The sequence below is a fragment of the Candidatus Njordibacter sp. Uisw_039 genome, assembly GCF_047730075.1.
Lineage (GTDB): Bacteria > Pseudomonadota > Gammaproteobacteria > Pseudomonadales > Balneatricaceae > Njordibacter.
In genome coordinates this window covers 470,001-931,373 of record NZ_CP159831.1, presented here as the reverse complement: position 1 = coordinate 931,373, position 461,373 = coordinate 470,001, and the positions used below count along the sequence as shown (strand labels likewise).

Annotated in this window: 420 protein-coding genes, 17 tRNA genes, 2 rRNA genes, 1 other RNA gene and 3 pseudogenes (1 of these 443 cut by a window edge); 133 read left to right on the top strand and 310 right to left on the bottom strand. The window is 44.8% G+C overall.

The window, feature by feature from the left end; all coding sequences use genetic code 11:
- Together ABXT70_RS04440 and ABXT70_RS04435 are read left to right on the top strand one after the other, a co-directional pair.
- Window positions 1–694, top strand: partial view of an ABC transporter permease gene (locus ABXT70_RS04440; RefSeq protein WP_443641968.1) — the 3' portion only. Its footprint begins 335 nt before the window's first position; 694 of the gene's 1,029 nt are visible here — the last part of the coding sequence; its start codon lies beyond the left edge, outside the window; its stop codon occupies window positions 692–694.
- Between the two features lie 240 nt (window positions 695–934).
- Window positions 935–1,963: a LacI family DNA-binding transcriptional regulator gene (locus ABXT70_RS04435; RefSeq protein WP_443641967.1), complete on the top strand. Its 1,029-nt coding sequence runs from the start codon at window positions 935–937 to the stop codon at window positions 1,961–1,963.
- Between the two features lie 28 nt (window positions 1,964–1,991).
- Here the strand turns inward: ABXT70_RS04435 and ABXT70_RS04430 are convergent, their stop codons facing one another.
- The 8 genes from ABXT70_RS04430 to ABXT70_RS04395 form a co-directional block, all read right to left on the bottom strand.
- Window positions 1,992–2,741: a sulfite exporter TauE/SafE family protein gene (locus ABXT70_RS04430; protein ID WP_443641965.1), complete on the bottom strand. Its 750-nt coding sequence runs from the start codon at window positions 2,739–2,741 to the stop codon at window positions 1,992–1,994.
- 129 nt (window positions 2,742–2,870) lie between these two features.
- Complete coding sequence (locus tag ABXT70_RS04425; protein ID WP_443641964.1) at window positions 2,871–3,116, bottom strand: FmdB family zinc ribbon protein; 246 nt, start codon at window positions 3,114–3,116, stop codon at window positions 2,871–2,873.
- 71 nt (window positions 3,117–3,187) lie between these two features.
- Entirely contained in the window at window positions 3,188–4,603 is a 1,416-nt protein-coding gene (lpdA, locus tag ABXT70_RS04420; protein WP_443641963.1) for a dihydrolipoyl dehydrogenase, read from the bottom strand.
- A 56-nt stretch (window positions 4,604–4,659) separates the two neighbouring features.
- On the bottom strand, window positions 4,660–5,940 hold the full coding sequence (locus ABXT70_RS04415; RefSeq protein WP_443641962.1) for a pyruvate dehydrogenase complex dihydrolipoamide acetyltransferase: 1,281 nt from the start codon (window positions 5,938–5,940) through the stop codon (window positions 4,660–4,662).
- Window positions 5,941–6,001: 61 nt separating this feature from the next.
- Window positions 6,002–6,538 carry a VOC family protein gene (locus tag ABXT70_RS04410; RefSeq protein ID WP_443641961.1) on the bottom strand — a complete coding sequence of 179 codons (537 nt, stop codon included), beginning with the start codon at window positions 6,536–6,538 and terminating at the stop codon, window positions 6,002–6,004.
- 17 nt (window positions 6,539–6,555) lie between these two features.
- Window positions 6,556–8,730, bottom strand: a complete 2,175-nt coding sequence (locus ABXT70_RS04405) for an alpha-ketoacid dehydrogenase subunit alpha/beta (RefSeq protein WP_443641960.1) — start codon at window positions 8,728–8,730, stop codon at window positions 6,556–6,558.
- A gap of 77 nt (window positions 8,731–8,807) precedes the next feature.
- Window positions 8,808–10,283 (bottom strand): NAD-dependent succinate-semialdehyde dehydrogenase, encoded by a 1,476-nt coding sequence (locus tag ABXT70_RS04400; RefSeq protein ID WP_443641959.1) that lies wholly within the window; start codon window positions 10,281–10,283, stop codon window positions 8,808–8,810.
- A gap of 40 nt (window positions 10,284–10,323) precedes the next feature.
- Entirely contained in the window at window positions 10,324–11,628 is a 1,305-nt protein-coding gene (locus tag ABXT70_RS04395) for a M24 family metallopeptidase (protein WP_443641958.1), read from the bottom strand.
- Window positions 11,629–12,059: 431 nt separating this feature from the next.
- Between ABXT70_RS04395 and ABXT70_RS04390 the strand changes: the two genes are divergently transcribed.
- Window positions 12,060–12,863, top strand: a complete 804-nt coding sequence (locus ABXT70_RS04390; protein WP_443641957.1) for an SDR family NAD(P)-dependent oxidoreductase — start codon at window positions 12,060–12,062, stop codon at window positions 12,861–12,863.
- Between the two features lie 540 nt (window positions 12,864–13,403).
- Window positions 13,404–14,690 carry an NAD(P)/FAD-dependent oxidoreductase gene (locus tag ABXT70_RS04385; RefSeq protein ID WP_443641956.1) on the top strand — a complete coding sequence of 429 codons (1,287 nt, stop codon included), beginning with the start codon at window positions 13,404–13,406 and terminating at the stop codon, window positions 14,688–14,690.
- On the opposite strand, the gene ABXT70_RS04380 is transcribed toward ABXT70_RS04385, so the two are convergent.
- From ABXT70_RS04380 to ABXT70_RS04350, 7 genes are all read right to left on the bottom strand, one after another.
- Entirely contained in the window at window positions 14,691–15,041 is a 351-nt protein-coding gene (locus ABXT70_RS04380) for a cupin domain-containing protein (RefSeq protein ID WP_443641955.1), read from the bottom strand.
- A gap of 38 nt (window positions 15,042–15,079) precedes the next feature.
- A complete protein-coding gene (locus ABXT70_RS04375; RefSeq protein WP_443641954.1) occupies window positions 15,080–17,158 on the bottom strand; it encodes an oxidoreductase in 2,079 nt (692 codons plus the stop codon).
- A gap of 34 nt (window positions 17,159–17,192) precedes the next feature.
- The gene (locus ABXT70_RS04370) at window positions 17,193–18,017 is read right to left on the bottom strand and encodes an ABC transporter permease subunit (protein WP_443641953.1); all 825 of its coding nucleotides are present in this window, start codon (window positions 18,015–18,017) and stop codon (window positions 17,193–17,195) included.
- On the bottom strand, window positions 18,014–18,973 hold the full coding sequence (locus ABXT70_RS04365) for an ABC transporter permease subunit (RefSeq protein ID WP_443641952.1): 960 nt from the start codon (window positions 18,971–18,973) through the stop codon (window positions 18,014–18,016). Before ABXT70_RS04365 ends, ABXT70_RS04370 begins: the two co-directional genes overlap by 4 nt.
- A complete protein-coding gene (locus tag ABXT70_RS04360; RefSeq protein WP_443641951.1) occupies window positions 18,970–20,112 on the bottom strand; it encodes an ABC transporter ATP-binding protein in 1,143 nt (380 codons plus the stop codon). The genes ABXT70_RS04365 and ABXT70_RS04360 overlap by 4 nt, the downstream gene beginning before the upstream one ends.
- A gap of 84 nt (window positions 20,113–20,196) precedes the next feature.
- Window positions 20,197–21,315: an extracellular solute-binding protein gene (locus tag ABXT70_RS04355; RefSeq protein ID WP_443641950.1), complete on the bottom strand. Its 1,119-nt coding sequence runs from the start codon at window positions 21,313–21,315 to the stop codon at window positions 20,197–20,199.
- A 108-nt stretch (window positions 21,316–21,423) separates the two neighbouring features.
- Window positions 21,424–22,098: a TetR family transcriptional regulator C-terminal domain-containing protein gene (locus ABXT70_RS04350; protein ID WP_443641949.1), complete on the bottom strand. Its 675-nt coding sequence runs from the start codon at window positions 22,096–22,098 to the stop codon at window positions 21,424–21,426.
- Window positions 22,099–22,237: 139 nt separating this feature from the next.
- On the opposite strand from ABXT70_RS04350, the gene ABXT70_RS04345 reads away from it, so the two are divergent.
- From ABXT70_RS04345 to ABXT70_RS04335, 3 genes are all read left to right on the top strand, one after another.
- Entirely contained in the window at window positions 22,238–23,620 is a 1,383-nt protein-coding gene (locus tag ABXT70_RS04345; protein WP_443641948.1) for an aminotransferase, read from the top strand.
- Between the two features lie 26 nt (window positions 23,621–23,646).
- The gene (locus tag ABXT70_RS04340; protein WP_443641947.1) at window positions 23,647–24,846 is read left to right on the top strand and encodes an aromatic ring-hydroxylating oxygenase subunit alpha; all 1,200 of its coding nucleotides are present in this window, start codon (window positions 23,647–23,649) and stop codon (window positions 24,844–24,846) included.
- Window positions 24,847–24,960: 114 nt separating this feature from the next.
- Complete coding sequence (locus ABXT70_RS04335) at window positions 24,961–27,015, top strand: oxidoreductase (protein ID WP_443641946.1); 2,055 nt, start codon at window positions 24,961–24,963, stop codon at window positions 27,013–27,015.
- A 474-nt stretch (window positions 27,016–27,489) separates the two neighbouring features.
- Here the strand turns inward: ABXT70_RS04335 and ABXT70_RS04330 are convergent, their stop codons facing one another.
- The 23 genes and pseudogenes from ABXT70_RS04330 to ABXT70_RS04220 form a co-directional block, all read right to left on the bottom strand.
- Window positions 27,490–28,260 carry a TauD/TfdA family dioxygenase gene (locus tag ABXT70_RS04330; protein ID WP_443641945.1) on the bottom strand — a complete coding sequence of 257 codons (771 nt, stop codon included), beginning with the start codon at window positions 28,258–28,260 and terminating at the stop codon, window positions 27,490–27,492.
- Window positions 28,261–28,285: 25 nt separating this feature from the next.
- Complete coding sequence (locus ABXT70_RS04325) at window positions 28,286–28,987, bottom strand: WbqC family protein (protein ID WP_443641944.1); 702 nt, start codon at window positions 28,985–28,987, stop codon at window positions 28,286–28,288.
- Window positions 28,984–30,090, bottom strand: coding sequence for a DegT/DnrJ/EryC1/StrS family aminotransferase (locus ABXT70_RS04320; protein ID WP_443641943.1), 1,107 nt, complete (start codon window positions 30,088–30,090; stop codon window positions 28,984–28,986). The genes ABXT70_RS04325 and ABXT70_RS04320 overlap by 4 nt, the downstream gene beginning before the upstream one ends.
- Window positions 30,087–30,965, bottom strand: a complete 879-nt coding sequence (gene rfbA / locus ABXT70_RS04315; RefSeq protein ID WP_443641942.1) for a glucose-1-phosphate thymidylyltransferase RfbA — start codon at window positions 30,963–30,965, stop codon at window positions 30,087–30,089. The genes ABXT70_RS04320 and rfbA overlap by 4 nt, the downstream gene beginning before the upstream one ends.
- A gap of 2 nt (window positions 30,966–30,967) precedes the next feature.
- On the bottom strand, window positions 30,968–32,041 hold the full coding sequence (gene rfbB / locus ABXT70_RS04310; RefSeq protein WP_443641941.1) for a dTDP-glucose 4,6-dehydratase: 1,074 nt from the start codon (window positions 32,039–32,041) through the stop codon (window positions 30,968–30,970).
- Between the two features lie 42 nt (window positions 32,042–32,083).
- Window positions 32,084–33,136, bottom strand: a complete 1,053-nt coding sequence (locus ABXT70_RS04305; RefSeq protein ID WP_443641940.1) for a sulfotransferase — start codon at window positions 33,134–33,136, stop codon at window positions 32,084–32,086.
- Between the two features lie 7 nt (window positions 33,137–33,143).
- Entirely contained in the window at window positions 33,144–34,097 is a 954-nt protein-coding gene (locus ABXT70_RS04300; RefSeq protein WP_443641939.1) for a lysylphosphatidylglycerol synthase domain-containing protein, read from the bottom strand.
- Between the two features lie 32 nt (window positions 34,098–34,129).
- Window positions 34,130–35,122, bottom strand: coding sequence for a glycosyltransferase family 2 protein (locus ABXT70_RS04295; RefSeq protein WP_443641938.1), 993 nt, complete (start codon window positions 35,120–35,122; stop codon window positions 34,130–34,132).
- Between the two features lie 375 nt (window positions 35,123–35,497).
- Window positions 35,498–36,442, bottom strand: coding sequence for an aldo/keto reductase (locus tag ABXT70_RS04290; protein ID WP_443641937.1), 945 nt, complete (start codon window positions 36,440–36,442; stop codon window positions 35,498–35,500).
- Between the two features lie 4 nt (window positions 36,443–36,446).
- Window positions 36,447–37,286, bottom strand: a complete 840-nt coding sequence (locus tag ABXT70_RS04285) for a phytanoyl-CoA dioxygenase family protein (protein ID WP_443641936.1) — start codon at window positions 37,284–37,286, stop codon at window positions 36,447–36,449.
- Between the two features lie 133 nt (window positions 37,287–37,419).
- Complete coding sequence (locus ABXT70_RS04280) at window positions 37,420–39,324, bottom strand: hypothetical protein (RefSeq protein WP_443641935.1); 1,905 nt, start codon at window positions 39,322–39,324, stop codon at window positions 37,420–37,422.
- Between the two features lie 294 nt (window positions 39,325–39,618).
- Window positions 39,619–40,437: pseudogene (locus ABXT70_RS04275) on the bottom strand (IS3 family transposase); the annotation flags it as partial.
- 40 nt (window positions 40,438–40,477) lie between these two features.
- A protein-coding gene (locus tag ABXT70_RS04270; protein WP_443640095.1) for an IS3 family transposase occupies window positions 40,478–41,562 on the bottom strand; the annotation gives its coding sequence in 2 pieces (ribosomal slippage) (window positions 40,478–41,310 and window positions 41,310–41,562; 1,086 coding nt in all).
- A 721-nt stretch (window positions 41,563–42,283) separates the two neighbouring features.
- Window positions 42,284–44,260 (bottom strand): acyltransferase family protein, encoded by a 1,977-nt coding sequence (locus tag ABXT70_RS04265; RefSeq protein WP_443641934.1) that lies wholly within the window; start codon window positions 44,258–44,260, stop codon window positions 42,284–42,286.
- Between the two features lie 74 nt (window positions 44,261–44,334).
- A tRNA-Pro gene (locus ABXT70_RS04260) sits at window positions 44,335–44,410 on the bottom strand.
- 143 nt (window positions 44,411–44,553) lie between these two features.
- A complete protein-coding gene (ihfA, locus tag ABXT70_RS04255; protein ID WP_443641933.1) occupies window positions 44,554–44,844 on the bottom strand; it encodes an integration host factor subunit alpha in 291 nt (96 codons plus the stop codon).
- An 83-nt stretch (window positions 44,845–44,927) separates the two neighbouring features.
- Window positions 44,928–47,300 carry a phenylalanine--tRNA ligase subunit beta gene (gene pheT, locus ABXT70_RS04250; protein ID WP_443641932.1) on the bottom strand — a complete coding sequence of 791 codons (2,373 nt, stop codon included), beginning with the start codon at window positions 47,298–47,300 and terminating at the stop codon, window positions 44,928–44,930.
- A gap of 20 nt (window positions 47,301–47,320) precedes the next feature.
- Window positions 47,321–48,316, bottom strand: coding sequence for a phenylalanine--tRNA ligase subunit alpha (gene pheS, locus ABXT70_RS04245; RefSeq protein ID WP_443641931.1), 996 nt, complete (start codon window positions 48,314–48,316; stop codon window positions 47,321–47,323).
- Window positions 48,317–48,439: 123 nt separating this feature from the next.
- The gene (gene rplT / locus ABXT70_RS04240; RefSeq protein WP_046482145.1) at window positions 48,440–48,796 is read right to left on the bottom strand and encodes a 50S ribosomal protein L20; all 357 of its coding nucleotides are present in this window, start codon (window positions 48,794–48,796) and stop codon (window positions 48,440–48,442) included.
- A 26-nt stretch (window positions 48,797–48,822) separates the two neighbouring features.
- A complete protein-coding gene (gene rpmI, locus ABXT70_RS04235) occupies window positions 48,823–49,017 on the bottom strand; it encodes a 50S ribosomal protein L35 (protein ID WP_443641930.1) in 195 nt (64 codons plus the stop codon).
- A 91-nt stretch (window positions 49,018–49,108) separates the two neighbouring features.
- Window positions 49,109–49,648, bottom strand: a complete 540-nt coding sequence (gene infC / locus ABXT70_RS04230) for a translation initiation factor IF-3 (protein ID WP_443642478.1) — start codon at window positions 49,646–49,648, stop codon at window positions 49,109–49,111.
- A 38-nt stretch (window positions 49,649–49,686) separates the two neighbouring features.
- Entirely contained in the window at window positions 49,687–51,606 is a 1,920-nt protein-coding gene (thrS, locus tag ABXT70_RS04225; protein ID WP_443641929.1) for a threonine--tRNA ligase, read from the bottom strand.
- A gap of 175 nt (window positions 51,607–51,781) precedes the next feature.
- A complete protein-coding gene (locus ABXT70_RS04220; RefSeq protein ID WP_443641928.1) occupies window positions 51,782–52,477 on the bottom strand; it encodes a FadR/GntR family transcriptional regulator in 696 nt (231 codons plus the stop codon).
- 211 nt (window positions 52,478–52,688) lie between these two features.
- Between ABXT70_RS04220 and ABXT70_RS04215 the strand changes: the two genes are divergently transcribed.
- The gene (locus ABXT70_RS04215; RefSeq protein ID WP_443641927.1) at window positions 52,689–53,837 is read left to right on the top strand and encodes an alpha-hydroxy acid oxidase; all 1,149 of its coding nucleotides are present in this window, start codon (window positions 52,689–52,691) and stop codon (window positions 53,835–53,837) included.
- Window positions 53,838–53,892: 55 nt separating this feature from the next.
- Here ABXT70_RS04215 and ABXT70_RS04210 read toward each other — a convergent pair whose 3' ends face one another.
- The 11 genes from ABXT70_RS04210 to grxD form a co-directional block, all read right to left on the bottom strand.
- On the bottom strand, window positions 53,893–56,268 hold the full coding sequence (locus ABXT70_RS04210; RefSeq protein WP_443641926.1) for a DNA polymerase II: 2,376 nt from the start codon (window positions 56,266–56,268) through the stop codon (window positions 53,893–53,895).
- A 463-nt stretch (window positions 56,269–56,731) separates the two neighbouring features.
- Window positions 56,732–57,874 (bottom strand): glycine cleavage T C-terminal barrel domain-containing protein, encoded by a 1,143-nt coding sequence (locus tag ABXT70_RS04205; RefSeq protein WP_443641925.1) that lies wholly within the window; start codon window positions 57,872–57,874, stop codon window positions 56,732–56,734.
- A gap of 268 nt (window positions 57,875–58,142) precedes the next feature.
- The gene (locus tag ABXT70_RS04200) at window positions 58,143–58,625 is read right to left on the bottom strand and encodes an Lrp/AsnC family transcriptional regulator (protein ID WP_443641924.1); all 483 of its coding nucleotides are present in this window, start codon (window positions 58,623–58,625) and stop codon (window positions 58,143–58,145) included.
- Between the two features lie 232 nt (window positions 58,626–58,857).
- Window positions 58,858–59,874, bottom strand: a complete 1,017-nt coding sequence (mvaD, locus tag ABXT70_RS04195; RefSeq protein WP_443641923.1) for a diphosphomevalonate decarboxylase — start codon at window positions 59,872–59,874, stop codon at window positions 58,858–58,860.
- Entirely contained in the window at window positions 59,871–60,869 is a 999-nt protein-coding gene (locus ABXT70_RS04190; protein ID WP_443641922.1) for a mevalonate kinase family protein, read from the bottom strand. The genes mvaD and ABXT70_RS04190 overlap by 4 nt, the downstream gene beginning before the upstream one ends.
- Window positions 60,862–61,911: a mevalonate kinase family protein gene (locus ABXT70_RS04185; RefSeq protein WP_443641921.1), complete on the bottom strand. Its 1,050-nt coding sequence runs from the start codon at window positions 61,909–61,911 to the stop codon at window positions 60,862–60,864. Before ABXT70_RS04185 ends, ABXT70_RS04190 begins: the two co-directional genes overlap by 8 nt.
- Window positions 61,912–61,937: 26 nt before the next feature.
- Window positions 61,938–63,119, bottom strand: coding sequence for a hydroxymethylglutaryl-CoA synthase (locus tag ABXT70_RS04180; RefSeq protein WP_443641920.1), 1,182 nt, complete (start codon window positions 63,117–63,119; stop codon window positions 61,938–61,940).
- Between the two features lie 53 nt (window positions 63,120–63,172).
- Complete coding sequence (gene fni / locus ABXT70_RS04175; protein ID WP_443641919.1) at window positions 63,173–64,201, bottom strand: type 2 isopentenyl-diphosphate Delta-isomerase; 1,029 nt, start codon at window positions 64,199–64,201, stop codon at window positions 63,173–63,175.
- The gene (locus ABXT70_RS04170; protein WP_443641918.1) at window positions 64,202–65,272 is read right to left on the bottom strand and encodes a hydroxymethylglutaryl-CoA reductase; all 1,071 of its coding nucleotides are present in this window, start codon (window positions 65,270–65,272) and stop codon (window positions 64,202–64,204) included. It abuts the gene before it with no gap.
- Between the two features lie 251 nt (window positions 65,273–65,523).
- Window positions 65,524–66,129 (bottom strand): peroxiredoxin, encoded by a 606-nt coding sequence (locus ABXT70_RS04165; protein WP_443641917.1) that lies wholly within the window; start codon window positions 66,127–66,129, stop codon window positions 65,524–65,526.
- 39 nt (window positions 66,130–66,168) lie between these two features.
- Window positions 66,169–66,525, bottom strand: coding sequence for a Grx4 family monothiol glutaredoxin (grxD, locus tag ABXT70_RS04160; RefSeq protein WP_443641916.1), 357 nt, complete (start codon window positions 66,523–66,525; stop codon window positions 66,169–66,171).
- Window positions 66,526–66,716: 191 nt separating this feature from the next.
- Here grxD and argF point away from each other — a divergent pair, with 191 nt between their 5' ends.
- Window positions 66,717–67,640: an ornithine carbamoyltransferase gene (gene argF, locus ABXT70_RS04155; protein ID WP_443641915.1), complete on the top strand. Its 924-nt coding sequence runs from the start codon at window positions 66,717–66,719 to the stop codon at window positions 67,638–67,640.
- Between the two features lie 9 nt (window positions 67,641–67,649).
- Window positions 67,650–68,606, top strand: coding sequence for a LysR family transcriptional regulator (locus ABXT70_RS04150; protein ID WP_443641914.1), 957 nt, complete (start codon window positions 67,650–67,652; stop codon window positions 68,604–68,606).
- Here ABXT70_RS04150 and ABXT70_RS04145 read toward each other — a convergent pair.
- Together ABXT70_RS04145 and ABXT70_RS04140 are read right to left on the bottom strand one after the other, a co-directional pair.
- The gene (locus ABXT70_RS04145) at window positions 68,551–69,345 is read right to left on the bottom strand and encodes a sensor histidine kinase (protein WP_443641913.1); all 795 of its coding nucleotides are present in this window, start codon (window positions 69,343–69,345) and stop codon (window positions 68,551–68,553) included. The genes ABXT70_RS04150 and ABXT70_RS04145 overlap by 56 nt on opposite strands.
- A complete protein-coding gene (locus tag ABXT70_RS04140) occupies window positions 69,346–70,074 on the bottom strand; it encodes a response regulator (protein ID WP_443641912.1) in 729 nt (242 codons plus the stop codon).
- Window positions 70,075–70,399: 325 nt separating this feature from the next.
- Here ABXT70_RS04140 and ABXT70_RS04135 point away from each other — a divergent pair, with 325 nt between their 5' ends.
- Window positions 70,400–71,755: a class II 3-deoxy-7-phosphoheptulonate synthase gene (locus ABXT70_RS04135; RefSeq protein WP_443641911.1), complete on the top strand. Its 1,356-nt coding sequence runs from the start codon at window positions 70,400–70,402 to the stop codon at window positions 71,753–71,755.
- A 15-nt stretch (window positions 71,756–71,770) separates the two neighbouring features.
- Here ABXT70_RS04135 and yfaE read toward each other — a convergent pair whose 3' ends face one another.
- From yfaE to nrdA, 3 genes are read right to left on the bottom strand one after another with little or no spacing between them, the layout of a single operon-like run.
- Window positions 71,771–72,040, bottom strand: coding sequence for a class I ribonucleotide reductase maintenance protein YfaE (gene yfaE, locus ABXT70_RS04130; protein ID WP_443641910.1), 270 nt, complete (start codon window positions 72,038–72,040; stop codon window positions 71,771–71,773).
- A gap of 17 nt (window positions 72,041–72,057) precedes the next feature.
- Window positions 72,058–73,188, bottom strand: a complete 1,131-nt coding sequence (gene nrdB / locus ABXT70_RS04125; protein ID WP_443641909.1) for a class Ia ribonucleoside-diphosphate reductase subunit beta — start codon at window positions 73,186–73,188, stop codon at window positions 72,058–72,060.
- 52 nt (window positions 73,189–73,240) lie between these two features.
- Window positions 73,241–75,499, bottom strand: a complete 2,259-nt coding sequence (gene nrdA / locus ABXT70_RS04120; RefSeq protein WP_443641908.1) for a class 1a ribonucleoside-diphosphate reductase subunit alpha — start codon at window positions 75,497–75,499, stop codon at window positions 73,241–73,243.
- A 376-nt stretch (window positions 75,500–75,875) separates the two neighbouring features.
- Between nrdA and kdsA the strand changes: the two genes are divergently transcribed.
- A complete protein-coding gene (gene kdsA / locus ABXT70_RS04115; RefSeq protein ID WP_443641907.1) occupies window positions 75,876–76,718 on the top strand; it encodes a 3-deoxy-8-phosphooctulonate synthase in 843 nt (280 codons plus the stop codon).
- Window positions 76,719–76,728: 10 nt separating this feature from the next.
- Here kdsA and ABXT70_RS04110 read toward each other — a convergent pair whose 3' ends face one another.
- Window positions 76,729–77,418, bottom strand: a complete 690-nt coding sequence (locus ABXT70_RS04110; protein WP_443641906.1) for a uridine kinase family protein — start codon at window positions 77,416–77,418, stop codon at window positions 76,729–76,731.
- Between the two features lie 109 nt (window positions 77,419–77,527).
- On the opposite strand from ABXT70_RS04110, the gene yaaA reads away from it, so the two are divergent.
- The gene (yaaA, locus tag ABXT70_RS04105) at window positions 77,528–78,301 is read left to right on the top strand and encodes a peroxide stress protein YaaA (RefSeq protein WP_443641905.1); all 774 of its coding nucleotides are present in this window, start codon (window positions 77,528–77,530) and stop codon (window positions 78,299–78,301) included.
- A 6-nt stretch (window positions 78,302–78,307) separates the two neighbouring features.
- On the opposite strand, the gene ABXT70_RS04100 is transcribed toward yaaA, so the two are convergent.
- From ABXT70_RS04100 to ABXT70_RS04085, 4 genes are all read right to left on the bottom strand, one after another.
- Window positions 78,308–78,760 carry a YqaA family protein gene (locus tag ABXT70_RS04100; protein WP_443641904.1) on the bottom strand — a complete coding sequence of 151 codons (453 nt, stop codon included), beginning with the start codon at window positions 78,758–78,760 and terminating at the stop codon, window positions 78,308–78,310.
- Window positions 78,761–78,764: 4 nt separating this feature from the next.
- Complete coding sequence (gene sbcB, locus ABXT70_RS04095) at window positions 78,765–80,219, bottom strand: exodeoxyribonuclease I (protein WP_443641903.1); 1,455 nt, start codon at window positions 80,217–80,219, stop codon at window positions 78,765–78,767.
- A 31-nt stretch (window positions 80,220–80,250) separates the two neighbouring features.
- Window positions 80,251–81,372: a glycine cleavage system aminomethyltransferase GcvT gene (gene gcvT, locus ABXT70_RS04090; RefSeq protein WP_443641902.1), complete on the bottom strand. Its 1,122-nt coding sequence runs from the start codon at window positions 81,370–81,372 to the stop codon at window positions 80,251–80,253.
- 104 nt (window positions 81,373–81,476) lie between these two features.
- Complete coding sequence (locus ABXT70_RS04085) at window positions 81,477–82,100, bottom strand: helix-turn-helix domain-containing protein (protein WP_443641901.1); 624 nt, start codon at window positions 82,098–82,100, stop codon at window positions 81,477–81,479.
- Between the two features lie 231 nt (window positions 82,101–82,331).
- Here ABXT70_RS04085 and gcvH point away from each other — a divergent pair, with 231 nt between their 5' ends.
- The 3 genes from gcvH to ABXT70_RS04070 all read left to right on the top strand — a co-directional run bounded on the left by gcvH (window position 82,332) and on the right by ABXT70_RS04070 (window position 88,145).
- Window positions 82,332–82,724, top strand: coding sequence for a glycine cleavage system protein GcvH (gcvH, locus tag ABXT70_RS04080; RefSeq protein ID WP_443641900.1), 393 nt, complete (start codon window positions 82,332–82,334; stop codon window positions 82,722–82,724).
- A gap of 76 nt (window positions 82,725–82,800) precedes the next feature.
- Entirely contained in the window at window positions 82,801–85,704 is a 2,904-nt protein-coding gene (gene gcvP, locus ABXT70_RS04075; protein WP_443641899.1) for an aminomethyl-transferring glycine dehydrogenase, read from the top strand.
- 308 nt (window positions 85,705–86,012) lie between these two features.
- Entirely contained in the window at window positions 86,013–88,145 is a 2,133-nt protein-coding gene (locus ABXT70_RS04070) for an MFS transporter (protein ID WP_443641898.1), read from the top strand.
- Here the strand turns inward: ABXT70_RS04070 and mutT are convergent.
- From mutT to rsmI, 24 genes are all read right to left on the bottom strand, one after another.
- Window positions 88,142–88,555 carry an 8-oxo-dGTP diphosphatase MutT gene (gene mutT, locus ABXT70_RS04065; protein WP_443641897.1) on the bottom strand — a complete coding sequence of 138 codons (414 nt, stop codon included), beginning with the start codon at window positions 88,553–88,555 and terminating at the stop codon, window positions 88,142–88,144. The genes ABXT70_RS04070 and mutT overlap by 4 nt on opposite strands.
- An 8-nt stretch (window positions 88,556–88,563) precedes the next feature.
- Complete coding sequence (gene argJ / locus ABXT70_RS04060; protein WP_443641896.1) at window positions 88,564–89,778, bottom strand: bifunctional glutamate N-acetyltransferase/amino-acid acetyltransferase ArgJ; 1,215 nt, start codon at window positions 89,776–89,778, stop codon at window positions 88,564–88,566.
- A 28-nt stretch (window positions 89,779–89,806) separates the two neighbouring features.
- Complete coding sequence (gene secA, locus ABXT70_RS04055) at window positions 89,807–92,521, bottom strand: preprotein translocase subunit SecA (RefSeq protein WP_443642477.1); 2,715 nt, start codon at window positions 92,519–92,521, stop codon at window positions 89,807–89,809.
- A 154-nt stretch (window positions 92,522–92,675) separates the two neighbouring features.
- Entirely contained in the window at window positions 92,676–93,590 is a 915-nt protein-coding gene (gene lpxC, locus ABXT70_RS04050) for a UDP-3-O-acyl-N-acetylglucosamine deacetylase (RefSeq protein WP_443641895.1), read from the bottom strand.
- A gap of 116 nt (window positions 93,591–93,706) precedes the next feature.
- Entirely contained in the window at window positions 93,707–94,873 is a 1,167-nt protein-coding gene (ftsZ, locus tag ABXT70_RS04045; RefSeq protein WP_443641894.1) for a cell division protein FtsZ, read from the bottom strand.
- A 93-nt stretch (window positions 94,874–94,966) separates the two neighbouring features.
- Entirely contained in the window at window positions 94,967–96,190 is a 1,224-nt protein-coding gene (gene ftsA / locus ABXT70_RS04040; protein WP_443642476.1) for a cell division protein FtsA, read from the bottom strand.
- 164 nt (window positions 96,191–96,354) lie between these two features.
- The gene (locus ABXT70_RS04035; protein WP_443641893.1) at window positions 96,355–97,083 is read right to left on the bottom strand and encodes a cell division protein FtsQ/DivIB; all 729 of its coding nucleotides are present in this window, start codon (window positions 97,081–97,083) and stop codon (window positions 96,355–96,357) included.
- Complete coding sequence (locus ABXT70_RS04030) at window positions 97,080–98,057, bottom strand: D-alanine--D-alanine ligase (RefSeq protein ID WP_443641892.1); 978 nt, start codon at window positions 98,055–98,057, stop codon at window positions 97,080–97,082. The genes ABXT70_RS04035 and ABXT70_RS04030 overlap by 4 nt, the downstream gene beginning before the upstream one ends.
- The gene (gene murC / locus ABXT70_RS04025) at window positions 98,058–99,452 is read right to left on the bottom strand and encodes a UDP-N-acetylmuramate--L-alanine ligase (protein ID WP_443642475.1); all 1,395 of its coding nucleotides are present in this window, start codon (window positions 99,450–99,452) and stop codon (window positions 98,058–98,060) included.
- A gap of 34 nt (window positions 99,453–99,486) precedes the next feature.
- Window positions 99,487–100,566: an undecaprenyldiphospho-muramoylpentapeptide beta-N-acetylglucosaminyltransferase gene (gene murG / locus ABXT70_RS04020; RefSeq protein ID WP_443641891.1), complete on the bottom strand. Its 1,080-nt coding sequence runs from the start codon at window positions 100,564–100,566 to the stop codon at window positions 99,487–99,489.
- Window positions 100,559–101,842 (bottom strand): putative lipid II flippase FtsW, encoded by a 1,284-nt coding sequence (gene ftsW / locus ABXT70_RS04015; protein ID WP_443641890.1) that lies wholly within the window; start codon window positions 101,840–101,842, stop codon window positions 100,559–100,561. Before ftsW ends, murG begins: the two co-directional genes overlap by 8 nt.
- Window positions 101,839–103,194 carry a UDP-N-acetylmuramoyl-L-alanine--D-glutamate ligase gene (gene murD / locus ABXT70_RS04010; RefSeq protein WP_443641889.1) on the bottom strand — a complete coding sequence of 452 codons (1,356 nt, stop codon included), beginning with the start codon at window positions 103,192–103,194 and terminating at the stop codon, window positions 101,839–101,841. The genes ftsW and murD overlap by 4 nt, the downstream gene beginning before the upstream one ends.
- A 30-nt stretch (window positions 103,195–103,224) precedes the next feature.
- A complete protein-coding gene (gene mraY / locus ABXT70_RS04005; protein WP_443641888.1) occupies window positions 103,225–104,307 on the bottom strand; it encodes a phospho-N-acetylmuramoyl-pentapeptide-transferase in 1,083 nt (360 codons plus the stop codon).
- 3 nt (window positions 104,308–104,310) lie between these two features.
- Window positions 104,311–105,675, bottom strand: a complete 1,365-nt coding sequence (locus tag ABXT70_RS04000) for a UDP-N-acetylmuramoyl-tripeptide--D-alanyl-D-alanine ligase (RefSeq protein ID WP_443641887.1) — start codon at window positions 105,673–105,675, stop codon at window positions 104,311–104,313.
- The gene (locus tag ABXT70_RS03995; protein WP_443641886.1) at window positions 105,675–107,180 is read right to left on the bottom strand and encodes a UDP-N-acetylmuramoyl-L-alanyl-D-glutamate--2,6-diaminopimelate ligase; all 1,506 of its coding nucleotides are present in this window, start codon (window positions 107,178–107,180) and stop codon (window positions 105,675–105,677) included. Before ABXT70_RS03995 ends, ABXT70_RS04000 begins: the two co-directional genes overlap by 1 nt.
- A gap of 14 nt (window positions 107,181–107,194) precedes the next feature.
- Window positions 107,195–108,871, bottom strand: coding sequence for a peptidoglycan D,D-transpeptidase FtsI family protein (locus tag ABXT70_RS03990; protein ID WP_443641885.1), 1,677 nt, complete (start codon window positions 108,869–108,871; stop codon window positions 107,195–107,197).
- The gene (gene ftsL / locus ABXT70_RS03985; protein WP_443641884.1) at window positions 108,868–109,197 is read right to left on the bottom strand and encodes a cell division protein FtsL; all 330 of its coding nucleotides are present in this window, start codon (window positions 109,195–109,197) and stop codon (window positions 108,868–108,870) included. The genes ABXT70_RS03990 and ftsL overlap by 4 nt, the downstream gene beginning before the upstream one ends.
- Window positions 109,194–110,132 (bottom strand): 16S rRNA (cytosine(1402)-N(4))-methyltransferase RsmH, encoded by a 939-nt coding sequence (gene rsmH / locus ABXT70_RS03980; RefSeq protein WP_443641883.1) that lies wholly within the window; start codon window positions 110,130–110,132, stop codon window positions 109,194–109,196. Before rsmH ends, ftsL begins: the two co-directional genes overlap by 4 nt.
- A 34-nt stretch (window positions 110,133–110,166) precedes the next feature.
- Entirely contained in the window at window positions 110,167–110,637 is a 471-nt protein-coding gene (mraZ, locus tag ABXT70_RS03975; protein ID WP_443641882.1) for a division/cell wall cluster transcriptional repressor MraZ, read from the bottom strand.
- 146 nt (window positions 110,638–110,783) lie between these two features.
- Entirely contained in the window at window positions 110,784–111,440 is a 657-nt protein-coding gene (csiR, locus tag ABXT70_RS03970; protein ID WP_443641881.1) for a DNA-binding transcriptional regulator CsiR, read from the bottom strand.
- A gap of 60 nt (window positions 111,441–111,500) precedes the next feature.
- A complete protein-coding gene (locus ABXT70_RS03965) occupies window positions 111,501–112,211 on the bottom strand; it encodes a M48 family metallopeptidase (RefSeq protein WP_443641880.1) in 711 nt (236 codons plus the stop codon).
- Window positions 112,212–112,217: 6 nt separating this feature from the next.
- The gene (locus ABXT70_RS03960) at window positions 112,218–112,673 is read right to left on the bottom strand and encodes an NUDIX domain-containing protein (RefSeq protein ID WP_443641879.1); all 456 of its coding nucleotides are present in this window, start codon (window positions 112,671–112,673) and stop codon (window positions 112,218–112,220) included.
- A 132-nt stretch (window positions 112,674–112,805) separates the two neighbouring features.
- An RNA gene (gene rnpB, locus ABXT70_RS03955) (RNase P RNA component class A) lies at window positions 112,806–113,171 on the bottom strand.
- A gap of 62 nt (window positions 113,172–113,233) precedes the next feature.
- Window positions 113,234–114,076: a 16S rRNA (cytidine(1402)-2'-O)-methyltransferase gene (gene rsmI / locus ABXT70_RS03950; RefSeq protein ID WP_443641878.1), complete on the bottom strand. Its 843-nt coding sequence runs from the start codon at window positions 114,074–114,076 to the stop codon at window positions 113,234–113,236.
- Window positions 114,077–114,206: 130 nt separating this feature from the next.
- Between rsmI and ABXT70_RS03945 the strand changes: the two genes are divergently transcribed.
- From ABXT70_RS03945 to ABXT70_RS03930, 4 genes are read left to right on the top strand one after another with little or no spacing between them, the layout of a single operon-like run.
- The gene (locus ABXT70_RS03945; protein ID WP_443641877.1) at window positions 114,207–116,351 is read left to right on the top strand and encodes a penicillin-binding protein activator; all 2,145 of its coding nucleotides are present in this window, start codon (window positions 114,207–114,209) and stop codon (window positions 116,349–116,351) included.
- Between the two features lie 5 nt (window positions 116,352–116,356).
- A complete protein-coding gene (locus ABXT70_RS03940; RefSeq protein WP_443641876.1) occupies window positions 116,357–116,731 on the top strand; it encodes a YraN family protein in 375 nt (124 codons plus the stop codon).
- A gap of 15 nt (window positions 116,732–116,746) precedes the next feature.
- Entirely contained in the window at window positions 116,747–117,340 is a 594-nt protein-coding gene (locus ABXT70_RS03935; protein ID WP_443641875.1) for an SIS domain-containing protein, read from the top strand.
- Window positions 117,341–117,910, top strand: coding sequence for a BON domain-containing protein (locus ABXT70_RS03930; RefSeq protein WP_443641874.1), 570 nt, complete (start codon window positions 117,341–117,343; stop codon window positions 117,908–117,910). It begins immediately after the preceding gene.
- Between the two features lie 66 nt (window positions 117,911–117,976).
- Here the strand turns inward: ABXT70_RS03930 and ABXT70_RS03925 are convergent, their stop codons facing one another.
- The 9 genes and pseudogenes from ABXT70_RS03925 to zapE form a co-directional block, all read right to left on the bottom strand.
- A complete protein-coding gene (locus tag ABXT70_RS03925; protein ID WP_443642474.1) occupies window positions 117,977–118,411 on the bottom strand; it encodes a ClpXP protease specificity-enhancing factor in 435 nt (144 codons plus the stop codon).
- Between the two features lie 17 nt (window positions 118,412–118,428).
- Window positions 118,429–119,058, bottom strand: coding sequence for a glutathione S-transferase N-terminal domain-containing protein (locus ABXT70_RS03920; protein ID WP_443641873.1), 630 nt, complete (start codon window positions 119,056–119,058; stop codon window positions 118,429–118,431).
- A gap of 136 nt (window positions 119,059–119,194) precedes the next feature.
- A complete protein-coding gene (locus ABXT70_RS03915) occupies window positions 119,195–119,980 on the bottom strand; it encodes a cytochrome c1 (RefSeq protein WP_443641872.1) in 786 nt (261 codons plus the stop codon).
- Window positions 119,981–119,982: 2 nt separating this feature from the next.
- Window positions 119,983–121,245 carry a cytochrome b gene (locus ABXT70_RS03910; protein WP_443641871.1) on the bottom strand — a complete coding sequence of 421 codons (1,263 nt, stop codon included), beginning with the start codon at window positions 121,243–121,245 and terminating at the stop codon, window positions 119,983–119,985.
- Window positions 121,245–121,430, bottom strand: coding sequence for a Rieske 2Fe-2S domain-containing protein (locus tag ABXT70_RS03905; RefSeq protein ID WP_443641870.1), 186 nt, complete (start codon window positions 121,428–121,430; stop codon window positions 121,245–121,247). The genes ABXT70_RS03910 and ABXT70_RS03905 overlap by 1 nt, the downstream gene beginning before the upstream one ends.
- A gap of 59 nt (window positions 121,431–121,489) precedes the next feature.
- Window positions 121,490–121,840: pseudogene (gene petA, locus ABXT70_RS03900) on the bottom strand (ubiquinol-cytochrome c reductase iron-sulfur subunit); the annotation flags it as partial.
- A 205-nt stretch (window positions 121,841–122,045) separates the two neighbouring features.
- A complete protein-coding gene (gene rpsI, locus ABXT70_RS03895) occupies window positions 122,046–122,438 on the bottom strand; it encodes a 30S ribosomal protein S9 (RefSeq protein ID WP_443641869.1) in 393 nt (130 codons plus the stop codon).
- A gap of 10 nt (window positions 122,439–122,448) precedes the next feature.
- Window positions 122,449–122,877 carry a 50S ribosomal protein L13 gene (rplM, locus tag ABXT70_RS03890; RefSeq protein ID WP_046486228.1) on the bottom strand — a complete coding sequence of 143 codons (429 nt, stop codon included), beginning with the start codon at window positions 122,875–122,877 and terminating at the stop codon, window positions 122,449–122,451.
- A 272-nt stretch (window positions 122,878–123,149) separates the two neighbouring features.
- Complete coding sequence (gene zapE, locus ABXT70_RS03885) at window positions 123,150–124,292, bottom strand: cell division protein ZapE (protein ID WP_443641868.1); 1,143 nt, start codon at window positions 124,290–124,292, stop codon at window positions 123,150–123,152.
- Window positions 124,293–124,415: 123 nt separating this feature from the next.
- On the opposite strand from zapE, the gene ABXT70_RS03880 reads away from it, so the two are divergent.
- On the top strand, window positions 124,416–124,943 hold the full coding sequence (locus ABXT70_RS03880; RefSeq protein WP_443641867.1) for a YhcB family protein: 528 nt from the start codon (window positions 124,416–124,418) through the stop codon (window positions 124,941–124,943).
- Here the strand turns inward: ABXT70_RS03880 and ABXT70_RS03875 are convergent.
- The gene (locus ABXT70_RS03875) at window positions 124,930–125,691 is read right to left on the bottom strand and encodes a Nif3-like dinuclear metal center hexameric protein (protein WP_443641866.1); all 762 of its coding nucleotides are present in this window, start codon (window positions 125,689–125,691) and stop codon (window positions 124,930–124,932) included. The two genes, ABXT70_RS03880 and ABXT70_RS03875, sit on opposite strands and share 14 nt — an antisense overlap.
- Window positions 125,692–125,803: 112 nt before the next feature.
- Between ABXT70_RS03875 and ABXT70_RS03870 the strand changes: the two genes are divergently transcribed.
- Genes ABXT70_RS03870 through cmoB form a run of 3 tightly spaced genes read left to right on the top strand, consistent with a single transcriptional unit; the run spans window position 125,804 to window position 128,721 of the window.
- On the top strand, window positions 125,804–126,952 hold the full coding sequence (locus ABXT70_RS03870) for a S1C family serine protease (RefSeq protein ID WP_443641865.1): 1,149 nt from the start codon (window positions 125,804–125,806) through the stop codon (window positions 126,950–126,952).
- A 10-nt stretch (window positions 126,953–126,962) separates the two neighbouring features.
- Window positions 126,963–127,706: a carboxy-S-adenosyl-L-methionine synthase CmoA gene (cmoA, locus tag ABXT70_RS03865; protein ID WP_443641864.1), complete on the top strand. Its 744-nt coding sequence runs from the start codon at window positions 126,963–126,965 to the stop codon at window positions 127,704–127,706.
- Window positions 127,707–127,749: 43 nt separating this feature from the next.
- Complete coding sequence (gene cmoB / locus ABXT70_RS03860; protein WP_443641863.1) at window positions 127,750–128,721, top strand: tRNA 5-methoxyuridine(34)/uridine 5-oxyacetic acid(34) synthase CmoB; 972 nt, start codon at window positions 127,750–127,752, stop codon at window positions 128,719–128,721.
- Between the two features lie 27 nt (window positions 128,722–128,748).
- Here the strand turns inward: cmoB and hisD are convergent, their stop codons facing one another.
- From hisD to ABXT70_RS03820, 8 genes are all read right to left on the bottom strand, one after another.
- The gene (gene hisD, locus ABXT70_RS03855) at window positions 128,749–130,056 is read right to left on the bottom strand and encodes a histidinol dehydrogenase (protein WP_443641862.1); all 1,308 of its coding nucleotides are present in this window, start codon (window positions 130,054–130,056) and stop codon (window positions 128,749–128,751) included.
- A gap of 1 nt (window position 130,057) precedes the next feature.
- Entirely contained in the window at window positions 130,058–130,702 is a 645-nt protein-coding gene (gene hisG, locus ABXT70_RS03850) for an ATP phosphoribosyltransferase (protein WP_443641861.1), read from the bottom strand.
- A 16-nt stretch (window positions 130,703–130,718) separates the two neighbouring features.
- Window positions 130,719–131,975 carry a UDP-N-acetylglucosamine 1-carboxyvinyltransferase gene (gene murA / locus ABXT70_RS03845; protein WP_443641860.1) on the bottom strand — a complete coding sequence of 419 codons (1,257 nt, stop codon included), beginning with the start codon at window positions 131,973–131,975 and terminating at the stop codon, window positions 130,719–130,721.
- A gap of 48 nt (window positions 131,976–132,023) precedes the next feature.
- Complete coding sequence (locus ABXT70_RS03840; protein WP_443641859.1) at window positions 132,024–132,266, bottom strand: BolA family protein; 243 nt, start codon at window positions 132,264–132,266, stop codon at window positions 132,024–132,026.
- A gap of 102 nt (window positions 132,267–132,368) precedes the next feature.
- Window positions 132,369–133,019, bottom strand: a complete 651-nt coding sequence (locus ABXT70_RS03835; RefSeq protein WP_443641858.1) for an MlaC/ttg2D family ABC transporter substrate-binding protein — start codon at window positions 133,017–133,019, stop codon at window positions 132,369–132,371.
- 12 nt (window positions 133,020–133,031) lie between these two features.
- On the bottom strand, window positions 133,032–133,493 hold the full coding sequence (gene mlaD, locus ABXT70_RS03830; protein WP_443641857.1) for an outer membrane lipid asymmetry maintenance protein MlaD: 462 nt from the start codon (window positions 133,491–133,493) through the stop codon (window positions 133,032–133,034).
- Window positions 133,490–134,272: a lipid asymmetry maintenance ABC transporter permease subunit MlaE gene (mlaE, locus tag ABXT70_RS03825; RefSeq protein ID WP_443641856.1), complete on the bottom strand. Its 783-nt coding sequence runs from the start codon at window positions 134,270–134,272 to the stop codon at window positions 133,490–133,492. The genes mlaD and mlaE overlap by 4 nt, the downstream gene beginning before the upstream one ends.
- Window positions 134,269–135,075, bottom strand: coding sequence for an ABC transporter ATP-binding protein (locus ABXT70_RS03820; RefSeq protein WP_443641855.1), 807 nt, complete (start codon window positions 135,073–135,075; stop codon window positions 134,269–134,271). Before ABXT70_RS03820 ends, mlaE begins: the two co-directional genes overlap by 4 nt.
- 179 nt (window positions 135,076–135,254) lie before the next feature.
- Here ABXT70_RS03820 and ABXT70_RS03815 point away from each other — a divergent pair, with 179 nt between their 5' ends.
- From ABXT70_RS03815 to yjgA, 11 genes are all read left to right on the top strand, one after another.
- The gene (locus ABXT70_RS03815) at window positions 135,255–136,199 is read left to right on the top strand and encodes a calcium/sodium antiporter (RefSeq protein ID WP_443641854.1); all 945 of its coding nucleotides are present in this window, start codon (window positions 135,255–135,257) and stop codon (window positions 136,197–136,199) included.
- A gap of 26 nt (window positions 136,200–136,225) precedes the next feature.
- Window positions 136,226–137,230: a KpsF/GutQ family sugar-phosphate isomerase gene (locus tag ABXT70_RS03810; RefSeq protein ID WP_443641853.1), complete on the top strand. Its 1,005-nt coding sequence runs from the start codon at window positions 136,226–136,228 to the stop codon at window positions 137,228–137,230.
- 1 nt (window position 137,231) lies between these two features.
- Window positions 137,232–137,798: a KdsC family phosphatase gene (locus tag ABXT70_RS03805; RefSeq protein WP_443641852.1), complete on the top strand. Its 567-nt coding sequence runs from the start codon at window positions 137,232–137,234 to the stop codon at window positions 137,796–137,798.
- Entirely contained in the window at window positions 137,798–138,373 is a 576-nt protein-coding gene (lptC, locus tag ABXT70_RS03800; RefSeq protein ID WP_443641851.1) for an LPS export ABC transporter periplasmic protein LptC, read from the top strand. The genes ABXT70_RS03805 and lptC overlap by 1 nt, the downstream gene beginning before the upstream one ends.
- A 2-nt stretch (window positions 138,374–138,375) precedes the next feature.
- Window positions 138,376–138,939 carry a lipopolysaccharide transport periplasmic protein LptA gene (gene lptA / locus ABXT70_RS03795; protein WP_443641850.1) on the top strand — a complete coding sequence of 188 codons (564 nt, stop codon included), beginning with the start codon at window positions 138,376–138,378 and terminating at the stop codon, window positions 138,937–138,939.
- 32 nt (window positions 138,940–138,971) lie between these two features.
- On the top strand, window positions 138,972–139,718 hold the full coding sequence (gene lptB, locus ABXT70_RS03790) for an LPS export ABC transporter ATP-binding protein (protein ID WP_443641849.1): 747 nt from the start codon (window positions 138,972–138,974) through the stop codon (window positions 139,716–139,718).
- A gap of 40 nt (window positions 139,719–139,758) precedes the next feature.
- The gene (locus ABXT70_RS03785) at window positions 139,759–141,246 is read left to right on the top strand and encodes an RNA polymerase factor sigma-54 (RefSeq protein ID WP_443641848.1); all 1,488 of its coding nucleotides are present in this window, start codon (window positions 139,759–139,761) and stop codon (window positions 141,244–141,246) included.
- A gap of 32 nt (window positions 141,247–141,278) precedes the next feature.
- Complete coding sequence (gene ptsN, locus ABXT70_RS03780) at window positions 141,279–141,725, top strand: PTS IIA-like nitrogen regulatory protein PtsN (RefSeq protein WP_443641847.1); 447 nt, start codon at window positions 141,279–141,281, stop codon at window positions 141,723–141,725.
- Window positions 141,726–141,831: 106 nt separating this feature from the next.
- Complete coding sequence (locus ABXT70_RS03775; RefSeq protein ID WP_443641846.1) at window positions 141,832–142,101, top strand: HPr family phosphocarrier protein; 270 nt, start codon at window positions 141,832–141,834, stop codon at window positions 142,099–142,101.
- A gap of 13 nt (window positions 142,102–142,114) precedes the next feature.
- Window positions 142,115–143,449 (top strand): magnesium transporter, encoded by a 1,335-nt coding sequence (gene mgtE, locus ABXT70_RS03770; protein ID WP_443641845.1) that lies wholly within the window; start codon window positions 142,115–142,117, stop codon window positions 143,447–143,449.
- A 10-nt stretch (window positions 143,450–143,459) separates the two neighbouring features.
- Window positions 143,460–144,005: a ribosome biogenesis factor YjgA gene (gene yjgA / locus ABXT70_RS03765; RefSeq protein ID WP_443641844.1), complete on the top strand. Its 546-nt coding sequence runs from the start codon at window positions 143,460–143,462 to the stop codon at window positions 144,003–144,005.
- Between the two features lie 5 nt (window positions 144,006–144,010).
- Here the strand turns inward: yjgA and ABXT70_RS03760 are convergent, their stop codons facing one another.
- The 4 genes from ABXT70_RS03760 to flhA are packed head-to-tail and all read right to left on the bottom strand — an operon-like array spanning window position 144,011 to window position 149,077.
- Window positions 144,011–144,709 (bottom strand): RNA polymerase sigma factor FliA, encoded by a 699-nt coding sequence (locus tag ABXT70_RS03760; protein ID WP_443641843.1) that lies wholly within the window; start codon window positions 144,707–144,709, stop codon window positions 144,011–144,013.
- Between the two features lie 26 nt (window positions 144,710–144,735).
- Window positions 144,736–145,551 carry a MinD/ParA family protein gene (locus ABXT70_RS03755; protein ID WP_443641842.1) on the bottom strand — a complete coding sequence of 272 codons (816 nt, stop codon included), beginning with the start codon at window positions 145,549–145,551 and terminating at the stop codon, window positions 144,736–144,738.
- A gap of 1 nt (window position 145,552) precedes the next feature.
- Entirely contained in the window at window positions 145,553–146,929 is a 1,377-nt protein-coding gene (gene flhF / locus ABXT70_RS03750; protein ID WP_443641841.1) for a flagellar biosynthesis protein FlhF, read from the bottom strand.
- 27 nt (window positions 146,930–146,956) lie between these two features.
- Window positions 146,957–149,077 (bottom strand): flagellar biosynthesis protein FlhA, encoded by a 2,121-nt coding sequence (gene flhA, locus ABXT70_RS03745; RefSeq protein ID WP_443641840.1) that lies wholly within the window; start codon window positions 149,075–149,077, stop codon window positions 146,957–146,959.
- A 258-nt stretch (window positions 149,078–149,335) separates the two neighbouring features.
- Here flhA and ABXT70_RS03740 point away from each other — a divergent pair, with 258 nt between their 5' ends.
- Genes ABXT70_RS03740 through ABXT70_RS03730 form a run of 3 tightly spaced genes read left to right on the top strand, consistent with a single transcriptional unit; the run spans window position 149,336 to window position 151,463 of the window.
- Window positions 149,336–149,800, top strand: coding sequence for an LPP20 family lipoprotein (locus tag ABXT70_RS03740; RefSeq protein ID WP_443641839.1), 465 nt, complete (start codon window positions 149,336–149,338; stop codon window positions 149,798–149,800).
- Window positions 149,801–149,823: 23 nt separating this feature from the next.
- Entirely contained in the window at window positions 149,824–150,987 is a 1,164-nt protein-coding gene (locus tag ABXT70_RS03735; RefSeq protein ID WP_443641838.1) for a hypothetical protein, read from the top strand.
- 35 nt (window positions 150,988–151,022) lie between these two features.
- Window positions 151,023–151,463, top strand: a complete 441-nt coding sequence (locus ABXT70_RS03730) for a type IV pilus assembly protein FimV (protein ID WP_443641837.1) — start codon at window positions 151,023–151,025, stop codon at window positions 151,461–151,463.
- 92 nt (window positions 151,464–151,555) lie between these two features.
- Here the strand turns inward: ABXT70_RS03730 and ABXT70_RS03725 are convergent, their stop codons facing one another.
- The 3 genes from ABXT70_RS03725 to ABXT70_RS03715 form a co-directional block, all read right to left on the bottom strand.
- Entirely contained in the window at window positions 151,556–152,287 is a 732-nt protein-coding gene (locus tag ABXT70_RS03725; RefSeq protein ID WP_443641836.1) for a PilZ domain-containing protein, read from the bottom strand.
- Window positions 152,288–152,381: 94 nt separating this feature from the next.
- The gene (locus ABXT70_RS03720) at window positions 152,382–153,050 is read right to left on the bottom strand and encodes a replication protein P (protein WP_443642473.1); all 669 of its coding nucleotides are present in this window, start codon (window positions 153,048–153,050) and stop codon (window positions 152,382–152,384) included.
- A gap of 55 nt (window positions 153,051–153,105) precedes the next feature.
- Entirely contained in the window at window positions 153,106–153,918 is an 813-nt protein-coding gene (locus tag ABXT70_RS03715) for a DnaT-like ssDNA-binding domain-containing protein (protein ID WP_443641835.1), read from the bottom strand.
- Between the two features lie 60 nt (window positions 153,919–153,978).
- Between ABXT70_RS03715 and nfsA the strand changes: the two genes are divergently transcribed.
- Window positions 153,979–154,719, top strand: a complete 741-nt coding sequence (gene nfsA / locus ABXT70_RS03710; protein ID WP_443641834.1) for an oxygen-insensitive NADPH nitroreductase — start codon at window positions 153,979–153,981, stop codon at window positions 154,717–154,719.
- Between the two features lie 9 nt (window positions 154,720–154,728).
- Here the strand turns inward: nfsA and ABXT70_RS03705 are convergent, their stop codons facing one another.
- The 28 genes from ABXT70_RS03705 to ABXT70_RS03570 form a co-directional block, all read right to left on the bottom strand.
- Window positions 154,729–156,240, bottom strand: a complete 1,512-nt coding sequence (locus ABXT70_RS03705) for a fumarate hydratase (protein WP_443641833.1) — start codon at window positions 156,238–156,240, stop codon at window positions 154,729–154,731.
- A 116-nt stretch (window positions 156,241–156,356) separates the two neighbouring features.
- On the bottom strand, window positions 156,357–157,598 hold the full coding sequence (locus ABXT70_RS03700) for a hypothetical protein (protein ID WP_443641832.1): 1,242 nt from the start codon (window positions 157,596–157,598) through the stop codon (window positions 156,357–156,359).
- Between the two features lie 46 nt (window positions 157,599–157,644).
- A complete protein-coding gene (locus ABXT70_RS03695) occupies window positions 157,645–158,889 on the bottom strand; it encodes a hypothetical protein (RefSeq protein WP_443641831.1) in 1,245 nt (414 codons plus the stop codon).
- Window positions 158,890–159,001: 112 nt separating this feature from the next.
- On the bottom strand, window positions 159,002–160,144 hold the full coding sequence (flhB, locus tag ABXT70_RS03690) for a flagellar biosynthesis protein FlhB (RefSeq protein WP_443641830.1): 1,143 nt from the start codon (window positions 160,142–160,144) through the stop codon (window positions 159,002–159,004).
- A gap of 2 nt (window positions 160,145–160,146) precedes the next feature.
- Window positions 160,147–160,920: a flagellar biosynthetic protein FliR gene (fliR, locus tag ABXT70_RS03685; RefSeq protein ID WP_443641829.1), complete on the bottom strand. Its 774-nt coding sequence runs from the start codon at window positions 160,918–160,920 to the stop codon at window positions 160,147–160,149.
- A gap of 2 nt (window positions 160,921–160,922) precedes the next feature.
- Window positions 160,923–161,195: a flagellar biosynthesis protein FliQ gene (gene fliQ / locus ABXT70_RS03680; RefSeq protein ID WP_443641828.1), complete on the bottom strand. Its 273-nt coding sequence runs from the start codon at window positions 161,193–161,195 to the stop codon at window positions 160,923–160,925.
- An 11-nt stretch (window positions 161,196–161,206) separates the two neighbouring features.
- A complete protein-coding gene (gene fliP / locus ABXT70_RS03675; RefSeq protein ID WP_443641827.1) occupies window positions 161,207–161,971 on the bottom strand; it encodes a flagellar type III secretion system pore protein FliP in 765 nt (254 codons plus the stop codon).
- The gene (fliO, locus tag ABXT70_RS03670) at window positions 161,968–162,354 is read right to left on the bottom strand and encodes a flagellar biosynthetic protein FliO (protein ID WP_443641826.1); all 387 of its coding nucleotides are present in this window, start codon (window positions 162,352–162,354) and stop codon (window positions 161,968–161,970) included. Before fliO ends, fliP begins: the two co-directional genes overlap by 4 nt.
- Window positions 162,355–162,363: 9 nt before the next feature.
- Window positions 162,364–162,669, bottom strand: coding sequence for a flagellar motor switch protein FliN (gene fliN / locus ABXT70_RS03665; protein WP_443641825.1), 306 nt, complete (start codon window positions 162,667–162,669; stop codon window positions 162,364–162,366).
- Between the two features lie 36 nt (window positions 162,670–162,705).
- Entirely contained in the window at window positions 162,706–163,701 is a 996-nt protein-coding gene (gene fliM / locus ABXT70_RS03660; protein ID WP_443641824.1) for a flagellar motor switch protein FliM, read from the bottom strand.
- Between the two features lie 18 nt (window positions 163,702–163,719).
- Window positions 163,720–164,328: a flagellar basal body-associated FliL family protein gene (locus ABXT70_RS03655; RefSeq protein ID WP_443641823.1), complete on the bottom strand. Its 609-nt coding sequence runs from the start codon at window positions 164,326–164,328 to the stop codon at window positions 163,720–163,722.
- A 52-nt stretch (window positions 164,329–164,380) separates the two neighbouring features.
- On the bottom strand, window positions 164,381–166,462 hold the full coding sequence (locus ABXT70_RS03650) for a flagellar hook-length control protein FliK (RefSeq protein ID WP_443641822.1): 2,082 nt from the start codon (window positions 166,460–166,462) through the stop codon (window positions 164,381–164,383).
- Window positions 166,463–166,569: 107 nt separating this feature from the next.
- Window positions 166,570–167,013, bottom strand: coding sequence for a hypothetical protein (locus ABXT70_RS03645; RefSeq protein WP_443641821.1), 444 nt, complete (start codon window positions 167,011–167,013; stop codon window positions 166,570–166,572).
- Window positions 167,014–167,057: 44 nt separating this feature from the next.
- A complete protein-coding gene (locus tag ABXT70_RS03640) occupies window positions 167,058–168,455 on the bottom strand; it encodes a FliI/YscN family ATPase (protein WP_443641820.1) in 1,398 nt (465 codons plus the stop codon).
- Window positions 168,421–169,575: a FliH/SctL family protein gene (locus tag ABXT70_RS03635; RefSeq protein WP_443641819.1), complete on the bottom strand. Its 1,155-nt coding sequence runs from the start codon at window positions 169,573–169,575 to the stop codon at window positions 168,421–168,423. The genes ABXT70_RS03640 and ABXT70_RS03635 overlap by 35 nt, the downstream gene beginning before the upstream one ends.
- On the bottom strand, window positions 169,568–170,617 hold the full coding sequence (gene fliG, locus ABXT70_RS03630) for a flagellar motor switch protein FliG (protein ID WP_443641818.1): 1,050 nt from the start codon (window positions 170,615–170,617) through the stop codon (window positions 169,568–169,570). Before fliG ends, ABXT70_RS03635 begins: the two co-directional genes overlap by 8 nt.
- Window positions 170,618–170,665: 48 nt before the next feature.
- Window positions 170,666–172,411, bottom strand: coding sequence for a flagellar basal-body MS-ring/collar protein FliF (gene fliF, locus ABXT70_RS03625; protein ID WP_443641817.1), 1,746 nt, complete (start codon window positions 172,409–172,411; stop codon window positions 170,666–170,668).
- A gap of 44 nt (window positions 172,412–172,455) precedes the next feature.
- Window positions 172,456–172,791, bottom strand: coding sequence for a flagellar hook-basal body complex protein FliE (gene fliE / locus ABXT70_RS03620; protein WP_443641816.1), 336 nt, complete (start codon window positions 172,789–172,791; stop codon window positions 172,456–172,458).
- A gap of 13 nt (window positions 172,792–172,804) precedes the next feature.
- Window positions 172,805–174,292 (bottom strand): sigma 54-interacting transcriptional regulator, encoded by a 1,488-nt coding sequence (locus tag ABXT70_RS03615; RefSeq protein WP_443641815.1) that lies wholly within the window; start codon window positions 174,290–174,292, stop codon window positions 172,805–172,807.
- A 131-nt stretch (window positions 174,293–174,423) separates the two neighbouring features.
- Window positions 174,424–175,542 (bottom strand): sigma-54 interaction domain-containing protein, encoded by a 1,119-nt coding sequence (locus tag ABXT70_RS03610; RefSeq protein WP_443641814.1) that lies wholly within the window; start codon window positions 175,540–175,542, stop codon window positions 174,424–174,426.
- Between the two features lie 97 nt (window positions 175,543–175,639).
- Window positions 175,640–176,047, bottom strand: a complete 408-nt coding sequence (fliS, locus tag ABXT70_RS03605) for a flagellar export chaperone FliS (protein WP_443641813.1) — start codon at window positions 176,045–176,047, stop codon at window positions 175,640–175,642.
- A gap of 68 nt (window positions 176,048–176,115) precedes the next feature.
- Window positions 176,116–176,538: a flagellar export chaperone FliS gene (gene fliS, locus ABXT70_RS03600; RefSeq protein ID WP_443641812.1), complete on the bottom strand. Its 423-nt coding sequence runs from the start codon at window positions 176,536–176,538 to the stop codon at window positions 176,116–176,118.
- A 77-nt stretch (window positions 176,539–176,615) separates the two neighbouring features.
- Entirely contained in the window at window positions 176,616–178,643 is a 2,028-nt protein-coding gene (fliD, locus tag ABXT70_RS03595) for a flagellar filament capping protein FliD (RefSeq protein ID WP_443641811.1), read from the bottom strand.
- A 205-nt stretch (window positions 178,644–178,848) separates the two neighbouring features.
- A complete protein-coding gene (locus ABXT70_RS03590) occupies window positions 178,849–179,238 on the bottom strand; it encodes a flagellar protein FlaG (RefSeq protein WP_443641810.1) in 390 nt (129 codons plus the stop codon).
- A gap of 76 nt (window positions 179,239–179,314) precedes the next feature.
- A complete protein-coding gene (locus ABXT70_RS03585) occupies window positions 179,315–180,463 on the bottom strand; it encodes a flagellin N-terminal helical domain-containing protein (protein WP_443641809.1) in 1,149 nt (382 codons plus the stop codon).
- A gap of 319 nt (window positions 180,464–180,782) precedes the next feature.
- Complete coding sequence (locus ABXT70_RS03580; RefSeq protein WP_443641808.1) at window positions 180,783–181,466, bottom strand: flagellar basal body L-ring protein FlgH; 684 nt, start codon at window positions 181,464–181,466, stop codon at window positions 180,783–180,785.
- Window positions 181,467–181,508: 42 nt separating this feature from the next.
- Window positions 181,509–182,294, bottom strand: a complete 786-nt coding sequence (gene flgG, locus ABXT70_RS03575) for a flagellar basal-body rod protein FlgG (RefSeq protein ID WP_443641807.1) — start codon at window positions 182,292–182,294, stop codon at window positions 181,509–181,511.
- A gap of 20 nt (window positions 182,295–182,314) precedes the next feature.
- Window positions 182,315–183,055, bottom strand: coding sequence for a flagellar basal body rod protein FlgF (locus ABXT70_RS03570; protein ID WP_443641806.1), 741 nt, complete (start codon window positions 183,053–183,055; stop codon window positions 182,315–182,317).
- A 210-nt stretch (window positions 183,056–183,265) separates the two neighbouring features.
- Here ABXT70_RS03570 and ABXT70_RS03565 point away from each other — a divergent pair, with 210 nt between their 5' ends.
- The 4 genes from ABXT70_RS03565 (at window position 183,266) to tmpB (ending at window position 187,896) form a co-directional block, all read left to right on the top strand.
- A complete protein-coding gene (locus tag ABXT70_RS03565) occupies window positions 183,266–184,690 on the top strand; it encodes a coniferyl aldehyde dehydrogenase (RefSeq protein ID WP_443641805.1) in 1,425 nt (474 codons plus the stop codon).
- Between the two features lie 30 nt (window positions 184,691–184,720).
- Window positions 184,721–185,989: an NAD(P)/FAD-dependent oxidoreductase gene (locus ABXT70_RS03560; protein WP_443641804.1), complete on the top strand. Its 1,269-nt coding sequence runs from the start codon at window positions 184,721–184,723 to the stop codon at window positions 185,987–185,989.
- A 157-nt stretch (window positions 185,990–186,146) separates the two neighbouring features.
- Window positions 186,147–187,319 carry a 2-trimethylaminoethylphosphonate dioxygenase gene (gene tmpA, locus ABXT70_RS03555; RefSeq protein ID WP_443641803.1) on the top strand — a complete coding sequence of 391 codons (1,173 nt, stop codon included), beginning with the start codon at window positions 186,147–186,149 and terminating at the stop codon, window positions 187,317–187,319.
- Window positions 187,303–187,896 (top strand): (R)-1-hydroxy-2-trimethylaminoethylphosphonate oxygenase, encoded by a 594-nt coding sequence (gene tmpB, locus ABXT70_RS03550; RefSeq protein WP_443641802.1) that lies wholly within the window; start codon window positions 187,303–187,305, stop codon window positions 187,894–187,896. The genes tmpA and tmpB overlap by 17 nt, the downstream gene beginning before the upstream one ends.
- On the opposite strand, the gene ABXT70_RS03545 is transcribed toward tmpB, so the two are convergent.
- The 4 genes from ABXT70_RS03545 to ABXT70_RS03530 all read right to left on the bottom strand — a co-directional run bounded on the left by ABXT70_RS03545 (window position 187,893) and on the right by ABXT70_RS03530 (window position 194,092).
- The gene (locus ABXT70_RS03545; protein ID WP_443641801.1) at window positions 187,893–189,770 is read right to left on the bottom strand and encodes an acetate--CoA ligase; all 1,878 of its coding nucleotides are present in this window, start codon (window positions 189,768–189,770) and stop codon (window positions 187,893–187,895) included. The genes tmpB and ABXT70_RS03545 overlap by 4 nt on opposite strands.
- Before the next feature lie 128 nt (window positions 189,771–189,898).
- Window positions 189,899–191,398: a cryptochrome/photolyase family protein gene (locus ABXT70_RS03540; RefSeq protein WP_443641800.1), complete on the bottom strand. Its 1,500-nt coding sequence runs from the start codon at window positions 191,396–191,398 to the stop codon at window positions 189,899–189,901.
- A gap of 17 nt (window positions 191,399–191,415) precedes the next feature.
- Window positions 191,416–192,429 (bottom strand): zinc-binding alcohol dehydrogenase family protein, encoded by a 1,014-nt coding sequence (locus ABXT70_RS03535; protein ID WP_443641799.1) that lies wholly within the window; start codon window positions 192,427–192,429, stop codon window positions 191,416–191,418.
- Between the two features lie 118 nt (window positions 192,430–192,547).
- Window positions 192,548–194,092, bottom strand: coding sequence for a trimethylamine methyltransferase family protein (locus ABXT70_RS03530; protein WP_443641798.1), 1,545 nt, complete (start codon window positions 194,090–194,092; stop codon window positions 192,548–192,550).
- Between the two features lie 316 nt (window positions 194,093–194,408).
- On the opposite strand from ABXT70_RS03530, the gene ABXT70_RS03525 reads away from it, so the two are divergent.
- A complete protein-coding gene (locus tag ABXT70_RS03525; protein WP_443641797.1) occupies window positions 194,409–195,302 on the top strand; it encodes a LysR substrate-binding domain-containing protein in 894 nt (297 codons plus the stop codon).
- A 15-nt stretch (window positions 195,303–195,317) separates the two neighbouring features.
- Complete coding sequence (locus tag ABXT70_RS03520; RefSeq protein ID WP_443641796.1) at window positions 195,318–196,577, top strand: M24 family metallopeptidase; 1,260 nt, start codon at window positions 195,318–195,320, stop codon at window positions 196,575–196,577.
- Window positions 196,578–196,611: 34 nt separating this feature from the next.
- Here ABXT70_RS03520 and ABXT70_RS03515 read toward each other — a convergent pair whose 3' ends face one another.
- The 10 genes from ABXT70_RS03515 to ABXT70_RS03470 all read right to left on the bottom strand — a co-directional run bounded on the left by ABXT70_RS03515 (window position 196,612) and on the right by ABXT70_RS03470 (window position 206,755).
- On the bottom strand, window positions 196,612–197,496 hold the full coding sequence (locus tag ABXT70_RS03515; RefSeq protein ID WP_443641795.1) for a VOC family protein: 885 nt from the start codon (window positions 197,494–197,496) through the stop codon (window positions 196,612–196,614).
- A gap of 29 nt (window positions 197,497–197,525) precedes the next feature.
- A complete protein-coding gene (gene epsC / locus ABXT70_RS03510; RefSeq protein WP_443641794.1) occupies window positions 197,526–198,275 on the bottom strand; it encodes a serine O-acetyltransferase EpsC in 750 nt (249 codons plus the stop codon).
- 22 nt (window positions 198,276–198,297) lie between these two features.
- On the bottom strand, window positions 198,298–199,836 hold the full coding sequence (locus ABXT70_RS03505) for an aldehyde dehydrogenase family protein (protein WP_443641793.1): 1,539 nt from the start codon (window positions 199,834–199,836) through the stop codon (window positions 198,298–198,300).
- 4 nt (window positions 199,837–199,840) lie between these two features.
- Window positions 199,841–200,725 carry an NAD(P)-dependent oxidoreductase gene (locus ABXT70_RS03500; protein ID WP_443641792.1) on the bottom strand — a complete coding sequence of 295 codons (885 nt, stop codon included), beginning with the start codon at window positions 200,723–200,725 and terminating at the stop codon, window positions 199,841–199,843.
- Between the two features lie 463 nt (window positions 200,726–201,188).
- Window positions 201,189–202,139 (bottom strand): MBL fold metallo-hydrolase, encoded by a 951-nt coding sequence (locus ABXT70_RS03495; protein WP_443641791.1) that lies wholly within the window; start codon window positions 202,137–202,139, stop codon window positions 201,189–201,191.
- A gap of 280 nt (window positions 202,140–202,419) precedes the next feature.
- Window positions 202,420–203,991, bottom strand: a complete 1,572-nt coding sequence (locus ABXT70_RS03490) for a glutamate synthase-related protein (protein WP_443641790.1) — start codon at window positions 203,989–203,991, stop codon at window positions 202,420–202,422.
- 93 nt (window positions 203,992–204,084) lie between these two features.
- A complete protein-coding gene (locus ABXT70_RS03485) occupies window positions 204,085–205,062 on the bottom strand; it encodes a glutathione S-transferase family protein (protein WP_443641789.1) in 978 nt (325 codons plus the stop codon).
- Window positions 205,063–205,071: 9 nt separating this feature from the next.
- Complete coding sequence (locus ABXT70_RS03480) at window positions 205,072–205,935, bottom strand: pirin family protein (RefSeq protein ID WP_443641788.1); 864 nt, start codon at window positions 205,933–205,935, stop codon at window positions 205,072–205,074.
- 23 nt (window positions 205,936–205,958) lie between these two features.
- A complete protein-coding gene (locus ABXT70_RS03475; protein ID WP_443641787.1) occupies window positions 205,959–206,354 on the bottom strand; it encodes a DoxX family protein in 396 nt (131 codons plus the stop codon).
- 254 nt (window positions 206,355–206,608) lie between these two features.
- Window positions 206,609–206,755, bottom strand: coding sequence for a hypothetical protein (locus ABXT70_RS03470; protein WP_443641786.1), 147 nt, complete (start codon window positions 206,753–206,755; stop codon window positions 206,609–206,611).
- A 170-nt stretch (window positions 206,756–206,925) separates the two neighbouring features.
- On the opposite strand from ABXT70_RS03470, the gene ABXT70_RS03465 reads away from it, so the two are divergent.
- Window positions 206,926–207,837, top strand: coding sequence for a LysR family transcriptional regulator (locus tag ABXT70_RS03465; protein WP_443641785.1), 912 nt, complete (start codon window positions 206,926–206,928; stop codon window positions 207,835–207,837).
- A 204-nt stretch (window positions 207,838–208,041) separates the two neighbouring features.
- Here the strand turns inward: ABXT70_RS03465 and ABXT70_RS03460 are convergent, their stop codons facing one another.
- The 4 genes from ABXT70_RS03460 to ABXT70_RS03445 all read right to left on the bottom strand — a co-directional run bounded on the left by ABXT70_RS03460 (window position 208,042) and on the right by ABXT70_RS03445 (window position 211,292).
- Window positions 208,042–209,241, bottom strand: coding sequence for a hypothetical protein (locus ABXT70_RS03460; protein ID WP_443641784.1), 1,200 nt, complete (start codon window positions 209,239–209,241; stop codon window positions 208,042–208,044).
- A 394-nt stretch (window positions 209,242–209,635) separates the two neighbouring features.
- Window positions 209,636–210,388 carry an SDR family NAD(P)-dependent oxidoreductase gene (locus ABXT70_RS03455; RefSeq protein ID WP_443641783.1) on the bottom strand — a complete coding sequence of 251 codons (753 nt, stop codon included), beginning with the start codon at window positions 210,386–210,388 and terminating at the stop codon, window positions 209,636–209,638.
- Complete coding sequence (locus tag ABXT70_RS03450) at window positions 210,385–210,783, bottom strand: thiol-disulfide oxidoreductase DCC family protein (RefSeq protein WP_443641782.1); 399 nt, start codon at window positions 210,781–210,783, stop codon at window positions 210,385–210,387. The genes ABXT70_RS03455 and ABXT70_RS03450 overlap by 4 nt, the downstream gene beginning before the upstream one ends.
- Before the next feature lie 2 nt (window positions 210,784–210,785).
- The gene (locus ABXT70_RS03445; protein WP_443641781.1) at window positions 210,786–211,292 is read right to left on the bottom strand and encodes a DUF3429 domain-containing protein; all 507 of its coding nucleotides are present in this window, start codon (window positions 211,290–211,292) and stop codon (window positions 210,786–210,788) included.
- Between the two features lie 300 nt (window positions 211,293–211,592).
- Here ABXT70_RS03445 and rapZ point away from each other — a divergent pair.
- Window positions 211,593–212,523 (top strand): annotated as a pseudogene (gene rapZ, locus ABXT70_RS03440) (RNase adapter RapZ).
- Window positions 212,524–212,746: 223 nt separating this feature from the next.
- On the opposite strand, the gene ABXT70_RS03435 reads toward rapZ, so the two are convergent.
- The 3 genes from ABXT70_RS03435 to ABXT70_RS03425 form a co-directional block, all read right to left on the bottom strand.
- Complete coding sequence (locus ABXT70_RS03435; RefSeq protein WP_443641780.1) at window positions 212,747–214,501, bottom strand: tetratricopeptide repeat protein; 1,755 nt, start codon at window positions 214,499–214,501, stop codon at window positions 212,747–212,749.
- A gap of 213 nt (window positions 214,502–214,714) precedes the next feature.
- Window positions 214,715–215,017 carry a DUF6538 domain-containing protein gene (locus tag ABXT70_RS03430; protein WP_443641779.1) on the bottom strand — a complete coding sequence of 101 codons (303 nt, stop codon included), beginning with the start codon at window positions 215,015–215,017 and terminating at the stop codon, window positions 214,715–214,717.
- A 78-nt stretch (window positions 215,018–215,095) separates the two neighbouring features.
- Window positions 215,096–215,183, bottom strand: a tRNA-Ser gene (locus ABXT70_RS03425).
- 217 nt (window positions 215,184–215,400) lie between these two features.
- On the opposite strand from ABXT70_RS03425, the gene ABXT70_RS03420 reads away from it, so the two are divergent.
- A complete protein-coding gene (locus ABXT70_RS03420; protein ID WP_443641778.1) occupies window positions 215,401–215,550 on the top strand; it encodes a hypothetical protein in 150 nt (49 codons plus the stop codon).
- A 1-nt stretch (window position 215,551) separates the two neighbouring features.
- On the opposite strand, the gene ABXT70_RS03415 is transcribed toward ABXT70_RS03420, so the two are convergent.
- The 4 genes from ABXT70_RS03415 to ABXT70_RS03400 form a co-directional block, all read right to left on the bottom strand.
- Entirely contained in the window at window positions 215,552–217,459 is a 1,908-nt protein-coding gene (locus ABXT70_RS03415; RefSeq protein ID WP_443641777.1) for an FG-GAP repeat domain-containing protein, read from the bottom strand.
- A 77-nt stretch (window positions 217,460–217,536) separates the two neighbouring features.
- The gene (locus ABXT70_RS03410) at window positions 217,537–219,402 is read right to left on the bottom strand and encodes a hypothetical protein (protein WP_443641776.1); all 1,866 of its coding nucleotides are present in this window, start codon (window positions 219,400–219,402) and stop codon (window positions 217,537–217,539) included.
- A gap of 431 nt (window positions 219,403–219,833) precedes the next feature.
- Complete coding sequence (locus ABXT70_RS03405) at window positions 219,834–220,163, bottom strand: nuclear transport factor 2 family protein (RefSeq protein WP_443641775.1); 330 nt, start codon at window positions 220,161–220,163, stop codon at window positions 219,834–219,836.
- Window positions 220,164–220,228: 65 nt separating this feature from the next.
- Window positions 220,229–220,558, bottom strand: coding sequence for a nuclear transport factor 2 family protein (locus tag ABXT70_RS03400; RefSeq protein ID WP_443641774.1), 330 nt, complete (start codon window positions 220,556–220,558; stop codon window positions 220,229–220,231).
- Between the two features lie 275 nt (window positions 220,559–220,833).
- Here ABXT70_RS03400 and ABXT70_RS03395 point away from each other — a divergent pair, with 275 nt between their 5' ends.
- Entirely contained in the window at window positions 220,834–221,583 is a 750-nt protein-coding gene (locus tag ABXT70_RS03395; protein WP_443641773.1) for a hypothetical protein, read from the top strand.
- Window positions 221,584–222,153: 570 nt separating this feature from the next.
- On the opposite strand, the gene ABXT70_RS03390 is transcribed toward ABXT70_RS03395, so the two are convergent.
- Together ABXT70_RS03390 and ABXT70_RS03385 are read right to left on the bottom strand one after the other, a co-directional pair.
- A complete protein-coding gene (locus ABXT70_RS03390; RefSeq protein ID WP_443641772.1) occupies window positions 222,154–222,483 on the bottom strand; it encodes a nuclear transport factor 2 family protein in 330 nt (109 codons plus the stop codon).
- Window positions 222,484–222,763: 280 nt separating this feature from the next.
- Window positions 222,764–223,354, bottom strand: a complete 591-nt coding sequence (locus ABXT70_RS03385; protein WP_443641771.1) for a recombinase family protein — start codon at window positions 223,352–223,354, stop codon at window positions 222,764–222,766.
- A gap of 380 nt (window positions 223,355–223,734) precedes the next feature.
- Here ABXT70_RS03385 and ABXT70_RS03380 point away from each other — a divergent pair, with 380 nt between their 5' ends.
- Entirely contained in the window at window positions 223,735–223,920 is a 186-nt protein-coding gene (locus ABXT70_RS03380; protein WP_443641770.1) for a hypothetical protein, read from the top strand.
- 317 nt (window positions 223,921–224,237) lie between these two features.
- The gene (locus ABXT70_RS03375; RefSeq protein ID WP_443641769.1) at window positions 224,238–225,533 is read left to right on the top strand and encodes a hypothetical protein; all 1,296 of its coding nucleotides are present in this window, start codon (window positions 224,238–224,240) and stop codon (window positions 225,531–225,533) included.
- 25 nt (window positions 225,534–225,558) lie between these two features.
- Here ABXT70_RS03375 and ABXT70_RS03370 read toward each other — a convergent pair whose 3' ends face one another.
- The 6 genes from ABXT70_RS03370 to ABXT70_RS03345 all read right to left on the bottom strand — a co-directional run bounded on the left by ABXT70_RS03370 (window position 225,559) and on the right by ABXT70_RS03345 (window position 230,210).
- Entirely contained in the window at window positions 225,559–226,845 is a 1,287-nt protein-coding gene (locus ABXT70_RS03370) for a DUF6538 domain-containing protein (protein ID WP_443641768.1), read from the bottom strand.
- 85 nt (window positions 226,846–226,930) lie between these two features.
- Window positions 226,931–227,018 (bottom strand) — tRNA-Ser (locus ABXT70_RS03365).
- Window positions 227,019–227,075: 57 nt separating this feature from the next.
- Window positions 227,076–227,633 carry a nitroreductase family protein gene (locus ABXT70_RS03360; protein ID WP_443641767.1) on the bottom strand — a complete coding sequence of 186 codons (558 nt, stop codon included), beginning with the start codon at window positions 227,631–227,633 and terminating at the stop codon, window positions 227,076–227,078.
- A gap of 18 nt (window positions 227,634–227,651) precedes the next feature.
- Window positions 227,652–228,476 (bottom strand): NADPH-dependent 7-cyano-7-deazaguanine reductase QueF, encoded by an 825-nt coding sequence (gene queF, locus ABXT70_RS03355; protein WP_443641766.1) that lies wholly within the window; start codon window positions 228,474–228,476, stop codon window positions 227,652–227,654.
- A 19-nt stretch (window positions 228,477–228,495) separates the two neighbouring features.
- The gene (locus ABXT70_RS03350; RefSeq protein ID WP_443641765.1) at window positions 228,496–229,269 is read right to left on the bottom strand and encodes an ABC transporter permease; all 774 of its coding nucleotides are present in this window, start codon (window positions 229,267–229,269) and stop codon (window positions 228,496–228,498) included.
- Window positions 229,269–230,210: an ABC transporter ATP-binding protein gene (locus tag ABXT70_RS03345; protein WP_443641764.1), complete on the bottom strand. Its 942-nt coding sequence runs from the start codon at window positions 230,208–230,210 to the stop codon at window positions 229,269–229,271. The genes ABXT70_RS03350 and ABXT70_RS03345 overlap by 1 nt, the downstream gene beginning before the upstream one ends.
- A 219-nt stretch (window positions 230,211–230,429) precedes the next feature.
- Here ABXT70_RS03345 and ABXT70_RS03340 point away from each other — a divergent pair, with 219 nt between their 5' ends.
- The gene (locus ABXT70_RS03340; protein ID WP_443641763.1) at window positions 230,430–232,127 is read left to right on the top strand and encodes a hypothetical protein; all 1,698 of its coding nucleotides are present in this window, start codon (window positions 230,430–230,432) and stop codon (window positions 232,125–232,127) included.
- Between the two features lie 122 nt (window positions 232,128–232,249).
- On the top strand, window positions 232,250–232,594 hold the full coding sequence (locus ABXT70_RS03335; RefSeq protein ID WP_443641762.1) for a hypothetical protein: 345 nt from the start codon (window positions 232,250–232,252) through the stop codon (window positions 232,592–232,594).
- Window position 232,595: 1 nt separating this feature from the next.
- Here the strand turns inward: ABXT70_RS03335 and ABXT70_RS03330 are convergent, their stop codons facing one another.
- The 5 genes from ABXT70_RS03330 to ABXT70_RS03310 form a co-directional block, all read right to left on the bottom strand.
- Complete coding sequence (locus ABXT70_RS03330) at window positions 232,596–234,329, bottom strand: AAA family ATPase (RefSeq protein ID WP_443641761.1); 1,734 nt, start codon at window positions 234,327–234,329, stop codon at window positions 232,596–232,598.
- Window positions 234,326–237,826, bottom strand: coding sequence for an exodeoxyribonuclease V subunit beta (gene recB / locus ABXT70_RS03325; RefSeq protein WP_443641760.1), 3,501 nt, complete (start codon window positions 237,824–237,826; stop codon window positions 234,326–234,328). The genes ABXT70_RS03330 and recB overlap by 4 nt, the downstream gene beginning before the upstream one ends.
- Window positions 237,819–241,208, bottom strand: a complete 3,390-nt coding sequence (gene recC, locus ABXT70_RS03320) for an exodeoxyribonuclease V subunit gamma (RefSeq protein ID WP_443641759.1) — start codon at window positions 241,206–241,208, stop codon at window positions 237,819–237,821. Before recC ends, recB begins: the two co-directional genes overlap by 8 nt.
- Before the next feature lie 56 nt (window positions 241,209–241,264).
- A complete protein-coding gene (locus tag ABXT70_RS03315; RefSeq protein ID WP_443641758.1) occupies window positions 241,265–241,801 on the bottom strand; it encodes a YaeQ family protein in 537 nt (178 codons plus the stop codon).
- A gap of 164 nt (window positions 241,802–241,965) precedes the next feature.
- Window positions 241,966–242,403 (bottom strand): Lrp/AsnC family transcriptional regulator, encoded by a 438-nt coding sequence (locus ABXT70_RS03310; protein WP_443641757.1) that lies wholly within the window; start codon window positions 242,401–242,403, stop codon window positions 241,966–241,968.
- A gap of 200 nt (window positions 242,404–242,603) precedes the next feature.
- Between ABXT70_RS03310 and ABXT70_RS03305 the strand changes: the two genes are divergently transcribed.
- On the top strand, window positions 242,604–242,870 hold the full coding sequence (locus ABXT70_RS03305) for a hypothetical protein (protein ID WP_443641756.1): 267 nt from the start codon (window positions 242,604–242,606) through the stop codon (window positions 242,868–242,870).
- 35 nt (window positions 242,871–242,905) lie between these two features.
- On the opposite strand, the gene ABXT70_RS03300 is transcribed toward ABXT70_RS03305, so the two are convergent.
- From ABXT70_RS03300 to ABXT70_RS03280, 5 genes are all read right to left on the bottom strand, one after another.
- Window positions 242,906–242,991 (bottom strand) — tRNA-Leu (locus ABXT70_RS03300).
- A 270-nt stretch (window positions 242,992–243,261) separates the two neighbouring features.
- A complete protein-coding gene (locus ABXT70_RS03295; protein WP_443641755.1) occupies window positions 243,262–244,830 on the bottom strand; it encodes a class I adenylate-forming enzyme family protein in 1,569 nt (522 codons plus the stop codon).
- Window positions 244,830–246,080, bottom strand: coding sequence for an acyl-CoA dehydrogenase family protein (locus ABXT70_RS03290; protein WP_443641754.1), 1,251 nt, complete (start codon window positions 246,078–246,080; stop codon window positions 244,830–244,832). Before ABXT70_RS03290 ends, ABXT70_RS03295 begins: the two co-directional genes overlap by 1 nt.
- 1 nt (window position 246,081) lies before the next feature.
- Complete coding sequence (locus ABXT70_RS03285; protein ID WP_443641753.1) at window positions 246,082–246,867, bottom strand: alpha/beta fold hydrolase; 786 nt, start codon at window positions 246,865–246,867, stop codon at window positions 246,082–246,084.
- Complete coding sequence (locus ABXT70_RS03280) at window positions 246,864–247,910, bottom strand: 2,5-dihydroxypyridine 5,6-dioxygenase (RefSeq protein ID WP_443641752.1); 1,047 nt, start codon at window positions 247,908–247,910, stop codon at window positions 246,864–246,866. The genes ABXT70_RS03285 and ABXT70_RS03280 overlap by 4 nt, the downstream gene beginning before the upstream one ends.
- Before the next feature lie 178 nt (window positions 247,911–248,088).
- Here ABXT70_RS03280 and ABXT70_RS03275 point away from each other — a divergent pair, with 178 nt between their 5' ends.
- The 3 genes from ABXT70_RS03275 to speB all read left to right on the top strand — a co-directional run bounded on the left by ABXT70_RS03275 (window position 248,089) and on the right by speB (window position 250,915).
- On the top strand, window positions 248,089–248,460 hold the full coding sequence (locus ABXT70_RS03275) for a MarR family winged helix-turn-helix transcriptional regulator (protein ID WP_443641751.1): 372 nt from the start codon (window positions 248,089–248,091) through the stop codon (window positions 248,458–248,460).
- Between the two features lie 314 nt (window positions 248,461–248,774).
- Window positions 248,775–249,821, top strand: a complete 1,047-nt coding sequence (locus tag ABXT70_RS03270) for an aldo/keto reductase (protein ID WP_443641750.1) — start codon at window positions 248,775–248,777, stop codon at window positions 249,819–249,821.
- Window positions 249,822–249,961: 140 nt separating this feature from the next.
- Entirely contained in the window at window positions 249,962–250,915 is a 954-nt protein-coding gene (gene speB, locus ABXT70_RS03265) for an agmatinase (RefSeq protein WP_443641749.1), read from the top strand.
- A gap of 73 nt (window positions 250,916–250,988) precedes the next feature.
- On the opposite strand, the gene ABXT70_RS03260 is transcribed toward speB, so the two are convergent.
- Window positions 250,989–252,137 (bottom strand): sirohydrochlorin chelatase, encoded by a 1,149-nt coding sequence (locus ABXT70_RS03260; protein ID WP_443641748.1) that lies wholly within the window; start codon window positions 252,135–252,137, stop codon window positions 250,989–250,991.
- A gap of 577 nt (window positions 252,138–252,714) precedes the next feature.
- Here ABXT70_RS03260 and ABXT70_RS03255 point away from each other — a divergent pair.
- From ABXT70_RS03255 to ABXT70_RS03240, 4 genes are read left to right on the top strand one after another with little or no spacing between them, the layout of a single operon-like run.
- Window positions 252,715–253,128: a hypothetical protein gene (locus ABXT70_RS03255; protein WP_443641747.1), complete on the top strand. Its 414-nt coding sequence runs from the start codon at window positions 252,715–252,717 to the stop codon at window positions 253,126–253,128.
- A 35-nt stretch (window positions 253,129–253,163) separates the two neighbouring features.
- Entirely contained in the window at window positions 253,164–254,153 is a 990-nt protein-coding gene (locus tag ABXT70_RS03250; RefSeq protein ID WP_443641746.1) for a tetratricopeptide repeat protein, read from the top strand.
- A 39-nt stretch (window positions 254,154–254,192) separates the two neighbouring features.
- Window positions 254,193–255,332 carry an SEL1-like repeat protein gene (locus tag ABXT70_RS03245; RefSeq protein WP_443641745.1) on the top strand — a complete coding sequence of 380 codons (1,140 nt, stop codon included), beginning with the start codon at window positions 254,193–254,195 and terminating at the stop codon, window positions 255,330–255,332.
- Window positions 255,333–255,336: 4 nt separating this feature from the next.
- Window positions 255,337–256,506, top strand: coding sequence for a hypothetical protein (locus ABXT70_RS03240; protein ID WP_443641744.1), 1,170 nt, complete (start codon window positions 255,337–255,339; stop codon window positions 256,504–256,506).
- An 18-nt stretch (window positions 256,507–256,524) separates the two neighbouring features.
- Here the strand turns inward: ABXT70_RS03240 and ABXT70_RS03235 are convergent, their stop codons facing one another.
- From ABXT70_RS03235 to ABXT70_RS03180, 12 genes are all read right to left on the bottom strand, one after another.
- Window positions 256,525–256,809 carry an HGGxSTG domain-containing protein gene (locus tag ABXT70_RS03235; RefSeq protein WP_443641743.1) on the bottom strand — a complete coding sequence of 95 codons (285 nt, stop codon included), beginning with the start codon at window positions 256,807–256,809 and terminating at the stop codon, window positions 256,525–256,527.
- Window positions 256,790–257,299, bottom strand: coding sequence for a hypothetical protein (locus ABXT70_RS03230; protein WP_443641742.1), 510 nt, complete (start codon window positions 257,297–257,299; stop codon window positions 256,790–256,792). The genes ABXT70_RS03235 and ABXT70_RS03230 overlap by 20 nt, the downstream gene beginning before the upstream one ends.
- Window positions 257,300–257,408: 109 nt before the next feature.
- The gene (locus ABXT70_RS03225; RefSeq protein WP_443641741.1) at window positions 257,409–257,987 is read right to left on the bottom strand and encodes a YagK/YfjJ domain-containing protein; all 579 of its coding nucleotides are present in this window, start codon (window positions 257,985–257,987) and stop codon (window positions 257,409–257,411) included.
- A 96-nt stretch (window positions 257,988–258,083) separates the two neighbouring features.
- Window positions 258,084–258,365 (bottom strand): hypothetical protein, encoded by a 282-nt coding sequence (locus ABXT70_RS03220; RefSeq protein ID WP_443641740.1) that lies wholly within the window; start codon window positions 258,363–258,365, stop codon window positions 258,084–258,086.
- A gap of 9 nt (window positions 258,366–258,374) precedes the next feature.
- Window positions 258,375–258,635, bottom strand: coding sequence for a helix-turn-helix transcriptional regulator (locus ABXT70_RS03215; protein ID WP_443641739.1), 261 nt, complete (start codon window positions 258,633–258,635; stop codon window positions 258,375–258,377).
- A 101-nt stretch (window positions 258,636–258,736) separates the two neighbouring features.
- Window positions 258,737–259,501, bottom strand: a complete 765-nt coding sequence (locus tag ABXT70_RS03210) for a DUF6387 family protein (protein ID WP_443641738.1) — start codon at window positions 259,499–259,501, stop codon at window positions 258,737–258,739.
- A gap of 45 nt (window positions 259,502–259,546) precedes the next feature.
- A complete protein-coding gene (locus ABXT70_RS03205; RefSeq protein ID WP_443641737.1) occupies window positions 259,547–260,755 on the bottom strand; it encodes a tyrosine-type recombinase/integrase in 1,209 nt (402 codons plus the stop codon).
- Window positions 260,756–260,918: 163 nt separating this feature from the next.
- A tRNA-Cys gene (locus tag ABXT70_RS03200) sits at window positions 260,919–260,992 on the bottom strand.
- 6 nt (window positions 260,993–260,998) lie between these two features.
- Window positions 260,999–261,074 (bottom strand) — tRNA-Gly (locus tag ABXT70_RS03195).
- 77 nt (window positions 261,075–261,151) lie between these two features.
- Window positions 261,152–261,227, bottom strand: a tRNA-Glu gene (locus ABXT70_RS03190).
- 234 nt (window positions 261,228–261,461) lie between these two features.
- Window positions 261,462–261,537: transfer RNA gene (locus ABXT70_RS03185), tRNA-Gly, on the bottom strand.
- Window positions 261,538–261,648: 111 nt separating this feature from the next.
- A tRNA-Glu gene (locus tag ABXT70_RS03180) sits at window positions 261,649–261,724 on the bottom strand.
- Window positions 261,725–261,937: 213 nt separating this feature from the next.
- Here ABXT70_RS03180 and ABXT70_RS03175 point away from each other — a divergent pair.
- Window positions 261,938–262,615: a glutathione S-transferase family protein gene (locus ABXT70_RS03175; protein WP_443641736.1), complete on the top strand. Its 678-nt coding sequence runs from the start codon at window positions 261,938–261,940 to the stop codon at window positions 262,613–262,615.
- Window positions 262,616–262,662: 47 nt separating this feature from the next.
- Window positions 262,663–263,877, top strand: coding sequence for a hypothetical protein (locus ABXT70_RS03170; RefSeq protein WP_443641735.1), 1,215 nt, complete (start codon window positions 262,663–262,665; stop codon window positions 263,875–263,877).
- 36 nt (window positions 263,878–263,913) lie between these two features.
- Here the strand turns inward: ABXT70_RS03170 and ABXT70_RS03165 are convergent, their stop codons facing one another.
- The 7 genes from ABXT70_RS03165 to ABXT70_RS03135 all read right to left on the bottom strand — a co-directional run bounded on the left by ABXT70_RS03165 (window position 263,914) and on the right by ABXT70_RS03135 (window position 272,352).
- A complete protein-coding gene (locus tag ABXT70_RS03165; protein WP_443641734.1) occupies window positions 263,914–265,146 on the bottom strand; it encodes a phenylacetate--CoA ligase family protein in 1,233 nt (410 codons plus the stop codon).
- Between the two features lie 23 nt (window positions 265,147–265,169).
- Window positions 265,170–265,985 carry an ABC transporter ATP-binding protein gene (locus ABXT70_RS03160; protein WP_443641733.1) on the bottom strand — a complete coding sequence of 272 codons (816 nt, stop codon included), beginning with the start codon at window positions 265,983–265,985 and terminating at the stop codon, window positions 265,170–265,172.
- A 105-nt stretch (window positions 265,986–266,090) separates the two neighbouring features.
- Window positions 266,091–267,374, bottom strand: coding sequence for an ABC transporter substrate-binding protein (locus ABXT70_RS03155; protein WP_443641732.1), 1,284 nt, complete (start codon window positions 267,372–267,374; stop codon window positions 266,091–266,093).
- Between the two features lie 104 nt (window positions 267,375–267,478).
- Entirely contained in the window at window positions 267,479–268,555 is a 1,077-nt protein-coding gene (locus tag ABXT70_RS03150; RefSeq protein ID WP_443641731.1) for a branched-chain amino acid ABC transporter permease, read from the bottom strand.
- A 3-nt stretch (window positions 268,556–268,558) separates the two neighbouring features.
- Window positions 268,559–269,560: a branched-chain amino acid ABC transporter permease gene (locus ABXT70_RS03145; protein ID WP_443641729.1), complete on the bottom strand. Its 1,002-nt coding sequence runs from the start codon at window positions 269,558–269,560 to the stop codon at window positions 268,559–268,561.
- Window positions 269,561–269,571: 11 nt separating this feature from the next.
- Window positions 269,572–270,369: an ABC transporter ATP-binding protein gene (locus tag ABXT70_RS03140; protein WP_443641728.1), complete on the bottom strand. Its 798-nt coding sequence runs from the start codon at window positions 270,367–270,369 to the stop codon at window positions 269,572–269,574.
- A 3-nt stretch (window positions 270,370–270,372) separates the two neighbouring features.
- Window positions 270,373–272,352 (bottom strand): AMP-binding protein, encoded by a 1,980-nt coding sequence (locus ABXT70_RS03135; protein ID WP_443641727.1) that lies wholly within the window; start codon window positions 272,350–272,352, stop codon window positions 270,373–270,375.
- A gap of 208 nt (window positions 272,353–272,560) precedes the next feature.
- Here ABXT70_RS03135 and ABXT70_RS03130 point away from each other — a divergent pair, with 208 nt between their 5' ends.
- On the top strand, window positions 272,561–276,106 hold the full coding sequence (locus ABXT70_RS03130) for a hybrid sensor histidine kinase/response regulator (protein WP_443641726.1): 3,546 nt from the start codon (window positions 272,561–272,563) through the stop codon (window positions 276,104–276,106).
- A gap of 38 nt (window positions 276,107–276,144) precedes the next feature.
- Here ABXT70_RS03130 and ABXT70_RS03125 read toward each other — a convergent pair whose 3' ends face one another.
- The 3 genes from ABXT70_RS03125 to ABXT70_RS03115 are packed head-to-tail and all read right to left on the bottom strand — an operon-like array spanning window position 276,145 to window position 277,374.
- Window positions 276,145–276,792 carry a response regulator gene (locus tag ABXT70_RS03125; RefSeq protein WP_443641725.1) on the bottom strand — a complete coding sequence of 216 codons (648 nt, stop codon included), beginning with the start codon at window positions 276,790–276,792 and terminating at the stop codon, window positions 276,145–276,147.
- A 35-nt stretch (window positions 276,793–276,827) separates the two neighbouring features.
- Window positions 276,828–277,178 (bottom strand): hypothetical protein, encoded by a 351-nt coding sequence (locus tag ABXT70_RS03120; protein ID WP_443641724.1) that lies wholly within the window; start codon window positions 277,176–277,178, stop codon window positions 276,828–276,830.
- A gap of 46 nt (window positions 277,179–277,224) precedes the next feature.
- Window positions 277,225–277,374 carry a hypothetical protein gene (locus ABXT70_RS03115; protein WP_443641723.1) on the bottom strand — a complete coding sequence of 50 codons (150 nt, stop codon included), beginning with the start codon at window positions 277,372–277,374 and terminating at the stop codon, window positions 277,225–277,227.
- Window positions 277,375–277,436: 62 nt separating this feature from the next.
- Here ABXT70_RS03115 and ABXT70_RS03110 point away from each other — a divergent pair, with 62 nt between their 5' ends.
- Window positions 277,437–278,417: a threonine ammonia-lyase gene (locus ABXT70_RS03110; protein ID WP_443641722.1), complete on the top strand. Its 981-nt coding sequence runs from the start codon at window positions 277,437–277,439 to the stop codon at window positions 278,415–278,417.
- Between the two features lie 2 nt (window positions 278,418–278,419).
- Here the strand turns inward: ABXT70_RS03110 and ABXT70_RS03105 are convergent, their stop codons facing one another.
- From ABXT70_RS03105 to soxC, 15 genes are all read right to left on the bottom strand, one after another.
- Window positions 278,420–278,986, bottom strand: coding sequence for a glycine zipper 2TM domain-containing protein (locus tag ABXT70_RS03105; RefSeq protein ID WP_443641721.1), 567 nt, complete (start codon window positions 278,984–278,986; stop codon window positions 278,420–278,422).
- Window positions 278,987–279,087: 101 nt separating this feature from the next.
- Window positions 279,088–280,311 carry a glycolate oxidase subunit GlcF gene (glcF, locus tag ABXT70_RS03100; protein ID WP_443641720.1) on the bottom strand — a complete coding sequence of 408 codons (1,224 nt, stop codon included), beginning with the start codon at window positions 280,309–280,311 and terminating at the stop codon, window positions 279,088–279,090.
- 3 nt (window positions 280,312–280,314) lie between these two features.
- A complete protein-coding gene (gene glcE / locus ABXT70_RS03095) occupies window positions 280,315–281,355 on the bottom strand; it encodes a glycolate oxidase subunit GlcE (protein WP_443641719.1) in 1,041 nt (346 codons plus the stop codon).
- On the bottom strand, window positions 281,348–282,820 hold the full coding sequence (locus tag ABXT70_RS03090) for an FAD-linked oxidase C-terminal domain-containing protein (RefSeq protein ID WP_443641718.1): 1,473 nt from the start codon (window positions 282,818–282,820) through the stop codon (window positions 281,348–281,350). Before ABXT70_RS03090 ends, glcE begins: the two co-directional genes overlap by 8 nt.
- 219 nt (window positions 282,821–283,039) lie before the next feature.
- On the bottom strand, window positions 283,040–283,750 hold the full coding sequence (locus tag ABXT70_RS03085) for a rhodanese-like domain-containing protein (RefSeq protein ID WP_443641717.1): 711 nt from the start codon (window positions 283,748–283,750) through the stop codon (window positions 283,040–283,042).
- Between the two features lie 12 nt (window positions 283,751–283,762).
- A complete protein-coding gene (locus ABXT70_RS03080; protein WP_443641716.1) occupies window positions 283,763–284,242 on the bottom strand; it encodes a hypothetical protein in 480 nt (159 codons plus the stop codon).
- On the bottom strand, window positions 284,243–285,163 hold the full coding sequence (locus tag ABXT70_RS03075; RefSeq protein ID WP_443641715.1) for an alpha/beta hydrolase: 921 nt from the start codon (window positions 285,161–285,163) through the stop codon (window positions 284,243–284,245).
- A gap of 10 nt (window positions 285,164–285,173) precedes the next feature.
- A complete protein-coding gene (gene soxB, locus ABXT70_RS03070; RefSeq protein ID WP_443641714.1) occupies window positions 285,174–286,934 on the bottom strand; it encodes a thiosulfohydrolase SoxB in 1,761 nt (586 codons plus the stop codon).
- A gap of 98 nt (window positions 286,935–287,032) precedes the next feature.
- Window positions 287,033–287,455, bottom strand: a complete 423-nt coding sequence (locus ABXT70_RS03065) for a hypothetical protein (RefSeq protein WP_443641713.1) — start codon at window positions 287,453–287,455, stop codon at window positions 287,033–287,035.
- Window positions 287,456–287,473: 18 nt separating this feature from the next.
- Window positions 287,474–288,334: a sulfur oxidation c-type cytochrome SoxA gene (gene soxA, locus ABXT70_RS03060; protein WP_443641712.1), complete on the bottom strand. Its 861-nt coding sequence runs from the start codon at window positions 288,332–288,334 to the stop codon at window positions 287,474–287,476.
- 36 nt (window positions 288,335–288,370) lie between these two features.
- A complete protein-coding gene (gene soxZ / locus ABXT70_RS03055) occupies window positions 288,371–288,685 on the bottom strand; it encodes a thiosulfate oxidation carrier complex protein SoxZ (protein WP_443641711.1) in 315 nt (104 codons plus the stop codon).
- 22 nt (window positions 288,686–288,707) lie between these two features.
- Window positions 288,708–289,163 (bottom strand): thiosulfate oxidation carrier protein SoxY, encoded by a 456-nt coding sequence (gene soxY, locus ABXT70_RS03050; protein WP_443641710.1) that lies wholly within the window; start codon window positions 289,161–289,163, stop codon window positions 288,708–288,710.
- 47 nt (window positions 289,164–289,210) lie between these two features.
- On the bottom strand, window positions 289,211–289,573 hold the full coding sequence (soxX, locus tag ABXT70_RS03045) for a sulfur oxidation c-type cytochrome SoxX (protein ID WP_443641709.1): 363 nt from the start codon (window positions 289,571–289,573) through the stop codon (window positions 289,211–289,213).
- Between the two features lie 62 nt (window positions 289,574–289,635).
- A complete protein-coding gene (locus ABXT70_RS03040; protein WP_443641708.1) occupies window positions 289,636–290,664 on the bottom strand; it encodes a c-type cytochrome in 1,029 nt (342 codons plus the stop codon).
- On the bottom strand, window positions 290,648–291,967 hold the full coding sequence (soxC, locus tag ABXT70_RS03035; RefSeq protein ID WP_443641707.1) for a sulfite dehydrogenase: 1,320 nt from the start codon (window positions 291,965–291,967) through the stop codon (window positions 290,648–290,650). Before soxC ends, ABXT70_RS03040 begins: the two co-directional genes overlap by 17 nt.
- Window positions 291,968–292,166: 199 nt before the next feature.
- Here soxC and ABXT70_RS03030 point away from each other — a divergent pair, with 199 nt between their 5' ends.
- From ABXT70_RS03030 to ABXT70_RS03015, 4 genes are all read left to right on the top strand, one after another.
- Window positions 292,167–292,601, top strand: a complete 435-nt coding sequence (locus tag ABXT70_RS03030) for a DsrE family protein (RefSeq protein ID WP_443641706.1) — start codon at window positions 292,167–292,169, stop codon at window positions 292,599–292,601.
- Between the two features lie 84 nt (window positions 292,602–292,685).
- Window positions 292,686–293,720 carry a YeeE/YedE family protein gene (locus ABXT70_RS03025; RefSeq protein ID WP_443641705.1) on the top strand — a complete coding sequence of 345 codons (1,035 nt, stop codon included), beginning with the start codon at window positions 292,686–292,688 and terminating at the stop codon, window positions 293,718–293,720.
- 37 nt (window positions 293,721–293,757) lie between these two features.
- Window positions 293,758–294,549 (top strand): ion transporter, encoded by a 792-nt coding sequence (locus ABXT70_RS03020; RefSeq protein WP_443641704.1) that lies wholly within the window; start codon window positions 293,758–293,760, stop codon window positions 294,547–294,549.
- 9 nt (window positions 294,550–294,558) lie between these two features.
- A complete protein-coding gene (locus ABXT70_RS03015; protein ID WP_443641703.1) occupies window positions 294,559–295,491 on the top strand; it encodes an HAD-IIA family hydrolase in 933 nt (310 codons plus the stop codon).
- A 10-nt stretch (window positions 295,492–295,501) separates the two neighbouring features.
- Here the strand turns inward: ABXT70_RS03015 and ABXT70_RS03010 are convergent, their stop codons facing one another.
- Complete coding sequence (locus ABXT70_RS03010; protein ID WP_443641702.1) at window positions 295,502–295,984, bottom strand: Lrp/AsnC family transcriptional regulator; 483 nt, start codon at window positions 295,982–295,984, stop codon at window positions 295,502–295,504.
- A 157-nt stretch (window positions 295,985–296,141) separates the two neighbouring features.
- Between ABXT70_RS03010 and ABXT70_RS03005 the strand changes: the two genes are divergently transcribed.
- The 7 genes from ABXT70_RS03005 (at window position 296,142) to ABXT70_RS02975 (ending at window position 309,438) form a co-directional block, all read left to right on the top strand.
- On the top strand, window positions 296,142–299,606 hold the full coding sequence (locus ABXT70_RS03005) for an indolepyruvate ferredoxin oxidoreductase family protein (RefSeq protein WP_443641701.1): 3,465 nt from the start codon (window positions 296,142–296,144) through the stop codon (window positions 299,604–299,606).
- Between the two features lie 170 nt (window positions 299,607–299,776).
- Window positions 299,777–300,895, top strand: a complete 1,119-nt coding sequence (locus tag ABXT70_RS03000; protein ID WP_443641700.1) for a dimethylsulfoniopropionate demethylase — start codon at window positions 299,777–299,779, stop codon at window positions 300,893–300,895.
- A gap of 130 nt (window positions 300,896–301,025) precedes the next feature.
- Window positions 301,026–302,153: a dimethylsulfoniopropionate demethylase gene (locus ABXT70_RS02995; protein WP_443641699.1), complete on the top strand. Its 1,128-nt coding sequence runs from the start codon at window positions 301,026–301,028 to the stop codon at window positions 302,151–302,153.
- Window positions 302,154–302,171: 18 nt separating this feature from the next.
- Window positions 302,172–303,479 (top strand): O-acetylhomoserine aminocarboxypropyltransferase/cysteine synthase family protein, encoded by a 1,308-nt coding sequence (locus tag ABXT70_RS02990; protein ID WP_443641698.1) that lies wholly within the window; start codon window positions 302,172–302,174, stop codon window positions 303,477–303,479.
- A 2-nt stretch (window positions 303,480–303,481) separates the two neighbouring features.
- Window positions 303,482–304,282 carry an alpha/beta fold hydrolase gene (locus tag ABXT70_RS02985; protein ID WP_443641697.1) on the top strand — a complete coding sequence of 267 codons (801 nt, stop codon included), beginning with the start codon at window positions 303,482–303,484 and terminating at the stop codon, window positions 304,280–304,282.
- A gap of 2 nt (window positions 304,283–304,284) precedes the next feature.
- On the top strand, window positions 304,285–306,615 hold the full coding sequence (locus tag ABXT70_RS02980; protein WP_443641696.1) for a 3-hydroxyacyl-CoA dehydrogenase NAD-binding domain-containing protein: 2,331 nt from the start codon (window positions 304,285–304,287) through the stop codon (window positions 306,613–306,615).
- 216 nt (window positions 306,616–306,831) lie between these two features.
- On the top strand, window positions 306,832–309,438 hold the full coding sequence (locus tag ABXT70_RS02975; RefSeq protein WP_443641695.1) for a methyl-accepting chemotaxis protein: 2,607 nt from the start codon (window positions 306,832–306,834) through the stop codon (window positions 309,436–309,438).
- A gap of 41 nt (window positions 309,439–309,479) precedes the next feature.
- On the opposite strand, the gene ABXT70_RS02970 is transcribed toward ABXT70_RS02975, so the two are convergent.
- From ABXT70_RS02970 to ABXT70_RS02945, 6 genes are all read right to left on the bottom strand, one after another.
- Window positions 309,480–310,358 (bottom strand): carbon-nitrogen hydrolase family protein, encoded by an 879-nt coding sequence (locus tag ABXT70_RS02970; RefSeq protein WP_443641694.1) that lies wholly within the window; start codon window positions 310,356–310,358, stop codon window positions 309,480–309,482.
- Entirely contained in the window at window positions 310,339–314,346 is a 4,008-nt protein-coding gene (locus tag ABXT70_RS02965) for a YhdP family phospholipid transporter (RefSeq protein WP_443641693.1), read from the bottom strand. The genes ABXT70_RS02970 and ABXT70_RS02965 overlap by 20 nt, the downstream gene beginning before the upstream one ends.
- Window positions 314,346–315,839, bottom strand: coding sequence for a ribonuclease G (gene rng, locus ABXT70_RS02960; protein WP_443641692.1), 1,494 nt, complete (start codon window positions 315,837–315,839; stop codon window positions 314,346–314,348). The genes ABXT70_RS02965 and rng overlap by 1 nt, the downstream gene beginning before the upstream one ends.
- 21 nt (window positions 315,840–315,860) lie before the next feature.
- Window positions 315,861–316,349, bottom strand: a complete 489-nt coding sequence (gene mreD / locus ABXT70_RS02955) for a rod shape-determining protein MreD (RefSeq protein ID WP_443641691.1) — start codon at window positions 316,347–316,349, stop codon at window positions 315,861–315,863.
- Entirely contained in the window at window positions 316,349–317,143 is a 795-nt protein-coding gene (mreC, locus tag ABXT70_RS02950; RefSeq protein ID WP_443642472.1) for a rod shape-determining protein MreC, read from the bottom strand. Before mreC ends, mreD begins: the two co-directional genes overlap by 1 nt.
- 145 nt (window positions 317,144–317,288) lie before the next feature.
- Entirely contained in the window at window positions 317,289–318,326 is a 1,038-nt protein-coding gene (locus ABXT70_RS02945) for a rod shape-determining protein (RefSeq protein WP_443641690.1), read from the bottom strand.
- 287 nt (window positions 318,327–318,613) lie between these two features.
- Between ABXT70_RS02945 and gatC the strand changes: the two genes are divergently transcribed.
- Genes gatC through gatB form a run of 3 tightly spaced genes read left to right on the top strand, consistent with a single transcriptional unit; the run spans window position 318,614 to window position 321,871 of the window.
- Window positions 318,614–318,901, top strand: a complete 288-nt coding sequence (gatC, locus tag ABXT70_RS02940) for an Asp-tRNA(Asn)/Glu-tRNA(Gln) amidotransferase subunit GatC (RefSeq protein WP_443641689.1) — start codon at window positions 318,614–318,616, stop codon at window positions 318,899–318,901.
- Between the two features lie 31 nt (window positions 318,902–318,932).
- Window positions 318,933–320,417, top strand: coding sequence for an Asp-tRNA(Asn)/Glu-tRNA(Gln) amidotransferase subunit GatA (gatA, locus tag ABXT70_RS02935; RefSeq protein WP_443641688.1), 1,485 nt, complete (start codon window positions 318,933–318,935; stop codon window positions 320,415–320,417).
- A gap of 2 nt (window positions 320,418–320,419) precedes the next feature.
- Entirely contained in the window at window positions 320,420–321,871 is a 1,452-nt protein-coding gene (gatB, locus tag ABXT70_RS02930; RefSeq protein WP_443641687.1) for an Asp-tRNA(Asn)/Glu-tRNA(Gln) amidotransferase subunit GatB, read from the top strand.
- Between the two features lie 41 nt (window positions 321,872–321,912).
- Here the strand turns inward: gatB and ABXT70_RS02925 are convergent, their stop codons facing one another.
- Window positions 321,913–322,437, bottom strand: a complete 525-nt coding sequence (locus tag ABXT70_RS02925; protein WP_443641686.1) for a glycine cleavage system protein R — start codon at window positions 322,435–322,437, stop codon at window positions 321,913–321,915.
- A gap of 20 nt (window positions 322,438–322,457) precedes the next feature.
- Entirely contained in the window at window positions 322,458–323,066 is a 609-nt protein-coding gene (gene udk / locus ABXT70_RS02920; RefSeq protein ID WP_443641685.1) for a uridine kinase, read from the bottom strand.
- A 46-nt stretch (window positions 323,067–323,112) separates the two neighbouring features.
- On the opposite strand from udk, the gene ABXT70_RS02915 reads away from it, so the two are divergent.
- Window positions 323,113–323,829: a 16S rRNA (uracil(1498)-N(3))-methyltransferase gene (locus tag ABXT70_RS02915; protein ID WP_443641684.1), complete on the top strand. Its 717-nt coding sequence runs from the start codon at window positions 323,113–323,115 to the stop codon at window positions 323,827–323,829.
- Window positions 323,826–324,356, top strand: coding sequence for a transcription elongation factor GreB (gene greB / locus ABXT70_RS02910; protein ID WP_443641683.1), 531 nt, complete (start codon window positions 323,826–323,828; stop codon window positions 324,354–324,356). The genes ABXT70_RS02915 and greB overlap by 4 nt, the downstream gene beginning before the upstream one ends.
- Here the strand turns inward: greB and ABXT70_RS02905 are convergent.
- A complete protein-coding gene (locus tag ABXT70_RS02905) occupies window positions 324,353–325,699 on the bottom strand; it encodes an MFS transporter (RefSeq protein WP_443641682.1) in 1,347 nt (448 codons plus the stop codon). The genes greB and ABXT70_RS02905 overlap by 4 nt on opposite strands.
- A 102-nt stretch (window positions 325,700–325,801) precedes the next feature.
- Here ABXT70_RS02905 and ABXT70_RS02900 point away from each other — a divergent pair, with 102 nt between their 5' ends.
- A complete protein-coding gene (locus tag ABXT70_RS02900; RefSeq protein ID WP_443641681.1) occupies window positions 325,802–326,719 on the top strand; it encodes a DUF1853 family protein in 918 nt (305 codons plus the stop codon).
- A 19-nt stretch (window positions 326,720–326,738) separates the two neighbouring features.
- Here the strand turns inward: ABXT70_RS02900 and ABXT70_RS02895 are convergent.
- The 7 genes from ABXT70_RS02895 to hemA all read right to left on the bottom strand — a co-directional run bounded on the left by ABXT70_RS02895 (window position 326,739) and on the right by hemA (window position 331,331).
- Window positions 326,739–326,814, bottom strand: a tRNA-Lys gene (locus ABXT70_RS02895).
- A 109-nt stretch (window positions 326,815–326,923) separates the two neighbouring features.
- Window positions 326,924–326,999 (bottom strand) — tRNA-Lys (locus tag ABXT70_RS02890).
- A 107-nt stretch (window positions 327,000–327,106) separates the two neighbouring features.
- Window positions 327,107–327,197, bottom strand: a tRNA-Ser gene (locus ABXT70_RS02885).
- A gap of 100 nt (window positions 327,198–327,297) precedes the next feature.
- Window positions 327,298–328,044 carry a HesA/MoeB/ThiF family protein gene (locus tag ABXT70_RS02880; RefSeq protein WP_443641680.1) on the bottom strand — a complete coding sequence of 249 codons (747 nt, stop codon included), beginning with the start codon at window positions 328,042–328,044 and terminating at the stop codon, window positions 327,298–327,300.
- Between the two features lie 14 nt (window positions 328,045–328,058).
- Window positions 328,059–328,976, bottom strand: a complete 918-nt coding sequence (gene prmC / locus ABXT70_RS02875) for a peptide chain release factor N(5)-glutamine methyltransferase (protein ID WP_443641679.1) — start codon at window positions 328,974–328,976, stop codon at window positions 328,059–328,061.
- Window positions 328,966–330,057, bottom strand: coding sequence for a peptide chain release factor 1 (gene prfA, locus ABXT70_RS02870; RefSeq protein ID WP_443641678.1), 1,092 nt, complete (start codon window positions 330,055–330,057; stop codon window positions 328,966–328,968). Before prfA ends, prmC begins: the two co-directional genes overlap by 11 nt.
- Window positions 330,054–331,331: a glutamyl-tRNA reductase gene (gene hemA / locus ABXT70_RS02865; protein WP_443641677.1), complete on the bottom strand. Its 1,278-nt coding sequence runs from the start codon at window positions 331,329–331,331 to the stop codon at window positions 330,054–330,056. The genes prfA and hemA overlap by 4 nt, the downstream gene beginning before the upstream one ends.
- 215 nt (window positions 331,332–331,546) lie before the next feature.
- On the opposite strand from hemA, the gene ABXT70_RS02860 reads away from it, so the two are divergent.
- The 12 genes from ABXT70_RS02860 to ABXT70_RS02805 all read left to right on the top strand — a co-directional run bounded on the left by ABXT70_RS02860 (window position 331,547) and on the right by ABXT70_RS02805 (window position 341,117).
- The gene (locus tag ABXT70_RS02860) at window positions 331,547–333,286 is read left to right on the top strand and encodes a hypothetical protein (protein WP_443641676.1); all 1,740 of its coding nucleotides are present in this window, start codon (window positions 331,547–331,549) and stop codon (window positions 333,284–333,286) included.
- The gene (gene lolB / locus ABXT70_RS02855; protein WP_443641675.1) at window positions 333,267–333,953 is read left to right on the top strand and encodes a lipoprotein insertase outer membrane protein LolB; all 687 of its coding nucleotides are present in this window, start codon (window positions 333,267–333,269) and stop codon (window positions 333,951–333,953) included. Before ABXT70_RS02860 ends, lolB begins: the two co-directional genes overlap by 20 nt.
- Window positions 333,954–334,012: 59 nt before the next feature.
- Window positions 334,013–334,087: transfer RNA gene (locus ABXT70_RS02850), tRNA-Gln, on the top strand.
- A gap of 63 nt (window positions 334,088–334,150) precedes the next feature.
- Window positions 334,151–335,095, top strand: a complete 945-nt coding sequence (locus tag ABXT70_RS02845) for a ribose-phosphate pyrophosphokinase (protein WP_443641674.1) — start codon at window positions 334,151–334,153, stop codon at window positions 335,093–335,095.
- Window positions 335,096–335,205: 110 nt separating this feature from the next.
- Complete coding sequence (locus ABXT70_RS02840; RefSeq protein WP_443641673.1) at window positions 335,206–335,796, top strand: 50S ribosomal protein L25/general stress protein Ctc; 591 nt, start codon at window positions 335,206–335,208, stop codon at window positions 335,794–335,796.
- A gap of 80 nt (window positions 335,797–335,876) precedes the next feature.
- Window positions 335,877–336,473, top strand: coding sequence for an aminoacyl-tRNA hydrolase (pth, locus tag ABXT70_RS02835; RefSeq protein WP_443641672.1), 597 nt, complete (start codon window positions 335,877–335,879; stop codon window positions 336,471–336,473).
- A 36-nt stretch (window positions 336,474–336,509) separates the two neighbouring features.
- Window positions 336,510–337,601, top strand: a complete 1,092-nt coding sequence (gene ychF / locus ABXT70_RS02830; RefSeq protein ID WP_443641671.1) for a redox-regulated ATPase YchF — start codon at window positions 336,510–336,512, stop codon at window positions 337,599–337,601.
- A 91-nt stretch (window positions 337,602–337,692) separates the two neighbouring features.
- Window positions 337,693–337,769: transfer RNA gene (locus ABXT70_RS02825), tRNA-Met, on the top strand.
- Between the two features lie 25 nt (window positions 337,770–337,794).
- A tRNA-Gln gene (locus ABXT70_RS02820) sits at window positions 337,795–337,869 on the top strand.
- Window positions 337,870–338,192: 323 nt separating this feature from the next.
- A complete protein-coding gene (locus tag ABXT70_RS02815) occupies window positions 338,193–339,326 on the top strand; it encodes a M14 family metallopeptidase (protein WP_443641670.1) in 1,134 nt (377 codons plus the stop codon).
- 366 nt (window positions 339,327–339,692) lie between these two features.
- Window positions 339,693–340,841: an acyl-CoA dehydrogenase family protein gene (locus ABXT70_RS02810; protein ID WP_443641669.1), complete on the top strand. Its 1,149-nt coding sequence runs from the start codon at window positions 339,693–339,695 to the stop codon at window positions 340,839–340,841.
- A gap of 84 nt (window positions 340,842–340,925) precedes the next feature.
- A complete protein-coding gene (locus ABXT70_RS02805) occupies window positions 340,926–341,117 on the top strand; it encodes a tautomerase family protein (protein ID WP_443641668.1) in 192 nt (63 codons plus the stop codon).
- 162 nt (window positions 341,118–341,279) lie between these two features.
- Here the strand turns inward: ABXT70_RS02805 and ABXT70_RS02800 are convergent, their stop codons facing one another.
- The 4 genes from ABXT70_RS02800 to ABXT70_RS02785 form a co-directional block, all read right to left on the bottom strand.
- A complete protein-coding gene (locus ABXT70_RS02800; RefSeq protein ID WP_443641667.1) occupies window positions 341,280–342,584 on the bottom strand; it encodes an MmgE/PrpD family protein in 1,305 nt (434 codons plus the stop codon).
- A 289-nt stretch (window positions 342,585–342,873) separates the two neighbouring features.
- Window positions 342,874–343,914, bottom strand: coding sequence for a GlxA family transcriptional regulator (locus tag ABXT70_RS02795; protein WP_443641666.1), 1,041 nt, complete (start codon window positions 343,912–343,914; stop codon window positions 342,874–342,876).
- 360 nt (window positions 343,915–344,274) lie between these two features.
- Complete coding sequence (locus ABXT70_RS02790; protein WP_443641665.1) at window positions 344,275–346,395, bottom strand: acetate--CoA ligase family protein; 2,121 nt, start codon at window positions 346,393–346,395, stop codon at window positions 344,275–344,277.
- A gap of 155 nt (window positions 346,396–346,550) precedes the next feature.
- Window positions 346,551–347,498: a LysR substrate-binding domain-containing protein gene (locus ABXT70_RS02785; protein WP_443641664.1), complete on the bottom strand. Its 948-nt coding sequence runs from the start codon at window positions 347,496–347,498 to the stop codon at window positions 346,551–346,553.
- 188 nt (window positions 347,499–347,686) lie between these two features.
- On the opposite strand from ABXT70_RS02785, the gene ABXT70_RS02780 reads away from it, so the two are divergent.
- From ABXT70_RS02780 to ABXT70_RS02770, 3 genes are all read left to right on the top strand, one after another.
- Window positions 347,687–348,511 (top strand): enoyl-CoA hydratase-related protein, encoded by an 825-nt coding sequence (locus ABXT70_RS02780; RefSeq protein WP_443641663.1) that lies wholly within the window; start codon window positions 347,687–347,689, stop codon window positions 348,509–348,511.
- A 96-nt stretch (window positions 348,512–348,607) separates the two neighbouring features.
- Window positions 348,608–349,576, top strand: a complete 969-nt coding sequence (locus ABXT70_RS02775; protein ID WP_443641662.1) for a 3-hydroxyacyl-CoA dehydrogenase NAD-binding domain-containing protein — start codon at window positions 348,608–348,610, stop codon at window positions 349,574–349,576.
- A 174-nt stretch (window positions 349,577–349,750) separates the two neighbouring features.
- The gene (locus ABXT70_RS02770; protein WP_443641661.1) at window positions 349,751–350,644 is read left to right on the top strand and encodes a 3-keto-5-aminohexanoate cleavage protein; all 894 of its coding nucleotides are present in this window, start codon (window positions 349,751–349,753) and stop codon (window positions 350,642–350,644) included.
- A gap of 124 nt (window positions 350,645–350,768) precedes the next feature.
- Here the strand turns inward: ABXT70_RS02770 and ABXT70_RS02765 are convergent, their stop codons facing one another.
- From ABXT70_RS02765 to ABXT70_RS02740, 6 genes are all read right to left on the bottom strand, one after another.
- Entirely contained in the window at window positions 350,769–351,140 is a 372-nt protein-coding gene (locus ABXT70_RS02765) for a carboxymuconolactone decarboxylase family protein (RefSeq protein ID WP_443641660.1), read from the bottom strand.
- A 44-nt stretch (window positions 351,141–351,184) separates the two neighbouring features.
- Entirely contained in the window at window positions 351,185–352,672 is a 1,488-nt protein-coding gene (locus tag ABXT70_RS02760) for an aldehyde dehydrogenase (RefSeq protein ID WP_443641659.1), read from the bottom strand.
- A 54-nt stretch (window positions 352,673–352,726) separates the two neighbouring features.
- Window positions 352,727–353,113: a RidA family protein gene (locus ABXT70_RS02755; RefSeq protein ID WP_443642471.1), complete on the bottom strand. Its 387-nt coding sequence runs from the start codon at window positions 353,111–353,113 to the stop codon at window positions 352,727–352,729.
- 84 nt (window positions 353,114–353,197) lie between these two features.
- Window positions 353,198–353,992, bottom strand: coding sequence for an alpha/beta fold hydrolase (locus ABXT70_RS02750; protein ID WP_443641658.1), 795 nt, complete (start codon window positions 353,990–353,992; stop codon window positions 353,198–353,200).
- A 20-nt stretch (window positions 353,993–354,012) separates the two neighbouring features.
- Window positions 354,013–355,155, bottom strand: coding sequence for an LLM class flavin-dependent oxidoreductase (locus ABXT70_RS02745; protein ID WP_443641657.1), 1,143 nt, complete (start codon window positions 355,153–355,155; stop codon window positions 354,013–354,015).
- 43 nt (window positions 355,156–355,198) lie between these two features.
- Window positions 355,199–356,296, bottom strand: a complete 1,098-nt coding sequence (locus tag ABXT70_RS02740) for an LLM class flavin-dependent oxidoreductase (protein ID WP_443641656.1) — start codon at window positions 356,294–356,296, stop codon at window positions 355,199–355,201.
- A 258-nt stretch (window positions 356,297–356,554) separates the two neighbouring features.
- On the opposite strand from ABXT70_RS02740, the gene ABXT70_RS02735 reads away from it, so the two are divergent.
- A complete protein-coding gene (locus ABXT70_RS02735) occupies window positions 356,555–356,836 on the top strand; it encodes a hypothetical protein (protein ID WP_443641655.1) in 282 nt (93 codons plus the stop codon).
- 103 nt (window positions 356,837–356,939) lie between these two features.
- Here the strand turns inward: ABXT70_RS02735 and ABXT70_RS02730 are convergent, their stop codons facing one another.
- The 5 genes from ABXT70_RS02730 to ABXT70_RS02710 form a co-directional block, all read right to left on the bottom strand.
- The gene (locus tag ABXT70_RS02730) at window positions 356,940–357,347 is read right to left on the bottom strand and encodes a PaaI family thioesterase (RefSeq protein WP_443641654.1); all 408 of its coding nucleotides are present in this window, start codon (window positions 357,345–357,347) and stop codon (window positions 356,940–356,942) included.
- A gap of 112 nt (window positions 357,348–357,459) precedes the next feature.
- Entirely contained in the window at window positions 357,460–357,621 is a 162-nt protein-coding gene (locus tag ABXT70_RS02725; protein WP_443641653.1) for a DUF2986 domain-containing protein, read from the bottom strand.
- Between the two features lie 145 nt (window positions 357,622–357,766).
- Complete coding sequence (locus ABXT70_RS02720; RefSeq protein ID WP_443641652.1) at window positions 357,767–358,138, bottom strand: sirohydrochlorin chelatase; 372 nt, start codon at window positions 358,136–358,138, stop codon at window positions 357,767–357,769.
- 37 nt (window positions 358,139–358,175) lie between these two features.
- Window positions 358,176–359,078, bottom strand: coding sequence for a TIGR01777 family oxidoreductase (locus tag ABXT70_RS02715; RefSeq protein ID WP_443641651.1), 903 nt, complete (start codon window positions 359,076–359,078; stop codon window positions 358,176–358,178).
- Between the two features lie 3 nt (window positions 359,079–359,081).
- Complete coding sequence (locus ABXT70_RS02710; protein WP_443641650.1) at window positions 359,082–359,984, bottom strand: MerR family transcriptional regulator; 903 nt, start codon at window positions 359,982–359,984, stop codon at window positions 359,082–359,084.
- A 118-nt stretch (window positions 359,985–360,102) separates the two neighbouring features.
- On the opposite strand from ABXT70_RS02710, the gene ABXT70_RS02705 reads away from it, so the two are divergent.
- The 11 genes from ABXT70_RS02705 to ABXT70_RS02655 all read left to right on the top strand — a co-directional run bounded on the left by ABXT70_RS02705 (window position 360,103) and on the right by ABXT70_RS02655 (window position 369,754).
- Complete coding sequence (locus ABXT70_RS02705; RefSeq protein WP_443641649.1) at window positions 360,103–361,110, top strand: NAD(P)/FAD-dependent oxidoreductase; 1,008 nt, start codon at window positions 360,103–360,105, stop codon at window positions 361,108–361,110.
- 71 nt (window positions 361,111–361,181) lie between these two features.
- Complete coding sequence (locus tag ABXT70_RS02700) at window positions 361,182–362,150, top strand: YbgA family protein (RefSeq protein ID WP_443641647.1); 969 nt, start codon at window positions 361,182–361,184, stop codon at window positions 362,148–362,150.
- Between the two features lie 27 nt (window positions 362,151–362,177).
- Entirely contained in the window at window positions 362,178–362,603 is a 426-nt protein-coding gene (locus ABXT70_RS02695) for a nuclear transport factor 2 family protein (RefSeq protein ID WP_443641646.1), read from the top strand.
- Window positions 362,600–363,334, top strand: coding sequence for an SDR family NAD(P)-dependent oxidoreductase (locus ABXT70_RS02690; protein WP_443641645.1), 735 nt, complete (start codon window positions 362,600–362,602; stop codon window positions 363,332–363,334). Before ABXT70_RS02695 ends, ABXT70_RS02690 begins: the two co-directional genes overlap by 4 nt.
- Window positions 363,331–364,638 (top strand): NAD(P)/FAD-dependent oxidoreductase, encoded by a 1,308-nt coding sequence (locus ABXT70_RS02685; protein ID WP_443641644.1) that lies wholly within the window; start codon window positions 363,331–363,333, stop codon window positions 364,636–364,638. Before ABXT70_RS02690 ends, ABXT70_RS02685 begins: the two co-directional genes overlap by 4 nt.
- Window positions 364,631–365,494 carry a DUF1365 domain-containing protein gene (locus ABXT70_RS02680; protein WP_443641643.1) on the top strand — a complete coding sequence of 288 codons (864 nt, stop codon included), beginning with the start codon at window positions 364,631–364,633 and terminating at the stop codon, window positions 365,492–365,494. The genes ABXT70_RS02685 and ABXT70_RS02680 overlap by 8 nt, the downstream gene beginning before the upstream one ends.
- On the top strand, window positions 365,491–366,720 hold the full coding sequence (locus tag ABXT70_RS02675) for a class I SAM-dependent methyltransferase (RefSeq protein ID WP_443641642.1): 1,230 nt from the start codon (window positions 365,491–365,493) through the stop codon (window positions 366,718–366,720). Before ABXT70_RS02680 ends, ABXT70_RS02675 begins: the two co-directional genes overlap by 4 nt.
- Before the next feature lie 9 nt (window positions 366,721–366,729).
- On the top strand, window positions 366,730–367,221 hold the full coding sequence (locus ABXT70_RS02670) for a DUF2878 domain-containing protein (protein ID WP_443641641.1): 492 nt from the start codon (window positions 366,730–366,732) through the stop codon (window positions 367,219–367,221).
- Window positions 367,214–367,780 carry a hypothetical protein gene (locus ABXT70_RS02665; protein ID WP_443641640.1) on the top strand — a complete coding sequence of 189 codons (567 nt, stop codon included), beginning with the start codon at window positions 367,214–367,216 and terminating at the stop codon, window positions 367,778–367,780. Before ABXT70_RS02670 ends, ABXT70_RS02665 begins: the two co-directional genes overlap by 8 nt.
- Window positions 367,777–368,331: a DUF3833 domain-containing protein gene (locus tag ABXT70_RS02660; protein WP_443641639.1), complete on the top strand. Its 555-nt coding sequence runs from the start codon at window positions 367,777–367,779 to the stop codon at window positions 368,329–368,331. The genes ABXT70_RS02665 and ABXT70_RS02660 overlap by 4 nt, the downstream gene beginning before the upstream one ends.
- A 7-nt stretch (window positions 368,332–368,338) precedes the next feature.
- Window positions 368,339–369,754, top strand: a complete 1,416-nt coding sequence (locus ABXT70_RS02655) for a cryptochrome/photolyase family protein (protein WP_443641638.1) — start codon at window positions 368,339–368,341, stop codon at window positions 369,752–369,754.
- A gap of 12 nt (window positions 369,755–369,766) precedes the next feature.
- Here the strand turns inward: ABXT70_RS02655 and ABXT70_RS02650 are convergent, their stop codons facing one another.
- From ABXT70_RS02650 to ABXT70_RS02640, 3 genes are read right to left on the bottom strand one after another with little or no spacing between them, the layout of a single operon-like run.
- Complete coding sequence (locus ABXT70_RS02650; protein WP_443641637.1) at window positions 369,767–370,111, bottom strand: Fis family transcriptional regulator; 345 nt, start codon at window positions 370,109–370,111, stop codon at window positions 369,767–369,769.
- Window positions 370,112–370,158: 47 nt separating this feature from the next.
- Window positions 370,159–370,374 (bottom strand): TIGR02450 family Trp-rich protein, encoded by a 216-nt coding sequence (locus ABXT70_RS02645; protein WP_443641636.1) that lies wholly within the window; start codon window positions 370,372–370,374, stop codon window positions 370,159–370,161.
- Window positions 370,375–370,399: 25 nt separating this feature from the next.
- Window positions 370,400–370,606: a hypothetical protein gene (locus ABXT70_RS02640; protein WP_443641635.1), complete on the bottom strand. Its 207-nt coding sequence runs from the start codon at window positions 370,604–370,606 to the stop codon at window positions 370,400–370,402.
- A gap of 237 nt (window positions 370,607–370,843) precedes the next feature.
- Between ABXT70_RS02640 and ABXT70_RS02635 the strand changes: the two genes are divergently transcribed.
- Window positions 370,844–371,737, top strand: a complete 894-nt coding sequence (locus ABXT70_RS02635) for a pseudouridine synthase (RefSeq protein ID WP_443641634.1) — start codon at window positions 370,844–370,846, stop codon at window positions 371,735–371,737.
- A 151-nt stretch (window positions 371,738–371,888) separates the two neighbouring features.
- Window positions 371,889–372,392 carry a M48 metallopeptidase family protein gene (locus ABXT70_RS02630; protein WP_443641633.1) on the top strand — a complete coding sequence of 168 codons (504 nt, stop codon included), beginning with the start codon at window positions 371,889–371,891 and terminating at the stop codon, window positions 372,390–372,392.
- 189 nt (window positions 372,393–372,581) lie between these two features.
- On the opposite strand, the gene ABXT70_RS02625 is transcribed toward ABXT70_RS02630, so the two are convergent.
- From ABXT70_RS02625 to ABXT70_RS02605, 5 genes are all read right to left on the bottom strand, one after another.
- On the bottom strand, window positions 372,582–372,857 hold the full coding sequence (locus tag ABXT70_RS02625; RefSeq protein WP_443641632.1) for a hypothetical protein: 276 nt from the start codon (window positions 372,855–372,857) through the stop codon (window positions 372,582–372,584).
- Window positions 372,858–373,066: 209 nt separating this feature from the next.
- Window positions 373,067–373,264: a CPXCG motif-containing cysteine-rich protein gene (locus ABXT70_RS02620; protein ID WP_443641631.1), complete on the bottom strand. Its 198-nt coding sequence runs from the start codon at window positions 373,262–373,264 to the stop codon at window positions 373,067–373,069.
- A 43-nt stretch (window positions 373,265–373,307) separates the two neighbouring features.
- Window positions 373,308–373,730: a VOC family protein gene (locus ABXT70_RS02615; RefSeq protein ID WP_443641630.1), complete on the bottom strand. Its 423-nt coding sequence runs from the start codon at window positions 373,728–373,730 to the stop codon at window positions 373,308–373,310.
- Window positions 373,731–373,807: 77 nt separating this feature from the next.
- Entirely contained in the window at window positions 373,808–374,209 is a 402-nt protein-coding gene (locus ABXT70_RS02610; protein WP_443641629.1) for a GFA family protein, read from the bottom strand.
- Window positions 374,210–374,299: 90 nt separating this feature from the next.
- Window positions 374,300–374,695 (bottom strand): cupin domain-containing protein, encoded by a 396-nt coding sequence (locus ABXT70_RS02605; RefSeq protein WP_443641628.1) that lies wholly within the window; start codon window positions 374,693–374,695, stop codon window positions 374,300–374,302.
- A 255-nt stretch (window positions 374,696–374,950) separates the two neighbouring features.
- Here ABXT70_RS02605 and pepQ point away from each other — a divergent pair, with 255 nt between their 5' ends.
- Window positions 374,951–376,270 (top strand): Xaa-Pro dipeptidase, encoded by a 1,320-nt coding sequence (pepQ, locus tag ABXT70_RS02600; protein ID WP_443641627.1) that lies wholly within the window; start codon window positions 374,951–374,953, stop codon window positions 376,268–376,270.
- Here pepQ and ABXT70_RS02595 read toward each other — a convergent pair.
- Window positions 376,267–376,734, bottom strand: a complete 468-nt coding sequence (locus tag ABXT70_RS02595) for an HIT domain-containing protein (protein ID WP_443641626.1) — start codon at window positions 376,732–376,734, stop codon at window positions 376,267–376,269. The two genes, pepQ and ABXT70_RS02595, sit on opposite strands and share 4 nt — an antisense overlap.
- A gap of 136 nt (window positions 376,735–376,870) precedes the next feature.
- Here ABXT70_RS02595 and miaB point away from each other — a divergent pair, with 136 nt between their 5' ends.
- From miaB to lnt, 5 genes are read left to right on the top strand one after another with little or no spacing between them, the layout of a single operon-like run.
- A complete protein-coding gene (miaB, locus tag ABXT70_RS02590; protein WP_443641625.1) occupies window positions 376,871–378,244 on the top strand; it encodes a tRNA (N6-isopentenyl adenosine(37)-C2)-methylthiotransferase MiaB in 1,374 nt (457 codons plus the stop codon).
- 6 nt (window positions 378,245–378,250) lie between these two features.
- Window positions 378,251–379,282, top strand: coding sequence for a PhoH family protein (locus ABXT70_RS02585; protein ID WP_443641624.1), 1,032 nt, complete (start codon window positions 378,251–378,253; stop codon window positions 379,280–379,282).
- Window positions 379,279–379,776 carry an rRNA maturation RNase YbeY gene (ybeY, locus tag ABXT70_RS02580; protein WP_443641623.1) on the top strand — a complete coding sequence of 166 codons (498 nt, stop codon included), beginning with the start codon at window positions 379,279–379,281 and terminating at the stop codon, window positions 379,774–379,776. Before ABXT70_RS02585 ends, ybeY begins: the two co-directional genes overlap by 4 nt.
- A 44-nt stretch (window positions 379,777–379,820) precedes the next feature.
- Entirely contained in the window at window positions 379,821–380,696 is an 876-nt protein-coding gene (locus tag ABXT70_RS02575; protein WP_443641622.1) for an HlyC/CorC family transporter, read from the top strand.
- Window positions 380,674–382,173: an apolipoprotein N-acyltransferase gene (gene lnt, locus ABXT70_RS02570; protein WP_443641621.1), complete on the top strand. Its 1,500-nt coding sequence runs from the start codon at window positions 380,674–380,676 to the stop codon at window positions 382,171–382,173. The genes ABXT70_RS02575 and lnt overlap by 23 nt, the downstream gene beginning before the upstream one ends.
- Here lnt and ABXT70_RS02565 read toward each other — a convergent pair.
- The 5 genes from ABXT70_RS02565 to ABXT70_RS02545 form a co-directional block, all read right to left on the bottom strand.
- Window positions 382,126–382,683, bottom strand: coding sequence for a hypothetical protein (locus ABXT70_RS02565; RefSeq protein WP_443641620.1), 558 nt, complete (start codon window positions 382,681–382,683; stop codon window positions 382,126–382,128). The two genes, lnt and ABXT70_RS02565, sit on opposite strands and share 48 nt — an antisense overlap.
- A 227-nt stretch (window positions 382,684–382,910) precedes the next feature.
- Window positions 382,911–384,470 carry an AMP-binding protein gene (locus ABXT70_RS02560; RefSeq protein WP_443641619.1) on the bottom strand — a complete coding sequence of 520 codons (1,560 nt, stop codon included), beginning with the start codon at window positions 384,468–384,470 and terminating at the stop codon, window positions 382,911–382,913.
- Complete coding sequence (gene sauS, locus ABXT70_RS02555; protein WP_443641618.1) at window positions 384,467–385,873, bottom strand: acylating sulfoacetaldehyde dehydrogenase; 1,407 nt, start codon at window positions 385,871–385,873, stop codon at window positions 384,467–384,469. Before sauS ends, ABXT70_RS02560 begins: the two co-directional genes overlap by 4 nt.
- 107 nt (window positions 385,874–385,980) lie before the next feature.
- Complete coding sequence (locus ABXT70_RS02550; RefSeq protein ID WP_443641617.1) at window positions 385,981–386,955, bottom strand: Bug family tripartite tricarboxylate transporter substrate binding protein; 975 nt, start codon at window positions 386,953–386,955, stop codon at window positions 385,981–385,983.
- Window positions 386,956–387,046: 91 nt separating this feature from the next.
- Window positions 387,047–388,993, bottom strand: a complete 1,947-nt coding sequence (locus ABXT70_RS02545; protein WP_443641616.1) for a tripartite tricarboxylate transporter permease — start codon at window positions 388,991–388,993, stop codon at window positions 387,047–387,049.
- A 225-nt stretch (window positions 388,994–389,218) separates the two neighbouring features.
- Here ABXT70_RS02545 and ABXT70_RS02540 point away from each other — a divergent pair, with 225 nt between their 5' ends.
- Complete coding sequence (locus ABXT70_RS02540; RefSeq protein ID WP_443641615.1) at window positions 389,219–389,953, top strand: GntR family transcriptional regulator; 735 nt, start codon at window positions 389,219–389,221, stop codon at window positions 389,951–389,953.
- Window positions 389,954–389,989: 36 nt separating this feature from the next.
- The gene (locus ABXT70_RS02535; RefSeq protein WP_443641614.1) at window positions 389,990–390,583 is read left to right on the top strand and encodes a dimethylsulfonioproprionate lyase family protein; all 594 of its coding nucleotides are present in this window, start codon (window positions 389,990–389,992) and stop codon (window positions 390,581–390,583) included.
- On the opposite strand, the gene ABXT70_RS02530 is transcribed toward ABXT70_RS02535, so the two are convergent.
- The 9 genes from ABXT70_RS02530 to ABXT70_RS02490 form a co-directional block, all read right to left on the bottom strand.
- Window positions 390,580–391,683 (bottom strand): ABC transporter ATP-binding protein, encoded by a 1,104-nt coding sequence (locus ABXT70_RS02530; RefSeq protein ID WP_443641613.1) that lies wholly within the window; start codon window positions 391,681–391,683, stop codon window positions 390,580–390,582. The two genes, ABXT70_RS02535 and ABXT70_RS02530, sit on opposite strands and share 4 nt — an antisense overlap.
- Before the next feature lie 33 nt (window positions 391,684–391,716).
- On the bottom strand, window positions 391,717–392,583 hold the full coding sequence (locus tag ABXT70_RS02525; protein ID WP_443641612.1) for a carbohydrate ABC transporter permease: 867 nt from the start codon (window positions 392,581–392,583) through the stop codon (window positions 391,717–391,719).
- On the bottom strand, window positions 392,580–393,452 hold the full coding sequence (locus ABXT70_RS02520; protein ID WP_443641611.1) for a carbohydrate ABC transporter permease: 873 nt from the start codon (window positions 393,450–393,452) through the stop codon (window positions 392,580–392,582). The genes ABXT70_RS02525 and ABXT70_RS02520 overlap by 4 nt, the downstream gene beginning before the upstream one ends.
- 172 nt (window positions 393,453–393,624) lie before the next feature.
- Window positions 393,625–394,872 carry an ABC transporter substrate-binding protein gene (locus ABXT70_RS02515; protein WP_443641610.1) on the bottom strand — a complete coding sequence of 416 codons (1,248 nt, stop codon included), beginning with the start codon at window positions 394,870–394,872 and terminating at the stop codon, window positions 393,625–393,627.
- Window positions 394,873–394,971: 99 nt separating this feature from the next.
- The gene (locus ABXT70_RS02510; RefSeq protein WP_443641609.1) at window positions 394,972–396,420 is read right to left on the bottom strand and encodes an ATP-binding protein; all 1,449 of its coding nucleotides are present in this window, start codon (window positions 396,418–396,420) and stop codon (window positions 394,972–394,974) included.
- The gene (locus ABXT70_RS02505; protein ID WP_443641608.1) at window positions 396,417–397,085 is read right to left on the bottom strand and encodes a response regulator transcription factor; all 669 of its coding nucleotides are present in this window, start codon (window positions 397,083–397,085) and stop codon (window positions 396,417–396,419) included. Before ABXT70_RS02505 ends, ABXT70_RS02510 begins: the two co-directional genes overlap by 4 nt.
- 182 nt (window positions 397,086–397,267) lie before the next feature.
- Window positions 397,268–398,359, bottom strand: coding sequence for a low-specificity L-threonine aldolase (gene ltaE, locus ABXT70_RS02500; RefSeq protein ID WP_443641607.1), 1,092 nt, complete (start codon window positions 398,357–398,359; stop codon window positions 397,268–397,270).
- Window positions 398,360–398,362: 3 nt separating this feature from the next.
- Window positions 398,363–399,055: a hypothetical protein gene (locus ABXT70_RS02495; protein WP_443641606.1), complete on the bottom strand. Its 693-nt coding sequence runs from the start codon at window positions 399,053–399,055 to the stop codon at window positions 398,363–398,365.
- A 33-nt stretch (window positions 399,056–399,088) separates the two neighbouring features.
- On the bottom strand, window positions 399,089–400,648 hold the full coding sequence (locus ABXT70_RS02490) for a trimethylamine methyltransferase family protein (RefSeq protein ID WP_443641605.1): 1,560 nt from the start codon (window positions 400,646–400,648) through the stop codon (window positions 399,089–399,091).
- Between the two features lie 164 nt (window positions 400,649–400,812).
- Between ABXT70_RS02490 and ABXT70_RS02485 the strand changes: the two genes are divergently transcribed.
- The 5 genes from ABXT70_RS02485 to ABXT70_RS02465 all read left to right on the top strand — a co-directional run bounded on the left by ABXT70_RS02485 (window position 400,813) and on the right by ABXT70_RS02465 (window position 408,393).
- Window positions 400,813–401,802, top strand: a complete 990-nt coding sequence (locus tag ABXT70_RS02485; RefSeq protein ID WP_443641604.1) for a GlxA family transcriptional regulator — start codon at window positions 400,813–400,815, stop codon at window positions 401,800–401,802.
- Between the two features lie 533 nt (window positions 401,803–402,335).
- Window positions 402,336–403,988, top strand: a complete 1,653-nt coding sequence (locus ABXT70_RS02480; RefSeq protein WP_443641603.1) for an ABC transporter substrate-binding protein — start codon at window positions 402,336–402,338, stop codon at window positions 403,986–403,988.
- A gap of 106 nt (window positions 403,989–404,094) precedes the next feature.
- Complete coding sequence (locus ABXT70_RS02475; RefSeq protein ID WP_443641602.1) at window positions 404,095–405,135, top strand: ABC transporter permease; 1,041 nt, start codon at window positions 404,095–404,097, stop codon at window positions 405,133–405,135.
- Window positions 405,136–405,144: 9 nt separating this feature from the next.
- Window positions 405,145–406,299: an ABC transporter permease gene (locus ABXT70_RS02470; protein ID WP_443641601.1), complete on the top strand. Its 1,155-nt coding sequence runs from the start codon at window positions 405,145–405,147 to the stop codon at window positions 406,297–406,299.
- A gap of 12 nt (window positions 406,300–406,311) precedes the next feature.
- A complete protein-coding gene (locus tag ABXT70_RS02465) occupies window positions 406,312–408,393 on the top strand; it encodes a dipeptide ABC transporter ATP-binding protein (RefSeq protein WP_443641600.1) in 2,082 nt (693 codons plus the stop codon).
- Here ABXT70_RS02465 and ABXT70_RS02460 read toward each other — a convergent pair.
- The 4 genes from ABXT70_RS02460 to ABXT70_RS02445 form a co-directional block, all read right to left on the bottom strand.
- Window positions 408,390–409,721 carry an MmgE/PrpD family protein gene (locus tag ABXT70_RS02460; protein ID WP_443641599.1) on the bottom strand — a complete coding sequence of 444 codons (1,332 nt, stop codon included), beginning with the start codon at window positions 409,719–409,721 and terminating at the stop codon, window positions 408,390–408,392. The two genes, ABXT70_RS02465 and ABXT70_RS02460, sit on opposite strands and share 4 nt — an antisense overlap.
- A 143-nt stretch (window positions 409,722–409,864) precedes the next feature.
- Window positions 409,865–411,058, bottom strand: coding sequence for an AGE family epimerase/isomerase (locus ABXT70_RS02455; protein ID WP_443641598.1), 1,194 nt, complete (start codon window positions 411,056–411,058; stop codon window positions 409,865–409,867).
- Window positions 411,055–412,689, bottom strand: coding sequence for a sulfatase-like hydrolase/transferase (locus tag ABXT70_RS02450; protein WP_443641597.1), 1,635 nt, complete (start codon window positions 412,687–412,689; stop codon window positions 411,055–411,057). Before ABXT70_RS02450 ends, ABXT70_RS02455 begins: the two co-directional genes overlap by 4 nt.
- A gap of 119 nt (window positions 412,690–412,808) precedes the next feature.
- Window positions 412,809–413,714 (bottom strand): LysR family transcriptional regulator, encoded by a 906-nt coding sequence (locus tag ABXT70_RS02445; protein WP_443641596.1) that lies wholly within the window; start codon window positions 413,712–413,714, stop codon window positions 412,809–412,811.
- A gap of 153 nt (window positions 413,715–413,867) precedes the next feature.
- Between ABXT70_RS02445 and ABXT70_RS02440 the strand changes: the two genes are divergently transcribed.
- On the top strand, window positions 413,868–414,869 hold the full coding sequence (locus tag ABXT70_RS02440; RefSeq protein ID WP_443641595.1) for an NADP-dependent oxidoreductase: 1,002 nt from the start codon (window positions 413,868–413,870) through the stop codon (window positions 414,867–414,869).
- Here the strand turns inward: ABXT70_RS02440 and ABXT70_RS02435 are convergent.
- Window positions 414,859–415,272 carry an acyl-CoA thioesterase gene (locus ABXT70_RS02435; protein WP_443641594.1) on the bottom strand — a complete coding sequence of 138 codons (414 nt, stop codon included), beginning with the start codon at window positions 415,270–415,272 and terminating at the stop codon, window positions 414,859–414,861. The genes ABXT70_RS02440 and ABXT70_RS02435 overlap by 11 nt on opposite strands.
- A gap of 255 nt (window positions 415,273–415,527) precedes the next feature.
- Between ABXT70_RS02435 and ABXT70_RS02430 the strand changes: the two genes are divergently transcribed.
- Complete coding sequence (locus ABXT70_RS02430; RefSeq protein WP_443641593.1) at window positions 415,528–416,076, top strand: glutathione peroxidase; 549 nt, start codon at window positions 415,528–415,530, stop codon at window positions 416,074–416,076.
- A 59-nt stretch (window positions 416,077–416,135) separates the two neighbouring features.
- Window positions 416,136–416,492, top strand: a complete 357-nt coding sequence (locus ABXT70_RS02425; RefSeq protein WP_443641592.1) for a YchJ family protein — start codon at window positions 416,136–416,138, stop codon at window positions 416,490–416,492.
- A 104-nt stretch (window positions 416,493–416,596) separates the two neighbouring features.
- Here the strand turns inward: ABXT70_RS02425 and ABXT70_RS02420 are convergent, their stop codons facing one another.
- The 10 genes from ABXT70_RS02420 to ABXT70_RS02375 all read right to left on the bottom strand — a co-directional run bounded on the left by ABXT70_RS02420 (window position 416,597) and on the right by ABXT70_RS02375 (window position 427,652).
- Window positions 416,597–416,926 carry a hypothetical protein gene (locus tag ABXT70_RS02420; protein ID WP_443641591.1) on the bottom strand — a complete coding sequence of 110 codons (330 nt, stop codon included), beginning with the start codon at window positions 416,924–416,926 and terminating at the stop codon, window positions 416,597–416,599.
- A gap of 952 nt (window positions 416,927–417,878) precedes the next feature.
- Window positions 417,879–418,199, bottom strand: a complete 321-nt coding sequence (locus tag ABXT70_RS02415) for a hypothetical protein (RefSeq protein WP_443641590.1) — start codon at window positions 418,197–418,199, stop codon at window positions 417,879–417,881.
- Between the two features lie 71 nt (window positions 418,200–418,270).
- A complete protein-coding gene (locus ABXT70_RS02410) occupies window positions 418,271–418,600 on the bottom strand; it encodes a nuclear transport factor 2 family protein (protein ID WP_443641589.1) in 330 nt (109 codons plus the stop codon).
- A gap of 127 nt (window positions 418,601–418,727) precedes the next feature.
- Entirely contained in the window at window positions 418,728–419,942 is a 1,215-nt protein-coding gene (locus ABXT70_RS02405; RefSeq protein ID WP_443641588.1) for a hypothetical protein, read from the bottom strand.
- A gap of 6 nt (window positions 419,943–419,948) precedes the next feature.
- On the bottom strand, window positions 419,949–420,941 hold the full coding sequence (locus tag ABXT70_RS02400) for a TauD/TfdA family dioxygenase (RefSeq protein ID WP_443641587.1): 993 nt from the start codon (window positions 420,939–420,941) through the stop codon (window positions 419,949–419,951).
- 205 nt (window positions 420,942–421,146) lie between these two features.
- Entirely contained in the window at window positions 421,147–421,872 is a 726-nt protein-coding gene (locus ABXT70_RS02395; protein ID WP_443641586.1) for an aspartate/glutamate racemase family protein, read from the bottom strand.
- A 156-nt stretch (window positions 421,873–422,028) separates the two neighbouring features.
- The gene (locus ABXT70_RS02390; protein WP_443641585.1) at window positions 422,029–423,039 is read right to left on the bottom strand and encodes a D-cysteine desulfhydrase family protein; all 1,011 of its coding nucleotides are present in this window, start codon (window positions 423,037–423,039) and stop codon (window positions 422,029–422,031) included.
- Between the two features lie 25 nt (window positions 423,040–423,064).
- Window positions 423,065–424,327, bottom strand: coding sequence for an NAD(P)/FAD-dependent oxidoreductase (locus tag ABXT70_RS02385; protein WP_443641584.1), 1,263 nt, complete (start codon window positions 424,325–424,327; stop codon window positions 423,065–423,067).
- Window positions 424,308–426,539: a TRAP transporter permease gene (locus ABXT70_RS02380; RefSeq protein ID WP_443641583.1), complete on the bottom strand. Its 2,232-nt coding sequence runs from the start codon at window positions 426,537–426,539 to the stop codon at window positions 424,308–424,310. Before ABXT70_RS02380 ends, ABXT70_RS02385 begins: the two co-directional genes overlap by 20 nt.
- Window positions 426,540–426,641: 102 nt before the next feature.
- Window positions 426,642–427,652, bottom strand: a complete 1,011-nt coding sequence (locus ABXT70_RS02375) for a TAXI family TRAP transporter solute-binding subunit (RefSeq protein WP_443641582.1) — start codon at window positions 427,650–427,652, stop codon at window positions 426,642–426,644.
- 184 nt (window positions 427,653–427,836) lie between these two features.
- Here ABXT70_RS02375 and ABXT70_RS02370 point away from each other — a divergent pair, with 184 nt between their 5' ends.
- Window positions 427,837–428,763 (top strand): LysR family transcriptional regulator, encoded by a 927-nt coding sequence (locus ABXT70_RS02370; protein ID WP_443641581.1) that lies wholly within the window; start codon window positions 427,837–427,839, stop codon window positions 428,761–428,763.
- 695 nt (window positions 428,764–429,458) lie between these two features.
- On the opposite strand, the gene ABXT70_RS02365 is transcribed toward ABXT70_RS02370, so the two are convergent.
- Window positions 429,459–430,895: a hypothetical protein gene (locus ABXT70_RS02365; protein ID WP_443641580.1), complete on the bottom strand. Its 1,437-nt coding sequence runs from the start codon at window positions 430,893–430,895 to the stop codon at window positions 429,459–429,461.
- An 806-nt stretch (window positions 430,896–431,701) separates the two neighbouring features.
- Here ABXT70_RS02365 and ABXT70_RS02360 point away from each other — a divergent pair.
- The gene (locus ABXT70_RS02360) at window positions 431,702–432,988 is read left to right on the top strand and encodes a hypothetical protein (protein WP_443641579.1); all 1,287 of its coding nucleotides are present in this window, start codon (window positions 431,702–431,704) and stop codon (window positions 432,986–432,988) included.
- 188 nt (window positions 432,989–433,176) lie between these two features.
- Here the strand turns inward: ABXT70_RS02360 and ABXT70_RS02355 are convergent, their stop codons facing one another.
- From ABXT70_RS02355 to ffh, 4 genes are all read right to left on the bottom strand, one after another.
- Window positions 433,177–434,574, bottom strand: coding sequence for a tyrosine-type recombinase/integrase (locus ABXT70_RS02355; RefSeq protein ID WP_443641578.1), 1,398 nt, complete (start codon window positions 434,572–434,574; stop codon window positions 433,177–433,179).
- A 112-nt stretch (window positions 434,575–434,686) separates the two neighbouring features.
- Window positions 434,687–434,763, bottom strand: a tRNA-Arg gene (locus tag ABXT70_RS02350).
- Between the two features lie 8 nt (window positions 434,764–434,771).
- Window positions 434,772–434,863 (bottom strand) — tRNA-Ser (locus ABXT70_RS02345).
- 83 nt (window positions 434,864–434,946) lie between these two features.
- Window positions 434,947–436,395 carry a signal recognition particle protein gene (ffh, locus tag ABXT70_RS02340; RefSeq protein ID WP_443641577.1) on the bottom strand — a complete coding sequence of 483 codons (1,449 nt, stop codon included), beginning with the start codon at window positions 436,393–436,395 and terminating at the stop codon, window positions 434,947–434,949.
- Between the two features lie 151 nt (window positions 436,396–436,546).
- On the opposite strand from ffh, the gene ABXT70_RS02335 reads away from it, so the two are divergent.
- Both ABXT70_RS02335 and ABXT70_RS02330 read left to right on the top strand, forming a co-directional pair.
- The gene (locus ABXT70_RS02335; RefSeq protein ID WP_443641576.1) at window positions 436,547–437,329 is read left to right on the top strand and encodes a cytochrome C assembly family protein; all 783 of its coding nucleotides are present in this window, start codon (window positions 436,547–436,549) and stop codon (window positions 437,327–437,329) included.
- 74 nt (window positions 437,330–437,403) lie between these two features.
- Entirely contained in the window at window positions 437,404–438,696 is a 1,293-nt protein-coding gene (locus tag ABXT70_RS02330; RefSeq protein WP_443641575.1) for an HlyC/CorC family transporter, read from the top strand.
- On the opposite strand, the gene ABXT70_RS02325 is transcribed toward ABXT70_RS02330, so the two are convergent.
- Both ABXT70_RS02325 and ABXT70_RS02320 read right to left on the bottom strand, forming a co-directional pair.
- A complete protein-coding gene (locus ABXT70_RS02325; protein ID WP_443641574.1) occupies window positions 438,693–438,890 on the bottom strand; it encodes a DUF1289 domain-containing protein in 198 nt (65 codons plus the stop codon). The genes ABXT70_RS02330 and ABXT70_RS02325 overlap by 4 nt on opposite strands.
- Before the next feature lie 2 nt (window positions 438,891–438,892).
- Complete coding sequence (locus ABXT70_RS02320) at window positions 438,893–439,486, bottom strand: NUDIX hydrolase (RefSeq protein ID WP_443641573.1); 594 nt, start codon at window positions 439,484–439,486, stop codon at window positions 438,893–438,895.
- An 87-nt stretch (window positions 439,487–439,573) separates the two neighbouring features.
- On the opposite strand from ABXT70_RS02320, the gene ABXT70_RS02315 reads away from it, so the two are divergent.
- Complete coding sequence (locus ABXT70_RS02315) at window positions 439,574–440,098, top strand: NUDIX hydrolase (protein ID WP_443641572.1); 525 nt, start codon at window positions 439,574–439,576, stop codon at window positions 440,096–440,098.
- 24 nt (window positions 440,099–440,122) lie between these two features.
- Here the strand turns inward: ABXT70_RS02315 and ABXT70_RS02310 are convergent, their stop codons facing one another.
- The 14 genes from ABXT70_RS02310 to guaB all read right to left on the bottom strand — a co-directional run bounded on the left by ABXT70_RS02310 (window position 440,123) and on the right by guaB (window position 456,289).
- Window positions 440,123–440,761, bottom strand: a complete 639-nt coding sequence (locus tag ABXT70_RS02310) for an MBL fold metallo-hydrolase (RefSeq protein ID WP_443641571.1) — start codon at window positions 440,759–440,761, stop codon at window positions 440,123–440,125.
- Between the two features lie 23 nt (window positions 440,762–440,784).
- Window positions 440,785–444,681, bottom strand: a complete 3,897-nt coding sequence (gene purL, locus ABXT70_RS02305) for a phosphoribosylformylglycinamidine synthase (protein ID WP_443641570.1) — start codon at window positions 444,679–444,681, stop codon at window positions 440,785–440,787.
- Window positions 444,682–444,690: 9 nt separating this feature from the next.
- On the bottom strand, window positions 444,691–445,239 hold the full coding sequence (gene tadA, locus ABXT70_RS02300; RefSeq protein ID WP_443641569.1) for a tRNA adenosine(34) deaminase TadA: 549 nt from the start codon (window positions 445,237–445,239) through the stop codon (window positions 444,691–444,693).
- Window positions 445,240–445,687: 448 nt separating this feature from the next.
- Window positions 445,688–446,455, bottom strand: coding sequence for a metallophosphoesterase (locus ABXT70_RS02295; protein WP_443641568.1), 768 nt, complete (start codon window positions 446,453–446,455; stop codon window positions 445,688–445,690).
- 68 nt (window positions 446,456–446,523) lie between these two features.
- Window positions 446,524–447,699 (bottom strand): sulfate adenylyltransferase, encoded by a 1,176-nt coding sequence (sat, locus tag ABXT70_RS02290; RefSeq protein WP_443641567.1) that lies wholly within the window; start codon window positions 447,697–447,699, stop codon window positions 446,524–446,526.
- 84 nt (window positions 447,700–447,783) lie between these two features.
- Complete coding sequence (locus ABXT70_RS02285; protein ID WP_443641566.1) at window positions 447,784–447,945, bottom strand: hypothetical protein; 162 nt, start codon at window positions 447,943–447,945, stop codon at window positions 447,784–447,786.
- Between the two features lie 82 nt (window positions 447,946–448,027).
- Entirely contained in the window at window positions 448,028–448,540 is a 513-nt protein-coding gene (locus tag ABXT70_RS02280; protein ID WP_443641565.1) for an FKBP-type peptidyl-prolyl cis-trans isomerase, read from the bottom strand.
- A gap of 20 nt (window positions 448,541–448,560) precedes the next feature.
- Window positions 448,561–448,938: a hypothetical protein gene (locus ABXT70_RS02275; RefSeq protein WP_443641564.1), complete on the bottom strand. Its 378-nt coding sequence runs from the start codon at window positions 448,936–448,938 to the stop codon at window positions 448,561–448,563.
- Between the two features lie 126 nt (window positions 448,939–449,064).
- Window positions 449,065–450,933, bottom strand: coding sequence for an adenylyl-sulfate reductase subunit alpha (gene aprA, locus ABXT70_RS02270; RefSeq protein ID WP_443641563.1), 1,869 nt, complete (start codon window positions 450,931–450,933; stop codon window positions 449,065–449,067).
- Window positions 450,933–451,412 carry an adenylyl-sulfate reductase subunit beta gene (gene aprB, locus ABXT70_RS02265; protein WP_443641562.1) on the bottom strand — a complete coding sequence of 160 codons (480 nt, stop codon included), beginning with the start codon at window positions 451,410–451,412 and terminating at the stop codon, window positions 450,933–450,935. Before aprB ends, aprA begins: the two co-directional genes overlap by 1 nt.
- A 62-nt stretch (window positions 451,413–451,474) precedes the next feature.
- Complete coding sequence (locus ABXT70_RS02260) at window positions 451,475–452,317, bottom strand: hypothetical protein (RefSeq protein WP_443641561.1); 843 nt, start codon at window positions 452,315–452,317, stop codon at window positions 451,475–451,477.
- Window positions 452,318–452,915: 598 nt separating this feature from the next.
- On the bottom strand, window positions 452,916–453,113 hold the full coding sequence (locus ABXT70_RS02255; RefSeq protein WP_271541783.1) for a hypothetical protein: 198 nt from the start codon (window positions 453,111–453,113) through the stop codon (window positions 452,916–452,918).
- A gap of 39 nt (window positions 453,114–453,152) precedes the next feature.
- Window positions 453,153–454,727 carry a glutamine-hydrolyzing GMP synthase gene (gene guaA / locus ABXT70_RS02250; protein ID WP_443641560.1) on the bottom strand — a complete coding sequence of 525 codons (1,575 nt, stop codon included), beginning with the start codon at window positions 454,725–454,727 and terminating at the stop codon, window positions 453,153–453,155.
- A gap of 92 nt (window positions 454,728–454,819) precedes the next feature.
- A complete protein-coding gene (gene guaB / locus ABXT70_RS02245; RefSeq protein WP_443641559.1) occupies window positions 454,820–456,289 on the bottom strand; it encodes an IMP dehydrogenase in 1,470 nt (489 codons plus the stop codon).
- Between the two features lie 152 nt (window positions 456,290–456,441).
- Here guaB and xseA point away from each other — a divergent pair, with 152 nt between their 5' ends.
- Window positions 456,442–457,776, top strand: a complete 1,335-nt coding sequence (xseA, locus tag ABXT70_RS02240; RefSeq protein ID WP_443641558.1) for an exodeoxyribonuclease VII large subunit — start codon at window positions 456,442–456,444, stop codon at window positions 457,774–457,776.
- Window positions 457,777–458,125: 349 nt separating this feature from the next.
- Here the strand turns inward: xseA and rrf are convergent.
- A 5S ribosomal RNA gene (gene rrf / locus ABXT70_RS02235) occupies window positions 458,126–458,241 on the bottom strand.
- A gap of 168 nt (window positions 458,242–458,409) precedes the next feature.
- Window positions 458,410–461,298: ribosomal RNA gene (locus ABXT70_RS02230) — 23S ribosomal RNA — on the bottom strand.
- Between the last annotated feature and the right edge of the window lie 75 nt (window positions 461,299–461,373).

The window sequence follows — 461,373 nt, the reverse complement described above, 5'->3', positions numbered from 1 at the left end:
TTTCTTTATCGCCTACCTAAAGGTGCGTGCCATCGTGTTAACTGTGGGCACACTGATGCTCCTGCGTGGTATCACTTTATTTGCGGCCGATGAAAAAACGGTGATGTTAACGGACTTCGATATTCCAGACTTCATTCAAGAGAAGATGTTCTATATTTTCTCACCTGCATCATTTTTAGTGCTTGGAATATTTGTGCTTGTGGCCTTATTCATGCGTTACACCAAATACGGCCGTGAGGTTTATGCCATAGGTGGTGCACGTAAGGAAGCTGTGGCCTCTGGAGTAAGCTTAAAGCGCCCAATGATGATTGTATTCGCCATCTCAGGCCTGTGTGCTGGTATTGGTGGTGCTATTATCGGTTTGCGCTCGGGCACAGCCCAACCTTTAGGCCTACAATACTTGCTTTTGGCAGCCACGGTAGCCGCTTTTATTGGTGGCGTGAGTGTTCTGGGTGGAAAAGGTGGCGTTGTTGGGGCTTTTGTCGGCGTTTTGACGGTGAACTTTCTCAACACGGGTTTAGTGTTCAACGTCACCCCAGCCTATATTGCACAAATGTATATGGGAGGCTTGCTGCTGGTCGTTATTCTGTTTCAGAACATGTCTAAGGTTTATGAGGACAAACAGCAACGACAACTTAAACTAGCCGATACAGATAGTTTCCGACAGCGACTTTTGAAAAGTTTCAAAGTCTAAGTAGAGCTTGTGAATAATAAGGCAATCAAAATAAATATAGGCAAAAATAACAGCCCCCAGTGATACATTTTTTAAACTGTGTGCTTTATAATTTCCCGCTATAAATATACCTCGGTTCGGTGCATAGTGTTGCCGAATTGGGGCCTGGAGGTCCTATTGTGTATGTATCACTCTCCTTTTGCTGTATCAAATGTGCAATAATTGTGCGTGGTTTATCATTTACTAATGTGGAGTTAATCATTGAGTAGTCGAGTTCGTATTAAAGATGTGGCACAGCACCTGGGAATTAGCACCTCGACTGTATCTAGAGCATTGAATCCAAAAACCAGCAACATGATCAGCAGTGACGTAGTTAACAAAGTAAAACGTGCTGCCGATAAGCTTGGTTACACCATAGATATTGCAGCAGCAAGTTTACGCAACCAGCGCACCTATACCGTTGGTGTTATTATTCCCGACATTCTTAACCCAGTATTCCCTCCCATTATTAAAGGCATACAGGAATACCTGGCTAAACATGACTTTGTAATCTTTACTTTGTTTACTAATAATGAACAAGATCAAGCCATTATTGAAATGCGAAGGCTGGTTTCTCGGCGTGTAGACGGCGTGATCATCGCCAGTGCCTTCTTGCAGGATGCTAGCGTTAACTTCTGTATTGATAACAATATCCCCTTAGTGACAGTGAACCGTTCTATTAAAGATGGTCACTTGATACATCAAGTTATGGATGATGAAAATCACGGCATCCAACTCGCAATAGGCCACTTAGTTGAACTGGGCCACACCCACATTGCTCATATTGCAGGACCACAAAACATATTGCAGGGCATTAAGCGTAAGCAAGCATTTATTCAGCATTGCCACACCCAAAATATACGGGTAGACATTATTGACGCCACCGCCTTCACTGTTGAAGCAGGCAATGGGGCAGCTAAAGATTTCTTGAATAAAAAGTGTGAGGCAACAGCCATCATCGCAGGCAATGATTTGATTGCCGTGGGTGCGATACAACACTTGTTAGCCAACAATATTAACGTACCTAAGCAAGTATCCGTTGTGGGTTACAACGGCATGCCGTTTGCCGAAATGCTTAGCCCAGCTTTAACAACAGTGACTATGCCTGCGGAGCAAATGGGCCAACAAGCCGCGCGTTTACTTCTCAATGCGATAGAAGATCCAGATGCTCCGAAACAGAAAGTGTTACTGGCCCCTAAACTTGAAGTGAGGCACAGTACTGCACCCCCCATAGAACTGGGTATAGGCTAATAGGGCATCATCTCAGCAGGCACCACGCTCACAATAAAATGAGGCCATCATAGGTCAGTTTACAGCCCGTCATAAACAAGAAAAAATTGAAAATTTGGTAGAACTTTAGGGGAGATACCCGCTTGTGTAAGTAATAACCCAAGCTCACACCAATGGGAGCTAGAGGTAACAATACCAGGGAAGTCAGTAAGTTTTCACTGTCGAGTTGCCCTAACCAGAAATAGGGGATCAGCTTTACATAGTTGGTAATGCCAAAAAATATGGTACACGTGCCCATAAACACGGTGGGGTGTAACTTTTGTGGAATCAAGTAAAAGTTTACAGGGGGTCCGCCTGAATGAATACCAAAACTAGTAAAGCCAGCAACAGTAGACCAAAAGGCACCTTTGATACGGTTGGGTTGTTGCTTGATTGACAACTCAGACTTAAGCCAAAAATTGAGCGCAAATGCCAGTGCGAGTAGACCAATAATTAAACGCACGTGAGATTCGTTTAAATAGCTAAACGTTAAACTGCCTAACAGCACTCCAACCAAGGCAGCTGGCAGCATAATCATCAAATTATATGAGTCCCACTTACCCCAGAATTTCCGTACTGCAAACACATCCATGACACACAAGATCGGCAGCAAAATTCCCGCCGCTTGCATGGGGCTCACTGCCATGGCCATTAAAGGCACGCACACCACACCAATGGCGTTGCCGAATCCGCCTTTAGCGACGCCAAAAATAAGTACCGCAGGCACAGCAAAGAAATAGAATAATGGGTCAGTAATCATTAAATAAACCGTAAGATTAAAGCCCCTTGGCATTAGGTATGGCTTTGCATTGGGCCAAGGCAGATGCCTATTTGGGGTGGGCTGTAATGATAGCACCTTGCCAAAGGCTGGTTTTAACTAACTAGTTTATTAGCGATGTGTGCACCCGGTAACACAGCCGCAGGCGGTAGCTGCTGCGCTCTTTTTATTGACCACCGTAGTCCGCTTTAAACCATTGCGCCTGACGCCAATACCACCGGTAATGACTCGTTGCACCGGCAAACCAGTATCAGGGTCGTGAGTTAAGGCTTGATCATTCATTTTTTGAAACTGTTCGAAACGCCTAGATTCACCGCTTGGTCCAGCGTCTATGGTTTGATAAATGTATGTTGGCATGAGTAACTCCCTGGTATTACTGTGAAACCCCGTTTGCGTTAAGGCGTTAATCCTGCAAGCGCATAGGGTATTTATATGTGTATGGCACGAGTGTAAGCATCCATTACAGATTCGTGCATCGCTTCTGAAATACTAGGGTGTGCAAACACGGTATCCATCAGTTCCTGTTCTGTGGTTTCCATGTTTTTAGCCACTACAAACCCTTGTATTAATTCAGTCACGTCAGCACCAATAAGATGAGCCCCCAAGAGTTCTCCTGTATCGGCATCAAATACGGTTTTAATAAAGCCTTCAGTATCTCCGCTAGCAGCCGCCATGCCACTGGCAGCCAGAGGAAAACGACCCACTTTAAGCGTGTGCCCGGCTGCCAACGCCTTATTTTCCGTTAATCCTACACTAGCCACTTGAGGGCTGCCATAGGTACAGCCCGGTATTAGGGCTTTGTTAAGGGGTCGCACGTGTTCAAGGCCATTAATTTTTTCAACACAAATCATACCTTCATGACTGGCTTTATGGGCTAAACAAGGTGCTCCTGCAACATCGCCTATGGCATACACATTGGCTTCATGGGTCGCCTGCCACTGATCTACTTTTATAAAGCTGTTATCACATTCAATGGACGTATTTTGTAAGCCTAAATGTTGCGTATTACCCACCACGCCTACAGCTGAAATTAGACATTCAACCTCAAGTTGCTGGTGCGCATCTGCTGGGTTATCCCCACCATTAAGATGCACCGTTAACCCACCTTCATGACGTTCAATTTTTAACACCTTAGTGGCAACCTTGATATCAATACCACGTTTGGTGAAGGCCTTAGCAGCATAGTTAGATATTTCTTCATCCTCTACGTGTAATACATAATTTAAGGCTTCAACAACCGTTACCTGCACCCCCAGTGAATTATAAAAACTGGCAAATTCCATACCGATGGCACCAGCGCCCATAACCAACAAAGACTTAGGCAGGTGCTTTGGGGTCATTGCATCTCGAGCACTCCAAATATACTTTCCATCTGGTTCTAAGCCGGGTATGGCCCGTGCTGTGGCACCAGTAGCAATAATGATGTGCTTTGCTTGCAGTTCACTGGAGGCTTTGCTGCTATCCGCTGTTGCAGTAATGGCAAGTTTTCCAGCCCCTAACAACTTAGCAATCCCAGAGATGACCGAAATATTGTTCTTTTTCAACAAATGACCAATGCCTTTGTTTAAATTATTAGCCACCTGACGCGAACGTTTTACCATTTTACTTAAGTCAAAACTATAATCATTGACCGTAATACCATACTTGTCAGCTTGCTTTATTTTATCGATTAGTTCGGCACTTTTAAGCAATGCCTTAGTGGGAATACAGCCCCAATTAAGGCATACACCGCCTAGATCTTCAGCCTCAACCAAGGCTACAGACATACCCAGTTGTGCAGCACGAATAGCCGCCACATAGCCGCCAGGACCTCCACCAATCACCACCAAATCAAAACTTTTCATACCCAATCCAATTGTATATTTCTGTCTAAAACACGCTAAGTTCTAAACTATGTTAGCTACAGCATTAAATGCGCAGGTGATTCAACAAAACGCTTTAGCACGCTTAGAAATTTCGCACCCACAGCACCATCTACAACCCGATGATCTGCTGATAACGTCAAGTTCATCAGTGTTGCAATTGCCAGCTCACCATTCTTAACGACCGGTTTTTGTTTACCAGCACCGACGGCCAAAATGCACGCTTGGGGGGGGTTGATGATAGCGCTAAAGTTATCGATGCCATACATGCCCAAGTTTGAAATAGTAAACCCCCCCCCTTGATATTGGTGCGCTTGTAACTGACCATTGCGTGCCGTTGCCGCAAGCTGACTAATTTCAGTGGAAATACTCGCTAAACCTTTGGTGTTGGCTTGACGAACGATCGGTGTAATCAAGCCAGCATCTGTAGACACCGCAATGGATATGTCGATGTCCTCATGGTGTAACATGGCCGTGTCGGTCCAACTGGAATTGACCTGTGGCTCTTGTTCCATCGCCTTAGCAACAGCCTTCACCAAAAAATCATTAATGGTGAGTTTGTAAGTGGCTTCTTTACTACCTGTAGTGCTGTTAAGGCTTTTAGGCGCATTAGCGTTAAGCTCTTTAAGCATGCTTTTAAGGCTATCTATTTCGCAATCTACAGAAAGGTAAAAATGAGGGATATTCTGTTTCGATGCAACCAGACGCTGAGCAATCACTTTACGTATTTGGTTGTGTTTGACTTGACTCGATTGCGACGCCGCAGGCAATGCCAATATGGCGTCAGGTCCCTTTGTGCTCAAAGCATGCTCAACGTCTGCACGTAAAATTCGACCTCGGGGTCCTCGTCCCTTGAGTGCATGTATATCGACTTGATGTTGATCTGCAATACGCCTAGCAAGGGGGCTGGCAAATAACCGTTGGGGCTGTTTGTCATCGAGTTCTTTGGCTTGTGTTATCACGGGTGCAGATGTTACAGCCGCACTAGAGGCGTTTTCTGGGTTAACGTCCAGCACTTCAGGAGTGGCTGCAGGTTGACCTGCTGCCGGCGCATTAGGCAGGTCTGCAATGGTTTCATTACCAATTAATAGGTACCCAATTAACGAATGCACGGCCACATCATCAGTGCCTGCAGGAATTACAATTTGTCCCAGTATACCTGCGCTTTCAGCTTCAACTTCAATCACGGCTTTATCAGTTTCAATGGCAACCAGTACGTCACCTTTGGCGACTTTATCACCTACAGCTTTATCCCAACTGCTAATATTACCCGCATCAAAGTCTGGGGTTATGGCAGGCATCTTAATTTCGATTGGCACTGTAAATCTCCTCAATGTACATAATTACTTGTTCCCTAAGAACAAGTATAAGCTAGTCAGCCTATTGGTCTGGGTAGGCCGGATGCCACAATTTATGGTCGTATGCTTGCTCATACAGTTTGCCCTTTGGAAAGCTTACCAATTCTAATTGCAAGCCCCATGGGGCTTTAAAATAGACCCATGTTTGGCCGCCACTAGGGCCTGCAGTGCGCACAACAGGCTCACCCATCACCTCTATGCCATTGGACATTAGATAAGCCAGAGCTTGGTCAAAGTCATCGACATAGAAGGCCAAATGATGCCCTCCTATATCGCTATTTTTAGGCACTTGGGTTTTTTGACCAGGTGAACTGTATTCAAAAAGTTCTAGATTGGTGCCATTTTTACAACGCAAGAAACGTAACTTTTTCATCACTGTATCGGGGTGTACGTCTAAGGTTTTAGCGAGCCATTCACTAGCTTCAAATGGCCCTAATTCATAAAACGGCTCACAGCCAACAATATTGACAAAAAAATCTACAGCTTGTTCTAAATTGGGTACTGTTATCCCAATATGATCGATACCTCTTAGTCCAGGCATGCCCACTGTGTTACTCATATTTAGCACCTTATATTTTAGCCCTGATCAGCGATAGCTTGTTCAAAGCCCGTAAGGATTTCTTCTGCACCAACAAACGCTGCACGTTCCAAAGGCTTAGAAACCACAGGCGATGCTTCACCGCCATGAATACGTCTTACTGGATGATCCAAGTGATCAAAGTAGCGTTTCTGCACTTCTTCAACCACCAGACCACCGTAAGAATTAGTAACACAGCCTTGCTCCAGTACGATAACGTGATTGGTTTTTTCAATACTAGCGCCAATGGTATCCCAATCAAGTCCAGCACGGTCTAACGATCGAAGGTCGATAATTTCAGCGTCTATACCATGCTCTTCACAAACGTCCATCGCCCTACCCACCATATTTAGATAGGTTAACACAGTGAATTTAGCACCTTCTCGAACCACTTTAGCGGTACCGAGAGCGATAAAATAATCATCATTATCAACTGCGGCAGGCATCACTTTGTTATAAAGTTCTACACTTTCAATCACCAAAACTGGGTCTTCACACAGCAAAGCAGAGTTCATTAAACCAACATAATCAAACGGGTTAGACGGTGCCACAATGCGCCAACCAGGCCACATAGAAAACAATCCTGCAGGATCCATAGAGTGTTGAGAGCCATATCCTGTGCCGATGGCTACCTTGGTGCGCAATACCAAAGGCATGTTAATGGTGCCCCCGAACATATGCCGCGCTTTAGCAATTTGGTTAAACAACTGATCCGCTGCGACTAAACCAAAATCAGGGTACATTAGCTCAACCACTGGACGATATTTACCAGTCACGGCAACCCCTCCAGCTAAGCCAACAAAACCATGTTCAGCTATGGGTGTCGGTACACAACGATCAGGCCAGCGCTCGGGGATGCCCTTCGTCGCTCCGTTAGTGCCACCAATCAGCTTATGCACGTCTTCCCCTAACACAAACAAACGTTCGTCCGTATCAAAGCGGCGCACCATATTTTTAGCAATCGCAGCAATGAACTTAGTGGGTGCAAGCGTGCCAGTAAAATGTTCTTGCTCTACATAGTCTAGATGCTCTAACTCTTCTAGGTTACTTCGTAGACTGTCATCACAGGTATTGGGGTCTGGCCACAATTCCTCACGGATAGTTCGGGTACCATTACTAGTGACAGTTAATCTTGCTGCAGCATTAGCAGTTAACTCAGCTGCCTCTGCGCCCATGGCATCGCAATCCTCTTGACTGAGCCAACCTAAATTGATCATTTTAGCTTCCATGAAGCGTAATGGATCACGTGCAATCCACTCCTGCTCTTCTTCTTTTTCACGATAACCAAAGGCACTACCCTTAACCCCACCACTGTGGTGATAGAAACGATACACATCGACTTCTAATACAGCAGGGCCTTGACCATTGCGTAACAGTTCGTTCACTTTTTGCATGGCCATACGCACGCTAATAGGATCCATACCATCTACTTTGAAGGAGGGAATACCAAAGCCAATACCACGGGCAGACATACGCGTTTCACGGGCTTGTTCGGCCACTGTTGTAGACACCGCATAACCGTTATTTTCGATATAAAAACATAGGGGTAAATCATAAAGAGCGGCTAGGTTAAAGGTTTCAAGCACATTACCTATGTGACACGAACCATCGCCAAAAGCCGTTAACACAACTTTACCCTTGCTATCTCGTTGTTGCGACCACGCAGCACCGGCAGCAGTAGGTACGCCGCCACCAACAATAGCATTAGTGCCAATCACGCCAGCTTCTTTCCAGCGCAGATGCATAGAACCACCACGACCACCACTATAGCCAGGCTGTAAACCCATAATTTCAGCCATAGTTCGATACACAGTGTCCTTGACGGCTGGGGAAAATTTCCCTGCCGATGACTCAACATTTTGTTCATGTACATGATTTAACGCTTTAGCGAGAAATACATGGTGGCCTCGATGGGAGCCATTCACCAAGTCATCCGTGCCAAGTTCTGACATAGCACCCACAACAGCCCCATCGTGGCCAATACTTAGATGCAAAGGACCGTGAATCAAGCCATTATTATTTAGACCTGATAAGGTTTCTTCGAAGGCACGAATAATATGCAAATGGGTGAGCATTTTTATACATTCAGGCTTACCTATTTTTTTCCAATCGGCATCCGTTGCCGTGATTTGCAGCCATTTTACATCTATGGGTATATTTGTTGCCTTGGCCACGGCCATTACTCCTATCAATTAGTGATTACACGGTTCTTGATGTGTTAAGACCCCGTTTGCGATTCAGTGGGGCTTTATTACCAATCGATTGCGATGTATTTTTTCTCAGTAAACTCATGCAAACCGTCTTGTGAACCTTCCCGACCAATACCACTTTGTTTAACCCCGCCAAAGGGTGCCGCTGGGTCAGAAATAAAGCCCCTATTCACTCCCAAAACCCCTGCTTCTAACTTTTCTGCAACCGCTAAGGCGTTGCCCACATTAGCGCCAATGACATACGCAGCTAAACCAAACACTGTGTCATTTGCAGCCTCAATAACTTCGTCTTGACTAGTAAATGTGACGATCGGGGCTACGGGACCAAATATTTCTTCGCGCAGGATATCCGCATGCTTAGGTATATCAACCAACACCGTGGGTTGATAGAAAAAACCAGGGCCTGCAATTCGTGAGCCGCCAGTTAACACTTTGGCCCCTAACTCTATGGCCTGATCCACCAGTTGCTCTACTTTATTGATCGTACTCGCATTCACTAATGGGCCAACATCTACGCCCTCTTTCATACCGTCACCCAGTACCAATGCCTTCATAGCTTGGGCAAGGCCTGATGAGAATTCTTCAGCACGACTGTGATGCACATAAAAGCGATTGGCACCAATACAAGATTCACCCGCATTACGCATCTTGGCAACCATAGCACTATCTACAGCAACCGCCATATCCGCGTCTTCTAATACGATAAATGGTGCATTACCACCCAGCTCCATTGAACAGTTAACCACCCTTTCACTGGCTTTTGCCAATAACAACCGACCCACCTCAGTCGAACCAGTAAAAGATATTTTTCTAACCCGTGAGTCACTTAAACTGACTTCAGACACCATGGAGGAGCGTTTAGATGGAATCACATTCACCACACCTGCCGGCACTCCAGCTTGCTCTAGCAGTTGAGCTAAATACAGCGCTGTTAAAGGAGTCTCTGATGCGGGCTTGAGGATAGTGGTACAACCCGCAGCAAGTGCTGGTGCTATCTTTCGAGTGCCCATGGCGGCTGGAAAATTCCATGGCGTAATCAATAAACACACCCCCACTGGTTGGTTTTTAACCAATATATTGTTTGCCCCAGACGGCGCACGCATAAACGTACCTTGATCGCGACAGGCTTCTTCGGCATACCAGCGGAAGAACTCAGCCGCATAACCCACTTCACCTAACGCTTCAGCATGGGTCTTACCCTCTTCCAAAGAAATAAGTCGAGCAATGACGTCTTTATACTCGATCATCAATTCAAAGGCTTTACGCAAAATTTCAGCCCGTGCACGAGGCGAGAAGCTAGCCCAACTATGACCTGCATCATGAGCCGCTGCAATGGCACTAAGTACATCCTGCTCACAGGCAGAAGCGACACTGGTTAAGGCTTGATTATTGGCTGGATTAATAACTGAAAAGGTGCCTCCATCTGCTGCTGGCACCCATTGACCATTAATATATAAGTCGGTGGGCACGCTAGTGGCTAGATCGACCGTGAGTCCTGCAGTAAACTGACTTGTCATGTTAGTTCCATTAGTTCAAGGAGAAGTAAAAAGTGCATGATTAATATGCATTAGCCACAAACAGTTCTTGAGCAGGGAACAAAGTAAGTATCTTACAACCATCAGCAGTGACCACAACCTCTTCCTCAATACGCGCTGCACCGCTACCATCAAGCGCTGGGCAATAGGTTTCTAAGGCAAATACCATACCTTCCTGCAGCTCAAACGGCTTATCAAACGACACTAAACGGCTAATTATTGGACGCTCATGCAATGCCATACCTAGACCGTGACCAAACTGCAAACCAAAGGCTTCCATTTCATTGGTAAAGCCAAAATCCTCTGCCTTGGGCCAAACTGCTGCAATCTTATCAGTGGTTAAGCCTGGCTTAACCAACGCAATTGCATCATCTATCCACTCACGTGCTTGCTTATAGGCATCCGATTGGCCTTGCGTCTTGAAACCTACGTTCAGAGTTCGGTAGTAACAGGTGCGGTAACCCATATACGAATGAATGATATCAAAGAAAGCCTGATCTCCTGGCCTGTACATACGGTCGGTAAAGTTATGAGGGTGCGGGCTACAACGTTCGCCAGATACGGCGTTGATCGCTTCAACATCGTCTGAGCCGTTGTCATACAAGAACTTATTAACTAATCCCACCATTTCGTTTTCACGCACACCTGGCTTTAACGCTTCAGACAGGTGATGGTAAGCACCATCAACCATTGAGGCCGCAGTGTTGAGTAATATGATTTCATCCATGCTCTTAATCATGCGAGCATCCAACATGACTTGCTGAGCATCCACTACGTTTAGGCCTTCAGCTTGCAGCGCAAACATCATGGGAGGTTCCACAATGTCGACACCAATGGGCATATCAAATACGCCTTCCTTGCGGCACAAATCAGCAATCTGTCTTGCCGCATTACGGAACAAGCCAACATCTTCTGGAACAGAGCCCCGTAGACCCAGCATGCCAGCCATAACCCGATCTTTCTCAAGCCAAGGATTGTGCAGGCGGTGGTGCGCTGCAGCCGAGCCAAAGTCCCATAAGTAAGGTTCTGAGTTGCCTGTAAATAAGGTATAACGACAAACCTTATCGCGTGACCATTCACCAATAACTGTACTGGTTAAGTAACGAATATTATTGTTATCAAAGCACAACAATGCACCTATATTAGAGTTGGCCAAGGCCTGACGTGCTCGAGCAGTTCGGTAATTGTGCAAGCGACGAAAATCAACACGCTCTTCAAAATCTACGTTCATGCGCCCAGGAGCTGGGATCATCCCCGCCCAATCCCAGTGCGGATCGATATCACCTGGCATTACAATCTTAGGGTCAGTAGATGTTAATATAGTCATAATGTTACCTTATAAATTCTAGTATTAGTGTGTTGTCACTGCAGTTTTAGAAGTGATGATCCCAGCTCTTCTTTGTTAATAATATTGGCCGATGCAGGTCACTTACATAAACCTTTAATTACTGCATGTGTATCCGGCCAAAACAAAATTAATGCAACCGATTGCATTCATATTGCACCATAATATAAAAAGTTAGTCAACCTATTTAATACCTAGTTATTTTAGAAAATATCTACTATAACCAACAATAAGAGTGAGTTGCAGATGATTGGTTAGATACAAGATAGCTAGCCATACTCTAAGTATTTTTTTTAAACTAGATCTTGACTTAATAATGCATTCATGGTGCAATCGTTTGCACATAAGCCAAATACGCTTGACGAAACTGGCTGAGCCTTAAAATATAAAACTAAACGTAAAGGAAATGACTTATGGACACTACCCGCCTACAGGGCAAGAATATAATGATTACGGGCGCAGCCCGTGGCATGGGCGCAGCAATTGCAGAGCATTACGCAGCACAAGGAGCTAAAATTTGTGTTGCAGATGTTAATCTCGAAGGGTGCAATGAGGTTGTTGCCCGCATCAATGCGAGTGGTGGGGAATCAATTGCTGCAAAAGTAGATGTCACCAAACGTGATCAAGTAAAAACCGCTGTAGAAGCCACCGCTAAGGCCTTTGGCAGCATCAACGTGATGCTAAATAATGCTGGGGTCAATAAGCCGCTAATGTTCTTAGACATTACGGAAGAAAACTGGCAACACATCATGGATATTAACGCCCTAGGCACCCTAATTGGTATGCAAGAAGCAGCCAAACAAATGATCAAGCAAGGCAAGCAAAGCGAGCCTTACAAAATCATCAACGTGGGGTCTATCCTGTCACGCCAAGCGTTTGACGACGTCGTCCCTTACGCCTGCAGTAAGCATGCTGTTTTAGCCATGATCAATGGTGGTGCCAAAGCCTTGGCAGCAGAAAATATCACTGTAAACGGCTATGGCCCAGGGGTAGTAAGAACCGAGCTATGGGAACAACTAGACAAAGATCTAGTCGCTATTGGAAAGTTTGAAAAGGAAGGCCAGTCAATGGACCAGTTGGCAGAAGACATGATCTTACTGAAGCGCTATTCTTACCCAGAAGATGTGGTAGGCACAGCAAGTTTCCTTGCGAGCGGCGAATCTGATTATATGACCGGTCAGTTGATTATGATCGATGGCGGCATGATTATGCAGTAACAACACCTACGAGACGAACCACTATCCAGTGACAGTGGTTCGTCTGCTTTACTGCACTTGCCATCTCCCAAGTCACCATCCCCCTCTGGCTGTGCCACGGCACATTAATTTTCTTCAAATAGCTCTTCATCCTCAAGCTCTTGAATAATTTGATTATGCTCCAAGTTTTCAACCATCAATGAGCCACTAGCAGTACACCTCTTCTACGAATGGATACTTCAGCCCCTTTTGGCTTGAAACAACTACCCCAAGGAGTCAACAATGACTTACCGTTATACCACCCAAGAAAATTCAATCATTTAGGCATAAAAATACAATAATACTGCGTAATAATCGTGCTTATAGTGCTTTGGAATGAGCCCCTGAAACTGACTCGCATGAGCTACGATAATTTCTTCAATCTTAACCGATTAATCAAGACGAATAAATCTTAAATTCTTAACGTTATCATTAGGTTGATAGATTTTATCCTCAAACTTTATGTAATGGACTTTTGTATTTACTAATGTTAATAATGGGGCTTACACAAAGAGACAAGTTATGTTTACACAAGATTTTAAAGAACATCCTTATTGGTGGGATCGTAGCGCGCCACCAACAGAGCAAAACATAGAACTTCCTAAAAAAGTTGATGTCCTTATCATAGGCGCAGGTTACACAGGGCTTCATGCTGCAATCCAGACTGCCAGAGGGTCAAGAAACACGTTAGTCATTGATGCCGAACATGCTGGCTGGGGCTGCAGTACAAGAAACGGTGGACAAGTCAGCACCAGCATAAAACCGAGCTTTTCTGAGCTTGAGGCAACACACGGTAAAGACATGGCTTTTGCCATTCATAGGGAAGGTGAAAAATCCTTACATTTTACTGGAGACTTCATCAGAGAAGAGTGCCTTGACTGCAGTTATGCTGAGGTGGGGCGTTTCCATGCCGCACACAACACTGCGCAATATGAAAAACTTGCGAGGGCGGTTGAAGATCAAGTTTCTGGATTTGAGGATGGCGCTTATATGGTCCCGAGATCAGAACAGCGCTCTGAATTAGGCACAGATATCTATTTTGGTGGGGCTATCTACCCTCAGCACGCCTCAGTCGATCCTGCTGCCTATCATAAAGGCTTGCTGGGTAAAGCGCATGAAGCCGGCGCGGTCATTATTTCTTACTGCGCAGCTGAGAATATCAACAGGGATAAAAATGGTTTTAGTGTAAAAACCTCAAAAGGTATTGTGCAAGCCGATAAAGTCATTATCGCTACCAACGGTTATACGGGTTCTTTAACACCAAGGTTGCAACGCCGGGTGATTCCTATTGGCAGCTATGTGGTTGCGACAGAGCCTCTTGCGAATGACCTTATGGACCAGCTAATGCCAAAAAATCGCATCGTTAGCGACACGCGTAAGGTGGTGTATTATTACCGTCCAAGCCCTGATAGAAGCCGTATTATATTTGGTGGACGCGTCTCTATTGGAGAGACTAATCCACGCCTGAGCGGCCCCAAGCTCCAGCACTCATTATCTCAAATATTCCCAGAATTAGAAAATACAAAGATCAGTCATTCCTGGATGGGCTATGTGGCATTTACCTTTGATTCACTCATGCATGTAGGAGAAGAAGATGGCCTTTACTATGCCATGGGCTACTGTGGCTCAGGAGTGGGCATGGCTGGGTATCTTGGAATGAAACTTGGGCAACAGGTGCTTGGGCTCGAAGGAGGTCAAACAATTTTTAATGAAATTAAATTTCAGACACGCCCACTATATGCAGGCAAGCCCTGGTTCCTTGCCCCGTCTCTCATGTATTACCGATTCATAGACAGCTTGAACATTTAGCTAAAAATCCGGTTCCAAGGCGTAGACCGCGATAAGACAGCCGTTTTTGGTGGTTGAATTATGGACAGTGCCGTCGCGAAGCCACACCAGATCGCCAGGGCGATATTCGACGCCGTCATGGTCTCTTAGGTCTCCTTGGATAATCAAGAATTCCTCGTCGCCTGAGTGTTTATGCGGCACAGTCACAGCTCCTGGCTCCATTTTATAAATAAAGAAACCACTGCCTAAAGGTTTGTCATCATTAAGTTGTAGAACCTCGCCGTCTGGTTTACCGTTTGACTGAATTGGAGTGAACACACTTTCAAAAATGTTCACCACGCGTCGGTCTGTATTAGGGATTGGCTTCATCATGTATTCCTCAGGTGTAATGGTAGCAAGCTTCCGTGGCTTTATGAATTGAGGCTAGGCATTTCGCGTTTGAATAGTCCTTGTTCTATGATGTCAGGGTCGGCCTCAAACTCCTGCGCTGCTTGGTGACCAGAAAATACTGCGTCGGCAATCAAACCCGGCGCCAGCGCGTCACCAATTAAGGCCACCGACATCGCCATCGAGGTGCCGTCGTCTTTTTGCCACTGCTGTAATTGCTCATACAAGGGTGAAGCCGATTCGCGCTCTGTAACTAATACCAAACTAGCGCAAGCAAGCCATTCATCTTGGCCCCCATATACACATTTCAATTCAACCCCAGCATGGCCAGACTTTTGGCTAACGCTAACAATGATTTTGTTGGTATAGATGCCTACTCCCTGAGCCACCAATCCCCGTTGAATTTGTTCTTGCTCAAGAGTAAGTTCAGTAAAGGGCGATACAATGCTGGCACTGGTGACAAAAAGAACGTCGTGGCCTAAGTCACTCAAGTGATCGGCCAACACGCCGCCCAAGTAACCTTGATCATCGTCATAGATCACTACTGGGCCTTGGCCAAGAGGAACACCACTCATAACGTCATCGGGGGTATAAACGGCAACCTGCTCTAATCCTGCTATCGGCTTACGAGAGGTACGGCCAATACCATCTTTTCTCCAGATAGCGCCAGTGGCAACAAACACCTGCTCAATACCCAACTCCAATACCTGTTGGACATCTAGAGCACTGTCGAGGTAAATATTAACATTGTCCATCTGTTGTAATTGATAGATCCGGTAATCACTTACACGGCGCCATATAGCCAAGCCCTTTAAATTAGACTCAGCTATTACACGACCCCCTAACTGTTTACTAGCTTCACTAAGAATAACTTCATGACCACGATTAGCCAGTTGTAAAGCGCATTCCAAACCGGCAGGCCCAGCACCCACGACCAACACAGACTGAGGTGTTTTAGCAGGCGCAATTTGTTCTGGATGCCAGCCACGACGCCACTCTTCTCCCATGGTGGGATTTTGTGTACAACGAATGGGCACACCTAAGTTATCGCAAGACACACACACATTGCAGCCAATACATTCTCGAATTTCTTCGATCCTTTGTTCGCGGATTTTATTGGGCAAAAAGGGGTCTGCAATGGACGGCCTTGCCGCACCGATAAAATCAAGGACACCTTGTTTAATTAACGACACCATCATGTCCGGTGAGGTCAGTCGTCCCACGCCCACCACAGGTTTATTCGTCACTTGTTTTACAAACTTCGTGTATTCAGTCTGGTAACCTGAATCTGGTTTAAAACGAGAGGTGGCTGAATCATTTGACCAACCAGACACATTCACGTCCCACAGGTCTGGTATATCGGCCAGCATTTCCACAACCGCCCGCCCTTCTTCATGCGCTTGCATACCGTCAACACCCGCCATTTGGTCCACAGCGAAACGGAATGCCACGGCACAGCTGTCACCTATGGCTTCTTGCGTGTCCTGCAGCAGTTCCCGGGTGAGTCTCAGCCGGTTTTCCAAACTGCCGCCGTATTCATCCGTTCGTTGATTATATTCAGGTAATAAAAAATGATGAGGCAAAGACATCTCGTGCCCAGCATAAACATAAACGATGTCAAAACCCGCTTGCTTAGCACGTATAGCGGCAGCTTTATGCCAACGACGAAATTCTCGAATATCGGCTTTATCCATGGCACGAGCTTGTTTTGGATAAATAATGTCTAAAGAACGGCTACTGGGTGCCAATGCTGGGGTCCGAGAATATAAGTTAGAAGTGTGGCTGCCGTTATGCACTAATTCAACAGCTGCCAAGGCGCCATGCTCATGTACACTCTGAGTCATTAATTGCAGTGCTGGGATATCACGTTCATCCCAAAGACGCTGCTCTACAGCGGGTGATAAATCAGAACTGGGATGGATTTCTGTTTCTTCAGTACTTACCACAGCCCATCCACCTTGGGCTTTCATGCCCCGCATAGCGGCGTGGGCTTGGGGGCGTAAGTGCCCCATACCACAGCAATGAGGCACTTGATAAAAGCGGTTTTTAGCCGTCACTGGGCCGATTTTAACGGATTCAAATAACACATCATAATTAGACATTTACTTTGCCCCATGGCAATTAATAATTAATGCTCTACTTTGTGTTCGCATCACGTTCTAGCAGGTGCTTCTGGCGGATCATTAACCAACATGCTAGCAATACGCCAATCGTGACCATCACAATCATAATCGTCGCCAGTGCATTAATGTCTGGACGCAAGCCTACTTTTACCCGCGAGTAAATGAGCATAGGCAGAGTATTCGACCCTGGCCCAGATACAAAACTGGCTATAATTAAGTCATCAATCGAAAGAGTAAATGCCAACAGCCAACCTGCAATCATACCGGGGGCCAATAATGGCAGAGTAATGTCAAACATCACTCTTAACGGCCGAGCACCCAGATCCTGAGCGGCATCTTCCAAATCAGTACCCATGCCAGAGAGGCGCGACTGAATAATGATCGCAACATAGGCCATCGAAAACGTTATGTGAGCAATAGTGATGGTGGTAAAACCCCGCTGTGGCCAGCCAAAAGCATGACTTAAAGCAATAAAGAGGAGTAACAATGACAAGCCGGTAATTACTTCAGGCATGACCAACGGTGCAGTGATCAAGCCTGTAAAGAGTGTACGCCCTCGAAACCGTCCAAAACGCACCAGGGCAATGCCTGCAAGCGTTCCCAGTATCATCGCAAACGTCGCATTAACCAAGGCGATGCGTAAGCTCAAACCTAACGCGGCCCACATCTCTTCACTTTCAAATAATACGGTATACCAACGCGTTGAAAAACCACCCCATACAGGCACAAGCTTAGAATAGTTAAACGAATAAATAATTAGTAAAATCATGGGTACGTAGAGAAACGCTAGGCCAAAGCACAGCATCGACAGGACGAAAGTTGATCGCCTCTGCTTCATAAATCCCCCCTTTCTCGCGCCTGAATGCGTTGATATAGCATCATCGGCAGCACCAAAACGATGAGTAACACAATGGCAACAGCAGAGGCTAAAGGCCAATCACTATTGGCGTTAAATTCATCTGACAGAATTCTACCGATCATCAACACGTTGCCACCGCCTAATAGATCAGGAATCACAAATTCACCAGTAGCTGGAATAAACACTAACAACGATCCGGCAATAATGCCGGGAGCGGTTAGCGGCAGAGTTACCGTGAGAAATGCAATGGTAGGTTTAGCACCCAAATCTGCTGCAGCCTCATCGAGGGAAGCATCAAGCTTCTCCATATTCGCATACAAAGGCAAGATCATAAATGGTAGGTAGGAATACACAATGCCAATGTAAACAGCCAGTTCTGTATAGAGCATCCGAATCGGTTCATCGATAACACCCAGCCAAATCAAGAGGCTGTTAATTGTCCCTTGATCTGCTAGCAAACCCATCCATGCATAGACTCGCAAAAGAAATGACGTCCAAAATGGTAAAATGACCAACATTAACAATATATTTTTGGTGGTTGGGTTGGAACGGGCAATGCTATAGGCCATCGGATAGCCAATAAGTAGGCAAAGCACGGTTGATACAGACGCTATTTTTACCGAATTGATATAGCTTTTGATGTAAAGATCATCTTCCCAAAGATAGCTATAGTTTTCAAAAATTACTCTAATGCTGAGCACACCGTCTTCGGCTCTTTCATACAACGGGGAGTATGGGGGGCTTGCAATCAATGACTCAGCAAGGCTGACCTTAATAACGATAATAAATGGTGCCAAAAAAAACAACAGTAGCCAGATAAAAGGTATACCAACAACAAGAACCTTCCAGTGCGACTGCAACATGTCGACCAAGCGTGATAGCATTCTGATCCCGAACTGTCCCAATGAATGATCAGTATTATTCACAACGCTCATTTCATCAGCACCACGGCGCTAGATTGGTCCCAGTTCAGATAAATTTCTTCGTCCCAGTCTATCGAGTGTCGATCACCCTTAGGTCGCTTTTGACTAGGCACGCTCACTTCAATAATTTGATCATTACTAATACGTATTCGATAGGTGGATGTTTTGCCATGGTAGCCAATATCAACAACCACTCCTTTGAGCTGGTTCGTTGTCGCATCCAAAGATGTTTTAGATAGCGTGATTTTTTCCGGGCGCACTGCCACCCAAACTTTAGTTCCCTCAATGATCGACATAGCGTGATCGGTATAAAGTTCTACTTCCAGCTCTTTACTGGCAACAACAATATGATCAGCGCCACTTTGACTAACCCGCCCCTCGAACATATTCGCAGAACCGATAAAATTGGCTACCAGTCGCGAATCAGGGTATTCATAAACTTCTGTGGGGGTACCAATTTGCTGAAACTTGCCTGCGTCCATCATCGCCATGCGGGTCGACAAGGTCATTGCCTCTTCCTGATCATGGGTGACAACAACAAAGGTTACCCCGAGTTGATCTTGAATGTTTATTAATTCGAATTGCGTCTGCTCCCTTAAGCGCTTATCCAATGCACCTAGGGGTTCATCAAGCAGAAGAACTTTAGGTTGTTTAACCAGAGCACGGGCTAGGGCGACACGCTGCCGCTGCCCACCCGATAGTTGATGGGGTTTACGCTTAATAAAGTCTGACAGTTCAACCATGCTGAGAATTTCATCAACACGCCGTTTGATTTCGTCTTTTGGGATTTTATCGCGCTTGAGCCCATAGGCGACATTCTGTTCAACCGTCATGTGCGGGAATAGCGCGTAAGATTGAAACATCATGTTGATAGGGCGAGCATATGGAGGCACTTCAGTCATATCAACACCGTCGATATAAATAGTGCCACTTGATGGGGTCTCAAATCCAGCCAGCATACGCAGTAAAGTTGTTTTCCCACAACCAGATCCGCCTAATAGGGAGAACAGTTCGCCTTTGTAAATATCGAGATCGATATTATCAACTGCAGTAAATTCACCGAATTTTTTACTAAGACTTCGAATTTTGATAAATGGCTCAGCGTCAGCATCGAGCCAGGGTCTATCAGAATAATTGGTTTGCTGTGACATCGTGAAAATCCAATGGCATAAATTAATAGGTCAAAGGCCATACAGTTACCGTTCTAAAGAACAATAACTGTATGGCCTGAGACATTATTGGCCTGATTTAAACTTTGTCCAAGCACGAGTACGTGCTTTCTGTATTTTTCTTGGAATAGCTTTATATGTGTACATTTTCGCAACCGATTCGGCAGTAGGGTATGCAGCTGGGCTACCTGTAACTGCTGGATCAATCAAGTCAAATGCACTTTTATTACCGCTGGCATACCATGTGTAATTACTATTAGCAGCGGCCACTTCAGGACGCATCATATAGTTGATGAACAGGTGTGCATTTTCAACATTCTTCGCGTCTGAGGGAATCACAAGACCATCAATCCACAACATCGCCTTACCGTTTCCTGGTGGTACGAAAAACTCAAGCTCTACGCCAGTGTTTGCTTCTTCGGCACCTGACATGGCTAATAAACCATCTGGTCCCCAGGTCACCGCAATACAAAACTCTTTCAGCGGCATTTGATTGTAGGCGTAATTATCGAAGGTTTTAACGTAAGGTCGAATGGCAGACAACATTTCTTCCGCTGCGTCATAGTCCGCCTTATTCGCTGAATAGGGATCTAGCCCCATATGTGCCAACGCCATGGGCAGGATGTCTGTGGGCGAGTCTAAAAAGGCTACTCCACACTTTCCCAGTTTTTCCATATGTACCGGATCAAAAACCATATCCATTGATCCAATGGGAGCGTCTGGGTAGGTTTCTAGCACCAATGCCTTATTGTATGTAACGCCGTGTGTGCCCCACATATAAGGAGTGAAATAATGGTTACCCGGATCAATATTTTGATCCAATTGATTTTGGAGGCTGTCCATTATATGTTTTAGATTAGGTAGTTTGGATTTATCAAGCTTCTGCAGAATATTGGCGGGAAGTAACCTTGCAACCGCACTACTTGAGTGACTCACCACGTCGTAACCAGAGCTGCCAGCGAGCAATTTTGACTGAATGGATTCTTCCGAGTCATAGTTATCATAGGTAACTTTAACGTCAAATTCTTTTTCAAAATTAGCGACGGTGTCTTCAGCAATATACTCTGCCCAGTTAGTCACATTTAACACACCTGCGGCATAGCCAGTAGATGCACCAAACGCCAGGGTAAAGGCTATTGTTCCAGTCGTTAAATGTTTAACGAACTTATTATTTTTATATTTCATGTTCTCTCCAATTTACATGTTTTATATGTCCATAATTTTGAACACTTTGTTCAGAATAATGGTCATGGTAACAAGTCTAATGATTAATTAAAACAACTTATTATTTTTTTATGTCAATAATGACCCTTTATACTCCTCTATCGTGCTTTTCTCCAACGGAAACATAAGTGCCATTAAATCAAACACTGTTTTATTAGCCTCCTTTGGGCTGAATTTACTTTCTTCAATAAGGCAACTTTGCCAAAGACCATCGAGCATCCCCTCAACGCCCATCGCAGCTACTTCGGCTGACACAGACGTTTTTACACCCGTACATAACTGGGTGCACAAACTGAGCAGTGTAGATGAAAACTCACTATCCGTTTGCCCACAAACTTCCTGATACGTCGGCCTGGATTGTGATGCACCCCAAAATGCATACCACACTCCCACATTCTTGCGATTACACACCTTCGGGCTGAACGCAGACATCACTATTGAGCACAATTGATCAATAGGGGCCTCTCCAGCCAAAGCAATCGCAGATTTCCAGTTGTCAGTGTATTCCTTGGACAAAAACCGCAAGACCTGTTCAAGTAACAGATCCTTAGTTTGGAAGTGAAATATAACCACCCCCTGCGACACGCCTGCATGCTGAGCTATTTTGGCTATGGTAGTTTGTGATAAGCCGAACTGATCAATACATAGAATGGTAGAGCCAATTAATTGTTGCTTTCGAAGTAGTGATTGAACCGCTCTACTTCGGTGTGACTGAGGGCTTTTTTGAACTTCAGCAACGTCCATTGACGCTCCTTATTGATCGGTATATAACCATCATTATTATTGACAAAAAAAGTTTTGTCCAGTATAAATTGACTGAGCACTTACTCAGTGAATTATAATAATCTGCACCAATACGAGCTAAACTGGCTTTTGGAGATCTATGAGCAACCCTACCTCCCATGTTCAAAAGCAGGACAACCGATTTATCCACCCTTGGGACAACTTCCAAAACCTGGGCAACAATCAACGTACCGTGGTTGAAAAGGGAGATGGAATTTATATTTATGATAGTCAGGGCAACCGCTTAATAGATGGCCCCTCCGGCATGTGGTGCGTCAATATTGGACATGGCCGTGAGGAAATGGCGCAGGCAATTTATGATCAGGTCATGCAGTTACCCTTCACCTCTCCATGGTCGATGACCACCAGTCCAGCCGCGCAATTTAGCGAAGCTCTTGCGGCTGAAGCACCAGGTGATCTTAACCACGTATTCCTTACCACTTGTGGATCAACAGCCGTTGATTCTGCTTTGCGCTTTGTACAGTTTTATAATAATTATCGAGGCAAACCTGAAAAGAAAAAAATCATTTCTCGATTAAAGGGCTATCACGGCAGTACTTATCTGTCTGCAAGTGTGTCAGGCAAGGAACGAGATAAAAACTATCTGGATTTTGCGACTGACCTTGTGCACCACATACCTGCACCACACCCGTTGTTTAAACCAGAGCAGATGACTGATGCAGCTTTTCTCGATCAATGTGTTGCCGACCTAGAAAATAAAATTATTGAACTGGGACAAGACAAGGTTGCGGTTTTTGTTGCTGAACCCATCCTTGCGTCTGGTGGCGTCATTGTTCCACCAAAAGGCTATCACAAGCGTTGCCTTGAAGTATGCCATCAATACGACGTGCTTTATATATCCGATGAGGTCGTCACTTCCTTTGGCAGACTTGGACATATTTTTGCCTCCGAGGCTGTGTTTGATATTGTGCCTGATATTATCACCACGGCCAAAGGTTTGACTTCAGCTTACATCCCCATGGGAGCTTTTTTGATTTCAGATAGATTACTCAATGAATTCAATAACCCAGACCTTGAAAGCGCTATATTTTCAAATGGATTTACTTATTCAGGGCATCCGGTTGCCGCTGCAGCTGGATTAAAAAACCTTGAAATAATAAAGCGTGAAAAACTTTGTGAAAATGCCCGCGAAGTAGGTACTTACTTTCAGGAAAGAATTAAATCACTTTACGATATACCCATTGTTCGAGATGTCCGTGGGCTGGGCCTAATGGCGTGTGTTGAGTGCGAACTCACTAAGGGGGCAGACGACCTAGAAATGGACTATGAAATTGGTGAGCGCATTGATCAACATTGCCAAGCCATGGGCTTAATCGTTCGACCACTCGCCAATATGTGTGTCTTATCGCCACCACTGATTATTACCAAAGCACAGGTCGATGATTTAGTTGATATTCTCTACAAAGGCGTAGAGTTAGCCATGCAGGATTGCATCGCTGACGGGACCTTTAAAAGCGTTTAAGTGTGTGTATTTTCGGAGCTGTAACAATGAATTTTATGAGTCCAGAAACTGTGTTTGCACAAGCGAAAAATAGCCGCCAAGGCTTGCCTGCATGGACATATAATAATGCTGAACTAACTGATTTAGAAATCAATAGTATTTTCTTGAAAACCTGGTTGTGGGCTGGCCATATCTCAGAGCTTGCTGAAGCTGGAGATTACCAATGTATGGAGATGGCCAATGAACGTGCGATCATTATTCGTGGCGAAGATGGTGCTATTCGCGCTTTTCACAACGTGTGTAACCATCGTGCATCAAGAGTTGTTCCCGACGATAAAGGGCATTGCAGAAATGCGTTAGTGTGCCCTTTTCATGGCTGGTCTTATCATCTTGATGGACGCTTAAAGAATATTCCTCGGGCCGAAACATTTCCTGCTATCGACAAGTCTACTTTGGGGTTGAAACCCATCGAATGCGAACTATGGCACGGTATCATCTTTATCCGATTTTTTGGCAGTGGCCCCAGTGTTGCAGAAACTTTTAAAGACGCCGAAGCAGAAATTTCACTCTACAAAATTGAAGACATGCAGCCAATTAATGAGCCTTGGACCATGGAATTTAACTGTGATTGGAAGTCGATCGTCGATATTGATAGTGAAGGGTATCATGTACCCATGGGACATAAAGATTACTACGACTTAGTGGGCAGAAGTTATTTAGATCAAGTGTTGAATGATCAAGTGAGTCGTTCATATGGTGATATTGATGCAGGCAAACATAAATCTCAACTCAATCAAGGTTATGTGAATACACTGCCCAAAGAGAGTTATCTACCCCCTTCACATCAACGGCAATGGATTTACTGGTCCACTTTCCCAGGCTTCGTTATCACGCTGTTTCCAGATCAGATTGAAATTTATCACTCTTACCCCATCAGCTTTCAAAAAAGTGCCATGGCTGGGCGCAGTTATGCGCTTGTAGATGAGCGACCCGAGATGAAAAGTGCACGTGAATACAATCGAAAGATTAACATAACTGTGGGTCAGGAAGATGTACAACTCGTAAAATGGTCCGCAGAAGGTATGCGCTCAAGTGCCTTTAATGGTGCGATAATGTCTGATTTAGAGGTGGGAACCGGCGCCTTTCACAATCAGTTACGCAGAAGCCTTCCAGTGACATCGTTAGATGTTCCGCCCTCTGCGGGCACCCTAGCACAGACCAATCAACAGATGGTGGAAGCAGATTAACCTCACCATCCAATGTTCAGCCCCTCGAACTAAAGGAACTTTGGCAAGCGCCCCTTTGTTGTGGTAACGCAACATTAGTTCACCCAGGATAGGGATACCAAAGGAAACACTGTCATGAGCCGTGACCCCAAATACGATATTCTGTTCGAGCCACTTAAAATTGGCCCAGTAACGGCGCCGAACCGATTTTACCAAGTGCCCCACTGTTGCGGCATGGGATACATGCGCCCACAGATGATGGCTTCGATGCGCGGCATCAAAGCCGAGGGTGGCTGGGGCGTGGTTTGTACCGAGTATTGTTCTATCCACCCTAGTTCCGATGATATGCCGTTCCCCCACGCCTCTATATGGGATAAAGGCGATATCAAGAATTTACGTTTGATGACAGATGCGGTCCATGCCCACGGCTCCCTAGCGGGCATAGAACTCTGGCACGGTGGGCAAAGTAGTGCTAATTTGTACACTCGTCGGCAGGCAATTTCGGCATCAAGCCGTCCCAATGACGCCCTAGTGGGGATGCCTCTGCAAACCCAAGCTATGACCAAAGACGATATTGCCGAGCTGCGAAAATGGCACAGAGCCGCTGCCCAACGAGCCATTGAAGCAGGTTTTGATATTGTTTATGTGTACACCAACCATGGTTATCTGCTCAACAATTTTTTGTCGGCCGAGTGGAATCGACGCGACGACGAATACGGCGGTAGCCCAGCGAACCGAGTACGCTTAATTAGAGAGATTATCGAAGATACCCTAGAGGTAGTGAGTGGCCGATGTGCAGTGGCAGTGCGCTATTCTATCCCAGCAGTACCCCATCAAGACCCAGATGATTTGGTGGGCATGTTCTCACAAATTGCCGAATTACCCGACCTATGGGATATCACCGTCACCGATTACGCATTGGAAATGGGCACCGCTCGATTTGTTCAAGAAGCCTCCAATCAGTTAGCTGTCGCAAAAATAAAGTCGCTCACCAGCAAGCCTGTGGTTAGTGTCGGCAGGTTCACTTCTCCAGATACCATGCTTAAGCAGATCACTAGCGGCACACAAGACTTTATTGGTGCCGCACGCCCATCCATTGCCGACCCCTTCCTGCCTAATAAGATCAAACATGGACGCCCCGACGACATTAGAGAATGTATTGGCTGCAACGTCTGTTACGCCCACGATTCCCTTAATGCGCCGATTCGTTGCACCCAAAATCCGACCATGGGCGAAGAATGGCGTCGAGGATGGCACCCTGAGCGCATTGCCAAGAAACACGCAGATGAATCGGTTCTGGTCATCGGCAGCGGCCCAGCAGGACTAGAAGCTGCCTGCGCACTTGGTCAACGCGGATACGCCGTCATCCTTGCTGAAGCCGAACGCGAGCTAGGTGGCAGGATAAACCAAGAATCGAGCTTGCCAGGCATGTCTGAGGTAGCACGAGTACGAGACTGGCGCCTTGGGCAGTTGGCAAAGATGGATAACGTGGATATATACCCGAGCAGTCTGCTTGACGCAGAGGCCATACTCGAACTAAGCCCAACGCACGTCTTCGTAGCCACGGGTGCGCATTGGCGAACTGATGGTGTGGGCCGTCATAGTGCGTCCCCATTTGACGGCTTCCAAGACCACACAGTGGTCTCAGTAGAAGACATTATGTGCGGTGAAATACCCGATGGTAGGGCCATAGTCTATGATGACGATCATTACTGCATGGGCAACTTATTGGCACTTAAATTACGCCAATGCGCCATTGCAGTGACCCTGATCACACCTGCCTCCTTAGTTGGCGGCTGGCATTCCTACACCGATGACCAACCGGCGGTCATGCGGCAACTTATCGACGCGGGTATCGACATCGTCTGTAACCGTGGCTTACTGTCTTGGCAAGATGCTACAGCGCAATTGGAATGTGTTTTCACAGGCTCAGTGAGTACCATTGAAGCCGAATACCTCGTGCCCGTAACGTCGCGCATTGCCAATGATTCACTATGGCATGCGTTACAGCCCTTCGCCGAGCGCTTCAAAACCTTGCAACGCATTGGTGACTGTGCGGCACCTGGTTTAATCGCTCATGCTGTCTACGCAGGCCACCAAGCGGCGCGCGAGCTGGGAGCAACACCCAGCCAACCCGACGATAACCGCCGTGAGCGCAAGGTAACTGAACTTAAGATCGTGACACCATAGGAAACGCCACCATACAGCCCGTTTACAAATTTAAAGAAAAGCCCCCTAAATTGGGCTTAAAAAAAATATGGTGGGCCTTAAATGCAAGGGTACATCTGTCTGTAGATGTCTGACCAAAAATGAAAAGTGCACGTGAATACAATCGAAGAATTAACAACACGGTGGGTCAGAAAGATGTACAACTCATAAAATGGTTAGCAAATGGCATACGCTAAAGACTCTTTAAAGGCACTATCATGTCTGATTTGGAGGAGGCAACAGGGGCCTTTCAAAATCAGTTACTCATAGCCATGCAAGTGACATCGTTAGATATCCCGACCTCTATTAGTGCTTCAGAAAAGACTAATAAATAGGTTGTGAAAGCAGATTAACCTAACCATCAAGTGCAATATCAACATCGATTGCTAAGCTTTTACGGTTATTAATTAACGAGCCCCCTCTAATATAAAATTATTGTTCTGATCTCAATTCAACTTATTTAAGATCGTCGTCCTTAATTTTCCACATTGATTGAAATAAAACGCGATCAAAAGGTTCATTAGCCTCAAACGCTTCTCTGCCATGGAGAACCAAAGAATCATTAAAGGCCATGCAATCACCAGTATTACAACTTACCCTGTAAACAGAGGATGTTGCTTCTTGAGCTTGCAAAAAACGGAAAAAATATTCACACATCTTAGCTACTAATAGGTCTTTTTTCTCCGTTCTATAAAACTGCCAATAACATTTAATAAGGTCTCCATCTTTGAGTATCGTTGTGAGATGCTGATATTCACCATCGCCTTTTTTTATTTTTACTGGTACTGTTAATAAATCATTCAGAAGGCTAGGTTCCAAATTAGAAAGGTCCTCAAGCAAACGAGATAAAGGGTAAATAGATTGTTCGCCACCTGAAGCAGCCTGTCGCTTCATTGCAAAAAAATTGATTTCTGCCCCATCATCAAACCATGCGTTATCACAATGCATCGGCTGACGCGTTTTACTATAAGCATAGCTGCTTGCTAATGCAGGTTGGTAAGAAATCTCCCACCAATCCGCCAAAGACAAGCTATTCTCAAAATTAAAGTGGCGCCTATCCTCACATAACCGGGGATGTGAATTCAAAAAATCATGCCAGCCAGCCAGATCTAAAATATTAAGCCCAGACCGAATCATCAATACTTCTTCACTAGATTCTAAATCAATTATTGCATCTTTTATAACCTGCTTATTACCAGCTATGTTTTCAAAATATAACTCTTTCACTTGCCCCCCTTATAAAATGTGTTACTTACGCAATATCATAATTATTAAGCATAGCTCTAACTTGCTGAGGTGAATTCATCATCAGAACATCAATAATAGACAAACCAGGTATAAATGTCCTAGTGTGTTGTGGATATTCTTGTATTTTAGGGTGAAGAAACAACAGACTTATGTTCCTCTTCAAAAACTCCTGCTTATTATACAAATGCATGCCACCCATAAGGTTGATGTAAGTACTGCAACCACTTTTTTCACACATAGATATTATTCTATTTTGACCGTTAAAAGCTATACTTCCTTGCTCACTACTATAGCTAATTTCAACATCAAAACCGCCTAAATAGTCCATAACAGCCACAATTGAAATTGCAGAAAAATCTGAAATACTTGAGCTTTTAGAATCGATTGAGTTTATTACAAGGTTCATAACTTCATTAAAATAGGGAGATTTTGAGTATGAATGACTAATTAATTTAATAATATCGCGCTTCCATTGATCCTCAAATACGACGGCAATATCGTTTATTTTTTTGTTCTGGGATGACTTCACTAAAGGTATGGTAATCAGCTTTTCTTGTCCTGAACAAATGAATCTATTTCTATTTATCCAGCCTTTCTTCATAAAATTAACGTCATCAAGAAAAACGAACTTATCAATTGAATAAAGAAGTTGGAAATATCCAATATACGGAAACCAATATGGCTGCATAACTGCCAACTTAGTCAAAGCAAACCCCTAATCATCTCAACAATCCTAGCAACATTGTTTTTTGTCAGATCAGGGTATATTGGCAAGCATAAAATTTCCTCCGCAGCTTTTTGTGCATTTACAAAATTAGGCTTGCTAACCAATACGGTTTTATAAACATCAAAATCAGATATCAGAGGATGAAAATAGCGTCTGCACATTACATTTCTCTGCTGTAAATATACGAGTAAATCTTCACAATTAAGAGGGAAATTTTCTCCAATAAGAATAGGGAAGTACGAGTAATTAAAATTTGTTCCAGATTTATATTGAATAAACTCAAGACTCTCAATAGAGGAGAGTTCTTTCATGTAAAAATCAAAAATATTTTTCCTTTTTAAAATATATTCATCTAAATATTTCAGTTGTAAAATGCCAAATGCAGCATTTACTTCACTCATTTTTCCATTCAAACCTAAAACATCAACAGTAGAGTGACTCGAAAAACCAAAGTTCTTAAATCGGTCTAACCCCTGCTTCTCTTCTAAACTTTTACAAACAACAGCACCACCTTCAATTGTACTAAACACTTTAGTAGCATGGAAGCTCAGTACTGAAGCATCACCGTATTTCAGAACACTACCAGAAAGATCCTCAACACCAAACGCATGTGCTGCATCATATATAACCTTTAGCTTATACTTTTGCGCAATATGACTTATAGCCTCTACATCACAGGGGTTGCCATAGCAGTGAACCGCGAGTATAGCTGTAGTTTTATCTGTTATTGCCTGCTCAATTTTTTCTGGGGAAATGTTTAATGTATCTTTATTTATATCAACAAACACAGGGTCTAAGTTATTCCACTTGATAGCATGACTGGTCGCCACAAAAGAAAAAGGTGTTGTGATAACTTCCCCGTCAAGGTCAAACGAATTTATGGCCGCGATAAGAGCTGTGGTTCCACTAGAAAATAAACTTATATGTTCAACACCTAAGTAACTGCATAAATCTTTTTCTAAACGATCGTTAAAAACCCCACCATTTGAAAGAATTTGACTTTCCCAAATACTTTCAAGGTAAGGAAGAAACTCTTCAAGTGGCGGCATAGCCGGCTTAGAAACATAGATATATTCTTTCATTTTAGTTTCTCACAAATAGCTAATAGATATTCTCCATATCCATTTTTCTGGTAAGTTTTAGTCGCTTTTTCTAGAGTCCTAAAATCTAACCAGCCATTGTTAAAAGCTATTTCCTCTAAGCAGGCCACTTTATAACCCTGACGATTCTGCACAGTCGCTACAAATTGAGATGCTTCCAATAAACTTTCATGAGTGCCTGTATCCAACCATGCAAACCCAAGACCAAGCAGCTCGACATGTAACCGATTATCAGCTAAATAAGCATTATTGATACACGTTATTTCAAGTTCACCACGACTTGAGGGTTTTACTTGCTTAGCTATTTCAACTACTTTATTGTCATAAAAATATATGCCTGTAACAGCAATATTCGAGGTTGGAAGCTTAGGCTTTTCTTCGATAGACAACGCCTTCATAGAACTATCAAATGTCACAATACCATAACGCTCAGGGTCCTTAACTTGATACCCAAAGACAGTCGCTCCTCCTTTGGACACCCTATTTACTGCATTCACTAGCTTCGTCGTAAAGCCATGCCCATAGTAAATATTGTCGCCTAGGATCATACAAACATCTTCGCCACCAATAAAATCTTCAGCAAGAATGAATGCCTGCGCCAAACCTTCAGGTTTAGACTGCACAGTGAAGCTAATGTCAACGCCGAATTGACTTCCATCTCCTAGGATTCGTTTAAAAGCGGATAAATCTTCAGCCGTAACGATGATGAGGATCTCTCTAATTCCTGCTAAAAATAACACTGATAAAGGGTAATAAATCATAGGTTTGTCATAGACTGGCAATAACTGTTTAGAAACGCCAAGAGTGATAGGATATAGGCGGGTGCCATTTCCACCAGCTAAAATAATACCTTTCATAACTATTTAATACCCATTTGTGATCGGGACTCTAGATCAACTTCAACTTCCCTAACCCAATCCATATTCTCTAAATACCATATAACAGTTTTTCTAATACCAGACTCAAATGACTCTTCTGCCATCCATCCTAAATTTTGAATGATTTTACTAGAATCAATTGCATAACGAATATCATGCCCAGGCCTATCTTCAACAAATGTAACAAGTGTGCTAAAACCTGAGCCACCACTAGCCAGTGAGTATGGGCCTTGTGGAAAAAGTTCCTCGAGAAGATCACAAATAGCATAGACAACTTCTATATTTTTCTTATCGTTATTACCACCTACAGCATAAGTTTCGCCTTTAACGCCGTTTACCAATACATTACAAAGAGCTTTTGCATGGTCTTCGACAAAGAGCCAATCCCTTACTTGATTTCCAGATCCGTAAACTGGCAAGAGCTTTCCTTTCAACGCGTTTAATATGGTTAATGGAATTAACTTTTCAGGGAACTGACATGGGCCATAATTATTCGAGCAGTTGGTTATCACTATAGGTAAGCCGAATGTACGAAACCAAGATCTAACCAAATGATCAGAGCTCGCTTTACTAGCAGCATAAGGTGAACTTGGAGCATACGCCGTATTCTCATTAAAAAATGAATGGCTAAATTCTAGATCACCAAAGACCTCATCAGTCGATATGTGGTGAAAACGAAAAGTATATTTTCTTTTATCATCTAGCTGCAACCAGTATTTACGAGCAGCCTCCAACAAAACATAAGTCCCAAAAATATTAGAATTAATGAATACTTCAGGACTTTCAATAGAGCGATCAACATGGCTTTCTGCAGCTAAATGCATAACCGAATCCGGCTGTTCAGTTGAGAAGATACAATTAATCTGTTCGTGATCACAAATGTCAACTCGGTAAAAACAGTACCTTGTATTTTTGTCGACTTCCTTAAGAGAGGTTAGGTTAGCCGCATAGGTCAGTTTATCAACATTAACGACAGAATGGGTGGTATTGGCGATAATGTGTCTGATAACTGCGGAGCCAATAAATCCTGCACCACCCGTGATTAATATCTTCAAATACCGCTCCTTATTTTGATCAGTTTTTCTTTAACAACCGATCTACTTAAATTTATTACGGTTCACTATTTCTGACACAGACAGTCCAAACAAATAAAATATCCAAATAATAAATGGTAGATGGTTTTTAGCTACCAATCGCCAATACCTAAAAGAACACATCCTCCTAATTTTATTACCTAAAAAAAATAACTTGCATTTTATAATATCAAAATATTCAAAGTGCTCAAAATTGACTGAATAACCCAATTCTTTTAATGTCCTACCCGCATAATATTCAAAAATAAGGCAACTATTTTTGGACATTTGACCACGCCATTTTTCTTTGTTATCTTTTAATGTCGGCCCAGCTATTTTTGCATGCATGTCACCTACCGCGAGCATTGCTTCAAAATCATTACTCTGATCTTGGCAGGCTAATTCATCTAATTCTAAAAAATTTGCAACTGACTTAAGAGTTGCATCCTCATTTACTATAAGATCTTCATATTTAATTTCAAAATAGATATGAGGATTAAGCTTACCCCAATGGCTCTTTCCTTCTACGTGATTAGACCATTGAATAGCACTTTCAACAAGACTTTCTGGACCTGTAAAAATGTTCCTCCAAGATATACTTACGTCTCTACCATCACGAATAATATGCACAACTTTCGCCATTTTAACCGAAGAAGTTATCGTGTTTAAGTCTATATGTTGATAAAAAGCACTTTTATCACCAAAAGCTATACGATTTCTCTTTTTCGCAAAAACTTTATATATTTCCTGAACCAAACTAGGGAAGTCATACGATGCATCGAGTATATTATTTGAACTACCTTCAGTTATTAGAAGACTATTTTCAAAAATTCTATGAAGGTCTCGGCCTCGCTCAGATCTTGGCGTCCATATTTTTAGAAATTCATAAACACAGTACAGCAACTGTTCACGATTCCGTCGAATTGACAGATCCCCCCATAGCGATATGTACCGACGAAATAGTGGGATAAAATGTGTCTCCACAGGTAATGCAATATTATACTTCTTGCTTAATCTAGATAAAAGTAAGTATGTGCCAGAGCGAGGAGCCCCCACAATGAAAGCTAATGGTTGCATGCTTTTATCATACCTGCCTGTTAAATATAGAGCTAGCCATTATAAGTCCTTTGCAGATTATTCCATAACCAATAGTTACACCCATAACCAAAAAATGCAAAGTGACCGCAAAAATAGATGCTTCTAATTCGTCAACACCATAAAACATAAGAACTAATACAACACTCGTCTCAAAAGGGCCGATATTAGCTGGAGTAAGATTTAACACACCAGTCAAATTTACCATTGCAACAATCAGAGTTGATGCGTAAAAAGGAACGTGAGAATACTGAGCTGTAATAAATAAATGAAAGCTACAAACGACACAAAACCATATAAATACAGTGAACATCAAAAGAGAAAGATTGAAGCGTTTGCTCTGGAGCATAGTCATAATCAATGCAATTTTTCCAAGGAAATATAGGGCCTTCTGAATAGATGTGCTTTTAACGGTAGACATTAAACCTTCTAGAGTTTGATGAGCCTGCCGGCCATATAAACTCACCGCAATATATGCTGTGATAAAAGTAAAACCAACTAAAACAGAGAAGACTAAATTAATATTAGAAACTAATACAAAACCAATAATAAGAAATATCGAAAGAATGAATGCATCTGATAACTTTTCTATCAAAATATAACTTATTGAAAGGGATGGAGTCATACCTTTATCCTTTAACCATAAGACCCTGTTAGCTTCTCCAGATCTAACAAGGCTCATCATCGATAAAATAAAAAACCACCCATGATGCAGAAATAACTCACTTTTCCTCACCATGAGAATACTATTGAAAAATAAAATCCACCTCAAACCTCTCAAAACCATAGATAAAAGAACCAAACCGACAAACCAATACCAATCTTTATACAAGGCAACATCATTCAAAGTTTTTTTTAGCACAACTAAATTTACATTATTAAAAAAAACGACAACTATATAAATAATTGTCAGCCAAGATAACACCACCAACCCTTTAAGCATTCGCTGTCTCTTTTAGCATGGGAACATATAACTTAGGCATCGCTATCCAATTTATCCAACTTATCCAACTTATCCATCTTACCCAACTCACCCATCTTATCCGCCTTAATCGAATCTACTATCACTAAGGGCCTTTTTCGCTCTTCATCTAAAATTCTCCAAAGATACTCTGCGATGATACTTAAAGAAAAAAGCGTGAGACCACCAATCCCACCAATTAAAACAGCTAGAGACGTCCAGCCTTCAACAGTGGTGCCATAAACTAGCCATTTAAAAGTCAAATAAGTAGTATAAAAAAATGACAAACCTGATAAACCAAGTCCGATAGCAGAAATAAAGCGAACGGGTAAATGAGTAAACCCTATTATTGTATCGATCGTTAATTGTATTTTTTTAGTTAAAGTCCATTGAGATTTTCCAGCTTTTCGGAGTCGGCGCTGGTAGTGAATTATAGTGTGACCATATCCCAACCAAAAAATTAAAGGGAAAATGGAAGTATTTCGTTCATTAATAGCATCTAATGACGTTTTGATTTGACGGTCTAGCAAACAGAAATCAAAACCACCAATTGGAAACCCTTCTACTGCGTATTTATTGACAAATCGCCAATACGCATTTGAAAATATTCGATGAGTAAAGCCTTCTTCACGATTATTGCGTTCGCCAATCACAAGCTTTACGCCAGATTCCCAATGTTTCAGCATATCTAAAAATAATTCTGGAGGATCCTGCAAATCAGCTGATATAACGCCTATACAATCACCATCTGCCACCCTTATCCCCGTCCTAATCGACTGACCTTGCCCAAAGTTCTTAGTTAATTTAACGAGCTTAATAATCGAAGAATTCTCAAGGTAATATTCATTTAGTAACTCATAGGATCGATCTGTAGAACCATCATCTACAAAAATCAGTTGAAGCGAATAGCCCTCAATTTTTTCCTGAAGTGCCAATAGTTCTGTAACAGTATTATGTACATTTTCTTCATTTTGAAAAACAGGAATTACAATAGAAAAAATTTTCACGCTAGCTCACTTCCTAAAAACAGGACTTTTACAGTGTAAAGGTTCATATTAAATTAGTTTACAGTAGTAAATTTTTATTTAAACCTACTTAACTATAAACTATAACTTATCCTTCATATCAAATGCTTATAGCTTTAGAGATTACTTAACAACGTAAAACTTAATGCTATGACTTCTAACTTGCCAAGTCTTCTATGCTCTTTTTTATCAGCTTTTTGCGACGGAAATTCGCTTTATCAATACACTCTTTCAGTAACTAACGAGAGTCACTGATATGCTTCTCTTGAGTATCCCACGACTCAGATATTACTCCGAACCATTTCACCTAGATCGCATTTTAAAACAATGAACCTAAATTCATATCTTTTATTTCGTTTAACAAATATCAACATCAGAACATACAAATTTTGATGCGAGACGATAAGCAACCTGAAGATCAGAAAGTTTAAAAGACAATAATTTTTCAAGTGAGCATAGATTTTCAAAATTCCTGACCCCAACTAAACTCATATGACTATATGGATTCATTATCCCATACAGAAGCGCAAATTCGCTTATGGTCAATCCAACTGATGAAGATAAGGTCTGAATTTTTAAAGCATTAATATGCACCCAAGATAACAAATTATCAGGTATCTGTGATCGCGCGTCATTAAATGTAAATTTTGGACCGAGCTTGACGAATTTTTCAGTAAGCAAGCCCCGATATAACAAGGATCTACCAATAAAAAATTGTCCTTCGTTGAGCACTTGTTTTGAGAAAAGGTCATTTACTCTTGACTCAAGCAAAGAGAAATTCCATTGAAAAACTGTCCCAAATTTCTTATCAGTCGCCAACTCTAAATCATCAAAACTCCGTGCGCTCAGACCAAACTCATTTATCAAGCTATTGTTCTTAGCTTTGATAAAAAGTTCCCTGACGTCATCCGTAATTAATCCTTGTGACGGACTATGGAACAGCAGAATATCAATCTTGTCGACACCCAGTCTCTTTAAACTTCCTGCTAGTACTTTTTCAAATGAATACCAGTCATGTCCAGTATGGCAAAGTAATTGTGTGCTACTAATCTTTGTACATACTCTTATCTTATCTCTTTTACCAGAGTTTCGAATCCCAGTACCTAAAATTTCTTCACTTACACCATCGCCGTAACCAACTGCAGTATCAAAAAATGTAAAACCTAATTCAATTTCTCGTTCAACCAACTTGATTCGATCACTTAAAGAGAGCGGCTCCCAACCATTTTTTAAGCCATTAATTTGATGGTCTCCCCCAATCTGCCAGCAACCAATACCAACTTTATTTAATAGCTCATTCATACTGCTAGGACTTTTCATAAAGCCTAAATTCGAAGGATATACGGGTAATGTCTTCACTTTTATTGACAGCTAAACCATGTATTAGATGCGAAGAAAATATGAGCACATCATCTTTGTTAAGCTCCACCCTTGATAGGGTTGCACTTCCGTCCCAATTCTTAATTGAAGCAACTGAATATGGTACTCCATTCATTGTCGATCCAGCTAAAGTTCTCTTGATTAAGTGCTCAGAAAGCAAGTGACTTTTAGGCACAATTGGTAGACTATTTAACTTGTTTACACCACTTAAAGGAATCCAAACATTTACCATTCTGGGAATGTCATTATACTTATCAAATACTTCGTAAACGTCTTTGTGAGCTGTATTATAGTCGAGACTCCCAGCACGATTTATTCGCGCTATCATCCACTGCTGTTTACCTGTAATTGGGTTCAAGAATGTAAGATTAGTACCAAAATAATTACTGAATTCTTCTAATATTTTGTGTACATCTAGATCTAAATTTTCAGGGAACAATCGCCTGGTTTTTTTTAACACCGAAGAGTGGAGCTCTTCACTTACAAATGTGTGATAATTTTCCAAGGAAAACTCACTCAAATTCAAACCTGGGTCAAGATTGTAGATAATATTCTTAATTGCTTTTTGCGTCGCAGAATATAATTTTTCTGCGTCATAAAATCTAGATGATTTGGTAATAGAAAATCCTTTATCAAACCAATATTTCGTTTCGGTTAGATCCCCAAAACGTTGTGTAAGGATTTCTTTATTACCAAATTCAAATTTTTCATCTTCATCGAGTTCAACTAATAACTTTTCGTTATCTACCTTAAAGGAATGTTTCATTGTTTCTTTCTACCTTCTGGTAATCTTAATATTACTACTATCATTACCCACATCTAATAAAATGCTGCTTTGCTATAAATCAACATAATAGTGAAATTGCGGAGGCCCAAGACACAAAAATAAAACCCAAGCTTTATTCACTATTTTGCGTCAGAAGGCAGCCTAAATCCTCAACATTCAGCTTATAAACCACTAACTCATCAAAGCTTGCTACTTCAGTTAAGTATGACAACTTAACTCCAGAAAACACTTTTTGTCGAGGATTTAATTTATCTACAACAAGATAATCAAAAGAGCTTTGGCATAGAGCACCATTTCCATTGACGTCATAGTTTTTGATCATATCACTTAAAAAATTTAAATGGTTTGAAAATCCAGTAACCGCTAGAGGATAACCAAACCGTCTCTGCCAATAATAATAGTGGTAACGTTTTTCAAAACTCTTTCCCTGCTCTTGATTAAAATAATCTTTAATTTGATCATGATCTGCTCCAAACAACCATAAAACATTAACCAGTCGTTTATCAATATCTAGGTTAGTTACTGACTGATGGAGGTGGCCTGAAAAAGTTAGATACAAATAGGAGGGGCTTTTAAAAATGATTGGAACACCTATCGATGGCAATAAGGTTGCCACATTTGAATTAGGTCGTTTTTTTAACCAATGGTGCAAAGCATCCTGACTGGCAGAAATGCCCTGATGCTTATAAGTGTTTTCCGCATAGCTTTGACTATAATTATAAGCAATAACAGCAAAATAATACGCAATAAAAGTGACTAAAACTCTATAGGCATACAAAAATAAAGGAAACGTACTATATTTTGAAAGCATATTCGATATTTTTAACGACTGGAAATATAACGTGCACCCAGCAAACAGAATTATAGAGGGCATAACAGCCCGCATAGAGATATGGCCAGGTTGAATATCGAGCCCAATCAATACTGACGAATTTTCAACAAGAAGAACCGTCAAAAGTAATGATATTGACGTAATTCTAGTTTGTTTATTTTGGCTCAAAATAACAAAAAAAACTAACAATCCATACATGAGATTATTAGCCCAAAAAACAGTATCAACAGCTTTATTTGCCCCAATACGCATTAACCAGTCTGAATTTTCAATATTAGTGGTTAAAGATATGATATGCATGAGTGATGGTAGCGCTAAAAAAAAGGCAATTAATCCTGAATAGAAAATGTACTTTACATGTTGACTAGTATTTCCAGAGTCAGTTTTATTTCTAGCTATGATAAACATCCATAACACAGCAAGAAGAAAACTTATTCCCGCTGCCATTGCATAAAACACATATGTGTAAAACTGCAATGCCAAAATGATTGCCATCGGTAACATATATTTTTTAGCTGATGCCGAGTCAATAAGACTCTTATAAAAAAAGTAAATATATCCCAGAAAAAATATATAGGAAGCACCTAGAGTATGAATTCGATAGAATGAATTCAATTCATATTCCTGACTTTCAACCCAAGGATCTATCCGTGAACTGGCAGTAAATATGTCCTCTGGGTGCAGTAAGCCGTTAGGTATAAAAAATAAATCAAAAAGAAAAAAATGGTAACCAAAGATCATAATTATTGGAAACATAAGCGCAGTTACTAAATCAGCACCAAACATTCTAATCAGATAAAAACTCGTTAAGTAAATAAGCCCAACAAAAAATGGGAGTGCATAATAAGGAGTATCCATATCGTCACTAATAGCAATTATAGGCGCGTACATAAACGCAACTATTATTTCTTGCAATACATTTGGATACAGGGATTGGCCGTATTCAATGTTGCCCAATTTTCCAGTAATACTTCCAAATCTTGATAGTTGCGCTGAAGGCAAGAGTTTCACATGATTATCAAACTGAGTGGCTTCCCCATTTACATGGCTTGGGGTATATATAATGTCCACCCCTTTTTCAATCTGCATATCAATTGTATCAATATGAGGCAGCATTATTAAATATGCTGTTAAAAAGAAACCTATTAAGCATAAAAATATAGAATATTTATTTAAAGAAAACACTTGATACCTTTTGGATTTAAAGAAAGATTTAAAAGAGATTTTTTACGATTTATTTGAAGGTAACCCTTAGCAGTTAATCCTCTATACAATAATCATAAGTGAAAGTAACGCATTAGGTATTGGCCAATTTCATCATGGATATAGCTTCCTTTTAATACACTTATTCACCCTTAAGATCTTACATTTAAGGCAATTAGTTTGCACGTTTTTTACCTTCTAAAAGGCTATCAAGAAGAAAACATTTTACCTGTTTTGGTAATTCCCCCATTAACAACCGAAGTTAAAAGTAGAGGTTTAGGCAGCTGCCAACTTCATCATTGGTGTAATGCCGTTTAACGCCATATTAGGGCGTTCGTTATTGTAGGTCCAAAGCCAATTTGTTGCATGCCTTTGAACCTCATCAATACTTTCAAACAGGTAATGGTTTAACCAATCATACCTCACAGTCCGATTGTAGCGCTCAACGTATGCATTTTGCTGAGGGTTACCTGGCTGTATAAATGCCAATTCTATGCCGTTGCTCTTGGCCCAGTCACCCAGCAGATTGCTGATGTATTCGGGTCCATTGTCACAACGAATTCGATTAGGCTTTCCACGCCATTCAATCACCTGACCTAGTGCTCTTATAACTCGGCTAGCAGGTAGTGAAAAATCCACCTCAATGGCCAACCCCTCTCTGTTGAAGTCATCGATGACATTAAATAGACGATAGCTTCTGCTGTCCGATAGTTGATCATGCATGAAATCCATCGACCAGCAATCGTTGATCGCCTCAGGAACAGACAGAGGCTCAGGCTTTTGCCTCACTAATCGCTTTTTAGGTTTTATACGTAAGTTGAGCTCAAGTTCACGGTAGATACGGTACACGCGCTTATGGTTCCATTGAAAACCCTTAACGTTACGCAAGTATAAATAACATAAACCAAAGCCCCAGTTACGCTGATTATGCGTCAGCCGAACGAGAAGGTCTGCAATCACCGCATTCTCACCGCTGAGCTTCGGCTGATATCGATAGCACGTTTCGCTTACGACAAAGATTTGGCAGGCCAAGCGTACGCTTATCGCCTTATTACTAACTGCTGCCTGAGCCATCTCTTTGCGCTGAGATGGCTTGGTAATCCCCCCATTAACAACCGAAGTTAAAAGTAGAGATTTAGGCAGCTGCCAACTTCATCATTGGTGTAATGCCGTTTAACGCCATATTAGGGCGTTCGTTATTGTAGGTCCAAAGCCAATTTGTTGCATGCCTTTGAACCTCATCAATACTTTCAAACAGGTAATGGTTTAACCAATCATACCTCACAGTCCGATTGTAGCGCTCAACGTATGCATTTTGCTGAGGGTTACCTGGCTGTATAAATGCCAGTTCTATGCCGTTGCTCTTGGCCCAGTCACCCAGCAGATTGCTGATGTATTCGGGTCCATTGTCACAACGAATTCGATTAGGCTTTCCACGCCATTCAATCACCTGATCTAGTGCTCTTATAACTCGGCTAGCAGGTAGTGAAAAATCCACCTCAATGGCCAACCCCTCTCTGTTGAAGTCATCGATGACATTAAATAGACGATAGCTTCTGCTGTCCGATAGTTGATCATGCATGAAATCCATCGACCAGCAATCGTTGATCGCCTCAGGAACAGACAGAGGCTCAGGCTTTTGCCTCACTAATCGCTTTTTAGGTTTTATACGTAAGTTGAGCTCAAGTTCACGGTAGATACGGTACACGCGCTTATGGTTCCATTGAAAACCCTTAACGTTACGCAAGTATAAATAACATAAACCAAAGCCCCAGTTACGCTGATTATGCGTCAGCCGAACGAGAAGGTCTGCAATCACCGCATTCTCACCGCTGAGCTTCGGCTGATATCGATAGCACGTTTCGCTTACGACAAAGATTTGGCAGGCCAAGCGTACGCTTATCGCCTTATTACTAACTGCTGCCTGAGCCATCTCTTTGCGCTGAGATGGCTTTACCACTTTTTTGCCATCGCCTCCTGAATAATTTCAGACTTCAAACGTTCTTCGGCATACATTTTTTTGAGGCGGCGATTTTCGTCTTCTAGTTCTTTCATTCGACCCATGAGCGATGCGTCCATGCCACCGTATTTAGCTCGCCATTTATAAAATGACGCATTGCTCATGCCATGTTCACGGCATAGCTCTGGGATAGGCACACCGCTTTCAGCTTGCTTGATGATAGCCAGTATTTGGCTGTCCGAATATCGTGATTTCTTCATGTAGATCTCCTTCGTAAAGTTTACGAGAAAATTCTACTTTTGGCCTCAGTTATTTTTCGGGGGGATTACCTTTTAACTGAATGGTTCTGCTTTAACACTCCACTCAAGCGATAAAGTATTGCGATCAATATCAGTTGATGAGTATGTGCACGTTAATCGAAGGTGAAAATATTAGCTATATTTGCGACCAACTAGGCCTTAACTTTTCTACCTTAAAAAGCCAAAATAGTCCAACACAACATTTTAAAGATAGCACCTAGCGTTAATATTTGGAAATAATTGGTTAGGACGGCAGAATTTGAATATGCAATCCACACACGAGATAGATACTTAATCAAACAAAAGTTCCGTATTTGATAGAATACCGTACTATTTTTCTACCAAAAAAGCACTATTGTAGCCCAATAGTATCAACAAGTTAGCACTAAATTTTATGACCATTAATAGACAGAAATAACTATGCTAAGATGAGATTAACCTAACTTTTATGGGTAAAAAAAGTCCATCTAGTGGGATGATCACAGTGGAAATAGTCTTAAATGACACACATCGCCTGAATTAATTCATCATCAAACATAGTGCGACCATCCGTTATAGCCATAGCAGCAAAGTTATACCTCTCCAAGGTAAACAGCAGTTTTGGAGAACTCAGTGACGAACTTAGACTCGTTCTCGTTGCCATTGACCCCAAAAATATGTAATTTGTACGAATACGTTTCAATTATTCTTTGGCTAAAAAAGAATCCAATATTGTCTTGTTTTCTTTGATCACAAACTTAGAAGAATCTAAAGTAAGGTGTCCATAATCAAACGAAGTTATTGATGCTGCTGAATCATCTATTTTAGTGAGGCACATTTCACTTTCGCAGAGGACTTCAATTAAGGATATGTATCCGACACCGAGCTCTTTTACTTTTCTTGTTAAATTAACTTCTTGGGAAAAGGTCACTTTGTCGGGAGATAATCGCTCCGATATTCCTGTGCTGCCCCTGGCAAAGAACTGCTCTTTGAGTCTATTTGGTAGAGTCTTCTCTTTATGACCCCAAAAAGGTGGAGTCCCCACCACAATAATTCTATCTTTATACTTTTTTAGGTCACTAGTGAGTCTGTCTTCCATAAAGCCAATAAGTTCGTCAGAGTTCACTGAATAACAAAGCCAGCACCCAGTAATTAAAATTAGCTTTGGGTCTTTCCGCTCGATTTCATCATATGCTTGCCGAAGCTCTAACTCACAGTACTCTCCTACATTATATTTTTTAAAGGGAAAGCATGAACTAGCAACTCTTTGAATCACAGCTCCGAGGCCGTACATATTAATCAGGCCAGGAATCAAGTTTCGCCCCGCAAAAGAGTCGCCAATAACCAGTATCGAATGAACTGAATCCTTTGCTTCGTTGGAAATGCACTCTCCAAATGGGTTGGTTTTTTCGTAGTTTTTCCAGCTTTTCCAAGTCCAGCATCCTTCATAAGTTCTAAATCTACTTATAGGGTACTTTTCTTTGTAATTTAAAAGAATATGTTTATTGAGCTTCTCTAGTCTATATTCAGCGCCATTGGTATGTATTATGTGCAGCCCAGAGGCAGTTAATAAGAAGATAGTAATGAAAAGGGTAATAAATAGATGTTTATTTTTTAAGATTTTTGGGTCTCTGGCAGGTTTCTCTATAAAGTTGTATGAGACTAAAGATAAGCAAAGCGCCAGTAAAATCAAAAAGAGGCGTCCGCTATTATCTTGAAATAAACCAGCGATGTTAGAATAAACAAAAATAGGAAAGTGCCACAAATAAAGGCTATATGAAATAAGACCTATAGGTGTAATAAACCTAGAGCTAAGTATTTGGGATATAAAGTCTTCACCATTGCAGAACCAAATTAATAACATAACACCTATAACAGGTAGTGTTGTTATGTAGGATGGGTGCTGCATTTCAATATCTAACATGAAAATGGATGTCAAAATCATGATTAGACCAATCACAGGCATGATTGTGGTTAGCTTATTATTCCTACTTCTGAGCCTGTTAAGCTCTAAGCTTGCTATTAGGCCTCCTCCTATGAATTCCCACAGACGAGAGGGAAGAAGATAAAAGGCTAAGTCTTCTAAATACTGGCTAGCATACTGTGCGAACTGAAGGGAACCTAAAAATATTAAAAATAGTGTAATTGTTATATATTTCTTTGATATCTTCCAAATACAGATCATGACGAGTGGGAACGTTATATAAAACTGCTCCTCAAGTGAAAGTGACCAAGTGTGCAACAAAGGTTGCAAAGCACTTAGTTCTGCATTGTAGCCATCTAAATTGTAGAACCAGAAATTTGAACCAAATGCCATAGACGATAGCATTGATCCCGCATATTCATTCAAGGCTTTGGGGAGCATCCCGATCCACGAAAGTGAAAGACAGAAGACCAACATGACTAGAAAAACAGGTATAATTCTTCTAATACGCCTGTAATAAAAATTAGAAAACTTAAACTTACCGGTGTTAATTTCTTTTAAAATAATCGATGTTATCAAGTACCCTGAAATAACAAGAAATACATCGACACCAATAAAACCTCCCTTGAATGGATTTATTCCAGATATCACTATTTCCGCATGATAAAAGACAACCGCGAGCACTGCGATTGCCCTCAGTCCATCGATTTCTGGTCGGTAGCTTATACTTAAATATGGGTTTGAAACATTAAGCATTAAAAAAGTTTCCCAATTGCATTTTTTACAATAACTTGGACGACTGGAAAGGTATTGATATATAGGGGAATAATTGGTCGGGACGGCAGGATTTGAACCTGCGACCCCTGCCCCCCAGGCAGGTGCGCTACCAAGCTGCGCTACGCCCCGACACGGCTCTTAATGCAGTTCGACGAGAACCTCAAGAGAGGCGGTATATTACTAGAATCGTTGCCAGTTTGGAAGCAGATTAGCCCCAAATTCAGCAACAATATAGAATTAAATCAAGTTGTTGATGCTACTAATCAATGCAATTAGTTTTCCGACTCAACACGATCTTTAAGCTTTTGGCCAGGCCTAAAAGTGACCACACGACGTGCAGAAATAGCCACTTCTTCACCTGTTTTAGGATTGCGTCCAGGTCTTGAACGTTTATCGCGTAGATCAAAGTTACCAAAACCAGATAACTTAACCTGTTCATTACTAATCAGACTGGAAGATACTTCTTCAAAAAATGCCTCTACCATGTCTTTTGCATCGCGTTTACTAAGCTTTTGTTCACTACTGAGACGTTCTGCCATATCGGCTTTGGTCAGTGATCCCATAGCTGGATCCTCGTCTGTTATTTATTATTATCTAGCTTATCAAGCTTAAACACCCCGTTAGCCATATAACTAACGGGGTATTTTTAGCCTCTTAGGCTCGCACCAGCGTGTTGAGAAAGGTGTTCTACGACCTGTTCAACCCATTGATTTACTTCATCATCGGTAAGAGTGCGCTCTGGGTGCTGCCACGTCAAGCCTAAAGCAAGACTTTTTTGTCCATTTTCAATGCCTTGGCCTTGGTAAACATCGAATAAGCGTACGTCGTTCAGCCATTCACCAGCACTGGATTCAATATAATTAGTCACCATTGCAACGCTAATTTTTTGATCCAAAACAATGGCTAAGTCACGGCGCATCTCTGGGAACTTAGACAAAGTTTCGTACGCCGGGAGTATACCCATACTGATAGACGCCAAATCTACTTCAAACATAAACACTGGGCCAAGCAGGCCTAAGTCTTTAACTAGGCCTGGGTGCATGGCACCAATATAACCTATTTTTTCGTCTGCTAAGTTAATGGCTGCACTTTGCCCTGGATGCAAAGCCACGTGCTCAGCAGCTTCAAAGTTGAAATTTTGGCCACTGATTTCTAGCAAGGATTCAAGATCACCTTTAGCATCGAAGTAATCAATTTGTTCAGTTTTACCGTGCCAACTTTCTGGGTGCCGTGAGCCATAGATTAAACCTGCAAACACATCTTGCTGCTGCAAGCCTTGATCACTAGGGATAAAACGCTGGCCTGTTTCGAACAAGCGTACACGGGATTGCTGGCGGTTTTGGTTATGCTGCAGCGCTTTTACCAAACCTGGCCATAGGCTTGTGCGCATTACAGCCATATCGGCAGAAATAGGGTTCACTAACTCCACTGGCTTATTTTGGTTATCAAACTTAGATAATAGGCCTGGTTCTACCATGCTGTAGGTAATTGCTTCTTGGTAACCACAGCTCACCATGTGACGACGCAAAACAGATAAAGGACGCTCTACTTCTAATTTAGCTGGAATTTCCATACTCGCCACAGGATGAGTACTTGGCAAGTTATTGTAACCGTATACGCGGGCCACCTCTTCCACAAGGTCAGCCTCAATAGCCATGTCGAAACGCCAGGAAGGCGACGTGAAGGTCCAGCTGTCATCGTCTGATGAAGCTAAAGTAAGGCCTAAACGTTTAAGAATATCGAGCACTTGTTGGTCGCCAATTTTATAGGCTAGCAAGGCTTCTAAACGGGCTTTACGTAACGTTACCTTAGTATGGCTTGGTAAGTGTTCTGCCGATGTTTGCTCGACAATTGGACCTGCCTCACCACCAACGATGCTTTGTAGCAGCATAGTTGCACGGTCCATAGCTTTACGTTGTAGATCATAATCTACGCCACGTTCAAAACGATGGGACGCATCTGTGTGCAAACCGTAGCTACGGGCTTTGCCGGCGATACTGATGGGGTTAAAAAAGGCTGCTTCCAAGAATACATTGCAAGTAGTCGCTCCTACTCCTGTGTCTGCACCACCCATGATACCAGCCATACCTAATACACCTTCGTTATCAGCGATAACCAGGGTTTCATTATTCAGCTCAACTTTTTGGCCATCAAGCAAGGTTAGGTTTTCACCCTGACTCGCCATACGTACGACAATAGAGCCACTAAGCTTATCTAAATCATAAGCATGCATAGGCTGGCCCATTTCTAGCAAAATGTAGTTAGTCACGTCTACCACAGGGTCGATGCTACGTAGATCACAACGGCGCAGTTTTTCTTGCAACCACAATGGAGAAGATTGAGTAATGTCGATGTTATTTAATACACGGCCCAAAAACCGTGGGCAATGCTCTGGAGCATTAACTCTGACAGGAAAAATATCTTCCACCTGAGGCGCTAATTCAGTGTACTCTGGCGTTGTAACATCTACTGAATTTAGCACACCTACTTCACGCGCAAGACCTGCAATGCTCAAGCAATCACCACGATTTGGAGTCAGGTCCACATCAATGATCTTGTCATTAAGATTAAGGTACTCACGAAGATCAGCACCTACTGGAGCATCGGCTACCAGTTCCATAATACCATCATTTTCGTCACTGATTTCTAGTTCTGCAGCTGAACACAACATACCAAAAGACTCTTGCTGACGTAGCTTAGCCTTTTTGATTTTGAAGTTACCAGGCAATATTGCACCCACAGTGGCAAACGCAACTTTAATGCCTACACGAGCATTAGGTGCACCACACACTACTTGAGTTTCTGCAACACCATCACTAACCTGACATACACGAAGTTTGTCTGCATCTGGGTGCTGCTCTGCGCTAACAATTTCGCCAACAATTACACCACTAAATTCGCCTGCGGCAGACTCTACACCATCAACTTCTAGCCCCGCTAAGGTAATCTGGGCTACCAATTCATCACTGTTAATTGCTGGGTTAACCCATTCACGCAGCCACTGTTCACTAAATTTCATGTCTATCTCTCGATCAAAGATTAACTAAATTGGGCCAAAAACCGCAGGTCGTTTTCAAAGAACATCCGCAAGTCTTTAACACCATAACGCAGCATGGCTAGGCGCTCGACACCCATACCAAAGGCAAATCCAGTGTATTTTTCAGTGTCGATGCCTGAGTGTTCGAATACCTTAGGGTGAACCATTCCACAACCTAATACTTCCAACCATTTTTGTTCGCCATCTTCACCTTGGTAGCCGATATCCACTTCAATAGAAGGTTCGGTAAAGGGGAAGTAGGAAGGGCGGAAGCGCACTTGAAGGTCTCGCTCAAAGAACACGTTAAGGAAGTTATGCAGGATGCCTTTTAGGTCTGCAAAACTTATATTGTCATCCACTAACAAACCTTCTATTTGGTGAAACATTGGGGAGTGGGTTTGGTCAGAATCACAACGGTACACACGGCCTGGGCAAATGATGCGGATAGGTGGTTGTTGCTTTTCCATAGTTCTTACTTGTACGCCTGATGTGTGGGTACGTAGTAGAGTGCCATCACCAAAATAAAAGGTATCATGCATAGCACGTGCCGGGTGATGAGCAGGAATATTGAGGGCTTCGAAGTTATGATAGTCATCTTCGATTTCTGGGCCTTGGGCTACAGAAAAGCCAATTTGAGCGAAGAAATTTTCAATGCGCTCGATGGTCATCGTTACAGGATGTAAGCCACCAATGGCTTGGCCACGACCGGCCAGTGTTACATCAATGCTTTCTACTGCAAGCTGTTTACTTAGGGCGTTAGCAGCCATCATGGTGCGTTTTACTGTGATGGCATCTTGTACTTTTTGCTTGGCCTCATTGATCTTAGCACCAGCTGCAGGGCGTTCTTCGGCCGACAACTTGCCTAGGCTTTTAAGTTGTTGTGTAAGCTCGCCTTTTTTACCTAAGTACTGAACCCGAACTTGGTCAAGGGCTACTTCGTCTGCCGCTTGAGCCACGGCGTCTAAGCCCTCGGTGACCAGTTGCTTGAGGTGTTCCATATTCTTCTCCATCTAAAACAAGACAGGGGAAGAGTTTGCACTCTTCCCCTGTTTCTAATCCTCGTGAGAGGATACGAAGGTAGTTTAATCTATGCTAACCAAGGTTAGTGTAGATCAACCAGCTTAAGCGAGTGCCGCTTTAGCCTTCTCTACGATCGCTGTGAATACCGCTTTGTCGTGAATGGCTAAGTCAGCCAATACTTTACGGTCGATCTCGATTGAAGATTTCTTCAAACCGGAAATCAAACGGCTATAAGACAACCCATTCATACGCGCACCGGCGTTGATACGAGCAATCCATAGAGCACGGAACTGGCGCTTACGTTGACGACGGTCGCGGTAGGCATATTGGCCAGCTTTGATTACGGCTTGCTTAGCAACACGGAATACTCGGCTACGTGCACCGTAATAGCCCTTAGCTAGCTTGAGGATCTTCTTATGACGACGGTGTGCTTGGACACCACGTTTTACGCGAGACATTATACTTTCTCCTTACCAGTGACTAATTAGATATACGGCAACATGCGTCTTACTAATGGCTTATCCGCAGCACAAATCTGCAGAGTGCCACGTAAATGACGCTTACGCTTAGTACTCTTTTTGGTCAAAATATGACTGGTGAAGGACTGACGGTGTTTAAAACCGTTAGCAGTTTTCTTGAATCGTTTTGCAGCACCGCTACAAGATTTCATCTTAGGCATTACATTTACTCCACGCATTCGTTGATTGTTAATGAAGACGCAATTAAGAACCTAAACTCTTAAACGGTCTCCCGATTGTAACTTTTAAGGGTTACTTTCTTTTCTTTGGTGCCAACACCATAGTCAATTGACGGCCTTCCATCTTTGGGTATTGCTCTACTCCAGCGTATTCAGCCAAATCGACTTCTACACGCTTGAGTAATTCCATACCCAATTCTTGGTGTGCCATCTCACGACCACGGTAACGCAAGGTTACTTTCGTCTTGTCACCATTCTCTAGGAAACGGATCAGGTTGCGTAGTTTTACCTGATAATCTCCTACATCAGTCCCGGGACGGAACTTGATTTCTTTCACTTGCGTCTGCTTTTGCTTCTTTTTAGCAGCTGCTTTCTGTTTTTTAACTTCAAACACTTGCTTGCCATAGTCCATAATCTTACAGACTACGGGCTCAGCGTCTGCTGCGATCTGAACTAGATCCAGCTTGGCAGCTTCTGCCATTTGCAGTGCTTCGGCTACAGAAACAATGCCGACTTGTTCGCCGTCAGCACCGATGAGGCGACATTCTGTCGCTTCAATATGTTCGTTAATTGTTGGGCGTTTTGTTTTGCCCTTAGTGTATTCCCGTTTAATTTCGGTATCTCCGTTAATTCATAATTTGAAGCGTATACTTACGCTTCAGTGCGGCCTAATTTGGCGATGTCTGCATTAAGCAAATCGGCAAATAATTGTAGGCTCATATTACCCAAATCTTCACCCGTACGAGTTCGCACTGTGACAGTTTGGGTTTCAACTTCCTTATCGCCAATAACTAGCAAATAAGGAACTTTAAGAATTGTGTGCTCGCGGATTTTAAAGCCTACCTTTTCGTTTCTCAAGTCCGCAGCGGCCCTAAAGCCCATTTTTGTCAAATTTTCTGCAACTTCTTTGCAAAAAGGCGCTTGTTTGTCCGTAATATTCAAAATCGACACTTGTTTGGGTGCTAACCAAGGTGGCATGGCACCGGCAAAGTTTTCGATCAAAATACCTAAAAAACGCTCAAATGAGCCCAAAGTTGCACGGTGTAACATCACCGGAACTTCACGATCACCTGCTTCGTTTACAAACTGCGCATCAAGGCGACCCGGCATGGAAAAGTCTACTTGAACAGTGCCACACTGCCAAACTCGGCCAAGACAATCCTTCAAGGAGAATTCAATCTTAGGACCATAAAAAGCACCTTCGCCTGGCAAAATATCAAACGGTAATTGTTTGGCATTTAGTGCCTCTTCTAAAGCTGCCTCAGCACGATCCCAAACTTCGTCAGCTCCTACGCGTTGTTCTGGACGGGTAGACAGCTTTAGGATGATATCGTCAAAGCCAAAGTCGCGATATACATCGTACAAGAAGTCAATAAAACGAGCCACTTCATCTTGCATCTGGCTTTCGGAGCAAAAAATATGGCCATCGTCTTGGGTAAACGCACGCACACGCATAATACCGTGCAAAGTGCCCGATGGTTCATTGCGATGACACGAGCCAAACTCAGCCATACGAATAGGCAATTCTTTGTAGCTCTTCAACCCTTGGTTAAAGATCTGAATGTGACATGGACAGTTCATTGGCTTAACTGCATAGTCACGATTTTCAGAAGATGTGGTAAACATCATGTCAGAAAACTTATCCCAGTGGCCAGAACGTTCCCACAGGCTTCGATCAACCACTTGTGGGGTTTTCACTTCTTGATAGCCACCTTCAATTTGACGCTCACGCATATAACGCTCTACCACTTGGTAGATAGTCCAACCATTTGGATGCCAAAACACCATACCTGGCGCTTCTTCTTGGGTATGGAACAAATCTAGTTTCTTACCTAACTTACGGTGGTCACGCTTTTCTGCCTCTTCTAAGCGGTGTAAGTAGGCTTTAAGGTCTTTTTTATCTGCCCAAGCTGTGCCGTAAACACGCGTTAACATAGCGTTGTTAGAATCGCCACGCCAATATGCACCAGCAACTTTCATCAACTTAAAAGACTTAATGTGGCCAGTAGAAGGCACATGAGGGCCCCGGCATAAATCTGTAAAGCCACCTTGACTGTAGAAAGATAGATCTTCCTCACCAGGAATACTGTCAATAATTTCTACCTTGTAGTCTTCACCAAGGTCCTTGAAAAACGCAACAGCATCACTGCGGCTCATGATACGGCGCTCAACTTGAAGGTTTTCCTTAGTTAAGGCCTTCATACGAGATTCAATTTTGATTAAATCTTCTGGGGTAAATGGACGCTCGTAGGCAAAATCGTAGAAAAAACCATCTTCAATGACAGGGCCAATGGTCACCTGTGCGCCAGGAAATTCGTCTTGTACTGCTTGCGCCATCATATGGGCACAAGAATGACGAATCACTTCAAGGCCTTCTTCATCCCTTGAAGTAACAATAGCAAGAGCTATATCATCATTGATGATATAGCTGGTATCAACTAATTCGCCAGATACCTTGCCAGCTACAGCAGCTTTAGCAAGGCCTGGGCCAATGTCAAAAGCAACATCATAGATTGATACAGGCGCATCAAAGGAGCGCTGACTACCATCAGGAAGAGTAACTACAGGCATAGAGTTTCCTTGCTCAGTGGTGGCCCCTACCAAAGGCCACTTGGGGTGAAACGCTGTTGCATTTAGCATGACAACGATAGCACAAAAAATGAGGGGCTAATTTTACCCTCATTGAGCCTGAAGAACAAGCCTTGAAGCCTTTCCTGCAATCTCGCCTTACCCAAAAAAAACCAAACTAAACTCTGCTCTCCAGTAAAGACATTGAGTAGCCAATATGCTCTTGGGCTGCGGTCTTAGCAGCATCGCCATCCCGCAACATGACGGCTTCATAAATAGCTCGATGCTGCTCGCTGATAACTATTGAAACCTCATCGGACAGGCTTAAATCGTGCCCCGCAACATTGTACAAAGAGCCGTAAATAGCGTTAAAAAACTGGGGGTAAAATAACTGGCTTAAGGACACAACAATGAGGCAGTGGCTAGACTCTGCAATAAGCATGTGAAACTTCAAGTCCGCCTTGGCTCTTTGAAGACCATTGCCACGGCGCTGCCCAATGGCCTTATACCCATGTGCTATAACCGCTAATTCATCATCTGTTGCGCGCTCACAGACATATTGCACTGCCTCCCCCTCCAACACTAACCGCATTTCCATGATGGATAGCTGCAAGGCCACGGAATCAAGTTCCACACCAGACATAGGTTCAGCAAATTGCAACTCAAATAGGTTATTCACATAACAACCCGAACCATGGCGACTAGTAATTAACCCTCTCATTTCTAAACCTGTCATAGCCTCACGTAAACAGGTACGGGACACGTCAAACCGCTCCATAAGGGCCAACTGCCCAGGTAATTTACTCCCCGGCAACCATTGGCACTGACGGATACCGTCCTCAATAGCTTTACTAATTATCTCTACTTTGTTCATATCAAATACCGACACTTTGGTCAGATCACTTTACTCCAAATAACCCCTAGCTACTAGAGCCTAGCTACCACCAAGGGCATAATGTACTGAGTCTTTTGCACCACAGCTACAGGTAACAGATTATTTGGTTTTTACAACAACACAATCCCACCCTTTAAACTCCAGTAAAGTTGAGATGACCCTTAAAATAACTCTGAGCAGATAAAATAAAATGGATGTGCGCTACCCCTCAATCGAAATGCTAGCCGAACGCGCGAAACGACGCATGCCCGGCTTTGCCTATGATTATCTTACAGGGGGATGTTTTTCTGACATTAACCTGGCTCGTAATACAAAAGAAATTCGAGATATTCAACTTCGCCCGTACTACTTACGCAAATTCAATGGCGCTTCGCAACAAACCACTTTATTTGGTAAAACCTACGATGCCCCTTTCGGTATAGCGCCTGTTGGACTTCAAGGACTCATGTGGCCTAAGTCATGCGAAATTCTGGCAGAGGCTGCCAAACAGCACAATATACCGTTTTGCCTTAGTACAGTCGGAACAGCGAGTATTGAGACCATTTCTGAAATTACTGAAGGTGATTTCTGGTTCCAGCTCTATCACCCCAAAGCGAATGAACTGCGCGATAAACTCCTCGAGCGCGCTGCCCAAGCGGGCTGTAAAACATTGGTTTTATTGGCCGACACACCGACGTTTGCTTACCGCCCTAAAGAAATTCGAAACGGTCTTTCTATCCCACCACAAATGACCTTGGCAAACCTTCTGCAAATAGCCACTCACCCGAGGTGGGCCATAGAGCAGCTTTTTGCAGGATCACCCGAATTTAAAACCATGAAGCCATACATTCCCAATGGGCTCAACATGCAACATCTCGGCCTGTTTATGAATAAGACCTTTTCTGGCCGTTTAACAGAAGACAAAATCAAAGCGGTTCGTGACCAGTGGAAAGGTAATCTGGTGATCAAAGGCATCGTCAATCCTGAAGACGCTGAGTTAGCCATTAGGTTGGGTGCGGACGGTTTAATCGTTTCAAATCATGGTGGTAGGCAGCTGGACTGTGGAGAATCTACCATCAAGCCACTCACAGAGCTGGCAAAAAAATACAGCGACAGAGTCACCTTGATGATGGACGGTGGTATTCGATCAGGTGCAGATATTGCTTCTAGCTTGGCGTCAGGTGCCAAGTTCACTTTCCTCGGCCGAGCCCCTATGTTTGGCGCGTGCGCGATGGGTGCAAAAGGCGGAAACCAGGCCCTAGAAATTCTTAAACGCCAGATTCAGCAGGTTATGGAACAGGTTGGCTGTGAAAAAATTGAGGACTTTCCCCAACATTTGATTGATCAATCAAGTAAGTAAAGATAGCAAAGGTGGGACTTTAGGAGACTAGTAACAAACCATGCCCACCGACACCCTAAAACAAACCTAACTGCCGCTCAGTAATGTTAGCAAAACTGTCATTTATGAAAGGTAAAATACCATCAACCACCGGCTCAACTTGACGGTCAATATAATGTTCATAGTCGTAGTTATTAGGGCTCATTTCCAAAGGTTCTGGCCCCGTAAGGGTGATCACGTATTCGATCCAACCACCCTTGGAATAAGCCGATGGTAATTGGTTTTGTAAGCGCCACGCTTCAGCTTTTCGTGCAGCTTGCACATGAGGTGGGACGTTCTTTTGATATTCAACTAATGGTCTGCGTAATCGCTTACGATACACTAACTTATGGTCTAACTGCCCTGCCCTTATTTGCTCCAACAAAGGCTTAATAAGGTCAACATAAGGTTGGTCATTAAACACTCGCTGGTAAAGCTCTGCTTGAAGCTCTCTTGCCAACTTAGTCCAGTCTGTCCGCACTTGCTCTAAACCTTTGAAAAGCATCTTTGTGGAGCCATCTGGGGTAACAGTTATGCCTGCATAACGTTTTTTACTGCCTGTTTCTTGCCCCCTTATAGTGGGCATGACAAAGCGGCTAAAGTAGGTTTCAAACTCAATTTCTAGATAACTTTTTAGTTCAAACTCAACTTTCAGGTGATTCGTCCACCACTCATTCAGTAACTGCGCCAAAGCGTTCCCCTTTGCTTGCACCTGATCTAAGGAGATGGTTTCATCACCTAACCACACAAACACAGAATCTGTATCACCGTAGATCACCTGCATGCCTTGTTGCTGAATAAGGTCTTTGGTTTGATTCAAGATTGCATGGCCCCGTAAAGTAATGGAACTGGCTAAACGCTGGTCATAAAAACGACAAACGCTGGAACCTAAGACGCCATAACAGGAGTTCATTACAATCTTTATGGAAGTAGATAGTGGCAAGTTATTGTTAGCCTTAGCCACATCTCTTGCTGCCCATAAGTCACCAATAATATCCGGCAAAATGCTTTGATTACGGCTAAATTGGGCCCCTTTATAACCATTTACAGCATCATCTTCCTGTAAACCTTGAATTAATCCTAAGGGATCAATTTGGAAGCTTCGAATAATACTTGGGTACAGACTTTTAAAGTCTAACACCAACACATTGCGGTAAAGCCCAGGTTTAGAATCCATCACAAATCCGCCAGGGCTATCACCTGCCTGGCCAGAGGCAAATGCTGGCGCTACATAACCTTGACGATGTAAACGCGGCAAATATAAGTGATCAAAGGCTTGGGACGAGCCGCCTATTCGATCCATTGGCAACCCTGTTAACCGAGCACGCTCGATGAGAAAAGCCATCAAGTCAGCCTTAATAAAAATGTCCCAAACCAAGCGACAATCTTCTAGATTATATTTGACTAACGAAGCCGGCTCTTCTTGATACATACGCTGAATTTCTTCGCCACGGTCTTGCGGTTTAGTAATGTTTTTGCCACGTCCCAGCATCTGTTGCGCCACATTTTCTAAAGCGAAAGATTCAAATTGCCAGGTCGCCGAGCGCATCACTTCAATACCATCCAAGGCCACACGGCCTGGCATATAAAGCCTTGCAGGACGGCTTCCCTGTCCTGCCAGCCAACGAATTTCCTCACCCCCACGACCTAACCGTAAACGTACACCTAACTCCCGCGCTCGGGCACACAGAATTTGAAAATCAAACTGAACCAACGCCCAACCGATAATCGCGTCTGGATCATAATCTTGTAGCCACTGACTAAACTGTTTCAACAGTTGCCTTTCGTTGTTACAAATGCGGGTGGATTCCGGCAAAGATTCTACAGATTCCATGGGCATATTGGTTGGCCAATGCAACCAAACCCGTTCCACTGGAGCATCATTCTCCATCCCATATACAGCAATACTGTGAATGGTTTTGCCATCCATAGTGGTTTCAATATCGAGAGATAGTGGTTTGATATTGGGGATGTATTCACAACTTTTTACGCGAGCGTCCGCTAACACACCATTAATTGGAGAAACATCAGACACCAAACTAGCACTAATAAAACGCTCCATCAAATAACGTTCTTGCGGCTGAATATCCTGTTCCATCAGGCTAATCTGCGCCTCACGTAACACACCACACGCTTGCTGAAACACCTTATGGTTAGAAATATAAAGAGCAACTGCAGATTCATGTTGGAAGGTTTTAAGGCCCAGAGATTGGAAACGCCAAATAGAACTATCCCATCCCATGGACTGCATTAATGTTTGCGCATGGTTTTGCTGAGACAAAGGTAAAAAACAAACGGACTCTTGCTGCGCTTGCTGCAGACACACTGGGCCATCGTCAGTGGCTAACCAATAGGTAAGATTGATACCTTCGTCAGTATCTTGGCTGTGGCGGGAAAGCACAAAACCTTTCATTCTTGCTCTGGCCTATTTGGTTGATTTAGCTAGTTGGATTCGGGCATCTGTACAACACTCATCTTGCAAAAAGTCGATTAAGGCATTAAGGTTTTGATGCAGGACAATACAATTCAGCATTCAACCCGCACGCTCTTTTTTAAGCAGTCCAAATGACATCAACTTAGCAACATACTCAGCCACAAAAGGTGGCCGAGTTCTTCAAAGGCATTAGTTTCTTGTATGATTTATGTACTTATATGATAACAGAAATATGTTAATCAATAGCGTGAAATACTATTGAGTTATCACGGTTTCTAACTAAAAATTGCACCTAGAGGAGTTGTTAAGCGTAAGCCAAAGAACCAGTTTGCATTGCTTTTAGCCACAATAACCAGTCGCCCATTGGAATACAGAGTCGCCATCTATTAGTAACCTTTCGTTGCCCTATTAAGTGTTGGGCCAATACAATACGCGATTATAGTTAGCTGGCTGTCAATTTCTTTTTAGCATCAAAGAAAGGTTTCCTTACAACTGTTGCAATTGTGTTGCCAGTGGGGTTTATGACTAAAAAATCTGTACCTAGTGCAGCAAACTCAGATTCAACCATGGCCAGTGCGATATTTTTCTCTAAACGGGGCGAATAAACAGCAGATGTTACTTTACCAATTTGCTGGCCATCTTTCTCTAACTCCCAAAAGCAGGTATTAGAACCGGTTATTGCAGGGCCACTTATTATTAAGCCAACATGCTTACGTGCCACACCTTCGCGGCGGATTTTTTGTAATGCAGGCTTACCGATGAATTCAATATCAGCGTCAAGATCAACCAGCCGGTCGAGTCCCAGCTCATAGGGGTTAGTTTTGATATCCATATCAGCGTGGTAGGACAACATCCCTCCTTCGATACGGCGAATGGTAGAGGTGTGACCTGGCTTAAGACCAAAAGGCTTGCCTGCTGCCATAATTGTTTCCCATAGCAGGGCACCTTTTGAAGCATCTCGTAAGTAGAGCTCATAGCCCAACTCACTTGACCAGCCTGTGCGGGAAACAATTAAAGGTATACCATCTAACTCATATTCACGCAGCCAGTAATATTTCAGATCAACAATACTTTCACCAAACAACGCTTGCATTACCTCACCAGACTTTGGGCCTTGTAACTGCAAGGGAGAAACATCAGGTTCACAAATATGCACATCCAGTCCAGAGTGCACAGCAACTCCCTGAGCCCAGAATAAAATATCACTATCTGCTAGAGATATCCAAAAGTGATTTTCAGCCAAACGAAGCAATATTGGGTCATTCAGAATGCCACCTTCTGCATTGGTAAGTAGAACATATTTACACTGGCCTACGGCACATTTTGAAAGATCGCGTGAAATGAGATACTGCACCAATTTTGCAGCATCTGGGCCAGTGATTTCTACCTGCCGCTCAACAGCAACATCACATAGGATTGCGCCGTTTACTAAGTTCCAAAAATTCTCTTCTGGGTTGCCAAAGTCGCGCGGGATATACATATGATTATAGACAGAAAAATCTTTGGCGCCCCAGCGTATTGTTGCGTCAAAGTAAGGTGATTTACGAATCTGTGTGCCAAAACCAAACTCTCTAGGTGCTGTCATGGGGAACTCCTCATATGGTCAGTTGATAGCAATTATGGATACAACCTGATGCTAAACTGTAAAACAAAACTATATCTGAACTTGGTGTTAAAAATGGTCTAAGTAATTCTTGTAACAAGCCTATTTAGTCTCATTTATAACGAGAAGAAGTATATTTGAAAATAAGTTTGAATGGCGATTACCATCCGAGATACCCTGTCCACACAATGACATTTTCTGCTAGGTAAGGTTGTCTAGGAGAGCCCTGTCTCATCCTCTTTTGTTAAAGTTACTTAGACAGAAGTGTTACTAGGTTTGGAGAGGTCTTTTTAACCTCCTTTGTAATAATATAGATAACATAGCGATCGATACCAATTTCTTCGTTGAGCAGTTGCTCAACCAAGCACTGAAAATCAGTAAGATTTCTGGAAATTATTGTCATAACATAATCAGAGCCACCACCAGTAGCAAAACATTCAACGATTTCGTCTATTTCACGTATGTAAGATTCAAACCTGTTAAAGTCAGATTTCTTATGGGTTTTTAATGCCACCGTGACAATTACCTTCGTCAAATCAATCATTCGATCAATATCGATGTCGGCTCTGTAACCCTTAATTACGCCTAACTTTTTAAGCTTATCTAATCTCACCCAACAAGGCGTTGGCGATAGATTAACCAGCTCTGCGAGTTTAATTTTACTAATTTTCCCATGGTGCTGGACCGCACACAAAATACGTATATCTATCGCATCCAAGGCCAGTTTTTTCATGTTTGCGTTCTCTTTTGTAAATACCTTAGCAATCTAATTGGACAAATGTTTTCACAGTGAATCACTACTCATTTGCTAGGCAACTCACAACCCACCATAGTGCCTAAGGATACAAGAACTTACGGGCCGTTCAAAGCATGCTCAACAATCTTTGAGATTTTGACCTGTTCATTTTAAATTTACATTTATTAATAAAAATCAGTTACTTAATAATAAATAAAAATAATTTCACCTATCCAAATGGGGTGATCACTTGAACTTCGGGGAAGGCTGCTTCTACATCTGATTGATGCTTAGCCTCAAAAAGGAGTTTAAGGTTGGGCCCAGCATCCATCGTAAGATAAAGAGGGAGCCCTTGTTCACGTAGCTGCCAAACTTTCTGCATTTGGGTTAAGGAGTCAGGCTGCCAATAGACTAGTGGGGGCCATGCGCCAGCCATGGTGGCGTGCATGCTCATGGCGTTATGTTCTGCAGTTTTAGCCATGGTTTCAAAATCACCAGCTATGATAGCGGTTTCAATGGTGGCAAGATCTGACTCGGCTTGTTGTGGCCACTGGTTGTATAGGGCGGAAGTAGTGATGGTTCGTGCCATGCCCTCTCGGGAAGAAACTGCTTTTTTTTGGCTTGAAACAGTTAATAAACCGATCCTTAATTCTGGCCATTGATGTTCCAACGGAAAAGCAACGCTGTCGCTGCCATTGGCCTGCTCTCCAGCTTGCCATTTAACAAAGCCGTGCCACAAGGAGCGACTGGCACTGCCGCTACCTAAGCGAGCTAATGCGGATAGCTGGCGCTCCGGTAGCTGCCAACCCATAAGACTATTTGTGGCTAGCGTTAAGGCTGCAAATCCACTTGCCGATGAAGCTAATCCTGCTGCCGTAGGTACGGTATTGTGAGTATCGACTCGTAATTTCAGAACGTTTGGCAACACTCGGTCTAACCACTGACTAACCTTGATTGAAAAACTCTGATTTGCGCTGACTTCTTTACCGTTGAGTATGACTTGATGCATTGGAGCATCTATCACTGAGAGGCCCGTTTTAGTGCCATGTTCGGCCAAAGAAATGGACAGAGAGCCAGTTATAGGTAAGTTAAAGCTCAACTCACGTTTGCCCCAGTATTTGCTCAAGGCAATGTTGCTGGGTGCGTAGGCACTAGCTTGGGCCGCTGGTGACTTATGTTTAGCTTCACCCAAAATTTGACTAACCCAATCATTAACAGAGATTAGGCTTACTGAGGTTTGGTTCATGATAATGTCTCATGGTGCGTTTGACTGGGTAGATCTGTTTCTTGGCGCAAGCCTTGGGGATCTATTTGTATTGACATTTGAGTGTGAGGCCAATCTAACTGCTCACTACCGATTAAGAGGACACAATCTCCTAGCCCAGAACCAGAAATTTTGGCGCCAAACAAAGCATCAGTTTTGGCCTGATTTTGACCTAACTGAATGATGGTCTCGATGGTTTCATCACTCACACCAAGGTCTCGCATTAGGTTTTGATACTGATCCATAGATTGGGCAAACGTTTGCCAGTCTTCATTGGTCAGTGTATCAACGGTTGTGTCAACACAGGCACCCATTTGCTCATAAAGTTGTTGAAAAAGTTTTGGTTCTTTAGACGCTGCTTGAGCCACGTGCTCAATGACTATTGGTGTGGGCGTTTTATAACCACAATAAACTAATCGCAAATTCGGTGCACCCTGCCATGCTTCGGCAGAAAGGTTAACCTTATGAGCACTAACCGGCTTAGCTTGAAACTTAACAATACCTCCTAATGCACTGGCAGCAACATCAGCACCAGAACCCCTACCCTGTACTTTACGGATAGACTCAATCCCTAAGCTCATTACCGCCTGAGCATCTAACTGGCCTTTGGTGAGTAATTCAATAGCCCCCAGCGCAGCCACAGTAACGGCTGCTGATGACCCTAGCCCTAGTGTGTGTTCAAAATCTGATTCAATCACTAGCTGCACACCCTCAACTAAATCGCAAAGGGCAAGTGCCTGCAATACAAAGCTAAAGGAGGAGCTTTCGCGTATCTGTCCATCCAGATCACTAAGTGAGCATTGAAACTGGCCTAATTCAGACTCAATAACTATTTGTCCATCTGAACGCTTATTCGCCCCAACGTAGATACGCTGAGTTAAAGCACAAACAAGAGCGCTATGGCCAAACAAAACTGCGTGCTCACCCATAAGCATGGTATTGGCTGGTGCAGATGCAATAACGCTTACACTAGTCAAAGTAAAACACTCCCTCTAGGTCTGGAACCATTGTTTGAACGTCATAACCGTGGCTTAAGCAGAGTTGTTCAATGTGAGTTTGTTCTATGCCTGCGGCGAAAACTAAACCTCCATGGTCACCAACCACACTGCCAGCACCACACACTTTTGCCGCCCCACCCTTAGACTCTATCTTAGCAACGAAATCTGCTACGGTATTTGGCACTACACCAATATGTTGAAGCAGCCTGTGATTAGCTGAGATGGCGTTAATCATATCTTCCTTCATGTCACCTAACATACATTGCAGTAGATTTTCTTGAATCAGCTCAAACTGATGCCATAGGGCTTGTGGCAAATTTTGTCGTTTAACAGCATCTACACACTCACCTGTAGAACTATCTGGTTGCCCCGTTGTGACCAAAAAGTACTGGCTTAGCTGTTTCAGCTCTTGACGTTCACCACAGCCCTTTTGATATTGCTGCAAACCACCCATTACACACACATAAGGGTCTAAGCCACTAGAGCGGCCATGCTGCCACTGTTCACTTTGAGTCGTTTTTGAGATAAGTTCTTTAGGAGTTAAGGGCTGACCCAAATGTTTAAAGGCCGCTGCCAACATGGCGGCAACCAAAGCCGCTGACGAGCCCATGCCACCACCAGTAGCTAGATCCATGGTGAGTTCTATAACTAGGCCCTGCTGATTTAATAATACATCAACAAGGCCGCTAGCACCTATGGCCGCTGCAAAAAACTCCACCGGGTTAGAGACCACGTTCGATAAAAGGCCTGAGGCAGTGAGGTATTGCTGATGGCGAAACTGGGTCTGCTGACCTAACTGAGAAAGTTGCAAATTACTGAATTGTTGATCAATATCAAATTCAGGGACCTTAAGGTGAACCCCCAGTAAATTGCTGTTAGTGACTTTAGCAAAGGCGTATTTTTTAATGGCACATGCTAAGGCAGGAGCGCCATAAACAACCGCATGTTCACCACTAATAATAACTTTACCTGGCACCCTTACACGAGTGCAAGCGGGCCGTGCTGGAGAGGCCGAAGACATTTGGGAGGCCATAGAGTCAGATGCGGTCATCGCACCTGATAAAGGCGTTTATGTTGGCTAATACCTGTTAAGCGGAATTTACCGTTGGTTTGATGCTCAAACTCGTGATCACCACCATCTGTAGGCACTTCAAATGCGTACATTTTCTGATAGTCGGCATAATTTAGTGGCTGTCGTGATTCAAGCATGGACTGGTGACCCTGCTGATGCAGCATGTCTTGATAATCTTCTACAAGGGTGCCCGTAAAAAATTCTCCCACGCTGCCAGAGCCATAGCTAAAGAAACCAATACGTTTACCAGCCAAATTAGCAGCGGTATTGTCTAGCAAAGAAATAAACCCAATATACATAGCAGCCGTATAGCTGTTGCCAGTGATACGATTATAAATAAGGCTAGAGGAAATTTGGTCTTCTAAAGTTTTGGTGCTGAGTTCGTGAGCATTGCCATTAGCAAGGTGATTGTGGGCTTTTTGAGCCATACGACTAAATGGTAAGTGGTAACAGAAATAATCAAAATCAGCAAATTTCAAATCACTTTGTTGCTGAAAATCTTGCCATGCAGAACGTACACAACGTAAATATACCTTGGTGGAATATTTACCATCTACTAAGGCGGTTGAGCGATAGTTAGGACGCCAAAAATCCATCACATCTTCCGTGTGAATTCCAGTCTCAGAATCAAGCACAATGAGCCTCGGGTTAGCGCTCACTATCATAGCAACAGCACCACAGCCCTGAGTCGCTTCACCAGGTGTTTGGCGCTCATAACGAGCAATATCAGAAGCGATGACCAATACTTTTTCTTTAGGCTTACGGGCAACCCATGCTGTTGCGAGTTGCAAGGCTGCAGTAGCGCTATAACAGGCTTGTTTGAGTTCAACCACGCGGCAACGTGGGCTAAACTTTAGCAGAGAGTGTAAATATACTCCAGCGGCCTTGGATTGGTCGATACCTGTTTCTGTGGCAAACAAGATAGTTTTAATAGCGTTTGAGTCTTCACCTCGTGTCTTCATACCTTCTAATAAAGGCACACAGGCATTGGCTGCCATGGTGACTACATCTTCGTCGGCGCCGGGCACACTCATACGCTCTTGGCCTATGCCAACAGTGTACTTGGCGGCATTGGAGCCATTGTTGGCCGCTAGCTCTTGCAAATCTAGGCTAAAATTAGCGGTATAAAAACTTATATCATCAATACCAACGGGCATATAACTTCTCGACCTTCCCTGCTACAAACTTAATGAAGTATAAATATCTGAGACTAACTTTCACTAAGCACTAACGAATCATTTAAGTGCAAATCATCTACATTACTTGCAGATAACAAAAACATGGCGGTGACAAACTCTTTTTTCAAGGCCTCTATAGTATCAACTACAGCAGAGGTAGATTCCATGGCCGGCGCCAAAAACGGTTTAGCGATACCACCTAAACAGCCGCCCATTATAACACTCTTTAGCAAGTCTAGCCCATTACGCAAGCCGCCACTGGCAATGAAATTTGCTTGCTGCATATATGGGCGGGCATTTTTCATAGCTAAAGGCGTAGGTATGCCCCAATCTTGCAGTGTAAACCCTAGGGTATGCGCATCTTCACGGCGCTGTTGTTCAATACGCGCCCATGAAGTGCCGCCACGTCCCGCTACGTCAAACCACTGAATACCGTGTCGTAAACCTAACTCTATATCGGCCACACTCAGGCCTGCTCCAACTTCTTTAAGTACTACTGGCACGTTAAGTTGAGTTTGTGCATGACCAATAGCTTGGGCCAAATTAGCAAAATTAGTATCACCTTCGGGTTGCACTGCTTCTTGCAACGGGTTTAGGTGCAGGAAAATAGCATCTGCAGCTAACACGTCAATGGCCTGCTGTAGCTGATCTGACGCCATGCCATTATTAAGCTGAATGGCACCCATATTAGCAAACAAGAGTGCATCTGGCGCATAACGGCGCAAATCAAAGCTGGCCTGAGCTTTAGTATCTTCTAACATCACTCGCTGTGAACCAACACCCATAGCCACACCAGTAATTTGTGCTGCCTCTGCCAAATGTTGATTAACCTTACCCACTAGGGCATCGTCACCACCAGTCATAGATGAAATCAACAAAGGGAAACTCAGCCGCTTGCCCATAATTTCTATACTTGGATCAACGTCATGCAAATTAATTTCTGGCATGGCTCGATGCTGTAGCTGTATCGCATCAAAAAAACGGCCATTGCGCTCTACGCCCTCATCACGACCGATGACTTCTATGTGTTGCCGTTTACGGCGATTGGTTTGATCGTTCATTTATCGCTCTAACTTTAAATGGGCTTGCATGAGTTCACCCGGGTTAGTTTGTGCTGCAAGTAGCGACAGCTCACCACATAAAACTGTTGCCGCACAAATTTGGGCTAAGCGTCGCGCATTGGCACCTGCTTCAACATCTTGAGCACAGCCTAGTTTAGTCAAATTTTCTGTGACAAAATCTAAACCTTTACCATTACCTACGGTACCTACAATAATGTTAGGTAAGGTACAGGAGAAGTACAAGTCGCCTTGTTTTACTTCTGCATGCACCATACCTTGTGATCCTTCGATAATATTAGCTGCATCTTGACCAGTGGCTAAATAAAAACCTAATAACATATTAGCAAAATGAGCATTAGCACTACGCAAACCACCAGCCATTAATGTGCCCAACAGGTTTTTTTTAATATTGAGATCAACCACTTTTTCTGGTGTTGTAAGCAACTTGCGCTCACACAAACCCCGTGGCACCGTTAGCTCTGCAACAACATATTTGCCTCGTCCTAAAATACCGTTTACGGCGGTGGCCTTTTTATCACTGCAATAGTTACCAGAGATCGAGCTGTAGTTAAGCTGCGGGTATTCAGCCAACACCCATTGCATGAGACTATCAGCTGCTTGGGTGACCATATTGTGACCTGATGCGTCCCCTGTCTTAAATTCTAAGCGCAAGTACAACAAATTAGCAACGATTTGCATGTTCATATCAATCAACTTAGCAAAACGGCTGGTTTGGCTAACAATGCGCTGCATTTCTTCCTGACGCATATGAATGGATTGCCATGCACTTAGGACTTGGCTTGCATCGCCAGCCTCTAGCAAGATAGAGCGCGTCATGCGCTCATCAACTAGAGTTGTTTTAATGCCATCACCACATAAAATCGACAAACGCGCACCACGACCCACTGAATGCCACAAGGGAATTTCATAGGTAGCCAGCGGCACTGAGACCTTATCTTGCCATGCAGCATCTATGCTGGCTTGAGCACTAATTTTCATAGGCCCAACAAAACGCATAGGAACTGGTGCTTGAGTCACTTTTGGGCTCGTTCTAGCAGGAGTAGGGGCCATTCAAGGTGCCTTATAGATAACAAATGCAAATGCAAATGCAATAGAAATAGGTAGGGTGTAATTTTAACTAGCCCTATAGGGTTATGCAATGACGATTTAGCAGGGTTATTAACGCCATCCTACCTGACATCTCTGTCAGCGGGGCAAAACCTGCCTCAAGGCTACTAAGAGCAGACGGAGTATGCCGTTCACTCTGTACATAAAAAAGCCCCGATAACACAAGGCTAACGGGGCTTTTTATAGGACAACACTTATAGCTTGTCTGAATTCTCAGTTAGGTAAGAGGCTACTCCAGCAGCTGAATCTTTCATGCCTGAGTCACCTTTGTTCCAACCAGCTGGGCATACTTCACCGTGCTCTTCGTGGAACTGAAGGGCATCGACTATGCGCAATAGTTCGTCCATGTTACGACCTAGTGGCAGGTCATTGATGATTTGTGAACGAACTTGGCCTTCACGATCAATAATAAACGCACCGCGGTACGCCTTGCTACCATCAGCTAATTCAACATCATAAGCGCGACAAATATTATGTGCCATGTCTGCTGCTAATGTGTACTTAACTGGGCCGATACCACCATCGTTTATAGCCGTATTACGCCATGCACTGTGGGTGTGATGAGAGTCGATTGACACTCCAATAACTTCAACGTTACGAGCTTTAAACTCATCCATACGGTGATCTAATGCAATCAGCTCAGAAGGACAAACGAAGGTAAAGTCTAAGGGGTAGAAAAAGACCAACCCGTATTTGCCTTTAATGGCTTCAGAAAGATTAAAATCATCAACAATAGTGCCATCGCCTAATACGGCTGGTACTGTAAAATCTGGCGCTTGCTTGCCTACTAATACGCTCATAGTTGTTCCTCTATAATAGTTAGTTTTTTGATTATTAAATTACTCTGTGTCTGCATCTGCTTCGGCAGGTGCAGCGGCGCTTATCATTTCAGCTAACTCACCTGATTGAGCTAAATCGGTGATGATATCGCAACCGCCAACTAATTCACCACTGATCCACAACTGCGGGAACGTTGGCCAATTGGCATACTTGGGCAATTCTGCCCGAATGTCTGGATGCTCTAGTATATTAACGAAAGCAAAACGTTCTCCACAGTTCATAAGGTTTTGCACTGTTTGTGAAGAAAATCCACACTGAGGAAATTTAGGCGTACCTTTCATGTACAGTAAAATGGCATTGCTTTCGATCTGTTCTTTAATGGTGGTTAACGTATCCATAATTATGGTCTCGCTCATTTATGGTTGCATAATTCAATTGCGCAATTATACCCATATCCGACCAATTTAGTCAGTTATTATTTGGCCAAAAAAACACCATGATCCACACTATTTACCATAATTTACAATATATATAGACCTTATAAGCTTATATATTTGCAAGCATAGGCCATTACCCCTATCATTCTTGGTTTAGGCGGCCATTTTCCATGCCCAACTCGTCACCACGTCACTTTTTAACCTTGCTCGACTTGACTCCTAACGAGCTCCATTGGGTCATTCAACGCGCCATCGAACTCAAACAAATACGCAATTCGAAGACCCTTTATGAGCCATTCCGCAATCAGGTATTGGCTATGATTTTTCAAAAGTCATCTACACGGACACGGGTGTCATTTGAAGCAGGTATGGCGCAACAAGGTGGACATGCTATATTCCTCTCTCCACGAGACACACACCTAGGCCGTGGGGAGCCTATTGCAGATAGTGCTCGGGTAATTTCCAGCATGGCCGACATTGTTATGATTCGTACTTTTGCCCACGCCCAAGTAGAAGAGTTTGCAGCTCATTCCAAAGTCCCTGTCATTAACGCTCTTACGGATGATTACCACCCCTGTCAATTGTTAGCTGATATACAAACCTTTGTTGAGCACCGAGGCAGCATCAGTGGCAAGACTGTCACCTGGATTGGTGATGGCAACAACATGTGCCATTCGTTTATTAATGCCGCCAAACAGTTTAATTTTAAACTCAACGTAGCGTGCCCAGATGGGTATTTACCAAATACACAGCTGATGGCCAACAATGCTGACCGAGTGCATCTGGTACAAGATCCTAAACAAGCTGTCATTGGCAGCCATTTGGTAGTTACCGACACTTGGGCCTCTATGGGTCAAGAAGACGAAAAGAAAGCGCGCGAAACTGCCTTTGAGGACTATCAAGTTAACCCCACACTAATGGATTTGGCAGAGCCAGAAGCCCTTTTCATGCATTGTTTACCAGCCTACCGCGGTTTAGAAGTTAGTCACGACATGCTCAGTGACCCACGCAGTGTGGTATACGACGAGGCTGAGAACCGTTTACATGCTCAAAAAGCACTGATGGAGTTTTTGTTATTACAACCACAAGTATAAGTAGGCCATATGATTGAGTTACGACACCTACGCACTCTCTCAGCCCTTAGAGAAACAGGCAGTCTGGTGGAAGCGGCAGAGAAGGTCTTTCTTACCCAGTCGGCTTTATCCCATCAAATTAAAGACCTTGAGCATAAACTTGGCTTAGACCTGTTTATGAGGAAAACCAAACCCGTGGAATTTACCACTGCGGGTCAGCGATTACTGCTTCTTGCAGATGACCTGCTGCCACAGATTCGTAATACAGAACGCGAAATCATCCGTTTAGCTGCGGGTGCTGTAGGTCGCCTTAATATCGCCATAGAGTGCCATAGTTGCTTTCAATGGTTAATGCCTAGCTTAGACCGTTACCGTGCCGATTGGCCCGAGGTGGAGCTTGATTTAGCCAGTGGCTTCAATTTTGCACCCCTACCGGCACTGCGAAGTGGTGAGCTGGACCTTGTAATCACTGCTAACCCTAAGGATTTACCAGGCATAAGCTATGTGCCATTGTTTAGCTACGAGTCCGTGCTTGCGGTTAGCAATCACCACCCGTTAGCAGAAAAAGCCTTTATAGAAGCACAAGATATCGCTGACCAAACACTCATTTGTTATCCCGTTGATCGCGATATGTTAGATGTATTTGTGCAATTCTTAGATCCCGCAGATGTAGAGCCTGCAGCCATAAGGCATGCTGAACTCACTGTAATGATGATGCAGTTAGTAGCCAGTGGCCGGGGGGTATGTGCTTTACCGAATTGGGCCTTAGACGAATACAGCAGTCGTGGTTATGTCACCGCCATACCTATGTCAGAATCTGGCATTTGGTGTACTCTTTATGCTGCCGTACGCAGTGATCAAGCCGACAGCAAATACATGATGGATTTTCTTGTCACTGCACGGGAAACGTCTGCAGCCACTTTAGTTGGTATTAAGCAAACAAACCAGAAAGGTGAGCCATTGAGGGCACCGGAAGACTGTCTGTAGGTTGGTGTACAGGTAATCGTATCATCATATTAGCACCACCTAACTTATCACTTCGACCAGCAATTGCTCGCCCACCATGCCAATAAGCAATACGCCGAACAATGGATAACCCTAAGCCAAATCCGCCAGTGCTGCGATTACGGCTTTCATCCAATCTTGTAAAGGGTGAAAATACGCGGCCATACTCGGATTCTGGAATACCTGGGCCGTCATCTTCAACCGTCAAGACACAAGAGTCAGCATCTAAGCGATACCCTAGCAGTACGGTAGATGTGGCATACTTAACCGCATTACCCAGCAAATTCTGGCAAGCTCTTCGTAACTGCACGGGTTCTACGTCAACAATTAAATCATCTAGAGACGGGTCTACCGTAATATTTAATTGAGGGTTCAAACTAGAATATTGAACACAGAGGTTAATAAGTATAGTTTTTACATCTACTTTTTGAAAAATAATCCTTGGCCCACCCTCTTCTAGGTGAATATAGGTCATTGTTTCAGCGAGCAAATCATTAATTTCTTCAAGATCTTGCGCCATGCCCTTGCACGAAGACATCATGTCTATTTGTCGCTCTCCCGCCTTATCCTCTTCTAAGGCATCTTGCAATAACTGCAGGGCAAAACTTAAGCGCGCGACTGGGGTTCTTATTTCATGGGAAATGGCGGCCATTAGCTCTTGCTGAAGCGCCATTTGTTGCTCCATGCGCCCCAAAATCATTGGGTTTGCTGGCAAGTCCACCTAATTAGCCTTCACGAATAAATAACCTCGGCTACGGACGGTTTTTATGCGCCTAGGATGATCGGGGTCATCGCCAATTTTGGGCCTAATACGGGAAACTCGCACATCTATGGATCGGTCTTGACCGTTGTAGGAAATACCTCGCAGGGCAGAGAAAATTTCTTCGCGGCTTAATACACGCCCAGCATTGCTGGCAAGCAGCCATAACAAGTCAAACTCAGCACTGGTCAATTCAATGTCATCATCGCCTAGCCATGCTTCACGCATTGCATTGTCGATAATGAGACTTCCAAAGTGATGCCGAGCACCAGCAGAGTTTTGTAGTGCAGTGATTTCCGAAGCTGCTGGGGATTTGTTGGTTCTGCGCAACATGGCACTAATTCGAGCCAGCAACAGCCTTGGGGCCACCGGTTTACAAACATAATCATCAGCACCAACTTCTAATCCTACCACCTGATCCAATTCGTCAGTACGGGCCGTTAACATTATAATTGGGCCGCTATATTCTGGCCTTACTAGCCTACAGACACCCAAGCCATCTTCGCCGGGCAACATCAAGTCTAAGATAACTAGATCAGGTTGCTCTGCCTTAATACGCCCTACGGCAACTGCACCATTGTGCTCTACACTCACGCAAAGGCCATTGTTGGTTAAGTATTCGCGAGTAAGCTCAGCCAAGCGCTCATCGTCTTCCACAATTAAAATTTGTGTACTTTTATTAAAATCCACTTGTCAGTTCCAAGTTGTGTGTTGAACAACCACATCGGTCAAATACTCGGTACGGTAATAAATACTTACACTTTAATATATTAAATTACCCTTTCGTTACATAATATAGCCCAATGTAAGTAAAAGTAAACTGTGCAATAATGCTTTAGCATTCTGGATAGCAATATTACAGAACGTGTCTAGTTTACAGCCACTATATTTAGTGCTCTCTTGGTTACAAATATCGCAGAGTCAGATTGAACCTAACTGATAGGCGTGATATAAAATGGGCACACTTCGTGCACTGCCAAGGGCATTGCTCAACCTACCTTTTTTGGCTCTCCTAATGAAACCATGGTCTCCAACCAGTTGGCGTGAATTCCCAATATTACAGCAACCTAACTATCCCAATTCCAACGCAGTAACTCGCGTTGAGCAACAACTTGCTCAGGTACCTCCCTTGGTATTTGCAGGAGAGGCTCGGGAGCTAAAAAAACAATTAGCCCAAGTCACTGATGGTGAGGCCTTTTTATTACAAGGCGGAGATTGTGCAGAAAGTTTCGCTGAATTTAGCGCATCTAACATACGTGACACTTTTAAAGTCATGTTACAAATGGCTGTGGTATTGACCTTTGCGGGCAGTTGCCCAGTAGTGAAGGTAGGTCGTATGGCTGGCCAATTCGCCAAACCTAGATCTGCTGATACTGAAACCTTTGATGGCGTAGAGTTACCCAGTTATCGGGGTGACATTATCAACAGCACAGATTTCACTTCTGCTGCTCGCGTGCCTAACCCAGAACGTTTAGTGCAAGCCTATAATCAATCGGCTGCCACCCTAAACTTACTACGGGCTTTTGCTCAAGGCGGCTTCGCAGACTTGAAAAAAGTGCACCAATGGAATCAAGACTTCGTACGAACCAGCCCTCTTGGAACTCGTTATGAAAATCTGGCAGACCAGATTGACCGCTCTTTGAGCTTTATGAATGCCTGTGGTCTTAATGCTGAAAATACCCCACAGCTTCATAAAACAAGCCTTTACACTTCTCACGAAGCCTTACTCCTTAACTATGAACAAGCGTTAACCCGTGAAGACAGCCTGACTAACGATTGGTACGATTGTTCTGCCCACATGCTCTGGATTGGTGACCGTACCCGCCAAGTAGATGGTGCACACGTAGAGTTTTTACGTGGTGTCAAAAACCCCTTAGGCTTTAAGGCAGGACCCACTATGCAAGCCGACGATATGTTGCGCTTGTTGGATGTTCTGAACCCAGACAATGAAGCAGGTCGCATTAACATTATTACCCGCATGGGTGCAGATAAGGTAGAAACCTATCTACCTGAATTAATTAGGGCTGTTGAAAAAGAAGGCCGTAAGGTACTGTGGAGCAGCGATCCCATGCATGGCAACACTATAAAAACCCATACTGGCTACAAAACTCGCCAGGTGAAGGATGTATTAAGGGAAGTGAAAAGCTTCTTTGATGTGCATGCTGCAGAAGGCACTTATGCCGGTGGTGTGCACTTTGAAATGACAGGGCAGAATGTGACTGAATGTATGGGTGGTGCTCATGACATAACTGCAGAAGGACTAGCTGATCGTTACCACACAGCGTGTGATCCAAGACTCAACGCAGACCAAGCACTCGAGTTGGCATTCTTAATTGCCGACACCCTGAAACAGGCGCGAATCAATCGATAGGGTCAGCCCGCGCTGCTAGGTGGCCAAACTAATTGAGCCATCTGGCACACAGCAACACACTAGAATCTCACCTGCTTCCAAGGTCACTAAACTGTCCTGTACCCAGTTAACCTTGCCAGAGGTTAATTTCACTTTACAGAGTCCACAATAACCACCACGACAGTTATAAGTCACGGGGATCTGGTGCTCTTCCATACTGTCCAGCAAAGAAAACTCTTCGCCATAAGAAAAACTCTGTACTTCATTAATGGTGACTGTGGAACTCATCAGTTGTGGTACCGGCATTTAAAAGATCTCAACCATCATAGGTCAAAATCATCAAAGTCTGCGTCTTCCATGTTACTGTCGATAGCACCCACAAGGTATGAACTAATTTCAGCTTCTTGAGGAGCAACCTGCACGTTATCGCTCACTAACCACGCATTCATCCACGGCAACGGATTGCTACGGATTTTAAATATTTCTTCAAACCCCAAACCACGCAAGCGAACGTTGGTTATATAATCTACATAATCACTAAGAATTTCGGCATTTAAGCCAATCATTGAACCGTCTTTAAACAAATACTTAGCCCATTCCCGTTCTTGCTCCGCTGCTTCGCGGAAGATCTCTATGACTTCGTCTTTACATGATTCAGCAATGGCCACCATTTCTGGGTCATCGTGGCCATTGGCCATTAAGTTAAGCATGTGTTGAGTGCCTGCTAAGTGCAGGGCTTCATCACGGGCAATCAGCTTAATGACCTTCGCATTACCTTCCATAATGGCCCGTTCAGCAAAGGCAAAGCTACAGGCGAAGCTTACGTAAAAACGCACAGCTTCAAGTACATTGACAGAAGCAATAGTAAGGTACAGCTGACGTTTGAGCGCGCTTAAACTAACGATGACCTCTTCACCATTAATTTGGTGGGTACCTACACCAAGCAAACTGTATTGACTACACATTTCAATGAACAAATCGTAATAACGTGTCACCGTTTCTGCACGTTTAACAATTTCGGGATTGTCAACGATATCGTCAAATACGATACTGGGATCATCCACCACATTTCGAATAATATGAGTGTAACTGCGGCTATGAACCGTTTCACTAAACGACCAAGTTTCAAGCCAGGTTTCCAACTCTGGCAAAGACACTACCGGCAAAAATGCGATATTTGGAGATCGGCCCTGAACACTGTCAAGCAACGTCTGATATTTCAAATTACTTAGAAAGATATGTCTTTCATGCTCTGCCATGGCCATAAAATCTTTACGGTCAGTGGATAAATCCACTTCTTCTGGACGCCAGAAGAAAGACAATTGTTTTTCAATCAATTTCTCAAAAATAGCGTGGCGTTGCTGATCATAGCGAGCTACATTAACATTTTGACCAAAGAACATGGGTTCTTTTAAAGGGTCGTTTTTAACCTTATTGAAGGTGGAATAAGCCATGGCTATCTCGTAGGTGTACAGTTATATCTAAAGGGGTCTTATGCACTACTGGCTATAGTTTGCAAGCACCGCTTTCACAGCCATCATCTTGATCATCATTAGCACCGTCACGAGTGTTATGGTAATACAAGGTCTTCACACCATACTTATAGGCAGTAAGTAGATCTTTTAGCAAAAGCTTCATGGGCACTTTTTCATTTTCAAAACGAGCTGGGTCGTAATTGGTATTGGCAGAAATAGACTGATCAACAAACTTCTGCATGATACCAACAAGCTGCAAATAACCTTCGTTACTCGGAATACTCCATAGTAACTCATAAGCATCACGTAAACGCTTAAATTCAGGTACCACTTGTTTCAGAATACCGTCTTTACTGGCCTTCACACTCACATAACCCCGTGGAGGTTCGATGCCATTGGTACTATTGGTGATTTGGCTAGATGTCTCGCAGGGCATCAGCGCAGTTAAGGTACTATTACGCAAACCGTGGTCTTTAATCTGCTGGCGTAAAGCGTTCCAATCTAGCAACAGTTCTTGATCGCAGAACTTATCAACATCTTTTTTGTAGCTATCAATGGGCATCACGTCCTGGGCATAAAAAGTGTCATCATAGGCGGGACAAGCTCCTTGCTCTTGCGCCAAACGGCTAGAGGCTTGTAACAGGTAGTACTGTGCTGCTTCAAACGTACGGTGAGTGAGTGCATTACCCGACCCATCAGAATACTTAGCACCATTCTTGGCAAGATAATAGGCAAAGTTTGTCACTCCTACACCCAATGTCCGGCGTTTCATACTGGCTTCATAAGCAGCTGGAACAGGGTATTCTTGGTAATCAAGTAGGCTATCTAAGGCGCGAACGATGAGGTCTGATAAGTTTTCCAATTCGTCCAAACTGTCTAAAGCACCTAAGTTAAAGGCCGATAGAGTACATAAAGCAATTTCACCACTAGCATCATCTATACTATTTAAAGGTGATGTTGGTAAAGTAATCTCTAAACACAAGTTACTCTGGCGCACAGGTGCCTTTTTAGGATCAAAGGCACTACGTGTATTACAGTGGTCCACATTTTGCAGGTAGATGCGTCCAGTCTGAGCTCGCTCTTGAGCAAACTTGCTAAACAGATCTACCGCTTTGACAGTGCGTTTACGGATGGTGTCATCTGCCTCATAGGTGGCGTAAAGTCGCTCAAACTCATCTTGATCAGCGAAGAAAGCATCGTATAGGCCTGGCACATCTGAAGGGCTGAATAAGGTGATATTGCCACCCTTAATCAAGCGCGTATACATCAACCGGTTAAATTGCACACCATAATCCATGTGACGGGCACGGTTTTCCTCTACACCACGATTATTTTTTAACACCAATAAGGACTCAACTTCTAAGTGCCAAATAGGATAAAACAAAGTGGCTGCACCACCACGAACACCACCTTGCGAACAACTCTTAACAGCAGTTTGAAAGTGCTTGATAAATGGAATCATTCCAGTGTGGAATGCTTCGCCTCCACGAATCGGGCTGCCCAATGCACGTAACCGGCCAGCATTAATACCGATACCGGCACGCTGGCTAACATACTTAATAATAGCAGACGAAGTGGCGTTGATTGAATCTAGCGAATCCCCACACTCTATAAGTACGCAGGAGCTAAACTGGCGCGTAGGTGTACGGACACCAGCCATGATCGGCGTCGGCAAAGAGAGTTTGAATAAAGACACGGCATCATAAAACCGCTGCACATAGTCTAAACGTGTAGCCTTAGGATACTTAGAGAACAAACAAGCACCCACCAGCATGTACAAAATCTGAGCGCTTTCGTGGATTTGGCCCGTGACTCGATTTTGTACCAAGTACTTGCCTTCCATTTGCTTAACCGCAGCGTAACTAAAGTTCATGTCACGAGAGTGGTCTAAATATCTGTTCAGTTGATCAAATTCAATTTCGGTATAATCTTTCAACAAATCACTGTCGTAAGTTTTGAGCGCAACCATTTTTTTCACGTGCTCGCCCAAATGTGGCGGTTCAAAACAGCCAAAGGCGCGCTTTCGTAGATGAAAGATGGCCAATCTAGCTGCCAAATATTGGTAATCTGGAGTCTCTTCAGAAATTAGGTCAGCAGCAGACTTAATGATGGTTTCATGAATATCCGCAGTAGGGATGCCATCAAAGAACTGAATATGTGCTTTCAGCTCTACTTGAGAAACCGAAACATTTTCCAAGCCTTCTGCGGCCCAGTCTATGACACGGTGAATCTTTTCTAAGTCTATTTTTTCTTGTCTTCCGTTACGCTTTGTGACCATCAAATCTTGCATTGATTTGCCTATGTTTTTTTGTTGACATGCACTCTTTTTCAGCTTTAAAGCTGGAGGTCCGTGGTATATTTAGAAGTTTAAGCATACAGTGATCAAAACACCCTCAATCACTACATATTGTGCCTCAAAACATAATACAGCACTAAATATAGACATTTGACTTGATAAAATCAAGCCTAAAAGAGTCAAAAAACTACCTAGTCGGCCTTGACAAAGTGCTAGGCCAGACAGCCCGTGCGTCTCCACTCAGGAATATATTTGTAATTTTTTTGTAAACCATAAATACACCATTGTTGAGAAAATATGGGATTGCAATAAGCCGCCTGATACAATAGAAACTTCTGAATTAACGGTAGTTAAAAGGATTTCTTAGCCTATGTCTCAAATAACCGTAGCAGTTGGCGATCTCTCAGTAAGTAACACCCTGCCATTTACCCTATTTGGTGGAATGAATGTACTTGAATCAAAGGACCTTGCTCTAGAAATTGCCGACCATTATGTAAACACTGCGCAAAAGCTCGGCATCCCCTACGTATTTAAAGCGTCCTTTGATAAGGCCAACCGTTCATCTGTTAATTCTTTTCGCGGCCCAGGCCTTGATAAAGGCTTAGAAATACTTGCGGCGGTAAAATCAACCTACAACGTTCCTATCATTACTGATGTCCATGAACCACATCAGGCTCAAGCTGCTGCGGAAGTAGCCAATGTTATTCAGCTACCTGCATTTCTGTCCCGCCAGACCGACCTAGTGGTTGCCATGGCAAAAACTCAGGCTGTTATTAACATTAAAAAGGCTCAATTTTTAACGCCTAATGAAATGGCCCATATCATTACTAAATTTAAAGAAGCTGGCAACGACAAGTTAATGTTATGCGAACGGGGCAGTAGTTTTGGCTACAATAACCTGGTGGTGGACATGCTGGGTTTTGGTATTATGAAACAGTTTGGCCACCCACTATTATTTGACGTAACCCATGCGTTGCAAATCCCTGGAGGGCAGTCACACGCAGCTGATGGTAGACGCTCTCAAGTCACCCAACTTGCACTAGCAGGCATGTCTCAAGGCATTGCCGGATTGTTTCTTGAAGCCCACCCTGACCCAACTAAAGCCAAGTGTGATGGCCCGTGTGCCCTCCCGCTGGCAAAGCTAGAGGCTTTCTTAAGCCAGGTGAAGGCTATTGATGACTTAGTAAAGTCATTACCAGCACTTAATACTTAACGTTAAGTTGCTAACCTTTAGCGCCTGACAGCACAAACTCTACTTTAGTTGACGTATGTTCGTGCTGATGGTGCCAAGATTCGGTATTCTGCCAATGACTCACCCAGTCTGTATCTAGCTGTGGCCGCGCTAGCAGCCGCTGCTTACGAATATGTGAAGGCGTTTCCACAAAAAGCGATAGGTGTACCATGCCGCGCAAAGGTGCGCTAAAAGAAAACACACCGTCAATAAGCAGTACTCCAGTAGGCAGTAACTCGACCACTTGATCACTTTCGCCATCTAGCCAATGAAACGGCTTGTATCTTGCACAAAGGCCTTTACTCAACGGCTTAAGCACCTTGTGTTTGAACTCCATCACATTAAAATACGCTTGACGAGCGGGCATATGCTGCAATTGTGTTCTTTGATTTGCACTAAGCGGATGATAAAAACTATCTAACTTGAGCACCTGAGGGTGTGCCCAAGGCTCTATTTCTGCCGCTAACGCTTGGCATAAAGTAGACTTTCCTGCACCACCACAACCGTCTATAGCGATCACTAAAAGCTGATCTTGTTGATATCGAACTTGGGCTAATTTAGCGATGCGTTGGATTTGTTCTAACCACATTCTCCCCCCATGGAAAATACCTAAGCAGGTGTCAACAGAGATAATCTGCACAGTATAATCGCGCAGATTATCATACACTCTTAACATCTTCATCTTGAACTAAACCAAACCTTGAGCAAACTTTAGTATTATCACTTGCACTAGGGGGATTTGTTACCTAGTATCGTCATTAATTGTTATTCCACTTTTGTCATGATCGCTTATGCTTCTAGTCATTTCGCCCGCCAAAACCCTAGATTTTGAAACTCTCAGCCACACACAGCTGCTTAGCCAAGGAGAGTATCTGGCCCAAGCTCAGGACTTAATTGACGTACTGGCCCCCATGGCTCCCCAAGACATTGCCCAGCTAATGAAGCTGAGTGATAAATTAGCAGCACTTAACACTGCCCGTTACGGTAGTTGGCATACACCTTTTACCATTGATAACGCAAAACAAGCCATTTTGGCTTTTAAAGGCGATGTCTATACTGGCCTTGAGGCGCAAACTTTAACTGATGCTCAGCTCCAATTTAGCCAATCTCACCTACGCATTTTATCTGGTCTATACGGCTTATTAAGGCCGCTGGATTTAATGCAGGCATACCGCTTGGAAATGGGCACCAAATTAGCCAACCCTAAAGGCAAGGACCTCTACGCATATTGGGGCAATACCCTTACGGAAGGACTCAACAAGTTGCTGATTCAAGAAACTAATCCTATATTAGTTAACCTTGCTTCCAATGAATACTTCAAAGCTGTGAACACCAAAGAGTTGGCTGGACGCATAGTCACGCCGGTATTTAAAGATCGTAAGCGCGGTAATTACAAAATCATTAGCTTCTTTGCAAAAAAAGCCCGTGGCATGATGACCCGTTATATCATCGAGAATGAACTCACAGATGTTGAAGGTATTAAAGCTTTTGATAAGTTGGGGTACTACTATAGTGAAGAACAAAGCACCGACAACCAATGGGTATTTTTACGGGAAGAAGTGTAAGCAGGTCTATGCCAACCAAAGCCAAAAAAAACCATACCGCCCTGCTTTACCTATAGCAATAAGGCTAAAACAGAGCCTCTTTCGCCAACCCAAATAACCTGCGGCCAGACAAAAACCATCACCAATGATGGGCACCCAACTCAGCAAGAGCAGCCAGGCACCGTAGTGGTGCAGTTGGTCAATGCGCTGGGCAGACAAGGTAAACATCTTTTCTAAACGGTACCTCATGCTTTTCTGAGGGATAGCTTGGTTTTGCGTGTGCCTCAGCCTAAACGCCAGTAGGCCGCCCATAAAAAAGGTTACATATGCACCTAAGCTGTTACCTGCAGTTGCAATGAGCCACAACCAAAATGCATTCTCTGGTTGCTCTACTAACATGGCAGCCAACAAAATTTCTGAACCACCGGGTAACAGTGTTGCAGCTAAAGCGCTATACCCAAATAAAGCAAACCAAGACACCCTATTAACTCATTGGGTAAATAGATTCTGCGTATGTATGCAGTTCTTCAAGAATGGCGATTTGAGCAGGGTCTTTAGTATTTTGACCCAACTCATTAAGTTCTTTAGCAAAGTGCTCATAGGTCCGAGCCCCAGAAGCGCTGGCATCAAGTAAGCGTTCACTACGAAATGCTTCCCATGCTTGCATTTCATCACCGCTTAAAAGATGTGGGTAATTACGGGCTTTTAAGCGAAATAACATGGCTTCTAAACGGCTGTCAGTAAAAGAAAATTCACCTTCGCTCCAGGTTTCTGGGTCTTGCTGATGCACTTTCTGCATCAGCTTGCGGTCATTGTCACTAAAAAAGCCACCTCCATAAAGCCCTGCATCTGGATCTACAGCAGGAAAATCAGGCCGATTAGCAAACGCTTCAACCAGCGCCTGACATAACTCCGAATCTTGCCGCAAATATTGTAAATGCGTCTGACATTGAGCTTTATCAATACTAAATTTTTGGGCTTGCTCATCGGCTAAAGTTTGTAATGGGGCCACCACAGGACATTTATTAACATGAATTTCTTTCACAGCTGGACGAATAGTGTCTGTGGAAAGTTGGTTTCTGGGGCTAAACAAGAGTTCTTGTAACCGCGCCGAACTGTAGCCTTGCCACAACCGTGGATCTTGACGTAAATCAAATACCAGCACACCATTGTTATTACTCGGGTGTTTTGAAAAAGCCCCTACTAATGACAAATAACCGTTGCCGCGTCCATACATGGAAGAAACGTGCAACACTGGCTTACGCATTTGTAAATCTAACTGCCCCCATACTTGGGCTTTATGTTTAAGCTGGAACACGTAATTATATAGGCGGGGCTGGGCTTTTTTGAGCAACCGAGCTAATTCAATAGTAGCGCGCACATCCGCTAAGGCATCATGGGCATTGGTGTGTTCTATGCCGTTAGCAGGCGCAAGCTGGTCGAGTTTAAGAACAAGTTCACCCACTTCATTGTGGGGCCAGTTAATACCCTCAGGTCGTATGGATGATGCAGTGCGCACAAGATCAATCAAATCCCAGCGGCTATTACCACCCTGCCATTCACGGGCATAGGCATCAAAGAAGTTACGATACAGGCCAAAGCGGGTGAATTCATCATCAAAGCGCAAACTGTTATAACCTAGGCTGCAGGTACCAGGCTGGCTCATTTGGTCATTAATAAGGGTCATGAATTCAACTTCTGGCATCCCTTCTTGAAGACATTTTTGTGGTGTGACGCCAGTCACCAAACAGGCACCTGCTGATGGAAGGTAGTCATCGGCAGGACGGCAATACCACATCATGGGCTCACCAATAGGATTAAAATCTAGATCAGTGCGAATGGCTGCAAATTGTGAAGGACGGTCCCAGCGGGGGTCCAAACCAAAAGTTTCGTAGTCATGCCATAGCAATGTTTGAGTTTGGTCCGGTTGATAAGCCAAGCGAGAGTTCCTTTAAGGGCTGTGCCGATGTTTACCGACGATAGGTTTGTTCTACGAATGGCATTTTACACACTCTGCAAGGCAATTGCTTGCCACGCACTAGAGCAAACACTTGAGTGCCAATGCTGCTATAGGCGTTATCAAGGTAGCCCATGGCTAGAGGAGCACCTAAGCTAGGGCCAAACCCACCAGAGGTCACCACTCCAATCACATCACCATTGGCTGTAACCAACTCAACACCCTCACGTACTGGGGCTTTACCATCTGGTAGCAAACCAACACGGCGGCGTATTGTGCCGTTAACCATTTCAGCGAGAATAACTTCTGCACCAGGAAATCCGCCTTCACGGTTTCCACCCATGCGACGACTTTTTTGAATACCCCAATTTAAGTTAGCAGAGATTGGCGTCGTTTCTTGGTTTAGATCGTGGCCATACAAACACAGGCCTGCCTCTAAACGCAGAGAATCACGGGCGCCTAAACCAATCCATTCCACCTCGTCAAAGGCCAATAAACTTGCGGCAAGAGCTTCTGCGTGATCATTTGCCACAGAAATTTCAAACCCGTCTTCACCCGTGTAACCTGCGCGGCCAATAAAACAATCGTGACCCAAAATAGAGACCGCTCTTGCATCCATAAAACGCATGTCCGCAACCTCTGGCGCAAAGCGAGCCAGCACTTCACCGGCCATCGGGCCTTGCAGGGCCAACAAAGATCGGTCATTGAGCACTTGTAGTTTAATGTCACTGCCAAAATGCGCACGCATATGAGCAATGTCTTGCTCTTTGCACCCCGCGTTGACGACAACAAAAAAATGGTCACCGGCGTTAGTCACCATCAAATCGTCCATAATGCCGCCCATAGCGTTAGTGAAAAAACCATAACGTTGGCGCCCTTCAGCTAGGGTCACATAATCGGCTGGGATTAAACTTTCTAAAGCCAGAGCCACAGCTTCCATCGACGCACCTGTAAGGCGCACTTGACCCATATGGGAAACGTCGAAAAGACCTGCTTGAGCACGACAATGTAAATGTTCTTGTTTTACACCCATGGTGTATTGCACAGGCATGTCGTAGCCAGCAAAAGGAACCATTTTGGCTCCTGCTTCAATATGCATGGCATGAAAAGGAGTAATTAACAAAGAATCAGACATTGGCTTCTCGCGGCTTTAATTGCAATTAAGGTTCTGCGGCGATTATAAGCAAGTTTCCTATAGGAAACAAATTTTCTTTATACTGTTGTCCATGTATTGAGGGATTATCGGGCAACTACCCATAATACTAGCGCATCTTTCTCGCTCAAGCTTACTAAAGCATGACCCATATTGGCGTCGTAGTACATACTATCACCAGCCACCATCGCTACGGGTTCATAGAACTCAGTATACAGAGCTAATTCGCCTTCCAAGACTAATAAAAACTCTTCGCCTTCATGGCGAACCCAATCGCCAAAGTCATCAAAACTACGTGCTCGAACACGAGTCTTAAAGGGTACCATCTTTTTCCGGGCAAGGTCTGTTGATAGCAGCTCGTGTTCGTAAGTGCTTGTTGGGTGGGGTGTGCCCTCCCCCGACTTTGTGAGCACTCTCCGCCCAGAAGCCATGGTACTGCGGGGCTTAGCGAAAAGTTGAGGGATATCAATTTGCAGTCCATTGGCGAGCTTTTGTACTGCCGTAAAGGTGGGTGAAATCTGCTCATTTTCAATTTTGGAAAGAGTTGAGCGAGCCAACCCTGTTTTTTGGCTCGCCTCTTCCAACGTTAAACTCAAGCTCTGGCGAATTTCCCGTAAGCGCTTGCCTAGCTGGAGTGGCTCTACATTAGTTTGCAGGCCAGAACCTGACTCAATCTTTAACTCTGGCATATCGGGTTGTTCTGCGGACATGGTATAGCTCGTTGGTTTAACAGGTTAAAGCCTATGCTAACACGGTGCCCGTCTGGCGTCATGCCATGAGACTAAGGACCCTACTTACAGGAAACATAACAGGGAAATATTTCCTATATGCTAATTTATTGATTGAAAGGAATCAAAATGATATGCTTACAGCCAGTTACATTGGTCTGCCAACTGCAAACCCTTGAGCACCTTAATAATTGTTATCAGGAACCAAAAATCATGAGCAATATTCCTGCTGAATTGCTTTATACCGAATCCCACGAATGGTTAGCTGACAATGGCGACGGTACCGTTACTGTTGGTATTACCCACCACGCCCAAGAATTATTGGGTGATATTGTATTTGTTGAAGCTGCCGACGTTGGCCGCAATCTTGACGCTGGCGAAGAGTATACAGTCATTGAATCTGTTAAAGCGGCCTCAGACTCATACTCTCCTATAGCTGGCGAAATTATTGCCTTTAACGAAGCCTTAGAAGATGCACCTGAAACTGTTAACGAAGACCCTTACATTGAGGGTTGGATCATGAAACTTAAATTGGCGGACGACGCTGATTTGACGGTGCTCCTTAGCGCTGAAGCCTATACCGACGTTGTTACTGGCGAAGACTAAGCCACGACTTCTATCCCACAAAGCCCGTCTTGTGCGGGCTTTGTGGGTTGTTAATTGCACCTAGTGAGGATTCCCTATGTCTGCACCTACTCTCGCCCGAACACCTATCGCACAACTTCTTCAAACCAACGCCTTTATCGACCGTCATATTGGCCCCAGTAACGCTGAAAACGAAGCCATGCTGAACCACCTCCAAGTGTCCAGCATTGATGAGCTGTTAGACCAAACAGTGCCTGACAGCATTCGTTTACACCAACCGTTAGATTTACCGACCTCTCAATCTGAAGTAGACACCCTAGCCCAACTCAAAGAGATGGCCAGCAAGAACATAGTTAATGTGTCTTGTATTGGCATGGGCTACAGCAACACGTTGGTGCCTAACGTTATTTTACGTAATGTCATGGAAAACCCAGCTTGGTATACAGCCTATACACCGTATCAGCCAGAAATCGCCCAGGGCCGCTTAGAAGCACTGCTCAACTACCAGCAGATGATCATGGATCTTACGGGCATGGAGTTGGCCAACGCCTCATTGTTAGACGAAGCTACGGCAGCAGCAGAGGCCATGGCCCTGTGTAAACGTGCCAACAAAAAGAAGAGCGTAACCTTCTTTGTAGATGACAATACCCACCCACAAAATATTTCTGTAATACGTACCCGTGCAGAATACTTTGGGTTTGAAATTGTTACGGGCAACCCTGCAACAGATTTAGCCCAACACGATGTATTTGGCGTGATGGTGCAGTACCCTGGTAGTGACGGCTCTATCTGCGACTTAAAAAGCATCATTGATGTAGCCCATGAACAAAAAGCACTCGTTGCTGTGGGCGCAGATATTATGAGCTTGGTATTACTCCAATCACCAGGCCAATTAGGTGCAGACGTGGTGTTTGGTTCTAGTCAGCGTTTTGGCGTACCTTTAGGTTTTGGTGGCCCACATGCTGCATTCTTTGCTAGCAAAGATGAATACAAACGTTCTATTCCGGGTCGTATTATTGGTGTTTCCATTGATACCAAGGGCAAGCCTGCATTGCGCATGGCTATGCAAACCCGTGAACAACATATTCGCCGTGAAAAGGCCAACTCCAACATTTGTACAGCCCAAGCATTATTAGCCAACATGTCATCTTTCTATGCTGTATACCACGGTCCAGCTGGCCTACGTACTATTGCTAGCCGCATTCAACGTTTAACGGCCATTTTAGCCGCTCAACTAGATACTTTAGGTTTCCCAGCTAATAACCAAACCTTCTTCGACACCTTAACCTTAGCCACCAATGGCCAACAGGATGCCATTTACCAGCGCGCGCTTGATGCAGGTTATAACTTACGTAAGGTCGGCACTGATTGCTTAGGCATTAGCCTTGACGAAACCACCCAAGTGATTCATATCCAAGGTTTGTTAAACATTGTCGCTGGCGCCCAAGTAGATTTTAACTTAGCCGCCACAGATAGCCTATGCAGCAGTATTAACATGGGTATGGCCGATGAATTAATGCGTAAAGACGCCATCCTTGAACACCCTGTTTTTAATAGCCACCATAGCGAAACAGACATGGTGCGCTACTTGAAGAAGTTAGAAAACAAAGACTTCTCTTTGGTTCATGGCATGATTCCATTAGGTTCTTGTACCATGAAACTTAACGCTACTGCACAAATGGCAGCAGTCACTTGGCCTGAATTTGCCAACATGCACCCATTTGCACCTACAGATCAAACCCACGGGTATATGGAACTAATTCGCTCCTTAGAGGCACAGTTGGTAGAAATTACCGGTTACGATCACGTGTCTATGCAGCCTAACTCTGGCGCCCAAGGTGAATACGCAGGCCTTGTAGCTATTCGTAAATACCAAGCCAGTATTGGTGAAGGCCATCGAAAGGTTTGTATCATCCCAAGCTCTTCACACGGCACCAACCCTGCCAGCGCTTCCATGGTGGATATGACGGTAGTTGTAGTAGGTTGCGATAACTTTGGTAACGTTGATGTTGCAGACCTTAAGGCCAAGGCAGAACAACATGCAGAGCAACTGTCTTGCTTAATGATCACCTACCCTTCAACCCACGGAGTGTATGAAGAGAGTGTGGTGGAAATTTGCCAAATTATTCATGACAACGGTGGCCAAGTATATATGGATGGCGCTAACATGAATGCTCAAGTAGGCATCAGCAAGCCTGGCTTTATTGGTTCTGACGTATCACATCTTAACTTACACAAAACCTTTGCTATTCCTCATGGCGGTGGCGGCCCTGGTATGGGCCCTATAGGTGTAAAAGCTCACCTTGCGCCTTTTTTGCCCAATCACCCGGTCGTGCCCGTGCATGGCAACAACAATGGTAATGGTGCAGTTTCTGCAGCACCTTATGGCAGTGGTTCGATTTTACCTATATCTTGGGCTTACATTAATTTGTTAGGTTCAGAGGGTTTACAACAATCCACAGCCCAAGCTATCTTGAGCGCTAATTACATGGCTTCACGATTGAGTGAGCACTTCCCAATTTTGTATCGCGGTCGTAATGACCGTGTCGCCCATGAATGTATTATTGATATTCGCCAACTTAAAGAAACCACTGGCATCAGTGAAGAAGACATCGCTAAGCGGTTAATGGACTATGGTTTCCATGCACCTACTATGTCTTTCCCAGTGGCAGGCACCTTGATGATTGAGCCTACAGAGTCTGAGCCAAAGCGTGAAATTGACCGTTTTTGTGATGCTATGGCGAGCATTCGTGAAGAGATTGCGAAAATCGAAACTGGTGAATGGAGTCCTAAGCATAACCCGCTAAAGATGGCTCCACATACCCAGTCAGATTTGGCCAGCCACGGCTGGAACCGTGGTTACTCTCGTACAGTGGCGGCTTTCCCAACTGCAGCCACCTTGGATGCTAAGTTTTGGCCTACGGTTAACCGTATAGACAACGTTTATGGCGACCGTAACCTTATTTGCTCTTGCCCACCAATGGAAGTTTACGAAAACTAGTAAGCACCACTCCACCCTGCCCCAGCAAAGTAGATATATTAACTTTATTGGGGCAAGGGTGTATGCACCTAGCCAATCCTAGTGGTTATCAAACTCTTGGCAAGTCAGTTGCCGATCCTCTTTTTTGCTGCTTTTTGGTAACCTCACAAAAGGCACACTCCGACGTTTGCTTGGCTTCAAAAAGACCGCCATTACAAGCTCCCAACCAGCGCTTTGCAAAGGCTTAATTTAGCCATTGACCCACGCCTAAATTTGCTATATTTTGCGACTAAATGACCCACTAAATATGAATTATTGATAGGCACCCTGTGAGAGCACTGAATCAACTTCTACCTTTATACTTAAGCTGTACGCTTTTGCTTATGGGCAATGGTTTGCTGTTTATTATTATCCCTATGAGCATGCGGCTAGATGGCCAAGATACGGACGCCATTGGCCTAGTTATGTCGCTTTATTTTGTAGGTATGTTATTAGGTTCTTTATACGGCAGACACCTTATAAGCCGTGTGGGTCATATTCGTATTTTTGCCGCCTGTGCTTCCGTCGCCACCATGTGTGCTTTGTTGCACAGCATTTGGTCCGTGCCTCTTGTGTGGGGTGTGTTGCGGGTATTGATTGGCTTTACTAATGCCACCTTTTTTATGACTATGGAAACATGGTTGAGCGAGAGCTCTACTAGTGAAAACCGTGCCACAGTGTTTGGAAGCTATCAGTTCGTCACCTATTTTGGATTGGCCCTAGGCCAGCTCATGCTTAATTTTGCCGAGCCACAAGACCCTATCCTCTATATCTACGTAGCCATGCTGTTTTGTTTATGCATGATTCCAGTACTCATGAGTCGGTCTGGTGGGCCACGAATAAATGAACCGGAAGCCATGCCATTAAAGATCCTTTACCGTACTTCACCCTTGGGTGTCGTAGGTATCATGATTTCTGGCATTTGTTTAGGCGCTTTGTACAATATGAGTAGTATTTACGGTGCCGATGTGGGCATGACTAAAAGTCAAATCGCTACCTTTATGAGTGCCACCATGGTTGGCGGGTTCTTATTACAGTTCCCCATAGGTAAGCTGGCCGATCTGTTTGACCGTCGTACAGTATTAGTAATGACCTTGCTAGTTGCCTGTTTGGCTGCCATGGTATTGCCGATTATGGCCGCACGGGGAGAAATGGCCATTACTATTGCTTGCGCCGTCATTCTTAGCGGTGCCTTGGCTTGCGTATACCCCATCGCCTTAGCAGACGCCTTTGACCGACTTAAACCCACAGAAATGGTAGCTGCCAGTGGCAAACTTATTTTGGCTTATGCAGCAGGTGGCGCCATAGGCCCCTATACGTCTTCGTTAGTAATGAAACAAATGGGAGCAGATGCCCTGTTTGGGTACTTGATTGTAGCTAGTTTAGTGTTAGTCGCCTTTGTCATGTACCGCATGAGTATTCGTTCAGCCGTGCCCGATGCACTGCAAGAGTCGTTCGTGGTACAAGGCATGACACCGATGGCCACCGAGCTTGACCCCCGTACAGAATATAACAGCCTCGATGAAACCAGTGTGGCTGCAGAGACGGTACTTTTATTAGCAGAAGAAAATCCAGAAGATGTGGTGGAAATTGCTGTAAGCGTAGCCCTTAACCAGCCAGAAGAAGCGGTAAACATTGCTCAGGCCACAGCCTACCATTACCCAGATGAAGCAGAAGCCTTAGCTATTGCCTTGGCCAATGAACTGCCGCACTTGAAGCTCGACATTATTACCAATGTAGCTGGCTCCGCCCCACTGTCTGGTGCAGCCTTAGCCCGCTATATGTGTGACTTAATCAAACAACAAAAGCTCAAGCCCGAGGCTAGCTTCCATGCCCTTAGCCGCCTTACTCTAAGGCTGCTAAATGAGGCACCACAGCAGGCAGCAGAAATTGCAGCCATCGTAAGCCACGAAATCGCTGATGATATGCCAGAACTAGTGGCTCGGATCGCGGTCTTAGCAGCAAAAGCTGCTCCAGATCAACGGGTAGAGGTTGCAACAGCTGTTACACAAGAGGTACCAGAGGCAAGCATAGAAGTTGCGGCAGGGGTGGCTGAAACTATAGCTGCAAGCCCAGATGAAGAATTACATACCTTCTTAGCTGCAGAAGAAGATGGCAACTATCTAGGCGAAGGTGCTGAGCTTGCTATTGCGCTAGTACAGGAAGCACCGGAACAAGCCTTTGACATCGCCACCGCGGTAGCTGGAATACTGCCAGAAGAAGCCGCTCAAGTGGCAGAGTCCATCGCTCAAACAGACCCTGAGCATGCCTCAGCTTTGGTGGGCAGTATCAGCGAAGTGGCACCGGGAATGGCCGATGACGTAATGTATGCTGTTGCTAGTTCACTGCCAGAACAGGCGGAGGAGTTACTTCAAGAGGTGTTGTTGGATGCTGAATCTAACCTTGCTTCAAACTTGGCCTAGCTAACAGGCCAAGTTTGAAGCAGCGCATCTGCAATAGCTTTATTGGCATCAGGAATAGTCATTTGCGGTAATGTCTGAGCGTCTACCCACATTACGGGTTGGCCTTCCATACCTTTGGCACTACCAGAAAAGTCTTTAACTAGATAAAAATACAAGGACACCTGTTTATCATTATAGTCGTGATGTACGGCCTTAAAAAGCTCACAAGTCTGCTGATTAATCTTTAAATCAACCTCTTCTTGGATCTCACGAGCTAAAGCTTGCATATGAGTTTCGTGAGTTTCTATTTTACCGCCAGGGAATTCCCACTTGCCACCTTGGTGTTGCCAATCAGCCCGCTGCGCCATAAGAATACGCTGTTGAGAATCAACTAAAATGGCTGCTACCACTTCCACACGTTTATTGATCACTGTTACCTTTAACTACGATAATCAGCGTTGATTTTTACGTAGTCGTAAGACAAGTCTGTGGTCCACACGGTTTCTTTGGCGTCGCCACGTTTTAAATCTACTCGAATAGTAATTTCTTCTTGATCCATGACCTTTTGGCCTGCAGCTTCTGTGTAGCTATTGGCACAGCCTCCTTGATCAACTAGTAGGCTATCACCTAAATGAATGGTGAGGGTGTTAACATCAAGATTTGGTACGCCAGAATAACCTACGGCGTTCAATATACGGCCCCAGTTTGGGTCACTAGCAAACATAGCCGTTTTAATTAATGGTGAATGAGCGATAGCGTAAGCCACTTGCAAACATTCTTCGCTATTAGCTCCACCTTCCACTTCTACACTGATGAACTTAGTGGCTCCTTCACCGTCCCGCACAATGGCGTGAGCTAGTTGCTGCATGAGTTCGGTCAAGGCCTTACTAAACTTAGCCACCAGTTCACTATCTTCATCTAAACACAACTCACTCGCGCCTGTTGCAATGAGAATGCATGAATCGTTAGTGGACATATCTCCGTCTACGGTAATACGATTGAAGCTTTGATTGACAGCTTGATTTAACAGGTCTTGAGTCAATGTGGGTGAACATTGCACATCAGTCGCAACAAACGCCAACATGGTGGCCATATTAGGCCGAATCATACCCGATCCCTTGGAGATACCAGTAAGACTAAAGGTCTGGCCAAAGTGTTCAATCTGCACGCTAGCACCTTTGGTGCGAGTATCCGTGGTTAATATGCCCCAAGCAGCGTCTTGCCAGCCGTTAACATCCAACTTGTTAATAGCATGGGGTAAACTTGTTACAATTTTTTCAATGGGGAGTTTTTCACCAATCACTCCAGTGGAAAACGGCAGTACTTGAGAGCTGTTCAAATTTAGGGCTTGAGCCAACTCGTTGCATGATGTAAGAGCGTCGGCATTACCAGCTGCGCCAGTGCCAGCGTTAGCATTGCCAGTATTGATGACTAAAGCGAGGGGGCTGTCATCTTGCAAATGGCGTCGGCACAGTTGTACTGGTGCTGCACAAAAAGCATTGGTTGTGAATACCCCAGCCATACTTGAACCAGCTTGGGCTTGCATTACCACCAGGTCTTTGCGACCTGGAATTTTAATGCTGGCATCTGTGGTACCCAATTGAAAACCTGCGATAGGATGATACTTCACTTCAGCTAACAGTCCAACTGCCATAATCTCGTCCCTAGTATATTATCTGTAACTAGCTAAGTTTGCCATGACACTGCTTGTATTTTTTCCCCGAACCACATGGACAAGGCTCATTGCGACCTACCTTGAATGAGGGTATTGCAGGATTTTTTGGGGTTGCCTCACGCTGTTGCTGCTGACCTGCGGTCTGAGCTTGTTCATGCCGGAACTGCATCGCCGCTTGAGCCTGTTCGCGTTTTTGACGTTCTTCTGCTTCAACTTCTGCTGGCGACCTAACTTGTACGTGGCTCAAGATACGAATAACGTCTTCTTTAATAGCAAAAAGCAGCTGCTGAAACAGGTCAAAGGATTCTCGTTTATATTCCTGCTTAGGGTTCTTTTGTGCATAGCCACGTAGATGAATACCCTGGCGTAACATATCCATGGTGGCTAAGTGCTCTTTCCAGCGGGAATCGATCACCTGCAGCATTACCTGCTTTTCAAAACCACGGATAGTTTCTGCTCCAACTACCTCAGTTTTGGACTGGTAACTCTCACTCAGTAGAGTTTGAATTCGTGTACGCAAACCTTCCTCTTCAAGGCGGTCATCACCATCAAGCCATTCTTGGACTGGCAAAGCCATACCAAATTGCTTTTCAAGTTCTGTTTCTAGGCCACTCACATCCCACTGTTCTGCAAGACTTTGTGGGGCGATGAAACTATCAATAGCACTATCCACTACTTCAGCACGAACATTAGTGATCACGTCTGCAATATCATCCGTAGACATTAACTCGTTGCGTTGATCATAAACCACGGTACGCTGATCGTTGGCCACGTCATCATATTCAAGCAATTGTTTACGCATGTCGAAGTTACGCCCTTCAACTTTACGTTGTGATTTTTCAATGGCGTTTGACACCATGCGGTGCTCGATAGCTTCGCCTTTTTCCATACCTAATTTTTGCATTAGGCCTTTAATACGTTCTGGCGCAAAAATACGCAGTAAGTTATCTTCTAACGATAAGAAGAAACGTGATGAACCTGGGTCACCTTGACGGCCAGCCCTACCACGCAATTGGTTATCGATACGGCGAGACTCATGCCGCTCAGTACCGATAATGTGAAGTCCGCCGGCGGCTAATACTAAATCGTGACGTATTTGCCAGTCTGCCTTAGCTGCTTGTATTTCGGCATCGGTGGCATTTTCACCTAGGGTGGCCAACTCAACTTCTAACTTACCACCCAAACCAATATCGGTACCACGGCCTGCCATGTTGGTGGCAATAGTGACAGCACCAGGGCGGCCTGCTTCTGCTATAATACTGGCTTCGCGTTCGTGTTGCTTAGCGTTGAGTACGTTGTGGGGAACATCAGCTTTGGTTAACGCTTGGGAAACCATTTCTGACATTTCAATTGACGCAGTACCCACTAATACTGGGCTCTGTTGTTTTACGCAGTGGCGAATGTCTTCAATAATAGCGTCAAACTTTTCTGCCATTGTTAGATACACAAGGTCGTTCATATCTTTACGTTTAACATCAACGTTAGTAGGGATCACTAACACATCTAAATCGTATATCTGATGTAGTTCAAATGCTTCGGTATCGGCAGTACCAGTCATACCAGCAAGCTTGTCGTACAAACGAAAGTAGTTCTGGAAAGTGGTAGAAGCCATAGTTTGGCTTTCTTTTTGAATGGTGACGCCTTCTTTAGCTTCGATGGCTTGGTGAATGCCTTCTGACCACCGGCGACCGGGCATCGTGCGGCCCGTATGTTCATCAACAATAACAATTTGGTCGTCTTGAACGATGTAATCTACATTGCGAGAGAATATAACGAGAGCTTTGAGTCCGGCATGTACGTGATGTAACAGTGTTAGATTAGTAGCTGCATAAAGACTTTCGCCGGCTGCCAGTAGCTCAGCGCCAACCAATAGCTCTTCAACAAATTGGTGACCTGCTTCTGTGAGCTCTATAGTCTTGTGGGATTCATCGTAGGTGTAATGGCCAGTGGGATCTTCATCACCTTCAACTTTTGGTTGAATTTCGAGTAGAGGCACCAAACCATTGACGGTAATGTACATTTGAGTGTTATCTTCAACGGGCCCAGAAATAATTAAGGGTGTGCGGGCTTCATCGATCAGTATAGAGTCCACTTCGTCAACAATGGCAAAGTTAAGAGGTCGTTGTACCTTATCCACAGCACTAAATGCCATGTTGTCACGTAGGTAATCAAATCCAAATTCATTATTGGTGCCGTAGGTAACATCACAGGCATAGGCAACACGTTTGACGGAACTGTCTTGGCCAGACAATATGATACCCACGGATAAGCCAAGGCCTTCATATATAGGACGCATCCACTCACCATCACGCTGGGCTAGGTAGTCATTTACTGTGACTACATGTACACCGTTAGCTGGAATAGCATTGAGGTAAACCGCCAACGTGGCCACTAAGGTTTTACCTTCACCGGTGCGCATTTCAGCCACTTTGCCTTGGTGTAAAGCCATGCCTCCAATCATTTGTACGTCAAAGTGACGTAACTCCATAAACCGGATCGAGGCCTCTCGGCAGACAGCAAATGCTTCAGGTAATAATTGATCTAAACTTTCGCCAGCCTCAAAACGCAGGTTAAATTCTACTCGTTTAGCTGCTAGATCAGCATCAGACAAAGGCTGCACAGTTTTCTCTAAGCCATTGACCTTACTTACAATTTTATTAAATCGCTTTACTTCACGATCATTTTTACTGCCAAAAAGTGATTTTAAAATCTGTACCATTATCTTGTCTTTTTATATGCGCTCATGCGCTTGTTAGGGATAAATGAGACGTTTATGATCTCTTCTATTACTATGGGGTCTTAGGCCTATTTTCAAAGGCCTAAAACGTAGAAAAGCCGGTGTTCTTTAGGAACACCAGCTTTTTCGTTGTTGTTTATTAGGCTGCGGCTGCGGCCGGGCTCATATAAGCAATAGGTGAGTCTGCCTCATCGTCGAATGTAACCACTTCCCACGCATCCTCTTGCGCCAATAACTCACGTAACAACATGTGATTTAAGCCATGACCTGACTTATGACCTTGGAACTTGCCAATGAGACTAAGGCCCAACAGGTACATATCGCCTACCGCGTCCAATACCTTGTGTTTAACAAATTCGTCTTGATAACGGAGGCCATCTTCATTAAGTACACGATAATCATCTACCGCGATGGCATTATCTAAACTACCACCTAACGCTAAATTTTTGGACCTAAGGTATTCAAAGTCTTTCATAAAGCCAAAGGTACGTGCTCGACTCACTTCTTTCACATAAGACGTACTCGAAAAGTCTAAATGGGTGGTGCAGTTTCGACTTTCAAAAAGTGGATGATCAAAGTCGATGGTAAAACCCACCTGAAAACCGTTAAACGGCTCTAATGACGCTTTTTTGTCGTCTTGAGTAACAATGATAGTCTTTTTAATACGAATGAATTTTTTTGGAGCATTCTGCTCTTCAACACCAGCAGACTGTAACAAGAAGATAAATGGTGCCGCACTGCCATCCATAATGGGCACTTCTTCGCTGCTTAGCTCTACGTATGCGTTATCTATACCAAGACCTGCAAAGGCCGATAGAAGATGTTCGACGGTGCAAACCCGTACGCCATCTTGCACTAGATTTGTAGATAGCGTGGTGTCTCCCACGTTAGCCGCCGTGGCAGCGATGGACACCACAGGATCGAGATCAGTTCGGCAAAATACGATGCCAACATTAGCCAAAGCAGGTTTCAATGTGAGGTAAACTTTTTTACCCGTATGAATACCAATGCCTGTGGCTCTAATAATATTTTTTAATGTACGCTGTTTGACCATAATGTCCTAAACCCTGCACTCGGGGATAGCCGAGTATTGTAGCACAAAAAATCTGTCTCTGGCGGTGACAAGACCCCCATTACAGGTAAAAAGCGCCAGCATCTAAGACCTAAGTCTTAATCAGCTTGACGCCGCAAAAAAGCAGGGATATCCAAATAATCAATATCGCCTTCAGAACTACTATCAGCATCCGTCGCCGAGCCACTCGTACGTGCATCACCAACTAACGCATCTTTAACAGTTGGCAATTCCATTTGATCGACCGTAGGACGTCTCATAGTATTATTGACCACAGCTTTCACCGTTGGTTCAATCTGTTGTGTATAACCGTAGCCTAGACCTGTAGCAACAACCGTTACTTTTAGCTCATCAGACAATTCAGGATCAATCACCGTACCAATAACCACGGTGGCATTGTCTGACGCGAACTCTTCTATAGTATTACCGACTTCTGAGAACTCACCCAAATTCATGTCTAGTCCGGCTGTAATATTGACCAAAATGCCTTTTGCACCTCGCAAGTCAACATCTTCTAGCAGCGGACTGCGTACCGCAGCTTCTGCAGCTTCACGGGCTCGGTCTTCACCTCGCGCCACGCCAGTGCCCATCATGGCCATGCCCATTTCGGACATTACCGTACGTACGTCAGCAAAATCTACGTTGATCATACCAGGCCGAGTAATTAGGTCGGCAATGCCTTGTACTGCACCTAAAAGCACATCGTTTGCGGTACTAAAAGCCGTCAGTAAACTACAGTTCTTACCCAACACAGGCAGCAGCTTTTCATTTGGTATAGTGATCAATGAATCTACGTGTTCCGCCAATTCTTTAAGGCCCTGCTCTGCGATAGCCATACGTTTACGTCCCTCAAATGGGAATGGCTTGGTCACAACAGCAACCGTTAAAATACCCATTTCACGAGCCACTTCAGCCACGATTGGTGCAGCTCCGGTACCCGTTCCGCCACCCATACCTGCGGTAATAAAGACCATATCAGCGCCTTGCAGAATACTTTCAATCTGCTCGCGGTCTTCGATGGCAGCTTCGCGGCCAACATTAGGATTAGCTCCAGCTCCCAAACCTTTAGTGATTTGAGCGCCTAGTTGAACCACCGATCGAGCCTCCATACCTCTAAGGGCTTGAGCGTCAGTGTTGGCACAAATAAATTCAACGCCGTCTATTTCACTAGACAACATATGACTTACAGCATTACCACCGCCACCGCCTACACCAATCACTTTAATGACTGCATTTTGCGGCACGTTATCGACTAATTCGTACATCGCCTTGCTCCTAGTCTATTTTATTGTTTTTCTAATAACGAGTCCTATCGTTTATCAGACTTCACTATCGACATCCACCTGGGTGACTTATCGTTAAAAATTTGATTTTACCCAAGTTTTAGCCTTGAGCAGCCATTGACTAGCTTCAAACCCCAAAGCCATCCTATTAGCCAACTTTACCTGGGCAGAAGGTCCTGCCTGTTGAGCATAATTTAACAACCCAACACAGGTGGAATACGTTGGATTATCCAACAATCCACTAGGCCCCTGCGCTTTATGCGGCTTGGCTAAGCGCACTGGCATATGAAAAATCTCTTCCGCCAACTCTACTGCACCTTCCATCTGCGCCGTACCACCCGTTAACACCATACCCGCTGCAATCAAATCTTCGTAACCACTGCGCCTTAATTCCGATTGAACTAGGGTGTACAGCTCTTCATAACGCGGCTCTACCACTTCAGCTAAGGCTTGGCGAGACAAGTCTCTAGCGGGACGATCACCCACACTAGGCACTTTAATACTTTCCGATAAATCGGTTAACTGTGCCAACGCACAGGCGTACCTTACTTTTACATCTTCCGCATGAACGGTTGGTGTGCGCAACGCCATGGCAATGTCGTTGGTCACTTGATCACCAGCTACTGGTATTACTGCCGTGTGGCGAATGGCGCCAGCAGTGAACACAGCAACTTCGATGGTGCCACCACCCATGTCGACTAAGCAAACACCTAATTCTTTTTCATCTTCTGTCAGTACAGCATAACTAGATGCCAAAGCGTTAAGAACAATGTTTTCCAACACCAAATCACATCGACTTACGCACTTTTCAATATTTTGCGCTACATTAAGAGCGCAAGTCACAATATGTACTTTTGCTTCCAGCCGCACACCGGCCATACCGAGAGGGTCTTGGATACCCTCCTGACCGTCAATCACATACTCTTGCGGCAAAATATGCAAAATTCTTTGATCAGTTGGGATCGCTACCGCCCTAGCCGCCTCGATCACACGTTCCAAATCAAGCTCAGATACTTCACCAGCCTGTATCGCTACTATGCCGTGAGAATTCATACTACTAATATGATTACCGCCAATACCTACGGTAACAGCGTTAATCTTACAGTCAGCCATTAATTCAGCTTCTTCGATGGCTCGCTTTACCGATAGCACGGTGAATTCAATATTAGCAACAATGCCACGCTTTAAACCCCGAGACGCTTGCGCTCCAATTCCCACAACTTGTAATTGACTATCATCACCAAGTTCCGCCACCATAGCGACCACCTTAGAAGTGCCAATATCCAACCCAACCACCATGGGTTTTATTGCTGTGTCTACCACCCAAATCTTCCCTTATTTATGTGTGTTTCAAGTGGCCAAAACAAGCCATTTAAATATTGTGTAATTATCCCACACTTTGCCCTCTAAGTGGTGGATTAATCGAGCAAATTAGCGCCAATTTAGCAGCCAAATTATCGCCTTTAACCGGCCTCTTTCCACGCCACAGATACACCATGAGGGTAACGACCATCTATACGTTTAATAGTGCTAGATTTAGCGACAAAATGACTATGATAGACCTTCATTAAACGCTGTAATCTAGGCAATACTTGGTCGCGTCCAAGTACTAAAACAATACTGTTATGCAAGCGCAATTCAACCGCTCCCCGGCGGGCCATAGTCAGTTGGTCGATAGTCAGATCATCCCGCCCGACCAACCAACTCATTTGTCGAAACAATTCGCTCATAGCCCATACACTGCCTTCAGGGCCTGCCAGCATCGGCAACTGTTCAAAGCCCACCACCTGACTAGGATTCACTAACACCAAATCACCCTCATGGTTGATGAAGCCACCACCTCGCCAGCGGGCCATGAAAATCTGCCGTGGCGCCTCAACCATCAACCTATTGGGCCAAACACGACTAACCTTGGCGCCATTAACCCAGGAGTGGCTCTCTACCTCTTGTCTAATAAGTTGTAAATCTGCTCCAAAAAAAGAATCAGACAAATGGGCATTTAGTTGAGCCTGTAATATTATTTTTTCCGAAGCCGGTATATCTGTTTGCAAAATAATTTGCTGTAATGGACGCTGCAACCAGGGCTGAATGGCTTGCCAAGTTAGCAGTCCTGCTGTCATTAGCACCAGTGCCAACAGAAACTTAGCACTCCAACTCCAATGTACTGTTTGCGCCCCGTCAGACATCGTCATCTCCCAGCCTTCGCTCGAGCCAACGCTAAATTCAAAATAACTAGGGTTAATTGCGCAAAGTTCAGCCCCGCCGCTTCCGCAGCCATAGGTACCAAACTGTGACTGGTCATACCTGGCGTGGTATTCACTTCTAACAACCAATTTCGCCCCTGCTTATCACGCATCACATCGATGCGTCCCCAATCTCGACAACCTAACACTTGAAACGCGCAGCGGCACTCGTCCTGCATACTCTGCTGCTGTGTTCGCGTCATTGGGTTGTCGAACAAATAACGTGTCTTATCGGAGTAATATTTGGCTTGTAGGTCGTAAAACGCATTATCTGTTTCTAGACGAATGGCCGGCAAAGAAAGGTCATTGAGTATAGGCACCGTGTACTCATCACCGTCGATAAATTGCTCTGCCATCACTTCACGGTCATATTCTGCTGCATCTTGATATGCCCACTCTAAGGTTGCGGCAGAATCAACGATATTAATTCCTAAGCTTGACCCTTCATGAACCGGCTTAACCACCAAAGGCAATCCAAGACGTTTGGCAACCTCTGCCCAATTGCTCGCATCATTTAGAACTTCATAGGCTGGAGTTCTCAACCCTTGCGCTAACCAAACCAATTTGGTCATGAGCTTATTCATGCCCAAACTAGAGGCTAGAACGTCACAACCTGTGTAAGGCACTGCCATAAATTCAAGTACACCTTGAAGCGTTCCATCCTCACCGCCACGGCCATGAAGGATGATAAACGCCGCATCCATACCAGCCTGCTGTAGTTGAGTCACCTGATCTTGGCCATCGGCACCTAAGTCTAGACCAAAGGCATTCACACCGGCACTTTGTAAGTGACCCAAAACTTGCTTGCCACTCATCAAAGAAATTTCGCGTTCAGCCGAAGTTCCACCATAAATAACCGCAATACGGGCCTTGGGTACCTTGAGCAAGTGCGCCCAACTCTGGGACAGATTGATATTTGTCATTTAGCTGTCTTCTTGTTGTATTTTGTCAAGCAGTGCCCGGGAAATTTGTCCAATATCACCGGCGCCTTGAGTTAATAATAGATCACCGTCGCACAAAATATTTTCTAACACAGGTGCTACAGCGGCTCCACGCTCTACGAATATTGGATCTACTTGGCCCCTTGATCGAATACTGCGGCACAAACTACGGCCATCGGCACCGTTGATCGGCTCTTCTCCTGCAGGATAAATATCCAATAAAACCAATATATCTACACGTGATAACACATCCACAAAGTCTTCATATAAATCTCGTGTTCGAGAATATCGATGGGGCTGGTACACCATCACTAACCGACGACCTGACCAACCCGCACGAATAGCATCAATGGTTGCCGACACTTCTCGGGGATGGTGCCCATAATCATCCACTAAGGTTGCAGTGCCCTGCTGTGCTGGGTAATCACCTAACACCTGGAAACGTCGACCGACACCTGAGAATTCATTTAACCCACTGACAATATGCTCGTCCCCAACTTCTAAATCTGTAGCAACTGCGATGGCTGCTAGGGCATTTTGGACATTGTGTTTACCGGGCATATTGAGGGAGATATCTAGGTCCTTATGACCTTGTCTACACACGGTAAACGAAGTAACCATGCCTTTTTGGTGAAGGTTGATGGCTTTTACATCAGCGTTTTCGTCAAAACCATAGGTCATTAAGGGCCGACTCACTTGGGGTAATATTTCCCATACCACCGGGTCATCCACACACACGATGGCAAGGCCATAAAACGGAAGGTTGTGCAAGAATTCAACAAAGGTTTTCTTTAACCGGTTAAAGTCTCCTTCATAGGTGGACATATGGTCGGCATCGATATTGGTGACAATAGAAGTTAACGGCTGTAGATGCAAAAAAGACGCATCACTTTCATCAGCTTCTGCAACTAGGTAAGAACTCGCCCCTAGTTTTGCATTCGTTCCCGAGCTTGTCAGTTTGCCACCGATAACAAAAGTGGGATCTAACCCCCCCGCCGCCAAAATTGCAGCCACCAAAGAAGTGGTGGTAGTTTTCCCATGGGTACCAGCAACGGCAATACCATGCCGGTAGCGCATCAATTCAGCCAACATTTGTGCCCTTTGCACAATAGGAATGCGATGCGCCCGCGCCGCCACTAGCTCTGGATTTTCTTCGGCCACGGCAGTAGACACGACGACTACGTGAGCACCACGAACATTAGCATCTTGGTGACCTATAAAAACCTGCGCACCTTGACTTGCCAATCGCTGTGTCACTGGGCTTACTTTTATATCAGAGCCACTTATTTCGTATCCTTGGTTAAGCAACACTTCAGCGATACCGCACATTCCAACACCACCAATACCTACAAAATGAATACGTTTGATGCGTCGCATTTCCGGAATTGTGTATTGATTTGGTGGGGTGAATTTAACCACGGGCAATCTCCATGCAATGTTGTGCTACATTGTAAGCGGCCTTTGGTGCAGCGCAGGTTAAGGCTGCAGTGGCCATATTATTTAGTTTTGATGGGCGGCTTTGTAAAACCCTAATATTTTGACTAAGGGTTGCTGGCGACAGCTGCGTTTGTGGCAATAAGATGGCTGCGCCAGCTTGCACTAACACATTAGCATTGGCCGTTTGGTGATCGTCTACAGCGGAAGGATAGGGCACCAATATAGACGCCATGCCAGCGCCAGCCAACTCGCTTACAGTTAAAGCTCCCGCGCGGCAAATGACTAAATTGGCCCATGCATAAGCCATTCCCATGTCGTCAATATAAGCATCTACTTGTGCCGCAACCTGAGCTTTATCATATCCAACTTGGGTTACCTTGTGATGTTTTGGTCCCGTTTGATGCCATATTTGTGGCCGCTCATTACTGGCCAATAATGCCATCGCTATGGGCACTACTTCATTAAGGATAAGCGCACCTAAGCTGCCGCCTACAATCAATATCCGAAGCCCATTATGGTCTGACTTATGAGCAATGATATTGGATCGTAATGGGTTACCAACTGTGATGGCCCGCCTATCAGCAAAACTGCCAGCAAACGCTTGTAAGGTTCTGCTGGCAAACGGGCGCAATAAACGGTTTGTGAGCCCGGGAATTGCATTTTGTTCATGTAAAATGAGTGGTACTCCTAATAATTTGGCAGCCAAACCCCCAGGACCAGCGACAAATCCACCCATACCCAAAACACAATGAGGTTTAAAGCCGCGGATAACCTTAATTGACTGCAACAAAGATTTGAATAAACGCCAAGGCGCCAACAACAAAGACCATTTACCTTTGCCTCGCAAACCCACCACATCAATGCAATGTAAATAAAACCCTGCGTCTGGCACCAAACGAGCTTCAATGCCTCTGCCTGTGCCCAACCATTCTACTTTCCAATTCTGTGCCTGCAAGATTTCAGCAGTAGCTAAAGCAGGATAAACATGACCGCCTGTTCCTGCTGCCATAATCAGTAAACGTTTTGAATTTGCTTGACGATTCAATTTAGTCATGACGCCAGTCCTGCTTTTTAGCTTCATCACCAAACCATTGATCAACGTCATCAAGTCCTAGAGTCGCTTCAGGGCTTGGGGTATCTAATGGTCTATAAGGAGAAGATTCGTGAAAAGCATCCTCACTAAATGAGCCAGCATAAGTGGCATTATTTTCCATCGAAATACGCAACAAAATACCCAAACTACTGGCACAAGCCAACATACTACTGCCACCGTAGCTAACAAAGGGTAGCGTTAACCCCTTGGTCGGTAATAACCCTAAGTTGACTCCTATATTAATTATAGCTTGCACGGCAATCAGCAATACTAAGCCGTAGCCTAAGTAGGCTGAAAAATAGCGCCCTAAGCGTTCGGCTTTTTGACCCACCTGCAGGCCACGCACGATTAGCACGCCATACAAAGCCACAACAATCACAGCACCAAAAGCACCCCACTCTTCAGCCAGCACAGAATATACAAAGTCCGTATGGGCTTCTGGCAAGTAAAATAACTTTTGCATACTCTGGCCCAAACCTTCACCAAACCAGCCACCCCGGCCAAATGCAATTTGCGCCTGCGTTAATTGATAACCGCTACCAAAGGGATCACTCCATGGATCTAGGTAGGTCGTTAACCGTTGTACCCGGTATTCAGCAGCTGAAATTATCACTGCACCTGCGGCGCTAGCAGCCGCAATCACTATAGAAATATGACGTTTACGCATACCTCCTAAAAAGAACATGCCTAGCACGGCACACATCATTACCACCACCGCTCCAAAGTCTGGCTCTAATAAAAACAGCACAATAAATGTGACTAACACTACTAAGGATTTTGAGAACCCCCACAAACTATTGCGAACTTCTTCCTGCTGGCGCACCAAATACCCCGCCATAAAGGCTACCACTGCTACTTTGGAAAATTCAGAAGGCTGCAAACTCAATGATCCTATAGGAATCCATCGGGTACTGCCGTTGACATTGCGGCCTAGACCGGGAATCAATACGGCAACCAATAACAGCACCGCCAATAGCAACAGATATGGGCTCTGTTTTTGCCATACGTGCACTGGCGTCATCAAGCAAACCATGAGACTACCGCCGCCCAAAAACATGAATAAAAGTTGGCGCTTACTCTGATAAAAAGGGTCGTTGAACTTAATCGCCACCACATCCATAGAAGCCGATGTAATCATAACGTAACCAATAAGCGCTAATGCCAATGCCGGCAAAAACAAAGCTAAATCCAACCTTTGACTGATCACCGTACGCCACTGCTCAGATACAGAGATCATGTTAAGGCCCATACCAATTTTGCGAAGTGATCGCCTCTTGCCTCAAAACTTGAATAGGCATCAAAGCTTGCACACGCTGGTGACAACAACACCAAATCTCCACTAACAGCCTGCTGATACGCCAGACTTACAGCTTCTTGCATATCTTTTGCATGGCTAAACGCTACCTTTTCAGCCAACGCCTGCTCAATGTGTTTAGCGTCCTCACCAATCAATAGTGTTTGTTTGCCATAACGTGATAACGGCGCAACAAGATCAGAAAAGTCTGCGCCCTTGCCTACGCCACCTGCAATAAGAATGATCTTGCCAGCTAGGCCGGGCCCTAGACCTTCTAACGCCGCTACAGTGGCACCTAAATTTGTACCTTTAGAATCATTGATGTAATCAACACCACCGATATTAGCCACTCGCTCACATCGATGTGGCAAACCTGTGAACGTTGCCAGGGTATTAACCATAGCATCCATTGGTAGACCAACCGCCTGCCCTAACGCCAATGCAGCAAGGGCGTTAGCAACGTTATGACGACCAGACATTGCCATTTTTTTTACCGCCATGAGTGGCTGTAAACCCTGTGCCAACCATTCATCAACGCCCTCTTTGCGCAAACCAAATTGGCCTACATCAGGATCGCCTAAACTAAATCGCGTTTGAGTGACAGTGTCTGGCACTAGTGGATTAGTAAGTGCATCATCAGCATTAACGACGGCCGCTTTACACGCTTGAAAAACTCGATGTTTTGCTTGATGGTATGCCATAAGATTGTCATATCGATCCATGTGGTCAGGGCTCACATTGAGCACGCAGGCCACGGTAGCACCTAAGCCAGTGGTCGATTCCAACTGGAAGCTAGACAGCTCCAAGACATATAAATCCACATCATTAGCTAACAAAGATACAGAGGGCTCCCCAAGATTACCCCCAACTGCAACGTTTAAACCTGCAGTTTTGGCCATTTGCCCCACTAAACTGGTAACCGTACTCTTAGCGTTAGAACCCGTAATCGCCACAATAGGCACACCAGCAGACCGAGCAGCCTGAGCAAATACGTCTACATCACTGCGTATAGGAACCCCTGCATTGGCCGCTGCTACTAAAGCGGGTTCTTGCATTGATACACCAGGACTTAAAATAATCTGCCTGGCACTGAGGCATAAATCATGAGCAAATTCACCCAAGTGTATAGGTGTATCTGGTTGCTCTGATGTTAGCTGATGAAGAAATGGCGGCTGCGCCCTAGAATCAGCCACCTGAAAACGTTCACCTTGAAGCGCAAAATACTGAGCACAGGCAAGCCCGGTTTTTCCCAAACCAATGATAAGGCTAAAACGATCACTAACTATCAACGACACTGGCAACTAGGCCTCTTAAAAGTTAAAAGTTTATCGTAACTTAAGGGTGGCTAAACCGATCAATACTAATACCACGGTAATTATCCAAAAGCGTACGATTATCCGTGGCTCCGGCCAGCCTTTGAGCTCGAAGTGATGATGTATTGGTGCCATACGGAAGATACGTTTACCGGTCAATTTAAACGAAGCCACCTGTAAAATAACAGACACAGTTTCCATCACAAATACGCCCCCCATAATGAATAACACTAATTCTTGTCGAACGATGACCGCCACAACACCCAAAGCAGCACCTAAGGCTAATGCGCCAACGTCACCCATAAACACTTGGGCAGGATAAGTGTTAAACCATAAAAAGCCCATTCCGGCCCCTACAATCGCGGCACAAAACACCACCAGTTCTCCCGCACCGCTAATGTAAGGAATGTTAAGGTATTCAGCAAATACCGAATGGCCCGTTAAATAAGCAAACACTGCCAAGGCCCCAGCAATCAGCACCGTAGGTAATATCGCCAGACCATCCAAACCGTCAGTGAGATTGACGGCGTTTGAAGTACCCACAATGACAAAGTAGGTGAGAGCAATATATAGCACGCCAATATTAATACCGACGGTTTTGAAAAATGGCACTATAAGCTCCAATTCCTGAGGAGTTTGAGCGCTATAGTACAAGAATAAAGCCGCCCCTAGCCCCCCAACGGATTGCCAAAAATACTTCCAGCGGGCAATAAGTCCACGGGAATTTTTTTCTACCACCTTACGGTAATCATCGACCCAGCCTACGGCACCAAACACACCAGTTACGGCGATGGTGACCCAGATATAACGATTGGTTAAGTCACCCCACAACAAGGCGCTAATGAGAATAGCCACCAATATAAGGGCGCCACCCATGGTAGGAGTGCCAGCTTTCAGCAAATGACTTTGGGGTCCGTCTTCACGGATTGATTGGCTAATTTGTTTAGCTTTTAAATGTTTGATCATATACGGACCAATAGCCATGGCAATAAACAAGGCGGTGAGCACCCCCATAATGCCTCGCATGGTGAGGTAATGAAAAACACCAAAGGCGCTGTAATACTGAGCTAAATAATCTGCTAACCATAACAACATGGGCTAGATTCCACCGTTAATTAATTTTTCTACGACCTGGTCCATTTGGCTAGATCGGGATCCTTTAACCAAACAACTCAAGCCCACTTTTGGAAGCTGTTGAAAACAGCTGGACAAATCTTCCTTGTTTACACAAACCTTGCCGAAGTTACCGCCTTTTTGCAGATAACTCTCAACAGCCGCAGCCGCTAATGGACCGAAACCATAAAATTGTTCTATACCTGCTGCCGCAACATGGGCACCAATACGTTGATGCAGCTGCAGCTCTTGCTGGCCTAATTCGCCTAAATCACCCAGCATAAAACACCGCTGTCCATGGCACTCTTGCAGCACCGCAATAGCAGCTTTTACAGATCCTGGATTGGCATTATAGGTATCGTCAATGACACAACGATTGTGGCTTAATTGGTGGCTCACAAGGCGTCCTTGGTAAGGCCTAACTTGGCCCAAACCTATGGCAATTTGATCTAGGGATAACCCCAGAGCCAATGCGGCGGCGGCGGACGCCAAGGCATTGGCAACGTTATGCTGTCCTAACAATTGCAAATCTACTTGTCGCTGCTGCTGGCCTAGATGCAGAATAAAGCGGCTGCCTTGTGGTGTACGTTGGATGCCACTGGCATACACACTAGCCTTTTCATTGGTTAGACTGAAACTCCATACACGCCTATACTTAGCAAGCGCTTGCCATTGTTGAATGTGGCGATCATCTAAATTAAGTACCACTTGACCCTGGTCAGAAAGCTCCGAAATAATTTCACCTTTGGCTTTAACCACGCCATCTAAGCTACCAAAACCAGACAAATGGGCTTCTTGGGCATTGTTCAAAATGGCTACATCTGCCATAACCAACCGGCTGGTATAGGCAATTTCTCCAATATGGTTGGCACCAAGTTCTAACACCCGATAGTCAATGTCATCTTGCATACCCCAAAGAGTCAACGGCACACCAATGTCATTATTAAAGTTGCCATGTGTCACTTCAACTTGGCCCGCTTGAAATAACACCTTTTGTAACATTTCTTTAACGGTGGTTTTGCCGCTACTGCCCGTGACTGCAACAAACTGACCATTAAGGCTCTGACGCTTAATAACAGCTAACTGCCCTAGTGCAATTCGAGTATCTGGCACCACCAACTGAGGTAAATCTGTGTCTATTTCCGTACTAACCAACGCTGCACATGCGCCTTGGCTTTGAGCTTGAGCAATAAATTCGTGTCCATCAAAATTTGGGCCCACCAAAGCTACAAATAAATCTCCAGCAGCCATACTACGTGTGTCGGTAGATAATTGACTAAAGACCGCTTCTCCAATGACATAACTGGACGGCACTTTGTGAGAAAGTTCAGCTAAGCTAAAGGAAGCCATTAATTCAACCCTCCCGCAAGAGCGACCAACACCTGTTCGTGGTCACTAAAGTGGTGTTTATGTCCCTGAACATCTTGATAGGTTTCGTGGCCTTTACCAGCAATAAGTACGATATCACCGGCTTTAGCACGCCCCATAGTTAAAGCAATGGCTAGGCTGCGATTACCTTCTATCACTACTTTGTCTCGGCGCTTAAATCCCTTACCAATGTCTGATAAGATTTTCTCACTCGGTTCTGTTCGTGGATTGTCGTCAGTAACTACCACGTGATCAGCCCATGTTTCTGCAATGCTTGCCATTTTTGGCCGTTTGCCCGCATCTCGGTCTCCACCGCACCCAAATACCACCCATAGCTGACCATGAGCCACATGCTCTTTGGCAGCCATTAACGCCTGCTCTAAGGCATCAGGGGTATGGGCGTAATCAACAATGGCCTGTGGCTTGTTTTTTGATTGCTGCTCGCTGCCTATTAGCTGCATCCTGCCACATACTGTACTGAGGTTGTTGATTGCAAAGGTCGCTGATGACAGGTCAATTTTATGCAATAAGAGCACTGCTAAGGTGGCCAATAGGTTGCTTAGATTAAAGCGGCCAATCAGTCCTACTTGCAATAGCGCTTGGCCTTTTGGTGTATGTACCATGGCTTCAATGCCATGTTCGTGCTGGGTGATGGTGGACACACCTAAGTCTACATAATCCACTTCTGAAACTTGCGCGCTGTAGGTGTAAGTTTGCACCGAGGGTGCAATTTCGTTAAGTAAGCCACGACCGAAATCATCATCAAAATTAATCACTGCGTGACGTAAACTAGGCCAGTTAAACAGTTGAGCCTTCACTTCACCATACGCTTGCATAGTGCCATGATAATCAAGGTGATCTTGAGTTAAATTAGTGAACACTGCGGTTTCAAAACGACAGCCGTTAAGACGCCCTTGATCTAAACCGTGGGAAGATACCTCTATAGCACACGTCGTTGCCCCTGCTTGCACCATGGCACCTAACTGGCCCTGCATGGTGACTTCATCTGGCGTAGTATTTGGACCCTGCTCCAATGCCTCAAGCAAACCATAACCCAAGGTGCCCATCACACCACAGGTTCGGCCAAGGTCCGAAAAGCACTGAGCGATAAACTGGCTACAGCTGGTTTTACCATTAGTACCGGTAACACCTATCAGTGACATTTGCTGGCTGGGCTCATCATTGATGCGAGCGGCAATTAGGCCCTGGATCGCCGCCAGATTGGATATACCAATAATGGGAACAGTGAGGTTAGATGAGTCCAAATGCAACATCTGTTGGGCATCAATAGCTACCGCCACAGCTCCATTTTCCTGAGCTTGCTTTATATAACTACGCTGCCACTTTGGCTCCCCTAAACAGATGATAAACAAGTCACCTTGTTTTACCTGCCGGCTATCTGATGACACCCCATGTACACAAACTTCTGCCCATTGTTGGGCTTGCCCTGGTAGGGGCATCAGTTCGTATAAACGTTTGGTATCCACATTCAACCTCACTGTTAACCTTGTAATGGCAGCAAATTATCTGGTGCCACATTTAAAAGCCGTAAGCTCTCTGCCATAATGCGAGAAAATACGGGAGCAGCAACTTCGCCACCGTAATATTGCTCACCCTTGGGATCATCAATAATTACCACACACACTAAGCGTGGCTTAGATGCTGGTGCCATGCCAGCAAAAACTGCGGCATACACATCGTCGTTATAACCGCCATCTTTAGACGGTTTATGTACTGTGCCAGTTTTACCAGCAACACGAAAAGACGGCACCCTAGCACGAGTTCCCGTACCACCTTTTTGGGTCACAGTTTCTAGCATAGCAATCACTTGTTTAGCTACATGTTCTGGCATTACTCGCTCGGCTTCTGGCACCTGCTCTTGTTTCAACATAGAAATGGGACGTTTAAGCCCATAGCTGGCGAATACCCCATAGGCCTGAGCCAATTGTAACGGTGTTACAGCAATGCCATAACCATAAGCCATGGTGGCTAAATTAATGGGGTTCCACTTAGTATAACTAGGCAGAATTCCCGTACTCTCACCCGGAAAACCAGTGGCGGTTGCCTGACCCAAGCCAAAGCTATAAAAGGTTTCTCTTACACTATTTTCTGGTAGCGATAAGGCCAATTTAGTGACCCCTACATTGCTTGATTTAGTGATAATACCGGTGATATCTAATACGCCGTAGTTGCGATGATCCCTTATAGTCTTGCGTTTAACCTTTATAAATCCCGGGTTGGTATCAACCTTACTATCCGGACCATACTGTCCGCTCATCAAGGCCGCCGCAATGGTAAGAGGCTTCATGGTTGAGCCGGGCTCTAGTACATCGGTCATAGCACGATTACGCAAACTGTCGATACTCATAACTGAACGATTATTCGGGTTGTAAGCCGGCTGATTAACCATCGCCAATATTTCACCCGTCTGTACATCCAAAACCACAGCTGAACCCGAAGATGCTTTGTGCTGCTGCACTACGGCTTTGAGTTCACGATAGGCCACATATTGCATCCTTAAATCGATGCTTAAATTTAGATCTTTTCCAGGCTGTGCGTTGGACAATAACTGTAGGTCCTTAACAGTTCGTCCAGTGCGGTCTTTTTGCACTACCTTCTTACCAGACGTCCCCTGCAACCAAGATTCATAAGCTAGCTCCATACCTTCTTGGCCTTGGTCATCAACATTGTTAAAACCTACCAAGTGAGTAGCCACTTCTGCTGCAGGATAATAACGATGGAATTCCTCAACTCCGTGCACGCCTTGCCACTTATGCTCCAGTACAGCCTCCGCATCGGCTGGATTAACATGTCGCTTAAGGTACATAAACTCCTTGTCTTTCATACGCGCTAAGCGTTTTAAAAACTCAACTTCAGATAAACCCAAGCTTTGAGCAACCTGTTTAGCATGCTCGAGATCTTCACCCAACACTTGCGGGTTGGCCCACAAACTAACCACTGGCGCACTAACTGCTAAAGGTTCTCCTCGGCGGTCTAAAATCATGCCTCTATGCGCAGGAATAAGCACTTCGCGTACCATACGGGCGTCACCTTGGCGCATTAAAAAAGAACGCTCAGTTAAATTAAGGTGCACTAAACGCCAAACCACAACCGATGCCACAACTAATAAAATTAACCATACCCAGCGCATACGCCATGGGTATTCCATGGCATTCATGGCTGCCGCACCAAAATAATTTGTTGAGCGACTGGCACTCCCATGCCTAACTGCTCAGTCACCATCGATTCTACACGGCTATGGGAAGCCCAAGCGCTTTGCTCAAGCAGCAACTGGCCCCACTCCACCTGCATGGCATTACGGTCTCTTTCTAGCTGATGCAGGTGATTGATATGCCCCCTAGCTTCAAACGAGCTGTAAACAACAAATTGAGCACTAATAACTAACAACACCAACAGCAAAAACCCAAGCAACATAGCGTAACGTTCGGCCTGTAAGCTCGCACGCTTTAACCACATATTGAGGTTTTCGCTCATGTCTTTCATTCGATTTTTTCTGCCACACGCATCACCGCACTGCGAGACCGAGGGTTAACCTCAATTTCATAGGGAGTAGGCTTACGAGCTTTGCCCAAGAGCGTTAAGCGCCGCTTTAACTGATCTTCGGTCACAGGTAAGCCGCGAGGGATGTGAGAGTCGCCTTTGGCGTGCTCACGCATAAAACGCTTAACAATACGGTCTTCCAAGGAATGAAAACTAATCACCACTAAACGGCCCCCAGGTGCCAATATTTCAAGTGCCGCTTGCAAACCCACTTCTAAATCTTTTAGTTCCTGGTTGATGTGTATACGTATACCCTGAAACGCCCGAGTTGAGGGATTTTTACCCTTTTCCCACTTAGGGTTAGCGGCGGCAATAATGCCGGCTAATTGCTTGGTGGTGGTAATAGGCTGCTGTTGACGATGCTCGACAATAGCCCGCGCCATTCTTCGAGAGAAACGCTCTTCGCCATAATGGTAAAGCACATCCGCTATTTCTTCCGCACCTGCCCGCGCCAACCACTGCGCAGCAGATTCGCCTGCGTCAGGATTCATACGCATATCTAATGGGCCATCATATTGAAAACTAAAGCCGCGGCTGGCATCGTCTATTTGTGGTGATGAAACACCCAAGTCCAACAAAATGCCATGCACATGCCCAAAACAGTGATGCTGCTGGGCAACTTGGTCCATGTTTGCAAAAGAGGTTTGAGTGATAGATAAACGCGAATCGTTGGCAATCATCACCTGCGCCTGCGTAATGGCCAAAGGGTCTTTATCAAAGGCCTGTAATCGTCCTTGAGGACTTAGGTGTTGCAGGATAAGACCGCTGTGCCCACCACGGCCAAAAGTTCCGTCCATATAAACACCATCGGTATCGTGTACCAATAACTCTACAGCTTCATCAAGTAAGACGGTTTTGTGGTTAAAGTCTTGTGTCATTTCAGTTCCATTAATAACGTCAGTCATTCACCGACTACAAGGACAACTGATGCAAGAGTTCCGGCAGCTCTTCAGTGTTGCTGTTGGCCTGCAAATAGGTTTCACGGCGCGCATTCCATAAGGACTCACTCCACAGTTCAATTTTTTTACCTTGACCTAGCAGAATGGCTTTCTTATCTAACTGAGCATATTCTCTCAGCAGCGTCGGTAGCAAAATACGCCCATTAGCATCGAGCTCAAGGTCTGTGGCATGGCCAATCAACAAACGTTGGATACGTCTAGCGGTGGGGTTGAAGCTGGGTAGTTGTTCTAATTTTTGCTGAATCAAATCCCATTCAATTAATGGATAAATCATTAAACAAAGCTCTTCGGTATCAATAGTAACCACAAGCTGGGGGTTGACGCTAGGTTCTGATTTATCAATGAATAGATCGCGAAAACGCACAGGCATAGCTATACGTCCTTTGGTATCTATATTGATTGTTGCAGCACCACGAAACATCATTTACTTCCCAAAACTTATTCAATATAGGGAAAAAATACCACTTTTCCCCACTTTTATCCACTTTATAAGTGTAGGTAGATCATAGCTATATTGCAAGTGAAAAGATAAAGTTACTTGATGCTGCTAAATTAGAAAGGTAACAGGCTTTATAATAAGCCTTGCAAGACCTGACTAGGCACAAGTATATGCTTAGAAATAAGCTTTTTTGCCGCCTCAAGATCTCTAGCCAGAACGGCAGTGACTAGCTGCTCATGCTCCATTTGATTAACGTCGAAAGCGCCGTGGCCAGCATTGTGCCGTAACCACAAGTTTCGGTAGCGCGATGCCTTTTCATAAAGGTCTAAACGCACCCTAAGCAACTCCTCAGAACCGCAACCTTTTACAATGGCATAATGAAACTGTTGATGAAGCTGTTCCCAGGCCTGTAGATCACCATCTGCCTGCAACAGACCAGCATTGGATTGAAGCCTATAAGCTGCGGCAACGATGCCTGCCTCCCAAGCTTCATCACCCCGTTCAATGGCCAACCCTACACACAAAGACTCAATATGTGCCCGAGTGTCATAAATGTCTACCAACTCTGACTGCGTCACAGGACATACCCGATAACCACGCTGGTCTTGGACTTGCACTAGTTGCATCACCACAAGCTGTGACAATGCCTCCCGCAATGGATTCACACCAACTTGATAGCGCTCTTTTAAGGCGTTCATTTTTAGCTTATGGCCGGCTGCAAAGAGCCCAGTCAAAATATCTTGCTTCAAATGGTGCAACACCTTGGCAGCTGAATTTTCTTGAGGCATGGAATTAATTTACCCATTTGAGACTAATGTCGATATTTTAATACCTAAAGGCCATGAATATCAATCTAGCCCTAAACCATGGCCTTCATCTTTTAACCATTGTTTTGCATCTTGATAATTTGGCAAAACCCGTTGCACTTGCAGCCAAAACTCTGGCCCATGATGCATGTGCAGTAAATGGCATAATTCGTGCACCACAACACTGTCAACTACCGCACTAGGCGCCATCATTAGCTTCCAATTAAATTGTATTTGGCCACGATCATTACAGCTACCCCAGCGGGCTCGATAGGTTTTAATTTCAATAGACTTAGGCCAAGCGCCTACCAACGGAGAAAAATAGCTGACTCGCTGCTCTATATGTACTTGAGCTTGCAGCTTATACCAGCGCACAAGAGCATTGCGCACCCAACCAAGCTTAGCCTCAGGGACACTAACTACTAGCTCAGATGGGCCTCTAAGCCCAGTGCTAAAAGCGCCTTGGCACACCTGTAAAACTAATTTTCGATCTAAAAAAGCTAACTGCTCACCACAAACATAATGCCGCTCAGCCTGAAACTTTGCTTGATCCTGCAGCGTGAGTTTTGCCAATATCCAAGCACTTTTAGACTCTAACAGAAGCCGAAGTTCAGCCTTAGAACTAGCTTTGGGCGCCAATACGACCACTTGCCCCGATGACAACCTAAAACCCACACTACCTTTACGTCGAGTACGCTTGATAACAGCCACAAAACCATTCATAGCTACTGTTTCTGGAGACGATGAAGTCATAGAGGCTTACGAGTAACCCAAGTGCACGATAGATAGGTCATGTCGATCTAATTTACCCCATAACATGTCTTTCAGCTGTGGTGGAAACACCTCTACGTCTGCAAGTTCCCGCTGCGTCAACCAACGTGCCTGAGAAATAGATCTTACCTCTTCATCCAGGCCTTCCAAGTTCTTTAACGAAACCTCACCTTGCCAGTGATCAACCATATAAAACTGCTCAAAATGATAAATACCCCTAGATATCTCACAAAACTCACGGACGAACAGCAACTCACCCACTGTTACAGACAAACCTGTCTCCTCCCATACTTCCCGCTTAACCGTGTTACGTGTATTCCCATCTTTATCCTCAAAACCACCACCAGGAGGTACCCAATAAGACCATTCACCGTCATTTTCATTGACCATTAAAATACGATCTTGATCAATTAAAAGACCGGCTGCTCGAATACGATGCCGCATAGATTTCCCCTTTACAGGATAAAAACTCAGGTTAGCACAGACCGGTGAATTTAGATGTTTCGGCAACTTCAACATAACTAAGCGAGGGGCAAATGCGATGCAACCAGAAAAAATAGAAGTGGGCATAAAAGGTGAGAAAGCCCGCCGCATAAGCCGGGTTCTGTCGTGGACAGTCATTCATCTAGGACCTGCGTCGCCACAGGCCTCTTGCGACCTACCCGAACCCAGTGCGGGCCGCACCTAATGGGTTCCTATTTGGTCTTGCTCCAAGTGGGGTTTACCATGCCGTAACGTGTTACCACGTACGCGGTGCGCTCTTACCGCACCCTTTCACCCTTACCGCCCGATAAATCGGGGTTGGCGGTTTACTCTCTGCTGCACTGGCCGTCGGCTCACGCCGCCCAGGTGTTACCTGGCACCTTGCCCTATGGAGCCCGGACTTTCCTCCCCTACTCAAACACTTAAATGTAGAGTAGCAGCGACTGTCTGGCGGACTTTCTCGCGGGCAGAATACCGAGTTTACATGGCGTTGGCAAGGTTAAATGTTGGCTAACAAACACTTACTTGCCTTGCAACTCTAGAGCCCGGTCATACAATGCCTTTTTCTTGTGCCCAGTAATAGCCGCCGTAACAGCCGCTGCCTTTTTAATAGGTAGCTCTGCCAGCAACAATGTCAGCATACGCTCTTCTTCTGGGCCAATATCTTGCAGTTGTTCTGGCTCTGCGCCCTCAATCAGCACCACAAACTCGCCTTTTTGCTGGTTGTGATCAGCCGCCAACCAAGCTTGTACTTCACTTGCCGGCGCACCATAAACCGTTTCAAAGGTTTTGGTGAGTTCCCGGGCCAACACCAGGTGTCTGTGAGGGCCCATTACCGAGACAATGTCATCCACCGTAGCAACGATACGATGGGGAGATTCATAGAATACTTGGGTATGAGCAACACTGTCTAATTGTTGCAGCTGCTGTTTACGGCCACTGCTTTTGGCAGGTAAAAAACCATAAAAGCTAAATCGGTCAGTGGCTAAGCCTGACACACTAAGTCCTGCGATTAATGCACAGGGGCCCACCACTGGCACGACCTGATAACCCGCATCCCGAACTGCACTTACTAAGTGATACCCTGGGTCAGAAATAAGTGGAGTTCCAGCATCTGAAATCAAGGCAATTGACTGGCCTTCTGCCAATTTTTGCACCAACATATGTGCGCGTTGGCGTTCATTATGATCATGCACAGCTAGCATAGGGGTAGAAATAGCAAAATGTTGCATTAATCGACCACTATGACGCGTGTCTTCTGCGGCAATGAGATCTACTTTCTTGAGGGTTTCTATAGCCCGGGGGCTTAGGTCTTCTAGGTTGCCGATAGGAGTCGAAACCACGTAAAGAATTGCTGTTGTCATGCCATTGAGCCTTTTAGACTTGTTTGAGCGAGCTTTTATGCTAGGCTTACTTATACTGGATCACCGCGGTGGTCTGAATTAAGTGTATTGTAACCTAAACCACCTAAGCCATAATCACTAAGAATGCTCTATGATCATAATCCGACGCCATCGTTTTCGCTTCATTAGTATTTTATGTGGGTTGGTTTTTCTCAGTGCTTGCCAACAGCAAAATATACGCCCACCAACACCAACACCAACACCAACACCACCTAAACCAACACTAACAACGCCAACGCCAACGCCAACGCCACTAGCGTCAAACAAATCAAATGAAGATGCGATTGTTATTGCATTGGATCTAACTCAGAAAAAAACACCAACATCAACACAACAAAATACCGTCACCAAAGACAACACTGATGCCAGCACAGTAGCTCGCTATAACCCCATGAGTGCAACTAAGCAGCAATCAAGCAACACACTCAGCATCCAAAATAACCAAAACTTAAAAACTTTGCTGGCAGTCACCCCTGAAAATATACCCAGTGCTCCCCAAACGCCTGTAGACCAAGCATTACCTAACCATTTAAACAAAGAGTTACAAAAAATATATAAACTGCCAAAGGCAGTTCGCCAAGGACATTTATTGGCGATGGCCAAGAACATATTAACCATGGGTTATGCTCAGTCGAGTGCCCGATTACTTAAGCAAATAGACTTACATCAATTACCAGAAAATCAACTTGGGCGTTATTTTGAAGTTAAGGCAGAGACTCAGTTAATGCTTGGAGACAGCTTTGGCGCCATTGTTTGGTTGCACCAAGCACAGGGGTTAACGCCCAGTACAGACCCTGACGCAATAGCTGAACGCTTAACCCTTAAAGCCCAGGCATACACAGCTAATGGCCTAGCTCTTGCTGCAGCTAAAGCGCTTATCGTATTAAGCCAATTACCAAACACCGTAGACTCCAGTCAATATAATGAACGAATTTGGAGCGCTCTTACTCAGATTAGCTCCAATACGCTTCGCCAAAATGTCACAACAGCTAACTCAGATACAGCCCGTGCTTGGTACAAGCTAGCGTTACTACCCCTAGCACATCACGATTTAGACCTACAGGTCACTGCCCTAAAACAGTGGCAACAACAATGGCCTACGCACCCAGCTGTTACAAAGCTGCCTGGGGCACTAGCCAGTTTAGCCGACCTTAGGTCACGCCAACCTAAACGTATCGCCTTAGCCATGCCCTTACATGGCAAGTTAGGCAAGGTAGGGCAAGCTGTGGTGGACGGCTTTATGGCCGCTCGCTTTGAGGCCCAGGAAGGCTTAGCAGTGATCCCATTTATCAAAGTATACGACACCACAGGGCTAAGTAGCCTAGATGCACTTTACCTCCAGGCTTCTGCAGATCAGATGGAAATGGTCATCGGCCCTCTCGATAAGGATAAGGTGATTAAACTTAGTCAAAAAGATGCTCTTGCGATACCCACCCTAGCCCTCAATTACATCCCCCTGGGCGCCAATAATAAAACCGCTACCAACTTAGTTCAATTTGGATTAGCTGTAGAGGATGAAGCCACCCAGCTTGCAGCACGCAGCTTAGCTGACGGCCACAAGCGTATTGTTATTTTACACCAAGACCAACCTTGGGCCACCAGAGCGGCACAATATTTTAGTTCTTCTTGGATCGAATTAGGCGGAGAAATCGCAAGCAAGGTGAGCTTTTCTGGCGTTGGTGACCATTCCAAGGCCATTACTCAGGCCTTACTCATCAACCAAAGCCATGAGCGCGCAAAGACGCTCAAACAACAGCTGGCAGGCACTGGTAACAAAGTTAAATTCGAGCCTCGGCGACGTCAGGATGTCGATGCTATTGTGCTATTTTCCTTACCCACAGATGGACGTCAAATTATTCCAACATTGGCCTTCCACTATGCTGCTGACCTTCCAGTATATGCTAGCCACCATATCTACCAAGGCCCCACCAACACGAGTCGTGACCGAGATCTAGAAAAAGTCATTTTTACAGAATTACCTTGGTTAATTGAACAGCCTAACATCCAACAAAAAATTAGTCGAAAATGGCCCGGTAGAGAAAGATACACGCGTTTATTTGCCATCGGTGTTGACGCATATCGTTTGTTCCCTCGGCTTGAACAATTGCAAGATTTTACCAACAGTCGTGTACATGGTGTGACCGGTCTTTTGCAAATGAATAGCCAAGGTCGAATTTTTACCCAGAGTTCATGGGGACGCTTTAAGGCTGGTAAAGTTGTTGTAAACCCAAGGTAATAGTTATGAATACCACTCAAGTGGGCGCTTGGGCCGAGGAGATCGCCTGGCAACACTTACATCAACAGGGTTGGCAATTAGTTGAGCGTAACTTTTTTTGTAAAGGTGGTGAACTTGACATTATTGCTCGCAAAAGCAATGTGCTTGCATTTGTAGAAGTGAAGTACCGTAAACGCCACACTATGGGCGGCGCGATCGCAAGTCTTAGCCCTGCCAAACAGCGCCACCTTATTCATAGTGCTAAGGTATTTTTACAACGCTACCCATCCTTAAGTAACCTGGACTGCCGCTTTGATCTCATCGCAATTAGTGGTTCTGATGGCCCCCATAGTCAAGTTCGGATACAATGGCTTGATAATGCATTCATCACTTCAGGCTGAGGCTAGAACTCACTAATGGAACTGCAAGAAAGGGTTATTAATCAGTTCCATGAGCATATGGGCTGCGCCGCATACAGTGCTGAACATCTACCGCAAGATATCGCTATTGCCGCTCAAATGCTGCACCAATGTTTTATTCAAGAAGGCAAAATTCTCATTTGTGGTAATGGCGCTAACGCAGCCAATGGCCACCACTTTAGCGCTGCATTACTAAGCCGCTTTAAACAAGAACGCCCAAGCCTACCGGCTTTCAATTTGGCCGCCGATAGCACAACCATGAACGCCATTATTCGCGATTCAAGTTTTCAAGATGTGTTTGCCAAACAAATCACTGCGCTGGGGCAACAAGGTGACATTGTAATTGTTATGTCGGAGCAAGGTAATTGTGGTAATTTAATTCAAGCCATACAAGCTGCCCACAATCGCGACATGCAAGTCATTTCTATTACTGGTCAAAGCGGCGGTGATATGGCCACAATACTAGATCCAGGTGATGTTGCCATTCGTATTCCTAGTGACAACAACGTCAACATATTACAACTGCAGTTGGTTACTATTCACTGCCTTTGTGATTTAATCGATTTTCAATTATTTGGGAGCAATGAATAAATGCTGAAACGTGGCATTCAACTCATCACTTTAGCCAGCTGTATCGCTTTTGTCAGCGCTTGCACACCGGTGCTTAGCAATAAACCGATCACTGATAATAAAGGCACGCGCACTTTAGGCACATTGTACAACGATCAGCTTATAGAGACCTCTACGGTAGACGCTATTTTACGCGCATCCCCTTTATTCGAAACTGCCAACCTCAGCGCTGTTAGTTTTAACGGTATTGTTTTGTTAATCGGCCAAGTTCCAAGCGAAGACACAAAGATCATTGCAGGGGCAAAAGCCCGTGGTGTAAGCAATACTCGAATGGTACACAACGAACTATTAGTTAGTGGCCCTGCGTCATATATTGTTAGAACTAATGACACACTCATCACCACCAAAGTAAAGGCACGCATGGTGGGTGAAACGGCTTTCCCTGCTGGCCGTATTAAAGTGATAACAGAGAATGGCGTAGTCTACCTCATGGGGCTTCTGACCCATGCAGAGGCTGAGTGGGCCGTGAAAGTTGCTTCTAACGCTAGCGGTATACAGCGTATCGTTAAAGTATTTGAGTACATCGACTAGCCTTAACAGGGTTTATACAAGACAATAAAAAAGGGCCAGTAGGCCCTTTTTTATTGTCTTGTATAATTACTTAACAACTTTAAGGTTAGGTCGCTTAGTGCGACTTGCGATAGATGACACAGTTGCAGGCCCTTTAGGTTTGCCGGCAACGGTTATTGGAGAGTTTAGCGGGCCATCTGGATCAGGTATGCCTGGTTCGAAACCAAAACCCATACCTTCACCACTTTCTTTGGCATAAACTGCCATCACGGCCAATATCGGCACGTAGACGTGCATAGGCACGCCGCCAAAACGAGCATTAAACTCTACCGCGTCATCACCCAAGTTTAAACCCTCAACAGCACTAGGTGAGATGTTAAGGACGATCTGACCATCGCTAATAAAGCGCTCAGGCACCATGACGTCGTTGATAGTTGCATCAACTACCATATGTGGTGTGGAATCGTTATCCAAAATCCACTCATGGAGCGCGCGCAACAAATAAGACCGACTTGGAGTCATCATCTTAGCAGCCTCGGTTAAAGCCGAATTTCATGCTCAAGCTCAGACAAGCTTTCTTGGAACCCTTCGCGAGCGAAGATACGCTCCATATATTCAAGCATGGGCGCAGCTTGTTGCTCTGGAAGGTCTATGCCCAACTGCGGTAAACGCCACAAAATAGGCGCTATACAACAATCAACTAAAGTAAACTCCTCACTCATGAAGAAATCTTTTTCGGTAAAAATAGGCGCCGTAGAGATTAAACTTTCACGTAATTCTTTTTGTGCCTCTACAATTTCTGCTTCGTCATCAGACGTCATAATTACGTCAGCAAGACGGCACCAATCACGTTCGATACGGTACATGTACAAACGGCTTTCAGCACGAGCAACAGGATATACAGGAAGCAACGGTGGATGTGGGAAACGCTCATCCAAGTACTCCATCATCACATTGGCTTCGTAAAGCACAAGGTCACGGTCTACCAAGGTCGGCAAACTGTTATAAGGGTTAAGATCTGCCAGATCTTCTGGCTTATGCTCAGCATCAACATCAATAATGTCAACGGTGACACCCTTTTCTGCTAAAACAATACGCACACGGTGGCTGTAATGGTTTGAGCCATCAGAAAAAAACGTCATGGAAGAGCGTTTGGCGACTACACCCATGGAGATATACCTCAATAATAAACGATAGCGCTAAGCGCCGGAAACGAATACGCGACCAGATGCGTTCATCATCGATGAACAACAGCGGTCGCGCTTAAATGTACTTTATTAAGGCATTATACCTCAAAGTTGAGCGTTAATGGACGTCGCGCCAGAATTCCTTCTTCAAGAAATAGAACAATACGGTCATCATTAAGCAGAACAAAATAGCCCACAAGCCAATACGCTGGCTATCACTTTTGTAAGGCTTAGACATATAGGCCATAAAGTTAGTTAAGTCGTAAATGGTGGCGTCAAACTGAGCCGGTGTCATATTGCCAGTCCCTTCTGCCACAGAGAATACTTCACAACTTTGCTCAGTTATTGGTTCACCCGTGAGGCTATCTATCACTGCCGCACCATGGTCATCAAATTTAGCAACTTCACCACAGGTTTTAGACTGCACACCTTGTAACTCTGCCAAAACGTTAGGCATACCCACAGCAGGGTAAACCACATTATTCACCCCATATGGACGACTATCATCTGCATAGAAACTACGCAAATAAGTATAAACCCAATCAGCGCCACGCAAATTAACCTCATTGGTTAGATCTGGAGGTGGGGCTCCAAACCACTGAGCAGCAAGCTTAGGGTCCATAGCACTGGTCATCTGCTCACCAATTTTTTGGTCACTAAAAATCAAATGCTCAGTCACTAATTCTTCTGGAATGTGCAAGTCTTCTGCAGCACGGATGTAGCGCTGGTACTGCGCTGTATGACAACCCAGGCAATAGTTGACGTAGGTCTGCATACCCCGCTGCAAAGACGCCTTATCAGTTACGTCCGCTTGGATAGAGTCCAACTGTATACTTGGACCACCACTAGCTTGAGCAAACACCGGCATCATCAACATTAAACTCAACAAGAATAACTTTTTCATGATCATACCACCCTTGCTGGAACAGGTTTTGTCGCTTCCATACGCGTGTAAAACGGCATGAGTATGAAGTAAAGGAAATACAAAGCGGTGCACAGTTGGGCAACTTGGGTCCGGCCTTCAGTAGTAGCCAAAGTGCCTAGGTAGCCCAAAATAATAAAGCTTACTACAAAAATAGCTAGCCAAACTCGGCTCAACCAACCCTTGTAACGCATAGATTTCACCGGACTACGATCCAACCAAGGCATCACAAACAAGATGGCAATAGCACCACCCATAGTAATCACACCTAAGAACTTAGCATCCAAACCAAATAGAGGAAAGGTAATAGCTCGCAACATAGAATAGTACGGCGTGAAGTACCATACCGGTGCAATATGTTCAGGCGTCTTCAGTGAGTTGGCCGGTTCGTAGTTAGGCTTCTCAATAAAATAACCACCTCCTTCTGGGAAGAAGAAGATCACTAGACAGAAGACAGTTAAGAACACACCTACCGCCACTAAGTCTTTAACGACATGGTAGGGCCAGAAAGCCACGCCATCAACAGGCACGCCATTCTCATCTTTGTTTTGGTCAATTTCGATACCGTCTGGGTTATTAGAACCCACGTCATGTAGCGCCAAAATGTGCAACACTACCAGCGCCATAATAACAATTGGCAAGGCAATCACGTGTAAGGAGAAGAAACGGTTTAAGGTGATGCCTGAAATTAAGTAATCACCACGGATCCACTGCACAAGGTCTTCACCTACAATTGGGATTGCACCGGCTAGAGATAAAATAACCTGGGCACCCCAATAGGACATTTGGCCCCACGGCAGAAGATAGCCAAAGAACCCTTCAGCCATTAACGCAAGGTAGATGGCCATGCCAAACAGCCAAATGAGTTCACGTGGCTTTTGGTAAGAACCGTACATCAAGCCCCTGAACATGTGTAAATAAACCACGATAAAGAAGGCCGATGCGCCAGAGGAGTGCATATAGCGAATAATCCACCCCATCTCCACATCACGCATTATATATTCTACAGAGGCAAATGCTCCTTCAGCAGTAGGCACATAAGACATGGTTAGCCAAACGCCTGTAAGTATTTGGTTAACTAAAACAAGTAAAGAAAGCACACCAAACACATACCAAAAATTAAGCTTTTTAGAGGCATAATACTTAGACATGTGGTCTTGCCACATTTGGGTAAGAGGGAAACGATCATCAATCCAACGAACAATACCACTTTCCGCCTTAGCGCGGTTAGGATTACCAACAGCCATTATGCATTTACTCCGTCTTCGCCAATAATAATAACAGTGTCACTCTCATAAAAATGTGGCGGAATTTCTAAATTTGTAGGGGCAGGCTTACCTTTGTATACTCGGCCAGATAGATCAAAGGTAGATCCATGGCAAGGGCAATAAAAACCACCTTTCCAATTGGCATCGAAATCGGTTGGAACCACTTCGGTCGGTAAGTTGGGGAGCACCCTAAATGAGTACAGAGACCAATCAACACCACTACTTCGTCACGTAAAGAGCGTGCTGCAGTGCCCGGGACATAAGCTGGCTGCTTGGAATCAGCAGAAGTAGGGTCGGCTAAGCTATCATTTAACGTTGCCAAGTTTGCCATCGCTTCTGCACTGCGGCGAACAATCCATACTGGTTTTCCGCGCCATGCAACAATCACTTGCCCACCTGGCTCTAACTTACTAATATCCGCCTTGACCGGTGCGCCTGCTGCTCGGGCTTTTGCACTTGGGTTCCAGGAGGCTACAAAAGGGACTAGCGCAGTTACAGTACCAACGGCACCCACAACTAGGGATGCGCCGACTAGTACGCGACGTCGAGGGTTATTCACGCCTTCATTACTCATTTAATTGGTCTCCAGCTAGGCTGTAAAATTACTGACCGCAATACTAAAGGAAAGGGGGTAAATAGACAAGGTTAAAAGGTGCTAAATAGGCAAGGTTAATGCCTTAAAACGACCCTACGAAAGCGCTTGCTTTAAAAGATGTCATAAAAAAACCCAGCAACATAACTGGGTTCTTTTTAGTATGCATCGAAGCGATGCATTAAGCTTAACGCTTAGAGAACTGAGGACGCTTACGCGCTTTGCGTAGACCAACCTTCTTACGTTCAACTTCACGGGCGTCACGGGTAACAAAACCAGCAGCACGCAAACTAGGACGCAAAGTTTCGTCAAAGTTCATCAATGCACGGGTAATGCCGTGGCGAATCGCACCAGCTTGACCAAATCCACCACCACCTTCTACGGTAATGTTAAGGTCAAATTTTTCAACTGTTTCTGTCAACTCTAGTGGCTGACGAACAATCATACGAGCCGTTTCACGACCAAAGTAAACATCCAACGCACGGCTGTTTACAGTGATGGCACCAGTGCCAGGAGTCATGAACACACGAGCGGTAGAGGTCTTACGACGACCAGTACCATAATATTGAGTAACTGCCATGATCGTCTCCTTACAGGGTCAATGCTTGTGGTTGTTGCGCTTGATGTGGATGCTCAGTACCGGCATACACTTTAAGCTTGGTGTACATAGCACGGCCCAAAGGACCTTTTGGCAACATACCTTTAACAGCGAATTCAACGGTGCGCTCAGGAGCGTGATCAACCATCTTTTCGAAAGACATAGAACGTAGGCCACCTGGGTAACCAGTGTGACGGTAGTACATTTTGTCTTTTGCTTTGTTGCCAGTTACACGAACTTTCTCAGCGTTAACAACGATGATGTAATCGCCAGTATCTACGTGAGGAGTGTACTCTGGCTTATGCTTGCCACGCAGGCGACGAGCAATTTCAGTTGCCATACGACCCAAAGTTTTACCTTCAGCGTCAACAACGTACCAGTCACGGGTAACGTCAGCTGGTTTAGTACTTACGGTTTTCATGTGAATAACCTATTTAATGGCCCAGTTTATTAGACCTACCTATAATTATTGAGTTATTGCGCTGCCTTGTATAGCAAAGTGCATAGAAAGAATGCATAGAAAAACACAAGTACTGCCAATAACGTGCCTAGCAGCCTATGCCCCTAACAACTTTAAATGTAAACACCTAAAGCCAACACAGAAACTGCGAGGCGGAATTATACAGGACAAATAGGCCCTTTGTTAAGCCTTAAAGCAAAAGTTTTTAAGTCTTTTTGCATCCTTACCGCCACCTAGCCAGCAACATGACCCCGAGCCAAGTATTCATGAGATTGCATTTCCTGTAATCGACTTAACGTGCGCCGAAATACAAAGTCCAACTGCCCACCAGAGTATAATTCCAACAAGGGCACTTCAGCAGAAATAATCACCTTTAGATTGGCGTCGTAACAAACATCCACTAGGTTCACAAAACGCCGAGCTTGGTCATCCATTCCCACCCTCAAACAAGGTACATTGCTAATAATTAAGCCATGAAACTCACAGGCCAACTCTAGATAATCATTCTGCGAACGAGGCTGAACGCATAACTGGTCGAAGGTGAGCCAAATAATGTCATCACTCTGCATAATATAGGTGAAGTCACGCCCATTAACATTAACAACACCGCCCTTGTTGCAACTGACTACCAGTTTTGGTTCTGCAGCCATAGGTATCAGCGCAGCAAAGCTTGAGGCCAAACTTACGTCCGCCGCTTCGTCTAGAGGCCAGTGATATAACTCAGCCTGGGACAATGTACGTAAACGATAATCGACACCGCCATCGACATTCACTATGTCAGTATGCTGCTCTAACAAAGCAATAGCGGGTAAAAAACGCTGCCTTTGTAAACCATTCTCGTACAAACCCTGGGGCTCTATATTAGAAGTAGCCACCAGCACCACTCCCAAGTCAAACAAGCTTTGTAACAACTGAGCCAAAATCATGGCATCGGCAATGTCGGTAACAAAAAATTCATCAAAACAGATAACCCTAGACTCATCTGCCAATTCCTGCGCCACCACTAATAAAGGATTCTTTACCCCTTTATGAACCGCTAAACGGCTATGAACATGGCGCATAAAACGGTGGAAGTGGGTGCGCTGCTTGCTTTCAAACGGTAGGCATTGGTAAAAAACATCCATAAGATAAGTTTTACCACGCCCCACCCCACCCCAAAAATACAAACCTTTAGCTGCCATTTCTTTTTTAGGTTTTCCACCCACCCACGCAGTTAGCCGCTGCGGCCACTGAATAGGCCGAGATTGCCCTCTCTCAGGTGTACATAGGTCCACGTAAAGTCGCTGCAAATGCTCTATAGCATTGGCTTGGGAAATGTCTGCAGAAAATCCCGATTGTTGCTGGTCGTTATGATACTGCTCTATAGGTGAAGGCATATATGAGTCAAAATAGTAGATATGGTCAATAAATGAATGAGTTGGGTAATATCTGAGATGTACTAATGAACTAATTCCATTACAATACTAGCTTCTGAGACACTTTATTGAAAGGAGCTGCTGGTGGATTTGCTCAGCAACGATTGGTTTTTTTGGTTGGTACTACTACTACTTGGTTTAGGTATGGGTTTTTTATTGGGCCGCAATAACAATAGCGACCTCAAACGACAGAACGAGCTCAGCAACCAACTACAAACTGCCCACACTGAAATGGCCGAATACAAAGAGCAGGTTAACCTGCACTTTGCTGATACTGCCGCTGCCGTTAATCAACTAACCGACAGCTACCGTAACGTGCACGAACAATTAGCAAAAGGCGCTCAGAGTTTATGTGATGACCCAGATACAGTTAGTAGCTTAGAGACAATCGCTGGTCCAGCAGAAAGCACTATAGAATACCAAACGGAGCCTGCGGCTACCATCCGCCCTCCAATGGATTACGCACCGAGCAGCGCTACCAAAGAACACGGCACCTTAGACGAGCGCTACGGCCTTAAATCTAAGCAAGAACCTCCTGCCCCGCCAGCTTACGACATTCCCGTAACGCCCACATCCGACCTAGACGACGTAATCCCCACTATGCGGGGTTAGGCACGTCTACAAACTCACAATCCAGACCTAGCTCTTGCTGTAAATGAGCAGCAAGGGCCATAGCCCCATAACGCTCCGTAGCATGATGCCCCGCAGCAAAATAATGCACACCGTTTTCACGCGCAACATGCACCGTCGCCTCTGATATTTCACCAGACACATAAGCATCTAGCCCTAAGGCTACCGCCTGCTCGATCATGCCTTGCGCACCTCCCGTGCACCAACCAATACGTTTAATAGGCTTGGATGGGATATCAATGTGCAGTGCTTCGCGCCCCAACACGCGAGAAAGGTGTCGCTGCACCTCAATGCCGGTGCAGCCTGCTGGCAGCGTAGCATATAACCCAAGCCCCGTAACGCCGCTAGACTGCATATGTGCATCTGGCACCCAACCCATCAACTTACCCAACTGGGCGTTGTTACCTAACTCAGGATGACAGTCTAGGGGCAAGTGATAAGCCATTAAGTTGATATCATGAACCATCAAGGACTTAATACGATGCTTTTTGATACCGACTAAGGGGCTACCTTCGTTGCGCCAAAAATACCCATGATGCACCAATAAAACATCTGCTCCACGTGCTATAGCTTGGTCTATCAGGGCTTGACTGGCAGTCACTCCAGTCACCACTCGTTGTATTTTTTCCACCCCTTCAACCTGCAGACCGTTAGGTGCATAGTCGTTAAATTGATCAGGTTGTAACAACCCATCCAAATAACTCATTAATTCTTGACGCTCAATAGTCATCCACATATCTCAAGTGTTTTTTTGCCTTTAACTGCACCAAAGTTTACACTATACCCAAGCAGTACAGACACATCTGCCAACCTTTTTATGCCATCAACGACTCTTTAATGACATGACCCGTTCATTTATCAAGTATTTATTGCGCTTTGCCCTTGCCGGCATAGTATTGGCGATCACGCTCATTTTTGCTGCACCACAATGGCTATCACAAAAAATAGGCATTCCTCTGTGGTCCGAGAGTGTTTCTAGCATCAAGCTTAATGCACCACAAAGCTATGCCGACCTACTTGAAGACACCATGGGTTCAGTGGTGCGTATATATAGCCAGACCTCAACACCATCCGCCAGTATCGCACTATTACAAGACCCTCACTACGCCCGTTTATTAGAAGGGCAGTTAATTGACGTCGGTGCCAATGAAATCCATCTAGGGTCTGGTGTTATTGCCAGTTCAGAAGGCCACATCCTCACCAACAATCACGTCATTGAGAACGCTGCACGGATTCAGGTAGGCTTGGCTGATGGCCGCTCTGCGCCAGCCACGCTGGTGGGCACCGACCCAGCTACCGACTTGGCCGTCATCAAAATAGAACTGGATAACTTAACCCCAGCCAAAGTCCCCACTAACCTAGACTCGAGTGTAGGCGACCTAGTCTTTGCCATTGGCAACCCCCACGGGTTAGGTCAATCGGTTTCTATGGGCATCATCAGCGGCAAAGAGCGCAATCGTTTAGGCCTAAACACCTTTGAAAGTTTCATTCAAACTGATGCCGCCATTAACGCTGGCAACTCAGGTGGAGCACTAATCAATACTCAAGGAGAGCTAGTGGGCATCAACACAGCTCACTTTTACAGCTCATCTACCAGTTCTCGAAGCCAAGGCATAGGCCTCGCTATACCTATTAATATTGCTTCTGAAGTGTTGCACAGCCTCGTATCCCAAGGCCAGGTAGTGCGGGGCTGGCTGGGCATCGATTTCAACGTCTTTAAACGCCAATACAGTCAGGATGCCTTTGCCTCAGGGCAAGATACCGGCATCATTTTATCTGGTGTTTACGCCAACAGTCCAGCCCACATTGTTGGGCTCAAGGCTGGGGATTTGATCACTCATTTTGATGGCAGGCTAATTGAAGATTGGAATGAATCGTTAAATTATGTCACCCATCTAAGCCCAGGAAGCGAGCTAAGCATCACTTATCGTCGCAGCGACAACAAACACACTGTCACAGCCACTCTTGGCACTCGCCCAACTGCTAAGTAAGCGGCTTATTATGACTGACAATACCAAACCACCAGTACACGACACAATTTTCTCTCAACCCCTTGAGGCACCAGCTCCGTTTGAATTTAACGCCCAAGTAGCTGACGTATTCGAAAATATGATTCAGCGCTCGGTACCAGGTTATAACTTTTTGCTTGATGTGGTCGGTCTGCTTGCTGCTCGGTATGGCCAGCCCCATAGCCAATGTTATGACTTGGGCTGTTCCCTTGGCACCATGACCTTGCGCTTGCGCCAAAATCTACCTGCCCACGCTCACATTATTGGCGTAGACAACTCTGCTGCCATGGTGAGCCGGTGCCAACACAACATGGCCCGCGACCACAGCCAAGCTAGTTATGAGATTCGTCAACAAAACCTGCAAGACACTGCCATAGAAAATGCATCCATGGTCATTCTCAATTTCACCCTACAATTTATTGCCGATATTGAAAGACCTAGTATTCTAAAAAATATTGCTGCTGGCATGCGCCGAGGTGGGGTACTGCTTTTGGCTGAAAAAGTGTGTTTTGACGACCCACAACAGCAAGAATTACAAGTTAATCTATACCATGACTTTAAACGCTACCAAGGTTACAGCGACCTTGAAATTGCACAAAAACGCGCAGCCTTAGAAAATGTCTTGGTGCCAAACACTCTAGAACAACATCGCCAACGTTTGCTTGATGCTGGCTTTAGTCGCGTTGAAACCTGTATGCAATGTTTTAACTTTTGCGCCTTGCTGGCATTTAAATAACTCTCGTCAGCTTATTTCACCCTATTTTAATTGCGAGACAGCCATGGGCATAAATTTAGAGGCTTTTTTTGAGCACACCAGAAACACGGATCTAGAGCAGTTTCACCCAGAGTTAAGGCAAGCTTTGCAACAGCACTATGAGCAGAAAAGTCACGGTCGTTCTGGTGAATGGGACGCTGCTCTTAATGCCATGCCGCAACTAGACAATGCCAACTATAATTTTAAAGATAACAGCATCTGTATTTCAAAACCCAATACTCTCGAGTTGAATCATTCGGCCTATACACAGCAACTCAAAGCCTTCATGCCTTGGCGCAAAGGTCCTTGGAGCTTGCTGGGTGTAGGGATAGAAACAGAGTGGCATTCAGACTGGAAGTGGCAGCGTATTGCACCCCACATTAGTTCCCTAGAAGGCAGACGGGTACTAGATATAGGCACAGGCAACGGTTACTTCTTGTACCGCATGTTAGGGGCTGGAGCTAGCCTCGCGTTAGGCATTGATCCTACACGAATTTTTCTTTACCAGTTCCACTCAGTGCAACGATTACTACCCGCCAACGGCGCCCATTTATTACCCCTGCGCAGCGAGCACTTACCTGCCTTTGGTAGTTTTGATACGGTATTTTGTTTAGGTGTTTTGTACCACCGACGCTCGCCCATCGATCACATTCAAGAACTCATGTCTTACCTGCGCCCAGGCGGCGAATTGGTATTGGAGACCTTAGTAGTGCCAGGTGACATTGACACCATATTAGTACCACCAGAACGTTATGCAAAAATGGCTAACGTTTGGTTTCTACCCAGCACAAAAGCTTTGGAGAACATGTTGCGTAAGCTGGGCTTACGGGATGTGCGCACGGTGGACATTAATCAAACCACTACAGAAGAACAGAGAGCCACAGAATGGATGACCTTTCACTCTTTAGCAGATTTTCTGGACCCCAACGACCACAACTTTTCAGCAGAAGGTCACCCTGCACCTTTGCGGGCTACCTTAGTGGCCACCAAACCCTAGAGCTTAAGTGGCGCTAAGCCAAAGGCTTTAGTCAAGGATACGGTATTCGGCAGAACGCGCGTGAGCTGTTAGGCTTTCACCTCGGGCCAACACCGATGCCACTTTACCCATTTCGCTGGCACCTTGTTGTGAAAACATAATCAAAGACGAGCGCTTTTGGAAGTCGTACACACCTAGGGGTGACGAGAAGCGCGCCGTACCAGAGGTTGGCAGTACGTGGTTTGGCCCAGCACAGTAATCGCCTAAGGCTTCTGCTGTATGACGACCCATAAAGATGGCACCAGCATGGCGTATTTTGGGTAACATGGCTTCAGGATCAGCCACAGATAGCTCTAAGTGTTCAGGGGCAATACGGTTGGCAATATCAATGGCTTCTTGCATATCTGTCACATGAATAAGGGCACCACGGTCTTCAATTGAAGCTTTGATAATACTGCTACGTTCCAGCGTAGGTAGCAGGGCTTTGAAGCTTGCCTCAACCTGATCCAAGTAATCTTTATCTGGGCACAACAAAATGGATTGGGCTTGCTCATCGTGCTCCGCTTGGGAAAACAAATCCATCGCTACCCAGTCTGGATTAGTTTGACCGTCACAAATGACTAAAATTTCTGACGGCCCAGCAATCATGTCGATACCACAAGTACCAAACACCGCACGTTTTGCCGTGGCAACATAGATATTACCCGGGCCCACTATTTTATCTACTTTTGGCACCATAGAAGTACCGTGAGCAAGGGCCGCAATAGCCTGTGCACCGCCAATGGCAAATACACGATCTACACCTGCAATAGCCGCCGCCGCCAGCACTAGGGGGTTAACCTTGCCGTTGGGTAACGGTACGGTCATGATAATTTCTTTCACCCCAGCCACCTTGGCAGGAATGGCATTCATGAGTACCGATGAGGGGTAACTCGCCTTGCCACCCGGCACATAAATACCTACACGATCCATTGCAGTGATTTGCTGGCCAAGTAAGGTGCCATCAGCTTCAACATAACTCCACGAATCTTGTTTTTGGTGCTGGTGGTAGGAGCGAATACGATCAGCAGCTGTTTGCAGGGCCTCCCGTTCCCCGTCAGTAATATCAGCCAGTGCTTGCTCAAGTTTTTGTTGAGGTATCTCAAGTTCCACCGCAGTTTTAAACGGTGTGCGATCCAGCTGGTTAGTCAGTTGTAATAAGGCCGTATCACCCTGCACTCTTACTCGTTCAATAATATCCGCAACAGTTTTCTGTACCCGCTGATCAGAAACACTTTCCCAACCAAGCAAATGGTTAAGCTTAGCCTCAAAATTAGCCTGTTGAGTATCTAGTCGATTAACTTTGAGCCACTGCATGTTAACGCCCTTGGATGGCGTTGACCGCCGCAGACAACTGTTCAATAAGCGGACCTATGCGGCCGTGCTTAAGCTTCATAGAGGCTTGACCAACCACTAACCGACTACTTATTGTTGCAATCTCTGCCAACGGTTCTAGGCCGTTGGCCCTAAGGGTATTGCCTGTATCAACAATATCCACAATTTGATCAGCCAAGCCTAGAATAGGGGCCAATTCCATAGCCCCATATAGTTTGATAATATCCACTTGCTGTCCTTGCTCAGCAAAATAGGCCTTGGTGATATTGACGAATTTAGAAGCCACTCGTAAACGTCTACCCGCTGGTGCAGCACCAACAGGGGCGCAAGTCATCAACCGACACTTAGAGATCTGTAGATCTAAAGGCTCATATAAGCCACCGCCACCATGCTCTAGCAAAACATCTTTACCCGCCACACCCATATCTGCAGCACCGTATGACACATAGGTGGGAACATCTGTCGCACGAATCACTAAAAACCTCACCCCAGGCTGGGTGGTTTCAAACACCAACTTACGACTGGTATATACATCTTCCAAAGGCTCTATGCCGGCACTTGCAAAAAGGGGCAAGGTTTCTTTTAAAATACGGCCTTTAGATAATGCGATAGTTAGGCTATTGGGCATGGTGGTATTTTCTCAGTTAAACAACGCGCTTGATGATAGCACCTAGAGCGCCCATTTTTTCTTCAATACAGTCATAGCCACGATCGATATGATAAATACGGTCAATCACCGTTTCACCATCGGCCACTAAAGCCGCAATCACTAAGCTCGCGGACGCTCTAAGGTCTGTTGCCATCACTGGTGCCGCCTTCAGCCGCTCAACACCTTGCTGGATTACGGTATTACCCTCCACTGCCACTTGAGCCCCCATACGAGCCATTTCATCAATGTGCATAAAACGGTTTTCAAAAATAGTTTCAGTAATACGGCCACTACCTAGTGCTATGGCATTCAGGGCTGAGAACTGAGCTTGCATGTCTGTAGGAAATGCCGGGTAAGGTGCAGTTTTTAAATTCACCGCTTTAGGCCGTTGTCCATGCATATCTAAACTAATCCAATCTTCACCCGTTACGATTTCTGCTCCAGCCTCTTCCAGCTTAGCAAGCACTGCTTCCATAATATCTGGGCGAGTATCTTTTACTTTAATACGACCTCCAGTAACCGCAGCTGCCACCAAATAGGTACCCGTCTCTATGCGGTCTGGCAACACATCATAGTGACAACCATGAAGCTTTTCTACGCCTTGTATGTGAATGGTTCCAGTGCCATGGCCAGTGATTTTAGCACCCATCGCGATCAAGCATTCTGCCAAATCAACCACTTCAGGCTCCCGTGCAGCGTTTTCTAGTACTGTTTCACCATCAGCCAAGGTTGCCGCCATAAGAATATTTTCGGTACCCGTTACGGTGACAGTGTCAAAAAAGATATGTGCACCTTTAAGACGATCTGCCTTGGCACGAATATAACCATCTTCCACAGTAATGGTGGCACCCATGGCTTCTAAACCGCGAATGTGTAGGTCCACAGGACGGCTACCAATGGCACAGCCACCTGGCAAAGATACTTCTGCTTCCCCAAAACGCGCGACCAAGGGGCCCAGCACAAGAATAGAGGCACGCATGGTTTTAACCAAATCATAAGGCGCAATGCAATGGTCTAAGGTCTTTGCGTCTATTTCTAAACTTAGCTTATCTCCTACCAGCAAAGACACACCCATACGACCCAATAATTCAATCATAGTGGTGACATCATGTAAGTGAGGCAAATTACGAATAGTGACAGGCTCTTGGGCTAGTAAGGTTGCCGCCAAGATAGGCAGTGCCGCATTCTTTGCACCTGCTATACGAATTTCTCCGTCTAGGCGTTTGCCACCGGTAATGCTTAATTTATCCATAATATTGTTCGCCGAATGGTTGTATGTCTTGGTTATGATTGTACTTAATTAAGTGCTTAAGCTCTGCCATTGGTCTGTCGTATAGGCTTTAATGCCTAAAGCGTGAATGGAACCGTCTGCGATTTGATCCGTCAGGCAACCATAAACCAGCTGTTGTTTTTTAACCGGAGATAAACCTGCAAACAAGTCGCCAATCACCGTGACCTGAAAGCTACAACCTTCGCCACTAGGGATCACTTGCGTGCCAACGAGTTGTTGCTCAATAATTTGTTTAACTTGTTCTGCGTCCACGATATTCTCCATGGGCTAATGAATTGAGGAGTAATAAATAGCGGCGTAATTATAGCAAAATACTCACCCTTATCGCTACCACCAACTAGTCATTCAACGGGCTCAAGACGGATCATTCCAAAATGCGATGACGTCATCCATATTGCCTTTATTTTGCGCCATGGCAGTAGAGAACTGTTGCCTAAAGGCTAAGCCTAAGTTAATGCCATTAAGGCTAACGTTAGTGACCTTCCAGCCTTGTTGCCGTTTTTTCATGGCGTAGTTGATGTCATAAGCTGCGCCGTTGGCATAGACCTTGACCCAAACTTTTTGTCGCCCAGGCTTACTGTTATTATTGGCGTTAGATTGAATTTCAAAGTTATTAATTTTCAAAGCCACCACGGCCCGCGAATATGTATTCAGCAATGAGCGCTTAAAGGCGAGACTAAAATCCTTGACTTGTTGTGCCGATGCCCGGCGATAAAATTTAGCCATAACGCCCTTGGCAAGACTGTCGAAATCTATTACAGGACCCAAAACCAGTTCCATACCTAGCAGCAATTCTGACTCACTTAAAGGCACAGTTTCACTGGCAACATCACTGTCATCAGATGCTTCTATGCCCCCCTGCTTAAGCAAGTCGATCATGGCTTGAGTACTTTGCTCAACCACCTGACTAGCCTCTTTCCATTCATCTGCTTTTACCGTCAGAGCACAGAAAAGCAGCAACGCAGTCAAAACTATTTTTTTACTGTGGGCATTAAAATTCAGCATCTTCATGGTTCCTTATTTGTTGTCACCAACGTTGAGCAAAAATTGGCTAATAAGCTCTTCTAATACCAATGCCGACTGGGTGTCTTCAATCACATCTCCAGCCACTAACACATCGTCTTCTGCTCCTACCGTAAGGCCAATATATTTTTCACCCAATAAACCAGCCGTAAGAATACTGGCGCTAGAATCGATGGATATATAATTCACTTGGCTATTAATCTTCATGTGCACTTCAGCCATTAACGTATGTGGGTCTATGCCAACGGCAACCACCTCTCCCACAGTAACCCCTGCCATGGTTACTTTAGCTTTAGGGCCAAGGCCTGCAGCGTTCTCAAACAAAGCACTAATGGCATAATGTTCGGCGTTGCGAGACATATTGCCACCACTTACCTGCAAGGCCAAAGCCACTAAAGCAGCTAATCCAGCCACCATCATTAGGCCTACACTCAGCTCCAACCATCTCTTGTTCATACTGCGCCTCCAAACATTAGCGCTGTTAAAATAAAATCAAACCCTAAAATAGCCAAGGAACTATAAACTACGGTGCGGGTTGTAGCCGCACTTATACCTTGTGACGTTGGGACACATGAATACCCCTGATACAACGCGATCCAGCTAATCAAAAAAGCGAACACCAAAGCTTTAACCATGCCATTGAGCACATCTTCATTAAAATCTACGGCCTGCTGCATGTTGCCCCAATAAGAACCACTGTAGACACCAAGCCAATCCACAGCCACTAAGTGCCCACCATATATGCCTACCAAGCTAAAGATGGCCACCAGCAGTGGTAGGGAAATCATGCCTGCCCAAAAACGGGGCGCAACAATACGGTGAAGCGGGTCTATGCCAAACATTTCTAAACTCGCCAATTGTTCTGTGGCCTTCATCAAACCAATCTCTGCAGTTAAAGCAGAACCGGCTCGGCCAGCAAACAACAAGGCAGCAACAACGGGAGAAAGCTCCCTCACTAAGGTTAGAGCTACCATCTGGCCCACCGCTTGTTCGGAGCCATAGGCGGACAATAAGGTATAGCCCTGCAAACCCAAAACCATGCCAATAAACAATGCCGACACCAGCATAATAATAAGCGACTGAACCCCCACCACAAAGAGCTGCTGCATTAGCCGAGGTAAACTGGACGCCTTAGGTTGCACAAAAATGGCCTGTAACAACATCAGTAAGGCTTGGCCTATTTGCACCAACCTAGTCAATAGACCAGCGCCTAAGTCAGCAATAAGGTTGATCATTTTGATTGGCCCCGCAGCTCTTCTTGCAAGGGCAGTGCCGGAAAATGGAATGGAATCACACCGTCTGCTTCGCCGTGGATAAATTGTTTTACTGCAGGATCGGCACTAGCCTGCAAAGCAGCAGGACTATCCTGCGCTAACACCCGGCCTTCACCTAACAAAATCACTTGGTCGGCAATGGCACAAGCTTCTGCAATGTCATGTGATACCAACACGCTAGTCAGCTGCATTTGAGAATTGAGGCCTTTGATTAACCTTTGTAGCACCGCCATAGCAATAGGATCCTGTCCTGCAAACGGCTCGTCGTAAAGAATGATTTCTGGCTCCATTGCCACCGCTCGAGCTAGGGCAACTCGTCTCGCCATACCACCAGAAAGTTGTGACGGCATTAAGTCCCTGGCACCGCGCAAACCCACTGCTTCTAGTTTTAGCAAGACCCTATTATACAATTCATCTGCCGACAAATTCATGTGCTCTCGTAACGGGAAGGCGACGTTTTCAAACACTGACAAATCCGTAAACAAGGCCCCACTTTGAAACAATACCCCCATACGCGCACGTAGATGGTTGAGCTGTTTACGATTAAGCCGAGCAATATCCTGATCAAACAGCAGCACCTGCCCCTTATGTGGTTGCAACTGGCCACCAATCAAGCGCAAGAGGGTGGTTTTACCAGTGCCGCTAGGGCCCATAATAGCAGTGATTTTTCCGGCAGCTATGGCACAGTTAAGGTTTTCGAATATCACCCTGTCACCACGATAAAAGCTAACATTGCGTATGTTAATAATGCCGTTTGTGGCCATATATGAGGTTCCGGTTAGGCGCTAAAGTTATCTAAGCCCAAGTTTAGCATTGACGCGCTTAACTGCAAAGAGACTTGCAAATTGCGTCGACTCTTGGTTTCATTGCCCCTCGCCGTTTGGCCTAGCTTTACTTAGTGCTTCCATTAACCGTTTATCACCACTCTTACTTAGACTTTTATATGATTATTGCAATTGCCGCCATTCTAGTTGGTTTAGGCTTACTTATTTGGAGTGCCGACCGTTTTATTGACGGCGCTTGTGCCACCGCAGGCCACTTGGGCATGTCGCCTATGCTTATTGGTCTTACTATAGTGGCCTTTGGCACCTCGGCCCCAGAAATGCTGGTGTCCACCATGGCTGCACTAGATCATGCACCGGGTCTAGCTATTGGCAATGCCATCGGCTCCAACATCGCCAACATCGCCTTAGTACTGGGAGCCACGGCCCTTGTGTCTCCGCTACCTATAAGAGGCAACTTGGTGCGCATTGAATTGCCAATATTAACCATCGCCACCGTTGGTGCAGGCATTATATTGCTAGATTACTACCTTGATGCAGTAGATAGTGCCTTACTATTATTTGGTTTGGTCGTGTGTTTATATTTGTTTAAACGTTATCAGCAGGAGCATCCAGAAGACCAAGTAGGACCCTTAGCCGAAATGAGCTTGAAAGCAGGTATTTTTTGGCTATTGGTAGGCTTGGCTATATTAGCATTGGGTTCAAGGATTCTAGTGGGTGGTGCCATATACATTGCCACAGCCTTAGGTGTGAGTGAGATGATCATTGGTCTCACCATCATCGCCATTGGTACAAGTCTACCAGAGCTTGCAGCCTCCATTATGAGTGCCCGCAAAGGTCAACATGGCATGGCCCTAGGTAATATTATTGGCTCAAATATCTTTAACTTGCTGGGGGTTATGGCTATTCCCGCTCTTATCAGCCCAGTGGTAATAGAAGCCGACGTTTTGTGGCGTGACTATGGATTAATGCTTTTATTAACCCTATTCATTCTTGCTCTTGGGTTTAAGGCTCGCCGTGGCGGCACCATTACCCGGCCCATGGGCAGCGTACTACTGTTGATCTATGTTATGTATATGCTTTTACTTTATACTAACGCTACATAATTCACTAACATGCCTTAGGAGATGTGTTGAGCCATAACGACACTACACGACCCAGCCAAACTCTGGCTACGCCGTTTGCTGAATCTGCGTTACGCACCATCGGCTTAGAACAAGCCGCTATTGCTGAACTCGCCACTCGCATCGATGCCGCCTTCGAGCAAGCATGCCAGCTATTAATGGATTGTTCAGCCCGTGTGGTACTGCTAGGTATGGGTAAATCGGGCCACATTGCCAACAAAATAGCTGCCACCTTAGCCAGCACTGGCACACCCGCTTTTTTTGTTCATCCAGGTGAAGCTAGCCATGGTGACATGGGCATGATCACTGCCAAAGATGTGGTAATTGCATTATCTTACTCAGGCACCACCAGCGAAATTATCACCTTATTACCCATGTTAAAACGCTTAGGTGCTCCCCTGATTGCCATGACAGGTGTGGCAAGTTCCACCATTGCCCAAGCTGCAGATGTACACCTTAATGTACAGGTTAGTACTGAAGCCTGCCCGTTAAACCTTGCACCTACATCTAGCACCACAGCCAGCTTAGTCATGGGCGATGCCCTTGCCATCGCATTACTAGAAGCAAAAGGCTTTAGTGCCCACGATTTTGCCTTTTCTCACCCAGGTGGCGCTTTAGGCCGTAAATTGCTGTTAAAAGTCAGTGATATTATGCACGCTGGCAAAGCCCTACCAATGGTCTCGCAAGACACTCGCTTTGCCGATGCATTAATGGAAATGACCCAAAAAGGTATGGGTATGACGGCAGTAGTTAACACCCAAGGCGAACTCACTGGTATTTATACAGATGGTGATTTGCGCCGCAGTTTAGACCACAGCAATGACCTACGTGAATGCCAAATTAGTGAGCTAATGACGCGCGACCCAGTGCAAGCCCAAGCCGATATGTTAGCCGCCCAAGCGTTACAACTAATGGAACAACACAAAATTAATGCGCTCATTGTGTGTGATAAAAACCACCAACCAGTGGGTGCAATTAATATGCATGATTTGTTAAATGCAGGGGTCATATAACATGCCTTCGCCACCGCTAACCGATGCTCAATTTGCCAACCACGCTCGTTCGGTGCGCCTGCTAGCTTTAGACGTGGATGGCGTCTTAAGCGATGGCCAGCTCTATTTTGGCAACCAAGGCGAAGAAATTAAGGCCTTTAATAGCCTCGATGGCCAAGGCATTAAAATGCTCCAAGCTAGCGGTGTAAAAGTAGCTATCGTCACCGGCAGGACGTCCAACATTGTGGCGCAGCGGGCACAACAACTGGGTATCGAACTGTTGTTACAAGGAAGAGAAGATAAACTTATAGCATTGCATCAACTCACCAACGATTTACAGCTAGATTGGACTGAAATGGCCTACATGGGCGACGACTTGCCAGACCTTGCAGCCATTATCAAAGTTGGCTTAGGCATTACTTTGCCTAATGCAACTAACACCATGGTGCTTCACAGTCAGTACGTTACAAAACGTTGTGGCGGCCAAGGTGCAGTGCGGGAGGTGTGTGATTTAATTATGCAGGCGCAAGGCACATGGGACACTGCGTTAGCCCCTTACCTTAATACCCAACTCGCAGTGCCCTCCTAATGGCTGCACTTTTTCGTGGTCGCTGGTTATATATTAACTTAGTTACTTTAGCTTTGGCAGCATTCCTATTTTGGTGGTGGCAACAAGAAGTGCAGCAGACCACAGAATCAGAAGCCCAGTGGATTCCTGACTATTACCTTACTCATGCAACTATTAGCCAATATGATGAACAAGGTGCGTTGTCTTCTAACATCAGTGCCAAGCGATTTACTCACATTCGAGAATTTGGTACCACAGATATGCTGCAACCCAGATTTAACATCTACTTAGCCGACACTAACGCTGCGTGGTTTGGCAAAGCAGACGAAGGCCTTATATTGGATTCTGGTGCTCAAATTAACTTAATGGGTAACGCACTGGTGACCAACGGCCCAGATGTTAACAGACCTTTTAGCCTTAACAGCCAAAGTTTAAGATTATTTCCCAAACAAAATTACGCAGAATCTGACGAGCAGGTTAACCTAGTCGCCAAGTATAGCCACTTGACGGGCACGGGAATGCAGCTCACACTCGACAACCAACGTTTACTGTTCTTGCATCAGGTCAAGGGCACCCACTCCATGCCAAGGAATTAGTTATGTTATTGCCCACCCAACACGCCCTCAACGCTTTGCGTCTTCGCCATTGGCAGGGATTTTTGATCTGCTTGTTTGCTAGCGCAGCATGGTTTGCGAGTCCATCATCGTGGGCCCTTAATAGCGACCGTCAGCAACCCTTAGAAATTGCCGCCGACAGTGCTGAGCTCAATGAGGGGGAAGGTTTTTCCATTTATTCTGGCAATGTTATTATCACCCGAGGCACCATGCAAATTGAAGCATCCAGCGTAAAAGTCACCTTCAATGACGACGGTATACAAACCATGTTAGCCACGGAAGGTCCCTATGACGGTTTAGCCTATATGCGTCAACAGTCAGAACCTACAGGAGACGGCCAAAGCGACACCATGGAAGCTTGGGGGAAGAGTATTGATTATCAAGTTAATGCCGAATACTTAACCCTGTTAGGCAACGCCAAGCTCATCCAGCGTGGCAACCGGTTTAGTGGCCATGAAATCCTTTTCGACATACCTAGAGATAACGTAAAAGCCACTGGTGCCAAAGACAAGCGAGTCAAAATGATTTTCTTACCTAAGTCTAGTTAACTCTCACCTGACACAAATTAGACACTGATCTCATGCTTAATAAGACAACCACCGTAGCAACCTTAGAAGCCAAAAACCTCGCTAAATCCTACAATAAGCGAGCCATCGTAAAAGACGTCAATATTCGCATTGAGGCCGGTCAAGTGGTTGGCCTACTGGGGCCAAATGGTGCCGGAAAAACCACTTGTTTTTATATGATTGTGGGTTTAGTGCAAGCAGACCGTGGGCAAATCTTCATCAATCAAGAAGATATTTCTCGTGAGCCTATGCATGGCAGAGCGCGTAAAGGCATTGGTTACTTACCTCAAGAAGCGTCGGTATTTCGTAAGCTTACCGTAGCGCAAAATATCTTAGCCATATTACAAACTCAAAAACAGCTCAGTAAAGGTCAGCAGCTACAAAAATTAGAAACGCTATTATTAGAGTTTAGTATAGGCCATATACGTAACAGCCTAGGCATGAGTTTATCAGGTGGCGAACGCCGCCGTGTGGAGATCGCTCGTGCTTTGGCGAGTGAACCACAGTTTATACTACTAGATGAGCCCTTTGCCGGAGTAGACCCAATTTCCGTAAAGGATATTAAACACGTGATTCAGCAATTGAGTGACAAGGGTATCGGCGTATTAATCACCGACCATAACGTACGAGAAACCCTTGATATTTGTGATTTGGCTTATATCGTTAGCGAAGGTTATATTCTAGCTCACGGTACTAGTGATGATATCTTAGCGAACCAGCAAGTAAAAGAGGTATACTTAGGCGATGATTTCACTTTATAGTCAAGTAAAAATACTCCAAAACCAATAAGTTAGCGTAATTATGAAAGCATCTTTGCAGCTCAAAATGAATCAGCAACTGGCCATGACGCCACAGTTGCAACAAGCGATTCGTTTACTGCAACTTTCAACCTTAGACCTACAGCAAGAAATCCAACAAGCATTAGATAGCAACCCCCTGCTTGAGTTAGAAGAAGAGCTTGACCTGCCTGAAGTGAGTACTGCAGAAAAAGACAACAAAGACGCCCAGCTTGACGACCAGTCCAGTGAACACCTTGCTGACGAGAATCAAGCCGACAGTGACTGGAGCGAAGAAATCCCCGTTGAGCTTGCCACTGATAGCTCTTGGGATGATGTGTACCAAAGCTCCACTACACCAGCTACTGGCCCTGGGGACGACTTTGATTTTGACGCCAACAATAGCCACGAACCTAGCTTACAAGAACACCTTGAATGGCAACTTAATGTGAGTCGCTTGAGCGACCTTGATCAGTTTATTGGTGCCAGCATTATTGATGCCGTAGACGAACGTGGCTACCTTAGTCAAACCTTGACGGAAATCACTGAAGGTATCAACGGCAATTTGGCTCAACAAGAGCAAGAAGCCATTGAGGAAGATGAAACTCAAGCCGTATTAACCTTGATTCAGCAATTTGACCCTATTGGAGTTGCCGCACAGAATTTAAGAGAGTGCCTGCTCATCCAGTTAAAATATTTACCCTCTGATACACCATGGCGCCAAGGTGCAATAACCGTTGTAGATAAACACTTAGATCTGCTTGGCAGTCACGACTACAATTCCTTAAGGCGACGCTCTGGTTACAAAGAAAATGAGCTGCTACATATTTTCGAACTTATCACTAAATTACAGCCAGAGCCTGGTGCCAGCATTGCCTCAAGCCAAGCCGAGTATGTCATTCCCGACGTTATGGTACGTAAGGTTAATAATGTGTGGCGAGTTGAATTAAATCCAGACTCGGCACCAAAAATCAGAATTAACCAACAATACGTAGACTTTGGTGGCAGTGCCAATAGCAGCGACAAGAGCTACATTAAAAGTCACTTACAAGAAGCCCGTTGGTTTCTCAAAAGTCTTGAAAGTCGGAATGAAACCTTATTAAAAGTTGCTGGGCGCATTTGTGAGATTCAGCAAGGCTTTTTGGATCATGGCGAAGAGGCCATGAAACCGCTAGTCCTTGCAGAAGTTGCTGAGCACGTAGAAATGCATGAATCCACTATCTCTCGTGTTACCACCCAAAAGTACATGCACACACCTAGGGGTATCTTTGAGCTAAAATATTTCTTTTCTAGCCATGTAGCAACCGCTAATGGGGGAGAGTGTTCTTCTACGGCCATAAGAGCACTCATTAAAAAGTTAATTGCAGCGGAATTAACTCGCAAACCCTTAAGCGACAGCAAACTTACAGACATGCTAGAGTTACAAGGTATTAAAGTAGCCCGCAGGACTATTGCTAAATATAGAGAAGGCATGAACATTCCACCCTCCAACGAACGTAAACGGCTCACTTGAGCCCACACATCCCATAGGGTTAATAACCACATATGAATATTAGTGACATCCTCACGCCAGAACGCACCTTTGCCGATCTGAAATGCGCCAGTAAAAAACGCACACTCGAGTCTATTAGCCACTGGCTTGGGGGTCAAATGACCACGTTTGATAGCAAAGAGCTATTCAGTGCATTAATTAACCGAGAAAAGTTAGGCAGCACCGGGTTTGGTGATGGTATAGCTATACCTCATTGTCGGCTAGCCAGTTGCACACAAGTCACTGGTGCTCTAGTCCGATTGGCTAACGCCGTGGATTTTGATGCCATAGATCAACAACCAGTAGATTTACTGTTTGTGCTTTTAGTGCCCTTACAAGCTACTGATGAACATCTACAAATTTTAGCTACTCTAGCGGGCAGTTTTGGCCAACCGGAGTTTCGGGCGGGCTTACGTGAGGCCACTGATGCAGGTGCTATGTACAAAATCGCTATCGCATAAATGCCCTAAAACGGGTATGCTATAAGGCTACACTTGATAAGCTTACGCCATGCTTATCATCACGTGTTTCACTATTTTATAGCGCCACGCCTGTAAGGGTTTCTGCATGATCCATCAACAAATCACTATCATCAACAAACTTGGCCTGCATGCTCGTGCTGCTGCTAAGCTTGTAGGTGTCACTGGTCGACATGGTTGCAACATCGAAATTGGTAGTGACGGTAACATGGTGGATGCAAAAAGCATTATGTCAGTGATGTTATTAGCTGCCGGTCAAGGCACTGTACTAGACCTTAAAGTTAGTGGTGATGGTGCTCAACAGGCCTTTGACGAAGTATCACAGCTGGTTGATAATTATTTTGACGAAGGCGAATAAGGCTAGTAGTCACATGAAATCCCGCCTTAAAGAACTCAACGATGCCCTCGACAGTGGTGCTTTTATTCAAGCACGCCACATGCTTAATCACACCCTAAAACCCGCTCATACGGCACACTTACTGGAATCCTCACCCCCAAGAGAGCGCGAAGTACTGTGGAATTTGGTAAATCCAGAGTTAGAAGGCGAAGTACTGCATCATTTGAGTGACGAAATTCAAGCTGAATTCGTTAATCAAATGAATACCGAGGAGCTACTACAAGCCACAGAAAACCTCGACACCGATGACTTTGCTGACATCTTGCAACAACTGCCCAAAAAGGTAATGCAAGAAGTGCTGAATAGTTTACGGCAACAAGATCGAGAGCGGCTAGAGCAAGTTTTGTCTTATCCAGAAGATACCGCTGGCGGCCTCATGAATACGGACGTTGTGAGCATCCGACCAGACCTCACCATAGACGCCGTACTACGTTATTTACGTCGCCATGACACCATGCCAGAAATGACTGATAACCTGTTTGTGGTGACACGAAAAGACCGCTACATTGGCTTATTGCCACTCACCACTCTGTTAGTCAGTGATCCCAACACTCTTATTTTAGACGTAATGGATACTGAGCGCGAAGCCATACCTGCAGATTTAGACGAAACTGATGTAGCTAACTTATTTGAACGTAACGATTGGGTTTCTGCACCTGTGGTAAACCAAGAAGGTCGTTTGGTTGGCCGTATCACTATCGATGACGTGGTAGACGTCATCAGAGAAGAAGCCGACCACTCTCTCATGCGTATGGCCGGTTTAGATGATGACGAAGACACCTTTGCCCCTGTAGTTAAAACTGCTAAACGTCGCGCAGTGTGGCTTGGAATCAATCTATTAACCGCCCTTCTTGCCTCCATGGTAATTGGCCTGTTTCAACATACCATAGAACAAGTAGTCGCCCTTGCTATCCTCATGCCTATTGTTGCAAGCATGGGTGGCATTGCTGGTAGCCAGGCATTGACCCTAGTGATCCGTGGCCAAGCTCTAGGCCACGTCGAGCGCAGTAACATTGGTTACTTACTGAACCGAGAGATTATAGTCGGCACCATCAACGGCTTGCTCTGGGCAACCGTAGTAGCCAGCATTGCTAGCTGGTGGTTCTCTGACTTAACCATTGGCTTTATCATCGCCATTGCAATGGTCATCAATTTAATTGTGGCTGCTATTTGCGGCACTTCTCTACCCGTTATCCTTAAAGCAATGAATATAGACCCTGCTTTAGCTGGAGGCGTTATTTTAACCACCATCACTGATGTGGTCGGATTTTGTGCCTTTTTAGGCCTCGCCACATTATTTTACGCGTAAGGAATTTAATATGGGCAAAGTTAAGGCCCGCAAGGCCGCAGCAGAATTAGAAGCGCTGCAACAAAATCTGCCTGCTGAAGAGGAACTTAGCCGTACCCAAATTAAGCGCGCTATGGAAGCTCTGCAAGACTTAGGTGGCAAATTAGTGGATCTAAAGCCATCCGAGTTAGCCCGCATTCCCATGAGTGACACTCTTAAAACTGCCATTGATGAATCACGCCGTATTGTCCAAAATGAGGCCAAGCGTAGGCATTTGCAGTACATTGGTAAGGTCATGCGCGATGAAGATTCAGAAGCCATTGCTAAAGCCTTGGCTGTGCACGACTCAGGCTCCGATGAACACCGTCGTGTTTTCCATCAGATAGAAACCTGGCGCGATGGCTTAATCGCCAATAATCCAAACACCATCAATGAAATCATACAGTTACATGAGAAAGCTGATCGCCAACACATCACTCACTTAGTGAAGCAGGCACAAAGCATGAATCAGGAAGCTAAAGCGAAGTCCGCGGCCAAGAAGTTATTTAAGTACTTGCGTATATTGGCAGACATTTAGCCACTCTAAATCCAGTCTACCAGCTTTTGACGTAGCTTCTTAACGGAACCACTTTGAATTTGGCTGATACGAGATTCTGACACTTCCAGTACCGCAGCAATCTCTTTTAAATTGAGTTCTTCATCATAATACAGGGCAAAGATCAGCTGTTCACGCTCCGGCAGTTCGCCAATGGCAGTTGCCAAGGCTTTCTGAAACGCCGCTTCGTCCACTTCTTTAGTAGGCATCAAACCTGACAATGGAGGCTCCACGCCCTCAGGCTGATCTTCTATCTGCACCGTTTGATAGTTATAGTTGCGGCCTTTTTGTTGCTGCAAATCTTCTAAATCCATACCCATGGCGTGCGCCAGTTCCGTATCTTTAACCGTGCGCCCCATCTCTTGCTCTAATGCAGCAGTGGCTTGGTTAATCTCACGGATACTGGTCATCACCGAACGGGGCAAGGTGCTGAAGCGGCGCACCTCATCTAACATGGCGCCACGCACTCTCAGCTTGGCAAAGGTGGTGAATTGTGCGCCCTTAGTTGCGTCGAAGTTGTTTAGGGCTTCTAGCAATCCCAACATACCCACTTGAATAAGGTCATCTATATCCACACTGGCAGGCAGACGCGCGCTCAGATGCAACGCCACTTTTTTTACCAGCGGCATGTGCAGCACCAAGGGGTCTGTTGCAGAACCGGGTGCATGGGATTGATATAGTGACATATTGTGCATCAAGGCATTATTTCCAATTAAGCTTTATGTTGCAACAGCCTTTCGACAAAAAATTCTACTTGCCCACTCAAACCAGTAGGGGGTTGCCAACGTTCTACCACAGCGGCCATGCGTGCGTATGCACGAGATGAGTTCGCCATAGGTGCTATCTCAACAACCGCTTTTTGTTGTTTATTTGCTAGCCGCAGCTGCTCATCACGTGGTGAGGTACCCAAATACAACATATGGGCGCCTAAGTAATGATCAACCACCCGTTCAATTTTAGCATATAAGGCTCGACCTTCTTTCTCGTTCTTCACCATGCTAGCTATAAAGTGGAAACGAGTCGCACCGTAGCGCTGATTCATGACTTTAATAAGCGCATAAGCATCAGTGATTGATGAGGGCTCATCACAAGCAATCACAACCACTTGATGGGCCGCGTTTAAAAAAGCCAATACGTTGTCAGAAATGCCTGCTGCTGTATCAACAATAAGGTAGTCTAATTCTCCATTGTATTCACTGAAAGCTTGAATTAGGTGTTGTAGTTGCTCATTTTGTAAACTGGCCATTTCATAAATACCCGATGCTGCGGGCACTACTTGTATGCCAAAAGGGCCATTTTGAACAATTTCACTTAAAGTTTTTTCACCGCTCATCACATGAGCCATGTTAAATGGACACTGAATGCCCAAGTTAACATCAATATTTGCCAAACCTAAATCTGCGTCCATCAACATGACCTTGCGGCCCTGTTTAGCTAAACTGGCGGCAATATTAATGGAGGTATTGGTTTTACCAACACCTCCTTTACCGCTAGTTATAGCAATGACTTGTACACTGTTTGAACTCATACTAGTGGCTCCTGTAGGACGCTAGCCCCATGGCAGCAGACGGTGTGTCTTGTATGCTGCCAAAATTCGAACTCATAGTGGATATGGTTTTTTTTGTGGCCCTGTCACCAGACCCTAAAGGTTTCCCTGGTGTAGCGTGTAACAATTTTGACAAGGCCTCAATACTACCATGTTCCTCTGCTAACTCAGCTTCTACAGCATGGGCAACCAACTGTTGTGAACTAGGATAACCCAAGTCCAGAGGAATGCGCTGACCATCAGTAATCATTGCTAACGGTTGTTTTGACTCAATGAGCGCTGCCAACAGGCCACCTAAAGGTAAACACTCGTCCAGTTTAGTTGCAACAACGCCTTTAACTTGACCCAAATAGTGCTTCATTAGATAACGCAATGAATGGGATTGGCTATTAGCCGCCAATGTAAGGTATATATTTATTTGCTGAGGCACACCCAGCAGCCCATCAACTAAGCTCTGAATATGTGGGTCAAAGGGGTTACCTCCTGAGGTATCCACCAATACGTATTCTTTATGGGCTATTTGATTTAAAGTTGTAGTTAACTCAGTAAAACCGGCCACATGATGCACGTCTATACCCAACATGGTACCGAATACTCGCAATTGATCTCGAGCTCCAATACGTTGTTGATCCATGGAAATAAGTGCTACCTTATGCTTACCGTGCTTCATGGCTAATTGTGCGCCGAGCTTGCCAATAGCAGTCGTTTTACCCACACCTGTAGGGCCTACTAGGGCATAAATGCCGGCCTCATGCACGACACCTTCAGAACTAGTCGTTAAATTATCTTGCAGCCATTGCTGTGCATGGTCCCATAACTGATCCCCATCGTCACAAGCAGGTAGTTGGGCTAACAAAGGGTCAATTAGGCGTTTTTCAAAACCCATACGTTCGAGCCTTTGAGCTACCTTAATCGCAGCAGCACTTATGAAACTCTCATTCTGGCTTAGACTCTGGCTCATTTGCTGCTCTAGCAACAAACGTAACAGGCCAAGCTCCTTTTCCATCCGCACCATATTGTCATTTACTGGTGCTTGATGGTTGGTACTGATGGCCGGTTGCAGTGGGCTCTTAAATCCACTTGATTGGCGCAACTCAGAACCAACATTACGCGCTGCAATCGGGCGCTTATGCTGGCTTCGCTGAGACTTAATTCGGTCTAAATTAGCACTAAGGCGATCTGAGAATGCGGTACTAGACTGCGCCGTTAAACGCTTTTCGTCATAGTCAATGGCCCCAACGATTTCAACTTCACCGGCAATTTTATTATTCGACAAAATAACTGCATCATCACCTAAACTATCTTTAATCATGGCGAGAGCGGTACGAGTATCTTTGGCTAAAACGCGCTTCAATTTCATCTTCAATCAACCTTAATGCTTGTGGTTTTATTCTACTGGTGCTTCCGCATCCACTAGGGGTTGTTGTTCTATAGTCGACACCACTTGAATGCCTTGTTCATCTGGTATTTCGTTGTAACCCAATATTACTAGACCTGGGATACGGTTCTTAACCATCTTCGCAAGCCAAGGGCGTATGCCAGGAGAAACTACTAACACTGGAGGAATACCCTGTTGTGCGAGTCGCTCGCTGGTACCCTGCAAATTACCTAGCAACTGTTCTGCTAGGTTAGGTTCTATGGCTAAGCCGTGTTCTTTGCTTTGCTGTAATATGTTATGCAATTGTTGTTCCAATCCTGCATCTAATGTCATAACCGATAAGTCATCCCCTACCTGAGTGAGTTGTTGCATCATCATCCGGCCTAATGCAGGGCGCACGGCGGCTGTCAATACGTCAGGATCCTGACTTCTAGGCGCTTGCTCCGCCAGTATTTCGACAATGGTACGAATATCTCTGACAGCCACACCTTCAGCCAATAGGTTTTGCAACACTTTAGCCACCACACCCACAGACAACTGGGTAGGTACCACCGCCTCAACCAACTTGGGCGCAGCTTGAGATAATTGGTCCATAAGTTGCTGAGCTTCGTCATGTCCCAACAATTCATGGGCATTTTCTTGTAATACTTTATTTAAATGGGTAGCTAATGCGGTGGCGCCGTCCACCACTGTGTAGCCCATAGACTGAGCATATTCTCTTTGCGAAGTATCAATCCACATGGCATCAAGCCCAAATGCTGGATCTTGGGTAGGAATACCCTCTAAGGTGCCATGAGTGGTACCTGGGTTAATAGCTAGGTCCCTACCCATCATCAGTTCACCCTGGCCACGGGTAACACCATTAATATTAATATGGTATTGATTAGGTGATAAATCTAGGTTGTCTCTAATGTGCACAGACTGCACCAAGAAGCCTAGTTCATGGGAAAGTTTTTTACGCACGCCTTTGATGCGCTGCATCAATGCGCCACCCTGACTCTTATCCACTAAAGGAATTAATGCATAACCAACTTCCAAGCCAATCATATCAAGCTGGGGAATATCTTCCCAAGACAGATCTTTTGATTCTTTTTCTTGCTGCTGCTGCACAGGATCTAATTCCTCAGGTATCTCTTCTTGCTTAGAACGCTTCACGGCAAGGTACGCAAGACCACCTGTAGCTGCCGCTAATAACAAAAATACAAAATGAGGCATGCCAGGTATCACACCTAACAAGAACATAATACCAGTTACCATGATGAGAGCCTGAGGGCTACCCAGCTGACCCACTACTTGGCTAGACATGTCTGTGGTAGAGGAGACGCGAGTCACGATGATAGCTGTTGCGGTGGCCAGTAATAACGAAGGAATTTGAGCCACCAAACCGTCACCGATAGTCAATAATACGTAGGTTTGTGTAGCTTGATCAAAAGTTAAACCATGGGTGCCCATACCAATAGCAAGGCCACCTATGATATTAATCAGCAGGATAAGAAAACCTGCAATCGCATCGCCTTTAACAAACTTACTGGCACCATCCATAGAACCATAAAAATCTGCCTCCGCCGTCACATCGGCGCGACGCTCACGAGCTTCATCCTGACTCAGTACACCGGCATTTAAGTCAGCATCAATAGCCATCTGCTTGCCTGGCATTGCGTCCAAGGTAAAGCGTGCGCTCACTTCTGATACACGGCCTGCACCTTTGGTTACCACAAGGAAGTTAATAATCATAAGGATGGAAAACACAATGATGCCCACCACATAGTCACCGCCAATAACAAAGTCACCAAATGACTGAATCACCTGGCCCGCAGCATCCGTACCTGTGTGGCCTTCTACCAAAACAATACGGGTAGATGCCACGTTGAGGGCTAAGCGTAACAAAGTGGCGAATAACAGCACCGTAGGAAAAGAAGAGAAATCTAACGGCCTCATGGTGTTAATGGAGATCATCACAATAATCAACGCAAGGGCAATATTAAGAGTGAAAAATATATCCAACAAGAACGCCGGTAGGGGCACCACCATCATTAATATGATCAGCAGTACTAACATGGGGATCAATAAACCCGTCAAATGTTTGACGTTGATTTGATCCTTCAAGGTTAACGCTTGTGATAAATTCATAATAACTTAGACCCTAAAGGCAAAATAACAAAACTAATAGTTTGTTTTTAATCGCTTTTTTTATTTTATTATTAACTTTTAGCAAATACTGTCGATAGTTGATTCATCGACACTTTACTCGTTAAAACATAACTCTAAGTCTTTAAAAGCAATAACAGTGCCAACATTTGCTCACCTTTAACAATTATTTTACCTTGAGGCCTAAAGTCCTCAAAGGTGAGGTCGATATTATCTATAATAACGATAGAGGATTTACCCATGAATGTTAAAACCACACGTAAACCGAGCCTTTGGATTATAGCTATTGCAGCTATTACCTTAGGCGGCTGCACCATGTCGATGACAAGCAGTCAAACCACTGAAGCTGTGGCAAATACTCCCATATACAAGAAGGAAGTGATTATTTCCACGGGATATGCCAATATCAGCGCTCAAAAGAGTAAGAATCAAGCTCAGCGCCGCTTGATGGCGATTCGTGCGTCTAAACTAGATGCCTATCGAAACCTTACAGAGCAGGTCTATGGCCAGCAGCTCAATTCATCTACCACTGTTGAAGACATGATTATTGCCAGTGACACGATGCGAGCGCATGTGGAAGGTGTTGTTTACGGGGCTAAGGTTGTCAGCATCAGCCCAATAGGCGATGATAGCTATGAAACTAAACTAGAACTAGAATTAGACACTATGCTGGAACTTAGGCGTATTTTTTTAGTCGCTAGCTAGATAACTCCTATTACGGCTATGTCATGAAACTGTCAAACCCCCTACAGCGCATAAGCAGACTTTCATGTGCTACGCTGCTAGGGCTAGTTATCGCCAGCACCAGCCTAGCTCAGGAAGATCCAGATTCTCCATTGTTAGTTTCTGGCCAAGCATTGGTGACTAACGGCGATGTTGAAACCGCTGTAATACGTGCAGTTCTTGACGCTCTCCGCACAGCAGCAACCCAACGCGAAGGTCAAGTCACTAGCCACAGCATAGTCAACGAGCAAGGCCAGCTTACAGAGAACATAAGCCTCAAAACCAACCTAAACATCCTCCGCATGGACATAGTGGAGCAAGACGCGGTGCAAGGTATCGCTACGGTAAAGCTCGCCTTAGAGTTGGATGAAAACGAAAAAGACTGCCAACCACCGCAGCTAACTCAGGTGGTGACAACAGATTTAGCCCCACCACCAGGTAATAATAACTATCACCAAATTGATATTAATCAACTACTGCTCGATACCGAAACACAGTTCTCTAACTTAGTAAAAAGTGTCAATTTTGTCACCCACCGCATTAATCCTGCACTCAATACATATCAAACGGCGTGGCTGGCCTCTGAGGCATATAATCAAGCCGACTACCACTTAGCCATAGGTGCTCAATGGCTACCAACCTCTGATAGCAAACCAAGCACTAACAGCCTAAGTAAATTGATTAGCTCATTTAGCAGCCAAACAATCCAAAGCCCTACACTAATGTTAAGCGCCACTTTTTCAAGCCCGTATTTACCTCACATCGATTTGCACCACCAACAGCAGTTCACCCTTCCAGCCAACCAGTCCATTGCCGCATCCAGCGAATCAATTCCTCAAGAGCTAAGCGAGCAGGTAGCCAAATGGGTACAAAATTCATGGAACAGTATCTACCAAACAGTGCAATGTGAAGGCAGCTATATCAAACTGAGCAAAATTATTGATCAGCCGTTATGGCGCATTAATAAAGGCCAAAAATTAGGCCTAGAACAAGGTCAACAATTATTATTGTTACCCCAGAATTACCAGAATGGGATTCTCAACCCAGATGCGGCAAGCGCACCACAGGTGTTCAAAGTGACATTACTGCAACCTCACGCTGCCTTGCTCGAGCATATCGCAGGGCCCGATAATATAACCGCCACAACAGCCCAGGTGATTGTATTTTAAACGCTTGTAAACCTATTTGCGCAAGGAATTAGAACATGAAGAATAGTCTTATATGCACCATACTCGCTGCCAGCCTCTTGGCCAGCCCTATTTATGCAAACCAACAACAAACACAAGCACACTTAAAAACTCTACTCGGTGAACTTCAGCACTTGGAGCAACAGTTAGATGCTCGCCAGCAAGTTGGGAATTCAATAACACCTGGCTCTAAGTACCGCATCAAGCCTGGTGACTCTTTAGGGGATATTGCCAAACGAGCCTACGGTGAGACCAACATAAAACTCGATTTGGTTATGAAGCTCATCGTCAGTAATAATCCCACTGCGTTCTTCCGTAATAATGCCAACTTTGTTTATGCAGATAAAGTAGTCACTATTCCAAGCGTAGACGACTTTAGAACCATGTTGTTTAACGGCGATACAGACACCTTGTTAACTAACGATGTAGACAAGAGTCAGTGGATCCGCTTTCCTTAAGCAAAACCTGAGCAAATAAAAAGGCGCTTGCTATAGATATAGGGGGCGCCTTTTTTGTCATGCTATTTGGTCGTGTTAACTGGAGTATTTGATTAAGAGCTCATAGCCTCTTTGCGAGATAGCGAAGCTGATTTTTGTTTTACCAAGTGCAATAAATCATCTTCGTCATTCCTTCCAAAGAAGATAAATCGCAGGCCAACCACTAGTTTTAAACCGTTGGCATGGGCACGCATATGGCGCACTTCGGCACTGGCTTTAGCTTGAAAACCGTCAATCTTAATTTCGATGTGCTTAATGGCCTTGCCGACTTCAACATCATATAAATTCGCCTGAGGAATCAGCACAGAAGCACCACCACCAGACACGTCTATTACATCAACGTTTTGACCACCAATGCTCATATTAATCTTTTCGTCTAGGGTAGCAGGAAGGTTTAACAGGTCGCGGTGCTGCTTTACACTCACTGTATCTGGCAACTTGGCGGAAAAACCTAAACCATATTCACAAGAATTAACGAAACCTACCTGTATATCAAAGTAGTGCACGCGACTATCATGAAAAAACTCTACCCGCAGGTCATCTTTAGTTTCAATGATCGCCGTAAAGTCAGGCTGGCTCAGAGGCTCTAGCACCAAAGTAACGTCACTATTACTAGGCCGCTTCATTTTAGCCGTTTTATAAACCACTTCCTGTAAACGATAGTCTGCAAGGGTTTGATCCGCCGCATCGCCAAAACTTATATAAAAAGAACACTTGCGCGCTTTCACTGTCATAAAAAACTGGTATAAGTCTTTGAAACCACTGATCTTAACTTCGTCGTCCAAAACAACCTCCGATAGCAGCCTGGCCCAATAAGTTAAAAGGGTAGCCAAGTATACTTGTTAATATTATCGACCAACTAATGGCAAAATGAAGTCTTTATATGAGCTGATTACGTAATTCGTCGATAGAAACTGGAATACTTAGTGCCAGATAAACAGATTTACTGCGTATATACAATTGCCGCCGCAAGGGACTGTGTTTTGGTAAGTGCAAAAAATACAAAGCGCTTTGTGCCAGTTCTGGAACCATCTCTACCTGTTTAGCCCATTGGTCGATTAAAGCAAACAAATTATCATTATTTGGTGCAGGTAAGGCAGTTGCTTGTACCTGATCTAAATTCTCACCTGCTAACACCCGTTGGCACAAGACCTTGTAATGTTGATTAAACCGCCCCTGTGTGGCCTGTCGAGGTAGGCTTTTTAGTTCGAACCACCCCGTTTCTCGCCCTGCGTGGTACACAGCCGCATGGCTCCAAGGGTGATGGCTCGGTGCCGTTGCATGGCGACAGGCTTCGGCATAAGCCTGTTCAGCCGGTGCCAAACCAAAACTTTGCTGGCACTGGTCCATCAACTGTAAAAATTCTGCAATTGAGGGCATCCAGCTATACTGACGTTTGGTTTGCTCAATAGCTAACACCAGCACATCTTCTTCGTATCCCGCCAAACTTAAGGCCCATTCGCGCTTGGCAATAATAATCTCTTTGTCGTCATCAAAAGCACTTTTAAATTTATGCCCGTAGATGGTCATAAATCGAGCAAATAGCATATTGACCAATGATTTTATTTTTTGGTCAATAGCAGCATTGGCAGCAACAGCAGTTTTACCAGTCGGTATTATTGATGTCGAGGACGTTTGCTGTAATGTTGCGTCGGCGCTGTTTAGCAGCGTATCTAGCTTCTTCATTGGACGAATTAGTCTGTTGTTGAGTTTGTCTTTGGGCACGAGCCCCCGCTGTTTGCTGCTGAACCTGTTCTTTTTTGACCCATTTTAAAAACTTTTGATCCCAGCCACCTGGCGTTTCTCGGCGACCTTTGTCCATATAATACACCACAAATTCATCTTTAATGCCAATGGCAAAGGCTTCGCTTATTTGGTGTTGTAGCAATAAAACTTTAACAATATTTGCCGAAGGCATCCATTCTAAATCCATATGGCACAAATGCTGGTATTGAGCTTCTTTAGCGGCAAATAAACGGCTTAATTCATCACCTTCACCAGCGTCACGGCGCCAGCCTCCAAAACCGCTCATGGAAGCTCTCTGGCTAGCAACTGGCTTAATGACAGACTCTGGCTCACCCTCAACGTGGTCCAAAGAAACAGATTGTTTAGGCATCAACTGCAGTTCAATACGCACCATACCCTCACCTGCGGGGGCAACTTGCAACAGCCCTATTGAGGACAACTGTGATAATAACTGGCCTTGATGTTGCCTCGTCAAACACAATGCGCGACCATACAAACGTTGTTCTTCAACCACCACTTGGCCGTTCCAAGCACCTACCAATTCTGTTACCACAGCCAGCATAAGGGCTTGTTCTAGACCATAGCGTTGCGCTAAATGAGGAGCAATTGGTAAATTTGGGGCCGATAGTGGCATAACTAGGATCAACTTTAAAGTGATACGTTTACCCATTCTACCCTAACTGGTCCTGTGCTAACATCGGCAATGTTAACCAATGACCAATAAAGCACCATGACTCAAAAAAGCCCTATAGAACAGATGATGGATCATCAATCAATCCGTAAATTCACTAACCAAACCATACCTCAAGAGGTAGTCAACACCTGCATTGCTGCGGGCCAAGCCGCTTCCAGTTCTAGTTTTGTGCAAGTAACCAGCGTAATTCAAGTCAATTCTCAAGAGGCTCGTACAGACTTAGCAAAAGCTGCTGGTGGCCAAGCTTACGTAGAAAGCGCTGCAATATTTTTAGTATTTTGTGCAGATTTACAGCGCAATCAACAAATATGTCTTCGCCAACAGCAACAGATGCCAACGGGTTTTACCGAACAAACCCTTATTGCAAGTATAGATACAGCTCTATTTGCGCAAAATGTTTTACTGGCGGCCGAAAGCCTTGGTTTAGGTGGGGTTTTTATTGGTGGCTTACGTAACCAGCCAGAAGTGGTTACAAAATTATTGAACTTACCACAACAGGTATTCCCCATATTTGGTCTATGCCTTGGCTACCCAGATCAAAACCCAGGACAAAAACCTCGCTTACCTTTGTCTATGGTGTTGCACCAAGATTATTACTCGAACGACGGCTTAGCTAATCTAGCAAGCTACGACGGCCAAATCAGTGACTACTACCAACAACGTAGCCATGGAAAACTGAAACTGACCTTTAGCCAACACATCATCAAGACAGTGGTTAAGGAGTCGCGACCCCATATGCTTCCTTACCTGCGTAGCCAGGGGTTCACCACCCGTTAATGGTCCACATTAGTTAATTTGCCGAGCTTGGATAATGTCGTACCATTGCGCTGGCCCTGTTCGGTGTACCGAGGTACCACCAGCATCAACAGCCACGGTCACTGGCATGTCTTCTACGTCAAATTCATAAATCGCTTCCATGCCTAGCTCTGCAAATGCCACAACTTCAGCGCTCTTAATGGCTTTGGACACCAAATATGCAGCACCGCCCACTGCCATTAAATAAACGGCCTTATGCTCTTTAATAGCATCAATAGCCACTTGACCCCGTTCGGCCTTGCCAATCATGCCCAACAAACCTGTTTTTTCTAGCATAGTGCTAGTGAATTTATCCATACGGGTAGCCGTGGTGGGCCCTGCCGGCCCCACAGCTTCGTCTCTAACAGGGTCTACTGGACCAACGTAATAAATAAAACGACCTTTTAGATCTACAGGTAGTGGATCTCCCTGAGCCATCATTTCGATCATTTTTTTATGAGCAGCATCACGCCCTGTGAGCATCTTGCCTGACAACAATAAAGTTTCCCCAGGCTGCCACGTTAATACGTCTGTGGGGGACACCGTATCTAAGTTAACTTTTCTCGCACCCGCGCCCACATCCCACGCAATGTCTGGGTAATCATCTAAACTCGGCGGTGTTTGTAAACTCGGACCACTGCCATCCAGTACAAAATGCGCATGACGAGTAGCTGCACAGTTAGGAATCATACACACGGGTAAAGAAGCTGCGTGGGTAGGATAATCCATTACCTTAATGTCTAGCACGGTGGTTAAGCCACCCAGGCCCTGAGCCCCAATACCTAAGCTATTCACAGCATCAAACAATTCTAGGCGTAGCTTTTCGGCCGTATTGCTGGCACCGCGAGCCTGGAGTTGATGAATATCTACTGGATCCATTAAAGACTTTTTAGCCAGTAGTGCGGCTTTTTCGGTCGTGCCTCCTATCCCTAGCCCCAGCATACCAGGAGGACACCAGCCAGCCCCCATAGTAGGTACGGTCTTTAATACCCAGTCGACAATGCTATCAGACGGATTTAGCATAACCATTTTACTTTTGTTTTCGGAACCGCCACCTTTAGCAGCTAACTGAATATCAACCCGATCACCTTTAACGATAGAGGTATGAATGACTGCAGGCGTGTTGTCTTTGGTATTGGTTCTGCTACCGGCGGGGTCGGCCAAAATAGAGGCACGCAACTTGTTATCTGGGTGTAAATAGGCACGCCTTACCCCTTCGTTAATCATGTCTTCTAAACTCAGCTCTGCGTCCCATTGCACATCCATGCCAACTTCTACAAACACCGTAACGATGCCAGTGTCCTGACATAGGGGACGTTTACCTTCTGCACACATGCGTGAATTAATTAGAATTTGTGCCATCGCATCCTTGGCCGCTTTAGATTCTTCACGCAGGTAAGCTTCATGGACAGCGTGTATAAAGTCCAATGGATGGTAATAAGAAATAAATTGTAAAGCGTCTGCGACGCTATCAATTAGATCATGTTGGCGAATAATGCTCATGGTAGGGTCCTAATTTGGCCTAAACAGATGGTTCTATTATAACCCCTTATGTCCTTGAACTCAGCTTTTAGACCACATAACCCGCCGTTGCAGCATTACTATGTGGGTTATACACACTATTCCGACTTAACACCAAAGGTGATATATGTGTCTTCAACTGGTGGTGTTTCAGCTTTTTCTTTAGCCTCAAGCTGAGCCGTCTGCAAGGCTAATTTGGCCTGCTCCAGCTCAAAATAACGCCCTTGTTCTAAGGCTATTAAAGCTTTCATTTTGCCTACTAGGTCTTGGTTTTGAATCTTTTTCATTTGCATTTGCAAACCGTCAATGCGCTTTTTCAACTGTGTTAATACGCCCTGCTGTGCTTTGGTGGTGTTTTGCAAGTCCTCGAAACTAGTGAGAATTTGTTCGTTAACGCTACCCAACATCAGCTGATTTTCTATTGACTGTTTTGACGCAGCTTGCTGCGAATCGGTGCCAACTTGCTTGAGGTAGTACATTACCTGTTCTACACTTTGGCCCAGTTGGTGGTTAACGTCTGCCACATCAATAAGCTGGGCCTCTATCAGGTTAACCCGGTCCATTTGTTTTTCAAATTGCACCAGTTTGCTGCCCATTGCGATACTTATTGCAGTGGCATCTTTTACAGCACTCTGTAGCACATAGAGCATTGCAGCGCCGCTCATTAGGCCTACAACACCTAGGGAGATTATAAAACCAAGCAGGTAGCTATTGGTTTTACGTAAATTCTTAGCCATCTTGTTAATGGTAGTTACACTACCTAACAACATGTGTATGGACTGGTTGGTAGAGTGGGCAGCTTCATTGGCTGCACCAGCGGCATCTAAAACAATTTCTGTTAGGCCTTCTATGTCTGATGCACTGGCCATTTTTTCTTTAGACACCTTGTCGCCAGCATCCATTTCATTGTCATCATTGACAATGAAACCATCATCACCTTCTAGTTCAACTTGGTTTTCTACAACACCTGGAGCATTCTCTTCTAACAAATCGTCATCGCCATCAAATAGCATAACGTCGTCATCTTCGACTACTTTTTCCGCCTTAGTCTTTAGTGTGGGTGGTTTGGCTTTTATAACTTCCGGTTCTTCTTCTACCGCCGGCTCAGGACTACTATCTTGCTCAACTTCTATCTCTTCTTCTGCCTCAAACTCAGCTTGATCTAGCACCTCAGACATTTGCTCAGCCAGCTCCTGTTCGATTTTGCCTTGTTCAGGATCAACTTGACCACGGGATTGTGCTGCTTCTTCTTCAGCTTCTTCGACGGACACCAGTTCAATATCCAAAGCCACTTCGGCTTCATTTTTTTCTTGGTTTTTGTCTGTATCTTGGTCGCTCATAAGCTTCACATCTCAGTCGATCCAAAGCCTACAGGGGAAATGCAGGCTAGGGTTTGTCGTTGCGTTCTTGTAACGCTTCGCTATCAGTAGTTATATCGGCAGATTGTGAGCGAATCTTAGACATTTTTTTAGCTAATCTGCCAGATGATGCAGATTCTTGATTTTCTTCGTCCTGCACAGCGTCTTCAACATCCTTCATAGGGGTTGATGGCTGCGGTGTTGAAAGAGCGGCTACACCCGCTAAATTCACTTGGGAAGTCGAAGTAGGATCACGACCCTCCAGATGATCTTCACTGGCCTCCTTGCTTTTCTGGTGACCCATGTTAGCTTGCGTCACTGCAGCTTGATGTTCCGTTTCTCCATATAAGCCCACAGGTGCTGCTTGCACATCGGTATGGTGGCCCATCGCGGCGTTGCCTGCACCCACTTCAGCATGGTGACCCATTACGGCGTTGCCTGCATCCACTTCTGCATGGTGACCCATTACGGCGTTGCCTGCATCCACTTCTGCATGGTGACCCATTACGGCGTTGCCTGCATCCACTTCGGCATGGTGACCCATGGCGGCGTTGCCTGCACCCATTTCAGCGCCAGTTTCACCTTCTAACGTAACAAATTCAGCGTTGACACCAGTATGATGGCCCATTGCAACATTGCCAACTTCCACTTCAGTGGGTTCGTCACCTTCTAACCTAGCAAACCCTGCGTTACCGTCGACATGATGACCCATCTTCGCGTGACCAGCAGCCAACTCACTAACATCCTCTCCAGTGAGGCTAGCAGCCCCTGCTTTAGCGTCTGCATGATGACCCATCTGTGCTTGGCCTGCCGACCCAGCGTTATATTCCTCCCCCGGTAAACTAGCAGAACCCACACCAGAAGGCCGACGCCCTTCTAACTTAGCTTGAGACGCTGCGGGGGCATTGGAAGAGGCTTCGGAGACTATAGAAGCAGACGTCGAGCTTAAGGCCTTTTTTTGCGACAGATTATAGGCTTCTATTTGAGATCTTTGGGCAGCGGTAAGCTTTCGTGTTTTAGCAGGTGTGGCAGAGTTGGCATTTGGTTGAGCAGTCTTTCGATCACCCTTGGCGTAAAAACGATCCCAATCTTTGGCTAGTTCACTTTCTTGGCCTTTGGTATTGGATATGCGCTTTTGACTGGCGACAAAGTCTGCCTCGGCTTGATATTTATTGGTACTTTCTGTAGGTTCAGAAACAGTATATTCACGCGTTTTTTTGGTGTTCAAAACCCGTTTAAATAAATCTTTATTAACCTCAATGCCTTTCTTCAACAGCAAGTACTCCAGTGTTTTACATTATGTCCCTGCAGAGCAATACTTCCTTTTGAGGATAGTATAACCTTATATAACCACATCGTCACTCTTATAGCTAAAAAGCATAACCTTATATGGCTTCACCATCTTCGTTATAACGAAAATCGGCAGGCACATCGGGGTTTGGCTGCAAAGGTCGTGGTACGCCTGGAGTCACTGAGCTGAGTTGATAAACATAGGCGAGCACTTGGGCCACAGCAACAAATAAACCTTCTTCGATCTCTTCATTAATTTCACTGGTAAAATATAGCGCCCTAGCCAACAAAGGCATACGTAATATTTGCACACTTTCTGTTTCAGCCAATTCTCGTATACGTGCAGCCATTTCGCCTTGCCCCTTAGCTAAAACAACCGGCGCACCAGAGCCTGCTTGGTCATACACCAACGCCACGGCAAAATGCTGAGGGTTAGTGATTACAACGTCAGCATTCGTCACGTCATCTAACATTCGACCCATAGCCATTTCGCGCTGCCGCTGACGCACCTGAGCCTTCACTTCGGGACGACCTTCCATCTCTTTCATTTCGTCTTTGATGTCTTGCATCGACATCTTCAGCTTTTCAGTATGGCTGTATATCTGATAAGGCACGTCAATTGCAGCGATCACCAACAACGACAAACAGATGTAGAAAAAGGCCCATACTAAAATCTTACCCCCCTCTTGGAATGCCCTACCCAAAGGCATTTGCGCCAAGGCCAAAAGATGGTCAGTTTGTGAAGCAATCACTAAATAGCCAATACCAGCCACTAAAATGAATTTAACTAAAGCCTTCGTCAGTTCCATAAGGGCTTGGGTGCCCAGCATACGCTTGAGGCCCGAAAGTGGGTTGAGCTTACTAGCCTTAAAACCAATAGCTTTGGTAGAAAATAACCAGCCTCCAATCAGAGCAGGGGTAATTAACGCCAATATTAAGGTGAGCACGAAAAAAGGCATTACCGAGAGAATGCCTTCAACTAAAGTGCCTAGAAAAACACTTGGTAAAAGGCTGGTATCCATTATCAAGGCACGATCAATGGTCAAAGCAGAGCTTAGCATTTGCGAAATATCATCAATAATGGTTCCGCCCGTCATCAGCAAAAAGGCCGAACCCAGCACCATCATAATAGCCATGGAAAGCTCTTTTGATCGCGGCACCTGCCCGTCTTCACGTGACTTTTCAAGCTTTTTAGCCGTGGGTTGTTCGGTTTTTTCCTGGGAGCTGTCTTCAGCCATGGCTAGCCCACACCCAATAACAGGCGTATCTGCTGAAACGCCTGAAACCATAAGTTTTGTACGTTACCCATAAAGCTAGGTAACAATACAATCAAAACCATAATGCCCATTAACAAAGTTAAAGGAAAGCCTACAGCAAATACATTTAAGCTGGGCGCAGCCCTAGAGATCACGCCTATGGCACTGTTAGTGAGTAATAAAACAACCATTGCTGGTAGTGCAATCATGGCCGCGCCACTAAACAACAACACAGACCACTGCAATACATCCCAAACCATTGCCATTTCTAACTGAGGTTCCCCAATAGGCCACAAGCGGAAGCTATCGAGCAATAGCTCAATAAGAATGAGATGGCCACCAATGGAGACAAACACTAAGGTTCCGAGTATCACAAAAAGTTGAGATATGACAGGAGTTTGCACACCACTGTTAGGATCCACCATCATGGCAAAACCCAAACCCATGGACAGAGCAATAAATTCGCCCGCAGCGCTTACTGCGGCGAACACAATTTGTAATATCAGCCCCATCATCACCCCAATGACCACCTGTTCCATAAGCATCACCAAGCCTGCGCCAGACAGTACATCAACGATGGGCCAATCATGTAACGGGTAAATGAGAATAGTAAGAACCAAAGCCAAGCTGATACGTATCGTGGTGTTAACGCTCATTGCCGAGAATATAGGGGTAGCAAGGAGGCACGCGCTAATCCGTGTCATGGGCCACAAGAAGGTGTAAAGCAACGCTAGTACGTCATCCCAAACGGCAAACATAGTTAACCAATAATACCTGGTATACGTTCAATTAAACGAGAAGCAAAGTCAGTCAGCACAGTGATTTGCCAAGATCCAAACAGATACAGCACTAACACCAAGGCCACTAACTTAGGAATAAAACTTAAAGTCATTTCGTTAATCGATGTCGCCGCTTGCACAATACCAATGAGCAAGCCCACCACTAGCGCTATCCCGAGCATGGGGCCTGCAATAGTTGCGGTAACTAACAAGGCCTCTCGGCCAATATCTAATACAGTACCTTGATCCATCATCAACCTCCACGTCAGGTATAAAAACTACTGGCTAAGGTACCTAATATCAAAGCCCAGCCATCTATCAGCACAAACATCATGATTTTAAACGGCAATGAAATCATCATCGGCGATAACATCATCATACCCATGGACATAAGCACACTAGCAACCACTAAATCGATCACCACAAACGGCACAAACAATAAAAACCCAATCTGGAATGCAGTTTTTAATTCGCTAGTTAAGAAGGCGGGTATCAACAATTGCATAGGCACGGTCTCTGGCCCATCAAGTTCTTGTTGGCCTGAGATTTGTGCAAACAGTTCAATGTCGGATTCACGGGTTTGTTTCAGCATAAATTCACGTAAGGGCTGCTGAGCTACTTCAAAGGCCTGCATAAAGTCAGACTGATCGTTTAGATACGGTTGAATAGCTTCATCATTTATTTGGGTAAATACAGGGGCCATAATAAACAACGTTAAAAATAGCGCTAAACCCAACAACACCTGATTAGGTGGAGTTTGGTTGGTACCTAAAGCTTGTCGCAATATCGACAAAACGATAATAATGCGGGCAAAAGAGGTCATCATCAACAACAATGCTGGCAGCATTGTAAGTAATGTCATTAACGCTAGAATTTGCAGTGTTAAACTGTACTCTTGCTGGCCATCAGCATTGGTTTCAACAACCACACCAGGTATAAAGCTATCGGCTGCGCTGACTTGAGGTGCAATAGCCATCAATAACAACATACTGATAGCTGGCAACCAGCCTATGGCGCGCCTCATGCTCATAACGTGTCCTTGTGTTTTACAGTTTGAGTGTGTCGACCCAGCAATTGAGAAAACTGCTGGGATAAACCTGAACGAGCGGGCTCTGATACAGAACCTTCTCGGGGGCCTAGTGAGGAAGGATCGCCTTCTTGAGCATCAAGCTCAGCTAATAGACGAATATTGTGTGCAGTGACTCCCAATAGAAGGGATCTGCCATCCACTTCTACAAGTAACAATTTATCGCGGTTACCTAATGCCATAGCTTCTACAAATCTAAGTCGACGCCCACCTTGAGGCCGCCGCTGCATAAACCATCGCGCAGCAAATACCATGGCCAGCAAAATGGCCAATACCAGCAACAAGCTGCCTATAGACTGCAACAACAACTGGGTATCACCTAACATAAATAGGCCTTAAATTTTGCGTATACGGTCAGCAGCATCAAGCACTTGGGTCAATCGGATACCATAACGCTCATTGACCACCACAACTTCACCTTTAGCAATAATGGTATTATTAACACATACATCAATGGACTCTCCAGCTAGGCGGTCAAATTCAACCACACTACCTTCGCTCAAGCGCAACAAATCTTTAATTTTTAGCGTTGAACGACCCACTTCCGCAGACAAAACTACGGGAATGTTTTGTAATATATCTAGGTCTAGCTCGTCCTCAAAGGTGGACAAGGCAGCCGGGGCTAATTCTTCTTCGCTCACGGGTATTTCCTCTATTTATCTACTATTAGAGACACTTTAGTCCCATAAGTCTACTTCATAATCGTCCATCTTCACTTCACCCATAATTTTCACAGCGGCATGACCATTAGAACTGCCATACACGCCACTAAACAGGGGAATACCTTCCGATGTAACAGTTACAGTTTCCGGCATTTTAATCGGAATAACATCACCTACTTTAAGCTTACGTAGCTCTAACAAGTTAATTTGAGGGTTAGCAAGATCAGACTTTATATCCAAATCAACGTCTTCAATAGCCACCTTAAGATAGTTATTCCAAATTCGCTCATCATCAATATCACTATCACCAATCACCTGGTTGCGTAACAGATCACGAATAGGCTTCATGGCTGCGTAGGGGTAAATTATTTGTATGCTGCCATTAATGTCGTGGGCCATATCAATATTGAACTTATTAATAATCACCAAATCATTTTCTTCTACAATACTAGTGAATTGCGGGTTTACTTCGGAGTTAATAAACTCAAAAGCCACCGTGTACATCGGAGCCCAAGCCGCTTTCATGTCTTGAAACACTCGTTGCAGGATCATTTGGATAATACGGTACTCTGTGGGTGTAAAATCCCTAATGCCTGATATTTCTGTATGAGAACCTGCGCCACCAAAAAAACTATCAAGTGAGTTAAAAATCAATTGTGGGTCAATAACAATTAACATGGAACCACGCAAGGGTGGGATCTTAACCACGTTTAAAGAAATGGGCGTAGTGAGGCTCGCCATGTGGGCGGAAAAACGTTCCACATCTACTGGCTGAGCTTCAATTTTCGGCTGATAGCGCAATAAACTTTTTAAGCTAATACGGAACAAACGCGCAAAACGCTCGTTGATCATATCCAATGAGCCCAAGTGAGACGTTAAAGTACTGTCTTCACTCGCAATGTCGTACTCTTCTGTTTCCGCGTCTAAGTTATAGGCTTCGCCCTCATCGCTTTCGCCCAACTTGACCAAAGCTTGAATTTCTTCTTCTGAGAGTAGTTCATTGTCACTCATACTGCCCAAACTCCTAGTTTACTGAATTACAAACTCGGTAAAGAATACTTCTTCGATGCCACCAAAGTCTTCATAGCCAATTAAAACTTGGTTCATGCGCGCTTTAATGGCGTTGGCCAGTTTTTGTTTATCGGTCACGGTGGCTAACTGATCCTTGTTGTAAGTAGACACTTCCATGATGATGGCTGAACGAACAGCCAGTTCATGTTTGTATACGTTATCTACAACACGTTGGTCATAATGGGTCATAAAGCCCATAGTAAACTGACAAAACTGCTTACTGCCCGACAGATTAACCGTAAACGAACGCTCCATCTCATTGTAGAGTTGATCGAATTTCTGACCTTCTGGCATTTCTTTAGATACCTTGTCTAAAGGTTTAGGAACGTTAGGATCAACCCCTTCAGCACCTTCAGCACCTTCAACACCTTCAGCAGTAACTTCTTGGGTAATAACATTACCATCTTCATCTACTACTATAGGCTTTGCATCAAAAGCTCCCGTTAGGAACAGGGTGCCACCAATACTCATAGCAATAAGTAAAATACCAATGATGACAAATAGCAAAACTTTAACTAAGCCACCTTTCTTCTTTTCTTCGCCTTCTACTACTTCTTCGTCTGCCATGGTTAGCCTTCCTTCTTAACTTCTAAAATGTGGGTTACTTAGTCTTTACCGACTAAGCAAAGGTATCTATATCACCATCATGGTTACTGCGATTATTTGCCGCACCCATTGGAGTTTGTTCTTCGTTGGAATTTCTTACGGTTTGACTCAATTGCCAATCAGGCTCTTCGCCACGGGCTTGTTGTTGGCCTCTATTATCGCTGCCTACAGACACACCTGACAATTGTAAGCCACTATCTTCAAGCTGCTCCTTAAGTCGGGGTAAGCTTGATTCAAGCAGTTCACGCACTCCTGCGTTAGCACTTAAAAGCTGAGTCTGTAACACGCCATCTTCCATTACCAAGTTAATACTCACTTGCCCCAAACGCGCCGGATTTAGGGATAAGTTGGCTTGCCAACGTCCTTCCTTAACCATGCGGTGCAGTTGTTGGCCCAATTGATCCTGCATTTGGCGTGCCGCCAGTTGAGCTGAGCTGTCACCTTGCATAAGGCTAGTGAAGCGTTGGCCTAGGTCCATAGTAGCTGCGTCTGAACTCAGAACGACACCCACCGCAGTGGGCACATTAGCTAATGATGATGCAGCCTTAAAGTTGGCCCCAGTGTAACTGCCTAGAGCCTGTGATTCCAGTGAATTCGTGGCGTTAGTGGCTGCTGAAGCACGCCCTGTTAACTGGTCTAACTTTTGCACCAATGATGGCGCAAGTGTAATGGCGGCGTATGTTGTGGCGGCGTTAGAGCCAGTAGCTGAAGCCGCTTTAGCTTTGGTCTGTGTTAACACTTTATTAATGGAGTTTGCTAACTGCGTTTTTTTGTCAGGCACCTGACTAACAGCACCAGTTTGGCGTTGCTGTAAAAATGATTGAGTCGCTACTTGTGGTGTTAAAGCTAGCGCTGAGGGTGTGCCTCCAGGAGACGCAGTGCTGCTAGCAGCCGCCGTATTGGCAGCCGCGGTGCTATGTTGGCTGCGCACCTTAATGACATCTGCATCATTTAGCGGTAGTGAATCTAACGATCGAGTAGCCAGTGCCTGCGCACTAGTGGCAGCCTGTGGTTGACCTTGGAGAGGGGGCTGAACTTGAACTTGAACTTGAACCTGAACCTGTGGCTGAACCTGTGGCTGAACCTGTGGCTGAACCTGTGGCTGAACCTGTGGCTGAACTTGAGCCGGAACCTGTGGCTGAACTTGAACCGGAACCTGTGGCTGAACTTGAGCCGGAACCTGTGGCAGAACTTGAGCCTGAACCTGTGGCTGAACTTGAACCGGAACCTGTGGCTGAACTTGAACCGGAACCTGTGGCTGAACTTGAGCCTGAACCTGTGGCTGAACTTGAGCCTGAACCTGTGGCTGAACTTGAGCCTGAACCTGTGGCTGAACTTGAGCCTGAACCTGTGGCTGAACTTGAGCCTGAACCTGTGGTTGAACTTGAGCCTGAACCTGTGGTTGAACTTGAACCGGAACCTGTGGTTGAACTTGAACCGGAACCTGTGGCTGAACTTGAGCCGGAACCTGTGGCTGAACTTGCACTTGCGGTTGAGCCAAAACTTTTACTGTCGTCTCTGCCGCAGCATCAAGTACGTTTGTTGTTGCAACTACTTGAGCTTGACCTGGCTTAAAGCCCATGCCTATGGCGGCACTAGTTTGAGCGTTAAGAGATCCACCGTTTGTCGCTGGCTTTACCGTGCTTTGAAGGACTAAACTCGCGATGGCAGGGTCTATACCTAACTGAGTAGCTAAGTCTTGCAATTGTTGATCAGAAAAATCTACCTTACTATCGGCAAACTGCGATACGGCCGCCGCTACTGGAGTCTGCGGCATGTCTATCACAGGTTGCAATTGAGTAATAAAGCTCAGATCATCAATTTGCGATTGTTGTTGTGGGGATAGAGTGGCTAGAAGTTGCTGCGAAGACTGCGTCTGTTGCAACATAGACATGGCATTAGTCGGCAAACTGTTGCCGGCTGGCAGGCCATTGCCACCTGGTATTGCTGGCGCAGCTCCGCCCGTCTGGCCGCTTAAAATCTGTTCAAACAAGCCTGCAGAGGTGGTAGATTTAGCTGCCAAGTTCGAGCCAGCACCAGCTGCGCTGGGGGCGCCGGTCGCTTTAAGTAAACTTAGCAAATCTATTTGAGCCATAATAATCAGCCTGCACTAGTGTCAGTTATTCGTCAGAATAGCCATAATCAGCTATTCTTCAGCATTGTCACATAATACTATGCAAGAATCGCTCCAATGCACATTAGTTAACTGCGATTATACATTTGTGTGGCAAGGGCATCCATTTGTTTTGTATCCAGGGCTTTGTTTGCCGCCAGCTGCTCTACGTGTGCCTTCTCTGTAAGCTTGTCACTCATACGAGACTTTTGTAACTTGAGCATGGTGTGGGCCTGTGCGTGCTGCAACTTCTGATCCAGATCTTGGCGTTGGCGCAATTGATCCACTTCCATTTGCATTAACTGCTGTAAAAACTTTCGCGTTCGCACCAGCTTCTCAGTGGTACTAGTGCCTTCTTGCAAGTTGATTAAGTCTTGTTGATAGTCTTGTTGGTATTGGCGTACTTGAGCTACCGAAGCGTCAATGCTTTCAATCATCTCCCTAACCTGCTGCTCGCTTTCGAGTGCTTGCTGGTATTGTTGGTACTGTATTTTACCCAAACTGGCAAATCGATCCATTTTGCTGATAGTCATAATCCTACTCCGCTTTATGCTGCCGACGCAGCATTAACGTGTCGTTAAGGCATGGCCTGCAGGGTTTCCGATTGCTGGAATTCGTGTTGTGGCGGTTGCGCAAGGATTTGTAAATGATCCAAGCTCGTTGCCATATCACACGAGTCATGCATTCCTTGTTGCAAGAATCGATCCATATCTAGCTTTTTATCTAACGCTTGGTCTAAAAGAATATTTTTTCCTGCCTGATAAGCGCCCACGGTGACTAAATCTTTATTATCAGCGTAGCTGTTTAGCCACTGGCGTAGCTGTTGGCCAGCCTGCTTTTGTCCTAGGCCCTGTAGCGCTGGAGCTAAACGGCTAATAGATTGATTAATATCTATGGCCGGGTAATGACCAACGCTGGCTAACTCACGGCTCAGCACAATATGCCCGTCTAATACAGATCGAGCTGCGTCAACTACTGGGTCTTGCTGATCATCGCCTTCTGCCAATACTGTATAAAAAGCAGTAATAGCACCCTGGCTGTCTTCGTGCCCATTGCCGGCTCGCTCCATTAAATTGGGAATTAGGGTAAACACCGAGGGCGGGTAGCCCTTAGTGGTAGGTGGCTCGCCAACAGCCAAGCCAATTTCACGTTGCGCCTGTGCCACCCGGGAAATAGAGTCCATTAATAACAAAACTGACTTGCCTTGGTCTCTAAAAAATTCTGCAATGGTGGTGGCCAGCCTTGCTGCATGCAATCGTGTGACCGGAGACGTATCACCAGGGGCCGCAACAACTACAGAGCGAGCAAGTCCTTCTTCTCCCAATGAGTCGAGTACAAATTCTTGAACTTCTCGCCCACGCTCGCCTATAAGACCAATCACAATCACTTCCGCTTGAGTAAATCGTGTCATCATGCCCATGAGGATGCTTTTACCCACACCCGAACCTGCCATCAAACCTAATCTCTGGCCACAACCTACCGTAAGAAGTGCGTTAATACTGCGCACACCTACGTCTAAAGCTTGATCAATAGGCCTGCGCTTCAGTGGGTTAATAGATTGTCCCAAAATACTGCGGTATTCTTCTGCCACAATATCTGGTCCACCATCAAGTGGCTGGCCCATACCATCTAAAACACGGCCTAGCATAGACCTGCTCATAGCAGTATTTTGTGATTGCAATTGCGGCTTCACTTTAAAACCGGCAGCAATACCCTGCACACTTCCAAAAGGCATTAGCAATAATTTGCCGTCACCAAACCCCACAACTTCCGCCATGAGTGTTGTCCCATTAGGGCCAATAATATCGCAGTAGGACCCCACGGGTGCGTTCACACCAGTGGCCTCCAAAGTTAACCCAACCACACGCGTCAACACACCTTGTGATCGTGCGTGCTGGAGTTGAACTTGCCCAAGGCTTTGAGACAACTTATCGGCTAAGCTAGTCATCTTCAGTAGGGCTCTTAAGATGTTCATCTGGCACACCAGTCAACAAGGCATCGGCCTCAAGCACTTCTTCCAAGTCATCCGTCGCAAGTTCAGTGTCTTGTTGCTCATTAAGCTCAGGCGCTTCAGCCTGTTCTTGTGCCGGCTCTGCCGAAAGGTCTTGAAGATCTTTCGGTTCCATTTCTGATTCTAATTCTATTTCTGGTTTTAACTCCGACTCCATCTCTGACTTAATCTCAGGTTCAATCTCTGACTCAACCTCTGACTTAATCTCAGGTTCAATCTCTGACTCGATCTCTGGCTCAATCTCTGGCTCAATCTCTTGTATAGGATCAACAAATTTTTTATCTACAAAACCAAATGCTTGCTGAGATATTTGGGCCAAACGATCTTCCATTAAATCTTCCACCCAACTATCTGCGTGTTCTACTTTAACGCTGCCCATAGACACGTCTTTACTTGGCTGTAATACAACCTGGTCTGGCAAGCCATTATGTTGTTGCAAGCGTTCAAATTCGAAGGGGTTCATATGTACTTGGATAGTAGACTGGGTAATTTGAAGCTGTTCCATACTCAGCATAATTAAACGCTCAATAGCTTTTGAGGATAAACTTAATTCACCACGCACTAACTGCTTGGCTAAGTGCAAGGCCAAGGTTTGCATGGGCTGAAGTAATTCATCAGATAAAGTCTCAGTCACTTGAGCTAAATGCCCTAACGCCACTTTCATGTCTTGGTTACGTTGCTCTTCTAAAGCCTGAGTTTGTTGCTGACCAGCTTCAATACCCTTAGTTTCACCTTCAGACTGACCCAAGGCAAAGCCCTTGTCATAACCGTCTTGATAACCGGCGTCATAACCTTCTGCTTGGCCGGCACTCATCATTTGTGGTGATTCACCAACACCATCTTCGACAGCAGCAGAAAAACTAGCTTCTTCATGGGGCGCATCAAACACCTGCCAATCTTCATTTTTTGCCTGAGCCTGGCTCACTACAGATACTTCAGCTGGAGAAAAATCATCTTTTTGTGGGATTTTCTCAGGCGACGTAAGAGAAAAGAAGGGAGAGAAATCGACCCCAGCTCCGGCTAGGGGCGTGTCCCACGCCTGATAATCGCCGGCAAGGCTATGTATAACTACATTATCAGACAAAATCAGCTCCACCACCTAACATCATTTCACCATCATCAGACAAACGTCTCGCTGTACGAAGGATATCCTTTTGAGCTGCTTCCACTTCACTTATACGCATGGGGCCTTTAGCCTCCATATCGTCAAGGAAGAGCTCACCAGCACGTTTAGACATGTTCTCCAAAAACTTATCTTTAACCAGATCATCAGCGCCCTTCAAGGCCACCATCAGCTGATCTGATTCGATGTTACGAATAAGTACCTGAATACTGCGAGCATCAACGCCCTCAAGGTTATCAAATACAAACATATTATCCTGAATGCGGGTGGTGAGGTCTTCATCACGATTCATGAGGTCACCCATGATTTTGGTTTCCATTTCAGACTTAGTGAAGTTCATGATCTTAGCCGCCTGCGTTACACCACCCACATTGGACGACTTTACTGCAGAGTTGCTGGTAAACTGTTTCTGCATGATGGTCTCAAGCTCTTCTAAAGCTTCTGGCTGAATGGTCTCCATCTGCGCCACTCGCATAATAATTTCTGGGCGCAACTCTTCTGGCAAATAGTGCAGCACGTCGGCAGCTAGCTCATGCTCTAAGAACGATATAATAATAGAAATTATTTGTGGGTGTTCGCCACGAATCATCTCGGCAATAGACCGGGAGTCCATCCAGTTAAGGATGTCTAACCCGCCGCTTGCCTGTGTAGGAATAATTCGATTAAGCACACTGGCTGCTTTGTCCTCACCCAAGGCTTTGGTCAGCACTCGTTGTACGTAATCGCTGGTGCCCATAGACAGGTTGGTTTGTTGTTTCATGGTCAAGACAAATTCATCCAGCACCAAATCTACCGCGCCCTGCGAAACGTTAGCCACAGACACCATAGCCGCACCTAAATGCTGCACTTCACGCGGTGGTAGATGCATGATGACGTTCGCCGCCTCTTCCTCTCCCAAAACCATCATAATAATAGCGGTCTTTTGGGTTTTGGATAAGGTTTTAAACTCCGCATCGTCCTTTAAGTCGATGGTCGGTTCTTTGTTTTCTTTTTTATCAGCCATAGTGCTTTCTCGTCTCTAAACTCGCTGTCGCCGTGGTATTGGCAAACCTTAAAGGTCTTGCTTTACCCAATTGCTCATGACACCAGCAACGCGCTTAGAATCTTCTGTAACTAACATGCGCATTAACGCTACTTTATCATCATAACTGTTGGCAGTATCTAACATATCCATGGATACAGAAGACTTCTTCGGGCGCATTCTCGCCTTCATTTCTTCTAAGGTTTCACCCTCAATCATTACTTCTTCTTCAGCTGCCTCAGCAAGAGGTTGTCCATCAGGGCCAAATTGCACACCTGCACCACTGCCCTGAACCACCACCTCAGCACTCACCAGCTTTTTAATTGCCGGCCTAAGCACCACTAGGATAAATATCAAAGCCAGCAGAGCTATCAAGACTTGGCGCACTAAATCCTGCGCCCAAGTTTGTTCCCACATAGGTGTTGGTGGAATTGCTGCTTCTATCTGAAATGCCATGCCCAACACAGTCACATTGTCACCACGCTGGTCATCAAAACCGACAGCTGTTTTAACTAGGCTTTGAAAGCGTTCAATTTGATTTTCTGTTAGCGGCTGGCGCACCTGTTCGCCTTCATCGTTAGTGATGAACGGTTCATCGATAACCACTGAGATACTTAGCCGTTGTAGCTCACCCGTAGCAAGCTTGGTATGCTGAATAGTACGGTCGATTTCATAATTACGCGTACGGTTAAGAGCTCCTGAGGAATCTCCCCCCGTCAAGCCACTTTCAGTCACAGAAGTTGTTTCAGTTTGATTTTCTTGCATAACTGGATCTAAAGGTGGCTCATTAGATAAGGCACCAGGCACACCCTGACCTGAGACACCCGATTGACTGCCTTCCCCTTTACTAAGCTGTTCACTTCGGATGGCAATAGTATTGGGATTAAAATTCTCTTGCGTCATTTCCTGCACCGTAAAGTCCATATCGGCATTTACTTCTGCACGCAACTTATTGGCACCTACCAACGGGCCTAGCAATGACTGAATACGTTGCTGGTACATTTTTTCCAGCTTATTACGATAACTTAACTGCTTATCGCTCATACCTAGGCCACTTAAGTCCTGATCATTTGCCAATAAATTACCAAATTGGTCCACTACAGAAACATTTTGAGCCTCTAAGTAGGGCACACTGGAAGCCACCATGTGCACCACGGCCTGAGCTTGGGCCTCAGACAAACGACGCCCTTGAGCCAAGGTCAAAATCACCGACGCGGTTGGTTCAACACGGTCGCGTACAAATACAGATTGTTTAGGCACTGCAAGGTGCACTCGGGCTGCTTGTACTGCTTGAATACTGCTAATTGAATGTGCCAATTCTTCTTCAATGGCTAATTGGTAACGCTTTTGTTCGATAAACTGGCTGGTACCCATAGACTGCTGTTCACGGATCATGGCAAATCCATCTGTAGACGTGGCAGGTATACCTTGGCTAGCCAACACCATTTTGGCCTGATGATAGAGATCATTAGGCACACTCACGGAGCCAGTGGCAGCATCAATTTCTACCGTCATACCAGCTTTTTGTAAGCTTTCAAAAGCGGCAGCCTGATCCACCCCGCTCATGCCTGGAAATAATGGTCGGTAACTTGCCTTATTTAACGACATGTACACCATCACCATCACCAACAAAGCAAACACAGTAACGGCTAAGGGTAAGGTACGACGTACAGCAGGTTGCGCCAAAAATTCAGCCCATATACCTTGTGGTACGGATTGCCCAGGATTAACTGCACCTGGTGGTAATGCCGCTTGATTCATTGTTGTCTCTGCCATGGGATCATCCTAAAACTTTGTCGTTATTGTTATTTATTGAGAAGTTAAACTGGCATCTTCATGATGTCTTGGTAGGCGGACAACACTTTGTTTCTCACCTGTAGAGTAGCCTGATAAGCCATAGACGATTTCTGCATACTTAACATAACGTCTGCTAAAGGGATATCTGCGCCACGGTCATATGCCTCAGCCATGCTCTTTGCCGTCATTTGAGTTTCATTTACAGATTTCAGGCTAGAAGATAATGCTTCGCCAAAGCTAGAAGCACCTTCCGCTTGGTTTACACCACCAATACCTGGTGACTGTGTCTGTGATTGGCTGGCCATGATGCGCATCTGGTTGATCATGCCCTGCATTGAGTTTGCGCTATTTACATTCATATGTTATTTCTCTTTAGCTAGGGATGGCCATACCAAGATCTTTCATCTTGGCTAGCTTATAACGTAAAGTTCGTGGGCTAACACCCAATTCAAGAGCGGCGTCTTTGCGGCTGCCATTCAGGCGATCCAAGGTATTAATAATCATCTTTTGTTCACTGTCTCGCGCCACTTCAGACAAACCACGATTTTGTAGGTCTTGCCCAACGAAGCCACCATCCGTACCAGTTGCTTGATATACTTGGTGGTTCTCTAGCTCTTCTGTTTGTTCCAAGGCTTGTGGCATCGAGCTACGGTTTTGCACGAGGCCAAGGTTTGGGATTTGCTCCATAAAGTCATCCAGCCCACCATCCACTAGCAAATGTTCCAGCCCAATAGAGCCCCCCACTGCTAGCACCAAGGCACGCTGAACCACGTTTTCTAGCTCTCGCACGTTGCCAGGCCAAGAGTAAGATTGTAAAAACTCCAATACCGCTTTATCGAACTGAGCATTAACCGCCATTGCGCCCATAGTGCCACGGTGACGTTGCAACAAGAATTGAGCAATGGGTAAAATATCTTCGGCCCGTTCTTTAAGGGGTAATAACTTAAGAGGGAATACGTTTAAACGGTAATAAAGGTCTTCTCTAAAACGCTTCTCTACGACTTCTTTTTGTAAATTGCGGTTGGTAGCGGCGATAATACGCGCGTCTAGCTTAATGACTTCTGTGCCACCCAAGCGCTTAAGTTCCTTTTCTTGCACTACTCGCAGCAACTTGGCCTGTAAAGAAAATGGCAGTTCGCCCACTTCGTCCAAAAATAAAGTGCCACCCTGCGCCTGTTCAAACAAACCTAAATAACGCTGATGAGCCCCCGTAAAGGAACCCTTCTCGTGGCCAAAAAGCATATCTTCCAGCATAGTTTCTGGAATCGATGCGCAGTTAACCGCCACAAACTCACCTTTAAATCTAGGTGATGCTTGGTGAATATGCTTAGCTAATACTTCTTTGCCCGCACCAGACTCACCGCCAATAAGAACAGTGACATCGGTTTGTGCAACCCGCTCAGACAGCGCTAACAGCTGTTGGCTACGAATGTCTCGGCAGATAAAACCATCTGGTTGGCTGGCTAAGAGCTGGCCCAAATAGCGCTTAAAGCGGCCGGGTTCAATGGGGAGAGTGAGTACGTTCTTGGCGCCTAAGGCCATCGCTTCCACGGCCGTGGCGACATCGTTAGCTTCAACCAACACCAGCACACTAGCACGGTGCAGTGAGGCAGCTAATTGTTTAAAGACGGAGGCCAAGGGTATTTGTAAGCTGGTGGCATTGATGACCAACAAATCAATCTGGCTACGGATCAACAAAACTGCCAATTCGCTTAAGTCGTGGGCTGGCAACGCTACCATGCCGGCACTACTCGCCATTTCGGCAAGCATATCTAGGCCAGTATCCTGGCTATCTAGTAATGCGACTGTTGCGTTAGTGTTGGCCATCATTGATTCCGTTTGTGGTTTGCCAAAGGGCATAAAAACTATTCACAAACTTAAATGCAATTTTGATGCCACAAACACCAACATAACTTAAAATGTTGTTTTAAAAGGTTTTTTGTTAATAAAATGAGCGCTTTTACAAGAAGATCGACGACATTACGTCAACATTAACTGGCTTCTTGTAGCTGGTACTTCTTGATTTTTTCGATCAATGTCGTACGCCTGACACTTAGCAGTTCCGAGGCCTTACTTACATTACCTAACGTTGCATCGAGCGCTTTTTGGATAAGCTGGGTTTCCACCGCAATTAACTGCTGTTTAAGGTCACACCCTTGACTAATGTCTATGCAAGACACCAATACGTCCGCTAATTCTTGAGTGTTAACAGGCTCGTCATCAACTATTAGGGGATCAAATAAGCTTGGAGGAACAGCCACCGCTGAAGCCATAGGTGTGCTTGCAGCTGCCTGGGGGTGCAAAGCTAATTCGGCCTGACCCTCCACTGCCATCATTTCTGATACCAGCATAGGAGCGCCGGGCTGGAGATTTTGCAAGGTAATTTCGCTGCCTGGGTACAAGATACTCATGCGCTCTACTAGATTGCGCAACTCACGACAATTGCCCTTCCATTGGCGCTGCATAAGCTCGTGAGCCGCTGCAACAGAAAGAGAGACAGGAGCATCACCTTCAAAACAAAGGCCTTTTGCAAAAAAATCCCACAGTAATAAGATGTCTTCGCCACGCTCGCGTAAGGGGGGCATTTGAATAGGAAAGACATTAAGCCGGTAATAGAGGTCTTCACGAAAGTCACGTGCAGCGACTTTATCAGATAAATTTTGATGCGTGGCTGCAACGATACGCACGTCAATGGCCCGTGGTTTCTCGCTGCCTACCCGGTCAATAACCTGTTCTTGTAATACCCGCAGCAGCTTAACCTGCATATTGAGGGGCATCTCACCGATTTCATCTAGCAGCAAAGTGCCCTTATCGGCTAGTTCAAAGCGCCCTTTTTTAGCGCTAGAGGCACCAGAAAACGCACCTTTTTCATGGCCAAATAATTCACTTTCAAGCAGTTCTGAAGGAATAGCGCCACAGTTAACAGGCACGTACGAGTGTTCACAGCGGCTAGATTCTTGGTGTAATGCCTTAGCGACAAGTTCCTTACCGGTGCCAGATTCACCCAGTATAAGTACAGAAGCGTTCGACTGCGCAACCTGTTGAATGAGCAGTTTAACCTGCTGCATAGGTGCTGAGTTGCCCAACAATAAAGAATCGGTAATTGACATAGATCAAGCTCTACAAACTGGAACCGTCAAAATACCGACATATTCAATTCAGTGCAAGTAAAACACTTAATTACTTTGTAACCAAGTGTATCAGTGGCTAGTTAACCTTTTGCATATAGTGCATATCCAAAGGAATTTTTTCCCAAGACTCACGAATATCTTTCAACATAGTTTGAATACCTTGAATAGTCTCAGCGTCATTTTTGAACCCAGCCCGAAACAATTCTTGCGCCATGTATTGATACAATGAATACAAGTTGTCTGCCAGCTCACTATCGGAATTCATATCCAACAAATCGCGCATGCCATTGATAATGGCGATTGAGCGCGTGTTTTGCTTACCCCGTAGTTCAATATTTTTTTGCTGAATAGCACCAATGGTCATACTCATGGCCTCAATAGCCCCATCAAATAACATCAGTACCAATTGATGCGGTGAGGCATACGTGGTTTGAGTCTCGTTCTTTATTTGTCCGTATTGGGCCAAGGCCGCGATAGCGTTCATCTTAGTGTTCCTTTGATATATAGGCTTACAATATATATATCGTCAGGAATCACATTTTCCTTAGCGCTTTAGGTATTATTTTTAAAAGATTTAACCGAACTCACTTGGTGCTTATTGGGGGGAATCTGCGCCCAGCTTTCTCTTATGGTTTTCAATAACAACCGAACATTTTCAATAGCTTCCCGATCAGAGGCCCGGTTGGCTTGAAATAGTTGGTCCACAATGTACTCGTATAGGTCTCGCAGATTATTTGGCAGCTCACCCTGTCTAAAATCTAAACAATCTTTTAGACCATTAACGACCGCTATGGCCTTACTAATCATCTTACCTTTGAGTTCATAGTCGGAGCGAACTATCGCCTGTTGGGCCACACCCATAAATTCGATTGCACCATCAAATAACATGAGCGTTTTTCCATGCACAGATGCAAACTCTGCCTGCGCATCATGCTTTGCACGGCCATACTGCTCTAGAGGTGATCGTTTAAACATTATTCATTATCATCCTTTAATAAGGAGGCCAAAACATTATTGTTTAATTTTAATACAAGGACCGTAACATTAACTAATTAATCATTATTTGAAGTAAATGGTAAATTATCCAGGGATGATTTAAGGTACTCTTGCGTCGACTTCATTTCGTCCATGATTTTACTCATGGTGCTAAATTGTTTGGTGTACCGTGTCTCGATTGAAACCATTTTTTTGTCTAAAGCTACCTGTTCAGTTAACAACGACGCAGCTTTACTGGAATAACCTTTTTCCCGTAGCTTAACAAGGCCATCAAAGGCCAGATAAGCATCGATCTGCGTGACAAGGTCACCAGCAATACCGCGGCTGGCCACACCATAGCTGGTCATGCTGTCGGTGTTGGCACTAAACATCATAGTGATATCACTATAGTAACTGGTCAGTGCCGCAGATAAGACGGTATCGTCAACTACAAAGGTGCCACTTCGATTTATTGACACGCCGATGTCCGACATACTTACCTTAGTATTACCTGGTGTCGAACTGTCTGATGTTAAAAAGCTACGCACCTTAGTTTTAAGACTGTTGATAGAGGCATCAGACTTTAAGCCCCCTTCTTCTGTCGTCGCTGAGCCACTCGCGGTCAGGCCTTTAATGACACTTTCGAAACTATTATAGGCCGTTACTAGGTCTTTAATCGCAGCCTTAGCTACACCGGTATCTCGACTCACCGACAGGACAACATCAGCACTAGTCACAGCCATTAGGTTTAGCTTAATCCCCGATACCACGCCGTCTACCTGGTTACTTGCGCTAGAAACAGACAACCCATTGACACTAACTGTGGCATTTTGCGCAGCTTGTATTTTATTACCGTCGGAACCAGCGGTCGTGTCTGCAGTTGAAATAGTAAGATCAACAGAGCCGTCAGTGGTGCCACCAATGGTGCCTTTGGTCATCTGAGTATCGCTTGCAACGTCACTGGTGATAGTGAAAGCCACGCCACTGCCAGAAACCGCAGCAACTGTGATCCCAGATGCAGCATTTACCTTTGCCGCAAGCAGAACAATTGTATTTGATGCGCTCGAAGAATAGTCCTGTGTGTAAGTAGTACCTCCGTAAGTAAACTGCGCACTTCCTCCGCTAGCGACTGCAGCACCCAGTGTATAGGTGTCCACTTCCAGCACGTTTGTGGTTTGTAAACCAAACACAGAGTCAGTAATCGTTAGCGCATTACTGCCCCCTTGTGGGCCTTCAACAATAACACGGTAAGTACCATTACTAGTCTCTACGAGGCGCGCTGACACTTCAGCAGTGAGAGCATTTATACCAGTAACTAGGTCAGTCAAAGATGTCGATCCCGCCACAAGAGTAACAGTTTCGGCCGCACCTGAACCCACCTGTATAACCACCGTTGCTGCTGATGATCCGTTCTGATCGACTGTCACAGCGCCCACACCAGCGGTCGTGTCTGCTGTTGAAATGGTAAGATCAACAGAGCCATCAGTGGTGCCACCAATGGTGCCTTTGGTCATCTGAGTATCACTTCCAGCGTCTTTAGTGATAGTGAAAATTGTACTACTAGTGGCAGCCGCAGTCACCGTTGACCCAGCTGTGCCGGCATTTATGGCTGCTACAAGCCCGCTCATTGTCGTTGCTGCGTCCGTGTCAAAGGCTTGGGTGTAAACAGTGCCTCCATAGGTAAATGATGCACTACCTCCGCTAGCGACAGCAGCACTGAGTGTATAAGTGTCTGCCTCTAGCGTCTCTGAAACACTGCCAGACTGGTACACATCATTTTGTGCCAATTGGCTCACGCTAACTTTATAGGTACCAGGCAGTGCCGCGCCAGAATCGAAGTTGGCCGATATAACGGCAGGCGCCGAATTATTTAACGATGAGAAGTTAAAATCAACTTTGTCATCCACCTTTGTGAAGGCTGTCCGCAACGTTTGTAGGGAAGATTTAAGCTCAGCCATGCCCGAAACTTGGGCATCGACATCGGCAGTCCGACGATTAATGGATGACTGCTTAGTGGCTTTATCTGCTTCAACTAGGGCAGTAACGATTTTTTTAGTATCGAAACCTGCACCTACACCCATCGCTTGTAAATAATCAGTGGCCATAATCCCTCCTCTCACTTACCCCCTCTCAACAAGGACATAAGTGGCAAGTATTTGCCGTTTTATAAAATTTTCTATTACTGCATAACTTGTAGCAAAAATTGTGCCACTTTTATTAGTTTCTCTTGATCAATAAGTTCGAAAGCAAAAAAAACAGCGCCCGATTAGGGACACTGTTTTTAATTTTCCAAACTTATCTTAGGTTTGGTTAAGTTTTTTTATTAAATATCAGTCCCATCATTTGATCGATATTTTGCATAGCTTTTAGTGCTTCTACACTAGGCATTTGCCTTATTAGTTCACCAGTATTTTTATTACTAACCCGAACTACATCCTTACCCGTTGCTGCATCCGTGCTAAATAAAACGGCTTGATTACGCGAAACCATGGCTTCGTTTAACTCTACAATTTTAGCCTCAAGTTCCGTATTTGAAATAATCGGCTCTCGATTAATAACAATTTTGGGAGTCTTTGGCACTGGGTTAGGTTGAAGCTTTTGCACAACTTCTGCCTTAGCTACTGGCTGTTTATGACCAGCGTTATTACCAACCGCTTGTGGGGGTATTTGCAAACTGGTTACAACTGCTTCAATTGCCATGATACCCTCCCGTTAACAAGTTTTATTTCTTGGCAAGTGATGGGTGAACCCACCACCTACCTATAAGGTTAACGCATTACTTAAGTAGCGACAACACACTTTGGCCAGAAGCATTAGCCTGGGCTAACATTGCTGTACCTGCTTGCTGCAAAACTTGCGCCTTAGCAAGGTTTGCAGACTCTACTGCGTAGTCAGCATCTTCAATCCGAGACTGCGCAGCGGACTGATTTTCTGAGACATTCATCAAGTTATTCACAGTATGACCCAGCGTATTAGATGCTGCACCGAGAACTGAACGGTAAGCATCTACAGTTGCAAGCGCATTATCCACACTGGTGACAGAAGCGTTTGCAAGTGCAACGGTAGTCACACGCGAGGCATCTAACTTGGTGGCAGCGTCAGTTGTTACGGTAAGAATATTCGCAGTCACAGCACCTGAAGAGGTAGAAGCACCAGTTATAGTCAAAACTGTAGCACTAGAAGTAACTGAAGCGATTTCATCATCCGCTGCTACTTTCGCCGAAAAAAGGGCCATAGTGTTAGCCGCAGTTCCTGAGAACGCTTGAGTATATTCCGTACCTCCAACTGTTAACCTAAGGGTATCACCAGCTGTCGCGGCGGCTGCCAAAGTCTGGGTTGATACCTCTGCAGTAGTATCAATGACATAAGCTGCAGTAATGGCTTTCACAGCCAAATGATCCGTCGTTGTTGCGCCACCACCAATAGCGTCAGCGGCCATATCCTGCAACACAACAGTAGATGTATCTGAGGCTCCGTCACCAATATGAAAGGTAATTGTACTAGTAGCGCCAGTTACGAGAATTGCATTAAAGTCAGTGTCTTCAGAAATACGCGTAATTTCAGTTGCAAGAGCCACAAACTCGGTATTCATTGCAGTTAAATCTGTCGCCGCATAAGTGCCGTTAGACGCCTGTACTGCCAGCTCTTTCATTCGATTAAGAATGTCACTCACTTCTTCTAGAGCGCCTTCAGCTGTTTGGACGAGCGATATACCATCGTTGGCATTTCTTACGGCTTGATTAAGGCCTGTCACTTTAGACTCCAATTTATTGGCAATTGCCAAACCAGCTGCATCGTCCATGGCTGAGTTGATGCGCTTACCAGAAGATAAACGCTCCATGGAAGTTTCCATGTCAGCGCGTGAAGATGCCAAATGACGTTGTGCTGTTAAAGATGCTACGTTTGTTCCGATTACCATGCTCATGATAAGTACTCCTAAAGTAAATAAACCGACCCTATTTCTATACGATCTCCGAGCTGGAAATCGCTCGATCAAGGCCGGGTTGGAATAGCCTTTGGATTAACTATCGGCGGACTCATGAGGAACTTTAGGGTTTTTATGAATTATTTTTGGATTACTTCACAGAGTTTACAAGGATTGGGAGGGAGGATTGCTTTACAGGTCACAATGACAAGAGTGAATCGTTCACAAGCATGGGGAGGGAGTTTCGCTTCACTCTGTGGCAAAGCCAAGAGTGAAGCGTTTACTAAGATGGAGTTACGGGCTTCTATAACCTTAGGACTTAGAAAGGCCAAATCTTATAGAACAACTTCGTGCCCCAACCCGCCTTAGTAGCGTCCACATAGTCGCCGTCGCCACTGTAGCTAATTTCTGCGTTGGCAATGCGCTTAGATAATACGGTGTTGTCTGGCTGCACATCTTCTGAACGGATCATGCCGGAAATCTGAATATATTCGTTGCCATCATTAAGGGTAATCATCTTTTCACCACGGATGATCAAGTTGCCGTTGGTGAGCGCCCGCACAACGGTGGCCGAAATATCACCACCCAGGGTATTAGATTGTGAGGTGCTGCCTTTACCGGTGTTATCGATAGTACTAGCAGCCATGGCAGTGGAAAGGGTTGCATCTCCTTTTAAGATAGTGGGTATCACATTATTGTTGGCTGTACGTGAGGTTACATTACTAGCACTTTTTTCAGACATGGTTTTTTCGCGCAGTATAATGGTAATGATGTCACCTACGCGATAGGCCTTCCGATCGCCGAATAAACCATCGTTAATACCGCCAGAGTAAACAGAGCCATCGGCTACCGTTTTTTCAATGGGCACTGGTGGTAACACCGGTGAGAAATCACTGGTTTTAATCGGCATGGGCTTACTGGCGCATGCACTGAGCAATAGACAAGTGAGGATCAATGCGCCCACTTTGGGTGTCTGTTTGTTTGTGAGCTTTAACTTAGCCATGTGTTTCACCTATATGTAATGACGCGGTTTAATTACGCGTGGTTAAAGGTTGTTGTTAATAAAGCGCAACATGCCGTCTGCCGCCGCAATGGCTTTAGAGTTCACCTCATAAGCACGCTGGGTTTCAATCATGTTCACCATAGATTCCACAACGTTAACATTTGACGCTTCCAGTGAGCCCTGAATGAGTGAGCCAGCACCTTCTAGCGAAGGAGTGAGCACTTGCGCCTCACCACTAGCAGCAGTTGCTACATAATTGTTACCGCCCATGGCCTGAAGGCCAGCTGGGTTGATGAAGTTAGCGATCTGGATATTACCCACCACCGTAGAAACATCCTGATCAAATGTTTGTACACTTACAGTGCCGTCTTTACCGATGGTGATTGAGCGAGCATTAGCAGGTATGGTGACTGCTGGCTGCAGCAGGTTGCCACTAGCGGTAACTAACTGGCCTAGATTATCCAGCTTTAAGGAACCATCTCTGGTATAGCCAATAACGCCATCCGAGCGCATTAATTGTAAAAATCCACTGCCATCAATGGCAAGATCAAGGGCATTGTCTGTCTGAATCATGTTGCCTTGACTGTGAATTTTTTCCGTCGCCACAACACGAGTACCTGTACCTAGTACTAAGCCCGTAGGCGAATTGGAATTTTGGTCAATCTGCGCGCCAGGTTGGCGTATTGTTTGATAAAGTAAATCTTCAAACACCGCACGGTCACGTTTAAAACCTGTGGTGTTTACGTTGGCCAAGTTGTTGGCAACAACAGTCATACGACGCTGTTGCGCATCTAGGCCTGTTTTAGCAACCCATAATGAGGAATCCATAGGAGTCTCCTATTTATTAATTAAGTTAAGCGCATGGTAGTAGCACTAGCGGCATCTACTTCACGGGCATTTTTGATCATATTTACAGCCATTTCATATTGGCGCGACAGGGTAATCATCCTCACCATTGAATCCACTACATTAACGTTACTACCTTCTAGCGCTTTAGCCGTGACCTTTATCTCGGCACTGACTGGCAATTCGCCTTCCGCCAATTGATACGTACCATCTTCACGAATCAACATGTCTTGGTCTGTTGTATCCACTAACTTAAGACGCCCGACCTCCACTTCTTGGGTGGCACCTGCGGGTATCATAGTAATCGTGCCATCACTGGCGATTGATATATTGGAACCTTGAGGGATAGTAATTGGGCCATCGTCTCCTAACACCAATTTCCCTGTGCCATTAACTAACGTGCCACCAGCGGAAACAGACAGATCACCGCGGCGAGTATAAAAATCCTGCCCCTCAGGCCCCTGTACAACAAGGGCGCCGTCACCTTGAATATAGATATCCAAAGGTCGGCCAGTAATCATTAAAGCACCGGGGTTCATATCTACCACGTTAGTGGCCTTGGAGATTGGCATAGCCCGGGAATTATGAACGCCAGGTATGTGCACATCCATGGATTTAGTTTGTTCGCTGTAGGACTTCTTAAAACCAGGTGTTACCACGTTAGCTATTTCGTGGGCATTGTTGGTTTGTTTAGTCTGTACGTTCTTCATGCTGTTAAGCATGGTGAATATCATCTTATCCATATTGGCCTCTTAAATTATTGCCTTATGCCAACACATAAGCACAGAGCGTGCCAAAAGTATTAATACATTGTTTTATAACTATTTTTTACATAAAAAAAGTCTACATGGCAAACCCTTGCCGCAGCTTTTTTACCAAATGATTGCATGCACAGGAGGCTTAGCCTTATCATTAATACATATTCAACCAAATCCACGCGGATCAGTTAGGCCATGGCCACTTCCAACCACCAAACCCCTATGAGCAAGCAACATTTAGACAAGGTATTAGACGCACAACGAAAGGCCTACTATAACCAAGGCATACCCAGCTTAGGGCAAAGGTTAGAAACCCTAAACAAACTCTTGGGTATCCTAAGAACTAACGAAAGCGCCATTGCCAAGGCCATTTCTAATGACTTTGGTAACCGCGCTCACCAAGAAACACGGTTAGCAGAGCTATTTTTGTGTATAGATGGCATCAAGTACACTCGTAAACGTTTAAAGAAGTGGATGCGCCCACAAAAACGTTCGGTATCCATGTGGCTTTTGGGCGCCCGCAACACAGTGGTTCCACAACCCTTAGGGGTGGTAGGTATTGTAGTGCCATGGAACTACCCGTTATTTTTATGTATCAGCCCGCTCATTGGTGCCCTTGCTGCAGGTAACCGTTGCATGATTAAAATGGCCGCTAATTCAAGCCACCTAAGCCAGTTATTGCAAGGCTTATTTGCTGAACAGTTTTCAGAAGACATGCTGACAATTGTGCCTGATGCTATAGGCTCAGAATTTTCTGCCCTAGCCTTTGACCATCTCATATTCACCGGTTCTGGAGCTAGCGGCCGCCAGGTGATGCGCGCCGCCGCAGACAACCTAACCCCAGTGACCTTAGAATTGGGTGGCAAGTCCCCTACTATTATTGCGCCCGATTACTCAATGACTAAAGCTGCAGAACGGCTACTTTTTTCAAAGTGCATAAACGCAGGCCAAACCTGTGTGGCACCGGACTACCTGTTTGTCCCAGAAGGCAAGGTAGACTTGTTTATTACTGCAGCCAAAGCCATTGTAGGTAGCCGCTACCCAGACATCGAGCACGCAGATTACACCTCCATTATCAATGACCAAGCCTACAGGCGTCTTAAAAGCACCCTTGCAGATGCGACTGATCAAGGTGCAACAGCCACTGCACTAGTGCCTAACAGTGTTGCCAATAATGTGACTCGAAAGTTCCCTCCCACCTTGTTAACAGGTGTTACGGGTGCTATGAGAGTGATGCAGGAAGAAATATTTGGCCCAATATTACCCATTATGACCTACCAACATATAGACGAAGTGTTGGACTATATTAATGGCCAAGATAGGCCACTGGCCCTGTATCTATTCAGTGATGACAAGGCCATGCAAGCAAAGGTCATTAACAAAACAAGATCTGGAGGGGTGTGTCTTAATGAGACCACACTTCATGTAGGTCAGCAGGACATGCCGTTTGGTGGCGTAGGCGAAAGTGGCATGGGGCAATACCATGGCGCAGAAGGTTTTATGGCTATGAGCAAACTTAGGCCAATTTTTAAGCAAGCTCGCTTCCCTTCTTTGTCTATGATGTATCCACCCTACGGTAAAAGGTTCGATAGCATCATAAAAATCATGCTTAGGTCCTGAGCCTTAACTGTAGGGAAATTTTGATACAAAATGCCGATAACGAACCATAACCTCTGGCGAGCCAAAGCCAACGATACCTTTGTAAGCTCACCACTCAAAGGTAATCTACACAGTGATGTTGTCATTATAGGTGGCGGCTATAGCGGCCTTTCTGCTGCACTGCACACAGCCCAGCAAGGCATGTCGGTGCATGTATTAGAGGCCTGCACCGTAGGGCATGGAGGGTCTGGTAGAAATGTAGGCTTGGTTAATGCAGGTTTATGGACACCACCTGATGAAGTAGAAACCATACTAGGGCAAGTAGCAGGAATTAAACTTAACCATGCTTTAGCTGCTGCACCAGACCTAGTGTTTTCTCTCATCCAGCAACACCAGATTGAATGCCACCCACTGCGCCATGGCACCTTACACTGTGCCACTAATAGCGCTGGGTTGCGCCAACTAAAGCAACGCCTTGCGCAACAAGTGAAACGCAATGCACCTGTGACATTATTAGGGGCTAGCAACACCGAGCAGCGCACCGGTTCAAACCAATTTTTAGGCGCCTTGTTAGATCCCAGAGCGGGCACATTGCAGCCTCTAAATTACGCCTTAGGCCTAGCCCACGCCGCCACCAATGCTGGTGCTGTTATACATACCCAGTCGCCAGCCCTTACATACCACCATAATGGCCAGCATTGGTTAGTTACCACAGCTGATGGCAGCGTTACTGCCAATAAATTGATTCACGCCACCAACGCCTATGACACACTATCAACACCCAACACAGCCTTCACCAGTGTTCATTATGCCCAATTTGCCACCCGTCCACTCACGGCTCAACAAAGAAAAATAATCTTGCCCAATGGCGAAGGGTGCTGGGATACAAATCAGGTGATGTCATCTTTTAGGGTAGATGAAAGTGGGCGTTTGATCATCGGTGGCGTAGGTTCCCTAGATGGTAAAGCCAAGCACACACACATTAATTGGGCCCATCGCCAACTCAAGGCCCTGTTCCCACATATTACTGAGTATGAGTTTGAATACATGTGGAGTGGCCGTATTGCTATGACCACAGATCATTTGCCAAAAATAACTCGGCTTGGGAACAATGGTATTCGTTTATACGGCTATAGTGGCCGCGGTATTGGCCCCGGCACAACATTCGGCAAAGCGGCAGCGACCTGGGCTATGACTGGCAATGAAGATCACCTGCCAATAGCCATTACAGAACCCAAACCAGAAAGCTACATTGGCCTAAAGACTGCCTACTTTGACATGGGGGCAACCCTTAGCCATTGGTTAGGCCGCAGGTATTAAGCGCAACTTAGGCTGTATGGCTGAATACTCAGCCACAACCGAGGGTTGAGCTAACGGAAAAGGGGTTGAAACCACACCCTAAACTCTACTTAAATAAATATACCTTATGTAAAATCTAGCATAAACTGCCTTTATTAAAATCAATAGTGGACCTTACATGAACAGTGTCACTATCGGCCCAAAGGGCCAAGTCATTAGCCTAACTATTGCCGACAACACCACTCGTTTTCATGCCATTTGGCTAAGGGATAATGCATTAGACAAAGACAGCCGCAGCACAGGTAATGGCCAGCGCCTTATTAGCCTGCGAGACATTAATGCCAGCACCCATGTAAGTCATGCTCAACTAAACCACGACTGTGTGCAAATCACCTTCATGCCAGAAAATAAAACCATACAGTACCCCTTAGACTGGCTGATGACCCATGCCTATGACAAGCCTGTTAATACGGTTAAGGGTTGGCACAAACCCACTCAAGTTTTGTGGGACAGTAGTATAATGTCCAACTTACCCCAGGCCAACTTTGATTCTATTGCGGCATCTCCCAAGGCACTGCAGGCATGGCTCAGCGATATCGCCCGTTTTGGTTTTGCCAAGCTCAACGGAGGCCCTGTGCAAGCCGGTGCGTTAACTCAAGTGGTGGACTTGTTTGGCCACCTACGGGAGACCAACTATGGGCGTATCTTTGAGGTACGGGTAGAAGAAAAACCCACCAATCTTGCCTATACCGGCTTGGCCTTGCAGGCCCACACAGACAATCCTTACCGCGACCCTGTGCCTACCATCCAAGTGCTCTACTGCCTAGAAAGTTCGGCGCCGGGTGGCGACAATGTATTGGTTGATGGATTTAAGGCCGCAACCCAACTTCAACAAGAAAGCCCGCACGGCTTTGATTTACTAAGTTGTTATTGCGCGCGTTTTGAGTATGCTGGCGAAGATGACGTTTGTTTGCAATCTAAACGCCCCATGATTGAAATCGCAGCGGACGGGCAATTACAAGGCATACGTTTTAACAACCGCTCTGCTGCGCCCTTCACCGACATTCCCTTTGAGCATATGGCAGACTATTATGCGGCCTACCGCCGCTTGGGTGAAATCATTGATGACCCAGCCTCAGAAGTAGGCTTTAGACTTAATCCTGGTGATTGTTTTGTGATCGATAATACGCGTGTATTGCACGCTCGTAAGGCATTTTCGGGTGCTGGCACACGTTGGTTGCAAGGCTGTTATGCCGATATGGACGGCTTGCTTTCTCGTTTAGCTGTGCTTAACAATACCCAAGATAATGCCTTAGCCGTTGAGGAGAAATACTATGAAGAGTCGCTTTAAGAATTTGACGTCAGATAATATTGTCGCTCACTTAAGTGACATCTTTGGACATAGAGGGGCCCAAGAATACCTGGGTGAACCTGTGACCATAGGGCAGCATATGCTGCAAGGCGCTTCCGCCGCAAACCACCAAGGACATTCAAAGGAAGTGATTGCTGCTGCCCTTTTGCACGACATTGGTCATTTCACCAGTGACTTTGGTACATTTTCGATGGCAGACACCCAAGACCGAAAACATGAGGTTTTTGGTGCCAAAGTGCTGGCTCCATTCTTCCCAGAAAAGGTCACCCAATGTGTACGTCATCACGTGTCGGCCAAACGCTACCTTTGTGCTACCCGCGAGGAGTATTTCTCACAACTTAGTGACGCCTCGGTGCACTCATTAAAACTTCAGGGTGGGCCCATGGATGCAGAAGAAGTCACAGAGTTCGAAACCAACCCCCACCTAAAAGAAATTATTCAAGTGCGTTTACTGGACGACGCTGGGAAAGTTACCGACATGCAAACCCATAACTTCGCATACTTCGAGAACATACTACAGGAGCTGGTTGATCAGCATTGCACTAGCCCAAACTAATTATTAATAACCAGCTTGCGGATTTCATCCAAACTTGCAGGATCATCGATGGTAGAGGGCACCACGTAGTCATCACCATTGGCGATGTTCCGAATAACCTTACGGAGGATTTTACCTGATCTGGTTTTTGGCAACCGTGACAGAATGTGTGCGCTTTTTAACACCGCAATAGGGCCAATGGTTTTACGCAACATTGCCGAAATGTCTTTACCCAACTGGGTTTCATTAATTTCTGCACCGGCTTTAAGCAACACCAGAGCCATGGGCAACTGGCCTTTTAGCTCATCCTGCACCCCCACCACAGCACACTCGGCCACCATGTCATGGGCACCTACCACCTCTTCCATTTCACCGGTGGATAACCTGTGGCCGGCAATATTGATAACGTCATCAGTACGTCCCATAATAAACACATAGTCATCGTCATCACGGTAACCTCCATCACCAGAACTATAATAGCCTGGAAACTCTTTTAAATAGGACTCATGAAGACGACTATCATCTCCCCAAATACCCATTAAACAGCCCGGTGGCAACGGTAGTTTAAGCACTATGTTGCCTTTTTTATTAGCACCTAAAGCCTCGCCTACATCGGATAAAATACGTAAATCGTAACCAGCAATCGCTACAGTAGATGAACCCGCTTTGGCGGGTAAGTTATCCAACCCCAACGGATTAGCACAGATAGACCAACCAGTTTCTGTTTGCCACCAATGATCAACCACTGGCCTGCCTATGGTCTCTATAGCCCAATCGTAGGTGGGTGGGTCTAACCGCTCCCCTGCCATAAATACAGTTTCTAAACTGCTAATGTCATATTTTTTCAACAGTTCGCCAGAGGGGTCTTCTTTTTTAATGGCCCGAAACGCTGTAGGTGCCGAGAAAATAGCTTTTACCTTGTACTCTTCTACCACCCGCCAGAAGGCCCCAGCATCTGGCGTCATAACCGGTTTACCTTCGTATAAAATAGTTGTGCAGCCAGCAAGGAGAGGTGCGTAAACAATATAGGAATGACCTACCACCCAACCCACATCGGACGCAGCCCAAAAGACATCACCGGCATCCATATCGTAGATGGCCTTCATACTGTAATTGAGGGCCACAGCATGGCCACCATTGTCCCGCACAATGCCTTTAGGTTTACCCGTGGTACCTGATGTGTAAAGAATATACAGGGGGTCTGTGGCTTTTACCGACACCGCCTCCACTGCTTGGGCTTGGCCCATCAACTGCAGCCAGTCATGATCACGACCAGCTTGCAATTGCGCGTGTAACTGTGGTCTCTGCAATACCACCACACTTTGTACTTGATGTTGCGCTAAGTCCAAGGCCTCGTCTAACAAAGGCTTGTAGTCAATCACTTTAGTTACTTCAATACCACAAGAAGCGCTAATAATAGCTGTAGGTTGTGCGTCATCAATACGCACCGCAAGTTCAGCCGCAGCAAAACCGCCAAATACCACAGAGTGAACTGCGCCTAGGCGGGCACAGGCTAACATGGCAATGGCTGCTTCCATCACCATAGGCATATAGATCACTACTCGATCACCTTTAGCCACACCTTGATTTCTTAGAGCACCAGCAAACAGGGCCACTTGTTGTAACAGTTGAGTATAGGTGAGGCTAGACTTGCTGCCAGTAACGGGGGAATCATAATAAATAGCCACCTGATCACCACGACCATTAGCCACATGGTGATCGAGCGCCATATAACAGGTATTCATTTCACCGTCACTAAACCAGCGCCCTGTAGGCGATTCGCTAGTATCTACCCCCTGAGTTGGCGTTTTAAACCAAGACAAGCGCTCAGCCTGCTGTTGCCAAAACAATACAGGCTGCGTGAGGGCCTGTTTATACGAAGCAGCGTAGCTCATGGACTCATACTCGATCAGTGCAAAAATTAAACGTTAATAATAACCGACTTAACGCAAGATGAAACTACGACATTGGAGTAAGGTCATCGGCAATGCCCTAGCAGGCCTGCAGAGTGCCTCACTACCAGCTAATAAGAACAGTGGGTTGCAATAAAGTCCTCCGCACAGGCAAAAATTAACACTTTACGCTCCTTATTCATATTTTCTAAGGTGCTACGCATAAAAGACAAACGCGGATTGCTTTTCAATACCCCCATATGCCGGCTAACAAACCGCCAATAGAGACCATCCACCGTGTTGCACCAATCACCTTTCTTATAATCACTCATTTTCAGAATGTAGTTAGAGCCACAAATATAAGGCTTGGTGGCAAAAATACCACCGTCTGCAAAGGTGCCCATACCAAACACATTAGGCGTCATGACCCACTCTGAAGAATCTATATACATTTCCATAAACCAACGGTAGACGTTTGCTGGATGCACTTCACACAAAGTCATTAGGTTAGAAATGACCATCAGCCGGTTAATGTGGTGGGTATAACCAAAGCGATCAGAGAAATTTATCGCATCATCCAAAGGTGGTATGCCGGTCTGACCTGAATACCAGCTGCTATTTAGCGACCCAGAAAAGTTAAAGAAGTTACTCTGGAGTTGGGTTTCACCATGATGTTGATATACTCCTCTTATAAACTCACGCCAGCCAATAATCTGTCGTAAAAACCCCTCAACAGAATTTAACGACACATGATTTTCCTCGGTATAGGCTAAAACCTTGCCAATAATGTCATTGGGTGTGATTAAACCCATATTTAAAGAAGGGCTAATGGCACTGTGAAACATGAAGGTATTATTGTGCAAAATTGCATCTTCATAGATACCAAATTGTTCAAATTTAACCTTTAAAAAGTAATCAATGTTCTCCAGCGCGTCTTGCCGAGTAAGGGGCATCCATACATCATTCATTTGGCCTGGGTGATGAGGGAACTTAACCTCTATTGTAAGTTTTAATTGTTCGATATATTTTGACTTCTGAGGCTTATATAGCTCAGGCAAAGGAAGGCCTTTAGGAATCTTCTTGCGGTTATCTTCATCAAAGGACCACTGGCCACCCAAAGGCTTTTGATCCTCATCCATCAGCACGTTTAGCTTTTTACGCACCTCTTTATAGAAGTTGCCCATGCGTAACGCCTTAAATTTCTCATTCAAGGCCACAAACTCTTCTCGCTCCAACAAAAACATGGGCGAAGGCAAAACGGTTAGCGATAGATTTTGCTCTGCAGCAAAGGTTTGCATTCTTGCTTCAAACTCTTTGTCTTCTATTTCAAAGACGGTCAGGGATGTGATTTCGAGTTCTAAAATACAGGCTGCTAGTTTTTCCTCATAGGGTTGGTCAAACTTAGGGTGGTCAATTGCAACATACTCGACAGTAAAGCCATGCGCTTGAAACTCATCTCGTTTTTCACGCATTGCAGATAAAAACATCAGTATTTTTAACTTATGATGCTTCTCATAAGTGCATAGCCCTAAATCTTCTGCCATGAAAATACAATCAGTCTCAGCGGCCTTAATGTTTTCTAGAGGAAATAGCTGATTGCCTAGCACGATCAGCAAACTGTTATTTGTCATGTGTGCAATAAGCCCTTTTAAAATCCTTCAAGCACGGTCTTGCCCCGGGATGAACCCGTTTCAATGTGGGCATGCACTGCACGCAAGGTAGCCGCGTCAATCTTACCAGCCACATTGGTGACCGTTGAACGGATTTTTCCAGCGTCAACTAAGGCAGAGATCTGGTTCAACACCTTGCCTTGTTCCGCCATGTCTGGTGTGCCGAATAGCGAACGTGTAAACATTAGCTCCCAGTGAAGTGATATGGCTTTGCGCTTAAATGGCGAAGCACTAAAATTTTCTGGATCATCTATCACACCAAATCGACCTTGCGGTGCAATCAACTCAACAATATCAGCCAAATGTGAACCAGTGTTTGTGGTCGAGAACACAAACCCTGGGGCACCAAGACCTAATTTCTCAACCTCAGAGGCTAGTGACTGGCGATGATCTATCACATAATGGGCGCCACACTTGATCACCCAATCACGAGTTTCAGGACGCGAAGCCGTTGCTATCACAGTCATGTTGGTCATTGCCCGAAGTAACTGGATGGCAATTGATCCAACACCACCCGCACCACCAATGACCAGAATAGTGTTTGCGCCTTGTGCAGTTGGGCGATTAACATCGAGTCGGTCAAATAACATTTCCCAGGCTGTAACTGCTGTGAGCGGCAGAGCAGCTGCCTCGGCATTACTTATACTAGTGGGTGCGTGACCAACGATTCGCTCATCAACTAGATGATACTCACTGTTAGTACCAGGTCGGTTAATAGCACCGGCATAAAAAACTGAATCACCAGGTTTAAAACTTTTCACTTCAGACCCAACTGCCTCAACACTGCCAACAGCATCAAACCCAAGAACCACCCATCCACCCTCTTCAGGCTCCTGGCGCTGGCGTACTTTTGTGTCCACAGGATTGACTGACACGGCATTGACCTTGACTAGCAGATCGCGGCCTTCAGCAGTGGGTTTGGGTAGCGTGATGTCCTGCAAGGCATCCTCACGGTCTATTGGACCGGTAGTTTTATAGGCAATGGCTTTCAATATTGTCTCCAGTTATGCTCAATTTTTAGCATTCAATTGTTGCTGCGAACAAACACACAGAATAGGCTATATGATAATTTAATGTAAGTGCGCAGTTTTTATTTGGGCTAACAATCGATTACACGTCAGAGTCTGGAAAGGCGGATTTTCGGCGCAGCATGTAATCTTTTAACTCATCGTCAATGGCCTCATCTAGAGGTGGTAATTCATAGTTGTTGAGCATCTGTTTGTAAATAGTGTTAGCTCGTTGTGCCGCCGTTAGGCTACCCTCTTCTTGCCATTGCTCAAATGACTCATGATTAGCTGTAGTGGAATCATAAAAAGCGGTTTTATAATTCGCCATGGTATGGGCGGTACCAAGGTGATGCTGGCCTGGCGGTACCTCATGGTAGGCGCTCAAGGCAAGACCATTGTCACTCACGTCGATACCCTTAGCCATAGTGTGTATCATGCCTAAATGGTCAGCATCTAAAATAAATTTTTCATACCCCATAGTAAGCCCCCCTTCCAGCCACCCTGCCGCCTGAAACACCACATTAATTCCCGCTAACAAGGTTGGGAATAAGGTATCAGCACTTTCTTGTGCGGCCTGTGCGTCAGGAATTTTGGATGCCGTTAAAGAACCACCACCACGTAATGGTACGCCCAAGCGTTTAGCTAACTGCCCAAAAGCAATGTACCCTAACGCAGGTTCTGGCATACCAAAGGTAGGTGCACCAGACCTTAATGACATGGAACTGGTAAAGGTTCCAAATATACCAGGTGCACCAGGGCGAATGAGTTGAATTAGGGCCAGCCCTGCCATCGCTTCAGCAAGCACCTGCGACAAAGCTGCAGCTAGCGTTACTGGGCCCATCGCTCCCATCAGAATAAAGGGCGTAACAATGACTGCTTGATTAGCCTTAGCATACGTCTTTAAGGCCCCAAGCATAGTGCCATCGTAGGTGAGTGGTGAGTTAACGTTTATTACACTAAGAATGCTGCAATTGTGCTCCATAAACTCTTTGCCAAACACAATACGCGCCATGTCGATAGAATTTTCAGCGCGTTCGGGTGCAGTTACAGACCCCATAAAGCACTTATCGCTGTATTTAATGTGGTTATAGACCATGTCGAAATGGCGTTTATTAACTGGCAAATCCATGGGCTCAACGATGGTGCCACCGGAATGGTGTAACCAGGGAGACATGTGTGACAGTTTGATAAAGTTTTTAAAATCTTCGTTCTTGGCATAGCGACGACCATTATCAAGGTCGTGAACAAAAGGCGATCCATAGGACGGGAAAAAACACATATTATCACCGCCGATCTCAATGGAACGATCAGGGTTACGTGCGTGCTGAGTGAATTGCTTAGGCGATGTGGCATTGATAATAGTGCGCAACATGCCCTTTTCAAAACGGACTCGCTCCCCTTGAACGTTGCAACCTGCTTGACGCCATATTTCTAAAACTTCTTCGTCTTCTTTAAAATCGATGCCAATTTCTTGCAAAATAATATCAGCATTGTGTTCTATTTTTTGTAATGCTTCTTCATTAAGCATTTCATAAATAGGAATCTCACGCTTTAAATAAGCTGGGGCTTGTACTGGTTCATGCCGTTGCTGCTTGCCTGCACGGCCACCCGCCCTGCGACGGTTGGTACTTCCTACTGGTGTTGCCATGCTAGCCCTCACTCAATCCGATAACCAAGCAGCCTATTATCACTGCATGATCTGCTTGCATGCTAAGGCTGGCACCCTAGGCTGTCAAACGACTAAAAGGCATGCTTAAGATAACTATAGGTTATGCTAAACTATATTCATAAGTTCTCAATAAAGCCTTAAATATGGCTCTTTAACATAACATCAATAATCGATTATATTCCTTTAAATTAGACTATTGCTCTTTATATTATACCTGTGATATTTTACTTTCATTAGCGCCGTTACCAATGCCAATTAATAGACTAATGAATAACATCTGGTTATGATATCGAGATTGAAAAAAATCCCTTCGCCCAACAGTTTGATTATGTTTGAGGCCAGTGCCCGCAACCTCAGCTTTACTCGGGCCGCCTTCGAACTCAATCTTAGCCAAGCCGCTATTAGCAAACAAATTGCTAACCTAGAGCAACGCTTAGGTTATTTGTTATTTGTACGACAACACCGATCTCTACGCCTTAGCCAAGAAGGAAGGTTGCTCTATCGAGCAGTGGCATCTGGGCTTGGGGAGATTGCCGATGTAGTAGAAGAACTTAACTCCCCGTCTGCGAGTAAATCGGTCACCGTAGCTGCTACCACAGCCTTCGCGCAGATGTGGCTATTGCCAAAATTGGGACGTTTTATGCAACAACATCCCAGCATCGACCTAAGAATCCTAACTTCACAAAATCACTTAGGTGCCGTTGATGAAGGAGCAGATATTGCTATTAAATATGGCGATAACACCTGGGGGAAAACAGAGTCTACATATTTATTGTCTGGAGAAATTTACCCTGTATGCAGCCCATCGATGGCGCAACAGCATCAACTCACAGAATTATCACAGCTTGCCCAAGTACCTCTCATCGACTTGGACGATAACCAATGGCGCTGGGTTAAGTGGCAAGACTGGCTCATAGACCAACATAGCCCGTTAAAGGGCCTCCGTACTAGTATAGAATTTAATAACATTCCAATGCTCTATAGTGCCGCCGAGGCAGGCCAAGGTATGGCTTTAGGCTGGAGTGAATTCTTGCAAGACTTACTTGCTACGAAACGTTTGGTGGCGCCTTTTCGTGAACGACTCCAAATCCCAAAACCTTGGGGCTACTACATTTTGACTGAAGCTATGGGCCATAGGTCTGAACATATCGAACAAGTTAAGCAATGGATTCTAAAAGAAGCCCAATAAGCAGGAGTTGCAACCGTGATTGATGACAAAAAACGCTACCTCAACCAAGACGCGGCTGATATTGCCCTAAAAAACCCCATCGCTGAAGCTACCGTAAGAAAAGCAAGGGAGTACAGACTGGAGCGCACTCGCCAGGTGTTGCGAGACAATGACATTGCTGCAGTACTGTTATATGACCCCTGCAACATTCGCTACGCCACAGACACCTCTAACATGCAGTTGTGGACCATGCACAATCCATCACGCTATGCGCTAATTTTTGCCGATGGCCCTGCCTTGTTATTTGACTATCATAACTGTGGCCACCTGCACGACGAAAAGCGTTTACCTAATGGCCAACTCACCGTGGATGAAATTCGCCCTGCAATTGCATGGGCTTATTTCGCTGCGGGTGAACGTGCGCCAGAACAAGCCGTGCGTTGGGGTGCAGACATCGCCTCTTTAATAAAGCAATACGGTGGGGGTAACAAACGCCTAGCAGTGGATATATGTGAACATCTAGGCATGGCCCAGCTGCATCAACACGGCATCGAAACACTCTATGGTATGAAGTACATGGAGCATGCCCGCGGCATTAAATCTGCGGAAGAATTACAGCTTATGCAATGGACCATTACCGTGTGCCAAAAAGGCATGGAGCGCATGTGGAACTATTGTGAGCCAGGCATTAGTGAAAACGAATTGTGGGCCCACCTGCACTTTGAGAATATTCGCAATGGTGGTGAATGGATCGAAACCCGTATTCTCTCTGCTGGCGAACGCACTAACCCGTGGATGCGAGAAAGCTCCGACGCTATTATTCAAAAAGGCGACATTGTTTCTTTTGACACCGATTTAATTGGCCCCTACGGCTATTGCGCCGACATTTCCCGCGCATGGATTGCTGGGCACGAAAAACCTACGGCAACCCAGCAAGGAATCTACGACATTGCTATGGAACATATTAGCTATAATATGGGCCTACTTAAGGATGGCCTGGCCTTTCGCGATTTTGTTGATCAATCTTGGAAGCTACCAGAGCGCTTCGCTCCCAATCGGTATTCGTGTTCCTTGCATGGCGTCGGCCTGGCTGATGAATATCCCTGTATTTACCATCCACAAGACTACGAGAAAGTAGGCTACGACGGCCACTTCCATGAAAACATGGTGGTGTGTGTTGAATCTTACACTGGCGGTATTGGTGAGAAGGAAGGCGTGAAGTTAGAACAGCAGGTACGCATTACCAAAACTGGCATTGAACTGCTATCAGACTTTGCTATTGGGTCATTTAACTAGCTCAACACCGTTACGTAGACAATACCAGGGCCATTCACTCAGGGTAAATTTCAATAATGGTGTTAGCGGCATACCTAGCTGGAATACGTAACCCGCCGTCTTCAGTAATCACATAGTCAACCTGAGTCTGATCAAGGTGCGCCTGCGCTTGCTCCATGGAACATGTGCTTATACGAATGGCCACGCCACTGGGCAACTGCTGTGAATTGGCAGGTACATCAACACCGTGAAAGCGGGCTTGAGCTAGCCTAGGACTTAATACTTCAAAATCACCACGATCAGTATTAACCACTAATCGCTCAGCTTCGAGTTTTACCGCAGCGGTACCATAAATACCCTCAAACCGGCTGTTAAATTCAGCTGGGTTGTCGGCCACATAAAACACACCCGTAATGCCAGTGGCGCCATTAGCATGAACCATCCAATCTGCAACCCACACTAAGTCGGGCTTATGCTGGTGACAAAAAAAGTGCGACATAGCAGGGTTTTGTGGATTAATCAGCATCACCAAAGACACCACTGCTTCCTCTTCACTACCATCAGGTCGATGGGCAATCCGTCGAAAATCAACCAACCCCTGATTCTCAATACCCCGTTGGTCAATCAGCAAATGATCAGCTCGCGCATCTTCACTGTGTAAAGCTACCATGGCGATGCCTTGTTTACGCTCAATTGAGTCACTAATAAAGCGTCCAAAGGCAAAACCCTTGTCATTAGCTAGGTCTAGCTTACTAGAGTCATAGACACTGATCACTTCAATGAAATTTTCTTGAAACATTAACAAATGGTTATCAGTACCCCACGGATGATGGTGTCGCGGGTTAATATAGAACCCTAGACGGGCGAAATCTTTGCAGGCCTTATCCATATCACGCACAGCCACAAGCGGATGGTCAATACCAAGATGGTTTTTAAGCATAGGGTTTACTCCTCAGAAAGTAATGTGGGCTAACCAAGTGGCTTGGCGGCAGGTCCAACAACAGTTGTTCCTGGAGCAACAGCTTTTACAACAACTGCACCACCTGCGATCTTAGCGTAGGCTCCAATTTCGATATTACCAAACACTTGAGCACCAGCACCAAGGAAGGCACCGCGACGCACCTTTGGATGCCGGTCACCAGAGCTTTTACCCGTCCCCCCTAGGGTGACGTTTTGAAACAACGTGACATCGTCCTCTACCACGGCAGTTTCGCCAATCACTATACCCACAGCGTGATCCATAAAAATACCTGAACCTATCTGCGCTGCCGGATGAATATCAACACCATACAAAGACACCACCCTGCTTTGTATATAATTGGCCACAGCCACCTGCTTATTCAACCAGCAGGCATGGGCTAAACGATAACACTGCAGCGCTTGGTAGCCTCCGAAATAGAGTAGCGGCGTATAGTGGTCTTTAATCGCCGCATTGTTTTGCAGCTGACAGAGTAGGTCTTTGCTAGCTGCAAGCGCTATCGACTTATGTTCGAGCATTAATCCTAAAAAATACTCACTCCACTGGCCTTTATTTTCTAGACTATCAGCCATTTTCTCCGCCAGCACATGGGCTAGAGCTGCATTGTAACTAGCATGTTGTAGAATATTTCGATCATAAAACGCCCTTAATAGTGGTGTCTCATCAACTACAGATTGAGCCTCACCAAGAATAATCTGCCATAAGTTGTCTACGTCTATCTGTCGTTGAAATTGAATCATTCTTCCTCCGCCATCAAACGTGCTATTCAATTGCGTAACCGAATTGGATAGCTGCATTCTGAGCTGTTTCGATCCACACACTCTTAATTTGAGTGTACTCCATCAAGCCTTGATAACCACTGGAACGTCCATAGCCACTTTCACCAAAACCCCCAAAGGGGGACATAACGTTAATGGCTTTGTAACTATTGACCCAAAACGTACCGGCATTAACCTTTGCAGCCATGCGATGGGCCCGACCTACATCAGCGGTCCAAACAGCTCCAGCCAACCCAAAGCGGCTATCATTGGCAGTGGCTACAGCTTCGTCTTCATCTTCAAAGGCAATCACTGACATTACTGGGCCAAAAATCTCTTCCTGCGCAACCCGCATACTATTGTGTACGTTAGCAAGTACTGTTGGCTGATAAAAAAAGCCATTTTCGCCACCAGAAATATTATCAGCCATGCCACCAGCAGCAACTACCGCACCTTGAGACACTCCATCAGCAACTAAGGCAGTTACGTGCTGAAACTGCTTAGCATTATTAATTGGCCCAACCATAGTGTCTTCATTCCAAGGCAAGCCGGGTTTGAGCTTACGCGTAGCCGAGGCAACACGTTCTACCACTTCCTCATACACTGTGCCTTGAACCAACAAGCGGGAACCCGATACACAGCTTTGTCCAGCTGCAGCAAACACCGCCGCCTGCGCACCTGCCACGGCACGGTCGAGGTTAGCATCTTCAAAAATGATATTGGCAGACTTTCCTCCAAGCTCTAGCACACAAGGAATAAGCCGTTGTGCGCAGGCTGAGGCAATAACACCACCGGTTTGGGGTGAGCCTATAAAAATCACTTTCTTAGTGGCTTTGTTGGCAATAGCTGCGGTTGCTGTAGTGTTGCCTAAACCATTGATCACATTAACAAGGCCCACTGGAATGCCAGCCTGTTCAATCAATTTAGCCAATGCCGTACTGCTTAGGGGCGTTAGTTCAGAAGGTTTCAGCAACACTGCATTACCTGCACAAATAGCTGGGGCAATCTGCCAGCCAGCGGTAAATAAAGGTGCATTCCATGGTGTTATTTGGGTGACAACGCCAAAAGGCTCGTGACGGGTGTAATTTAAGTGGCTAGTAGGCACCGGAATAACCTCTCCCGTGAGTTTGTCGCACCAGCCCGCATAATATTCAAACATCTCTGCTACCTTGGCCACTTCAACCCGGCAATCACGCAGTGGTTTACCCGCCGACAAACATTCCAGCTGCGCTAGGGATTCGGCTACATCACGAATGTGTGCTCCACACTTCCACATCAATTGGCCTCTGGCACTGGCACTCAAAGCCCACCACTGTGTTTGTGCCAGCACTGCTGTATCAGCAGCTAAAGACACCACTGCCTCTGTAGCATCACTATATTGCAAAAACCCACTGCCTGTTGCTGGGTTGACTAGGGTAATGGTATCGCCTTTACCCAGCACTAATTCCCCACCCACCCAACTGCCAAAGGAGGTATTGCCTAACAGTTTCCTAAGTAACTGTTCGACTTGTTGCTCACCATTGCCTTCAATCACAAAACTCATGTTGTTAATCTCCCAAACCACAGTTTTTAACGATGTAGTTGAAGTCATTTTCTCCAGCCAAGTTATCTGCACTAGCTGCCCATATCTGTGACACCTGTTCTGACATTGGTAGCTCTAGCCCCATGTCTGCAATCATGTTTTTCGCCAAGCCTACGTCCTTACGCATTAACTGCATAGTGAAGCCTGAATCAAAGGCCTGATTAAGAATCCAGCGCGGAAAATTAACTTCACTAATCGCACTGCGACCAGAACCCGCATTTAACCCAGCAATAAGGTCTTCAGCATTCAAACCTGCTTTGGTACCCAGAGCTACTGCTTCGGCCGTAGTCACCAAATGGGCTGCACACAAGAGGTTATTAACTAATTTTGCTGCATGGCCGTTGCCAGATGCACCCATGTACACCACTTTAGAACTGAGTATTTCTAAATAAGGCATCGCACGCTCAAGCGCATCTGTTTCTCCGCCCACTAACATCACCATGGTTCCAGCGATAGCTCCTGCAGGTCCGCCACTGACAGGGCAGTCCAGCAATTGGTGCCCTGTAGGAGCCAGCATGGCTGCCAATGACCGAGTGACCTCGGGTTCAGAAGTAGAGGTGTCAATAATTAGGCTCTGTTGTTGAGCATGTTCGATGATACCATCCTTGCCAGAGACTACCTCAGACACGTGTTTAGCCATAGGCAACGACAATAAAATGACCTTCGTTTGACTACACAGTGCGGCTATATCGGCCACCACATTAACACCCATTTCGCGCGCTACTTGCTGTTGCTTGGCTCCCACATCAGTACCCAACACCTCATAACCATGGCGCAATAACGTCTGCGCCATACCGCTGCCCATATTACCAAGACCAACGATACCTACTGTGTTTTGAGCCATGTTCACCTCTGTGTTTTTTAGGTTTTTTTGTAAGCCTATTGTGAGCGGTTTTAGTATGATTTAAAAGTGCAGGGTACAAGCTCCAGTACATGGATGCTGCAATTAAGGGCGCTTGAGTAGGCTGCCTAATGTTACTCCACCAATAATGGCGCTAGTGCACCAACAGTGACGTCTAGCTGAGGTAAAACCCAATACCATTAGGAGAAACCAACCATATAGGCGGCAGGACCAACAACACCTTTGACTTGTATGGGTTTGTGTTTGGGCAGGCTTTTGTTCCGCCAAGCTAACAGCATAAAACAGCGCCAACGCGCCAAAAGCTACTCTCAAGGCAGCAAACTCTCCCGCCCAATTAATTCATACTGCAATGCACCACGGTTAAGCAATGAGTTAACAGCGAAGGCCAGCAGAGTGAGTAATGTGAATAAAGTAAGTAGCATGATTACAATTTAACAAAAAACTGCCGCAGCTACTCCCATTCCATTTGTTCGTATACACGTAAGGCGTTACCTGGGGCGATGCCTTCGTAGTTAAGCAAGTGGCTAAAAGCCGACTGATCAACGGTGCGAATGTCGATCAAGTCACCATCATTATCTAAAAATTCACCCACACCTTGCCGCAGATGAATTAAATAATTATAGGTTTGCTCTTCGAGCTTGGTCAGGGTGCTCACTGCTCCGTGACCAGGAATCACCTGCTGTGCTGGTAACTGGGACATCTCCTCAAATACCTCAACCCAAGACAGACTGTCAGACACCTCAATCACCCCTAACATGCGATCACCATAGGCAATATCGCCAGTAAAGAGGATTTTCAAAACAGGAATATAAACCCAACTGTCACCCGGTGTGTGAGCTGCACCTTGATGAGTAATGTGTATCTCTAAGCCCCCATGATTTAAGGTATACGTTTGGTCAAAGGTCACGTCAGCAGTCATGGGCTCAAGGTTCTGCATAGGATCTTGGCCTGTTGTTGCTGTTAAGCCTTGTATTTGATCACCCGCTCGTTGATCGTGATCGGCTACAGCTGCATTGCTGGCTATAATACGGGCCCCTTGCTGAGCAAAATAGGCGTTACCTAACCAGCGATGGTCTTGACCACCGGTATTGATGACCACTGTAATGGGTAATGAGGTGGTTTGTAATATTTTGGCTTCGATGGCTTGGGCTGCTTCTGTGCCTGCGCCACTATCGATTAAAAGCACCCCTGTATTGCCAACAATAAAACCAAAATTGGCATTATTACCTAGATTCTCTGCACTGCGGTTTCCCGTCTCACCAATAATTGCATAGACAGGGCCACTGATGTGCTGAGTGGTTAAGCTAGCATTGTTGGCTAAGGCCGTTTGACTCAGGCATGCCATAGACAAGCCGACCCCTAAAAGAATGACTAGGGAACCATTACGGAGGCGGTTTTCCATGCCTAGTGACCTCAAAATAATTCGTTGATACTACCTAAATATCTCTAGATCATACACTGAAAGCAAACTGCTTGTCCTATTGCCAGCCGAAGGGAAATTACTGGTGTCGCTCACCCTCAGTTCTGTGCCAGCTTTGTGGCTACTGAGGTCTGTTGCCTGAAAAAAACTGGCACACGAATGGCACCAGCAGATAAATTAAATCAAACATCAATGGTCGGTATGTGATCGCTTATCCTAAAAGATTATTAACCCTCAAAAATGAGTTACTCAAACGCTCCAATCAAGCGTAAGACCCGGTGCTGGCAGACTCAGTAGGTGGCGGCATAATTCCTGAGTAGCTGATACCACTCAATAACGCCATATCACGGTGCCACGTTGCTAAATCCTCTTGAGTGAATTTTCTTAAAGCATCATGCCCACAGGCCCGAGCCATCACCTGCATCAAAAGGGTTGAGGATTCAAAAAAGTTTTTAAGTTGATGAGCCGATTTTTCAACATTCAACCTCTGCCGCAAATCTGCTTTTTGAGTGGCAATTCCGGCAGGACAGTTATTGGTATTACAAATTCTTGCGGCAACACAACCGATCGACTGCATTGCGCTATTAGAAATGGCAACGCCATCGGCTCCCAAAGCCATGGCTTTAACAAAATCCATGGGCACTCGCAAACCACCCGTAATGATCAATGTGACTTTACCACTTGCACCTTGCTCGTTTAAATACCTGCGAGCCCGTGCCAAGGCTGGAATCGTAGGCACACTGATATGGTCCCTAAACATTTCAGGAGCAGCTCCTGTACCACCACCACGCCCATCGAGAATAATGTAATCAGCGCTGGCATCCAAAGCAAACTGAATGTCTTTTTCAATATGGTTGGCACTAAGTTTAAAGCCAATGGGAATACCACCCGTTATTGAGCGCACTCGATCAGCAAATTTTCTGAAATCTTTAGGAGAGTGTAAATCTTTAAATGTGGGCGGTGATATAGCCGCTTCCCCAGCTTTAATACCCCGCACTTCAGCAATTTTACCAATATTTTTATTGCCAGGAAGATGCCCTCCCGTGCCTGTTTTTGCTCCTTGGCCACCTTTGAAATGAAAGGCCTGAACATTTTTTAACTTAGCTTCATCATAACCAAATTGGGCACTAGCAAGTTCATAAAAATAGCGTGAGTTAGCGCGCTGTTCTGCAGGCAACATGCCCCCTTCTCCAGAACAAATTCCAGTGCCAGCCAATTCAGCACCCATTGACAAGGATAGCTTGGCTTCTTCTGATAATGCACCAAAACTCATATCTGAGACAAATAATGGGGTCTTTAAAATAAGTGGCTTTTTGGCCCTTGGTCCAATCACTAATTCACTATTGACCACCACATCTTCAAACAAAGGTTTACGTGCCATCTGTGCTGTCATAATCTGAATATCATCCCAGTGAGGCAACGCGTGGCGGGGCACCCCCATAGATACCATGGGGCCGTGGTGGCCCATCTTAGATAAACCATCTCTCGCCAATTGATGAATAAACTCAACCGTAGGTTCTTCTTTTGTGGCACTAACAAGAGGGATTTTAGAAGCTTGAACGTCCATACCTGGGCCTTCTTTGCCTATTGCATTGTCGTCAAATTGTTTATGACTACCATCGCAAAATGGTAAATTTGAAGAATGTTTGCACTGACACAAATATGCATCACCTGCCTCCTCTGCCACTAGCTGCTGAGGTTTGAAGTCAGTGCCGACATGGGAGCCATCACAAAAGGGTTGCTGATTCGATCGGCCACAGGTACAAAAGGCGTAGGCCTCACCTTTGGCAAGGGTGACTTTAACAGGTTTATTATTAGCGACTAAAGGTTTCATCTATTATTTCTCTATCTGGTTCAGATGCATTTAAGTGCAAAAAAAAGACTGCCAAGAGCAATCTTTTAAGGGGTCATTAACACTAAGCGTCTACTAAACTGACGCTCGGTGATGTGGTTGCATAAAATCTAGCACTGGACCCGCAGGTATAATCAAGGTGGGGTTTATGGTTTCATGACTGCCATAGTAGTGGGCCTTACAGTGTTCCACATGCACCGTTTGCGCTACACCGGGCACTTGATACAAGTCCTTCAAGTAACCCCACAGGTTTGGGTAATCTACAATGCGACGCAGGTTGCATTTAAAATGCCCCACATAAACGGCATCAAAGCGCACCAAGGTGGTGAATAGACGCCAGTCTGCTTCTGTAATGGTGTCGCCCGTTAGATAGCGTTGCTTAGCTAACCTCGCTTCAAGGGTATCAAGACCATTAAAAACATCGGCTACGGCGTCGTTATAAGCTGCCTCAGTGGTGGCAAATCCCGCCCGATAAACACCGTTATTAATGTTGGGGTAGATAAAGTCATTTAGCTCATCGATTTCGGCAAGGAGTTCAGGTGGAGAGAAGTCTCTAGGGATAGCGCCCACACCATCAAAGGCCGAATTAAACATGCGGATGATTTCAGGTGACTCATTACTCACAATAGTATGCGTGTGCTTATCCCAAATCACTGGCACCGTCACACGACCCGTGTAGTCTGGCATGGCCGCCGTATAAACTTGGTGCATCCTAGTGGCTTGGTGTATAGGGTCGCCAATCACCCCATCCCCTGGTTCAAAGGTCCACCCCTCATTACCCATAAAGGCATTCACCACCGACATGGAAATTAGGTCTTCCAAGCCCTTAAGTTTGCGATAGATCATAGTGCGGTGAGCCCAAGGGCAGGCTAGCGAAACATAAAGATGGTAGCGATTGGGTTGGGCTTTAAAACCACTGATACCGGAAGGCCCTGCACTGCCATCTGCTGTAATCCAGTTACGAAAACTGGGGGCTTTGCGTTCAAAACGCCCACCCGTGGCTTTGGTGTCATACCAATCGCTATGCCACTCTCCATTAACAAGTAATCCCATTATTAACTCCTAAAACCGATTGTTTCTAAAATCATCATAAGCCTGCATTACTTCAGCTTTTGTGTTCATAACAAATGGCCCACCTCGGGCCACACTTTCGTTAATCGGGGTGGCCGCCACTAATAACACACGGGCCCCTTGGGGGGCTGCGACCATGCTGACATGGTCCCCATCTTCTAGAATGCCTAGCTGTTTAGTAGGCAAAAGACTGGCCTTACCTCCCACTAACACATGACCTTCAATCACATAGATAAAGGCCGTATCACCTGATTTAATTTGTTGATTAAACTCACTACCTGGCGCCAAAGTAATGTCCATAAAGGTGGGAGTGATGTCATGACGTTGCACTGGCCCAATACTACCCAAATCGGTAATGCCAGCCACAACCCTCACTTGGCTGCCATCTTCGCGCTTTTCGACAGTCACGTCCTGAGCTATAAATTCTTGATATTTTGGCTCACACATTTTGTCTTTGCTGGGTAAGTTCACCCACAACTGAAAGCCCGCCAGCAGGCCACTGTCCTGCTCTGGCATTTCTGAATGCACAATGCCTTTGCCTGCTGTCATCCATTGCACGCCATGGGCTTCGATCACCCCTTCATTGCCAATACTGTCTTTATGACGCATGCGCCCAGCGAGCATATAAGTGACTGTTTCAAAGCCTCGATGGGGGTGATTTGGAAATCCACCAATATAATCCAGTGGTTGATCACTACCAAAGGCATCGAGCAAGAGGAATGGATCCAGCATGCTTAACTGTGGAGTGCCAATAATACGAGTCATTTTAACCCCATCCCCATCTGAGGCTGGCATGCCTGGCATGCTAAGTTGCAGTTCTCTTAATGCTAGGTTGGTATGCTTATAAGAAGTCATAAGGGGCTCTGTCTCAAATTTATTTATGCTTGGACAGATTTTACACGATTATCTAAGGCGTAAGCACCTGGCCCATGGGCAACCAACAATAAAAAACCTCCAGCAATAGTGACGTTTTTCATAAACGAGGCCATTTCTGCTTGGTTACTAAAGTCATTATGGAATAGCACCGCCGACACCACGCAAAAGCCTGCTAAAGCAAAACTAGCGATTTTCGTTTGCCAGCCAAGGATGATAGCCAGCCCTCCTAATGCCTCTAGAACAATTACCAGAGGTAACAGAGCACCCGATACCCCCATGGCTTCCATATAGCCTTGAGTGCCCGCATAGTTACCAATTTTGCTAAGGCCAGACATGAAAAACATCATGGCGAGAAATAAGCGCCCCGTGGGGGCGACGAAAGTATATAAGGTCTTCATAGTAATGCTCCATTTATGATATATTTGTGTGGCTTATTAGGTACATTGGATGTGCCTTGCCTACCCTTTTTTCAGGGTAGGTTTTGGCTTTAATTACCCTCATAAAGGTTAATTAAATAAAGCAAATTACAAAATAATTATTAGTAAAAAGAGAACAAAACCTATGGATGAACAATAAGATATTCATATTCCCTATTTAAGTAATAATGCGTAAGGCGTGTTTCATTCTATTAGATCCCAAGCCTAACTTTCCTTTACTTTGAATTTCCAAATGTTGCTTCTTTTTCTTTGTCCGTTTTGGCTTCATATTCCACGGGCGTTAACATATGCCAACCAATACAGTCTCCAGTGGGTGATCTACCACATTGACATGTGCCATTTTCATTTCTTACATCGGTCATAATTTGTCCTTGTTCTCTCGTTAAAAAACGCTACGTTAAAGGGGGGGGGTTAGCAAGAACTACAAGGAATTAAAGTTAGTTCTTGCTTACACCAGAAATATACAGTTTGACTAAATGCGGAAAAACATAAAGAATATGAAAACATTGTTCGTCAAAAGAGAACTGTGCCTATGGGTCAGCTAGAAGATATGCATGTATTTGTCAGGATTGTTGAAGCGGGCAGTATTACGAAAGCCGCAGATCAACTTAACTTAGCAAAATCTGCCGTTAGCAAACGCCTAGGGGATTTGGAAAACAGGTTGGGTTCTAAGCTTATCAATCGAACTACTCGTACATCGAGCATTACCGAAGCTGGTAACCAGTATTACCAACGCGTAAAACTGTTGCTGGGGGAAGTAGATTCGTTGAATGGTGACATAGCGTGTAAAAACAAAGTGTTAGCAGGGTCCTTAAAGCTAGCTGTGCCATTATCGTTTGGCATTACTCACCTAACGCCCGCCATTGATCTGTTTATGCGCCAGCACCCCGAATTAAACATTGAGGTTAATTTTTCTGATCGTAAGGTCGACATCATAGAGGGCGGTTACGACCTTGCATTTCGCATTGGCTCCCTGCCAGACTCCAGCCTAAAAGCTCGCAAAATCACGCCTATTAGGCATGTCATCTGTGCCAGCCCAGATTACCTTAAACATCGAGGCATACCGGAAAATCCAGCACAGCTAAAGCATCATAAAATACTAAAGCAAACGGGCTGGCCATTGGCAGGCATGCCCTTATGGGACCTTGAGGGGCAGAAACATCTCGTTAATGGAGAGTCTAGCCTTACTGCTAACAATGGTGATGCTATGATGCAATTAGCGCTCTCTGGGCACGGCATTATTATGCTGCCGAGCTTCTTCGTTTGGGAAGCTTTGGAAAAAGGGGATCTAATACAGATACTAGAGAATTACTCGTTACCCACCATGCACGCTTATGCAATATACCCAGCCACCCGCTACCTGCCACTCAAGGTGAGAAGCTTAATAGATTTTCTCATTGAACGATTTGGTGACAACCCCTATTGGGATCAGCATACAACCTAAATAGCACTATGTACTGAGTGATAACATCAAAAAATTTTAGATAGGTGCACTTGCGTAAAATATATAATTTAGCAGTGCGTGTTTCAGGCGATGAGCTTGATAGGTTAAAAGCTATGCTTAATCATTAAAAGGAAGGGGTATTACTGAGAAGAAACTACTAGCCTGCACTTTTAAGTGCAGGCTAGTTCAGCTAGAAAGCAGACTTTAGTTAGTCTTACGTTTAAACGTCAAAACGCCCGTAGGCCGAACATTAATCGCTTCTATTGGGCCCACTTGAGCTGAAGCTGTATTTTCAACGGTACCATAGCGGTCGACTATAGATACAACAGCGCGGATATTAAGCCCTGTCAAATAGCGAGTAAGCTCCAAATATTGTGAGTTCGCCCCAGGTATGTGGTGCCATGTGTTATCAATAGAGGATTCCCAATAAATGCTATCAGAATAAACACCATCGGGGTCCGTAAGGTTAGACATACTAAGGGTTAGAGTTTCACCTTCTAGGGCTGGACCACTAACCGTTGGTGTGCCAACAACATTGTCATTAACATTCCGTACTGGCCCCACTGTATCACTAGTCACCGACTCTGGGTGGCCATATTTATCAACATAACTGACCACTGAGCGAACATAAAGCTCTACCTCTGATTGGGTAAGCACTAAGGTACTATCAGAACTACCCAGAGGAGCCCAGCTTAGGCCATCTAAAGAGCCTTCCCATGTAAATGATGTTACACCTGCCCCATCTTCATCACGAACACCAGTGACGTCTACACGCAAAACTTGGTTTTCTTCAGGCTTACCGATCAAATCTAAGCGGCCTAATGGGGGATCGTTTATATTCTTAACTGGGCTAGTTGCTGGCGACACTAACTGCTCGATCGAACCTTTACCGTCAGTGTAAGAAAGTAGAGCACGGAGACTATTGCCAACATGTTCTTGACGAGGAATGAACACTGGAGAGTTAGCACCAGAGATGGACATCCAACCTTGTCCGTCAAGCTTATCCACTTCCCACTGCAAAGTTGTCAAACCAATGCGATCTGGATCCAATAGTGCAGAAATGTCGATTAAAATAGGATCATCTTCAACAGCTTCAAAACCGTCGTTAGTATTTAAACCATCAGTTAATGCGGTGGCAGTAGCGGTAGAAGTTGACTGACTAGCGGTGCTAGAACTCGAGGATGAATCCTCAACGACAGTACTAGAACCCACAGATAAAGCCTCAACTGCGAGACCAGAACCCAAAGACAAAGCCTCAACAACAGGCGATTCAGCTATGAGTGCAGTCTCCGAGGAGTCGACAAGACTCTGCGATGAATCGTCCGAGTCCCCCCCTGCAAGTACTACACACGGAATCGCCCACATGGCAACTACTACGGGTAACAATTTTCTTTTATTATTCATTTTACTGGGCGCCCTGATTGATTGGTTACAGGAAAATTACCAATGCCCAAATTTATTGCAATTAGCGCATAAAGTCAATAGTTTCAAGCGTAAGGTGGGTAAAGAGTTAGCTGTTCAGCACTTACTCACTCGTTTTTATGTGTCTGGCCCTGCCTGTTGGGTATGACACTCAACATGGGCAAGACCAAACTACTGAATAATAAAGACTTTAAAGACATCATTAGCCAACATCAGGCCTTTAGACAACCCAGAAAGTTATGCCTTTTTGGTAGTCTGGGAAATAACTATAGGGCCTGCTTGGCAACTGCATTGCCATCTATTTTACCCGCGTGGCTTCACATGGGCTAACTTCCAGCTTGCAAACTATTGAGCAGCTAAAGCACTGATTCCTCAATTACCAACTTATTGTCTGCCCTTTCCAATCAACATATGACAGCTGACCATCTAACTCAGCATTAGCCAGTATCTCAGCCAATTGTGATGCTACGAAAGCTGGGGCAAAAAGTTTTCCACTTGGGACAGACGCTTGAAATGGTTTTGATAGCCCTGTATCTGTAGTGCCTGGATGAAAGGCGATTAATTTAACGTTTTTGGCTCGCCTAGCATATTCAATCGCCATGTTTTGCAACACCATATTTAATGCTGCCTTAGATGCACGATAGGAATGCCATCCTCCCATCCTGTTGTCACCTATACTACCCACTCTAGCGCTCATAGTGGCCACGACACATGGGGTTTTACCTTTGAGCACCTTAAACAGCAATTTTAACCAGAGTGCAGGCACCACCGTATTGCTCTGAAATATCTCATGTAAGGCTTCGGCATTAATATCTTCAAGACGCTTTTCAGGCCATATTGTCTTTGAATGTAGCAACCCATGGCAAATGCACACTCTAGCAAAGTGGCCAGCATATGGTTTGAGTTGATCAACTACGCCTGCCATCGACTGCTCATCATATTCAGTTTTAATCCAAACAAGCTTATTTCCTGGAGAGATTGGATTTGATGGTGCTGAAGGTTGCCCTTGGCTACTCACTGCAAACACACTGGTGATAGCTGAATCACTTAGAAACTTAGTGACTAATGCGGAACCTAAGCCACCGCTAGCACCCAATACTAGAGCACAGTTAGTTCCAAGTGAAGTCATTCTGAAGGGCCACTGATTTCACATCTATCACAACGAGGTTTGCCCGTGACAAGGGCAGAAATTCGGTGGCGATACCTAGCAAAAAAACGATACCCTAGCTGCGCTAGCTGTTTGAAAAGGGGCCAGCGAAGGATAGCTACCCAATGGCGTTTGCCTACCAAAGCCCAAGAATGATAGGTGACGTCTAAGCCATAGATCATGCCCCCATTATTCCACTGCCCATGTAAAATTTTATCAGCTTTGTGCTGGTCAATGTGAGGGAAGCGCTCTCTAAAAAGAGGTGCATAAATATCTTCAAAGAAAAGCTTCTTGCCACTGTCGAGACGCTCAAGATGAGCTATCTCGGCAGCGCATAGAGGGCAGCCCCCGTCATAAAATATAGTTAACTCTGACACGTTTACAACTCCATAAAAATAAGGGTGATCATTACAAGATGCAGGATGATGACGATGCCAGTCAGCGATAACCGCATTCGCCAATATGATTTTTCCAACCCACCAATTAAATGCTCCACCCATAATAGACTGATAAACCCAAACATTAAAAAGGTCACTGAGTATGCTGCCATAATCGGTGCAATATATATGAGCAGTAACGCGCACCAAGCATTAAGTGCGAATAAATTACTTATTAAAACAGCAAACTTGGCTAGATTTTTATTGTCGACCATCTGCCAGCTTGCCCACAATGTGCCAGACATAAAGCTTAAAATAACGGCACTGTAAGCAATAAATATGTAGGGAGCATAGATTCCAAATGGGACGGCACCCTGCAGCTCTAGGCCAAACCAAAGCTGATCTAACAGCAGCCAAACTGGAATCACGAATGGGATCAGTCCAGCATAACCCAAAATGCGGATCAACGTGGGTAAAGGTATTACTGAGGTGCTGTCGCTGCGTGGCATAATTAGCCCTTTGTGAGTGCTAGATTACGGTTTTAAGTGATAATTAGATTACCTACTATAATGGCCGTTCTCAAGTAGGCACTTCCATCAGGCATAGCAGTTAAATTTGAGCCAAGTCTTAGAAAATCTTGTCAATTGGAGCGAAGAATCTGATAACACGAGTAAAGTAATAGATATTATCCCTCAAGTTAGTGTAAGCAAGATGCTTAAGGGGAGCTTTTGTCATCAGTTGTGCCTACCGTTCCATTAGATTGGAGTGTATTACGGTAGATATTTCAACAACTTATCTGAACATTGCCAGTGAATATTGGCGGTGAGACAGTTGTTCATCTCCTATCATCAGAGCCAATTTACTATTGTGTCTTATACCGTGGCCAGTTTTACTTGACCACTACAGTACCACTACACATATCGGGGGCAGGAAGAGCAGAGGTAATGAAGGTTTTAGAAGATCTCGACTTTTTTTGTATCGACAATCTGCCGCTAGCTTTGTTACCGAACTTGACACAACTCACTGACATAACAACTACATCTGAACAACGTCTTGCAGTCGCCGTAGATGTGCGTGGGCGTGATTTTTTCTCAAAGTTTCTAGCCACTGTGGATGACTTACAAAATCAAGATGCTGCACATCGTATCCTATTTTTGGATTGCGTTGATGACGTCTTAGTGCGTCGGTATTCAGAAACACGCCGTCGACACCCCATCCATGAAGGTGACAGCTTATATGAATCTATAGCTGCCGAACGTGTTCTTTTGGCAGAAATTAAGGCTCGATCTACTATTGTATTAGACACTTCACTGATGAAAACCCATGAATTGCGAAACCGCATCGGGCAGATGGTTTTGCATCGAGATGTTAGCCTTTACCTTATGGTCACTGTTATGAGTTTTGGGTTTAAAAATGGTGTGCCATTGGATGCCGATTTTATGTTTGATGTGCGTTTTGGCCAACCCTTACTATGAATTAGAATTGAGGTCTCAAACAGGCTTAGATGCGTCAGTCTCCATGTATGTGCTTGAGCAACCTAAAGCCCTTGAGACGGTAGAGAGCATCTCAACTTTGATGGAGAAATAGATACCCTTATATGCTGCTGCTGGAAAAACGTTTTTGACGGTTGCAATAGGATGTTCTGGTGGTCAACACAGATCGGTTGCAATCACTCAAGCTTTAGTGGACAGCCTTAACAAACGGTTTACCTTAGTCACGGCAATGCATCGTGATTTGTAGAAAGACGAGTTCTTATAAGACGTAATAGGGTTTTTAATGACAGATCAGATCGATCTTGTAACTGGTGCCTTGGGCGAGTAGTGCCGTGAGTCCGATTCCTAATGGAAGAGCCAGAAGCCGCTAAATACAAGCATGTTTAACTATATCAGTGGCTCTCAAGCGGATCATTGTGGTTCACACTTGTGGTTTACGGTATAAGGACAGAATACCTATCAAGAAAACGTCAAAGACTATAGAAATTAACACCAACCATAACCCTATCTGTTTTCCCACCATAAACTGCAGAGTGCAACCTACTAGCGGGAATGATCGTTATCATACCTTCATCTGGGAGAATATCTTCAGAAGGTTCGTAAAGCTTTAAAATACCTGGCTCACTGCAATTTTGATCTCCTACAGCAAGATAATATACAAGAGAGTATTTTTGTTTACCTAAATTTAACCCGATATTTTTGTCTAACTTATTATTTAGATGCATATGAGGAGTCGAGCCTCCCCCAGCTCTCAAAATATTAAAGAAAGAGTCATATATATAGATGTCTGATTTCAAAGCCTCCATCATAATTTTTGTTAAATCTTCAGCTAACTTTTGTATGATAGAACGAGCATCTTTAAATAAGTTAAAGTCTGGTGAAACCATACCATTCCCATAGCGAGCATCAGTCTTCCCAGCAGCTAGCAAGCCGACTCTTTTTGTTTTATCCAGTTGAATAGAATTCATTTCATAAAGGCTGGCAACAAGCTCTGACTCTACCACTCTATTTAAAATTAGTGGACTTGAAATTAACCCTGTCAAAGCACTTTTGTTACTCGTATCGCCGATTTCGGCTTCATTTTCCTTGCGGAATTTTCTTACTTCCATAACACTCCGCATTAGTTCGTAGTCTTTTGAGTGTGTTTCAATGTCATTTGCTTTCACTATGCTTTTTAGAGCTAAATCTTCATTACCCCTAATATAAAGAACTTTACCCAAGTTGCTGTGGGCTTCGGCATAGTCTGGTTTAAAGGCTATTGCTTGCCTATAGCTTGTTTCAGCCTCATCTAATCTTCCCAGTTCTTCCAGCGTGATGCCCAAGTTACTGTGGGCATGGGCTAAGTCAGGTTCCAACGCTATCGCTTGCCTCAAGCTAGCTTCAGCCTCATCCAATCTACCCAGTTCTTTTAGTGTGGCACCCAAGTTGCTGTGGGCTTTGGCATAGTCTGGTTTAACCGCTATTGCTTGCCTATAGCTTGTTTCAGCCTCATCTAATCTTCCCAGTTCTTGCAGCGTGATGCCCAAGTTATTGTGGGCTTTGGCATAGTCAGGTTCCAACGCTATCGCTTGCCTCAAGCTAGCTTCAGCCTCATCCAATCTACCCAGTGCTTTTAGCGTGTTACCCAAGTTGTAGTGGGCATCGGCATCCTGTGGAACTAATTGGACAGATTTTTGACTGGCAACTAATGCCTCACTCACTCTACCAGTTTGTTTGAGCACAGTGCCAAGCACTTTCCATCCAAATTGATGTTTGGGAAATATTTCCGTGAGGGATTTCGCAAGATTTTCCGCGTCACTAAATCGTCCATTTTGATAGTATTCTATTAGACTGCTGAGTTGTGCCTGAGAGGGCACTTTAGTGTCAGTTCTGCCTTTTGACTGTGAAAGTAATGCTTTCAGTTTTTTAGCATTAAATCCATTCCTTTTAGCTTTTTTAATTGCTTGTTCAGCACCCTTTAACTGGTTTGCTTTAACAAGTGCATCAATATAGCTTACCCAAAACTGTTCTATCTTTGGGTTAACTCCGAGAGCAGTTTTAAATAACGGCAATGCCACATCAGCTTTGTTAAAAGATACTGCTATTACCCCTAAGTTATGATTGGCATCAGGATGTTCTGGCTGGGCTTCTAATATAGTGTGGTATAGGCGTTCAGCTTCTTGAAGGTTCCCTTCTTTGTGCGCAGCTACACCCTGCTGCAATGCTTGCTCGATAGTCAATTCCATTGAAGACTCTTAATATGCTTTTTCGTAAAAGTTGTATGCGCTTCATCTAATTTTTTATTGCATCTGATTAGATCAGCTAAATAGTGTATCGATTTAAACAGCATTTGGATAGACCGTTTTTCTATGGCTAAGACTTGTGTAACAGTAGTAAAATCTTGCGCATACAATTAATAGCAGTTCACAATATCTTTCACAAGGGTATAAGCTTGATTTTTAGGGGCAATTCGTGTTTTTTTTAACTGTTGAGCTTCCCTGCAAGTGCTCTCTGGTCAATAAGTGAGCACAAGGAGGCTCTGTGTTTCTTAACCTTAGATCATGCCAATAGTCTTCCAAACGCACAGATAACAACCTAGACGAATTCACAGCATGTCTACGACTAGTTGTGCGTAAAGATTGAATTACACGGGGTTTACTGTAGTAGTTTTTTAAGTCTGCAGGAATAGCACAAGAAAAGTAATAAACATTACCCTTCAAGTAAGTGTAAGCAGGATACTTAGGGGGGATTTGTGTCCTCATAAATGTCTACCGTTCCATAGGGCTGGAGTTAATACGGTAGATATCTCAAAGACTTATCTGGACATTGCCAGTGAATAGTGGCGGTGAGACAGGGATTCGAACCCTGGGTACCTTGCGGTACACACACTTTCCAGGCGTGCTCCTTCGACCACTCGGACACCTCACCATTTGAAGGCGAAGATTCTATGCTTTTGCTAGATAGTTCTAATATTCAATGAGTTAGCGTCTTAGCTATCTGCCAGAACATTAACATGCCCAAGTAATTCATCAGTTTCAAGTAATACACTCGAAATGAGATTGTATCACACCGATGTTACACAGTGACTAGGCTGACTAAAGACAGGGGAGCTATTGTCCATGATGACCGATTAGAAGCCCTCTCAATGGCTGTTAATTACTGGACTGAACAGATGGATACTGATGCTGAAACTATGACTGCTCAACAGAAGCTTGAGGCTTTCAATGGGGAGATTCAGAAGTTTATTGATAGTGCTACAGGTGTCTATAAAAGTGCTGGTGATAGGTGGTTTTAACTTACTCTTTTTTCCCCAACTTGAAAATCACTTCCCAATCATTATTCCATGCGCCTTCAAATTGACTATCTTTGTTTCCCTTCAAACTGACTATATTACTGCCTTCTTCACCAAACATAATATTTATATTAAGTGAACTGACAATATTACCTTTCTTATCAATTTGACCTTTAAATGAATCATAAAGGTCTATTGAACCCGTATCTAGAGAACGACCATCTTTTGCTACAGTCATTATTCCATTGTTAATTTCAATATAACCATTTCCTAGACGCTTACTTCCTTCGTCTTCATGGTGGCGGAATACAGTAAAAGAATAACGACCGTCGAATAACGGGCTGCTTATAATTTCAGTTGGGGCTGTATAATACATCGCTTCTTCTTTATTCGTCGTTAACTCGAGTACTTGTACAGTAAACCCATTTTCCCAGTTTTTCTGGACAACAAATTCTATATCTCCATCATTGTCTATATCGATTGGGCGAATACCAGCGAGGGTGTACTTTTCTCCACCAGTAAGTAAATCATTATTTAGAGGTCTAAATGAGCTGTCCTCTTGTCTAATAAACACCTTAGGCGGAGCTTGTTTAATTTGACTCCCTATTTGCTGCATGAGTGGCATGTCAATTCCATGATTAGAAGTCAATACAATATCTTTTTTATCGTCATTATTTATATCTATCAAGTTAAATGATTTGTTCCAATCTCCATAATCAAAGGCAATTTCTGGAAAATAAAAATTACTTTTATCGACGAATTTTCGATTTTTTTCCTGGATAAGAACCTGAAGTTCTATGCCAAGATGGCTCGAATGTATCAATGGATTTTTTGTTACATGAAGTATCAATATATCGTTATCACCATCATTATCAATATCTGTTACGAGGTAATTGTATCCAGCACTTTTCTTACCAAATCTTCCGGGCTGAAGTTCAAGGGCATCACTTTTTTTGAATCCTGAATTAGAACCAAAAATTATTCTGTTATTGTCAGCACCTTCAAGCTTGCCACTTAAAAGAATTAAATCAAGCTTGTCATCGTCATCAACAAACTCCAAACCTGGAGTATAGTATAAGTTTCTTCTTTTATGACCAGGACCAGGTTGGAACGATATATAAGAAAAACCTCTATCTAATAGCTGCCCATCTGGAACTTTAGTAAATCTACCTTTGCCATTATTTCTTAAGAAATAATGGGGAGCATTGGGCTGCCCGGCTTGCGTAACAAACAAATCAATATCCCCATCTGAGTCAACATCGCCACTGGTAACCCCGTGAGTAAAGTCTAGTATTTGCGGTAAGCTTGAAGTGGCATTTATAAATTTACCGTTAGGAGCACTCAAGATTAATGAGTTTTGACAGCCAGGAAATGGCTCATAATCAACTCCAGTGTCAGCAATGAAAATATCGTTGACCCCATCTCCATTAAAATCCTTAATGACCGAACTTCTAGGATTGCAAGTATAGGGAGCTATGTCCATTATTGGTTTAAACAAAGAAAAACCCTTGCCAGGAGTTGTTGTCAAAACTATTAGCTTAATATTAGAGCCTTTTTTTACATCCCAATATTGTATGCCGTACACAAGTTCAGGCAACCCATCTCCTGAAAAATCACCCCAACCCAGGGGTATAATTTGAGAACCCCCAGGTTCGACAGACTTACTGAAATCTTTGCTGAAGACCTTGAATTCATTTGTTAGTGATTTCGCATACAACCCATCAACCCACTCGATTTGTGTTTTGTCTGTACTTTCGGCAGTAGATTTAGCAGTTTCAGATAAAGATCTAATTGCTCCACCACAACTTAGCCCTCGACTGGTCAACTCGGCTTGATACTCAACATTGTCAGGAGTTGCTTTCGCAAGACGACAGATAGTCTTATCAGACCAACCTGATACATCTTGAGACAACGCGTGTGGAGCCATTAATGATGCGATTAGTACGCAGACGATACGACAATAGAAATTCATATTAGCCACTCTCCAATTTACCTTTCAACATTTGTTTGCAGATAGCCTAATATAGAATCTGTGCCACCTAAGACTGTTTGGAACAACTCCCAAGCTGGCTTGTCATTAGCATCTTTAAAATAATCATAATGACATTGTTGGTTCTTAGCATTCTCAATATCGTTGGTTTCACTAATAAAACTTAGCCAGCCCCATTCCATTAGACCCTTTCCACATTTCTTTTGAAGAGAATCACTGTGCCGTTTAAAAGGCTGCAGTGACCGAGAATCTACATTAATCACTAGCCTTTGCTCTTGGTCACCTGCCTGTTTAAATACTAAGGTACTAAAACTAATTTTTTTATTACCACCCAACCTTAGACTCCCCTGTATCTTGGATTTATGCAACTGATAGGGCTGAAGGTATTCTTCTGAACGTTCTAATACAAAGGGTCTAACTTCAATAAAATCTGCCTTATCTAACGCTAAGTTGAGTGTTTCACCCTCAATTTTAAAGATGGATAGTTGTGAAGTAGCTTCAATTTGCTTGGCTTCTTTTTTTGCTAATTCTTCAGGACTGTTATCTGCTGCTAAAGCTTTATCAGTACAATTTGGGTTAAATCCAATCGTTTCGTCTATGCCAAATTTCATACGATATTTTCTTTTTTGAAGGTATACAGCGTCGTGCTCTAGTTCTACATTAGTAACTATCTTCATCAATCGGCCTAGGGCAAATGTAAAGTTGTTTGTATGAAGTCTTGCACTATCCTTACTTGAAATCTTATTATGCTGAGTGCCACTGTACTTTCTACTTGTAAACGTATCCCAATCAGTGATTGCCAGGTTAGTTACTTTTGACGCTCTAACTAATTTTGTTTGTAGTTTTGTTGGCACTTCTGCGCCCCATAGGTCTGCAATATAGGCATAGCTAAGTGCAACATTTAAACCCATTGAGTGATACCACAGTGCCTTAGTGCCTCTAAATGAATTATTGTTGATGTAGCCATCTTCATAAAACAGCCGGTCCATTTCTTTGAATCTAAAGTTCATCTCTTTTGCTGCAAGTTTTTTATTGTTTGTCCAAGAGGCGTAAATTAATATTGATAGACCGCCATTAGCCATACCATAAAACCCTTGACCTTCTTTCTGGAATTCTTTTGGCTGTAGAAACTTTTTGTACATTTTTTTCATATACTGGTCTACCACTTTAAATTCTTGCTCATTCAGCTCATCTTTTAACCACAATGCAGTAATCATATAGTGCGCAAAAACATCACTTGCAAATGAATATTGATGAAACCAACAGGGCGAATTAGAGTCCCCGTTGGCATAACACAAAGGTTTCTTTTTTACATCATGGTAACCAATACTGTCATACAAGGTATCTGCTTTAGCCAAATCTATTAACAAGTTTTTAGCCGTTTTTATATTTGCTTGGTTGTCATTGCCAATTGCGTTTTGTGTTGCTGCCATGAAGACCTTTATTGGCTCTGAAATATTTTCAGTCTGAGGGCTAATGGAGACGCTATTTGCTTTCCAATCAGCGTGCCAATCGTAGCCAACTAGTCCTTTAACTCTAAGTAACGAGGGAGCTTCATTAAATGTTGGACTGCCTGCCATTGCCTTACACGATTTGATTTCTGTTGTATAAAATTTGCCGGGGAAGTTAATATCCTTGGCTTTAACATTCCCTGCTTTTGAGTTTGAGCTTTGTTTTTTGGCAACCCCACTTCCACAACTGATTCCTCTCTCTGTAGCTTCTTGAAGGTACTGAGGGTCGTCCTGTTGGCTAGAGGCTAGCCTGCACAAAGTCTTATCAGACCAGCCTGATAGGTCTTGAGACAAGGCATGTGTTGCCATCAATGATGCGATTAGTACGCAGACGATACGACAATAGAAATTCATGATAATTACCCCCTGTTCTATTAGACTTTACAATAGTCCTGAGTTCACAGTACCATTTTAGCCGTAGGAATATTTCTGATATTTCTTAATGCCATATAATAATTGTATGTTCAGCCCCTTTCTAGTGCAGTAAACCTAGCTATAGTTCAAGGCAAAACGTAGTCGATTGGCACTCTCACTGCCGTACATGTGTATGCCTAAGATGATGCCTCTAGAGGCTCTCCTAAGGCTATATAAGAAGACTTTAATATAGTATAATGCGAGGCATGCCCTAGGGTTAAGTCCCTCTGAGGGCCTCTTAGGAGCCTAGAAGAAGGGTAGTTATTGGACTACTTAACTCTATGACTTGTCTGAGGTTTTAGAAACTATTATTACTATGACGAGAGGTGTTGAACCATTAGCCAGCACACATTTGGTTACAGATGTTTCTATCACTTCATCGGCGTAGCACCAGTTTCAGAGCGTATAATCAGTCCATTCTCTATCATCTTAGCACCAAGCACAGACTCACGTGACCCATCTTGAAACCTCATCACCGCGTGTGTCACAAGAATATCGTCATTTTCGTAAATGCAGCGTTGCATAAGTTCTTCAAAGCTTGGGTGAGTCATCATGCCTAACAATATCACCCTTAACTCAGTCTTGTTCATCGTGGTGCCAGTTTGGTGACGAACAAACTCAAAATCTTCGTGATAGAGCGACATTAACGCCTCAATATCCTTTTCTGCTTCTGCCTTCTGAAGTGCTTTAAACATGTTCATAACGTACTCCTTTTATTAACAATAATTCTTATTAGGCAGTATACGTCTGCTGGTATTGGTATTTATCACTTCATCAGCGTAGCACCAGTTTCTTGCCTCAAAACCTGTCCATTTTCTAGCATCTTAACGCTAATCAAAGACTCCCGTGACCCATCCTGATACTTCGTCACCGAGTGTTCTACCAAGATATCGTTATTTTCATAGATGCAGCGGTGCATAACTTCTTTAAAGTTAGTCTGAGACCACATGCCTGAAATTAGAACCCTGTATTCAGACTTGTTGATGGTGGTGCCGGATTGGTGGCGAACAAATTCAAAGTCCTCATGATACAAAGGCATTAATGCTTCAATATCTTTTTCGTCATTGGCTTTCTTAATTGCTTTATGCAGTTTCATAACGTACTCCTTATGTTAACAATAATCCTTATTAGACAGTATACATCTGGTGCTGGTGGTTTAGCACAAGCCCTTAAGCATACAAGTGTGCACAGCAGATGGTTAGTGCCATAGGACACCACGGAGGGCCTGTGAGAGGCATTTAGCTTGCAACAAACCTTAAAATAGGTTTATCTTTAATTTAAATCAAAACCTAAGCTAATTGAATAATATAAATAAAAATTATGTTTAGTGCTAACTGCACCATTTTAATATTTCTGAATACAGAGGTCGTCATGAAAAAGTTTTTACCCCGTAGTCTTTTTTTAATTGTCGTTTTAATTCTAAGCCAGCAAGCAATGGCCCTCACTTTCAAAACTGGGGAGGTAATAGGTTCTGACGGCAAAGTATATGAAGGTATGTCGCCCCAAAATAAAGAAAATATGCTAGCTAATGTCAAGCCAGGGGAAATAAAATCGGGCATACATGGCAAAAGTTTTTATGTGGTTGTCAATAACATTGTAACTACAGTTCCACTGGTTGATTTGATGAAAAAAACGCCTGTAGAGCGTATGGAAATAGTTGGGAAAGCTATCACAGAAAATATCACTCTTAGCAACGCTCTGTCTTCACCAGCAGTAAACATCAGCGATTCGCCAACGTCACCTTCAATAGATGAAAATTCGTTAAATGTTAACCAATTAGCCGGCGAAGGCGCAAGCCCACTAGGTCAACTACAATCAGACGAGTTTGAAGAATCGTTTGACTCAGCCTTGGACGAGGTAGGAAAAGAAGTTGACCTTAGCGTTCTGCCTAGCATAGGAGGCGACCTTGGAAATGCATTGGGATCTGTCTTTGCTGATAGCCTTGGGGAATCGTTAGGCTCTGTACTTGCTGAAGACCTTGAGAAACATCTAAATTATAATTTAGGTGGTGGAGCCATGGGAGCAGGTGGGGCCATGGGCTCAGGTGGGGCCATGGGCTCAGGTGGGGCCATGGGCTCAGATTCAGCCATGGGCTCAGATGGAGCAGCTGCACGACCATAATTTAGGTGTGGTGGATGTACTTAAGAAAAACGTCTACTACGCTTATCTAAACTTAAGAAAACGTATACATATCAGTTACTTGAGAAAACGAATGGTGCGGACGGAGAGTCGTTCCACTCCATCACAGTTCGCTAGGCTCACTGCTATGGTCACTGAGATAACCTTCAGTAGCCGCCACTCCATTACTGAAGAGCATTAAGAAAGCTAGTGGTACTAATAGTTTGCTTATACGCATCTACATTTCCTCGCGTTAACGATAGTGCTTATTAGACAGTATACATCTGGTGCTGGTGGTTTAGCACAAGCCCTTAAGCATACAAGTGTGCACAGCAGATGGTTAGTGCCATAGGACACCTCACTGCTCACATCTAGCGTACAGACGCGTTAGGTTGATACATCATGACCATCATTGATACCTATCTATCTATGTAACGTAAAGCTATGTAAGCAGTATTGTTACCTAATATGATTACTGATAGCTTCGTTAGTGAAGTTTACCTTCGATGATGCTTGTCATAGGCTCATCTTTGACCACGAGGTTCTCCTGAGTCTCGTAGGTCAATCTTTTTATCACTTCATCGGCGTAGCACCAGTTTCAACGCGTATAATCTGTCCATTCTCTATCATCTTGACGCTAATCAAAGACTCACGTGTCCCATCCGGAAATCTCATTACTGAGTGTTCCACAAGAATATCATCATTTTCGTAAATACAGCGTTGCATACGTTCGTCAAAGCTGGGGGCTAACCAAAAGCGTGAAATCCGCTCCATGAATTCAGCCTTTGTTCCACTAGTGCCATTTTTATGGCGAATAAACTCACAGTCCTCATGGTACAAAGACAGCAACGCCTCCATATCTTGGTCTTCATGAGCTTTCTTAATTCCTTTAAATATGTTCATAACGTACTCCTTATGTTAACGATAACTCTTATTAAACAGTATACATCTGGTTCTATTGGTTTCTAGAGGTTCTCTGGGAATAATTAGGCACAAAAATCTGTGCCACTATATCTATACGCACTCAGGCCCGTTACCCCGTGTGGGGCCGTATGTGGACGGTAACAGCTTTATTGAACAGGGGGAGGGATTTGGTTCTGTAGCCTGGAAGCCACTCATATGCTTATTCACAGCCTCTACAGTAGAAGCTATTTACTATCTAATCTAGAACTCTTTTTACCATCTACTTCAGCCCTGCTGCCTTTAAAATTGAATGCACTGATGTTCGACCAATGCCCACCTGATTAATGATGTCCACCTGCTTAGCTCCAGACTTAAAGAGGTTGATGACTAGGTCCTTTAGCTCCTGCTTCAATGGAGCCTTGCCCTTGTACTTTCCAGCAGCCTTAGCCATCGCTATGCCGTCCAATTGGCGCTCTCTGCGTAGGTTAGTCTCAAACTCAGCAAAGACACCCAGCATATCTAAGAAAGCCTTACCTGCTGCTGTAGAGGTATCTATAGGCTGCTCTGTAGCTTGCAGATGGACACCTCGACCTTTGAGTTCATGGATGATGTCCTGCAGGTCTTTGAGGCTTCTAGCGAGCCTATCTATACGAGTGACTACCAAGGTATCACCAGCTCTAAGATAGCTTAGAACGCTCTCTAGCTCCGCCCTAGACACCCTGCTAGTACCCGATACTTTCTCTTCCCAGACCCGATGACACCCTGCAGCTTTCAGTGCCTCAACTTGGATGGTGGTGTGTTGGTCATGAGTACTGACTCTGGCATAACCATAGCGTTGATGTTCAGTCATTTGTTCACCTCTAATGTTCATATAGACTCTTAGAGGTTGTGATGCTACTCGCATGTTCATGGACAATCAATTCTTAATGAACATTAATCTAAACTCTCTGAACAGTTCACAAAGGGTAAACCTCAAATGAACACAAACTCCCTTAAATGCACGTGTAATAGGAATTTAGCAACAGCCTCAATATTAAAGTTGCCCCTTAGGGACCCCAGCACTTTGACACTATTGCTGAAGGTCGTAAATCCAATCAAAATATTTAAATTGCATTATTAGGATAAGCAACCTGCTCCTCAGTTTCTGAGAAACTGTCGTCCCATAGAGGTAGGACTTCCTTTCACACCGATGTCTGACCATATGTATTTTGGAAACATGACTATCAATCACTTTTACCACAGGATAAACAAATGACCAACCAACAAAAACTAACGCCACAACAACAACTAAGGAAGCCATACTGCAAGCGAGCAATGAGATTCACCAGGGAAGGCTATGAAACTCTTTTAGAAGTTAAGAGAAAGCTTGAAGCTGAACTTCACCGGCCTATATCTGAATCAGTAGCTATTAATACGATTCTTCTGGGCATTAACTAAGAGGACCACCACCTCCACAATTCATACACTGATGTTCACTAACAATAATGGTACTTACCACGGCCATAAACATCTTAAATGGGGCAACGGCGGAAGTGGTTACTTATAGAAACAATCCATGAATTATGTTGTAAGTGTTGAATCATCAATGCCGATGAATTACAGACTTACCACCCCTCCCCTTTAACATTAGCAATATACCCTTTTCTTTTAAGGGAAAGCCTCTGAAGACCCCTGAAATAAGGGGGTTGACCTAAATTTTAGCTGTTTTTAGTTTAATAAAACGGTTAATTAATATCAATATAACAGGACCAAACATGTTCAACTTCACCCATTACAACGACAGCAAACCTCTCATCAATGTGGTTGATGCGATGATGGGCCAAGGCAAATCCACTTGGCTTATAAATACCATCAATAACTGTATGTCATCAATATTTGACGACATCACACCTCCAAGAATCATCATTGTCACCCCATACTTGGAAGAGGTAAAACGATTCAAGCAAGAATGCCCTATGGCTGACTTCGTATCTCCCGTTGCTCACGGCCAATCTAAAACTGATAACCTTCATGAGCTACTCGAAGCTGGTGCTAATATAGTCACCACCCATTCACTCTGGAAAAGAGTCAACAGAACCACCTACGATTTAGTATCAAAGCATAGATACCTTTTATTCATAGATGAAGCCCTAGAGTGCGTGGAACAATGTAAAGATATTTCCAAGAGCGACTTCAAGATGTTGTATAACTACAACCTCATATCGATAGCTGATGACGGTCGCATACTTTGGAACAGCGATAACGAACCAAACTACAAGGGGAGGTTCGATAGAGAAAAGTTGTTATGTGAAAACGGCAACTTATACCGCTTCAAGGATACGTCTAACTTCTGGATATTTCCTACTGACTTCTTGGCATCATTCGATGAAGTCTGGATACTAACCTACCTTTGGACTGGAAGCGTTATGGACGCTTATACCAAGGCTGCTGGGTATAAAATTAACATCCATACACTTCATAACTTTGAGTTAGGACCACATGTAATGGTTGATGAGAGTCCTCTGCGGGCAAAGATGAAACAGCTCGTCACTATTATTGATGACCCTAAGTTAAATGCCATTGGTGACATCTCCAAAACAAGACGAAATAGCTGCCCACTCAGCGCTACGTGGTATAAAAACCAAAATGGTGATGTCCTCAAGGGCATACATAACTTGATTTACAACTACTACAAGAACCGTGTGTCCGGTCCAGCTGGTCTTTCAATGTGGACTTGTTATTCAGCCCAGAAATCAAAACTCAAGGGAGCAGGCTATTCAAAGGGATTTGTTTCTTGCAATGCTAGAGCTACCAACGAACATCGTCACAGGACCAACCTTGCTTATATGATTAACCTGTATATGGTTCCAATTGTAAAAACGTTCATTGAATCTCGAGGTGTTAAAGTCGACCAAGACCAGTTCGCATTGTCGGCGTTAGTCCAGTGGATATTCCGTAGCGCTATCAGAGATGGTCAGCCCATCACCATCTTCATCCCTAGCCAACGTATGAGAAACCTATTATTGGCTTGGTTGAACCCTACGCCTCTGCAGTTACCAGCAGCTGCTTAACCCTTTGCAGATTGTCACACCTGCATCAGTTAGGGTAAGACACTTTGTCCAGCTGCCGCTTCATGTGGCTTAAACTGAACTCTAGCGAGCCGTATGAGCGACTCACTGAAGTAGAACCAGACCAACCACCCAGATAGTCTGCAATGTCACTAGCCACTTCAGCCTCACGACACGCATCTCTAAAGCTATGCCTTAGACTGTGGAAGTGATTAGTGACTCCAAGGCTTCTGAATACAGCATTAATATGTTTGGAGTAGGTCTGTGAATAGTTCCCGTAAATACCTAACGAAGCGGTCTGAAATAGCCTCTCGCCTGCGCCAATCATTGCTACCCAATCAGCAAATCCTGAACTAACAAGGTGGTGATGCACAGGCACAACCCTGACAGAGCTTTCTGTTTTGAGGCTGTTATCATCAAACCTATCATGGAAGGAAATTACCCATGTACCACGTTCCCTATATATATCTTCGCGCCTAAGCTGGAGAATCTCATTCTGCCTAGCTCCTTGATATGCAGCTATCATGGTCACCCAGAAGTCCTCAGAGCCTTTTGTAAGGTTACTAAACAACTTACCCAAGTCTTGCTCACACATAGGCTGCCGCTTACTTTTGGCCTTCTTCACTTCCTTCATGCGCAGGTTAACGAATGGGTTCTTGGACACCTTATCTTCCTCACGGCCATAATTAAATACTGCGCTGAGCACGTCAAGCCGCTTATTTACTGTCGATATCGATGACCTCTCCATATTGAGCTTGTCAGCTATTTCAACAACCTCTTGAATAGGCCGCCCTCTTGTCTTTTTGGATAAGGTGAAGCGAACAGGGATTCTTGTTAGGAACAACATAAACTCCCTTACCATTGAGCGATTTATGGCTGATGCTTCTGTGTCCAACCCAAAGTATTGGAGAGCCACATCGATGGAAGATGAGAAGTCTTGGATTGTCTTTTTATTTCCCCCAAGGCTTAGTTTGGCCATGTAAAAAGTAGACAAGTCCGAAAGAGATATAACTTCACAGAGTTCAGTGTTTTTAGTTGAAATAAACAGTTGAGGAGCAGATTGAGAAACCTCAGCCACCGGCTTAGATTGAAAATAATTAGAGGCCAATCTAGGGGAGGAATACTTGTCAGCTCTTAGTCTTTGGAACTCATTATCATAGTGAACCAGCAGTGTGTTTCGTCGCCGCTTTGCTTCGGAAAAATCCTTAGTTTGCAGAGAGTGACGAATAGTCAGATTAGGAAACTGACTGAGTAAATCAATAGGTACACGACGGCAGAATTGATAGGTCGATTTTCGGACTTGAAGGCAGTACATAAAGCGGTAGCTCCATATGCAATGTTACACACACATGTACGCTTAAAACTGCTGAAACGCCCCTATGACGGGACATTAAGAGAAATGGCGGTGAGACAGGGATTCGAACCCTGGGTACCTTGCGGTACACACACTTTCCAGGCGTGCTCCTTCGACCACTCGGACACCTCACCATTTGAAGGCGAAGATCTTATGCTTTTGCTAGATAAAAAGCAATAAAATTCAACGCATTAATGCCAATGTTTAATAAATTCTTGACTGCTCACTATAGGTACTGGTTTAGGTGTTATTGAAGGAGTCCCCATATAAATCATAGCAATAATTTCTTCAGCCTCTTGTAGGTCAAACGCTTGCCTTATCATGGGATGACTTACCACCCAACCTGTACGCCACACCGCTCCAATATTCTGCGCATAGGCGGCAAGTAACATCGCATGCCCTGCAGCTGCAGTGGCTTGCACTTGTTCGGCTGTAGGCACTTTAGGGTGTGCTTTTGGGCTGGCTATTAATACTAGGATACTGGGCGCACGGTTAGGCATTTTTATGCACCTTTCCAATGTTTGTGAATCGCTTTCTGGATCCCGTTCTAGCTGCGCTTGTTGAAGGATTTGCCCCAGCTTTTCAAGACCTTCACCAGCGACCATAACACTGCGCCAAGGTTTAAGATTTGCATGGTCTGGTGCTCTCAGAGCTGCTTGCAGCATCACCTCTAACTGAGCTGCCGTTGGCCCTGGAGATTCCAGTCTCTGAATTGAAGCTCGATTGAGTAAACCGTGTAATAGTTCCATAAAAATTCCTATAAAGGGCTATTGGCGTTGGGTTCGGTGATTGCTAGGGGCCAAGGGTCGAGTAGAACGATAAGGGTTAATATCTAAGCCACCGCGCCTTACGTAGCGGGCATACACTGTAAGTTGACCAGGCTTACACTGCGCCTTTATATCGAGAAATATTTGTTCTACACATTGCTCATGGAAATCACCATGTTCGCGATAAGACACTATGTAGGCCAGTAGGCCCGCTCTATCAATTGTGGGCCCTTCGTATTCTACAACTAAGGTTGCCCAATCTGGTTGACCAGTGACAGGGCAATTACTTTTAAGCAAGTTACTGTGCAAAATTTCCGTACGATAGATCTTAACATCCGACAACAACAAGCTAGCGTCTGGCGTGTACGTTGTTATTTCTATATCTTGCTGGTCAATGCTTGTGCCTGGGGTAGGCAAAACCGGCATGGCCATATCACGCAGGCTATACAAAGTGACCTTAACCTCCGCCCCCGCTGCAGCAGATAGGTCTGCAGCCATGTGACGCTGCACTTGCGGTGCGTTAGCCATCTTGGTTTGATTAAAGGAATTCAAGTACAACTTAAAGGATTTGCTTTCAATTATGTTAGGGCTGTCAGCTGGGATACGAAATTCGGCCAGAGCCATTTTCGGCAATCCTTTATTATTAAGCCAGGACACCTCAAAGGCATTCCAAACATCAATACCGTAAAACGGCCGAGACAAAAATTCTGGCTGCCATGGCGTGTTGCGCGGAATAGGAAACAATAGACTGGGTGCGTACTCATTAACATAGGTGCTTTTATCTCCTAAAGGTGAGGCTTCTATAAAGTCATTTTGTTGCATCATTTTCTCCAAGGCAGGGCTATTATTTACGAATGCCCTTGCCCGTATTCAATAGGTACATGCAGTAACTAAATAAGGCAATAATAAACACACTAATAACCAATAACGCATAGCCAACTTGGATATCAGAAACCCCCAAAATACCATAACGGAAGGCATTCACCATGTATAAAATTGGGTTGAGTTGCGACATTCCAGCCCAAAAGTTGGGCAATAAATCGATAGAATAAAACACACCACCCAAGTAGGTTAAAGGGGTAAGGATAAAGGTTGGAACGATGGATATATCATCAAAACTGTTAGCAAATACTGCGTTAACAAAACCACCCAAGCTAAACAAAATGGAGGTCATTAGTACCACTAATACAATGATGCCAAAATTATAAATTTCGAGCTGGGTGAAGAATAACGATAAACTTGTGACTATAGTGCCCACAGCCAAACCGCGAGCCACACCGCCAGTGACGTAACCTGCCAATATCACCCAATTAGGCATAGGCGACACTAACATTTCGTCTAAACTGCCCTGGTATTTAGTGCTATAAAACGAAGACACTACGTTGCCATAGGAGTTGGTAATGACCGACATCATAATTAAACCTGGCACAATAAACTGCATATAATCAAAGCCACCCATTTGGCCAATACGGCTACCAATTAAATTACCAAAAATAATAAAATACAGCACCATGATAATGGAAGGTGGCAATAGGGTTTGTACCCAAATACGCATAAAACGCTGGATTTCTTTGCGCACAATGGTTGAGTAAGCTATATAGATTTCATAACTAGACATTAGGCGCTCACTCCCTTCAAATCGGTCTTATTGCTGGTAACTAGGTTCACGAATAATTCTTCTAACCGGTTGGTCTTATTACGCATGCTGGTGACTTGTATGCCTGCAGCTGACAAGGCTACAAACACACTGTTAATGTCTTGCCCTTGGTTGAGGATTACTTCAATGTATGTGTCATTGACTAGCAACAAACGATAGCCCTGCACTTGTGGAGCTTGTGCAAGAGGCTTTTGCAATTCCAGCACTATAGTTTCTGTATTGATGGTTTTTAGCAGTTCTCTCATAGGGCTGTTCTGAATAATGTCGCCCTGATCAATAATGGCAATGTTACGGCACAGGTTTTCGGCTTCTTCCAAATAATGGGTGGTGAGGATGATGGTTGTGCCTTGTTCATTGATACGCGTAAGGAACTCCCACATAGAACGACGAAGTTCGATATCTACGCCAGCAGTAGGTTCATCTAAGATAAGTAATTTAGGCCGGTGAACTAAAGCACGGGCGATCATCAAGCGACGCTTCATACCACCGGATAAATTACGGGATGCATCATCACGCTTGTCCCATAAGCTCAATTGCTTAAGCAATTGCTCAGTGCGCCGGAGGGCTTCATCGCGAGCTATACCATAGTACCCAGCCTGCTGCACCACCACGTCCTGAACTTTCTCAAACATGTTGAAGTTAAATTCTTGTGGCACCACGCCCATCAAACATTTAGCTTTGCTTACATCTATATCTAAGTCATGGCCAAAGACTTTAACCGAACCCTTGGTTTTATTAACTAAGGAACACACCACACCTAGAGTAGTGGATTTACCAGCTCCATTAGGACCAAGCAAGGCAAAAAAATCGCCCTCTTCAACTTTTAAGCTGATGCCTTTTAGAGCCTCGAAGCCATTGTCATAAATTTTGTGTAGCTGGTTAATTTCTAAGGCGTAAGTCATATTGGGTCATCAACAGCGTCTAGGAGGATATTTGCCTTCAGTTAATGGGGGCTATTTAAGGTTTTTTAAAGGGTTTAGGGTTTGGTGTGCCTCCCTTGCAAAGACAAAGATGGCAGTTTGACAGCGCAGAGGTGCAGCGACAGAGGGCAGCGTTCTCACTGACGTAGTTGGTAAAATCTGCTATAAATGTGGTTACCGATACAAGTCTAGATGCGTCAGATGCCAAAACAACAAGAATACAGCGCATGGAATCCTGGATTGAGCGCCAATTTACCGCGGCAACTACGTTCTCTAGAAACTATTTTTCAAATCCCAAACGTTTATACCAGCTACGATGAAGTGCAGGAAATCGCCAACCTAACAGGCCTTAAACCAGAACATTTGGTTGGCTTCACTTCATGGCGTTTGGTGATGCACGAGCTTATTGTGCGAGTGGGCGCCAATATCCATATCCCGGAGGCTGAGCACGAAGAAGACTTTGGCATCAATTTCCGGCGTATCACTAATGACATTTTAGATCAGCACATTGCGCCTTTATACGACTACATTGAGGCTGAGTTCCAAAGTTTATCCGTTGCGGTGAAATTAGAAGTAGATCGATTGCTAGCTGAAGAAGTAATGTTAAATCCACAACCTGCTCCAGCGATAAAAAAAGGCTTATGGCCTTGGGGGAAAAAGCCAGTTATTAAAAAACCCCTGCTCAGCGGCGAAGAAATTCAATTTAAAGCCATTAACCAACTTAAAGTCTCAGGTCTTGCCCATGCAGATCCGCTGATTAAAGCGGTCTACAAAAGCAGCTATCAAATACTTGGCTCTGTGGCCTCAACACGAGGTTTGATAGGCAATGATCGGGGCTTTATGAGCCGTATCATTTGTCGCCATGTGCTTAACAACTACGGTAGTTTTATGGTTGGAAAGTTAATCGAGCCGGCCATCGATTCGGCTGTAGCCGCCAATGGCTACCAACTATTACGACGGGTAGAAAAACCTGTGATCATCAGTCTAAAAGGTGCCTCTGCAGCAGGTAAAAGCACCTTAAGGCCTTTATTGAAACAAACTATGGGGCAACGAGGTATTGAGTCTTCCCTATACGGCATTATTAGCCCAGACATTTGGCGCCGCCAGTTATTAGACTATGAATCGCTTGGCCCCCATTATAAGTATTCAGGCCGTTTTACTAGCAACGAAGTCAACATTATTGACGGCAAGCTAGACCGCTACATTAGACGCACGGGGCAACAAAACCAAACCATTCCCAATATTTTGGTGGATCGCTTTCGCTTCGACAGCTTTTCGACAGAGCAGGTACAAAAGGTGTTACATGGCACCTATGCCAAATATGCTCATATAATGTACATGTATTTTGTTATTACACCGCCAGAGGAAACCGTAGAACGAGGGTGGATACGAGGTCAACAACGTGGCCGATACAAATCTGTGGAGGACTTTTTGGGGCACAGTGTGGAAGCTTACCAAGGCATCCCTAAACTCATATTTAAGTGGTTGGCCCATACTAGTCCACGCTACGAGTTCACTTTTTTCGACAACAGCGTACCCAAGGGTCAGTTCCCACTAACTAGTGTAACGGGCAATCAAAAAGGCATGCAGGTATTTGACCCTATGGTATTTGTTAATATTGAACGTTATCAAAAAATAAATATCCACGCGCAAAGTTTAGATCAGGTGTACCCCAGTGCAGAACGTATGTCGGTAGCTAACAATATGGCCTTCTTTAACCAATGCTTAAAGCGTTTCCCTAACGTGTCCTTTAGCCTCACACAGGGGGCCGAACCATACTTAACAGTGCGACAACAAACGTACGCAATCGCTAACCAAGAAGAGTTCAAACTGCAACTTGAAGATCCGCAGTTAAACCTACTTTTTGAGCAGATTTTAGCCACTCGAATACTTCGTTAATAACATCTGATAGTTCCTTTCAAATAATAGTTACAAAAAATATTATCTATTAACTGGTTTATAGATAAAAACAAATATATCATTTAAATGATATATTTGATTAATATGAAAGGAATGCCACCATGAACCGCTATTCAAATATTGCCTTACGCGTTTCAAATCTTATTCGCACCAGCGTACAAGAAGATGATACAGAAGGCTTAGCAGACCGGGAATTACAAATTCTAGAGCACGTCACTCGCGAATACGGCCATGGTCGACACGTATTTATGGAAGATGGCATGAGTTTAAAGCACCTAGGTTCACGATACACCCTGCGTAAATCAATCCAAGTGTTGATTGATTCAGACTACCTGAATATTGATGCCACGGCAGACTCACGGCAGCGTTCACTGGTTCCTGCACCACGGGCACTATCTTTATTCCATAGTATAGGAAAAAGTATTTCCCGAATTTTAGCGGATTAATTTAGCGACTGAGTAACGCCCGAAGTCCGGACCAACGTTGGGTCTTATTGCTCACAGCTTTGCACCACACTGACTGACTTACTTTAATGCTGCACGTCATTTTTGCACGAGTGACAGCTGTATAAAGTAGCTGGGAAGATAATAAGCGCTCGGCTTGTGGGGCCACCACAAGAGCTACATGTTGAAACTCTGAACCCTGGGTTTTGTGAATGGTCATGGCATAAACGGTTTCTAAGTCTTGCAACAAACCAACGTTCACTTTGCGCACCTCTTGTGACTGCAAAAAACAAACATTAAGCTGGCCATTTTCCGCAGCCCAAACAATACCAATATCGCCGTTAAATAAACCTAGTCCATGGTGGTTCTTAGTCACCATAACGGGTTTACCATGGTAGTTTTGTCCCAACCTTACTTGCGACGAACGTCGGCTCAACAAACGCTCAACTTGTTCATTAAGCCCCTCTACTCCCATCTCTCCTTGGCGGGTGGCTGCAAGAATTCTGAACTGGGTTAAACATATAAATGCCTCATCTAAAGTTTTGGCTTTCAACATGGGCAAAAAATATTGATCACACATTTGTTCTAGCCAGATTTGAAACTCTTCTTCTAGTATTAAACTAAGGTCCTTATTAGTTAACAACACCTGCCAACTTTTTTCTGCTTGATTATGCATCACACAATTTGCCAGCAGCCCGATACCACCCTGCCCTTCAAAGCGATGGCTTTTATGCAAATAACTGATAGCTGCAGACGGAATGTCAGCCAAAACTGATCCAGCAGCCACCGAAGGCAATTGTTCTGCATCGCCTACCAACACAAGTTTACAATGTTCTGGAAGGGCATCTAACAACCGTGCCATCATGGGCAAATCCACCATGGAGACTTCATCAACTAGCAACAGATCGATGGGCAGTGGATTACCCTTGTGGTGCTTAGCCGAGTAGCTGTTAGGACGTAATCCGAGCAAGCCGTGTAAGGTATGAGCTGTATCCGGAATACTGTCAATGAGAGCCTTGTCTATACCTTGCTTTAACAGTTGGCTCTTCGCAAAATTAATAGATTCTACCAAACGCTGCTTCGCCTTGCCCGTTGGTGCAGCCATAGCGATGGTTAACGAGGTGTCATTGACAGCCTGCAATGACACTAACAGGCGTGCCACAGTGTAGGTTTTTCCTGTTCCTGGCCCACCAGAAATAACACTGACCTGACGCACTAATGCCTCTTGGACAGCCTGAGCCTGCCAATTTATTTGGGCTTCAAGTGGCTCTTCAAACAGCTGTAATAACACATCACTTGCCTTTACTTGTTGTTGTTTTGACAACTGATGGCTTTGCATCCGCTGTAATAGGTGCTGCGCTACTTGCTGCTCGTAATGCCAATACCTTCGCAAATACAGTCGTGCGTTTTCTAACACTAACGGCGCTGCATGGCCTGCAGTAATAGGGTAGCTCTGGGCGCTATCCATCAGCACCCCAACGGCAGCAAAGGTGTAACCCGGCACAGGCGCTATACCTGTTCCTGTTTCACCAGTTGTAGACCAATATGTTTGGCCGGCAATATCGGCTAAAGGTAGGCAACTATGGCCGTTGCGCAGCGCTTTACTCAAGGCCATAATCAAGTGCTGCATCACAGCACATTGGCTACCAAGACTTTGGCACAATTGAGCAGCTAAAAACCTATCAACAGCTTCCAAACCCACGTAATCAGTATGTAGTTGAGCGTTCGATACCATCATACCGCCTCTCCTGCAAACAGGTGATCGAGGTCATTCAATTCCTTGATACTAATGGCCTTAGCATATACGCCTGAAGTCACTTTGGGCGCCATACCTCGGAGATACAAATAGTACACTCCTCCAAAATGCTCAACTGGATCATAATTGGGGACTCTTTGACCAAGGTACCGATGCAAAGCTAAGCTATAAATTAAATACTGCAGATCATAATAGTGATGTTGGTTAGCCTCTAACATGGCTTGCTGGTGATAGTCTTCAAGGTGATCGCCTAGGTGGTTGGATTTATAATCGGCCAAAAAGAAGCGGCCATCATATTCAAACACTAAATCTATAAACCCGTGCATCATGCCTTGGAGCACTGGATGGCTTGGCAATGCCGTGGGTAAACCGCCACGATGCCGGCTCAATATTTGTGCCAAGGTAGATTGCTTAGCCTGCTGTAGCGGGAAGTAAAACTCTGTTTCTCTTAAAGTTTGCTGTTGTGATAGTTGCCCCAAAGTGAACCCCGCTCGCTTATCCGATGCTACACTGCCAGTGGCATTAATAGGCGGTATAGACGCCCCTATGCATTCTTCTAACCACTGCTGCAAGCACTCCACCTTGTTAGCATCATCTTCGCCAATGCCCACCATGGTATGGTATTTTGCCAAAGGTACGTCCATAGCACTAGGCCAGCTTGGCTGCGAAAAATCCACCTGTTCAAGAATATCGTGCAGCAACAATCCACTGTTTTTACCCTTTGCTAATGTGAAGCGTAATTCGTTGGAGGTAATATTTTGGCTAGGGTCAACCAACTGGCTACTGCCATCACCACGGTCTTTAACACTCATTTGCTGTGCGTGAGAGCCATAACTAAGCTGGCGCACCAAAGCACTGTAGGATAATAGATTGTTATTGGCATCGATATGGCCGCTAAAACTTTGAGCAGCTAGGACTTCGGCTGCATCGGTTATAGTGCATTGGCTTAAGGGTGCCTGCACCGAACCTTCTTCGATGATTAGTAATTCAGAGTCTTTAGGGTTAGTTAACTTAGCCAAGGCCTCTGGCCAAGTGGCTTGCTTGGCTTGTTCGGCTTGAGCATTGTGCCAAAAAGCCACTTGCCCTAACGGAGACCGTTCACCGTTAGTGAAATCACTCGCTGGGATGTAACACCGATACTGAGCTCGGGTAACTGCAACGTATAATAGCCGCAAGGCTTCTTCTTCAGATGCCAACGTAGCCTGATCACAAACAGCAACATCCCGACCTATCATTAACGCTGGGTAGCGTTCTTGTGGGTGGTAATAGGGAAACAATTGAACATGTTTATTGCCACGCTTGAGCGGGTCCTTTGCTTGACTGGCAAAAGGGATAAATACCACTGGGTATTCCAACCCTTTAGAGCCATGTTGAGTAACAATTTGAATTAACTTGGCATCACTTTCTAAACGTAATTCGGCACTGCTGTCGGCATTGTCTTCGTTACATTGCTGTTGCAGCCATTCCACCAGTAAAAGTGCGGAACTTGCTTGATTAGATGCCTTTTGTAACAATTCTGCTAATTGCACCATGTTGGTCATATAGCGTTCTTTGTTGTGGGCAGGGGGCACGGCACATTGTTTGAGTAGGTGAATTACAAGGGCCATTACACCCTGCCTCAACCACAATTGACGCAACTGCATCATTTGACTTCTTACTTCTATTAAACAATGATCATCGTGGCTTAACTGGGCCAACAATGCGGTGCTGCCACCCCATAAATGGGTACTTGCGGCACGCACAAGTTGCCGTTGGCTTTCACAATGCAACAAACCATTCAACAAACGCACCATTTCTGTAGCCTCTGCACTGGCATACACGCTGCTTCTGTCACTAATGTATACACTGGCTAAACGGGCTTGCTTTAATGCCGTTTGCAAAGCCTGCGCTTCGCCAGCACCACGCACCAGCAAGGCAATATCGCTAGCTTTAAAATGGCCTTGCTGCAATATATTTTGTACTTCACCAACGCACCATTGGGCAATGTGTTGGTGCTTACGTTCATTGGTTAAGAGCTCCGTAGGCAACCACACATAGGTTAACGCCACACCTGAAGCTTTAGGGTTGTTGGCTACATTTGCAGTGGCAAAGTCACTGGCTTTAACAGGCGTATAATTAATGCCACTACCAAACACTTTGGGCTGGCCCGCACCTTTCTTGAACAAACGATTATAGGCTGCCACCATAGCATGACTAGAACGCCAATTAGTGTCCATGTGCCAACGATGATCTGTAGCCTGCGCTGCTGCTAAATAGGTGTGGATATCACCTCCCCTAAAACCATAAATAGCCTGTTTTGGATCACCGATCATAAACAGAGCTGTGTCATTGCTGGACTGTTCATAAAGGCGGTTCAAAATGGCATATTGATGGCCATCGGTGTCTTGAAACTCATCAACCAACGCTACGGGATAGGCCAGCCTTAAAGCGTCTACAAGGGCTGCACTTTCCAGCTCATTGACACACTCAGACAAGCGCCTCACCAGGTCATCAAATTCCATGATCTGTTGCTTTTGTTTAGCTTGTTGGTAAGCCGCCCTAACCACCTGGACTGCTTCTAAAACGAGAGGTGCTACTGCAGCTTGGTTGGCATAAACCCAATAGTTCTTGTTGAAGCTTTCGTTATTAATACGTTGGGACAAAGCCTTAATAATGGGTTTTAATTCTGGTGCCTTGCCTAATCTGCCACCATGTAGACACGCTAGGTTGTCTTTTGAGGCTGGTCCAAATTCCTTGGTACTTAACCAGTTGAGCAAATCTTGCCATTGTTCTAAGCGAGCCGCCTTTGACTTAGCATCAGCCATGGTGGCTTCGATTATTTGTGTTTCTAAATCGAGTAAGTTTTCGCGAACGTGTGCTTTATTGATGTGCCATGCCTGATGCCACGGTTCCACATTAGCAGCAAACACTGGAGTTTGGCTCAATAGTGCACCACTAAAAGCGTCCCAGAAGCCTTTTGGAGTGTGCCAACCCTGTTGTTCCAGTTGGCTGTATAACACTGGCTGATGCATTACCACCCGCAACCAGTCTTGTAAGCCTGTGTAGGCAAGGTCTCGGGTATTGGTTTCTAACACTACCTCCAATCCCGTTTGGCTAGCAAATGCATATTGTTGCAAGGCACGACCACAGAACGCATGTATGGTGAATATGGCTGCTTGATCTAAGTTGAGCAATGCTTGGTGTAACAACAGTTGCGCTTGCTGAGGTTCTACCTGTTGGTAGAGATGTTGCCAATACTCTTGCTCATTTAAACCCCAGCTTAATTGTGCTTCACGTAGCGTGTCTTCTATGCGCCCACGAAGTTCTTGCGTGGCAGCGCGGGTGTAAGTCATTAATAATATTTGTTCTACAGGTATTTTTTTCTCGATCAATAAACGCAAATAGATACGCGTTATGCTGTAGGTTTTACCCGTACCAGCACTGGCTTCGATGATGTGGCGGCCCTGTAACGGTATATTTGCTAGATCTAGGTTAGGCATGTTTCACCTCTTTAATGCAATCAACCATGGGCTGATACACTTCGGCAAACTGCTCATGCCAATCATCAAATACGGGGGTTTGTGGCCACAACCAACGTCGATATGGATCGCTTGAGAAATCAAAGCTTTGGCTATACTTATGGTGGTACCATTTTTTCTGCCACTTACCACGGCGCTTATCTATGTCTTGTGGGCCTACTTTCAGTAATTCCTGACCTAGTTCAGCATCTAACGGTAAAGCTTGGGTTAAACCCAGCTTGTAAAGCGCTATAACTTTGTGTAACTGACCTGCAGCGTCAGCCAACCCATGGAGTTCTAAATTCTTTTCTAAGTGTACCGATACACCAACAACAGGTTTTTCAAAAGCCACCTGAGCAATTAAACTTGTCAGCCAAAGGGTAAGCCTGTCTTTAGGTTTTGCCTTACTGGGCCTGCTTAGAATGGCTTTTAGAGGACTGTTTTCATCAGCAAGATCACCTGTTAAGGGTAATTGATCTTCTATGGTTATACCTGATATACACATTGAAACCCGATGCTTTTCTACCTGCTCATAAGCTAGTGTTTTCAGTTCATCCACCAGCGCCTCGGCTTGCTCTTGGCTGGCATCAATAATACTGGCTGCAAGATGACTTTCTGGTAACTGTCCATTCAATTGATATTCTTCTCTAACAGCCTTACACGCCTCTGGCTCATGGGATAATGCCGCCGCTAACATTTGTTGTCGCAGCTTATATTCAACTAATTTGGAGCTACTAAAAGGTTCGTCGTCCTCTAGCTCAAGGTCATAATCGTGTAAATATAAACCCAAAGTTTGATTAGCAAAGGTGCGGCCAGGGTTTTCTAAAAAACGCACTAAATCACTAATAGTGATTGGTTTTATATGAGGGAAAGGCTCTACCATACCGGGTTTGTCCTCAGCGCTTTGCGCTTGCAGCAAGCGTAACCAAGAAGTTTCAAAACTAGGGATAGATAGTGGTTTAAAATTATCCTCGCTAAAACTGTGCAAAGGCAATAGACGAAGCTGTGAATCTGTTTGTGTTTGGTTAAAGTTCCAACCATAACCCCTATTCAGATAGTCCATTAATTCTGACAAAACCAAACTCGGCTGGCGCGACGAGTTATTTTTGCTATCGGTGCCTTGATAGCTCAAGTATAAACAAGATCGAGCACTTATTAAGGCTTCCAAAAACAAGTAGCGGTCATCTCCACGACGGGAACGGTCACCCACCCTGCGTTCTTCTTGAGCCATCAAGTCAAAGTCTAATGGTTTAGATTGCCGCGGGTATTGCCCATCATTAAGGCCCAGCATTGCTACCACTTTAAATGGGATACTGCGCATAGGCACCATAGAACAGAAAGTGATTTTCCCAGTGATAAAGGCTTGGCTACTGCTGGCTACAGAAAGCTTTTGCGTTAGGCTATAGCGTACCACTTCCAAACTGATGGTTTGGCTATAATCCACTTGTTCAACCCACATCGCCATATTACCGATAGCCGTAGCTAAACATTCCTTGGCCTGCTCTTCATTACGTTCAGCACCATGATCATCGGCAAAAAACTCATCTATCATACCCGTAAGATAGCCTCTCCATGCTGCGCCTGTGCGAGGTGTATTGAGATTTTTTGCGTGGCTTTGTAACTGTTCAAGCACTTGCATCAAACGCCCCAAAAGCAATGCTTGGTCCCCCTCTACATCGGCCAGCAACCAGTCATCTTGATACCTAAGCGGTTGGTCGCCTTGAGCAAACCCGAGCAACAAGCGTTTAAGCCCCCAAGACCAGCTATAAGTGCTTGTTGATTCCACTTGACCCAAGGTGTTTGCTTTATGACGTTCATCCAGTCCCCAGTGTATACATGCATTAGCTAACCACACAGCAATAGTTTCAAGTTCTGCTGGATCTATACCAAACTTCCGCTGCATCGCTGGCAAGCGTAGTAAATCTAATATAGAAGATACTTGAAACCGGCTATCTGGCAATTGTAAAAGTTGTAAGTAAGCTGCCACTAGGGGCTCTGAATCTTGTGGTTTACGGTCGGCAATGGAACAAGGTAATTGTGGCGTTTCAGCTTTATTAGTGTCATGCCAAGAACCAAACTGTCGTCCATGAGTATCAAACACAGCACCCACATAGGCAGCGTAATCTTCTACCTGTGGGCACATGACTAATATGTCACTGGGTTTAAGGCTCGGGTCTTGCTGAAACTTGCTAAGTAACCAGTCATGTAAGCCTTGTAACTCTCGCAAGGCACTGGAACCACTGGTGAAAACGAGGCTTGCGTCAATCTTATGCTGCTGATTTTTACGAGCATCTTCAAGGTGCAAAATATCCTGTTGAAGCTGTTGTAGCATAGACAAATCTTCACTACTATTAGGAGGTTCTGCTTCTTCAAAAGCATCAATGTTATAGCTGTCTTGTTGCTGTAATAGCCGGAAAAATTCCTTACCTTGGCTACCCAAATTAGCCAACAACGGATTGCCTCCATCAACTAACACCTCATCGTCTTGTTGCGCTAGCCAATGCTTAAGATATGTTGCCGCGATAGCTTTTTCAGACTGAATATGGCCCCAATACTCGGCGCAGGGATTAAGGTGGAATACGTGCACCTGTGTATGCTGTGCCAAGGCCGAAAAAACTTCCAAGGTGGCAGGAGCCATGGTATTAAGGGCAAACAAACAAATTTGCTGCGGCAGCGCTTTATGTTCAGACCTAACCATTTGCGAAAGGCTCTGTATTAACTTGTGCTGAATATCTATAGGATGACGCCCGTCTTGCCGACACAAAATGGCCCACAATTTAGCTTGCCAATGTTTTGCTTGACCCTCAATTTGCCATTGATTAAGCCAATCAGGACGGTAGAGAATATACTGCTCGAATAGATCCGCTAATGCGCTCGCAAGCTGAAAGCGTTTTAGCAGGTCACCAGATGTTTGTGACGGACTTTTAGGGACTGAAAGTGCTTGTTTAGCTAAGGACTCCAGTATCACAAGGGGCTCTGACTGCCAATAACGATTAGCTTGAGAAAAGGCTGGGTTAGTTAGTATAGCCTCACTAGCCAATACATCATCAATACGCCAAACCAATGCCTCTCGTTGATAAGGTGGTTGTTGAGGGACTTGAGCATCACCCAATAGCTGCCGCGCTAATTGCCAAACAAATTTTCCAGGCAAAGGGTAGTCAATGTTCATTGCAATGCCGTTTTGTGTGGCTAACTGTGTGTTAAGCCAATGCTGCATACCTGTGTTTTCAACGATAACTTGAGCTGAACTCAGCACCCCAGAAGAACCACTGTGCTGCCCAAGCTTCAACACATGGTTCAGCAATACAGCCAAATCTTCCAGCCTATTTGCGGGGTACACCATGAGTTGTTTTGCTACGGCCATACAACTTATCCCTTGTGTTTTGCTTACTATCTTCGAATAATGTGAACCATAAGCGGTTATAAGCTTTGCGTTATTTGCACCGTCATATGGTGATCATCGTCGCTTAAGTGCATCTGTTCTTCTTCAATAATACAACCCAAGTTCATGGTTTTAACCAACAACTGCTCTAGGGAAGCGCCACCTTCCACGTTAATATTAAAAACCTTTACTTTTTTATTGGCAGACAGACTGGAGCGGTTTTTTTCCAACCAAATATCGGCTTTATTATCATGATAGGTATAAATAGACACCTGATCAGCTTTACCACTGGCCTGGCGAATACGTTTTTCATCTGGCATGCCCAGTTCAATCCAATGCACTATATTTCCAGTTAAATCCCGTTGCCACAAGTCTGGTTCTTCCGTGGAACTAATGCCTTTAGTCAGTTCAAGGTCCTCATGTGCAGCATGTAAAAAAGCTATTAAGCGGCACATTAGACGGGTTTCATTTTCAGACGGATGTTTAGCTAGTGTTAGGCTGTAATCAGCATAATGGTGACTATTAAGGTTGGACAAGTTTAAATTTGCCTTATAAATGGTCGCGCCTATGGCCATGATTTTTCTCTAAGCTGGGTTTTAACAATACGTCCGTTGGGATCACTTCTACAATATCACGAACCCTACTTGAAGTGAGCGAAAAGCATGGCATCAAAACAGATTTACGGCATCAACTGCAATGCCAAAACAACCACTTATACAGCCTAAGTCACCATACCTAATTACTTACCAATACGTGAACTGAGTAATAAGTTGGTTTCAGTGCTTTCAACGCCAGTCACTTGGCGAATTTTCGACAGCGCTGTATCAAAGCTCTCTAGGTCGGCAGCCCGAACTTCAACGGCTAAATCCCAGCGTCCGTTGGTGGTATATATCTTGCTTACTTCGGAGATAAGTTTCATCGCCCTAATGGCACCTTCTTCCCTATTAGGTACAGTAGTAATCATCACCCACCCACGAATTTTTTTATGGAAAAAATCTTCCCGCACCACCGCAGCATACCCAGTAATCACCCCACTGGCCTCTAGTTTGTCGATACGCTTAGTCACTGTGGCTCGCGTTAGCCCTAACGCCTTCGCCATACTCTGAACTGGCATACGACCATCTTTTTGCAACAGGCTCACAATTGACTGATCTTTACTGTCTATGAATTCTGACATTGTGTTACTCCCATGCTTACTAGGATTATATATAATTTTACAAAAAATATACTTTTTGTAAAAACAGCTAGTCATATCGCTATTTTTAGAATCATTTTATACATATTATATACTTACATTGTTGCAAAAAGCTCCCTACACTTAACTAAGTGGTAACAAGTATACGATTTGTATAGAATTTAAAATGCTAGGGCACATCAATGACAACACAGCAAAGTGAACCAGTAATTCTTGCTGAAACCAGCGCCAAAAGTGGTGACCCAGCAGCGATGGAATTTTTAGCACGACGTTTTTTTGAAGGCAGAGGTACAGCTCAAAGTTTCCAGAAGTCTTATTATTGGTCAACCATTGCGTTAAGCGAGGGCATAACCCATTTAACCAGTTTGAATAAGTTTGCTTTGAAAAAATTAAGTGAAGAGGAAAAAGTGTCTACAGAAGAGAAACTACAAGATTGGTTTGATAACTAGATTTTGCAACAGGGTGCACTAGATTATCCCCTAAGTGGTGCCGTGGGCGGGACTTGAACCCGCATAACCATAAGTCGACAGATTTTAAGTCTGTTGTGTATACCAATTCCACCACCACGGCATGCAGGATGAACCTCTCCGAAGAGAGGGCGTGATTATACATTAAGCTTCTAAAACTGCAACAGCATCTGGGAGGTTTTTAGGGCTTAAGTGATGTCGTCCTAAAGATACTTGCATGCTAGTGTGTTCGCTCCAGTAGCTAGTGTTTTGTAACTGATATCAGAATGTGGTGATGGGCCTACTTGAGGGCGCCAAATAATATCAATCGCAACATCACTCATACCAATTTTGAAACAAATAAAAGATTATTTTCTACATACTAAGATTTAATTTATATTGGGTTTTTGGCTTCTGTAAGGATCATTTCACGTAGCAAAAATTTTTGCACTTTACCCATCACATTTCGTGGCAATTTAGGCATAAAAATAACCGCACTGGGATGTTTAAAACGTGCCAATTGACCTATAAAGCTTTTTAATATGATGCTTTTGTCAAGCAAACTGTCAGGTGCCAGTACCACAATGGCTATTGGCGTTTCACCCCATTTGGGGTCTTTTCTACCTACTACCGCCGCTTCAAGCACACCTTCCAAACAGTTTAAGTGCACCTCCAGTTCAGCTGAGTAAATATTTTCTCCACCAGAAATAATCATATCTTTAGCGCGATCATCAACAATCAAATGCCCATCATGATCTAGGTGGCCTAAATCGCCCGTATCAAACCAACCGTTATCTAGGGCCTGCGCTGTTGCCTCTGGGTTACCCCAGTATTCAAATAAAACGTTGGGGCCCTTAATGAGAATACGCCCCACATCACCATCGATAACGGGCACACCGCCTTGCCCCACCAAGCTCATCTGGCAATGCAAGGCAGGTACACCAGTGCTGTGAAACCGGGTCTTGGCTTGTTCTGCTGTTTGATATACTGCAATAGGTGATGTTTCCGTGAGGCCATACACTTGTTGCACTGGCAAACCACGGCTGGCAACGGCCTCAATAAGGTCTATAGGCACTATAGATGACCCACTGGTGATGCTACGCAGGCTTGAAAGGTCTGTAGTGTCCCACTGAGGCAGTGCCAACAAGGCTGATAAGGTTGCAGGCACTAGAACGGTGAGACTTGGCTTGTGATGATGAATGGCGGCGAGTGTTTGCACTGGGTCAAAGCGCGCATGCAGGATAACCGTAGCGCCCACATAAAAGGCTGGCAATGTTTGTATGTTGAGCCCACCAACATGAAACATAGGCAGCACAGTAAGAATGGTGTCGCTAGTGCTCATGCCATGCATATGCTGGCTGTTAAGGGCGTTGTAAAACAGCGCTTTCTGATCTAACACTGCGCCTTTTGGGTACCCTGTGGTACCGGATGTATAAACAATCAATAGCGGGGTGTTTAAGTCTACATGTGCATTGTAGCTGCTCAAATTGCGATCATAGGATTGCTTTAAGGCACTATAGGAATGCCAGCTTTCTGTGCTGGAGGTGGGTTTATTTACCCCTGCCGATTGTGCGTCTTGGAGCACAAACCAGCAGTCTGGGTAGGCATCATTGAGGGCATCAACTTGGTGCTTAAATTTAGGTGTAACAATTAACGCTTTGGGGCTGGCATCACTTAAAATATAATCGTATTCAGGGGTTTCTAAACGCCAATTAAGGGGCACGAAAATAGCCCCTAAACGCGCACATGCAAACATCAAGCTAATGAATTCAACGCTATTTAAGCCTAAATAAGCCACCCGATCACCACGCCCAACGCGCAGAGTGTGTTTGAGCATGCAGGCGTCGATAGTTATGGCATCGGCTAAGTTTGCATAGGTGTATTGCTGTTGCTGATCAATAACAGCAAGCTTGTTTGGTGTAAAGCGCGCGTGCGCATCAATCCAATTGGATATATTGGACATTAATCGTCTGCCTCCCCACGTTCATAGAGGCAACCTTTACCGAGCATGTCGAGGCACAGTTCTGCAGTCCAAGGCAGCATCAGAGAGCCACACCGGCTATCGCGATACAAGCGCTCTAATGGCAGGGACTTTAACATGGACTGGCCACCACAAGTGCGAATAGCCAACTGGGCAATTTCATTGGCATTCTCCATGGTAGTGTACTGTGCCACCCAGGCGCGGAGTAGTTGGTCTTTGCTGGGGTTGGCGCACGCCTCACTCATGGCTTGAAACCAAAGGGTTTTTGTTTGTTCCAACATAATACGCATTTGCGCTACGGCAATTTGTTTGGTGGCAAACTGACGCCGCTTAACGGGGCCAGTACCATCGACCTCACCCCGCAGGTATTTTACGGTAAAGTCATAAGCGGCCTGGGCAATGCCCATATAGCTTGGCGTGAGTGTCATAAACATGTGCGGCCAACGTTTAGCCGCTTGAAAGTATATGCCCGATGGCATTAGGGTTGCATCTTCAGACACAAACACATCTTCAAAAATGAGCGTGCGGGATACGGTGCCACGCATACCTACTGGGTCCCATTGGCCCTCTACAGTTACACCATTGGACATGGCTGGAATAGCTAAATAGATTGTATTACGGCGGCTTAGTTCAGTGGCTTGATCACTTGTTTCTGTGCATAAAACACCATAATAATTGGCGTGACCAGCCAAAGAAGCAAAAATCTTTTTACCATTAATTCGCCAACCACCATCAACCTTATGAGCCACTGTTGCAAATGCTTTTGCCCCAGCAGCGGCCGCGCCGCCTTCTGAAAAGGGCTGGGAATAGATTGCACCTTGAGTGAGTATTCGTTGGTAATGTACCGCTCGGTTGTGTTTATGTAGTACCCGTGTTGGCTCGTCCATCTCCAAATCGTCAGTTAATAGACCACTCCAGAGGGTTGAGCACACATGCATGTTCCAGGTGAGTGCCGTGGCACCACAATAGCGCCCAATTTCAGCTGCAGTTAGTGCGTATGTTAAAAAACTAGCCCCTTCACCACCATCTTCTTTGGGGATGCAAATGCCCATTAAGTTAGCATCGAATAAGTCACTATAATTTTCTGTTGGAAACGCCGCACGAGTATCGTAATCAGCAGCTCTTCCAGCGAACTTATGTTGCCCTATGTGCCGAGCCCGAGCAGTTAGGTCTTGTTGTTGATTAGTAAGTTGCCATGCTTTGGCATCAAACATTGGTTGATCGGCTTGCATCTTAAACTCCTTGCCTATGGTCGTGTGGGGTAATGAAATCACTCACCTGTTGATTAAATAGGTTGGGCTGTTCTAGGTTTGCAAGATGACCTGCGTTAGGTAACACAGATATCTGAGCATGTTGGATTTTGCTAGCCAATCGTTCCATCATAGCTGCACTGGCAACAGTATCTTCGGCACCCGCTAGCAATAACGTGGGAATGCTCAAATGGGGTAAGTTGTGGCGGCAGTCAAATGCACTAATGCACTTAATGGCTTGTCTGTAGGTACGGCTGGGCACTTGCGCCATACAATCAATGGCGGCCTGACGCACTTTTGGGAGGCTAGGTTGTGCTAGCAAGGGGGTAATCAAGGCGGCAGCCAACTGCGGCATACTGGCGCCTTCATCCAATGGTTTTAGCCTTGATGCAATAAACTGCTGTTGAAAATCACCGTCATTTGAACCAAATGCTGCACTTGTCGAATAAAGGATTAAACTTGCCAGATAGTCAGAGTGCTGAGCAGCAAATGCTTGCGCCAGCATGCCACCAAACGAATGACCTAAAAGGTGCACTGTATGCAGGTGATGCAGGTCTAAAAATTGTTTTAAACCCAATACCAAATGATCCCAATCCATCACTGACAAGGGCACAGATTCGCCATACCCAGGCAAATCTAAGGTCCATACCTGCAACTCATGGCTCAAGCCACTAAGTTGGGGCTCAAAGGAGCTGGCATTACCGCCTAATCCATGCAAACACACCAGCACTGGGCCCACTTTACCACGACACACATAACGCCAACTCACGCAATGTCGCCTTGCAGCTGGCCCCGTTTGATGACGCAATGTTCATCTAAGTGGATGGTACAGTTACGCACTGGCAAGTCAAAGTGTCCTTCTGTATAGCGGCCAGCAAACTCGTTGGCACCAGTAGAAAATAAAAAATTTCCTGCAAAGGCACGCAGCTCCGTACCATTAGTGTCTCGCTGATCGTACATGGTGAGTGCTTCATACCTTGCTTTAGGGTTCATACCAAAGCCAACATGAGAGACAGCATAGGCGTTTTTGTCGTTCCAAGCGGCCCAATAACGCCTCATTAGCTCCGCGTCAGTACCCTGCCCATCTATTTGGGTCACAAAGTCGTTTTCTATGGTGAGGGTAACAGGCCGCTCCAAGTACCGCTTGAAGGTGAGGTTGATATCCCCCACATCCAGCACTAGAGTGCCGTTGGCAGTGCCCTGATTAGGGAAGCATACCACTACCCCTGCAGGCCAATGAGCCAAGGTGCCAGGGCGGTCGGTATAGCCCCACACCCCCGCCGTAGGTGCACCTTTGATGTCAATCGTAAGGTCCGTACCAGCCTCTGAAGTCACCAACATTTTACTGGCTTGTTTGCAGAGCTTAGTGGCAGCTTTAACCTTGGGTGTTAAAGCCGGATCAGGTGCCAAACGGGTAAGTATTTCAGGGTGTTCGTTACTCACCATGAGCACCCTCGCTCCGGCTTGTAAGATCTGCGGCAATTCCGCTGCATGCAACAACCCCTCCACGGTACAATCTAACACTAAGGTGCTGCCTGCCAGCGCACTAATGGCTGGACCAGCATGTTGTAAGGCCTTGGAGGCGCCTGTGGATCTCACAGGCACAGGCGCCTCCGATGGGGGTGTAGGTATGCGCACGTGGAATGCATAGCAGCCCATGCGCACTAGGGCAAGTTCTGCCAACTGCAGTAGTATTTCTCTAGACTGGGTCTCTGACAGTATGGCCACTGAATCACCTGCCACCAAACCACACAACCCTAAGGTTTGCTCAAAAGCTGCAAGCCAAGGCGCTTCAATGCGATCATTTAACATGTTTTACGTACCCTATTACATTATGCTTTTGCCAGCATAGCATACACATTTTTATATGAAAATGAATACAACTACTCTAATATGTAACAAAATATGAAGTTTAATTACCAATATGACAAAACCTTTCAGTTTTATAGATGACTACTTAGCCTACCTCTTAGCTCGCTCGAGCCACCTTGTGAGCGAACAATTTCATCATCAAATTCAAGCTCAAGGCTGGTCAACCAATTATTGGCGCATACTCGCAAGCTTGTCTGACGAAGACGGCCTGACCTTAACCCAACTCAACCAAAGGGTATTATTTAAACAGCCAACTTTATCTAAACTAGTGGTTAAAATGGAAAGCGAGAAGTTGTTAATACGGCAAAAAGATGATGCTGATAAGAGATCCGTTAAAATAACTATTTCACCCAAGGGGCGAACCCTGGTTGCAGATCTATTGGCGCAGGCAAAGGCCCATGAAAAAAAAGTTTTAGCTGATTATAGCGTAGAGCAACAGCAATTGTTAAAAGGCATGTTACGCCGTTTAGTGTTACATTTGCAGGACTAACACAGCACTTTCAACAGACTTGGAAATTCACACGCGAATAGCCAATAACACTGCTAGTGTATGTGGAAATAATGGACTATGCCTGTTACCAGAAGTGCCAAAAGACACCTCATTCTTTGCTCAGCAGGCAGTGGCCGAAGTTGACTGACCAAGCATTTTTATTTCTTGTTAAATTAGGCGCTTGCCAATCAGTCAATTAATTACGCGAACGTTGGTCTGTTTCATAGATTTGGAATTTAATAAATTACAAGCTGGAATTGATATGTTCAGTGCAATGATGGCGATCAAAGAGAATTAACACGGGAAGAATGAAAATGAAAATGAATCCAATGGGTCGCACTGGGGTCATGGTTTCCGAGCTATGTCTTGGTACCATGACCTTTGGTACTCAAACGTCTGAGGCCGAAGGCCACGCTCAAATGGATTGTGCACTTGGAAATGGCATAAATTTCGTCGATACGGCAGAAATGTACCCAGTCAACCCTATTGCAAAAGAAACCACCGGCAAAACAGAAGAGATACTAGGCACTTGGAATGCTAAAAATAGGTCACGTCGGGGTGACTATATTTTGGCAACTAAACATTCCGGTGAAGGCCTTAAAGACGTGCGCAATGGGACTGCGATATCCTCAAAGACCATCCCAGAGACAATCGAGGGCAATTTACGCCGGCTGCAAACCGACTATATAGATCTTTACCAGTTTCATTGGCCCAATCGTGGCTCATATATGTTTCGCAAAAACTGGAATTATAATCCCGCTTTACAGAATAAGGCCAATACACTCGCCAATATGGAAGATTGCCTGGCAGCTCTCCAAAAACAGGTCGATAAGGGCAATATAAGACATTTTGGGCTGTCTAATGAAAGCGCCTGGGGAACAGCTCAGTGGTTACGTTTGTCAGAAGATCGTGGTTTGCCTCGTGTTGCAACAATCCAAAACGAGTATTCGCTTTTGTGCCGGCTTTATGACACTGACCTTGCCGAGCTAAGTGTGAATGAAGATGTCGGATTGATCACATTTTCACCTTTGGCTACGGGGTTGTTGACCGGTAAATATCAAAATAGTGCTATTCCCGAAGGATCTCGCAAATCACTTTCACCAGATTTGGGTGGCCGCACCACAGACCGGGTTTGGCCTGCAGTTGATGCTTATATGGCAATTGCAGCCAAACATGACGTCGATATTGTACATATGTCACTTGCATGGTGCCTTACTCGACCCTTCATGTGTTCTGCGATTTTTGGGGCAACACGTCATGAACAGCTTGAGCATATTCTCAAAATGACAGATGTTGAGCTAAGCAATGAATGTCTCGATGATATTGCCAAAGCCCATAAAGCGCATCCCATGCCTTATTAGGGCGTGGCAGGGCCATATCGGAATCGATATGAAAACTTCCGTAAGTTTAAGCCAGAAAATTTGAGACTTTTGGTGTGCAACGTCATCGCAGCCTCATTGGCAATTGGCTTGATAGTAAAAACCATTAAGAAGGTGTAGTTATGAAAAAGAAACTCAATCAACCATTAGGTGGAAACGATATGCCTCGTTTTGGCGGTATTGCCACTATGATGCGATTGCCTCACGTACCTAATGCTCAGGATCTTGATGTTGCTTTTGTCGGTGTACCCTTCGATATTGGCACATCAAACCGCTCAGGAGCTAGATTTGGCCCTCGGCAAATTCGCACTGAATCCTGTTTAATTCGTCCCTACAACATGGCAACTCGCGCTGCACCGTTTGATTCTTTACAAATAGCTGATATCGGTGATGTTGCCATTAATACTTTCAATATAGAAAAATCGATGGGCATTATTGAATCAGCCTACGACGATATTCTTGCAGAGGATTGCAAACCACTCACCATGGGTGGTGATCATACAATTGCCTTACCAATTTTGCGCTCAGTGGCCAAAAAGTATGGCCCTGTTGGAATCGTTCACGTTGATGCCCATGCCGACGTCAACGACACCATGTTCGGTGAGCGTATTGCGCACGGCACTCCATTTCGCCGCGCCATTGAAGAAAATTTGGTCGATCCCAAACGTATGGTACAGATAGGTCTTCGTGCTACTGGGTATGAAGCAGATGATTTTGATTGGCCCCGGGAGCAGGGAGTGCGGGTCGTCCCAGCTGAGGACTGCTGGTATAAATCACTCAAACCCTTAATGGCGGAAGTACGCGAACAGCTGGGCAAAGGGCCGGTTTATATCACCTTTGATATTGATGGGCTTGATCCGGCTTATGCCGCTGGCACAGGCACGCCCGAAATTGGAGGCCTGTCAATCCACCAGGGGCTAGAAATTATTCGTGGTTGTCGTGGACTTGATGTCGTGGGGGGAGATTTAGTTGAGGTAGCACCAGCTTATGATACGACAGGGAATACAGCGCTGACAGCAGCTAACTTATTATTCGAGATGCTTTGTGTATTTCCAGGTGTTAAGTATCGGGCATGAGGAGACGCCTCTGGAGCTAAATAACGCTCGAGTCCAGTGAATTCGACGTTAACAGATGACGCTATCGTTTGTGCTACTTCACCTTGCACTGCGGAATTTGATCAATAACTGGCTTACCTAATGCCAACCTAAGCGCACGCTCCTCATCAACGACGGCTTGAGGGAACTGGCCCATAAAACAACAACAAACATTTTCATCAATCATGGTTCTGGGCCCATGTGGATGAGCAATGTGCCGGTAAGGAGCATGTGTATGCCCATGCCCAGAGTGGCTATGTCCAGCATCCTTTTGGTGTGAATGTTCATGAGAGTGTGCATGCGCTTCCACAGCAGATTCAACTTCTGGCTGAAACTCTGCATGATGATGATGAACTGTAACTTCACCAGCCGCTAACCTTGCTTGGAAGTTTTCCATTAAACCATTGTTAACTGCAGGTTGAGATACTGTTTCTTCAATTCTCTCGACAAAGGTATTAATCACATGGGATTGATCACGGAGGTAATCCGCGACGTGAAAACTAACGTCGGGGTGATCGGCGGCCACCTTTTCAATATAACCATGAATACGGCCAATTAATTTGCCAGAAAAAAGAAAATATGGGGCCACTACTATTTTCTTAAAGCCAAGTTTCAATGCCATTTCTAAACCCCTACCCACCGAAGGAAAAGTAACGCCAGAATACACTGTTTCACACCATCCAAAACCCATGTTTTCTGCCACAATACGAGTTAGTTTGGAAACCTCTGCATTAGCTTGTGCAACTGATGTCCCCCGACCAACCACCACTAGCATGGTGTCGTATAAAGCGCCTGGTTTTGGCATTTCAACGAGGTCAACAGCTTCCATAATGCGATGCTGAAAGGCCATAATCATTTCATCATGTAAGCCAAGCTCTTGACCATACTTAATGGTCAGAGCAGGGTTTTTCTGCATATAAGTTGTTAATACAGAGGGGATATCATTCTGCGCGTGGGTTGCTGAAAATAGCATACCAGGCACCGCATAAATATTAGTTATACCCTTACCAATCAAGCGATCTAGCGCCATGTGAATATTAGGTGAGGAATATTCCAAAAAACCATATTCAACTTCGAGCTGGGGGAACCTAGCCCGCAATCCGGCCGCCAACAGGCTGAACTCTTCTTCAGCAATTTTGGCTCGGCTACCATGGCCGCAAATAATAATTCCAGAATTTCCGGGTAGAGAATTTAATAGTGACATGAGGATCTCCTTAAGCTGCGGATTATACAGTCAGATAGACTCGGTTAAATACCCAGTACGTCAAATAATTCTCCATGTGCGCCGAGTTAGTTCATTTATTAGCTTTTGTGACCAGAAAATGTCAATGGTTAAACCCTTCAATCAACCAATACTGAGACTAAACAGATAACCGCCACCGCAGCTTAAGAGAGGTAAAGTAAGGTCGTGACTAGGATCGTCATAACCAGAGTGAAAGTGAAAGTGAAAGTGGAGGCCGAACCCCCACTCATACCAAAGCCTTAAAGCACTGATTTATATATATTTTTATTTATTTTATTTAAATTATACCCCCAAAAATACCCCCACCCAATAAAAAATATTTAAGCTATATCCATCTTTAATAAACACCCTCGCTAACATCGATTAAGCACCCTACAGCCATAGTGTAAGGCTAAATTGAGAAGTTTTCCTGTATCTATATCAATGTAATATTAGTAGTATGTTTAGTAGGTATTATAAATACGAAAAGAAACTTTCTGAACGATAAAATCGCAGTAATTTAAGTCTTGATAATGCACACTAAAAATAGGTAATTATTATGTTCCAAAAGATCTTTTTAACTAGTTTAACAATTGCAACCATTTCACTATTTTCGTTAGGAGCTAATGCAGGTGAGTCTTATAATTGTGAGCTAGACGCTAGCAAATCTAACGGCTGGGTTCCGAGTACGATTCAGATAAGCTTCAACGATGATAAAGAGCTTACAAAGCTGTATTCTGCAGATTATTCACCTTACGATATGGATTTAGCAAAAGTATTAAGGTACACAAAAGACTTTAGAGAAATAAAGTATATTGAGCAATCTAAAACCTCAACTGGAGCTAAATTGAAGACTATGCATACTATTACCATCATGCCTAAGCTTGATAATAAAATTATTTATGATATGAAGTTTTCGGCCTATAGTAATCGCTACAATGTTCGTGGGAAGTGCGAAAAAAACTTTAACTAAAGTATGAAGAAAATAATCAATATTTGGACTAATGTATGATTATAAAAAAAATAATTATTGGACTAACATTTTCTTTGTTGTTGGGTAATGGACTTGTAGTTGCTGCCAGTTTTGACAAGGGTTGGAATGCATACGAATCAGGCGACTATAAAACTGCTATAGCAGAGTGGACGCCGTTGGCTGAACAGGGGGACGTATTTTGTCAATTTGTACTAGGGACCATGTACGATAACGGTAAAGGTGTTGCAAAGAACTTTAAAAAAGCGGTTAAGTGGTACACATTAGCTGCTGAGCAGGGGGATGCGGATGCTCAATTTTATCTGGGGAATATGTACGACTTTGGTAAAGGCGTACTAGAGAATGATAAGACTGCGAGAAAGTGGAATAAATTAGCTGCTGAACAGGGGCATGGGGCAGCTCAAAACAATCTGGGGTTTTTGTACAGCCTTGGTGTAATCTTTCCAATAGACACTAAACGAGGCTATATGTGGTTCAGCTTAGCTGCTCATAATGGCTATCTTGAAGGCACTCATCATAGAGAAAAGCTTGCCAAGCAGATGACTCCAGCTGATATATCTGAAGCACAGGACATGACTAGCCGTTGCTTGGAGAGCAACTATAAGAATTGTCAGGAAGTCGTCTTATCGATAGATACACAAGTCCAACCAAATCAGATGCAGTCTAATTCAGGTGAGTCTTATAATTGTGAGCTAGACGCTAGTGCTTCTAAGGGCTGGGTTCCGAGTACGATTCAGATAAGCTTCAACGATGATAAAGAGCTTACAAAGCTGTATTCTGTAGATTATTCACCTTACGATTTGGAATTAGCAAAAGTATTAAGGTACACAAAAAACTTTAGAGAAATACAGTATATTGAGCAATCTAAAACCTCAACTGGAGCTAAATTGAAAACTATGCATACTATTACCATCATGCCTAAGCTTGATAATAAAATTATTTATGATATGAAGTTTTCGGCCTATAGTAATCGCTACAATGTTCGTGGGAAGTGCGAAAAACTGTAGCTAAAGTACGAAGAGAATAATCAGTTTCTGGTCCGGTGTATGAATATTAAAAAGATAATCAAATCGCTAATATTTACGATGCTATTGGCTAGTGGGTTGGTATTTTCTGCTGATTTTAATAAGGGTCTAAAGGCAGTTCAATCAGGTGACTATAAAACGGCTATAGCAGAGTTCACACCTTTAGCTGAGCAGGGGGATCCTGTTATTCAATACATTCTAGCCATAATGTATTTCCATGGTGAAGGTGTTCCAAAGAACGAAAATATCGCAGTGAAGTGGTTTACCAAATCTGCTGAACAGGGTTATGCTCAAGCGCAATGGAATCTGGCGTTAAGTTACTACGAAGGCAATGGTGTTCCAAAGAACGATAAGATTGCAGCTAAGTGGAATACCAAAGCTGCTAAGCAGGGACATGCTCAAGCTCAATGGAATCTGGGGACTATGTATGATAATGGCTATGGTGTTCTAGAGGACGATAAGACGGCAGTAAAGTGGTTTACTAAAGCTGCTGAGCAGGGACATGCTAAGGCTCAAAATAGTTTGGGTATTATGTACGATAATGGCACAGGTGTCCCAGAGAACGATAAGACCGCTGTGAAGTGGTATACCTTGGCTGCTGAGCAGGGAGATGCCATTGCACAATATAATCTGGCATTTATGTACGATACTGGTAAAGGTGTTCCAGAGAACGACAAGATAGCAGTAAAGTGGTACTCCAAAGCTGCTAAGCAGGGGCATGCTAAAGCTCAAGATCTTTTAGGGGGCATGTACGATACTGGTAAAGGTGTTCCAGAGAACGACAAGATAGCAGTAAAGTGGTACTCCAAAGCTGCTAAGCAGGGGCATGCTAAAGCTCAAGATCTTTTAGGGGGCATGTACGATTTTGGCGAAGGTGTCCCAGAGAACGACAAGATAGCAGTAAAGTGGTACTCCAAAGCTGCTGAACAGGGGCATGCAGTTGCTCAATATAGTATGGGAATTATGTACTTTGCAGGAACTGGCATTCTTAAGGACAATCGACGTGCGTACATGTGGTCGAGTTTAAGTGCTTATAACGATGGACCAGATCAAGCCAGTAAAAATAAAGATATTGTAGCTAAAGAAATGACCCAAGCTGACATATCTAAAGCACAGGATATGTCTAGCCGATGTTTAGAAAGCAACTATACCGATTGTTAGACTAATGAAACTAATCAACACACTACTAACCATACTCTTTATATCACTTCTGTCGTCTCCCAGTTGGAGCCAGACTATTGATGACTTAGTTGAGCGAAATGGTCTCTATTACAAGAAGTTTACTGATGTCCCCTTTACTGGAAAGGTAACTGGGAAAGAACAAGGGTCATTCAAGAGTGGTGTGAAAAATGGTGCTTGGATTGGTTACTATGAGAATGGTCAGTTAATGAACAAAGGTAACTTCATGAATGGTTACCGAGAAGGTGCTGCGATTAGTTACTATGAGAATGGTCAGTTATGGTTCAAAGGCAACCACAAGGACGGTGAGAGAGACGGCGCTTGGGTTTACTACCGTGAAGACGGAACTGTAAATAAAGAATCCACAGGAACCTACAGAGACGGTGTAAAGATTAGTGGAATTGTAGTTACTGCCGATTTTGATAAAGGTCTTAAAGCATTTCAATCAGAAGATTTCAAAACTGCACTGCTAGAATGGACTCCTTTAGCTAAAAACGGAAATGCTGATGCTCAAAATGCGTTGGGACATATGTACCGTAGTGGCCAAGGTGTTTTAAAGAACGACAACACAGCTGTAAAGTGGTGGACTGTGGCTGCTAAAAACGGAAATGCTGATGCTCAAAATGCGTTGGGATATATGTACCAATCTGGCAGGGGTGTCTCAAAGAGTTATAAGACAGCATTGAAATGGTTCACCTTATCTGCGGAGCAGGGAGATGCTGTTGCTCAACTTAGATTGGGAATTATGGCTCAAGCTGGTCATGGACGTCCAAAGAATAACAGGGAGGCATTAAGGTGGTTCACTTTGGCCGCTGAACAAGGGAATCGTACTTCTCAACATAGGTTAGGGCTAATGTATTATTATGGACACAGTGTTAAAAAAAATTATAAGACAGCTTTGAAGTGGAACACCTTAGCTGCTGAACAAATGTACGCTCAGGCTGTTACTATGATGGGAATATTTTATGTTGCTGGTCAAGGTGTTGTTGTAGACAACGAACGAGGGTATATGTGGTTCATTATTGGGCAAATGTTGGGTAACAAGTTAGCTGGTGAACATAAAAATATGTTTGCTAGCGAAATGACTCCAACTCAAAGATCTAATTCAATGGATATGGCTCTAGCCTGTATAGCGAGCGACTTGGTTGATTGTTAAATTTGCTTGTTATTTAGCCTAATGAACTAAACCTTTTAAAGATTGATTCATCTTTACTACCAGCTTGCGTATGGCGATTACTTTTTTAGCTCTAAGGCCATGAACATAGCGGTGATGGTCCTTCCCAAAGGTTTGGTTAATTGGCCCTGTAGAGTCTCCACCGTGGCGTTTGCATCGACCATTACGAACGTTGCCCTTATGCTTACATAAGCCTCCTGAGCGTGTTCTGGCCCCACAGATGGGTAAGGTATTTAGGTCAAACCGATTGGTCGCTACAAGGGCTTTATAGTCCTTTTTTAGCATTTATACCTACCCCCTCATAAACTCCAATAGCAGCTTTACCACCAGCCTCAATATTCACCTTTTCAACAATGATTTTTTGCTGGCCTTTGCCCTTCATGCGTTCAAGTGTATTGATCTGGTCTATGCCCAATCTTGATAACTTGGTGTATAGGTTACCGAGGCTGTTGATGGTTTGAACGTCTTTGTAGTTTTGGTCTAATAGTCGTGCGCTTTTGCCTAAAGTAATGTGGGTCATAGCCAATTGTGTAGCTAGCATGAGTTCGAGTTGATTTTTAGGATCAGACGCGGCGATCAGCGTTATAGCCTTATTGAATGCGCCGCCAGCATCATCACCATCTCGATTAGCAATGAGGTTAATTAAGGGGCTCATTATTGCTTTGACTACATCAGGAACAATGCCCTTGATACCTGTTTGTTCGATAAGCTTTATAAGTTGGCTGTTAGGTTTGGGGGAAACTTCTGGATTCGTTTTAACAGTTTGTGATTTCATTACTGATTAGCTCTCTTGTTTTATCTGTCACTTAATTACTATCTTTGATTCTGGTGTCTTAGCTTACCCGTTTAATTGCGATCTTTTTTAAGGTGCAAAACTACTCCTGCTAGTTGAAACTTTTTAACCTTACCCGACTGCCAGAGTAGTTATTAGCACCCACTCTGCCATAGCCCTTACCTCGCTCCTTGGCCAAGTATGAGCATCGGTAAAACGCCTCACCAAATGCTTCATCATCACCACGGTGTACCATATAAAAGCAGTTCTCTGGCACGTATGGTCTGGGATGGCCCCTAACAGACCATCGCTCCTGTAACCAACCCAGTAGTGCCGAAGGTTGCTGAATCTTGTTAGCGTCGATTATAAGCATTACATGATAATGCTGGCTCTTTGAACGCTCCTGCTCACGTACCCATAGGTAGCCAAAACGCGCGCATTTGTAGTGGCTATATAGCCGTTTTCTGACCTTACACATGAACCTAGATAGCTCAATGTTGCAAGGCGTGTATTTTTCACAATGCAAGTCGACCCGTACCACGATTATTTTATTGTGGTGACTGAGCATAGCCTGCATTTGAGCGTGCATAGTGTCCAGAATGTTTGTGAAACACGAATGTTTATTTTTGCCTGTATTGATGTCATACGAGTCTGTGTTTATCGTGTATGGGCTTTGATTTGTCATAGTCATTGGTTAGTCCTGCTATAAGATAATATGAAATACCTACCACATTACAAAATAGGTGAACCAAGCCAGCCATAGCCTAATTCGCACTATTGTTAAAAATTATTGTGGTGGGATATTTTCAGACTTCTTATACGGCCTAAATAAATACAATGGGCATGAGTGCGAAGAGCAATTACGAATTTCGTTCTTAAAACCCTCCTCTAGATGATTTGTAGTGCAACCCATGCATGATGCACACATGGCCTCAATAGCCCTCTTCCGACTCGGTGCAAGGGCAAAAAAACGCTCTACAGGGTTATGATTGCGCATTAGAGTCGCCTCTTGGATTAAGTGGTGACTGGCTAGGTGATTATGACTGATCGTTGAGATGATCTTTTTCATGTCTGCCACCTATGCTAATGCTGGACTGACAGAGCGCGAGTCTAAAATGCGCTGGTCAAGCCACGCACTAACCTCAGACTCTACCCAACCACTTGCTCTTCCATTAGGTGTGAGCTTTATAGGGGCAGGAAACTGTCCCTTGCTCACCAACTGGTGAACATGGGAGCGGCACAACCCTGTTTTCAGATTAACTTCAGGCCAGCGTATGATGCGGGCTAATACTGGTGGTAACGTATTGCTGTTTTGCTTTGAATGAATGCTACTAGCCATGTTTGTGTCTCCTTAGACAGTATTTAACATCGCTATACATTAGTTGTGGATCGTTACATTGTTTACCGAAAAAAAATAATTAAATTTTACGATATTTAGAGTTACCTGATGCGACTCTTGAGGGATCTAATAAACTTATCATCTATTTTTTGACTAAATGGCTTTATCGTGTCAGTAATGAATTTTTCATCACCATTCCTGTCAGCACGGTCCATGAAAAGCATGTCTAATATTACGCTAGCACTTATTTTATAACCTGATATTTTCTCCCATATTAATAGGTCAATATATGGCAGCATGCAGTAATCTTGTAACTTTTCAAACTCTCTTTGATTGATGTGAATCTTCTTACTTTCAATGCCCACAATAGTTCTAGCCTGCTTGAGGTAGCGATCGAAATCATTCCTAACGTCTACATCTGAACCATTAAGGTCAATGATTACAGGCACTAATGAATCCATATAAACTTCATTATCTTTGAAGTAACTGCTTACAGTAATACCCGCAGCTGATCCCAAACTTCCTGATTCGTCTAAACCATAGTGGTTTTCAATATCTGACGCTAATGCGTGGACAAGTCCACATTTTAAAGGCTGGACGTAAGCTGAATAACTTGCTGAGTCAGGCAGCAATGGTGACGAAAGAAAACTAAGTGTCTGTGTTGGATCTCTTTTAATTTCTTCAAACATATTCACAGCATCGTTGCTTATATCTAGTTTATGCCGACCAAGCATCCACTCAATGTGCCTTCTATGGCCAAGCTGTTCAGCCCAGCCCGCTGCAGTGAACGAGGTTGTACCGTTGTATTTATCTAGATTAAACCACTTAGGCATATCTGAGATATTACGAATTTTTTTATTGCTCATGCCACACCTCTTCAACATATAACTCAATGGTTCTTATTTACCACCTTAACCAACATTGATGGGGCCTATATTAGAACTAGTTTCTAGTTGCTCGATGTAATTACCCCACCAGTCCATCATGGAAGTTCGCTCTTTAAGATATTCAGCATGTTGAGTATAAGCCCCTCTCACTTGATTGCGTTCCATGTGAGATAGTTGGCGCTCTATGGCATCACGGTTAAAGCCCTCTTCATTCAGGATAGATGAAGCGCTGGTGCGGAAGCCATGGGGTGTAGCTCGGCTTTTATAGCCTAACCTATACATGGCATAAATCATGGTGTTGTTGCTGATTGGTTTTAACCTCGATCGCTCACCAGTAAACAAGTATTTATCATCGCCCGTATACTGTTTCAGATCTTCTATCACGGCAATTGCTTGGCGACATAGTGGAACTAGATGTTCAGTGCCCATCTTCATGCGTTCGGCAGGTATACGCCACATCTTATTATTTAAGTCGAACTCATCCCAAGTGGCAAAGCGTAGCTCACCAGATCGAACAAATGTAATGGTTAGCAGGGTTAAGGCTAGGCGTGTAACAGGATGCCCTTCATAGTTTTTTAATTCTTTGAGGAATGCGGGGAGTTCAGACTTTTTCAATGCTAACCGATGTTGTCGTTTGCGTGTTTCTAGAGCGCCTGCGCAGTCAGCAGTTGGATTGTTCGAGGTACGCTTAGTTTGGATAGCATAACGAAAGACCGAACTACAACGCTGCAAAATACGCCCTGCTAGATCAAAAGCTTGCCTTTTTTCAACACGCCTTACTGTGGCTAGCACCTCATCAGTGGTTATTTCAGATATTGGACGATGGCCAAGGTATGGTAGTACGTCAGATTCTAAAGACCGCCACACTTTTGTACCGTGATCTAGCGACCATCTCCCCACTTGCTTTTGCCACCATTCCTGAGCTACAGCCTCAAAGGAGTTTACTGTCTTACTTATGGTGGCTTGCTTTCGTTGCTTGCGCACTTTGGACGGGTCAACAAAGTCGCGTAGGTGTTTCTTTGCTTCTTGTCTTTCGTCACGGGCCAAGGCTAACGAAACGTCAGGATATACCCCCAAGGCTAATACTTTCTCTCTGCCGCCGTAACGGTATTTTAGCCGCCAATATTTGGAGCCATTAGAATTAATAAGTAAATAAAGGCCACCACCATCGGCGAGCTTATATGGTTTAACAGCAGGTTTAGCGTTCTTTATTTGGGGTACATTTAGTGGCATTGGGGGTATATCTCAAGGTTAAACTTCTTGATACCCCCAAGTGTACCCCCTAAACAGAGGTGACACCAGTAGACGTTAATGGTCAGTAATGACTATGCACCTATTTTTAACCCTTTAAATACAAGGGCTACAGGTCATCTTTGGTTATTACTGGTCTTGAATGTGGAGGCCGAACCCGGAATCGAACCGGGGTTAGCGGATTTGCAATCCGGTGCATAACCACTCTGCCATTCGGCCTAAATTTGGAGCGGGAAACCGGATTCGAACCGGCGACCCCGACCTTGGCAAGGTCGTGCTCTACCAACTGAGCTATTCCCGCTACATATCACTGATTTAAGGCTTGTGATGAACCTTTGCTATTATGACCCTAGACTCTAATTTTACAAAGTGTTTTGTTGGCATCCCGTAGGGGGTTCGAACCCCTGTCGCCGCCGTGAAAGGGCAGTGTCCTAGGCCACTAGACGAACGGGACGCTATAGCTCTGTAAAGAGTGGTGCGCATATTATTAATTTTGCTGGTTTATGTCAACTGAAAATTGGGATATGTAGGGTAATCTTGTGTATTTGATAATTAATGCCAAAGATCTTTTGCAGTATTAGCTATTTCAGTGGGTTTTTGGTGATGGATGTAGCAATGCCAATTGAAGCCACCCTGTTCATTGAACAATATCTTACCGGGGGGTGTTTTTTTTAATGTTTAGAAAAAATGGAGCGGGAAACCGGATTCGAACCGGCGACCCCGACCTTGGCAAGGTCGTGCTCTACCAACTGAGCTATTCCCGCTAAATATCACTTGTTGAAGGCTTGTGATTAACCTTTACCATTTTAGGTTTGTAGTTATAAGTTGGCGGTTTTATGAAAACTACTGGCCACTAACTAAAGTCCAAAAAATAGTGGTATCCCGTAGGGGGTTCGAACCCCTGTTACCGCCGTGAAAGGGCAGTGTCCTAGACCACTAGACGAACGGGACACATTCGCGGTTGATATTGCCTGCTGGCCGTACCAAACTGGAGTGCGCATATTAGTGATTGAGCAGATTTCTGTCAAGCACTAATGTGAAAATTATTGTGTTTATTTCAACCACTTAGTTATTTATTGGAACCACCCATTATATTAGTAAATTATTTGAGTTTGTGGGTCGCCTCAGCCACAATAGCAACACTTAACTTTTTGGATTCCTAACATGGCCTTTACCCTTCATGGTGCAGCGCTTTCGCCTTTTGTGCGCAAAGTCATGTATTTGTTAACGATCTCTAAAACTGAATACACTCTCAAGGTAGTGGCGCCAGGATTCATGCCAGCTGATTTCGTGAATATCAGCCCGTTGAAAAAAATTCCCGTACTACAAGAGAATGACTGGTGGCAGCCTGACTCTAGCATTATCTGTAATTACCTTATCGAATCCTTAGATCATGATGCCTTAACACAACTCATTCCAAGCACAGCCAAGTCACGGGCACAGATGCGCTGGTTAGAAAAATTTGCCGATTATGAATTGGCACCATGGCTTTCTGCGACAGTATTTCTGCAACGGGTTATAAGGCCCACGTCTGGTAAAGCACCCAATGAAGAACGTATACAAGAGGCGTTATCACAACATATTCCTCCATTATTTGACTATCTTGCTAGCCAGCTAGCTAACCAGGACTACTTTGTAGACAACTGTTTTTCTTTAGCAGATATTGCTATTACCAGTCAGATGGTTAATTTTATGCACGGCGGTGAAGACATTGATAAAAACAACTGGCCTACTCTATCTGCCTACTTTGAGCGCATGTTGGCTCAACCCACATGGCAGGCTTTAGTGCAGCGCGAACTGGTAACTCTTAATAAAATTCGTAATTCTCGAGTTACACTTTGATCCAGCAATTCCGTGGCTATAGCTTAGCAGCTGGGGCCCTCTTAAGCATGCTGACTTTGGTCTTTCCAGCACTTTATCCCATTGCTGGCATGCTGCTATGGAGCTTTGCAATTTCGTCTTTAAGACTGCTCGCCCGCCGCTCTTTGGTTCAATCGATGGTATTGATTATCGTTGGGCTAGCTGGCTTAGGCTACAGCCTTCTTGAAGGCGCCCCTGCACCGCTTTACCAGCTCATTAATAGCAATACTCAGCTGCTAGCAATGCTAGCCACAGTGAGCTTTTTAAGCCTCATTGCGACACCAGCTAATCAGAGTAAAAAGCGACTACCACCTGCAGGAAATAAAGGCCTCATTAGTACCTTAGCATCAGGGCATTTCTTTAGCGCCATTATTAACGTATCCGCCTTGTTAATTATTGCTGAAAAACTCAGTGATAGTCGTAAGATAGATACTCGCACGGCCAGCCTACTTACTATTAATTTTGCCCTATGCGCTCTTTGGTCGCCTTTTTTTGCCGCCATGGCATACACCTTAAGCCTTGTGCCAGACATGAATATGTTAGCAGTGATGAGTGTTGGTGCACCTATGGGCTTGATCAGCTTAGCCATGCTGTATTGGTTACACAAGATCCCTGAATCGACGCTTACGGGTTATCCACTCATGGGTCGCAGCCTAGTTCTTCCTGCTCTATTGGCTTTAACAGTGATTGTTGCCCACCAGCTTTGGCCCACCATTGCAATCACTCAAATCATTGCCATTACTGCATCCTTGCTAGTAATCGTGGTACTAATCTACGAAGGCCGTGCGTCCCAGCTTCGCCTCCATATTTCTAACCGTTTGGCTAACATGCACAACGAGGTTACGTTGTTTTTGGCGGCAGGCGTATTTGCTATTGGTTTAGGTGCGCTGTTTAAAATAACGCCTCCATGGCTACCTTTTGCCCATTATGGTCCACTTGAAGCGTGTTTGACCTTAGGCTGTTGTTTGGTAGCAGCTCGTTTAGGCGTGCATGTCATTATGATCATGGCGGTGATAGCGCCGTTAATACTGACGTTAGAACCTGACCCAAATTTGCTTGCCATGACCTTTCTATCGGCGTGGGGTTTAGGTAGTTCTATCAACCCAGTTTCGGGCACACTGTTGGTTATGCAAGGCAATTATCACATCAAGGGTAGCCACATTGCTCGCGCCAACACCAAACCCATCGCTGTGCTGTATGCAATAAACTGCGTTGTCTTCTTTATTTATTCGACGTTTAATTGATTTTTACGTAAAGGCCGAGAACCACAAACCAAAATGCTAATGCTCACGTTGATCGTGAATGACTATACCGTCGTTAGGCAGACTGCCAACTTCTTGCAGCACCACTCCACCTCGAAGATGCAAAACACTACGCACACTGTGAGTTATTTGGGCCGCCATCTCAGACGAAATGACCGTGGTTTCACACAATACTTGTAGGTTGTCTTGGCCATCCACCTGGGTCACCTGTAGGCGAACTTTTACCAATTGCTCATGCTTGGCAACTAAGTTTGCTACTTGCTCTGGGCGAACAAACATACCTCGTACTTTAATGGCTTGATCAGCACGCCCCATCCAACCTTTAATACGTTTATTAGTCCGTCCACAAGGGCTTTGGCCTGCCATTATGGCGGACATGTCGCCCGTAGCAAAACGGATAAGCGGGTAATGGGGGTTAAAGTTAGTCACCACCACCTCCCCTACTTCACCATCTGCCACAAGGTCTCCAGTGCCCGGGCGCACAATTTCTAAATACACCTCTTCGTCAATCACCATGCCTTCTTGAGCCGATGTTTCGTAGGCAATACTGCCTAGGTCTGCCGTTGCATAACCTTGTAATACTTGCAGACCACGGGCTTTGAAGAAGGCTTGTTGGGCTGGAAAAAACGGTTCACCACTAACCACTGCATGGGTAACGGAATTTACATCTAAGCCTAGTTCATCAGCCTTTTCTAACACAATTTTAAAAAATGATGGTGTACCCACATAAGCCTTAGGCTTAAGGGCTGCAATACTTTGAGCTTGCATCTCGCTATTACCCACGCCGGCAGCAATGACCGTGCAGCCTAAGGCCTTTGCGGCATTATCAAACATCATGCCTGCTGGCGTGAAGTGATAGGAAAAAGTATTGTGAACCAAATCGCCTTTACGCAACCCACCAGCGTAAAGCGCTCTTGCAAAGTGCCAATGGTCTGGCACGTCAAAGCCTGGTTCGTTGATAGGCCCTGGCGATGTGAATACGTAAGCTAGTGGTGCTGCTTCAGAACTCACCAAACCACCAAAGGGCATGCTGTTCTTTTGCAATTCAATGAGGCTAGATTTACGAGTAATTGGCAAGGCTGCGAAGGACTCTGCTGAGGTAATATCAGAGGCGCTGACTGCTTGCAGGATATCTGCCCACGCAGGGCATGTCGCCTGAGCATGAGCCACTTGGTTAGATAGCGCTTGGACCTGCTCAGCTTGACGCTTACTAGGGTCACGAGTTTCTAGCTTGTCATAAAAATCAGTCATGGCGTGTCCTTTATCATCGATAATTAAGCCAACCAACGCTTGCGGCGTCGATACTGCTTCACATCACGGAAACTCTTCTTTTCACCATCACTTACACCTAAGTAGAATTCTTTAACGTCTTCGTTTTCACGTAAGTCGCTGGCTTTGCCATCCATCACTACCCGGCCATTTTCCATAATATAGCCATAAGTGGCGTAACGCAGTGCCACTGCGGTGTTTTGCTCGGCCAACAAAAAGGTTACACCCTGCTCTTCGTTAAGTTTTTTAACAATTTCGAAAATCTCTTCCACCAACTGAGGCGCTAAACCCATAGATGGCTCATCCAGCAAAATCATGTGGGGATTGGCCATTAAAGCACGGCCAATGGCACACATTTGTTGCTCACCACCAGAGGTGTAACCGGCCTGACTTTTACGTCGCTCTTTTAAACGTGGAAAGTACTCATATACCAAATCTAAACTTTCTTGCACACTACGTCGACCATCGCGGCGAGTGTATGCCCCTACCAGCAAGTTTTCTTCAATGGTTAGGTGCTCAAAACAATGGCGACCTTCCATCACCTGCACTACACCCATCTCAACTAAATCAGCAGGGTTGCTCGCATTAATATCTTGGCCTTCAAATTCAATAGTGCCCTTGGTCACGACCCCGCGCTCGGAAGCCAATAAATTAGAGATCGCTTTAATGGTGGTAGATTTACCAGCGCCGTTGGCGCCAAGCAAGGCCACAATGCCTTTTTCATGCACTTCTAAAGATACGCCCTTCAAAACCAATATCACGTGGTCATAAATGACCTCGATATTGTTGATGGCCAGTATCGGTGCTTTTCCTGTGGTCATGATTTTATCCTATCACCAGCAAAACAATCTGTTTTAGTGAAAATTAAAAGTCGAGGCACCCGTTTAAAACGGGCACCTCGCTTAGTTAAGAAATTAACTTAACTCTTAACAGTCACGCGGAGTGATGTTGTTTTCTGCAGCGTAAGCTTCAGCATCCGCTTTAATTAGCGGCGCGATTAGCTCCATATCAGGCGCTTCAAAACCACTAATCATGTTCCATGACTGGGTGTTACCGTCCCACTCTTGGATTATTGCCATGCCATTACCACCATGGTTTTCACAAGTCACAGCAAACTCAGGACCAAAGCCTGTCATACCATTACGAGCATAAGCGGCGTTGTCCATGTTGAGTGAATCCAAACCATCACGCATCATGGCTGCGGTAATGTCTGCCACTCCATGGATGCTTTGGGCGTTGCGGACAGCTTCTGCTGCGACCATACCAGCATATAGACCACGGTTATAAATAACCGAACCTACATTAGCACCGGTACCTGCGGCCAAACCTTTGTCGATAACGTGCTTTTGCAAATCGTCGTAGATCGCGAAGTCACTACCAACCACACTGAAGTTCGCCGCTTTATAGCCATGGGATGCCATGCCTGGAAGAACGTCTATCTCAGTACCTGACCACCAAATGCCATAGAAGTTCTCCATTGGGAAGCGAATATTAGATGCTTCTTGCATAGCTACTTGGTTCATCACGCCCCAACCCCACATTAGTAGGAAATCTGGGCGTTCACGACGAATTTGTAACCATTGTGACTTTTGCTCTTGACCTGGGTGATCTACTGGCAATAATGTCAGCGCAAAACCATGCTTTTCAGCCAAAGCTTCCAAGGTACGAATAGGCTCTTTACCATAACCAGAGTTATGATAAAGCAAGGCAACACTCTTGCCTTTAAGGCTGCCGTCATTATTATCAAGGATATGGTTGATAATGCGACTAGCACCGGCCCAATAGTTAGTAGGGAAGTTAAATACCCATGGAAATACTGTGCCATCAGATGCAGCAGTACGGCCATAGCCAGAAGTCAAAATAGGAATGCCATCAGCTGTAGCTTTGGGGATTAACTGGTAGGTCATGCCCGTTGAAAGAGGCTGGTACAACAATGCACCATCGTTTTTAGTGGCTTCATAACATTCAACACCTTTGGGTGTAGAAAAACCAGTTTCACACTCTTCAAGGACAACTTTGGCGCCACCGATGCCTCCATCGCGTTCATTCATTAAGGTAAAGAAGTCAGCGTAACCATCAGCAAACGGCGCACCACCGGCCGCGTATGGGCCTGTACGGTAGCTTAATGAAGGGAACATTAGATCGGCTGCTACGGGCACCGATACAGCAATAGTAGCTAAGGCCACAGTAGCTAGTTTAGTAAATTTCATGTCGTCATCCTCCTAAGGTTTCGACTTATTTTTATTGTGCTCAAATGAGCATGAAGTAACACTAGGTTGGTTACATTAGGCCTAAGAGGTTTAATGTAACCAACCTAGTGTGGGAACGGCCAAAGCCGTAATTTCTCTTTTAAAACGCGAGCCATTTGTGCCAGCCCGTGAGGTTCTACAATAAGGAATAATAAGATGAGGCCACCGACAATGATGTACTCAAAATGAGCTGCCAAATCCGTAGGCCAACCCATACCACCGACCAATACATTCTTTAGTAAGACGGGCATTAGCACCATAAATGCTGCACCCACGAAACTACCAAAGATTGAACCGAGGCCACCTATGATGATCATAAACAACACAGAAAAAGACACGCTAATACCAAAGGTATCGGTCACTTCTGCTGCACCAAAATAAACAGAAAACAACAAAGCACCTGAGATGCCCACAAAGAAAGACGACACAGCAAAAGCTGAGAGCTTAGCCATCAACGGATTGACACCAATGATCTCGGCTGCAATGTCCATATCTCGAATAGCCATCCAGCTTCGCCCCAGACGTCCACGGGTGAGATTGCGTGCAACCCAAGCTACACCTACAGCAAAGATTAAACAGAACAAATAAGCCGCAACCGGAGTTGCATGGGGCCCGGTAACGATAACGCCAAACAACTCACGCTCTGGCGCGCTGATTTGACCAGACGATGAGTTGTTATAAAACCAAGGCACTTTATTCAGTAACCATACCAAGAAGAACTGTGCTGCCAGAGTGGCTACAGCAAGGTAGAAACCTTTAATTCGCAAACTAGGCAAACCAAACAAGGCCCCTACTGCTGCGGTTATTAACCCCGATAGCAGGATGACGCTAACCATGTCCATACCTGGAAATGCAGTCATCAACTTATAGGTGGCGTAAGCGCCTACGGCCATAAATCCACCAGTACCTAAGGATAACTGGCCGCAATAACCTACCAAAATATTAAGCCCTAGGGCAGCAATAGACCAGACTAAAAAAGGAATCATCACGGCATTGGCGGTATAGTCCGTAAGAAACATGGGGATGACAATGAAGGCCACCAACATCACAAAATAATAGCGCCAGCGGTCAAACTTGATAGGAAAGGTTTGGCTGTCTTTTTGGTAAGTCTTTTTAAAATCACCAGATTCGCGATAAAACATCTGTTACACCCTTTCTATAATCTTTTCGCCAAATAACCCTTGTGGTCTAAACACAAGGAACATCAGAGCCAGCACATAAGCAAACCAGTTTTCCGTGGCTCCACCAACTAATGGGCCAATGGTATACTCAAATAATTTCTCGCCTACACCAATAATCAAACCACCGATAATAGCGCCTGGGATGGAGGTAAAACCACCCAATATTAATACCGGCAAAGCTTTTAAGGCGATTAGAGAAAGTGAGAACTGCACACCAGATTTAGCACCCCACATAATACCTGCGACTAAAGCCACAAAACCCGCTATAGACCAAACAATCACCCAGATGGTGCGCAGGGAAATACCCACAGACAAGGCAGCCTGATGGTCATCTGCCACTGCTCGTAGGGCACGTCCAGTGGTGGTGTATTGGCTAAATATCGTTAATGAAACCACTAACACTATGGCTACTAAGCTGGCCACCATATCGAGTTTGTCGAGGTACATACCGTAATACTGCTCGCCTTCTGCGGCCCAACCTAAGGTGAACTCCTCTAACCAAAGCGAGCCGCCAGAGGGCAACCCCACATCCAAGGTTTTAATGTCACTGCCCCACATGATGTCGCCAAAACCTTCCATAAAGTAAGCTAACCCAATGGTGGCCATAAACAAAATAATAGGCTCTTGGTTAACTAAGTGATGCAATATGTAACGTTCTACGATAATGGCAAACACCACCATCACACCTATCGTTAAAGCAATAGCTAATACTGTAGGCACCTGCCATCCAAAGTGATGCACATTGGTGCCAAAAATGGCATTAATAAGGTGCGCAAAAGGTATTTGTCCAGTTTGAATACCCACCAATGTAAGGGCAGCAAATAACGCCATTACCCCTTGCGCATAGTTAAAAATTCCAGAGGCCTTAAAAATCAGCACAAAGCCAAGGGCCACCAAAGAATACATCACACCCGCCATTAGGCCGTTGAGTATCACTTCGATGGTATATAAAAAATCAGCACTCATACATAATCCCTTTAATGACTCACGCCAAGATAGGCATCAATTACAGTTTGATCGTTACGCACCACTTCTGGGGTGCCATCACCAATTTTTCGGCCATAATCTAACACTACTACACGGTCTGCTATGTCCATCACTACACCCATGTCATGTTCAATGAGGGCAATGGTGGTGCCAAAAGTGTCGTTGACGTCTAAGATAAAGCGGCACATGTCCTCTTTTTCCTCTACGTTCATACCCGCCATGGGTTCATCAAGTAACAGCATTTTTGGTTGTGCAGCTAAGGCACGACCCAACTCAACACGCTTTTGTAAACCGTAAGGCAAGCGCCCCACAGGGGTTTTACGAATCGCTTGAATCTCTAAAAAATCAATAATGTGCTCAACAAACTCACGGTTTTCAATTTCTTCTTGTTCTGCCGGGCCTTTCCACAGAGCTTGCCACAAAATATTTTTATGCATGTGGGTAAAGCGCCCAGTCATAATGTTGTCCAACACACTCATGCCTTTAAACAAGGCAATGTTTTGGAAGGTGCGCGCAATGCCTTGGTAAGCAATTTGATAAGGCTTCATGGAATGACGCTGCTTACCGTCAAACCAAATTTCGCCTTGTTGGGGGTGATAGAAGCCGTTGATGACATTAAGCAAGGAGCTTTTACCAGCTCCATTGGGACCAATGATGGCGCGGACTTCGCCTTCCATGACGTCAAAGCTAATATTGCTGATGGCTTTGACACCACCAAAAGACAAGTCAATATTCTTTAGCTCTAGCAGTTTTGAGGCCGCTTCCATTCGTTGTAATGGTTCAGTCATGGCTCAGCTCACTTGGGCTACTGGGTTATAAGTTTTGGCATCATGGATACTGATGTCACCGGAAATCTTACCAACGCGACCATCTTCAAAAGCCACTTCGGTTTCAATAAAACATTGAGTTTTACCTTCATACAGGGCATCAATCAGCACCTTGTAACGGTCGTTAATAAGCTTGCGCTTGACCTTTTTTGTGCGGGTTAATTCACCGTCATCAGCGTCCAGCTCTTTGTGTAAAATCAGGAAGCGGCTAATTTGTGAATGGGCCAACATTTCGTCGTCCAGCAAAGATTTATTCACCTCAGAAACGCTTTGGGCAACCATTTTGTTAACTTCAGGGTGTGCGGCTAGTTCTTGATAAGACGCATAGGCTATGTTGTTTCTTTCGGCCCAGTTACCCACCGCACTTAAATCTATATTGATGAAGACCATGCAGTCATCACGACCATCACCAAAGGTTACGGCTTCTTGAATATGAGGGAAAAATTTGAGTTTATTTTCAATGTATTTAGGTGCGAACATCTTGCCGCTATTAAAAGTTCCCACATCTTTGGCTCGATCGATAATGCGCAAGTGGCCATTTGGAGTCATAAAGCCAGCATCACCTGTGTGCACCCAACCTTCAGACGTTTTCGTGGATGCTGTAGATTCAGGGTTTTTAAAATAACTGTGAAAAGCACCCGGACTGCGATAGATTACTTCGCCATTATCAGCAATTTTCAGCTCAACACCTGGACTTGGAGTGCCCACTGTGTCTGGGAAAACCTCTCCATCCGGCTGCACTGTAATAAACACTGATGATTCAGTTTGGCCATAAAGCTGCTTAATGTTGATGCCTAAGGACCGGTAGAAATCAAAAATCTCACCACCAATGGCTTCGCCTGCGGTATAGGCTAAACGCACACGGCCCATACCCAAGGCATCTTTAAGGGGCGCATACACCAAGGCATTACCTAGGGCGTATTTAATACGATCGAGAATGCTCACTGGCTTATTTTCTAATAATTTAATACCCGTTTCCTTAGCCACTTGCATAAAATATTTGAACATTGTGCGTTTAAATGGCGCTGCATCTTCCATGCGTATCTGCACGTTAGTCAATAAGCTTTCAAACACCCTAGGTGGGGCGAAATAGTAGGTAGGGCCAATTTCGCGCATGTCTGCAGCTACAGTCTCAGAACTTTCTGCACAGTTAACACAAAAACCCAGGGCATAAGATTGGGCATAAGAGAAGATGTGGTCGCCAATCCAGGCCACGGGCAAATAGGCTAGTATTTCTTCGTTTTCAGTAAGGCCTTCAAGCAAACCGCCATAGTAGCCTGTGAGCAGGGTGTTATCGTAGGTCAACACCACGCCCTTAGGCTTGCCAGTGGTACCCGAGGTATAAAGGATAATAGATATATCCTCCCCCTTACCTTTACTAACAAGATCTTGGAATTGGTTAGGATTCTTTTTCCGAATCGCTTCACCTTGTTCTTGTATAGTAACAAAATCTTGGATTTCGACTACTTCTGGGTCATAACCCTTCATACCTCTAGGGTCATCATAAATGACCAACTCCACTGCTGGGCAACGATCTTTCACATCTAAAATTTTATCTACTTGTTCTTGGTCTTCAGCCACGATCACTCGAGCTTCAGAATGCTCAATCACAAATTGCATCTCACTTGCTACCGAATCATGGTAAGTAGGCACAGGCACAGCGCCTAGAGATTGCACAGCACACATAGTCCAATAAGTGCGCGGGCGATTGCCACTCACAATCAATACGACATCACCAGCTTTAACGCCGTTAGCTTGCAAACCAAGGGCAAACCGCTCAACTTCGTCTGCCACCTGGCTCCAAGTCCATGACTGCCAAATGCCAAATTCTTTTTCACGCATGGCGTCTTTATCAGTGAACATGCGCGCATTGTGCTGCAATAGCTTGGGGAAGGTATCTAGTCCCGGTGCCGGATAAGCCGGTTTTTGCGAGCTGGGGGTCATAATAGACTCTGCTTTAGAATATACTTGTTTTTTATAAGGTAACCTCAGACAGGCCTTGCTGCTATTAGATATATGTCGGTTCATATACTTATGTCTAAGTTGATGAATTGTAATTTGAGGTGACCAGTTGGCAGTTTTAAACCTACCAATGACCGACTACCATTGACCGTGCTACCCTAGCGAACACTTATATTTGAGCCCCCTATTTATGTTCAGCAGCAGCTCACTCTTACTTATCTCTTTGGCTTACTTTGCCCTACTGCTTGGTGTAGCAAAGCTGGGAGATAAACTTCTGTCATTTAGGGCTTATGCAAACCAACACCTTCAGGCCATTATCTACAGCCTATCCTTGGGCGTTTTTTTAACCTCTTGGACATTTTATGGTTCTGTGGGCAGAGCTTCCACGTCGGGATTGGACTACTTGGGCGCCTATATTGGTCCAATACTTTTATTCCTGCTGGGTCATCGCGTCATTTACAAAATAGTGCTTATTGCCCAGCATGAAAATATTGGTTCTATTTCTGATTTTATTTCCTCCCGTTATGGTAAAAGTAGGCGGCTCGCAGTCATTGTTACCCTCATAGCCACTTTGGGGCTACTGCCCTACATTGCCCTACAACTTAAAGCGATTGATCTAAGCTATGCGGTACTAACGGCCCAAGATGGTTTACGTGAGTCCCAGGCAGATATTTCGGTATTAATGATTGCCATTCTAATTGGTATTTTTAGTATTTTATTTGGCGCACGCCAAGTTGACACATCAGCCCATAACCCAGGAATGGTATTAGCTATTGCAGTAGAATCCCTCGTTAAGCTCATTGCTTTTGTGACCATCGGATTGTTTGCAACTTATGTCATTAACAATGGGTTTGGTGACGTTTTTAGTCAATTAGAGCAACAAAAAGACCGCAGTAGTTTGTCATCATTCAATCCATTTAGTACCAGCTTCCTTATTGAAATCTTGTTAGGTGTCATTGCTGTGATTTGTCTACCCCGTCAATTTCATATGTTGGCAGTAGAAAATACTAATGCAGAACATATCACCACTGCAAGGTGGTTATTTCCTCTTTATATGATCAGCATGTGTGTGTTTATGATTCCTATTGCTTGGGCTGGCAGTCAGGCTTTAGCTGGAACCGCCACTAATGCAGATTTGTATTCTTTGATGATGCCTATGGCTGAGGGGCAAACTGGCCTCGCTATCTTGGCATATATTGGTGGTGTTTCTGCCGCCATGGGTATGGTCGCCGTGTCTACCATAGCCATAAGCACCATGCTTACTAATGACATTATCATGCCATTTATATTACATGTACGCGCAGTTGATGTGTCACAAAACAAAAACTTGGGTCGTCTACTGCTCAATTTAAGGCGCTTGAGTATTTTTGCTGTATTACTCCTAGCCTACGGTTATTATTTACTCATCGACAGTGGCACGGCTCTGGTGTCTATTGGTTTGTCGGCATTTGTAGCCGTTGCGCAATTTGGTCCACCCTTGTTTGGTGGAATTTTCTGGCGCGGAGGTCATGTGCGTGGCGCCACTGTGGGTTTACTAGCTGGCTTTACTGCTTGGATATATTGTTTATTGTTACCCAACCTGACTGGATTGTTTCACCTCTCTGGCAACATTATCAGCCATGGCCCCTTTGGTATCGAATGGCTGAGGCCTACAGCACTGTTTGGTTTACAGCTGGACCCTATCTCCCACGCAACCATTATTAGTTTAAGCCTTAACGTGGTGTTCTATATCATCGTTTCTAAGTTTAGTACGCCTAGGCTAATTGATCGCATACAAGCCGACTTGTTCGTTGACACCTTATCTCAGTCTGCGCTTATTGAAAGTCAGCGCCATCATAGCGGCCTTTCAGTCGATGATTTGTTCACCTTGCTCGAACGCTTTTTGGGCTACCGAGCCACCATGGAATCGTTAAAACAGCTGGCTATTCGAGAACCTCACTTAGACTTACATAAAAATGCACCCATCAATGCCCAACTTATCCGCCACTTTGAACGCACTCTAAGCGGTATTATTGGTACCTCTTCTGCAAGAGCTGTGGTGGAATCTAGTCTCACCCAAAAAGATGTGCATTTAAGTGATGTGGTGTCCATCGTGGGCGAAGCGGCCAAGGCTGTAAGTTTTAACCGAGGTCTGCTGCAAGCAACTATTGATAATGTGAGCCAAGGCATCACTGTAATTGATAAAGACCTCAACCTTGTGATGTGGAATAAACGGTATTTAGAACTATTTGATTTTCCTAAAGGCACCGTCAAGGTAGGCACCCCCATTGAAGAAATTATCCACCTGAGCGCCCTACAAGGTGAATACGGTGCCATCGATCCTGCTCAAATTGTTAAACTGCGCATAGCGATGATTATGCGTGGAGAACAGCATCGTAGTATTCGTTACCGCGAAGATGGCACTGTGATCGAAGTACAGGGCCACGCTATGCCCGATGGTGGTTATGTTAATACCTATGTGGATATAAGCGAACAGCACCATGCCGAGTTAGCGCTAAGAGAAAGTGAAAAAGACCTCATTGAAGCCAACGAAAACTTAGAAAAACGAGTTAATGATCGTACTGACACGCTGTCACAGGTCAACCTTGAATTACAACAGGCTAAGGCCCAAGCCGACGCGAATCATCAAAGCAAAACCCACTTTTTAGCGGCCGCTAGCCACGACTTAATGCAACCTTTAAACGCCGCAAAACTATTTTCTACGGCACTGGCACAGCGCCAATCAGATTTACAAGAAGACCCTCAAAGCCAACAACTTTCGCAACATTTAGATGCGTCTTTGGCTAATGCTGAACAGTTAATTAGTGATTTGATTGAAATCTCTAAGCTAGATGGTGGTGGCACGGAGCCCCAGCTACAACACTTTTGCGCAGCTCAGCTACTGCAACAACTTGCCACAGAATTTACCGTAGTGTGTCAACAAAAGGATTTAGCTTTTCATTTTCAATGCAGCCAAGCAACACTTTATAGCGACCCTAAGATGTTGCGCCGTGTGTTGCAAAACTTCCTAACCAATGCCGTGCGTTACACCGAAAAAGGCAAGGTAATGCTGGGCTGTAGAAGATTAGAGCAGGGCTTAGAAATACAAGTATGGGACACTGGTTTTGGCATACCCGAAAACCGCATAGATGACATATTTATTGAGTTTAAGCGCCTAGAAACCGGCCCCCATGCCCAGCAAAAGGGTATTGGTTTAGGTTTAGCTATTGCCCAACGGACAGCAGGCGCGTTATCCCACCAGTTGCGGGTTGTTTCCAATTATGGGCGTGGCTCTATGTTCTCAATTCTGGTTCCGTGGGGCAATTCTGCACTCAAACAAATACAAGATACCCTTATCGAGTCACCAACAACCCACTATCAACTCAATGGCTTTAAAGTCTTAGTCATCGACAATGAAGTGACCATTCAGCAAGGCATGCAATCTATGTTAGGTTTATGGGGTTGTGATGTTCATTGCGTAGCAAGTGCAGAACAGGGTCTCGACTTCATTGCCACAATGCCTGCTGAAACTTGGCCACAACTAATATTGGCAGATTACCATTTAGACCAAGGCCTTTTAGGCACGGACGCCATCGCAGAAATTAGACAGGCAATGGATCAAGATACCCCTGCCATCGTGATTACTGCAGATCGTAGTAATGAGATGAAACATCTCATTAAAGAATCAGGTTTTGGTTTAGTGCAAAAACCACTCAAGCCTGCGGTATTGCGCAAGCTTATTAATCGCTTGCTTTAGCAGATGTCAGCCAAAGGCCTTAGGCAAACCGAGCTAGCTTAGATAGATTGATGGTGTGGATCTTCCACTTTTAACCGATTGAAAAATATAACCGCTTGGGTGCGATTAGTGACACCCAATTTACGGAAAATTTCAGTCACATGGGCCCTCACAGTAGCATCTGTCACCGACAATTCTGATGCAATTTGTTTGTTGTACAACCCTTCGCCAATCATTGTTAATACACGCAATTGTTGTGGCGTTAACGAAGCTATGCGTTCTGCAGTTTGCTCGTCTCCGAGCCCTACTGCAACCGCGGGCAAGTTAGCAGGAATCCAAACTTGGCCTTGCACAACAGCATCAATAGCCACTGCAATATCTTCATTTGAGGACGATTTAGGTAAGAAACCACTCGCACCTAGAGCCACAGCTTTATGTATGACACTTGAATGATCATTGCCCGACACGATCATAATGGGCACCTCTGGAAAGTGCTCGTTTACCTGCACTAACCCCGTAAACCCATGGGCCTCTGGAATATGTAAATCGAGCAAAAGAAGGTCTACTTCTATGCCTGTTTTCAACAAACTCAAGAGCTCTGGCAAGCTACCCACTTCCGAAATTTGTGCACCTGAAAAGCGTTGCCGCAACGTATGAGCCATAGCAGTACGAAATAAAGGATGGTCATCGGCAATAATAAACTGCATGGTTAGGCTTCCTTAATACAATACCGGCTAAGCTATTAAGCCCAAACCCAACGCAAGGGCTCACCAAAATCGTCGTATATCCACTTTTTGGTGGGTCGACGGTTGGTCTTGAGGGGGGCTGGTTTAGATTGACGACGCTCTTCTTTACGCTTTTCAATAGCCTCAACTTGAGAAGATAGTAACGTACGTGTTTGCGCCTGACTAGCTACAGCGGGACGTTGCTGATTAAAGCAGCCATTTACTAGCGCCGTTTCGCCTTGCTCTACTTGCTCTACACTCCCGCCACGCGCCAAAAAGTGTGCTACATCTTGGGCTAACTCTTGTTTAACCTGATGTTTATTAGGTGGTAACCTAAGTCGTGATTTTGGACGGCTGGTCAGTGTCATAAGGCGACGGCAAATAGAAACGCAATCAACTATGATAACACAGGTTTTATTTTGAGGTACGTAGCAAGGTTACGCCCGCCTGCAAAGGCAAGGTCATACCGTGACCATTATCAATCTCACACGCTACATTTATTGGCGGAGGCTTAGGCAGTTGAATATAATGGTGATTGCCAAGGGGAGGAGCTTTTGCAGTCATGGAGCATCTGAGGTGCTATTATTTGTTGTTTAAACAGTCAAAAAAAACAGGTATTCCCCTTTATGACTTCGCTTGCAATAAATTATCAAAACATTATCACTGCTAGCCAGCGTATCAAAGGCCACGCAGTGATGACGCCTTTGCTTGAATCGTCCATGCTGAATCAACAACTAGGTGGACGAGTGTTATTCAAAGCTGAAAACCTACAACGCACTGGTTCGTTCAAGTTTCGTGGCGCCTTCAACAAACTTAGTAAACTTGCCCAGACCAAGCAACTTAAGGGCGTGGTTGCTTATTCATCAGGTAACCACGCTCAGGGCGTAGCCGCGGCAGCGGCACATTTTGGTGTGCCTGCCACCATTATCATGCCTGCTGACGCACCACAGATTAAAATTGCCAATACTAAAGCTCTTGGCGGTAAGGTGGTGCTATACAATCGCAACACCGAAAACCGAGAAGCTATCGGTCAACAACTAGCACAACAGCATAATCTAACACTCATTCCACCCTATAATGATGCAGACATCATGGCTGGCCAAGGTACTCTAGGTCTAGAAGCTGCCCATCAACTAGAAGCGCTAGGTTTAGTGCCAGACCAAGCTATTAGCCCCATTGGTGGTGGTGGTTTGATTACGGGTAGCGCCACGGCACTCAAACATCACTTCCCAGATGTCACCTTTTGGGGCGCAGAACCTGAAGGCCATAACGATGCCGCACGATCTATATCTGCTGGCCAGCGCCTGGCCAACAAAAACCCACCCATTTCTATCTGTGATGCCATAGTGACGCCCATGGTGGGTGAGCTCACTTTTCCAATAATGCAGCATTATTTGGCTGGAGCTAAAGCGGTAAGTGACCAATACGTATTGGCAGCTATGGCTATTTGTATGCAGCAATTAAAGCTTGTAGTGGAACCTGGAGGATGTGTAGGCTTAGCAGCCATCTTAGATAAGAGCTTAAAGGTAAAAGGTAAAACCACATTAGTAATTTTGTCTGGTGGCAATGCAGACCCAGCCATGCTGGGTCTAGCATTAAAAAAGTAGGGTTATTCGGCAGGCGTTATATCAACATTTACGCTCAAAAACTCACCTGTAGTGTAGGGAATAGTGGTGGTCATTTGCCATACATTGCCACCAAACTCGATGTAGGTTTTGTAGCCAGTCACTTGGCTCACAGAGCGCTGCTGCATCACTACATCACATACTTCTTGTTGTTTATGACCCACGATAACTTGCTTACTTTTACCTTTTTTATTTGCCATGTCTGCACCGGCAATGGCTCCAAGCAGTGTGGCTGCATCTTTACCCTTACCGCCTCCAACTGCGTTGCCCAATAAGCCACCAAAGATAGCGCTGGCCACAACGTCGGCAGTGGAGGCTTGTTGACCACCAGCTTGAGTGCCATAAATAGGAATTTGTTCTACTCTACACGATTTAATAGGCACTTCTTTATATACCTGAGAAATAATTTCGTCGGATTCTTGTAATACTTTAACCAGCATAGTTTGGGCTTGAGCGCCGCTAGCTAACGTCAAACCAACTGCAGCTAAAGTAAGCTTTAGAGTAAGCTGTTTAGTGACCGTTTGGATGGCTTTTGGGATCATGTTTTTCATGGGATTTTCCTTAACAATAACACTACGATTCCTTTATGTAGACTAACATAATACCAATTAATTCCCCTAACGTGTGTCAAACTAGGTAAAGACTTGCTGCGCTATTGATCAACTAACAGTTCCAGCCAATGTTTTACTGGTACGTCTCCTACACCCCCTAGATGCAGCTGACAACCAATATTAGCAGTGACAATAAGCTTTGGTCTATCTAAGGTTAAGTCCTTTAGTTTTTGGCTGCGAAGTTGGTGACTCAAGTTTGGTTGTAGCAGCGAATAGGTGCCTGCTGAGCCACAGCACAAGTGGTCATTTTTGGTGGCTGCCGTGTCTACACCTAAGTCGTCTAATAATGCTTTTACCTTGTGTGGCAGTTGCATGGCATGTTGTTGGGTACATGGGCAATGCACAGCAACTTTGCCTACATCTGGTGCTTTCTTTAACATAGCCTTGATAGGTTCGAGGTTTTCTTGGCCCAAAATTTCTACGATGTCTTTGGCGGCCTTCGAAACTTGCTTGGCTTTGTCCGCATAAGCTGTGTCATCACGCAGCATGTAGCCATACTCTTGAAGGGCAGCGCCACAACCTGAGGCGGTGACCACGAGGGCTTCGGCCCCTGCCTGTAATTCTGGCCACACCAAATCAATATTATGCCTAGCTTGGTCAAGGGCTTTGTCATGGGCGTTCAAATGATGATTAACGGCACCACAACAACCACTTTTATGAAGTACTTTTAACGTAATATCGAGTTGGTCTAGCACCTGTGCCGCAGCAATATCAGTATTAGGTGCAGCGCTCGCTTGGGCACAACCGGGTAAACTCAACATGATGCGCTTATGCTTACTTATTGGGATAGTGAGCTTGGGGGATGATAGAGGGATATGCTGTTTTAGCACCTGAGGCAACACTGGCCGAAATAGTTGCCCCAGTTTAAGCATCGGACCAAATCGGGAACGATAGGGCAGCACTTGACGTAAACCCCAACGAACCAGCTGCTGACCCATCGGACGTGGCGCTTTTTGTTCTGCTACCACACGGCCCAAATCCACAAGATGGCTATATTCAACCCCAGAGGGGCACGTTGTTTCACAGCTTCTACAGGTTAGACATCGATCTAAATGATGGCGCGTTTCTTGGGTCACGGGTTCGCCCTCGAACATGGCTTTCATCATGTAAATACGCCCACGAGGGCTGTCACGTTCGTCTCCTAGTATAAGGTAGGTTGGGCAGGTGGCAGTGCAAAACCCACAGTGCACGCAGGCTTGTAAGATGCCTTTAACAGGAGAAAATTGAGGCTGATCCGCAAACTCTTTGGCAATAATTGTTTTCATGGTTTACATCCAAGAATATAGGCGACCGGCATTTAAAATCCCATGGGGGTCAAATGCATGTTTTATCCGTTCTTGCAGGGCTTGTTGGGGAGCGCTTATGGCACCATAAACCTCTGCCAATCGATCACCCCCTTGGTATTGTATTAAACCATCCGCTGGAGTACTTGAACTCGCCTTTAGTGCCCAACGCTCAGATCCCGCCCAGTTGATCAAAGAGGTATCTGGTAAGGCGTGAATAGGCGCATCACTTGACCCACTCCAGCGCCATAATATTTGGTTATGCTGCGGCTGCAATAAACGACCTTCCCTTACCGCTTGCCAAAACTCTTTTGCAACCTTTGGCACAAGCTGCTCACCGCCCAAAAACTCACTAGCCGAGGCAACGCCGCTATCTCCACCTTGCAACCGCACATAGAGCAGGCCCTGCAGGTGGCTCATGCCAGTAATGGGTAAACTAAGGTTGGCCCATCGCAACATAGTCTGTAGAGCAGCTTCTGCAGTCATTTCAAACGTTAGCGTATGGCCTGTCTTAAACTCTGGTAATACTTTTATGGAGACGTCTGTAATAAGGCCTAAACTGCCCATAGCGCCACACTGCAATCGTGTCACATCAAAACCTGCTACGTTTTTCATAACCTGGCCACCAAACTGCATAGTCTCACCGTAGCCATTTATAAGCCCTAAACCTAGCAAACTATCTTTAACACCTCCAAACCATGGCCGTGATGCACCCGTCTGATTTGCTGCCACCGTACCACCAATGGTGGCTTCACCGGCAAAGCTTGGTGGCTCAAAAGGTAATCGTTGTTGGTGCTCGCTTAATAGATCGTTGAGATGAGAAATTTTGGTGCCGGCGCGCGCTCTAATCACCAATTCCGTAGGGCTATAGCTAATTACACCACTATGATTAGCCACATCAACCACTTCTCCAGAGGAGTCTCGACCAAGGTAGGCTTTAGTGTTGCCAGCCTGTATTTTAAGGGGTGATTTAGTGGTGTATGCCTGTTGAATTTGTTGCTCCAACTGCGCAGTTAAATCATCCATGTTGCAAGCTCCGATATTCTTGGCAGTATTTGAGTGTGGGAATGCCTTTCCCAGGATTTAACAACTCTTCACTGTCAAAGGCTGCCTTCAAACGTCTAAACTGAGCCAGTTCTGCGTCGCCAAATTGGTATGGCATTTGCTGCATTTTTTCTAAACCAACACCATGTTCACCAGTAATAGTGCCACCTACATCAACACATAATGTCAGAATATCCCCACCTAATAATTCCGCTTGCTGAAGCTCACCATCAACACTGGCGTCAAATAAAATAAGTGGGTGTAAATTACCGTCTCCTGCATGGAAAACATTGGCAACTCGGAGGCCGTAACTCCGGGATAGTTCGCTTATACGAGTGAGCACATAACCCACTTGGCCGCGCGGTATAGTGCCATCCATACAATAATAATCTGGTGAGATACGTCCTACTGCAGGGAAGGCTGCTTTGCGCCCTTGCCACAGTGCTTCGGCTTCGGCTGCATCTTTAGCGATACGAATATGGTGGGCTCCGTGCTCTGTAAAACACTGACTGACCACAGCAAGCTGTTCTTCAACTTCAGCATCAGTGCCATCTAACTCACAAATAAGTAGCGCTTGGGCGTCCGTAGGGTAGCCAACTTTTACAAAATCTTCCGCAGCGCTGATAGCTAAATGATCCATCATTTCCAAACCCGCTGGTATGATGCCCTGCCCTATGAGGGCCGCCACCGCATCACCTGCTGCAGTGACGCTGTCATACGCAGCCAAAAGCACTTGCACTCTAGGGGCTCGTGGTAACAATTTAACCTTCGCTTCCACCACCACACCTAACAAACCTTCGGAACCCACAACTAAACTCAATAGATCCATGCCCGGTTCGTCTAAACCTTCGCCGCCTAAAATGATCACTTGTCCTTCTATGGTAATCATGGTTACTTGCAGTAGATTATTGACCGTGAGGCCGTACTTCAGACAATGAACACCACCAGAATTTTCTGCCACATTACCGCCTATAGTGCAGGCAATTTGTGAGGATGGGTCCGGTGCGTAGTAGAGACCAAAAGGTTGGGCTGCATCTGTTAAAGCTAAGTTACGAACACCGGGCTGGACTGTTGCGGTGGCCGTATTTTGGTTAATGTGTAAAATCTTATCGAGTTTGCTCATCACCAACAAGACCCCTTCTGCATGGGGCATTGCACCGGCACATAGACCAGTGCCTGCACCTCTTGGTACAAGGGGCACACGATGTAGATGACAGAGGCGTAGGATGGCTTGCACTTGGTCCACGGTTTCTGGGATAACCGTGACTAAAGGCAGTTGTTGGTATACAGCCAAGCCATCACATTCAAAAGGCCTCTGGCTCTCTGTTGAGATAATAATGCTTGATGCTGGCAGCAGTAGCTGTAGCGAGCTAACTAGTGCAGCCACGTCTCCACCTTCAGACCCTTGCTTAGAGTGGGTGTCAGATGTGCTTAATATGGTATCCATAAAAAAGGCCTGATACTTAACTATTAAATTGGTAATATTTTATTACCAATATCAGAAGCTAGGTTATCATACCCTTAACATGAATGGCATACTGCCTGTAATAATTCCCAAAGATGGACATAATGGGGCACTCCAGATCTGTTGCACGTGTTTTCGCCTACGCCATTTACAACGACAGATACAAGATAGTGATGACCAGTTATGACGCCTTATTCTTGACTAATTAACAGTGGTCAGGCCCAATATTTGCCAAGTTTGCATGCCACCACGAAACCACTTGATTTTATCAGCAGGATAACCGAAGCGTAACAAGCTAGCCATCGAAGCAGGTGACTGCCCACACCACATACCATTACAAAATAGTACTAGAGTTTTGGCTTGTGAGTAATTGAATACATCTGCAACAGAACCGTTAACAATGGCTTCGTCAACTTCAAACTCGTCAGCATCACCTATTAAAGTGACACCCATTTGATTAAGCATAATGTCCATTATGCCTTCAGTGGTGGCGCCTTTGGCTGGGGTTAGACTAACCCAAGAGATATTAACAGCACCAGGAATTGTGCCTTTCTCAACCCAATTTGGTGTACGTGAGTCAATCACCAAGATATCCTCACCAGATTGCATACGGACTAAGTGATCAATGACTTCCAGTTCACCTAAGGTTTCTACACCAGGCGCAAACACCATGGGCTGAATACAAAATGGGGGGCAAGGACGCGATGTCAAAGCAAAATCTTGCGTAATAGTATTAGCGTTATCTTGCACGCGCATCAATTCCACCGCAGCACCTTCATGGGCGATGGTTACAGCACTAAGGCCTTTGGTGATCGCCACAGGCTTATTCTCAGCTTGAGCAACACCGGTCACTGATAAAACTGACACCAACACAACAGTGGCTGCCATAAACTTTGGTAAAATAGTCATCATTCTCTCCAAGGGTTAAAGTTGCCCGGTTAATAGATCATAGGACTGAGCAATTTGTTGTTGTAAATAAAAACCATAAAAATCAGGTGTTACTAACCCCACTATGTCTTCACCTATGCGTTCTCCAGAACGAGGGTTAAGAAATATCAAGGTTGGCGAAAAGTCAGCAGACAAGGCCGCCGCAAGGTCTTGTTGAGATATTCTTTGTGCTGAAAAATCCGTTAGCATTTGCTGTGAATTAAGATCTATGAGCATTACTTGGAAAAGCGGCGCCCATTCTGGGTCCATCGTTAACGGCAATAAAAAGTCATCTTTTACACGTTTGCAAAAACTACAATTCTCAACTTCTGCCAACAACACCAATACCCTATCTGGCTGCAGTAAACGGCTGTCCTGTAGCATTGGAAAAGCATCCTCAGCATTAGCATGCCCGAGGGGTAACCAGAGCATCAACAACAGCCAATGTAATGGCTTTGCACGCCAACGACTGTTCATCTAACTTTGATCTGCTTCATTCAAAGTGACTATGGCGTCCACCATAGCTTCTACGATGTCATCAGCATATAAGTCGCGAAAGTAATGATCTGCACCATCCACCAAGATAAACTCTACATTTAAGAATTCAAGAAGCTCTAATTGCTGCGGCAAGTCCTTAACTACCTGATCCTCACTCCCTGCCAAAATCACAGTGTGCAGGCCACCTTCAACTAACAGGTCTGGGGTATTGAGTGTTTGCGCTGGCTGATAATAGGATAGAAAGCTGGCCGCCCTCACTTTAGGCGCTTTATTACAGTAAATAAAGTCGGTAGGCTCTGGCATCCACCCACTACTGGGTTGTTGTTTTGCCACGTCAATGAGATCGGCTAAACGCTTTTGATAACGGCTGTAATAGGCCGTTTTGACATATTCTGGGTTCCAAGTCGAGGGTGCTATTAACACTTGGCCTAGGACATTTGCATCTGCGTTTTGGCTATAGGCTGCAACCTGACCACCACCTCTTGAGTGCCCTGCAACCAGAATTTGGTCTACACCTTGGCCCTTAAGCCACTCAACCCAAGTGGCAATTTCAGCTACCGCATCTTCATGACGGTGCTCATGAGGCACGGCACAATCGTAAGCACCGTGGCGGTCATCAATGCCAAGGCTTAAATTAATAGCAAGGCTGTTTAGCGATTCATCAGCCAACAATGCCTGCAAGTTGGTAATAATCTCCATGCCATTGTGGGCAAGAGTGCCATGCACTAACAAGACCAATGGGCCTTCATTAATGGCATCCGTAGCTACATTTAAGACAGCGTTTAATCGCAACTCACCTGCTTTAATGGTGATTTCTTCTGCACTGACTGAAGCACTCATCAAGCCAAAAACCAAACTCAAAAAGGGCCCTATAATTGTAAGTTGTATGCGTTTATTCATAACTACCTCACTATGCTTTATAACCCGGATTACCAGCAACATTAACCAAAGCAGGCGTATTAAGTTTACTAATCTTAACTTCTTGTTGGTCTCGTAAATGGTGTGCCACTATATCCCAAATATCATCACCGTCAGAGCGTGAACCTACAGTAGCCCATCCTGCAACACGATAGGTTTTATTAGCTTCAATTACAGTGCCATTATCCAGACGCATTTCGTCGATGCGCGAGCCCATCGCTGCAAGTGGATCGCAACGGTAATCTAAACCCCCTAAACGCACCATGTCACCACCAGATTGTAGGTATGGCTCTGGGTTAAAGATATTATCAGCCACGTCTTCCAAAATGAGCTTGATATCTGCACCAGTCATGTCACGGGCATAGGTCTCTGGATAAGTAGTACAGGTTTGGTCTAGCACCCGTTCCATGGTAATGGTTTGGCCTTGTAATACACTGGTGCCCCAGCGGAACCCAGGAGACAACGAAATTTGCGCGTCGTAGTGACTGCGTAAAGCATCACAAATAACCTGATCAAAGGTACCATTAAAATTACCACGGCGGTACAGGGTCTCATCTGCGACGGCAAGTTCTTCGTCCATCCAACTGGCATAAGGCGCACGTTCTGCAGCAATCAGTGTTGCCATGTCTTTATTAGCTGGCAGTAGGTCTGAGAACACTGGTAATAAACGATAACGGAAGTCTTTCACCCTGCCTTTGCCAATGTCCAAGTCTAATACCCCTAGGAATTTACCATTCGAACCAACATTACACACTAGCGTAGTATGATCATTGTTTTTCACACGGGTAGGTATAGGTATACCATCGTGGGTGTGGCCTCCTAAAATGGCATCAATTCCTGTAACACGCTGGGCCATAGCAACATCTACATCCATACCGTTGTGCGACAGCACTACCACGGCATCTACACCTTGATTTTGACGTAAGTCATCCACCAATTCTTGCATCATGTCGCCGTTAATATCAAAACTCCAATCAGGCACAAATCGTGCTGGGTTGGCAATTTTTACCCGTGGAAATGCTTGCCCAATAATAGCCACTCGAGCGCCACCCATATCACGAATGCTGTAGGGCTTAAATACACGCATGGAGTCTTCGTCGTATATATAGTCATCCGCACCGTCAAATAAAGCATCTTCTGTAATTAACACATTTTGCGCTAAAAACTCACCATTAAATTGACTAATATTATGTAAAATTTCTTGTTGGTGGTATGTGAATTCCCAGTGGCCTGTCATCATGTCAACACCTAACAAGTTAGATGCCCGAACCATATCCATACCACGGGATTTGTAGTTAATGCCAGAGCCCTGCCACGAATCACCCCCATCAAGCAATAAGGTATTTTCACTGCCGTAGCTGTTGCGCAGCCGGTCAACTAAGGTTTTAAGGTGGGCAAATCCACCTACCTTGCCATACTCTTTCGCCGCTTTTTCAAAATCCAAATAGGTGAAGGCGTAGGCTTCCATAGATCCCGGGGTGATGCCAAAATTGTCAAGGAATTTGTGGCCCACCAAGTGGGGCGCCTTTCCATAAGCCGCACCAATACCTAAGTTGATGCTAGGTTCACGAAAGTAAACTGGGCTCAGCTGGCCATGACAATCAGTCATGTGCAGCAAGCGTGCATTGCCAAAATTAGGCAACTCATAGATATCCGCCGGTTGTTTTTGTGCTGCATAGCCTTGCGTCGGCAACACACCTGATACGGCGGCAATTCCCATTAAGCGAGCAAAATCGCGACGGCTAGTAGACATAGTGGATTCCTATGATGGCTTAATTGAGCTTAAAAAAATAAGCCCACCGAACTGCAATGAGAGCAGAACGTGGGCTTGGGTAGTGTTAACTATGGGTCTTACTCAGGCACAGCCATAATCCACTCAGCTTGGGATTGGTGGTACTGCGCAATACCCATGCGCGAGTGATATTGAGCTTGTGCTGAAATGTCCATAGATTTACGAAATTCACCAGCTTCAAGCGCTTTACCAGCCGACTTAAGTAACTTTTTGGTTAAAGTCCAACCAAAATCAACTGCAAGCACTTGGGTGTACTGGTCTTTAGCCGCAGCGAGCAATGCAGTCGCGTTAGCCACATTAGCTTCTACTGCAGCAGCAATCTCTTCAGGATGATCCGTAATGTAGGTTTGGCCATTCCACATAAAGCTATGACCTTTACCGTACATAGCACGTTGTTCATTAAAGGCTTCATTAAAAGGATGTGCAGCGACTACGCCGGATACCATCATCAAGGCTGCCACAAGGGAAATCGTCTTTTTCATGTTGTTCTCCTCGTCTGCTTATTTACGTGCACCAGGGCCATTAACCACTAGTCCATTCGACATATACGTTTGGAAAAATTCTAAGTTGCGGAACTTTTCACCCTGAGTTTTCTGTGGCACTCCACGCACGTTCTTCTGGCAACCGCCATAACGGCGTTGCAACGTACCTAGGTTGCCCCACTTAGAGCGAAACACTGGAAAGTGAGTCACGTGACCTAAAGTAGGCCCTGGTAAGTCGGCGCGAATTTTAATGTAGGCACCAGCTATATGGCAGTTGGCACAACTCATATTCAATTGGCCACGACGGGCGTAGAAGCTTTGCTTACCGTCTAAGTAGGCTGCTTTAGCCTTGTCATTAGGGATTTGCACATCGAATACGTTGTCCCGTGAGGTGAAGGCCATATAAGCAGATATCTGGGCAATTTTGCCTTTTTTCCAACCCAAGGCTTCTTCACCGTTAGCTTTGCGACACTGATTAATAGCCAACTCTAAGGTCACAACTTTGCCTTGAGATGCATCCCAACGGGGAAAATTTTGGCGAATGCCAATGCCGCCATTAGCGAAGCAATCAGCGTAAGATTTGCCATTAGCAAACGTTTTATTAAATAGAGCTTCACCTTCTTCAATATCAAACTCGTAAGGAGGGAACTCTTCTATGCTTTGCCACTGCTCACGCGATGGCGCATCAAGAGCATAAATGCCGTTGACGTAGTCACTTAAAGCTACTTGTGGAAAGCGCTTTTGAAAGTAACTTTGCAGGGCTAAACGATCCGCTTCTGGATCAACCGTTGCCAATGTATTACCGCTGGTTGCTGCTTGGCTGATACTGGCCACAAGCGCCAAGGATGCGCCGGCTAACAGTGATTTTATTATTTTCATATCTGATGCCTCTTGCTATAGAGTCGCCGTTACCGGCTACTTGATTTTGGCGGTTTCTGTGGCTGTAGAGCCAGTATTTTCCGTCCATGTCATTTGCAGTTCGTCACCTTTAGCACCACCAACAAAGGTGAATGCCATGTATGGGTTCTTAGAAACGGCAGGACCCATATTGGCTTCCATAACAGTTTTTCCGTTATGCGCAACGCTCAGGGTTTGAATGTATTTAGCAGGAATTTTTTTACCACTTTTATCTTTGCGGTTACCTGTTTCCATAGCATGCTTAGCCATGATTTTAACTAATGTATTGTCGCCTTTGGCTTTTGCTTTGGCGCGTAAAATACCTTTTGCCATGATAATTTCTCCTAGTTCGCCGTTAGCCGCCGCAGCCGCCGATTGTTACTTTTACTTCTTTAGAAGCACTGAATGCACCACCAGCCGTCGTGACCACTGCGGTTACATCGGAGGTTTTACCCATACGGATACGGCAAGACACATTGGCCAAGGTACCTTCAGGGATGGTGAACTGAGCAGCCAATGGTAGCGGGTTACCAGCCACAAATATGGCAATACTAGTCACACCTGACAAACTGCTTTTCACACTGATAGGCACCACTGCACCATTTTCAGCGATATCAGGCGCTTTTAATGTGACGTCAGCGCTGGCACTTGGGTTTGCTTCATATAAAGCGCCCATTGCCATGTCTTGCGTCTCAGCCTCAAATGCTGCTTTAGACCAAGCAGCCATGGCTATGCGTGGCATTAGCACACCCATACCAGCAACTAAGCCCCCAGTAAATACTGCCTTTAAAACACTTCTTCGATTCATCATTAGTTTAGTCCTTTGCCATTTTTAATTTAATGGCACTGAAATATAATTTAATACTGGTACAAGTAAGCCACAATATCATCGATTTCATCTTCAGATAAAATCCAATGGCGACCAAATGGAGGCATGATAGTCGAAGGGCTTTTTACAGTGGGATCCCAAATCTGAGCCCTAAGTACCTTTGGGTCTGGAAAGCGTGCTTTCATTGCCACTAACGGCGGGCCTTGATTTCCTGGCAGCTTAGCATCTGCATCAGGAATCATGTGACAGGCTATACAGTTACCCTTTTTCTTATTTAGATAAAGTGCTTTACCTTTGGCTATTTGATCGGCAGAGGCAGCTGCCAACGTCATTGAAGACGCTCCGACCAACACCAAACCGAGTAACGCGTGCTTTATTATACTTTTGCGCATTAGTTTTTCCTCGTTTTTGTCTTCATGAAAGCTAAACATTATTGTTGAGATTCCACCATAACTTATTGTTGAGATTCCACCATAAATAGGACCGCATTGGTCACTGCTTCATCTGATAAATCTGCCCTACCACCTTTGGCTGGCATATACCCTTTAGCACCAGCATACCCCTCTAACGCATGAATGGTAAGTATTTCTTTGCCTTGCTGAAGCCTTGTTAACCAGGCATCAGTATCTGCTAACTTAGGTGCACCCGCTAAGCCACTATCGTGGCAAACGCCACAAGCCACCTTATAGGTTGCTTCGCCAGCGATAGCTTCCGCACTCATCACAGCATTTTTCTGGGCAACTGACGAAACCAATTGTTCACCCGTAATAGCCGCCTTCCGCTCAGCTTCTTTACTGGCTTCTAGGTCGTGTTGGCCCGAGTGGCTTGACGCAGGCGCATCGGCCCCTTCAACAAAATGACCAATCGGTGTAATCCCTGATAAGGAGCTTTGAATCATTAGGCTGGCTGGATCTGCACAATCAGCCATACAACGGGGATTGCTCACGTCTGGGCGATTATCCACAAAGAAACCGTCTTGATTAGGCATTTCTATCTGGGCCAAATTATCTTGCGACAGCTCAAAGTCTTCTTCGATCAAATCGTTCAAGTAGAGCACATACGCAGTAATGTCATAAACCTGTTGATCATCTAAGCTCATCGGTGCTGTGAACGGCATAGCCCGACGAATATAGTCAAACAAGGTGCTGGCATAGGGCCAATAGCTGCCTACGGTCTTAACTGGGCGATCATCAGCCAATGTTCCTTCACCACCAGCTAAAACCGGCCAACGGCCTTCTCCCTCACCGAATACGCCATGACACGACGCACAAAATATTTCGTAACTTTCTTCACCATTGATTGCATTACCACTACCGACAGGCAGACCTTTGCCGTCTGCACGAATATCAATATCCCAGCCTGCTATTTCAGCTGCAGTTGCTGCTGTGCCAATTTGGTAGTCTTGGGAGTTAGATGCCCCCACCGCAGCACAGGCAAACAGGGCTATGGCTAGAGCAAGTGCAGATTTAGGTAATCTGAACATTTTTCACCTCGCCAGTTGGAGCTACTTGCCAGGTATGAATGGAGTTTTTGTGATAAATAGAATTTACACCGCGTTGCTCTCTTAGTTGAGCTAAGGTAGGTTGGACGTAGCCTGTATCGTCATAAGCTCGGCTTTGAATTAGCCATGGTTCTCCTTGCCACTGGGTGCTGAGACTAAACCGAGTCAGCGCTTTATCGAGCACCAAACCCTTAAGCTGCGCAGGACGCCACGAAACACCACCATCAAAGGATATATCCACACCTTTAATTGTGCCACGGCCAGTCCACGCTAAGCCTTCAACCTCTAAGAAGCCTTTGCGGACAATCGGGTTCTCTGGGCAAGGGCTAGTAATTACAGAATTACACTCTTGCACAAAGGTAAAACGGCGAGCACGGCCATCTGCCATCAGGTCAGTATATTTAGAGGTTTCTTCGCGGTGATGCCAAGGTTGGTCACCTACTTCGATACGGCGCAACCATTTAATGGAGGTGTTGCCTTCCCAACCAGGGTTTAATAGGCGCAAAGGATAGCCTTGCTCTGGCCGCAACATTTCACCATTTTGAGCATAAACAACTAAGGTATCGTCTAAAATTTTTTCCATTGGAATAGAGCGGCTCATATGAGCACCGTCTGCCCCTTCTGCTAATATCCACTTGCCTGCAGTCTGCACACCTGCAGCATCTAACAGTACCTTTAAAGGTACCCCTGTCCATTCACAACAACTCAACATGCCGTGGGTGAACTGCAACGCTTCCATTTGTGGACCACGCCATTCCATGCCTCCATTAGCTGGGCACTCAATAAATTTAATTTCCGACACTGATGGAAAACGCATCAGATCTTCCATGGTGAAAATTAATGGGTTGTCCACTAAACCATGGATCATCAAACGGTGTTCGTCTGGGTTAATGTCGGGCACACCCGCGTGGTAACGTTCAAACACCAAACCGTTAGGTGTAATAATGCCCTTAAGGTCTTGAAGTGGGCTCATGCTAATAGATGAGATGGACTCAGCCGTTAACCAAGGCACAGTACGCCGAACAACCTGTGACTCATGACGTGAGGGCAGCCCGTATGGATTTTCCACCACCCCAGTGCCTAGTTGTCGGCCCCATTGGGGCTCATTGGGTGGCAAGTTACTAGTTAAACCTGTGGCCGAGGCCAGTGTAGCGCCACCTACCGCAGCAGCTCCAGCCACATAGCTCACCCCACGGCGTAAAAAATCACGCCGGTCATTGGTGCTTAAGTGTTCACTTGCACCCTGCATAGTTTGCAGCAGTTGTTGGGTACTCGGAATGGCCATAGGTAACTTTTATCGAGCGTTTCAATCTGACTATCATACGGAATCTTGGTCAAACATTACAAGACACTAAAGTAGCATATTCCAAAATAAACTAAAAAGCATAAGTTTATATAATAAATTTATATTAAAAATCAAAAAAAAGGATGCCTGCCTTCTATGTTACCTTATGCTGTGAGTGTTAATTAAGGTGGTCATGCCAATGTGTCATTACAAAAATTTATTATGCTTAATTTTCTCCTGCCTAGTTACTATGAGTGCTTTGGCACAGGACTATGAACCTCAAAAAGTGGTCTATCATGTCAACTACGGTGAAACAAGCCGAATCAACGCTACTTTTAACAACATGACCAATCACCTTGACGCCGTAGGTGAAGACGCCATTGATTTAAAGGTTGTAGTGCACGGCCCGGCATTGGAGTATTTTATTGAGGCCAACAACGACCTCGATAAGCAAATAGCCCTAGATAGCCTGCGCTTTCAGAATGTGCAGTTTTTAATCTGTGGAAATACTTTATCAGCATACCAGCTTACACGGGCGGCACTGTATGAGGTTGCAGAAGGAGACATTGTGCAAGCGGGGCTGCCTGCCATCGTGGCCTTACAACAAAGAGGATATATTTATGTGCGACCATAGCCACCCCTTTAAAGCCTTAGTAACGTGATTTTTGCTCTAAGACGACCTATAATTCGCTAACATTATTACATGACTTAACCGCCTATGGATTACGAACAACTCATCACTGACATTGGCATCCAGCCTTTACAGTTATTCCTAGGCCTGGTGATGGGCTTAGCCTTCGGCTTGGGCGCTACTATTAGCAACTTTTGCCTGCGCAAATTGGTGCTGGATGTATCCCTGAAAAAATTCAGCAGTGCTAGCTATACTTGGCTATGTGGCTTAGGAGTTGCCATTGTGTGCACCCAGTTACTGTTGCAAGGAGACGCTGGTGATATTAGCGAAGCACAGGTTATTACTGCAGAGGCCAGCCTCAGCGGTCCCATTATTGGTGGATTGATGTTTGGCTTTGGTATGATGCTGAGCCGTGGCTGTGCCTCACGGCAAATTATACAGCTTGCCAGCGGTAACTTAAGGTCACTGCTCACTCTGGTCGCTTTCGCCCTGTCGGCACAACTCACTTATGGCGGCCAACTGGTGACATTTAGAGAGAATGTGCAGGACCTATGGCGACTAAATCAGCCAGCCAGCCAACTCCATGAATGGCTGCCTTTATCGCAATCACATTATTTGCTCATCGGTGCAATCATTGCTGCCATCTGTGCAGTTGCTCTCATTAGAAGGCGCGCTTGGGCACAATTACTGGGGGCCACCATCGTCGGCCTTGCTGTGGCACTGGGCTGGTACGCAACCAGCTTTTTTGCTTATCACAGCTTTAATGCAATGTTACCGCAAAGCATTACCTTTAGCGCACCCGCAGCACAAAGTTTAATCAGTGTTATCTCGTTAGATGCTCCATTTATACGACTCGGCACAGGCCTTCTCATAGGCTGCTTGGTCGGTGCTGTTATGGTGACCTTAGTGAGACAAGATTTTAACCTACGAAGCTTTACCCCAGAGTTCCCTATGGGGCGTTACGTATTTGCAGGAACACTCATGGGTGTAGGCTCAGTGCTTGCCAGTGGCTGTTCAATAGGAGCAGGGCTATCTGGCACCGCTGTAATGGCAACCAGTTCCGTAGTAGCGCTTACTTTCATCATACTTGGCGGCCTAATTAGCGCACGTTACAGTTCATAATACCCAACTATTTACTCTAAAAATTGAGCCTACATTCATGCTTTTATCCCGTTTACAAACTCGTTTATTCACCTTACGATCTAATAAAATATTTGAGTTGTTTGTAGTCAGCATCATCCTGCTGTCGGCACTTGTCATTGGCGCTAAAACCTATTCCATGCCCCCTGGGCTGATCAGCGTCATAGGTTTCCTAGACATCGGCATTACAGTATTTTTCTTAATTGAAATTAGTATCCGATTTACTGGCGACCCAAATAAAAGTAGGTTCTTTTTTAACGGCTGGAATCTTTTCGACACCATCATTGTTGTGGTAAGCCTAATCCCTATAGAAGATAGTGAGTTAGCTTTAGTAGGTCGACTAATACGTATTTTCCGAGTATTGCGTATGATTTCTGTCGTGCCAGAACTCCGAATATTGCTTAATTCGCTGATCAAGGCACTGCCTCAGTTGGGGTACATACTCATGCTGATGTTCATCATTTTTTATATCTACGCCGCGGTCGGTACGACTTTTTTTAGTAGCATCAATTCAGTTTTGTGGGGCGACATTTCCATCTCGATGCTGACGCTGTTTAGGGTCATGACTTTTGAAGACTGGACCGACGTTATGTACGAAGTAATGACCATATATGGCTACGCTTGGGTGTATTTCTTAAGCTTTATTTTTCTCACTACGTTTGCGTTTTTAAATATGGTTATTGGCATTGTTGTGAACGTCATGGAAAATGAGAACGCAGCAGAGCGTTTGGCAGACGGAGAACCCTCCATGTCTGACTTACGCAACGAACTGGCTGATATTAAAGCCCTTTTAAAACACCAAGGCAGTTGATTTTCTGTAATGAAAACCTATTTAGAAAAAATTGAAGTTACCTCCCAATGGGCTTTTGAGCGCTATGAGGCCATTCGACACACCCTGCCCACAGCGAATTTCCCTAAGAAGAGTATATGGGTTGACGGCTTGGCTGATTTGGCAAAAGATTTTGACGTGTTTTTACTGGATGCCTTTGGCGTGCTAAACCTTGGTCAGACAGCCATTAAGAGTGCGCCTGCAGCAGTGCATACTCTTCAATCAGCCGGTAAACGGGTGATGGTATTAACTAATGGTGCGAGCCTACCCGCCACTGAAACTCAGATAAAACTCAAACAACTGGGCTTTAAGTTTGCTTTAGAGAATATAGTCGCTAGCCGAGATGCATTGTGCCGCGGGCTTACCGAGTCTTTTCCTCGGGCACAAGACACGACTCTTTGGGGCGTCATGGCCAGGCCCGATTCACGGCTAGATACCTTACCCATAGATAGTATCGCCTTAGCGAACGATATTAAGCTATTCGATAAGGTCAGCGGGTTTATATTATTGGGCGCGTCCTGTTGGACTGAACACCAGCAATGCTTATTAATGCAGAGTCTCCTCCAAAACCCTCGTCCAGTATGGGTGGGAAATCCAGACTTGGTGGCCCCCAACGAACATCGCTTCAGTTTAGAACCTGGATATTTTGCCCACCAACTGAGCCCCATTAATGGAGTAACCTTGCATTTTTTCGGCAAGCCCTTCTCAAACATATACCAATTAGCCTGTGCGGGCCTAGAAAGCATTCCTAAGCAACGTATTTTAATGGTTGGCGATACCTTACACACAGACATTCTTGGTGGCGCTGCACATGGTGTAAAAACAGCCTTGGTGACGGACCACGGTTTGTTCGCCAAACACGATGTATCACCTTACATTACCCAGTCTGGTATTGTTCCTGACTACATTATGGCTTCACCCTAAAGGCCTACTATTAACGCTTTCCTGTGGCCACAAGTTGCCATGGCAATAAATGCTGATTTTTTAGTTCTCGCAAAGCAAAGCTAGAATTAAGCGCCGCAACACCAGGTAACTTAACTAATTTACGTTTAAGAGTTTGTTCGTACTGCTCTATAGACTGCACTACAACACGCAGTAAATAATCCACGTCACCAGACATAATGTAGCACTGCATCACTTCATCCATAGCCACTGCAGCGCTTTCAAATTGTGCCAACAGCTGATCATCATGATTATTGAGTTTCACTGTTACAAAAACCACCACTCCTAGGCCCACTTTTTTAGCATTAACCAAGGCCACGTTAGCGCTTATTACGCCACTTTCTTGCAAGCGCTTAATACGCCGCCAACAGGGTGTATGAGATAAGCCGACATGCTCAGAGATGGTATGCACGGACTGACTTGCGTCTTTTTGTAGTTGCTGTAGTATCTTGATATCAAAGGAGTCTAACTTCATATCTCACCATATTAGGACGCTCGTCCTATAATATTAATAAATACAACAATAATATTTCATATTATGACGTTTTTCTATAACAAGACGCAATATTTTTCCAGTTTAACAAAGGCATACTGTTGCGCTAACTCACTCTATTTACATGAGACAGCTTGTCATGACTAAGCCACTTGCCCACCAGCCCAAAGATTTATACGAATGTTACCGCCAACAGTCTGGCCAAGTGTATATGAGTGGTGTACAGGCCTTAGCTCGCATTCCCATGGCCCAAGTACGCCGTGACCAAGCTGCAGGCTTAAATACTGGTGGCTTTATCAGTGGTTATCGTGGCTCACCGCTGGGCTTGCTCGACAAAACCCTAGAACTTGCACAGCCATATCTAGATCAACATAACATTCGTTTTCAAGCGGGTGTCAACGAGGAGCTAGCCGCCACTATGGTGTGGGGTTCGCAACAACTTCACCTCTCTAAAGAAGCCCAATACGATGGCCTTGTGGGCATGTGGTATGGCAAAGGCCCAGGTGTAGACCGTTGTGGCGACGTGTTTAAACATGCCAATGCTGCGGGTTCTGCACCTTATGGTGGTGTACTATGCGTGGCTGGCGATGACCATGGCGCAAAATCTTCCACCGTGCCTCATCAATCGGATCACGCCTTTATGTCATCCACCATGCCAGTACTTTATCCATCCTCTATTCACGAATACATATGGATGGGTTTGGCGGGTCTGGCTATGTCACGTTACAGTGGCTGCTGGGTCGGTTTTAAGGTTATTTCTGAAACTGTAGAAACCACTGCAGCTGTAAATTTAAAAGACGAAGATGTGGAATTTGTCATCCCTGAAGATTTCGACGTGCCAGAGGGTGGTCTCAATCTGCGCTGGCCCGACGATCGCATGCTACAAGATTCTAGACTACAAAATCACAAAGCGTATGCCGCCCTTGCATTTGCCCGTGCTAACGGTTTCAACCGTGTCACCTTAGTTTCACCTAAAGCCCGTTTTGGCATTGTAGCTTCGGGCAAATCCTATGAAGAATCCCGTCAAGCCATTCACGAATTAGGCCTTACAGATGAGCAAGCAGCTAAACTGGGGGTGAGTATTTATAAAGTAGGTATGCCATGGCCTCTAGAACCCCAAGGCATTCGCGAATTCTCTCAAGGTTTAGAAGAAATTCTTGTTATTGAAGAACGCCGTGAAGTGATCGAAAACCAGATCAAACAACAATTATTTAACTGGGCCACCCATGAGCGCCCTCGTATCATTGGCAAATTTGATGAGCAGGATCAAAGCACGCTGCCGTTGGATAAAGAACTCGATGTACCCATGGTCGCCAAGGTGATAGCGCAACGCCTGCTGAAACTTGATTTAGACACAGATACCAAAATGCACCTTTCAGCACAAATAGCTCGTATCGACCAGCAACATGCCACCAGTTCTTCGATTTTGGCACCTGTTACTCGCACACCTTTTTACTGTGCAGGATGCCCCCATAACAGCTCTACCAAAGTACCCAAAGGCAGCCGCGCAGCAGCTGGCATTGGCTGCCACTTTATGGCCCAGTGGATGGACCGTAACACAGAAACCTTTAGCCAAATGGGTGGCGAGGGTGCTATGTGGGCAGGTTGTGCTCACTTTACGGCAGAAGCCCATCAATTTGTTAATCTGGGCGACGGCACCTATTTCCATTCTGGGTCTTTAGCCATTCGTCAGTCCCTTGCCGCTGGGGCTAACATCACTTACAAAATTCTCTTTAATGATGCCGTAGCAATGACTGGTGGCCAAAGTGTAGATGGCATTTTAACCATGCCTCAACTCACCCATCAGCTGTTTCATGAAGGGGTACCTGAGATTGTCGTGCTGGCAGACGACCCTAAACAAATAAAAAAGTCAGAACTAGCTAAGGGCGTGTATTTAGGCCACCGTGACGAGCTAGAAACAGTGATGGTTCGTTTACGTGAAAGACAGGGGTTGAGTGTTATCGTATTCCAACAAACCTGTGCCACAGAAAAACGCCGGTTGCGCAAACAAGGCAAGGCTGAAGCCATTAAAACCCGGGCCTGGATTCACCCGGAAATTTGTGAAGGTTGTGGTGATTGTTCTGTGCAATCTAACTGTGTGGCTATAGAACCACTAGAGACAGACCTTGGGCGCAAACGTAAAATCAACCAATCTAGTTGTAATGCAGACTTATCCTGCGTGAAGGGTTTTTGCCCATCATTTATCACTGTCGAAGGTGCCCAAGTACGCAAACCGAAGGCTCAAAAACAAGTGTTGTTAGACCTGCCAGAACCCCAACCTCAGACAAATCTAGACCAGCCCTTTAACATTGCAGTAACTGGGGTGGGCGGCACTGGCGTTCTTACTATTGGCGCATTACTAGGTATGGCGGCACACTTGGATGGTAATGCATTTATGACCTTAGATTTCTCCGGCTTGGCTCAAAAAGGTGGCGCCGTGTTAAGTCATGTACGTTTGGCTAACTCACCAGAACAGGTCACCACCCCTCGTATTGTTGAAGGCCGTGCAGATTTGCTGCTGGCAGCAGATGCGGTGGTCACCGTTGCGCCTAGCGTTCTGGGCTTGTGCAGCCAAGCCACACAAACGGTTTTGAGTAGTCATCTTATTCCTGTGTCTAATTTTGTGAAAGATGCAGGGTTTGATTTCAAGCAAGACGAGTGTCTTAATTTGATCGCCCGTCACGTACACAAAGACATACACCAATTGGATTTCCATAAATTGGCACTAGCACAAATGGGCGACACCATATTTGCCAACGTGATGCTACTCGGGTTTGCCCTACAAAAAGGCCTCGTACCAGTATCTGTCAGCGCCCTTAAACAGGCCGTTGAGCTAAACGGGGTAGCCATAGAAGCCAACCTGCAGGCATTACATTTAGGTAGACAGTTAGCCCATGTAGGGTTAGAACAACCACAGATTTTACATATACAACCAGCAGCACCCAGTTATAAAGAGCTGTTATCTGATCGCCAGCAACGCCTAGTGGCGTATCAAAACCAGGCATTAGCACAACAATACACCCAGCAGCTTAATCAGTGGCACGAAAAAATATCGGCGCTGTTACCTGCCGATCAAAGCCTGCCTTTGCTACGTTCATTGGCCATTACCTACTTTAAGTTATTGGCCGTCAAGGATGAGTATGAAGTCGCTCGTTTGTTTACTCATCCAAACTTTAAGGCAAAATTAGCCGCCGAGTTTACCGGAGATTACAGCCTTTCATTAAATCTATCACCAATAGGTTTTTCGGGTTGGAACAAACATCTTAACCAGCCAAAAAAATACCGTGTTGGTAGTTGGATGTTACGCCTCATGAAACCTCTATCTATGCTAAAAGGAATTCGTGGAACGGCATTAGACCCATACAGCTATAGCTCGGAACGCAAAGCAGAACGTGCATTTTTGAGTTACTTTGTGAACCAAGTTGATAGTTTGATCGGCTTACTTAACTCACAAAACCACATCAGCATCTTGGCTGCCATGAGCCTGTTTGAGGAGGTGCGTGGTTACGGCCATGTTCGTGCTACATCCATGGCTAAAACTAAGGACCAGATGGAGGTTTCCCTGCAAGGTCTAAGCATTGATAAACAGGTCTATGCTGCTTAGACCTTATGGGGTCAGATGCTTTACTGGGTTGGTAAAGATAAGGTATTTATGTATTTGCGCCTTTGCGAGGAACATAGCGACGTGGCAGTGTCTCCATTAACAACAAGGCTTGATGCCTAGATCAATTGCGGGCAAAATGGGGGCTCTTTTTATGCAACGGAGCCATTTGCATGCGCCCACTTTTGTCCATTTCTCGTCGTACTCGCCGTACCCCTTTTAGTAGCCGTGTAGAGGCTGCCGGTGCGAGTGGTTACACGGTTTACAACCATACGTTATTAGCCACTTCATTCCGTGGTATCGAAGTGGATTATTGGCACTTGTGTGAAAACGTACAGGTATGGGACGTCAGCTGCGAAAAACAGGTGACTCTTATGGGCCCGGGGGCTAACCAGCTGGCTCAATACATGACACCGAGGAATTTAACCCATGCCAAAGTAGGCCGCTGTTACTATCTACCTATGTGTGATGAAAACGGTAAAATGATGAACGATGCCGTGGCCATTAAGGTCAATGATCGCCATTGGCGCTTGTCTGTTGCGGACTCTGACGTATTACTTTGGGCTAAAGGTCTAGCCGTAGGGTTTGGCTTGGATGTTGAAGTAAGAGAACCAGATATTTTCCCATTAGCCGTACAAGGCCCTAAGGCTGAAGATCTTATGTGCCGTGTATTTGGCGATGAAATCAAACAGCTAGGGTTTTTTGCTATTGCGCCTTTCGTCTACCATGGTCAACGTATGAAAGTGGCTCGTTCTGGCATGAGCAAACAGACCGGTTATGAAGTGTTTGTGAATAATGCTGAAATTGGTACTCAATTGTGGGATGAGTTATTTGCTAAAGGCCAAGATCTAGACGTGCGCGCAGGCTGCCCTAACCTTATTGAACGTATCGAAAGTGGGCTACTGTCTTTTGGCAACGATATGGACCATGAAACCACACCATTTGAAATTGGTTTAGACAAATATATAGACCTAGACGCAGATGTCAAAAGCTTAAGCTTACCCGCTTTGAGGAAGCACACGCCTAGCAAAAAACTTATGGGTTTGGTACTGGAGTACCACCGCAACTTAGCTGATTTAAATGTCTTTGTGGGTGATCAAAAAATTGGCGATGTTCGTAGCCAAGCATACTCACCTAAGTATATGCGTCGTTTAGCCTTTGTAATGTGTGATTTAGCAGCCTTAAATGGTGCCACCACAGTGGAGGTTAACACAGACCAAGGTAAAGCTAGGGGTGTGCTGACTAGCCTACCTTTTGATTTTGACGAATTAGGCCTCACTGCCTGTCGTTAACACGCTTTGAAAAAACGAACCTAGCCAGTCTCAAAAGTGACTGGCTAGGTTTATCTATTTCACCATATTGAATGGCAGCGTATATTTCCCTTACTTATTTTTGGCACAATTTTCTCTTGGTTGCAACATTATGAATCCAGAACTGTCTGTCTCTCGCCGCATCCGCTCCACACCATTTACTAGTCGAGTTGAGGCTGCTGGAGTTACCGGCTACACAGTCTATAACCACACCCGATTAGCCACTAAGTTCCAAAGCATTGAGGCCGACTATTGGCATTTGTGTGAACACGTGCAAGTGTGGGATGTATCTTGTGAAAAACAAGTGGCTATTAGTGGGCCTGATGCCTACCGCTTGATTCAGCTCATGACACCCAGAGACTTATCCAAAGCCTACGTTGGTCGTTGCTTTTATGTGCCACTCTGCAACCCTCAAGGTGGTATTGTTAATGATCCGATCGCCATCAAGTTATCTGACAACAATTGGTGGCTATCCATTGCAGATACAGACGTTATGTTATGGGCTCAGGGCTTAGCCACCGGTTTTAACTTGGACGTTAGCGTCACTGAACCTGATGTTTGGCCCCTTGCCGTTCAAGGCCCAAAGGCCGAAGAACTGATGGCCAGAGTGTTTGGTGAAAGTGTGCGTGAAATTAAATTCTTCAACATTAAAGCTATGTCCTACCAAGGTGTAGACATGCAGGTGGCTCGGTCTGGCTGGAGTAAACAAGGTGGCTTTGAAATTTATGTTAACGATGCCAGCCTTGCTGGCCCATTATGGGATGAGCTTTTTGATAAGGGACAAGACCTAAGCGTAGGCCCAGGTTGCCCTAATGGGATTGAACGTGTTGAAAGTGGTTTATTGTCATTAGGTAATGACATGGATTACGACACCACTCCTTTTGAATGTGGCCTAGGCCAATACGTCGACCTAGATGCAAACATTGACAGCTTATCTCTGCCTGCTCTGCGTCAACTTGTGCCCCAGCGTCAACTAAAGGGTTTAGTCATCGACCAAGCCTGTACAATTTCTGATTCGAACGTGTACTTAGGTGACCTGTGTGTAGGTGAAATTACTAGCCAAGCTTATTCCCCAAAATATGGCGTACACTTGGCGTTTGTCTTGTGCTCTTTGTCCGCTTTAGGCACTAACCTTACGCTAGACGCTCACACCAACCTTGGTATATTACAAGGCCAGCTGACTCCCCTACCGTTTAACTTTGACGCCCTAGGCTTGATACCAAAAACACCCGCTAAATAAAAACAATAAGGCAACACTATGAGCAAATCTTCTTTTTTAGGCGCCGATACCATTGCGCTACACAGTGGCTACCAGCCCGAATCAGATCATGGTTCTAGGGCTGTGCCTATCTACCAAACCACTTCTTATGTGTTTGACAGTGTAGACGAAGCTTCTGCGCTATTTAATGTGGAGCAAGGTGGTCATATATATAGCCGCATTACCAATCCTACTGTTGCTGTATTAGAGCAACGTTTGGCGGCTTTAGAAGGTGGCGCAGGGGCTATTTGTACTGCTTCTGGGATGAGTGCTCTGTTTGTGAGTTTTTTTAGCCTTTGTTCCGCTGGTGATCATATTGTCAGTGCAGCACAAATATATGGCTCTACCGTTACACTCCTTAAACACAGCCTTAAACGGTTTAATATCGACTGCACCTTTGTTGATATTAATGATCAAACAGCTGTATCTAATGCTATACAAGACAATACTAAACTGGTGTTTTGTGAGTCTATTGGCAACCCTGGTCTTGCGGTATCTAACTTACCTGCCATTGCCAAAACTGCCCATGCTCAAGGCATACCCTTAGTTGTGGACGCCACCTTTGCAACGCCCTACCTTAACAACCCAATTGAGCACGGGGCTGATGTGGTGGTGCATTCTGTTACCAAGTGGATTGGTGGCCATGGTGCTGCTGTTGGTGGGGTGGTGATAGATGGGGGCAATTTTGATTGGCTTAAAAGTGGCCGCTTCCCAACACTAACCCAGCCATACGAACCTTTCCACGGTATGAATTTTTGGGAAGAGTTTGGCCCTGCTGCTTTAGCCATGCGTATTCGTTGCGAATCGATGCGTGACATAGGTGCAGCTATGACACCCCATAACGCATTTTTACTGTTGCAGGGTTTAGAAACCTTGAGCCTGCGCATGCAGCAGCATGTATCTAATGCTCAAGCCATGGTCACATGGCTACAACAACAAGAGGCAGTTGCTTGGGTCAACCACCCCGATATTGATGCAGACACACATACCAAAACCCTATTCCCCAAGGGCGCAGGTTCCATGCTCACCTTTGGTGTAAAAGGTGGCCGCGACGCCGGCGCTGCCTTTATCAATGCGCTACAACTGTCATCAAACTTAGCCAATGTGGGTGACTCACGCACTCTGGTGCTCCATCCAGGCAGCACCACCCATTCACGCTTGAGTGAAACAGACCTTGTAGCAGCGGGCATTAGCGCAGACCTGATCCGCGTATCCGTAGGCATAGAGACCCTTAAAGACATACAAGCTGACTTTAGTTTAGGTTTACGAGCGGCGGCTAAAATTGTTGCCAACCAGGTGGAGGCTTAACCATGTATATTCAAGTTGATAACGCCAAAACCTTTATAGCCACTGGCGGCAAACCTTTTGATGCAAGTTTACCCTCTGTGGTGTTGTTACACGGTTCTGGCACCGACCATCGTGGATGGGCATTGCAGGCACGCTGGTTTGCCTTCCATGGCTATAGTGTATTCGCCCCAGACTTTCCAGCCCATAGCTTATCAGAAGGTTCAGCCCTCACTAGCATCGAATCCATGGGCTCATGGCTAATACGGGCATTGGATGCCGCCAAGGTAACCAAGGTACATTTAGTGGGCCACTCCCAAGGTTTTCTCGTGGCCTTAGAGGCTGCCGTCTTGCTAGGTGAACGTCTTAAATCTGTCACAGCCCTTGCCACTGCAAGTGCTATACCTGTGAACCATGCATTAGTGGAAACGGCGCAAAAAAACCCTACAGCTGCTGCAGAAATGATGCTGCAGTGGGGCTTTGGTAACCAACATCAATATGGTGCTAGTGCTGTGCCTGGAATGCAACCCATTGGTATTGGCGCGCGCATTATGGCTAACAACCCTTTAGCTACGGATCTCGCCGCTTGTAATGCCTATACCAAAGGCTCAGAAAGAGCACGCCAGCTAGCCAGTATGAGCTGTCCAAGCTGCGTTATTCTCGCTGGGCAAGATCGTATGACACCCAAAAAAGAAGGTTTAAAACTGGCACAAGATTTAAACACACAAGCGCGAGTGGTTGAGGAAACGGGACATATGTTGCCGATGGAAGCTCCAAAACAAAGCCTTAGCATTATGAAAACATTTATCCAATCCGTAGAGAAATAACCATGGCCAAACTAATCAACAATTCATTATCGGCAAAAACACCCATTAAAAAGGTTGCGGTCATAGGTGCCGGTACTATGGGCGCAGGTATTGCAGGCCAAGTAGCTAATGCTGGTGTGGAAGTATGGTTATTAGATCTACCCAGTTCTGGGGACAGCGTTAACGCGTTAGCTGAACGCGGATTTAAACGCCTACAAAACGTAAATTCTCCAGGTTTAATGAGTAATGAAGCGGGCCAATTCATTCACTGTGGCAACACCGAGGACGACTTTGAGCAGTTAGCTGATTGTGATTGGATAGCAGAAGCTGTGGTTGAACGTTTGGATATTAAACAAGCCTTATACCAGCGTATTGATGCCATCACAGGCCCAGACACCATCGTCACTTCAAACACATCCACCATTCCTATCAGTCTACTCACTCAAGGAATGCCACAGGCCTTTTGTGAGCGTTTTGCCATCACCCACTTCTTTAATCCTGTGCGCTTTATGCGCTTGTTAGAACTTGTACGTGGCGAACACACGCGTGACGAGGTGATCGATACCTTAGACCAGTTTTGTGAAAGCAATCTAGGTAAAGGCGTTGTGGTGTGTGAAGACACCCCAGGTTTTTTGGGTAACCGTGTTGGCGTATTTGCAATCCAATGCGCACTACATACAGCATTTAAATTGGGTTTATCACCCACCGAAGCTGACGTCTTATTTGGCCGCCCCATGGGCATCCCTAAAACGGGCGTATTTGGTTTATACGACTTAATAGGTATCGACCTCATGGCCGACGTTGCCAAAAGTCTAGAAAGTATTTTGCCAGCAGGCGACGAGTTCCATCAATACGCACAACCAATCCCCCTGATGACCCAAATGGTTGACAATGGACAAACGGGAAATAAAGGTGGCCAAGGTTTTTACCGAGACACGGAATCTGGCAGAGAAGCATTGAACTTGATTACTGGGGTATACAAACCAACAACCCGATTACAGTTGCCGTTGGCACAAAAAGCGGAAGCCGAAGGCGTAGCCGCGTTATTAGATGACGATAGTGTTTACGGGCGCTTTGCATGGCAGGTGCTGTCTAGCACTCTAAACTACGCAGCTGCACTAATCCCAGAAATAGGCAGCAACATTTTACCCATCGACGACGCTATGAAATTAGGCTACAACTGGATTTATGGCCCGTTTGAATTATTAGACCAGATTGGTGCTCAACGCGTGGTTGAACGCATGCAACAAGAAGATCGCAAAGTAGCGCCCATATTGTTACTGGCTGCTAAGAAACAAGGGTTTTACCAAGTTATTGAGCAGCAATTATGTAGTTTAGACCAGTGCGGTGAATACGTTGCTATAGAACGACCACCAGGAATGCTGCGTTTCTCTGAATTACGTCAAACTTTAACACCTGAATACAGTAATGCTAAAGCCAGCTGGTTTGTGCACGACAACGCCGCCATTGTAGAGTTTCACTCCAAGGCCAACGCCCTAGATAAGGAATCTATGGATGTTATTCGACACGCTCTGGAACACGCCCAAAACCGCCAATTGCGTGGTGTTGTGCTACATAATGACGCCCAGCATTTCTCTTGTGGGGTTAATTTAACGGCCTTCCGTGGGTTCTTTGAAACGGAAGATTATACTGGCATGGATAATTTCCTTCATCATTTTCAACAAACCATGCACGCCATTAATAAGTGCCCATTACCCGTAATTGCTGCTCCGGCTGGCATGTCCATTGGTGGTGGCTTTGAAGTAGTGTTAGCAGCTGATCACGTTATTGGACACGCCAACTCGGTTATGGGTTTGGTAGAAGCTAGCGTTGGCGTGGTGCCAGGTGGTGGCGGTTGTAAAGAGTACCTATACCGTTGGTATGAAGTGCTTGGCGACATCAAAGCTGCCGCATGGAAAGCGTTTATGATTGTTGGTTATGGCTGGACGGCAAAATCACCTCTAGAAGCCACTGAACAGGCAATGCTTTACCCTGAAGATCAATACATGATGAATCGAGATCGTTTATTAAGCGAAGCTCTATCGCAGCTTGATAAGGTCAAAAAAGCCAAACCCCGCAAACCATTACCTATGGCTGGTGAAGAGACCTATCGTGAAATGATGGACTGGTTGTTCGAAGCTGAAGACCAAGAAAAAATTACCCAACATGACGTTGCTGTAGGCAGCGAATTAGCGCGTATTTTTACCGGCGGTAAGGTAAAGGCCAATACCATGATGAGTGAACAGGATTTGTACGATGCCGAGCGAGAGTCTTTCTTACGCTTAGCGCGATCTAGTGATACCCAAGCTCGTATTGTAAGTATGCTTGATCTAGGCAGCCCCATAAGAAACTAGGTACAAACAGCAATAAAAAATACCCCTGGGGTGACATAAACATGCCAATTTGAGGCCTTCTGTAACCCCCCTTAAAACACTTACACTGTTACAATGGGATTAAGTGTTTAAACAGACTAGCCATGTACCAAGTACAAGTGTAATCTGTTTCTAACATAATAATTACCTAGTTTTTGCAATGGTTTTTGCAAATGCTTGCACACAGAGAGTTCCCCCATGTTGAATTGGCTTGCCAACCTAAGCATTAGCAAAAAGCTTATCACTTCTTTTTTGTTAGTCGGCATCATCCCTTTCATAGCACTAGGTATTGCCACTTTAGATAGTGCAACCAAAGCTTTGGAACAACAATCATTCAATCAACTTGAAGCTGTACGTGGCATTAAGAAAACTCAAATAGAAGACTATTTTCAATCGACTAAAGATGATCTTGACGTACTCAGGGAAACCTTAGAACGAGCCCTGTTGTTAGACAATAACGCTTTCGAAGCCTTTAATCTAAACAGGGCTGGTGGAGAAAAAGACTATTACACTACCTACATTGAAACATTTGGTTATTACGACCTATTCCTAATTAACCCAGATGGCTATATTTTTTATACCGCCGCCAAACAGGCTGACTATCAAACCAACCTTATTGATGGCACTTATGCTGAATCTCACCTGGGCCGGCTGTTTCAACAAGTAATAACTACTGGCGAGTTTGGGTTTGGTGATTTTGAACCCTATGCCCCCAGTAATGGTGAACCCGCCAGTTTTATTGCCCAACCCATTAAAAGTGCTGATGGCAATATAGCAATGATTGTTGCCCTACAAATCTCTCTACAGGGTGTAAATAGAGTTATGGGTGAGCGCTCTGGCATGGGTGCAACAGGGGAATCCTATTTAGTGGGCTATGATTATTTAATGCGATCTGACTCTTTCCTTGACCCGATCAATCATACTGTTAAAGCGTCGTTTGCTGACCCTGAACTAGGGCGTGTAGAATCAGAGGCTGTTAAATCTGCATTCGCAGGAAAAACAGGGTCACAGTTTATCGTCAACCGTGCAGGGAAATCTATACTGTCCGCTTACACAACAGTTAATATTTTAGATACTGAGTGGGCTTTACTGGCCGAAACCAACAAGTCTGAAGCCTTTTCACCCGTTGAAGAGCTTAAAATTCTGATGCTAAAAGTTGGCATTATTGGCATTATCCTTATCTTAATTTTTGCCTACTTTATATCAGCATCGATAGGCCGGCCAATTCGCTCATTATCTGGCTTGTTTACAAAATTAGATGAATCTGGTGATTTCTCACTACGCAATAAGGATATCTCTTCAACCGATGAAATTGGTCAAATGGCAGGGGCAGTTAACCAGCATTTAGAATCCTTACAAAATGCTATTGGAGCTGTCAATAGAGTGGTGACAGACGTATCTAAAGGTCAGTTCGACAATCGTATTGAACTTAATTTCAAGGGCGACTTGGCCACCTTAAAAGATGGTGTGAACAACTCTGCAGACAGTGTAGAGAAAACTATGGATGCCCTTAAGCAGGTACTAAACGCGATCGCTAAGGGTAACTTTGGTTATCGTTTAGAGGGTGTGGAGGTTGAAAGTAATTTCCGCAGCACACTAATCCGCACTATGGAGACCATGGAACAGGCCATTGGTGAAATTAACCAAGTGATGAATGCGGCTGCGTTAGGTGATTTTGACTTACGAGTAAACACCCCACTTAAAGGCGATTTAGATCAGCTTAAGATGGGCGTCAATAACTCTATCAGTGCCATTGCCGAAGCTCTAAGCGAAACCACTGCGATGGCAGAAAAGATGGCCTATGGTAATTTAACTCAGCGCATCACTGGCAAGTACAAAGGCCGCTTAGACGACTTAACATCGGCTCTTAATAGTTCTGTTGAGAACATGGAAAAAACGGTGTCTGCCGTGTTACAAGCAACAGATAGTGTGGCTTCAAACGCCAACGCTATTAGTCGTGGCTCTGATGACCTTTCCCAGCGCACAAGTGAGCAAAGTGCTTCATTAGAAGAGACGTCTTCTAGCATGGAAGAAATGGCTGCCACCATTGAGCACAACACTAACCGTGCTAATGAGGCAAGTAGCTTAGTAATGGGTACACAAAAAGATTCCTCCAACGGTGTAGAAGTGGTAAACAAAGCTGTTCAAGCCATGAGTGATATCGAAGAATCTAGTAGTAAAATCGTTCCTATCATTACCTTGATTGACGGTATTGCGTTCCAAACCAACTTGCTAGCTCTTAACGCTTCTGTTGAAGCGGCCAGAGCCGGTGAACATGGTAGGGGTTTCGCAGTAGTAGCGGGGGAAGTACGAACCCTTGCCCAACGGGCAGCCGATGCCGCCAAGGACATCAAAGTACTTATTGACGACAGCTCCAACAAGGTAAAAGAGGGCCGTAGCTTAGTGAACCAGACCGGTGAATCTTTATCCTCTATTAGCGAGTCGATCACTAAAGTGAGCGATATTGTAGCCAAAATTGCCACTGCAACTAGTGAACAAACCACAGTAGTTAACCAGATCAATTCTGCTGTAGGTCAGCTAGAGAATGTTAACCAACAAAATGTTGCCTTAGTTGAAGAGTCTTCGGCTTCTAGTTATTCGTTAAGCGATCAAACTAAAGCACTTAAGAATCAAATCTCCTTCTTTAAAGTGACTACTTCTGGTATTAACACCCCTACGGCTGCGCCACTAAAATCTGCTGAAGAAGTATTTGGTAAAGAAGCTTTGGCAGAAATGACAACGCCGGCATTTACGCCTCAACCAGAACCTGCCCCAAAAAGTGATGACGATTGGGAAGAGTTTTAATAACACCGTCTGATACAAAACCGGCAAATTTGTCGGCTTTTTTATTTCAATCGTCGTTGCGATTGTAACGGAAAGGCGGCTCTTATTGACTGTAAGTGCTCGAGATTGACTCGTGCTACAGCTATGCCTGGACCTTCGTCTAGTTCCACTATAATTTCACCCCACGGATCAATAATCATAGAGTGGCCAAAGGTTTGCCGATGATCGTGCTGACCACCGTGAGATGCAGCCAGAATATAACACTGAGTCTCAATAGCTCGCGCACGCAATAACGTGTGCCAATGTGCTTGGCCTGTGGTTCTGGTAAAGGCCGAACCATTAACTATGATCTGAGCTCCTAAATCTACCAGCTTAGCGTGGATTTCTGCGAAACGTAAATCATAACAAATGGTCAATCCCACCTTACCTACAGGCGTATCAATCACCACCAGTTCATCACCAGCTTCAAAGGTATCCGATTCACGGTAACTGCCATGACTGTCGGCAATGTCCACATCAAACATATGAATTTTATCGTAGCGAGCTACTTCAGCTCCCTCGTGGTCGTAAACAAAACAAGACGAACGGACCTTGTTAAGATCTTTTATACCTTCCTGGCAAGGTATGGTACCGCCAATAAGCCATACTTTATTAGCCTTGGCTTGCTGTGATAACCACAGACGTAATCCTCGTTTTGGTATAGCAGCTTCTGCACCATAAGCCACCATTTGTGGATCACCAAACACTGCGAAACTCTCTGGCAGCATAACAAGCTGTGCGCCCTGCAAGCTAGCCCGCTGGATCAGCAATGCCGCTGCTAGTAAATTATCTTTAACACTGAGCTTGCTAACAAGCTGCACTACGGCAACGGCAGGGCCTGGTCCAGTTAAATTAATAGCTTGACTTGAAACTGGGCTAGATTCACTCAATTGAGATGACATTTTCAATGCGCTCCTGAATAGACTGTTGTTGGTAGTCTTTATCAAACATCTTCACCAATGTGATATCTGGGTTATCAAGGGAGCCCAACACACTGTAGCGGGCGCTAGTAAAGGTAGCCAGTTCATCACCAATAAGTTTATTAGCCAAGTATATGACGCCACTCAGCTGTGGTAGGCCAGCGAATAAGGCAGCTAAAGGCAGCTTATCTACCACCGGCAAGGTAACAATTAAATTATTGTCTACTTGTCGCCGATTAAAATCAATCCAACCGTCCATTGCTAACTGCAACGTCGCAGACTTCAGCGTCAAAGGTGAGACAGTTGATGCAAAGCCATTCTCAAAATGATACTGGGCAGCGATACTGTCAAAGCTAAAGCCTGGCTGAATGATGTCAGAAAAATCCAGTTGCAGACGCTGCATGAGTCGACTCATATCGAGCAGAGCTAAAACTCTTAAGCCTTTGGTCATATTTGGTGAAGAAGAGAAGCTGCCCTTCTTAAGACGCAGGCCTAAATCGCCACTGGCTTCTTTTACCGCAAATGCCAAGGGAGAGCGAGGCCAATCTAACTGCACCTCAATAGCAGACGTTTCGACAACAAACGAAGGATTATAGCCCCAGTCCACTAGCATGCTGGCAGTATCACTAGATGCAACACGGCCAGTAAACTGAGTGCGATGAGCCCCGTCGGTTTTATCCCAAATTAGATTACCTTGCAGATAGCTGTGTCGAATGTACGCATCTAAGTCATGTACATTAACTTGAGTGCCCTGACGCCGAATTTTAAACTGCCACTGACCAAAAGATTCACCATTCTTAACTATCTCATCAATCGTTACGTCGGCATCTAGCAATTTGCTAGGATCAAAATTTTCTAGTAAGTCTTCATCTTCATCCGTTTCTGTTGCTGGTTCTGGAAAGTTTACATGGACGTAGTCAACGTGGATCATTAATGGGTGCTCAACGCCAAAATAGTCTATCTTGCCAGCTAACTGTTCTGATGTAAGTCGTAAGCGCCATGGTTTAAACGTTAAAAAATCACCTGATTCAGCAAGCGGCTCTAGTGTTATTGAGGCTTGGTCGACATCTAGACCATTCCAGGTTGTTCGCTTTATTTTCACATCTATTTCGGGTAATACTACAGCTGCAGGCTCTTTGTCTGCTGTTATCCGCCACGTTTGGAAACGATTTTGATAAACGTCCAACCATGGCTCCAAATCCACAAAATCTATTTGCCCACCAAGAGTCCATTGCCCCTGCTGCGCCCAATCAACGGCACCTTGAAAAGCTACATTTGTACCTAATACATTTAAACCACTAGAGTTCTCCTCAGGGCCCAGTTTAACGGCAACCTGATGCTGATCTATACTGGCATACCAATTTTGATGATCTTGCTGCCAATGGCCTAGCAACTGTAACTGTTGTAATTGACTCAAAGGAGCTGGCAGATCTATACCCGCTTTAGTCAAATCAACCTCTGCGCTTAGCGAAGTACACAAAGCTGCTGTTTGAGCACAAGTAGACAACCTTGCAACAAAGGGTAGTGCGCCTGAGATTTCTTGTGCCCAAGGCTGGTTAACTTTTGTTGCCAAATAATGTGATGGTAATCGCCCCTCAAATTCCATCGTTAGATTATCTTGTTTTGCAGTTAAGTTAGCATTGACGTCGCGCAAAATTTTATTAGGGATTTGAGACAACCAGGGTTTTGCAAGATCAACTTTGGATAGGCGCTTAAAGGTGATCAATTGGCCGTCTATAAGGCCATTACCAGTAATAGTTCCAATACCCCCGCGGGCAGAGCTCAAGCCAACTTCAAGTTCAACATGGCGCAAATCAGCTTGCAAGGGCGCCCAATAACCATTGACGCTATCACTAGATAACTTAAGGTCATAGGTTGTTTTTGATTTATGACCAAAAGGTATCGCTAAACTACCATGTAAAGACACTTCCCCTTGGGGTTTTAGCGCGTTCAACCATGTGGGTAAGCTGAGGTTCAACGGTAACTCCTCTGCCAAAGTCATCAGCTGCGAAGCTTCACCTACTATTTGCCCTTGCACTGTTATATAACGGCGTTGTTTATCTATTGTTTGGAGCACAGGAACTTCAACTCGCCAACCTTTCACCGACTGGGTTATTTGGCTGTGCTCCACAGACCCAGTCTGAACTTCTACTAGTGCGCCTTTATGGTCTAATGTCAAATTAGCCTTTAGGCCTTGGACTTGGGGCCAATATTGGTGATAACTAAAACTTGGTGCTTCCACATGTGCCGCAATAGGCATAGACCTTGCCATAACGCCAACAGCGTTTGCAATATCGCCTGGACGGCCGTTGTAAATTAGAGCGGCTTCAGTGAGCGTCCCAATAGGTGCTGCCGTCGCCAGCCAGGCGCCCAACTTGCCGCCGAGTACAATGTCTGGCAGCATACCAGGCAGGGTGCCTAGGTCGAGATTTTGCATACCCAAAGCCAGTTGTATAAAAGGTTCTGCAGTTGAACCTTTACGAGGAAACGCAGCCGCCATTTTTAAATTAATATGCCCTTGGTCAAAGCTGGCATTCATATTGGATGAGTTAAAACGGTTAGCCAAGGCACCGTAGCGCCAATTGAACTCCCCTTGTAAGCCACTGAACTGCCATGGCAGCGAAGTAAGTTTAGTAATGCGCAACTGCAAACCATCTATGTCATCAATGACCACCTTGCCACCATAGCGGTTGAGCCAGATATGGCCATCAGCCTGATTTATTTGCGGCACCCCAGACCATGCATCGATACTCACTTGCTGCATATTACCGGTAAACAAAAATTCTAGCTGCTGCTGAAAATCTAAATGCAACTGAGCCTGGTGCACCCAGCCCTTCGGTGCTAACGACTGAATAGGTAAATTGATCTTTACTGGCAAACTTTTAATGGTGTTCAATAATTTTTGTGCATTAGCCAAATGGAGTTTAGGGCTGCCCACAACGAGCCGTTGATTTATTTTATGGGCCTGCAGTTCGCTGAAGGGCAAAGCCACATCATTAATCTGCCCACTTAACGCTTGCCCTGTAAGATTCCAATTTGCTAATTGCCAATCTAAAGTTACCTGCTCGTCTAGCAGGCTAGTTGCTCTGATGTCACCTATCAAATCTACCTGATCAGTGGGTGTAAGGAGCTGTAATTGGGCACTTTCAGTAACTAATTGAAGATGTTTATTAACCTGATAATCTAACCAATACTTGCCACCCAAGCGCAAACGCTCCAGGTGAAGAAATGATTCATCGGGTACCAACAATGACAGCCAAGGGGCTATTTCCAAACCATTAGTGTGCAAATAGATTTGCGCGCGCTGGATGGTTTCGTTGGTTTTAATATCAAGAGTTACTTGGGTTTCTAAGTCGTAATCTAGTGCTTTGGTATTAGTATCGGTATCGCCATGTAGAGATAACATAATCCGCGTTAATCCAAGGCCAGTATTTGCTGCCACATGTACCTGAGCATTCAACTTAGGTATGCTAATAGGCCGGCCTTGGTTGGGTATTAGGGTAAGGCTAATGTCATGCAATAATAATTGAGGCACTCTGGTTGCTACTGCCAGCATGAGCTGGGGAACAGTTTGAGACCCATTTTCACTGGTAGTCTGAGGGGTCCAGTTACCGTCTTCTTGCTGCCCAACATTGATGGCCAAGCCCGTAGCTTGAACATGGGATAAGCGCAACATGTCCTCTTGCAAGGACTCCCATAAATCAACGCCTAAAGCTAAACGAGCGAGGGTTAAACCTTCTACGGTTTCTATACCTGTTAGGCTTAGCCGTAAGCCTGTACCTACTAACCTCACTTGAAAAGACTCTAACTTTAGTTCTTGCCCAATGGCTCTACTAACTTCTTTTTCAACCCATTGATGGTATAGCGGATGATGATCAATACCCCAGCGTAACCAAGATAAACTCAGCGCCGACACAACTAACAATAGGCACACACCAGCCATTAACCAGTGGATGATTTTAGCTACCATTAACGCAACACCACATCGTACTGTTCGCTAACATACATGGGCTCTACCCGTAAGGAAATGGTCTTACCTATAAACTGCTCTAGCTCTGCTAAACGATGAGCTTCTTCATCTAGAAGTTGATCGATGACAGCTTGTGATGCCAGTACCAAATAAGTATTCGTGTCGTAAGCTCTATGGGCCCGCAGAATTTCTCGAAATATTTCGTAACAGATAGTTTCTGGCGTTTTATTGGTGCCCGTACCTTCACACGAAGAACAGGGCTCGCATAAAAGCTGCTCGAGGCTTTCGCGCGTGCGTTTTCGTGTCATTTGGACCAAGCCTAGTTCTGACAATGCTAACACTTTAGTTTTAACGTGATCTTTAGCTAACGCGCGGTCTAAGGTTCGAGCCACTTGGCGCTGATGTTCTAGATCTTGCATGTCAATAAAATCTAAAATAATAATGCCGCCAAGATTACGCAGTCTAAGCTGTCTACCTATAGCGGTTGCCGCCTCAAGGTTGGTCTTAAATATGGTTTCTTCTAGGTTACGATGCCCTACATAAGCCCCAGTGTTAACATCCACCGTGGTCATAGCTTCGGTTTGATCAACAATGATATAACCACCAGATTTTAACTGCACTTTGCGCCCAAGGGCTTTTTGAATCTCGTCTTCTACATTATAGAGGTCAAAAATAGGTCGCCCACCGGGGTAATGTTCTAACTTAGTGGCCATATCTGGCACCAACTGATCAATGAATTCCGTAGCTTTTTGATACGTTTCTTTTGAATCGATGCGAATTTTCTCGATCTGCGGATGGGCAATATCTCGCAAGGTTCGGAGCGCTAAGGGTAGATCTTGATAGATTATTTGAGGAGCTTTGCCAGCGGCAATTTGTTGGCTGACTTGGCGCCATAAGCGCCTTAGAAAATCAACATCCTGCTGCAGGCTTTGTTCACTAACGCCTTCAGCTACAGTGCGAACAATAACACCTTCCTTGGTGAATTCAGACTCGGTGAGTTTAGACGTATCCTGCAGCCCTGCAGGCTGAGCTAAGTAGCTCTCTATGCATTGTTTAAGGCGCTGCTTTTCGTCTTCATCTTCGATACGCTGAGATATGCCCACATGGTCACTTCCGGGCAAATACACCAAGTAGCGTGATGGAATAGAAATTTGGGTAGTAAGGCGGGCGCCTTTAGTGCTAATGGGGTCTTTTAGCACTTGCACTAGCAAGCTTTGTCCTTCTCTTACTAGTTGTGCGATTTCATCTGAATGTGGCTGGCCATTTTGTGGTTCAATATCAGCCACATGAATAAATCCTGCGCGCTCTAAGCCAATCTCTATAAACGCAGCCTGCATGCCTGGCAAAACACGAGCAACTTTACCCAGATAGATATTGCCCACAATGCCACGATGGTCATTACGCTCTAGATGAACTTCTTGTAGCATGCCATTTTCAATCACCGCCACGCGGGTTTCCATGGGGCTGAAATTAATGAGAATTTCTTCGTTCATTGTGCGGCTCTATCCTTTACCTTAAGTGACTTTAAACGCTCGGCGAATGCCACGTAACACAACAAATAACCACAACCAAAGCAAACCACTTATTGGCGCTGGCAACAAAAACCACAAACCACTGCTAGCGTTGCTGCCGATCCCTTGAAACCAATAGGTAATACATTGGTTAATGGCCACTAAAAAAAACACCACAACGGCTTGTTGCCAAGAACGGTACATGCGCAAACGACGGTACATTAGCATAGTAAAAAAAGTCACCACTACCATAGCTAGCGCATTAACCCCTAGGTGATTTCCCTGTAATAGATCAAGCAACAATCCCAATATGAACGCCCAGCCTAAGCCAAACCGATGGGGCAAGGCGATGACCCAATAAATGAAGACGACTAAAACCCATTCTGGCCAACCCCACTGCACCCACTCGGGCATAGGTAACGCGGTTAGCATAAAGGCGGCAAGCAGGGTTATAAAAGGCACCCCGCGATTATGAGCCCTTTGCATAACCATTAGTTACCGTCCTGTTGAGCTAGATTTTGCTGCTGTGGTGTTTCGATCAATAGCAGATGGCGTGAGCGATCTAGTTGAGCTGTGGGTTTAGCCCACACCTTAGCGAAGTCTTGCCCGGTAAAATGTCGCACCTCAATCACTTGCGCTACAGGATAACCCTTGGGGAAGCGTAAACCCAACCCCGAACTAACTAATATATCGCCTACTTCAATATCGGCTGTATCAGAGAGGTCTTGTAGTTCCAAATAATCATATTGACCTAGGCCATAGGCCACGGTGCGTAAACCATTACGGTTCACCTGCACGGGGATGGCATGATCTGCATCAGTAATTAATAACACTCGGCTAGTAAAAGCGGAAGTGGAAATTATTTGCCCCATGACACCAGTGGCGTCGAGCACCGGCTGGCCTACAAAAGCGCCACTATTAAAACCATTATTAATAATCACCTGATGGGTAAAGGGGTCCGAATTAATACCAACAAGTTCGCTGACGGTGACTTTTTCGTCTAACTGTTCGCTACTATTAAGCAGGTCGCGCAAACGGAAGTTTTCCACAGTGAGCGCGGCTAGCTTCTGCACTCTTCTTTCGGCCAGCAAGGTTTTGGCTCTTAATTGTTTGTTTTCGGCAATCAGTTCATCACGAACCTGCAACCTTTCATCCAACCAAGTCCATGAGCGTTGAGGCACATCAACCAGCCATTGCACGGGAGTAACAGCCAATGAGAGCCACGCACGAATCCGTTGCATTTGATCAAACTGGTAGTCAGAAATAATTAAACTGAGACAAATCAAACCGTAAGTAATGAATTTTTTAACAGTAGATTGGCCCTTAAACAAAGGATTGATAACAAGTCTCCTAACGATCCAATCGTGCTAAAGCAACAACGGCGAGATTGCTTAAGCCACCCCGCCGTTGTTTTATTCTAAATTGAACAGTTTAATCTCTGGCCAGTAAGTCAAAGGTACTATCGTCAAGCATCTGCAAGACCCTACCGCCACCGCGTGCTACACAAGTTAAAGGATCTTCTGCAATAATAACTGGCAAACCCGTTTCTTCACTGATCAAACGATCTAAATCACGCAGCAATGCGCCGCCACCGGTGAGCACAATACCACTTTCGGCAATATCGGAAGCTAGTTCTGGTGGCGAGTGCTCCAAGGCGCTCTTAACAGACTGAACAATAGTGGATAACGGCTCTTGCATAGCCTCCATAATTTCGTTGCAGTTAAGTGTAAAACTACGTGGAATACCTTCCGCAAGGTTACGGCCTCTGACGTCAATCTCTAAGATGTCAGTACTTGGATATGCTGTACCAATTTCTTGTTTAATACGCTCCGCAGTGGCTTCACCAATTAGGGAGCCATAGTTTCGGCGCACATAAGCTATAATGGATTCGTCAAAACGGTCACCACCCACACGTACAGATTCTGAATAAACCACACCGTTAAGAGAGATGATGGCAATTTCAGTGGTACCACCACCGATGTCAACCACCATAGAGCCACTGGCCTGCTCAACGGGCAAACCTGCACCAATTGCGGCTGCCATAGGCTCTTCTATTAAGTACACTTCCCGGGCACCTGCGCCCATGGCCGATTCTTTGATAGCGCGGCGTTCAACTTGGGTAGATTTACACGGCACACACACCAACACCCGAGGACTAGGTGTCATAAAACTGTTTTCATGTACTTTATGGATAAAGTGCTGCAACATTTTCTCCGTAACATGGAAATCTGCAATCACACCGTCTTTTAAAGGACGAATAGCCATAATGTTGCCAGGCGTGCGTCCCAACATGCGTTTAGCATCGGCACCTACTGCAGCTACACTTTTTTGGTTACCATGAGTACGAATTGCAACTACTGATGGCTCGTTAAGTACAATGTCTTTGTCACGGACATAAATTAGGGTATTAGCGGTACCTAGATCAATAGATAGGTCGCTAGAAAATAGGCCGCGGATTTTTTTAAACATACTAGTTTATTGGCTCTAATCGGAGAATAATTGCGATCTACATAAACCGCTGCTACTAAGTGTTAAATATTAACAATCAAGGGGCATTTGAGCAAGGTTAATTCGTTTTCCAACGGCGCAATTTATGCTAAATTAGAGCCCTTTTTTGCTTCTTATACATTTGCTGCAAATTAACTTAAAGTTCTGCTTCAATTTAGCAGCCTAATTTCAATACCATTTTGAGTGTAATTGAACTAAAAAGTTCAACTTCTGCTCAGGTGATTAATATAGCCTCAATCGAGAACATTATGGCCTTAGAAAACGCTGACATCGAAAAGATCGCCATTCTTGCCCGTTTGCAAGTCATCAATAGCGAAACTAACGATTACGCTAATAGCATTTCCAGCATCTTGTCCCTTATCGACCAGATGCAACAAGTAGATACCGATGGTGTAGAGCCTCTGTCCAATCCTCACGATGCAACACAACGCCTGCGTAAAGATGAAGTCACTTGCGACAACCAACGTGAAGCCTTTATCGCTATAGCGCCTGCTACGGAAGACGGCCTATACCTTGTGCCTAAAGTACTTGATTAACGTATTCGATTAACAAAGCGACAGCATAACCATGACCAACAAAACCCTAGTTCAAATTTCTAAAGATTTGGCTGCTGGAGAATACTCTAGCCGTGAAATCACTCAAGACATTATTGCTGACATTAAGGCCCGTGATTCAATCTACAACAGCTTTATTAGCTTGTCAGAAGACCTTGCCTTAACCCAAGCAGATGCCGCTGATGCGCGCCTTACTGCTGGCACCGCAGACATACTCACGGGTGTTCCTTTCGCCCACAAAGATCTATTTTGCACCCAAGGCCAAGTCACCACAGCTGCTTCTAAAATGTTGGCGAACTTTGTACCACCTTACGAATCTACCGTAGGGCAACGCTTGTTATCTGCCGGTGCAGTATGTGTTGGCAAGACTAATATGGATGAGTTCGCTATGGGCTCCTCTAACGAAAGCAGTTTTTTTGGTGCTGTTAAAAATCCGTGGGACTTAAACGCCGTGCCGGGTGGATCTTCTGGCGGTTCTGCCGCCGCAGTGGCAGCAGGTCTTGTGCCCGCTGCCACCGGCACCGACACAGGCGGTTCTATTCGTCAGCCTGCCTCTTTTTGTAACTTAACGGGCATCAAACCTACGTATGGCCGTGTTTCGCGTTTTGGTATTATTGCTTACGCGTCTAGCCTAGACCAAGCCGGACCTATGTGCCAAACAGCAGAAGACGCAGCAATTATGCTTAACGCTATGGCAGGTTTTGACGAGCTAGACTCCACTAGTGTGCAACAAGAGACGCCTGATTTCACCGCTGATTTAAACCTACCTCTACAAGGCTTAAAGATAGGCCTACCCAAAGAATTTTTTGGCTCAGGCCTTAACCCTCAGGTGGCCGAATGCATTATGAACGCCTTAAAGCAGATTGAAGGCCTTGGTGCGCAAATTATTGATATTAGCTTGCCTAACCTAGAACTTTCCATTCCGGCTTATTACGTCATCGCACCTTCAGAAGCTTCTTCCAACTTAAGCCGTTTTGACGGTGTCCGTTATGGTTACCGTTGTGACCAACCAGAAGACTTAATGGACCTTTATTGCCGCACCCGAGCTGAAGGATTTGGTACCGAAGTGAAGCGTCGCATCATGGTGGGCACCTATGCATTATCTGAAGGTTATTACGACGCTTATTACCTTAAAGCCCAACGCATTCGACGCTTAATTAAAGACGACTTTACTCGAGCCCTGTCTCAAGTGGACGTTATCATGGGCCCCGTAGCTCCAACCCCTGCTTTTGATTTAGGCAGCAATAGCAAAGATCCTGTGGCTATGTACCTAGAAGACATCTACACTTTATCTGCCAATATGGCTGGTATTCCAGCCATGTCTACTCCAGCTGGTTTTGTTAATGGCCGCCCAGTAGGGCTGCAAATTATGGGTAACTACTTTGCCGAAGCAAAGCTGTTGAACATTGCCCACCAGTATCAACAAGTCACCGATTGGCACCTGCAAATACCAACATCTAAAGGCATGCCCGTATCTAACGAAGAAAAGGGAGCTTAATTATGTCTTGGGAAATTGTCATTGGTCTAGAAATCCACGTTCAGTTAGCCACCAAATCTAAATTATTTTCTGGCGCTAAAGTGGGTTTTGGCGCAGAAGCTAACACTCAAACCACCTTGGTAGATTTAGGTATGCCAGGTGCATTGCCTGTATTTAACGAAGAAGCATTACGTATGGCCGTGACCTTTGGCACCGCTATTAATGCTGAGGTTTGCAAACACTCTGTATTTGCCCGCAAGAACTACTTCTATCCAGATTCGCCAAAAGGGTATCAAACCAGCCAAATGGATCACCCTATTGTGGGTTTAGGCCACTTGGACATACAACTAGAAGATGGCAGTACTAAGCGTGTAGGTGTAACCCGTGCTCACCTTGAAGAAGATGCAGGCAAGTCTCTGCACGAAGACTACGATGGCATGACGGGCATTGACCTTAACCGCTCTAGCACACCACTGTTAGAAATCGTATCAGAGCCAGACATGAGTAATGCTAAAGAAGCGGTGGCCTATATGCGTAAAATGCACGCTATCGTCACCACCATTGGCATTTCAGACGGCAACATGGCCGAAGGTTCTATGCGCTGTGACGCCAACGTGTCTATTCGCCCTAAAGGGCAACAAAAATTAGGCACCCGCGCCGAATTAAAGAACATCAACTCCTTTAAATTTATCGAACGCGCTATTAACGTAGAAGTACAACGGCAGATCGATATTTTGGAAGATGGCGGCAAGATCGCACAAGAAACCCGCCTTTACGATGCTGATAAGAACGAAACCCGCCCTATGCGCAGCAAGGAAGAAGCCAACGATTATCGTTATTTCCCTTGCCCAGATTTGTTACCTGTCGAAATTGACGACGCCTACATTGATGCCATTCGTCAAAGCTTGCCAGAATTGCCAGACCAACGCAGTGCCCGTTTTGTGGACCAACTCGGCTTAAGCGAATACGACGCCGGTGTGCTATCTTCGAGCCGAGCTTTAGCCGACTATTTTGAAGCGGTGGTTGCCATATGTAACGACGCCAAACTTAGTGCCAACTGGGTGACTGGTGAACTTGCTAAATACATGAACCAAAACAACGTTGAAATTGATGCAGCACCCGTGAGCGCAGTGCACCTTGGCCAACTTATTAGCCGTGTTAAGGATGACACTATAAACAGCAAAGGTGCCAAAACTGTCTTTGATGAGTTGTGGCAACAAGCTGGCGAAGTCGATGATATTATTGATGCCAACGGCCTTAAACAGGTCAGCGACATGGGCGCCATCGAAGCCATGATAGACGAAGTTATTGCACTAAGCCCTAAGCAAGTACAACAATATGTTGACGCAGAAGTAGAAAAGAGAAGCAAAATGCTAGGCTTCTTTATGGGCCAAGTAATGAAAGCCTCCAAAGGTTCAGCTAACCCAGGCCAAGTGAATGGCCTGTTTAAGAAGAAGCTAGACGAGCTCTGCTAGTTCACCCACCCCTTTGCTAGGAGTATAGGCGACGTGCCAATCTACTCCTCGTCAGCCAGAGCCAAATCCACCATCAAGTCATCGGACAAGCCCTCGAGGGCTTGTTGCAAGTTCTCCATGTCAAAATCCTTCGGCACTAGCAGCTGAGCGCCAGCAACAAACATGTCGCCACCCGACATTGACGCGCTTACCACTTCTGTATCTAAACTTTGTATGCTTACACCTTGTGCAACAAACACGTTAGACACTTCACGCATAATGCCAGGCTTGTCATGGCAGGTTAGGTCTAACCAAATGGTGTGTTGGTTGGCAGCATCTGCGGAGTCCATACTCTCATTTAAGGTTACGGACATACCATGATTACTTAACCCACGGAGGTCTTTTTCCAGAGATGGGATCACATTTTCATCTACATTGACCGTAAGAATGCCAGCGAACTGCCCAGCAAGGTGGGCCATACTAGATTCTTCCCAGCTGGCTTCATGACTATAAATAACTTCGGAAAGCATTTGAATAAGGCCAGGGCGGTCTGCACAGATGGCAGTAAGTACTAAAGTTTTATTCATCGTATGTCTCCAAGTTAAGCTTACGTCAGCATTTGAGCGACACGGGCTTTTAATAATTCTATAGCGGCTGGATTCTCACCACCTTCTGGCACGATTAAATCCGCATGTTCACGAGATGGTGATACATGGTTAAAAAAGCCTGGTCTTACGGTAGTTTGATACTGAGTTAAAACCGACTTCAAATCCCGACCTCTCTCATTTACATCGCGCTCTAAACGTCTAATTAAGCAAATATCCAACGGCACATCCATAAAAATGCGCAGGTTAAACAAAGACCGTAACTGTTCTTGAGTGAACAATAGAATACCCTCAACAATCAGCACCTTACAAGGTTTCATTACAACTGTTTTTGATTCTCGTAAATGTTCATAAAAACTATATATAGGCTGCTCAACGGATTGGCCCGCTGCTAACGCAGTGAGATGTTGCGCCATTAATTCATGATCCATAGCATCTGGATGATCATAGTTGGTGAGATTACGCTGTGCTTTAGACATATTACGTTGATCTTTATAGTAGCTGTCTTCCGACATCATCACCACTTGATCTGAATCGAAGCCTTCGATTATATTTTTAGCCAACAGACTTTTGCCCGAAGCCGAGGGGCCTGCAATTCCAATAATAACCACACAAACTCCAACACATATATGTAATGACCCATTATACTGTGCAGCTATGAATATACTACTTTTTAACGTTGATGAACTGTCTTCCATGGGACAAATTCAAATTACCGACCCTCGTCGCCAAACCCATCTTGCTAAAGTGATTAGGCCAGTAATTGGCGACACCCTTAGAGTAGGTCAGGTTAATGGCGCTATTGGCTTAGGCAAGGTAATCGCCCACAGCGAGCACGAAACTCAGCTTGAAATAACACTTAACCAAGACGGCCCCACACCCCTTGCTTTAAAATTACTACTTGCCGTACCTAGACCTAAAATGATGCGCAGAATATTACAGACTTGCGCCACCCTAGGAGTAAGCGAAATCACCCTATTAAACAGTGCTAAAGTGGAAAAAAGCTATTGGCAAACACCATTTTTGCAGCCTCTAAGCATTTATGAAAACTTACTTTTAGGCCTAGAGCAAGCGGGCACTACACAACTGCCTTTGGTGCACAAAGCCAAGTTATTTAAGCCCTACGTAGAAGATAATCTTAACCAATGGGCAGCTGATAGCCGTCGCCTTGTGGCCCATCCCCGCAGTGCTCACCCATGCCCTAACGCAAATAAAAAGGCCACTACTTTAGCCATTGGCCCTGAAGGCGGCTTCACTGACTATGAAGTGGATAAATTGGCCGAACAAGGATTTATACCATTCTCCCTTGGCCCTCGAATTATGCGAGTAGAGACCACAATTCCTGTGGCCATTTCGAGGCTCTGTGCCCTATGAAACCTGCAAACCAGCGTTTCGCTGGGCGCTACCGCCCACCAGGTCCAAAACGCTCACCTTTAATCACCCCAGAAGGTGCAGCGGCACTTAAAGATGAGCTAGATGATCTGTGGCGTAACAAACGTCCAGTGATCACTCTAGCTGTGCAGGAAGCCGCCGCTTTGGGGGATCGTTCAGAAAATGCCGAATACATTTATGGCAAAAAAATGCTCCGCGAGATGGACAGCCGCATTCTTTACTTACAAAGACGCCTTGATCATATCAAGGTGGTAGAAGGGTTACCTGCCGATCCAAATAAAGTGTATTTTGGTGCTTGGGTCACCTTAATTGACGACGATGACAATGAACGGCATTATCGGATTGTTGGCGCAGACGAACTTAACCCTAGTTCGGGTTATATCAGCATAGACTCGCCCCTTGCCTTGGCGCTTATTGGCAAAAAGTTAGATGATAGAGTAGAGCTAAACAACCTAAACAAAGGCTATGACATTACTGCTATCAAGTACTTAGGTGTTCAGCCCAACTAATGAATAGTGCCGCGTCGGTAGGAGAATGTAGCAGCAATCAATGCGTAACACACAGACAAAACCATGGTGATTTTGATCACTAACAAAAGCTGCGGGTAAAGTTCTGCGGTGATCGCCGCGCCACCCATGGTGACACTAAAGAGTGTCATTACAATTGCAGAGCTCACCATATTGCCCATAGTACGTGCCAAATTGAGCAACACTGCAGCAATGCTCAATTTATCTGCAGGCACCGAGCCAATAGCAGCATTGTTATTGGGGGAAGAAAAGAAACCAAAGCCCAAACCTAAAAACACTAATGCCAGCATCACGTACTGTAAAGAGGTGTGCATATCTAGCCTAAACAACATGGCATAACCAATAACAAATAGCAGACAACCAAAGGTCGATAATACCCTAGGTTCAAAGCGATCTGACAAGCGGCCAGTTATTGGCGCTAACACCATCATGATCAGGGTTTGAATCAACAGGATTTGGCCCGCTTCACTGGGACTAAGCTGATGAATATACTGCAAATACAAACTCAGCAAAAAAACCATGGAAAAACTAGAGCCATAAATAAAGAAAGCTGATAACAAAGAACGGTTAAAAATGCGATTAGCCCTCAACGCAGAGAGCCGTATTAAAGGTGATTCGATTTTCGATTGATGCCACACAAAAATAGCCAACAACATCAATCCTAAGATAGCTAACAGTGCAAATCGCCAATCAGTTAAGCGCGACAACCCCATCATAAATGCGCTGACCCAAGCTGCAAAAATCAAACTACCCTGCCAATCAAACTTAGCTCTAAGGTATGATTTCCAATCGCCTTTTACGTAGGTAGACAGTACCACTAAACACAAAATTAAGATCGGAATAGGTGCCCAAAATACACTTTTCCAGCCCCAGTGCTCAGTTAACCAACCTCCTATTAAAGGACCAAGGGTTAGCCCTAGATATACCGATGATGATGCAATCCCTAGGGCTTGGCCACGGTTTGAATTAGCATAAACCACGCCAATAATCGCCATACTTGTGCCATACACCATAGAGCTAGAAATGCCTTGTGCCACGCGAATCAGCAACAAGGATCCAATAGATTGCGGTAACAAAACACACAGAGAAGACAATATAAATAATACCATTCCACTGACAAATACACGCTTGCGGCCAACAATGTCTGCGATACGGCCGATGGGTAATAAAAACACCACATTGCCCCACAACATAGCCACAGGAATCAAACTCACCGCCATAGCACTAGCTTGCAAGTCCTCAGCAATACGAGGTATGGCAATATTCACTGCTGATAAGGCTAAAGAGCAAATCATCATCACCAAACCCACGCTCACAAGCGCCATACGTCTGGCCCTAGGTGTTTGATCATAATAGGATTGTAGTTGTATCGCGTTCATCTCTGCCATTATACTCAGTTATTAAATGGTAACCTAGGGTCGTCTATTGTGGGCCAACAAGATCAAAAAAATCATCAATCTGGCAGCCCTATCAAGGTGGACATTCAACAAGACGTGAATTGGTTATTACAAAGCCAACCCCTTATGTCAGCCACGCCAGAAGTGACCATTTTTAAGCCTCAAGATACGGTTCATGAAACTGACCTATCTTCGATGTGCCTATGCACCTATCCTGCTCAGCCGGCTTATCGTCTGGGAAAACATTTTGAAGATTGTGTAGATCGCTTGTTTGCGTCATCGTCGACCAACAACATCATAGCCCGCAACCTCGTTATCCAAACCCCTGAACGTACACTTGGGGAGCTGGACCTAATCTACCAAAATAAATCTTCAGAAATAGTCCATTTAGAGCTTGCCATAAAGTTCTATTTACTCAAAAAAGGCGGCACCCAGCTAATAGACTTTGTCGGCCCCGCTGGACACGATCGTCTGGACCTTAAATGGGACCGGTTACGCCAACACCAACTGTCATTAAGCCAGACCGCAGAAGCGTTGGATTTTTTGCAGCAACAACATGTGCCCCTGCCAACACGGCAGCAACTGCTGTTAACAGGCATGTTGTTCTACGCCTATGAAAACTGGCAATCCACCGTTGTAGAAGATATCGGCCTTAATCCACAACATCAACGAGGTTGGTGGATAGAACACCATGAGGTTGCGCAGCTAAAAACCATACACGGGCCACAAAGAGGTTTCATCATTCTACCTAAATGGCATTGGATCGGTGGGCCAAGACACTACAGTGAACCTCAGCCTATATGCTATAACGAACTTATCTTGCGTACCACTGCAGACCCTTGGCCCAATATGGTATTGATATATGAGCACACTGATAGGACTCAACCATGGGTATTCAAAAATCGCGGCTTAATTTTGGCCACAAAAAAGCCCCCACTGGTTTCCTAGCGAGGGCTTTTTCTTGTGATGGTGGGTCGTGGGCGGCTCGAACGCCCGACCAATTGGTTAAAAGCCAACTGCTCTACCAACTGAGCTAACGACCCAAATTCTCTTTGGGGCTTGGTAGATTGCGCCCCTTATTACCTGATTTTTACTGCTGTACAGCCTACTGTAATATGTTTATCAACATTAACCGGTTGATACGGTTTAATATGGTGGGTCGTGGGCGGCTCGAACGCCCGACCAATTGGTTAAAAGCCAACTGCTCTACCAACTGAGCTAACGACCCAAATTCTCTGCGGGGCTTGGTAGATTATGCCCCTTAATGCATAGTATGAAGTTCTTAATACGTTACTACTCAGACGCCGTTATAAAACCACACCTGCACAAATAAAATGGCGGAGGAGGAGAGATTCGAACTCTCGGTGGGCTATTAACCCACGACGGTTTTCAAGACCGTTGCATTCGACCACTCTGCCACCCCTCCGCAGAGAGCGCGTATATTAAACCATTGAGATTCAGAGTCAAGCACCTACGCCCACACTAACTTAAAAAATGCTAAAAAAAAGCAAATAACCTGAAAAAAATTAAATCGTGCCGCAGCTTGGACAGTGCGGATCTTTAGGTAAACCAAAAGTTTGCCACTGCATAGTTTTTGCTTCCAATAACAACAGCTTACCCACCAATGGCTGACCAAGGTTAGAAAGCACTTTTATGGCCTCCATAGCTTGAATCGCGCCAATAATACCAACCAGTGGCGCCATCACACCATTGGTTGAACAGCTTTGTTCTTGCTCGCCTGTGAGCTGCATCAAACAATGGTAACAGGGTGTGTTTGGTTGACGCGGGTCCACCACGGTAACTTGGCCTTCCATACGAATGGCAGCACCGGAAACCAGAGGTGTTTGGTGCCGCAAACAGGCCTCATTCACTGCTAAACGAGTGGTTAAGTTATCACAGCAATCCAATACAATATCGGCCTTTTGCACCTCTTCAGCCAGTACCTCACCTTTAAGTCGCAGATGTAAAGCCACCACTAGCACGTCACTGTTAAGGGCAGCAATACTCTGTTGGGCAGACGCCACTTTACTGACTCCCACATCAACTTCGCCATGAATAATCTGGCGCTGCAAATTGGAGTGATCCACCACGTCGTCGTCTGCCAAAACTAAAGTGCCTACGCCAGCTGACGCCAAATAAAGAGCCACAGGACTACCCAAGCCACCTAACCCAATAATGAGCACTCTAGAATTCAGCAAACTTTGCTGACCTTGGTAATCAAATTCTGGCAACATGATTTGCCTACTATAACGCTGCAACTGCTCATCGTTCATAATTAGTCCTACGGCTATTTGTCTGGCCCTTTACCCGACCATCGACCAAAGGTGACTCTATCCTGGCCATTATGATCTTTGCGTGTGACAACCAAATTAAAACCCAAGTAGGTTAACAGCTTTGCTACTTTTAAACCTTGGTCATAACCGTGTTCAAAAGCCAACCAACCACCCACTGCCAACAAATGCACTGCTTGTTTAGCAATGGTATCGATATCTGCCATACCCTGATTGTCTGCTACAAGGGCAGATAAAGGCTCATAACGCACGTCACCTTGATTTAGGTGTGGATCTTCTGCATCTATGTAAGGGGGGTTGCTAACCAAACAGTGCAGCGGCTTGTTAGCATCTTTAACTAATCCTTGCGCCCAGTCCCCCTGATAGAAGCTCACCCGCTCTAGGTTACAATTGTGGGCGTTAATCTTAGCTAGGCTTACCGCCTTAGCTGACTGGTCCACACCCACAACATGCCATTGGGGTTGCTCACTGGCTAAAGCCAAGGCAATTGCACCGCTGCCAGTACCTAGATCTATCACACTGGCCTGAACTGGTAAGTTGAGATCAAGCACCACTTCTACCAACAATTCCGTTTCTGGACGAGGGATCAAGGTAGACGCATCTACCTGTAAAACTAAGCTCCAAAACCCTTGCTGCCCAAGCAAGTGAGCTACGGGCTTACCCAAACAACGCTCTTGAACCAGATGCCAAAAACTCTGCCACTGCTCTGGCATTAAAGGTTTCTCTGGCCAAGTATAGAGACTAGCGCTGGTAACAGATAGCACGTGGCACAGCAGGAGTTCAGCGTCTAATCGAGGGCTGTCCGTTGGCTCTATAGCACCAGCAAACTCTTCCTTTGCCCGAGCTAGTGCTTGCTGGCGCGTATAGCTTGAGTGGATGCTAGTGCCAAGAAGAGAGCGAGGCTTAGCCTTCATTTTCTGCTAACGAGGACAATAAATTAGCCTGATGTTCATTGCTTAATGGTTCGATAATGCAATTCACCTCACCTTCCATAATATCGGCCAACTTATACAGCGTCAGGTTAATGCGATGATCCGTTACCCTACCTTGAGGGTAGTTATAGGTACGAATACGCTCAGATCGATCTCCACTACCCACTAAACTCTTACGGGCATCCGCTTGCTCTGCGGCAACCACTTCTTGTGCACTAGACAACAACCTAGACGCCAGCAAAGACATAGCCCTAGCTTTGTTCTTGTGCTGAGAACGCTCATCTTGACACTCTACCACCGTGCCAGATGGCAGGTGGGTAATACGAATAGCAGAATCAGTTTTGTTAACGTGCTGGCCACCTGCACCCGACGCTCGGAAGGTATCGATACGCAGGTCGCCTTTATTAATATCCACATCTTCTACCGAATCCACTTCTGGCATCACCGCTACCGTACAGGCAGAGGTATGGATACGGCCTTGGGATTCTGTTTCTGGAACTCGCTGTACACGGTGAGCTCCAGACTCAAACTTCAGGCGTGAATAAACGTCATTACCCACCATGCGGGTAATTATTTCACGATAACCGCCATGCTCACCTTCATTTTGGCTGATAATCTCAACCTTCCAACCCATATTTTCCGCATAACGAGTGTACATGCGATATAGGTCTCCAGCGAAAATAGCTGCTTCATCACCACCAGTGCCAGCGCGAATTTCCACAAAGGTGTTGTGACCATCGTTTGGATCCTTTGGCAGCAGCAGCTTCTGTAATTCTAATTCTAATTCTGCTTGACGTTTCTTGCCATCTAGAATTTCTTCTTCGGCCATGGCTTTCATGTCGGCGTCATCTTCGGCCAGCATTAGCTGAGCTTCTTCCATATCGGCTTGCAACTGAACGTACTGTCCGTAGTTTTTTACTACATCTTCAAGCTCCGCATATTCTTTGGAATAGGCGCGAAATTTATCTTGGTCCATAATGACTTCAGCCACACCCAACAAGGCTTCTAGCTCTTCATAACGGTCCTGCAAGCGTTCTAATTTACTAAGTATTGAGGCTTTCATAAGGTTTTATTCAAATCAAACATGGTTTGCAATAACGCTAGGCTTTGGTCGTCCCCTAGGGCACTGGCTTTCTTTAATTGCACTGTAGGTGCATGCATCATTTTGTTGGTGAGGCCTCGGGCAAGGCGCTGCATAACCAGCTGTGGTTCTTCACCCTTGGCTAACAGCAACATAGCACGTTCTAGTTCGTCGTCTCGTACAGCTTCCATACGCTGTCGATAATCACGGATAGTGCCAACAGCATCTAATGAACGTTCGGACTCCAGATAGGTTACAAGGCCTTCTTCAATCATAACCTCGGCCGCTTTTGCTGCCTCTCGTCGAGAACGCATACCCTCGTCTATCACGTCTTTTAAATCATCAACGGTATATAAATAGACGTCATCTAACTCACTAACTTCTGCTTCGATATCACGAGGCACAGCAATATCTACCATAAACATCAGCTGGTGCTTACGTTGCTTAAGCGCTCGCTCAACCGCACCTTTACCTAGTATAGGTAATTGACTCGCGGTGGAAGAAATAACGATATCGGCAACGGCTAGGTAGTCTGGAATGTCGGCTAGCAAAACCGCTTGAGCATTAAATTCATGAGCCAACTCTTCTGCCCGCGCTAAGGTGCGATTAGCTACAATGATTTGTTTTATGCCTGCGTCGTGCAAATGCCGAGCTACTAACTCTATGGTCTCACCAGCACCAATTAGTAGTGCTGTCTGGTCTTCCAAACGGGCAAAAATCTGCCTTGCCATAGCCACGGCTGCAAAAGCTACAGATACTGGGTTTTCACCAATAGCGGTATGCGTACGCACATACTTGGCCATATTAAAGGCACTTTGGAACATACGTATTAAATGGCTCGTGGCGGTTTTTTCTTGCCGCGCCACAGAAAAACTAGATTTTAACTGGCCTAATATTTGTGGTTCACCTAACACCATTGAGTCTAAACCACTGGCCACTCGCATCATGTGTTTAACAGCTTGGTCAGCCTGTCGGAAATAACTGTGGTGTAGTACTTGATCCAACGTTACTTGGTGAAACTCAGATAACCATTTGGCAACCACCAAATGGGGCTCACCAATTTGCACAGCATCCAAAGTCAGCCTGCCGTAGACTTCTGTGCGGTTACATGTAGATAAAATTGCGGCTTCTGACACAGTTGTTTGACTGACTAACTGCTGGAGGGCAGACGCTGTAATTTCTGGCGCAAAGGCTAACTTTTCGCGCACATCAACAGGGGCCGTGGTGTGGTTAATGCCAAATACAAACAAAGTCATGGAGGTGGTCTGCAGGTGCCAAAAAATTGCGAAACGCTATTAAAGGCAACATTATACCCGAAACTTAACCGCCCCCATAGCCAACTGCATGGCTAACTCAACAGCTATTTACAGATAGCAGCCCGTTGGACATAATTTTTACCTAATTCAAGGCCTCACATTATCACATTATTTGTTACACTTAATTATTATCGTATCATCAAAGAACCTTCACTTTGTCGCCACGTTCTTCTTTTAATACACGCTTCAATTGCCACTGGCTGCACCTGCGCCACCTTGGCGTAGGGATAGCTTGCGCCTTGATTGTGAGCTGCAGCAATCCAATACAAACGGGTTACCAACCCCAACCTCACCCTGCAGAAAGCCTAACCAGTTCAAACTTATCGCACCTTTTAATTGGCGAATTTTCGTTACAAAGAGGGGACAGTGAAGAGGCCACTATACATCTTCTTGCAGCAGCCCAATCAACCCAAGATCTGGATACGGCAAAGCGTGCCACTTACTCGGCACAATTTGCCCAAAATCCAGATTTGCTAAAACAAGCTAGCCTTTTATGGAGCCAACTCTCCCCCTTAGACCCATTACCCTGGCAATACATCGCCCAAGCAGAAAGTCTGAACGGAGAATTTGAACAAGCGACGCAAGCCTTAGGGGAAGCGCTTAAACGCAAAGGTGGTGGCGGCCTTGCCTATGTGACTAGCTTAAGCATTAATGAACCGGCCTCCACCCAAGCAGATTTGCAACGAGCGTTTGAATCATGGTTACACACCTACCCCAACCACAAACAGCTACTTTACTCTCTTGCATTGCTAGCGCAAAACGCAGAGCAGATTGACACTGCTATCATATACATAGGCAAAGCGTTGGCACTGGATACTCACTACCTGCAAGCACAAGTTGTTTATGGAGAACTATTACTCGCAAGCCAACAAATCGAAGCTGCAGATACTTACTTAAGCCAATACACTCAACCATTAAAACAGGCACCACGGCATTTGATTACTTTGCATGCTCAGGTGCTTACGTTAATGGCTCAGTACCAGCGGGCGTACGAATATTTCGATGAGCTAACAAGGCGCTACCCTGAAGACCTTAGTTACAGATATTCTGCAGGCCTTCTAGCCTACGAGAATCATCATTATGATGCGGTGTACACACATCTACAACAAGTGATCGAACTAGACCCAGAAAGCCATAGTGCTTATTACTACATGGGTCTCAGCGCCCTGCGTCAAGATTTACAAGCGCAAGCTTTAGGTTATTTTCACCAAGTCACGAAAGGATCAGATCGATTAAATGCCTTCACCCTGCTGCTTGACTTAGAAAACCCAGATAACGACCAAAGAGAGGTCTATTTTCATCGACTTCGGCACCAGAACCAAGATTTAATTGCAGAAATTTTCGTCTTAGAAACCCAATATTTGCAAGACATAGGCGACACTGCATCCGCCGCACTGTCTTACCAAGAGGCACTGCAAGAATATCCTAATAATATCCCACTACTCTATGGTTATGCCATACTCGCGCAATCCCTGCATCAGTTCAACACCACTGAGATGATGTTTCAGCGCATTATTGACATAGAACCTAATCACATAAACGCACTCAATGCCTTGGGTTATGCCTATGCTGAGCAGGGCGTTAAGCTAAAAAAAGCAGAATTATTAATTCGCAAGGCGTTAGCATATGAGCCAAATAATGCGGCTATAATCGACAGCCTAGGCTGGGTTAGTTATCGCCTAGGACACTTACGACAATCTCTAACCTTGCTTACCAAGGCCTATGATATAATGCCAGCGGCCGAAATAGCCGCACACTTGGGCGTAGTAAAATGGGCTCTTGGAGACACAGAAGGCGCCTTTAAAATATGGAATCTGGCCCTAAGCCGGGATCCAGATAATGCCCTTATTAAACAAGCCATATTGGACGCACAAAATGAATTCCAAAGCGACTAGCCATTTTAAAAGTCTCAGACAATTAACTTCCTTAGGAATAATATGCATAGCCATAGCTGCCTGTAGTACGGCACCTGCAACTAAAAACCCACCGATACCAAGCCATGCTTACGCACCTTTTTCATACAAACAAGCGGAACTAGCAAAACTTGTACAATGGGATGTAGAAGGTAAATTGGCGGTCTATGCCAATGATAAAAATAACTCCGGTTTACTTACGTGGCGCCAAAGATCCGCCTATTTTGATTTGTTAATTAATGGGCCTTTGGGGAGCGGTCAGCTGCACATAGAAGGCAGCCCAGGCCTTGCCATTGCCACCAGCAGCAAAGGTCAGGTAGAGGCAGAATCAATAGAGGCTTTGTTTAAACAAGAATTTGGTTGGCACTTCCCCATGCAGGAACTAAGGTACTGGGCTAGAGGTATTCCGCATCCCGATACCCGCGCAAAAGTCTCCTATAATTCAGAAGGCGAAGCAGCCACCATAGAACAGGCGGGTTGGCAGGTGACATACCACTCCTATAGCAAAGTGACCGGCTTACCTATGCCCAAGAAAATTGAAATCATCGGTACCGATATACGTCTCGTTTTGGTGCTAAAAAGCTGGTTTAACCTGTTCCCATTTCCTCGTCTTAACCCTAGCTTTGCGCCCATTCCGAGCCCAGAGTAAAGGCTCGAATTAGGTTGACATAAGAGGCTATTTCCGAGAAAATATGCGCCTGAAATTTCTGGGATATCGCCAAGCGGTAAGGCAACGGGTTTTGATCTCGTCATGCGCAGGTTCGAATCCTGCTATCCCAGCCATATTCTCCGACGCAGACATAGGTTTGCGTCTTACTATAACTGCAAAAGCATAGGTGCCCCAAGGTGTCAAAACTGAAAGTTTTTACCGGTAGTGCTCATCCAGCGTTAGCTAAAATGGTTGTAGATCGCTTAGGTGTTCCCCTAGGCAAAGCTAAGGTGTCAACCTTTAGTGATGGGGAATGTGCTATTGAATTGCTGGAAGACGTGCGTGGCAAGGATGTATTTATCATCCAACCTACCTGCGCACCCACCAACTCTAATTTAATGGAACTCATCTTGATGGCTGATGCCATGCGCCGAGCTTCCGCTGCTCGTGTAACTGCCGTGGTACCTTACTTTGGTTATGCACGCCAAGATCGTCGTCCTCGCTCTGCACGTGTACCTATAAGCGCCCGTGTTGTGGCTAACATGATGGCTCGTTCTGGCATTGACCGTGTATTGACTGTTGATTTACACGCCGAACAGATTCAAGGATTTTTTGACATCCCAGTAGACAACGTGTTTGGTTCTCCTGTGTTGTTGGACGAAATAACCAACCAAAATTACGACCACCCATTGGTTGTTTCTCCAGATGTCGGTGGCGTAATACGTGCCCGTGCAGTGGCTAAGCAGCTAAATACAGATTTGGCCATTATCGACAAACGACGTGAAAAGGCTAACGAATCTGAAGTTATGAACATTATTGGTGACGTTACAGACCGTACCTGCATCTTGGTTGATGATATGTGCGACACTGCTGGCACCTTGTGCAAAGCAGCTGACGCACTCAAGGCCAATGGTGCCAAGCGCGTAATTGCCTATGCAACCCATCCAGTATTATCTGGACCTGCAGTAGACAACATCACTAACTCTTCTCTGGACGAATTGGTAGTAACCGACACTATTCCACTATCAGATGCCAGCAAGGCCTGTAAAAGCATTCGTCAACTGACTATGGCCGACTTATTAGCCGAGTCAGTACGTCGCGTTTGCAACGAAGAATCCATTAGCGCGATGTTTCGCACCTAGAATTAGGCTGCAAACCTCACGCTAGTATTAACGGCCTTTTATTAGGTCATTTTAACCGTCCTACCGTGCACCGGTCGCAAGTGCCCAGGACAATATATAAGGAAAGACAAATGTCTATCTCTCTAAATGCTGAAGCCCGTGATGACTTGGGGAAAGGTGCGAGCCGCCGCCTACGTCGTCTAACTGGTGGCACACCTGCTATCGTTTTCGGTGGTGCAAAAAACAAGAAGCCTCAATCCATCACTTTGGTTCACAAAGACCTTTGGAAAGCTTCTGAAACAGCTGGCTTTTACAGCTCTGTGATCACTCTAAACATTGGTGGCAAAGATGAGCCAGTTATCGTTAAGGATCTGCAGCGCCACCCAGCCAAACAAGAAATTCAACACGTTGATTTCTTGCGTGTCACTAAGTCCAACATAATACACATCTTGGTTCCTATCAAATTTTTGAACGAAGCTACTGCTCCTGCCATTAAGATCAGTGGCGGCACGGTATCTCACGCTCAAAGCGAAGTTGAAATCACCTGTTTGGCGGCTAATTTGCCGGAATTTGTCACCGTAGACATGCAAGATGTGGCTATTGGTGGCATTGTTCACCTTTCAGATATTCAACTACCAAAGGGCGTTACTGTTCGCGCTCTGCGCCTAGGTGATGACCACGACCAAGCGATTGCTACTATTACTGGCAGCAAAGGCAGCTAAAACTAGCACCGCTTAGTTGTTGTAATAAGCGCCTTTGTTATTCATTTAACAAGGGCGTTTTTATTTGGAGCCCTGGGACTATGTCCAATTCTATACCCGATGTACCCATCAAACTTATTGTTGGTCTAGGCAATCCTGGCGCCACATATGATCAAACTCGACACAATGCAGGCCAAGACTGGCTGGTGAAGTTAGCTAAAGAAGAAGGCATTAGCTTGACCACAGAAAAACGTTTTTTTGGTGATTATGGTCAAGGGTTCGTAGCTGGGCACAAAGTACACCTACTCGTCCCTAATACCTTTATGAATTTAAGTGGGCAGGCTGTACAAGCTCTGTGTAGCTTCTATAAAATCGACACAGAAAACATCCTCGTAGCCCATGACGAGCTGGACTTGCCGCCAGGCACAGCACGTCTCAAACTAGGTGGTGGCCATGGCGGTCATAATGGATTGCGAGATATTATTAGCAAGCGTAGTGGCGACAAGAATTTTCATCGCTTACGTATAGGAATAGGCCACCCTGGCAATGCCAAGTTAGTGACCAATTACGTATTAAAAAAAGCGCCCCTTGAAGAACGTATTAGCACCCAGGATTCCATGGACAAGGCAATAAAAGTTATGCCAGAGGCCATATCTGGGCAATGGCAAAAAGCCATGAACAACCTGCACACGACCTGAAAAAAGTGGTCTAATTAAAATTACTAGAGGTATCCCATGGGATTCAATTGCGGCATTGTAGGCCTACCTAACGTTGGCAAATCCACTCTCTTTAATGCCCTTACCAAAGCCGGCATTAGCGCTGAGAACTTTCCATTCTGCACCATCGAGCCAAACGCTGGTGTTGTGGCAATGCCAGACCCACGTTTACAAGCCTTGGCTGCTATCGTTGAACCAGAACGCGTCCTGCCCACCACCATGGAATTTGTGGACATTGCAGGTTTGGTGGAGGGTGCATCTAAAGGGGAAGGGTTGGGTAACAAGTTTTTGGCTAACATCCGTGAAACAGACGCCATCGCCCACGTTGTGCGCTGCTTTGAAGATGATAACGTAATTCATGTCTCTAACCGTATTGACCCAATCGACGACATTGGCATCATCAACATGGAATTGGCCTTGGCTGACTTAGATTCTGTAGAAAAGCAAAAAGCTCGCGTGCATCGTGTTGCCCGCACCGGTGACAAAGAAGCCCAAGCCACCATGGCGTTTTTAGAAAAGCTGGCGGGCCCACTAAGTGAAGGTATTGCAGTGCGTACCCTAGACTTAAACGACGACGAACTAGCAATGGTAAAGGGCTTTCACCTGCTAACTAGCAAACCCACCATGTACATTGCCAACGTCGCTGACGATGGCTTTCAAGACAACCCTCATCTAGATGCAGTAAACACCTTTGCCGCTGTGGAAGGCGCTAAAGTAGTGGCTATCTGTAACCAAATTGAAGCCGAAGTTAGTGAGCTAGATGATGAAGACAAACGTGAGTTTTTGTCTGACATTGGCATGACAGAGCCTGGCTTAGATCGTGTGATTCGCGCAGGTTATGAACTACTTAGCTTACAAACCTACTTTACCGCAGGCGTTAAAGAAGTACGCGCCTGGACTGTCAAGCAAAATGCTACGGCACCTCAAGCAGCTGGCGTGATCCACACGGATTTTGAAAAGGGTTTTATCCGTGCTGAAGTTGTTAGTTATAATGATTTTATTACTGGTAACGGCGAACAAGGCGCCAAAGAAGCTGGGAAATGGCGCTTGGAAGGCAAAGAATACCGAGTAAAAGACGGTGATGTAGTGCACTTCCGATTTAATGTGTAAAAGCTTTGATTGTGGGTGTTGACAGCACTCACAAAACAAGGAATAATTCGCGTCCTCAAGTGCAGCCACTGTGCTTGAGAATGATTAAAATGGCTATGTAGCTCAGCTGGTTAGAGCACATCACTCATAATGATGGGGTCACTAGTTCGAATCTAGTCATAGCCACCATTTTGATCCGTCTTTTGGACATTTCTGGGATATCGCCAAGCGGTAAGGCAACGGGTTTTGATCTCGTCATGCGCAGGTTCGAATCCTGCTATCCCAGCCATTCGTTGTTTTCTGTCACCCACTATTGGTTTCATCGCTATGATTTTTTCGATTGAGATTAAGCTTAAATTTGTCTAGAGTAATGCTTACTCGAGTTATCTTCAGCAGCATTTAGCATGAACTTTATTGGGCACCACAAGCTCGCAGGTGATATACCTAACCCCAACCCTACCCATCAGGGTTACAGCTTACAAGAACGACACCCTAAGGGCTTTGAGGCCTGCTACGGTCAAAGGCGAATAGCCACCAAGCACAGACTTGCCTGCCACCTTGCGCCGAACCCCATAACCCAGACTCAAGTGGTCTTATATAAAGGAACCTATCATGATACTTCACATTAACAGCCAATTTGATAGCGGCAACATTGAGGTCATTAATCTTCAAAGCAACCCTATCGAGTTAGCTATACGTCATGATAACCAGTCGGATTTCTATCAGTGGTTTCACTTTAGTATTGCTGGCGCTAAGGATAGAGACGAATTAAAACTAAGCCTTATCAATGCCGCAGGCGCAGCTTTTGCTGAAGGCTGGCAGTATTTTCAAGTAGTAGCTTCCTATGACAGAGAAGAGTGGTTTAGGGTGCCCACATGTTATGAAGACGGCTGCCTTATATTTAACCACGCACCCGAGCATGACTTGGTTTGGTATAGCTACTTTACACCTTACTCATGGGAACGGCATCAGGACCTTATTGGTTGGGCGCAAACCAGCGACATTTGCACTCTGGCCACCATTGGTAACAGCTTAGATGGCAGGCCTTTAAGCCTACTTACTATCGGAGATGCATCGACACAAAAGCGTAAAATCTGGCTCACTGCTCGCCAACACCCAGGCGAAACCATGGCCGAATTTGCTATAGAAGGGTTATTGCAAAAACTACTAGACCCAAATGATGCCTGTGGCCGTAAGCTACTCAAAGATGCTGTATTCTATATTATCCCCAACATGAACCCAGACGGCAGTGTACGTGGCCACCTGCGGACTAACGCAGTAGGTGTTAACCTTAACCGTGAATGGATAGATGCCACCATGGAGCGCAGCCCAGAAGTATTTTTAACACAACAGAAAATGCGTGAGACTGGTGTAGATCTTTTTATCGATTGTCACGGCGACGAAGAAATCCCTTACGTTTTCTTAGTAGATAACCAAGGTATTCCAGCATACAGTCCAAGACTTGCTAAGCTAGAAGCAGACTTCAAACAACAGCTTCTCATCAGCAATCCAGATTACCAAACAGTACACGGCTACGACACAGACCTGCCAGGCCAAGCTAACCTCTCTTTAGCTAGCGCCTCCGTTGGCCAAACCTATAACTGTTTATCGCTAACCTTAGAGATGCCTTTTATCGACAACTTTAATCTACCAGATGCAACACACGGTTGGTCTGCACAACGCAGCAGTGACATCGGAGCAGCCCTGTTACCTGCCATGTTAGCTGTGGTAAATGAACTAAGATAAACCCCAGGCCTACGCTGGCTGGATGACTTTTACGCACTCGCTAGGCCACGGTAATTTTTTCGTGTAGTCGACCCAAGCCATCTAAGTCAGCCACCTTGCGGACATGTATTAGGAGTTGTCCTAGTTCGCGACTTTAGCCTCACAAGGCATAAAGTAGTTTGTGGTATTAACCACTTTGGAACTTATGTTTTGACAGATAAGGCATATGTTACCATCACATGGGCCACGGTTTTATCAACCACTAACACCCTACTTTTTGGCGAATAATCATCACTCTAGTCGAATTATTACAGGTTTTGATAATCAAAATTCGTAATCATAATCGAATAACAATTATCAATATGAGTGACACCAATGAATTTTCAAATGACTGAAGAACAACAAATGCTTCTTAATTCTTTAGGCGCGTTTCTTGAGCAAGAAGTCTACCCACATGAAGCTGAAGTTGACCGTGCTGGGTTAGTGCCGCCTGAGCTTTGTGAACAGATTAAAAAACGTGCTCTTGAAATGGGCTTCTTTGCTGCAAATCTGCCTGAATCCGTGGGTGGTGGAGGGCTTGATTATACGACTTTGGGCTTAATGGAGCGCGAACTAGGTAAAGCAAGCTATGGTTTAGGAGGTAATATTGCACGACCTACTGAACTGCTGATGGCCTGTGAGGGCGATCAAATAGAAAAATACCTCAACGCCTGTGTTAGTGGTGAAAAACATGAGTGCTTTGCTTTAACCGAGCCAGGTGCCGGTTCTGATATTATGTCTATGGCTACCCGAGCCGTAGCAGATGGTGATGATTACGTGATTACTGGTAATAAACATTATATTAGTAGCCCCTGTGCGCCAGATTTTGCAATTGTATTTGCTACTACTGGTATGAATGAAACGCCCAGGGGTCCACGTAAACGCGTTACTGCCTTTTTGGTGGATTGTGATGAGAAAGGGTTTAGTATGAATTTGGGACCACTTTGTGCAGCCCAACGTGCTTACCGAACTTATGAACTAAATTTTGATCAATGTCGAGTACATAAAAGTCAGATTCTTGGAGAAGAAGGCAAAGGTTTCGAGCTGGCTGATCAGTGGTTAGGCATGGGCCGGGTATGGGTTGGTGCACAAAGCTGCGGTAAAACAGAACGTTTGTTGAATCTTGCTACCGAGTGGGCGGCAACGCGTAAACAGTTTGGAAAACCCATTGGTGCTTTTCAAGGCACTTCTTTTAAACTGGCAGACATGGCTACAGAATTACAAGCTGCAGACCTGTTAGTGATGCATGCTTGCCAGAAAGCTGATAATGGTATTATGCAACCAGAGGATGCAGCGATGGCGAAGCTATTTGCCTCCGAATTGGTATCCCGTGCTGCTGATCATACGGTACAGATATTTGGTGGTGCTGGGTTGATGGAGGAAATGCCAATAGAACGTTTGTGGCGGGACTCTCGTCTCGAACGTATTTGGGATGGTACTTCTGAAATTCAGAGGCATATTATTTCTCGTTCGTTGTTACGGCCCTACGAAGCATAATAGTGGGTGTTTTGGGTCTATTTAAACTAAGCCAGCAGTGGTTGCTGACTTGAGCATAATTTACGTTTTATAGAGGTCATAGTTATGCCTGTTATAACAATTCAGCAAATTGCTGGTAGAACAAAACAACAAAAAACTGAAGTGATGAAAAAAATCACTGAGGCTTTTGTTGATGTTTATGGTGTTCCTGGAGAAGGCGTAATGATTATATTTCAGGATCTCAAGGATGATGACTGGGGTAGAAATGGCGTGCTACAAGGTGATTTAGATAAATAATCAATAGAACATCCCCTGACTTTAATCATTAGTATTACAAAGATGATAGTTCAGCGTTTGTGCTTTGGCTCGCTGGCGTTGTTCATCGCGCCCCAGCCAATTGTGTAATACTTCAGTATCCACTATTACTTTCTCCGCTCAAAAACATAAATAGGCTGATCACTAACGTAAATAAGCAATCACCTGTTTAACCACTGCAGGAGACGCATTAGTCTTTGGCAACCCTAGTACTGCATTAATAATTTGTTGCGCCGTCTCATTGTTCAAACCAGCATGGGCCAACAGCATTTTTGCCTTGCCTATCATTTCATCATCGCTAAGCGCTAATTCAGGATCTCCTTTAGCCCCCTGCCGCTGAGCTGAAAACCGCTCTCCACAACAGGTCACTACAGTCACCGCCGAGCCCCACGTTACAGGATAATTTGAGTCATAATCATTGGCCACTACAGCAGTGATACGCTCCCGCAACGATTTTAAACGGCTACGGCTAGTCTCTGAAAAAGAGTCAAAAACCACTTCCCCCGCATCTAATGCGGCAGCAACACAATGGTAGAGCGAGAATTTAGCGGCATATTCACTATCAGGTTGTGGCCTATCACACACATCCATCGCTGCTTGATAGGTATCGATATGTACAGTCTCAACCTCTTTACCCTGTAATAGCCCATGTAATTCCAAGGCAGCATCAATAGCCGGATGAGTATGCCGGCAACAAGGCCAGGGTTTAATTGAAGTATTAGATAGCTGCCATGGCAAATTGGGTTCTGCTGTCACCAACTCAGGCATGGCATCCTCGCAAGTCGCCTTGAAAAAGCCTTTGTCGCCTTCAAGTACCTGAGGTGGACCAGTAAAGTCCAACAACGCCAAATCAGCAGCAACAATGCCTGCTTCAGCGGCCCGCCCAGCATGCAAATGTTTGCTCATAGCCCCAGTTTCAAGAAACTCCCAGAACCCTGAAGACTGCGTTCCAGCATTGCCTAAGGCGTACATCGCCCGCTCATCACTGAGTTTCAATAAACACGCTGCCGCCATAGCTGAGCCAAAAGGGCCACAAGTCGCTGTATTATGCCAGATGCGATAATGGGCAGGACCGACGGCCATACCTATCCGGCACATTGCTTCAAAGCCCTGCAAAACCGCTAACAGTATTTCTCGACCATTACTGGATTCACGTTCTGCCAAAGCAAGAACTGCAGGTACCACAACACAACCAGGGTGGGTTACTGAAGCGCGATGTAAATCGTCAGTTTCCAAAATGTGCGTTAAACTTCCCGCCACCAACGCTTTGCGACCTGCATCACATCCTTGACTGGCCGCCCATGTCAGCAATTTTTTACCTGGTTCACTATTGCGCCCAGCCAGCGTATTGGCAATCGCATCCAGAGTAAAAAATGCAGCTCGCTGTAAATCACCGTCACTAACCGCTTTATTACGAATTAGCGTAATTAACTGCTGGGTTATAGTCATCTAGATGAATCTCCAAATTGATAAATATCTGCTTTATATAATGAGATTTCAGTGTTAATACCACCGATGATGCATTTAAAGCCATTAGCCTCTTTTATAATGAGCTATTAAGAAAGCACTCACAGGTTATCCAAAAAAACAATTCGTGAGCCGTAACCACAACGTCACTTACAAGTTACGTCAGGTGGCAGTGGTCAAGTACATCTGGCCACAGCATTAGAAACAATGCATAGGTCTTGGCATGACAGTTGATATATGCAGTGAGAAGGGCAGTCCTGACATGCTGAGACTAAGCCCTACTCAGTACAGCATTATTTCGGAAGCTAGTAATTAACTCCGGCCATTCTGGCAGTATTTTGGTATCAGGCCATGCTCTGCGATGATCACTTGGGCATATGCCAAAAAGATCTCGATAAGCCTTACTAAAATAGGACGAGCTATTGAAGCCTGTGGCCACACAAATATCAATCACAGGCATATTCGTTTGCGTTAATAAAGCACGAGCACGATGCAATCTTAGTGCTTTGTAAAAAGTGACCGCTGAACAACAAAAGTATCGATCGAACAGTCTTTCCAGTTTTCGTTGGGAAAGCCCCAACAATGTCGATATTTCTGGAATCGTGATCGGCTCTTCAACATTATGGCCCATGAGTTCAATCGCTTCATTCAAGAATAGTGGCACGTTTAATTGTGTGCGCGACTGCGCTCTCTTTTGTTGCGCCGTCGAAGGCCTAGTCTCAGCACTAACCATGTGATCTGCTACATCACAAGCCAGCGTCTTGCCATGATTTGAAGCAATATCATGCAACATCATATCCGAACATGACGTACCACCTGCACAGGTGATTCTTTTTCTGTCGGCGACAAAAACCTGCTCCTGAATATCAACTTCAGGATAGCGTTCTTGAAATGCATTTACACAATGCCAATGAATAGTTGCAGAATAACCAGACAATAAATTTGCCCTAGCAAGAATATAGGAACCCATCTCAACAGCACCAATAATAATACCTGTCCGAGCCATTGCCTGGAGCCAATGCAGAACTTCCGGATTATCATAATGCTCAGCATTCCAGCCACTACAAACAAAAACCGTATCCCAATGAGTATCAACAGTGGATATCGCCTTAGTCTGCACAGTGATTTCATCAGATGAAACAACACCACCACCTTCGGCAGATAGAAATTCCCATTGATACAATGTCTTTCCACTACAATTGTTAGCAATCCGTATAGGATCAATAAGAGAAGTCAGCGTAAATAAACTAAACTTTGATGTCAAAAGAATAGCGAAAGTACGGCATTCGTTCGAGATGTTTTCATAAATCATGGACCCCTCCCAATAACTTATATGTAATTACGGCAGCTTTTCGATGACATCTAACATTTGATCCAAAGTCATTTCATATTCTAAAACATATGGGTTCATGCACTACTATTCTGTTGTTACATACATAAACAAGCGCTGATTTAACCTATAAATGGCCATTCCAAACTTACTTCACTGTGATGCTAGGTTATTAATCCAAACCACTAACAAATAAAACTATTTCGCCAACTATACAATAAATTCGACGATATTATTACTTTATGGAGAAAATTTCTCTAAGATGGGGCCTAAAATAGGTTAACAAACCCCGCGCTGACTTTATCAAAATTGTTGTAATAACTTCATCAATCATTGCTATGGCTAAGGCCGATTGGCAACAATGACTAATGCATCCGCTGCGACTACACCTTGCCCTTGTGGAAGCACCAGTAATGGATTTATATCCAGCTCTAGCAAGTTGTCCCAATGGGCCTCTGCATAATCAGCAATCGCGAGTATGGCATCAACAAGGGCGTTGATATCACCTATCTTCTGGCCGCGAAAACCCTTTAACATCCTCATCACCATTAACGAATCAAGCGCACGTTCAACCGCTTGCTTATCTGTCGGCAATAACAAACTGCAACTGTCATTTAGCAATTCAACCAGTATCCCACCTGCCCCAATAACTAATGCCAGCCCAAATTGACTGTCGCGATTAACCCCAACAATCAATTCAGCAACGGCATCGTGAACCATTGATTCAACGAGAAAAGTCTCTACATTTTGTCCGCTTTTGGCTACAGATACACTCACCTCTCTTGCAGCCTCTTCAACTTCTTCAAGGGATTTTAAGTTGAGTTTTACGGCGCCCAAATCTGATTTATGTAGAAAACTAGTGCCAACCGCTTTTAACACTACAGGAAAGCCAATTCCAGCAGCAATGGCCGAGACTTCTTCAGCATGACCTACTGCTCCAACTGGAACCGGCAGACCAAATGCTTTAAGACTAGACTTACTGACCCATTCATCAAACGTCTGGGTAGCAACATCAGCCCCATATTGGGACGTTGAGACTCTAGGTAAAGTAAGTTGCGATAATCGAGTTGCTCTAAATTCTGCATATTTAGCTGCAGCAGAATAGGCAAACAAACCATCATCGAGACCTTGTAATGGCACAACGCCATTATCAATAAGATAATCACGCAATTCTACCGGTAGCAATTCGCTAATAGTAGAAATTACAAAAGCGGGCTTGCCTGTTGTTTTGTGTGCAGCAATAAAGGCATCCAAAGCCATATTCCATTCAGCCACTTCCTCAGCCACTGCATCACTTGTAACCGTAGGATGGTCATAAATCAGTATAGCTGCATCATGGTCGCCTTTCATCGAGGCGGTAAAGCAACGTTCCTGAGCTGCTTTATCACCCCATATCGAGGTGTTGTAATCAAACGGGTTGGAAATAGTGACATAGCTCGGCAACTCATCTTCCAACTCTGCAATTTGGGGGGCGGAAAACGCCCGCATTTCCAGTTGATATTCAGGCACTAAATCAGCAATTATGGCTGCTTCACCGCCAGAACATGACAAACTAAAAATATTGCGCCCGCTAATAGGTTTGGCAATATTTAAGATTTTCACTGTCTCTAGCAAACGACTCAAAGAATCGACCCTTATCACACCTAGGCGTTCAAATAAGGCACTATAAAGCGAATCTGAGCCAGCAAGTGTGCTGGTATGACTGACAGTCTGACGTGCACTCGCATCTGTTTTACCTACTTTCAACACAACAATAGGCACGCCTTTACGTACTGCTTTTTCAGCAACACGACTGAATACTTCAATATTATCAAGGCCTTCAATATACATACCAATAACATTAACCCGGTCATCCAACAATAATGCATCGATATAATCCCCAGCACCCAATACCGATTGATTACCCGTTGCTATCACATGGGTAAAATTTACCGAGCGATCATTCATAGTAATATTCATGGCAATATTACCGCTTTGAGAAATAATCGCGACACCGCTTTCAACTGTGGTTGGATAATTACCAAATAAATATGGCCACAGTGCACATTTATCCAAATAATTCACAAAACCAAAACAATTAGGCCCAACTAATGGCATATCGCCAGCAGCAGCAATGAGCTGATTCTCTATTAGCTGACCTTCTTCACCGATTTCACCAAACCCAGCGGCATAACAAACGCACCCACCGGCACCAAGTTTAGATAGTTGTTGAACAACTTGTACCGTAATTTCTTTATTAACGCCGATATAAGCCGCATCTGGTGCTGAGGGCAAATCCTTAACCGCGGCATAACATTTATACCCAGCAATAAATGCCCTCGTTGGATGCACTGGCCAGATTTCCCCTTGGAAGCCCATGTCCTGACAACGTTTAATTGACATTTCTGCTATAGAACCACCAATAAATGCAATAGTTTTTGGTGAAAAAAGCCTAGCTATAGTCTCTGAACGTGTTAGCGCCATTTGCTCTCTCTGATTGCTTCAAAAAATTTATATGATTAGGTGATAATCTGAGAATTTCAAACGGCCGTATTTCAGCTTTTCGACATAACTATAAAATTTTCGATAAACGCAAACATATTCCAGATAGGAATATTTGTAAAAAGGGGTATAAAAAATCAAATTAAAGTTGGTGGCTCAGATCGATCGGAACGTTTATTGGACAACGCTGAGTCTTCTAATACCCAATCAATAAAATTTCCTGCTTGTTGCGACAGTTCAACCCCATTGGGATAAACAAGATAAACTGCTCTGTTTTTAGACAGGGACATATTCAACGGTTGCACGAGTTTTTTATTCGCCAGTAAATCTGTGACCAAACCACTATAACCCAAGGCTATACCTTGGCCATCTAATGCAACCTGGATAACGTTCGCATAGCTATCGAAGTCTAATGTTTTGAAAGATGAGGACATGGTTACACCATGCCCTCTTAACCACCAATCCCAATCCTCGTCCGCGTGAAAATCACCGTTAAGATTAATCAACGCATGATCAAGTAAATCAGTTGCTGAACGAATAGGCTGTGCGTTCTTTAGGTATTCGGTCGTACAGACCGGAAATGAATTAATTTCGAATAATTTTATTGAAGCCAGTCCCGGCCAGTTACCCTCCCCATAACGAAAACCAATATTAATCTTATCCGCCACCATATCACAAGGTTGATCAGACACTGCTACCCGAAACTCCGCCTCAGGAAATAGTGCTTTATACTTCATGAGTCGTGGAGTAAACCAAAACGAAGAGATAGCGATAGTTGATGCTATTGAAATCTTTAGTGGTTGAACATCTTTTTTAATCCTGCCTGAAACTTCAGCGATACTCTCCAAACTCTCGTTAATCGTTATTTGAAAATCCTTACCTGACTTCGTCAAACTCATCGCTCGATGTAAACGGTCAAATAACTTAACCCCTAAATACTCTTCAAGAACGCGAATCTGCCTGCTAATCGCTTCACGGCTAACACAAGACTCTTCAGCTGCTTTGGTAACACTTAGATGTCTTGCAACCGATTCAAAAGCCAGCAAACTTTTCAACGGAGGCAATCTAGATTTCAATGTTTTCATATGGGTCTCCTGCATAAAGTTTACGAGAAAACTCTACTTTTGACTTCCGTTATTTTTCGCACAGATTAGCCCGCCAATTTTTGCAGCCCAATCATCAAATCCTATTTCAACATAAGTGTCGAATTAGTGCTTATTATGTCGCAAAACATAAAATCGATAACACTAGTTTGCCACATTATGTTTGCTTCATGACGAATTTAATGGGAAGCAAAATGCAAGAGCAGGTCAAAGTAACACGTAATGGTCGCATACTTGAAATTATCCTCGACAACCCTAAGGCCAATGCAATTGATATTACCATCAGTCAGAAACTTGGTGAGGCCTTTGTTATGCTTCGTGATGACCCTGAATTAAGCGTCGGTATTATTACTGGCGCTGGCGATCGAATTTTTTGTGCCGGGTGGGATTTAAAAGCCCTCAACGCCGGTGAAATGCAAACTGATAATTGGTGGGAAGATGATTATGGCCCGGGTGGTTTTGCTGGCCTAACCGAAATGTGGAATTTGAATAAGCCCGTTATTGCCGCACTAAATGGTCTGGTCATTGGTGGTGGCTTTGAACTCGCCTTAGCCTGTGATTTATTGATTGCTAGCGACAATGTTGAATTTGCCTTGCCAGAACTGCCTCTTGGTCTTGTCCCTGATGCTGGCGCAATACAGCGCCTTGCAAAGCGCCTGCCCTACAACAAGTCAATGGAAATGTTTTTAATTGGCGAGCGCATGTCTGCAACAGAAGCGGCAAGCTACGGTATGGTTAACAAAGTCGTACCTCAAGAGAAACTAATGGAAGCTGCTAGAGCTTGGGCTGAAAAATTAGCCAATTCTGCACCACTAGCGGTGCAATCAATAAAAGAATTAATGCGTGCTATTGAAGGTGACACAATCCAGGAAGCCTTTAAAACCATGCGAACAGCCGACCTGCCTACATACCGCGCCCTGCTGTCATCAGACGATGCACAAGAGGGTGTAGAAGCATTTGTAGAAAAACGCGCACCTGCGTTTAAAGGTAAATAAGCTGATACCTGCACCCGAAAATCAGATGACAATGGACCTGAATATTGCCTTTGTCACCTGTTTGAATTCGTCATTCAATACACGAGAATATTTAGTATGACTTCCACCTTCAAACCAATAAACCCTAACGATGTCAAGGCCGTCACCTGTCTTGGCGCAGGCCCAATTGGGGCAGGCTGGGCTGCTTATTTTTTAGCCCATGGTTATACCGTCACTAGCTACATACACAGTCTGGATGAAGAACCTGCACTGCGCTTGCTGATTGAAAACGCCTGGATCAGCCTTAAACAGCTAGGGCTGTCTGAAGGTGCCTCATTAGACAACTTGACCTGCACCAATAATCTCAAAGAGGCTGTTTCCACAGCAGATTTCATTCAGGAAAGTGTGCCTGAAAATATCGATTTGAAACAAGGTGTTTATGCCCAATTAGGAAACCTAGCTCCCACTAACGTTGTGATTGCTTCAAGCACTTCTGGTTTATCCATGACCGACATTCAAGCACACTGTGCTACCCCTCTACGCACGGTGGTAGGGCACCCATTTAACCCGCCTTACCTATTACCTTTAGTGGAAATTGTTAAAGGCGATCAAACTGCCCCCGAAGCCGTAGAATGGTTAGTTGAGTTTTACAAAATTGCAGGCAAAGCCCCACTGGTATTGCGCAAAGAGATTCCTGGTTTTATTGCCACTCGCTTACAAGAAGCTATTTGGCGTGAAGCCCTCCACATGGTAGATAATGACGAAGCCACCGTTGAAGAAATTGACTTTGCCATCACCAATGGTCCGGGGCCTCGTTGGGCATTAATGGGCCCCTGTCTGACCTTTCACAACGGCGGTGGTGAAGGAGGCATGGCCTATAATCTCGACCAATTCGGCCCCGCTCTAAAGCTTCCATGGACACGCCTTGAAGCGCCCGAACTTACTAAATCATTACGCAATAAAATGGTTGATGGCTGTATTCGTGAAGCTAGTGACAATGATTATATAACGCTTAGTCGAGCTAGGGACGAAGGTCTGGTCGCCATCCAGAACGCATTAAAAAATTGTAAATTACCTTTAACGTGATTATTTGCAGCTAACATGTTTGATTTATTAGCCAACTCTTTCCAGAGTCAAAAATACACATAAATTTAACCAAAAAATGACACTCCAGATTAAGTCCGATATTGATAATAGCAAATGCTAACAATAACTTTTCTGCTGAAACTACAGACTAACTTAACTGCTAGGAAATATATAATGAAAAACAATGTAATTATTACTTGTGCCGTAACTGGAGCAGGAGACACGCTTGCCAAACATCCAGATATCCCTGTCACTCCTCAACAAATTTCTGATTCAGTTATTGCTGCCGCCAAAGCCGGTGCTGCTATGGCTCATATTCATGTTCGAGATCCTATAACAGGTAAAGGTTCACGGGATATTGAATTATTCAAAGAAGTGATTGGTCTAGTTCGAGCTAGCGACACTGATGTTATTATCAATGTTACAGCGGGAATGGGTGGCGACTGGATACCAAGTCAAGAAAACCCAAATATGCCAGCCGAAGGTTCTGACCTCATCAGCGCAGTTGAGAGAATGGCACACATTAAAGCGGTGCAACCAGAAGTATGCACACTAGATTGTGGCACTATGAACTTCGGCGACAACGACATCTACGTCAGCACGCTGGATTGTCTCCGGGAAATGGCCATATTAGCTCAGCAGTGGGGTGTGAAACCAGAACTTGAAGTATTCGACCTTAGCCATATTCGTATTGCTCAACAGTTGATGACTGAGGGACTAATTGATGATGATCCCTTATTCCAAATTTGTCTGGGTTTAACCTGGGGTGCCGCCGCTGATTCAGAGAGTATGATGGCTATGCGTAATGCCCTACCTGCCAATGCAAACTGGGGAGGATTCGGCATAGGACGGATGGAAATGCCAATGGTCGCTCAAGCGGTTTTATTGGGAGGTAACGTACGCGTTGGTTTAGAAGACAACATTTATCTAGATAGAGGCGTTTTAGCAAGCAATGAGTCTTTAGTTCAACGTGCCCGTGAAATCATTGAACGACTCGGCTCACGAGTTGTAAGCGACCCAGTAGAAGCTCGTGAACAACTTGGTCTACCGGCCGTGTCGCATAAGTAGATTGGAATAACGCATTCGTTTTTGTGTCTGCTGAGTCACTTATTGCCGTAAATAACGCGGCTAAGACGGGCAGCAGCAGGCACCAAAATGCCCGATTTATAGATCATGCAAGCACTGATAAAATCTACAGTTCAGCAAGAACCTCTTTGGCAATTTTAGTGCTGTCAATCGCTGCAGGCACTCCACAATAAATAGCCGTTTGCAACAAAGCTTCCATAATTTCTTCTTTGCTACAACCGTTATTAATTGCTCCAACTAAATGTAACCTTAATTCATGAGGGCGGTTTAACGCCGTTAACATAACAAGATTAAGCAAACTTCGCGTTTTTCTTGGTAAACCATCTCTGCTCCAAACACTACCCCAACAATACTCAGTCACTAACTCCTGTAAAGGCATGGTTAATTCATCTGCGTTCTTTAACGAATTATTTACATACTCTTCACCAACAACTTCTTTACGTATTTTCAGGCCTTCTTCAAATTTTTCTGATGCCATACCTTGCTCTCTCTATATTTCTATTGTTTATTAAATCATACCAATCATTGCATACGAAAAGGATCATCAATTGGCTCAGACGAAGTGTTAATCCAAATAGTTTTCTCTCGGGTGTAGTCGTAAACTGCTTCAAGGCCGGACTCACGACCATGACCACTGTCCTTAAACCCACCAAATGGCGCCATTGGTGATACTGCTCGGTAGGTATTAATCCAAACGATGCCCGAACGAATAGCTTTACTCATTCTTATGCCACGACCAATATTGGTGGTAAAAATACCTGAAGCAAGACCGAAGTTTGTATTATTAGCAATCGCAATAGCTTCTTTTTCATCTTTAAATCGCAATACACTAACAACAGGTCCGAACATTTCGGTCTTCGCCACGTGCACATCCATATTCGGACACTCAATTATAGTAGGCTCATAGTACAAACCTTCAGGGTTTAAACCACTTGGACGACGCGCTCCATAAACCAGCTTTGCACCCATTTCCAACGATAATCGGATACTGTGCTCAATATTATCCAATTGGTTACGCGTTGCTAATGGCCCCATTTGAGTCTTGTCATCCAGCGGATCACCAATGCATATTTCAGCTGCACGTTCTGCAATTTTGGCAACTACTTCATCATAAATACTGTCTTGAATTAATAAACGTGAACCCGCCACACAACTCTGTCCACTGGCGCTAAAAACGCTTAACAATATACCGTTAATGGCACTTTTCATATCAGCATCGGCAAAAATAATCATAGGTGACTTTCCACCAAGCTCGGTTGACACCTGAGCAAAGTTTTCTGCTGAATTACGAATGATATGCCTCGCCGTTTCTAAGCCACCCGTAAAACTAATTCGATCCACTAATGGGTGTGAACTCAGCACCTTGCCACAGGGGTCACCAAAACCGGTAACAATATTAACTACACCAGGAGGGAAACCCGCCTCTTCAAAAACTTTGGCAAACGCCAACATCGGAGCTGAAGCATGCTCGGATGCCTTTAAAACAACTGTATTTCCTGTTGCCAAAGCAGGCCCCAACTTTACTGCCGTCAAAAACAGCTGGGAATTCCAGGGCACAATCGCTGCAACCACGCCCAGGGGCTCACGAATAGTCATGGCAAACATATCAGCTTTATCTATCGGCAGCGTCGCACCCTGCACCTTATCTGCCAGCCCAGCATAATAATGAAAATACTCTGAAATATAACCCGCTTGCCATCGAGTTTCTTTTAATAATTTTCCTGTGTCCGTAGTTTCAATCTCACCCAGTTCTTCAGAATGTTTAGCTAAGAGATCGCCCAACCTGCGTAACAATTTACCCCGCTGTGTTGGTAACATCGTACTCCATGGGCCAGAGGTAAATGCTCGATGCGCTGCCTTAACAGCAAGATCCACATCCTTAGCACTAGCTTCAGGAATAGTCGCCCACGATTCACCCGTCGCCGGATTCATACTTTCGAACGTTTTATTGTTCTCTGCATTAACGTACTTACCGTCAATATACATCTGATATTTTTTTAATTCAGTCATAGTATTACTCCAATGTCATGATCCCAATAGAAAATATGGTGTCATTACTTAACTCTAATCAACGTTAATTTTCGATGGCTTATGTCCATCACTAATATACGCGATGCATTCAATTTCAATTTTTATATCCACTAAAAAGTCAGACACCAAGGCTGAACGTGCAGGTGGCATTTCTGTAAAGTATTGACCGTAAACCTCATTAAACCCTGGAAAATCTGTTCGATCTTTCAGCCATATCATGGACTTCACAACGTTATGCAAATCACATCCGCAATCCAAAAGTGTTAAACGTATATGTTCAATACAGTTTTTGGTTTGCTCTTCTATACTTCCTTCTGTCATTGGCTTTCCATCCAGCATAGGTATTTGCCCAGTAAGGAATATAAAATTTCCAGCTCTAACGGCCTTCGACAAAGATAACCGCCGATTATTGATTACCACCGGTCCGCCCAGAACTTCAACCCCATCTAGTATCACAACCAAAACCCTCCATTATGAGACGCTAAAGGCATATATTCGACACGACTATTCTTCAAACACAGTAGATAAAAAGCCTATAACAATGCGATTGACTGTTGGTGGATCTTCTACTAAAGCCATGTGCCTCAATCCCTGCAGAATCGCTAATCTTGATCCAGGTATTTTGACAGCCATTTTTTCGGCCATTTCGGCTGAATTACCATAATCTTCTGCACCAGTCAAAATAAGTGTCGGACACACAATAGTAGAAATTGCCTCCTCCATACCTATATCAGCATTAGCCAACAACATATATAACTCAGGATATACCTGCTTGTCATTTGCCAATACCCATTGACGAACCTTCTCAATAGTCTCAGGGTTGTTTTCTATAAACCCGGTCGAAAACCAACGTGCCAATGCATCTGAAACCGTTGTCCCAGGGCCATCAGCGCGACACTGTTCCACCCGTAACATAATCCCTGCTCGCTGCTCATCCGTGCGCGCATGGGCTGAGTTCATCACCACCAAAGCAGATACCCGGTCAGGATGAGCAAGAGTAAATGCCTTGGCAATCAAACCTCCTAACGAAAACCCGATGACTACACAATGCTGATGCCCTTGAGCATCAATAAGTCGATGTAACTGATCAACCATCTGCGGCATGGTATAAGCACCCTTAGGCTTAATGCTGTCCCCATGCCCAAGCAGGTCATAACGCAACACAGTGAAGTGTTGCAAGAGCGCATCAAGCTGCCATTGCCACATATCCATGTTGAGGCCTAAGCCATGTATTAGTACAACAACAGGCCCTGCACCATCCTGTTGAAAAGCCGTATCGGCTTTTATTTTAGCATTCATATTTCATCTAACATTACATATTAACAAAACTGAGGCATAACTTTCTCAGTGAACATTTTCACACTCTTCATTACATGCTTGTGCGGTACACATGGGAAGTTAGACCAAACCTGTAAATGCTCAAGCCCCAACTCAGTTTGCAATTCATGAATTTTTTCAGCCACGTAGTCAGGCGTACCAAACAATAAATTTCTAGGATGCAGAAAATCATAATCCAGTAAATCTAGCTTGTTGGGCGTCTCTGGCAACTCTTCACCAGGGTTCATATGGTTGCCAAGACCACGCCAATGGGCTATCCAGCGAATATAAGTAAGTATACCTTCCGCTGCCAATTCTCGTGCCTCATCCATGCTATCTGCAACAAACATGTCACGCACTAAAGAAATGCCTTCACCTAATGGTACTTGATGCCCTTTATATTCAGACCGAGCTTTCTGAAATATTTCAAAACGTGGTTTTAGTGCAGCCACAGTAGGTATCCACATAATACTTTTTAAACCATGTAAACCGGCCCACTCTATTGAACTGGCACCATCAACAACCTGCCAGATTGGTGGATGTGGCTGCTGCAATGGTCTGGGTACCAGCCCTATTTTAGTCAAGGCATTTGTCTCTAAATCCATAAAGCTTGGATCTGGAGGGCTCATATCGTGCTGCCATTTAAAATTGGGGGCTGGATAATTATAAAACTCACCCTGATGATCAAACAAATCCTGAGTCCAGGCTTTTTTAACAATATTGAGAGATTCTTCAAACAGGCGATAATTCTTCGCGGGATCAGCAACATCAGCTTCAGGGTTCATATGAATGGCCTCACGACCATAAACACCTCGGCCAATACCGCATTCAACACGGCCGTTTGACAATTGATCAAGCAATGCCACATCTTCCGCAAAACGCAGTGGATTCCAAAATGGAATAATACTTGCCGCCTGACCAACACGAATCTGTTGGGTTCTTGCGGCAATGTCAGCGGACATCATTAGAGGATTAGGACACGCATCCATGCCCTCATGATTAATATGATGTTCCGTCATCCAGATAGAATCCCAACCTGTTTTATCGCAATATTGGGCAACATTACGCGTTTCATCAATGAGTTCTTGATAGGGTCTATGATCCCAATTGGTTAGGTTATAAAAGTATCCAAATTTCATCATCATCACCTTTTTTTAAAAATTACATCCAATTGACATGAGCGACTCGTTATTTGAATTCTGGGATTACTTCGTTGCAAAACATCCGCAACGATCGTTTTTGAGCTGCGTGATCGAGTCCCATAGAGGCATAATAAATGAACTCATCTACACCCAACATCTGATAACGCTTGAGCTTTTTGATCACAGTATCGGGTGACCCAAACATCAGGTTTTCCTCCAACATTAAAGGGTCATATTGTTCGCGGCCCTCTAACTCACAAAGTGGGATTTCTTTCGGAAATCCATTTTCAACGTCGCCAAGATTACGGTATAAGTTTTCGAATTGCCCCAAAACACGTGTAATCGCGTTGATTGCCTTATCGCGGTCCGACTGATTTTCATACAGGGCAGTATGGCGCATTAGTGCAAAAATTGGGTTCGCAGTACCGCCATGCTTTGCAATGGATTCATCTAAATGCCTCCTGTACAACTCGGCCTCGGCATGTGGACGCGTGAACGGCCAACACATAATATTAGCATTATTAGCAACAGCATAATCATAAGTGATCGGTGATCTAGCTGCGACCCAAATACGTGGGTCAGCTTGTAAAGGCTTTGGCACTGAAGTCGAGGTCGGAAACTGCCAGTATTCCCCCTCATGCGCATAATCACCCTTCCATAGAGCCAAGACGGCAGGCAGCATTTCCTGCATATATTTATACCCATCAGACTGAAGTAAACCAGGCTTCATTCGATCAAACTCACGCTGATACGCCCCAGACCCAATGCCAAATTCCAATCGGCCACCACTAACCAAATCAAGGAACGCAGCTTCCCCTGCTAACTTAATCGGATGCCAATAGGCTGCATTGACACAAGCCGTTCCAAGTCTAATTTTATTGGTCTCGCCAGCCCACCATGTCAGTATTTGAAACGGGTTGGGGGCAATCGTCATTTCCAGAGCATGATGTTCAGCAGCCCAGACAATCTCAAACCCACCATCCTCAGCCATTTGCACCATTTCTAACGTGTGGCGGGAAACATCCTTCATATCGAGACTACTATCCAGGCGCTCAAGATTTATAGCTAATTGAAATTTCATCTTAGAATTCCTTTCGTAGGTGTGGAGTAAATCCACCACTTTATAAGGATTATTTAATTTCATTTTAACGGCTAGGTAAAGTCAAAAAACATCGACTTTTGCGTAACATTACAGTCACATGTAATGTGTGCCAAACAATAAGTTCTCCTTAGCTTCCTAACTCAGTAGTATAAACAGCTAACGCAAAATGCAGCCCCAGAAGAAGGCTTTGAGTGGAACTTCGATATCAACCTAGCGACCCAGAGTTGGACAGGGAACAAGTATTGTAAAGTACTATTGCAAGGACAATGTGATTTGCTCATGAGCTATTAGCACGCCAGCATGCAGTTGGATTCTGATCTCCATAATGACGAGATAGAATTCATGAATACAGGCTACGACAAACTGCTCCCAGTGAGCACTGAAAACTCATTAGTTCAAGCCTTATTGAGGCTTTCAGCACGTGACTTAAGCCATCCCTTGAGCACCAACGCGTTTAGTCCACAAGGGTTTAGTTTAGGCTGGTTGCCAAAAGGTTTGATCATGGTTGTGACAGAACAAAATTTGCATTGGATTAATGAAGAAATTGAGTGGAATATTGGTTTAGACATACCACTCTTTTGACGCCACAATAACCTTAGCTTTAAATTGAAACCATTGCGGGATTTGCTTAAAGTAATAGCCTAGCTTACAGGAGTTACTTTTTTGTGTGCTAATTTTCTAAGCTTTACGTTTTCGCAGGTAAAGCATACGTGCCCATCACATGGGCCACAGGCTTCTCATCACCACGAGAGTATAACATCACCTCCCCCATCACTAGAGTGCGCCCTACTTTAACCAACTTACAGTGACCCACTATGTCTTTTTCTGCAGAGGGTTTTCTTAAAAAGTTGATCGACAAGTTAGAAGTGACCGCTAGCGCAACTAAACCTAGTTCACCCAGCACTGCAGAATATAAAGCCACATCTGCTACTGTCATGAGTATTGGGCCTGAGACTGTGCCTCCCGGACGCAATTCATCAAACCCTATGGGATGACTTACAGTAGAACTGCACTCTCCAATAGCCTCTACCACACACTTAGATTGAGGAAATTCCCGTGCTAAAAACTCTGCAATAACTTGTGTGGTTGCCACGAAAATCCCTTTCAGTTTGAACGTTGGTACATGCTACCACTAGAATACGCGAAGCGACCAGTGTGGTTGCCAACGCTGGCAGCATTCATGCTGTTGTTATACATTATTAGGGTCATTGTTCAGCAACAAAAGTTGGATCATCGGTATCCTCTGCAGCTGATTCCACTCGATCCACTTTGCTAATGTACTTAGGCTTACTTTGCGGGTTCAATTTAGCGTTAGACCTTTTAATACGAGCCTTTAAAATCTGAATACCTTTTTTACGACGATTCATGGCTTTCTACTCATATTTAAACACTGATATAATAGCAGCTTAGAACATGTAACCAAACCGTATAAAACGCTAATTGGTGTCTCGCTATAAATCACAACATTCGCTGGCTTGTTTGCTGGACTGCACCACAGTGAAATTCTAATGGCTAATGGTTATCATTTTTACAGGCTTCAACAATAACATTTGCCATGGCATCCAAAGCACCAATATGAGGCAACACTGTTATTTTTTTATCAGGCCATTGATCTAAGACCTTGTGAATCTCTCTTGGTATGTCCTGCACAACATGATTACCAGCGGATAAAAAATAGGGTAAAACCACCACTTCTGTGGTTTTACCATTAAAAAAGTCAACCAGCACACTCTCTATAGAAGGTGACGCAAACTCCAAAAAAGCCAACTCCACGCCAGCAAAAGCCACACCCAAGTTGGCTGATACCTTTGCTACTAATGCCTTTAACTCATCATTCGATGACTCTCTTCGGCTGCCATGGGCCGCAATCAATAATTGTTTCATGTGTCTTCCTCCAAGGATTAAGCGTTGTCTTGCATATTTAGTTAGCAGTGCCCACCAGCAAGTCATCTAAGGCTGACTTCAAGCTGCGAAAGTTAAAGTTAAAGCCGCTTTCTAACAATTTCTGAGGCACTACATTCTGACTATCAAGCAAGAGGCAGGATGATTCGCCAAGCAAAGCCCATAAGATTTTTTTCGGCATTGGAAAAATGGCTACTCGATTGAGCGACTTAGCTAACGTTTGAGTGAATACGCTATTTTTTTGCGCTTCTGGAGCAACCAAATTGACCGCCCCTGATATGTCTTTATCTAGTAATACGTAGTGCATCGCATTAATGTGGTCTTGATAATGAATCCATGACATATATTGCCCACCATCACCAATTCGTCCACCTAAACAGCACTTAAATGGTAATAACATCTTCGCTAAAGCACCACCATGAGCAGCTAAAACGATGCCAGTTCTCAGCAAGACCACACGGGTATAAGACTGAGCCTGCATGGCAATCTCCTCCCAACCCAGGCACAGCTCTGTGGAGAAATCACCTACTTCAACGGCAGAGGCTTCCGTAAGCTCTTGTTCACCCCGATCTCCATATACACCTATGGCAGAACCATTTAAAAAGACCGACGGTGGCTTTTGACTGAGTGCGAACAATGCCACTAATTGCTGAGTTAACAACCACCGGCTTTGGCAGATAATATGTTTCTGTTTAGGGCTCCACCGTTTGTCAATAATGGGTTCTCCAGCAAGGTTAATAACAGCATCAAATCCATCTAGATTCTGTAAATGTTCTAATGAGTCGATGAGGCTAACTGTAGCAGGCAGTGCAGCATTACTGTCTTGTATAGATCGAGTGAGCACCGTAAATTGGTGATCGCCAAACTGTCGAATGAAGGCCTGGCCAATTAAACCAGTACCACCTGTAATCAATATATTCATGGGCTACCTCGGGTCATCCTGGGGCACTGTTTGCCGCTTTATTAAACTATCAATACAAGATTTTAAGTTTTCAAATACACGCCCTTCTGCATACAAATCAGCAAGCACTGGTGCAGTACCACAAAGAAAAAGCCGATCGTTTTTAAGCAATATTTTGGCCATCAACTCTTGATCTAAATCTTTCCACATACCATCTTGGTAAAATACCGTGTGCGCGTGTTCAAATTTTCCAGCGAGCTCAATTACAGCAGCAACGCTAAATGAGGGCGTTAATAAATGTACCGCAAACTTAGCATCGGTTAATTCCAGAGCCATTAGTGCCAAACGCCAGGTTGGTGTTTGATTACCGGCAATCAAAACCACAGTATCAGCAAATTTTTTCTTAGGAACTTTAGCGCTGGTACGAATTAATGCATAGCGAACCAGTTCACTTTCTGCAAAACCTAGGGCCGCACCATGGTCATCAATCAAACTTAGTTCAGAAAACAACGGCTTCATCAAACGTTCACTGCAAATAGGGGCGGGATAATTAGTAAATGATTTGTGTATTAAATGCTCAACTTTGGTCGCTGAAAATAGCTCAACTGCTGCTATAAGCTCAGCAACTGCATGTTGCCAGTTTCCAGCCTCGCTGACTTGCGCATCCACCGCCACATTGTTCTGAAGCAGAGCCTTGACCTTGCCAATAGGCACTCCCCTCGCCACTAAGGTTAAAATCCGTTCAATGGTAGCAACATCATCTTCTGAATAGAGCCTGTGACCTTTTGGAGTTCTCTGTGGCTTTAACAGGCCATAACGCCGTTCCCAGGCCCTGAGGGTAACCGTATTGACTTGAGTGCGAGCACTCAATTGCCGGATAGGAAACTGGCTTTCAGGTTCTTGGTTATGATTCGCAGCTGTATTCATTGAAACCTATTTATACCTGTCTAGATTCTTTCATAAATAATTATACAAAAAATAATACTGTACAAGTATTTAATTGTACAGTATTATTTTTTGTATAACTATTTGAGTAATAAATTACATGCACTCACTCACTACTGAAGTTGCCATCATTGGTGCTGGCACCGCTGGCTGTTTTATGGCCAACCTGCTTGATGAAGCTGGCATCGACTGCCTTCTCATCGAAAAAAGCAGAGGTTTCGGTGGCCGCTGCAGTCGCAGGCGTATTGACAATGACTACAGCATCGATTTAGGCGCCCCTGAATTTTCACCCAGCAAGGTGACTCACCCACTACTTAAGGATAAGTTAAGCACATGGGTTAGTGCAGGCTATTTATCTCCATGGACTAAGAATATTAGCCGTTTCGACACACCCACTGGCAATAAAGAAACACTAGAAACACTCTGTGGCACGCCCTCAATGAGCACATGGCATAACAAAATTGCTGGCCATATTAATAGTCTGACCCAGAGCAGAGTGTACCGGATAAAGCGAGCTGATAGCCATTGGCATCTGCTTGATAAAAGCCATCAACTTCTTGCTGTAAGCAACAGAATAGTGATCACGTCTCCTCCAGAGCAAGCCATTGATCTACTGAACTCGGTCGGCAATCTTAGTTACTCCAAAATATCACCCAGTGACAGCCACCCTCAATACGTCTGCGCAATTGGTTTTACACAACCTCTGAATATGAATGCAGATGTCTATAAAAGTGGGCATGCACTATTACATACGGCAATTCGAGAGAACAGCAAACCGGATAGAACCTGTCCAGCACCACTGCAAGAGATTTGGGTACTCCACAGCACACATGAATGGGCACAGCAGCAATGGCATGCAGACAGTGACACAGCAGCGATTCAATTGACAGAATCGTTCTGCCAGCACTTCGGCATTGATGCTAAGCCAAGCATTCTAACATCCCACTACTGGCGGATGGCACAACATAAAACAGCATCACAAGAAAACACCCCCTATATTTGGAATGATGCTCTTAAGGTTGGCTGCTGTGGGGATTGGTTAGGCAGTGGCGGTACATTTGGCGCACTCAACAGTGCATTAGCATTGCATCAAAAAATGCTTAAATAATAGCTTTACATAATAAATAGGCAAGTGAGAAATAGACCATGAATAACCAAAGCACCATTGCCACCGATAAGGTGAAAAATGAGATTAATCAACCTTCTATACAGGTAGGTATCAGCGCCTGTTTAGTAGGAAATGAAGTGCGCTATAACGGTGGTCACACACAATCTCGGCTATGCCTTGACCTGTTAAGCCAGTGTTTCAAATTCACCAGCTTTTGCCCTGAGGTAGAGGCTGGATTTGGTATTCCAAGACCTACGATGCGACTCACCGGTGACCCAACGTCTCCACAATTGGTGTTTAGTAATGACAGCACATCAGATTTAACCGCACAGCTTGTCAAAGGTTTCGAGAAGAAATTACCTGAAATGGGTCACCTTGATGGGTATATTTTGATGAAAAACTCACCCAGCTGCGGACTTGAGAGAGTAAAGGTATACCAACCCAATGGGCATCCACATCAAATTCGCACTGCCGGTGTGTTCGCCAAAGCATTAAAAGAACAATACCCGCTAATGCCAATCGAAGAAGAAGGGCGCCTACATGACGATAAACTATTTGATAATTTTGTCCTGCGTGTCTATGCCTATAGCAATTTTCGCAAAGAGGTTTTGGAACAACCCAGCTTGCACAAGCTGATGGTGTTCCACAGTCGCTATAAGTACCTCTTAATGGCACATAATCAAGACAAATGCCGTACACTTGGAAGGTTGTTAGGTGCCAATAAAAATGAATCACTTGAAGAGCTCACCCATACCTATTTTAGCTCTTTCATTGAGGCGCTTTCCAAGCCTGCAAGCAGAAAAAATCATGCCAATGCGCTATTTCATATTTTAGGGTACTTAAAAGGCAACCTGTCTTCAATGGGACGTGAGCATATCGTTGAAATTATTCACAATTATAATAAAGGCCTCACACCGCTGACTACACCTTTAACTTTGCTGAAACATCATTTGATGCAACACGGCTCTGCGTACATTAAAGACCAGCGATATTTAGAGCCTTACCCGGAAAAAATAAGCCCAATGGTTCGATACCTTTAATGAGCTAACGATTAGAGTACCCACATTATGAATACAATAATTGAAAAGTTATGCCTCTATTACAAAGAGTTCAGCCAAGAAAGCCTTGCTGGGCTTGGTGAAATTTACCACCATGAAACGGTTTTTGAAGACCCTATTGGTAAAAAAATTGAAGGCCTTAACCACCTTAAACGTCACTTTAGTCAAATGATGTCTAATGTCACCTATTGCCGCTTCGAAATTATGGAGGTGGTGAGTGACGATTCCCAAGGGTTTATTAGTTGGACTATGAAGTTTGCTCACCCAAAGTTAAATAACCACCAAGAGATTATGGTGCTTGGTGTGAGCCAAGTGAAGTTTAGTGACCGCATCACTTACCAAAGAGATTACTTTGACCTCGGCAGTATGTTTTATGAACACGTACCGATACTCAAAAAAGTGATTAGCATGCTTAAAAAAAGGTTGGCTGCGTGAAGCGTATCTTAATTACAGGGGCAAGCTCTGGTATTGGTATGCACCTTGCTAATAGCTACTTAGAAGCTGGCTGGCAGGTCATTGCCTGTGGTAGGTCATTGAGTAAATTACAAAGCGCTATTAAAGCAACACACCCAGCATTAATCCTGTGCACTTTTGATATTAACCAGCGCACTGAGGTAATAAACAAACTTAAGGAAGTCAGAGCGCTTGATGCCGTGATACTCAATGCAGGGACATGTGAATACATGGATGATCCATTGTCATTTGATAGTGCGCTGTTTAAAAGGGTCATAGACACCAACGTTACTGGCACAGGGTATTGCTTAGAGGGAGTATTAAGCAACATTAACCAAGGTGGCCAGCTAGCCATTGTTAGCTCATCAGTCACCATGTTGCCACTCACACGTTCTGAAGCTTATGGTGCTTCCAAAGCCGCGTTAGATTATTTAACACGCACACTGGCCATTGACCTAAGTCCAAGAGGTATCGCTGTTTCACTTATTCGTCCAGGATTTGTAGATACCGCTTTAACACAAAAAAACACTTTCTCCATGCCTGGCATCATCTCTGGCGAGCAGGCCTGCAAGTACATTATGCAAGGTCTTGAACAGAGAAAGTTGGAGATTAATTTTCCAAAGATATTCTTTTTCATTATGAAAATATTATCGTTATTACCTAACGCACTCTGGCGACGCCTTGCTGTTAAAATGATCAGGACAGCCGAATGACATATTCACATCCCAAACAAAGGCGCATTGCTATTATTGGTAGTGGTATTTCAGGACAAACATGTGGCTATCTGCTAAGCAAACATCATCAGGTGACTCTATTTGAAGCTAACGACCATTTGGGTGGACACACAGCAACCATCGACCTTGATATAGACGGTAAAACCCTAGCAGTGGATACTGGTTTTATCGTATTTAATGATCGTACTTACCCTAATTTCATTAAAATGATGGATCAAATTGGGATCACTAGCAAACCGACTGAAATGAGCTTTAGCGTGCATAACCAAGCCACGGGGCTTGAGTACAACGGGCATAGTTTAAATAGCCTTTTTGCACAGCGTCGTAATTTATTAAAGCCACGCTTTTATTACTTTATTATCGAAATTCTACGCTTCAATAGGCTGTCAAAAAAAGCTCATCTGTTGAGCCAGAATAACCAAGGCACCTTAGGGGAGTTTCTTGATAAGCATGGTTTTAGTGATTATTTTGCTACCCATTATGTCCTCGCAATGACTGCAGCCATTTGGTCAGCTTCTATTAACAGTTGTAGAGACTTTCCATTACAATTTTTCCTGCGCTTTTTGAGTAATCACGGTTTACTGGACATTGCTAACCGTCCTCAATGGTATGTGATTGAAGGTGGCTCGCGTTGCTACATACCAAGATTAACCAAAGCTATACAAGACATTCGACTTAACTCGGCAGTAGAGTCAGTCACGCGTCATAGGGACCATGTTGAAGTTATCAGTCAAAGCGGGGCTGAATTATTTGATGAGGTTATTTTTGCCTGCCACTCAGACCAAGCGCTGGCATTATTAAAAGATCCAAGTCAGGACGAAACTGAAGTGTTGGGCGCCATTAAATACCGCGCCAATGACGTAGTGCTGCATACAGATAATAGTTTACTGCCCAAACGCAAAAAGGCGTACGCTAGCTGGAACTACTGTATTGACCCGCTAGTCGATGAGTTACCAACGCTAACTTACAACATGAACATTTTGCAAGGGCTCAAAACTGAGCAAGACCTTTGTGTCACTCTTAACCAAACAAAACGCATTGATCCACAACATATTTTACGTCAATTTACCTACGCACATCCCGTTTTTTCACTCGAGTCTATTACCGCTCAAAACCAACGGCACACTATTTGTGGTAATAATTTAACTCACTTTTGTGGTGCATATTGGTACAACGGATTTCATGAAGATGGTGTGAAAAGCGCTTTAGATGTATGCCAACGCTTTGATATCACTCTTGATACAACTGATGCTGCTACACAACAAGGCACAGCAAATGCATAACGCTCAGACACATAGCCAAACGGCTCATCATAAGACTATAAAACCTGCTCTGAAAAGTGCATTTTATATTGGTCACGTGTTCCATAAGCGTTTCTTCCCAAAAGTGCATGAGTTCACGTATCCACTCTATATGAATTTTTTAGACCTCGATGAGGTCTCGTTACTTAATAGCAAATACTGGTGGTTTTCATCGCAGCGATGGGCACCTTTGCAGATCAAGATATCAGATTACTTTAGAAATGAACCACTAAATATAGATGAGTCATTATCTGATACTGGGCACATGTTAAAGGCCCGTGCCATTGCTATAGCGGGCTCATTGGGTGCAAACGTTAGCACTATCAACCGCGTATGCGTGTTAGCGCAATTACGCTGCTTTGGCATTTATTTTAGTCCTATTAATTTTTTCTTTTTGTATGAAAATCTTACTGCCAGATACCTCATTGCCGAAGTAAGCAACACACCTTGGAATAATAGCCATTGTTACTTAATCGATTTAATATCACCCGCACCAACCGAAAAAGCATTTCATGTTTCACCCTTTATGGATTTAGACATGGAATACCGGTGGCGTGTTAAAGAGCCAACTTCAAGTACAAACATCCATATAGAAAGCTGGCGTGGGCACCACCTATTTACTGCATCGTTTTCAGCAACTCGGTATGACATTAACACTAAAAAATTAACTGCTGTATTTCTGCGCTGGCCAATCGTATCTGTAAGCATTGTTAGAGCTATTTATTGGCAGGCATTAAAGCTGTTTTTAAAACGCATTCGTTACGTGCCATATCAAATAAAAAAATCCGAATCACCTACCTTGTCGATTAGAAAGTCCACTACAAAGAGTAAATCATGACCATGCCCATGCCCAACACCAAAGACATTGAGAAAATGGGGAAACCCTCGCTCAGTAAAAGAATAGTGTATTCATTACTCAAAAAGTTAATCGATGGCCATATTCGGCTAGTGGAGAATGGTCACGAGGTTTTGTTTGGTAATCCTGATGCAAGTATCAACGTAACCATCACTATTCATGACCAAAAGGCTTACTCACGTATTTTATGGGGTGGCAGCATTGGTGCAGGCGAAGCCTATGTAGAAGGCTTATGGAGCAGTGATAACTTAGTCGACGTGATTCGACTATTCTCTCGAAATCTAGCAACACTGGAAAAGCACGAACAACGTTTTGGTTTTTTATTGAACATTATAAATATGTTTAAGCACCGGCTAAATCGAAATAGTAAAGCTGGAAGCCGAACAAACATAGCCGCCCATTATGACCTAAGCAATGAAATGTATCAGTTCTTTTTAGATGAAGCGATGCAATATTCATCTGGAATATTCCCTCATAAAACGACAACGCTTGAAGAGGCCCAGCAGCATAAGCTCAAAACTATCTGTGATGCATTAAAACTCACTAAAGATGATCATTTACTAGAAATAGGCACTGGATGGGGTGGCTTAGCCTGTTATGCAGCTAAAAATTATGGTTGCCAAGTCACTACGACAACCATATCAGAAGCCCAGTTTGACTTAGCACAACAGCGTATCAGTGATGCACATCTTAACCATAAAATTACACTATTAAAAAAAGACTACCGGGACTTAACGGGCCAATACTCCAAAATTGTTTCCATTGAAATGATTGAAGCCGTAGGGCATAAGTTCATGCCTACCTACTTTAAAACGTTGGATAAATTATTAAAACCAGGTGGAACATCCTTTATCCAAGCAATCACAATGAATGATCAACGCTACGATAGCTATGTTAACAACGTGGACTTTATCCAACGTAATATATTTCCTGGTGGCCACTTGCCTTCTGTCAGTGTGATTTGTGATCTAGTTAAAAACAATACCAACATGTATATGAAACAGTTATCAGACTACCGCATTGATTATGCTAAAACACTCAACGCCTGGAGAGTAAGTTTCTTAGACAATCGCGAAGCAATTCAATCGTTAGGCTTTAACGAAGATTTTATCCGCCTGTGGGAATATTACTTTTGCTACTGTGAAGGTGGCTTTCGTGAGTCGGCAATTGGCTTAGCCCATATTGAACTCATTAAGAACGAATACTAAGGTAGCGTAATGAAAATGTGGCAGTGGTTTCAACCAGTTAGCTTTCAAATCATGTGGCTGGTGTTGATATTTGGCGGCAACAAATGGCTACCTGTTCCTGTCGCCATTTTAGTCATGCATTTTGTTTTAACACCTAGTCGCCTTGATGATTTCAAAGTTCTATCACTTGCCTTTGGTGGCTTTTTTATCGACTTATGTATGACCACATTAGGCTTTTTTAGCTTTACTGAATGGCCTGCATGGCTGATCGTTTTATGGATCGCTTTTATTCTTAATTTAGGTCATAGCATGCGCTTTTTACGTAACTTCAAGCTGATGTACCTTATCAGCTTCAGTGCGTTAGGTGGTGTCTATGCTTATTGGGCTAGCTGGAAGTTTGGTGCTGTTGATTTGCCTCGCGGCGCACTGCTGACTTTAACAATAGTGTCCATCATCTGGGGCGTCTTCTTACCGTTATGTGTCAAGCTAGATATTTTAATGAGGAAACCCCGCTATGGGTAGCCTGAGTTCACAGACAAAAATATTCATCTTTTTCTGCTTAGTACTATTGCCTAGTCACTATGCCTATAGCACTCAAGCATTAAGCCACCAAAGCTTTAATTTAGAGACCTCAATTGAGGTGACGCCAGTGCCAACATTCAAGTTAGTCGGCACAGCTAAAATGAAGTGGCTTTGGTTTGAGATTTATGAGGCCAAAGTACTTACCCCAACAGGTACATATGAACTAAATAAATGGCCCCTATCCCTCGATTTACTTTATAAAAAGACCATCAGTGCTGAACAGCTAATACAATCAACAATTGATGAGTGGGAACGTCAAAATATTGATTATCGCGTTGAGTGGGTATCAAGGTTGCGTGATATTTGGCCAGATATTGCGCCACAAGACCAGCTTATATTATATGTAGATGAAGAAGGCATTAGTCACTTTTTTTATAATAAACAATTTATTGGCTCCTTAAGTGAGCCTTTGTTTTCATCTGCTTTTACAGCCATCTGGCTATCAAAGAACACATTAAAACCAACACAACGTAATCAATTAATAGGAATAAAACCATGACTACTTTTAACTATCTTATGCACAATTGTTCGCGTTTATTTGTGGCAACTTTTTTAGGCTTATTATTGGTCGGATGCAGTACCACGATTTCTGATTACCGATCGACCACACCTGCATTTGATATGAAGACCTTTTTTGACGGCAAGCTGGCTGCATACGGCATGGTGCAAAACAGAGACGGCAAGGTCATCAGGCGTTTTCGTGCCGATTTAGTAGGCTCATGGAAAGGTAATAACGGCCTGCTAGAAGAAGACTTTTTTTATGATGATGGTGAAACACAGCGCAGAGTGTGGAGTCTTGTAAAGCACGGTGACAATCAATACAGCGGTGTAGCATCAGATTCAGTGGGCGAAGCTACAGGTGAAAGCCAAGGCTTTGCCTTTAATTGGCGCTATACCTTAGCTATAGAAGTTGACGGCACAACGTGGGACATCGATTTGAACGATTGGATCTACCAACTTGATGAATCTCGCTTGATTAACCAAACTGAAATGACCAAATGGGGATTTAATGTAGGCCAAATAACGTTAGTCATTGAAAAGATCGAGTAGATTAGTTATGCATAGTTCACTATCAATCATATGGTTTCGCCAAGACTTACGCCTGAGCCATAACCCAGCCCTTATAGCCGCGTGTGAAGCATCCAATGTACTACCTATTTACATACTCGATGATGAAAATGCAGGCCAGTACCAGATGGGTGGTGCGAGCAGGTGGTGGCTGCATCATTCATTAAAAGCATTGGATACGTCATTGGGCAACGCCTTAAATGTCTATCGTGGTGATGCCGCAACCATCATTGCTGATTTATGTCAGCGATTTGCAGTTGATGCTGTCTACTGGAATCGTTGTTATGAGCCCAACCATATAGCGCAGAGTCAGCACATCAAAACGCAATTATCGTCGCAAGGTATCAAGGCTAACAGCATTAATGGCTCATTACTAAATGAACCCTGGTCTGTGCTTAAGAAGGATGCCAGCCCTTATAAAGTATTCACCCCGTATCACCGTGAGGCGAGCAAAATTGACCCCCCTATTACGCTCTTACCAGCACCTCAGTTGCCAAAACCGTTAATCAATGATTCCCATGCCTCAAGCCTAGAAGGTCTAACATTATTACCTACAATTAATTGGGATTCTGGCTTGCATAAGTGTTGGGAGCCAGGTGAAGCTGGCGCATCATTACTGCTAAACAAATTTTTATCTAATGGCATAAACGATTACAAAGATGGCAGAGATCGACCTGCATTAAAAGCAATTTCTAGACTGTCCCCTCACCTTCATTTTGGAGACATTTCACCACATCAAATCATCAATGCATTGCTCACCATACCTGATGATGAAAACAGTGAGCACTTTAAGAGAGAAATACGCTGGCGGGAATTTTCTTATTATTTACTATTTCATTTTCCTGGCTTGCCTAACCAAAACTTAAAAACTAACTTCAACTATTTTCCATGGGAAAATAACCCAGCTTGGCTAAAGTGCTGGCAACAAGGGTTAACAGGCTATCCATTGGTTGATGCAGGCATGCGAGAACTGTGGCAAACAGGTTATATGCACAACCGTGTTCGCATGGTTGTTGCATCATTTCTTATCAAGAATCTATTGGTTGACTGGCGCTTAGGGGCCAGCTGGTTTTGGGACTGCCTTGTGGATGCAGACTTAGCCAGCAACAGTGCAAGCTGGCAATGGGTCGCAGGGTGTGGAACAGATGCCTCGCCCTATTTCAGGGTATTCAACCCAATCATCCAAGGCGAAAAGTTCGACCCTCAAGGGGAATATACCAAGCTCTATGTGCCTGAACTCAAAGCACTACCAGATAAGTATTTATTCCGGCCTTGGGAGGCGCCTCCAGAAGTATTAAACCAAGCTAATATCACCCTGGGTGAAACTTACCCACACCCCATTGTGCAAATAAAGGAATCGCGTCAAAAAGCCTTAGAGGCCTATGGCAGTACCAAGAATTTTTAGCCAGCTATAGCCTTAGTGCAACAGCCTGCTGGCCCATTTACCATGGTGCTCTTTGTGACAGTTTTGTTCTGTGTCATAAAAAATATGATCCTCCACATTTTTTACTTCAATATTAACGGTGTGAAGCTTCATTTGAATAAGAGAGGCAAGTTCTGTTTTGGTTTTTTGGGACATAAAACAAGATAGGTTTTCATTAGTGTCAAAAACACACACTACCTTTAAGCTTTTAGGGAAGTTCGAATAATTAACCAAGTGAGTAAGCCATTGAAAGCCATGAATGTCCTTCAAAGCAATTTCACAAGCCTCAGTCAATACAAGCCTAAGTTGATTATCAATTTTTTTATCAGTTTTACGCATACTTAAACTCTAGAATAACGCCAGCCCAAAAGGTGACCACACTTGTATTATTTCCAACCCTGCAGCCATTGACTGATGTCTTTTAATTCTTGCCATTGGATGTCTGTTTCACGCTTAGACATAACAGCTTCAATAAAACAGGAGCTAACTGCTTCGTCATCATCAAATTCTACCGCTATCACGGTGAAGTGTTTTTCCTTGTTTTTAGGTTTAACGGCTGTCCACTTGCTGTTGAGCAGTTTTTTCGGGTTAATTTGGTTCATTGTATTTTCACCTGTTAGCGTGCTACTAAATATTGTTTGTACCCATAGTATATACAGCGACGAATACACAACCTGCATCCCCACTTTGAAAATCTATTGCTAAAGTGCCAATTCCTGCTACGCTTGCCCAGCGGGCCTTTATCCATTGACCATCAACTTTGGCACTGCCTTCTGGTAAATAGAGGAACTCAGGCGCATCGTGCAGATGGTCTGGAAATATGATGTTAGGCAAAAACCTATATAGCGCCATTACCTGGCCATTGGCCCCTACAGCTTTTTAATCTCAACACCACTAACCCCTAGGGGTTTTTCCCAAGCAACTGCACTAGAATCCACAAAACTGAATCTAGGTTCCACGTCATTATTCTATGAATTTAGCCATATCACGCTGTATAGTGGAGCGACAAAAAAATCGTCCCACAAGATGGCGGTCTTAAACTCGTGTTATAGTCAAAATTTGGCTCCTTCAATGGCAATTTCTGACTATCCTTCACGACTAAGCTTACCCCAGACTAACCCTGGCGTAACCACTGTGCTGGAATACCTGATCATTAAATTCCCCTACATTGATGCTCAGGTTTGGCGGCAGCGCATCGCCCATGGCAAGGTACATTACCACGACCGATCATTGGTAACAGCACAATCACTGTTTCAACCACAACAACGAATCTACTATTACAGAGAAGTCGAAAGCGAGCCCAGCATCCCTTTTAAGGAAGAGATTATATTTCAGGATGAGCATGTTCTAGTAGCCTATAAACCCCACTTTTTAGCAGTAACCCCGGGCGGTATTTATGTGAATGAATGCCTGCAAAATCGCTTACGACTCAGCACAGGCATTGAGACCTTACAAGCGTTACACCGCTTGGATAGAGTGACAGCCGGTTTGGTCATATTCTCTACTAACCCAAGCACACGCCATCGTTATCACCATTTATTTCAGACACGGCAAATGCATAAGACCTACCAGGCAATTGCCAACATTAGTCATGGTGAAAATCTAATAGGCCAGGAGTGGCAAGTTAAAAATCGTATAGTGCATTCCGAACCACGCTTTCGCATGTGTGTGACCAACGGCGAAGCAAATAGTCATTCTGTGATTCGATGCCTGCAGCAATCTACTCAGCAGGCGCTATTTGAATTAAATCCCGTCACTGGAAAAACCCATCAATTACGCCTTCACATGGAGGCGCTGGGTTGGCCCATACTGAATGATAAATACTACCCAAAATTACATCCTCTATCGGCAGATAACTATGTAGCTCCATTACAGTTGCTGGCAAAGGAGCTTCAATTTATTGATCCAATGACCCAGCAACCAAGGTGCTTTAGTTATGGCCATAGCTTATCACTACCAAACTAAAGGGCTTGATGGTGAATGTAAAGCTGGACTAAAACCTGCATCCTAAACACCTTTTAGATAGCTAGATTGCGGCATTATTCAAGCATATAATGCGTATCAGTAATTTCTTTCCAAAAAAGAAATTAGTTTAATCAAACTCGATACCTAACCAATGTCCACTTTAAGATATCTTTCAAACTACCCTCAACAAGTAAAAGACCAAGCTCTGCAACTAATAGAGCAGAATAACCTGTCCGATTATTTACTCAATAAGTACCCTACAACCCATCAGTTTGTGAATGACAAATCCCTGCGAGAGTATGCTGTATCAATCAAAAATCAATATATCAAAAAGTCTTCACCATTAAGTCAGGTGATTTATGACCCTAAAATTCACGCGATTAACAATGCACTTGGGTTACACACTTTTGTTTCTCGGGTTCAGGGAAATAAACTCAAAAGTAAAAACGAAATTAGAATCAGTGATGTTTTTAGGACATCTCCAGAACCGTTTCTAAGGATGATTGTTGTTCATGAATTGGCTCATTTAAAAGAAAAGAACCATAACAAAGCTTTTTACAAACTCTGTTGTCATATGTCGAGCGACTATCATCAGCTCGAATTCGATATGCGCCTATATTTAACTCAATTAGCTTTAAATGGCGAAATATACTGAGACAAATTGTTAGTCCAACGTTGTAATATCCCCTTGCGCCAGTATCTAATAATCCACAGTCATTTTTCTCAGTGAGAAAACGCCTTTTCATTTCAAATTATTTTTCAAAGCACAACAAAGCCATCTTTATAGTTTGGGCATAATTGATTGTGTACCCTGCCTTTACCATTCAATAGTTTCTTTAGCCCTTCACTGCTTGACTAACAAAATAAGGGACATTTTTTTGAACAATGTTGTCATCTGTGTATATTTTTTGTGTCGTCTCTTTTTCCCACTACCTTCCAGTATAGAATCAGTATCAGTAAAACCAGACCCATTACTGAATTCAATTGAAATGTGTTTGTTGTAAGTATAAATACCTCCAATCAATGCATTTGACACATTAAACGCCAAGCCACCATATTTAATACCTTCGGCTAATTTTTTATTAGCTCCAAAGAAGATATCTTTTATTGAAATGATCATGTCAAACTGCTCAGGAGATATAGATTGTATATCTGACAGAAAGTCGTGCACTTTGGCGCTAGTTGAGATGTTCATATTTCTTGTTACTCAAATACTGGCTAGCTGTAACGCCTACAGAACTGTTTAAGTAATTGTTGACTAAAACCCTATAGCAAAAAAAAAGTGGCCAAGCGTTACCTATTCTTGTTGATTTGATTGTAATGTATCTATTAAAACGCTTCATCTTCACTATAAACACTAACTGCAAGGTCACCATTAAGATTTTCAGAAACCAAAAAATTTATTGGCTTACAACATACTTGGCAATCTTCAATGTACTGTTGTTCCATGTCAGATGAATCTATTAGAACTTCAATCATTTCACCACAGTATGGACATGCTATAGATTTCTCAGTTAATTGATTCAATTGTTATAATCTCCCACATTTGCCGAAATATATAATAGTCCATTTATAAAGATCTTGATGCAATCGGATGATTTGGATTTAATTGGAGTAAATCCCATAAGTTGCCGTATAGGTCCTCAAATACTGCAACTATCCCATAATCTTGCTGTTGTGGTTCTCTGATAAATTTTATACCTACAGACACCATTCGATTATAATCACGCCAAAAGTCATCTGTATTCAAGAAAAGGAAAACTCGCCCTCCAGCTTGATTCCCCACGAAATGATTTTGGTCTGACGTAGATGCACGGGCTAACAATAAAGTAACACCATTAGAACCCGGTGGTGAAACAACTACCCACCGTTTATTTTGTTCTGGTTGATAAGTATCTTCGATGAGCTCAAATTTGAGTTTATTGACATAAAAATCAAGTGCCTGATCATAATCTTTAACGAGTATGGCAATATGTAATATTGATTGTTTCAATCTACTGACCTTTAATACTCAATTGAGTCCCTAGTTTGTGCCCAGATTATGCACATTTGGTTAATGTAAGATCAGTATTAAGGCCTTTTATCAAATGACTTAACGCTATCATCGATGTGATGAAATTCTTGCTTGTCGATAGTGAAAATTGCTACTGCCGGAATGAAAATTGAAGGGTCATCAAAAGTACCTACTTTTAAAATAATTGACTTAGGTCTTGTTGGGTTTTTAGTACCAATGCCAGTACCACAATTATTACAAAATAACCGAGTCACGGCTTTTTCTAAATCATCCCTTTTAAATGCTTTAGGCTCTCCTTTTGAAAATTTAAAGCCTTCTAACGGCATGACCATTACTACATTAGGATTGCCGCCAGTTATGTACTGACATTCTCTACAATGACATTGAACTGAAGCCTGAGGTTCGCCTTCAGCTAAATACCTAATATCACCACAATAACATCCACCTTCAATTTTCATAATATTTCTCTGTACGTTGTAAAAACAATCAAATTATTTGTTATTGTAAACTTTTCTCTAAGCTGGCTCATAAATAGCCCAAACTGCTGACTACTCTGGCCTTTCAACCGAGTGATCTGTTGGCTGCGGGGTGATCGTCATTATCTTAACGCCTTTGGGCGATTCAAAACGATGCCATGTGTTTTTTGGAACAACCAGTAACATGCCTTGCGACATAGGGTTAGAGATTTCGTCACCGTTTTGCAATAAAATCAAGACGGTTTCACCCCCCATAACCATGACCATCTCATCACCATTGGTGTGCCTTTCCCACTCGCTGTTGCCAGCATAATGTGCAAGGAAAATGCCACCGTCTCGGTACTCCACCAAGGTACAAAAACCATCGCTATTGCCATTAGTTTTAGGGGTTCTATCAGACAGAAACTTGATGCTTTCAAAGGCTTGGTTTATTGAGATCGGTATTGCCTTGCCATTACTGTATTTCATTACCAGTCCTTCTCATTTATTTTCTTGCTTTAAACTCTTAAAAAGCTGATCCATTTGGTATTAATAATACGGACAAAAATAGACATAATTTAACCAATAAACACGCCAAGTTAGATAATTAATAGTTCAAAAAATAAATAAATAGCTATATAAAACAGTAATATATGAAAGCAATAAAGCCTAGCAACAATACTTGCGTACTCCGGTCAACATAATCATAATAAGGTAACACTCTCTTTGCTCGGATCAGCTTTCATGTTCACCCAATGTGCCACCTTATACCCAGACCACCTACAACGCGTAATTGGGATTGCAGAAAAAGCTATAAGTGCCGAGCAGTGCGACAGCATTTTGATCCACAGCGGCGCACCAAAACTGGCCTTTTTAGATGATTACCACGGTCCTTATAAGGCTAACCCAAATTTTGTTTGGTGGCTACCACTGACTCAGAGTCCACACTGTTACTTACTCATTCAAACGGGCCAAAAACCCGTATTACTTTATCACTTGGCCGATGATTTTTGGCATGTGCCACCACAACCACCCACTGGATTTTGGTGTGATCATTTCGACATACACCTGTGTTCAGATTTGGCTCAAGTAAAACGCGAACTAAGCCAATATCAATCCACAAGCACACAAAGAGCATGGATTGGACAAGACGTTGAACTGGCTAAAGAACTAGGCATAAGCAAAATAAACCCTCAAGGTTTGATGCACCGTTTACACTACAACAGGGCCATTAAAAGTCAGTATGAAATCGCCTGTTTAACCCAAGCTAACATTATTGCTCTTGCAGGACACGAGGCAGCAAAACGGGCATTTATGGCTGGCAAAAGTGAATTTGAAACTCAGCTCGCGTTCCTTGCTGCAGTGCAACAAGACCAAACCCAAATACCCTATCGGAGTATTGTTGGCTTTGGCCACCACAGTGCCATATTACATTATCAGCACTATGACTATAGCGTTCAAGATATGGGCCAACCACAAAGCTTTTTGATTGACGCTGGAACCCAGTATTATGGTTATGCGTCTGATATTACCCGCTGCCATAGTCGTGGCAGTAAGCTTTATCAAAATTTAATCAACGCCATGACCCAGGCACAGCGGAGTATTTGCTTCATGGTGAAACCGGGTGTAAATTTCGCCGATCTTCACCACCAAATGCATGACTTGGTATTAGATTTACTTGAAACGTTTAAGTTAGTGCAAGGCTCAAGAGACGAGTTAGCTACCAGTGGCATCAGTAGCGCTTTTTTTCCCCATGGTTTAGGTCATTTATTAGGGTTACAGGTGCATGATATTGGTGGTTGGCAACAGGATGAATTAGGCACTGCACAAGAACCACCATCAAGTCACCGGCTTTTACGCTGCACTCGAACCCTAGAAAAAAACATGGTGGTAACCATAGAACCTGGGCTTTACGTCATTGATAGCTTATTAAAAAAATGGCGTGATAACGGTTTTGGTCATTTACTCAACAACACTGCCATAGATCAATTAAGGCCTTTAGGTGGCGTACGTATAGAAGACAATGTTGTAGTAGCAGACCAGCCCATTAACCTTTCAATTTAGAGCGCTAAATAAGCTCGAATCTGGGCTAATTGTGTCGCTAGTTGAAGGTCACCATAATAATTTGACGGCAACTTCCCCCATACTGGATTAGGCCAGGCAGGATCATCAATAAAACGCCCAATCACGTGTATATGCAACTGACTAACCACATTACCTAAAGCACCAATGTTAAGCTTATGGGGGGTGTAGAGGCTGGTCACCATCGCAGTCACTTGATTCATTTCCTGTAACACTTGCAGCTGCTGAGCCATTGGCAAATTTGTGAGCTCTATGGCCCCAAAAACTTTTGGCACCAAAATAAACCAAGGTATGCTGGCGTTGTTCATCAACAATAAACTGCACAAACCCAAGTTAGCTACAAATTCACAGTCTGATTCAAGGCGAGCATCTAGTTGAAATGTATGGTCACCATGTTTTTCTACTTCATCCATCCGCTGTCCATCTCTCATAGTAGTTTTCGTCATCTAAGGGGCTTTGGGGGGCATAGATATGCCTAGCTGCTATATTAGCGCCTATTAGCACCAAAAACAGCGTTTTCAAGCTAGGTTTAATGGTGGCCTTAAATGTATAATAACCCCTCAATTAATGCAGGTGTGCCACATGACAACAAAGCTATTTATTAAAACCCATGGTTGCCAGATGAATGAATATGATTCATCTCGTATGGCGGATTTATTGGGTGATAGCCATGCCATGGAAATAACCTACAACGAAGCAGATGCTGACGTACTATTACTTAATACTTGTTCTATTCGCGAAAAAGCACAAGATAAGGTCTATCATCAGTTAGGCCGCTGGCGCAAACTAAAAGAAGCCAACCCAAATATTAAAATAGGTGTTGGCGGCTGCGTTGCCAGCCAAGAAGGTAAAGCCATTTCCAAACGTGCCCCTTTCGTAGACATAATTTTTGGCCCGCAAACATTACACCGTTTGCCAGAAATGATCGACGCAACGGACGCTGGAGCCAAGGGAGTAGTGGATGTTAGTTTTCCTGAAATAGAAAAGTTCGACAATTTACCTGCACCTAAGGTTGAAGGTGCAGAAGCGTTTGTTTCCATTATGGAAGGCTGTTCAAAATACTGTACATTTTGCGTAGTGCCCTACACCCGCGGTGAAGAAGTAAGCCGTCCACTTGCTTCTGTGCTGCTAGAAGTAGAGCAGTTGGCCGAACAAGGCGTACGCGAGGTGAACCTGTTAGGCCAAAACGTCAACGCCTATCAAGGTGAAACCGATGATGGCGACACAGTCGATTTAGCCGAGCTCATTGCCTTAGTAGCCAACATCGATGGCATCGACCGTATCCGCTTTACCACCAGCCACCCGGTTGAATTCTCTGATAGCCTCATTGAAGCTTTTGGTCAAATACCAGAACTGGTAAGCCATTTGCACCTGCCTGTGCAATCTGGGTCTGACAAAATATTAATGGCCATGAAACGTGGCCACACAGCGCTAGAATACAAATCTAAAATGCGCCGTATCCGCAAGCAACGTCCAGACATTAGCTTTTCATCAGACTTCATTATCGGCTTTCCTGGCGAATCAGACGCTGATTTCCAGGCCACCATGGATTTAATTACCGACATTGGTTTTGATTTATCCTTTAGCTTTATATACAGCAAACGCCCGGGCACGCCAGCTACAGAATTACCAGACAACACAGATGACGCTACCAAGAAACAACGTTTAACTCAGTTACAGCGGCGTATTGATAGCCAGTCTTTTGATATTAGTAAGTCCATGGTAGGCAGCCTACAACGAGTTTTAGTGAACGGTTACTCCAAGAAAGACCCAGGTAAACTTACTGGCCGCTCAGAAAACAACCGTTCAGTTAACTTTGCTAGCATCAATGCAGACTTAATCGGTAAGTTTGCCCAAATTCATATTTTGGAGGCTTTCCCACACTCTTTACGAGGTGAGCTTATAGCATCTGAATTAGATGGGCTTGCACCTGTTGGCCCAATCGTGCTGCAATAGCTCTGTATGACTAACTCTACCAATAGTTCAAAAACCTCTGGCGTTAACAAGAGCGACTCCATTTTTAGTTTGCTGCCAGATAATCCTCAACACCTTGCAAGCCTGCAAGGTCGGTTGGATGGCAACCTGCGTATCATTGAACAACGCCTACAAATAAACATCAGCAACCGCGGCAATCGTTTTCATTTAGCAGGTACTGCTGCCGCACGCATTGCTGGTGAAAACGTATTACAGCAACTCTACCGTGAAGCCCAACAGACCAGCGAAGTGACTCCAGAAATGGTTCATCTCGCCTTAGTGGAAGCCCAACAAACCATGACAGAAACCAGCGCCAATATAGTCGCCCCAAAAGCTAACCAACCACAAGATACTGGTCTTAGTATTCGTACAAAACGGACCACCATTAAACCTCGTGGTGAAACTCAGCAGAGTTACATTCGCTCCATCCGTAAGCATGACATTAATTTTGGTATTGGGCCTGCAGGTACCGGCAAAACCTACCTTGCCGTTGCTTGTGCTGTGGAAGCCCTTGAGCGTGAAGAAGTGCGCCGCATATTATTAGTACGCCCCGCCGTAGAGGCGGGTGAAAAACTTGGTTTTTTACCTGGCGACTTAGCGCAAAAAATTGATCCCTACTTACGCCCCCTATACGACGCCCTGTATGAAATGGTTGGTTTTGAAACCGTAGCGCGCATGATAGAAAAGAACGTCATAGAAATCGCACCTTTGGCTTACATGCGTGGCAGAACACTTAATGGCAGCTTTGTAATCTTGGATGAAAGTCAAAACACCACCCGTGAACAAATGAAGATGTTCCTCACCCGTATTGGTTTTGGCTCTACTGCTGTTATTACTGGTGACGTTACGCAAATTGATTTGCCAAAAGGTACAGCATCTGGCCTTAAACATGCCATTGAAGTATTAGATGGTGTAGATGATATTGGTTTTACCCACTTTCTGTCTGGCGATATTGTCCGTCACCAACTGGTCCAGCGCATCGTAGATGCTTATGATGCGTTTGAAAACAAACAACCATGATCATAGATTTACAAATTGCTAGTGAGAGTAAACAATTACCAACACTAGCTCAACTAGAACAATGGGCACAGCTTGCGCTGCAAGTCCCAGATGCTGTGGCCGAAATAACCATTCGTATGGTTGATGATGTGGAAAGCCATGAATTAAACTTACAGTATCGCGGTAAAGACAAACCCACCAATGTGCTGTCTTTTCCTTTTCAACAACCGGACTTTGACGACCCTGAACTAGCTGCAGAAATGGCGGCAGAGTTAGGCGATGTGAGTTATTTGGGTGACCTTGTGGTTAATGCACAATTGGTAGTTCAAGAAGCTGCACAACAACATAAACCTGTTGAACACCATTGGGCACATCTGGTTATTCACGGCACCTTGCATTTACAGGGTTTCGACCATATTAAAGACGATGAAGCTTACGTCATGGAAACTCTTGAGAGCCAGCTATTGGCCACACTCAATATAGCCAACCCTTATGTTGCTAAAGAAAGCGACTAAGCGTATAAATTGGTTTCATTAACTTTTAGGAAAACACAGCCCTTATGAACGACGACGCGTCGACCAACGGTCAGGACAAACGCTCCTGGCTGGATAGACTTTCTTTTTTTCTCAGTGACAGACCTGGCACCAAAGAAGAACTGCTAGAACGAATCCGCCAAGCTGAAGAAGACCAGATACTCGATCGCGAAGCCCTCGACACTATAGAAGGCGCTTTACAAATGTCACACATGCAAGTGCGTGACATTATGGTTCCAAGGCCACAAATGGCTGTGGTGAAAGCTGACCAAAGCACCCAGGAATTCATGCAAACCATCACTGAAACGTCTCACTCACGCTTCCCTGTTATTGGTGAATCTCCCGACGACGTTTTAGGTATTTTATTAGCAAAAGATTTGTTGCCTCTTGCATTTGCTAAGCAAATGGACAACTTTGACCTCAACGCCATGCTGCGTAAGCCTATTTTTGTGCCTGAGAGCAAACGCCTTTCTATTTTACTCAACGAATTCCGCACCAACCGTTATCATATGGCCATCGTGTTGGATGAGTACGGTGGCGTTACTGGTCTGGTAACCATCGAAGACGTATTAGAACAAATTGTTGGCGAAATCGAAGACGAAACTGATGCCGAAGAAGACGATGGCAATATTCGACCTTTCTCCGACAAAGGCTTCTTGGTCAAAGCCCTCACCACCATTGAGGATTTTAACGAACACTTTGGCACTTACTACGACGAAACAGAATTTGACACCATTGGTGGCATTATCACTCAACAATTTGGTCATTTGCCAGCTAAAGATGAAAATATCCAAGTAGGGGATCTGAACTTCCTCATTTTGGCTGCAGATAATCGTAGAATTCGTCTCATGCAAGTGAACCCTATTAGCAACGATGCTAATGAGCCATCACCTCAAAGCTAACTTAGCCATTAGCATAATTGCCGGTGCCCTGGCCCCGCTAGCCCTTGCACCAAGCAATTTATGGCCCTTAGCACCGCTAAGTGTGGTGCTATTTTGGCACAGTCTCAATCAAAGCAAGCACACCAAGCAAGCCATTTTTACCGGCCTTGCCTATGGTTTAGGGTATTTTGGTGTGGGTGTAAGCTGGGTGTTTGTAAGCATGGTCAACCATGGTGACACTCATTGGCTACTAGCCACAGTTCTCACATTTTTGTTTTGTGGTGGTTTCGCGCTCTATTATGTGCTTTTTGCTGGCCTATTTTATCGTTTTAAACTACATCACCAATACCCTACTTTATTGTTTGCAGGCCTTTGGATCGGCCTAGACCTGTTGCGCGGCTGGTTACTAACGGGGTTGCCATGGCTGTACTTAGGTTACGCCGGGTTAGACACCTTTCTGGCGGGTTACGCCCCCATATTGGGTGTACACGGTGTTACGTTATTGTTGCTAATGAGTGGCTTGTTAGCCGTTGGGGCGCAGGCTAAATTACATTTTCGCCTAGGGTTACTCGTGGGTTTGTGGTTTGCAGGTTATGCTCTAGGCACTATTCCCTGGACTCAACCAAGCCCACAAGACCCTATTAAAGTTACCTTACTACAAGGTGATGTGAGTTTAGAAGATAAGTGGTTGCCACAAACATTAGCCCCCACATTAGGTTATTACTTTAAACAATCTTACCTACATATGGACAGCGACTTAATTGTTTGGCCAGAAACAGCCATTGCCACCTATTGGGACCGTGTTGCTCCAGCGTTCGAACCTCTTAACGCGCTAGCTAAAGAACAAAATACTCAAATCATAAGTGGTACGGTAATACGAGAAAACACCGAGGCTGAAGCAAACTATTACAACGGACTCATCGCTTTTGGCGCAGAAGAAGGCCAGTATTATAAACAGCGCTTGGTGCCGTTTGGAGAGTATATACCATTAGAATCTTGGCTGAGAGGGGCAATAAACTTCTTTGATTTACCTATGTCGGCATTTAAGTTGCCACTACAGAAGCAAGGCCTGCTAACCCAAAAAATAGGCATTGCGGGCAATATTTGTTACGAAATTGCTTATCCACAGCTAGTCGCCCAGCAAGCCGCAGATGCACAAATCATCCTTACGGTAAGCAACGACAGTTGGTTCGAGTACTCTCTTGCTCCATGGCAGCACTTACAAATAGCACAAATGCGGGCCTTGGAAAACGGTAAGCCCGTCGTCAGAGGAACAAATAGTGGAGTTTCAGCGTTAATTAATGCAGCTGGAGACATTACTCACATCGCCCCCTTGTACCAACAAGCAGAGCTTACCGGCAAGGTGACTTTGATGGACGGTAAAACTCCCTACAATACAGGTCTCAATTGGCCTGTGTTTTTGCTTAGCATTGTTTTGATACTATGTGGTTTAAGGCGCAATTTTATGGGCTCTTTCCCAATCAGGCTGAAAACCTAAAATTACGTTGGGCCGCGGTTGTTTGTGATTAAAGTGGAAGTTATGGATTTGGGTAAATTGTGCACGAATATCATCTGCTGCTAGCTGAGTTACCTTAGCAGGAACCAAGTAGCCATCACCACGAGCACGGAACACCATACGGCATTCGCCTTCATCCAACAACTTTTGAGCATATGGCGCTTCTGCTGGACAAAGTGCGGTCATGGTAGACTGAAAACTATCGGCTTTCTGATAATAGTCTGCAGATAATTGCTTCACTACCCATTCAAACCGTTCAATTGGGTCAACTGTCTTTATAGCATTGTGCTTATACTGGGCTACCAAGTGATCCAGTTCGCGCTTAAGGATCAAAATGGTTAACTCAACACCTGTATCGCCATTGGCGCCATAGCAAACCAAAGGCTTTGCTTCGTCTAAGGGGAAACCAGCAGCTTGTCGTGCTGCGAATAGGCGGCTTAAACACTGCCAGTGCATAAAATCGTGTTCTAATGTTTTGTCACTTGCAATCACTTATTGATCCTCATGCCGTGCAATACTATAAATCGTCCATGGCACATTATGCAGTAAGCGTGGGCGCAAAAAAAGCCAGCAACCGTCTAAATGTAAGACATCTGCGACAGGTCATTGGAATTAAACTCTAACATTGAGCTAGCGGGCCCTCTGCACAACTGCTTCATGAAGTTTTGCAACATATTTTGGGTGTGCTAAAAAACTAGTGAGTGCTCTGTGTAGCACTATTAATTCACAGTGTTTTCCATTTGTGCAGCCAATTTTAGCCTCTGCACTTTGCCTGAGGGGCCCTTGGGCAAATCGTGTAGGAAATTGATGTGCTTTGGTGTTTTTACTCGACCCAGCTTGCTCTCACAAAACGCGATTAATTCTAACTCAGTGGTTTCTTTACCCGTTGCTAGTACAACACAGGCCGCTACTTCCTGGCCATAGTGCCGATCTTCAATGCCAAACGCTGCTGCCTCCATTATGGCAGGGTGGGTATAGAGCACATCATCAATTTCACGTGGAGCAATATTTTCTCCACCTTTTATAATTAATTCCTTTATGCGCCCTGTAATAAAGCAAAAATCGTCCTCATCCATGATTGCTAAATCACCTGTATGCAACCAACCTTGGTCATCAATAGCCTCTTGCGTGGCCTTAGGGTTTTTGTAATAGCAACGCATCACACACGTGCCTTTTACCAATAGCTCCCCTTCGATGCCTCGCTCTACTTCTTGTCCTGACCGACTTACTACCTTGACCTGAGTACCATAAGCAATCCCAGGAGAACCGTACTTATTAGTTTGGGGGGGCAATGGGTTAGATAATATCTGTGCCGAAGTTTCTGTAAGACCCATAGTCTCCACAATAGGAACACCAAACATTTCTTCGAATCCAGCATGCAAGCTAGGTGGTAATGGTGCAGATGCCGAACGTCCAAAACGTACTTTTTTTGGCGCCAATTGTATCCGTTCTCGTTGACCTTCAGAGGTTTGATGCATTAGGTAAGAAATAATAGTAGGTACCACACTAAACCAACTGCACCTAGACTCGATAATCCAATTCCAAAAACGAGATGAACTAAAGCCATGGGGTAATACCAGACTGCTGCCACTAACAAGGGATGCCATAACAGATACACATTGAGCATTAATATGGCACAAGGGCAACACGCACAAGCCCCGGTCTTTGTTTGTTAGGCCATGCGCTACCGCCGTATTCATACCCCCAGCAATCAGATTTTCATGGGTTAACACTACGCCTTTAGGACGGCCTGTAGTACCCGACGTATACATTAACAAAGCATCGTTTTGTGCTGTAATAGAAGCCAACTTAATAGCACTGACAAAAGCCTTAGCCCAACTTGGACCATGATCCTCATGTGCATCAATCAGCTGAATTCCTTTAGGCAATTTATCCTCTAAATTCACCACCACAGACTTAGATGCTGCAGATATAAACACCACTTTAGTGTCTGAGTGTTGCAAAACATAAGCAATCTGTTCAGGACCTGCCGCAGGGTTTAGAGGTGAAATAATCAACCCGGTATACAGAGCACTTAAAAACAACATCAAAGCAGTCTTACCGTTGCCCATCATGAAGGAAACGGTGTCCCCTTGAACCAAGCCTAAAGCATGAAACTGAGTCACATATTCCTGAACTTCTTGTTCCAAATCTTGATAGGTTAAGACAGTTTGCGTCTCGGGAAACACCGCATACACCGTATTAGGTTGTAGCCGAGCATGTTGGGAGATAAGCTCTCGAACTGTGGCTGCTGGAGGCACATATTTAGGCAGGTTCATGACAGATACCTACGTCGGTAGTCAGCAAAAATGTCCTCAACCGAGACTTCTCTAGCAGCAATAGTTTGCACCACCTTAGTAACATTCATAAAATGACGGTAATGTACGTTTTGATCCGTTACGTTGCCACCCCACGTGCCACAGCCCATGGATAAGGAAAAGGGCAAGCCATTATCAAAGCTACCACCGGCAGCAAAACAGTGGGGCTGATTCACAATCACTCGGCATACTGGCATCTCAAGGCCTAATATCTCAGCTCGATCAACGGACTGGCTGTGCAGGCTTAAGGAGTGCCCTTTGCCTTGGTAGTTCAGAATGTCGCCTGCCATCTGTTTAGCATGATCAAAGTCTTGAGCTCGATATAGGGTCAGGACTAAGGCCATTTTTTCGCCCGAAAAAGGGAAGTCGGCACCCACCCCCGTCTCTTCGACCATTAAAAAATCAGCATCACAAGCAGCCTTGCGGGTAATACCAGCGAGTTCACACATCACACCTACTGGCTTAGCTAACATGGCAGCATTCAGATGGCCTTTGTGCCATAAAACTGACTGTAAGTCGGCCGTTTCTTCTGGCGTCAATAAACACGCATTAACCGACTCCAATGCGTTTAACATATCGTTATAGATAGCATCGACCATGACCAAACTATTTTCTGACGAACAGCTAGTGGCATTATCAAAGGTTTTCGAGGCTTTTATTTTCGCTGCAGCTGCTGCTAAGTCTGCAGTTTCATCAATTAGGCTTGTCACATTACCCGCGCCCACACCAAAAGCGGGCGTACCACAGGTATAAGCTGCTCTAACGTTATTTTGTGATCCAGTAACTACTACAAGATCCACTTGTTTGAGCATTTCCATACTCAAGTCTTTACTCACGGGGGTTGGCAAGGCTTGTACTAAGTTACGTGGTGCACCAATGCGATCCAACTCCAGATATATTAATTCGATCAACCGGGTACAACTGGGCTGACCTTTAGGTGAAGGCGACAAGATAATAGCGTTACGACACTTGAGCGCGTTCAAAATCATATTCATGGGTGTTGCTACAGGATTAGTAGACGGCACAATCGCACCTACAATTCCTACGGGTCGGGCGATTTCCACAATGCCCTGTTGTGGGTCCCGCTTAATAACACCTACCGTTTTAGCATCCTTCAAATCACGCAACAAACCCAATGTTTTACGATGATTCTTAGTGATTTTATCCGCCACATTGCCTAACCCAGTCTCGGCCACAGCAAGTTCAGATAATTTTTGATTATTAGCAGGGTTAATCAATGCCCAAGCGGCGGCAGTCACTAACTCATCGACTGCGGCTTGATCATAGGTTTCTAGCTGATTCTGCGCTTGACCAGCCTGCTGTATTAACAGGGCTACTTGGCTACGAGCGTCCATCTGTGCCATTTAAATCTCCACATCAAACCGTTGTTAACGGTGTGGTTTTAGTTGGGGCAAAAAAGGGCCACTGCAAAGACTGCGTCTAAGCAGTGGCACCAAGCACTGCAGGGTTACTATAAATCAGCTAACAGATTGGTAAGATAAGCTTGACGTTCAGTCCACATTTGCTTGACTTCAGCACGAGTCATAATGCGCATTGGCGAACCACCTGCTTTCATTTTTTTGGCCACTTTACCATCTTGGAACATTAAATGAACTCGTTCAGCAAGAAAGTCTAAAACTTCAGGTGGCGTGCCCTTGCGAGCCATAATGCCACGAAAGTTCACACTGGAGTCATCTATATCAATGCCCTGCTCTTTAAAAGTAGGTACATCTGGCAAGAAGCTTTCTTCACGCTGATTGTCTGCTACAGCAAGGATTTTAACCCGATCACCTTGGCGATAAGCGTCACTTAAATTGTTGAAGCCAGCCATTACTTGGCTACCTAGCACCATCTTTAAAGCAGCGACACCACCACCAGCAGGAATGTACTTAGTACTAATATCTGCCGCTTTATCAAGCTGTAAACTAGCAATATGATGACCCACGAAAAGGCCCGCTCCACTCACTGTTAATTTACCAGGATTAGCTTTTGACCAAGCAACAAGATCTGTAGCTGAATTAAATGGGCTATCTGCAGGTACTATAAGTACTGCAGGGTCTGCACCCCAGTTAGCTATAGGCTCTAAGTTATCAATATTGTAAGAGGTCTCAAATTTCAGTGATTGCGCAATAAAATGCGGCACGTTATAGGCTGCAAGTTGATGTCCATCTTGGCTGGCACTGCTAGCATACCAATTCCAACCTTTTTGGCCACCTGCTCCTGGTTTGTTAAAGATCACTATTGGCATATTGAGATATTTTTCATTTCCCGCCATCATGGTAGCAATACGCGCTTGGAAATCCGTAGCGCCACCTGGGCCATAGGCCACAGCTACTTGGATAGGCGCGGTTGGGTATTCAGCAGCTAATACTGATGCGCTGGGCGCCAACAGTATTGAAGCCACTGCTGCCGTAACTAGAGAGGATTTTATTTTATTTAGTATCATAATACTTACCTTTTTATTAGTGGCCAACTCAACCTAGGTGAGAGGCCTTTTTATCTGCACTATTTGGACCACCCAAATAGCGCTAATCTTTTTACAACAAGCCTGGGGTTACAACCCTTAAAGATAAGCTAAACAGCGCATAAATGACTGCCATAAAGCCCAAGGAGACCCACAATATCCTCATGGTTTGTTGACGGCTTTTACTTGCAGTGTAGAGCATAACAATGGCCGTGAACGCTAACCAAGAGGCCAAGTAGAAACCTGCACTTTGCAGCAACAACAGGTAACCTACAATAATAGCGATGCCAGCACCAAGGTCAGACCATTCCACTAACCCGGGGCCAGATTCTTGTCGGCTCCACGTGCGCAGCACATCAATTAACAATGTGGCTGCAAACACCAACATTAGTGCAGCTAACAAAAATGGGAAATCATAGGCCTGGCTGCCATCTGCTGACATCACCATAGCCAACACTACTATAGAGGCCACCACTGCACCGACCGCCGCAACGCGAGTGCCCGGCGTGGACCGTTTGTGGTCTAGTGTAACTTGACGACGCTGTTTAACCTCTACCCAGACACTGTAACCAATGGACACCAAACAAATAAATATAAGTACCAGATTAATGGGACCAGTCATAAAGTACGGCACAACACCTTCGCCTACTTCAGCAATCATCTTGCCCATGGAGAAATTATCTTCTGCTATGGGTCCCAAAATAATGCCCAGAACAATGGGTGCGGCACTAAAGCCATATTTATTCAACACATACATTAAACTGCCAAGCACCAGCATCAGTACCACGTCAGAATAGCTGTTCTGAATACTGTAGGTGCCAAACACGGCAAGTACCGTGACGGCCGCCGCCATATATTGGGAGGGCACACGCATAACCCAATAACTACTACTGCGACTGAGTGCCAACCCAATAATTAACATAAATACTTGTGCAAGTAGCAAAGAGCCAATGAAGGTCCAAGTGACTTCGGCGTGCACAGTAAATAAGTCTGGGCCTGGAAATAAACCGTTAATCAATAGGCCACCTAAAAGTACCGCCGCCGTTGGGCTGCCAGGAATACCCAAGGTCAACAAAGGCACTAGAGATGGGCCAACCATGGCATTGTTGGCCGACTCAGCAGCAATAACACCGTCAGGCTCCCCGTGACCAAACTTACTTGCATCAGGGCTAAACTTTCGCACTTGATCGTAAGCCACAAGCCCTGCAATTTGGCCGCCCGCACCCGGGATAATACCTACCACCACACCAGACACAGTGCCAATGGCTAGGGCTTTTATGCGGCTCAAGTTATATTTGATAGACGACCACAATGAACTATTTTCTGTGGTAAATAATCCGCCACTTGAGGGTTGTCGGCTAGTCACCAACAATTGGTAGATTTGTGGCACAGCAAATAGGCCAATCAAAGCCACAACAATGTGTACCCCACCCGTGAGGTGTTCAGTAAATACAAAGCGTGATTCTCCAAATATGGGGCTTATACCTATGGTAGAAATCCATAAACCCAAAACCCCAGAAAATAAACCCTTCACAACAGATTTGGAACCCAATGTGCCTATCACGGTGACACCCACGATAGCCATCCAGAACATTTCTGAGGGCCCAAATTTAAGTGCTAATTGCGCCAATGGGGGGGTGAAGAAAATCAATACCAGCACGCCAATAATGCCACCTACAAAAGAACTAATAAAACAAAAGTGTAACGCTTGAGTGGCTTTGCCTTGCTTAGCCATAGGATGGCCATCCAACACAGTTGCAATGTTAGCCGGTGCACCTGGAATATTTACTAAAATACCACTGATTGCGCCGCCTGCTACAGTGGCAGTGTAAACTGCTCCGAGCAGCACCAAACCCGTTGCAGCATCCATTTGAAAGGTAAATGGAATCAACAGTGCCACTGCCATGGTTGGGCTTAGGCCAGGCAAGGCACCCAAAATCAAACCTCCCGCAGTTGCAAGAATTAACACTGTTAGGTTGCTAAGGCTGAATATGACACCGATGTAATCAAATATTTCCACGGACTTTGGCCTCTTGTTGGTAAGTCACTGACTACCAAAACTGTTGTAATTTTTATTAACTCACTCAGCTACAGCATAAGCGCATTTATATAGATAATATAACTCATATACATGAGTCAAGCTTTTATGATAATATTTTTTCATCAAACGGTAAGAATCTGTTACTCTTTACCCCGTTAAAGCTAAGACTAAATTTTTAATAAAACACAGGTTTTCAAATAGTTAATGACACAATGGTCCACCAAAAATGTGCCTGGCACGCCCTTATATAAAGTTGTGGAAAATTTTCTGCAAGAACAAATTACAGCGGGCGTATTAGCACCTGGAGATCTAATCCCCTCCGAACCCCAGTTAGCAGAAAGTCTTTCCGTAAGCACCGGCACAGTCAAAAAAGCCATTGAAAACCTAGTCCATCAAAATCTGTTATATCGCCATCAAGGCAAAGGCACCTACGTCTCTAGGATTGATTTTAATAATAGTTTATTTCGCTTTTTCTCCTACGGTACTCATTCTGGAAACCCTGTACGGATTCGTAAACAAACGCCTGTAAGAGAGCTTCGTAAAGGTAGCGATAAAATTTGTCAACGGCTTCAAGTAGCGACCAACACCGATATGGTTTATATCGAACGGGTGGGCTTTCGTGACGAGAAAGCAGTATTGGTGGAGAAATGTTGGTGGGTTGCCGATTTAGTGCGTGGCTTAGAAAAAGAAGAAGTACACATACCAGATCTGCTTTACGCTGTGGTGGTAGATCAATTCAACCTACCTATTATTCGCTCAGAAGAATCCCTCACTGCAGAAATAGCTGACCAAGTCACAGCCTCTCGGCTCGGCATAAAGGTAGGTGATCCCTTAGTGGTATTGCACCGCCTCACTTATAGCAAAAACAACCAGCCAGTAGAGTTTAGAATTACCAGAGGCCGAGCCGACAGCTTTAGCTACCGCACCGAAATTCGCTAAATATAACCTAATAAAGCCCAATGGAGCGTTTTGACTATGGCACAAAATTTAGATCTCAACCTTCACTGGCAACAGTTTATTGAGTTGGCCTGCACTCGATTCGTTGACAGTGGGACTGACATTGGCATTGAAGTTGCGCCACTGCTATTGCCTCTTGCTAAAATAAATCCAGACTGGAACAAATTACCTCACTCTCTGTCTTTAGAGATGAGCATCCACGCTATTACTGACGAAAAGCTACGCACCTCGATAGCAGCTATTGTTCCCCACTTAACGTGGATGGAGCGTGGTGTATTCAGCAATAGCCGGGAAGTTAACCGTGCATACATAGAGTTGGTAGGGCCAGAAGGCGTGTTAATAAATGACCAATTCCGTTTTGGTATTTATTGGCAACAAGCCAATACCTTTTATCCAAAGCACCGGCACGATGCCCTTGAGCTGTACCACGTTGTCAGCGGCACAGCACTTTGGCAAATGGCTGAAAAAAACTTTAAGGCAAGGCCACCCGGATCGAGTTTTGAGCACTTAGACCGCATTGATCATGCCGCTCTAACTAGAGATGAAGACCTTCTAGCCCTATGGGCATGGCGTGGCGATTTGAGTTTTGACAACTATTCCATGGATACTTAAGCGTCCAGTCGTGCACCACTAAAGGCATCAAAAAATACCGCTTTACTAGTATCAACTTGTACTTTGACATGCCCTGTAGCTTGTGCTTCAACCCCCGCTTCTGGGCTTAATCTAGCTTGAATTTCAGTACCGTTCCACTGACCAAAGGCAATGGTGTCTGGACCCATAGGCTCAGTCACATCAACTTGCATGGGTATGCTGTGCACTAATGCACCTTCAACATGAGGTTTAGGTTCGGTAATCATCTCTGGGCGAATGCCTAGAATAACGGTCTCTACACCTGCTTGCTTAAGACGCTCACCATGATTAATGTGCAGTTCAAACTTTTCACCTTGGCTTTCAATCACCAATTTGTCATCCAACACTACGCATTCAATGAAGTTCATAGGCGGCGAACCCATGAAATCAGCTACAAATCGATTGGCTGGATTATTATAAATTTCATAAGGAGTGCCGAATTGTTGAACCTGCCCGTCTTTCATAACGGCAATACGGTCGGCTAGGGTCATAGCCTCTACTTGATCATGGGTCACATAAACAATAGTGGTGCCCAAGCGTTTATGCAGCTTCTTAATTTCCGTACGCATTTCCACCCGTAACTTAGCATCTAAGTTAGACAGGGGTTCGTCAAACAAAAATACCCGTGGGTTACGCGCTAAAGCCCTGCCCATAGCAACACGTTGACGCTGCCCGCCTGAAAGCGCGCTGGGTTTGCGGTCTAACAAATGTTCAATTTGTAATAGCTGCGACACATCGGCTACAGTTTTTGCTATTTCAGCTTTGGGAACCTTGCGCATCTCCAGACCAAAGCTAATGTTGCGCGATACACTCATGGTGGGATACAGCGCATAGGACTGAAACACCATTGCGATGTCACGTTCCTTGGGGCTTAAATCGGTAACATTATCACCGTCAATAAGAATGTCACCACTGCTCACATCCTCTAAACCCGCAATGCTGTTCATTAGTGTGGATTTACCACAGCCAGAGGGCCCGACTAAAATGAGAAATTCGCCATCTTTAATGTCTAAATCAATGCCTTTTAGTACTTCTGTATCACCGAACGATTTAGTGAGTTGTTGTATTTTTATAGAACCCATATCGGTTTCTCTTCCTTTGTCTTAATCTTTTTATTAGCCTTTCACGGCACCTGCTGTTAAGCCACGTACAAAATATTTACCAGCGACTAAGTACACCACCAAAGTCGGCAACGCGGCGATCACGGCAGCAGCCATATCAACGTTATATTCTTTACCACCCATGGTGGTATTCACTAGATTATTCAGCGCCACAGTAATGGGCTGAGTGCCTGGCCCCGAATAAACGACTCCAAACAGGAAGTCATTCCAAATTTGAGTAAATTGCCAAATTATACTCACGACGATGATGGGTGCAGAAAGGGGCAAAAAAACATGTCTAAATATTGCAAAAAAACCTGCACCATCTAACCGCGCTGCGCGCACTAACTCGGTCGGAATACCAACGTAATAGTTGCGGAAGAACAAGGTTGTGAAAGCCACACCATAGATGACATGCACAAGCACCAAACCCGGCACCGTATTTGCCAAACCTAACCAAGCTAACAACTTAGCCATAGGCAATAAAATGACCTGAAACGGAATAAAGCAACCGAACAGTAAAGCGCCAAAGAGGAAATTGCTGCCCGTAAAACGCCATTGCGATAACACATAACCGTTAAGTGCTCCGATTACCGTAGAGATAAACACTGCAGGCAGGACAATACGCATGCTATTCCAAAAATACGGTGCGAGACCATAGCAGTCACCACCGGTGCAGGCACTGCTCCAGGCTTTAGACCATGCGCTGCCATTCAGCGTTGTAGGCAAAGCCAAGATATTACCATTACGAATTTCTTCTATGCCTTTGAATGAAGTGGTGAGCATCACGTACAAGGGCGCGAGGTAAACCAACGCGAACACCAATAACAGCGTAATAAAAAGCGCCTTGTAAAGCCTATGAGAAGTAGTTGAGGCACTCATGATTTTTTACCCCGCAACTCAGAGTAGAGATAAGGCACAATAATCGCCATCACACCGGCGAGCATCACCATCGCACTGGCAGCACCTAGACCCATTTGGGCACGACTAAACGCGTGGGTATACATGAAGGTGGCGGGCAGATCAGAGGCATATCCAGGGCCACCCCCAGTGAGGGACTGAACCAGGTCAAAACTCTTAATGGCAATATGGCTTAGGATGACTACAGAACCAAAAAAGACTGGCTGCATGACGGGCAAAATAATGTGCCAATAGGTGCGGAAGGTCGACGCGCCATCCATTTGAGCAGCTTTAATCAAGCTGTCATCAACCCCTCTAAGGCCAGCTAAGAACATGGCCATAACAAATCCACTAGACTGCCAGACGGCAGCGATAACGATGGTATAGATGGCCATATCTGGCTCCACCAACCAACGAAATTCAAAATCAGTAAAGCCTAGATCACGCACCATTTTTTCGATGCCTAAACCCGGATTGAGAATCCATTTCCAAGCTGTGCCTGTAACAATAAAAGACACTGCCATGGGATACAGATAGATGGTGCGTAAAGCACCATCGTTACGAATATTGCGATCTAATAAAATCGCCAACATAAGCCCTAATAATAAGGCAATAATAATAAATAACAGGGTAAACACGAGTAGGTTATCGAGTGCGACGTGCCAGCGTGGGTTAGCAAATAACCGCTCGTACTGTGCCCAACCAACAAATTCCCACTGGGGCAACATACGGCTTTTAGTGAACGACAACACCGCAGTCCAGCCGATGAAACCATACATACAAACCAACATAACAATAGCGGTAGGAGCCATGATTAGTTTGGGTAATTGTTTTTCTAGATAATCGAACATGAGTTAGCTCAATAAGATTTTAGAAATGTGCCATTGCGAGGCCTAAGCCATCCTTGCGAAGGCCTAGGGCATGCAGCAATCCGTCACCCTAGGTATTGGATCACTGCGCTAACCTCACAATAACAAAATCATAGATTACGGCATTAACCGTATAATGACTATGATGCTACTGTTACTTAGCAGCAGCAACTGCTGCTACAAGCTGAGCTACACCTTCAGAGGCACTGTCATCAGAGTTAAAGAACTGCGTGGCAGAGTCATAGATAGCGCCAGAAATTGCTTCTGAAACGGCCATGCCATGGGCGAAACTTGGTACTAGGCTGCCTGAAGCAGAACTAGCAACAAAGGCGTCCATAGAATCATGAGCACAAGAGTCAAACTCTGTACGTGCCATACCTAAACGTGCTGGGATTGAACCTTTGTTAAGGTTAAATACACGTTGGAAGTCTGTGCTTAAGATTTCTTTAGCCATAACTTTTTGAGCCTGAGTACTTTCAGCATCACTTTGGTTAAAGAAGGCAAATGAGTCAACGTTAAAGGTATATGCACCTGAAGTACCTGGAGCTGCGACACAAACGTAGTCTGTACCAGGGTTCTTCCCAGCAACCTTGAATTCGCCCTTCGCCCAGTCACCCATGATTTGCATACCAGCTTCACCCTTGATTACCATAGAAGTAGCTAAGTTCCAGTCACGGCCAGGGGAGTTGATATCAACAAACTGGCGGAGTTGACCAAAGGTTTCAAACACTTCTTTGGTGGTAGCACTGTTAAGGGCATTCATATCTGCCTGTACAAAAGCCTTATTGTAGTAATCAGCACCGCCAACACCCAATACTACAGCTTCGAATACAGTGGCATCCTGCCAAGCTTGGCCGCCATGTGCTAAAGCAATGTAACCTGCATCTTTTAACTTCTGAGCTTGCACCATAAAGTCATCCCAAGTAGTTGGGATAGTAGCACCAGCTTTGCGGAATACTTCTGGGTTAGCCCACAACCAGTTAACACGATGCACGTTCACTGGTGCAGCTACATATTCACCATTGTACTTCATTACGTCAGACACAACTTCTGGCAAAATCTCATCCCAGTTATTCGCCTTTGCAACATCATCGATGCTAGACAAGAAACCTAGCTCACCCCATTCTTGAATGGATGGGCCTTTGATCTGGGCTGCTGTAGGTGAATTGCCAGAAATAGCGCGGGATTTTAATACCGTCATGGCACTTTCACCACCACCACCAGCAACGGCAAAATCAACCCAATCAACACCAGATTCAGCCAATTGCTTCTTTAAAAAGGCTACACTAGTGGCTTCACCACCACTGGTCCACCAATGTAATACTTCTACTTCGCCTGCTTGTGCACTCGGCGCTACAGCCATCATAGTGGCTAAGGCTAGGCCTGTTAATTTAGTTTTCATGTGAGTTCCTCGTTAGTTTTATTATCCGGCAGTCACACTCCGGTGTATGGCAGTGTATACACGGCAAAGTGTCATAACGTGGGGAAGTGTGACAAAAGGTTACGAAGGGAAATAAACCTCAACCATTAAACCACCACCGCGGCGATCCTTGAGCTCTAATTCACCACCATGCAGATTGGCAATACTGCGCGCAATCCCTAATCCAAGCCCAACGTGATCATCACTGGGCTTCTGATTAATGCGGTAATAAGGTTCAAAAACTCGAGCTTTGTCGGCATCGCTTAAACCTGGACCTGGGTCCAAAATACTAATCACTGTACCTTGAGCATTGGCGATAGCGATAATACTTACCGCTCGACCATAGGCAAGGGCATTATCAATTAGGTTGCTGAATAAGCGTTGCAGGGCCATGCTGCGGCCATCTATGATCAAACCCGGCTGGATATCTAGCTCGATAGGCAAACCATATATTTGGTTCTGTGCCGCTAGACCCAACAATAATTGACTCAGGTCAATACGCTCAGCATTTTCGTGGATGGCATCGTCCTTCATCATCTGTAAACTGCCTTTAACCATGGTCTCTAGATTTTCTAAATCACCTATTAAGGCCAGTTTTTGGTCGGTATCTGAAATCATTTCAGCCCGCAAGCGGGCGCGGGTAAGAGGTGTCTTAAGGTCATGTGAAATGGCGGCAAATAGTCGTTCTCGGTCGCCAGTAAATTTTTGAATACGCCCAACCATGGCATTGAAGGCGCGGATGGTAGCTACCATTTCGCTGGAGCCTTGCTCGCGCATATGACGGGGATTTCGTCCTTTGCCAATGGTTTCTGCTTGTCTGGCTAACAACCGTAGTGGCCGCACCACCCAGCGCACCAGTAACAAAGTTAGCAAGAACACTGTTAAAGACACTAGACCAATACTCAACATACGTTCGCTGGTAAGCCAGGTTACACCCGAGAGCATATGGCCTTCGGGGATAACCGCCGCTAAGTATATCCACTCATTAGCCACAGGCAGTTGCACTACAGCCACTGGACTGGCATCACTAGGCTCTATTAGGGCAAAGCGCTTCCATTTAGGTGGCAAATCTACCATTAAATTAGAACCAGAAAGTATTTTCAAGTCGTCAAAATTAACAAATTGAATATCCAGTCCTTTGGTCTGGCCCATTTGAGCAACAATACTGGCACTAAGTTGTTGCCGCACCAATTGAGAAAAATCTGTCTCAGGAATGTTCAATAAGTCGATGTACTGAGAGTTTACAGAAACAAAAAACCGCGTGCCCCCCATATCCCTCAATTGATCTAAAACAATATGACGATATTGATCAGGTAACTTTTTGAAAAACTCTACGGTCTGCCCAATACGAGAGCCCATGGTTTGAGAGACTTCGATTAACCGGTTGTGTTCTGTGGTCTTAAGTTGCGAAACCCATAGCCATGTGCCAAACACCTGGGCGATCAGGATTCCTAAAAAAAGCACCAATGTGACTCGTGCCATAACAGTATTAGGTATAAGCCTGAGCCATAGACCCGTCACAAAGCTCATGCAAGCACCAATACATAACCTTTGCCACGCACATTTTGAATACTATCTCCTGCCACCTGATTGAGCTTATTGCGCAAGCGACTAATACTGGTATCTATAGAGCGGTCGAAAGGCTGTGCATTGCGGCCATGCAAAACTTGGCAAATAGCATCACGACTAAGCACCTCACCTTGATGTTGGTACAGCAAATTGAGTAAATCAAACTCTGCACCAGTCAATGGCAAGTTGGTGCCAGCATAGCTAACACAGCGTTTGAGCACATCTATATGCAGCAAGGGGGCATCTGAATCTGGCTTGGGTTGCTGCACCTGCATTCGGCGCAACAGGGCCTTGATACGGGCTAATAATTCCCGGGGATTAAAAGGTTTACCCATATAATCATCCGCACCTAGCTCTAGACCCAAAATACGATCTAGGTCATCACTAGCTGCAGTGAGCATGATTACCGGTAAGCTGGACGTTTGTCGCAAGCTGCGGCACACATCGAGCCCGTCTATACCGGGCAAACCAACATCCAACACCGCTAAAGCAAACTGCGCCATATCAGCCTGTAAGAATTTTTCACCATCTGCAAAGGCCACCACTTTAAAACCTTGTTGGCTCAGGTATTGGCTCAGTAGCTGGCGGATTTCTAAATCATCGTCGATTACAGCGAGAGTTTGCATAGTCAAATATCGTCAAAACAGACTTCAGGTTAATGATGCAGCAGTTAGTATTATCATGATAATGAGGTAATAGGCAAACCTTTAGTAGCTTTGCAGTATCAATCGGACCTCAGTGAGCCCGTGCATTAGGCCTTAACTTAGAGTTAAAATTTTTACGATGGTTGATATGTTGAGCCTTTAGTCTACACCTGCTCTACATACTGGGGTAAGTTACTCGTGGTAAAAAAACCCTGTATCGCCTCAGTAATCTGCTGCAGAGCAGCATCATCGATTTGCATGTGCAAAACAATACGAGCACTTTCCCCAATAGCGGTGATGGCAATACCACGCTGTGCAAGATAACTGGCTAAGGCGGGCATTTGTGGCGATTGCAAAAACAACATATTAGTTTGTACTCGAGCCCGGTCAAAATGTAACCCTTGCAGGCCTTTAAGCGCTGTGGCGAGTTCCTGTGTTCGTTTATGATCCTGCGCTAACCTCTCCACATTGTGCTGTAAGGCATACCTGCCCGCTGCTGCAATAATACCTGCTTGACGCATTCCCCCACCTAGCATTTTACGCAGCCTACGTGCTCTTTCAATGACTATACTTGGGCCCACTAACACCGAGCCCAAAGGCACACCTAAGCCTTTAGATAAGCACAAGGATACTGTGTCAATAGACTGAACTAGCCGAGCTGGAGGCACATTTTGGGCTACTGCAGCATTAAGTAATCTAGCGCCATCCATGTGTGTAGCAAGCCCATGTGATTTGGCACAGTCAACCAAAGCATCAATATGATCTTGATCTTGAATGCAGCCCCCCACTGTGTTCTCTAGACACAGTAGCCGCGTCATAGGACAGTGGTAATCATTTGGTTTCACAGCAGCATTTAGTTGTTGAAGGTCAAAACGCCCGAATGCATCCGTTTGCAGTGCGTGCATAGCCACACTGCCCAGCACTGCTACACCAGCCGCTTCATCACAACTAATATGGTATTTATCACCCACCACAACCTCTTCACCCCGCTGGCAATGGGCCAACACGCCAGCTAAGTTACTCATAGTGCCACTGGGTAAAAATAGGCCCGATTGTTTGCCTAATAACTCGGCAGTTTCGTGCTCGAGGGCGTTAACATTGGGGTCATCACCATACACATCATCCCCCACTTGCGCGTCTGCCATAATCTGGCGCATGGCATGGCTGGGCTGCGTAACGGTATCACTGCGCAGATCAATGGTAATCGGACTGCTGATAGAGCTTCGTGTTTCTGCCGATGGGTAGTGTGATGTCATAATTTAGACCTGTTTTCCTAACGCTTGTAGGTCACTGACCTGCTGCCCAGCATAAGGTAGCGCTGCCACAATATGTACTCTAGATTCTTCACCCCCATTTAACGCCGTGTGATAGCCACGAGTATCAGTAAAATAAACCGAACCATCGGCAGGTAAGTGAGTGCAATGGTGGTTGACGACAAATAAAGAGCCGGGGTTACTGATAATAGGAATGTGCAAACGCGGCTCTGGATCTCGATGCCAAGAATTGCAATTATAAGGATCTTTCCCTAACACTCTCATACGACCAATGGGAAATCGAGCGATAAGCTGCTCATAAACTTCGGCTAAATAAGTGTCTGCAAATAGTGGATTAAACTCACTATACGCTGACTCATCAACCATAATGTCTCGAGGGACTTCAGCATAGCTGTCATCCACTCTAGTCCAAAACCGACCGCAGTTGTCCTCGGGAGTGGGGTGCTCGACACCCGGGCGCCGCGTTAGGGCCATTACATGAAAACCTGAACCTAAGTCTTCCAGTTGATCTTGCATGTCATGATAACACTGGCGTAACTTGTCGATATCAAACTTTAATTGCAACTTTTGAATACCTGGGCCAGCCTTAAAACTGGCAACCGACTCAGTGTCATACTTGCTTTCAAGCCACGTTATCATCTGCTTGGCATCTGCTTCAGTGGAGGTAATGCGCGACATAAAAACTCCTAAAACTGTCTATATAAGGCGATGCTAATCTATTTCGATCGGTTCCAGCATAGGTTCAGCCCTACCCAGTTCTTCTTTGCGCTTAGCCACATAGGCTTCAAGTTCTTCACGCCGAGACAAATCAAGTTTTGGCGGTTCGAATTCAGCTAAAATTTTCTGCCAAATTTCTGTAGCCCGCATAGTAGCATCTTTAGACCCAGCTTCAACCCAGCTTTCGTGATTTTTCCAGTCGCTCAAAAAGGGTTGATAAAAAGCGGTTTTATAGCGTTCGATGGTGTGACTGGAACCAAAGAAATGCCCACCAGGCCCCACTTCATCCATCGCTTCAATACCAATTTCTATGCGGTCAATTTTTAGGGGTTGCAACATTACTGCCATGTGCTGGAGCATCTCACAATCCATAACAATTTTTTCAAACGACGCGACCAAACCACCTTCTAACCAACCGGCGGCATGATAAATCAAATTTCCATGACCCATGACAGAGCCCCACAAAGCCATTTGGGTTTCATATACCGCCTGACCATCCACTGCATTAGAGGCGTTGCAGGCACTCGTCCGATAAGGCAAGTTATATCGTCGTGCCATTTGTCCACTCGCCATGTTGGCTAGGCAATTTTCTGGTGTGCCAAAGGCTGGAGCGCCAGAACGCATATCTACGTTTGAAGTAAAACCACCATAAACGACTGGAGCACCTGCTTTGGTTAACTGCACCAAGGCAATGCCCAGCAATGCCTCGGCATTTTGTTGTGCTAAAGCACCAGCCATGGTGGTTGGTGTCATCGCCCCCATGAGGGTAAATGGAGTAACGGTGACGGCCTGACCCATTTTTGCCATTTGCATAGCACCATAGGCCATACTGTCATCCAATTTGCGTGGTGAGTTAATATTAATATTGGTCATGGTAGCGGGATTTTGAGCCAGCTCTTGCAAGCTCATGCCATTGGCAATTGCGTTCATGGCAACTGCATCTTTGACACGGCCTGCACCAATGCCTTGGGCAAGAAACACCTTATCAGCTAGAGTTAGAGTGGCAAAAGTGGTGTCTAGATGCCGAGTATTAGGTGGTAAATCCGTTGGTGCCAAAGCCTGGTTGCCAAAAAAATCGATAACATTAAAGTACTGTCCAAAGCGGATCATGTGCTCATAATCTGCAAAGTTACCAAGGCGGCGACCATTCACGCAGTCGTGCACGTTGGGGGGGCCAGAGGTCAACCCAAAATGGATCACGTTGGATCCAATCTCCAAGGCATTGTCTGGGTTACGTGGGGTTAGGGTGAATTGCGCAGGCGCTTTGCTGATACATTCCATTACCAGCGCGCGATCCATTCGCACCACACCAGCATCATCAACGTCTGCCCCAGCCTGCTTGAATAAGTCTAGAGCTTCTTGACCCATAACTTCGATGCCCAACTGTTCAAGTATGTCCATCGACGCTTGGTGGATAAGCTCCACTTGCTCTGGTTCCAAGGCTGCGATAGGTGCAAAGCGGTTACGTTTTACCTGTCGCTCGAGCTGGGGAATAGCACATGGATTAATTGTTTCTTGTTTGACTCTGCGGTGGCGACCAGCAATACGGCTCATTAATTTCACCTGAGGCCTAATAAATAGCCTCTTAGTAACGGGTTTGTAACGTACACGATAGCATTCAAAAGATTAAAAAAAAGAAACTAAATCGACAATAAGCGGAATTAAAAGTTGTATAAACATAAATTGACCGATACCCTAAGCTTGTCAGAGGATTCAACATGCAACCAAACTACGCCAGTAATCCAACGCAGATTGGATTTTTCCTTATCGCTCAGTTCTCCATGCTCTCCATGTCAGCTGCTGTTGAGCCGCTGAGAATAGCTAACCGGCTTAGCAAGTGTAATTTGTATGAGTGGTCATTTTACAGCAAAGACTACCTACCGGTGAGAGCAAGCAACGGTATAGACGTTGCTGCCACTCGTGAGATGGCAGATACAGAAGATTTAGATGCCCTGATCGTTGTAGCAGGCATCGATGTAGAAAACCATGATGACCCAGTCCTCAGCCGATGGTTGAGGCGCTTATCACGCCTCTCCATCACCTTAGGCTCTACGTCAACTGGCAGTTTGTTGCTGGCTCGAGCCAAATTACTAAACCAAAGCCCCTGCACCATCCACTGGGAAAACATTGACAGTTTTAAGGAAGAGTTCCCCTTGTTAAATATTACTGGTGAATTGTATGAAATGGATACCCACTTCATGACATGCTCAGGCGGCTTATCAGGGCTTGATATGATGCTCCAACTCATCACCCAACAACATGGCCTGAAACTGGCAAAGGACGTGGCAGAGCAATGCATTCACCCTAGCATCCGTGATGCCCATGCACACCAGCGCATGGCTACCCAAACTAGACTAAGCATTCATCACCCAGCGCTAATCAAAGCTATTGAGTTAATGCAGAGCTGCACTGAAGATCCTATGTCTCAAGCACAGATTGCCAGCAAATCAAACTTATCTTTGCGTCAGTTGGAGCGACTATTTAAACATCATTTCGGCCTAAGGCCTGCGCAGTATTACCTAGATTTAAGACTCAACAAAGCCCAACTACTTTTACAACAAACCAGTCTTTCTACCTTTGCTATTGCTACCGCCTGTGGTTTTAATTCGACTTCCTATTTGGCAAAATGCTACCGATCAAAATTTTTAATATCACCTCGGCAAGAACGTACAAGAGACAAATTACCTAGTCCTACTTTAGGAGGTTAAAAGTCTCAGTTTTAGCAAGAACCAAATTATTTATTATCCACCAGGGACTAATCAAGGCGTTATTGTTGGCGGATGTAGATTTTTCGTACATTATAAAAAAGATGGGATATCATTATGAAAAAGCTAATTCCACTTATTGTCGATTCAGTCTCCAGTTTGTAATCTCTTGAATGCTATCGTGTATGGTATAAACCCATTACTTGAGAGGCTATGTATTATGCCTCAGGTTAATTTAATGAGCCGTAATGTGCTGCCATAGATACTTATTTGGTATGGGTGCAAATTTGACAAGGGTGTAAATGATCTGTAGAACTTAAAGGGCTTGGAGAATGCGTGAGCTCTAAGAAATAACTGAAGCAGACGGCTTTGAGCCAACTGCAGGCAGTTTTAGCGCGCAGAGATTGGCCTACCACGGTGTATTGGTGCCTCTGAGTAATAGGCTAAACTATCATATTCAGCTGTGAAAAAAGTCTAACATTAGACTAAAAAATCGGACCTTATCGTCCGTAACAATAACAACCGGAGAGTATAGAATGACGAAGTCCACTGACATAGGTAAAGCAACGCATCCCGTTGTTGACATGTATAAAAATGAATACTTACAAGGCCAACTTTCACGTCGAGAATTTTTTGTACGTGCCTCTGCCTTGGGTGCCAGCGCAATTGCGGCATACAGCATGATTGGTTTAGTCGCGCCAATGGCCATGGCCGGCACGCCTAAAATGGGTGGCACCTTGCGTTATCAAACGGAAGTCCGGGCCATGAAAGACCCACGCACCTATGACTGGTCCCAAATAGCCAACTTCAGCCGTGGCTGGTTAGAATACCTAGTACGTATCAATACTGATGGCACTATGGAAGGCCAATTGCTCGAAAGTTGGTCAGCCAACAACGATGCCACTGTCTTCACACTTAACGTGCGCAAGGGCGTAACCTGGAATAATGGCGATGCCTTCACTGCCGATGACGTGGCTCGCAATATGACTGGTTGGTGTGACAAGAGCGTGGAAGGCAACTCCATGGCGGGTCGTATGAATTCCTTACTAGATGCCGATACCGGCAAAGCACGAGCAGGCGCCATTGAAGTGGTGGATAGCCATACCGTGCAGCTCAATCTTTTGGCTCCAGATATTTCTATTATTCCAGGCATGACTGACTACCCTGCAGCTATTGTCCATTCAAGCCATGACAGTGATAATATGATAGGCAATGCCATAGGTACTGGCCCATACTCTCCTGAAAGTCTCGAGGTGGGTGTTAAGGCCGTGTTGGTGCGCAATGAGTCCCATTCATGGTGGGGCGAAGGGGCATACCTTGACCGTATTGAAATGATCGACTATGGCACTGACTACGGTGCTATTGTGGCCGGCGCTGACGCGGATGAATTTGATATAACCTACGACGTTGCTGGTGAATTTATCGGCATGTTTGATGACTTAGGTTGGATAAAAACGTCAGCAGTGACGGCAGCTACTATAGTCATCCGTCCTAATCAGCAGGCTGAAGTGGATGGCATTAAGCCCTATGCTGATAAACGCGTACGTCAGGCCTTAGCGATGGCTGTTGACAATAATATATGTTTAGAACTTGGCTACTCTGGCCATGGCACACCAGCAGAAAACCACCACGTTTGCCCAGTTCATCCCGAGTATGCAGCCTTGCCTGCCCAGAAGGTTGATGGTGCAGCAGCAAAAGCACTGATGGACGAAGCCGGTATGGGGGATTATGAACATGAACTTATTTCCATCGACGACGACTGGCGCCGCAACACCACAGATGCCGTGGCCGCCCAATTGCGCCAAGCAGGCATTAAGGTTAAGCGCACCATTTTACCAGGTTCTACCTTCTGGAATGACTGGGTAAAATACCCCTTCTCCTCCACCAACTGGAATCAACGTCCTTTGGGTGTGCAGGTGTTGGCACTAGCCTACCGCAGTGGTGAAGCTTGGAACGAAGCTGGTTTCGCTAATAAAGAGTTTGATAGTTTGTTATCACAAGCTATGGCGGTTCCTGACGCCGATGAACGCCGCAAAATCATGGCCAAGATCGAGGCTATTATGCAAGATGAAGGCGTCATTATTCAGCCATATTGGCGTTCTTTATATCGGCATAACAAGCCAGGCCTAATGAATGCCGAAATGCATCCTGCGTTTGAGTTTCATCTAGAAAAAATGTGGTGGTCTTAAACCCACACTTGGGCCACTTTGTGGCCCTCTAATTTTCTCTAAAGAGCAGGCCTAGTAGCCTGCTCTTTTTTATCACCTCTCTGCCCTAGTCATCCCAGGACTGCACATGTGGATATTTATTGTTAAGCGAACGGGCATGATGGTATTGACTGCTCTGTGCCTAACCTTTTTGGTGTTTTTCTTAACCAACTTACAGCCCAATTTAGAGAAGTTAGCCAAGACTCAGGGCAGTATGCGCATGTCCGACGTACAGGTTGAACAATGGCTGGAGAGTCGCGGTTATAAGCAGCCCCTACTGGTACGTTATGGCGAATGGTTAGGGGTAACACCCGGTTTTGTGTTTGTCAGAGAAGATGGCAAAACGTTAGGTCGTTGTGTAAAACCCGGTGTGGATCTCATTGCCAACTATTGTGGTGTGTTGCAGGCTGACATGGGTTGGTCTACAGTATTTAAAGACAATGTTGCCAGCATAGTTAGCAAACGCCTTGGGTTAACAGGCTGGTTAATGCTATTTGTGATGTTAGTGATGGTGCCTATGGCGCTCATTATTGGTGTACTGGCAGGTATGCGAGAAGGTTCACGCACGGATCGGAACTTATCAACTTTTGCTATCCTCACCACCGCAACGCCGGAATATGTCTCCGGTGTTATCTTTGTAGTGATATTTGCTAGTTCAGCAGTGGGCTTAAGATGGTTTAAAGGCTCTTCGACTTCTGCTATGGATGAGATCACCATTGCCAATTTCACTTTACCAGTGATGACCATGGCTTTCTATGGAATGGGTTACATTGCGCGCATGACTCGCGCCTCAATGGCTGAAGTTATGACAGCGCAATATATTCGAACCGCACGCTTAAAGGGTGTTAGTTTTAGCAACATCGTGCTTAAACACGCTTTACGCAATGCGTTAATCGCACCCTTTACGGTAATCATGCTACAAATCCCATGGCTCCTCACTGGCGTGGTCATTGTAGAAACCTTGTTTAACTACAAAGGTTTTGGCTGGCTGCTAGTTCAGGCTGCGTCCAACAATGATATCGACCTCTTGTTAGCCTGCTCGATGGTGGCGGTATTCGTGGTACTCATCACACAGTTAATTTCAGATATTGGCTATGTATTCCTCAATCCACGTATTCGTATCAATTAGGGCACGCTGATGGAAGCATTAACTGCACTTCAAATCACCATTGGCATTTTTACCCAGTTAATCCCTGTATGGGTTGCTATGGGCATAATTTTAAGTATCTCTGCTTATTATCGACAACGCTTAGGCTTATATGGCCACTTGTTTGATAGCCGCGTTGGCACCTTGGGTTTGCTACTGGTGTTGTTTTGGGTATTAACAGCTATCCTTGCTGATTTAATTATCACCCACGACCCCTTAGCCCAAATTTCTGGTATGAAAAACAAAGGCATAGGTTTTCCTGTGCGTGGTGTGGAAGGTACATTCTACCTGTTAGGTGGTGATAACCTGGCCCGTGACATATTTTCTCGCGTGGTAATGGGCTGCCGCACTGTATTAACTATTGCCCCAGCGGCTACTGTGTTTGCCTTTATGGTAGGGATCACCTTAGGCCTACCTGCCGGCTATAGATCTGGAAAGTTGGATACGATCTTATCTTTCTTGTCCAATTTAGTGCTAGCCTTCCCAGTAATTTTGTTATTTTTCTTGTTAGTCACACCAGAAATTCGCTCAACTGGTGTACCTATTTATTTGGCTGCAGTACTGTTCGTATTTCCTATTATATTGTTTGTTGTGTTATTTCAATCTCGATTTTATACCCAGCCTGTGAAGCGTAATATTTATGTCGCCATCACACTAGTATTGGGTTTTTGGGCCTATTCAGGTCTGGCTTTTAATATGGATCCATTAGGTGTTTTTTATATGGAACCTAACCTGCTGAATATTTTTGTTGCAGTGGTATTTGTTAACTCACCTACGGTGTTTCGTATTGTCAGGGGCCTAACTCTGGACATTAAAACTCGCGACTATGTAGCGGCAGCCGAAACCCGCGGAGAAGGACCTTGGTATATTATGTTGTGGGAAATTCTACCTAATGCACGAGGGCCTTTGATTGTGGATTTTTGTTTACGCATCGGCTACATCACTATTTTATTAGGCACCTTGGGTTTCTTTGGCCTAGGCGTTAGCCCAGAAAGCCCAGACTGGGGTATGACCATAAACGAGGGCCGCAAACTCTTATCCATATACCCACACCTAGCTATTCCTCCTGCCCTAGCATTAATGTCGCTAGTGCTGGGCCTCAACCTGTTGGCCGATGGCCTGCGCGAACAGTCACTCAAAGACTAAGGGAGCAGGATCATGCAACAATGGGATTACGATGGACCTATTTTAGAAATAGACAACCTGTCCATTAGTTTCTTTACTCGATTGGGTGAAATTCCTGCAGTGATGGACTTCTCTTGTGTGGTAGAGCAAGGCCAAGCTATGGGTCTTGTGGGTGAGTCTGGCTGCGGCAAATCCACCGTGGCTTTAGGCGTGATGCAAGACCTTGGAGTAAACGGCAAAATTGTTGGTGGCAGCATCAAATTTAAGGGCCGAGAGCTCAACACAATGAGCGAAGAAGAACTGCGGCATTTGCGTGGCTCTGAAATTGCCATGATTTATCAAGAACCCATGGCTTCCTTGAATCCATCCATGAAAGTCGGCAAGCAACTCATGGAAGTGCCCATGATCCATCAACAGAGCTCTGCCAAAGAGGCCTGGGATCTGGCCATGCAAGTGGTGGAAGATGTTCGACTGTCTGACCCTGAGCGGATCTTAAACAGTTACCCACATCAATTATCAGGTGGCCAACAGCAACGCATTGTCATCGCCATGGCGCTGATGTCAAAACCGTCGTTGCTGATCCTTGATGAACCTACCACTGCGCTGGATGTCACTATTGAAGCGGGCATCGTTGACCTAGTCAAAGGGTTAGGTGAGAAGTATGGCACCTCAATGCTATTTATCTCCCACAATCTTGGTTTAGTGCTGGAAACCTGTAATGACATTTGTGTCATGTATTCAGGTGAGGCTATAGAAGCCGGGCCTATTGAAAAAGTATTTGAGCGCATGCGCCATCCCTATACGCAAGCTTTGTTCCGCTCAATTCCATTGCCCGGTGCTGATAAAAACGCCCGTCCTTTGGTCACTATCCCGGGTAACTTCCCGTTACCCCATGAGCGCCCCAATGGCTGTAACTTTGGCCCTCGGTGTAATTATTATGATGCTGAAACATGTGGCCAGAATGAGATTTCCATGCTGTCTTTGATAGACGATCATAGCCACGCCTCACGCTGTGCAAGAATCAACCAAATAGACTGGCTCAACCCCCCAGTAGCAGCTGCAGATAGGCAATCCACCGAAATAGGTGAAGTGGTGCTTAAGGTTGATAAGCTACAAAAATACTATGAAGTTGCTGCGAGCGCTTTGTTTGGTAGCGGGGAAAAGCGTGTCGTTAAGGCCAACGAGAGCATCTCCTTTGAAGCACGTGAATCAGAAACCCTGGCCATTGTTGGGGAGTCTGGCTGTGGCAAGTCTACTCTGGCAAAGGTGTTACTGGGTTTAGAGGAAGCTAGCGCAGGCACTGCTAACTTACTGGGCGAGGACATTCAAAACACCTTGATCCATGACCGTGAGGTTGAGTCTGTGTCGTCCATTCAAATGGTATTTCAAAACCCATTTGATACCCTTAACCCATCCATGAGTGTGGGCCGCCAAATCATACGCGCCCTTGAAGTCTTTAGGGTTGGCACCAACGAGGAGGACCGCGAGCAAAGAATGTTGGGGCTATTAGATTTAGTCAAACTGCCTCGAGAATTTGCCCTGCGTAAGCCACGCCAACTATCTGGTGGCCAAAAACAACGTGTGGGTATTGCTCGTGCCTTTGCTGGCAACGCTCAAGTAGTGGTGGCCGATGAGCCAGTTTCTGCGTTAGATGTTTCCGTTCAAGCGGCTGTAACTGATCTGTTAATGGAGTTGCAAAGAAAAAATAAAACCACCATGCTGTTCATTAGTCATGACCTGTCAATCGTTCGCTATATCTCTGATAGAGTGATGGTCATGTATTTGGGTCATGTGGTAGAAATGGGTAGCACAGACCAAGTATTTAGTCCTCCTTATCACCCCTATACTGAGGCCTTGTTATCGGCGGTGCCGATTGCTGATACTAGCATTAAGCGTAAACACATTGTCTTGGACGGTGATATTCCTTCGGCCATGAACCCACCATCAGGGTGCCCTTTCCAAACTCGTTGCCAGCACAAGCAACAGGTTGCTAATAACCTTTGTGAAAAGGAGTTGCCAGCAATGAAGTTAATGTCCGATGGTCATGAGCTTAGATGCCATTTAACGGACGACTTCTTAGGCGCTATGATTCCAGTCATCCAGCTGTCTAATTAGCTGCGAATTAAGGCCAACAAGCCAGCTAAATCACCCTTTTCCAAATGTTCAATATAGGCTAACACCTGTTGTGATTTTTGCAGGCCCCACACGGGTTCACATAAGTTAATGTACTTGTCCTGAAATTGCTCTTTGCTCATAGGCTTATGAGGGTCGCCTACGGCTTCATGAGGCTCTGATACCATTTCTGTACCGTCAGCCATGCGTATACGCGCATGGGCCCAGCGCTCAGCTGGAAACACCTCATTATAATCCGCACCTTCCATTAACGTGACTTTGCCAATCATGTCTCGTACCTGGGCATCGTTAAAGCCGCTGTAAACATCGTCAGCGCTAATAGCACCTTTTAGAACAGCCATGGCTATCGGAAAACTGATGGCATACTGAGCTTGCTCTGAATCACTAGGCACATCACTAAATAATCGCGCGCCCTCATGAAAGGTCCACACTGTAATTTGCTCTACCTGACTCGGATCAAAATTATGCTTCAGGCGCAACGTTAAGCAAGCCGCAACGGCTGGTTGAGCCCAACGGCATACAGGGTAAGGTTTAAAATATTGATTAAGGATTTGCCAGTTTTGGCCCAAATCCTGCCAATAGGCAGCTGCATCATCAGCAGTAATAGTAATGGCAGGTGCCCCAGTAAAGCCTTCAGCTGCCATATATGCCGCCGAGGTGCCCGCCATAGCACCCCAGCCAGAACCATCCTTCAGCATTGTAGGATGGTCAATATTCCGCATCATCTGGCTGCGTGGCCCATGATATTCAGCTATACCCACAGCATGATTGAATTGTTCTTCATTAAGACCCAAAACATGGGCCGTTAATGCGGCACAGTTAACCGCGCCCCAGGCACCAGAAGTATGATAATCAGTCACTGTTCCATGCAATGCCAACCCCGCCCGGGTGCCTATTTCATAACCAGCAACAATCAAACTAATTAGCTCACGACCCGTCACGGGTCGCAACTGGGACTCTAGCACAGCGATGAGGCTAGGCAGCATGCTACAACCTATATGCCCTTTGACTTCTCGCTGTCCATCGTGACAATCTAACGCGTCAATCATAGTTGCGCCCACCAAGGCAGCCCCCACAGGGCTTATACTTTCACCACCTAGTAATGGTTGAACTGCAGTAATGTTGGCTCCTGCGGCAAAATGATCTTGCGCATGACGGGTAATCATGGATGCTGGGGCTGAACGACCGCCACCTACCGCCGCACCAAGCAGGTCATAACAGCAAACTTTTGCCTGTTCAATGACTGCTGATGGCAAAGTGTCAAAGCTAATATCTAATAAAAACTGCCGGACAGAAAGGTTACTTGGCATAAGGCGAGCTCCTTTTTAATACTATTGGTAGATAATGGGGTAGTTAATTAGCTGTAAAAACCACTCATAGAATACAGGTTGATATTATCCACAGTAGCATTCAAATGATTAAAGCTAGGACACTAAATCGACAATAAACAAACTTATAATCGCAAACTATTAATCACTTCGTAACACGCCCCCATGGTGTGGTAGTCAGTCTTTCCAGCAGGGCTTTTAAGGTCATTGTAGGTGCTATTTTTACGCGTTAGGATACGGTACCAAGCACCGTTTTCATGGTCTACGAAATGTTCCCAAGCATAGGCCCATAATTTCTCATACCAGTCCCAATAACGTTGTTCACCGGTTTTTTCAGCGAGCAACGCAGCAGCAGCAATAGACTCGGCCTGTACCCAAAAATACTTATCAGTGTCACAGATTTCACCGGTGGGAGAAAAGCCATAACAGATGCCACCATGCTCATGATCCCACGCTTTTTCTAGAGCCTGGTCAAACAAAATTTTGGCAGTTGTTACTAACCATGGTTTTGGTTGATAGCGATCTAAGATTAGCAACAGTTTAGCCCACTCGGTGAAGTGCCCTGGCTGATAACCCCATGGGCGAAAAAGGTTTTGTGGGTCGTGTTTATTGTAATTCCAGTCTGGCTGCCAAGCACGGTTATAATGCTCCCAAATTTGGCCTTGGGTGGTTTGGGTTTGACGCACACAAATATTGTGTGCAAGTAGTGTTGCTCGGTCTAAATAGGGCTCATGGCCCGTGGCTTCAAAGGCAGCAATAAGCGCTTCACAAGAGTGCATATTGGCGTTTTGCCCACGGTAAGCAGAAAGTGTTTGCCAGTCTGCACTCGCTTCATCGGCATAGAGGCCATGTTCAGGCAACCAAAAATGCCGTTCCATCAGTGCAAAGGTTTCATGCACGTAGTCTTGAGCTTTGGTTATGCCGGCTTTTGCAGCCGATGAGTAGGCCAACAAAACAAATGCTAGACCATAACAATGATTAGTTTTATCCACTTGCTGGCCATCTCTAATGAGCCAAGCGTAACCCCCATCATGAGAATTCAAATGTGCGCTGCGTAAGTAATTTAAGCCATGACGTGCTGCAGCAAGATATTCTGCGTTGTCAAAGTAACGCGCTGCTTCACAATAATTAAAGATAAACCGTGTACTGCTGACCAAATGTCTGGTTTGAGCATCATAAACACTGCCATCATCACGAAAATGATGGAAAAAACCACCTTTTGGGTCAATAGCCTGGGGGTGGTAAAAATCCATGGTGGTTTGAATATGTTGGGAGAGAAAAATGGCCTCACGGAAATTTGGCTGTCTCATTGTATTCATATGGGCGAAACTTCTGGTTCCAATTGCAGAGCCTGAGGCACATCTTCTTGTTGCCAATAACCAATTAAAATACCCACCTGCCCAGCCTTGCCTAAACGCTGGCCGAAGGCTTCCTGACTCACGGTCACACGATTTTTTAATCCAGCTGACCAATCTAACATCTGCTCGCTGAGTTGCCCACGAACAGCAGTATAACCATCATCCCTACCCAAGTCAGAAAACTCCTGTGGGTCTTCTTGCAAGTCAAATAACATGGGTTTAAAACCCAAGCAATGAACATATTTATAACGCCCATCGTACAACATAGTCATGCGGGAGTTGTTGCTAGTACGGCCTAACTGTTTAGCAAAATCCATAGCACCATAGTCACATTCTGACACCACAAAATCTCGGTCAATGGCCACAGTTTTATGCAGCACAGGCACCAATGATTGACCCTCTAACCAATGCCACTGGGGCTCACCACCGGCCCAATCAACAAAGGTTGGCACTAGATCAATTGCGCAAACTAATTGATCACACTCTGTGCCACGGCTCATATTAGCAGCGGGGCTAGGGTCCATAATAAGCAAAGGCACGCGGGTCACCACGTCATGGAATAGATCTTTTTCTGCTAACCAGTGGTCACCAAAGAAGTCACCATGATCCGACGTCAACACGATCATGGTATTTTTGTTTTGGCCTTGTTGCTCTAAACTAGCAAACAGACGGCCTAAATTGTCATCAATTTCCTTCACTAAACCATAATAGGTGGGTAAAGCATGATTGCGATACTCATCTTGTGCATAGGTTTGGCTTTGTGGCAACGCCATAAAGGCTTGATAAATGGGATGGGCGTTGTGTTTTTGGGCCTCGCACTTACTCGCTTGTGGTAAGTCCACATCGCGGTACATTTGATGATAAGGCGCTGGGGCTGCCAAAGGCCAATGAGGTTTTATATAAGACACATGTAAACACCAGTTCTGCTGCCCCATGTGTTGCATCATTTCAATGGCACGTTCAGTGGTGTAGGCCGTTTCTGAATGGGCGCTATCCACCCTTGTTGGCAAATGTCCATGTTTTAAAAACATGCCATTACGCAGCACCCCATTTTCATCCTGCATGGCGTTAGCCCAAGTAGCCCAAGGATTTTGTGCTGCATACCCCTGCTCGCGCAGGTAGTCGAAATAAGCAGGTGTGCCACTACCGTAGCCGCCTGCCACACCCAAGGTGTGCAGACCGTCATCATGCTCACCTTGACTGAATCCTGCATTGCTTAAAAACCGCCCTAACTCCGATTTTGGGTCAAGACCTAGGCGTCGCATACCGGCCAAATCTGGCTTCATGTGGGTTTTACCCATCAAATAGGTGTTCATGCCACAAGCTGCAAGATGATCTGCCAGGGTCAACTCATCAACCCTGTTCGGCCAACCATTCCAAGTTGCACCGTGGGAGCGCACATGCCGGCCCGTATAATAGGAGGCACGGGAATTACCACAGCTGGTACCTTGTACATAACAGCGGTTAAATTTCACACCTTTCTGTGCCAAACGATCTATATTAGGTGTATCCACCACACCGTTACCATAACAAGACAAGGCGTCGGCTCGCAGTTGATCTAACATGATGAAAAGTATGTTTTTTTGCGTCACAAAATCCCCTTACCAACAAATTTATCAATGCTAGACTAACATACGTGTCCTGTTTATTCAGTCCAGAATAATCATCGTTATTCGCCCAAGGTTCAACCACTACTATTAATAATAATTGCTTAAATAATGCGTAGTTCTCTAATTAAAAAATCAACCGCCACTTTTACTTTTTGGATCTGATATTTGGGTTTAATGTAGAGTAAGTAAATACCTGTTTCAGGGCCTCTACTAATCACCACTTCAGTATCACTTAAGTTGATCACCTGTAATTTGTTCTCACTCAACTGCTTTTCAATACCCCATTTAGGTAGCAAAGCAATACCATCTCCCTCAACTGCAGCTTTAACAATACCTCCACCATGATCGCTGATGATATTGGCTTTATTATTCAGCTGCCGCCACTCGCCATTAACATTAGCCTGCCAATAAAAAACAGCATTTGGCCCTCTATAATATAGGCTGCGATGGCTACTAAGTTGCGCTACATTTAGAGGCGTTCCATGAGTATTTAGATAGGCAGGCGAAGCCACTAGCACAAAATTATTATCTGATAATTTACGAGAGACCACCCTGTCTTGAGGTTCCACACCTACACGAATAGCTATATCTATTTGATCACCAGTGAGGTCCGACACTTGATCAGTTAACTGAATATCCAAGGTAATGCCTGGGTATTGTCGCCTAAATCTGGTCAATACAGGCATCAAACAAGTTTCTCCATAACCCGGTGTAGCGGTGATTCGCAAAGTGCCAGAAGGTGTTTTTGTCTGTAGACTGACCAACTCATCAGCATGGCTCAAGGCCGCTATAGCCTCTTTCACTTCATCATAATACAAGGAGCCTTGTTCTGTGAGCCGCACCACTCGGGTCGAACGCTTAAACAACTCAACCCCAAGCTCCGACTCTAGATCTTTAATACGCCGCGACATAGAAGAGACAGGCACATCAAAAGCCTTTGCTGCTTGGGTGAAATTAGAGGTTTCAACCACTTTTAGAAAATAATTTAGTGCGCGTAACTTATCCATGTTTGTCCTACATAGCACATAATCAATAGTGCCTATTATTGTCTTTTAGACAAGTATATTTCTCATTTTACCCCTCTACAAGAAATATAACCAATCTCTATAATACATATCAGCAACAAAAAACTAAACGAACATCAACACGGAACAGTTTACATGCAAGCTTTAATGATGACCAAATATGGCAATATTAGCACCAGCCTCGCCTTCCAGAGTATCGCAACACCCAAAGCCTCACCAAGCCAAGTCATCATTAAAGTTCATGCCTCCAGCATCAATCCATTTGACTACAAAGTGCTTAAAGGTGAGTTTAAAGCCTTCAAAAAAATAAACTTTCCACAAGGGATTGGACGTGATGTCAGTGGTGTTGTGGTGGAGGTTGGAGACCTCGTCAGCAATTTGAAAGTAGGCGATGCAGTCCTATCTCGAATCGACGAAGAACTTGTGGGAACTATGGCTGAATATGTAGCCTCAGAAGCACAACACACAGCTTTAAAACCTCAAGAAATGACCCACGAAGAGGCAGCAAGTATGCCTTTAGCGGGCCTCACCGCACTGCAAGCCCTGGTAACAACTGTTCAATTAAAAGCAGGTGAAAAGGTGCTCATTCACGCTGGATCTGGCGGCGTAGGAACTATTGCTATCCAGCTGGCCAAGAGCTTAGGTGCCTTTGTCGCCACAACCACCAGCACAGCCAATGTAGATCTCGTTAAAAAGCTTGGCGCTGATCAGGTGATTGACTACAAAAAAGAAGACTATTTAGAGCAAGTAAGTGATTTTGATGTGGTGTTTGATACGTTAGGTGGTGTCTACACACTTGATGCTTTTAAAGTGATAAAAAACGGCGGGCGGGTAGTGTCTGTAAACGGAGAAGTAGACGACATCCTGGCCAAAAAGCTTGGGTTAAATTTTATCATCCGCAAAATTCTAAGCTTTAAGGCCAGAAAAATCACCCAAGCTGCAGTAAAAAAGAACGCCACATATCGCATGATCCTCATGAATTCTGATGGTGTTCAACTCGCTGAGTTAGCTAATTTGTATCTACAGGAAAAAATAAAAGCAGTGATCGACCGCAGCTATCCATTTACCGAAAGCATTGACGCCTTCGAATACCTATCCAAGGGCAGAGCCAAAGGCAAAGTAGTCATTACACACTAGGTAATGGCTTTGGTTTGCCGTCGCTGTCCACCGCCACAAAGGTAAACATTCCTTCTGTGACCTTGTCTACCGTGTCACTATGATGGCGTCTAACCCACGCTTCCACGTGGACCGTAATGGAGGTATTACCACGCTTAGCGGCGCTGCAGTAACAGCTCACATCGTCACCCACATACACCGGTTTATGAAACGTCATGGCATCCACTGCCACGGTGACCACTCGGCCTTTGGCCACGTGGGCTGCAAATACACCACTGGAGATGTCCATTTGAGACATAATCCAGCCGCCAAAAATATCTCCATCTGGGTTAGCGTCAGCAGGCATAGCAATGGTGCGTAAGGATGGGTTTCCATCTGGCATGGATGTTGGCGCAGGTATTGAAGTGGCTATTGGAGTGGACACAGCAGTTTATCCCTTTTCTTGTGTTTGTTAAGTATCAGCAATGATATCATCCACGTGTTCGATACCCACGGAAATATGTACAAAGTCTTATAATAGAACTGCTTTAGACAAGGATTATGAATTCATCTAACTCGTCCATTGCTGTAAAATCAAATCGCTAGTTTGAGCATATCAAGTTTTATTGTTCCAAAACAAAGCCTTTATCATCACGATTATGTATATTGGTATATACCAACCTTGGATAGTTTTTTTATTATGCCTACACCTTACGTTATACATGTTTTATTTGGCCTGTTCATCGGCCTATCTGCCTCACAGTCTGCCTTGGCATCATGTGCGCCATGGCTCAAACACGACCTTAAGCAACTCCATTCAGGCATACCGTTAGATTTATGTGCCGTAACAGCTGGTAAACCGCTGTTGCTCGTTAATACGGCTAGCCACTGTGGTTTTACTAATCAATTTGGAGATTTAGAAGAATTACATCAGGAGTACAAAGACCAAGATCTGGTCATTATTGGCTTCCCAAGCAACGCCTTTAATCAAGCAGCTATAAACGAAGAAGAGGCCGCTAAAATCTGCCTGTTTAATTTTGGTGTTACCTTTTTGATGAGCCAAACCATCGAAGTCAAGGGTGATAATGCACACCCTATATTCCAGCACCTGATACAGCAAAAAGGTAAACCGAGCTGGAACTTTAGTAAATATTTAGTTGATCGAAACGGTGTGGTGGTTGAGCGATATAACCCATGGACATCACCAACGTCTCGGTCCCTTACCCGTGACATTGAGACCTTGCTATGAACAAAAAATAGGTGAGATCTACCGAATCACAACCTACCAACTGTTATTGTAATTCTGGTGTGAACTTTGAAGTATGTTGTTATCCAGCGCTCAGCGGCAATCACCCCGCTAAAACGGCAGTGGCGTTAATGCGTTCACGTTATACAGCCTTTTACCTGCATAACCTGAACTACTTGCTACAGACTTGGCACCCTAGCACACGTCCTGAAAGCATAGAGTTTGAAGCCCAACAACAATGGCTGGGGCTTAAAATTGTTGCCACCCATGATGGAAACCAAGGAGATTCTCAGGGGCAAGTAGAATTTATAGCGCGTTATAAAATCCACGGCCAAGCCTACCGATTGCATGAAAATAGTGATTTTTTATGGCAGGACGATCGCTGGTATTACACCCAAGGCACACTTCTTAGCCAATAAGCCCTAGGCCCACTGATTAGGTTAGTTTAGATCTAGGCGCACTAGACTAAGAAGTACATGTGTAATAATGGACTCTTGTTAGTAGTGTTAAAGGCGAGAGGCAATCACTTCATTAAAGAAGCGCCAGTTTCGGTACGTATCACCTGTCCATTTTCTAGCATCTTAACGCTAATCAAAGACTCCCGCGATCCATCCTGAAACCTCATTACTGAGTGTTCCACCAGAATATCATCATTTTCATAAATGCATCGGTGCATAATTTCTTTATAGCTGGTCTCAGCAAACATACCTGAAATAAGCACCCTGTATTCTGACTTTTTTAGAGTGGTGCCCGACTGATGGCGAACAAACTCAAAATCATCATGATACAACGACATTAACGTCTCAATATCTCTTTCTTCATTGGCTTTCTTAATTGCTCTAAACAGTTTCATAACAAATCCTCACGGGTGGCCTTTAATACAAAATAATGCAAAAGCATGCGCTAGAGCGATGTTTAAAGCTAGTAAAACATCTGTATTAGTAGATCAAAAAGGCTAAAGTGGTTTTAAGAACCTTGAAATTGATACCCCTATCGAATGTAATCATTGACACCGATATTTTCTACCGAATAACCTCCCTTCACGAGTATCTGGTCGTTATCTAAATGTCGTATACCCCGTTGTCACTGGGTTTCCCGTGAGGTGGCTCACTAGCCAACTCTGTATTGAGCCAAACTGGGGTCGTTTCTTGGCTCGTTTCTGTCCTTAGCATTTGGAAACATTTGAAAGCTTAATGCTTCTTTTTCACATTGTCTCTGACAAGCCTCTAGAACGCCTAGCCAATCTAACAAAGATTGAACAGTTCAGTATGATTTGGTAGAGAGTAACCTCAGTGACAATACGGTCTCCAAACTATTAACTCCATTCTTGAGCAAAGTTTACCAAGTGTTTATAAAAGAGTTGGCGACAACTAGACAACTAGATGTAACCGCCTGTTTTATGTAGTCTTTAGGTTAGCTCTACGTAATGGTCATCATGGATAACCTACCCAGATAAAGTAAATCTATGTAAGCTTTACTGTTTGGTAAAATAATATCTGATAGGATGTACTCGAAGCCCAGCCTTTAAGCGCTACTCTTCTTTGGCCAAGGGGGTTCTTCAGAACCCTTTAGGTCAATCTAACGCATATCTCTGTGCTAACATTGGAGTTCTTATGATTACCACTATAGCTTGTGTCGCTGGATTCTTTCTTGTATTTACTCACTTTATGCTTACTCAATGGGCAAAGCGTAGGAAACTTGCATTAATACGTGTCAGCCCTAAATGGAAGGCATAGCAATAACTAACAAGACTTATTTGGCCGCGAGGTTCTCCGGAACTTCGTAGGTCAATCTTTTTAGAAAGCCTACCCGTTTTGTTTACAGAATTTTATAGCTAGTCCTAAAGGAACCCCCAGACCACCCTCTTCAACAGACGCAATCGATTTCAAAAGACAGCCGATTACCATCGTGGCATCTTCTGCCCCACCGCATAATCTTAAAGCCATGCCCATTTGACCATTCCCAAGACCCAAACCTTCGAATATTATCATAGCCCCCTCATAACATTGAGTAGGCTCAGTTGTTTTAATATCTTTAATCTCATCCCAATCTATCTCCGATGCAGCAACTGCAACTCCATTACTGAAGAGCATTAAGAAAGCTAAGGTTACTAATAATTTATTCATACGCGTCTATATATCCTCGCGTTAACGACAGTGCTTACCAGACAGTATACATTTGGTTGTAGATGCTTCTATTACTTCATCGGCGTAGCACCAGTCTCCTGTCGGATCACCTGTCCATTCTCTAGCATATTAACGGCCATCACAGACTCCCGTGTTCCATCAGGAAATCTCATTACAAAGTGTACCACTAGAATTTCGTCATTTTCATAGATGACGCGGTGCATAAGTCTATCAAAGCTGGCGTGAGCAAACATTTTTATACACATCGCCTTGAATTCAGGCTTTGTTAGGCTAGAGCCAAATTTGTGGCTAACAAACTCAAAATCTTCGTGGTAGAACGACATCATCGCTTCAACATCCTTGTCGTCCTCGGCCTTCTTCATTGCTTTACTTATGCTCATAACGTACTCCTTATGTTAACGATAACTCTTATTAAGCAGTATACATCTGCTGGTGGGTGAAGGCCTTCTTGTCGCAGTGGGTCAATCTTAAATTACAGGTGTTTTTAGATAGGATTATTAATTTAAATCAATCGTGTATTAATTGGTCGATAATGACCGGTGCGACGGCATTTGGGTATGGTAAAACACCATCAGAACTGCCATTAAAGCTTTTTTCTCCGCGATAATCACCTTCAGGAATGATTTGAATACCCAAGCCGAAGCCAAATAGGTTAGGTATTGATCTTCCAGATTTAATGTCACTTAATTCACCAAAATTTGAACGCTGCCTTACTTTTTGGGTAACGCCGTTCAGACTAATTTTAGGTAAGTTTGCTCGGAACCCCGTACACTGGACAACCAGTGCGGCATCATCCAATAAATATTTGGCATCAGAGATTGCTGCCATAGGTTCAAGACGTACACGTTTTTCTGTCCCTTTTTTTATTTGGAGATATAACGCCTTGGCGTCTTTGCGTAATCCTGCATTGCGGTAAACCAGTCCGTTGACAGGACATACGTCATCGATGGCATCAAAAGGCAATTGATTTTGATGCGCAAATTCTGGAGTACAACGAAGTTTAACCAACGGATTTCTTTGCAGCATGATTATTTCTCTACCTTTGGCATATGATGATAGCACTGGATCATTAAGCAAACGCCAAGCCGCCGAGAAACTACTGTGAGAAGAGCCAACAATCAATATACTACCCTGCTGATGAGGTAGTAAACTGGCATCTTTCATCTGCAAAAATGGGCCCGTGAAAACAGTTTTTTGCCGCCATGGCAAAAGATCTTTTAATAAATCTTCTCTGCCACCACAGCAAAGAACCATTTTTTGACTGCGTGCTAATAACTGGTTGTTACTACCATAACTTTTGCATTCATTTTTACTGATTTCAACATGTGTGACCTTTGTATCGAGCAGCAAATTATCGCCTAACAATGAGGTAATTATATTGGTGATTGGTTTAAGCATTAACTTTCCCACTTTGGGCAAAGTTATCAATGGTTGATGTGCTTCAGGCTGTTGTAAATAATAATCACGCAAATCGCTAAATGGCGTTTCATCAAGTAAGCAGCTGACAATTTCGTCAGCGTCAGTATTTGCATTGATTTGATAGCTATCCAATACACCACCAGATTGGTGATTACCTTCGATAGCTATTAGCGAATCTAGTAGGGCTTGGTATTTTAGTTTTTTAGGTCCTTGTGCTTGTTTGACTTTATTAACAAGCGCAATAACAAAGCAAAGTCCGGCAGTGCCAGTACCGATTAATTGACAATGGGAAATTGTATTCATAGCAGTCTAATCCAATGGCGCATACAATTTAGTTTCTTTGGTAATGATGCCACCACGATTGCCAATTTCAATTGAGCCATAACGCTGCTTGTAATATTCCGGTAGTGGGCGGTCACCACTAATGGACAGCCACAAACGCATTAAATGGCGTCGTTTGGTGGGGTCTGGCCAGTCTAAAAACCCCACACGATCATGAAGCTGAGAATGGTTATATACCCATTGCATATCGCCGGGTTCCAGCTGCATGCCAAAATAAAGGTCAGGGTCGTTTGCCAAGGCATCAAACATATCTAGCGCTTCAATATGTTTAGGGGTTAATTCCATAGCTTCGCTAAATCGTTGTGCACTTTCAATGTATTGCCTTTGATAGAAAACGGTAAGATAGCCTTGATTCCAACTTAAAACGGGTATTTCCATGAATGGCTTTTCACCTTCAGGAATTTCACCGCGACGATCTGTTGCTATTGGATCAAACAGTTTTTCCAATAAGTCTGGGCGCTCTGCCTTCATGCGGTTATAAATCGTTTCAGCACTCACCAATAAAGAACGCCCACCTTCTTTTGCCTTTCTGACACACACTAAGCCAACAACGTCGGCACTATCTGTATGGAATGTTTGACGATCACAGGTTTGATAAATACGGCTGTTCGGGTCATTTGCATCTGCGCCAACGTCACGAACATGCCCTAAAATATGCCCGTCAGCATTTTGTGAACGCGCTCTTCCTATGTGAGAACCTAACCCACAGAAAATAGTCGCAGTGAATTTTTGGGAGTAATTTGAGATGTTCAAACCACGTAAAACTTCCACACCAACGCCTTTTAAGAGTGTTTTGCTTAAACTATCAATGTGCGGGAGAAAAGTTGTCAGTGGAAAGGTCTCTTTAGTAATTTCACCAACGTCAATGCCAAGGCTCAAAAAGGAGTTAGCTGCTTTTTCCAAATCAGCAATATCTTCTGTGGTAAGGCGGTATAACCAAGCCTGGGTGTTGCGTGCCATATCTTTGCCAAGCCAGGCTGATGGGCCCGTTAGACAATGAGGTAAGTCCTTTAAATTTTGATGAAGCCCACTTTTCATTTAGATGTTCCCGTTTAGAAAGCAAACTCAATTATCGTTTTACCCACTAAGATAAAACACTTAATTTAGTATGAGTTACGATTGTAACTCATACTAAGAAAAAAACGATGCAACAAGCTAGCGGACGTTACGTAAAGCCCTTATAAGGTTGACGCTGCACCACATCATTAGCCATGCATGCGAGAGTTGTGAGATCAAAAACTGGCAATCCAAACTCAGCCTGCAAACGGTGGGCATAGGGCGGCAAGTCTGTGCACTCCAATACCAGCGAACCAATATCTGGATTGGTTTCAAGTAGCTGCCTAACCACCGTTAGAAGTTCTTCTACGACCAACTCAAGATCCATGTCATTGCGTTCATTACGCAGTATTACACTGGCAAATTCCTCACTATCCTGTAAGCCTGCAATAGCCACTGGAACATGATCAGCACCTACAGCTTTTAAGTAATGGCTATTTAAAACAGTTGAATCAGCAGTAATAACGCCCACCTTTTGCCCCGTCATTTGGTGCGCCAAAGGCACCTGTATGAGACTTGAGGCAAATACAGGAATCTTCACAGCCTTAACCAATGCGGGTTGATACAAGGCCAAAAAGCCACAGGAGCCAGTAATCGCTTTAACACCTTGCATCTCAAGTGAATGAACTGCCTCCAGAATAGTGTTCTCCATGGCTGGTGTGGGCCGGTAAAGCAGGTCAGGCACAGAAATACCCCGCAATAATTCATAACAGATTGTGAAGGGTAGACTCGATGGATTTTTGATGTGCCCTGGTGGCTTAGGGAAGTAACTTTCAAGTGATAGAACGCCGATTGATACACCGCAAATATTTTTCCCACCAGAGACTTTAGTCATATTCTTCCTTTAAAATAGGTTAAGACCTTACTGATGCAAAACAATAAAGAAGTGAAATAAACAGCAAACTAATCCCTTTAGTCGTAAATCGTAAAGTGATTTTGCTGGTTATTTTTCCAGTACAATAAGTCTTTTAATTTTTGGTATACGGTAGTGCTAATTTGTCAAAGTTTCTTGATAACTAAAAATGGCAGGTAGTCCGCCTGTATGAAGCATTACAACCTTTTGGCCGGGTAAAATCTTGCCCTCTTCAAGTAATCCAAGAAGACCTGCAAACGTCTTTGCCGTATAGACAGGGTCTAGCATTATGCCTTCAGTTTGAACCATGAACTTGATAGCGTGTAGCGTTTTTGGGCCAACTTGGCCATAACCAGGAGCTAAGGAGCCGTCCCACGTGAGGATGTCTTGTTGTTTAAAAGGTCTTTCGATTTCTAACATTTCGGCCAATTTATTAGTGACCTTGTTCATCCTATCTTTTTGTTGCACCGCATCACGGCGCACACAAATTCCGTAAATTGGGCTTTTAATTCCTGACAAACGGAGGCCGGTCAACCAGCCACCATGTGTAGCACCACTGCCAGAGGGAACAATTCCAACATCAAAATCTGACATCTGCTCTGCCAATTCAGCGCCACCTTTAACATAGCCAACTGACCCGAGTGGGGGATGATCAATCCCTAATGGTATAATAAACGGGATTTGCCCATTCGTCACTAATCCTGCTGCACGTTTCGCCAATGCCGCATCGGCTCCAGCTTCATTTTCTCCTTCAGGAAAAGACATCAGTTCAACGTCTAAAAAATTACTAAGCAACACGTTTCCTGAGGAGTAATACATAGGCCCCATACTTGGAACTCTCTCCTCAAGTTGCAAAATGGCCTTCATGCCAAATTTTGCGGCAGCAGCGGCCGCTGTTCGTACAAAATTTGACTGAACAGCACCGGTAATCAAAATAGTATCAGCCTTTCTCTCTACCGCAGCGCCAATATAATATTCTAGTTGGCGGGTTTTATTTCCTCCAAAACTGAGGCCTGTCAGATCATCGCGCTTCATCCAAAGATCAATGCCCAATTTATCGGACATTCGATCTAAACGCTCAACAGGAGTAGGTTGTGATATTAGCTCGGCTCGTGGGAACTTCGATATCAACTGTAAAACGTTATTCATGAGCTAGGTCCTGATTTATAAAAGATTAAAAGCGGTTAAGACGAAAATCGTTTAGCAACTCTTCATCAATCTCCTGCGTTATCGACTTCGCAATTAGTTTTGCTGACTGAGGAGCCATCATCATGCCATAGTGACTGTGCCCAAAAGCGACGTGTAAACCAGCCATCCCTTGCACTTTACCAAGACAAGGCAAGCTATCTGGCAATGATGGGCGTACGCCAACCCATGATTGGAAATTCGATTGACCTAAATCAGGGAACATTTTATTGGCCAAGGTGGCCAAGCCAGCCACTCGCTGAGGGTTAGGAGGCGCATTCTTGTCGTCAAATTCTGCAGTGCCTGCAATACGCAGTCCACCTTCCATTTGTGAAGCCACAAATTTCATATCCGCGTCCATAATGGAGTTGTTTAACTGCATGTCAACATCGGGGTAAGAAATGTGATACCCACGTTCACTTTCCATCAGCACTTTAATGCCCAGGGGGCGCAGTAAATCAGCCGACCAAGCTCCTGCAGCCACCAGTAATTGGCTAGATTGGTGAGCTCTTCCATCATAAAAGCAGTCCCAACCACCACTTACACTGGGCCTAATATTACCGACTTCGCGCTGGATGAACTTACCACCTAAGAGCTGTACTTTATCACTTAAGACCTGTCCCAAACGTCCAGGATTAGTTAGTCGGGCTTGACCTTTGATGACAATTGCAGCGGCAAAATCTGTGGATAACGCCGGTTCTAACTGCCTTAATTGTTGCCTATTGTAGCGCTCTATATCCGCACCATTTTTGATGCGAATTTGGTAGTCCAACCTGTTTAGGTTCGCTTCTTTTTCATTCCGATAGGCATGCACATAGTAGCTATCACGCAGTAAATCTTGAGCTCCTGTATCGGCAAGAAGTTGCTGATATAAAGGAATACAGTCACCTATCAATCTAGCCATAGCTTGAGAGTTTTTTTCTACCTGCGTACGCCGTCCCTGGAGCAAAAACCGAGTGCCCCAATAGGCCATGCGTGGCAAGTAACGCGGTGACACGACTACTGGTCCTAATGGGTCCAATAACCAGCCAGGCACTTTTCGCCACAGACCTGGCATTGATTGAGGCGCCATCGACCAAGGTGAAACAACACCTGCATTACCGTATGAGGCTCCCTGCCCTGGCTCTGCTTTGTCGATTATGATGACTTGAAACCCTTTTTGGAGTAATTCAATTGCTGAGCAAAGGCCAATAATACCAGCGCCAACAATGGTAATATCTCGGCCATCGGGTCTAGCCAAAGTTTGCGACATTTTTAGATTCCTTTTTTAGGGAGAACCATTGCTGGGCGAAAACAAGCCCAATTATACACAGACCTACCAAGTCAGAATTGCCACTTGGCGCCACTAACAACAAGCCACCTACTGCCATTGATAGGCGCCAAACATGGCGCAATGGCGCCATAAAATAAGCGGCTACAGCTGTGGCAATAACAAACACTCCTAGAGCGCAAGTAATAGACACCTGCAAGAATGACCCGAGAGTGAAGTACTCTGGCAACACAATAAGCATGGTCGGTGCATATACAAACACCATGGGTACTATTAATTTACCCAAGCCCAGACTGAATGCACTCATGCCAGTGCGAAATGGATTTGCTCCTGCAATGCCTGCAGCGGCATATGCCGATGCACAAACCGGCGGGGTAATTTCTGAAATAACGCCGTAATAGAGCACAAACATGTGGGTAGCTAAGGGTGGCACACCTAGGTTTGACAGCGCGGGCTGGGCGACAGAAACCAACATAATATAAAGCGCTGTAGTGGGCAGCCCTGCGCCCATTAGAATACAGGCAATGGCAATTAACACTAACGACAAAAACTGTTGTAACGCGCTTTGGGAAAAAGCATCTATGCTCGTCCAGTCCAATAGTGGCGCCAACCAACTGGCCATGTCAGCGGCACTTCCGGTCACCATAAAGCCTAAACGAAAGCCAATACCCGTGGTATTAATAACGCCAACAACAATACCTACCGCTGCACATGCGGCTCCTACGGGGAGAGCATATTGCACACCTACATGGAAGCTATCAAACAAGGCTCGAAAAGTTTGCAGCTTGTTACGATGAAGACAACCAATTAAAGTCAAAGCCGCTAATACACCTGCCACATTTGGGCTGTAGCCCCCCCCAGAATATGGAGATGCTTTCCAAAATATATAAGCCAACAACGCAAAGGGCCCAAGCAGCGTTAGCGGCTTATCTAAGCCACAAAAGCCCACCACAATGCACAGGGCTAAGCCAATAAAGGCAGCCATATTGGGGGAATACCCACTAAATAATACTAGAAGCAAAGCCACTAATGGAATGGCGGTGCGCCAGCCCTGACGCCAAACTTGCACAAATTTAGGCAATTGGTCCTTTGTATAAGTAGACAAGCCTAATCGTTTGGCTGTGTAGTGCACTATAGACATAACACCGATGTAGTGCATCGCGGCAGGAACAATGGCAGCGATCACAATAGTGGTATAGGGGACTTCCAAATACTCGGCCATCAAGAAGCTAGCTGCACCCATGATGGGCGGCGTAATTTGTCCACCGGCACTGGATGCGGCTTCAACGCCACCAGCAAAATGGGCTGGGTAACCCATCTTTTTCATATTAGGAATAGTGAGCGAACCAGTAGAAACGGTGTTCGCAATTGAAGACCCAGAAATAGTGCCAAAAAAGGCAGAGGAAACGACGGAGACCTTGGCTGGGCCACCCGTATATCGACCGGCCAGTATCATGGCATTGTCAACAAAGAATTGTCCTAGGCCCATTCGCTGCGCTACCACACCAAACAACACAAAATGGAATACCACTGTTGAAACAACCCACAAAGTGACCCCAAATATGCCCTCTGAGGGGAAGTACATATTGTTAACAAATTGATACCAATCGACACCTGGATGACGCAAAATTTGAACGGGAATATAAGGCCCTAACAGAGCATATCCTGCGAATACCAAAATGATCATTGGCAACACGAAACCAATGGTACGCCGAGTAATTTCTAACACCGATAGAATCAAGATACTGCCAAGTACCACATCAATTGTACTGGGATTGCCTTGACGCATAGTTTGTTCGGCAATTTGTATTCCGAACACATCAAAACCACGCCAGCTATACCACAAAAATAGCGCTGCAGTGATGGCCAACAGCATAATAGCCCAGTCATACAGAGGCACATTGCCCGGCGCCCACTTAGAAGGGCCTTTATATTGTAATGCTGAAGCTGTTTTTAATAAGGGGAAACCCACAAAGATAAAAAAGAATAAGCCTGTTAAATGGATTCCCATATGTACATAATCTACAGGTGTACCGAATCCTGCAGTCCAAAAATGATAGAGCGCAAATAATAATGTTGCTAGATAAACAAACCGCCTGAAGCTAGGGCCATTATCACGCGTATTTAGGGCGGTATCGTATTTCTTTTCCAGTTCCTCTAGAGCCCTATTATCTATTTTTGTGTCAAGTTGCATGATTGTCAGTTCCAGTGGAGAAGTTCATGAAAAAATGGGCCGCCTTAAAAGGGCGGCCCAAAAAACACATTAAAGCAGCGCTAAGCTTAGGTTAGATTTGAATTAATCTAATAATCCCATTTCACGATAGAAACGCTCCGCACCGGCATGCAATGGCACACCAATACCCGCTACTCCATCCAAAGCGGTTTCAACGGTTATAACCTTGCCCTTAGCATGGCCATTATCAAGCAACTTACGGGCAGTTTTAGACCACATGGCTTTAGTTATTTGATAGATCAACTCTTCATCTTGATTTGCATTGGTCACAAAAATGCCACTTACTGCAACAGTATTTACATCGTAGTTAACACCCGCATAAGTGCCTTTAGGGATGAAGGATGGGATGTAGTAGGGTACAGATTTATTGGCTTGCTTTACTTCGGCATCGGTGAAGGAATACAGCTCCATGCCTTTAGTACTGTCCAACTGGATCATGGCAGCAACTGGGGTGCCCGCTGCGTAAAAGTAAGCATCCAATTGGCCATCAGCTAGGCGTTCCGCACTTTGATTGTTGCCCAACTCAGCTTCGTCGATATTGTCACGGTTTACACCATGATCAGCTATGATCAACTCAACAGCTATTTGAGTGCCAGATCCAGCTTGTGCAATACCGACCCGTTGACCCTTGAGGGCACTCAAGCCAGACAAAGACTTACCCTTTGGCAGCACCAAATGTAGGTCCTCGGGGTATAGGTTAGCAATAATACGCAGGTCTGGTTTGGCATTCCCTTCGTATTTACCTACACCGTTATAAGCATAATGTAAGGTGGCAGCGCCCGACAAACCGGCTTCCATTTGACCAGCCTGGATAGCGTTAACGTTGTGCGCCGAGGCATTGGTAGATTGGGCCATAGCCACTAATCCTGGTACACCACAGTTGCCGCCTTTATCACAGGCACGCGATCCTGGAGGATTGGATATCGCGTTAGCGATGATGCCACCAATGGGGAAGTAAGTGCCTCCAGCACCGCCTGTACCAATGCGGAAGAAGGTCATTTCTTGTGCAGCAACGGAACCACTTAATAGTGTGCACGCCATCGCTACGCCGGTGAGTTGTCGAAATAGTTTCATTTGGATAATCCTCATATTTTTATTTGTAAAACAGTCAATTATCACCGCTGTACACGCTGATTCTGTCTGTGAGTGACATGAATTAATCATGCTGACTAACACTCTAGTGACTATTACACATAAACACCAATCCGAAAAAGTGTTAGTATCAAAGGTTTTATTTATATACAAAATAACGAATATAATGAATATACAACAACTTAAGGTGTTTAGAGAAATCATGAAGAATGGCTCTCTTAGTAGCGCCGCAAAAAGCTTACACCGCTCTCAGCCCGCCATCAGCTCCAGCTTAAAAAACCTTGAGGATAGTCTAGGTATTATTTTGTTTAAACGTGAGGGAAGGCGTTTATTACCTAAGCCGGAAGCCTTCTATTTACTCACGGAAGCTGTGGAGATTTTGGAGCGCTGCCGTACCACTCAGCAAAATCTTTCTTTAATGCGTGATCGAGTGAAAGGTTCAATTCGCATTGCATCTATGCCGGGTCCATCGGAATATTTGCTGCCTAATTTTATCAGCAAATATTTGGAGAGTAAGGCAGACATTAAAATCACTATCTCTACTCACACCACACTACACATTCGCAGCTTAATGGCCTCGCAAACCTATGATATGGGTATTTGTGACATGGATTTTAGTGCTGCAGATAGCAAGCTTTTTAATTGTGTGAATTTAACCTCAGAGTGTATTTGCGCCCTACCCATCGACCACCCTCTGGCAGCTGAAAAAGTCATTACACCGAGTCATTTACATGCTGAACCTATGGGGTCGATACACCCTGACATGGACGTGGTGCGACACATTCAAGCTGCATTTGATGAGCAGAGTGTCCATTTTAATGTACGTTTCACCATGCAGTATTTCATACCTCTGCTTGAGTTCGTAGCGGCTGGCCAAGCCTGTGTGATACTGGATAAATTAAGTGCTCGAAGCTATGCAATTATGCAGCAACAGGCAGCACACGAAAGAGTTGTTTTTCGCCCTTTTTCGCCAGCTACAACCTATGGCTGTAGTATACTAACGCCGCTACATCTGCCTATATCATTAGTTGCAGAAGAGTTTTTGAATAACTGGCAGCAATATGTTCAAGACATTTTAGCCGCGGATATTTAGCTTAGTGAATTTAATGAAACCTTCAAGGACTACTGTTCCTGTTGGGATACACATGGACCATTACATTAGCCCACTACCATTCCCCAGTGTCCGTATCCAATATCCACGCCTATCCTTTCCTCATAAATACACGGACTAAGCAACAAGTCATGATTATGAGATATAGGCATCCACAGTAAACGCCTACCATTGGGTAGTGGCATAAGAGATATTATAGAGAGTAATAACGTGATGGATCGGCTTACTGTAGGGTAAACTAACAAGCCACAGAAACAGCCTGAAACGATCTAATAGGTAGACCTAGTTCAGCTAGAAAGCCAATAGGGTATTAGGGTAAAAAATAAAACAAAAGACGGTCTATCTGACGGTTCCGTTATTTATAATAACGAAAAATGTCTTATAAAACAGCGCCTTATAAAATAAAATGGCGCGCCCGAGAGGATTCATACTATGATAATGGGTTGTCATGCCTGTATAACCTATATGATACGTACTGTATGGAAAGTATAGCACATGTGTTTTTATTATAAAATTAACAATGTGATAACAATGTGATAGTACCTAAAGAGGCTAGCGATCTATAACTAGCCTGTTGTAACAGCCCCACCCCACCCCAAAATAGCCACGGGGGGAGGGGAAATTAGTTCATCAGCAAGGGGGTATCTGCCCAGATACATTAGAGGGTGCCTTTATACCTACCTCTCACCTAAGTCATGGTCTTTCCATGACTGCAAAAACTTACCCATAATACTGTCATCATCAAGTTCCCTGTTTAATTTCCCCTCTGTTCTCTCTACAACACCTCGCTTACCTAGCTTCTCTAGAAATACTGTCTCCATTACTTCCACTAGCCTATCAGCATGCTGATACTGCACAATAAAAGAGTCATGAATTGGTAAGCAGGTAATGTTTTCACGTAACAATATAAGCAAAATCTGCTGTGCAATTTGACTATCAAGGTTCTGAATAAATTGGCCACCTCCTGCCAGAATTTTATCAAAGATAAGAGGGTGTGTTTGCTTTAAGAGATTCATCATGTGGTCATGATCCAACCCACCTAATACTTTTTTATCCTTTGCTTTGAGCTTATAGACTTTGTCCTCATCATTCAGAAGAGCATTCACAAACTCCTTAATCACGCCTCTTCTTGGGTCATCTTTCTTCTTCCAGTTGTCCAACCCAAAATCATATGCATCTAAATCATCGGGGTATTCAATATTACTTTGTGCATACAACATCCGAAGTGACATGTTACAAAAGTCTACCTCAACAGTTCTTACTCCATCTATCAGAATGTACCTCCTATAACCAGACAATATGTTCTGCCACCAGCCACGATAAAAGCGCCCTCCCTTATCAAAAGAACCTCTAGAAAAAGAGCGGACTAGCTGTGTCTGGAAGAAATCAACGCATCGGTACTTTTTGTGCTCTTCATTCTTTGCCTGTTCCTCCTCTAACTCTGCCAGCTCTCGGTCACTTAATGCTAGGGTTATACAGTGACGCACTAAGTAGCTGTTAATTCCGTACAGAACAGATCTGTGCATTTTAATGCTGTCAGTTTCCTTAAACTCTAATGGCTTTGTTTTGGTCACTCCCTTTTTGTTGCGCTTAGGCCTGTTATTCTCATCCCTTACGGCATCCGACAAGCGGACTAATGACTCACCTGGGAGCTGCACAGCCGGCTGCCACACATAGCCTACTTCTTTAAATACCTTTGCTAGGCGGCCTGCTGGGTGCATTAGTGTGTGATGTATCCTTACCTCATGATCAGTCACGTCAACCCAACCCAAGGACTTCAAACATTCAAATACTCTTGTTACATAGTTGTACGAATACCTAATCTTTGAATCAGTTTGAATGCCTCTATCTTTTTTGTCGTAGTCACCTTTCCCTCTAGGCACACTCACTTTATATTGGTTACCTGCAACTCGTATCTGTGCTTGATAAAGTGCAGATATAAAGTGTGTTGCTATCGACCTAAGATCCATATTTCTTTTCGCAGGGTTAGCACCTCTAGATGACAATTCCTTCCCAACATATGTCTTGATAGCATAACAAGACAACTCCTCTATCAATGGCTCTAGTGCAGAGCTTTTCAGCACCGGAAACCAATCGAACCTCTTATCGTCCATAACCACCTCGCTCAAACCCAACAGGGTAAATTAGACTCTTGTACGAACTTGTTCTACCTAATAAGGACAACACAAAAACAACTTAGAACACGTCATATGATATTTATAATTAATTGAATAAAACAATAAACAATAGTAGTTCTGGTTTCTGGACTTCGACCTATATAGCACTTAACAGGAAGGCTTTTCATAATGATTATTGTTAATAGTCTTCTGTTAAGAACTATATAGTGCAGCTTGCACAACCATATTGATTGTTACGACTAAAAGGCCTTGCTACCAAACAGGTGTTACTTTAAGCACATGTTATTGATAGTTATTAACCATTTATTGAACAAGCCACCAATTATCATGATATGTCTTATGATCAGGACACTTAGTCGTAACCAATCTGTTGTTATTATTTAAGCATATGTTCAATGCAAGGGTTTAAAAAAAATAGAAAAATCATCAGGTTAACTAGCCCAATAACTACCTTTATTCTAAGATCCTGAGAGGTCGTCAGAGGGGCTTAACTCCAAAGGTATAGAAGAGTATTATACTATATTCAACTCTTCTTATACACTACTAAATAGGCTCCCAGAGGCATCTTCTTAGGCATACACTTGGCTAGTTATGATTGCTTACCAAGTACCCCTAGTCATCTGGTTAGAGGAGTATAAAATCAGAAATATTCATAAAGACTTATGTATATTTTTTAAGTAATATTATTATATAGATTTTGTAAACTATAAGAGTAAATTATGTTCAAGCCCTGCACTAGAGCGATATGTTTATTAACCTTAGCGTTAATGGCACCCCACGCAATGTCCCAAGACATATCAGGTTGGTCTGATAAGACTGTTTGTCGTTTAGTTAAAAGTAATGGCAGCGCAGACTATCTAGAGGAAGCTGCTAGTCGCAATCTTGGTTGCAAGGCATCAATTAAAGTTTCTAAAGCCAAACCCATATCTGATGAGATAACAATCGATAGTGGTGATGTCAAACTCTGGTCAGGCCACTCACAAATTCCAGAGGATTACAGACCTAATCTCGCAACTGTCCGTGAGCATTTTCTTAGATACAACAAACGTGGCGCTCCACGCGATGAGAGGTTTGCTTCAAAGCCATCTGAAAGTCCAATGGTGCTTGATTTTGATAAGAAATCATCACCGATTATTCAAAAAGAGTTACAGAGAACTTTTCTAGCTAGTTACATAATGTATGAAAAGGGAAAAGTCGTTATTGATGAAAAGTCACCTGACGGAAGACTTGGAGATTTATTTGACGACCAGACTCTTCTGTACAGTATGTCATTGGGTAAGAGCCTTGGCGGTTATTTAATGGGTCATGCAATCTGTAAGGGTTACATAAAATCTGTCGACCAAAAGCTATCTGATTGGCCTTTAGTCAGCAATACTTTACTGGCGGATATTACTGTTCGCGATGTTTTAAATTCAACCATGGGTGACCAAAAATATCGAAGTATGAGGCCTGAATACTTTAAATCGACTAAGAGAGACCCTGGTGATGTGGATATTTATGAGATAGCTTCTGGAGAATTGAGAAACAGTAAGCCTGCCAAGAAAATTTTTAGCTATGGCCAATTTCCTGCAAATGTCGCTTGGAATTATATTTCTTTCAAAACTAATCATAAATTCAAAGATTTTTTGGACGATATAATGCAAAACTATATCGGTTTAAAAAATACGCTAAAAGTTAATGCTGGCAGTAATCTAGAGAAGTATGGTCAGTTACAATCAAACTTTAAAGCAACTCGCTATGATACTCTGAGAATAGGAATTGCAATCCTTCAGGATTGGAAAGATGACACTTGTGTCGGAAAGTTTCTAAAAGACATCTATAAGTCTCGAGTAAAAAAGGGTAAAAATAACATGGGCGATGGCTTCTCAACTTCTTATGCTGGTTTCTTTCATACGAACTATCCGAATACAAGAGATACAGTTATGGGGATGGATGGCTATGGAGGAATCGCTCTGCTCATAAATTTTGATGATGACCGGATTATCTACACTCACGCTGTGCAAAGAAATTACAATTATAAGAAAATCGTTATGAAAGCAGTAAGAGATGGTAAATTTTCTAAATGGTAAATAATTCGTTCAATCTTATATTGATTTTGGCGTCTGTCACAGTGTCGTCACAGGTTATCTCATCAACTGTCACGACACCTGATTCATTTTCTTCTGGGTCAACTTTGAGCGCAGCCCAGATGGGTGCAAATTTCTCAGTAGTACGTTAAAAAATAGATAAACGACCCAGACCATGTCTATATAGGAAACTAAACACCCTGCCTTACCCACGCCAAAGACTCAAGTAAATACCTATGCTTAATCTTCAAATCTGATGGGCTACCATAGTTCTTGCTGACATCTTTTTGCCAGCCCATTAGTTCCTTACGGACATCTTCTGGACATTCAACATCCCTCAGGCGTGTCTGCATAGTGTGTCGAAACGAATGCATAGTCTTACGCTCATCAATAATAGTGGATAGTCGTTTGTTCAATGCATTAGACGCAACATCATTCTTAACCTTGCCTTTAATCTGATCAATATATCGAGGGAATAGCACCTTATTCTTTACCTTCGCTACAGCTATTGTTGCAGCATCCAAGGCACCTCCAGCTAGAGGGATGAAGCGTGTACTATTTTTTGTCTTCAGCCTGCGAAATGAATTTCTATGGATGTTTAAGTATGGAATGTCTACATCCAAAACAATATCATCTGCCATCAGGCCAACACATTCAGACACTCGCACTCCAGTATCCATTACAATCCTGATGATAAGTGCAAGGTCAGATTTATCTCCTGCTAGTTTTTTCCTAATGTCATCCAGTTCAGAAACACTAAAGTCTGGCCGTTCTGTCGCATCTTCCCCTGCATTGGGTATATCAAAGTTTTTAAATGGATGACCTTTATCATCATCAATATCGTGATAATCTGAAACTGTATTCAATGCAGCCCTCACATTTTGGAGCCTTCTCTTTATTGTGGCTGATGACCAATTTAGCTCCTGCATCCCTTGAATAATATCTCTAACATCAGCTTTGTAATAATCACAAGGTCGTCGATCACCCATCAAACTAATCAGAACTTCAAAGGATTTTTGAACCCCTTGAGAGAATTTTTTATCATCCGCCCTGCCTTTTATTTTGATGTATTCTTCACAGTAATCAGATGCCACAAGTTGTATACGATCATGCACACGACCATATGCAATCTTTAAATCTGTGGGCAATACAGACTCCACAGTTTGATGGAGATCATCTCCAGACAACCCATTAAACACAACATCTGTTTTAACTTTGTCAGGTAACTGTTCAAATATACTTTCGTTAAAGTCTTGCTTACCTTCAGCCAAACCACGCCCAAACCGATTCAATCCGAATGGCTTTAATACTTCCTCTACAGACGTATTCACTTCATCTGAGACAGACAAAGGCAAACCCTGGTGGAGGCGTTCCCAGTCTTTTTCAACTTGAGTATTAATTCTCACAAGGATGGCAACAGCCAACTTAGGGTCAGTCGTGCCCGTGGTTTTGACACAGAAGGTTTTACCATCATAGTGTGACTCCAAACCCTTGGGTATGCGTCTACGATAGTAAATAGTCTTACCTGATGATGGGCGATGAGCGTATTTCATAACGATTGAATACAGACCTAAATCAATTTTGACCATTAGAGTATACTCCAATCGACAAAGCGTCTAGATGTGATAGTCAATGTGATAACGATTACTAAAGGATTAACGACATAAGCCGTTGATTTGCATGCAATTTCAGTAGAAGAAATGGCGCGCCCGAGAGGATTCGAACCTCTGACCGCTCGGTTCGTAGCCGAGTACTCTATCCAGCTGAGCTACGGGCGCTCAAAAAATGGCGGAGAGGGTGGGATTCGAACCCACGGTACCAGTATAAAGGTACGGTTCCTTAGCAGGGAACTGGTTTAAGCCACTCACCCACCTCTCCGCAGAGAGCGCGTATATTACCCTAACCTTTTGGGAAATAAAAGCCTTAAGTTTCAATTATTTTGAATGGTTTTTTTGCCAGTGTTATTTCTTGCCAAAGGGAAAACCACCACCTAATCCCGGCAGTCCACCAGGCATCCCAGGAGGCATTCCTGGTGGCATACCTCCAGCTCCACCACCCATGCCAGGAGGCATTTGCCCTTGCATGCCACGCATCATTTTTTGCATGCCACCTTTGCCCGACATTTTCTTCATCATCTTGGCCATCTGCTTATGCTGCTTAATTAAGCGATTGATGTCTTGGATCTGTGTACCACTCCCTGAGGCGATACGGCGCTTGCGGGAACCATTAAGGGTGTCTGGTAGCGCACGTTCTTTTGGTGTCATGGAATTAATAATGGATTCCATTTGATCAAAGTTCTTTTCTGCACCTGCGCTTGAAGCGGCTTGCGCCATACTGCCCATGCCAGGCATTTTGTCTAGTAGCCCTGCCATGCCCCCCATATTTTTCATTTGTTGAAGTTGGTCACGGAAATCTTCTAAGTCGAAGCCTTTGCCTTTTTTGATCTTTTTGGCGAGCTTCTCTGCCTTGGCCTTATCTACTTTTTGCTCTACTTCTTCGATGAGAGAAAGTACATCACCCATCCCCAAGATTCGTGAAGCAATACGATCTGGATGGAAAGGTTCTAAGGCCTCAACCTTCTCACCCACACCTAAGAACTTAATAGGTTTGCCCGTAATATGACGTACAGAAAGTGCCGCACCACCGCGGGCATCACCATCAGTTTTACTCAGTACAACACCCGTTAGGGGCAATGCTTCGTTAAAAGCTTTTGCTGTGTTGGCTGCGTCTTGGCCAGTCATGGCGTCGACTACAAATAGTGTTTCGACAGGCTCTACAGTGGCATGAAGGGCTTTCACCTCGTCCATCATATCTGCATCTACGTGCATACGACCTGCCGTATCAACAATCACCACATCGTAATGCTGTTGACGTGCATGGTTAATCGCTTTTTCAGCAATAGCTACGGGTTTTTCCATAACGGTGCTTGGAAAGAAGTGAGCACCCACTTCTTCGGAAAGAGTTTGTAGCTGTTTGATGGCCGCTGGACGATAGATGTCTACACTAACCAGCATGACTGATTTCTTCTTTTTTTCAATGAGAAACTTAGCTAGCTTGGCAGCAGAAGTAGTTTTACCTGCTCCTTGCAGACCTGCCATAAGGATAACGGCAGGAGGCTGAACCGCCAGATTAAGATCTTCATTGGCCGTGCCCATGATCGATTCCAGCTCTTGCTGGACAATTTTCACAAACACTTGGCCTGGGCTTAAGCTGCGGCTAACCTCTGTACCTACGGCACGAATTTTAACCTGCTCAATAAACGCTTTAACCACCGGCAAGGCAACGTCGGCTTCCAATAGCGCCATACGTACTTCGCGTAGCGTCCCTTTAATATTGTCTTCTGTTAGGCGCGCTTGGCCACGGATGTGTTGTAACGTTTTGCCTAAGCGATCGGTTAAATTGTCAAACATGTAAGTCTCTGTGATACGCCAAATTATTGACCCTAGTATACCCTCGCTATCCATCTTTGGCGCTTAGTTTTAGTCTTTTTTCACATCAAGTCTAGGCATAGCTGCCTTGCTTGATTATGATGGGGCGACTAATTGGACAAAAATAATCACCATGATTTCTTTAATAGCTGGTCTCAGCGCTATATTTTTATACTTACTTAGCGCTTGGACTCAAAATAATGCACCATCTAAAATAGTCTCCAAAAGAGGCTACTCCCTTAGCCTCGCCGCATGGATGCTGCAGGGTTTTCATTTATATCTTCATCTATTTACCCAAGCCGGTCTTTTGTTAGATTTAGGTGCTACCTTATCGTTGACGGCATGGGCTGTTATTGGGGTCATTCTAATCAGCAGTTTACGCAAACCTGTGTCTAGTTTACTTGTGTTTGCTGCGCCAATTGCTGCCATCGCCATTGCGGTAGATACTGTGAGCGTGCCTGATTTTGAAGGTCGTCAATTTTCTCCTGGTATATTGTTACACATTGTCACCTCTATTTTAGGCTATGCCTTATTTGCAGTTGCTGCCTGTCAGTCTGTGTTGCTTATTTACCAAAACCGCCACTTAAAACAACACCAATCATCGCGTTTGGTTGCAAACCTACCGCCCTTGCAAACCATGGAAAGTCTTTTATTTGAAGTACTAGCTGCTGGCCAAGTTTTCTTAAGCATAGCTTTGTTGACGGGATTCTTATTTTTAGACGATCTATGGGCCCAACATGTGGTTCATAAAACCATCTTAAGCCTTGTGGCATGGTTTATTTTTACTATTCTTCTTTTGGGCCACTACCGTTTAGGCTGGCGTGGACGCACTGCAATACGTTGGACTTTGTGGGGCTTTGCTAACCTTGTTGTTGCCTTTTTCGGCACTAAATTGGTTTTGGAATTTCTGTTATAACGCCTAAGCACTTGACATGAGCTGCCTCAAGCATAAGAATTGAGGACCATAACTGATACGAGGTTAAACCCGCCTTGAGCGAAATTCCTTTAAGCTATTTATTTACGAGCTTAGCATTCCTTATTTTATTGTCGGCATTTTTTTCCAGTTCCGAAACTGGCATGATGTCTCTCAACCGTTACCGTCTGCGCCATCTGGTTAAACAAAAACATCGTGGCGCTATGCGTGCGAGTAAGCTTCTGGATCGTCCAGACCGACTTATTGGCGTCATCCTCATTGGCAACAATTTTGTAAATATATTGGCATCTGCAATTGCCACTATGATTGCGTTACGTCTTGCTGGTGAGTTTCTAGACGCTGGTGTTGCCGTAGCAATAGCAACAGCTGTGCTTACCATGGTGATCCTTATTTTTGCAGAGGTAACACCAAAAACGGTGGCCGCCATTAAGCCTGAACAAGTGGCATTTCCTGCCTCTTTGATCCTATCGCCTCTGCTTAAATTACTGTATCCATTTGTATGGGTGGTAAACACCATTTGTAATGGCCTACTGCGCATGCTCGGTTTTAATGCCGCAGCCAAAGTCAGCGACCACCTCAGCTCTGAAGAGTTACGTACCATCGTACATGAAGCGGGCGCACTAATTCCCCGCCGCAACCAATCTATGTTATTAAGCATTTTGGATCTAGATACCGTTACTGTGGAAGACATCATGATTCCTCGTAGCGAAATAGTTGGCATTGATATTGATGAGGACATTAAAGCTATCTTGAATACCATCAGTCACAGCCCTCATACTCGGTTACCTTTGTACCAAGAAGAGCTTAATAATGTGGTGGGCATTGTACACGTGAGGCAAATACTTCCTCTTATGCATGCCGAAAACCCTACTAAAGAAGACTTTTTAGCACTGGCTCGAGAGCCCTACTTCGTGCCAGAAAGTACGCCTCTGAACACTCAATTGCTGAACTTTCAAAAGCGTAAACATTGGGTGGCTTTGGTGGTGGATGAATATGGTGATATCCAAGGTCTAACTACCCTAGAAGATATTTTAGAAGAAATTGTGGGCGACATGGCCGAAGAACAAGACCTTGAGAACGAAGACATTCATCCACAAGAAGATGGTTCGTTTTTTATTGATGGCACCACGACAGTGCGTGACATCAATAAAGCCCTTGCCTGGACTCTACCAATTGATGGGCCCAAGACTCTTAATGGATTGATCACCGAAAGGCTAGAGGAAATCCCTCAGTTTAACGTGTGTTTAAAAATGGGTGAATACCACCTAGAAACCGTGCAGATTAGAGACAACTTCATTAAAACTGTGCGTTTACGTCGTGTAGAAGTCTCTGCAGAAGAGGTGCATTAAGTATTTACAATGGTTACAAATGGGCTAGCTAGCTCACGCTCACGCACCTTGGCTAGCACCTTTTTTCGACCTTCGTTATCCAATCGCATCCAAGCAGTAATTTCTTCCCCAGACCGATAACAGCCCTGACAAATATCGTGATCATCTAGATAACATATATTAACGCAGGGTGAAGCAATGGTTTTTCCTGACACTATCAAACATCCTTTGGGTGGGTGTATAGATCAATGCGCGCATCGTAAACCAAATTGACAAATTCAGCCAGAATAAAGGCGGTCATACCCCATATTCGATACTCATCATAATAGAAACTAGGCACCTGTTTAACCCCCACAACTATTGGCAAGGCATCCATCACCGGCTTGGCATCAATAAAAAAGCGCAGCGGCACGGTGAATATTCGGTCCAACTCGCCCAAATTAGGTATAAGGTGGTCAACTACTGCGACAGGCACAACGCCAACAACAGGCGTCACCACGAACCCTTGCCTCGATAGCACCTGTCCCATCTGTCCAACCACTGTCACTGCTTCTGGTTTAAGTGCCACTTCTTCATAAGCTTCCCGCAGTGCAGTCGCCACTAGGTCTGCATCATCATGCTCTGCCTTACCACCCGGAAAAGCAATCTGACCTTTATGAGTAGGCATGTGTTTTGCTCGCCGAGTTAGTATCACCTCTGGGTTGTCTTCATCGTCAGTGATAGCCAACAACACGGCAGCAGGTGTTTGTAACTCTGCAGTAAGTGTTCTAGGCCGATGTTGGGCTAATTTTTGGGCAATAAACTGATGCATTAGGTTAGATTGTCAATTCTTGTTTCTAGTAGAGTGCGTTTATCTTACAATAAACAGACTATTTAAGTGAGAGATCTACAACATACCATGAAATATTGCAGCCACTGTAGTGCCCTAGTGAGCTTTATCGTGCCTCAGGGTGACAACCGCCGTCGCTATGTGTGTGACAAGTGCGAATTCATTTTTTACGAAAATCCTCGTATTATAGCTGGCTGCATTCCTGTGTTTGAAGACAAGGTTTTACTGTGTAAACGGGCCATAGAACCACGACTAGGGTATTGGACCTTACCTGCAGGCTTCATGGAAAATGGTGAAACCACACAGCAAGCAGCCCTTAGGGAAACTTATGAAGAGGCCTACGCAAAACCTCAATTAGGGCCCTTATTTAGTGTATGTAACCTATCCAAAGGCAATCAAGTTCACATATATTACCTCGCAGAAATGACTGTAGCCGAGTATGAATCTGGCCCAGAGAGTTTAGAAGTAGAACTCTATGACGAAGCTGATATCCCTTGGGATGACATTGCTTTTGGCACAGTAACCCAAACATTAAAACGTTTTTTTGAAGATCGAAAAAAAGGTGTTAAGCAACTTCATCACATTGATTTCTAAAATCAAAACCTAAGCAGTCCTTAATTACCCCTGCAGGTAAGGATTGCTTCGACGCTCGGAGCCAATGGTGGACATTGGTCCATGGCCTGGCACAAATTTCACAGTATCTTGGAGCACTAGCAATTTCGTTTTGATCGCATCAATTAACGTAGCATGATCACCTTGAGGGAAGTCGGTGCGCCCTATAGAACCCTGGAACAGCACATCGCCCACAAACAACAACCCCTGACCTTGATGATGAAACACTACATGACCAGGGGTATGGCCGGGACAATGTAATACATCTAAGGTTTGATTACCCACGGTAACTTGATCTCCCTGATGCAGCCAACGTGCAGGCACAAAAGGTTTGGCCTCTGGGAACTGGAACATACGACTTTGATCGGCTAGACCATCTATCCAAAACTGATCCCCTTCGTGGGGGCCAATAATTGGCAAGCTCTTTTCTTCAGACAATTGTCCTGCCGCGCCTGCATGATCGATGTGAGCGTGGGTCAACAGAATTTGCTTGAGTTCTACTCCATGGACAGATACTCGGTCTAACAAGCGCGGTAACTCGCCACCTGGATCAACCAACGCAGCTTCCATGGTCTCATCACACCAGACTAAGCTACAGTTTTGCTGAAACTGTGTGACTGGAATGATTTCAAATAGTAATGCCATAATTAACTCTCAAAATTAACCTTTTAACCTACCCATACACGGGCGTTGCGGAACATGCGCATCCACGGCCCATCTTCACCCCAAGCACTGTCTACCCATGAATTAGTGCAGCTACGGTACACTCTCTCTGGGTGTGGCATCATGATAGTGACTCGACCGTTGGCCGCAGTTAATCCAGTAATGCCATTCACTGAACCATTAGGATTAGCTGGATAGTTTTCTGTGACTTGGCCATAGCCATCCACAAACCTAAGTGCAACCATGCGTTCACAGACTTGACGCTGTTCATCACTGGCAAATTCTGCGTGGCCTTCACCATGAGCGATTGCAATAGGCATATGCGAGCCAGCCATCCCCTGTAGGAAAATGGAGTCGTTGTCTTGTACTTGAACCAGCGCCGTTCGGCCTTCAAATTGCTCCGATTGGTTACGCACAAAGTGTGGCCAATGGTCACTGCCAGGGATTAATTCATGTAAGTTAGATAACATCTGGCAGCCGTTACACACGCCTAAGGCAAAGCTATCTTGACGCTGAAAGAAGTTACTAAATTCCTGTCTTGCAAGGGGGTTAAACAAAATTGATTTGGCCCAACCTTCCCCCGCACCTAAAACATCTCCGTAAGAGAAACCACCACAGGCTACCAAACCTTTAAATTCACTCAACGCACGACGCCCTTCTAAAATGTCACTCATGTGTACATCTACACAATCAAAACCAGCTTTAACGAAAGCTGCAGCCATTTCTAGCTGACCGTTCACTCCTTGCTCACGCAGTATGGCAACACGCGGGCGTTGGCCATTAGCGATAACATCAGCGGCAATATCTTCATCGCTGTTGTAAGTGAGCAATGAGTTAAGACCTGGATTATTAGCATCTAACAAGGCATCATATTCTTGTTGAGCACAGTCAGCGTTATCGCGCATGGTCTGCAGATGATAGCTGGTCTGCGCCCATGTACGATGTACTTGTGTTCTTGAATCCACCAAGACCTCTTCACCCTCTATGGTGAACCGTATTTGGTCGTCATCGTTAAGGTGACCAATCATCCGACTTTGCTCTGCTAAACCGCATGAACTTAGCTGACGTAATACCTCAGCACAGTCCTTGTTCTTTACTTGCAACACTACACCGAGTTCTTCGTTGAACAACCAAGCCAACAAGTCATCGGCATCACTGATCATTTCTGCACATTCAATATCAATACCCACGTGCCCAGCTAAGGACATTTCCACTAAGGTGGTGTATAAACCACCGTCGGAACGATCATGGTAGGCTAATAATAATCCATCTTCATTCAGGCCTTGAACAGCACTAAACAAGCCCAGCAAATCTTCAGCATCATCCAAATCTGGGGTGGTGTCGCCCAACTGGCTATACACCTGTGCTAAACACGAGCCTCCTAAGCGGTTTTGTCCGTTACCTAGATCTACCAAAATGAGTGAGCTTTCACCTGCATTAGTAATTAATTGTGGTGTTAGTGTCTTGCGTACATCAGCCACTGGTGCGAAACCAGTAATGACCAAGGAGACCGGTGACGTTACACTCTTGTCCGTATCACCATCCCGCCATACTGTGCGCATGGACATGGAATCTTTGCCTACCGGAATGGAAATCCCAAGTGCAGGGCACAGCTCCATTCCCACAGCTTTTACTGTGTCATATAAAATTGCATCTTCACCAGCGTAACCCGCTGGCGACATCCAGTTGGCGGAGAGGCGAATGTCACTTATCTGTTCAATTTGAGCACAGGCCATATTGGTAATAGTTTCACCAATGGCCATACGACCGGATGCTGGCCCATTAATTAAGGCTAGTGGTGTACGCTCTCCCATGGCCATGGCTTCACCCGTTGTGGAATCTAAAGCGGTGGTGGTTACGGCACAGTCAGCCACAGGCACTTGCCACGGACCAACCATTTGTTCGCGGGCCACCATACCGGTAATAGAACGGTCACCTATGGTAATCAAAAAACCTTTACTGGCGACCGTGGGCAGATTCAATATGCGTTTTGCTGCTTCAGGCAAATCCACTTTAGAAAGATCTAGCGCTGGTAATTCAACTTTTTGACGCTTAACGTCTCGGTGCATTTTAGGCGGTTTACCAAATAATACAGACATCGGTAGATCAACAGGCTGGTCATCAAAGTGTGTATCACCCAAAGATAAGTGGTGTTCTTGGGTGGCTTCACCAACAACTGCATAGGGGCAACGTTCACGAGCGCAAAGTGCAGTAAAGATGCCCATGTTTTCCGGTGCCACAGCCAACACATAGCGCTCTTGAGCTTCGTTACACCAAATAGCAAGGGGCGACATACCCAGCTCATCGTTATTGATATCACGGATATGGAACGCACCACCACGGCCACCATCTTTAACTAACTCTGGAAAGGCATTAGATAAACCACCAGCACCCACATCGTGGATGAAACTAATGGGGTTATGGTCTCCCATTTGCCAACAGCGGTCGATCACTTCCTGACAGCGGCGCTCTAGCTCTGGGTTATCTCGCTGCACTGAGGCAAAGTCTAAGCTTTCAGCACTAGCTCCAGAATCCATAGAGGATGCAGCACCGCCACCCAAACCAATTTGCATAGCTGGACCACCTAAACAAATTAATTTATCACCTACCCCTACTTCACCTTTTTCTACATGGTCAGCTCGAATATTACCCATGCCACCTGCAATCATAATAGGCTTATGGTAGCCACGAACTTCTTGCCCGTTCACACCTTCAACTTGGGCTTCGTAGGTACGAAAATAACCATTGAGCGCAGGACGGCCAAATTCATTATTAAAAGAAGCGCCACCAATAGGCCCTTCCAAGATAATATCTAAGGCAGAAACAATGCGGGCTGGTTTACCATAATCCACTTCCCAGGCTTGTTCAAAACCCGGAATACGTAGGTTAGATACACTGTACCCTGTAAGGCCAGCCTTCGGCTTAGAGCCTTTTCCTGTTGCGCCCTCATCACGGATTTCTCCGCCAGAACCCGTAGCTGCACCAGCAAACGGAGCGATAGCGGTAGGATGGTTGTGGGTTTCTACCTTCATCAATAAATGAATGTCTTCTTGGTGGTAGGCGTATTGCTGATCTTCTGATTTTGGGAAGAAACGGCCAGCTTTATGGCCTTTAATGACAGAGGCATTGTCTATGTAGGCAGAAAGCACACCTTCACCGTTAAGCTCGTTGGTATTCTTAATCATCTTAAACAATGACAAGTTTTGGTCTTCGCCATCAATAGACCAACTGGCGTTGAATATTTTATGTCGGCAATGTTCTGAGTTTGCCTGGGCAAACATCATCAGTTCCACATCTGTTGGGTTACGGCCTATATCATCAAAGGCATCAACAAGGTAATCAATTTCATCCTCAGCCAAGGCCATGCCTAAATTAACATTAGCGCGAACTAACGCTTCGCGACCACCTTTTAGAATATCAATCCGTTCTAGAGGAGCGGGTTCAGTTTGTACAAACAAACCTCGTGCTTGATCTAGTGCAGTTAAGGTTTGTTCTACCATACGATCATGTAATACGGCTGTAGCCAGTGTGTATTCTTTAGCCGATAAAGGCTCAGGCGCTGCTAGATAAAAAGCTGTACCACGTTCAATACGTTTTATTTGTTGTAAACCACAGTTTTGGGCAATGTCTGTCGCCTTACTAGACCAAGGTGAAATAGTGCCTAAACGAGGAATCACCAATATCAGGTTATCGCTCATATTTTGTCCAGCCACATTAGGACCATAACGCAGTACTTTATTGAGCTTATCGCCTTCTTCTTGAGACAACTCACCATCTACCAAAATAAAGTGCATAAACTCTGCGTATACAGCCTCAATATTAGGCAGCGCATGTTGCAAACGAGAAAGCAGGCGTTGGTTACGGAAGTTGGACAAGGCGGGTGCGCCGCGAAGAATTAACATGGTAGGCCTCTAGAGAACTGCATCTTTGGATTGATCTATAACAGGTATAGAACTAGCTACAGCGGTTTTTTCAGCTTTATGATGCAAGCGTCGCTGTTTAAAAAAATTGCTCAGCATAGCACTGGATTCATCGGCCATAAGGCCTGATTCAACCTGCACTATATGATTGTAATGGGGCAGCAACAGCAACTGTAATTGACTAGCAACAGCGCCAGCCTTAGGCTCGGTTGCGGCATAAACAAGTCGTTGAATACGCGCATGAATTATAGCGCCAACACACATAGTACAAGGTTCTAGTGTGACATAGAGATCACACCCACTAAGGCGGTAATTGCCGATAGATTGAGCCGCCTGCCGCAAGGCCATGATCTCAGCATGGGCACAGGGGTCGTGAGCACTAATAGTTTGATTGTAGCCTTGGCCGATAATTTGACCTTCATGCACCACTAATGCACCAACCGGAACCTCACCAATTTGCGCCGCTTGGGCCGCCAGCTCCAAGGCCTGAGCCATGAAGTCTTGGTCTGTGAAGGCTGCGGTATGGGTATTGGCCTGCATGGTCTAGTCTCTATGGCTACAGTGGCGCCTTATTCCCACTCGTAGTAATCCAAATTAAATCCATAGTAATATCAATTACTTATATGTACCTAATAAGCACTGTGTAGGAAATGTGTTACAACCTTCCATGGTGAACGATGTTTACACATCTATGTTCGTGTTCGAATTCAATAGCTTACGCTTTTATAGCTGCACATTGTACGACGAAAATGCGATATAGGAAACGCTTAAATCACCTCACTTAAAGGCAATTTTACGTTTGCGGAAGTCTAATATTGAATGGCCGTACTCCAGAGGTGGTAACTGAAAAGTAGGTTTTGCTATGTTGATGATTAGTATAAATCTCTAAGTAGACAGCCTTGCCAGAGTAACCTATTAATTAGGGAAGCCTATTACTTGCCTCTATCATTGGGGAAGGCCAAGGAGCATTCGATTGTCAGCGAATTAATTAGGCATCCTCTAATATCCTACAGACCATGGTTTTACTTTTAAACTGGATGCCATCAAATTTATGGATATGATAAACAGGCCGAAGTTCTGCGCCTTCGGGTACATCACCAAAACGGAGATCGATGGCGATACTGGGAACGGTACTGGCCGGAACGCCAAGGATTTCACCGTTCGAATTACGGTGGGTATGGCCACAGAAAAGTTGTTTTACTTGATCGTGTTTTTTCAAGACACGGGCCAAGTGATCCACTTTATCCCAATCGTCGAACTGAAATCGATATTTGGAGTTAACAATCTCAAAGGGCGGATGATGCATGAAAAGTGCGGTCGGCTTCTGCGGCTCTTCCGCCAGTATCCGGCTAAGGGCATCAGCGCGTTCCTGGCAATAATCACCCATGTTAGTAGTCGCGCAAAGGGTATCCAAGGCAATCAGACGAACTGGGTAATCGTCGATACTATATTGCAGGAACCCTGAACCAGGTGCAATGTCACGGCCTGTACGGAAGTTCTTGGCAATCAGGTTTCGATCATCGCGGTTGCCAGCACAGACATGAAGCGGCACGCGGATATCGCCAAGGATCGTCAAAGCCAAATCGTATTTTTCTTGGGAACCGTTGTGTACCACATCACCCGTATGAATGACGATGTCGGGGGCGGGGTTCAGATTATTAAGGTTGTCAACCACGCACCGCAGATCTCTGAGTCGGTGTTCCAGCATGTCAGATTGTGGATCTATATGGCTGTCGGAGATTTGGGCTATTATCATTGCATCAATATTCTAGCAGAATATGTACGCCCTAAAAGGTTCCTGTTAGGGCGTACCATGAGCATTAATTAAACTTGGCTGTCGTAAAATTTTCGCAGGACAGTGACAACCTCTGGTCGAGCGAATTTAGTGGATATTTCCTCACCGTTCGATAGCATTTGACGTTGGCGCGTGCCAGATACATTAACCCTGAATTTTTCATCATGAGGACATGTCTTAGCTGTCGCCATACCATCACAGACTTCACAATAGAAAGTAATGTCAATTTTTAGAGGCTGAGTTACCAAGGCACCGTCCCACAAAGTATCGAAAATGTGGTGAGCATCAAAGGGCCCATAGAAATCATCTACGCCAGCGTGATCACGCCCAACGATCAAGTGTGAGCAACCAAAATTTTGCCGTATCAACGCATGAAACAGAGCTTCTCTGGGTCCAGCGTAACGCATCTCAATTGGATAGCCCGCCTGAACAGCTATGTTATCCTTAAAATATTTATCAACCATGACTTTGATGGCTTCGACACGCACAGGTGCTGGAATGTCACCGGGTTTTAATTTGCCTAAAACCTGGTGAATGAAAACACCATCAGTCACATCAATAGCAATTTTCACCAAAAATTCGTGACTGCGATGCATCGGATTTCGAGTTTGAAATGCCGCCACTTTCGACCAACCCATTTCCTTAAATAAAGCTCGACTCGCTTCCGGACGAATATAGAGATCGCCAAATTCATTCGGAAACCAACCTTCTTCGATAACTTTTACGGAACCACCTAAATTGACTGGTGGCTGTGCCATGACCTTGGCAACACCTGGGTGGCTTTTATCCATAGTGCCAAAGACTTTGTCACACTGCAGAGCGAGATCTGGTGTATATTTATCTTGAACCGTCAGTATGCCCATAATTTGCTGGGTTTCACCATCAATTAACGCCACTTGTTGGCCAATTTTCACCTGATCTGCTTGGGTTTGCTTAGCTGAAAGCGTAACCGGGATTGGCCAAAACAAGCCATCGGCCAATTTCATATCTTCGCAGACGCCACGCCAATCTGCTTCCTTCATAAAACCATCGAGCGGTGTATAAGCGCCCATTGACAACAACAATAAGTCACAGACCTCACAACTACTCATTGGGATTTTCACCAAGCTTTCAGCTCGAGAAATTTCTTGGGCTCTAAGGTCTTCTGAGATCAGCAGAGGCTTTAAAGCCACTGCACCGTGGGGTGGGACTAAATTAGTCATCATTTGTTCCTTTTTTATTCTTATGGTGCCCATCCAGAACCAGAGAGAAATATCCCTGAATACCCACACCGCTAAAAATTAGGCTGGTTATGGCTTTTTCGGTGTCGTGTATTCCGCCACTTTATGGAACGGCTCCCAGACAACCTCATATCCAACAAAACCGGTTTTACTGGGCTCTTTCCGACGGGTTGTCATAAATTTGGACTTACCATCCGGCACGGGTCGTTTTTCTTTTGGTTGATCACTCATAATTTTTACCTCGATGAATTTGATTCAGTCGTTACAGATTAAAGTAAATATTGCCTCTTAATAACAAGAAGTTTGGAACATATTAGTGAAGTGGCACCGTGAGCGCTTCAGGGATATCAGGCCCTTTATCGATGGGACCACCAGCTTCAATCTCCTCTTCAACTGCGTCCCGAACTCCAAGAATCTCTAGGTTAAAATTAACCATCCTGCCACAAAGTGGATTATTGCCATCGACAGTTAATGTTTCATCATCGATCCTAGTGACAATGAAACTTTGCTTCTCACCTTTTTCATTTTCAGAATGAAGGGTGGTGCCAACTTCCCTATATTGTTTGGGAACATTCTCTAACCGATCTGTAAACACCAGTGATTCGTCTCTGGGACCATAAATTTGATTACAATCAATGGGCACCTCAATCACGTCACCAGCAGATTTTCCTTCCAGTTCCTTTGTAACAGCGGGTGCCAGAATATCATTTACCCCGTGAACATAACCGATCGGAAATTCGACAGCGACAAGGACCTCCCCTGATTTTTGATCGACCACGCTGTATGTCAGCTCTACATACTTCGTGTCTTTAATTGTCTCGTTCATATTAAATTCGTTTTTCATAATCAAAAGATGGAGGCCCCAAAAATTTTAATGTCTTCATCTTCGTATCCAAGGACCAGTCTACCGAGCCACTCACCCTCCTTTTTCGTACTGCGTTGCCGATAGAGCACAGTTACATGCACGCCACGACGGATGGTACCGATGAACTCAATCGACTCGGACAGGTTCCTTGTCAATTCGCTATTTGCGAATTGTTTGCCCACCTCAATTTCGTTCAACCCTCGTACCAAATTTTCAGAAAAATACTTTACAAACTCTCCATATTGTCCAGTGTTCGAGGCATGTAAAAGATGACTCCATAGCGGGTTGGCTATAGCAAGAATTTCATCGTCTGTTTTATCGGTGACGCTCCGAGTATTTGTCGATGCTATAATGCTCATGTGTAGTTCTTTATCCTAGTCAAACGTAAGCCCGGCAGGCCCGACAAAAAGACCCAAACGAGACGCACTTACCGCTTTGGTTGTAGCAAGCAGGAGTTACATTTAAACTCCTGCTTGTATTATCCGTTACTCACCATCCTTAACAAGGTGATAAACAGGCGCCTTTTCCATGGTGTACTCACCAGTTTCAGGATCACGACGTGAAACTGTCAGCACATGCCAATTCTCATCATCCAGTTTCATAGCATCACCACGATAATAATAGCCAGGCCAGCGGGTTTCTTTACGGAACATTGTATGCTGCGTAACACACTCAGCCGTGCGGTGACGATGCATTAGCTCCCAAGCTCGCAGTAACTCATGAAAATCACACGCCGCAAGCTTCTGTAGGTCCTCTTCCATAATCTTAAGTTTTTTGAGGCCAATGCCCAGCAATTTCTCATTAGTCATGTAGCTAACAGTTGCACCACCACAGTACTCGTCCATCAGCTTCTGCAAACGGTCAAGCCCCTGCCGTGGATTGATATAATTAGGATTAACATCCCCAGCAACAACTTCGTTACGGTAGATTTTGTAATGCTCCATTGGCTTAAAAACTATTTCCTTAAGTTCGTTGATCCGTTTGTCCGATACAACGATACCTTCACCCTTGCCATCGTCTATGTAGCGACAGGCTGCCTTGGCAGAGAGGCGTCCTTCAGTGAAGGAGCCCGACGAGAAGGCGTGCGGCGTTCCGCCAACAGCGTCACCAGCACCGAACAAGCCTTCAATGGTCATCATACGGTTGTAACCCCAAAAATATTCTGGTGGGGAAACATCCTCAGGGCCAGAGCACCAAGCTCCACTACCCGTTGCATGCGAACCCATGACGTAGGGTTCTGATGTAGTCAGCTCTGGATTTTCATGTTTGGGATCCACATCTGTTGCGGCCCAAAGTACTGCTTGGCTTATCGTCATCCCCAAGAAATTTTCCCAGCCTACTTCCTCTAGGTGTGGATCTTGGAAGGCTTCCATGGTGACCATGTGGATTGGGCCTCGACCGGCGTTTACCTCAGAGATCATGGCATGGTTGCGTAAACACGTCGGGATTGGCCGGTGTGTCTTGTGAGACAGTTCCGGATCAAGATATTCCTTGCCAACCATTTCTTGCAGTTGTGGCCACCACTTGGATTCGAACTCTTCGCCCAATCCATTTTGGGTATAGGTTTTAAGATGCAGAAAGTAGGCTCCCACGGGACCAAAACCATCCTTGAAGCGGGCCAGCACAATGCGGTTTTCCATCTGAGTCATTTTAGCGCCAGCTTCGATCATTAAACCGTAGGCAGAACCAGAAGACCAAGGGGCATACCAAGTACGGCCCATACCTTCTCCAGTCGAACGTGGCTTAAAGATGTTTGAGGCGCCACCAGCACCACAAATAACCGTCTTGGATTTAAAAACGTGGAAGTCTCCAGTACGAACATTGAATCCTACCGCTCCAGCAATCCGGTTTTCCTTAACTTCGTCCATGAGCAAGTGGGTAATACAAACACGGTTATAAACCTTGTCTGCATTCTTTTTCGCAGCCTCAGCCACAATCGGCTTATACGATTCTCCATGGATCATTATCTGCCAACGGCCTTCACGCAGGTAAGAATCTTTCACGGGATCCTTCATGATGGGGAGGCCCCACTCTTCAAACTGGTGAACAGCAGAGTCTACATGCCGGGCCATATCAAATAAGAGGTCTTCACGAACCATTCCCATCAAGTCTATCCGTGCGTACTGCACGTGATCTTCTGGGTTGTTCTCGCCAAAGCGCGTACCCATATAACAGTTGATTGCATAAAGCCCTTGGGCGACAGCGCCAGAGCGATCAATATTGGCCTTTTCGGCAATGATAATTTTCTTATCTTGGCCCCAGTACCTGGCTTCAAAAGCTGCACCGGTGCCACCTAGACCTGCACCGGCGACTAAAACGTCGATATTATCTTCTACGATTGTCTTGTAGGCCATCAGTAATAAACTCCCTGTTTCAACGTGAGACCATTAGATTCCAGTGTGTGGAGGCCTCCATCGTCAAATCGGATATATTTCGGTTCGTTGAACAATAACTCGCCATCACGCTGCTCTTGGGTGGGTCCCACAACTTCCTTAAGATTTGGTGTGCAACTACCCCAGGGCTTGGTGGTGATTGGAGAAAGAAAGCTCTTCTCCCTGCCGTCTCTATACTTCACACTCCACGCTATGGTTCCTTTGTCCTCATCTCGGTCCACTCGGACACTATGCCCAAGTGGGGAAAAGTCTGCATAACCCCGAACGTCAATGGCATTTTGAGGGCAGGCTTTTACACAAGAGAAACATTCCCAACAATGTGTGGGCTCAATATTGTAAGCGCGGCGGTTGGTCTTATCGATGTGCATGATGTCAGATGGGCAAATATCTACGCAATGCCCACAGCCGTCGCACCGGGTCATGTAAACAAAAGTTGGCATGATATATTTCCTCTCAGTGATATAATTAGAAGATTTGAATTAGAATGCTTTAAGGTGTGGGCCTAGTAATGACTAGGCTTTTCACGCTTGATGCCAAGTCCCATAGATAAGGGGGCATCCTTGAGTAATTCCATGGAGTGACTATCGCGGACCGCGGGATTGGTCCGGTCAACAGGCTCAGGGAGGTTATTGCGTGCACCGCTTGCCTCAGACATTTTCTTCTCTAGGGCAGCAGCCGGCTTGAAGAACATGTGGGAAAACTTGGACCAGGGAACTGATCCGAACAACACAGTTGTTGTGAGTATGTACAAGCCAAGGAAAAGAATTTCCCAAGTGGCGTTTCCAGTTGTTTGGGCATAGGCCCAGACAAGAGCGAATGTCGTACTCAACGTGAGCGAGACAACAAACAGGTCAGCCCTCACTAAACGGAATGGCGAATTTCCTTCTGAAGAAACATCAACCCGAATGAAAAACCAGAACCAGAACCCACCAACACTAACCATCAGGGCACCAAGGTGCCAAAGATTTGCTAAAATCACTGGCGTGGCAGAGTCTGTATAGCCAAACGCCATAATCGCCGTAGCAGCTACATATGCAATAAATCCATACATCGTTAGAAGGTGTGCAAGTTGTCGGCGCGTACTACAGTCACCTAACTCTGCAGAAGTTAAACCATCTATGGCTGTTTGAATAGCCACTGAAGCTTTCTTGCCACCACTGACTTGATGTTTTGCATTAGCCTTCGATTTCTGCCAATTATTAAAGAAGTATTTAGCACTCCTCTTATGCACGATGTCGAATAAAGTACCACCGGCAACTAGGAGCGCCATAACTATAATATAAGTTTGAATAATGGTGGAGTCTATCGAGGCAGAAAGCTCGACAAAAGGATTGATGTTATACATTAAATTAACTCTTTTATTATTTTGTTATATAGTTATTCATTAATAACATTTTTCCTGCTGGCTTGTATAGTATATTGTCTTTATGGCTTAGTAGATGACTTCAATCATACCTTGGAATTAAGTAATGGCTACCGATAATTAGAGCCATCTATGGCCAGTGATATTGACTGGCGCTATAGCCTCGAAATATCCAACACATTCAGTATTCTTGCATTTTCAAGGACTTCCCTATAACAACAAGAGCCTAAATATTTAAGCCCAGCGTTGGAAAGGCAGCCGAACGTAGCGAAACTACCGATGCAGTAATTGGGGACGCCATGCAGGGATTAGCGTTGTCAATCAAAAGGGAATGGAGAGTAGTGTTGTTCTTCAATAGCCGGCAAAAGACCAATAATGCTCAAGAGTATTAACTTAAAGGAAGGTTTTTTGAATGTTTTTTAAGAAACTAATACATATAAGTCAGCGAGTTACGTGTTAATAACTATTCCCACTCAATGATAACAGTCTTGTAAATCATTGATTTAATTGTATTTTCTGAAAACTTCTCAAGTGCTTCTCAAGTGTGCTTCTCAAGTGCTTCGCAAGTTTGATGTTTTCATCAAACTTTATAAAAAGATTCAAAATACATTTCTCTATCATTTTTAAGCATTCCAGCAGTTTCGTCCATAAATTTATTTCTATCAATTCTTGTTTTAAAAACCCATATACAAATTGTATCTTTACTATGATAAATCGCTTTTAATTCATCATCAATATCACATATTTCCTGAGGAATTTCTGTTTTGATACAAATCATAATTTTATATAAGTCATTGATTTTACTATATTTTTCAGGTTATTCCCACTCAATAGTGGCTGGCGGTTTACTAGAAACATCATAGGCAACGCGGGAGATGCCAGAGATTTCGTTAATGATTCGTCCAGACACTTTTTCTAATAGTTCATAAGGCAAGTGGGCCCAACGAGCAGTCATAAAATCTATAGTTTCCACAGCCCTTAGGCTCACTACCCATTCATAACGACGACCATCACCCACCACACCTACGGATTTAACGGGTAGGAATACCACAAAGGCTTGGCTGGTTTTATGATACCAACCCGAAGCATGTAATTCTTCCATGAAGATCGCATCAGCCAAACGCAGAATGTCAGCGTATTCTTCTTTCACTTCGCCTAATATGCGCACACCAAGGCCTGGCCCTGGGAATGGATGACGGTAAACCATGTCGTAAGGTAAACCTAACTCTAAACCAATTTTACGAACTTCATCTTTAAATAATTCACGTAATGGTTCCACTAACTCAAAGGCCATATCATCTGGCAAACCGCCCACGTTGTGATGGGATTTAATGACATGGGCTTTACCCGTTTCTGCAGCGGCAGATTCTATGACGTCTGGATAAATAGTGCCCTGAGCAAGCCACTTAACGTTGGTGATTTTAGTTGCTTCCGCATCAAATACATCGATGAAGGTATTACCAATAACTTTACGTTTGGCTTCTGGGTCTGATACACCCTTGAGATTACCTAGGAACAGTTCTTGTGCATCAACACGAATAACACGCACGCCCATGTTGTCAGCGAACATCTTCATTACCTGATCGCCTTCGTTTAGACGTAACAAACCATTGTCTACAAATACACACACCAACTGATCACCAATGGCCTTGTGCAGTAAAGCGGCAACAACAGAGGAATCTACACCTCCAGAAAGACCAAGTAATACCGTGTCTGACCCTACTTTTTCACGCACCGTAGCAATAGCATCATCAATAATATTGCTAGCAGTCCAGAGGCCTGCACAGTTGCAGATTTCACTAACGAAGCGTTCCAGAATAGCGCCACCTTGTTTGGTGTGTGTGACTTCTGGGTGGAACTGTAATCCGTATAAGCGTTTATCTTCGTTGCTCATGCCTGCAATAGGCGCACTTTCTGTAGAGGCCATACAGGTAAAGTCTATTGGCATTTGTGTGACCTTGTCACCGTGGCTCATCCATACATTAAGGCTGCATGCGTCAGCTTCAACTTCGTCATGGATGCCTTTAAGCAAAGCGCCCGTTGTTTCTACTTGCACACTAGCATACCCAAATTCACGCTGGTCGGATGCACTTACCTTGCCACCTAACTGCTCGGCCATGGTTTGCATACCGTAACAAATACCTAACACAGGAATATCCATATGGAAGACGATTTCTGGTGCTCGAGGACTACCAACTTCGGTCACAGACTCTGGACCGCCGGCAAGAATAATTCCTTTAGGTGCAAACTCACGAATGGCTTGTTCTTTCATGTCATAAGCACGAATTTCGCAATAAACGCCAATTTCTCGTACACGACGGGCTATAAGTTGCGTATATTGTGAACCAAAATCCAAGATGAGAATCCGTTGTGCGTGGATATCCTGCATCATGTGTAACTCCGTGAGTGGGTTGTAGTTGTAGTTGTCTTTGAGTTTCCACAACCAAAATTAATTAAAGCCGTAAGCCAATTATATAGCCCGGCTCACTTAGCCCGATAATTAGGTGCTTCTTTGGTAATGGTAACGTCATGCACATGACTTTCGCTCATACCCGCACTGGTAATCCGTGTAAAGATTGGGATGGTGCGCATTTGTTCCATGTCAATACAGCCGGTATAGCCCATGCTAGCGCGTAAACCACCCATCATTTGATGTACGATAGCGGCCATTGGCCCCTTACATGCTACGCGCCCCTCAATACCTTCAGGTACTAACTTTTCTACGCCAGCGTCTGTGCTTTGGAAATAGCGATCGCTAGAACCTTGGTTTTGGCCCATGGCGCCAATAGAACCCATACCGCGATAAGCTTTATAAGCACGGCCTTGATATAGTTCTACTTCGCCTGGTGCTTCATCGGTACCGGCAAGTAAACTGCCGGCCATAACCACGCTTGCACCAGCAGCGATTGCTTTTGCCAAGTCGCCAGAATACCGCACGCCACCATCGGCTATAACTGGAATGCCACGAGGAGTCATAGCCGCAGCCACGTTGGCAACTGCAGTGATTTGAGGAACACCAATACCAGCAACAATCCGTGTGGTACAGATAGAGCCAGGGCCAATACCTACTTTAACGCCATCTGCACCTGCGTCTGCCAAAGCTTCAGCGGCGGCTGCCGTAGCAATATTGCCACCAACTACTTGCACTTGTGGAAAGTTAGTCTTAACCCAGCGAACCCGCTCAATAACGCCAGCAGAATGACCATGGGCAGTATCAACGATAATTAAATCTACCCCCGCCTCGACCAACGCAGTGACGCGGTCTCCTGTTTCTGCGCCCGTGCCCACTGCGGCTCCAACCCGCAAACTACCTTGCGCATCTTTACAGGCATTTGGATAAGCTTTGGCACGATACATATCTTTAACAGTCATCATGCCTTGCAGAGTGAAATCATCACCCACTACTAATACACGTTCAATACGGTGTTTACGTAATAAGTTACGTACCGTATCCTGATCTGCACCAGGTTCTACGGTGACTAAATTTTCCTTAGTGGTCATGATAGTGTCAACGCGTGCATCAACATGGTTTTCAAAACGCATGTCGCGACTAGTAACAATCCCTACCAATTGGCCATTATCCACCACAGGAAAACCAGAAAATCCGGTTTGGGCAGCTAGGCTTTGCAGGTCACCTACAGTCATGTCAGATGAACAAGTGACTGGGTCTTGAACCACGCCACTTTCGTGCTTTTTAACGCGCCGAACTTGCTCGGCTTGCTCTGCAATAGTAAGGTTTTTGTGAACAATACCAATACCACCTTCTTGGGCCATGGCAATAGCAAGACGCGCCTCGGTCACAGTATCCATAGCGGCAGAAACGAGAGGTATATTTAAGGGTAAGTCGCGGGCAATGCGGGTTTGTAACTGGACATCTTTCGGCAGCACCTCTGAATAGCCAGGTACTAAGAGTACGTCATCAAATGTGAGCGCTTCTTCGGCAAGTCGTAGCATAGGTGCGTCCTTTTTGAATGGTTAAAGGAAACGCCATATTATACCGGAACAAAGGCCCTTTTGACCACTATAAGCTGTTTTTTTAGGCACTCTTTTGTACATTATTTTAGTGTATGATTTAGTTTGTTTTCTAGACTGTAGAGTAGTTACTTATGACAGACACACCACGCATTTGGCAAGTAAGCGAGCTTAACCATGCCGCTAGGAACTTGCTTGAAACACGTTTTGGTATTGTCACAGTTAGCGGTGAAATTTCTGGCTTTACACGGGCCCGTTCTGGTCACTGGTATTTTCGCTTAAAGGACATGGATGGCCAAGTAAGCTGCGCTATGTTTCGTAATAAGAACTTATACTGCCCATTCGAGCCCAAAGAAGGCGACCTGGTTCACTTTAAGGCCAAGGTTAGTCTTTATCCAGATAGAGGGGACTACCAGCTTATTGGTGAACAGATGCAACTTGCTGGCAGCGGCAATTTGCAACAGGCTTTTTTAGCCCTAAAACAAAAGCTCCTCGACGAAGGTCTTTTTAATGAGCAGCATAAACGTGCCATACCTAAGCACTGCCAGCGCATTGCAGTGATAAGTTCTGAAAACGGTGCTGCTATATATGACTTTTTGAAGGTATTACAGCAGCGCATGCCGAGCTTAGCGGTAGACTTATTACCAGTAACAGTGCAAGGACAGAACGCGGCCAGCGAAAGCGTAGCGGCCATTGAACTGTGCAACCTTATGGGACAACATGATGTTATCGTTCTTACCCGAGGAGGAGGCTCTATTGAAGACCTCTGGAGCTACAACGACGAGCACCTTGCCCGGGCCATCTACTCAAGCAGGATACCAACAGTAAGTGCAGTGGGCCACGAGACTGACTTCACCATTGCCGACTTTGTGGCCGATTGCCGGATGCCTACGCCGTCAGCTGCTGCCGAATTGGTCAGCGCAGATCAGTCTGAATTAGTGCATCGTGTACAGCAACTTGAACGCCTACTAGGGCAACAGTGGCAGAAGCATTTACAGAACCAACAACTTAACTTATCTCGCCTTCGTGCACTGTTACAGCACCCAGGACAAAAACTCAACGATCAAAGCCAACGCCTAGATCACTTGCAAGTACGGCTAGAGCAAGCTTCCCTGAAGCAGCTTCAAGCTAAGAAGTCTTCCTATGATCAACAACACAGCAAGCTTATTAACCTTAGCCCAGGTACTGGCATTGAAGCCCACATTAAAAATACCATACAGCTAAAACAGCGACTAAAAACCGCTCAGCACTCTAGTTTTGAGCGGCGCTTACAAAGGTTCACTGGACTCGCGGCTCAGCTTAACCAATTAAGCCCGCTGCACACTTTGTCCCGCGGTTACAGTGTCACGCAAAATATGCAGGCACAGGTGGTTACTAAGATAGGGCAGATTGAAGCTAAGCAAGCATTAAAAATTACTCTATTGGACGGCCATGCCCAAGTCATCGTCGATAGTGTGTCGCAGAGGTAGGGGTGATATTGGATCGGTGTGTGGCAGCGTAGCTGCCCTGTCTTTATCCATGTGAGAGTAACTCATCGCTTTCCTGCGCCCAATAAAAAACCCCTAGCTTTTTGGACTAGAGGCTCTTTAGTACTGAATGGGAAGCTTGGCGATGGCCCGGTCAGGGCCTCAGGCCCTGCCGTTCGAGTGGCGCAAAGCGGTGCTTTGCCAACTGCGCCAGTCTCACCCTACTATCACATGATTTGTGGCAGCGTAGCTGCCCTGTCTTTATCCATGTGAGAGTAACTCATCGCTTTCCTGCGCCCAATAAAAAACCCCTAACTTTTTGGGCTAGAGGCTCTTTAGTACTGAATGGGAAGCTTGGCGATGACCTACTCTCACATGGGGAAACCCCACACTACCATCGGCGCTAAGACGTTTCACTTCTGAGTTCGGAATGGGGTCAGGTGGTTCCATCTCGCTATGGTCGCCAAGCAAAAAAGGGTGAATGAAGATCGTTAAATCACCATCCATGAATTTGTGATATTGAGTTTAGGCACTACACTAATGCGCTTATCGAGGGCTTACCCGTCGTATTATCGTAAACCTAATGGTTTGTACTGGGTACTTATGTACCAGCTTGTACAACGCTTTTGGCGTTATATGGTCAAGCCTCACGAGCAATTAGTATTGGTTAGCTCAACACGTTACCGTGCTTACACACCCAACCTATCAACGTCCTAGTCTTGAACGGCTCTTTAGGGAGTTAAACTCCTGTGAGATCTCATCTTGAAGGGGGCTTCCCGCTTAGATGCTTTCAGCGGTTATCCTGTCCGAACGTAGCTACCCGGCAATGCCACTGGCGTGACAACCGGAACACCAGAGGTTCGTTCACTCCGGTCCTCTCGTACTAGGAGCAACTCTTCTCAAATCTCAAACGTCCACGGCAGATAGGGACCGAACTGTCTCACGACGTTCTAAACCCAGCTCGCGTACCACTTTAAATGGCGAACAGCCATACCCTTGGGACCGGCTTCAGCCCCAGGATGTGATGAGCCGACATCGAGGTGCCAAACACCGCCGTCGATGTGAACTCTTGGGCGGTATCAGCCTGTTATCCCCGGAGTACCTTTTATCCGTTGAGCGATGGCCCTTCCATTCAGAACCACCGGATCACTATGACCTACTTTCGTATCTGCTCGACGTGTCTGTCTCGCAGTTAAGCATGCTTATGCCATTGCACTAACCTCATGATTTCCGACCATGATTAGCATACCTTCGTGCTCCTCCGTTACTCTTTGGGAGGAGACCGCCCCAGTCAAACTACCCACCACACAGTGTCCTCGATCCGGATTACGGACCTGAGTTAGAACCTCAAACATACCAGGGTGGTATTTCAAGTTTGGCTCCACGATGACTAGCGTCACCGCTTCAAAGCCTCCCACCTATCCTACACAAATAGGTTCAAAGTTCACTGTGAAGCTATAGTAAAGGTTCACGGGGTCTTTCCGTCTAGCCGCGGATACACTGCATCTTAACAGCGATTTCAATTTCACTGAGTCTCGGGTGGAGACAGTGTGGCCGTCGTTACGCCATTCGTGCAGGTCGGAACTTACCCGACAAGGAATTTCGCTACCTTAGGACCGTTATAGTTACGGCCGCCGTTTACCGGGGCTTCGATCAAAAGCTTCGCTTGCGCTAACCTCATCAATTAACCTTCCGGCACCGGGCAGGCGTCACACCGTATACGTCCACTTTCGTGTTTGCACAGTGCTGTGTTTTTAATAAACAGTCGCAGCCACCTGGTATCTTCGGCCGCCGTCAGCTTAGGGAGCAAGTCCCATCACCAACAGCGGCGTACCTTCTCCCGAAGTTACGGTACCATTTTGCCTAGTTCCTTCACCCGAGTTCTCTCAAGCGCCTTGGTATTCTCTACCTGACCACCTGTGTCGGTTTGGGGTACGGTCACTCAATATCTGATGCTTAGAAGCTTTTCCTGGAAGCATGGCATCAACCACTTCAGTCCTAATGGACCTCGTCATCACGCCTCAGCCTTAAGGGAATCCGGATTTACCTAAACTCCCAGCCTACACGCTTAAACGCGGACAACCAACGCCGCGCTGGACTAGCCTTCTCCGTCCCTCCTTCGCAATATTGAGTGGTGCAGGAATATTAACCTGCTTTCCATCGACTACGCTCTTCAGCCTCGCCTTAGGTGCCGACTCACCCTACCCTGATTAGCATTGGATAGGAAACCTTGGTCTTCCGGCGGGGGAGCTTTTCACTCCCCTTATCGTTACTCATGTCAGCATTCGCACTTCTGATACCTCCAGGATGCCTCTCAGCTTTCCCTTCAACGGCCTACAGAACGCTCCTCTACCACGCATGTAAACATGCGTCCGTAGCTTCGGTGGTATGTTTGAGCCCCGTTATATCTTCCGCGCAGGCCGATTCGACTAGTGAGCTATTACGCTTTCTTTAAAGGATGGCTGCTTCTAAGCCAACCTCCTAGCTGTCTAAACCTTCCCACATCGTTTCCCACTTAACATACACTTTGGGACCTTAGCTGACGGTCTGGGTTGTTTCCCTTTCCACGACGGACGTTAGCACCCGCCGTGTGTCTCCCGTGATTGCACTCATTGGTATTCGGAGTTTGCATCGGGTTGGTAAGTCGGGATGACCCCCTAGCCGAAACAGTGCTCTACCCCCAATGGTGAGACACGAGGCGCTACCTAAATAGCTTTCGAGGAGAACCAGCTATCTCCGGGCTTGATTAGCCTTTCACTCCGACCCACAGCTCATCCCCGCATTTTTCAACATACGTGGGTTCGGTCCTCCAGTTGATGTTACTCAACCTTCAACCTGGCCATGGGTAGATCGCCCGGTTTCGGGTCTAATCCTAGCAACTATACGCCCTATTAAGACTCGGTTTCCCTACGCCTCCCCTATTCGGTTAAGCTTGCTACTAAAATTAAGTCGCTGACCCATTATACAAAAGGTACGCAGTCACAGAACAAGTCTGCTCCCACTGCTTGTACGTACACGGTTTCAGGATCTATTTCACTCCCCTCACAGGGGTTCTTTTCGCCTTTCCCTCACGGTACTGGTTCACTATCGGTCAGTCAGGAGTATTTAGCCTTGGAGGATGGTCCCCCCATGTTCAGTCAAGATTTCTCGTGTCCCGACCTACTCGTTTTCATCCAAAATGCCTTTTCGCGTACGGGGCTATCACCCACTATGGCGTAACTTTCCAGCTACTTCCGCTAAAACAAAATGAACTTAAGGGCTAATCCCCGTTCGCTCGCCGCTACTAGGGGAATCTCAATTGATTTCTTTTCCTCGGGGTACTTAGATGTTTCAGTTCTCCCGGTTCGCCCCCTATACCTATGTATTCAGTATAGGGTACCCAGCTTATGCTGGGTGGGTTTCCCCATTCGGATATCTCTGGATCATAGGTTGTTTACCACCTCCCCAAAGCTTTTCGCAGGTTACCACGTCCTTCATCGCCTCTGACTGCCTAGGCATCCACCGTGCACGCTTATTCACTTGACCATATAACCCAAAAGGGTCGCAGTAATTCTGACAAATTACCTTCAATCAAGCTTACGATAAACCCTCAACTCGCTA

Excerpts from the sequence above, each read along its gene's own strand:
- ABXT70_RS04430 (WP_443641965.1), bottom strand. The coding sequence starts at position 2,741 with ATGATTACTGACCCATTATTCTATTTCTTTGCTGTGCCTGCGGTACTT.
- ABXT70_RS04425 (WP_443641964.1), bottom strand. The coding sequence starts at position 3,116 with ATGCCAACATACATTTATCAAACCATAGACGCTGGACCAAGCGGTGAA.
- lpdA (WP_443641963.1), bottom strand. The coding sequence starts at position 4,603 with ATGAAAAGTTTTGATTTGGTGGTGATTGGTGGAGGTCCTGGCGGCTAT.
- ABXT70_RS04410 (WP_443641961.1), bottom strand. The coding sequence starts at position 6,538 with ATGAGTAACACAGTGGGCATGCCTGGACTAAGAGGTATCGATCATATT.
- ABXT70_RS04400 (WP_443641959.1), bottom strand. The coding sequence starts at position 10,283 with ATGACAAGTCAGTTTACTGCAGGACTCACGGTCGATCTAGCCACTAGC.
- ABXT70_RS04395 (WP_443641958.1), bottom strand. The coding sequence starts at position 11,628 with ATGACTATATTAACATCTACTGACCCTAAGATTGTAATGCCAGGTGAT.
- ABXT70_RS04390 (WP_443641957.1), top strand. The coding sequence starts at position 12,060 with ATGGACACTACCCGCCTACAGGGCAAGAATATAATGATTACGGGCGCA.
- ABXT70_RS04385 (WP_443641956.1), top strand. The coding sequence starts at position 13,404 with ATGTTTACACAAGATTTTAAAGAACATCCTTATTGGTGGGATCGTAGC.
- ABXT70_RS04380 (WP_443641955.1), bottom strand. The coding sequence starts at position 15,041 with ATGATGAAGCCAATCCCTAATACAGACCGACGCGTGGTGAACATTTTT.
- ABXT70_RS04375 (WP_443641954.1), bottom strand. The coding sequence starts at position 17,158 with ATGTCTAATTATGATGTGTTATTTGAATCCGTTAAAATCGGCCCAGTG.
- ABXT70_RS04370 (WP_443641953.1), bottom strand. The coding sequence starts at position 18,017 with ATGAAGCAGAGGCGATCAACTTTCGTCCTGTCGATGCTGTGCTTTGGC.
- ABXT70_RS04365 (WP_443641952.1), bottom strand. The coding sequence starts at position 18,973 with ATGAGCGTTGTGAATAATACTGATCATTCATTGGGACAGTTCGGGATC.
- ABXT70_RS04360 (WP_443641951.1), bottom strand. The coding sequence starts at position 20,112 with ATGTCACAGCAAACCAATTATTCTGATAGACCCTGGCTCGATGCTGAC.
- ABXT70_RS04355 (WP_443641950.1), bottom strand. The coding sequence starts at position 21,315 with ATGAAATATAAAAATAATAAGTTCGTTAAACATTTAACGACTGGAACA.
- ABXT70_RS04350 (WP_443641949.1), bottom strand. The coding sequence starts at position 22,098 with ATGGACGTTGCTGAAGTTCAAAAAAGCCCTCAGTCACACCGAAGTAGA.
- ABXT70_RS04345 (WP_443641948.1), top strand. The coding sequence starts at position 22,238 with ATGAGCAACCCTACCTCCCATGTTCAAAAGCAGGACAACCGATTTATC.
- ABXT70_RS04340 (WP_443641947.1), top strand. The coding sequence starts at position 23,647 with ATGAATTTTATGAGTCCAGAAACTGTGTTTGCACAAGCGAAAAATAGC.
- ABXT70_RS04335 (WP_443641946.1), top strand. The coding sequence starts at position 24,961 with ATGAGCCGTGACCCCAAATACGATATTCTGTTCGAGCCACTTAAAATT.
- ABXT70_RS04320 (WP_443641943.1), bottom strand. The coding sequence starts at position 30,090 with ATGAAAGAATATATCTATGTTTCTAAGCCGGCTATGCCGCCACTTGAA.
- rfbA (WP_443641942.1), bottom strand. The coding sequence starts at position 30,965 with ATGAAAGGTATTATTTTAGCTGGTGGAAATGGCACCCGCCTATATCCT.
- ABXT70_RS04305 (WP_443641940.1), bottom strand. The coding sequence starts at position 33,136 with ATGCAACCATTAGCTTTCATTGTGGGGGCTCCTCGCTCTGGCACATAC.
- ABXT70_RS04300 (WP_443641939.1), bottom strand. The coding sequence starts at position 34,097 with ATGCTTAAAGGGTTGGTGGTGTTATCTTGGCTGACAATTATTTATATA.
- ABXT70_RS04290 (WP_443641937.1), bottom strand. The coding sequence starts at position 36,442 with ATGAATGAGCTATTAAATAAAGTTGGTATTGGTTGCTGGCAGATTGGG.
- ABXT70_RS04285 (WP_443641936.1), bottom strand. The coding sequence starts at position 37,286 with ATGAAACATTCCTTTAAGGTAGATAACGAAAAGTTATTAGTTGAACTC.
- ABXT70_RS04265 (WP_443641934.1), bottom strand. The coding sequence starts at position 44,260 with ATGCTTAATGTTTCAAACCCATATTTAAGTATAAGCTACCGACCAGAA.
- ihfA (WP_443641933.1), bottom strand. The coding sequence starts at position 44,844 with ATGGGATCACTGACCAAAGCCGATATGGCAGAACGTCTCAGTAGTGAA.
- pheT (WP_443641932.1), bottom strand. The coding sequence starts at position 47,300 with ATGAAATTTAGTGAACAGTGGCTGCGTGAATGGGTTAACCCAGCAATT.
- pheS (WP_443641931.1), bottom strand. The coding sequence starts at position 48,316 with ATGGAACACCTCAAGCAACTGGTCACCGAGGGCTTAGACGCCGTGGCT.
- rplT (WP_046482145.1), bottom strand. The coding sequence starts at position 48,796 with ATGTCTCGCGTAAAACGTGGTGTCCAAGCACACCGTCGTCATAAGAAG.
- rpmI (WP_443641930.1), bottom strand. The coding sequence starts at position 49,017 with ATGCCTAAGATGAAATCTTGTAGCGGTGCTGCAAAACGATTCAAGAAA.
- thrS (WP_443641929.1), bottom strand. The coding sequence starts at position 51,606 with ATGCCTGTAGTTACTCTTCCTGATGGTAGTCAGCGCTCCTTTGATGCG.
- ABXT70_RS04220 (WP_443641928.1), bottom strand. The coding sequence starts at position 52,477 with ATGAACAAAGTAGAGATAATTAGTAAAGCTATTGAGGACGGTATCCGT.
- ABXT70_RS04215 (WP_443641927.1), top strand. The coding sequence starts at position 52,689 with ATGGATGTGCGCTACCCCTCAATCGAAATGCTAGCCGAACGCGCGAAA.
- ABXT70_RS04210 (WP_443641926.1), bottom strand. The coding sequence starts at position 56,268 with ATGAAAGGTTTTGTGCTTTCCCGCCACAGCCAAGATACTGACGAAGGT.
- ABXT70_RS04205 (WP_443641925.1), bottom strand. The coding sequence starts at position 57,874 with ATGACAGCACCTAGAGAGTTTGGTTTTGGCACACAGATTCGTAAATCA.
- ABXT70_RS04200 (WP_443641924.1), bottom strand. The coding sequence starts at position 58,625 with ATGAAAAAACTGGCCTTGGATGCGATAGATATACGTATTTTGTGTGCG.
- mvaD (WP_443641923.1), bottom strand. The coding sequence starts at position 59,874 with ATGAACCAAACCTCAGTAAGCCTAATCTCTGTTAATGATTGGGTTAGT.
- ABXT70_RS04185 (WP_443641921.1), bottom strand. The coding sequence starts at position 61,911 with ATGTCTTCGGCCTCTCCAGCACGGCCCGCTTGCACTCGTGTAAGGGTG.
- ABXT70_RS04180 (WP_443641920.1), bottom strand. The coding sequence starts at position 63,119 with ATGCCCGTTGGTATTGATGATATAAGTTTTTATACCGCTAATTTTAGC.
- fni (WP_443641919.1), bottom strand. The coding sequence starts at position 64,201 with ATGAACGATCAAACCAATCGCCGTAAACGGCAACACATAGAAGTCATC.
- ABXT70_RS04170 (WP_443641918.1), bottom strand. The coding sequence starts at position 65,272 with ATGGCCCCTACTCCTGCTAGAACGAGCCCAAAAGTGACTCAAGCACCA.
- ABXT70_RS04165 (WP_443641917.1), bottom strand. The coding sequence starts at position 66,129 with ATGAGCGTATTAGTAGGCAAGCAAGCGCCAGATTTTACAGTACCAGCC.
- grxD (WP_443641916.1), bottom strand. The coding sequence starts at position 66,525 with ATGAGCGAGACCATAATTATGGATACGTTAACCACCATTAAAGAACAG.
- argF (WP_443641915.1), top strand. The coding sequence starts at position 66,717 with ATGCCCAACTCGTCACCACGTCACTTTTTAACCTTGCTCGACTTGACT.
- ABXT70_RS04150 (WP_443641914.1), top strand. The coding sequence starts at position 67,650 with ATGATTGAGTTACGACACCTACGCACTCTCTCAGCCCTTAGAGAAACA.
- ABXT70_RS04135 (WP_443641911.1), top strand. The coding sequence starts at position 70,400 with ATGAAACCATGGTCTCCAACCAGTTGGCGTGAATTCCCAATATTACAG.
- yfaE (WP_443641910.1), bottom strand. The coding sequence starts at position 72,040 with ATGCCGGTACCACAACTGATGAGTTCCACAGTCACCATTAATGAAGTA.
- nrdB (WP_443641909.1), bottom strand. The coding sequence starts at position 73,188 with ATGGCTTATTCCACCTTCAATAAGGTTAAAAACGACCCTTTAAAAGAA.
- nrdA (WP_443641908.1), bottom strand. The coding sequence starts at position 75,499 with ATGCAAGATTTGATGGTCACAAAGCGTAACGGAAGACAAGAAAAAATA.
- kdsA (WP_443641907.1), top strand. The coding sequence starts at position 75,876 with ATGTCTCAAATAACCGTAGCAGTTGGCGATCTCTCAGTAAGTAACACC.
- ABXT70_RS04110 (WP_443641906.1), bottom strand. The coding sequence starts at position 77,418 with ATGAAGATGTTAAGAGTGTATGATAATCTGCGCGATTATACTGTGCAG.
- yaaA (WP_443641905.1), top strand. The coding sequence starts at position 77,528 with ATGCTTCTAGTCATTTCGCCCGCCAAAACCCTAGATTTTGAAACTCTC.
- gcvT (WP_443641902.1), bottom strand. The coding sequence starts at position 81,372 with ATGTCTGATTCTTTGTTAATTACTCCTTTTCATGCCATGCATATTGAA.
- ABXT70_RS04085 (WP_443641901.1), bottom strand. The coding sequence starts at position 82,100 with ATGTCCGCAGAACAACCCGATATGCCAGAGTTAAAGATTGAGTCAGGT.
- gcvH (WP_443641900.1), top strand. The coding sequence starts at position 82,332 with ATGAGCAATATTCCTGCTGAATTGCTTTATACCGAATCCCACGAATGG.
- gcvP (WP_443641899.1), top strand. The coding sequence starts at position 82,801 with ATGTCTGCACCTACTCTCGCCCGAACACCTATCGCACAACTTCTTCAA.
- argJ (WP_443641896.1), bottom strand. The coding sequence starts at position 89,778 with ATGGCAGTTGGACTGTTAGCTGAAGTGAAGTATCATCCTATCGCAGGT.
- lpxC (WP_443641895.1), bottom strand. The coding sequence starts at position 93,590 with ATGGTCAAACAGCGTACATTAAAAAATATTATTAGAGCCACAGGCATT.
- ftsZ (WP_443641894.1), bottom strand. The coding sequence starts at position 94,873 with ATGTACGAATTAGTCGATAACGTGCCGCAAAATGCAGTCATTAAAGTG.
- ftsA (WP_443642476.1), bottom strand. The coding sequence starts at position 96,190 with ATGGTGGTTGGGTTGGATATTGGCACTTCTAAGGTGGTCGCTATGGTG.
- ABXT70_RS04035 (WP_443641893.1), bottom strand. The coding sequence starts at position 97,083 with ATGACGATGTCTGACGGGGCGCAAACAGTACATTGGAGTTGGAGTGCT.
- ABXT70_RS04030 (WP_443641892.1), bottom strand. The coding sequence starts at position 98,057 with ATGACAAATATCAATCTGTCCCAGAGTTGGGCGCACTTGCTCAAGGTA.
- murC (WP_443642475.1), bottom strand. The coding sequence starts at position 99,452 with ATGCGACGCATCAAACGTATTCATTTTGTAGGTATTGGTGGTGTTGGA.
- murG (WP_443641891.1), bottom strand. The coding sequence starts at position 100,566 with ATGACTAAATTGAATCGTCAAGCAAATTCAAAACGTTTACTGATTATG.
- ftsW (WP_443641890.1), bottom strand. The coding sequence starts at position 101,842 with ATGATCTCTGTATCTGAGCAGTGGCGTACGGTGATCAGTCAAAGGTTG.
- mraY (WP_443641888.1), bottom strand. The coding sequence starts at position 104,307 with ATGTTGTTATGGTTAGCAGATTATTTAGCTCAGTATTACAGCGCCTTT.
- ABXT70_RS04000 (WP_443641887.1), bottom strand. The coding sequence starts at position 105,675 with ATGGCTTCCTTTAGCTTAGCTGAACTTTCTCACAAAGTGCCGTCCAGT.
- ABXT70_RS03990 (WP_443641885.1), bottom strand. The coding sequence starts at position 108,871 with ATGAATGCCATGGAATACCCATGGCGTATGCGCTGGGTATGGTTAATT.
- ftsL (WP_443641884.1), bottom strand. The coding sequence starts at position 109,197 with ATGAAAGACATGAGCGAAAACCTCAATATGTGGTTAAAGCGTGCGAGC.
- rsmH (WP_443641883.1), bottom strand. The coding sequence starts at position 110,132 with ATGACACAAGACTTTAACCACAAAACCGTCTTACTTGATGAAGCTGTA.
- mraZ (WP_443641882.1), bottom strand. The coding sequence starts at position 110,637 with ATGATGTTTCGTGGTGCTGCAACAATCAATATAGATACCAAAGGACGT.
- csiR (WP_443641881.1), bottom strand. The coding sequence starts at position 111,440 with ATGCCTCAAGAAAATTCAGCTGCCAAGGTGTTGCACCATTTGAAGCAA.
- ABXT70_RS03965 (WP_443641880.1), bottom strand. The coding sequence starts at position 112,211 with ATGACTTCATCGTCTCCAGAAACAGTAGCTATGAATGGTTTTGTGGCT.
- ABXT70_RS03960 (WP_443641879.1), bottom strand. The coding sequence starts at position 112,673 with ATGCGGCATCGTATTCGAGCAGCCGGTCTTTTAATTGATCAAGATCGT.
- rsmI (WP_443641878.1), bottom strand. The coding sequence starts at position 114,076 with ATGACAACAGCAATTCTTTACGTGGTTTCGACTCCTATCGGCAACCTA.
- ABXT70_RS03945 (WP_443641877.1), top strand. The coding sequence starts at position 114,207 with ATGATCATAATCCGACGCCATCGTTTTCGCTTCATTAGTATTTTATGT.
- ABXT70_RS03940 (WP_443641876.1), top strand. The coding sequence starts at position 116,357 with ATGAATACCACTCAAGTGGGCGCTTGGGCCGAGGAGATCGCCTGGCAA.
- ABXT70_RS03935 (WP_443641875.1), top strand. The coding sequence starts at position 116,747 with ATGGAACTGCAAGAAAGGGTTATTAATCAGTTCCATGAGCATATGGGC.
- ABXT70_RS03930 (WP_443641874.1), top strand. The coding sequence starts at position 117,341 with ATGCTGAAACGTGGCATTCAACTCATCACTTTAGCCAGCTGTATCGCT.
- ABXT70_RS03925 (WP_443642474.1), bottom strand. The coding sequence starts at position 118,411 with ATGACTCCAAGTCGGTCTTATTTGTTGCGCGCGCTCCATGAGTGGATT.
- ABXT70_RS03920 (WP_443641873.1), bottom strand. The coding sequence starts at position 119,058 with ATGGGTGTAGTCGCCAAACGCTCTTCCATGACGTTTTTTTCTGATGGC.
- ABXT70_RS03915 (WP_443641872.1), bottom strand. The coding sequence starts at position 119,980 with ATGAAAAAGTTATTCTTGTTGAGTTTAATGTTGATGATGCCGGTGTTT.
- ABXT70_RS03910 (WP_443641871.1), bottom strand. The coding sequence starts at position 121,245 with ATGGCTGTTGGTAATCCTAACCGCGCTAAGGCGGAAAGTGGTATTGTT.
- rpsI (WP_443641869.1), bottom strand. The coding sequence starts at position 122,438 with ATGGCAGTTACTCAATATTATGGTACTGGTCGTCGTAAGACCTCTACC.
- rplM (WP_046486228.1), bottom strand. The coding sequence starts at position 122,877 with ATGAAAACCGTAAGTACTAAACCAGCTGACGTTACCCGTGACTGGTAC.
- zapE (WP_443641868.1), bottom strand. The coding sequence starts at position 124,292 with ATGCCTTCACCTATAGAGCAGTATCATAACGACCAGCAACAATCGGGA.
- ABXT70_RS03875 (WP_443641866.1), bottom strand. The coding sequence starts at position 125,691 with ATGACTATTGAGCGTCAAGAATTAATGAGTTATTTGGATGGGTTGTTA.
- ABXT70_RS03870 (WP_443641865.1), top strand. The coding sequence starts at position 125,804 with ATGACCCGTTCATTTATCAAGTATTTATTGCGCTTTGCCCTTGCCGGC.
- cmoA (WP_443641864.1), top strand. The coding sequence starts at position 126,963 with ATGACTGACAATACCAAACCACCAGTACACGACACAATTTTCTCTCAA.
- cmoB (WP_443641863.1), top strand. The coding sequence starts at position 127,750 with ATGGGCATAAATTTAGAGGCTTTTTTTGAGCACACCAGAAACACGGAT.
- hisD (WP_443641862.1), bottom strand. The coding sequence starts at position 130,056 with ATGCAGTGGCTCAAAGTTAATCGACTAGATACTCAACAGGCTAATTTT.
- hisG (WP_443641861.1), bottom strand. The coding sequence starts at position 130,702 with ATGCCCAATAGCCTAACTATCGCATTATCTAAAGGCCGTATTTTAAAA.
- murA (WP_443641860.1), bottom strand. The coding sequence starts at position 131,975 with ATGGATAAATTAAGCATTACCGGTGGCAAACGCCTAGACGGAGAAATT.
- ABXT70_RS03835 (WP_443641858.1), bottom strand. The coding sequence starts at position 133,019 with ATGCTGAATTTTAATGCCCACAGTAAAAAAATAGTTTTGACTGCGTTG.
- mlaD (WP_443641857.1), bottom strand. The coding sequence starts at position 133,493 with ATGAACAAGAGATGGTTGGAGCTGAGTGTAGGCCTAATGATGGTGGCT.
- mlaE (WP_443641856.1), bottom strand. The coding sequence starts at position 134,272 with ATGATCAACCTTATTGCTGACTTAGGCGCTGGTCTATTGACTAGGTTG.
- ABXT70_RS03820 (WP_443641855.1), bottom strand. The coding sequence starts at position 135,075 with ATGGCCACAAACGGCATTATTAACATACGCAATGTTAGCTTTTATCGT.
- ABXT70_RS03815 (WP_443641854.1), top strand. The coding sequence starts at position 135,255 with ATGATTATTGCAATTGCCGCCATTCTAGTTGGTTTAGGCTTACTTATT.
- ABXT70_RS03805 (WP_443641852.1), top strand. The coding sequence starts at position 137,232 with ATGCCTTCGCCACCGCTAACCGATGCTCAATTTGCCAACCACGCTCGT.
- lptC (WP_443641851.1), top strand. The coding sequence starts at position 137,798 with ATGGCTGCACTTTTTCGTGGTCGCTGGTTATATATTAACTTAGTTACT.
- lptA (WP_443641850.1), top strand. The coding sequence starts at position 138,376 with ATGTTATTGCCCACCCAACACGCCCTCAACGCTTTGCGTCTTCGCCAT.
- lptB (WP_443641849.1), top strand. The coding sequence starts at position 138,972 with ATGCTTAATAAGACAACCACCGTAGCAACCTTAGAAGCCAAAAACCTC.
- ABXT70_RS03785 (WP_443641848.1), top strand. The coding sequence starts at position 139,759 with ATGAAAGCATCTTTGCAGCTCAAAATGAATCAGCAACTGGCCATGACG.
- ptsN (WP_443641847.1), top strand. The coding sequence starts at position 141,279 with ATGAATATTAGTGACATCCTCACGCCAGAACGCACCTTTGCCGATCTG.
- ABXT70_RS03775 (WP_443641846.1), top strand. The coding sequence starts at position 141,832 with ATGATCCATCAACAAATCACTATCATCAACAAACTTGGCCTGCATGCT.
- mgtE (WP_443641845.1), top strand. The coding sequence starts at position 142,115 with ATGAAATCCCGCCTTAAAGAACTCAACGATGCCCTCGACAGTGGTGCT.
- yjgA (WP_443641844.1), top strand. The coding sequence starts at position 143,460 with ATGGGCAAAGTTAAGGCCCGCAAGGCCGCAGCAGAATTAGAAGCGCTG.
- ABXT70_RS03760 (WP_443641843.1), bottom strand. The coding sequence starts at position 144,709 with ATGTCACTATATCAATCCCATGCACCCGGTTCTGCAACAGACCCCTTG.
- ABXT70_RS03755 (WP_443641842.1), bottom strand. The coding sequence starts at position 145,551 with ATGAGTTCAAACAGTGTACAAGTCATTGCTATAACTAGCGGTAAAGGA.
- flhF (WP_443641841.1), bottom strand. The coding sequence starts at position 146,929 with ATGAAATTGAAGCGCGTTTTAGCCAAAGATACTCGTACCGCTCTCGCC.
- flhA (WP_443641840.1), bottom strand. The coding sequence starts at position 149,077 with ATGAATTTATCACAAGCGTTAACCTTGAAGGATCAAATCAACGTCAAA.
- ABXT70_RS03740 (WP_443641839.1), top strand. The coding sequence starts at position 149,336 with ATGAATGTTAAAACCACACGTAAACCGAGCCTTTGGATTATAGCTATT.
- ABXT70_RS03735 (WP_443641838.1), top strand. The coding sequence starts at position 149,824 with ATGAAACTGTCAAACCCCCTACAGCGCATAAGCAGACTTTCATGTGCT.
- ABXT70_RS03730 (WP_443641837.1), top strand. The coding sequence starts at position 151,023 with ATGAAGAATAGTCTTATATGCACCATACTCGCTGCCAGCCTCTTGGCC.
- ABXT70_RS03720 (WP_443642473.1), bottom strand. The coding sequence starts at position 153,050 with ATGCTATTTGCTCGATTTATGACCATCTACGGGCATAAATTTAAAAGT.
- ABXT70_RS03715 (WP_443641835.1), bottom strand. The coding sequence starts at position 153,918 with ATGGGTAAACGTATCACTTTAAAGTTGATCCTAGTTATGCCACTATCG.
- nfsA (WP_443641834.1), top strand. The coding sequence starts at position 153,979 with ATGACTCAAAAAAGCCCTATAGAACAGATGATGGATCATCAATCAATC.
- ABXT70_RS03705 (WP_443641833.1), bottom strand. The coding sequence starts at position 156,240 with ATGAGCATTATTCGCCAACATGATCTAATTGATAGCGTCGCAGACGCT.
- ABXT70_RS03700 (WP_443641832.1), bottom strand. The coding sequence starts at position 157,598 with ATGAGCGACCAAGATACAGACAAAAACCAAGAAAAAAATGAAGCCGAA.
- flhB (WP_443641830.1), bottom strand. The coding sequence starts at position 160,144 with ATGGCTGAAGACAGCTCCCAGGAAAAAACCGAACAACCCACGGCTAAA.
- fliR (WP_443641829.1), bottom strand. The coding sequence starts at position 160,920 with ATGTTTGCCGTTTGGGATGACGTACTAGCGTTGCTTTACACCTTCTTG.
- fliQ (WP_443641828.1), bottom strand. The coding sequence starts at position 161,195 with ATGATGGATCAAGGTACTGTATTAGATATTGGCCGAGAGGCCTTGTTA.
- fliP (WP_443641827.1), bottom strand. The coding sequence starts at position 161,971 with ATGAGCATGAGGCGCGCCATAGGCTGGTTGCCAGCTATCAGTATGTTG.
- fliO (WP_443641826.1), bottom strand. The coding sequence starts at position 162,354 with ATGTTAGGTGATACCCAGTTGTTGTTGCAGTCTATAGGCAGCTTGTTG.
- fliM (WP_443641824.1), bottom strand. The coding sequence starts at position 163,701 with ATGAGTGACAATGAACTACTCTCAGAAGAAGAAATTCAAGCTTTGGTC.
- ABXT70_RS03655 (WP_443641823.1), bottom strand. The coding sequence starts at position 164,328 with ATGGCAGACGAAGAAGTAGTAGAAGGCGAAGAAAAGAAGAAAGGTGGC.
- ABXT70_RS03650 (WP_443641822.1), bottom strand. The coding sequence starts at position 166,462 with ATGGCTCAAATAGATTTGCTAAGTTTACTTAAAGCGACCGGCGCCCCC.
- ABXT70_RS03645 (WP_443641821.1), bottom strand. The coding sequence starts at position 167,013 with ATGACTATCAGCAAAATGGATCGATTTGCCAGTTTGGGTAAAATACAG.
- ABXT70_RS03640 (WP_443641820.1), bottom strand. The coding sequence starts at position 168,455 with ATGAACATCTTAAGAGCCCTACTGAAGATGACTAGCTTAGCCGATAAG.
- fliG (WP_443641818.1), bottom strand. The coding sequence starts at position 170,617 with ATGGCTGATAAAAAAGAAAACAAAGAACCGACCATCGACTTAAAGGAC.
- fliF (WP_443641817.1), bottom strand. The coding sequence starts at position 172,411 with ATGGCAGAGACAACAATGAATCAAGCGGCATTACCACCAGGTGCAGTT.
- fliE (WP_443641816.1), bottom strand. The coding sequence starts at position 172,791 with ATGAATGTAAATAGCGCAAACTCAATGCAGGGCATGATCAACCAGATG.
- ABXT70_RS03615 (WP_443641815.1), bottom strand. The coding sequence starts at position 174,292 with ATGCCCTTTGGCAAACCACAAACGGAATCAATGATGGCCAACACTAAC.
- ABXT70_RS03610 (WP_443641814.1), bottom strand. The coding sequence starts at position 175,542 with ATGTCAATTACCGATTCTTTATTGTTGGGCAACTCAGCACCTATGCAG.
- fliS (WP_443641813.1), bottom strand. The coding sequence starts at position 176,047 with ATGAACGCTATCGCGGCCTTGGCCCAATACGGACAAATAAAGAACGAG.
- fliS (WP_443641812.1), bottom strand. The coding sequence starts at position 176,538 with ATGTTTAAACGATCACCTCTAGAGCAGTATGGCCGTGCAAAGCATGAT.
- fliD (WP_443641811.1), bottom strand. The coding sequence starts at position 178,643 with ATGGCCACTGATTATTTACAAGCGATGGGTGTAGGTGCAGGTTTCGAT.
- ABXT70_RS03590 (WP_443641810.1), bottom strand. The coding sequence starts at position 179,238 with ATGGCAATTGAAGCAGTTGTAACCAGTTTGCAAATACCCCCACAAGCG.
- ABXT70_RS03585 (WP_443641809.1), bottom strand. The coding sequence starts at position 180,463 with ATGAGCATGGTAATCGGAACAAACGTAGCATCTTTAACAGCACAACGT.
- ABXT70_RS03580 (WP_443641808.1), bottom strand. The coding sequence starts at position 181,466 with ATGGCTAAGTTAAAGCTCACAAACAAACAGACACCCAAAGTGGGCGCA.
- flgG (WP_443641807.1), bottom strand. The coding sequence starts at position 182,294 with ATGGATTCCTCATTATGGGTTGCTAAAACAGGCCTAGATGCGCAACAG.
- ABXT70_RS03570 (WP_443641806.1), bottom strand. The coding sequence starts at position 183,055 with ATGGATAAGATGATATTCACCATGCTTAACAGCATGAAGAACGTACAG.
- ABXT70_RS03565 (WP_443641805.1), top strand. The coding sequence starts at position 183,266 with ATGGCCACTTCCAACCACCAAACCCCTATGAGCAAGCAACATTTAGAC.
- ABXT70_RS03560 (WP_443641804.1), top strand. The coding sequence starts at position 184,721 with ATGCCGATAACGAACCATAACCTCTGGCGAGCCAAAGCCAACGATACC.
- tmpA (WP_443641803.1), top strand. The coding sequence starts at position 186,147 with ATGAACAGTGTCACTATCGGCCCAAAGGGCCAAGTCATTAGCCTAACT.
- tmpB (WP_443641802.1), top strand. The coding sequence starts at position 187,303 with ATGAAGAGTCGCTTTAAGAATTTGACGTCAGATAATATTGTCGCTCAC.
- ABXT70_RS03545 (WP_443641801.1), bottom strand. The coding sequence starts at position 189,770 with ATGAGCTACGCTGCTTCGTATAAACAGGCCCTCACGCAGCCTGTATTG.
- ABXT70_RS03540 (WP_443641800.1), bottom strand. The coding sequence starts at position 191,398 with ATGACAAATAACAGTTTGCTGATCGTGCTAGGCAATCAGCTATTTCCT.
- ABXT70_RS03530 (WP_443641798.1), bottom strand. The coding sequence starts at position 194,092 with ATGGCAACACCAGTAGGAAGTACCAACCGTCGCAGGGCGGGTGGCCGT.
- ABXT70_RS03515 (WP_443641795.1), bottom strand. The coding sequence starts at position 197,496 with ATGCTTAAAAACCATCTTGGTATTGACCATCCGCTTGTGGCTGTGCGT.
- epsC (WP_443641794.1), bottom strand. The coding sequence starts at position 198,275 with ATGATTCAATTTCAACGACAGATAGACGTAGACAACTTATGGCAGATT.
- ABXT70_RS03505 (WP_443641793.1), bottom strand. The coding sequence starts at position 199,836 with ATGAGTTTTGTGATTGAAGGCAATGGTGAGCAACAAGTCGAACAGTTA.
- ABXT70_RS03495 (WP_443641791.1), bottom strand. The coding sequence starts at position 202,139 with ATGGAAAACCGCCTCCGTAATGGTTCCCTAGTCATTCTTTTAGGGGTC.
- ABXT70_RS03490 (WP_443641790.1), bottom strand. The coding sequence starts at position 203,991 with ATGAAACCTTTAGTCGCTAATAATAAACCTGTTAAAGTCACCCTTGCC.
- ABXT70_RS03485 (WP_443641789.1), bottom strand. The coding sequence starts at position 205,062 with ATGGGATTACTTGTTAATGGAGAGTGGCATAGCGATTGGTATGACACC.
- ABXT70_RS03480 (WP_443641788.1), bottom strand. The coding sequence starts at position 205,935 with ATGACTTCTTATAAGCATACCAACCTAGCATTAAGAGAACTGCAACTT.
- ABXT70_RS03475 (WP_443641787.1), bottom strand. The coding sequence starts at position 206,354 with ATGAAGACCTTATATACTTTCGTCGCCCCCACGGGGCGCTTATTTCTC.
- ABXT70_RS03470 (WP_443641786.1), bottom strand. The coding sequence starts at position 206,755 with ATGACCGATGTAAGAAATGAAAATGGCACATGTCAATGTGGTAGATCA.
- ABXT70_RS03465 (WP_443641785.1), top strand. The coding sequence starts at position 206,926 with ATGGGTCAGCTAGAAGATATGCATGTATTTGTCAGGATTGTTGAAGCG.
- ABXT70_RS03460 (WP_443641784.1), bottom strand. The coding sequence starts at position 209,241 with ATGAATAATAAAAGAAAATTGTTACCCGTAGTAGTTGCCATGTGGGCG.
- ABXT70_RS03455 (WP_443641783.1), bottom strand. The coding sequence starts at position 210,388 with ATGACTTCACTTGGAACTAACTGTGCTCTAGTATTGGGTGCTAGCGGT.
- ABXT70_RS03445 (WP_443641781.1), bottom strand. The coding sequence starts at position 211,292 with ATGCCACGCAGCGACAGCACCTCAGTAATACCTTTACCCACGTTGATC.
- ABXT70_RS03435 (WP_443641780.1), bottom strand. The coding sequence starts at position 214,501 with ATGGAATTGACTATCGAGCAAGCATTGCAGCAGGGTGTAGCTGCGCAC.
- ABXT70_RS03430 (WP_443641779.1), bottom strand. The coding sequence starts at position 215,017 with ATGAGGACACAAATCCCCCCTAAGTATCCTGCTTACACTTACTTGAAG.
- ABXT70_RS03420 (WP_443641778.1), top strand. The coding sequence starts at position 215,401 with ATGGCTGTTAATTACTGGACTGAACAGATGGATACTGATGCTGAAACT.
- ABXT70_RS03410 (WP_443641776.1), bottom strand. The coding sequence starts at position 219,402 with ATGAATTTCTATTGTCGTATCGTCTGCGTACTAATCGCATCATTGATG.
- ABXT70_RS03405 (WP_443641775.1), bottom strand. The coding sequence starts at position 220,163 with ATGAACATGTTTAAAGCACTTCAGAAGGCAGAAGCAGAAAAGGATATT.
- ABXT70_RS03400 (WP_443641774.1), bottom strand. The coding sequence starts at position 220,558 with ATGAAACTGCATAAAGCAATTAAGAAAGCCAATGACGAAAAAGATATT.
- ABXT70_RS03395 (WP_443641773.1), top strand. The coding sequence starts at position 220,834 with ATGAAAAAGTTTTTACCCCGTAGTCTTTTTTTAATTGTCGTTTTAATT.
- ABXT70_RS03390 (WP_443641772.1), bottom strand. The coding sequence starts at position 222,483 with ATGAACATATTTAAAGGAATTAAGAAAGCTCATGAAGACCAAGATATG.
- ABXT70_RS03385 (WP_443641771.1), bottom strand. The coding sequence starts at position 223,354 with ATGAACATTAGAGGTGAACAAATGACTGAACATCAACGCTATGGTTAT.
- ABXT70_RS03380 (WP_443641770.1), top strand. The coding sequence starts at position 223,735 with ATGACCAACCAACAAAAACTAACGCCACAACAACAACTAAGGAAGCCA.
- ABXT70_RS03375 (WP_443641769.1), top strand. The coding sequence starts at position 224,238 with ATGTTCAACTTCACCCATTACAACGACAGCAAACCTCTCATCAATGTG.
- ABXT70_RS03370 (WP_443641768.1), bottom strand. The coding sequence starts at position 226,845 with ATGTACTGCCTTCAAGTCCGAAAATCGACCTATCAATTCTGCCGTCGT.
- ABXT70_RS03360 (WP_443641767.1), bottom strand. The coding sequence starts at position 227,633 with ATGGAACTATTACACGGTTTACTCAATCGAGCTTCAATTCAGAGACTG.
- queF (WP_443641766.1), bottom strand. The coding sequence starts at position 228,476 with ATGATGCAACAAAATGACTTTATAGAAGCCTCACCTTTAGGAGATAAA.
- ABXT70_RS03350 (WP_443641765.1), bottom strand. The coding sequence starts at position 229,269 with ATGTCTAGTTATGAAATCTATATAGCTTACTCAACCATTGTGCGCAAA.
- ABXT70_RS03345 (WP_443641764.1), bottom strand. The coding sequence starts at position 230,210 with ATGACTTACGCCTTAGAAATTAACCAGCTACACAAAATTTATGACAAT.
- ABXT70_RS03340 (WP_443641763.1), top strand. The coding sequence starts at position 230,430 with ATGCCAAAACAACAAGAATACAGCGCATGGAATCCTGGATTGAGCGCC.
- ABXT70_RS03335 (WP_443641762.1), top strand. The coding sequence starts at position 232,250 with ATGAACCGCTATTCAAATATTGCCTTACGCGTTTCAAATCTTATTCGC.
- ABXT70_RS03330 (WP_443641761.1), bottom strand. The coding sequence starts at position 234,329 with ATGATGGTATCGAACGCTCAACTACATACTGATTACGTGGGTTTGGAA.
- recB (WP_443641760.1), bottom strand. The coding sequence starts at position 237,826 with ATGCCTAACCTAGATCTAGCAAATATACCGTTACAGGGCCGCCACATC.
- recC (WP_443641759.1), bottom strand. The coding sequence starts at position 241,208 with ATGGCCGTAGCAAAACAACTCATGGTGTACCCCGCAAATAGGCTGGAA.
- ABXT70_RS03315 (WP_443641758.1), bottom strand. The coding sequence starts at position 241,801 with ATGGCCATAGGCGCGACCATTTATAAGGCAAATTTAAACTTGTCCAAC.
- ABXT70_RS03310 (WP_443641757.1), bottom strand. The coding sequence starts at position 242,403 with ATGTCAGAATTCATAGACAGTAAAGATCAGTCAATTGTGAGCCTGTTG.
- ABXT70_RS03305 (WP_443641756.1), top strand. The coding sequence starts at position 242,604 with ATGACAACACAGCAAAGTGAACCAGTAATTCTTGCTGAAACCAGCGCC.
- ABXT70_RS03295 (WP_443641755.1), bottom strand. The coding sequence starts at position 244,830 with ATGTCCAATATATCCAATTGGATTGATGCGCACGCGCGCTTTACACCA.
- ABXT70_RS03290 (WP_443641754.1), bottom strand. The coding sequence starts at position 246,080 with ATGCAAGCCGATCAACCAATGTTTGATGCCAAAGCATGGCAACTTACT.
- ABXT70_RS03280 (WP_443641752.1), bottom strand. The coding sequence starts at position 247,910 with ATGTTAAATGATCGCATTGAAGCGCCTTGGCTTGCAGCTTTTGAGCAA.
- ABXT70_RS03270 (WP_443641750.1), top strand. The coding sequence starts at position 248,775 with ATGAAAATGAATCCAATGGGTCGCACTGGGGTCATGGTTTCCGAGCTA.
- speB (WP_443641749.1), top strand. The coding sequence starts at position 249,962 with ATGAAAAAGAAACTCAATCAACCATTAGGTGGAAACGATATGCCTCGT.
- ABXT70_RS03260 (WP_443641748.1), bottom strand. The coding sequence starts at position 252,137 with ATGTCACTATTAAATTCTCTACCCGGAAATTCTGGAATTATTATTTGC.
- ABXT70_RS03255 (WP_443641747.1), top strand. The coding sequence starts at position 252,715 with ATGTTCCAAAAGATCTTTTTAACTAGTTTAACAATTGCAACCATTTCA.
- ABXT70_RS03250 (WP_443641746.1), top strand. The coding sequence starts at position 253,164 with ATGATTATAAAAAAAATAATTATTGGACTAACATTTTCTTTGTTGTTG.
- ABXT70_RS03245 (WP_443641745.1), top strand. The coding sequence starts at position 254,193 with ATGAATATTAAAAAGATAATCAAATCGCTAATATTTACGATGCTATTG.
- ABXT70_RS03240 (WP_443641744.1), top strand. The coding sequence starts at position 255,337 with ATGAAACTAATCAACACACTACTAACCATACTCTTTATATCACTTCTG.
- ABXT70_RS03235 (WP_443641743.1), bottom strand. The coding sequence starts at position 256,809 with ATGCTAAAAAAGGACTATAAAGCCCTTGTAGCGACCAATCGGTTTGAC.
- ABXT70_RS03230 (WP_443641742.1), bottom strand. The coding sequence starts at position 257,299 with ATGAAATCACAAACTGTTAAAACGAATCCAGAAGTTTCCCCCAAACCT.
- ABXT70_RS03225 (WP_443641741.1), bottom strand. The coding sequence starts at position 257,987 with ATGACTATGACAAATCAAAGCCCATACACGATAAACACAGACTCGTAT.
- ABXT70_RS03220 (WP_443641740.1), bottom strand. The coding sequence starts at position 258,365 with ATGAAAAAGATCATCTCAACGATCAGTCATAATCACCTAGCCAGTCAC.
- ABXT70_RS03215 (WP_443641739.1), bottom strand. The coding sequence starts at position 258,635 with ATGGCTAGTAGCATTCATTCAAAGCAAAACAGCAATACGTTACCACCA.
- ABXT70_RS03210 (WP_443641738.1), bottom strand. The coding sequence starts at position 259,501 with ATGAGCAATAAAAAAATTCGTAATATCTCAGATATGCCTAAGTGGTTT.
- ABXT70_RS03205 (WP_443641737.1), bottom strand. The coding sequence starts at position 260,755 with ATGCCACTAAATGTACCCCAAATAAAGAACGCTAAACCTGCTGTTAAA.
- ABXT70_RS03175 (WP_443641736.1), top strand. The coding sequence starts at position 261,938 with ATGGCCTTTACCCTTCATGGTGCAGCGCTTTCGCCTTTTGTGCGCAAA.
- ABXT70_RS03170 (WP_443641735.1), top strand. The coding sequence starts at position 262,663 with ATGCTGACTTTGGTCTTTCCAGCACTTTATCCCATTGCTGGCATGCTG.
- ABXT70_RS03165 (WP_443641734.1), bottom strand. The coding sequence starts at position 265,146 with ATGACTGATTTTTATGACAAGCTAGAAACTCGTGACCCTAGTAAGCGT.
- ABXT70_RS03160 (WP_443641733.1), bottom strand. The coding sequence starts at position 265,985 with ATGACCACAGGAAAAGCACCGATACTGGCCATCAACAATATCGAGGTC.
- ABXT70_RS03155 (WP_443641732.1), bottom strand. The coding sequence starts at position 267,374 with ATGAAATTTACTAAACTAGCTACTGTGGCCTTAGCTACTATTGCTGTA.
- ABXT70_RS03150 (WP_443641731.1), bottom strand. The coding sequence starts at position 268,555 with ATGTTTTATCGCGAATCTGGTGATTTTAAAAAGACTTACCAAAAAGAC.
- ABXT70_RS03145 (WP_443641729.1), bottom strand. The coding sequence starts at position 269,560 with ATGAGTGCTGATTTTTTATATACCATCGAAGTGATACTCAACGGCCTA.
- ABXT70_RS03140 (WP_443641728.1), bottom strand. The coding sequence starts at position 270,369 with ATGACTGAACCATTACAACGAATGGAAGCGGCCTCAAAACTGCTAGAG.
- ABXT70_RS03135 (WP_443641727.1), bottom strand. The coding sequence starts at position 272,352 with ATGACCCCCAGCTCGCAAAAACCGGCTTATCCGGCACCGGGACTAGAT.
- ABXT70_RS03130 (WP_443641726.1), top strand. The coding sequence starts at position 272,561 with ATGTTCAGCAGCAGCTCACTCTTACTTATCTCTTTGGCTTACTTTGCC.
- ABXT70_RS03125 (WP_443641725.1), bottom strand. The coding sequence starts at position 276,792 with ATGCAGTTTATTATTGCCGATGACCATCCTTTATTTCGTACTGCTATG.
- ABXT70_RS03120 (WP_443641724.1), bottom strand. The coding sequence starts at position 277,178 with ATGACACTGACCAGCCGTCCAAAATCACGACTTAGGTTACCACCTAAT.
- ABXT70_RS03115 (WP_443641723.1), bottom strand. The coding sequence starts at position 277,374 with ATGACTGCAAAAGCTCCTCCCCTTGGCAATCACCATTATATTCAACTG.
- ABXT70_RS03110 (WP_443641722.1), top strand. The coding sequence starts at position 277,437 with ATGACTTCGCTTGCAATAAATTATCAAAACATTATCACTGCTAGCCAG.
- ABXT70_RS03105 (WP_443641721.1), bottom strand. The coding sequence starts at position 278,986 with ATGAAAAACATGATCCCAAAAGCCATCCAAACGGTCACTAAACAGCTT.
- glcF (WP_443641720.1), bottom strand. The coding sequence starts at position 280,311 with ATGAAAACAATTATTGCCAAAGAGTTTGCGGATCAGCCTCAATTTTCT.
- glcE (WP_443641719.1), bottom strand. The coding sequence starts at position 281,355 with ATGGATGATTTAACTGCGCAGTTGGAGCAACAAATTCAACAGGCATAC.
- ABXT70_RS03090 (WP_443641718.1), bottom strand. The coding sequence starts at position 282,820 with ATGGATACCATATTAAGCACATCTGACACCCACTCTAAGCAAGGGTCT.
- ABXT70_RS03085 (WP_443641717.1), bottom strand. The coding sequence starts at position 283,750 with ATGATGACTATTTTACCAAAGTTTATGGCAGCCACTGTTGTGTTGGTG.
- ABXT70_RS03080 (WP_443641716.1), bottom strand. The coding sequence starts at position 284,242 with ATGAACAGTCGTTGGCGTGCAAAGCCATTACATTGGCTGTTGTTGATG.
- ABXT70_RS03075 (WP_443641715.1), bottom strand. The coding sequence starts at position 285,163 with ATGAATAAACGCATACAACTTACAATTATAGGGCCCTTTTTGAGTTTG.
- soxB (WP_443641714.1), bottom strand. The coding sequence starts at position 286,934 with ATGTCTACTAGCCGTCGCGATTTTGCTCGCTTAATGGGAATTGCCGCC.
- ABXT70_RS03065 (WP_443641713.1), bottom strand. The coding sequence starts at position 287,455 with ATGAAAAAGACGATTTCCCTTGTGGCAGCCTTGATGATGGTATCCGGC.
- soxA (WP_443641712.1), bottom strand. The coding sequence starts at position 288,334 with ATGAAAATAATAAAATCACTGTTAGCCGGCGCATCCTTGGCGCTTGTG.
- soxZ (WP_443641711.1), bottom strand. The coding sequence starts at position 288,685 with ATGGCAAAAGGTATTTTACGCGCCAAAGCAAAAGCCAAAGGCGACAAT.
- soxY (WP_443641710.1), bottom strand. The coding sequence starts at position 289,163 with ATGATGAATCGAAGAAGTGTTTTAAAGGCAGTATTTACTGGGGGCTTA.
- soxX (WP_443641709.1), bottom strand. The coding sequence starts at position 289,573 with ATGCGCAAAAGTATAATAAAGCACGCGTTACTCGGTTTGGTGTTGGTC.
- ABXT70_RS03040 (WP_443641708.1), bottom strand. The coding sequence starts at position 290,664 with ATGTTCAGATTACCTAAATCTGCACTTGCTCTAGCCATAGCCCTGTTT.
- soxC (WP_443641707.1), bottom strand. The coding sequence starts at position 291,967 with ATGGCCATTCCGAGTACCCAACAACTGCTGCAAACTATGCAGGGTGCA.
- ABXT70_RS03030 (WP_443641706.1), top strand. The coding sequence starts at position 292,167 with ATGTGTCATTACAAAAATTTATTATGCTTAATTTTCTCCTGCCTAGTT.
- ABXT70_RS03025 (WP_443641705.1), top strand. The coding sequence starts at position 292,686 with ATGGATTACGAACAACTCATCACTGACATTGGCATCCAGCCTTTACAG.
- ABXT70_RS03020 (WP_443641704.1), top strand. The coding sequence starts at position 293,758 with ATGCTTTTATCCCGTTTACAAACTCGTTTATTCACCTTACGATCTAAT.
- ABXT70_RS03015 (WP_443641703.1), top strand. The coding sequence starts at position 294,559 with ATGAAAACCTATTTAGAAAAAATTGAAGTTACCTCCCAATGGGCTTTT.
- ABXT70_RS03010 (WP_443641702.1), bottom strand. The coding sequence starts at position 295,984 with ATGAAGTTAGACTCCTTTGATATCAAGATACTACAGCAACTACAAAAA.
- ABXT70_RS03005 (WP_443641701.1), top strand. The coding sequence starts at position 296,142 with ATGACTAAGCCACTTGCCCACCAGCCCAAAGATTTATACGAATGTTAC.
- ABXT70_RS03000 (WP_443641700.1), top strand. The coding sequence starts at position 299,777 with ATGCGCCCACTTTTGTCCATTTCTCGTCGTACTCGCCGTACCCCTTTT.
- ABXT70_RS02995 (WP_443641699.1), top strand. The coding sequence starts at position 301,026 with ATGAATCCAGAACTGTCTGTCTCTCGCCGCATCCGCTCCACACCATTT.
- ABXT70_RS02990 (WP_443641698.1), top strand. The coding sequence starts at position 302,172 with ATGAGCAAATCTTCTTTTTTAGGCGCCGATACCATTGCGCTACACAGT.
- ABXT70_RS02985 (WP_443641697.1), top strand. The coding sequence starts at position 303,482 with ATGTATATTCAAGTTGATAACGCCAAAACCTTTATAGCCACTGGCGGC.
- ABXT70_RS02980 (WP_443641696.1), top strand. The coding sequence starts at position 304,285 with ATGGCCAAACTAATCAACAATTCATTATCGGCAAAAACACCCATTAAA.
- ABXT70_RS02975 (WP_443641695.1), top strand. The coding sequence starts at position 306,832 with ATGTTGAATTGGCTTGCCAACCTAAGCATTAGCAAAAAGCTTATCACT.
- ABXT70_RS02970 (WP_443641694.1), bottom strand. The coding sequence starts at position 310,358 with ATGTCATCTCAATTGAGTGAATCTAGCCCAGTTTCAAGTCAAGCTATT.
- ABXT70_RS02965 (WP_443641693.1), bottom strand. The coding sequence starts at position 314,346 with ATGGTAGCTAAAATCATCCACTGGTTAATGGCTGGTGTGTGCCTATTG.
- rng (WP_443641692.1), bottom strand. The coding sequence starts at position 315,839 with ATGAACGAAGAAATTCTCATTAATTTCAGCCCCATGGAAACCCGCGTG.
- mreD (WP_443641691.1), bottom strand. The coding sequence starts at position 316,349 with ATGGTTATGCAAAGGGCTCATAATCGCGGGGTGCCTTTTATAACCCTG.
- ABXT70_RS02945 (WP_443641690.1), bottom strand. The coding sequence starts at position 318,326 with ATGTTTAAAAAAATCCGCGGCCTATTTTCTAGCGACCTATCTATTGAT.
- gatC (WP_443641689.1), top strand. The coding sequence starts at position 318,614 with ATGGCCTTAGAAAACGCTGACATCGAAAAGATCGCCATTCTTGCCCGT.
- gatA (WP_443641688.1), top strand. The coding sequence starts at position 318,933 with ATGACCAACAAAACCCTAGTTCAAATTTCTAAAGATTTGGCTGCTGGA.
- gatB (WP_443641687.1), top strand. The coding sequence starts at position 320,420 with ATGTCTTGGGAAATTGTCATTGGTCTAGAAATCCACGTTCAGTTAGCC.
- ABXT70_RS02925 (WP_443641686.1), bottom strand. The coding sequence starts at position 322,437 with ATGAATAAAACTTTAGTACTTACTGCCATCTGTGCAGACCGCCCTGGC.
- ABXT70_RS02915 (WP_443641684.1), top strand. The coding sequence starts at position 323,113 with ATGAATATACTACTTTTTAACGTTGATGAACTGTCTTCCATGGGACAA.
- greB (WP_443641683.1), top strand. The coding sequence starts at position 323,826 with ATGAAACCTGCAAACCAGCGTTTCGCTGGGCGCTACCGCCCACCAGGT.
- ABXT70_RS02905 (WP_443641682.1), bottom strand. The coding sequence starts at position 325,699 with ATGGCGCTTGTGAGCGTGGGTTTGGTGATGATGATTTGCTCTTTAGCC.
- ABXT70_RS02880 (WP_443641680.1), bottom strand. The coding sequence starts at position 328,044 with ATGAACGATGAGCAGTTGCAGCGTTATAGTAGGCAAATCATGTTGCCA.
- prmC (WP_443641679.1), bottom strand. The coding sequence starts at position 328,976 with ATGAAGGCTAAGCCTCGCTCTCTTCTTGGCACTAGCATCCACTCAAGC.
- prfA (WP_443641678.1), bottom strand. The coding sequence starts at position 330,057 with ATGAAAGCCTCAATACTTAGTAAATTAGAACGCTTGCAGGACCGTTAT.
- hemA (WP_443641677.1), bottom strand. The coding sequence starts at position 331,331 with ATGACTTTGTTTGTATTTGGCATTAACCACACCACGGCCCCTGTTGAT.
- lolB (WP_443641675.1), top strand. The coding sequence starts at position 333,267 with ATGAATTCCAAAGCGACTAGCCATTTTAAAAGTCTCAGACAATTAACT.
- ABXT70_RS02840 (WP_443641673.1), top strand. The coding sequence starts at position 335,206 with ATGTCTATCTCTCTAAATGCTGAAGCCCGTGATGACTTGGGGAAAGGT.
- pth (WP_443641672.1), top strand. The coding sequence starts at position 335,877 with ATGTCCAATTCTATACCCGATGTACCCATCAAACTTATTGTTGGTCTA.
- ychF (WP_443641671.1), top strand. The coding sequence starts at position 336,510 with ATGGGATTCAATTGCGGCATTGTAGGCCTACCTAACGTTGGCAAATCC.
- ABXT70_RS02815 (WP_443641670.1), top strand. The coding sequence starts at position 338,193 with ATGATACTTCACATTAACAGCCAATTTGATAGCGGCAACATTGAGGTC.
- ABXT70_RS02810 (WP_443641669.1), top strand. The coding sequence starts at position 339,693 with ATGACTGAAGAACAACAAATGCTTCTTAATTCTTTAGGCGCGTTTCTT.
- ABXT70_RS02805 (WP_443641668.1), top strand. The coding sequence starts at position 340,926 with ATGCCTGTTATAACAATTCAGCAAATTGCTGGTAGAACAAAACAACAA.
- ABXT70_RS02800 (WP_443641667.1), bottom strand. The coding sequence starts at position 342,584 with ATGACTATAACCCAGCAGTTAATTACGCTAATTCGTAATAAAGCGGTT.
- ABXT70_RS02795 (WP_443641666.1), bottom strand. The coding sequence starts at position 343,914 with ATGATTTATGAAAACATCTCGAACGAATGCCGTACTTTCGCTATTCTT.
- ABXT70_RS02790 (WP_443641665.1), bottom strand. The coding sequence starts at position 346,395 with ATGGCGCTAACACGTTCAGAGACTATAGCTAGGCTTTTTTCACCAAAA.
- ABXT70_RS02785 (WP_443641664.1), bottom strand. The coding sequence starts at position 347,498 with ATGAAAACATTGAAATCTAGATTGCCTCCGTTGAAAAGTTTGCTGGCT.
- ABXT70_RS02780 (WP_443641663.1), top strand. The coding sequence starts at position 347,687 with ATGACGAATTTAATGGGAAGCAAAATGCAAGAGCAGGTCAAAGTAACA.
- ABXT70_RS02775 (WP_443641662.1), top strand. The coding sequence starts at position 348,608 with ATGACTTCCACCTTCAAACCAATAAACCCTAACGATGTCAAGGCCGTC.
- ABXT70_RS02770 (WP_443641661.1), top strand. The coding sequence starts at position 349,751 with ATGAAAAACAATGTAATTATTACTTGTGCCGTAACTGGAGCAGGAGAC.
- ABXT70_RS02765 (WP_443641660.1), bottom strand. The coding sequence starts at position 351,140 with ATGGCATCAGAAAAATTTGAAGAAGGCCTGAAAATACGTAAAGAAGTT.
- ABXT70_RS02760 (WP_443641659.1), bottom strand. The coding sequence starts at position 352,672 with ATGACTGAATTAAAAAAATATCAGATGTATATTGACGGTAAGTACGTT.
- ABXT70_RS02750 (WP_443641658.1), bottom strand. The coding sequence starts at position 353,992 with ATGAATGCTAAAATAAAAGCCGATACGGCTTTTCAACAGGATGGTGCA.
- ABXT70_RS02745 (WP_443641657.1), bottom strand. The coding sequence starts at position 355,155 with ATGATGATGAAATTTGGATACTTTTATAACCTAACCAATTGGGATCAT.
- ABXT70_RS02740 (WP_443641656.1), bottom strand. The coding sequence starts at position 356,296 with ATGAAATTAAATAATCCTTATAAAGTGGTGGATTTACTCCACACCTAC.
- ABXT70_RS02735 (WP_443641655.1), top strand. The coding sequence starts at position 356,555 with ATGCAGTTGGATTCTGATCTCCATAATGACGAGATAGAATTCATGAAT.
- ABXT70_RS02725 (WP_443641653.1), bottom strand. The coding sequence starts at position 357,621 with ATGAATCGTCGTAAAAAAGGTATTCAGATTTTAAAGGCTCGTATTAAA.
- ABXT70_RS02720 (WP_443641652.1), bottom strand. The coding sequence starts at position 358,138 with ATGAAACAATTATTGATTGCGGCCCATGGCAGCCGAAGAGAGTCATCG.
- ABXT70_RS02715 (WP_443641651.1), bottom strand. The coding sequence starts at position 359,078 with ATGAATATATTGATTACAGGTGGTACTGGTTTAATTGGCCAGGCCTTC.
- ABXT70_RS02710 (WP_443641650.1), bottom strand. The coding sequence starts at position 359,984 with ATGAATACAGCTGCGAATCATAACCAAGAACCTGAAAGCCAGTTTCCT.
- ABXT70_RS02705 (WP_443641649.1), top strand. The coding sequence starts at position 360,103 with ATGCACTCACTCACTACTGAAGTTGCCATCATTGGTGCTGGCACCGCT.
- ABXT70_RS02695 (WP_443641646.1), top strand. The coding sequence starts at position 362,178 with ATGAATACAATAATTGAAAAGTTATGCCTCTATTACAAAGAGTTCAGC.
- ABXT70_RS02685 (WP_443641644.1), top strand. The coding sequence starts at position 363,331 with ATGACATATTCACATCCCAAACAAAGGCGCATTGCTATTATTGGTAGT.
- ABXT70_RS02680 (WP_443641643.1), top strand. The coding sequence starts at position 364,631 with ATGCATAACGCTCAGACACATAGCCAAACGGCTCATCATAAGACTATA.
- ABXT70_RS02675 (WP_443641642.1), top strand. The coding sequence starts at position 365,491 with ATGACCATGCCCATGCCCAACACCAAAGACATTGAGAAAATGGGGAAA.
- ABXT70_RS02670 (WP_443641641.1), top strand. The coding sequence starts at position 366,730 with ATGAAAATGTGGCAGTGGTTTCAACCAGTTAGCTTTCAAATCATGTGG.
- ABXT70_RS02665 (WP_443641640.1), top strand. The coding sequence starts at position 367,214 with ATGGGTAGCCTGAGTTCACAGACAAAAATATTCATCTTTTTCTGCTTA.
- ABXT70_RS02660 (WP_443641639.1), top strand. The coding sequence starts at position 367,777 with ATGACTACTTTTAACTATCTTATGCACAATTGTTCGCGTTTATTTGTG.
- ABXT70_RS02655 (WP_443641638.1), top strand. The coding sequence starts at position 368,339 with ATGCATAGTTCACTATCAATCATATGGTTTCGCCAAGACTTACGCCTG.
- ABXT70_RS02650 (WP_443641637.1), bottom strand. The coding sequence starts at position 370,111 with ATGCGTAAAACTGATAAAAAAATTGATAATCAACTTAGGCTTGTATTG.
- ABXT70_RS02645 (WP_443641636.1), bottom strand. The coding sequence starts at position 370,374 with ATGAACCAAATTAACCCGAAAAAACTGCTCAACAGCAAGTGGACAGCC.
- ABXT70_RS02635 (WP_443641634.1), top strand. The coding sequence starts at position 370,844 with ATGGCAATTTCTGACTATCCTTCACGACTAAGCTTACCCCAGACTAAC.
- ABXT70_RS02630 (WP_443641633.1), top strand. The coding sequence starts at position 371,889 with ATGTCCACTTTAAGATATCTTTCAAACTACCCTCAACAAGTAAAAGAC.
- ABXT70_RS02625 (WP_443641632.1), bottom strand. The coding sequence starts at position 372,857 with ATGATCATTTCAATAAAAGATATCTTCTTTGGAGCTAATAAAAAATTA.
- ABXT70_RS02610 (WP_443641629.1), bottom strand. The coding sequence starts at position 374,209 with ATGAAAATTGAAGGTGGATGTTATTGTGGTGATATTAGGTATTTAGCT.
- ABXT70_RS02605 (WP_443641628.1), bottom strand. The coding sequence starts at position 374,695 with ATGAAATACAGTAATGGCAAGGCAATACCGATCTCAATAAACCAAGCC.
- pepQ (WP_443641627.1), top strand. The coding sequence starts at position 374,951 with ATGTTCACCCAATGTGCCACCTTATACCCAGACCACCTACAACGCGTA.
- ABXT70_RS02595 (WP_443641626.1), bottom strand. The coding sequence starts at position 376,734 with ATGACGAAAACTACTATGAGAGATGGACAGCGGATGGATGAAGTAGAA.
- miaB (WP_443641625.1), top strand. The coding sequence starts at position 376,871 with ATGACAACAAAGCTATTTATTAAAACCCATGGTTGCCAGATGAATGAA.
- ABXT70_RS02585 (WP_443641624.1), top strand. The coding sequence starts at position 378,251 with ATGACTAACTCTACCAATAGTTCAAAAACCTCTGGCGTTAACAAGAGC.
- ybeY (WP_443641623.1), top strand. The coding sequence starts at position 379,279 with ATGATCATAGATTTACAAATTGCTAGTGAGAGTAAACAATTACCAACA.
- ABXT70_RS02575 (WP_443641622.1), top strand. The coding sequence starts at position 379,821 with ATGAACGACGACGCGTCGACCAACGGTCAGGACAAACGCTCCTGGCTG.
- lnt (WP_443641621.1), top strand. The coding sequence starts at position 380,674 with ATGAGCCATCACCTCAAAGCTAACTTAGCCATTAGCATAATTGCCGGT.
- ABXT70_RS02560 (WP_443641619.1), bottom strand. The coding sequence starts at position 384,470 with ATGAACCTGCCTAAATATGTGCCTCCAGCAGCCACAGTTCGAGAGCTT.
- sauS (WP_443641618.1), bottom strand. The coding sequence starts at position 385,873 with ATGGCACAGATGGACGCTCGTAGCCAAGTAGCCCTGTTAATACAGCAG.
- ABXT70_RS02550 (WP_443641617.1), bottom strand. The coding sequence starts at position 386,955 with ATGATACTAAATAAAATAAAATCCTCTCTAGTTACGGCAGCAGTGGCT.
- ABXT70_RS02540 (WP_443641615.1), top strand. The coding sequence starts at position 389,219 with ATGACACAATGGTCCACCAAAAATGTGCCTGGCACGCCCTTATATAAA.
- ABXT70_RS02535 (WP_443641614.1), top strand. The coding sequence starts at position 389,990 with ATGGCACAAAATTTAGATCTCAACCTTCACTGGCAACAGTTTATTGAG.
- ABXT70_RS02530 (WP_443641613.1), bottom strand. The coding sequence starts at position 391,683 with ATGGGTTCTATAAAAATACAACAACTCACTAAATCGTTCGGTGATACA.
- ABXT70_RS02525 (WP_443641612.1), bottom strand. The coding sequence starts at position 392,583 with ATGAGTGCCTCAACTACTTCTCATAGGCTTTACAAGGCGCTTTTTATT.
- ABXT70_RS02520 (WP_443641611.1), bottom strand. The coding sequence starts at position 393,452 with ATGTTCGATTATCTAGAAAAACAATTACCCAAACTAATCATGGCTCCT.
- ABXT70_RS02515 (WP_443641610.1), bottom strand. The coding sequence starts at position 394,872 with ATGAAAACTAAATTAACAGGCCTAGCCTTAGCCACTATGATGGCTGTA.
- ABXT70_RS02510 (WP_443641609.1), bottom strand. The coding sequence starts at position 396,420 with ATGAGCTTTGTGACGGGTCTATGGCTCAGGCTTATACCTAATACTGTT.
- ABXT70_RS02505 (WP_443641608.1), bottom strand. The coding sequence starts at position 397,085 with ATGCAAACTCTCGCTGTAATCGACGATGATTTAGAAATCCGCCAGCTA.
- ltaE (WP_443641607.1), bottom strand. The coding sequence starts at position 398,359 with ATGACATCACACTACCCATCGGCAGAAACACGAAGCTCTATCAGCAGT.
- ABXT70_RS02495 (WP_443641606.1), bottom strand. The coding sequence starts at position 399,055 with ATGTCGCGCATTACCTCCACTGAAGCAGATGCCAAGCAGATGATAACG.
- ABXT70_RS02490 (WP_443641605.1), bottom strand. The coding sequence starts at position 400,648 with ATGAGCCGTATTGCTGGTCGCCACCGCAGAGTCAAACAAGAAACAATT.
- ABXT70_RS02485 (WP_443641604.1), top strand. The coding sequence starts at position 400,813 with ATGCAACCAAACTACGCCAGTAATCCAACGCAGATTGGATTTTTCCTT.
- ABXT70_RS02480 (WP_443641603.1), top strand. The coding sequence starts at position 402,336 with ATGACGAAGTCCACTGACATAGGTAAAGCAACGCATCCCGTTGTTGAC.
- ABXT70_RS02475 (WP_443641602.1), top strand. The coding sequence starts at position 404,095 with ATGTGGATATTTATTGTTAAGCGAACGGGCATGATGGTATTGACTGCT.
- ABXT70_RS02470 (WP_443641601.1), top strand. The coding sequence starts at position 405,145 with ATGGAAGCATTAACTGCACTTCAAATCACCATTGGCATTTTTACCCAG.
- ABXT70_RS02465 (WP_443641600.1), top strand. The coding sequence starts at position 406,312 with ATGCAACAATGGGATTACGATGGACCTATTTTAGAAATAGACAACCTG.
- ABXT70_RS02460 (WP_443641599.1), bottom strand. The coding sequence starts at position 409,721 with ATGCCAAGTAACCTTTCTGTCCGGCAGTTTTTATTAGATATTAGCTTT.
- ABXT70_RS02455 (WP_443641598.1), bottom strand. The coding sequence starts at position 411,058 with ATGAATACAATGAGACAGCCAAATTTCCGTGAGGCCATTTTTCTCTCC.
- ABXT70_RS02445 (WP_443641596.1), bottom strand. The coding sequence starts at position 413,714 with ATGGATAAGTTACGCGCACTAAATTATTTTCTAAAAGTGGTTGAAACC.
- ABXT70_RS02440 (WP_443641595.1), top strand. The coding sequence starts at position 413,868 with ATGCAAGCTTTAATGATGACCAAATATGGCAATATTAGCACCAGCCTC.
- ABXT70_RS02430 (WP_443641593.1), top strand. The coding sequence starts at position 415,528 with ATGCCTACACCTTACGTTATACATGTTTTATTTGGCCTGTTCATCGGC.
- ABXT70_RS02420 (WP_443641591.1), bottom strand. The coding sequence starts at position 416,926 with ATGAAACTGTTTAGAGCAATTAAGAAAGCCAATGAAGAAAGAGATATT.
- ABXT70_RS02415 (WP_443641590.1), bottom strand. The coding sequence starts at position 418,199 with ATGAATAAATTATTAGTAACCTTAGCTTTCTTAATGCTCTTCAGTAAT.
- ABXT70_RS02410 (WP_443641589.1), bottom strand. The coding sequence starts at position 418,600 with ATGAGCATAAGTAAAGCAATGAAGAAGGCCGAGGACGACAAGGATGTT.
- ABXT70_RS02405 (WP_443641588.1), bottom strand. The coding sequence starts at position 419,942 with ATGAATACAATTTCCCATTGTCAATTAATCGGTACTGGCACTGCCGGA.
- ABXT70_RS02400 (WP_443641587.1), bottom strand. The coding sequence starts at position 420,941 with ATGGCACGCAACACCCAGGCTTGGTTATACCGCCTTACCACAGAAGAT.
- ABXT70_RS02395 (WP_443641586.1), bottom strand. The coding sequence starts at position 421,872 with ATGACTAAAGTCTCTGGTGGGAAAAATATTTGCGGTGTATCAATCGGC.
- ABXT70_RS02390 (WP_443641585.1), bottom strand. The coding sequence starts at position 423,039 with ATGAATAACGTTTTACAGTTGATATCGAAGTTCCCACGAGCCGAGCTA.
- ABXT70_RS02385 (WP_443641584.1), bottom strand. The coding sequence starts at position 424,327 with ATGTCGCAAACTTTGGCTAGACCCGATGGCCGAGATATTACCATTGTT.
- ABXT70_RS02380 (WP_443641583.1), bottom strand. The coding sequence starts at position 426,539 with ATGCAACTTGACACAAAAATAGATAATAGGGCTCTAGAGGAACTGGAA.
- ABXT70_RS02375 (WP_443641582.1), bottom strand. The coding sequence starts at position 427,652 with ATGAAACTATTTCGACAACTCACCGGCGTAGCGATGGCGTGCACACTA.
- ABXT70_RS02370 (WP_443641581.1), top strand. The coding sequence starts at position 427,837 with ATGAATATACAACAACTTAAGGTGTTTAGAGAAATCATGAAGAATGGC.
- ABXT70_RS02365 (WP_443641580.1), bottom strand. The coding sequence starts at position 430,895 with ATGGACGATAAGAGGTTCGATTGGTTTCCGGTGCTGAAAAGCTCTGCA.
- ABXT70_RS02360 (WP_443641579.1), top strand. The coding sequence starts at position 431,702 with ATGTCCCAAGACATATCAGGTTGGTCTGATAAGACTGTTTGTCGTTTA.
- ABXT70_RS02355 (WP_443641578.1), bottom strand. The coding sequence starts at position 434,574 with ATGGTCAAAATTGATTTAGGTCTGTATTCAATCGTTATGAAATACGCT.
- ffh (WP_443641577.1), bottom strand. The coding sequence starts at position 436,395 with ATGTTTGACAATTTAACCGATCGCTTAGGCAAAACGTTACAACACATC.
- ABXT70_RS02335 (WP_443641576.1), top strand. The coding sequence starts at position 436,547 with ATGATTTCTTTAATAGCTGGTCTCAGCGCTATATTTTTATACTTACTT.
- ABXT70_RS02320 (WP_443641573.1), bottom strand. The coding sequence starts at position 439,486 with ATGCATCAGTTTATTGCCCAAAAATTAGCCCAACATCGGCCTAGAACA.
- ABXT70_RS02315 (WP_443641572.1), top strand. The coding sequence starts at position 439,574 with ATGAAATATTGCAGCCACTGTAGTGCCCTAGTGAGCTTTATCGTGCCT.
- ABXT70_RS02310 (WP_443641571.1), bottom strand. The coding sequence starts at position 440,761 with ATGGCATTACTATTTGAAATCATTCCAGTCACACAGTTTCAGCAAAAC.
- purL (WP_443641570.1), bottom strand. The coding sequence starts at position 444,681 with ATGTTAATTCTTCGCGGCGCACCCGCCTTGTCCAACTTCCGTAACCAA.
- tadA (WP_443641569.1), bottom strand. The coding sequence starts at position 445,239 with ATGCAGGCCAATACCCATACCGCAGCCTTCACAGACCAAGACTTCATG.
- ABXT70_RS02295 (WP_443641568.1), bottom strand. The coding sequence starts at position 446,455 with ATGATAATAGCCCAAATCTCCGACAGCCATATAGATCCACAATCTGAC.
- sat (WP_443641567.1), bottom strand. The coding sequence starts at position 447,699 with ATGATGACTAATTTAGTCCCACCCCACGGTGCAGTGGCTTTAAAGCCT.
- ABXT70_RS02285 (WP_443641566.1), bottom strand. The coding sequence starts at position 447,945 with ATGAGTGATCAACCAAAAGAAAAACGACCCGTGCCGGATGGTAAGTCC.
- ABXT70_RS02280 (WP_443641565.1), bottom strand. The coding sequence starts at position 448,540 with ATGAACGAGACAATTAAAGACACGAAGTATGTAGAGCTGACATACAGC.
- ABXT70_RS02275 (WP_443641564.1), bottom strand. The coding sequence starts at position 448,938 with ATGAGCATTATAGCATCGACAAATACTCGGAGCGTCACCGATAAAACA.
- aprA (WP_443641563.1), bottom strand. The coding sequence starts at position 450,933 with ATGGCCTACAAGACAATCGTAGAAGATAATATCGACGTTTTAGTCGCC.
- aprB (WP_443641562.1), bottom strand. The coding sequence starts at position 451,412 with ATGCCAACTTTTGTTTACATGACCCGGTGCGACGGCTGTGGGCATTGC.
- ABXT70_RS02260 (WP_443641561.1), bottom strand. The coding sequence starts at position 452,317 with ATGTATAACATCAATCCTTTTGTCGAGCTTTCTGCCTCGATAGACTCC.
- ABXT70_RS02255 (WP_271541783.1), bottom strand. The coding sequence starts at position 453,113 with ATGATTTGTATCAAAACAGAAATTCCTCAGGAAATATGTGATATTGAT.
- guaA (WP_443641560.1), bottom strand. The coding sequence starts at position 454,727 with ATGATGCAGGATATCCACGCACAACGGATTCTCATCTTGGATTTTGGT.
- guaB (WP_443641559.1), bottom strand. The coding sequence starts at position 456,289 with ATGCTACGACTTGCCGAAGAAGCGCTCACATTTGATGACGTACTCTTA.
- xseA (WP_443641558.1), top strand. The coding sequence starts at position 456,442 with ATGACAGACACACCACGCATTTGGCAAGTAAGCGAGCTTAACCATGCC.